The organism is Brenneria nigrifluens DSM 30175 = ATCC 13028 (assembly GCF_005484965.1).
Classification (GTDB): Bacteria; Pseudomonadota; Gammaproteobacteria; order Enterobacterales; family Enterobacteriaceae; genus Brenneria; species Brenneria nigrifluens.
In genome coordinates, this window is the sequence record NZ_CP034036.1 from 4,363,765 (window position 1) to 4,825,137 (window position 461,373).

A 461,373-nucleotide genomic window follows, 5' to 3' on the forward strand; every position below is an offset into this window, starting at 1 on the left:
GACGGGAGCGACTCTGGATGTCACCGGCGGTATGTTGATGCGTTAATCTATGGAGAATCACTATGAAATGTCTGGCGATTGCCGATCTTTTTATCAATGCAGCGATGATGGACGCAGGCCTGAAGGCGCTCAGAGATAAAGGTATCGAGGTTGAAGTTCGCGAATGGTCACACCAATCTATCGAAAAGCTGCAGGAGGATAATCTGCGGGTTGAGCAGGAAGGCGCGGAGGCCGTTGCGTTACCCGACTCCCTGCTCCAGGGCGCCGACGACGTTGAGATACTGATCACCCAGTTCGCGCCGGTTAACACGGAGGTACTGGATAAGCTGCCGAAGTTAAAATACGTTGGCGTGCTGCGCGGCGGCGTGGAAAACGTCAATCAGGAGGTGGCGAAAGCGCGCGGTATTGAGGTGATGAACACGCCAGGGCGTAATGCCCGCAGCGTTGCGGAATTTACCGTCGGGATGGTCCTTGCGGAAATGCGCAATATCGCCCGCTCGCATGACGCGCTACGCGACAAATACTGGCGCAAGGATAGCCCTAACCATCAGGCTATTCCGGAGCTGGGCGATAAAGTGGTCGGTCTGGTAGGGCTGGGGCATATTGCACAGCTGGTTGCTGGTTTTCTCAGCGGCTTTGGCGCCGAGATTATCTTTTACGATAAATACGTCTCCAGTCATGAGCGCTATGAAAAAGTCGACTCGCTGGACGAGCTGGTACAGCGTGCCGATGTTGTATCGCTGCATGCTCGTTTGACGCCGGAAACCGAAAACCTGATCAACGCGCATCATTTTGAGCTAATGAAAGACAGCGCCATTATTGTGAACACGGCACGCTCCGGGTTAATCAATGAAGGCGATCTGATTGCGGCGCTGCAAGCCGGAAAAATCATGGGCGCCGCATTGGATACTTTTGACGATGAACCGCTGCCTGATGATAGCGCTTTTTATACGCTGAATAACGTCACCATTACGCCGCACATCGCGGGGAGTACTATTGACGCCTTCAGTAATTCACCCAAACTATTTTCTGAGATCCTACTTAAGAAACTCAGTTAAATATTAAAAAGAGCCATTAAAGGTTTTTATACGGCCCATTGGGCACGGGTTCGCTCGTGCCCAATTCGCCCTCCTTTTTAAGGAATTATTATGGATATTATCAACAGCATTATTAGTCTGGGGGCATCAGTAATGATGCCAGTAATATTCTTTATTATCGCACTTTGCTTTGGGGTAAAAATCGGAACGGCATTTAAAGCCGGAATGCTGGTCGGTATCGGTTTTGAAGGGGTCGGTCTGGTGATTGGTCTGCTGCTGACCAACCTCGGCCCGGCATCACAGGCAATGGTAGAGCGCATCGGCCTGCAACTGACGGTGGTTGATACCGGATGGCCCACCGCTTCCACTATCGGCTGGGGCTCGCCGCTAATGCTGCCGGTGGTGGTCGGTTTTATCGTCATCAACCTCGCCATGCTGTTGCTCAAATTAACCAAAACGGTGAATATCGATATTTTTAACTACTGGATATTCCTGATTATGGGTTCGGTGGTGTACGCCGGAACCGGGAATTATTGGCTTTCTGTTGGGATCACCTTCGGCATATTTGTCTTAACCTTGCTGGCAGCGGATTTAACCGCTCCCTATTTACAAAAAAATTATAATCTTAAAGGGATCTCATTCCCTCATCTTACCTGTATAACCTACGTGCCGTTTGGTATTGCCTGTAATTACATTATTGATAAGATCCCGCTGATCAATAAAATTAATTTCGACCCGGAAAGTATTAATAAAAAGTTCGGCGTATTTGGTGAACCGCTGACGTTAGGTTTTGTGCTGGGACTGCTGCTGGCGTTCCTTGCCGGATACGACGTTTCGGCTGCGGTTTCACTGGCGATTAAGGTCTCCGCCGCCATGCTGCTGCTGCCGAAAATGATCGAGATTCTGGTGCAGGGACTGCTGATCGTCCGCGATGCCGCCGAAGCGAAACTGAAAGCCAAATTCCCCGGTCGCGATTTCTACATCGGTATGGATACGGCGTTATTGATTGGTGAGCCTTCCGTACTGGCAACCGGGCTGCTGTTAATCCCGATGGCGGTGGTGCTGTCCATTATTTTACCGGGTAACCGCGTGCTGCCGTTTGTCGATCTGGCCTCACTCATGTTCCTGCTGGCGATGGTGACACCATTCTGTAAGCGAAATATGTTCCGCATGTTCATTACCGGCACGCTGGTAGTCACCTGTATTTTGTACGTCGGGACGGATATTTCGAAGGAGTACACCCAAGCGGCGGTAAATTCCAATATTCCAGTGCCGGAAGGGATGTCTGAAATTACCAATATCGTTGGAGGAGCCACCACGCCGGTGGGCTGGCTGGCGGTGAAATTCGGTGAGTTTTTTAGCTCCGCACCTTAAGGATATTTACCCGTTAACACTCCGCCCGGGGCCTGGCAGGCCCCGGGCAGGTTATCAATGCGCCGAAATCGAATGCGGACACCACTGTGTGTCTGTACGTTTAGCATATGACGATTAAGTCCCGCCACGTCCGTATTTCTCCATGGCACAGCAAGGATGCTGTAATTGCCCGATGGTAGAGACACCAATAAAACCATGCTATTTTATTTATTAAAAGGTGATGTTTATGGGAGCATCCGCTAAACAGACGATCAGCGCCCAGATCCCAGCAGAGCTTGCCGCTGCGCTAGAAAATCTGGCTATTGAGTTGGACAGATCTAAAAGCTGGGTGATTAAAGAAGCGTTGACCGCAATGATTGAGGCCAGGGAACGACGCCATCAGATGGTCCTGAAAGGACTTGCCGATGTCGACGCCGGGCGTGTCGTGAGCCATTCTGATGTGGATTAAATTAAACGCTTATCCAGGCTGCTATGGATTGCGGAAATCTCTTCGCCAAGGTTTTGCCCGCGATAGACCAGCGAGGTATCGTAACGCTCATAGCGCGCGTCCCGTGTCGCGCTGAACCAGTTGAAAGAGCCAACACACAACAGCCCCGCGTCCCCGATAACGATTTTACTATGAACGCGCGTTACCAGCCTGGTCTTAATTCCCATGGCTTGCAACGCCGCTAAAGAGACATTCAGACTCAGTTTTTTCTGTTTTCTTTTTTCATAATCGCTATCTTCAGTATTGAAACTCCGGTCAGTGACGACAGTCACTTCAATACCGCGCCGACATGCCTGCGACATAGCATCCAGAAATCCGGTCTGCTCCAGTTTTTGCCAGCTTAACCAGGGGGAAACGATGGTAATGCTTGCTCCTGCCTGTTTGAACGCCTGATGCAGAAAGTCGTCGTGCTGTGCGGCGCCATGAAGCGTATAAATTTGCGTCTCGGAACTTTTTAAATCATTTCGTTCCTTAGATGCAAAATATAACGCATTATTTTCCGACGAAAACAGATATTTAGCCAGTAATCCGCGAGGAGAGGATGGCGGCTGAACCTCGAACAGATCCATATCGCCAAAGACCAGAAAACTATCTTTTGCCCGGGAAATAGCAACATTCAACATGCTGTTATCACTATCGATAAACCCGCCATCTTCATGTTTAGAATAGACCGGGGAGAATATAACAATGGCTCGCTCAGCCCCTTGAAGAGAATGCACCGTACCGATAGTGATACCGTTTTCGTCACTTGCGTTCCAAAGTCCGAGTTTTTCGAAAGCCTGTCTGATAGACGCAACCTGAGCGCTAAAAGGCGTCACAACCCCGATGACCTCATAAATAGATTTGTGGTAGTCGTTCTCGATCTTTTCTTTATTTTCCATCACCCAGGCGGCGATAGTCTCTGCCTCAAGCACATTATAGCAGCTCCCCCCATTCGCGGTTTCACCCTTGCCGTCAATATGCAAATAGCCCATAACAGGAAATAAATTATCATCCTTGTTGCCTCTCATAGGGAGCAATTTTCCGTGATAACAAAGTTCATTGCAGTAGCCAATAATATTGTCAAAACAGCGGCGATGTTCATATAAATACATTCCCCGCGCCAGTTCGGGATCATATTGATATCGCGAAGCGCACTGGGCGACTTTCATTACGCTGCCGGCAGCGGCACTTTTAGCGCTATGAGTAATCAGCGCATATTGTCGCTGCAGTTCTTCCTTGCTTTCACCCGCCAGAATGCCCTCTGAAAGCATATTCCCGATATCAATCGTCGGCGTAACATTCCAAATCGGCGCAATCTGCTCAGTATCACCTATCACCAATGCCTTTTTAGCCAGGGAAAATGACGCAGCGGCCACTTCAGGGAGCACCTGCCCGGCCTCGTCAACAATCAACAGATCCGCAAAATCATACAGATAATCAGTTTCGAATCCCTTCTGCCCTCGATATTCGCTCACTTGCATTTGCCTCGGCAACATATAGCAAGTCATCACCACGCAGGGGGTGAGTTTCATACGGCGATACCAGCGCGGAATTACCGTTCTACGGCCGTTTTTCCTTTTTTCTTCATGAAGATTGCCAATATTCGCCATATCCATCAGCCAACGCCCCTCCCAGTAATGGGTCGTCAACAGGAAGGCGGGGAAGCGAATTTGCATATCTGCCAGCGCATCCGCCTGAGCAAAATCCAGCTCCTCCTCTCCTTCATATCCCAGTTGCCCGGCGATAGCGCGCCACGCCTTAACGGCGGCAGTTTCTTGCGCCACAATCTCTGCGGCCGAAGCTAGCCGTTGACCAAGCTCGGCGCACTCCTTCTCAGCGGAGCCGATCAGGTCGCTTATATACCCGCCGATCTCTTCAGGATCCGTCCACTCTTTTCTGGAAAACGCCTTGCACGGCAAGTTGTCGATAAAAAACCTGATGCGGTGCCACCGTTTGGTTCGGACCGCCGGTATCCATGAGAAAAAAGAGAAAATTAGCGACTCATCATTAAGATATTGCCTCCAGCTTTTTTCCGCCGACTTAAGTGTTTCAAGTTCCTTTTTCAAACCCGATAATATTGTGGATTTATCTGCAATATACTGTTCTATATTGCCAGCTATTTGTATCCGTTGTTGCCTAATCCGGCTTAATGTATCCCATGCCGTCTGGATTTTTGTCAGTTTATCGGACTGGCTGGTTAACTGTCGGTGTAATAACTCAACAACAATGTCTGGCGAATAATGTTCCTGACCGGGGAAAGCGGCTCTGGCCTTATCCAGATAATACTCCTCCGCGTCCTCAAGGTACTCCTTCAATTCAACGTGATTGAAGAAATCCTCCGTCTGATATTTTTTATTCGCCTCATCTTTTCTGTTGCGGGATGGGAAATATGCGCCAAAGCTTTTGATTTCGGGCAACCAGCGCCCAGCCATACAACCCGCGCCCACGGAAAAATCTTTTCCGAATGCCTCGATAATATTGGTTACCGCCTGATTATTCGTCGACATGGCGAGAATAACCGGAGGCTCGCCTTTTTCCAGCGCCGCCCTGGCCCAGAGCGTAGCGATAATTGACAGCACCAGGGTGGTTTTTCCCGTTCCCGGCGGGCCGTTAACCGCCAGAATATCGCCGTGATCGATATTGATAAAATGGCTTAACGCATCTCGCTGAGCGGTTGCCAGCGGGAATTTTTCTCCGCAATACCCAAGCCGTCCGACAAATTTATCTCCTGACTGGAGCAGAGGCTCGGTCGAATAAAGTTTCTGTGAAGCAAAACGCTTAAAAAGCGGGGAGTCCGGTTTGCCGATCGGCAGATGATCGTAAAGGGCGAGGATATGTTTGGCCGCCCCCTGGGGCTGCGTCTTTTTAACAACATAGCCGTATTGCGCCGCTTCATATTGCGGGTGATTGGTTATCCACTCCCCGGCCACAACCTCCAGTAATTGGTCGCAATCTTCCAGATAGTGACGCCACTGCCACAGATAGCGCTCCTGACGCGCTTCCCGCTGCGCCTCTGATTCGGACTCCTCGTCAGGAATCTCATTATATTTTATGGATACTGAGGTGTGGGTCGTCTTATATCTATCGAATTGCGCCACCTCTCCCAGAGAAAACGTCCCTTTCGGCAGGGGTTCAAGCAAGTCCCGGGGAATGGAAGTGGCGGGAGTCGGGTACAGATAGCCAGCGCGGCTCAGCAGGGCGGAAGTGACCAGAGGAGTGACGACGGCGGGAGCGCTCGCAATACGCTCTTGCCCGTGCTGCAATAAGCGAAAATAGACTTTTGGGCGCAGAACAACCTCTACCGTTTTTACCTCTTGGTCTTCATCGCTAAAAAACGCATTTACGCTATCTTCATCAAGCTGGCCGGCGTCGATATCTACGGCGGACCACTGCGTAAAAATATCAACATTCTTTCGCTCAAAGGCGCCCAGCCCCGACTCGGCGTCAGCCAGCGAATTACGCCAGTACGCCGCAAACCTTAAAGAATCAGCATCCATTGCAAGCTCTGTCACTCAATTAAATTTATCAGTTTCATTAATGGGAAAATAAATAATCTGAAGATCCATTGTCCATTTTAAGCAAGTAGCTGCAACCTTTTGTTAGCCAGCGCCATCAGCCTATCTCCCCCTACCCATACAACGCAGGCGACGCTCATCCACCCGCTTGGCGAACCACGCCGTGGTCAGTTTGCGGGTGATTTTCGGGCTTTCCAGCGCGATGCCCGGCAGGATTTCACGCGGCGCCCTCTCCCGCGCCGATTTATCGGCCAGCGCATAGACCCGTTCATACAGCCCGGTTTTTTCAAACGCCAGGCTATCCCCCTTCTCCAGCGCCCGGCGGATCGCGGCATCGCTCATATCCAGACGTTTGCCGAGCGAACGTACCGCCCGTTCGGTCGCTCCCGCTTTATCGGAGCCGTGATTGATCAAATCGCCATCCAGCGCCAGCGGAATGCCGCTTAACCGGCTGACGGCGCGCTGGAATGCCGCATTGCGGCTGGCGTACCAGCCGGCATTAAAATCGGCAAAACGATAGAGGGAACGGGAATAATTCGCCGGATAACCCAGCAGGTGCATAATGCCGAAATACATTCCCCCGCGGCGGCTGAATACTTCGCGGCGGATGGAACCGTCAACCTGATAGGGGTAGTTTTTGGCGTTGGCTTCGGCGAACGCAATGCTCACCTGCATCGGCCCGCCGGTATGCACCGGGTTCAGGCGGCCGAACAGTTTTTGCCCCATCGGCACCATGTTGATGAAATCGTCAAAAATGGCGCTCAGCTCTTTTTCACTGCGCACCTTGTCCAGCCGTTCGCTGTAACTCTTGCCGTTGGGAGATTTGATCAACAGCGCGGTGCGCACCAGAAAAGGCGGGATATGCAGTTTTTCCGCCCGGCGATCGATCTCCTGCCAGGCGATTTTCGCCAGGCCCGGCACCTGCGGATCGGCCTTGAACGTCGATTCCTGTTCGGTGACCGCCAGCACCGAGCACAGGTTTTCATCGCTGGGATCGATGGCCTGGGCGCTAAAAGCCGCGGCAATATCCGTCGCCCAGCCCTGACGATCGCCGACATTGGCCGGCATCAGTTGCACCAGCCGGGCTTTGACATCCACCGGGCGCGGCGCCGGTTTCTGCGAGGTCTGGCTCGAGCACCCGGCCAGCGTCAGCAACGCCATCAGACAAAGCGGGCGCAGCCCGGAAACGCGGTAATGTGACATCTTATCCCTGAGTATGAGGAGGAAAGCCGAGCAACGTTAACGCAGCAGGCGCCGATGATCCAGCGAACAAAAAAAGTCGGTACGCTTTTGTCGCCACAAAACCGCTTTCAGTCCGGCATCAGAAAAAAACCCACAAAACTCATATTAATCTCATTTAAAATCATTAAGTTGCTATATTTCATGTATTTTTATGACGCGAGCTGATTTTTTCCGCCTACGCTACCTTCAGCGTAGCTACACCTAGTTATAAGAAAAAATTAATCAGTGACACGCACTGCATTTTTTCCAGGATTGGATGACTAAGATGGCGTCAGTCAGCAAGCCTACCGGCAATGCATTATGGGTTAAACTGCATGTTTACTTAAGTGTTTCAACAATCCAGCGCCCTTGCACCGTAGGCAATATCAAATGGTCAAATGAACAATGTCAGCCAATAAGTCGATTGATATGTATGCAGTCCACGTCTTCGTGACGGTGGCTGAAGCGGGAAGCATGACCGCGGCCGCCACGCGGTTAGGGCTGACGCCGTCAGCGGTCTCGCAAACAATCAGGTTATTGGAGGATGATTTTGGCGTTATGCTGGTCAACCGGGGCAGACGCCCTTTTGTGTTGACGCCCTATGGTATTGCGTTAAAAAACCGGGGCGAGGTGCTTACCGAAGAGATCGCCAACCTGAAAGCGCAAGTTCTGGAGGCGGGGCGCGGCATCAAACCCGACCTGCGCATCGGTCTGGTTGACTCTTTCGCCATCACCTGCGGTTCGGTATTCACCAAACGGCTGCTAAGCAGTTCATCGCAGTTGCTGATCCGTACCGGATTAAGCCCGCAGCAAGGGGAAGCCCTGATGCGGCGCGAACTGGATCTTATCGTGACCAGCGATCCGTTGATGGATACGGACAGCGTGGTGCGCTACCGGCTGTTTACCGAAGGCTATTTTATTATTACTCCTCCGGAATATCGCCAACGCATAAAAACCATCGAGGATATTCGCGAGCTGTCCGCCGCGTTGCCGCTGGTGAGGTTTAATCGCAATTCACAGATTGGCATGCAGATTGAGCGCTATCTGCGCAGAATCGATATTCGCGTTCCCAATATGCTCGAATTTGATAATGCGGATACCTTAACCTCCATGGTGGCGGCGGGAATCGGCTGGGCCGTTACCAGCCCCATCAGTTTTTTACAATCGGAAACCTATTCCCGGCAGGTTCTGACGCATATGCCGGAGCAGCTGAATATTAAACGTTCGCTTTATATTGTCGGGCATCGTGACGAGTACAGCGCTTTTTTTGACGAAGCATGCGATGTGACTCATGAAATCATCAAGACCGTATTTATTCCGAAACTGAAGAACCTGAATCGGGGCATCGAAAAGTTGGTGTCTATTAATTCAGAGGATGTGGAATAGCGCGTCGATAAGGTTTTCGGCAATGAGGAGAGGCGCCGTCCGTGTAGGTAAAATAGCTTTATGAAATAAGCGCGTTGCGATGCTCTTATTGGGGATTAATCCTCCTGAAAAATATTTCTCGATCATGATTGCTAAAAATCGTGATGGTCGAACATCGTCTTAAAAATAAGCAAGCCGTATTTTCCACCGGCGTTAATTATCGGCTCAATATTTGAAATATAGTCCAATGCAATAAAGGATAATGGTTATGTCAAATAACATCCGTATAGAAGAAGATCTGTTAGGCACGCGTGAAGTTCCCGCTAATGCGTATTACGGCGTTCATACGCTACGGGCCATTGAAAACTTTTATATCAGCAACAGCAAAATAAGCGATATCCCGGAATTTGTGCGCGGCATGGTAATGGTTAAAAAAGCCGCTGCACTGGCGAACAAGGAGCTGCAGACCATCCCGCGGAAAATTGCCGATGTTATCATCCAGGCCTGTGATGAGGTGTTGAATAACGGCAAATGCATGGATCAATTCCCGATTGACGTCTATCAAGGCGGCGCCGGCACCTCGGTAAACATGAACACCAACGAGGTGTTGGCCAATATCGGCCTGGAATTGATGGGACACCGGAAAGGCGAATACCAGTACCTGAATCCAAACGATCATCTGAATAAATGCCAATCGACCAACGACGCTTACCCCACCGGATTCCGTATCGCCGTTTATGCAGCCATTTTGAAACTGATTGATGCGCTAACGCTGCTTGGCGACGGCTTTGAACGCAAAGCCAAAGAATTTGCCAACGTATTGAAAATGGGGCGAACCCAGCTTCAGGATGCGGTTCCCATGACGTTGGGACAAGAGTTCCACGCCTTCAATGTGTTACTGAAAGAAGAAAACAAAAACCTGCTGCGTACCGCGGAATTACTATTGGAAGTCAACCTGGGAGCAACGGCGATCGGCACCAGGCTGAACACCCCGGACGGCTATCAGCAACTGGCGGTACAGCGGCTGGCGGAAGTCAGCGGTCTGCCGTGTATTCCGGCCGAAGACCTGATTGAGGCCACCTCCGACTGCGGCGCCTACGTGATGGTTCACAGTTCGCTCAAGCGCCTGGCGGTCAAGATGTCGAAAATCTGTAACGACCTGCGTCTGCTCTCTTCCGGCCCGCGCGCCGGTTTGAACGAAATCAACCTGCGGAGTTGCAGGCGGGCTCCTCCATTATGCCGGCGAAGGTTAACCCGGTGGTGCCGGAAGTGGTGAATCAGGTGTGCTTCAAGGTTATCGGCAACGACACCTGCGTTACCATGGCCGCGGAAGCGGGCCAGCTCCAACTGAACGTGATGGAACCGGTGATTGGGCAGGCCATGTTCGAGTCAACCCATATTCTGACCAACGCCTGCTACAACCTGCTGGAGAAATGCGTCAACGGCATTACCGCCAATAAAGAGGTGTGCGAAGCGTATGTCTTTAACTCCATCGGTATCGTGACCTACCTGAACCCGTTTATCGGCCACCATAACGGCGATATCGTCGGCAAGATCTGTGCGGAAACCGGGAAAAGCGTACGTGAAGTGGTGCTGGAGCGCGGCCTGCTCACCGTAGAGCAACTGGACGACATCTTCTCCATCCAAAACCTGATGCATCCGGCCTATAAAGCCAAACGCTACACCGACGACAAAGAATCCGTTTAATCACCCTATTGCAATAACAACGGTCAGGCACATGGTTATCCACGCCATGTGCCGTCATCCCATAAATGAAAAATAATAAAAATCAAAACAATAGCTATACCCAACCGCTTTCGAGATGCAGAGAGGCGATAACCGGACGAATCCTGAAGCGCTGAATCAGATCGGCGATCGGGCGCGGCCCGCACTCCTGCAACGCCAAAGACGGCGGGTATATCACATTGTCTTAAGGAGCATTATATGCTGATCCCGGAACTCATCGTTGTGCTGTTCGCCATCTATTTGGGGGCGCGGCTCGGAGGCATAGGCATCGGCTTCGCCGGAGGCCTGGGCGTCCTGATTCTCACACTGGGTTTTCATATCAAACCGGGGGCGATCCCGTTCGATGTTATCGAAATCATCATGGCGGTGATCGCCGCCATCGCCGCCATGCAGGTGGCGGGCGGCATGGATTATCTTGTCAGCCTGGCGGAAAAACTGCTGCGCCGGCACCCTAAATACGTCACTTTTCTGGCCCCGTTGGTGACCTATTTTATGACCCTGCTGGCCGGTACGGGGCATACCGCCTTCTCGACGCTGCCGGTTATCGCGGCGGTGGCCAAGGAACAGGGGATAAGGCCTTCACGCCCGCTGTCGATCGCCGTGGTGGCTTCGCAGGTGGCGATTACTGCCTCGCCGATTTCCGCCGCGGTGGTGTTTGTCGCCGGTATTCTGGAACCCTACGGCATCGGTTATCTGACGCTGTTGGGTATTTGCATTCCGACCACGCTGACCGCCGTCCTGCTGGCCGCCGTCATCACCAATTTTCTGGGCAAAGAGCTGAAAGATGATGAAATTTATCAGGAGCGTTTGAGAAAAGGCGATGTCGCCGTAGGCAATATCAATACGCAGGAGATAAAACCCGGCGCCAAGACGTCGGTGCTGCTGTTCCTGATCGGCATTATCGCCGTGGTGCTTTACGCCACGGCGATCAGCGATAACATCAAATTGATCGCCAACCCGGTATTGCCGCGCAATGAGGCCATCGTGGTGTTTATGCTGACCATCGCCACGCTGATCTGCCTTAGCGGTAAAATCGATACCGCGAAAGTGCTCACGGCCAGTACCTTCCGTTCGGGGATGAGCGCCTGCGTCTGCGTGATGGGCGTCGCCTGGCTGGGAGATACTTTCGTCAAGGCGCATATTAGCGACATTCAGGAAACCGCCGGAAGGCTGTTGCAAAGCTACCCGTGGATGCTGGCCGTAGTGCTGTTTTTTGCCGCCATGCTGCTCTATTCACAGGCCGCCACCGCCAAGGCGCTGATGCCCGCGGCGCTGCTGCTCGGAGTTTCGCCGGTAACCGCCGTCGCGTCGTTCGCCGCCGTTTCCGCCCTGTTCGTCTTGCCGACCTACCCGACCTTGCTGGCGGCGGTGGAAATGGATGACACCGGTTCGACCCGCATCGGGAAATATGTGTTCAACCACTCGTTTCTGATACCCGGCGTGCTGACCATTTCGCTGTCGGTCATCTTCGGCTTTATTCTCGGCAATATCCTGCTGTAACGCGCCCGGTGAGCGGCGCCCGGCAAGCGCAGTCACCATTTTTTCCATAGTAAAAAACAGCGCTTTGATATATGATGCGTATATCAAACATCATTTGGGAGGCCATGCCGATGCCGCGTATCGTCATCGATTTACCTGAAGAAGATCTCCGACAGTTGGATAACCTGAAAGCCATTCGCCGCGTGGCGCGGGCCGAGATAATCAGACAAGCCCTGGCCGGCTATCTGGCAAATAATCGCGCGGATGGCAATAACAACGCGTTTGGCTTGTGGAGAGACAAGAACATCGACGGGGTTGATTATGAAAATCAGCTCCGCGAGGAGTGGGAATGATGGCTCAATCGGTCCTGTTTGATACCAATATCCTGATTGATTATTTAAACGGTATTGCGCAGGCGAAAAACACCCTTGAAAAATTTAGCCACAAACCGGCCATCAGCGTTATTACCTGGATGGAAGTGATGGTCAGCGCAAAAAAAATGCCCCAGGAGCAAGAAACACGGACTCGCCAGTTTTTAGCACAGTTTTTGTTACTGCCAGTGACCGATGAAGTATCTGAACGCGCCGTTATAATCCGCCATGAAACCAAAATAAAATTACCTGATGCGATCGTATGGGCGACGGCTCAGGTAAACGCCAGGACGCTGATTTCTCGCAACCCAAAAGACTTTGCCCCCGAGTCAGGCGTGATCGTGCCTTACCAGCTTTAGAAGATAAACCCCACCGCTATTTTTCCCTTCAATCAGAAAAGCCCGTCCACAGGCGGCTTAAGCCGTGGTAACGTAGCAAGTGCGGCATCAACTATCAGCGTGAATCGAACGGCCAAAGGTATTGAATAATAAAAGTATCAGGTAAGCGGGGTCATCCCGGCGTTAATCGCCCGGTGCGGCCAAAAAAAGATAAAGGTGATATCGGTTATGACAAGCAAGAAAACGGCAACAGTATTGGTCAGCGCGGGGCGCAGCAAAAAATTCACCCAGGGATCGGTCAATCCCGTCATTCAGCGGGCTTCCTCTCTGGTATTCGATACCGTCGAGGAGAAGAAGCACGCCGCCATCAATCGGGCCAGGGGCGCGTTATTCTACGGCCGCCGCGGCACATTGACGCATTTTTCTTTGCAGGAAGCGATGGTCGAACTGGAAGGCGGCGCGGGCTGTGCGCTATACCCTTGCGGCGCGGCGGCGATTGCCAATGCGATCCTTTCTTTCGTGGCGGCGGGCGACCATCTGCTGGTGACCGGCTCCGTCTATGAACCCACTCAGGGCTTCTGTAATACAGTTCTGAGTAAGATGAATATCAGTACCAGCTATTTTGATCCGTTTATCGGCGCCGGCATCAGCGAGCTTATACAGCCAAACACCAAGGTCGTTTTTCTTGAATCGCCCGGCTCAATCACCATGGAAGTACAGGATGTCCCGGCGATTGTGCAGGCCGTTCGCCGCATCAATCCGGAAATCGTGATCATCATGGATAACACCTGGGCGGCGGGCGTGCTGTTCAAAGCGCTGGAGTTCGGGGTCGATATCTCGGTGCAGTCCGGCACCAAGTATATTGTCGGCCACTCCGATGCCATGCTGGGTACGGCGGTGGCGAACGAGCGCTGCTGGGTCCAGCTACGCGAGCATTCGTATCTGATGGGGCAAATGGTGGATGCCGATACCGCCTATGTCGCCAGCCGCGGCCTGCGTACGCTGGGGATCCGGCTTAAGCAGCATCAGGAAAGCAGCATCCGCATCGCCAAATGGTTATCTGCACGCCCCGAAGTGGCGGTGGTCAATCACCCCGCGCTGCCGGAATGCAAAGGGCATGAATTCTACGTGCGTGATTTTAAAGGAAGCAACGGCCTGTTCTCATTTGTATTAAAAGACAAACTGAGCAAAACGCAGCTGGCTCACTATCTGGATAACTTTGAACACTTCAGTATGGCGTATTCATGGGGCGGCTTTGAATCGCTGATTCTGGCCAACCAGCCGGACGATCTGGCGTCGATCCGTCCGGCGGGCGGCGTGGATTTCAGCGGCACGTTGATTCGGTTACATATTGGACTTGAAGACTGCGACGATTTAATCGACGATCTGACCAGCGGCTTTAACCGGATCAAGGAAGTGTGATGAACCGCCAGGCATCTACTTGATTTAACAGCATCGGCGATGGGTAAAGCGTGTATTATGATAAGGTATTTTGTTGACCGATACCGCTTTACCCTAACTTAACGATTATCCTAATAAGCATTTTATCTTAAAAAAATCAATTAGCCCCGCGCTGCCATCGGCGTATCAAGCACGTAGGGTCGTGCATTTTGTTTCTTTATCTTTTTTCAGGGTATCTGGCAGGACGTAATATGAGTGTGGTTCACGACATTATTCAGGCGCTATGGCAGCAGGATTTCAGCGCGCTGGCCGATCCTCATGTCATCTGGGTGGTTTACGGTATCTTGTTTACCACCCTGTTTTTGGAAAACGGTTTGCTGCCCGCCTCTTTTCTTCCCGGCGACAGCCTGCTGCTGCTGACCGGAGCCATGATCGCCAAGGGCGTGATGAGTTTTATACCCACCCTGCTGCTGCTGACGGTGGCGGCAAGCCTCGGATGCTGGTTCAGCTATCTTCAGGGCCGCTGGCTGGGCGATACACGGTTGGTGAAAAGCTGGCTGTTGCAGTTGCCCGCCCACTATCATCAGCGGGCTTATCACCTGTTCTACCGTCACGGACTGGTGGCGCTGTTGATCGGTCGTTTTCTGGCCTTTATCCGTACGCTGTTGCCCACCATCGCGGGTATTTCCGGGCTAAGCAATACGCGCTTTCAGATATTCAACTGGCTCAGCGGTTTCCTCTGGGTCGGCGGCATCGTCACCCTCGGCTACAGCATGAGCCACATTCCGCTGATAAAGCGCTATGAAAATCAGGTGATGACGGCATTGATTCTTCTGCCCGTCGTGCTGTTGGTCAGCGGATTAATCGGCATGCTGGTTATGGTATGGCGCAAGAAACACTCCGCCGCCTGATCCCCTCGTCCGGCGCAGATAACGGCTAAATCCTTCCCCTCGCAATGCGGCTTTAGCGTCCCGGGGCATATTCCTTAGCCCGCGAAACAATCGTCCGTTTCTCTACTATAATTAATCGATCTGCCCGGTAGGGTGCGGAACCGATATCGCATCGGCCGCATCGGTAACGGGCCGGCCGCTCCGTTAATCGCTGATTAACAATTAAAAAAGGAGAGTGATATGACGCAACCCAAACTTAAACTGGCTGACGGCAATATCATCCCCCAGTTGGGCCTTGGTGTCTGGCAGGCGAGTAACGAAGAAACGGTGATCGCCGTCACCGAAGCATTAAAAACGGGTTATCGCGCCATCGATACCGCCGCCATTTATAAAAATGAACAGGGCGTCGGCCAGGCATTGCAATCCGTTGAGTTGCCGCGTGAAGAGCTGTTTATTACCAGCAAGCTGTGGAACAGCGATCAGAAAGAGCCGCAGCGGGCGTTAGAAGAGAGTCTGCGAAAACTGCAACTGGACTACCTGGATCTTTATCTTATTCACTGGCCGCTACCGCGGCAGGACACTTATGTGGAGGCCTGGCGCGGGCTGATTAAACTACAGCAGCAGGGGCTGGTAAAAAGCATCGGCGTCAGTAATTTCCACACCCAACACCTGCAACGGCTGAAAGATGACACCGGCGTGTGGCCGGTTATCAATCAAATTGAGCTGCATCCGCTCTTCCAACAGCGCCAGCTTCATACCTGGAACGCCACCCACCGTATTCAGACCGAGTCCTGGAGCCCGCTGGCGCAAGGCGGCGCGGGAGTATTCGATCGGCCGATTATCCGAAAACTGGCGGTGAAGTATGATAAAACCCCCGCGCAAATCGTTATCCGCTGGCATCTGGATAACGGGCTGGTGGTCATCCCGAAATCCGTTACCCCGGCGCGCATCAGAGAAAATTTCAACGTGTTCGATTTTCGCCTGGATAAGGATGAACTGGGCGAGATAGCGAAACTGGACAGCGGCAAACGTCTGGGCCCCAATCCCGATACGCAGGAAAAAGAGTGACGCCCCCTCGCCGGCCCTGCCGGCGATATTTTACCCACGGCGCTCAATCCGTTACCTGAAACTCATACACATCGCTGCGGCAGTATATTTCGCTGTATTCCAGCAGCTCGCCCTGCGCGTTATAGGTATGCTGGCGGCTTAACATCAACGGCGCCCCTACCGGTACGCCGAGATGCCCGGCAACGTCCGCCGGCGACGCCACCGCTTTTAGCCGATAGCGTTTTTTATCCGGGTAGATATTGCGCGCCGCCCAGTATTGATACAGAGAGTGTTCCAGCTGTTCCGGTTCCGGTAACAGCGCCAGCGGGATCCAGGTGGTTTCCAGCGACGTCGGCTGCTCATTAATCAACCGAATCCGCCGCAGGTGGGTGACCAGGGTATCTTTTGGCAATGACATCTCCTCGGCGATAACGGCGGGAAGTTTTTTCCTGCGCCTTTCCAGCCACAGATTGCCTGCCGCTCCGCCCAGTTGCAGAACCAATGCGGTAAAACCCGCCTCATCTTTATCCAGAGAATAATTTAAATTCTGACAGACTCTGGTGCCGACGCCTTGCTGACGCACAATCAGGGCTTTCGCTTCCAGCAATGCCAAAGCGCGGGAAACCGTAACGCGGGACAACCCGATTTGCTGAGCGATCAATCTTTCCGCAGGTAAAAATTGGCCGGCCAGCGTTTTGCGCTGGTCGATAGCCGACTCAAGCAGCGCGGCAAGTTGCATATAACGAGGTGCTGAAGACGGTTCGGCCAGCCTGGCGCGCACCCAAAGAAGCAATTCCTGCATACCGCAGCCTTTTCATTGTCTTACGTTGCTTCCAGCATACGCAATTGTTAAACATAAATACTAAATCGGATTCAAAACGCGGCACAAAATTTATCAGGACTTGGATTGGCATCATAAAGGCATTACATTGGCCTTGCGTGACTCGTTTAGTTTTCGTACTCTGGTAAAGCAAGAGCCAACACCAGGGTCATTAATGACCAACAACTACAAATCCTCGTGCGCCATCCCGGTTCGCTTTTACCTGCGGGCCGTCGGCGACGCAACGAGGATGCCATCGGAGTGATGGACGCAGGAGCCGGTTCGTCCCTATTTTGGTCGGTTCGAGAACATCCCGCCCGCCCCCGATAATAATATCGCCGGTGAACCTGCCGACATTACGCATTAAACCGGCGTATCCACCACGCCATGACATTAATAGAAAAAAATCACACCTGCCGGAACCGCCGGCGCCGACTAAGCTTTATATTACGCTGAGAGCCGATATGGAAAAGGAGCATGCCAATATGGGTGAAGCACGGCAAAACCTCGCGACGCAACCGCAAAAAAAAGTATGGAAAGTCGAAAGCACCGGTATCGATTTGGTGCCGGAAGCCGAGCGCACCGGCAGGCCGCTGGAATTATTCTGGATCTGGTGCGCGGCTAATATCGGTATCCTCGGCATTGTCTACGGCGCCATTATCGTGTCGTTCGGCCTTTCCTTTATCCAATCAATCCTTGCCGCCATTCTCGGCGTGGTCAGCTTCGCGCTGGTCGGTTTCACGTCATTTGCCGGTCAAATCGGCCGCACCGCCACGCTGACGCTCTCGCGCACGATTTTCGGCGTTAAAGGCAATATCGCGCCCACGGCATTCAGCTGGTTCAACCTGATGGGCTGGGAGGCGGTAAACCTGATTACCGGCACCTTGACGCTGTCCGCGCTGTTTGAAGCCATAGGGTTAAGCGGCAGCCACTCGCTGACCGCCGTTTGCCTGCTGCTTTTTGGCGGCCTGACGATTGCCGTCAGCATCCTGGGACAAAATACGCTGGTCCTGCTGCAAAGCTGGATCACCCGTATTTTCGGCACCATGACGCTGGTGGTGGTGATTTATATTCTGTTCAATACCCCGTGGCATAAGGTGCTGTCGCTGCCGTCCGGCGACTGGTTAAGCGGATTTTTGCCCGCCGTTTCGGTGATTGCCGCCGGCACAGGCGTAGGCTGGACTATCGCCGGCGCGGATTACAGCCGCTATCAGAATCCGTCGTCCGGCCGCGGCCGCGTGTTTGCCGCCGTCGTCGGCGGCGCGGTCTTGCCGTTGGTACTGCTGATGCTGGCCGGTATTCTGCTGTCGTCCCAGTTGCCGGAGCTCGCCAGTTCGGCCAACCCGATTGCGCTGATTGGCACGGTGCTGCCGCCCTGGATGTCGGTGCCCTATCTGTTGACCGCCACGGCGGGCATCGTCACCATCGCGGTATTAAGCCTGTATTCCGCCGGCCTTAACCTGCTGACCATCGGCGTGAAACTGCGCCAGCCGGTGGCGGTGGCTCTCGACGCCGTGCTGGTGGTCGCCATCGCCGTCTACGTGCTGTTTATTTCCGGCGATTTCCTGACGCCCTTTATCTCTTTTCTGATTTTCTGCGGTTTGTTGCTCGGCCCCTGGTCGGCGATGTTTATCCTCGATTACCTGCTGATTCGCCGCCACTATGGCTATGACCAGGACGCGCTTTTCGGCCTGAACGGCAAAAACCGCGGCGTACGCTGGGGTCCGCTGTTTTGCTGGCTGCTGGGCGCCATATCCGGCCTGATGGTGACAAAAACCGGCTTTATCGACGGACCGCTGGCGCTGGGTATTTTCGCCGATTCCAGCCTGGGGCTGTTTGTCGCGTTCGGCGTCAGCCTGGTCGCCTACTGGCTTTATCTGCTGGTTAAACCTCAAGAGAAACGGGTATGACGCCGTTTGCGCCCGAACGTCCGGTGGTGGTGGTCGGCGGCGCCTGCGGCGATATGCTGCTGGCGCTTCCGCGACTGCCGCGCAGCGGGGAAGATATTGAGGGGAAAGATCTCGGCCGGCAGATTGGCGGCTGCGCCTTTAACGTGGCCCGCACCCTGCACCGCCTCAACGTGCCGATAATCAACGGCATGCCGGTGGGCAACGGGCCGTGGGGAAAAGCCGTTGCCGCCGCCATGGCGCAGATGAATCTGCCGGTGTTGATGCGCCATACGGAGATGGATAACGGCTGGTGCCTGGCGCTGACCGAGCCTGACGGCGAGCGGACCTTTATCGGTATTACCGGCTGTGAAGCGCACTGTAGCCGGGAAATGCTGCAACGGCTGGCGCCGCCCGACCATGCGTTGCTGTACCTCAACGGTTACGAACTGTTCGGCGCCGGCGGCCAGGCGCTGCGCGAGTGGGCGCTGGCGCAGACGACGCAAAAGCTGATTGATTTCGGCCCGCGTTTACCGCTGATCCCGGCGGATTTTATCAGCGCGCTGGCCGGCAGCAATACCGTCCTGACCTTGAATCGCGATGAAACCAAACGGCTATGCGGCGAAGGCGACCCGGTTTCACAGGCGCTGCGCTACGCCCGGCGCAGCGGTTTAACGCTGATTTGCCGCCTGGATAAGCAAGGGGCGTGGATTTGTCCCGCCGACGGCGAACCGACCGCCGTGGCGCCCTACCCGGTAACGGTGGTGGATACCATCGGCGCCGGCGACGCGCATAGCGGCGGCCTGCTGGCAGGCCTGTCGGCGAACTGGCCGCTGCGGGATGCCGTCGATCTGGCCAATAAGGTGGCGGCCTGCGTGGTGGCCGGTCAGGGCGCTGCCGCCGCGCCGGACTGGGATACCCTGCGCCGGCGCTTCCCCGTTTCCCGGCACCCGTAACCGGTCGCCGTCCGGCAGGCCGGCCTTAAACCGGCGACTGCACGACAAGCTGCCCGGTCGAACCGCGATCGGCCATTTCCAGCGTTTGGCTGTAATACAGAAAAGGGAAAGCCGCTGACGACGGCTGGGTGAAATAAACCAGCAGCTCTACGTCGCTATCCACCCAAACCGTATCCTTCCAGCCGCTGTCCTCCACCGGCACCGCCCCGCCGTTGACGCTGCGCACCAGAAACTTCACCCCTTGAATATGGAAGGGCTGGGGAGTATCCGCATGGATAAGCCAGCGCTCGCAGCGGCCCGGCTGCGTCTGCACGTCGGTGCGCGTCATATCCCACATCGCCCCGTTAATGCCCGGCAGGCTATCGCCCAGACGGAACTCGCGGGTGCGGCTGATACTGCCTTCGATAATGTTATCCGCCAGCAGACGCATCGGCAGGTTATCGGTCACCAGAGGTAATAGCCCCGTGGGTTTAAGCGTTAATATCTGCGTCGAAATCAATATGCCGGACGGCTCGAACAACCCGCGCAGGCGATCCATAATCCCGGCGGACTCGCCGGCGGTCAGCGTCGCCTCATCCCCCTGGGACATATCGATCAGGATCTCCCGCCGTTCGCCCGGCGCCAGCGAGATCTGACTGACGGCCATCGGCGCCGGCAGCAACCCCTGATCGCTGGCGATAACGTGGATCGGGCGGCCGTCGCTCAGGCGCATGATATAGCGGCGGGCGTTCGAGGCGTTGACCAGCCGTAAGCGCACCCAGCCGCGGGACACCTCGACATAGGGATTCTGCACGCCGTTGACCAGCAATATATCGCCGACAAAACCTCCGCTGCCCGGCGGGTCGTAAACCGGCGCGCCAAAGTTATCCAGACGTTTATCCTGAATAATCAGCGGAAAATCGTCCACGCCATAGTGATTGGGCAGCGGCAAGGATCTACTGATGCTGTCTTCCACCAGCCACAGCCCCGCCAGCCCGTTGTAAACGTGCGGCGCCATGCGATTCGGCGTATTGGCGTGATACCAGCAGGTGGCCGAAGGCTGGCGGATCGGCAATACCGGCGACCAGTCCATACCCGGCGATATAATGCGCGACGCGCCGCCCATCAGCGAACCGGAAACCTGTAAGCCGCCGATGGTCATGGATACCGGTTCAGTGAGCCGGTTGCTGTAAATCAGCTTGACGTCGTCCCCGTCAAACACGCGCACCGTCGGCCCCAGATAACGCCCGTTAATGCCCCAGACCGGCGTTTTACGCTCGCCGCTGAAAGCCCAGTGGGCCTGTTGCATCGTCAGAAACAGCGGCTGTCCTCGGCGCGACTCCAGCAAAGGGGGGATCGGCAATGCCGTTGGCGTACCGCCTGCTCTCGCCGACAGGGGCCGGCTCCCCGCATACAACGCAAAACCCGATGCCTGAATAAACTGACGCCGGCTGAGTGACATAGTTGCTCCGTAAACCTGTTAAACCGTATGCAAAATGTAGCTTCCGAACCAAAAAGCGGAAGGTAAAGAAATAAATTTAAACTGCCGGCAGCGCGGCCGGATGCATTATCCCCGCGGCCGTCGGGTTGTCACGTTGCGGTTTATTTTTTTTCCGCCGCTTCACGTCCGGCGACTTCGGCGTCCAGCTGCGCCAGTTTGGCGGCCATCAGATCATGACAGTGCGCCGCCAATTCACGTACCTGCTCTTTAGTGTAGGAACGGGTATCGATCGGCGGCAACATTTCCACAATCACATGGCCGTTATTCCAGCGGTTCAGCTTCACCTTATTGCTGGTGGTGGAAACGCAAATCGGCACGATCGGCACTTCCGCGCTGATGGCGGCATGAAAGGCGCCGGTTTTAAACGGCAGCAGCCCGCGCCCGCGGCTGCGCGTGCCTTCCGGGAACATCCAGATCGAGATATTGTTCTCTTTGATGTGCTTGACCACCTGGGCGATGGTGCCGTGCGCTTTGGCCCGGTTGTCGCGGTCAATCAGCAGATTGCCCGTCAGCCAGTACAGCGGACCGAAGAAAGGGATCCACAGCAGGCTTTTCTTGCCCACGGTGATCGTACGCGGCTGCACCGCGTTTGATGCGGTGACCATATCGTAATTATTCTGGTGATTGGCGATATAGATACATTTGCCGTAATGCGCCGCCTCTGGCGGGCTCCGCACCTCGACCTTCAGGCCGAACAGCCTGGACAGACGCCCGAACATATGACCGAACGTCGCCACATGGCGTGGATTTTTAGGACTGAAAAGACAGTAAATGGAGCCAAAAATACAGATCAGCAGCGAAAATAGAATCACCACGATAAAACGAAGAATGAATAACATAACAACCTCATTAGCCAACTGCCGCCGCTAGTATATACCTTTCAGTAACGCTAGTGGCTATAGCGACGTCGCTATAAAACATAATGGTTTTTTTTGCTGGCTGGATAGCGATCCATTCAACGGACAAAAACCGCCGGGAGCGGGCAAAACGGGGAACAGGAGGCCGCCTGTTCCCCCGGCGTGGATGATTTACTCTTCGCTACTGCCGTCGCCCGGTCGTTTCGGCGCATCGACATCAATGCGATCGATACGCTGCAGGCCGCGCAGCAAGGTGCCTTTCCGTCCGCGCTCGGACTGATATTTCTGCAGCTCGTTGGCGCGCAGAACCAGTTTGCGTTTACCGAAGTACAGCGTCACCGACGCCTGCGGCGGCAGCAGCAATAGCCAGGTCAGGCGATCCTTGCCGCTGGCGAAGTCCGCCGACGAAATAGAGATAATTTTATTGCCTTTCCCTTTCGACAGCTGCGGCAGGTCGGAAACCGGGAACAGCAGCATCCGGCCCGCCGCGGTGATCGCCAGCAGCGTATTGTCGTCCCCGTTGATCTCCAGGGGCGGCAGCACCTTGGCGTTGTCCGGCAGGGTGATAATCGCTTTGCCGGCGCGGTTGCGCGCCACCAGATCGTTAAAGGTGCAGACAAACCCGTAGCCGGCGTCGGACGCCATCAGCAAGGGCTGATCGTCCGCGGCCATCAGCACCTGCTCGACGGTCGCCCCCGGCGGAGGCGTCAGCTTGCCGGTTAACGGTTCGCCCTGTCCGCGCGCCGAAGGCAGCGTCAGCGGATCGAGCGCATAGCTGCGGCCGGTCGAGTCAATAAATACCACCGGCTGATTGGTTTTGCCCCGGGCGGCGGAGCGGAAGCTGTCGCCGGCTTTATAACTCAGCCCGGACGGATCGATATCATGCCCTTTGGCGCTGCGTACCCAACCCATCTCCGACAGCACGATGGTGACCGGCTCCGAAGGCACGAAATCATGCTCGCTCATCGCTTTCGCTTCAGCGCGCTCCTTCAGCGGCGAGCGGCGCTCGTCGCCGTAGGTCTGGGCGTCCGCCTGAATTTCCTTTTTCAGCAGGTTGCTCAGCTTACGCTCGGATGCCAGCAGGGCCTGCAAATGGTCGCGCTCTTTCGCCAGATCGTCCTGCTCGCCGCGGATTTTCATCTCTTCCAGCTTGGCCAGATGGCGTAATTTCAGTTCCAGAATCGCTTCGGCCTGGGTTTCGCTCAGGCTGAACTGGCGCATCAATACCGGCTTCGGCTCGTCTTCCGTACGGATGATGTGGATCACTTCATCGATATTGAGGAACGCAATCAGCAACCCTTCCAGAATATGCAGGCGTTTAAGCACTTTCTCCAGCCGGTAGTTCAAGCGGCGGCGCACGGTATCACGACGGAATACCAGCCATTCGGTCAGGATTTCAACCAGCCCTTTAACGGCGGGACGACCATCCAGACCGATCATATTCATATTGATGCGGTAGCTTTTTTCCAGATCGGTGGTGGCGAACAAATGGTTCATCACCTGATCCAGATCGATGCGGTTGGAGCGCGGCACCAGCACTAAACGGGTGGGATTTTCGTGGTCCGACTCATCGCGCAGGTCTTCAATCATCGGCAGCTTTTTGGCGCGCATCTGGCTGGCGATCTGCTCCAGCACCTTGGCGCCGGAAACCTGATGCGGCAGCGCGGTGATCACCGCTTCGCCATCCTCTTTCTTCCAGATGGCGCGCATACGCACCGAACCGCGCCCGTTCTGGTAAATTTTACGCACTTCATCGCGCGGGGTAATGATTTCCGCTTCGGTGGGGAAATCCGGCCCCTGAACGTGCTGCAACAAATCCTCCAGCGTGGCGCCGGGCTTATCGATTAACGCCACTGCGGCGGCGGCGATTTCGCGGATATTGTGCGGCGGGATGTCGGTCGCCATCCCGACGGCGATGCCGGTGGTGCCGTTAAGCAGAATATTCGGCAGACGGGCAGGCAGCATTTTCGGCTCCTGCAACGTGCCGTCGAAGTTCGGCACATAGTCGACCGTGCCCTGCCCCAGCTCGTTAAGCAGCAGCTCGGCGTATTTGGACAGCCGGGATTCGGTATAACGCATCGCCGCGAACGATTTCGGATCGTCCGGCGCCCCCCAGTTTCCCTGGCCGTCCACCAGCGGATAGCGGTAAGAGAACGGCTGCGCCATTAACACCATCGCTTCGTAACAGGCGCTGTCGCCGTGCGGATGATATTTACCCAATACGTCGCCCACGGTACGGGCGGATTTTTTAAACTTGGCGCTGGAATTCAGGCCCAGCTCCGACATGGCATAGACAATGCGGCGCTGCACCGGCTTCAACCCATCACCGATAAACGGCAACGCCCGGTCCATGATGACGTACATGGAGTAGTTCAGGTACGCATTTTCAGTAAACGTGTGCAGCGCCAGGCTTTCCGCGCCGTCATGCGTCATCTCGCTCATTTATCTCATTTCCTCACATCGCGGCGCGATTAATGCTCTCTTCAACGCGCCGCACAGCGGTATGTTCGGCGGGAATAGTACCTTATCCGCCCGGCCTCTGTCACAGAGAACAAAGACCCGCGACGTTAAAGGCCGTTTGACTTAATGGCCGGGAATGACGGCGATATGACATCTTCATTAAGAGTTCTTAATAAAATCACAATTGAAAACGCGAATGATAACTTTTATTTTTTGATAACGATTATCATTGCGATAGTTTTATGTTGCTACTAAACACGGATTTCAATTTCTGCTGGAGTCTATTGCCAGCAATCCGTTCCCTGTAGCGCCGACCGGAAAGCCGCCCATCAACAGAGCATCATTATGTTAATCAATAAGAATCTCAGAAAAATCATTCTCACCGGGATATTAACCGGTACGGCGCTAAACAGCGCTGCCGCCGATAACCCAACGTCGGCTAAAGCCAATACGGCCGACGAGTCTAGACCAACTGATGACGTGATGACGGTTTATTCTCCCAAAGTCGAGAAAGAAGCCGGCACCAAGACGACCATCACCGCCGGCGATATGCAGAAAGAGGGCGGTAATAATTTCAGCAACATTATGCGCTACCAGCCGCTGATCAGCGCGCCGGGCGTCACCAGCGGCGTCAGCGCCGGCAAAAGCAACTACGATCGCGGCGGCGCCAGCGGTTACAATATTCGCGGTCTGGAAAACAACCGGGTCTCCATCGATATCGATGGGGTGGAACTGCCCAGTTCCACCGATCGCGGAACATCCACGGTCAGCGGCCGCCGCCAGACGGGCAGCACCGGCATCGGCCGCGGCGATTATCTCGACCCCTATCTGTACGGTTCGGTGGAGATCGAATCCGGCGCCACGTCGGTCGCCAACAGTAATAACGCCCTGGGCGGCTCGGTCTCTTTCAAGCCGAAATCCGCCAATGATTACCTGCATGCCGACAAGCACAGCTATTTCGGCTATCAGGCGGGGTATGATTCCACCGACCGCAGCTTCCACAACGGCATTACCGCCGCCGGCGGAGACGACGATCTGCGCGGCGTCATCGTCGTCAGCCGCCGCGACGGCAACGAAACCGAAAACCACAGCGATGCCACCATCGACAGCACCCCGGCCAACTGGCACTCCAACGCGGTACTGGCCTCCGGTATCTGGCAAGCGACTGATGCGCATCAGCTTACCGCCACCGTCGATTATTACCACAAAACCAATCACGCCGATTTTCCGACCTGGAACATGAGCGCATCGGGTGTTTCTACACTCGATGGCAGTACCTCATATCAGGACAGTCAGACCCGCCGCTGGGGGTTCAGTCTGGCGGATCTCTATACGCCGGAAGATTTCTCGCTGTTCGACAGCCTGAATACCAAACTGTTCTATACCCAGACCGAAGCGCACGACTACACCGTCACGGACGCTTCCGCGCCGACTTCCGTCTGGAGCAACTATGATACCAACAGCTTTGGCCTGGAAAGCAAGGCCGCCAAGGAGTGGCGCAACCACAGTATCAGCTACGGTTTCAATGCCCGTCAGTCGAAAACAGAACGTCCGTTCACCGCGGAAAATCTGACAGCGAGCGGCCTGAATATCGATCTGGGGCGGCCACAGGCGGATAGCGAGATTATCAATCTGGGGGCTTTCGTACAGGATAAGATCACCTGGGAGCTGGCCGGCCGCGACTTCTCGATAGTACCGGGGGTACGCTTCGCCTGGCAGCACGCTGAACCGAAGAACGCCTCCAATCTGTTTACCAACACCAATGGCAATGTGACTTCGGATGAAGCAACCAGCATGTACGGCACCAATGCCGATGGACAGGTTATGCCATCCATCGCTTTCCAGTACCACCTCACGCCCGATTTGCTGGCCTACGTTCAATACCGGCGCGGCGCCCAGTTTCCCACTGACGGGCAATTGTATGGTTCCTGGGCTCTCGGCTATTTCGGCACCTCAAGTAGCTACGCCGTGCTGAGCGATCCGGACCTGAAAACCGAAACCAGCGATAACTATGAACTGGGACTGAAAGGCCAGATTGTGGAAGGGGTCACGCTGAGCGCGTCGGCCTTCTACAGCGATTACAATAACTTTATCGCCAACGGTTACTATCGCCGCGCCGATAATCCCGCCCTGTTCGCCAACGTGCCGAGTAGTCTCAGCATTCTTTATCTGACGGAGAACCGCGATAAAGCCTATATCTACGGCGGCGAGATCAGCGCAAAATTCAACCTCGGCACCTGGTTTGAACAGGCGAATGGCTTCAGCGCCCGTCTGGCCTACGGCTATACCGAAGGGGCATCAAAATCCAGCGCCAGCGGTGACTCCTATGTCGCTCTAGACTCGGTGACGCCGCAAAAAGCCGTGGTGGGCGTTGCCTACGATGATCCGTCCAACACCTATGGCGCCGCGCTGATCGCCACCTTCAATAAAGGCAAAACCGCCACCTATGCAGCGGGTCGTAAGCTCCCTTCCAGCGGAAACAGCCTGGGTTCTGACGATTATACTTTCATGCATGTTCCGGGCTACGCTCTGGTAGATCTGACCGCTTACTATCGCGTATCCAAAAACGTGAGGCTTAGCGGCGGCATCTACAACCTGACCGATCGCAAATACTGGGATTATCAAACCAGCCGCAATATAGAGGCGCCTACCAGCAACAGCGCCAGTGATATCAACTATTACAATCAGCAGTTGGCCGTCTCCCCCGGCCGCAGCTTCCAGCTTGGCGTCAACGTGGATTTCTAATCCCGACCGGCGTCAGGGCATAGCCCTGACGCCCTGCGCCTGCCTCACCCCAGACGGGATCTCAGTTGCTTGCGATCGATTTTCCCCACCGCGTTTTCCGGCAGTTTTTCCAGCCAATAATAACCGGCCGGCGCATGGCTGGCCGGCAGAAACGCTTTGATATGGTTATCGAGCTCCCGTTCGTCCGGCGCGTCGCCCGGCACGGGTTCGACAAACGCGACCGGCACCTCGCCCAGATCCGCGCAATGGCGGCCGACAACACAGCAGTTGCGGACCGCCGGATGTTTCAGCAGGATATTTTCGATAAGCTCCGGCGAGATATTTTCCCCGCCTCTGACGATCAGATTTTTCAGCCGTCCGGTGATGGTTAAAAAGCCCTCCCCATCAAAGCGGCCGATATCCCCGGTGCGCAGCCAACCGCACTCTATCGGGCTTGGCGCGCCGTCCGAGCCGACATAGCCGCGCATCAGCGAATCGCCGCGAATGCAGATTTCCCCCTCCGCCGCCGCATTCCAACCGCCGGGGCTGAACAGGGCAACCTGCTGCCCCGGCAGCGTTTGCCCCACCGTACCGATCTTTCTGCCGCCGGGCGGATTCATGGTCGAAGTACAGGTCGCTTCGGACAATCCGTAGGAAACCAGCAGTTCCACACCGAACGCCGCCTCGATATCCCGATGCAGCGACTCCGCCAGCAGCGCCGAACCACAGCGCAAAAAGCGCAACGATTTAACGTCCAGAGGGTGCGGAAGCGCCTTTACCACCGCCAGCACGCGCGAATAGATGGTCGGCACCCCGGTCATATAGGTTACGGCGTAGTCCGACAGCCATGACGGCACCCGTTCCGCCCGGAACCTGTCGGCCAGAATCACCGTCGCCCCTTGCAGCAGCGGCGCGATAATCTGGTTATTCACACCGTTGGTATGGTGCAGCGGCATCAGATGCAGCAACCGATCGGCCGGGGTAATGCGCGTCACGGCGATAACGCCGCGCGCATTATTGCGCAGATTGCGATGCGACAGCACAATTCCCTTGGGATTGCCCGTGCTGCCCGAGGTAAACAGCAACATGGCCGGCTCATCGCCCGAACCGGCGGAAACATCCTGTTCTTGCCGCCGCTCCCGGCTTAGCAGGGCCGACGAGCGATAAACGCGCACGCCTTCCGGCACGCCGACATCGTCCTCGTCCGTTACCAGCACCTTCATCACCACCGCAGCCATGCGCTCGGCGATGACCGGCCAGGAAACCCGCGGCTCCATAAAGCTCGGGCAGAACCCCGCCTCCATCAGCCCCAGGAACAGGGCGATGCCGTCGACCGATCGCGGCAGCCGAATACCGACAAACCGCGCCTCCCCCGGTGCGAATCCGGGACGCAGCAATCTGTCGGCGCCCGCGGCATAGGCGCTGACCCGCTGATAAAAATCATCATAGCTGACGTGCCGCGCCTCTTCAGGCCGCGGGGCGGGAACGATAAACGCCGTGCGCCCGGCTAGCGCATGGGGACGGATGCTGCGCAGAAAATCCACGGTTTCTCCCTCGGTGGAAGGCATGTCGTTACCATTCAGCATAATTTATTTATCAATATGCAGATTCAGATCCGCCGCAAAACGGCCGTCGGCATCCAGTTCGCGCAGCGCCTGCCGCTCCGCGCGCGTCGGCAACGGCGCCGGCTCGGCGGCGGCATAATCAAAGGCGAATCCGGTCATGGCGATAATCTGTTCGATGCTTTTCGCCGGGTGCCGGTATTTCAGCGCCAGCCGGCCGCGCCGCTTTTCAAACACCGCCGCCGGGGTGACCAGACCGCTGACGCCGCCGCTGGCGGTGGTGAAATCCAACTTGTCGACCAGCGTGCGGGGAGAGTGCTCGGTGCGCCACGTCACCGAGCGTCTGGCGGTCGGCAGCATAACCGCCGCGCCCCCGCCCCCCGGCAGACGCACCTTGGGCGCGTGCCAGTCGCCGATACAGGACACGTTGGTATTGCCTTGGCCATCCACCTGCGCCGCCCCCAGAAAGCAGAGATCCAATGCGCCTCTGGCGCACAGGTCATAGAAATCCTCGTTGGCGAAAATCGCGCGCGAGCCTTCCGCCAGCACCGGGTCGGAGCTGGATAGCGGCACGAAAGAGGGCGAAGGATCGACGCCGCCGGCGACATTGATATAGGTGAAGTCAAAGGCGTAGCTTTTTTTGGCCAGCAGACATGCCAGCATGGCGACCGAAGAGTTCACCCCGGAGAAGGTAATTTCATCGGGCCGGATAAACCTGGCCAGATTGATGACCAGAAATGAAAACGGCGAAAAAGAGAGGCTCATCACACTACTCCACGCTTTCCTGAGACGCCTCCGGCGCCATATCCAGATGCTGTTGCAGGAACGACGCGTCCCGCTGCGCCAGATAACCTTCTATCGCCGGACTATCCAGCGGATAATAGGGCCAGCACGACCCCGGCCAGCCGCCCCGCGGCACCACGGCGACGGCCTCGACCAGAAAATGCGGGATCAGCGTCAGTTCCGGGCGCGCCGCAAAGGCTTCTTCTTCCACCAGCTTTTCCGCCGTCAGCAGTACGCGCCCCGCGGCCCTTGAAATCAGATGGTCCCAGTTCGCGGTGCCGAATACCCGGCCGTCGCCATAGCGCGTCGCTTCGGCGACGTGTATCACCGCCACGTCAGGCTTGATGCGCGGGATAACCCAGGTGGTTTCGCCGGATCCATAGGGATCGGGCAGCGCGACCCATTGATTGAGCGCCGCCAGATCGGAACCATGCACCCCCGCCACCGGCTGAAACGGCACGCCAAACGCGGCGGCCCGCAGCCCCGCCGTCAAGGTGGCGCAGGCGTGCTCTTCCAACGCCAAACGGCCCGTTTCCACCGCGCGGCGATACCAGGGCGCCAGACCGAAATTCCCTTCCATCGCCACGATACCGCAGCGCGCTTTGGTCGCCACGCCCGCGCGGCAAAGAATGTCGATATCGTATCCCGGCGATTGTTTGATCAGTTCGATATTCTGCCGCCGCTGCCGGATCAACTCGCGGATCAAGGCGAACGGCGCACGATGCAGACAGGTTCCCCCCACGGCCAGCGACGAGCCGTCGGCAATGCGGGCGGCCAGTTCACCGAGAGAGACCAGCTTATCGCGGGGCTTTTTCGCCCCGTTTAGCGCGTTATATGACATAAACAGCTGTCCGTTAATGGCCGACAAGATTGAATTTCGCGATGCCGTCCCGCTTCAGTTGCTCCACCAGCTGCAATTCCCAGTCGATGTACCCCTGCATGGCCGATTTCGGACTATCAACGCCCTCGTAGGGCCGTTTATAAACGTCATCAACCGGAATCAGGGTAAAACCGAACCCCTGCTCCAGCGGAAGGCGGGCCTCGCGCCAGCCGCGCGTTCCCCCCGCAAGCGCAAAGCAGCGTTTGTCGGTCAGGCGTTTAAGTTCAGGCAACGTCGCCCGCGCCAACTCTCCATCGGCGGAGGTCAGAACCAGATTCTCCGCGCCGGAAAGCGCGGGCAGCAGCTGCGGCAGATAAATCCCCGGACAGAACAGGGCGCCGGGGACGTGGCCTTTGGCATAGGCGCTGCTGCGCGATAAATCGATGACCGCCGTTTTGTCCTGCTCCAGCCAACGAGACAGCGTTTCCGGCGTAACGGTCGAAGCGGCCGTCGCCGGCGCCGTCTCCGGCAGCGCGACGGCGGGTTTCAAATCCGCCGCCAGCCCGCCGGCCAGCACGGCGACGTCTTTCCAGCCCATCTGGCGCAGCCAGGAGGCGGCGATCGCCGCGCGCACGCCGTCATCGTCGGCCAAGACGATACGGGCGTTGCGGATGCCGATATATTCGTCCGTCGCCTGCACCAGCTGCCCTCCGGGGGCGTGCCGGAATCCTTCGGCCCTGACGAGCCGATACTCTTCCGGGCTGCGCACGTCGAAGCAGAACAAGCTGCGGGCATCCGACTCCGCCCGCCACGCCCGCAGCTCGTCGCGGGTGATAAAACGCGCTCCCGCCCGTTGCGCCAGGGACTCGGCGGCGGCGCGCGCTTTGCGCAGGTTCTCCGCGCCGACCCGCTCCGGCGCCCTGCGGCAGGCGCCGTATTCCAGCTGAAAACCGGCGATCAGCCAGCCGATGGTGCCGTTACGCAGCGCGACGACATGCTTGAACAGCCCGGAATTAATCAGCGACTGCGCGCCGATAATCGAGCGCGTCCGGCCCGCGCAGTTCACCACGATCGTCGTGTCCTCATCCCTGACCAACTCCGCGGCGCGCAAGACAAGCTCCGCGCCGGGAGCGCTGATCGAACCGGGTATCGTCATCACCTGATATTCGGAAAACGGCCTGGCATCGAGAATGACGATATTGTCGCCATTGCCGATGCGTTCCTGTAACGCTTGCGCCGTAATCATCGGCGTATTGGCATAGTGCGCGACCCACTCGCCGAACGCTTTCGAAGGCACGTTGACGTCACGAAACAGTTCGCCGCCGGCCCGCAGCCAGGCGGCCAAATCGCCCTTCACCGCGACGATATCTTCGTAGCCTTTCGCCGCCAGCCGCCGGTACGCCGTTGGCGCCAGCCCTTTGTCGGCATCAAACAGGACGACGGGCGCCCGGCGGTTCGGCACCAGACGCGCGACGTTCACCTCCAGCTCCGACAAGGGGATATTCACCGCCAGATAAGGCTGGGCCCGGCTGAACTCCCCCTCTTCCCGCAGGTCGATAAACGCGAACTCGCTCTCCGAGCGCAGCAGCGCCAGAGTCTGTTCGCTATCGATATAGGATAATGCGCGCTCATTACTCATGGATCACATACTCTTTAACGTTGACTTTTTCCTGTAAAATACGGTGTTTTGTCAGCCAGTCCGCGGCGAACTGGAACTGTTTAAGAAAGTCCTCATCGTTCGGTTTGAAGAACCGGTAGCTTCGGTTGAGAGAAATAAAGTAATTCTTGATTTCATCGCTGTATTTCCCCGCTTTCTGGCTGACCGCCTCCACCTCCTGCGGATGCGCGCTCGCCCATTCGCCTTCAGCGGCAAAGGCCTCGCCGACGGCTTTCACAATATCGGGATGTTGCCGGGCAAAGTCTTTATGCACCAGGAAGGAGTTGAAGTCATAAAGCGCGTCCAGATCCTTTTCTTCAAACACGTTGTGCGCTTTGTAGTTCTGCCGCGCGATATCGATCGCCGGGCTCCACCATGACCAGGCGTCCACTTTGCCGGCGCCCAGCGCCGCCGCCGCGTCCGCTGCGTTCAGATAAACCGTTTTGATTTTATCGCGATCGATATTGTGTTTTTCCAGCGCGGCGACAAATAGCACCTCTCCCAGGCCGGAACGGTTAACGGCGACCGTTTTGCCGATCAGATCCTCGAACTTGTTAATGCCGGAGTCGTCTTTGGCGATAATGGCGGAGGTTCTGGGCAGATAGATATAGAATTGCGTAAACGCCACCGGCGAACCGGCCAGAATGGCGGCCACCCCCGGCGTGGTCGAGCCGCCGAAGCTGAAATCCGCCGAACGCCCCACTACCGCCTGAATCGACTGAGCGTGGCCGGGAAAGGGACCGACCCACTCCACGCGAATGCCCTGCGACGCCAGGCGTTTATCCAGCTCTCCGCGCTCTTTGGCCAGCAGCGTGATATTTCCTCCGCCCCGGGCATAGGTCAGCCTCACCGTCTTGTTCTGCTCCGACTGATTATCCGCATTGGCGTATAACGGCGCCAACATTGCGCCCACCATTGCCAATATCATGCCGAAGCCGGTTATTGTTAACTTTCGTTGCAACTGCGCCATATATTTCCCCTGAAAAATTAAACCGATAACGAAACCCTTTTTATTCCCGGCGCCGCAGTGGCAATAAAGCGCCCGGCGTCATAAATACGCACAGGCTGCAATATACCGGGCGGTCAGTTAAGCGATACGCCTAATTCCGCCAGCAGCTTGTTATGGATAACCGTTCTGTCGCCATATTCATTAACCCAATATTCGCTATCGATACGGCCGTTTTTCATAATTAATATCCGATCGGCCAGTGTAATCGCTTCGTCAACGTCGTGCGTAACCAGCAGCACGCCCGGCTGATGTTTGCGGATTAACGTTTTGAGCAGCAAATGCATCTTGATACGGGTTAAGGCGTCCAGAGACGCGAAAGGTTCGTCCAGCAACAGTATCTGCGGCTCCTGGATAAAGGCTCTGGCAATCGCCACGCGCTGCGCCTGCCCCCCGGAGAGGTTTCTCGGCCAGTCGGTCAAACGGTCGCCCAGGCCGACCTCTTCCAGCGCCAGCGCCGCTTTGCGCTTTATCTCCCGCCTGTCGGCGCCGTTCATGCCCAGCGAGACATTGCGCCATAGCGCTTCCCAGGGCAGCAGGCGGTGTTCCTGAAAAACGACGGCGGGAGAACCAGCCACGCTGATTTCGCCGCTTTGCACCCTATCCAGACCGGCTATCGCCCGCAGCAGGGTGGTTTTTCCACAGCCGCTTTCCCCCAGCAAGGCGACGAATTCCCCTTTCATCAGCGTCAGGTTGATGCGGTTCAACACCACCTTTTCGCCGTAGGCTTTCACCAGGTGGCGGATGGACACCGCCGGCGAAGGCTGCGGCACGGCTGATCCCGCCATTAGCTTTTATCCGCCGCGTAATTCGCATGCCAGGCAAGAAAATGGCGCTCCAGCGCTCTGGCGACGGCGTCGGCGCTCATGCCGATAAGCGCGTAAATAACTATCGTCAGTACGATAATATCCGTCTGCAGGAACTCGCGCGCGTCCACGGCCAGAAAACCGATGCCGCTGCTGGCGCCGACGGTTTCCGCAATCACCAGCGCCAGCCACGCGGTGGCGAGGGAGTAGCGGACGCCGGTTAAAATAGAGGGAAGCGCCGCCGGGAAAACGATGCGTCGGATGGTGGTGAACGCGCTTAATTTCTGCACCTTCGCCAGCTCAAACAGCTTGGGATCAATCTGCCTGATGCCTAACGTAGTATTGATATACATAGGAAAACTGACGCCCAGCGCCACCATGAATATTTTCTGCTCCTCGCCCACGCCGAACCATACGATAACCAGCGGAAGCATCGCCAGAAACGGAATGGCGCGCATCATTTGAATCGTTCTGTCGAGAAGAACGCCGACGATAATGGAAAATCCCACCGCCAGTCCCAACGAGAAACCGACGGCCGCGCCGATACCCCATCCGATAGCCGCACGCGACATGCTGACCAGCAGGTCGCGCTGCAAGGTGCCGTCGCGGAATAAATCCACCGCCGCGGAAAAAACCTTACTCGGCGCAGGCAATATTTCGGGCATTATCCAAGCGGAGCGGCAGGCATATTCCCAAAGCAGGAATAATAGAAAGGGGATGAGCCAGGACAGTAACGGCTTCCATCGGGAATGGGAAAATAAGGCCTTGAGAATAATTAATCTCGCCAGATATTTATTCCCTGAGCCGGAATCGATGCTCTGATTGTACATAGAAGCTATTCCGCATTAAAAACAGGATCGAATTAGCCAATCTTCGCAATAGAGCGCAAAGACATAATAAAAATATAATAATAAATTATACGATTATTTTTCTTAAAAAGAATGCGGATGTAAAAGCAGTATTTCTCCTATGGTTAGTCTTAAATAAAATATAGCGAACCCTGCGCGCCGCCAATTCCGGCGACGAGCGGAAAACCGATCGCCGCCGCGGCGGCGTACCGTCTCAAGCGGAAAACAGGCGGGTTATACTTCGATCTCCGCCCGGTCGCCTTTCTCCTGCAGCCAGTTGCGCCGATCTTCCGCCCGCTTTTTCGCCAGTAGCATATCCATCATCGCCATCGTCTGGTCGATATCTTCATCGTTAATCGTCAGCTGCACCAGCCGGCGGGTATTGGGATCGAGCGTGGTTTCCCGCAGCTGCAGCGGGTTCATTTCACCCAGTCCTTTAAAGCGCTGCACGTTGGGTTTGCCCTTTTTACGCTTGAGCTGCTCCAGCACGCCCGCTTTTTCCTCTTCATCCAGCGCGTAATACACCTCTTTGCCGAGATCGATGCGGTACAGCGGCGGCATCGCCACATAGACATGGCCGCCCTTCACCACCGAGCGGAAATGGCGCACGAACAGGGCGCACAGCAGCGTGGCGATGTGTAGGCCGTCGGAGTCCGCATCCGCCAGGATGCAAATCTTGCCGTAACGGAGCTGGCTTAAGTCGTCGCTGTCGGGATCAATGCCGATGGCCACCGAAATATCGTGCACTTCCTGGGAGGCCAGCACCTCATCGGAAGAGACTTCCCAGGTATTCAGGATCTTGCCCTTCAGCGGCATAATCGCCTGAAATTCACGCTCCCGCGCCTGCTTGGCGGAGCCGCCCGCCGAGTCCCCTTCCACCAGAAACAGTTCGGTGCGGTTAAGATCCTGCGAGGTGCAGTCCGCCAGCTTGCCGGGCAGCGCGGGGCCGCTGGTCAGCTTTTTGCGCACCACTTTTTTGGCCGCGCGCATGCGGCGCTGGGCGCTGGCGATAGCCAGTTCGGCCAGCTGTTCCGCCGCCTGGATATTCTGGTTCAGCCACAGGCTGAACGCATCTTTCACCACGCCGGAAACAAAGGCCGCGCACTGGCGTGAAGAGAGACGCTCCTTGGTTTGCCCGGCGAACTGCGGATCCTGCATCTTGACCGACAGCACATAGGCACAGCGCTCCCAGATATCGTCGGCGCTCAGCTTTACGCCGCGCGGCAGAATATTGCGGAACTCGCAGAACTCGCGCATGGCGTCCAGCAGGCCCTGGCGCAAACCGTTAACGTGCGTGCCGCCCATCGGGGTGGGGATCAGGTTGACGTAGCTTTCGGTCAGTAACTCTCCCCCTTCCGGCAGCCACAGCAGCGCCCAGTCCACCGCTTCGGTGTCGCCGGCAATCGCCCCCAGAAACGGTTTTTCCGGCAGGGTGATCAAGCCATTCACCGCTTCGCACAGGTAATCGTTCAGCCCGTCCTGATAGCACCAGCGCTGCTCGGTATTATTGACCTTATCTTTAAAAACGATTTCGACGCCGGGACACAACACCGCCTTGGCTTTTAGCAGATGCGTCAGGCGGGAAACGGAAAAACGCGGGCTGTCGAAGAATTTTTCATCCGGCCAGAAATGAACGCGGGTGCCGGTGTTGCGGCGGCCGCAGGCGCCGGTGACGGTAAGATCCTGCACTTTGTCGCCATTCTCAAACGCCATGTCGTACACCTGACCGTCGCGCCGCACCGTCACTTCCACCCGCGAAGAGAGCGCGTTGACCACCGAGATCCCCACGCCGTGCAGGCCGCCCGAAAACTGATAGTTTTTATTGGAGAATTTACCGCCCGCGTGCAGGCGGCACAGAATCAGCTCAACCGCCGGGACGCCCTCTTCAGGGTGGATATCCACCGGCATCCCGCGGCCGTCATCAATCACTTCCAATGACTGGTCGGCGTGCAAAATCACATCAATACGGCGCGCATGCCCGGCCAATGCCTCATCGATGCTGTTGTCTATCACTTCTTGCCCTAAATGGTTGGGACGAGAGGTGTCGGTGTACATTCCCGGGCGACGGCGCACCGGTTCCAGTCCGCTGAGTACTTCAATCGCATCGGCGTTATAACTTGATTGCGTCATGGTTTGATTTAATTCGTTGTTTTAAATGAATAAGTGGTGAACTATACCGCTGGTGCGTCATTCACGAACGAATGGCGGGCAAGGTTCATTTTCGCACTGTCGCCATCATCGTCATCGGCCCCCTGTCGATCAGTCGGTCGCGAGCCCCAGAAAATTCACGATGGGCGAAAAAAAGTGCTCAAATCCGACAAAGGCATGATTGCCCCCTGATTCCACCGTCTGGCGGCAGGAGGTGTAATAAGCGACGGCCTGACGATAATCCAGCACTTCATCGCCGGTCTGCAACAGCAGCCACAGCAAATCAGGCGACTCCAGCGGCTCAACCTGCATGACCTTGAGATCGTAAACGTGCCGCGACTCTAGCACATATTGCTCGCCCGTGTAGGGGTTCTGATACTCCCCCAGATGGTCGAGCAGCAGTTCAAACGGCCGCACGGCGGGATTCACCACGACGGCGGGCAAGGTGAAACACTGGGATAGCCAGGTGGCATAATAACCGCCGAGCGAAGAACCGACAATGCCCAGCGGGCGACCCGCATGCGCCAGCACCAGCGACTCCATCAGCTCGGCCGCTTCATCCGGGTAGGGCGGAAGCTGCGGCGTCAGCATTTCAATCGCGGGATGATGAACCACCAGCCACGCTTTCAGCGCCGTGGCTTTTGCCGAATTGGGCGTGCTGTTGAAACCGTGCAGATAGAGTAAAGTCGGCATTAATAACCGTCCGAATTCATATCCGGCAAGAATTCATTGCCCTGCAGACGAAACACCTCGGTTTCCAGCTGGCCGTCCGGCATTAAATCCAGATAACGCCAGCCGGGCGCCACGTCGTCAATGGCGAAACTGGTGCAATGGGGTTTGAACTGAACGCAGGTGGAGGGCGTTGCCAGCAGACGACGGCCATGCCAGCCGAGATCGAGTTCCTGGTGAATATGTCCGCAAAGAATGGTATTCACCCGCGGGTAACGGGCCAGTATCGCCGCCAGACTATGCGCATTGCGCAGGCTGTGCTGGTCCAGCCAATTACAGCCCGAAGGATGAGGATGATGGTGCAATAATAGCAGCGTATAGCGATCCGGCTGGCTTTGCAGAGTGCGTTCCAGCCATTCGAGCTGATAATCGCTCAACTCGCCGTGGGGCACGCCGAAAACCTGGCTATCCAGCAGAATAGTCTGCCACTTATCCCCCAGCAGCACATGCTTGGACGGCGCAATTCCCGCCTCCGCCAGCGCATCCACCATCGCCGGCTGAAAATCATGATTACCCGGCAACCACACGCAGGGCGCGGACAACCGCCTGATCCCGCGGGAAAAATGGCGATAGGCTTCCAGCGAGTGGTCCTGCGCCAAATCGCCCGTCGCGACGATTAAATCAAACGCATATTGCTGAGCCTGTATGGCATCCAGCACCGCGTGATAACTGCGGTATGTGTTAATACCCAGCAGCGTTTCATGCTCGCCGGCAAAAAGATGGGTATCCGTTATTTGTAAAATCCTGATTCTGGCCCCATGCGCCACAGGAAGTGTCAACAGGCTTTCCAAATGATGGTGTCCTTGGTTACTTAAATCTGTCTAACAAACCGGGATCGACATCGAACCATACGCCAAACAATATTTTAGCCAATCAGCAAGAAACTGATTAATTTGATGCTTTTCGTCACGTTGGTGTAACTTCTTATTCGGGTAATCATAACGTGCTTTGAAGCGAAAGATCTGCTGACTGGCACACACTTCCGCAACCAGCGCGTCATGATACAGCCTGACCGTCATCATCGGCAGGCTCCAGTAGCTTACCGCCGGCGCAATCTGCTGAATCTTGACCAAAGAGGTGTAACGGGTTGATTCAAGAATGGTTAAGCGATAGACGGCATTATTAACGTGATAAACCGCGGTTTCACCGACTTCGTCTATACGGGGCAGCAAACGCCGTAATTGCATGAAATTGGTTTCGCATAGCCTCATCATTGCCGGGAAATCCGGGGTATAACGCTTCATAAATTCAATCCACCCACTCGTTTCTCAGTTTTTCATGGTGCAACGCCAACCATTGCAAGGCAATGACGGACGCCGCGTTATCGATAATCCCATCCTCAACCCACTGATAAGCCTGTTCACGGCTGACCACATGCACCCGGATATCTTCATTTTCCTCCGCCAGGCCATGAATGCCTGCCGCGGTGCGGGCATCCACCTCGCCCACCATAACGGTCAGACGTTCGCTGGTGCCGCCGGGGCTGGCAAGATAGCTGACGATTGGCCGGCAGCGGCCGACGACCAGTCCCGCTTCTTCCTGCGCTTCCCGGCGCGCCACCTGCTCCAGACTCTCGCCCGGTTCAATCATGCCCGCCACCAGTTCAAGCAGCCAGGGGGAGACGCTGGTGTCATAGGCGGCAATGCGGATCTGTTCAGCCAGCACCACCTCGTCGCGCAGCGGATCATACGGCAACAGGACAACCGCGTGTCCGCGTTCGAAGATCTCGCGGCTGACTTCTTCACTCATTTCACCATTAAACAGTCGATGACGGAAACGATAGCGCACCAGTGAAAAAAAACCTTTGTATAATTCATCTCGTGCAATAATTTCTACATCATCTTTACTAAAGGTAACCTGACTGGATACTGAAGACACCATGATTCAACTCCTGTAGCGGATATTGGTGGAATCCATCATTATTGTATGGCGAAAATCCCCGTCATCATACTCGCTGTTGATTGTGGTAGATTTAGATAAGCTTGGAATTTTCCCCTGGCGCGGGGACTCGCCTAATCGGGAAAATTTCAGGAAATATGGCACGTTCAGTTACCTTATTCTATTGGCAGATTCTGATAGAATCGAAAACCATTCGTCTATAGACAGCGCTATCATAGCGACATTGCTGTACAACAAGGAACGCAAATGAAGAAATTGCTCCCTCTTCTTATTGGTTTGAGCCTGGGCGGTTTTAGTTTAATGAGTCAGGCGGAAAACCTGCTACAGGTATACCAACAAGCTAAAAACTCGAATCCAGACTTACGTAGCTCAGCAGCCACCCGTGATGCCGCGTTTGAAAAAATCAATGAAGCACGCAGTCCGTTGTTGCCACAATTGGGCTTAGGCGCGGATTACACCTATACCGATGGTTTTCGAGATAACAACGGCATTAACAATGATGTTAAAAGCGCATCATTACAGTTAACCCAGACGCTGTTCGATATGTCTAAATGGCGCGCGCTGACCTTGCAGGAAAAGCAGGCCGGCATTGAAGACGTCACCTATCAGACGGCCCAGCAAACGCTTATCCTGGATACGGCCACCGCCTATTTCAACGTACTGCGCGCCATTGATTCCCTGTCTTATGTCAGCGCGCAGAAACAGGCTATTTATCGCCAACTGGACCAGACTACTCAGCGTTTTAATGTCGGTCTGGTCGCCATTACCGACGTACAGAACGCTCGCGCCGAATACGATAACGTTCTTGCCAACGAAGTGCTGGCCCGCAATACGCTGGATAACTATCTGGAAGTTCTGCGTCAGGTCAGCGGTAATTTTTACCCGCAGTTGGCGGGTCTGGACATCAACCGTTTTTCGACGCAGAAGCCGGGAGGGGTCAACGATCTGTTGAAACAGGCGGAAAACCGCAACCTGAGTCTGTTGTCCGCCCGCCTGAGCCAGGATTTGGCGCGTGAGCAAATCCGTTATGCTCAGACAGGACATATGCCGACGCTGGATCTGACCGCCTCCAGCAGCGTAAGCGATACCAGCTACTCTGGTTCCAACGCCCGCGGCAGCTCATATACCGACCGTAACATAGGCCAAAACCAGGTTGGCGTCAGCTTTAACCTGCCGCTGTATAGCGGCGGAGCGACCAGTTCGCAGGTGAAACAAGCCCAGCACAGTTTTGTCAGCGCCAGTGAACTGCTGGAGAGCGCCCATCGTTCCGTCGTTCAGACCGTGCGCTCTTCGTTTAATAACATTTTAGCGTCCGTCAGCAGCATCAACGCCTATAAACAGGCTGAAGTTTCCGCGCAAAGTTCCCTGGACGCGATGGAAGCCGGCTATCAGGTCGGTACGCGAACCATTGTCGACGTACTGGATGCCACGACGACGCTATACAACGCCAAACAGCAACTTTCCAGCGCCCGTTATGATTACCTGATTAATCAGCTAAACATCAAATCAGCGCTGGGCACGTTGAATGAAAGCGATCTGCAAGCGCTGAATGCCGCGTTAGGCCAGCCGGTGTCGACCACGCCGCCGGTCGCCGACGAGAACGGCGCCGCGCCGCTGGCCGGCACCACGACGGCATCGGCCGGGTTGCTGCGGTAATCCACGCCAGGGGAACATGTTGTTCCCCTTTTCCTCCTCCGGGGCGCTGCCGGTCAGATAAAGCGAAGCGCCGCACAACTGAATGTATAGCAACGTAAAGAGTGGCTCGGTTACCGCCATTGGTGCTTTAAATTCACGCAGCCTTCCCCTATTCTTAAGCGCAATTGTTAACAATTGGGCATGATGTCTTTTCTCTGGGATTAACACGATGAAACGCACCAAAAATATCAATCAGGAAACTTTCCGCAAAGGGTGGCGAACCTATCGTTTGGCGCCCATCGCGCTAGCGGTCAGTACGGTATTCGTACTGGCCGGCTGTGAGCAAGCCGATGAAACGGTTTCGCTGTATCAGAACGCCGACGACTGCTCAAGCGCCAATCCGTCCATGAGCGCGCAATGCACCACGGCATACAATAACGCGCTGAAAGAGGCGGAAAAAACCGCGCCGAAATACGCCACCCGCGAAGACTGCGTCGCCGAGTTCGGCGAAGCGCAGTGTACTCAGGCGCCAGCGCCCGCACAGGCCGGGGTAGGCACAGGCGCGGCCGCTGAATCCCAGCAGAGCGGCGGCTTCTGGATGCCGCTGATGGCCGGCTACATGATGGGCCGGATGATGGGCGGCTCAGGTTTCGCGCAGCAGCCGCTGTTTACCTCGAAATCCCCGACCAGCCCGGCCAACGGCAAGTTTGTCGATGCCAGCGGTAAAAATTACGGCAACGCGACGACCGGCCGCAGCATCAACGTACCGAAAACGGCGCTGGCTCCCAAACCGGCCACCACCACCACCGTTACCCGCGGCGGATTTGGCGAAACCGTCGCCAAACAGACCAGCATGCAGCGCAGCAACGCCAGTTCCAGCTCTTCCCGTAGTATGGGTGGCTGAGGATCTATTTAATGAAGCGGATTGAAATTAAGGAACGCCCCGACTGGCGTGAGAAAGCCACTGAATTCGGCTTCCGTTTTCACACCATGTACGGCGAACCCTACTGGAGTGAAGAGGCGTATTATCAGTTTACCCTCGCCCAGATTGAAGAGTTGGAAGATACCACCGCGGAGCTGCACCAGATGTGCTTGCAGGTGGTGGAAAAGGTCGTTAACAGCGAAGCGCTGCTGGCAAAATTCCGCATCCCCAAACACACCTGGGAATTTGTCAGAAACTCCTGGCGCACCAACCAGCCGTCGCTCTATTCCCGCCTCGATCTGGCTTATGACGGCCAGACGCCGGCCAAACTGCTGGAAAATAACGCCGATACGCCGACATCGCTCTACGAGGCGGCATTTTTCCAATGGCTGTGGCTGGAAGATCAAATCAAGGCCGGGCAGTTGCCGCAAACCGCCGATCAGTACAACAGCATCCAGGAAAAGCTGATCGAACGTTTTGAAGATCTTAAACTGAACCACGGCTTCGGCCTGCTGCATTTCGCCTGCTGTCAGGATACGCAAGAAGATCGCGGTACGGTGCAATACCTGCAGGATTGCGCGCTGGAAGCCGGTCTGCCGAGTGAATTCCTGTATATGGAAGAAATCGGCCTCGGCGAAAAAGGCCAGTTCACCGATCTGGAAAACCAGGTCATCAGTAACCTGTTCAAGCTCTATCCGTGGGAATTCATGCTGCGCGAGATATTCTCCACCAAGCTGGAGGACGCCGGCGTGCGCTGGCTGGAACCCGCCTGGAAAAGCATTATCTCCAATAAGGCGCTGCTGCCGATGCTGTGGGAAATGTTCCCCAACCACCCGAACCTGCTCCCCGCCTATTTCACCGAGGATGAACACCCTGCGCTGGAGAATTACGTCATCAAGCCGTTGTTTTCCCGTGAAGGCGCCAATATTCAAATCGTGGAAAATGGCAGGGAAATCGCCGCGGTGGGCGGGCCATACGGCGAAGAGGGCAAAATCATCCAGCAGTATCATCCGTTGCCCAAATTTAGCGATAGCTATACGCTGATTGGCAGCTGGCTGGTAAACGATCAGCCCTGCGGCATCGGCGTCCGTGAAGACCGCGAGTTGATCACCCAGGATCTATCGCGTTTCTACCCGCATACTATTGTGGATTGACGGTAAAAGGGCACGGTTTTCAGACCGTGCCTCAGCACTATATTTTATCCCACCTGCACCGACAGCATACTCAGCGATCCCATTTCAATGCCGTCGACCGGGATGCCGATGGCCTCTTTGCCATCCCAGCTTCCCAGCACATACAGCAACGGCAGATAGTGATCCGGCGTCGGGTTGGATAATGCCGCGCCCTCATGCTGCATAAAGTTGATCAGCGGATGATTGTCTCCCTGATAGGTTAGGTTATCTAGTACAAACTGATTGAACGAAACCGCCCAGGGATAGGGTTTCGCTTCCCCGTCCCATTTGACCATCCGCAGGTTATGCACTACGTTGCCGCTGGCGACGATCATGATGCCCTCATCCCGCAACGCCGCCAGTTTACGCCCCAGTTGGTAGTGATACCCGGCAGGCTGCGTGCCGTCGACGCTCAGCTGCACCACGGGGATATCCGCCTGCGGATACATTTTTATCAGCACGCCCCAGGCGCCGTGATCCAGACCCCATTCGCCGCCGTCCGCCGCCACCGGGATCGGCGCCAGCAGCCGTTGAATTTTTTCGGCCAGCTCGGGCGAGCCAGGCGCCGGATACTGCGTATCAAACAACGCCTGGGGAAAACCGCCGAAATCATGGATCGTGCGGGGTTTTTCCATCGCCGTCACCGCCGTGCCGCGGGTATACCAGTGGGCGGAAACCGCCACGATAGCTTTGGGACGCGGCAACTTTTCTCCTAACGCCTGCCATGCCTGGGTATAGGGATTATTTTCCAACACGTTCATCGGGCTACCATGGCCGAGGAACAGTGCAGGCATCCGGGAAGTGTGGTTCATAAAAATATCCTTAGGTCATCAGCGTCGTGCCGCAGCACGTTATGGGGCTACTTTACGCCTTTAGCGCGCCGAAAAAAGTCGGATATCCGTGATGAAGAGCATCAATAAATTTGAAGAGAATAGGTAGCGGGCAGAAAGCACGCCATAAAAAAACGGCCAACGCGAATGGTGAAATACGCGTTGGCCGTATAAAAAATTAAGGGAGTCGACCGTTAAGCCGCTTTCTTTCATGAAAAACGTCGTGGACAGTCATTCATCTTTATTGCCTGTTCACACAGGCAGCAACCCCGCCGCAGCGGGGTTTCACAAAATTAAGGGAGTCGACCGTTAAGCCGGGTTCTGTCGTGGACAGTCATTCATCTAGGCCAGCAATCGCTCACTGGCTCAAGCAGCCTACCCGGGTTCAGTACGGGCCGTACCATGTGAACCCCTATTTGGCCTTGCTCCGGGTGGAGTTTACCGTGCCGCGAACTGTTGCCAGCCGCGCGGTGCGCTCTTACCGCACCCTTTCACCCTTACCTGATCCCGCTTTCGCGGGCCATCGGCGGTCTGCTCTCTGTTGCACTTGTCGTAGGCTTGCGCCTCCCAGGCGTTACCTGGCACCCTGCCCTATGGAGCCCGGACTTTCCTCCCCTCCGCCTGTCTCCCCCGAAAGGGACGGCAGCGAAGCGGCGACTGTCTGGTCAACTCCGGCGCGGATTGTATAGTGTTTTACCTTATGTGTCACCCTTGCTGCTGGTCGAGTGCGTACTTATACAGCGCATTCTTCTTTACGCCGTGGATTTCCGCGGCTAACGCGGCGGCCTTTTTCAACGGCAGCTCCCGTTGCAGCAGGGATAACGTACGCAACGCCTCGGCCGGCAGCGCCGCGCTATCCGCTTTATGGCCTTCCACAATCAGCACCATCTCGCCCTTGCGGCGATTTTCATCCTCTTTCACCCAGGCCAGCAGTTCTCCCACCGGCGCGCCGTAAATGGATTCCCAGGTTTTGGTGATTTCGCGCGCCAGCACCACATAGCGTTGCGGCCCCAGCACGTCGCTCATGTCCTGCAAACTGTCCAATAAGCGGTGCGTCGACTCATAAAAAATCAGGGTCCTGGGCTCTTCCAGCAGCCCGCGCAGCGTATCCGTCCGCGCCTTGGTTTTCGCCGGCAGAAAACCTTCATAGCAGAAGCGATCGGAAGGCAGCCCCGCGGCTGAAAGCGCGGTAATCGCCGCACAGGCTCCCGGCAGCGGGACAACCCGGATCCCCGCTTCGCGACAGCGGCGCACCAGGTGATAACCGGGGTCGTTAATCAAGGGCGTTCCGGCGTCGGACACCAGCGCAATGCTTTGCCCCGCCTGCAACTTCGCCAATAGCGCCTCCGCTTTTTGCTGTTCGTTATGATCGTGTAATGCGAACAGCCGCGCATTAATGGCAAAATGTTGTAACAACAGGCCGGTATGACGGGTATCCTCTGCGGCAATCAGGTCGACACGCCGCAACACGCCGAGCGCGCGTTGGGTGATATCGCCCAGATTGCCAATCGGCGTGGGGACAATGTAAAGGGTGGATGCAGAAATATCTGCTTGTTGGTCTTGATTCATTGTTTCATCCGGGTTGCCGATTTAATATTGAGCATCTTTAAAAAAAATCATTGGATACAGTATGCTTTCCTTTCTTTTCGTCCGTACCCAGGCAGGGCGCATTATTCCCGTCCTGTTGGCGGCGCTGTTTCTTGCAGGCTGTCCGGGTCAGGCGCCGCAGAGCCCGCCCCCCGAAGTTCAAGGCAGGGCCGATGCTTCATCCGATTATTATCTGCAACAGATGCAGCAGAGCGGCGATAATAACAAGGCTGACTGGCAATTACTTGCTATTCGTGCCTTATTGCGCGAAGGCAAAGTACCGCAGGCCGAGCAGCAGTTTAGCGCATTACCGGCCGCACTAAGCGCGTCTCAGCGGCAGGAACGGCAATTGCTGCGCGCGGAGCTGTCGGCGGCGCAAAGCAATACGGACGGCGCGAATGCCGCCTTGAGCCAACTGGACGTCGACGCCCTCTCCACTCAGCAGCAGTTGCGCTACCATGAGGCGCAAATCAAGGCGAATCAGGGACGTCCGTCCATCACATTGCTGCGCGCCTATATCGCTCAGGAACCGCTGTTGCAGGGCGACGCCCATCAGACCAATCTCGATCAGACCTGGCTGGCGCTGGTGCAGATGACGCCGCAGGAGTCGGGTTCATTACTGATCAACGCCAATGAAAATATTCTGCAGGGCTGGATCGATCTGCTTAATACCTATCAGAACAACCGCCAGTCGACCGACCAGCTAAAAGCGGCGCTTCAGGACTGGCAAACCCACTATCCGCGCCATCCGGCGACCAAAACGCTGCCGACGCAGCTAAGTCAGGTGGTTGATTTCCAGCAGCCGCCGGCCGGCGGCATTGCTCTGCTGCTACCGTTGAATGGTCAGGCGCAGGTGTTCGCCAATGCTATCCAGCAAGGGTTTAACGCGGCCAAAAACGGCCTGGCGACGCTGGCGCAAACCGCGCCGGCGGAGAGCGACGTTCAGCCCAACGCGCTCCCGGAGCAAAACGCCGTTGCGGAGACTAATGAGGTGGATGAACAAAGCGGTCAGGACGGTCAACCACCCGAGGAATACAGCAGCGACGTTAATGCCGTCGCCGCCGCGCAGCCTCCGCAGCCCAGTTCGCTGCCGGTAAAAGTGTATGATACCTCATCACAGCCGTTGGCTGACCTGTTGACCCAGGCGCAGCAGGACGGCGCGTCCCTGGTTATCGGGCCGCTATTGAAAAACGAAGTGGAACAACTGCCCGCCAGCCACTCTCCGCTGAATATTCTGGCGCTCAATCAGCCGGAACATGTGCAGAACAGTCCCAATATCTGCTATTTCGCCCTGGCGCCGGAAGATGAAGCCAGGGATGCCGCGAAGTTTATTCAGCAGCAGGGTAAACAGCAGCCCTTGCTGCTGGTGCCGCGCGGCGCCCTCGGCGATCGCGTCGTCAACGCCTTCGCGCAGGCCTGGAGCCAGCAAGGCGGCGGCAGCCTGTTGCAGCAGCGTTTCGGCAGCGCTTTTGAGCTAAAACAAGCCATCAACAGCGGCGCGGGTCTAAGCCTGAGCGGCCAGCCGGTCAATATAACGCCGCCGCAGGCGTCATCGGGGGTTACCGTGGGCGACCTGACCATTCCGGCACAGATAGAGCCGACGGTGAACTCCTCGATAAGCGGCAATATTGACGCCGTTTATATCATCGCCACCCCCGATGAGCTGACATTGATCAAACCGATGATCGATATGCGCACCACATCGCGCTCACGCCCGGCGCTGTATGCCAGCTCGCGCAGTTTCCAGGCCGGCAGCGGGCCTGATTTCCGGCTGGAAATGGAAGGGTTGCAGTTCAGCGAGATCCCGCTGTTGGCGGGCGCCAATCCGGCGCTGATGCAGCAGGTAACCAGCCAGTTTAAAAATGATTATTCGCTGGTGCGCCTGTACGCCATGGGAATGGACGCCTGGACCCTATCCAGCCGGTTTGGCGAAATGCGCCAGATCCCCGGTCACCAGGTGGCCGGCGCCACAGGCGTGCTGAGCTCGACGTCCGACTGCGTGATTAACCGGCAAATGACCTGGCTGCAATATCGTCAGGGACAGTTGGTGCCGGCATCCTGAACCGGCGCGCGACGGGCGCGGATTATGAACGGCAGGCACGGCGCTACCTTGAAGGCGCCGGCCTGACCTTCGCCGCCGCCAATGTAACGTTGCGCGGCGGCGAGCTGGATTTGATCATGCGCGATAGGCAAACCTGGGTATTTGTGGAAGTGCGCTACCGGCGCAATGCCGACTTCGGGGGCGCGGCGGCCAGCGTTACCCGGCAGAAACAGCGGCGCCTGCTCCATGTCGCCGCCGTCTGGCTGGCGCAGCGGGGAGCGAGCTTTGATACGGTGGACTGCCGTTTCGACGTGCTCGCCATCACCGGAAATCAGTTTACCTGGATCCCCAACGCCTTTAGCGCGCAAGGATGATACATTGCGGAGCCGACGCCGCGCGATCCCGGCGACAGACCGCGAATATTGCAGAACCAGGCTATCGACCGGCTGCCTAGGTTGTTTATTAATGGACGCTAATTAAAGTAGGTTAACTCAACGTGCTGGATAGAATAAAAATTTGTTTTACAGAGAGTATTCAAACGCAGATCGCTGCTGCGGAAGCCTTGCCGGATGCCATCTCCCGCGGCGCGGTGGCGCTGGTGCAGAGTCTGCTGAACGGCAATAAAATTCTGTGTTGCGGCAACGGCACCTCAGCCGCCAATTCCCAGCATTTTGCCGCCAGCATGATTAATCGCTTTGAGGCCGAACGCCCCAGCCTGCCGGCCATAGCACTTAATGCCGATAACGTGGTCTTAACTGCGATCGCCAACGATCGGCTGCATGAGGAAATCTACGCCAAGCAGGTGCGGGCGCTGGGACAAACCGGCGACGTATTGCTGGCGATATCAACGCGCGGAAATAGCCGTGACATAGTAAAAGCGGTAGAAGCGGCGGTAACCAGAGATATGACCATTGTAGCGCTGACCGGCTACGATGGCGGCGAGTTGGCCGGGCTGCTCGGTCCGCAGGATGTGGAGATCCGCATTCCCTCACACCGCAGCGCCCGTATTCAGGAAATGCACATGCTAACGGTTAACTGCCTGTGCGATTTAATTGATAATACACTTTTTCCACACCAGAACGATTAAGGAGCACTACATGAGGATAAGTTCTGCATTTGCCGTGCTGTCTATCGCCCTCTTATTACAAGGCTGTGTCGGCGCGGTAGTTGTCGGCAGCGCCGCGGTCGCCACCAAAAGCGCCACCGATCCCCGTACGGTGGGGACGCAGGTCGACGACGGTACGCTGGAAATCCGCGTAACCAATGCGCTGAGCAAAGATGCGCAACTAAAGAAAGACGCGCGCATTATCGCCACCGCTTATCAGGGGAAAGTGCTGCTGACCGGGCAATCTCCCAACTCGGAACTCGCCAACCGTGCGAAACAGATTGCGCTTGGAGTGGAAGGCGCGGCCGAAGTTTATAATGAAATACGCCAGGGCAACCCGGTCTCGCTGGGCACCGCGTCAATGGATACCTGGATCACCACCAAGGTGCGTTCGCAGATCCTGGCGAGCGACACGGTTAAATCTTCCAATGTGAAAGTCACCACCGAAAACGGCGAAGTGTTCCTGCTCGGGCTGGTTACCCAGCGCGAAGGCGCATCGGCGGCGGAGATCGCCAGCAAGGTCAGCGGCGTAAAACACGTCACCACCGCCTTTACCTATCTGCAATAAGCGCACCTCGCCGCCATGCTCCCATAGCCGGGGGATGGCGGCGGGATGCCTCGCGCGGCAGCGACCGGTTCAGTCTAACCGGTTCGCCCTCAGAAAGCTTTCGCCGCCGATCTGACGCATCTGGCGTAAAATCCACTGCTGACGTTGCACCACATACCCGGACGGCGCGTTCACGCGAAAACGGATGGGATTCGGCAACACCGCCGCCAGCAAAGCCGCTTCGCTGGCCGTCAGCCTGCTGGCGGGTTTGTTGAAATAACGCCTCGCGGCGGCTTCCACGCCAAAAATACCGGGACCGAACTCGGCAATATTGAGATAGACCGTCAGGATCCGCCGTTTGCTCCACACCAGTTCAACCCCGGTGGTAATCCCGGCTTCGAGCGCTTTGCGCAGCCAGCTGCGCCCGTCCCACAGAAACAGATTTTTCACCGTCTGCTGCGAGAGCGTGGAGGCCCCTCGGAGCCGTTGCGTATTACGCTCGTTATGTTTCAGCGCGGAGCTGATGGCCTCAAGATCAAGTCCCCAGTGCTGAGGGAAGCGCTGATCTTCGGCGGCGATCACCGCCAGCGCCATCACCGGGGCAATCTCATCCATGGCGACCCAGTCCGAATGCGCCACGTAGGTAAAATCACCGTTCAGCCAGGCGCTGATCTGACGCTCCGCCATCACCGCGGAAAACGGAACCGGCAGAAAAGAAAACAGCACGATCCCCGCCAGCCAGCAACCCGCCACGGCCAGCAGGACGCGAATAACCAGGCGTTTAATACCGCTCAGCAGCCCGCTGCGGCGTCGACTTGAGCTCATTCAATAAAATCCAGTACGCGCTCCACCAGCTTATCAATCCCTTTTGCCGCTTCGCTGATTGAGCCGGCAAGCATGTAGGCGGGCGTGGTGATAATTTTGTGTTCGGCGTCCACTACGATATCATCGACCGGGCAGATCACATGGATCCCTCCCATTTCTTCAATAGTTTCAGCAATATCCATATCATTACCAATGGTAATTCTGACCGCTTCCCCCAACAACTTCGGCAGCAGCGCGGGGCTGATGCAAATAAAACCAATTGGTTTGCTTTGCTTATAAATTTCCTGAGTGAGTAATTTCAGATTTTCATCAATCTGACATGCGGCCCCCTGGGTAGCAAGGTCGCTTAAATTTTTAGCCGAACCAAAACCGCCGGGCACGATCAACGCATCCAGTTGTTGCGCATCCGCCTCCGAAAGCGGCTGGATTTTTCCCCTGGCGATGCGCGCCGATTCAACTAAAATGTTGCGATTCTCATTGGTTACATCACCTGTCAGATGATTAACCACATGGAATTGCGGTTTATCCGGCGCAAAGCAAACCGTTTGCGCTCCCGCCCTGTCCAGCGCCAGTAGCGTCAGCACGGCCTCATGAATCTCCGAACCGTCATAAACACCACACCCGCTCAGGACAACACCGACTCTTTTCATCATCTTTTCCCCATTTCATTACATCAACTAATTGATTTTTTTAATTGACAAACACTAATCTACATCACACATTTTAATGATTCTTGTAACATACTTTTCTGCTTTTGCTATTTTGTTGCTTGATGAAGATGTAAGATTGATAAAGTAAAGAGTATCCGCACTTGCGAGTTCACGACCCCTGATATCTAAGATGCAGGTGCCCGTTTTCCCTGGTGTTGGCGCATAATTCGCGCACCCCGGCCTCGGTCGGGGTCATTTTTTTTTACTCGTCTCATCCATGAAACTCGTCCTGCGGGCCGCCGCAAGCGGCGTTAAAAAACACTCCCGATATTTTTTTACTCGTCATAAGCGTCATCGGTTTTTTTCCGCCTCGGCCACCCAATCCCGCAGCACCTGAACGTCATGACGCCAGTCGTGTTTAAGCTCGTCGATCCATTCCTGGACGTTATCCCACCAGGCCGGCAATGTCGGCGTCTGTATCTGCTGGGCAACCTGTTGCAGATGACGCAGCCCCACCGATCCCGCCGCCCCTTTAATCTTGTGCCCCTCTTCGGTAATGCCTTTCTGATCGCGCGCCGTCATGTTGGAATCAAGAATAGCCAGATAGCCCGGCATCATTTTTTCGAACATATCCAGGCTTTGGTGAATCAGTTTGGGCCCGACCAAATCCAGGTACTGTTCCAGCATCGCAATGTCCAGCAGGTCCTCGTTAACCATTTCGCCACCTTTTTCAGTCACCGGCTCATCGGCACGCGCGGTTTGATGATCCCAATACTGTTTGATAACCGAGGTCAACGCCGGCACCGACAGCGGTTTACTCAGCACGTCATCCATACCGGCATCCAGATACTCTTTTTTATCTTTCAGCACGTTGGCGGTTAACGCCACCAGCGGCGGCAGGGCGCGGTCGGCGTAGCGTCGGCGTATCTGGCGCGCCACGTCCAGCCCGGTCATATCCGGCAGTTGAATATCCAGCAACGCCAGGTCGAACTCATCGGGATCGAACATATCCAGCGCTTCCTGCCCGGTCATCGCCACGTCCACGCTGCTGCCCAGTTTTTCCAGCACCGAGCGCGCCACCACCACATTCAGCTCAATATCCTCCACCAGCAGAACGTGCAGCGCCGGCAGCGGCATCTCATCATCCGCATCCTGATTGCCGCCGGCCCCTTCCAAGCCTGGCGCCGTAACCGTCAGGGTGAAGCAGGAACCTTTGCCCTGAACGCTGGCGACCTGGATGTCGCCGCCCATATTTTGCGCCAGACGTTTCGATACCGACAGACCGATGCCGGTTCCGGTGGCCGGTTTGCCGCCGTGCTGGTCCTTCACCTGATAGTACATGGCGAAGATTTTTTCCAATTCATCCGCCGGGATCCCCATGCCGGAATCCTCGACCTCGAAGCGCAGACGGTCGCCTTGCTCATGCCATACGCGCACCACGATTTTTCCCTGCGGGGTGAATTTCACCGCGTTGCTGAGCAGGTTCCACAAGATCTGCCGCAGACGCGTACCGTCGGTAATGATTTTTTGCGGCAGCGGCTGGTGCGGTTCCACTATCAGCTTCAGTCCCTTGGGCTGAGCCAGCAATCCGCCCAAATTCTCCAGATCGACCAGAAAACCGGTGAAATCTATCGGCTGGTTATCCAACTGCACCTTGCGGCGCTCCTGTTTGTCCATTTCAATCACATCGTTAAAAATATTGCCCAGCGTGATGGCGCTGACATGAATGGTTTTTAAATACCTCAGCTGTTCCGCATCAAGCTGCGTATCCAGCAGGATACGGCTTAACCCGACAATGCCGTTAAGCGGCGTACGCAGTTCGTGGCTGATGGTTGAAATAAAAGTGCTCTTCTCCCTGCTGGCGCTCTCTAGCGCGTCCTGGTAACGCTTACGCTCCGTTATATCGCGTCCGAAACCCATCAGCCCGTGGCGTTTGCCCATGCGATCGTAAAAGGGCACCTTGCGTAGCTCAAAACAGGCTTTACGGCCGTCGGGATACACCAGCCACTGTTCATAGGTCAGCGACACGTTGTGACGGAACACTTTTTCGTCCGTTTCCATCACCTTCTCGGCGATATCCGGCGCATAGACATCCTTCGGCGTCAGGCCGACAAGCTGTTTCTGGCTTTTACCCACCAGCAGTTCCATGGCGCGGTTGCAGCCGGAAAACTCTTTATTTTCATTGCGGTAATAGACCAGGTCGGGAGAAGCATCAAGGAAAGAGCGCAACAACGCGGACTGCTGTTCCAGCTCCACCTGCGCCTGCTCGCGACGGGCCATCTCTTCTTTCAGCTTGCTGACCACCAGCAGGCGCGCCTCTTCCGATTTGATGCGATCGGCGATTTCCTGATTAAGCTGGGCGATATTTTCCTGTAGCTGTTCGTTCAGCTCCAGATCCCGGTGGCGCATCTCTTCCAGTTTCGCCACCAGCTTCGCCAGCCGCTGGCGCGACTCCTCCAACTGCTCCACCACGACGGAGAGAAAATAAACCGCCCACGGGGTAATCAGCAGCCCGAAAAATACCGAACGAACGACATCGATATTCTCCACTTCCCCGCTGAGCAGCAGAGTGACGGCCATCTGCACCACCATCGCCAGCAGCACCAGTACCGAAGCCAGCAGCAGTGAAAAACGGACAAGCCCCAGTTTTACCATTAAATCAACATAGTACTGAGCCAACAGGCGGATTTGCTTCATAGCGGTTTCCTTAGTCACGAACCAGCGAATCATATCGTAAAATGACCGCCGGCGCGGTGCCGGTTGCGGCAGATTCGCCACATCGTCCGCCAACGGCGCATTTTACCGGGCGGCGCTAATTATCACGGTACAGATAAGGCGTGCCCAGCGCCGATCCCTGGACGCCGTGGAGCTGTAAATAGCGATCCAGCTCGACCATGCCGGTCCAGCGATTTTCACACCACAGCGGTGCCAGCAACGTCGGGCGGCGGGCGCTGGCGGAAATGCGATGATAGACAATCTCCGGCGGCGTACGGCGGATCATCTCGCCGGCGGTCGTCACATACTCTTCCAGCGCCAGCGCGGATAATCTGCCCGCCCGCCAGGCTTTGGCCATAATACTGCCCTCCACGATATGCAGCGGATGCAGCTTGATGCCTTCCACGCCGGTTTCCACCACGCGGTCGAGCGTGGATAAGCAACGCTGCGCATCCTCGCCCGGCAGACCGACGATCAGGTGGCAGCACACCTTCAGGCCGCGCTGGCGGGCGCGACGCGCCGTCTGCTGATAGCTGGCGAAATCATGCCCGCGATTAATGCGGCGCAGCGTTTTGTCGCTGGCGCTCTGCAGGCCCAGTTCCAGCCACACCTCATAGCCGCGCTCATGATAGCCGGATAGCAAATCGAGCACCGCGTCCGGCACGCAGTCCGGCCGGGTGCCGACGCACAGCCCCACCATATCCGCCTGATCCAGCGCCGCCCGATACATATTTTCCAGCACCTGAACTTCGGCATAGGTGCTGGTATAAGCCTGAAAATAAGCCAGATAACGCTTTGCCCGTTTAACTTTGCCGGCCTGCGCGGCCAACTGCTGGGCAATGCTGCGCTGCTGCATCTGTTCATCGGCAAACGAAGCGACATTACAAAACGTACAGCCTCCCCGCCCCAGCGTGCCGTCGCGGTTCGGGCAGCTAAAACCGCCGTGCAGCGTGAGCTTATGGATCTTTTCTCCATAGCGGCGCTGAAGATTTCCACCAAACATATTGATTAATTTTTGTAATTGCATATTCTGATTAGCCCTCTTGAGGAAGAGCAGCCTACTCCGTCAGCCCCAGCGCCGCGATGACGCCGATCAATCCCCGCCGGCAGTTAAAATGAATGATTATTCGCTTTTAGTGAAAATAAACGCATATTTGCGATAATTAATTTTTCTTATCCGACTGCGCGCTTTCATTAAAAGATGACGTAAAAATGAAAAACAGTGGCATAAATCAAAAAAATCGGTCAAAGCAGTATAAGATTCCGAAAATAAGAAAAATTGCAGCATGTAGCGGAGATATTGTGATATGGCAATAGTGATACAGCTCACACTACGCCCCCATCCGATAGCTGTTAATCAGTATACTTTAGCTAAAAAAATCATTAACTTTCATAGGTATAACTAAAAATTATCCCATGCCGGCACATTTTGCACTGTTATTTGACCTGAACAGGCTTTCTCGCTAATTTGGACATCCGCTGGAAGCTTTCCCGATGAGTCCCTGACTCGTCATATTTATGCAGTAAATGAAGACTCCCTCTACAAACAAGTCATTTACCACTTGTGAGACCGTCACGAGAGGCCGAAGAAGAGAGCGGCAGGTATACGCAGCTCGACGCCAAGGTGCTTTCTCGCAGTAGGTTGTGAGAGTCACACAGAGCCCGGGGAGGTTCACTATTATGTTGTACGATGCATCCCAAGAGAGAGACAACTGTGGTTTTGGCCTAATCGCCCATATAGAAGGCGAGCCGAGCCATAAAGTCGTGCGTACCGCAATCCACGCACTGGCCCGCATGCAGCACCGTGGCGCGATCCTTGCTGACGGCAAGACCGGCGACGGCTGCGGCCTATTGCTGCAAAAACCCGATCGTTTTTTCCGCCTGGTGGCGGAAGAGCGCGGCTGGCGCTTAGCCAAAAATTACTCCGTCGGCATGATGTTTCTCAATCAGGATGAGGATCTGGCCCGCGCCGCCCGCCGGATTGTGGAAGAAGAGCTGCAAAACGAAACGCTGTCGGTGCTTGGCTGGCGCGAAGTGCCGACCAACCCGGACGTTTTGGGCGAAATCGCCCTTTCCTCGTTGCCGCGTATTGAGCAAATCTTCGTCAACGCCCCGGCCGGCTGGCTGCAAAGCGATATGGAACGCCGTTTGTTTATGGCGCGTCGCCGCATCGAAAAACGGATTGAAGACAAAGAATTCTACGTTTGCAGCTTCTCCAATCTGGTGACGATCTATAAAGGCCTGTGCATGCCGGCGGATCTGCCGCGCTTCTATCTCGATCTGGCGGATCTGCGCCTGGAATCGGCAATCTGCCTGTTCCACCAGCGTTTCTCCACCAACACGGTGCCGCGCTGGCCGCTGGCGCAGCCGTTCCGCTATCTGGCGCACAACGGCGAGATCAACACCATCGCCGGCAACCGCCAATGGGCGCGCGCGCGCGCTTACAAATTCAAAACCCCGCTGATCCCCGACCTGCAGGACGCCGCGCCGTTCGTCAACGAAACCGGTTCCGACTCCAGCTCGCTGGATAACATGCTGGAACTGTTTCTCAGCGGCGGGATGGACATCATCCGCGCCATGCGCCTGCTGGTGCCGCCGGCCTGGCAGAATAACCCGGATATGGATCCGGAGCTGCGCGCCTTCTTTGACTTCAACTCCATGCATATGGAGCCGTGGGACGGTCCGGCGGGCATCGTGATGTCCGACGGGCGCTACGCCGCCTGTAACCTGGACCGCAACGGCCTGCGTCCGGCGCGCTACGTCATCACCAAAGACAAACTGATCACCTGCGCCTCCGAAGTGGGCATCTGGGATTATCAGCCGGATGAGGTGGTGGAAAAAGGCCGCGTCGGACCGGGCGAACTGATGGTTATCGATACCCGCCACGGGCGCATTCTGCATTCGGCCGAAACCGATGACGACCTTAAAAGCCGTCACCCGTATAAAGAGTGGATGGAGAAAAACGTCCAGCGTCTGGTGCCGTTTGAAGACCTGCCGGACGACCAGGTCGGCAGCCGCGAATTTGACGATACCCTGCTGGAAACCTATCAGAAGCAGTTCGGCTACAGCGCCGAAGAGCTGGATCAGATCCTGCGCGTGCTGGGTGAAAACGGTCAGGAAGCCACCGGTTCGATGGGCGACGACACGCCGTTCGCCGTGCTTTCCAGCCGTCCGCGCATTATTTATGACTATTTCCGCCAGCAGTTCGCCCAGGTGACCAACCCGCCCATCGATCCGCTGCGCGAAGCGCATGTGATGTCGCTGGCCACCTGTATCGGTCGCGAAATGAACGTCTTCTGTGAAGCGGAAGGCCAGGCTCACCGTCTGAGCTTTAAATCGCCGATCCTGCTTTACTCCGATTTCACCCAACTGATCTCGCAGGATCAGCAACACTACCGCGCGGATACGCTGGACCTGACGTTCGAACCGCAACGGCAAACGCTGCAACAGCGCGTTGAAAAGCTGTGCGACGAGGCGGAGCACAAGGTGCGCGACGGCGCGGTGCTACTGGTGCTTTCCGACCGCGGCATCTCCGCGCAACGCCTGCCGGTGCCGGCGCCGATGGCCGTCGGCGCCATTCAGCGCCGTCTGGTGGAAAAGAGCCTGCGCTGCGACGCCAACATCATCGTTGAAACCGCCAGCGCGCGCGATCCGCACCATTTCGCGGTGCTGCTCGGCTTCGGCGCCACGGCGATTTACCCTTATCTCGCCTACGAAACGCTGGCGAAGATGGTCGATAACCACACCATTGAAAAAGCGTATCGCGCGGTGATGCTCAACTATCGTAACGGCATCAACAAAGGGCTGTACAAGATCATGTCCAAAATGGGCATATCCACCGTCGCCTCCTACCGTTGCGCCAAACTGTTCGAAGCCGTCGGCCTGCATCAGGACGTCTCGTCCCTCTGCTTTCAGGGCGTGGTCAGCCGCATCAGCGGCGCCAACTTCAGCGATTTCGAGCAGGATCTGCTGAACCTGTCCAAACGCGCCTGGCTGAAACGCAAGACGCTGGATCAGGGCGGCCTGCTGAAATTCGTCCACGGCGGCGAATATCACGCCTATAACCCGGATGTGGTCACCACGCTGCAAAAGGCGGTGAAAAGCGGCGACTACGCCGATTACGAGCACTATTCCCGTCTGGTCAACCAACGTCAGCCCGCCACCCTGCGCGACCTGCTGGCGCTGAAGCCGCAGGCGGGCGCCGCCATCTCTATCGACGAGGTGGAGCCGGCGACGGAAATGTACAAACGCTTCGATACCGCGGCGATGTCCATCGGCGCCCTCAGCCCTGAAGCGCATGAGTCACTGGCTGAAGCGATGAACGGACTCGGCGGTTTCTCCAACTCCGGCGAAGGCGGGGAAGATCCGGCGCGCTACGGCACCAACAAGGTTTCCCGTATCAAGCAGGTGGCGTCCGGCCGTTTCGGCGTCACCCCGGCCTATCTGGTCAACGCCGACGTGATTCAGATTAAAGTGGCGCAGGGCGCCAAGCCCGGCGAAGGCGGCCAACTGCCCGGCGATAAGGTTACGCCGTACATCGCCAGACTGCGCTACTCGGTGCCGGGCGTGACCTTGATTTCGCCGCCGCCGCACCATGATATCTATTCGATCGAAGATTTGGCGCAGCTGATTTTCGATCTGAAACAGATCAATCCGCAGGCGATGATCTCGGTCAAGCTGGTTTCCGAGCCGGGCGTCGGCACCATCGCCACCGGCGTAGCCAAAGCCTATGCCGACCTGATCACCATCGCCGGTTACGACGGCGGCACCGGCGCCAGTCCGCTGACCTCGGTGAAATACGCCGGCTGTCCGTGGGAGCTGGGCCTGGTGGAAACCCAGCAGGCGCTGGTGGCCAACGGTCTGCGCCATAAAATCCGTCTGCAGGTGGACGGCGGTCTAAAAACCGGGCTGGATATCATCAAGGCGGCGATCCTGGGGGCGGAAAGCTTCGGCTTCGGCACCGGACCGATGGTGGCGCTGGGCTGCAAATACCTGCGTATCTGCCACCTGAACAACTGCGCCACCGGCGTCGCCACCCAGGACGAAAAACTGCGGCGCGACCACTATCACGGGCTGCCGGAGCTGGTCGCCAACTACTTCCGCTTTATCGCGCACGAAACCCGCACGCTGATGGCGGAACTGGGCGTAAGCCGCCTGGTGGATTTGATCGGCCGCACCGATCTGCTGGTGGAGCTGGATGGCTTCACCGCCAAGCAAAACAAGCTGGATCTGTCGCCTCTGCTGCAAACCGCGGCGCCGCAGCCGGGCAAGACGCCGTACTGCACTGAAAGCAACCCGTCATTCGACAAGGGGCTGCTGAACAAGGATCTGTTGGCGCAGGCGCAGCCATACGTGGAAGCGCGGCAAAGCAAAGCGCTCTACTTTGACATCCGCAACACCGACCGTTCCGTCGGCGCCACCCTGTCCGGCGCGATTGCCGCGCAGTATGGCGATCAGGGGCTGGCGAGCGATCCGATCAAAGCCTACTTCTCCGGCACTGCCGGGCAGAGCTTCGGCGTGTGGAATGCGGGCGGCGTCGAACTGACGCTGACCGGCGACGCCAACGACTACGTCGGCAAAGGGATGGCGGGCGGCAGCATTGCCGTGCGTCCTCCGGTGGGCTCCGCTTTCCGCAGCCATGAAGCCAGCATCATCGGCAACACCTGTCTGTATGGCGCCACCGGCGGCAAGCTGTTTGCAGCCGGCCGGGCGGGCGAACGTTTCGCGGTACGCAACTCCGGCACCATCACCGTGGTGGAAGGCATCGGCGACAACGGCTGCGAATACATGACCGGCGGCATCGTCTGTGTACTGGGCCGTACCGGCGTCAACTTTGGCGCGGGCATGACCGGCGGGTTCGCTTACGTTCTTGACGAGGACGGCGAATTCCGCAAACGCGTCAACCCGGAACTGGTGGAAGTGCTGGATGTAGAACAACTGGCTATTCATGAAGAACATTTGCGCGGCCTGATTACCGAGCATGTGCAGCATACCGGTTCGCAACGCGCAGAAGAGATCCTCGCTAACTGGCCGGCATGGGCATCCAAATTTGCTCTGGTGAAACCGAAGTCAAGTGATGTGAAGGCATTGTTGGGTCACCGTAGCCGTTCCGCAGCCGAGCTGCGGGTTCAGGCGCAGTAAGAGGTCATCATGAGTCAGAATGTTTATCAATTTATCGATTTACAGCGCGTTGATCCGCCCAAAAAACCGCTGAAAATTCGTAAAATTGAATTTGTAGAAATTTACGAACCGTTCTCGGAGAGCCAGTCCAAGGCACAGGCCGATCGCTGCCTGTCCTGCGGCAACCCTTACTGCGAATGGAAATGCCCGGTTCATAACTATATTCCCAACTGGCTGAAGCTGGCGAATGAAGGACGGATTATCGAAGCGGCGGAACTGTCGCATCAGACCAACAGCCTGCCGGAAGTGTGCGGCCGGGTGTGCCCGCAGGATCGCCTGTGCGAAGGTTCCTGTACGCTGAATGACGAATTCGGCGCGGTCACCATCGGCAATATCGAACGCTATATCAACGACAAGGCGCTGGAAATGGGCTGGAAGCCGGATATGTCCGGCGTTCAATCCACCGGTAAACGCGTGGCGATTATCGGCGCAGGCCCCGCCGGCCTGGCCTGTGCCGACGTACTGGCGCGCAACGGCGTACAGGCTGTGGTGTTCGATCGCCATCCTGAGATTGGCGGCCTGCTGACCTTCGGCATCCCGGCGTTCAAGCTGGAAAAAGAAGTGATGGTCAAGCGCCGTGAAATCTTCAGCGGCATGGGCATCGAATTCCGCCTGAACACCGAAGTGGGTAAAGACGTGCGGATGAAAGATCTGCTGGATGAGTTCGATTCGGTGTTCCTCGGCGTCGGGACCTATCAATCCATGCGCGGCGGGCTGGAAAACGAAGAAGCGCCGGGCGTCTATGACGCTCTGCCGTTTCTGATCGCCAATACCAAGCAGCTTATGGGCTTCGAAGCCTCATTCGAAGAACCTTACGTCACCATGCAAGGCAAACGCGTGGTGGTGCTGGGCGGCGGCGATACCGCGATGGACTGCGTGCGGACCTCGATTCGCCAGGGCGCGACGCACGTTATCTGCGCCTATCGCCGCGATGAAGAGAACATGCCGGGCTCCAAGCGCGAAGTGAAAAACTCGCGGGAGGAAGGGGTAGAATTCAAATTCAACCTGCAGCCGCTGAGCATTGAAATTAACGAAGCCGGCAGCGTGTGCGGCGTCAGAATGGCGCGCACCGAGTTGGGCGCGCCCGATGCCAACGGGCGCCGCCGTCCTGAAATCGTCGCCGGTTCGGAGCACGTGCTGGAAGCGGATGCGGTGATAATGGCTTTCGGCTTCCGTCCTCACAAGATGGCGTGGCTGGCCGAACACGACGTCGAACTGGATGGTCAGGGCCGCATCATCGCCCCGGAAAACAGCGATAACGCGTTCCAGACCAGCAACCCGAAAATCTTTGCCGGCGGCGATGCCGTACGCGGCTCGGACCTGGTGGTGACCGCCATTGCCGAAGGGCGCAAAGCCGCCGCAGGCATTTTGGACTTCCTGGAAGTCTGACTCCCCTTGCCCGGACCGGATTTGTCGGTCCGGGCAGCATCGCGCTCCGCCGATAATCTCTGCTAATTCCCCATCCCGCCTGGCAAAATCCCGCTAAGCGTCTACCATTGTTACGTGCTTGCACGTTGATATTATTGGAAATTTAAAATTAGGAGATAACATGACGGTTAAAGTAGCGCTTATTACTGGCGCAGGTCAGGGGATTGGCCGCGCTATTGCGCTTAGACTGGCGAAAGACGGCTTTTCCATCGCCGTGGTTGACTACAACATGGATACCGCCCGTAACGTGGCGCAAGAGATTGAGCAAGGCGGCGGCCAGGCTATCGCCCTTAAGGCTGACGTTGCCGATCGGGACGCGGTTTTTGCGGCAGTCGCAGAGACCCAGAAAAAATTCGGCGACTTCAACGTCATCGTCAACAACGCAGGGATTGCGCCTTCCACGCTTATTGAAGACATTACCCCGGAAATTGTCGACCGGGTGTATAACATCAACGTTAAAGGGGTTATCTGGGGCATCCAGGCCGCGGTCGAGGCGTTTAAATCCCTCGGGCACGGCGGAAAAATCATTAACGCCTGTTCTCAGGCGGGTCACGTTGGCAACCCGGAACTGGCGGTATACAGCTCCAGCAAATTTGCCGTGCGCGGTCTGACGCAATCCGCCGCGCGCGATCTGGCGCCGCTGGGCATTACCGTGAACGGCTTCTGCCCGGGAATTGTAAAAACGCCGATGTGGGAAGAGATCGACCGTAAAATCTCCGAATCAGCGGGAAAACCCGCGGGCTACGGCACCGCCGAATTTGCCAAACGCATCACCCTGGGACGCCTCTCCGAACCGGAAGACGTCGCCGCCTGCGTCGCCTATCTGGCAGGCCCCGATTCCGACTATATGACGGGGCAGTCCTTGCTGATCGACGGCGGTATGGTATTCAGTTAATCGCTTAACCTATACCCGTCATACTTCAAGCTGCAGATGCGTTGGCTGCATTACTCGGCCCCTCCGTGGGCCCCGCCCCCTGGGGCCGCTGCAAGCAGCGTTCAAATCTGCTCCAGGCAGATTTGGCAGTCACCCGAATCACTTATCTGTGTAAGCTCATCGGGATTAAATGAGAGACATCCTGTCTCTCACCGGAGGCCAGCCGTTGGCTGGACAAATTCGTTCCCGACGAATTTGTCCTTCCCTTGCCGCCTTCCTGCAACTCGAATTATTTAGGGTATATACTTTACCCACAGCCGGGCGTCACCAGCCCGGCTGTTCTCCTTTCATTCCAGCTTTTCCCACTCCTCGCGCGGTCGGATCCCGCCTGAAATGCCTGACACCTCCGCACAGGACGGCGCTCATCGTCTAATGTCAGTCTCAGTTATAGCACATGCGGTATACTCATCTTTTCCCGTCGCCGGATTTTAAGATGATGATCAATTTTCAATCGGTATTTCCGCAGACGCCATTATCGAAAACCGAACTGACCGTGCCTGCGCCAACGCATTTTTTACAGGCTGAACGGCCGTAGCATATTGTGTATGCTGTATCTTCTTCACTGATACAGAACGGAAAAATAATGAACGTCACCATCCGCAACGCAGAAAAAAAAGACGCTGGAATCATCCTCGCCATGATTACCGAACTGGCTATTTACGAAAAAGCGCGCCATGAAGTGGTTACCGACCAACAAGGCATCGAAGACAGCTTATTCGCTCTGGACAGTAAAACCGAAGCCCTGATAGGCGAGGCGGATGGCGTCCCGGTGGGCTACGCGGTATTTTTTACCAGCTATTCCACCTGGCTGGGGCGCAATGGCATCTACCTTGAAGACCTGTACGTCACGCCGGACCGCCGGGGAAAAGGGATAGGCAAAACCCTGCTGCGTCATATCGCATGGCTGGCCGCGGAACGTAACTGCGGCCGTCTGGAATGGTGCGTACTCGACTGGAATCAGCCGGCGATCGATTTTTACCGCAGCATCGGCGCGACGCCCCAGAACGAATGGATTCGCTATCGCCTGGAAAATGAAACGCTGCACGCGTTTGCCGGGAAAAAGAAATAGTCCTGCCTCACGACGTTTAACGCCTCACCGCACGCTATCTTCTTAACCATGCGCGGTCCGTCATAACGCATAACGGACGGACCGCTTCCCACCGCTTACGCTAACGCCGGCGGAACTCCTCTTATCGTGGTCAACCTCGTCAGAGTGTTGCCTTGGTCTGTATCGGTTCGTTGATGGTCATTAGCACCAGCAAGCACAGAAACGAGCAGATAGCCATAAAACCGAATACATAACCCCAACTGAAGTTATCCAGCAGAAGTCCCGCAATTAGAGGACATGCCGCTCCACCCAGTTGTCCTCCAGTGTTGATAATGGAACCGGCAATAGGAAACACCTCTTTGGTTGTGAGCGCCATGGGATAAACCATGTAGGCGGAGAAACCCAGGTTGAACAGGATACCGGTTAACAACAGCAGTCCTCCAAGGATAATGGGATTATCTGGTGCGTTGATCAGCGTTATCATCATGACCACGGTTGCAATGGCGGAGGCCATCATCAAAGGTTTTCTGCGTTTGTTTAGCAGTCTGTCCGAGCACCATCCACCCAACAGGTTACCGATCACGGCGCCAATCCAGGGAGCGGATGCAAGCATCCCCATTTTCATTACCGAGAAGCCTTTCTCATTCATTAAATAGGTTGGGATCCATGCCAGCAAAACGTTCACGATGCCCATCATGAAAAAGTAGCCGAGCATGCTGCCAAGTACATTCCATGATTTAAAGATTTCTTTTTTGGTACTGATCAACGGAACTTCTTTAGTACGGATTATCCTGTCTAATAATTTGAATGATTTTTCGTTGGCATAGATAGGCCGCGATTTTTGCGTGTGTGCTATGACTTTTCCGGTAGGGATTTTCTCTTCAATGATATCTAATTCTTCCGGCGAGCAAAATTTACTTTCTCGTGGTGAATTGGTAACGATTAAATACCAGATGACGGAAAGAAACAGGCCCGGAATGGCAAAGAAATAGAAAACGTAATGCCAACTGTAGTGATAGATAATGATGGCACATAACGGAGGAACAAGGACCGGGCCAAATTTCGCCGCTGATAAAAAGATTGCTGTGACCAGTCCTTTTTCTGAGGCCGGGAACCAACGATTAATGGTTGACGTAATACCTATGGGTAAGGGACCTTCCGCCAGGCCCAATATAAACCTCGATACTTTTAACCCCAGAATTGAGGTAGAGAAACCAACAAAGCACGTCGCCAGCGAAGTCAATATCATTGATATTGAAAATATCTTTCTCACGCCAAATTTAGCATAGAGGAAACCACTAGGTATTTGTGCTATGGCATAGGCCAACAGAAAAAGACTGGCCAGTGCTCCCGCTTCAGTATTGGACATATGAAAATCAGATCGGATAAAGGGTAACACAACACCGATATTTGCTCTGTCAGCAGCAGCTACGGTATAAACGCAAAAGATAAGTGATGCAATGACCCAGCGAAAACGCCCTGGTTTATTATTTGTGCTATTCATTGTTTTTCCCATCAAAGATAAATACAGTTTTTTTCCAAAAGTTTTTCATCCACCCACGACATATCCCATTCGTCATTTTCTATCTGGGTTTTGATATTTTCTTCTTTTTCTGTAACGTATTTTGTTTTTTCTAATACGGATTCAAGGTCATTCTGCCTGACGACGACAGCACCATCAAGGTCTGCAACGATCATGTCCCCCGGAGTGATAACAACACCATCGATAGAAATAGGGAAATTAATCTCTCCAGGACCATCTTTAAAAGGACCGGCAGGGGTTGCCCCTAAAGCAAATACCGAAATAGGTGATTGTTGAATAAAATCCAGATCACGAACCATACCGTTGATAATGATCCCTGCAATGCCTTTTTTCATCGCCCAGCGCAGCATGAGTTCTCCCATCAGCGCATTTTTTTCACCACCTTGCCCATTTACCACAATAACATCACCTGGAGAAGCCATTCCAATAGCCTTGTAAAACAGAAGGTTATCCCCACTACGCAAATTGACCGTAAAGGCCGGACCTGCGAGTTTTAAGTCATTCAGCGGCCTGATTTTATTGCTCAGGCAGAACTGACGATTCATGACGTCGCCGATATTTGCCGCTGGTAGTTTCTTGAACTCATCTATCAAATATTTTTGTGGTCTATTAAAATATTTTTTAATCTGAAATCCATTATTTGACATAAACACTCCGATTTTACCCAATTAAAAATGTGACGCACTTCTAAAAAATGAAATTTATTTACTTTATACCCAATAAAAATAAGAGAAATTAATTATTGGTGAATTAAGGTAGTGACATATTTAATTGTCAGGCCTTTTTGTGTAAAGAGAAAATAATAAATATTAAATATCAATTATTGGAATATATGCAGGTGGAGAAATGAATGCTATCTTACTAAAAACATTTTTAACCATTGTAAAAGCAGGGAGTATCAATAAATCGGCCGAGGAACTTTTTGTTGCTCAATCCACTGTAACAAAAAGATTACAGGTACTTGAAAATGAATTAGGATTTGATCTATTTGAGCGAAATAAGGGTATAAGAGAAATAAAACTGACAGAGGCAGGTAGTTCTTTCCTTGAGATTGCTGAGAAATGGTATGACTTTTTTCTGGAAATAGAAACGATAAAATCCAATGAATCGAGAATAAACATTACAATAGGATGTCTCAATAGTATTAATTTCGCAATCTTTACTCCTCTTTACCGAGCGCTTATTAACCATGAAAGCAAAATGAATGTGAAAATCGTGACAACGCACTCTATCGATATTTTTGGTTTGATTGAAAAACGAATAATTGATGTTGGGTTCTCTTTCTCGGATTTGAAATCTCAAAACACCATGAGTTTTAAACTATACAGTGAGCCTATGGTCGGGTTGTGTCTTCCAAGCTCTATTCTGGCGGGAAAAGAAGAAGTTAAGCTTGAGCAACTTCAGGTTAAAGATGAGTATTATGTCCGCTGGGATGAGGATTTTGAACGCTGGCATATGCAAGGGTTTGGGCGTATTCATGGTTTTAATGCTCAGTTTGATAACGGTCATCTGATCATGAACTTATTATCACATGGAACAGACTGGGCTATTGTCCCCAGTTCTACGGCTTTATTTGCCCAAAAACAGCACGGATGCGTATCCTTTCGTCTGGCTCAAAACTGTCATCCGCCCAGTAGAGTGGTTTATATGGTTATGCATAAAAACCAGAAGAAAAGTACGCAGAAAGGCGTGGCTAAACTGGCTGCTTTATTACATGAATTATCTGGATTGTTAGCGAAAGAAATACCGGACATCGAGTTTTATACCCAAAATATTATTGAGAGTTTGGAAGTTGGTTGAGTATCAACTAAAGATTATTTTTCTGATGGTTATGATTTTTCAGTATCTCATGAGACATGAAAAAGGGCACTGTCAGTGTGCCCTTAATAAATCAGGGACTTATTTAACCACCCGCAGTGACGGTCTTCTTCCCTTGGGAGGCTGCGGCGGATCGTCATCGGGATTATCATTTTCATCCGATGCGTCCGGATTATTGTCGACGATCGACATCACCGTACTGGCCGTGACGTCCTCATCCTGAAAATCGTCGAGTTCGCCCGTCGATTCATAGGCGGGCTCAGGCTCAAACATCGTGCCGGCGCCGTTCTCCCGGGCGTAAATCGCCAACACCGCCGCCATGGGTACAGACACCTGACGCGGCACGCCGCCGAAACGGGCGTTAAAGCGCACGCTGTCATCAGCCAACTCAAGACCGCCAACGGCTCGGGGTGCGATATTCAGCACAATCTGCCCGTCGCGGGCAAATTCCATCGGGACCATAACACCCGGCAGAGTAATATCGACCACCAGATGAGGCGTCAACTGGTTATCCAGCAGCCAGTCATAAAAAGCCCGCAACAGATACGGACGACGCGGAGACAGTTGAGACAACGCCATGTTGTTTAACCTCTGGTTTGCAAACGCATTTCACGTTCTGCTTCCGTCAGGGAAGCGAGAAACGCATCACGCTCAAATACGCGCGTCATGTAGCCTTTCAATTCTTTCGCACCAGAACCGCTCAATTCAATGCCTAATTGCGGCAGGCGCCATAACAGCGGGGCCAGATAACAATCCACCAGGCTGAACTCTTCGCTCATAAAGTAAGGCGCTTCGTTGAACACAGGCGCAACCGCCAGCAGTTCTTCACGCAACTGTTTACGAGCGCTATCCGCGTCCTGAGCGCTGCCCTGTATGATTTTCTTCAGCAGAGAATACCAGTCGTTCTCAATGCGGTGCATCATCAGACGGCTGTTGCCGCGCGCCACCGGATAGACGGGCATCAGCGGCGGATGAGGAAAACGTTCATCCAGATACTCCATGATAATCCGTGATTCATAGAGCGTCAGTTCCCGATCGACCAGCGTCGGAACCGAACCATAAGGATTGAGGTCAATAAGATCCTGAGGCAGATTATCCAGGTCTACCTGCTCAATCTCGACACTCACCCCTTTTTCCGCCAGTACGATGCGGACCTGATGGCTAAAAATGTCGGACGGACCAGAAAACAGCGTCATTACCGAACGTTTGTTGGCAGCGACAGCCATGAAAACCTCCAAGTTTATCGAGAAAATACGGCGAATAACCGATCTGCTAATGTTCTGCGAGCCAATATTCTGCGGTTTTGTCGCTCGATATCGGAAAAAGCGACTCGCTGGGAAACAGGCACAAAAGTGTCGGTTAGTTTATCAGATTTTGTTCGTTCTGTGGGGATATAAGCGCAACCTCATCGTTAACCCACGGAAAATAAAGATTATTTTTTCAACGCGTATCGCCTGTGGGCTATCCCGGTCCGCCATAAAAAATCGCCGGAGCGATTTTAAACGTCGCCCCGCGACGGCCCAAAGGGTGGCGGGCAGGGATAGCCCGCCATAAAAAAACCCGGCGACCAGCACCGGGTTTTTCGCATTGATTTCGCTGCAACGCAGCAGGAAATTAACGCTTGGAGAACTGAGGACGGCGGCGTGCTTTACGCAGACCGACTTTCTTACGTTCAACCTTACGAGCATCGCGAGTCACGAAGCCTGCCTTACGCAGTTCGCCACGCAGAGACTCATCATACTCCATCAGCGCGCGGGTGATACCATGACGGATCGCCCCGGCCTGACCGGAGATACCACCACCCTTAACGGTGATGTACAGGTCGAATTTACCAACCATGTCGACCAGTTCCAGCGGCTGACGAACTACCATGCGGGCAGTTTCACGACCGAAGTACTGTTCCAGACTACGCTGGTTGATAACGATATTACCGCTGCCCGGTTTGATAAACACGCGAGCGGCGGAGCTTTTGCGGCGACCAGTGCCGTAGTATTGATTTTCAGCCATTGCCTATAATCCCGATTAAATGTCCAGAACTTGCGGTTGCTGTGCCGCGTGATTGTGCTCGGTGCCCGCGTAAACTTTCAGCTTACGGAACATGGCACGACCCAGCGGGCCCTTCGGCAGCATGCCTTTAACCGCGATTTCAATCACGCGCTCAGGACGGCGGGCAATCATCTCTTCAAAGGTCGCTTGTTTGATACCACCGATGTGGCCGGTGTGGTGGTAATAAATCTTGTCAGTACGCTTGTTACCGGTTACGGCAACTTTATCTGCGTTCAGGACGATGATGTAATCACCCGTATCAACGTGCGGAGTGTATTCCGCTTTATGCTTGCCGCGCAGGCGACTAGCCAGTTCAGTTGCGAGGCGACCCAAGGTCTTACCGCTCGCGTCAACAACGTACCAGTCGCGTTTTACGGTTTCTGGTTTAGCTGTAAAAGTTTTCATTAAAAGCTTACCCAATAATTAGTTACACGCAGGTGTTCACCTAAACGCTAAAAACAGTCGAGGCTCACACGACCATCAAGTCCAGCAAACCTACCCCTTCGAATAGCCATTGCCGGCACTATAAAGTTTTTGGGAAAAAAACTTTGTTGTAACGTGGGGTCGCAGGATTATAGAGAAGTCGCCGACAAAGATCGACCTTTTTCGTCGCCGGAGCGGGAAAAACCGCCGCCCTTTTACGCCAGATGCTGCTGGCGCAGATACTCCTCGCTCTGCATTTCCTGCAGACGCGATAAACAGCGCTGGTACTCAAACTTCAGGCGCTCTCCCTGATAAAGCTCGAACATGGATACCTGCGCGGAGATAACCAGTTTAATCCGCCGCTCGTAAAACTCATCCACCAGCGCCAGAAAACGGCGGGCGGTATTCTCCTCCGCGCCGCCCATCGCCGTAACGTTGTGCAGCAGTACGCTGTGATAAAGGCGCGACAAGACGATGTAATCGTTCTGGCTGCGCGCCTGTGCGCACAGCGTGGTGAAGTCGACGGCCAGCACGCCCTCGCTCGCGCCCAGGGTGGGCAAAGGGTGATGATTTATCTCCAGGACCGGGCCCGGCGTCACCCACGGCTGCCCCGACAGGCGGGTAAACATCTGCCGCATCGTCGCTTCCGTCTGCGCGCCAAGCGGCGTCAGATAGAGATGGGCCTGCGTCAGCGTCCGTAAGCGGTAATCAATCCCCGCGTCGACGTTACGCACTTCGCAATGCTGCTTGATCAGTTCAATCGCCGGTAGAAAACGCGCCCGCTGTAGGCCGTTGCGATACAGTTCGTCCGGCGGAATGTTCGAGGTGGCCACCAGGGTGATGCCGCGGGAAAACAGCGCGCGCAGCAACTCGGCCAACAGCATGGCGTCCGTAATGTCGCTGACGAAAAACTCATCGAAACAGAGCACGTCCGTTTCGGCTTTAAAGCCATCGGCGACCTTTTCCAGCGGGTTTTCCAGCCCCTGGAGCTGGTTCAGTTCCTGGTGCACCCGCAGCATAAAGCGGTGAAAGTGCAGCCGCAGTTTTCGCTCCGTCGGCAAACTGTGGAAAAACAGGTCCATCAGCCAGGTTTTGCCGCGCCCCACGCCGCCCCACATATATAGCCCTTGAACCGGATCCGCGACGCGTTTATCGCTTAATCCCAGCCACGCGCGCCATTTTCCCTGCCCGCCGGCGGAGCGCGCCGCGCGCTCGCACAATGCCTGATGGATGGTCTCCAAGCGCGCCACGGTTTGATGCTGTACTTCGTCGGGCTGATATTCCCCGGCTGACAGCGCTTGCCGGTAAAGCGCCAACGGTGTTGTTTGCTGCATAATGATCGCAATCCCTGAGAAAAAATTTAATCGTGTTTTGTTGCGCGTTGCCGTCGATTTGAGTCGTAATCGTAGCAGTTAACCACCTTCATGCCAGATATCGGCCAACATTACCCTAAGCCATCGCGCTTCAGGATTCCACTCGGACAAGGTTAGCGGTTATAGTGACTATTATTAAGTGAAAAACCCTACGGAACAACGAAGTCAAAATAGGAGTCCTTATGACTTGGGAGTATGCGCTGATTGGTTTAGTCGCCGGTATTATCATTGGTGCCGTCGCCATGCGTTTTGGCAATCGTAAGCTGCGCCAACAACAGGCGCTGCAGCACGAACTGGAGAAGAGCAAAGCCGAACTGGAAGAGTATCGTCAGGAGCTGGTCGGACATTTTTCCCGTAGCGCGGAGCTGCTGGATAATATGGCGAATGATTACCGTCAGCTTTACCAACACATGGCCAAAAGCTCCAGTAGTCTGCTGCCGGATATTCCCGGCCAGGATAACCCGTTTAACTATCGCCTAACCGAGGCGGAAGCGGATAACGATCAGGCCCCGGTCGATATGCCGCCGCGCGACTACTCCGACGGCGCCTCCGGCCTGCTGCGCGGCGAGCCTCCCGTCCGCAAGTAAAAGCGATTGCTTATGGTGTGAGGCCTCATCAAGCCTCACGTTTTTCGCTCGACTCCCCCTCCAGAAAAATCGACGGCGTAGGCTATAGTTACAATCTACTGACGAAATATCAGTGAACTTTACACACCGATCGCCACTCTGACTCTTCACCGAGTGTTTAAGTTTATATATCATCATTTTATTCATCAGCTGGTCGTGAGAGAGTTAATCAACAATGAAGAAAAAATCTTTATTATTTAGTGCACTGGCAATGAGCATAAGCTTAACCCTGTCATCGTTACCGGCCGCCAACGCCGCGTTGCCCGCAGTGGTTCCCGGGCAGCAGCAGCTTCCCAGCCTGGCGCCCATGCTGGAAAAAGTGTTGCCCGCGGTGGTCAGCGTGCATATCGAAGGAACCCGGGTGCAACGCCAGCGTATCCCCGAAGAGTTCAAGTTCTTCTTCGGCCCCAATCTCCCGACAGATAAACAAAGCTCCCGTCCCTTTGAAGGACTGGGCTCGGGCGTCATTATCGACGCCGCGAAAGGTTACGTCCTGACCAATAATCACGTAATTAATAATGCGGATAAAATTCGCGTACAGCTGAATGACGGACGCGAATACGAGGCGAAATTGATCGGTCGCGACGAACAGAGCGATATTGCCCTGCTGCAACTGAACGACGCCAAAAATCTGGTGGAGATCAAAATGGCCGACTCCGACCAACTGCGCGTGGGCGATTTTGCCGTCGCCGTGGGGAACCCGTTCGGCCTGGGGCAAACGGCCACCTCCGGCATCATCTCGGCGCTGGGCCGCAGCGGGCTGAATCTGGAAGGGTTGGAAAACTTCATACAGACCGATGCCTCCATCAATCGCGGTAACTCCGGCGGCGCATTGGTTAACCTGAACGGCGAACTGATCGGCATTAATACCGCTATTCTGGCCCCTGGGGGCGGAAACATCGGCATCGGCTTCGCCATTCCCAGCAATATGGCGCAAAACCTGGCGCAGCAACTGGTTGAGTTCGGCGAGGTGAAACGCGGCGTGCTGGGCATTAAAGGCAGCGAAATGACCGCCGAAATGGCGAAAGCCTTCAAGGTCGACGCGCAGCGCGGCGCGTTCGTCAGTGAAGTGCTGCCGCAATCCGCCGCCGCGAAAGCAGGGATCAAGGCGGGCGATGTCCTCACCTCGCTGGACGGAAAACCGATCAACAGCTTTGCCGAACTGCGCGCCAAGATAGGCACCACCGCGCCGGGAAAAACCGTGAAGATAGGCCTGCTGCGCGAGGGTAAACGCCAGGAAGTTTCCGTGATTTTGGATAACAGCGCCTCCGCCACAACCAACGCGGAAACCCTGTACCCGGCGCTACAGGGCGCCTCCCTGACCAACGGGCAGTTGAAAGACGGCAGCAAAGGCGTACAGATTGATAACGTCGCCAAAGATTCGCCCGCGGCGCAGATTGGCCTGCAGAAGGGCGATATCATCATCGGCGTCAACCGTGAGCGGGTGGAAAACATCACCCAGTTGCGTAAGGTTCTGGAGGCGAAACCTGCCGTGCTGGCGCTGAACATCGTGCGGGGCGACGAAACGATTTACCTGCTATTGCGTTAATCATTTCACCAAACCGGCGCCCCGAAAGGCGGCAGCCGGTAAGCCCGCGGTAAAAAATCGGACAGGGCGCTATGCCTTGTCCGATCGTCTCATGATATTCTCACCTGCATACTCTTTTTACAGTAAACACGCCCATGCTTGTTAAGTTACTCCGTTCCGCGCTGTTTGGTCTGATCGTTGCCGGCATTCTGTTGGTCGCACTTCCCGGACTGCGACCCAATACCCCATGGTTTAACAACGGTGAGAGTAATGACTACGCGCCGGAAGATGCGCCGCTAAGCTACTATCAGGGGGTGCGCCGCGCCGCGCCGGCGGTGGTCAATGTGTATAACCGGGTTCCCAATCAGGACCAGCAGAACGAGCTCGAAATCCGCACCCTCGGCTCCGGCGTCATTATGAATGAACAGGGTTATATTCTGACCAACAGGCACGTGATTAACAACGCGCAGCAGATTCTGGTCGCCCTGCAGGACGGCCGACTCTATGAGGCGATGGTCGTCGGTTCGGACACCCTGACCGATCTGGCCGTATTACGCATTGACGGCACCAATTTGCCGGTTATTCCGATCAATCCGCAGCGCACGGCGCACATCGGCGACGTGGTGATGGCCATCGGCAATCCCTACAATCTGGGACAAACCATCACCCAGGGGATTATCAGCGCCACCGGCCGCGTCGGGCTTAGCGCCGCCGGGGAGGATAATCGCCAGAACGGCCGTCAAAACCTGCTGCAAACCGACGCCTCCATCAATCGCGGCAACTCCGGCGGCGCGCTGGTGAATACGCTGGGTGAACTGGTCGGCATCAATACGCTCTCTTTTGATAAAAGCAGCGACGGGGAAACGCCGGAGGGCATCAGCTTTGCGATCCCCATCGCCCTGGCAACCAAAGTGATGGACAAGCTTATCCGTGACGGCCGGGTAATCCGCGGTTATATCGGCGTCAACGGAGTACAGATGGAAAACATCGACAGCAAAGGCTTCGGACAGGGAAGGCTGAGCGGGATTCTGGTCAAAACGGTCGTTCCGGGCGGACCGGCGGATCAAGCGGGGATTCAGGTTGATGATATTTTATTGAGCGTCAACAATAAACCGGCCCGCTCGGTGATTGAAACCATGGATCAGGTGGCGGAGTTACGTCCGGGCACCGTGATCCCCGTTACCATCGAACGCGATAAAAAATCGATAACCTTGAATATGACGATTCAGGAGTTTCCGGTCAACTAACCGGGCGGTAGGACTACCGCCCGGTCCGCGCCGCTTATTCGCCGGCTTTGACGCGCCCGATATTGGCGCCCAGCGCCCGTAGCTTATCTTCGATACGCTCGTAGCCGCGATCGATATGATAGATGCGATCGACCACCGTCACCCCCTCGGCAATACAGCCCGCCAGCACCAGACTGGCCGACGCGCGCAAATCCGTCGCCATCACCTGGGCGCCGGATAGCTTTGCCACGCCGTGGCAAATCACCGTGTTGCTTTCGATTTCCGCCTGAGCCCCCATGCGGATCAGCTCCGGCACATGCATAAAGCGGTTTTCAAAAATCGTTTCGGTGATAACGCCGGTGCCTTCCGCCACCAGATTCAACAGGCTGAACTGCGCCTGCATGTCCGTCGGAAAACCGGGATGCGGCGCGGTACGGATGGTCACCGCTTTCGGACGCCGGCCCTGCATATCAAGGCTAATCCAATCCTCGCCGGTTTCGATATCCGCACCGGCTTCGCGCAGCTTCGCCAGTACCGCATCCAGCGTATCGGGGCGGGTGTGGCGGCAGAGCACTTTACCGCCGGAAATCGCCGCGGCGACCAGGAAGGTTCCGGTTTCTATACGGTCCGGCAGCACGCGGTATACGCCGCCGCCCAAACGCGCCACGCCTTCAACGGTGATTTTATCGCTGCCCGCGCCGCTGATTTTCGCTCCCAGCGTGTTCAGGAAGTTTGCCGTATCGACAATTTCCGGCTCTCGGGCCGCATTTTCAATAATGGTCGTTCCTTCGGCCAGCGTCGCCGCGCTCATGATGGTCACCGTGGCGCCCACGCTGACTTTATCCATAACGATATGCGCGCCTTGCAGACGGCCGTCCACCGAGGCCTTGACGTAGCCCTCTTCCAGGGCGATTGTCGCCCCCAGCTGTTCCAGTCCGTTGATATGCAAATCAACCGGGCGCGCGCCGATGGCGCATCCGCCCGGCAATGAAACCTGGCCCTGTCCGAAACGCGCCACCAACGGCCCCAGCGCCCAGATGGAGGCGCGCATGGTTTTCACCAAATCATAAGGCGCGCAGAATACATCGACCGCGCTGGCGTCGACGTGCACCGAACCATTACGTTCAACGCGCGCCCCCAGTTGGCTGAGCAGCTTCATCGTGGTATCAATATCTTTCAGCTTCGGCACATTCTGGATCTCTACCGGCTCTTCCGCGAGCAAGGCAGCAAACAGGATGGGGAGAGCGGCGTTTTTTGCTCCGGAAATGGTGACTTCACCGGTAAGCCGGGTCGGCCCCTGCACACGAAATTTATCCATAGCGGCTGTTTCTCAATGTTTCAAATTCAATCTTGCGATATCACATAACCACAGGCTTAAAAACCGTTAAGCTTGCGATCGCGCTGCCATTCTTCCGGCGTATAAGCCTTGATCGACAGGGCGTGAATGCGGTTATCCGCGATGTACTCCATCAGCGGGGCATAAACGGTTTGCTGCTTCTTCACCCGACTCATTCCGGCGAACTGCTCACCCACCACGATGACCTGAAAATGGCTGCCATCGCCGGATACATGGGCTTCCTGGAGTGCCAATGCGTTTATCAGCACATCTTTAATTTCATTATTTTCCATCGCTCTCGATTTCTATGTCAGGGGGATGATAAACAGGGTGGTATCTTAGATGAATACGGCGCTATCTTAAACAGAGAAATCCCCTTAAAAAATCGCGCCTGGCGATTTTTTAAGGGGATTCGGACAGCGCGTTATCGATACAAATTTATGCCGCTTAAGACACGGGGATGATTTCATTCAGGTTATACAAGGCTATCAGCGTTTTTAACCGATCCCCCGCCCCGATGATTTTCAGTTCGACGCCCTGCTGCAACCGCTGGTGGTAAAAATGAATCAGCAGCGCCAGACCGGAGGAATCAACGCGATCCAGCCCGGACACATCCAGCGTCGTTTTGTCCGCCAGCAGCTTGTCGCGCTGCCGCCACAGCGGCGACAGCGTTTCCCGATCCAGCGCGCCGGCGACAAGCAGCGTCGATTGCTGCGACTGCCAGCTCAGTGCATTAGCCATTTTTCTTACCCAGCCCAGTGTGGTTTATCCGGATCAGTTTTGCTGATCCAGCGTAATCTTTCGTTCCGCTGCGGCTTGCAGCTGCTGGGTCAGGCCGTCCACGCCTTTTTGACGCAGCGTTGCCGCCCATTCATTCTGCTTGGTGGTGATCATGCTGACGCCTTCCGCAATCATGTCATACGCCTGCCAGTTGCCGGACTGGCTGTTTTTACGCCACTGGAAATCAAGGCGCACCGGCGGACGGCCGCCTTGATCGATAATGGTGACGCGGATAGAAATAATATTGGCGTCGCCCAGCGGTTGATCGGGGGCGATCTGATAGATTTGCCCGTGATATAACGCCAGGGCCTGGCCGTAGGCCTGCTCCAGATAGGCTTCAAACGCTTTGAAGTAGGCATCGCGCTGAGCGGGCGTGGCGTCTTTGTAATAGCGGCCGAGGACCAGCGCGCCGGCATATCTGATCTGTACGTACGGCAGCAGTTCTTCACGCACCACGTTGCGCAGATAGTCCGGATTTTGTCTGATGCGCGGCTGTTCGGTTTTCAGGCGGTCAAAGGTTTTTTGCGCCGCCTCGCTCATCAAACGATAAGGGTTGGTTTGATCCACGGCGTTGGCCAACGGCGCAACCACCAGCAGAGCCACCATTAGTAAACGTTTAAACATACAGCTATCCTCTTATGGATGTGAAGTCGCAGATTGGCCCGCAGGCTCGGGCGTCGCCGCGGAACCCGTTGCCGGCGCGGCGTTCCCCTGACCGGCATTATCTTCGCTATTGCCGCCGCTTCTATATAAGAATTGGCCGATGAGGTCTTCCAGCACCATGGCTGACTTGGTGTCCTGAATAACCCCGCCGTCTTGCAATATCGAGGTGCCCATCTCTTCATCCTCGAAACCGACGTTCAACGCCAGATACTGCTCGCCCAGCAGACCGGAGGTGCGGATGGCCAGCGAGCTGGTATCGGGAATATGGTCGTAACGCTGCTCAATATCCAGCGCCACGCGGGGAAGGTAGGTCTTCTCATCCAGCGAAATATCCGCCACTCTTCCTATCACCACGCCGCCGATTCTGACCGGCGAACGGGCTTTCAGCCCGCCGATATTGTCAAACGTCGCGTACAAACGATACGTCGGCTGGTTGCCGATCGACTTGATATCGGCCACTTTCAGACACAAAAAGATGATGGCGCACAGCGCAATCAGCATAAATGCGCCAACCCAAATTTCACTTTTCTTTGTTTGCATCGACTCAGTTCCCAAACATCAGTGCTGTCAGCACAAAATCCAATCCCAATACCGCCAACGATGAATGCACCACGGTACGGGTCGTTGCACGGCTGATCCCTTCCGAAGTCGGGATCGCGTCATAACCGTTAAACAGCGCTATCCAGGTCACGGTAATGGCGAACACGATACTTTTAATCACGCAGTTCAGTAGGTCCTGCCGCCACTCGACGGCCCCCTGCATGGCGGACCAGAAAAAACCGCCGTCTATGCCTTTCCAGTCGACGCCGACCAGCGACCCGCCCCAGATGCCGACCGCGACAAAGATGATCGCCAGCAGCGGCATACTGATCAATCCCGCCCAGAATCGCGGGGCGACCACGCGTCTTAGCGGGTCCACGGCCATCATTTCCATACTGGAAAGCTGCTCGGTGGCCTTCATCAGGCCGATCTCCGCCGTCAGCGCCGACCCCGCCCGCCCGGCAAACAACAGCGCCGTCACTACCGGGCCGAGTTCGCGCAGCAAAGACAGGGCGACCATCATCCCCAGGCTGGCCTCGGCGCTGTAGGTCGTCAGCACCAGATAGCCCTGCAGCCCCAGAACCATACCGATAAACAGGCCGGACACCATAATGATCAGCAGCGACTGTACCCCCACGCCGTAAAGCTGTTTGATAAGCAGCGGCCACTGTTTCCTGAATTCAGGCTTGCCCACCAATGCGTTAAACAGCATCAGTCCGGCACGGCCAAAAGAAGCGCAGGTAGAAATTCCCTGACGTCCCAGCGACGCCAACGCCTGTAGTAACATGAATTATTTAACCCCCTGCGGAACCTAACAGCGCGGTTTTATAGTCACCCGCCGGCAAACGGAAAGGCACCGGCCCATCGGCGATACCGTCCAGAAACTGGCGTACGCGGGAGTCGTCGTTGGCCTGCAACTGCGCCGCCGTTCCCTCCGCCACCACATGCTGGTCGGCCACGATGTAAGCGTAATCGGCGATGCTCATCACCTCCGGCACATCGTGGGAAACCACGATACAGGTGACCCCCAGCGCGTGATTCAGTTCATCAATCAGCTTTACCAGCGTTCCCATGGTTATCGGATCCTGCCCGACGAAAGGTTCATCGAACATGATCAACTGCGGGTCAAGCGCAATGGCCCGCGCCAGCGCGGCGCGGCGCGCCATGCCGCCGGAAAGCTCGGCGGGCATAAGGTTGGCGGCCCCGCGCAGCCCCACGGCTTCAAGCTTCATCATCACCGTGCTGCGCAACAGCGGCTCCGGCAAACGGCTGTGCTCGCGCAGCGGCCAGGCGACATTATCAAATACGTTCAGGTCGGTAAATAACGCGCCGGACTGAAACAGCATGCTCATCTTTTTACGCGCTTCATACAGCGCCGAACGCGATAACGTCGGGATATTGTCGCCATCAAACCAGATTTCACCGCTATCCGGCTGTAACTGCCCGCCAATCAAACGCAGCAGCGTGGTTTTACCGATACCGGAAGGCCCCATAATCGCGGTAACCTTGCCTTTAGGAACATTCAGCGTGATATCTGTAAAAATCTGTCGTTTGCCGCGTCGAAAGCTCAGGCCGCGGATTTCGACCAAATTGGTAACCTTAGGGTCCATGATCTTATATTCCTTACCGATCAGCGTGTTGCATACGATCGCCCATTTTTGACGGATAACCGTCCTGTGAACTCATCCGTAAAGCCTAACGGTTGTACTCGCTCAAGGTGCGAATTTTACAAAAAATTACGGTAAGTTCTTGTCCAAAGAGGCGAAACAAAGCCGCCGCAGGTTTTACTTTTCCGCCCCGCGCGGTCAGAATTAGCGCTAATCATGAAAAGCACCCTCTTTGGGCAAAATTCGTCCGTAACGGCTGGTTTATCAACGGGTGATTATACCTTATAAAGGACGCCGCATGCTCTTTGCGACAGTACTCTTGATTGTTGGTTTAGTATTGCTGGTCTACGGCGCCGATCGCCTGGTCTACGGCGCGGCGGTTCTCGCGCGTACTTTTGGCATCCCGCCGCTGATTATCGGCATGACCATCGTCGGCTTCGGCACCTCCCTGCCGGAATTAATCGTCTCGGTCACGGCTGCGCTAAGCGACCAGATCGATATGGCGGTCGGCAACGTGCTGGGCTCCAATATTGCCAATATTCTGTTAATTCTCGGCAGCGCGGCGCTGATTCGCCCTTTGACGGTACACTCCGCCCTATTGCGCCGGGAGTTCCCGCCTATGCTGCTGGTCACCGTTTTGTGCGGTTTTTTACTGCATGATAGCTATCTAAGCCGCGCCGACGGCGCGCTGCTGCTGGTCGCCGCCGGACTCTTTATCCTGCTGATGATCAGAATGGCGCGCCAGGCGCAGCAGGACGGCGTCGACAGCCTGACCCGGGAACAGTTGGCGGAATTGCCGCAGGAAGACAGCAACCAGACGGTGGCCGTGCTATGGCTTATTCTCGGCTTGATTATTTTACCCATGGCCGCCCGCATGGTGATCGATAACGCCACGGTGATCGCCCGCCATTTTTATATCAGCGAACTGACCGTCGGCCTGACCGTGCTGGCGGTCGGCACCAGTTTGCCGGAGCTGGCGACCGCCATTGTCGGCACCCTGAAAAAAGAAGATGATATTGCGCTGGGCAATCTTATCGGCTCCAATGTTTTTAATATCGCCATCGTTCTGGGCGTGCCGGCGCTGCTTTCGCCGGGCGTACTCAACCCGCTCGCCTTCCAGCGCGATTATTGGGTCATGCTGGGCGCCAGCGCGCTGTTGACGGCGCTGTGCCTCAGCCGGAAACGCCGCATCGGACAAGGCGCGGGCGCTTTGTTGCTATGCGCTTTCGTCGCCTACCTGGCGACGTTATTCCTTTTTTCCTGAGCAGAACGGCGGAACCTTTAACCGGAACATCAAAACAAGCAGGATTATCCAGGTATGTCACATTTTGAACTACAGCCCGGTTTTGATTTTCAGCAGGCCGGCAAGCAGGTACTGAAGATTGAACGCGACGGGCTGGCGCAGCTGGACCAGTACATTGACGACAACTTCACCCGGGCCGGCGAAAAAATATTCCACTGCCGGGGGAAGGTGGTGGTGATGGGCATGGGGAAATCCGGCCATATCGGCCGCAAAATGGCCGCCACCTTCGCCAGTACCGGCACGCCGGCCTTCTTCGTTCATCCGGGCGAGGCCAGCCACGGCGATCTGGGCATGGTTACCCCGCACGATATCGTGATCGCCATTTCCAACTCCGGCGAATCCCATGAGATTCTGGCGCTGATCCCGGTACTGAAACGTCTGCAGGTGTTCCTGATCTGCATGACCGGCAACCCCGAAAGCACCATGGGAAAAGCCGCCGATATCCATCTGTGCGTTCGTGTTCCGCAGGAAGCCTGCCCGCTCGGGCTCGCGCCGACCAGCAGCACCACCGCCACGCTGGTGATGGGGGATGCGCTGGCCGTCGCGCTGCTACAGGCGCGCGGCTTTACCGCCGAAGATTTCGCCCTATCCCACCCCGGCGGCGCGCTGGGTCGCAAGCTTCTGCTGCGCGTCAGCGATATCATGCACGCCGGCGACGAGATCCCGCACGTCGCCCATGACGCCTCCCTGCGCGACGCGCTGGTGGAAATTACGCGCAAAAATCTGGGGATGACGGTAATCTGCGGCGCGGATATGAAAATCCAGGGCATCTTCACCGATGGCGACCTGCGGCGGATTTTCGATATGGGGATTGACTTGAACAGCGCGCGAATTGCTGATGTGATGACCGCGGGCGGTATTCGCGTAACGCCGCAAACGCTGGCGGTGGATGCCCTGAACCTGATGCAATCACGCCATATTACCTCGCTGCTGGTGGCGGAGGACGATCGTCTGGTCGGCATCGTTCATATGCACGATATGCTGCGCGCCGGCGTGGTGTGATACATCACGGCGGTTAACAAATCACGCACGGCGCGTTAAATACTGTAGGGTAAGAGAGAGACATGCATGAGTAAAATCAGGGCGCAAACCGATACCTGTTACGGACCTGTCGATCGGCAGGTGCTGGATAAGGCCCGCGATGTTCGTTTGTTGATCTGCGACGTTGACGGCGTACTGTCCGACGGCCTGATTTACATGGGCAATCAGGGCGAGGAGCTGAAAACGTTCAACGTCCGGGATGGCTACGGTATTCGCTGTTTGCTGACGTCAGGTATTGAAGTCGCCATCATTACCGGCCGCACCGCCAATATGCTCGTCGATCGCTGTAAGACATTGGGGATCGCCCACCTTTATCAGGGGCAATCGGACAAGATTTTGGCCTTCAACGATCTGTTGGATAAACTGTCGCTGACGGCCGACCAGGTCGCCTATATCGGCGACGATCTGATCGACTGGCCGGTAATGGCCCAGGTGGGCTTAAGCGTCGCCGTCGCCGACGCGCATCCGCTGCTGTTGCCGCGCGCCGACTATGTCACCCGCATCGCCGGCGGACGCGGCGCGGTACGTGAACTTTGCGATTTAATTCTGTTCTCACAGAATAAGCTGGAGCATGCCAAAGGGTTGTCGATATGAGTAAAACAAAGCGTTGGCTGACAGCCTTGCTGGCACTGCTGGCTCTCGTTCTGATCGGCTGGAATTTCGCCGATCGCGACGCGGCGCCCCCGCCTGATAATCAGGATAACGCCGTGCCGGTTTACACCAGCGAGAAAACCGCGACGCGGGTTTACAGCCCCGCCGGGAAGCTGAGTTACCGACTGATTTCCGACAAAGCGGAATATTTCAATGACGAGCAACTGAGCTGGTTTACCGCCCCGGTCGCCACGCTGTTCAACGAACAGGGTACCGCCACCTGGTCGGTGCGCGCCGATCGCGCCAAGCTGACCAAAGATAAAATGCTCTATCTGTACGGTCACGTCGAGGTCAACAGTCTGACCAATGACTCACAGCTGGAGCGGATAAAAACGGACAATGCCCAGGTTAATCTGGTGACGCAGGACGTCTCCTCCGACGATGAAGTCACGCTGTACGGCGCCAGTTTCACCTCTAACGGGATGAAAATGCGTGGTAATCTGCGTGAAAAGAGAGCCGAGTTGATCGAAAAGGTAAAAACTTCTTATGAAATTCAACACAAATAACCCGATGCGTCATGCCCTGTTCGCCAGCTCGCTGTTCGCCTTCAGCATTCCGGCTTTCGCCGTAACCGGGGACAGCGAGCAGCCCATTCATATCGATTCCGCCCAGCAGTCTCTTGATATGCAAGGCAACACCGTGACCTTCACCGGCAACGTGGTGGTCAGGCAGGGCACCATCGAGGTGAAGGCCGATAAGGTGGTGGTGATACGTCCGCAGGGCGAGCAAGGCAGAGAGGTGGTCGAAGGCTACGGCAACCCGGTCACGTTTTACCAAATGCAGGACAACGGCAAGCCGGTGAAAGGCCACGCCCAGAAAATCCGCTACGAGCTGGACAGGGATTTTCTGACGCTGACCGGCAATGCCTATCTGGAGCAGTTGGACAGCAACGTTAAAGGCGACCGAATCACCTATCTGGTGAAGCAGCAGCAGATGGAGGCGTTCAGCGATAAAGGCAAACGCGTGACGACGGTATTGGTCCCCTCGCAGCTTCAGCAGAAAGATAACAAGGGGCAATCCTCCCCTGCTCAGCAACCGCAACCACGAGTCACTGAATAATTTATGGCAACATTAATCGCAGAAAATCTGGCCAAGGCGTATAAAGGCCGTAAGGTCGTGAAAAATGTCAGCCTGACCGTCAATTCCGGCGAGATTGTCGGCCTGTTGGGCCCCAACGGCGCCGGGAAAACCACCACGTTCTATATGGTGGTGGGGATTGTGCAACGCGATGAAGGGAGGATCGTGATTGATGACGAAGATATCAGCCTGCTGCCCCTGCACGATCGCGCGCTGAGGGGAATCGGCTACTTACCCCAGGAAGCGTCCATCTTCCGCCGGTTGAGCGTGTATGACAATCTGATGGCGATACTGCAGATCCGCAAGGATCTGACCTCGGAGCAGCAGGAAGACCGCGCCAACGAGCTGATGGAAGAATTCCATATTATTCATTTGCGCGATAGTCTGGGACAATCCCTGTCCGGCGGGGAAAGGCGTCGGGTGGAAATTGCCCGCGCGCTGGCGGCGAATCCCAAATTCATCCTGCTGGATGAGCCTTTTGCCGGCGTCGATCCCATTTCGGTGATTGATATCAAAAAAATAATCGAGCATCTGCGCGACAGCGGACTGGGCGTGTTGATTACCGATCATAACGTCCGCGAAACGCTGGACGTCTGTGAACGCGCCTATATCGTCAGTCAGGGACATTTAATCGCTCACGGTTCCCCCACAGAGATACTGGCCGACGAACAGGTCAAGCGCGTCTATCTGGGCGAAGGCTTCCGACTCTGATAGGGTAGGATTTTTCATTGAACGATATGGTAAGTAAGGACGTCGGCGCTACATGAAGCAAGGTTTGCAACTCAGGCTTAGCCAGCAACTGGCCATGACTCCACAGCTACAGCAGGCCATACGCCTGCTGCAACTGTCCACGCTTGAACTGCAACAAGAGATTCAACTGGCGCTGGAAAGCAATCCGTTGCTTGAGCAAACGGACACCCACGAAGAAATAGAGTCATTCGAGACCGTCGACAGCGATTCGCTGGATACCGGTGAAGCGCTTGAGCACAAGGATATGCCGGAGGAGTTGCCGCTCGACGCCACCTGGGACGAAATTTATTCCGCCGGCACGCCTTCCGGCACCGGCACCGACTATCGGGACGAGGAACTGCCGATCTACCAGGGTGAAACCACCCAGACCCTGCAGGATTACCTGATGTGGCAGGTGGAGCTGACGCCGTTTTCGGATACCGACGCGGCCATCGCCACCTCCATCGTCGACGCCGTGGACAACACCGGCTATCTCACCGTGCCGCTGGAAGACATTCTCGACAGCATCGGCGATGAAAGCGTCACGCTGGACGAAGTGGAGGCGGTGCTCAAGCGGGTACAACGCTTTGATCCCATTGGCGTCGCCGCGCGCGATCTGCGCGATTGTCTGCTGGTTCAGCTTTCGCAGTTTGCCGACGATACCCCCCGGCTTGGCGAGGCACGGCTGATTGTCAGCGACCATCTCGACCTGCTGGCGAATCATGATTTCCGCAGCCTTATCCGCGCCACCCGACTGAAAGAAGAGATACTGAAGGAAGCGTTGGCGCTGATTCAGTCTCTCGACCCCCGTCCGGGGCAGTCAATCAACACCGGGGAGTCGGAATATGTGATCCCCGACGTGTTGGTGCGCAAAATTCAGGGACACTGGGTGGTCGAATTGAATAGCGACAGCGTTCCCCGGTTGCAGATTAATCAGCAGTATGCCGCGTTGGGCAACAGCACGCGCAGCGACAGCGACGGTCAGTTTATCCGCAGCCATTTGCAGGAAGCCCGTTGGCTGATAAAAAGCCTGGAAAGCCGTAATGATACCCTGCTCAAAGTCACCCGCTGCATTGTCGAACAGCAGCAAGACTTTTTCGAGCGGGGGGAAGAATTTATGAAGCCGATGGTGCTGGCCGATATCGCCCAGGTTGTGGATATGCACGAATCCACCATTTCCCGCGTCACCACGCAGAAGTTTCTGCACAGTCCGCGCGGCATTTTTGAACTAAAATATTTCTTCTCCAGCCATGTGAATACCGACAGCGGGGGCGAAGCCTCGTCGACCGCCATCCGGGCGCTGGTGAAAAAGTTAATCGCTGCGGAAAACCCCGCCAAACCTTTAAGCGACAGTAAGCTCACCACGCTGCTCTCCGATCAGGGCATCATCGTGGCGCGGCGTACGGTGGCGAAATACCGAGAGTCTTTATCTATCCCACCATCAAATCAGCGTAAACAGCTGGTTTGATCTCAACTAGAAGGAAGACGCTATGCAGCTAAACATTACCGGACACCACATCGAAATTACGCCGCCGCTGCGCGATTTCGTGAATACCAAGTTCGCCAAATTAGAGCAATACTTCGACCGTATTAATCTGGTTAACGTGGTACTTAAAGTGGAGAAAGTACAACAAATCGCCGATGCCACGCTGCACGTTAACGGCGGAGAGCTGCATGCCACATCAGAAGCGGAAGATATGTACGCCGCCATTGATTTGCTGATCGATAAACTGGCCCGACAGCTAAACAAGCACAAGGATAAGCTTAAACAGCACTGATTTTTCTCCCTGCCCGAACGGGCGGGGAACAGACCCGGCCCATAAAATACCCGGGCCGGGCTCACCGGAAGTGGAAGCGTCGTCAAGTGAAGATAAAATGAACAACGATCCCGTTTTGCAGCTCAGCACCGTGCTACGTCCCGAGTGCACCCGAAGTTCCGTCCACTGCCAAAGTAAAAAACGGGCATTGGAAATTATCAGCGAACTGGCGGCCCGGCAGCTTAATCTGTCTTCGCAGATTATCTTTGACGCCCTCCTCGCGCGGGAACGCATGGGCAGTACCGGCATCGGCAACGGCATCGCCATTCCGCATGGCAAGCTCGAGGACGACAACGCCCTGGGCGCGGTCGGGGTATTTATCCAGTTGGAACAGCCTATCGCGTTCGACGCCGTTGACAACCAAGCCGTTGATTTGCTTTTTGCCTTGCTGGTTCCGGCAGAACAATGTAAAACCCATTTACATACGCTATCGCTGATCGCCAGGCGACTGGCCGATAAAACCGTTTGCCGGCGTCTGCGCGCCGCGCAAAGCGATGAAGCGCTGTATCAGATTATGACGGAAGCCGGTTAAATCAGGTGGTGATGATGAGCAATGGCGGCACGATCGGGAATCACCGTTTTCCTACCATTCATTGTGCAAACAATCATGATCAAAACAATGGCAGCGACAGGTCGCCATCACGTTGCCAGGGGGGAATCGCCAGATGGTGCTGATGATCGTCAGTGGTCGCTCGGGTTCAGGAAAATCCGTAGCCCTGCGCGCGCTGGAAGATATGGGATTCTACTGTGTAGACAACCTTCCTGTGGTTCTGCTGCCGGAATTGGCCGCTACGCTGGCTGAGCGCAATATCTCTGCGGCGGTCAGCATCGACGTGCGCAATATGCCGGAGTCGCCGGAAATCTTTGAGCACGCCATGGTCCAGTTGCCGCAAAGCTTCGCGCCGCAGTTGCTGTTTCTGGATGCCGATCGCAATACGCTGATCCGCCGTTACAGCGATACCCGCCGTCTGCACCCGCTGTCCAGCAAGAATCTGTCGCTGGAAAGCGCCATCGATCAGGAAAACGATCTGCTGGAGCCGCTGCGTTCACGCGCCGATCTGATCATCGACACCTCCGAAATGTCGGTGCACGAGCTGGCTGAAATGCTGCGTACCCGTCTGCTCGGCAAACGGGAACGAGAACTGACGATGGTGTTCGAGTCTTTCGGCTACAAGCATGGCATCCCCATCGACGCCGACTACGTGTTTGACGTGCGTTTTCTGCCCAACCCCCACTGGGACCCGAAATTGCGCCCGATGACCGGTCTGGACAAACCGGTGGCGGCCTTTCTCGACCGCCATACCGAAGTGCATAATTTTATTTATCAGACCCGCAGCTATCTGGAACTGTGGCTGCCGATGCTGGAAACCAATAACCGCAGCTACCTGACGGTGGCGATTGGCTGTACCGGGGGCAAACATCGTTCCGTTTACGTTGCGGAACAGCTGGCCGACTACTTTCGCTCGCGCGGCAAAAACGTGCAGTCACGCCACCGCACGCTGGAAAAACGCAAGCCGTCATGACCGTTCGGCACACCGTGGAAATCAAAAACAGGCTGGGTATGCATGCCCGGCCCGCCATGAAACTGTTCGAGCTGGTGCAAAGCTTCAACGCCGAGGTGATGCTGCGCAACGACAGCGGCACCGAAGCCGAGGCCAGCAGCGTGATCGCCATGCTGATGCTGGACTCGGCCAAAGGCCGTCTTATCGAAGTGGAAGCGAGCGGCCCGGATGAAACGCAGGCGCTGGCCGCGGTGATCGCGCTATTCGAAGCCGGATTCGACGAAGAATAAACGCCGCTCTCCGGCCTGACGCCTCCCGCTCTACTCTCCGGCGATTTTCATCTCCGGCAGCAGCACCGAACCGCACTGGATATTACTGCGGGTTTCAATGTCATCCCCGACCGTGACGATATTGCGCAACATCTCTTGCAGATTGCCGGCGATGGTAATCTCGCTGACCGGATACTGGATTTCACCGTTTTCCACCCAAAAACCCGAGGCGCCGCGAGAATAATCCCCGGTAACGCCGCTCACGCCCTGGCCCATTAATTCGGTCACCAGTAATCCCTTGCCCATCTGGCGGAGCAAAGCGTCAAAATCCAGCCCTTGTCCGGCAATACGCCAGTTATGAATGCCGCCGGCATGGCCGGTGCTCTTCATCCCCAGCTTGCGGGCGGAGTAGCTGGTCAGCAGCCAGGTTTGCAATACGCCGTCTTTGACGATTTCCCGCTGCCGGGTGCGCACCCCTTCGCTGTCGAACGGCGTTGACGCCAGCCCTTTGCGCAGGTGCGGCAACTCTTCAATCGTCAGCCACTCGGGCAGGATCTGCCGACCGAGCTTATCCAGCAGGAAGGTGGATTTACGGTACACGCTGCCGCCGCTGATGGCGCCTACCAGATGACCGAACAGCCCGGTCGCCACTTCGGCGGAAAACAGCACCGGCGCCCGCATGGTCGGCAGCTTGCGCGGCGACAAACGGGATAGGGTGCGGCGCGCGCACTCCGCGCCGACCCATTCCGGCGTACGCAATTCATCCAGCGAGCGGCCGATGGTGTAGGCGTAGTCGCGCTCCATATCGCCGTTCACTTCGGCGATCACGCTGCTGGACATGGAGTGGCGGCTGGAACAGTAGCTTTGCAGCATACCGTGGCTGTTGCCGAAAACCTTAATCCCATAGTGGCTGTTAAAGCTGCCGCCTTCGGTATTGGTGATACGCTTATCTGCCTGCAGCGCGGCCTGTTCCGCGCGGGCCGCCAGTTCAATCCCCCGCTCCGCATCCAGCTCCGACGGATGAAACAGATCCAGATCCGGCGCGTCGAACGCCAGCAGGTCTTTATCCGCCGGGCCGGCGAACGGATCGACCGAGGTATAGCGGGCGATATCCAGCGCGGCCTGCACGGTGCGGGCAATGGCGTCCGGGCTGAGATCGGTCGATGACGCGCTGCCCTTGCGCTGCTGGTGATACACCGTAATCCCCAGCGCGCCGTCGCTGTTGAATTCAACGTTTTCCACCTCACCATAACGGGTGCTAACGCCAATCCCCGTCGTTTTCGACACCGCGACTTCCGCCGCATCCGAACCCGCACGCGCCAGCTCCAGCGCCTGTGCGACAGCCTGTTCCAGCGCTTTACGCTGTTGTGCAACCTGAGTGATTATTGTCATCGTTCTGCCATAATGAGTAAGAAAACACCATGCCGCTGAGTCTAACAGAATCTCCGGGGAAGCGCGCCTTTCGCCGCGATGGACGCCGCCAGGCATGAGTGATACTTTAGTATCACTTTCGCTATCGGAGGCAACCATGAAAGTAGAATTGGTGACCAACCTGAAACGGCAGGCGACCAGAATCCTTGCGGATCTGCGTGAGTCCAAAGAGGCGATCCTGATTACCGAACACGGCCAGCCATCCGCATATCTTGTCGACGTGGAAGATTATGAATTCATGCAACGCCGCCTGACGCTGCTGGAAGCGCTGTCCAAAGGCGAAAGGGCCGTGCTGGAGCAGCGCACCGTCTCCCATGCCCAGGCCAGGGAACGCCTGCAGAAATGGCTCAAATAGTCTGGACGGAACCGGCGCTCGACCAATTGAACGAAATTGCGGAATACGTCGCCCTGGATAACCCGATGGCGGCCAGTTCGCTGGTGCGGAAAGTATTCGCCAAAGTAGAGCGCCTGGAGCGTTTCCCGCAATCGGACCGCGAACCGCCTGAACTGCCGAATTCCGTCTACCGCGAGGTGGTTTGCAGTCCCTGCCGGGTTTTCTACAGAAACGATGAAAACACCGTTATCATCCTGCACCTCATACGCGAAGAGAGGCTGTTGCGCCTATATCTGCTGGGCAGCGGCGATGGCGGCCTAGGAGCAGTAAAGCAGTAACAACTGGCAGGATGGCCAAACGGCATACGCGGACAATTTCGCCCAAAGCTCAAACCTGTTAGTATCGGCCTCTTTTTTATACGGGCCAACGCTATGCGTTGTAACTCCCGAAAATTTTTTATGGAGCCAACCATGAACGACAAACCCGAAGACTGGCTTGATGAGGTCCCGGACAATAACCATGACGACGACGATGAAATTATCTGGGTCAGCAAAAGCGAGATTAAACGTGACGCCGAAGCGCTGAAAGATCTGGGCGCGGAACTGGTTGAACTGGGTAAAAACGCGTTGGAGAAGATCCCGCTGGATGACGATCTGCGCGCCGCCATCGAACTGGCGCAGCGCATCAAGAAGGAAGGTCGCCGCCGCCAGTTACAGCTAATCGGCAAAATGCTGCGGGCCCGCGATCCGGAACCGATTCAGTCCGCATTGGACAAGCTGAAGAACCGCCACAACCAGCAGGTGGTGCTGTTTCACAAGCTGGAGCTGCTGCGCGACCGTCTGGTGGCGGAAGGCGATGACGCCATCCCCGATATTCTGGCGCTCTACCCTTCTGCCGATCGCCAGCAGCTGCGTTCGCTGGTGCGCAACGCGCAAAAAGAGAAAGCGGCCAATAAACCGCCAAAATCCACGCGGCAGATTTTTCAGTATTTGCGTGAGCTGGCGGAAACCGGCGAATAAGCCGCCGCCAGTTTGAGAACGGCGTCGCCGGTAAGACTGAGATACACCGGCCTATGATACCGGGAGGCCATAGAGGGACACTTTCCTAGCGTCCCCGCATACATGCCATGCAAATATGCTTCCGGCAAATCTGTCGCCGCCTTACGCCGTGCCGCCCACGGTCAGGCTTTCCAGCTTCAGCGTCGGCTGGCCCACGCCGACGGGCAGGCTTTGCCCCTCTTTGCCGCACACGCCGACCCCTTTATCCAGCGCCAGATCGTTGCCCACCATTGAGATCTGCTGCATCGCCTCAATGCCGGAACCAATCAGCGTCGCCCCTTTCACCGGGCTGGTGATGCGCCCGTTCTCGATCAAATAGGCTTCCGAAGTGGAAAAGACGAATTTGCCGGAGGTAATATCCACCTGGCCGCCGCCAAAATTCGGCGCATACAGGCCGTACTCGACGCTGGCGATAATCTCTTCCGGCGTGGACTTCCCGGCCAGCATATAGGTATTGGTCATGCGCGGCATCGGCAAATGGGCATAGGATTCACGGCGGCCGTTGCCGGTCGGCGCCGCGCCCATCAGGCGAGCATTGAGTTTATCCTGCATATAGCCTTTCAGGATCCCGTTTTCGATCAATACGTTATATTGTCCCGGCACCCCTTCGTCATCCATCGCCAGCGAGCCGCGACGGCCGGCCAGCGTACCGTCGTCAACCACGGTGCAAAGCTCGGAGGCCACCAGCTTGCCCATCTGGCCGCTGAATACCGAGGTGCCGCGGCGGTTGAAATCCCCTTCCAGACCGTGACCGACCGCTTCATGCAGCAGTACTCCCGGCCAGCCGGCGCCCAGCACCACCGGCATGGATCCTGCCGGGGCCGCCACCGCCGACAGATTGACCAACGCCATGCGCACCGCTTCCTTCGCCCAGGCTTCCACCCGGGCTTCGCCCTCGTCCGTTTCCCAGAAATAGTCATAGCCGCCGCGCGAGCCACCGCCGCTGGAGCCGCGCTCGCGCTTGCCGTCCGCTTCCACCAGTACGCTGACGGAGAGGCGAACCAGCGGGCGAACATCCGCCGCCAGCGTACCGTCGGTGGCGGCCACCAGCACCAACTCATACACACCGGTCAGGCTGACGGTGACTTCCTGCACCCGAGCGTCGGCGGCCCGGGCCACGGCGTCGGCGCGCTGCAGCAGGGCGATCTTATCTTCGCGGCTTAGGCTGTCCAACGGGTTAAACTGCGGATAAAGCGCGCGGTGAGACACCTCGCCCAGCGTATGGGCCGTGCCCGCTCCCTGTTCGCGCACGATGCTGCGCGCAGCCTGAGCGCTTTGGTGCAGCGCGTTCAGCGTGATCTGATCGGCATAGGCAAAACCGGTTTTTTCACCGTTGACGGCGCGGATCCCCACCCCCTGATCGATATTATAGGAGCCGTTCTTAATGATGCGGTCTTCCAGCACCCAGGACTCATGATAGCTGGACTGGAAATAGAGGTCGCCGTAATCCAGACGACGTTCATTTAACAGCTCCAGCACAGAAGAAAGGTCCTGAAGATTCAACTTGTTTGCGGTGAGTAATTGCTCACTGACAAAAGACAGACTCATATTTTTTCACTCTTTATTAGATGAAATCGGGTGAACGCGGCGCGCCGGCCAGGCTGCCGCTACTCGCCTTTCTTCCGGCTCGGTTCACGCTGCACTTCCTGAATCTTCGGCTGATCGAGACTACCGGAAATCTGGTAGCGGATCAGCGAAATCTTGTTCCATAACGGCGCCAGCACCTTGCTGGCGGCAAATACGGCGGCCCCCACCACCGGGTTCACGGCAAATGCCGTCGCCACGCCCACCGTGGCGGAGATTTCCGGCGCCACGGTCACGTCCATATTGACCTGGCGTTTTACCAGGTCGACGTCGCCTTTCATGGCGATATCCGCTTCCAGTCCGTCGACCAGCATGTCATCGGTATGCAGCACGCCGTCTTTAATCCATGCCGTGCTGCGAATGGAATCAAAGTAGAAACCGCTGCCGAAGGTGTCGCTAAAATCAAGCCGGAGTTTACGCAGCAGGGCGTCGAAGCTTATCAGGCGCAGTAACTGTCCCGCCTGTCCCGTCCCCACATCGGCAATTTCACCTTTACCTATCCGCGTATGCAGTATGCCGCTCAGGCTGGCGATATCCGGCGCCCAGGGCGTGCCGCGCCAATAAAGATCGTAATCGACGGCGAAAGACCCGGCGCGCAGCGGCGTATCGATGCCGAACCAATCGGCATTCTGCACCAGGCTTTCGCCCGATACCCGCCCCTTCAGCGCGGTGCGCGCCCCCTGCGGGTTGTCCTGCCAGCTGCCGTTCACCGTCAGACGGGCTTTACCCGTATCGATAATGCCGTCGCTTAAGGTCAGTTTCTCTTTTTCCGGCTGCAGCCTTGCCTGAATATGACCGAAATTCTGCCCGACAAACCAGCATTGACGACAGTTTATCTGCAATGCGGGCCAATTCTCAAAATTCATGCTCACGTCGCTCAACGGCGATTTTTTCTCAGCCAGCGCCACCGGGTTGGTCGCCTCATTACCTTTCCACTGCGGGTTGTAGTAAAGGTAGCGGATATCGCTGCGCCACACGCCGCGCCGCGGTATATCCAGCGTCGCGTCGATTTCACGCCCCCGGGCCCGCACCTCGCTGCCGCCCAGGGTATTCTTGCTGATAATCGACAGATCGTGCCATTGCTGCCCCAGCAGTTGGAGCTGCGGCGTACGCAAAGTGACTTCTGCCGGAAGGCGGAAACGGCTGGCGGCGCTATCGACGTTCAGCGACGAGCTCGCAGAGGGCAACAGCCCAAGCCAGCGTTCGCCATCCAGCGCGGGAAGGTCGAAAATCAGCGCCGACGCCGACGGTAACGGCGGTAAACCGCTCCCTTTTCGCCAGTTGGCGCGCGCCAGCGTCACCGTATCGCCTTTCAGCAACCACTGGCTGTTGAACCCGTTATCCTTGCCCAGGTTACCGTGCAGAGTGAAGCCGTGCAGATCGCCTTTGGCCTTCACCTGCAAAGGCAAACTCTCCCCGGCAGGCTTATCCAACGGGCTGGGTAAGTGACTGCTCACTTTGCTTAAGTCCGCCTGTAGATCAACCTCATACTTTGGAACGCCCTGATAAGGCAGACTCACCGACACGCTGCTGCGCCAATCCGCGACGCCGGATATCTGTTGCCCTAACGGCGCCGGCATGCCGGGGAAACGGGACGGCTGCCACGCCCCCTGCAACCCTACATTCACCTGATAGGCCCGCTCCTGCTCTTCGGTGGTGAAATCCACCGTTATTGGCTGATCCAGCCAATTCGCCCGCAGGGTTTCACTGCGCAGATTGCCATTGTCGTAGCGGAACCTGCCGGTCAGATTTTTTAGCGTGCTGGATAACGGCTTAATGTAAAGGCTGTTGTTATTCAATACGATATCGCCGCCGGCCCGGACTTCTCCGCCGGCCAGCGGAATGTCCAGATTCAGCGTCCCCCGCACCGGCCCGCCAAGCTGTAACTCCTCCAGCGCGGCTCCCAGCGAAGATTTCAGCGGCGTTTGCCGGAAGTAGTTGCCCACTTCCGGGCCGGGACCGTTTAACTCGCCCGCGACCAACAGCCGTTCCTGCTGATAATCAGGGATCGCCGCGCTGATATTCCTGCCTTCCACTTTCCCCAGCCAGGCCTGCGGCGCCAGCATCCATAAGCCGTTATTGGCGAAATCGAGATTGATATCCAGCGGCGTTAACGCCGGCCAACCCGGCTGAAACTCAAAGGTGGAATTCTTCACCGGCGCCCAGACTTCAAACTGCCCTTCCCTGTGGGAGAAGGGAAAACGCTGCGGATTACCCGCCAGTATCAGCGTGCCGTTATCCACCCGTCCGCTCTTCAGCGCCCCGCTCAGATAATCCACCAGTTCTTTTCCCATCAGGGGTTCGGGATAATAACGCCAGGCGTCCGCGGCGTCCGTCAAACGCAGCCCCGCCAGCAGATCCAGCCTGGGTTCGCCCTTGGCGGGCTGCCGATAATGAAAATCGCCGTTGATCCACAGCGACCTGGCCTGAACGTCCAGCCCGTGACTCCATAGCTCCCATCCCTGACCGTCGTAACGCCAGTCAAGCACGCCGCCGGCCTGACTGATTTCCAGCGGCGCCCGGAAAGTCCCGTTGTTCGGCAGCGTGCTCTCGGCCAGATGCAAATCCACCTGCCCGCGCTCGACGCTGCCGCTCACGGAACCGGAAAAGTGATCCATTCCCGGCAACCGTTGCCACGCCTGCCAGCTCACGTCATGCCAGCGGGCCTGAAAACGGCTCTTCTCCGGCTGTTGCAGAGGAATATCCACCGCCAGCGTGCTAAGCCGGCCCTGTGGTTGCAGCTGTTTCCAGCGTTCCTTTAATAGCGGCGTGGTGGTGGACAACAGCGGCAACAGCGCGCCCAAACGCGCCAGATCCAGATTGCTGGCGCGCAGGCGTAATTCCTCCTGACTATCCGGCCCCAGCAACTGGGTATTCTGCGGCAGCCAAAGCGCGGAAAATTGGCCTTTTGGCCAGGGGACGCCATCCGTGGCCAGATTTAGCTCCGGCACGGCAAGCCGCCAGCCATTTTCCTGACGGCCGATATGCAAAACCGTATCGTCGACGTCCAGGCGATGGGCGTCTTCGCCTTCTCCCCAGGTCGCCGTTCCCTGATTGAGAAACACATCTCCGCCATAAATATCGCCCTTGCGCACGTCAAGCCAGGCCGCCAGGCTGAAGTCCGCGCTTTCCAACCCGGTGTTGTTCTTCATCCAGCGGCTGAACCAGGGCTTCATATCGATATTGTCGGCCTGCAGGTAAAGCGTGCCGTTATTGAGCACCCCCTGATCATCGTCCAAATCCATCCGCATCTGCACTACGCCGTGCTGGCCGTTAAAGCTCGACAGGCTGATCAGCCCCTCAGCCCGATGGCGTTTGTCGGCGTTCAGCCAGGTAAGCTGCGGAATGCTGAATTCGGCGCGGGCGCCGGATGGCGTAAGAAAAGAGATATGGCTGTCGCGCAGATCGAAGTGATCGAACTGGCGCAGAAAAAGATCGTTCAGCCTCCCCGAGGTCATCAGGTCATCGCCCTGACGCTGCCCGGAGAGCGTGGTATTGAGATCGAGCCGTAGCTGATAGAAGGTGAGATCGCGGAACTGCCAGCGCCAGTGCAGCAATGATTGCCACACGTCCAGCGCCAGCGTAATACGTTCGGCCCGCCACTCCGACTCCGGCAGGGAAGCGTGAAAATCTTTGATTTCCAGCGTGGGGCCGAAAGATTCCCAGCGTCCTTTCAGCGAGCCGATTTCCAGCGGAACCCCGGCAACGGACTGCGTCCACGCCACCAGCCGTGGCCGGAAGTGATCGAGCTGTGGCAGCACCAATCTTAAACCGCTGACTAACAGCGCAACAATCACAATAAGAGTGGCGCCCGTCGCTAGTAATATTCCGGGCAATCGCCTCACGTATTTCTCCTTGTTTTCGCGAAAGCCGCTTTCATCTGGGGGTGTGCGGAGTATGCCGTTCAACCATAAGCGCGCCCGAAAAGCGCCCCATTGGTGAAGCGGGTTGCAGGCAAACTTACATCATGACCACGTCGAACTGTTCCTGGCTGTACAGGGGTTCAATCTGCACTCTGACCTGTTTGCCGACAAAAATTTCAACCTCGGCCAGCGCGTGCGATTCTTCGCTTTTCAGCGCTTCCCCCACCGCCGGAGAGGCGTAGACCAGGAAGCGATCGGTATCATAAGCGTGATGGACGCGCACTATCTCCCGCATAATCTCGTAACAGACGCTTTCCACCGTTTTCACCATTCCCCGCCCACGACAAGTCGGGCACTCATGACACAATACGTGTTCTATACTCTCACGGGTGCGCTTACGGGTCATCTCCACTAATCCTAGTTGAGAGAAACCATTAATACTGGTTTTTACCCGATCTTTACTTAATGCCTGCTCCAGAGAGTGCAGTACGCGGCGCCGGTGATCTTCGTTGTTCATATCGATAAAATCGATGATGATAATGCCGCCGAGATTGCGCAACCGAAGCTGGCGGGCCACCGCCTGGGTCGCTTCGATATTGGTATTGAAGATGGTTTCGTCCAGATTGCGGTGGCCGACGAATGCCCCGGTATTGATATCGATGGTGGTCATGGCTTCGGTCTGATCGATAATCAGGTAACCGCCGGATTTCAATTCGACCTTTCTGTCCAGCGCCCGCTGAATTTCATTTTCCACATCGAACAGATCAAAGATGGGCTGCGTGCCGACGTAATGTTCCAGCTTATTGGTCATTTCCGGAATATATTCCGCGGTAAATTCCAGCAGAGAATCATAGGTCAGCCTGGAGTCCACTCGGATACGGTCCAGCTCCGCGCCGGCGAAATCGCGCAGGATGCGCTGCGCCAAGGCAACTTCGCCATAGAGCCGATATTTGGTCTGGTTACGTTTTTTACGCTCCATGACCTTGGTCCACAGGCGCTTGAGAAACGCCGCGTCCTGGGAAAGCTCCTCCTCGCCGATCCCTTCCGCGGCGGTGCGGATAATAAACCCGCCGTGCTCGTCGCAATAGTCGGCGACGGTTTTCTTGAGACGCTCGCGCTCGGCCTCGCTTTCAATGCGCTGCGAAACGCCGACGTGCGACGCTCCCGGCATAAACACCAGATAGCGCGACGGCAAGGTGATATCCGTGGTCAGACGGGCGCCCTTGGTGCCCAGCGGATCCTTCACCACCTGCACCATCAGATCCTGTCCCTGACGCACCAGTTCGGCAATATCGCGCACATGAAAGTTTTTCTGTTCGTCGCCGGCGACGCACTCGGTGTGCGGCATAATATCGGACGCGTGCAGGAACGCCGCCTTATCCAGACCGATATCCACAAACGCCGCCTGCATACCCGGCAATACCCGGCTCACCCGGCCTTTATAGATATTACCGACGATGCCGCGCCTGGCTTCACGCTCAATGTGGATTTCCTGCAATATACCGCCATCAATATAGGCAACCCGCGTTTCCGACGGGGTGACGTTCACCAGTAACTCAGCAGTCATGTTTTCCTCTCGCAATCCGCAGCGCAGCAAAATTACCGAACAACTCATATGTTTCCACCAGCGGCAATCCTACCACCGCGTGGTAACTTCCCTTTATCGATTTGACAAAACAACCGCCTTTGCCCTGAATGCCATAAGATCCGGCTTTATCCATCGGCTCGCCGCTGGCGATATAACTATCGATATCCTGACGGGAAAGCGGGCGAAATACGACCTCGGTCACCACCAGACCACTTAACATATCGCGCCTGTCGGCCAGCGCCACGGATGTCATCACCTGGTGACGCTGCCCGGAAAGCTGCGCCAGCATCCGGGCGGCGTGAGCCTCATCGCGTGGTTTTTCCAGCACCTGTCCGTTTAATACCACAATAGTATCCGCGCCCAGCACCGGCAAATCCGCCGGGGCGGCCAGTACGCCCGCCGCCGCTTTCTCATGCGCCAGGCGGCGGACATAGGTTTCCGCCGCCTCATGGGGCAAACGCCGTTCTTCCACCGCCACGCTCAGCTGCGCAAAAGGGATGTCGAGCAGCGCGAGCAGTTCCCGGCGACGGGGGGAAGAGGAAGCCAGATACAGTTGATGCATGGGCCAGCCTTATTGCACGGTAAACTGACGGCGTATTTTACGCATCAGCAGAAACAGCCACGGCCAGAGCACACCATCGACCACGCTATTCCAGAAGGCTTCCGGACGAAAGGCGATGTTAATTACCAGAAACTCCGCCCAGAACACAATCAAATCCATCAGCAACGAAAGCAGTATGACGATTAATGCCTGCTGCCATAGCGCCATATTACGGAACAGCTGGAATTTAAACGACACCAGATAAGCGATAATACTTAAACCCAGCGCCCGCACGCCCAATGTGGATCCCAAAATCAGATCCATAATCATGCCCAGCACAAACCCGGTTCCCACGTTAACCCGGTGCGGCAGCGCCATCACCCAGTAAATCAGGAACAGCGTCAGCCAGGAAGGGCGATAAGCGTAAATCTGTTCCGGCCACGGCATAATCTGCAATGCCATCGCGATCAGAAAAGAGAGCCAGATAATCCAGTTGCCATGACGACGGTAGCGATCCATCAGCGTACTCCCGGCTGCGCGGCGGCAGGATCGTCAGCCGGCGGCGGCCCCATATCGTCAGGCGAAGGCAATACCTGCGGCATCATCTGCATCAACCGCTCATTGGCGACGCGGTGAACTTCCGCCGGCGGTAAAGCCGTGCTGGCATTTCTGTCCACGCCCCACAGCAGCAACAGGTAGCGCAAACGCTGCAAGCCGGCGGTCGGGCGCGCCCGTATCACCGTATAGGCCCGTTGGGTATCGATGGCGACCGACGACACCACCGCGACAGGATAGCCTTCCGGGAAACGGCCTCCCAGCCCCGACGTCACCAGCACATCGCCGACGCGAATATCGGTATTATTAGGCAGGTGCTCCAACTGCAGGTCTTCGGTACAGCTATTGCCGGCGGCAATCACCCGGATATCATTACGCAGCACCTGGATCGGCAATGCATGGGAAACATCGCAAATCAGTAAAACCCGGCTGGTAAACTGCCCGACCGCAATCACCTGGCCGACCACGCCCTTGTCGCTGATGACCGGCTGGCCTTCATACACGCCGTTTACCCGGCCTTTATCAATGACGACCTGGTCGCTGTAGGGATCGGTTCCGGCGGAGATCACCTGGGTCACCATCTTTTGCTCATCCTGGCGCAGCGGAGAACCCAGCAGTTCGCGCAGGCGGGCGTTCTCTTGCTTCAGTTGCCCCAATAGCAGCAGGTCGCTGTTTTTCATCAGCAGCTCCTGGCGCAGCGCGTTATTTTCCAGTCCCAGCTGTTCACGACTGGCCAGAGATTCAGACATGTTATCCAGCATTTGGCGCGGGCCATTGGCCAGAAAATAGAAAGGGCTGACGGCGGTATCCATGTAGGTTCTGATTTTAACGAACGCACCGAGCCGACTGTCAGCAATAATCACCAAAATCGCGGTGACGACAGCAAGAAAAAGTCGCAGTTGCAGGGAAGGTCCCCTGCTAAAAATCGGCTTCATAAAATTTGCGTATTCCTTTCCTCGACAGCAGCAATAAATCGCCTGGAGCGATTTTCAACGTCGCTTGCGACGGCCCGCAGGGTGGCGGGCAGGGATAGCCCGCCATAAAAAATCGCCTGGAGCGATTTTCAACGTCGCTTGCGACGGCCCTCAGGGTGGCGGGCAGGGATAGCCCGCCATAATAAATCGCCCGGCGCGATTTTCAACGTCGCGCGGGGCGGCATAAAAAAAGGGGCCGCCGTGCGGGATGAAAAACCTGCGCTTTCCCCCATACGGCCCCCCTTTCCCGAACGAATTATTCTTCGCTGAACAAATCGCCGCCGTGCATGTCGATCATTTCCAACGCTTTACCGCCGCCACGCGCCACGCAGGTTAACGGATCTTCAGCCACTACCACCGGGATGCCGGTCTCTTCCATCAGCAGGCGGTCCAGATTGCGTAGCAGCGCGCCTCCGCCGGTCAGCACCATGCCGCGTTCGGAAATATCGGAAGCCAGCTCCGGCGGACACTGTTCCAACGCCACCATCACCGCGCTGACAATACCCGTAAGCGGTTCCTGCAAGGCTTCCAGAATCTCATTGGAGTTCAGGTTAAAGCCGCGCGGTACGCCTTCGGCGAGATTACGGCCGCGAACCTCAATTTCCAGCACCTCATCGCCCGGATACGCCGAACCGATCTCATGCTTGATGCGCTCCGCCGTCGCTTCACCGATCAGCGAACCGTAGTTACGGCGAACATAGTTGATAATCGCCTCATCAAAGCGGTCGCCGCCGATACGCACGGACGAAGAATACACCACGCCGTTGAGTGAAATCACCGCGACTTCGGTGGTGCCGCCGCCGATATCCACCACCATGGAACCGGTGGCTTCGGAGACCGGCAAGCCCGCGCCAATCGCCGCCGCCATCGGTTCTTCAATCAGGAACACTTCGCGCGCGCCGGCGCCCTGCGCCGATTCGCGAATCGCCCGGCGCTCCACCTGCGTGGCGCCGACGGGCACGCACACCAGCACCCGCGGGCTCGGACGCATAAAACTGTTGCTGTGCACCTGCTTGATAAAGTGCTGCAACATTTTTTCAGTCACGAAGAAATCCGCAATCACGCCGTCCTTCATCGGGCGAATGGCGGCGATATTACCGGGCGTACGGCCCAGCATCTGTTTAGCGTCATGGCCTACGGCGGCGACGCTTTTCGGAGAACCGGCACGATCCTGGCGAATAGCGACCACCGAGGGTTCATTCAGTACGATGCCCTGCCCTTTAACATAAATCAGGGTATTGGCGGTACCCAGGTCGATGGACAAGTCGTTGGAAAACATGCCACGAAATTTCTTAAACATAACGAAAGGATAATCCTGCAAGCTGGGGGCGAAAAATAAATCCGCCTACTTTACCAACCACACGAAGCAGCGACAAGGCACTAAAACGCTCTGCTTCGGTGAAAAAAAGTCTGTGTTGCGCAACGTCGGTCTTGCAGAGAAATAGGACGCGAAACGCCTTTTCTCCGGACGGCAAGGCAGATTATCACTCTCCGCCCGACGGAATAGCACTAACACAGGACATAAAATCTCACATTTAATCGGATTACAGCTAATGTAAGCGCACACTAACTAAAACAAAAGCCGACTCATTCTACGTCAATTCGAACAGGACTTTTACACTAAACGCGATAGTGCGGTGAATATTTTTTCAGCTCATGACTCACCGGCACCGACGCGGCAAAAAAATCGCCCTGTCCGCCGTAAACGCCCTTATCCAATAACGTGCGCCACTCTTCTTTGGTGCGCACGCCGGCGGCAAAAACCTTGGTTTGCGTTCCCTTACAGGCTTCCGTCAGGCTTTGCACAAATAACTGATTTTCCGGACGGCGTTCAAGGCTGCGCACCAGGCCCGGATGAAGCTTGATGATTTCCACCTGCAATGACTTGATATAGGTCGTACTGACCAGCGTCAATCCCGCCTGGGTAACCGCCAGCCGGCATCCCAGCCCCAGGATAAGATTCAGCGCCGGACGCAAACGGCCGATATATTGACAGACGTCTGCCTCCGCAAGTTCAAATAAAATGCATTGTCGTTGCTTTTTAGGATATTGCAGCAACGTTTCCTGCAGCCAGCACAGAAATGTCTTCTGTAAAAGCGAGTCCACGCTAACCGGCATCGCCAGGGTTTCATCGGGCCAGTTGGCCGATAGCGCGACGATGCGCGCAACCAGTTGCCGGTCGTAGCTGACGCACAGGCCCAGTTGCTGCACCAGCGGCATATACTCGGCCGCCAGCAGCTCCTGCGTGCCGTCATAGATACGGGTCATCATTTCCCGATGATGCACCGCGCCTTCCCGGGTCACCGCCGGTTTCTGATACAGCCTCGGCCCGCCGCGCGCCAGCGTCTGCTCCAGCAGCGTGCGCCATTTCACACTGCCGCGCCCTTTGTCCGGCACCTGCCGGTCAAATACGCACCAGCCATTGCCACCCTGCAACACCGCATTGCGCGTGGCGTCCTCCACGCTTTCCATCACCTGCTCGGGACTTTGTCCGCTGCGATAGGCGCAAATGCCGATATGGATCATATCCTCGCGATCGATCAACGGCGTAACGGGCAGGATATCAACGGCTTTCACCAGCTGCGCCGCAATATTATCCGCTTCCTTCAGCGTGCAATGGGGTAATAACACCGTGAAATCGCTATGGTAATAGCGCGCCAGCAGCGCCGACGGGTAACGCATCACAAATGTCGACAGCAAATTCACCAGCGTAAAGCTGTATTCCTGGATCGCCCCGCCAAAGCCATGGGTTTCCTGCAAGGTTTCAAAATCTGGCAGGCGAATCATCATCACCATGCCATGGGTGCCGACATTTTCGATATCTTCCAACTGCGTCGTCAGTTGATTATCAAAAAACAGGCGATTGCTCAATCCGGTTTCCGCATCCTGCGCGGCGAAAGCGCGGATCAAGGTATCGACCCGGCTGCGCTCCTCACGGGCTTCAACCAGATCGGCCAGCAGTTGATCGATGGCGCCGCTGGCGTTCACCGGCCACTCGCTCGCCGAGCCATGCATAACCGACTCGCGCTCCCCGTTCAGAATACGTCTGGCCCGCGCCTCAAGCTCTTTCTGTCCGGCGGTTTGCCGCCGTAGCCAGCGAATCGACAGATACAGCACCAGCGCCATCAGGCAAATCGCCAGCAGCACCGATAGCGTCGAGATAAAAAAGCGCAGCATGCCGAACAGCGGATTGACGTAAGTCGCATCAACCACCATATCCAGATGATGCATCAGCAGGAGACGGCGATGATGGTATCCGTAGCTACGGCGATCGTCGGCCTCGGACAGCCGCACCGCATACAGCGTTGAGTCGGGATTGCGGATCTCCAGCGCCACCACGCCGGCGGTTTTCATCATCGCCGGCAGCCAGAATCTGATATTCTCCGGCGATTGCACCAAAAGCGCCTGATCGATGCTGGCCGCCACCTCTCTTAGCTGCAGCGCCGTTCTCTGCTGGCTATAATGGAAGAGACTGAAGATACTGCTGCAAAGCAGCAAGAAAACCGCCAATGCCGTCAACAGCGCCATAAGTTTGGAGAATCTGGTCGTAAATCCCATCCCTGCGTCCTATTACTGATTCTGCGGGTTTGTTGTTTTTTATCAGTTCGCATACTACCTGTTACAAATATAGTCGCTATACGATTCGATACATTTTCCTGCCACAGGAGAGCATACATGCAGGCTTTAGTACTCGAACAGCTAAACGGACTCATTCAGCCGCAGATCCGTGAACTCGATACGGATCAACTGCCCGCCGGTGATGTGACGGTTGATATCAGCTGGTCCGGCATCAATTATAAGGATGCGCTGGCCATCACCGGTAGGGGTAAGATCATTCGCCAGTTTCCAATGGTTCCCGGCATCGACTTCGCCGGAACGGTCCGCCACTGCGACAGTGAGCGTTTTCAGCCCGGGCAATCGGTGATTCTTACCGGATGGGGCGTGGGTGAAAATCACTGGGGCGGTCTGGCCGAGCTGGCGCGGGTGAAAAGCGACTGGCTGGTGGCCCTGCCGTCCGGGCTGGATGCCAGAAAAGCCATGGCGATAGGCACCGCCGGCTTCACCGCCATGCTATGCGTGATGGCGCTGGAAGAGGGCGGCGTTACGCCGCAAAGCGGCGACGTGGTGGTGACCGGCGCCAGCGGCGGCGTCGGCAGCACGGCGGTGGCCCTGCTTTCCGCGCTGGGCTACCGGGTCGCCGCCGTCAGCGGCCGCGCCGAGAACGCCGGCTATCTGCAACAGCTGGGGGCGAAACAGGTGCTGGAACGCAGCGAATTCAGCGCCGACGCCCGGCCGTTGGAGAAACAGCGTTGGGCGGGGGCGATCGACACCGTCGGCGATAAGGTGCTGGCAACCTTGCTGGCGCAGATGGGTTACAACGCCACCGTTGCCGCCTGCGGCCTGGCCGGCGGCATCGCGCTGCCGGCCACGGTGATGCCGTTTATCCTGCGTAACGTCCGCTTGCAGGGGGTAGACTCGGTGATGGCGCCGCTGCCGCGCCGCGAACTGGCCTGGAAACGGCTGGCGGAATTGCTGCCGGAGACCTTCTACCGGCAGGCGACACATGAAATCGCGCTGTCGGACGTCCCCGCCGCCGCAGCCGCGCTGCTGGACAACAAGGTGACGGGCCGTACGCTGGTACGCATCCGCTAACCTGGGCTACCCGCCGCTCGGGCCGCCGTCGGCGGCGGCCCGTTATTTATGTTCGTAACACCCTGCAAAAAAGTATTTACCGTTCGTCGCCGCTGTTCCCCACGCAATTCATCTATAAATAAGTTATTGGCACACCATCATTATCGCCGGCAATAACCATCGGCGGGAGTTCCACATGTATAAAAATCGCCTGCATAAAAATCGCCAGCTGACCGAGGCGGACGTCACGCCGGAGAGCGTGTTCCTCCAGCGCCGCCGCGTATTAAAGGCGCTGGGCATCACCACGGCGGCGCTGTCGTTGCCATTCTCCGCGCAGGCGGATCTGCTCGCCTGGTTTAAAGGCGACAACGACCGCCCCAAGGCGCCGCCGGGCAAAGCGCTGTCATTTACCCAACCGGCGGATTGGCGTCCCGACCTGCCGCTCACGCCGGAAGATAAGGTCACCGGTTATAACAATTTCTATGAATTCGGGCTGGATAAGGGCGATCCGGCGGCCAATGCCGGCGGGTTGCGGACGGAAAGCTGGAAAATCCGCATCGACGGCGAGGTCGCCAAACCCATCACGCTGGATATCGACGACCTGCTTAAGCGCTTTCCGCTGGAGGAGAGAATTTATCGCCTGCGCTGCGTCGAGGCCTGGTCGATGGTGGTCCCCTGGATCGGGTTTGAGCTGGCGAAGCTGATTAAATTTGCCGACCCCACCGGCCATGCCCGCTATATCGCCTTTCAGACGCTCTACGATCCCGAACAGATGCCGGGACAGAAAGACCGCTTTATGGGGGGCGGCCTCGACTACCCTTATGTCGAAGGCTTGCGGCTGGATGAGGCGCTGCACCCGCTTGCGCTGCTCACCGTCGGCGTTTACGGCAAAACGCTGCCGCCGCAGAACGGCGCGCCGGTCAGATTGATCGCGCCGTGGAAATACGGCTTTAAAAACATCAAATCCATCGTGCATATCCGCTTCACCCGCGAGCGTCCGCCGTGCACCTGGAATCTGGCGGCGCCCAATGAATATGGCTTTTACGCCAACGTCAACCCGCACGTGGATCATCCGCGCTGGTCGCAGGCGACCGAACGCGTTATCGGCGCCGGCGGTATTCTGGATGTGCAACGGCAGCCGACCCTGCTGTTCAATGGCTATGCCGAGCAGGTGGCATCGCTGTATCGGGGTCTGAACCTGCGGGACAACTTTTGACCGGCGGCGGCGCAGTAGCGCCGATTTAGGAGATAACGTCTGAATGCGGCTGACCATGCAACACATAACCTGGCTGAAGATCATTATCCATCTGGCGGCTTTTTTACCGTTGCCATGGCTGATACTGGCGGTCGATCAGGGATGGCTGAGCGCCGATCCGGCGAAAGATATTCAGCATTTTACCGGCCGCATGGCGCTGAAGCTGTTGCTCGCCACGCTGCTGCTCACGCCGCTGGCTCGTTACGGCAGGCAACCGCTGCTTATCCGCTGCCGACGTCTGGTCGGGCTATGGTGTTTTGCCTGGGCGACCTTGCATCTGGCGAGTTACGCGTTGCTGGAACTCGGGATAAGCCATCTGGGTTTGCTGGGAGAAGAGTTGCTTCGCCGCCCCTATTTAACGCTGGGAATGATTAGCTGGCTGATTTTATTCGCTCTGGCGCTGACATCGCCGCAGAGGGTGATGCGCAAGATGGGATCCCGCTGGCAAAAACTGCATAACCTGGTCTATCTGGTCGCCATTCTGGCGCCAATCCACTATCTTTGGTCAGTCAAAACGCTCTCGCCCCAGCCGGTTTTATATGCGCTGGCGGCCCTGATATTGTTATTGTCGCGTTATAAAAAATTTCGCCGATGGTGGCGTTAAAAGCCAGGACCGGTGTGAAGCCGAGCGCGGCAAGCACCGGCTGTTTCACCGACGATTTACGGATACTGCTGGAATATCTCCGCAGATAAGACCAGTATTTGGCTGCTAATTGCGGCGAAATGGTTATAATGCACGACTTTGTTTCCCGGCAGCCGACAATTTGCGTTGGAAAGGTGACAAACGCATAGCTTCGCGCTATTTTGTGCGACACTGTTTTTGCAATCCGGGCGAATCGCGGGAGATAGCAGCATAATGGCTGACAAGTTTCACATTTTGCTTTTGAATGGCCCTAACCTGAATCTGCTGGGTACGCGCGAGCCGGATAAGTACGGCAAAACCACGCTGACGCAGATAGTCAGCAATCTGGAAACGCAGGCGCAGGTGCTGAATGTGCAATTTTCCCATCTGCAGTCCAATGCGGAACATGTTCTGATCGACAGAATTCATCAGGCCAGAGGAAACACGGATTTTATTTTGATCAACCCGGCGGCGTTTACCCATACCAGCGTTGCGCTGCGTGACGCTCTGTTGGCGGTTGATATCCCGTTTATCGAAATTCATCTGTCCAACGTGCATGCGCGTGAAGCTTTCCGCCATCACTCCTACCTGTCCGATATCGCTGTAGGGGTGATTTGCGGCTTCGGGGCAGAGGGTTATAACCATGCTTTACAGACGGCGGTAACACGCCTGTCAACTTCCAATTAAACAGAAGAGTACGGAACCACATCCATGGATATTCGTAAAATCAAGAAACTGATCGAACTGGTTGAAGAGTCCGGCATCGCCGAACTGGAAATTTCCGAAGGTGAAGAATCAGTACGTATCAGTCGTGCCCCGGCAACGCCAAGCTACCCGATGATGCAACAGGCCTACGCGCCAATGCTGCAACAGCAACCGGCGCTGGCCGCCGCCGTCGCGCCGGCGGCGGCCGCGGCGGAAACCACGGCCGCACCGGCCGCCATCAGCGGGCACATCGTTCGCTCTCCCATGGTCGGTACGTTCTACCGCACCCCCAGCCCCGATGCCAAAGCATTTGTCGAAGTCGGCCAGCAGGTGAATGTCGGCGACACGCTGTGCATTGTCGAAGCCATGAAAATGATGAACCAAATCGAAGCCGACAAAGCGGGCGTGGTCAAAGCGATCCTTGTCGACAACGGCCAACCGGTTGAATTTGACGAGCCACTGGTTGTCATCGAATAACGAGGCTTACCATGCTAGATAAAATCGTTATCGCTAACCGCGGAGAGATCGCGCTGCGTATTTTGCGTGCCTGCAAAGAGCTGGGTATCAAAACCGTTGCCGTTCACTCCAGCGCGGATCGCGATCTGAAACATGTGCTGCTGGCGGATGAAACCGTGTGCATCGGTCCGGCGCCGTCCACCAAAAGCTACCTGAACATCCCGGCGATCATTTCCGCGGCGGAAATCACCGCTTCCGACGCCATTCACCCTGGCTACGGTTTCCTGTCCGAAAATGCCGATTTCGCCGAGCAGGTCGAGCGTTCCGGCTTTATTTTCATTGGCCCGCGCGCCGACACCATTCGCCTGATGGGCGATAAAGTGTCCGCCATCAACGCTATGAAAAAAGCCGGTGTTCCTTGCGTGCCGGGTTCCGACGGCCCGCTGGACGGCGATATGGATAAAAACCGCGCCTTCGCCAAACGCATCGGCTACCCGGTGATCATCAAAGCCTCCGGCGGCGGCGGCGGCCGCGGCATGCGCGTGGTGCGCAGCGATAAAGAGCTGGAACAGTCCATCAATATGACCCGTGCGGAAGCCAAGGCGGCTTTTAATAACGATATGGTCTATATGGAAAAATATCTGGAAAACCCGCGTCACGTGGAAATTCAGGTATTGGCCGACGGTCAGGGCAACGCCATTTATCTGGCCGAGCGCGACTGCTCCATGCAGCGCCGTCACCAGAAAGTGGTGGAAGAAGCGCCGGCGCCGGGCATCACCGCCGAACAGCGCCGTTTTATCGGCGATCGCTGCGCGAAAGCCTGTATCGATATCAATTATCGCGGCGCGGGCACCTTTGAATTCCTGTACGAAAACGGCGAGTTCTACTTTATCGAGATGAACACCCGTATTCAGGTGGAGCATCCGGTAACCGAAATGATTACCGGGGTGGATCTGATCAAAGAGCAGCTGCGCATTGCGGCGGGCCAACCGTTATCCATCCGGCAGGAAGACGTTCAGGTGCGCGGTCACGCGGTGGAATGCCGTATCAACGCCGAAGATCCGAACAGCTTTCTGCCGAGTCCGGGTAAAATTACCCGTTTTCACGCGCCGGGCGGCTTCGGCGTGCGTTGGGAATCCCATATTTACGCCGGCTATACCGTGCCGCCGTACTACGATTCCATGATCGGCAAATTGATCACCTACGGCGAAACCCGCGAAGTGGCTATTTCGCGCATGAAGAACGCGCTGGCGGAGCTGATTATCGACGGGATCAAAACCAACGTCGATCTGCAGATGAAGATCATGAACGATGAGAACTTCCAGAAAGGTGGCACCAATATCCACTATCTGGAGAAGAAACTCGGTTTGCAGTAAATCTGCGGTTTTATGTCGGTAAAAGGTCGGTGAAAACCGGCCTTTTTGCTTTTCTGTCAATTCGGACTGGGCAAATCGACCGCATGCCGTAAAATTCCCGGTTTCGCACTATCAACACCAGCTTATCTGGGGGAAAAATGGATACGCGTTTTCTTCAGGCTCATCGGGAAGCCCGCTGGGCGATGGGCCTGACGCTGGCTTACCTGATAGCCTGGATTCTCACTGCTTACCTGCCTGACAGCGCTCAGGGCATTACCGGCCTCCCTCACTGGTTTGAAATGGCCTGCCTGCTGCTGCCGCTTGTTTTCACCCTACTGTGCTGGCTGATGGTTCGCGTCGTTTTCCGCGATATCTCACTGGAGAATGACGATGCAAAATGAGGTACTTCTGCCGCTGCTGGGCTACCTGCTGCTGGTTTTCGGGCTCTCGGTATACGCCTATCGCCGCCGCCAGGCGGGCAACTTTCTCAACGAGTATTTCCTCGGCGGGCGCTCAATGGGCGGCTTCGTGCTGGCGATGACCCTTATCGGCACCTACGTCAGCGCCAGTTCATTTATCGGCGGACCGGGGGCGGCCTACAAGTACGGGCTGGGCTGGGTATTGCTCTCCATGATCCAGCTTCCCACCATGCTGTTGTCGCTGGGCATTCTGGGGAAAAAATTCGCCATTCTGGCAAGACGTTATAATGCGATTACCCTCAACGATATGCTGTTCGCCCGCTACGGCAGTCGGCTGCTGGTATGGTTCGCCAGCATTAGCCTGCTGGTCGCCTTTATCGGCGCCATGGCGGTGCAGTTTATTGGCGGCGCGCGCCTGCTGGAGACCGCGGCCAACATCCCCTACGATATCGGCCTGCTGATTTTCGGCGTGACCATCGCGCTCTATACCGCGTTCGGCGGCTTCCGCGCCAGCGTGCTGAACGACGCCATGCAGGGCATCGTCATGCTGCTGGGCACGGTGATCCTGCTGGTGGGCGTTATCCACGCCGCCGGCGGCCTGCACAGCGCGGTGGACAAACTGCAGCAGATCGACCCCGCGCTGGTCACCCCGCAGGGCAGCGATCAGATCCTGTCGATGCCTTTTATGGCCTCTTTCTGGGTGCTGGTCTGTTTCGGGGTTATCGGCCTGCCCAACACCGCCGTGCGCTGCATCTCCTACCGCGACAGCCAGGCGCTGCACCGCGGCATTATTATCGGCACCATCGTGATCGGCATTCTGATGCTGGGCATGCATCTGGCGGGCGCGCTGGGCCGAGCGGTGATGCCCGACCTGACCATACCGGATCAAGTGCTGCCGGCGCTGATGGTTTCCGTGCTGCCCCCGCTGGCCGCGGGTATATTTCTCGCCGCGCCGATGGCGGCTATCATGTCCAATATCAACGCGCACCTGCTGCAGGCCTCCGCCACGATAATCAAAGATCTTTACCTCAGCGTGCGCCCGCAGCAAATGCGCAATGAACGGCGCATCAAGCGCCTTTCCAGCATGACGACCCTGCTATTGGGGTTATTGGTGCTGCTGGCCTCCTGGCGCCCGCCGGAGATGATTATCTGGCTAAACCTGCTGGCGTTCGGCGGGCTGGAAGCCGTGTTCCTGTGGCCGCTGGTGCTCGGCCTTTATTGGGAACGCGCCAACGCCACGGGCGCGTTAAGCGCCATGTTCAGCGGCGCATGCAGCTATACGCTGCTGGCCAGTTTCGATCTTCATCTGGCGGGCTTTCACCCTATCGTGCCGGCGCTGACGCTAAGCCTGCTGGCGTTTATTATCGGCAACCGCTTTGGGCACAGCCTGCCTGAACCGGCGACCGCACCCACTTCACTTTAAATGTAATAGAGACTGCTATGCCGTGGATTCAACTGAAAATCAATACTTCCGGCAGCCATGCCGAACAATTGGGCGACGCGCTGATTGAGAGCGGCGCGGTGTCCGTGACGTTTCAGGATACCCACGATACGCCGGTATTCGAGCCGCTGCCCGGAGAAACCCGCCTGTGGGGCGATACCGACGTTATCGGTTTATATGACGCGGAGACCGAGATGGCGGACGTTATCGCCGCGCTGGAGCAGGAGCCGCTGCTGGGCGCCGGGTTTCAGCATAAAATAGAGCAGTTGGAAGATAAGGACTGGGAGCGCGAATGGATGGATAACTTCCACCCGATGCGTTTCGGCGAACGGCTGTGGATCTGCCCGAGCTGGCGCGATATTCCCGACCCGACGGCGGTGAACGTGATGCTCGATCCGGGCCTGGCTTTCGGCACCGGCACCCACCCCACCACCGCGCTCTGCCTGCAATGGCTGGACGGGCTGGATTTACAGGGCAAAACCCTTATCGACTTCGGCTGCGGTTCCGGCATCTTGGCCATCGCGGCGCTAAAGCTGGGCGCCGCCCGCGCCATCGGCATCGACATCGACCCGCAGGCGATTCAGGCCAGCCGCGACAACGCCCGGCGCAACGGCGTGTCCGAGCGCCTGGAGCTCTATCTGCCGCAGGACCAGCCGGCCGACCTCGGCGCCGACGTGGTGGTCGCCAATATTCTGGCCGGCCCGCTGCGTGAGCTGGCGCCACTAATCAGCGATCTGCCGAAAACCGGCGGGCGCCTCGGTCTGTCGGGCGTGCTGGCGACGCAGGCCGCCGGCGTCGCCGAAGCCTATCAGGACAAATTCCGGCTTGACCCGGTGGCGGAAAAAGAAGAGTGGTGCCGCATTACCGGCGTACGTAAGTAACTTTCGCGTATCCCGCTTATTTTGGGTTTTCCCGCGCGTAAAAAATCGCGCTGAGGCGGACGTGGCGCCGCACGGACGCGGCAAAAGCCAGCGCCGCACCGGGGGCGCGTTTGCCGCCTTATGGTGCATAAAGTTTATTCCTGTTCTTGGTTTATTAACAACGCAATCCCCTGCAAATGGCGGATATCAATGTAACTCCTGCTTCAATCACCGCATATTACAGATAAATTGCGCAGCCGCCCGAATATTTTCCCGAACAAAAATAACGCATAAATATTTAAAACCTATTGTTAAATATAGATAATATTTTCTCGCCACACGCTGAATGGCGTTTTCTTTGATCGCCGCCGGCTAATTGGTCAAAGTTTGGCCTTTCATATCAGGTGAAAAATGCGTAATATACGCGCCCTTGCAGACACAGTATGGTCACTCTTTGTCTATGCGCATTGGACAATTTCAGCTTACCAATCGTTTGATAGCAGCGCCGATGGCCGGTATCAGCGATCGCCCATTCAGAGCACTCTGTCACACGATGGGCGCTGGAATGGCCGTGTCCGAAATGCTGATTTCCAATCCGGAAGTCTGGCGTTCGGATAAATCGCGTTTGCGTATGGTGCATAGCGATGAGCCAGGGATCAGGGCCGTGCAAATTGCCGGCTGTGACCCGGATGAAATGGCGGTGGCGGCGAAATTCAATACCGATTTCGGCGCGCAGATCATCGACATTAATATGGGTTGTCCGGCCAAGAAGGTGAACCGCAAGATGGCAGGGTCTGCGTTGTTGCAGTACCCGGATTTGGTAAAACGAATCCTCTCGGCGGTAGTGAAAGCGGTAGACGTGCCGGTAACGCTGAAAATCCGCACCGGCTGGGCGCCAGAGCACCGTAACTGTGTAGAGATTGCCAGATTGGCTGAAAGCTGTGGGATTCAGGCCCTGACCATTCACGGACGCACGCGTGCGTGCCTGTTCAATGGTTCGGCGGAATACGACAGCATTCGGACAGTTAAGCAGGCCGTTTCCATTCCCATTATTGCGAATGGCGACGTGACTTCCCCGCATAAAGCCAGAGCGGTTCTAGATTACACCGGGGCAGACGCCCTGATGATAGGACGGGCCGCTCAGGGAAGACCCTGGATCTTTCGGGAAATCCAGCATTATCTGGACACCGGGGAGTTGCTAGCACCGATGCCATTGGCAGAGGTCAAGCGCTTGTTGATCAAGCATATACGGGAATTGCACGACTTTTATGGTCCAGGCAAGGGATTTCGTATAGCTCGTAAGCACGTATCCTGGTATCTCCGGGAGAACGCCCCAAACGACCAGTTTAGGCGCACATTCAACGCCATAGAGGATGCCAGCGAGCAGCTGGAGGCGTTGGAGGCATACTTTGAAAATCTTGCGTAAACAGAAAAAGAGCTGACAGAACTATGTTCGAACAACGCGTGAATTCTGACGTACTGACCGTTTCCACCGTAAACTCTCAGGCACAGGTAACCCAAAAACCCCTGCGCGACTCGGTTAAACAGGCCCTGAAAAACTATTTTGCCCAATTGAATGGTCAGGACGTGAGTGACCTGTATGAGCTGGTATTGGCCGAAGTTGAACAACCCCTGTTGGACATGGTGATGCAATACACCCGCGGCAATCAAACCCGCGCCGCCCTGATGATGGGCATCAACCGCGGCACCCTGCGTAAGAAATTGAAAAAATACGGCATGAACTGATTCATCAGCGTATCTAGTTGATTTTAAAGGCGCTTGTCGGCAACGACGGGCGCTTTTTGTTTACCGCGCTCTCGCCTGGTCGACCCAATCACTCCCGTTCTTTCCGTCTACCCATTCCCGTCTGTCACACCTTGTCCAACCTTTAATAATGCGGATGCGTATGATTTGCATTCAGTGTAAATTTCAGGAGACATTTTCCATCATGCAACCCCGCTTTCACCGACGGTCGCTGGCCGTTATCGTTAAACTCGCTTTGTTCTGCCCTGTCGCCGCCTATGCCGAAGAACAAACCGGCACCCTGAACGCCGCAACGGAACCGGAAACGCTGGTGGTCACCGCCGCCGGTTATGAACAAAGCCAGGAGGACGCTCCCGCCTCTATCACGGTAATAAAAGGCGAAGATCTGCGTAAGCGTTCTATCCAGAATCTGGGCGACGCGGTGCGTGATGTGGAAGGGGTCGTTGTCAACGGCGGCGCCAATGAAACCGATATCTCCATCCGCGGCATGCCCGCCGATTACACGTTACTGATGGTGGATGGAAAACGCCAGAGCGGGCGCGATTCCCGCGTTAACGGCAACGCCGGGTATGAGCAAAGCTTCGTGCCGCCCGCCGCCGCCATTGAACGTATCGAAGTGATCCGCGGCCCCATGTCTTCACTCTACGGCTCGGACGCCATCGGCGGCGTGATCAACGTGATTACGCGCAAAGTCTCCCGCCAATGGGGCGGTTCGGTTTCTTATGATTATTCAGCCCGTCAGCACAGCGACCAGGGCAACGCGAACCAGACCCAGTTTTACCTCAGCGGCCCTCTCGCCCAGGATCTGCTGGGCTTGCAGGTGTGGGGACGCTATCTGAACCGTCAGGGCGACGACGACGTACAAACCACCAACGGCTTTACCAAGGCCGATCATAAAGACCTGACCGCGCGTCTGGCCTTCACACCCACGGCCGACCACGACATTCTACTGCAAGGCGGCGTCACCCGGCTGAAGAACGGCGAAGGCACCAGCCCCAACTGGGCCACGCGCGAGCAGAAGAACAACCGCGATCACTGGTCGGTTTCCCATGAGGGGCGCTGGAGCTGGGCGACCTCGACCGTCTCGCTGTCACAGGAAAAAACCAGTCGTGAGGGCGTTGCCACCGCCAGACAGGCGGATGTGCTGGGCCGCAAACCTGAAATCAAGAACACCGTGTTCGATGCCAAGCTGGTCGCTCCGACCGATTACCATATTTCCACCGCCGGGGTGCAATGGAATCAGAGCACGCTCAAAGACTGGAACCAGGGTCTCAACGATCGGAAAAACTATAAATTTGAAGTGGTGCAGAAAGCCCTGTTCGCGGAGGATGAGTGGCGGCTCACCGACAGCTTCGCGCTCACCACCGGCCTGCGCCTGGATCACCACGAGCAATACGGCAGTCATTTCAATCCGCGGATCTACGGAGTATGGCGCCTGAATGATGAATGGACCGTCAAAGGCGGCGTCGCCAGAGGCTTTAAAGCGCCCGAACTGCGGGCGGTCATCGATGATTACGCCGTACTGCGGCGCAACACCTATGTGATGTTCGGCAACTCGGACCTTAAGCCTGAAACCAGCACCAACTATGAGCTCTCGGCCTTATGGTCAAACCGCGACGATCTCTCGGCCGGCGCCACGGTTTTCTACAACGACTTCAAGGATAAGCTCTCGACGCTGACCACGGACGAACGTTGGAACGGGTACATCATCATGGATCGCATCAACATCGACAAGGCGGTGATCAGAGGCGTGGAGCTTAACGGACGCTGGCAGATCGTCCCCTCGCTGGCGCTGAAAGGCAACTTTACCTATACCGACTCGGAGCAGAGAAGCGGAGCGAATGCCGGCGCACCTCTGGCCCTGACTCCCAAGAACAAGGCCAACCTGCGGGCTGACTGGGATATTTCCGATCGGGCTCAGGCCTGGGCGGCGGTGAACTACTATGGTAAAGAGTTCGGGAATACCATCAATAATGAACCGTCGCCGGCTTACACCACGGCGGACATCGGCGGCTCTTATCAGCTAACCCGCGCCGTGGCGCTCAATGCGGCGATTTACAATCTGAACGACAAGCGTCTGGATGACGAAACTTACGGTACGGTCAATTACGGGCGCACGTTCTGGTTCGGCACCACCATCGCTTTCTAACCGGGCGGCAACCTCACGACGGCGCACAACCCGGCGGGCGGGCGATTCTCCAGGATCAGCTCGCCGCCGTGCGCATGAATACAGGCGCGGGCGATGGACAGCCCTAATCCCATCCCGGCGCCGATCCCCGCACCGTCGCGCTCCGGGAGCGGGTTCAGTTGCACAAAAGGTTCGAAAGCCTGCTCAAGAGCGCAAGGCGCAATCCCCGGGCCGTGATCGAGCACTTCAATACAAACGCCCTCAGGCCCGCGCTGGAGGCTAAGCGTGGCGTCGCCCGCGTGGATCAACGCATTATCGATTAAATTGGTCAGCGCGCGCTTGAGCGCCAGAGGACGACAGCGGATCTCAATCTGTTCGGCGCCCGCCCATTGCACCCGCCGTCCCATGGTGCGATATCGCCGGACCAACTCGTCAAGCATGGCGGTGAGCGACAGACTGCTCGTTTGCTCCTGCATGGCGTCACCGCGCACGAAGTTAAGGGTTTCACGCACCATGGCGCTCAATTCGTTCAGGCTTTCCAGCATGTCGTCGCGGGGCGGGCCGGCCTCCAGCAACTCCACCTGCAAACGCAGCTCGGTGATGGGCGTATTGAGATCGTGGCTGACGGCGGCAAGCATGCGGGTACGTCCCTCGATGTGACGGGCAATCCGTTCCTGCATCACGTTGAATGCCTGGGTCAGCTCGCGCGCTTCCAGGGGCCCGGACAAAGGCAACGGCGCCATCCGCTCCCCCCGGCTAATCCGTTCGGTCGCCGCGGCCAGCGCCTTGACGGGATGCACCACCCGCCGCATGAAAAACACGACAATCAACAACACCGGTACGCTGGTCACGGGCAGCGAATAGGAGAGTAAACGGCTCCATTCGTATGCCTGAAGCGGATGTTGCACCCCATTGAGGTAGCGCCCGTCAGGCAGCCGGATGCTGGTGCGAAGCCGCAGCGGATCCCAACGAATCGGGCTGAAAAGGTGGCCGCGCGCCAGTCCGCCGTCAGTACGTTCGAGCTGCATGACAATACTTATGTCCGCTGCCGCAGGCAGCCGCGAGCTCAGATCCGCGATCAAGCGACGCTCCTCTTTCCGCATGTCGAAAGGCGTAATTTCGGGATGAGCGTCAATCCAGAAGCGGGCGTCATTGGCGTTCATGGAAACCAGCAGTTGGTCGGCGTCAGAGAGCGATAAGCGGTGAGCGGCCTGATAGGCAATGGTCAAGCGCTCCAGCGCGAGGGTGCGTGATACCGGGTGGAGCAAAGCCCCGGTAAGCTGGACGTAAGCCATGGCGATAAGATTCGACGCCGCCAACGCCAGCACCAGCAGCAGCGCCAACTGGTTGGCCATACGCCTGGGCAGCCAGCTCATAGCGGGTGTACGCTCACGTCGGACGCCAGCAGGTAACCACTGCCCCAGACGGTAATCAACAATTCGCTATCGTGCAGGAAATGCGCGAGCTTACTCCGCAGGCGACTGACCTGCCGATCGATTGCCCGATCGAAAACATCGTTGCCGGGGCGAACGCACAGGTCGATCAGCCGGTCGCGACTCAACACCGCATTGGGGTATTGCAGAAAGGCCCACAGCAGGCGCCTTTCCATCGTACTTAATTGCACGCCGACGCCGTTGGCGTCGCTGAGTACGCCCGTCGCCGGCATAAACCGCAAGCCGGCGAAACAGTACATGAGCAGCGCTTTGTCATCGCGTTGCACCGCGTCGGCCGCGCGGCCCGCCCCCAGACGACGCAGAACGCTATGGATGCGCGCCACCAGTTCGCGAGGTTCAAACGGCTTGACGACATAGTCATCCGCCCCCAGATCCAACCCCCGGACACGGTCGTCCATGGCGTCGCGCGCCGTCAGAAGGATGACCGGCATATTAAAACGCCGGTGAAGCTGGCGGCACAGTTCCATACCATCCCCGTCGGGGAGCATCACGTCCAGGATGACAATATCGATCGGCTGTTGTTTTAAAATCAGCCACATCGCCGCCGCATTCTCGGCGGTGCGCACATCAAACGCATAGCGGCGCAGGTAAACAGCCAAAGGCTCGCGGATCTTGCGATGGTCGTCCACCACCAGCACTCGCGGAGTAGCAACCGTCTCGGCGGCGTTCATAAATCTCCCTGCCATACTGTTTGAATTTGGGGAAAAACGACCGCGCAAGCGTATCGCACCGCCTCAAAACAATTGTTGCCGATAAAAAAGAACATATCTCATTTGATTATATTTTTCATTATCGCCATGCTGTCCGCCGCGCCTTCAGGCCGGGAGTTTCTTTTATTATGAAAGCTTTTACCTGCTTATAGCCTCATACCGCCAAAAGCCCCCTGCCAGTCAGCATCAAATTTTTCTATCGCCGCCTGCACCGCCGGTGTGTTGATAAACTGTTCCGCCACATCAACCGGCAGCGTGACCGCCTGACATCCCGCCAGCATACATGCCAACGCCTGACGCGGGGTTTTGAAACTTGCCGCCAGTACGCCCGCGAATGGGGCATGCAACGTCAGTAGCTTTTGCAAATCGCGCACCGTCTGAACCCCGTCGCCGCCTTGCGCATCGAGCCGATTGACATAAGGCGCCACGTATCTGGCGCCCGCCAGGGCGGCGAACAGCCCCTGCGCCGCACCGTAGATGGCGGTCCCCAGCACCGGAATGCCCTCGCGGCGTAAGATTTTCATCGCCGCCAGCCCCTCTGCGGTAGCGGGAACTTTGATAATCAAATCGTCAACGTATTGCCGCATCAGCAAAGCCTCTTTAACCATATCCTCTGCCCGGTGGGCGATCACCTGAGCAAAGAGCTCCCCTTTTCCCTCCAGTACCTGATGCAACGCCGGCAACAGTTCATGCAGCGGCTTACCCGCCGCAGCGACAATGCTCGGGTTCGTCGTGACGCCGGCCAGCGGCAAGATACGCGCCAGTCGTTCAATGGCGGTGATATCCGCCGTATCGAGATAAATCTTCATAGATCTCTTCCTCCACAGAATGCGTTCAACAATCATTCCCCATTTATGTTTCATACTGAACGAAATAACTTTCAAAATGTGATCAATTTAAAATTTAAAAAACATATTTGGATATATTTTGATAGCACGTAAACAAAACAACACGCGGTTTAGTGTCTTGCGGCATCAACCAGAGGAAACAGGAGCGCTATATGATAGACGTCATCACCCATGGGGCTGAGTGGTTCATCGGCCTGTTTCAGAAAGGAGGGGAAGTTTTTGTCGGCATGGTGACCGGCATACTTCCTTTGCTGATTAGCCTGCTCGTTATTATGAATGCGCTGATCGTGTTTGTCGGTCAGGAACGCATCGAACGTCTGGCCCAACGCTGCGCGGGGAACCCGCTCTCCCGCTATATGCTGTTGCCGGTTATCGGCACATTCGTCTTTTGCAATCCCATGACGTTAAGTCTGGGCCGCTTTATGCCGGAGAAGTACAAGCCGAGCTACTACGCCGCCGCGTCTTATAGCTGTCACTCCATGAATGGCCTGTTCCCGCATATCAATCCTGGGGAGCTGTTCGTCTACCTCGGGATCGCCAGCGGCCTGACGACGCTCGGTCTGCCGCTGGGCCCGCTGGCGGTTAGCTACCTGCTGGTGGGGATGGTGAGCAACTTTTTCCGCGGCTGGGTCACGGACCTGACCACCACGTTATTTGAACGCAAAATGCGCATCCAGCTTGACCGTCAGGTTCAGCTTTAACGGGGAAAACCATTATGAGCAACGTGATTCGTATTGAAAGAGGCGAAAGCGGCTGGGGCGGTCCGCTGCTGATCGAAGCGGTGCCGGGCAAGAAAATTGTCTATATCACCGCGGGGACGCGTCCGGCAATTGTCGATCGCCTGAGCGAACTGACCGGCTGGCCGGCCGTGGATGGCTTTAAAGACGGCGAGCCGCCGGCAGAAGAGATCGGCATAGCGGTGATTGACTGCGGCGGCACGCTGCGCTGCGGGATTTATCCCAAACGCTGCATCCCGACGGTCAACATCCATTCGACCGGCCGGTCCGGCCCGCTGGCGCAGTTTATTGTGGAAGATATTTACGTATCCGGCGTGCGGGAAAAAAACATACAACGAGTGGAAACCGCGTCGGCAACGCCCGCCGCCATCCCTTCCGCGGCGGAAAAAACCGCCGTCGCCGCCGCATCCGCCGGCCTTGGCCGGGATTACGACAGCAGCAAAAAAATCACCGAACAGAGCGACGGGCTGCTGGCCAAGGTCGGTATGGGCATGGGTTCGGTGGTCGCCGTATTTTTCCAGGCCGGTCGGGAAACCATTGATACGGTATTGAAGACTATTCTGCCGTTTATGGCGTTCGTCGCGGCGCTGATCGGTATCATTATGGCCTCGGGGCTAGGCGATATGATTGCGCACAGCCTGACGCCGTTGGCAAACAGCCCGATCGGCTTGGTCACGCTGGCGTTGATTTGTTCATTCCCCCTGCTTTCTCCTTTTCTGGGGCCGGGCGCGGTGATTGCCCAGGTGATCGGGGTGCTGGTCGGCGTGCAGATCGGGCTGGGAAATATTCCTCCCGCTCTGGCGCTGCCCGCCCTGTTCGCCATAAACGCGCAGGCCGCCTGTGACTTCATCCCTGTCGGCCTGTCGCTGGCGGAAGCGAAACAGGACACCGTGCGCGTCGGAGTGCCTTCCGTACTGGTGGGCCGCTTTCTTACCGGCGCGCCGACCGTGCTGCTGGCCTGGGTAGTATCCGGTTTTATCTACCAATAACCGTTTTGGGAGTCGGTATGAACACGGTTTTTCAAACCATATTTACCCGTATTGGCGACAACGCGGCGGAGGCATTGACCGAAGACATGATGATCACCTTTCGTGAAGGGGCCCCCGAAGACATCGAATCATTCTGCTTTATCCACCAGCATGGCGATCTGCACGGCGAACTACGCGCAGGGGACACGCTGATGCTTTCGGACAGGGCCTATCCGATTACCGCGGTAGGCTCGGTTGCGACGCAGAATCTGCGTGAACTGGGTCATATCACCATCCGCTTTGACGGCGCTGCCGAAGCAGAATTTCCCGGCTCGCTGCACGTTGCAGGTAAGCCGCCGACAGATATCCAAGTCGGCGGTAAATTAACGATTTTTTCTTAAATATCAGGTGGGGAAATGCATATGAAACAGGTTGCGGTAGTCATCGGCGGCGGACAGACCCTCGGTGCGTTCCTGTGTGAAGGCCTGGCGGAAGCGGGTTATCAGGTTGCGGTCGTTGATTTAAATGCTCAACACGCCATGCAGGTAGCGGAAACGATCAATGCTCGCTACGGCGCCGAATGCGCCTGCGGCTTTGGCACTGACGCCACGGATGAAGTACAGGTTGAACGGTTGGCGCGAGCGGTTGACGCGCGATTCGGTCAGGTCAATCTTTTGGTCTATAGCGCAGGGATGGCCAAGGCGGCCCCCATTACGCAGTTCCGGCTCAACGATTTTGATTTGTCTTTACAGGTGAATCTGGTGGGATATTTCCTGTGCGCCCGCGAGTTTGCCAAGCTGATGATCCGCGACGGCATCGCCGGGCGCATTATCCAGATTAACTCCAAATCAGGGAAAGTCGGCAGTAAGCACAATTCCGGCTATAGCGCGGCCAAGTTCGGCGGGGTTGGGCTGACTCAGTCGCTGGCGCTGGATCTGGCGGAGTTCGGTATTACCGTCCACTCGCTCATGCTGGGCAATTTGCTGAAATCGCCGATGTTCCAGTCATTATTGCCGCAGTATGCCGAGAAACTGGGCATCCGGCCGGAAGAGGTGGAGCAGTACTATATTGATAAAGTGCCGCTCAAGCGGGGCTGCGACTATCAGGATGTGCTGAACACGTTACTGTACTATGCCAGTGATAAAGCCTCTTACTGTACCGGCCAGTCGATCAATATTACCGGCGGGCAGGTCATGTTCTGAATACGCTATCCCCGGCGCGATGCCGGGGAACTGGAGGTGAACGATGAGCCCGGCAGCATTATTGATTACCTTTGCGGTATGCGCATGGCTGTTACAAATTGCGCTGGGCTGGCGGCAATTGCGTCGTTTCAATCAGGCGTTTGACGCGTTGTACCGCCAGGGAAACACGGTTGGCGTAGGCCGCGCCGCCGGAAGGTTTAACGCCAGAGTGCTCGTGGCGCTGGCGTTTGATGAGCAGGAACGGGTATGCGACGCTTTTATCATGCGCGGATTTACGGTCTTTGCCCGGCCGCAGCGAATAAAAGAATGGATAGGATTAAAGAGAACGCAACTGGCGCCAAATGTGATCTTTCCCATAGAATCGGCTTGCCGCGCCGCGCTTTCGTTGGCGATTGAAGCGAAATCATGATATTTTCATTTTAAAAGATATTTCCTTTCATTTGGCAGCATTTCCCTGCGCCAAGTTTCGTAAAGGAAAGCGTTAAAATGATCTATCGGATGGATATCGCAATGAAACCTAAACAACGTCAGGCGGCGATCCTGGAATATCTGCGCACGCATGGCAAAACGTCCGTGGAGACGCTTGCCGGCCGTTTCAGCACCACGGGCACAACAATCCGTAAGGATTTAACCGCGCTGGAAGAAGAAGGCGCGGTTATCCGTACTTATGGCGGCGTGATGCCCAGCCGGGAAGAAGGCGATCAGCCCATCGACCGTAAAACACACATTAATACCAAGAAGAAAAAACAGATTGCCCACGCGGCCGCGGCGCTGATTAATGACGGCGACTCGCTGATATTCGATGCGGGCAGCACCGTGCTGCAAATGGTGCCGTGGCTGACGCAATTCAACAATATTACCGTTATGACCAACAGCCTGAGCATTGTTAATGAGCTGGTTGAACTGGATAACGATCAAACCATCCTGATGCCGGGCGGCACCTATCGCAAAACCTCGGCCTCGTTTCACGGCAGTCTGGCGGAAACCGCTTTTTCCCATTTCAGTTTTGACAAGCTGTTTATCGGCGCCGACGGCGTCGACCTGAATGCAGGCGTCACCACCTACAATGAACTGCACGCCGTCAGTCAGGCAATGTGCCGCGCCGCGCAACAGATTATCCTGCTGGTGGACTCGTCCAAGTTTGGCCGCAAAAGCCCCAATGTGGTCTGCGAGCTAAGCGCGGTGGATATTCTGATTACAGACAAAGATATCAATCCGGACTACCTGACTGAGTTAAGGGCTAAGAACATTAATGTCATTGTGGTGGGGGATGACGATGAATAAGCGTATGCCGCTGCATGCTCTGCGCGCCGCCGGCGTCGCCTAAAGGGCAAAATGACTATATTCAGTTCTGATATAACCCATCACGCAATGTAATTTATCAAAATAAACCTTCTGGCGTAGATTCATTATCAATAAAAGTTATAAGCCATATGATGCCCATTACCCACAGGAACCATAATGAAGAAATTACATTTCGCTATACTGACTGGCGCACTGTTCGCAACGAGCGTCTTGGCACAGGCGCAGGATGACCTCGGCGCCATCAAGTCCGCCGGGGTGATTAAAATCGGTACGGAAGGCACCTACGCCCCCTACACCTACCACGATAAATCGGGTCAACTGGTGGGGTTTGATGTGGATATTGGCCGCGCGGTCGCCGAAAAACTGGGCGTCAAGGCGCAGTTTATCGAAGGTCGCTGGGACGGGCTAATCGCCGGCGTGGACGCCAAACGCTACGATGTCGTCATCAATCAGGTCGGCATCACTAAAGAGCGTCAGGTTAAATACGACTTCTCCAAACCTTATATCGACTCGAAAGCGGTGCTTATCACCCAGGCCGATAACGCCACCATCCAAAACTTCAGCGATCTGAAAGGCAAAAAATCGGCGCAAAGCCTGACCAGCAACTACGCGAAGCTGGCCACCAGCCACGGCGCGGAGATTGTGCCTACCGATGGATTCAACCAGTCTCTGGATTTGGTGCTCAGCGGCCGTGCCGACGCCACATTGAACGACAACCTGTCTTACCTTGATTTCAAAAAGCAGAAGCCAGACGCGAAAGTCAAAGTTATTGCCACCGCGCCTACCGGCGAACCTTCTGCTATTTTGGTACGCAAAAACCAGCCGCAGCTGGTGGAGGCGCTGAATAAAGCATTGGATGAAATCAAAGCCGACGGCACCTATAAAACGATAGCCGTGCGCTACTTCGGTCAGGATGTATCTCAATAATATCCCTGTTAGCGGAGTCATTTTTCATGCCGCCCTGGCTAGAGCTTATGGCAGACTCTTTCTGGAGTCTGCTGTCCGCAGGATTAAAATTTACCGTTCCCCTGGCGATTCTTTCCTTTATTTTCGGTCTGGCCGTGGGGGTGATTGTCGCCCTGATCCGCCTCTATGGTCCGAAGCCATTGAAATGGATCGGCGACTTTTATGTCTGGGTTATCCGTGGAACACCGCTGCTGGTTCAGTTATTTCTCATCTTTTACGGGCTTCCCAGCGCGGGTATCACCCTGGATGCTTTCCCTGCCGCGTTAATCGGGTTCACCATCAGCGTTGGCGCATACAGCTCGGAAATCGTCCGCGGGGCGATATTATCGGTACCGCGAGGCCAATGGAGCGCGGCGTATTCCCTGGGCATGAACGGCGCTCAGGCGATTCGCTGGGTAATATTTCCACAGTCGGTGTTCGTTTCATTACCCCCGTTATCCAACACCTTTATTTCCTTAATCAAAGATACCTCGCTTGCCGCCGTCATTACGGTTCCGGAAATGTTTTTATCCGCACAGCGTATTGTTTCCGTCACCTACGAACCGCTGATTCTTTATATCGAGGCCGCGCTGATTTATCTGATGTTCAGCACGGTGCTAAGCCAGTTGCAGGTGAGGCTCGAAAAGTATTACCAGCGCCATATCGTGCATTGATCCCGGACGGGTGGCGCACCCTTTACATTATCTTTGCCCTTCTATTGACGCGCAGACGCTGCATTAGCGTCTGCAGCCGGTTCTTAAACTATATCTGCCACCCGCCCCGCCGATTTATAGGCCGATACCCTCGCGCGGTTCGATGATAAAATCCGCTCCAGCGCCATAAGTTGAACGTAAGAATTACAATATTGGGTGATACATGTTGTTACTGATCGATAACTATGACTCCTTTACCTACAATCTGTATCAGTATTTTTGCGAGCTGGGCGCTGAAGTACTGGTCAAGCGTAATGATGAAATAAAGCTGGATGATATCGAACGGCTATCGCCGTCGCGGCTAGTTATTTCTCCCGGCCCCTGTACGCCGGATGGCGCGGGTATTTCTCTGGCGGCCATCCGCCATTTTGCCGGCAGGTTGCCCATCCTTGGCGTATGTCTTGGTCATCAGGCGATGGGACAGGCATTCGGTGCGCGAATCATCCGTGCTCGCCAGGTAATGCACGGCAAAACCTCGGTTATCCAACACAATAATACGGGGGTTTTTGCCGGGCTGTCGCAGCCGCTGACGGTAACACGCTACCACTCGCTGGTGATTGAACCGGCGTCCCTGGCAGACTGCTTCGAGGTTACCGCCTGGAGTGAACGTGACGGCAAGCATGATGAAATCATGGGGATTCGGCACCGTTCACTACCATTAGAAGGCGTTCAGTTTCATCCGGAAAGTATTCTCAGCCAGCAAGGACACCAGCTTTTAGATAATTTTCTTAAAATAGAGTGAGATAGGAAATAATTTTCTTTCCGGGCGGTTTAACATTGTCTAAAACTGATTTTTTATGCATATTTATTGATTATATTTTCACTTAAAGTTGTTGATATCGGAGCATATAAGCAGATGGCAACGGATAAAAAAGCAGTAACGCGGGAAACTCACGACAAAGTTATTTTGCCGGTTTATGCACCAGCGCAGTTTATACCGGTAAAAGGTAAAGGAAGCCGGGTGTGGGATCAGCAAGGACGAGAATACATTGATTTCTCCGGTGGTATCGCCGTTACCGCGCTTGGCCACTGTCATCCGGCGCTGGTAGCCGCGCTGCAACAGCAGGGAGAAAAGCTGTGGCATACCAGTAATATCTTCACCAATGAGCCTGCACTACGCTTGGCCAGTAAGCTGATTAATGCGACGTTTGCCGATCGGGTATTTTTTGTCAATTCCGGCGCCGAAGCAAACGAAGCGGCTTTCAAGCTGGCGCGCCACTACGCGATTAAGCGTCACAGCCCGTATAAAACCAAAATCATTGCGTTTTATAACGCCTTTCACGGACGGACGCTGTTTACCGTTTCCATCGGCGGTCAGGCTAAATATGCCGATGGCTTCGGGCCGAAGCCCGCCGATATCGTGCACGTTCCTTTTAATGACCTGGCGGCGGTCAAAGCGGTGATGGACGATCATACCTGCGCCGTGGTATTGGAGCCCGTTCAGGGAGAGGGCGGCATTACGCCGGCCACCCCGGAATTCCTGCAAGGCGTGCGTGAACTGTGCGATCAATATCAGGCGCTGCTGGTGTTTGATGAAGTCCAGTCCGGGATGGGCCGTACCGGTAAGCTGTTTACTTATATGCATTACGGCATTACGCCGGATATTCTCACCACCGCCAAAGCCTTGGGCGGCGGCTTCCCCATCAGCGCCATGCTCACCACGGAGGAGATCGCCTCGGTAATGACCGTCGGCGTACACGGCACGACCTATGGCGGCAACCCGCTGGCCTGTGCGGTTGCGGAAGCGGCGCTGGATACCATCAATACGCCGCAGGTACTGTCGGGCGTAGCGGAGCGTCATAACCAGTTTGTCGGGGCGTTGGAAAAGATCAACCAGCAGTACGGTATCTTTGAGCAGATCCGCGGCATGGGATTATTGCTGGGGGCAGAGCTTACGCCGCAATGGCATGGTCGGGCGGGCGAGTTTCTGGCAGCAGCGGCACAACATGGCGTAATGGTATTGATGGCGGGCCCAAATGTGATTCGTTTCGTACCTTCACTGGTCATTGCCCCCGAGGATATCGAACAGGGAATGGCGCAGTTTACCAAAGCGGTAGCGCAGGTGGTCAACGCAGCCGGTTGACACACACCTGGCAGTTTACGGCCCACGTCCCTGTGGGCCGCCCTTCGGGCCGGTGCTGCGCACCGTTCAAATCCGCTCCCGGCGGATTTGTCCTACTGAAGAGCACCTCACCGACAAACAACAGGCAAAACAAAAGGCCCAGTCTTGCGACTGGGCCTTCCGTTCTGTTTGATGCCTGGCAGTTCCCTACTCTCACATGGGGAGACCCCACACTACCATCGGCGCTACGGCGTTTCACTGCTGAGTTCGGCATGGGGTCAGGTGGGACCACCGCGCTATCGCCGCCAGGCAAATTTCTCGTCTCTTCCTGAGACTCGCCCTTCGGGCCGTCGCTACGCGACGTACAAAATCGTTCCCGACGATTTTGTCTGTTCCCTTTTCAGGCCAGCGCTCCGCGCTGTTTGATGTCCGCGTTATACGCAAACATTTTAATCTTCAATCCGTCAACAAGCTGATTATTGTGAGTCACTCTCAAAACACCTTCGGTGTTGTAAGGTTAAGCCTCTCGGGTCATTAGTACCGGTCAGCTCAACGCATCGCTGCGCTTACACACCCGGCCTATCTACGTCGTCGTCTTCAACGGCCCTTCAGGGGACTCGAAGTCCCAGGGAAGACTCATCTCGAGGCAAGTTTCCCGCTTAGATGCTTTCAGCGGTTATCTCTTCCGCACTTAGCTACCGGGCAATGCAATTGGCATCACAACCCGTACACCAGTGGTGCGTTCACTCCGGTCCTCTCGTACTAGGAGCAACCCCTCTCAATCTTCCAACGCCCACGGCAGATAGGGACCGAACTGTCTCACGACGTTCTAAACCCAGCTCGCGTACCACTTTAAATGGCGAACAGCCATACCCTTGGGACCTACTTCAGCCCCAGGATGTGATGAGCCGACATCGAGGTGCCAAACACCGCCGTCGATATGAACTCTTGGGCGGTATCAGCCTGTTATCCCCGGAGTACCTTTTATCCGTTGAGCGATGGCCCTTCCATTCAGAACCACCGGATCACTAAGACCTGCTTTCGCACCTGCTCGAGCCGTCACTCTCGCAGTCAAGCTAGCTTATGCCTTTGCACTAACCTCCTGATGTCCGACCAGGATTAGCTAACCTTCGTGCTCCTCCGTTACGCTTTGGGAGGAGACCGCCCCAGTCAAACTACCCACCAGACACTGTCCGCAACCCGGATTACGGGCCCACGTTAGAACATCAAACATCAAAGGGTGGTATTTCAAGGTCGGCTCCACGCAGACTGGCGTCCACGCTTCACAGCCTCCCACCTATCCTACACATCAAGGCTCAAGGTTCAGTGTCAAGCTATAGTAAAGGTTCACGGGGTCTTTCCGTCTTGCCGCGGGTACACTGCATCTTCACAGCGAGTTCAATTTCACTGAGTCTCGGGTGGAGACAGCCTGGCCATCATTACGCCATTCGTGCAGGTCGGAACTTACCCGACAAGGAATTTCGCTACCTTAGGACCGTTATAGTTACGGCCGCCGTTTACCGGGGCTTCGATCAAGAGCTTCGCCCTAAGGCTGACCCCATCAATTAACCTTCCGGCACCGGGCAGGCGTCACACCGTATACGTCCACTTTCGTGTTTGCACAGTGCTGTGTTTTTATTAAACAGTTGCAGCCAGCTGGTATCTGCGACTGGTCTCAGCTCCATCCGCAAGGGACTTCACCAAATCCAGCGTGCCTTCTCCCGAAGTTACGGCACCATTTTGCCTAGTTCCTTCACCCGAGTTCTCTCAAGCGCCTGAGTATTCTCTACCTGACCACCTGTGTCGGTTTGGGGTACGATTGACTGTTACCTGGTGCTTAGAGGCTTTTCCTGGAAGCGTAGCATCGGTTACTTCGTCACCGTAGTGACTCGTCGTCACGCCTCAGTGTTAACGGTGTTCCGGATTTTCCAAAAACACCCACCTTCACGCTTAAACCGGGACTACCGTCGCCCGGCCAACCTAGCTTTCTCCGTCCCCCCTTCGCAGTAACAACCAGTACGGGAATATTAACCCGTTTCCCATCGACTACGCCTTTCGGCCTCGCCTTAGGGGTCGACTCACCCTGCCCCGATTAACGTTGGACAGGAACCCTTGGTCTTCCGGCGTGCGGGTTTTTCACCCGCATTATCGTTACTTATGTCAGCATTCGCACTTCTGATACCTCCAGCAGCCCTCACAGGCCACCTTCTACGGCTTACAGAACGCTCCCCTACCCAACGAACGTATCCTTAAAACGCCTTGCCGTCTGTCAGCGCTCAGGCCGACTCAACGTTTTTGTGGCTTGAACGTGCCGGCTTCGCCGTCACGTTAAGCGTTTTAAGTGATACGTTCGCTGCCGCAGCTTCGGTGCATGGTTTAGCCCCGTTACATCTTCCGCGCAGGCCGACTCGACCAGTGAGCTATTACGCTTTCTTTAAATGATGGCTGCTTCTAAGCCAACATCCTGGCTGTCTGGGCCTTCCCACATCGTTTCCCACTTAACCATGACTTTGGGACCTTAGCTGGCGGTCTGGGTTGTTTCCCTCTTCACGACGGACGTTAGCACCCGCCGTGTGTCTCCCGTGATTACATTCTACGGTATTCGCAGTTTGCATCGAGTTGGTAAGTCGGGATGACCCCCTAGTCGAAACAGTGCTCTACCCCCGCAGATGAGTTCACGAGGCGCTACCTAAATAGCTTTCGGGGAGAACCAGCTATCTCCCGGTTTGATTGGCCTTTCACCCCCAGCCACAAGTCATCCGCTAATTTTTCAACATTAGTCGGTTCGGTCCTCCAGTTAGTGTTACCCAACCTTCAACCTGCCCATGGCTAGATCACCGGGTTTCGGGTCTATACCCTGCAACTTGACGCCCAGTTAAGACTCGGTTTCCCTACGGCTCCCCTATGCGGTTAACCTTGCTACAGAATATAAGTCGCTGACCCATTATACAAAAGGTACGCAGTCACCCCACCCCAAAACACTCGCTGCTTGTTTTGTGTGTTGCTCATCGCAAAAAACGCGATGACAACCGTCACCTCGACATCCGCATCGCCTTTCGGCCCGGAAGTGTTTTGGTGGTGGGGCTCCCACTGCTTGTACGTACACGGTTTCAGGTTCTGTTTCACTCCCCTCGCCGGGGTTCTTTTCGCCTTTCCCTCACGGTACTGGTTCACTATCGGTCAGTCAGGAGTATTTAGCCTTGGAGGATGGTCCCCCCATCTTCAGACAGGATATCTCGTGTCCCGCCCTACTCATCGAACTCACAGCATGTGCATCTTCGTGTACGGGACTATCACCCTTTGTTGCGCGACTTTCCAGACGCTTCCACTGACACACAAACTGATGATGGTTCTGGGCTCCTCCCCGTTCGCTCGCCGCTACTGGGGGAATCTCGGTTGATTTCTTTTCCTCGGGGTACTGAGATGTTTCAGTTCCCCCGGTTCGCCTTTCATGGCTATGTATTCACCATGAAATAGTGCAACGTATTGCACTGGGTTTCCCCATTCGGGTATCGTCGGGTGTAACGGTTCATATCACCTTGCCGACGCTTTTCGCAGATTAGCACGCCCTTCATCGCCTCTGACTGCCTAGGCATCCACCGTGTACGCTTAGTCGCTTAACCTCACAACCCGAAAGTGTCTCGGATTGCAATTTTTGAGAGACTCTGACACAACAAAATCATTACCCTCGCGGATAATGTTCAGCTGCGTCGTTTCAATTTTCAGCTTGTTCCAGATTGTTAAAGAGCAATATCGTAAACACGACTCGTTAAAGTCATCTTTACGATATTCGGTGATAATGTCTTTCACTCATTATCAGGATGGCGTCCCCAAGGGGATTCGAACCCCTGTTACAGCCGTGAAAGGGCAGTGTCCTAGGCCTCTAGACGATGGGGACACAAAAATTGTCCGCAACGCTCGCGTTGCTATTTTTGTGTAAAGGCGAGATTTTTCCAGAAAAATCGAGCGCCATTGTGTTTTGTCACTGCACTGGACAGTCACACACCCCACGGCACTTCAGGATACGTCCGCAACCTTCTACCGCAGGTTACCTTGCTCATTGTTTTCATCAGACAATCTGTTGTGGACACTGCACCTTCCAATATCTCACTTCAGTTTAAGGAGGTGATCCAACCGCAGGTTCCCCTACGGTTACCTTGTTACGACTTCACCCCAGTCATGAATCACAAAGTGGTAAGCGCCCCCCCTAAGGTTAAGCTACCTACTTCTTTTGCAACCCACTCCCATGGTGTGACGGGCGGTGTGTACAAGGCCCGGGAACGTATTCACCGTAGCATTCTGATCTACGATTACTAGCGATTCCGACTTCATGGAGTCGAGTTGCAGACTCCAATCCGGACTACGACGCACTTTATGAGGTCCGCTTACTCTCGCAAGTTCGCTTCTCTTTGTATGCGCCATTGTAGCACGTGTGTAGCCCTACTCGTAAGGGCCATGATGACTTGACGTCATCCCCACCTTCCTCCGGTTTATCACCGGCAGTCTCCTTTGAGTTCCCGACCGAATCGCTGGCAACAAAGGATAAGGGTTGCGCTCGTTGCGGGACTTAACCCAACATTTCACAACACGAGCTGACGACAGCCATGCAGCACCTGTCTCTCAGTTCCCGAAGGCACAAGACTGTCTCCAGTCTCTTCTGAGGATGTCAAGAGTAGGTAAGGTTCTTCGCGTTGCATCGAATTAAACCACATGCTCCACCGCTTGTGCGGGCCCCCGTCAATTCATTTGAGTTTTAACCTTGCGGCCGTACTCCCCAGGCGGTCGACTTAACGCGTTAGCTCCGGAAGCCACGGTTCAAGACCACAGCCTCCAAGTCGACATCGTTTACGGCGTGGACTACCAGGGTATCTAATCCTGTTTGCTCCCCACGCTTTCGCACCTGAGCGTCAGTCTTCGTCCAGGGGGCCGCCTTCGCCACCGGTATTCCTCCAGATCTCTACGCATTTCACCGCTACACCTGGAATTCTACCCCCCTCTACGAGACTCTAGCCTGTCAGTTTTGAATGCAGTTCCCAGGTTAAGCCCGGGGATTTCACATCCAACTTAACAGACCGCCTGCGTGCGCTTTACGCCCAGTCATTCCGATTAACGCTTGCACCCTCCGTATTACCGCGGCTGCTGGCACGGAGTTAGCCGGTGCTTCTTCTGCGGGTAACGTCAATCAACAAGATTATTAAGCTTGTTGCCTTCCTCCCCGCTGAAAGTGCTTTACAACCCGAAGGCCTTCTTCACACACGCGGCATGGCTGCATCAGGGTTTCCCCCATTGTGCAATATTCCCCACTGCTGCCTCCCGTAGGAGTCTGGACCGTGTCTCAGTTCCAGTGTGGCTGGTCATCCTCTCAGACCAGCTAGGGATCGTCGCCTAGGTGAGCCTTTACCCCACCTACCAGCTAATCCCATCTGGGCACATCCGATGGCGTGAGGCCATAAGGTCCCCCACTTTGCTCTTGCGAGGTTATGCGGTATTAGCTACCGTTTCCAGTAGTTATCCCCCTCCATCAGGCAGTTTCCCAGACATTACTCACCCGTCCGCCGCTCGTCACCCAAGGAGCAAGCTCCCCTGTGCTACCGCTCGACTTGCATGTGTTAGGCCTGCCGCCAGCGTTCAATCTGAGCCATGATCAAACTCTTCAATTTAAGATTTGTTTGATTCGCTAAGTTAATAGCATGCTCAAAGAATTTATAACTGTTTATTCGTAATGAATTTACTGTCAGTCACTCTTCAAGACTTTTTATATCGTTTGCGGATATCGTCTTGTGAGTGCCCACACAGATTGTCTGATTAAATTGTTAAAGAGCAGTGCCACGTTACGCCGTGGCGCGGGCCGCATATGTTATGCAATTCCGCTGTGAAGTCAAGTGATTATTGCCTGGCTTCCTACCGTCATCACAACCGCGTTGCCGCCGTTGCCCTGTCAGTGGAGGCGCATTATAGGGCGTTCTGCGCAGGCCGCAACAGGTATTTCGCATAAAAATGGTCGATTGCTGCATTCCACAGCAAAACCCGGCCTTATACCCTTTTTTACACAAAGTTATCCACAGAGCGGGATATGATCAAAATTTGACGAGCATCACGCAAACGTTTTCGCTACAATTCTCCCGCGTTAAAACCAGCGTATTTCTGTGAACGCTAACTGAATATTTCTCTTTATCTCGCCATCATGCGTCATAAAAGACGATATTCACGTACCGCTCTTCAATGATTATCAAATCCAAGGGATAACATCATCATGCAACAACGTCGTCCTATCCGCCGCGCTTTGCTCAGCGTTTCTGACAAAGCGGGTATTGTCGAATTTGCTCAGGCTCTGTCCCAACGTGGCGTTGAGCTTCTTTCAACCGGCGGAACCGCCCGTTTGCTGGCCGATGCCGGCTTGGCGGTCACCGAGGTATCGGACTACACCGGCTTCCCGGAAATGATGGACGGACGCGTTAAAACCCTGCACCCCAAAGTCCATGGCGGCATTCTCGGCCGACGCGGCCAGGATGACGCCGTTATGGCCCAACACGATATCCAGCCGATCGATATGGTTGTGGTGAATCTCTATCCCTTCGCCCAGACCGTCGCCCGTGAAAACTGCACGCTGGAAGACGCCATCGAAAATATCGATATCGGCGGGCCTACCATGGTGCGCTCCGCGGCCAAAAACCATAAAGACGTCGCCATCGTGGTCAAGAGCGGCGACTACGAGAGCATTATTAGTGAAATCGACGCCAACGGCGGTTCGCTGACTTACGAAACCCGTTTCGATCTGGCTATCAAGGCATTTGAGCACACCGCGGCCTATGACAGCATGATTGCCAACTACTTTGGTTCGCTGGTGCCGCCGTATTATGGCGAAACGGATAAACCGTCAGGCCGTTTCCCGCGCACGCTGAATCTGAACTACGTTAAAAAACAGGATATGCGCTACGGTGAAAACAGCCACCAGCAGGCGGCTTTCTACATAGAAGAAAACGTAACGGAAGCGTCCGTCGCCACTTCGCGGCAATTACAAGGCAAAGCGCTGTCTTATAACAATATCGCCGACACCGACGCCGCGCTGGAGTGTGTAAAAGAGTTCACCGAAGCCACCTGCGTCATCGTCAAACATGCCAACCCCTGCGGCGTGGCGATTGGCGACTCGATTCTCGACGCCTATGAGCGCGCCTACCAAACCGACCCGACCTCTGCTTTCGGCGGCATCATCGCTTTCAACCGCGAGCTGGACGAAGAGACGGCACAGGCGATCGTCAGCCGTCAGTTTGTCGAGGTGATTATTGCGCCATCCGTCAGCGACGCCGCGTTAAAAGTTACCGCGGCCAAACAAAACGTGCGTGTTCTGATCAGCGGCGCATGGCAACAACGCGTTCCCGGTTTGGACTTTAAGCGCGTAAACGGCGGTCTGTTGGTACAGGAGCGCGATCTGGGCATGGTCGATGCATCGCAACTGCGCGTGGTGACCGAGCGTCAGCCCAACGAACAGGAACTGCGCGATGCGCTGTTCTGCTGGAAGGTGGCCAAGTTCGTAAAATCCAACGCCATTGTCTACGCCCGCGACAATATGACCATCGGCATCGGCGCCGGCCAGATGAGCCGCGTCTACTCCGCCAAAATTGCCGGTATCAAGGCCGCTGACGAAGGGCTGGAGGTCAAAGGTTCAGCCATGGCGTCCGACGCATTCTTCCCCTTCCGCGACGGCATTGACGCCGCGGCGGCCGTAGGCATTACCTGCGTGATCCAACCGGGCGGATCTATCCGTGACGATGAAGTCATTGCCGCCGCCAACGAACACGGCATCGCGATGATCTTTACCGATATGCGCCACTTCCGCCATTAATCCAGGAACCGACCGAGATGAATATTTTAATTATTGGCAATGGCGGGCGCGAACATGCGCTGGCCTGGAAAGCCGCCCAGTCTCCGCTGACGGACCGCGTCTATGTGGCGCCGGGTAACGCGGGAAGCGCACTGGAGCCGACGCTGACAAACGTCGATATCGCGGCAACCGATATACCGGGGTTAGTCGCTTTCGCCCAGGAAAACCACATCGGCCTGACCATCGTCGGACCGGAAGCGCCGCTGGTGATTGGCGTGGTCGATGCCTTTCGCGCCGCGGGACTGACGATTTTCGGCCCGACGCAGGCAGCGGCGCAGCTGGAAGGTTCCAAAGCCTTTACCAAGGACTTCCTTGCCCGGCACAATATTCCGACGGCTGAATATCAGAACTTTACCGAAGTTGAGCCGGCTTTGGCGTACGTGCGTGCGCAGGGCGCGCCAATCGTTATCAAAGCGGACGGGCTGGCGGCGGGCAAAGGCGTCATCGTCGCCATGACGCTGCAGGAAGCGGAAGACGCCATCCAGGATATGCTGGCGGGCAACGCATTTGGCGATGCGGGGCACCGTATCGTGGTGGAAGAGTTCCTGGACGGTGAGGAAGCCAGCTTTATCGTCATGGTGGATGGGAAAAATGTGCTGCCGATGGCCACCAGCCAGGACCACAAGCGCGTAGGCGACCAGGATACCGGCCCGAATACCGGCGGTATGGGAGCCTACTCCCCCGCCCCGGTGGTAACCGATGAGATCCACCAGCGCATCATGGAGCGGGTGATTTGGCCGACGGTCAACGGCATGGCCGCCGAGGGCAATGTCTATACCGGTTTTCTGTACGCCGGACTGATGATTGCCGCCGATGGTCAACCCAAGGTGATTGAATTCAACTGCCGCTTTGGCGATCCGGAAACCCAGCCGATTATGCTGCGTCTGCGTTCCGACCTGGTTGAGCTATGTCTGGCGGCCTGCGACGGTAAACTGAACGAGCAGGATTCGCTATGGGATGAGCGACCTGCCCTTGGCGTGGTGCTGGCCGCGGGCGGATATCCGGCCGATTACCACACCGGCGATGTTATTTCCGGTCTGCCCCGGCAGGATGCCGGAGACGGTAAAGTGTTTCACGCCGGCACCAAAATGGACGGCGAGAATGTCGTTACCAACGGCGGGCGCGTATTGTGCGTAACGGCATTAGGCAATACGGTGGCGGAGGCCCAGAAACGAGCGTATGAACTGGCGGCGGACATTCAATGGCAAGGGTGTTTTTATCGCCAAGATATCGGCTATCGCGCCATTGAGCGGGAACAAGCCTGAGAACCGTGCGGCCCGGAGCAATCCGGGGTTTTTATGCTGCGCGAAACGATGGATTAGCCGCGCGGCCGTTATCGCGCCTCGACCCGGTGGCGGATTACAGCCTACCGGCCTCCGCTTCCCAACGGCAGAAATTCCCCTGGTCCGCCAGTAACAGCTGCGTGCCTTCCGGCGCCTCCAGCCACGCAACGCTGACCAATGGCTGTTTCTGCTTGTCAATCCATCCCTGTGAGGCCGAGTCAAAGTCGGGGCGGGTTTGCTGCCCATCGCAGGTGACCACCCGACCGTTCTGCCAGGTTCCCTGTTTCAGTACCACCTTACCGGCCTGAAGCACCTCGCTGAGCTCCAGCAGGCGTTTGGCATCCCACTGATAGAGCGCCAGTTCGTCATCGGAGATTGACTCTCGCCTTTGCGCCAGCTGCCGTTGCATAAAGCTGACCGTTCCATCTTGCGCAAAACGTATCTCGGCGTCGTCTTTCTGTAATTCCAGCATTCTTTTGATTTCCCGTATCTTGTCCTGCTGATACAGGTAGCGGGTGACTACCGTGTTATCGCCCTGCAGCGGGTTATACACCACAATCAGCCGGGTGGTGTTGTGCTGGGCGTCATCTTTACGCCACAGGCGAACCACGCCGCGATCGGAAAGATAACCGCTGGCGAAGACCGGCGGAGACGGGGTATGGCTGCCACAGGCGACGAGCAGCGCCAGCGCGGCGCTAATGCCCAACCAACGCAGTAAAAGCAAAAGGGGCGAAAACGCCCCCCTGCTTGAACTCTTAACCGGCATGGCTTATTTAACAGCGTCTTTCAGCGCCTTGCCAGAAACAAACGCTGGCACGTTGGCTGCAGCAATTTTGATTTCTTTACCAGTTTGTGGATTGCGGCCAGTGCGCTCGTTACGATGGTTTACCTTAAACGTACCAAAACCAACCAATTGTACTGCATCACCTTCTTTCAGAGACTCAGTAATCGCCGCCAGAGTTGATTCAAGTGCCGCTTTCGCCTGTACTTTGGAAAGATCAGCTTTGTCCGCAATTACATCAATCAGTTGAGTCTTATTCATAAGTTATCCTTACAGTGTGTTTATCGCTTGCTAAGCATCGAGTGCGACGGATATGCCATAACAGCACTCTCCTGCATATACGCACCGACAGCCACTTTTATTACGCCCCCCAAATGTAGACCAGACAGGGTGCGGATGTGAAGCCTTAAGACAGGCCATTTCAGGCCTTAAATCACGTTTTATTGCGTTATTGCTGTAAATTTATACCAATATTACTGCTTCCGGCCTCTCGCAGGTCAGCGCGGAGCCCTTTAATCAGCTCGATATCACGCTCTTCGCAGGCGGCCAACAGGCGGAAAATCTCCCATTGGATATCCCACTCGTCTTCAATTGCCGGCAGAACCTTGAGCTCGTCATCGGTCATTTCTCTACCGGCCTGCGTCATTTCGAGCATGGCGACCGTGCGGATAGACGCCTCGCTGATGGCAATCGCATGTTCCAGCGTTTCGCCGCTAAGGCGGGAATGGATCAGCTCGCCCAGGGCGATAGAGGCGTCAATCGCCGGGTAGACACCATAAATATCATAGTCATCAGCCGCAGGAATTGCCTCTTCTAATTTTTCCAACTGGCTGTCGAAATTGACTTTCGCGTCTTTGACCACCAGCGTTTCCCAAACCAGATCGAGAATACGGCGATAAACCATAGCGTCGCCAAACCCGGTTTGCTGACAAAACTCATGATAATTCGGGTACATACGTTCGCAAAGGCATGCCATAAAGGTGACATGCTGCCAGCTTCCGAGCTTTTCCAAACGCAAATGAATCGGGTTACGTAACATCTGTTATTTTATGCTCATGTAGAGGCAATGGGCGGCAGTGTACCTGAAATTATCACCGCGCCCTATGCCTGTATTCTTAAAATTTTGCTCACAACATCTGCTGTTGCCAGCGTTGAAACGCCGCCCGGTCGGATGCCACCGCGTCGGCCCAGCGAGTGGGCTCCGGCAGACGGTAGCCGCGCATGCAGCGTTGCACCCACAGCAGGGCGCTATCCAGACCGACGCGATGGCCGGTGGCCACGAACAGCGGGTTACAGCGCGCCTTGCTGCGCCATACCCAGCCAATCTGCTCGCCTTTATCCAGCAGCGGCTCCCGGCTGCCCACCTGATCCGATAACGGCGCGAAATGTCCGCACAGACGGCTTTTCGCCACGCCGATCGTCGGCACATTCACCAGCAGGCCGAAATGGCTGGCCACGCCAAGCCGGCGCGGATGTGAAATACCATGTCCGTCAACAAATAACAAATCCGGCTTTTGCTCCAGCATCCCCCAGGCGGCCAGCAGGCCCGGGCATTCCCGAAAGGAAAGAAAACCGGGGATATACGGCATGGTCGTACCAACCCGCGCAATCTTGTATTCCACCAATTCCAGCGACGGATAGCGCAGCACGGCGATGACCGCGCGGGTTATCGCGCCGTCCTGCTCAAAGCCCACGTCGGCGCCGGCGATAAAATCCGGCTGCTCGAAAGGCAGATCGTCGTAACGAACAATTTCCGCGGCGCGCGTCAGTTGCTCCGCGCGCAACCCTTGGGTATCAATCACCGGTCCCCCTATTGATGGTAAGCGCGGGATAGCTGGTGCACCGCCTCCACAAAGGCGCCGGCGTGCTCCGGCGGCACATCCTGATGGATACCATGCCCCAGATTGAACACATGGCCGTTGCCGTGCCCGAACCCCGCCAGAATCGACGCCACTTCCTGCTCGATACGCGCCGGCGGCGCATATAGCATAGACGGATCCATATTGCCCTGCAGGGCGACTTTCTCGCCGACGCGGCGGCGCGCATCGGCAATGTCGGTGGTCCAGTCCAGCCCCAGCGCGTCGCAGCCGGTTTCCGCCATCGCTTCCAGCCACTGGCCGCCGCCCTTAGTAAACAGGGTGACGGGAACGCGGCGCCCGTCGTTTTCCCGCCGCAGGCCGTCAACGATCTTGTGCATATAATGCAGGGAAAACTGGCGATAATCCCGGCCGCTGAGCACGCCGCCCCAGGTGTCGAATACCATCACCGCCTGCGCCCCGGCGCGGATCTGCGCATTCAGATAGAGAATGACGCTGTCCGCCAGCTTATCCAGCAGTAGATGCAGCGTTTTCGGCTCGGCAAACATCATTTTTTTAATCATGGTGAAGGCTTTGCTGCCGCCGCCTTCCACCATATAGGTCGCCAACGTCCAGGGGCTGCCGGAAAAACCGATCAGCGGCACCGCGCCGGCCAGGTTTTTGCGGATGGTGCGCACCGCATTCATCACGTAAACCAGTTCCTGCTCCGGATCGGGAACCGGCAGCTTGACGACATCGGCATGGCAGGCAATAGGGGAGTGAAAGCGCGGGCCTTCGCCCGTTTCAAAATAGAGTCCCAGGCCCATCGCATCGGGAATGGTCAGGATATCTGAAAACAGGATCGCCGCGTCGAGTTCGTAGCGCCGCAGCGGTTGCAAGGTGACCTCGCAGGCCAGATCCGCGTTTTTACACAGCGCCATGAAATCGCCCGCCTGAGCGCGGATCGCCTTGTATTCCGGCAGGTAGCGCCCCGCCTGACGCATCATCCATACCGGCGTCGCATCAACCGGCTGGCGCGACAAGGCCCGTAAATAGCGATCGTTTTTCAGATCAGTCATGCTGTTTTCCTTTCGTCGTTATCCCGCGGCGTAGGGTTATCGCGCCCGATGGTAACATGTTGGCTAACCGTGCTCATGAGACGCGCGGCACAGCGCAATCGTATCTTCGATCAGGCGGCGCGCCACCGTGCCCGGCGGCGGTAAAATGGGCAGTTGGTCATAGCGGAACCAGGCGGCGTCGCGCAGTTCGGCGGGATCGTGCTGAATGTCGCCCCCCGCATAGTCCGCCATAAAGGCCATCATCAGCGAGTGCGGGAAAGGCCAGGGCTGGGAGCTGATATAGCGCAGGTTCTTGATCCGGATATGGCTTTCTTCCATCACCTCGCGGGCCACCGTCTGCTCCAGGGTTTCGCCCAGCTCGACGAACCCGGCCAGCACCGTATACATATTGCCGCGATGACGGTTGTGCTGGGCCAGCAGAATCTCGTCGCCGCGTCGGATCGCCACGATGATACAGGGGGCGATCTGCGGGTAATAACGCTCCTTGCAGTGGCGGCACAGGCAGGCCAGCTCGGTTTTACTGCGCACCATTTCATGGCCGCAGTAGCCGCAGAATCGATGGGCGCGGTAAAATTCCGCCAGCTGTACGCCGCGCCCCGCCATTTGAAAAAGACCGACTTCCCGGTCGAGTAGCTGACGGACGGATGCCATGCCGCTATCCCGATTCTGGCAGACCAGCCGGACGGGCTGCCCCTGCCATTCGCCGATCAGTCGGGCGCTCTGCCCCTGTAAGGACCAGTTGGACGCCGTTCCCTGCGGCAATTCCCCCTCAGGGAGCCATATCTGGTTTGCGTGACTGATCACCCACCATCCGGTTTCGTCACCTTTTAGCGTTTGTTCCATATCTTTTCTATTGCTCCACTATCACTTCACTGGCATTTTACCACTATGGGTGATGAGATAACTTTCATAACTTACGGTTATTTTTTACCATTCACGGAGCCAACAATGCTAAACCAGTTACAAAGCCTGACTGACCTCGTCGGTGGCAATAATGCGTTAATCGACCAATGGCTACAAGCGCGTAAGCAGCTGCTGATTGCTTACTACCATCTGGTTGGCATTAAGCCGAACAAAGAAAAGCTCTCCCCGCTGGATGAAAAAGCGCTGGATGAATTTTGCCATAATCTGGTCGATTATCTGTCGATCGGCCACTTCCACGTTTACGAGCGGATATTGCCGGAAGCCGCCGTCCTCGGCGAACAGAAAAAGGCGTATTTCAACCAGCTTGATGAAGCATTAAAAAGCAACACAGAGCAGATTATGGCGTCTTATGACGGTCATTTGGCGACCTCCATCGATGATGAAAACTGTATTGAATTCCAGCAGGCGCTGTCCCGCGTGGGCGAAACCCTGGCCGAACGTTTCACGCTGGAAGACAATGTTATCCGGCTGATTTTTGATAATTAATATCTTTTTATTATCATATTGTTACCATTCAGCATCTGGTTTATCCAGGCAGATGCGCCTTCCTTGCTTTGACATGCCCGTGCTGGCGTCATAAAGTGTCACCGTTGTAATCAGCCCGTTAATAGTAGGGCTATCTTGTCGGAGTGCCTAGCGCGTTTCCGTTTCTTGAGTGTTAAGCAAGAAAAGAAAATGCGCAGGCTGAGACCGTTAATTCGGGATCCGCGGAACCTGATCGGGTTAATACCCGCGAAGGGAACAAGAGTAATGTGCCTGATTGAGACCTGCATCAATCGCTCCGGCATACCTAGCGTTATTACTCCCTCCGAGCTCCAGACAAGCAATTTTCCCTTTACGCATCACAGGAACTTGCTATGTCTACCAAAACATCATCATCCCGACCGCCCAAAACCAGTCGTCGCGACCAGCGCGCGGCCGCCCAGCAGTTTATTGATACGCTGCAGGGGATGGCGTTTCCCAACTCGCGGCGCATTTATCTCACCGGCTCACGCGACGATATTCGCGTGCCGATGCGCGAAATCCAGCTTAGCCCGACGTTAGTCGGCGGCGGCAAGGACGATCCGCAATACCAGCCCAACGAGCCGATCCCGGTGTACGACACCGCCGGTCCGTACGGCGATCCGGCGTCGCGCCCGGACGTGCGCGTCGGATTAGCCAGACTGCGCGCCAACTGGATCGCCGAGCGTAACGATAGCGCCACGCTCGCCGCCGTCAGTTCGGATTTTACCCAGCAGCGCCTGGCGGATGCCGGACTGGATCATCTGCGCTTCGAACACCTGCCGCGTCCGCTGCGCGCTAAACCGGGCAAATGCGTGACCCAGCTGCACTATGCGCGCCAGGGCATCATCACCCCGGAAATGGAGTTTATCGCCATCCGCGAAAATATGGGCCGCGAGCGCATCCGCGGCGAGGTGTTGCGCCAGCAGCATCCCGGCGAGGGGTTTGGCGCCCGCCTGCCGGAGAACATCACTCCGGAGTTCGTGCGTCAGGAAGTGGCCGCCGGGCGCGCCATCATTCCGTCGAATATCAATCACCCGGAATCCGAACCGATGATTATCGGCCGCAATTTTCTGGTGAAGGTGAACGCCAATATCGGCAACTCCGCCGTCACCTCCTCGATTGAAGAAGAGGTGGAAAAGCTGGTGTGGTCCACCCGCTGGGGCGCGGACACCGTTATGGACCTCTCCACCGGACGCTATATTCACGAAACCCGCGAGTGGATCCTGCGCAACAGTCCTGTGCCCATCGGTACGGTGCCCATCTATCAGGCGCTGGAAAAAGTCAACGGCGTAGCGGAAAACCTGAACTGGGAAATGTTCCGCGACACTCTGCTGGAACAGGCGGAACAGGGCGTCGACTATTTCACCATCCACGCCGGCGTGCTGCTGCGCTATGTGCCGATGACCGCCAAACGGCTGACCGGCATCGTGTCGCGCGGCGGTTCAATCATGGCCAAGTGGTGCCTGTCGCATCATAAAGAGAGCTTCCTGTATGAGCACTTCCGCGACATCTGCGAAATCTGCGCCGCCTATGACGTCGCGCTGTCGCTGGGCGACGGTCTGCGCCCCGGATCGATTCAGGACGCCAACGATGAAGCGCAGTTCGCCGAACTGCATACGCTGGGAGAACTGACCAAAATCGCCTGGGAGTACGATGTGCAGGTGATGATCGAAGGTCCCGGCCATGTGCCGATGCAGATGATCCGCCGCAATATGACCGAAGAGCTGGAGCACTGCCACGAAGCGCCGTTCTATACGCTGGGCCCGCTGACCACCGATATCGCCCCCGGTTACGACCACTTCACCTCCGGCATCGGCGCGGCGATGATCGGCTGGTTCGGCTGCGCCATGCTCTGTTACGTCACCCCGAAAGAACACCTGGGGCTGCCGAATAAGGAAGACGTCAAACAGGGGCTGATTACCTACAAAATCGCCGCCCACGCCGCCGACCTGGCGAAAGGCCATCCCGGCGCGCAGATCCGCGATAACGCCATGTCCAAGGCGCGTTTCGAATTCCGCTGGGAGGATCAGTTCAATCTGGCGCTCGACCCCGAAACCGCCCGCGCCTACCACGATGAAACCCTGCCGCAGGAGTCCGGCAAAATAGCCCACTTCTGCTCCATGTGCGGGCCGAAGTTCTGCTCGATGAAAATTTCCCAGGAAGTGCGCGATTACGCGGCACAACAGCAAGCCGCGGCGCAGCCCATTGAAGTGGGAATGACGCACATGTCCGAAGCCTTTCGCGCCCGCGGCGGCGAGCTGTACCACAGCGCCGCCAGCCTGCAAACGGAGGAGAACAAATGACTTTATCTCAGACGGCGGCATCGCCAATCGCCGCGCCGTTTCCTCCCACCGCGCAGCGGCTCGGCCTCTACCCGGTGGTGGACAGCGTCGAGTGGATTGAGCGCCTGCTTAGCGCGGGCGTCAAAACCATTCAGCTGCGCATTAAAGACCTGCCCGACGAGCAGGTGGAAGCGGATATTATCCGCGCCATCGCCCTGGGCCGCCAATATCAGGCGCGGCTGTTTATCAACGACTACTGGCGGCTGGCGGTGAAACATCAGGCCTATGGCGTGCATCTGGGGCAGGAGGATCTGGACGGCGCCGATCTCGCCGCTATTCGGCGGGCGGGGCTGCGCCTCGGCGTATCCACTCACGATGACGCGGAGCTGGCGCGGGCGGCGGCCATCAATCCGTCCTATATCGCCCTCGGCCATATCTTCCCCACCCAAACCAAAGACATGCCTTCCGCGCCGCAAGGCGTGGCCGAACTGGCCCGCCATCTGCAAACGCTGGGCGATCGTTTTCCCACCGTCGCCATCGGCGGTATCAGCATCGACCGGGCGCCGGCGGTGCTGGCGACGGGCGTGGGCGGCATCGCCGTGGTCAGCGCCATTACCCAGGCGCCGGACTGGCGCCAGGCTACGGCAACCTTGCTGCGCATGATTGAAGGACGGGAGGCGTGAGATGAGCGCGAACCACCACACCAGCCCAGCCGGACTTAGCGATCAGGAATTTATGCGTTACAGCCGTCAGCTGATGCTGGAGGATATCGGCCCGGAAGGCCAGGAGAAGCTGAAAGCCGCCAGCGTGCTGCTGGTGGGGCTTGGCGGCCTGGGCGCGCCGGCCTCGCTCTATCTGGCCGCCGCCGGCGTCGGCACCCTGCTGCTCGCCGATGACGACGCGCTGCATATCAGCAACCTGCAACGGCAGATTCTGTATCGCACCGGCGATACCGGAAAACCCAAAGCCGCGTTGGCGCAGCGGCAGCTTCAGGCGTTAAATCCGCAGTCGGAGGCGATTGCCCTTACCGAAAGGCTGAACGGCGAGGCGCTGCGGCGCGCCGTCAACCGCGCCGACCTGGTGCTGGACTGCAGCGATAATATGCAAACCCGCCATGCGGTGAACGCCGCCTGTATCCGCGCCGGCAAGCCGCTGATCAGCGGCAGCGCCGTCGGCTTCAGCGGACAATTGCTGGTACTGACGCCCCCCTACGCCCACGGCTGCTACGCCTGCCTCTATCCCGAGGCGACGGAGCCGCAGCGCAACTGCCGCACGGCGGGCGTGCTCGGCCCGGTGGTCGGGGTAATCGGCACGCTGCAGGCGCTGGAGGCCATCAAGCTGCTGGCCGGACTGCCCTCGGCCCTGAGCGGCAAGCTGCGGCTGTTTGACGGCAAGCAGCAAAGCTGGAACACCCTGCAACTCACCCGGGCGGCGCACTGCCCGGTCTGCGGAAGCCCGGCATGAACATCACCTTAAATGACGAGATCATCGAACTCACCGAGTCGATAACGGTTGAAGCGCTGCTGAGCCGGGTAAACCGTCTCCAGCCCGGCACGGCGGTGGCTATCAACCAAACCATTATCCCGCGTGACGCCTGGACCGAACGTCAGGTTGCGGACGGGGATGATATTCTGCTTTTTCAGGCAATAGCGGGAGGATGACATGCTGCACATTGCCGATACCACTTTTACATCCCGGCTGCTGAGCGGCACCGGAAAATTCGCCACCCCCGAAATTATGCTGGACGCACTACGCGCCTCCGGCTCGCAGCTGGTCACCATGGCGATGAAACGCGTTGACCTGAAAGCCGGCAGCGACGCCATTCTCGCTCCGCTGCGCCAGCTTGGCATCAGGCTGCTGCCGAATACCTCCGGGGCCAAAACGGCCGATGAGGCGGTGTTCGCCGCGCATCTGGCGCGTGAAGCGCTGGGCACTCACTGGGTGAAACTGGAAATTCACCCCGATATGAAATACCTGCTCCCCGACCCGATTGAAACGCTGAAGGCCGCCGAGCAACTGGTGAAAGAGGGATTTGTCGTACTGCCCTACTGCGGCGCCGACCCGGTGCTGTGTAAACGGCTGGAGGAAGCGGGCTGCGCCGCCGTCATGCCGCTGGGCGCGCCGATTGGCTCCAACCAGGGGCTGCAAACCCGTGATTTTCTGCGCATCATTATTGAACAGGCCCGCGTTCCCGTAGTCGTCGACGCGGGGATCGGCGCCCCCAGCCACGCCGCGGAAGCGCTGGAGATGGGGGCCGACGCGGTGCTGGTCAATACCGCCATCGCCGTCGCCCGCGATCCGGTCAAAATGGCGCAGGCCTTCAGGATCGCCATTGAAGCCGGAGCGCTGGCGCAGCAGGCCGGACTGGGCAATAAACAGTACATCGCCAGCGCCACCAGCCCGCTGACCGGCTTCCTGCGCCAGCAAACGCAAGGAGCCGCCTGATGGAAAACGACTTTCAAACCGTCTGGCAGCGGCTCGACTGGGACGACCTCACCCTGAGGATCAATAGCAAAACCTCACGCGACGTGGAGCGCGCGCTCGGCGCCGCCCGCCCGGACCGCGAAGACTTTATGGCGCTGATCTCCCCCGCCGCCGCCCCTTATCTGGAACCGCTGGCGCAGCGGGCGCAGCAGCTCACCCGCCAGCGCTTCGGCAATACGGTCGGCTTCTACGTTCCCTTATACCTGTCCAACCTGTGTTCCAACGACTGTACCTACTGCGGTTTCTCCATGAGCAACCACATCAAGCGCAAGACGCTGGACGACGCGGAAATCCTGCGCGAATGCGCCGCGATCAAGGAGCTGGGCTTCGATAGCCTGCTGCTGGTGACCGGAGAGCATCAGCGCAAAGTGGGCATGGACTACTTTCGCCGCGTCTTCCCGCTGATTCGCCCGCACTTCAGCGCGCTGATGATCGAGGTGCAGCCATTGGCGCAGGAAGAGTACGCGGAACTGAAAACCCTGGGGCTGGACGGGGTGATGGTGTATCAGGAAACCTATCATCCGGCGACCTACCGGCAGCACCATCTGCGCGGGCAGAAGCAGGACTTCCATTGGCGGCTGGCGACGCCGGATCGTCTTGGCCGCGCGGGGATCGACAAGATCGGACTGGGGGCGCTTATCGGTCTGTCCGACAGTTGGCGAACCGACTGCTATATGGTGGCGGAACACCTGCTGCACCTGCAGCAAACCTACTGGCAGAGCCGCTATTCCGTCTCCTTCCCCCGCCTGCGTCCCTGCGCGGGAGGCATCCAGCCCGCCTCGCTGATGGATGAAGCCCAACTGATGCAGGTGATCTGCGCCTTCCGCCTGCTGTCGCCGGATATCGAGCTGTCGCTCTCCACCCGCGAGTCGCCGTTCTTCCGCGATCATGCGGTTCCCATCGCGATAAACAACGTCAGCGCCTTTTCCAAAACCCAGCCGGGCGGCTATGCCGACGACCACCCCGAACTGGAACAGTTCGCGCCGCACGACGCCCGCCGGCCGGAAGAGGTCGCCCAGGTGATCAGGCAAGCCGGATTGCAGCCGGTATGGAAGGACTGGGACGGCTATTTGGGCAGGAGCGCGCCATAAAACCGCATCGACCCTTACCTGAGGCGGCGATTAATGGTCGGCCATCATCCGGCTGACCGTTTCTCCCAGGATGCGCAGCCCGGTGCCCGTTTCGTCGGTGAACGGCAAGGCGTAATTCAGCCGCAGGCAGTTGCGGTATTTCCCCGAGGCGGAAAACAGCGATCCGGCGGCAATCTGGATGCCGGCCTTGCGCACCTCGCGGTTGAGCCGCAGCGAGTCAAAAGATTCCGGCAGTTCAATCCACATCAGGAACCCGCCCTGCGGACGGCTGACGCAGATCCCACAGGGAAAATAGTGGCGGATCCAGCAGGTAAAGTCGTCACGATTATATTTATATTGCATCCGCATACGCCGCAGATGGGGCTGATAATGGCCCAGGCGGATAAATTCGGCCACCGCCAGCTGCGTATGCGTCACCGTATAGCCGGTGCTGATGTATTTGGTATGAATCACCCGCTCCAGATAACGCCCCGGCGCTATCCAGCCAACGCGCAACCCCGGCGCCAGCGTTTTGGAAAAAGAGCTGCACAGCAATACCCGGCCGTCCTCATCGAAAGACTTGATGGTTCTGGCGCGGGGATAGTCGTAAACCAGTTCGCCGTAGGCATCGTCTTCAATAATCGCCAGATCAAACTGCTGGGCCAGCGTGACCAGCGCCTGTTTTTCCTCGTCGGGCATGCAGAACCCCAGCGGGTTGTTGCAGGTCGGCACCAGCAGCAGCGCCTTGATCGGCCACTGTTCCAGCGCCAGCTTCAGCGCGTCCAGGCTGATCCCGGTGATCGCGCAGGTTGGGATCTCTATCACCTTAATCCCCAAACCGCGCAGGATTTGCAGCGTGCCGGGAAAGGTGGGGGACTCCAGCGCCACGATATCCCCCGGCTGGCATACCGCCCGCACCGCGGTAAACAGCGCTTCCTGGCAGCCGGTGGTAATCACGATATCATCCTCGGTAAGCTGGCAGCCGCTGTCCAGCGCCAGACGGGCCACCTGCGCGCGCAGCTCCGGGGCGCCATGTATATTGCCGTAATTGAGCACCCGCTGATCCTGATGCTGGCAGAGCCGGGTCAGCGCTTTCCACAGCGGCTTCATCGTCGATTGGCTGATGTCCGGCGTGCCGCCGCCAAAATTGAACGTATTGCACGCCGGCGCGTTGTTGAACAGCTCCAGCACCGACTCCCACTGGGTGATCTCCACCGGGCGCTGGGCCGGACGGGTCAGACCGGGCATCGGCGGCGTCGCCTTGCGCGGCGCGACAAAATATCCCGAACGCGGCTGCGGCATAATAAGCTGACGCGCCTCCAGCAGATGATAAGCCTGCTGCACGGTGCTGATGCTCACCCCGTGCTCCGAACTCAGCGCCCGGACGGACGGCAGACGTTCGCCGCCCTGGTATAAGCCTTGTTCTATCCGTTGTTCCAACAGCGAAGCAAGATATTGGTAACGCGTCATAAGTATTATTTCCCGGGGTGAATACCATCATAACCAGTACAGATTGCGCTAAAAAATAGCATTCAGATGCAATATTACGCAATCTGTATGTTAAATAAATTCATTTTCTGCATCTGTATTATACCTGCCTTCCCTCGCATGATAGTGCTTCGCAATCGGGTAAGGGGGCAAAAATGAAACATCAAGCAGACGGTTCGCAGCGTTGGTCCGGCCTATCACTATGGCGGTTAATGGTTATTCTGCCCTACCGGAAATGGCAAGCGTGGCGGCTGAAAGAGAAAACGCGGCAGGCGTTACGGAGAATGAGTGACGAAAGGTTAAAAGATATCGGGCTTAAGCGTGAAGATATCGACCGTTTCCGCTGAGAAAACGCGCCCATTAGGCCGATACCGGCGTCCACCACCGGCATCGGCTTTGCTACACTCAGTCCAGCGTTTGCGGCTTCATGCGCATCCCGACAATCGCCGACAACAGGCAACCCACGGCGAGGTAAGTCGCCACGCCGTGCCAGGAACCGCCCAAAAACTCCACCAGCAGTACCGCGATAAACGGGGTGAAACCGCCGCCGACCACGCTAGCCACCTGATAGCCCACCCCCGCGCCGCTATAGCGATACGCGGTGCCGAACAGTTCGGTAAACATAGGCTGCTGTACGCTGACGATCATATCGTGCGCCACGTTGGCCAGCATGATGGCAAAAAACAGGATCCACAGGCTGGCGTGCGCTTCCAGCGCCATAAAGAAGGGAAAGGCGCTGGCGGCGCCGATCAGCGCGCCGGTGACGTAAATCCGCCGCCGGCCGAAACTGTCGGCCAGACGGGCGAAGAGAGGAATGGACAGGCAGCTTATCCCGCCCACCAGCAGGCTGATATGCAGAAAGAACTCCCGCGACATCCCCAGATTGGCGGTGGAGTAGTTGAGCGCGAACGCCGTGACGATATACATCGTCAACAGTTCCCCCAGCCGCAGGGCGATAATCAGCAAAAATGCCTTGGGATGCTTGCGCAGCGCTTCAACGATCGGAAACGAGCGGATTTTTTGCGTTCTTTCCCGTAACTTCTTGTTGGCCTCGAACTCCAGCGATTCTTCCATCCCGGAGCGGATCCACCAGGCGATGGCAACCAGCACCACGCTGAATAAAAACGGCAGCCGCCAGCCCCAGCTGATAAAATCGGCATCCGTGGTATGGTGACTGACCAGTGAAATCGACCCCGTCGCCAGCAATAGCCCCACGCCGTATCCCACCTGCACGCCGCTGCTGTAGAAGGCTTTTTTCTTTTTAGGCGCGTTCTCCACCGCCAGCAAAGCGGCGCCGCCCCATTCCCCCCCGACCGCGAACCCCTGGATGGCGCGCAGCGTCACCAGCAGTACCGGCGCCCACCAGCCAATGCTGTCAAAAGTGGGCAACAGGCCAATCAGCGCGGTCGACAGCCCCATCGTCCAGACGGTGATCATCAGCATGCGTTTGCGGCCCAGCTTGTCGCCATAATGGCCGAACACGATACCGCCCAGCGGTCGGAACAAGAAACCCACGCCAAAAGTACCAAACGCCGCCAGCGTACCCATGGTCGGGCTTATCTGCGGGAAAAACTCAATATTAAACACCAACGCGGCAACAATGCCGTAGAGCAAAAAGTCATACCAATCCACCACCGCGCCGATAAAACTGCCCCATGCCGCTCTTCTGGCGCGTCCGGGCGCAACGGGCGCGGCATCCTTAGCCGCCGGTGTTGGTATTGAAGTTGTCGAGGAATCCATGTCAGTCTCGCTGTCTGATATAACAAAAATCTTCCGAGAGAAAAAAACGCCGGGAGCGTTTTTTAACGCCGTTTACGGTGGCCCGTCAGGGCGCCCCTACATAAGTTTTTGACGTCGCCGCGACGACGGCCCGCAAGAAGGGCGGCCAAGAATGGCACGCCATAAAAAAACCCCGGCTTTGACGGCCGGGGCTTTCAGCGACTTAACCGCCCCGGAGGGGCGGTTGTATACGGTGCTTGACGACGATATTACTCGTCGTCGCTGTTACCGAAGCCGGCGTTAAGCAGTTCGGCCAGGTTGGCGGAGGCTTCATCAGCACTCACCTGAGGCGCGACCGGCGCCTCGCCTGCCTGACGGCGACGCATACGATCCTGGTGGTACGCATAACCGGTACCCGCCGGGATCAAACGACCTACGATAACGTTCTCTTTCAGCCCGCGCAGTTCATCACGTTTACCGGCCACCGCCGCTTCAGTAAGCACGCGGGTGGTTTCCTGGAACGATGCCGCGGAAATGAAGGACTCGGTCGCCAGAGATGCCTTGGTAATACCCAGCAGATCGCGGCTGTAGGTTGCCGGGATCTTGCCATCCGCTTCCAACTGACGGTTGGCAATCTTGACGCGAGACATTTCCGCCTGCTCGCCTTCCAGGAACTCCGTGCCGCCGGCGCTGACGATGGTGCCTTTACGCAACATCTGACGAACGATAACTTCGATGTGTTTATCGTTAATCTTAACGCCCTGCAGACGGTAAACTTCCTGAACTTCGTTGGTGATGTAACGCGTTACCGCATGTACGCCACGCAAACGCAGGATATCGTGCGGGGATTCCGGACCGTCGGAAACCACGTCGCCGCGTTCTACGCGTTCACCTTCAAACACGTTGAGCTGACGCCATTTCGGAATCATCTCTTCGTAGGCGTCGCTGCCATCCAGCGGAGAAATCACCAGACGACGCTTGCCTTTGGTTTCCTTACCGAAGGAGATGATGCCGCTGATCTCAGCCAGAATCGCCGGCTCTTTCGGACGACGGGCTTCAAACAGGTCGGCAACGCGCGGCAGACCACCGGTAATATCCTTGGTACCGCCGGATTCCTGCGGAATACGCGCCAGGGTGTCGCCCGCGCTGATCTTCACGCCATCTTCCAGCTGCACAATCGCTTTACCCGGCAGGAAGTATTGAGCAGGCATATCGGTGCCCGGGATCAATACGTCTTCGCCTTTGTCATCGACGATTTTCAGCGCCGGACGCAGATCTTTACCGCTACCGGTACGCTCCGCGCTGTCCAGAACCACGATGGAGGACAAACCGGTCAGTTCGTCGGTCTGACGGGTGATCGTCTGGCCGTCAACCATGTCCGTGAAGCGAATGTTACCGCCCACTTCGGTGATAACCGGCATGGTGTGCGGATCCCAGTTGGCTACGGTTTCGCCGCCGTTGACTTCGGCGCCGTCGCCTTTCGCCATCACCGCACCGTAAGGCACTTTATAGCTCTCTTTGGTACGGCCGAATTCGTCGATCAGCTTCAGCTCGGTGTTACGCGAGGTAATCACCAGCTTATCGTTGCTGTTGACCACGAACTTGGCGTTGTTCAGTTTCAGGCTACCTTTGTTTTTCACCTGAATGCTGGACTCGGCCGCCGCACGCGATGCCGCACCACCGATGTGGAAGGTACGCATGGTCAGCTGGGTGCCCGGTTCGCCGATAGACTGCGCGGCGATAACCCCGATGGCTTCACCTTTGTTAATCAGGTGACCGCGCGCCAGGTCGCGACCGTAGCACTTGGCGCACACGCCGAAGTCGGTTTCACAACTTACGACGGAGCGGACTTTCACCGCATCGACGGAGTTTTCTTCCAGCAGGTCACACCATTGCTCGTTGAGCAGGGTGTTGCGCGGCACCAGAATATCCGCCGTACCCGGCTTGATAACGTCTTCAGCCGTTACACGGCCCAGAACGCGCTCACGCAGCGGCTCTTTAACGTCGCCGCCCTCGATAACCGGCGTCATCATGATGCCTTCGTGGGTACCGCAATCGTCCTCGGTGACCACCAAATCCTGCGCCACGTCAACCAGACGACGGGTCAGATAACCGGAGTTCGCGGTTTTCAGCGCGGTATCCGCCAGACCTTTACGCGCACCGTGCGTGGAGATGAAGTACTGGAGTACGTTCAGACCCTCACGGAAGTTCGCGGTGATCGGCGTTTCGATAATGGAACCGTCCGGCTTCGCCATCAGGCCACGCATCCCCGCCAGCTGACGAATCTGCGCCGCGGAACCACGCGCGCCGGAGTCGGCCATCATAAAGATGCTGTTGAAGGAAACCTGCTGCTCAACCACGCCGTCACGGTTAACCACGTCTTCAACCGACAGGTTTTCCATCATCGCCTTGGCGACGCGTTCGTTGGCCGCGGCCCAGATATCGATAACCTTGTTGTAGCGTTCGCCGGCGGTAACCAGACCGGATTGAAACTGCTCCTGAATCTCGGCCACTTCGGTTTCGGCTTCTTCGATGATCCCGGCTTTTTTCTCCGGGATAACCATGTCGTCGATACCGACGGAGGCGCCGGAGCGCGCCGCGTAGGCAAAACCGGTATACATGATCTGGTCGGCGAAGATAACCGTCGGCTTCAGGCCCAAAATGCGATAACAGGTGTTGAGCATTTTGGAGATGGCTTTTTTGCCCAGCGGCTGGTTAACGATCGAGTACGGCAAACCTTTCGGTACGATCATCCACAGAATCGCCCGACCGACGGTGGTATCGATAATGCTGGTCTGATGCGTAACGTCGCCTTCGATGCTTTTGATCTCTTCCGTAATACGCACTTTGACGCGCGCATGCAGCGAGGCCAGACCGGCGCGGTAGACGCGCTCCGCTTCTTTCGGCCCGGTCAGCACCATGCCTTCGCCTTTGGCGTTGACGCAGTCGCGGGTCATGTAATACAGACCCAACACCACGTCCTGCGAAGGTACGATGATGGGCTCGCCGTTCGCCGGCGACAGAATGTTGTTGGTGGACATCATCAGCGCACGCGCTTCCAGCTGGGCTTCCAGCGTCAGCGGTACGTGAACGGCCATCTGGTCGCCGTCGAAGTCGGCGTTATAGGCGGCGCAGACCAGCGGGTGCAGCTGAATCGCCTTACCTTCGATCAGTACCGGTTCGAACGCCTGGATACCCAAACGGTGCAGCGTCGGCGCACGGTTCAGCAGCACCGGGTGTTCGCGAATCACTTCGTCCAGGATATCCCATACCACGGCCTCTTCGCGTTCAACCATCTTCTTGGCGGCTTTGATGGTGGTGGCCAGGCCACGCAGCTCCAGCTTGCCGTAGATAAAGGGTTTGAACAGCTCCAGCGCCATTTTCTTCGGCAGACCGCATTGATGCAACCTAAGGTACGGACCAACGGTGATAACCGAACGACCGGAGTAGTCGACGCGTTTACCCAGCAGGTTCTGACGGAAACGACCCTGCTTACCTTTGATCATATCGGCCAGCGATTTCAGCGGACGCTTGTTGGAACCGGTGATCGCACGACCGCGACGACCGTTATCCAGCAGGGCGTCGACCGCTTCCTGCAGCATACGTTTTTCGTTACGTACGATGATGTCGGGCGCGGCCAGATCCAGCAGGCGTTTCAAACGGTTGTTACGGTTGATGACGCGACGATAAAGATCGTTCAGGTCGGAGGTCGCAAAACGACCGCCGTCCAGCGGCACCAGCGGACGCAGATCCGGCGGCAGTACCGGCAGCACGGTGAGGATCATCCACTCCGGCTTGTTGCCGGACTGTACGAACGCTTCCAGCAGCTTGATACGCTTGGTCAGCTTCTTGCGCTTGGTTTCGGAGTTGGTTTCATTCAACTCTTCGCGCAGCTGTTCGCACTCCTGTTCCAGGTCCATGTTTTTCAACAGGGCCTGAACCGCTTCGGCGCCCATTTTGGCGTCGAATTCGTCGCCGAACTCTTCCAGCGCGTCCAGATACTGCTCTTCGGTCAGGATCTGACGACGTTCCAGATTGGTCATGCCGCCTTCGACCACCACGTAAGATTCGAAGTACAGCACGCGTTCGATATCGCGCAGCGGCATGTCCAGCAGCAGACCGATGCGCGACGGCAGCGATTTCAGGAACCAGATATGCGCGGTGGGAGACGCCAGCTCGATGTGGCCCATACGCTCGCGGCGTACTTTGGTCTGGGTCACTTCAACGCCGCATTTCTCACAGATAACACCACGGTGTTTCAAGCGCTTATACTTACCGCACAAGCACTCGTAGTCTTTTACCGGCCCAAAGATACGGGCGCAAAAAAGGCCGTCGCGTTCCGGTTTGAACGTACGGTAGTTAATGGTTTCTGGCTTTTTAACTTCACCAAAAGACCACGAACGGATCATGTCTGGCGAGGCCAGAGCAATTTTGATCGCATCAAACTCTTCGGTTTTAGTTTGCGCTTTCAGAAACTTTAATAAGTCTTTCACGGATTGGCTCCTGTCGGAGTTAGACCTGCTAGACACCTAAACCCTGTTGTTAAAAAACAAAGTTCAGGTGCCCCTATGACGAATGCCAGCGATACAACGGGCTGGAATTACTCTTCTTCCAGCTCGATGTTGATACCCAGCGAGCGGATTTCTTTCAACAGTACGTTGAAGGATTCCGGCATGCCCGGTTCCATCTGATGATTGCCATCCACGATGTTTTTATACATCTTGGTACGGCCGTTCACGTCATCGGATTTAACCGTCAGCATTTCCTGCAGGGTATAGGCTGCGCCGTAAGCTTCCAGCGCCCACACTTCCATCTCACCGAAGCGCTGACCACCGAACTGCGCCTTACCACCCAGCGGCTGCTGAGTGACCAGGCTGTAAGAACCGGTGGAACGGGCGTGCATCTTGTCGTCGACCAAGTGGTTCAACTTCAGCATATACATATAGCCGACGGTAACCTGGCGCTCAAACTGCTCGCCGGTACGGCCGTCAAACAACGTGATCTGACCGGAGGTCGGGATACCGCCCATCTGCAGCAGTTCCTTGATCTCTTTCTCTTTTGCACCGTCGAATACCGGCGTTGCAATCGGCATGCCCTTCTTCAGGTTCTCAGCCAGACGCAGAACTTCTTCGTCGGAGAAAGTGCTCAGGTCAACCTTCTGACGCACATCGTCGCCCAGATCGTACGCTTTCTGGATGAACTCGCGCAGCTTGGTCACTTCTTCGTGCCGCTTCAGCATGGCGTTGATCTTGTCGCCGATGCCTTTCGCCGCCATACCCAGGTGGGTTTCCAGAATCTGACCGATGTTCATACGCGACGGTACGCCCAGCGGGTTCAGCACGATGTCGACCGGCACGCCGTTCTCATCGTAAGGCATATCTTCGATCGGGTTGATCTTGGAGATAACGCCCTTGTTCCCGTGACGGCCGGCCATCTTGTCGCCCGGTTGAATCTGACGCTTAACGGCCAGATACACCTTGACGATTTTCAGCACGCCCGGCGCCAGATCGTCGCCCTGGGTGATTTTACGGCGCTTGGCTTCGAGTTTTTTCTCAAACTCGTGCTTCAGTTCGTCGTACTGTTCGGCCAACTGTTCCAGCTGATTCTGTTTCTCTTCATCAGTCAGACCCAGTTCCAGCCAGCGCTCGCGCGGCAGTTTGTCCAGTTTGTCCGCTTCCACGCCGCCGGAAACCAGCACCGCATGGATACGGGCAAACAGACCGGCTTCCAGGATTTGCAGCTCTTCGGTCAGGTCTTTCTTGGCCTGCTTGAGCTGCATCTCTTCGATTTCCAGCGCGCGTTTGTCTTTTTCCACGCCGTCGCGGGTAAAGACCTGTACGTCGATAACCGTACCGGAAACGCCGTTCGGCACCCGCAGCGAGGAGTCCTTAACGTCGGAGGCCTTCTCGCCGAAGATGGCGCGCAACAGCTTCTCTTCCGGGGTCAGCTGGGTTTCGCCTTTCGGCGTGACCTTGCCTACCAGAATATCGCCGCCGGTCACTTCCGCACCGATATAAACGATGCCGGACTCATCCAGTTTGGATAGCGCCGCTTCGCCCACGTTCGGGATATCCGCGGTGATCTCTTCAGGCCCCAGCTTGGTGTCGCGCGACACGCAGGCCAGTTCCTGAATGTGGATGGTGGTGAAACGGTCTTCCTGCACCACGCGCTCGGAGACGAGGATGGAGTCTTCGAAGTTGTAACCGTTCCACGGCATGAACGCCACGCGCATGTTCTGACCCAGCGCCAGTTCACCCAGATCGGTGGACGGGCCGTCTGCCAGCACGTCGCCGCGCTCAACCGGTTCGCCCAGCGACACGCACGGCATCTGGCTGATGCAGGTGTTCTGGTTGGAACGGGTGTATTTGGTCAGGTTGTAGATGTCGATCCCGGCTTCGCCCGGATACATCTCGTCGTCGTTAACGCGGATCACGATACGCGACGCATCGACATACTGCACGGTGCCGCCGCGTTTCGCGACCGCGGTAACCCCGGAGTCGACCGCAACCGCACGCTCCATGCCGGTACCCACCAGCGGCTTGTCGGCGCGCAGGGTCGGAACGGCCTGACGTTGCATGTTCGCACCCATCAAGGCGCGGTTGGCGTCATCGTGTTCCAGGAAGGGAATCAGCGACGCCCCGACGGATACCACCTGCTGGGTGGATACGTCCATATATTCGACCTGATCGCGGCTGAACAGGCTGGACTCGCCTTTGTTACGGCAGGTTACCAGCTCATCGATGAAGTGGCCTTCTTCGTCCAGGTTGGTGTTCGCCTGGGCGATAACGAAGTTGCCTTCCTCAATTGCCGACAGGTAATGGATTTCATCGGTTACCACATTGTCGCGCACGCGGCGATACGGGGTTTCCAGGAAGCCATACTCGTTGGTCTGCGCGTACACGGACAGGGAGTTGATCAGACCGATGTTCGGACCTTCCGGCGTTTCGATAGGACATACGCGACCATAGTGGGTCGGGTGTACGTCTCGAACTTCAAAGCCGGCGCGCTCGCGGGTCAGACCGCCCGGGCCCAGTGCGGAGATACGACGTTTGTGCGTAATCTCGGACAGCGGGTTGTTCTGGTCCATAAACTGCGACAGCTGGCTGGAACCGAAGAACTCTTTCACCGCCGCCGAAATCGGCTTGGCGTTGATCATATCCTGCGGCATCAGGGTGTCGAGGTCGCCCAGGGAAAGACGCTCTTTCACCGCACGCTCTACGCGCACCAGACCGACGCGGAACTGGTTTTCCGCCATTTCGCCGACGGAACGGATACGACGGTTGCCGAGGTGGTCGATATCATCCACTTCGCCCTTGCCGTTACGGATATCGATGAGCTTCTTCATCACTTCGATGATGTCTTCTTTGCTCAGGATACCGGAACCTTCGATCTCGTCGCGCAGCAGGGAACGGTTGAACTTCATCCGACCGACCGCGGACAGGTCATAGCGATCTTCGGAGAAGAACAGGTTCTCGAACAGCGTTTCCGCGGCTTCACGCGTCGGCGGCTCGCCGGGACGCATCATGCGGTAAATCTCCACCAGCGCGCTCAGGCGATCGCTTGACGGATCGACACGCACGGTTTCCGATATATACGGACCGTGATCCAGATCGTTGGTGAACAGGGTTTCAATCCGTTTGTGGCCGGACTGGCTAAGCTTCGCCAGCAGATCCAGCGACAGCTCCATATTCGCCGCGCCAATCAGTTCGCCGGTGCTCTCATCGATATAATCTTTGGACAGCACTTTACCGACGATATATTCAACCGGCACTTCGATACGCTCAATGCCGTCTTTCTCCAACTGGCGGATATGACGGGCAGTGATGCGGCGGCCTTTTTCAACGTAAACCTTGCCTTCCGCTTCAATGTCGAAAGAGGCCGTTTCACCGCGCAGGCGTTCAGGAACCAGATCCATCTGCAACTTATTGCCATTGATTTCATAGACAATCTTGTCGAAGAACAAATCCAGAATCTGTTCGGTGGAGTAACCCAGCGCGCGCAGGATAATGGTCGCCGGCAGTTTGCGGCGGCGGTCGATACGGACGAACAGGTTATCTTTCGGATCGAATTCGAAATCCAGCCAGGAACCACGGTAAGGAATAATACGTGCGTTATACAGCACCTTACCTGAAGAGTGGGTTTTACCCTTGTCGCTGTCGAAGAATACGCCCGGACTGCGGTGCAGCTGAGAAACGATAACACGCTCAGTACCGTTGATCACAAAGGTGCCGTTGTCGGTCATGAGCGGAATTTCGCCCATGTAGACTTCTTGCTCTTTGATGTCTTTAACGGTGCCTTCAGGCGCTTCACGCTCGTAAATCACCAGGCGCAATTTGACGCGCAGCGGCGCGGAAAAAGTCACGCCACGGATTTGACACTCTTTAACGTCAAATACCGGCTCGCCCAGGCGATAGCTAACGTATTGCAGCTCTGAATTGCCGCTATAGCTTTGTATGGGGAAAACAGAACGGAATGCTGCTTCCAGACCGTACTGACCTTCCGGATCTTGCTCGATGAACTTCTGGAACGAGTCAAGCTGGATAGAAAGGAGATAAGGTATGTCAAGCACCTGCGGACGCTTGCCAAAATCCTTACGAATGCGTTTTTTCTCGGTATAGGAGTAAACCATAGGGTTCCTCAGCTCGCTGAAAAGTCGAACTACTCTGTCCGTCCTGACAAGGACAGGTCATGCAACACTATTTACGTTTTGTCGGAAATGGAGACCTTTCCGTAATACCTCTTTCTATTACTCTTAAACCATTTCATTGCTCTTGCTCGGGCAGGGAACCCAGACAGGGAAGCAGTATATTAAGTCGTCAATAGAAAAAGATATTGGGGTGAATCAATGGCTGAATAGTGTGAAACCCCATTGATGCCCTACAGAGCAAAAAGGCTGGTGACTAAAAAGTCACCAGCCATCAGCCTGATAAATCAGGCTGCAACCTGGAAAGATGGCTTATTTAACTTCAACTTCAGCGCCAGCTTCTTCCAGTGCTTTCTTCAGAGTTTCGGCGTCATCTTTGCTGATACCTTCTTTCAGAGCGGCCGGAGCGGATTCAACCAGGTCTTTGGCTTCTTTCAGGCCCAGACCGGTTGCGCCACGTACTGCCTTGATAACGGCAACTTTGTTAGCGCCGATAGCTTTCAGCACAACGTCGAACTCGGTTTTTTCTTCAACGGCTTCAGCCGGGCCGGCAGCAACAGCTACGGCGGCGGCGGCGGAAACGCCGAATTTTTCTTCCATGGCGGAGATCAGTTCAACGATTTCCATTACAGTCAGAGCTGCAACGCCTTCAAGGATTTGTTCTTTAGTGATAGACATAACAAGTGTTCCTAAAATTCAGAAATAGTTTATACGCAAGCATAACGTCGGGAAAAGAAAGGCGGTTAAGCCGCTTCTTTCTGATCGCGCAGTGCAGCCAGAGTGCGAACCAGTTTGCCTGCAGAGGCTTCTTTCATGGTTGCCATCAGGCGTGCGATTGCTTCGTCGTAAGTAGGCAGCGTTGCCAAGCGGTCAATTTGAGCCGCAGAGATAAACTCACCTTCAAAGGCCGCAGCTTTAACCTCGAATTTTGCATTCGCTTTCGCGAACTCTTTGAATAAACGGGCGGCAGCGCCTGGATGTTCAGTAGAGAATGCAATCAAGGTCGGACCGACAAACGTGTCTTTCAGGCACTCGAAAGGAGTCCCTTCAACAGCGCGGCGAATCAACGTGTTGCGTACAACACGCATATAAACGCCGGCTTCACGACCTGCTTTACGCAGTTCAGTCATTTTATCCACGGTCACGCCACGGGAATCCGCAACAACCGCAGACAGCGCGCCTTTGGCCACTTCGCTGACTTCAGCAACAATCGCTTGTTTGTCTTGAAGATTTAATGCCATTAGCTTTTGCTCCTGGATTTAGCCGGAGGAAACCTCCGGAACTCACTTCACTTATCGCCAAAACGGAAATAAGCGTTGAAACACGGTGAGCAGAATCCAGCAAAGACCATTCTTTAACTATTTGTATAAATAATAAAAAATTTCTTCAGGCTCTGTCACCGTCTACGCAGGAAAATTAAGTCTCTCGCAAGACGCCTGCGGTCTTGGACGGAGGCCTGGATAGGCCAGGCTCCAACCGAAAATTCTTCTTTCATTCCGCTAACGGAACAACGGGCGTAAGATTATAGGTAAATCACACGCCCGAGTAAAGCGAAACAAAAGCTATCAGACAGCGACTGCGTTCAGACCGCTCTGGTCGATCGCCACGCCGGCACCCATCGTAGTGGACAGGCTGACTTTCTTGATGTACACGCCTTTCGCCTGAGACGGTTTGGCTTTTTTCAGCGCAACCAGCAGAGACTCCAGGTTTTCCTTCAGTTTGTCTGAGTCGAAATCAACCTTACCGATAGTGGTATGGATGATGCCGTTTTTGTCGTTACGATAACGCACCTGACCCGCTTTGGCGTTTTTAACCGCTTCGGCAACGTTAGGGGTTACGGTGCCAACTTTCGGGTTTGGCATCAGGCCGCGCGGCCCCAGAACCTGGCCCAACTGGCCGACAACGCGCATGGCATCCGGAGATGCGATAACCACGTCGAAGTTCATTTCGCCTTTCTTGATCTGATCGGCCAGATCTTCCATACCCACCAGTTCAGCGCCGGCAGCTTTGGCGGCTTCGGCGTTTGCGCCCTGGGTGAAGACGGCAACGCGAACGGAACGACCGGTGCCGTGCGGCAGAACGGTGGCGCCGCGAACGTTTTGGTCGGATTTACGCGCGTCGATGCCGAGATTAACGGCTACGTCCACGCTTTCTACGAATTTAGCAGTGGCCAGCTCTTTGAGCAGGGCAACAGCTTCGTTGATGTCGTACTGTTTAGTTGCATCAACTTTGTCACGGATCACGCGCATGCGCTTGGTCAGCTTAGCCATTTATTAACCCTCCACTACCAGGCCCATGGAACGAGCAGTGCCTTCGATGGAGCGCGCCATGGCTTCCACGTCAGAACCAGTCATGTCCGCAGCTTTGGTCTCTGCGATTTCACGAATCTGAGCACTCGTCACTTTACCTACTTTGTCTTTGTTCGGCTTGCCGGAACCAGACTTGATACCCGCCGCTTTCTTCAACAGCACGGCTGCCGGAGGCGTTTTGGTAACGAAGGTGAAAGAACGGTCAGAATAAACGGTAATAACAACCGGGATCGGCAGGCCTTTTTCAATGCTTTCAGTTTTAGCATTGAACGCCTTACAGAATTCCATGATGTTGACACCCTGCTGACCCAGAGCCGGACCTACCGGTGGACTCGGGTTAGCCATACCAGCCGCAACCTGCAGCTTGACGTAGGCTTGTACTTTCTTGGCCATTTTACTTTCCTCGAATGGGTAATAGCGCCTTGCAAAAGGCTCCCCGTGGTTTAATACGTTTCAGATGCCGTCAGGCACCCTAAAAACAAAAGGCGCGAAATTGTAGATTAATTTCGCGCCAGAGACAAGCGGCAGTTTCAGCGATGCGGATAAATGTTTAGCCTTTATCCACCTGGCTGAAGTCGAGTTCCACCGGGGTGGCGCGACCAAAGATCGAAACGGAGACTTTCAGGCGGCTTTTTTCGTAATCCACTTCTTCCACCACGCCGTTGAAGTCGGCGAACGGGCCGTCGCTGACGCGCACCATTTCACCCGGTTCAAACAGGGTTTTCGGACGCGGCTTATCACCCGCCTGCTGAAGGCGATTCATGATGGCGTCAACTTCTTTGTCGCTGATCGGCGCCGGACGGTCGGACGTACCGCCGATAAAACCCATCACGCGCGGCACGCTGCGCACCAGGTGCCAGCTCGCATCTTCCATCACCATCTGTACCAGTACGTAACCGGGGAAGAATTTACGTTCGCTTTTGCGGCGCTGGCCGCCGCGAATTTCAACCACTTCTTCCGTCGGCACCATGACGTCGCCGAACAGCTCTTCCATGTTATGTAATTTGATATGCTCACGCAGCGACTGAGCCACGCGGCCTTCAAAACCGGAAAACGCCTGAACGACGTACCAACGTTTTTTTGGGGCTTCAGACATCTTAGAACCTCAGGCCAGTGATAAACGATACCAATCGGACCAGAATACCATCCAGCCCCCACAAAATCAGTGACATCACGGCAGTAACCGCGGCAACGATTAACGTGGTGTGTAACGTTTCCTGACGAGTCGGCCAAATGACTTTGCGTACTTCGGTACGGGCTTCACGAGCAAACGTCACTGTCGCTTTGCCTTTGGCGGTCAGCAATGCCACGCCACCAGCGGCGGCAATCAGGACAACAACCGCCAATGCGCGCAGCGGCAGGCTAAACTCGCGGTAGTAATAGTTGCCGACAATCGCAACTACCAGCAATACGGCTACGACCAGCCACTTAATCGCTTCCAGGCCACGCCCGCTCCCCTGAGCTTCGGTATTCGCACTCATAAACCAACCCGTCACAATGATTCAGACAAATAACTTTGCCCCGCAACGCAGGGCAAACCAAACCGAAAGATGTTCTGTAAACGAATAATTCGGTATTTACGCCGTATCTACAGAGCCTATCTCACCAATGATTATATTCGATAATCGCTGATGAGATAGGTTCTACCGCATGACAGCGTAGAAAAAGGGCATCAAATGATGCCCTTTTATCGCGTGTCGCGTCAAACGTTATCCGCAATTAAGCGATAACTTTAGCAACAACGCCCGCGCCTACGGTACGACCGCCTTCACGGATGGCGAAACGCAGACCGTCGTCCATCGCGATGGGGTGGATCAGGGTAACGACCATTTTGACGTTGTCGCCCGGCATAACCATTTCCACGCCTTCCGGCAGTTCGATGGTGCCCGTTACGTCAGTGGTACGGAAGTAGAACTGCGGACGGTAGCCTTTGAAGAACGGAGTATGACGGCCGCCTTCGTCTTTGGACAGGATATAAACTTCAGACTCGAACTGAGTGTGAGGTTTGATAGAGCCCGGTTTAGCCAGTACCTGACCGCGTTCGATCTCTTCACGCTTGATACCGCGCAGCAGAACGCCCACGTTCTCGCCCGCACGGCCTTCGTCCAGCAGTTTGCGGAACATTTCAACGCCGGTACAGGTGGATTTCGCGGTATCTTTGATGCCGACGATTTCAACTTCTTCACCGACTTTGACGATGCCGCGCTCTACGCGACCGGTCACAACGGTACCGCGACCGGAGATGGAGAAGACGTCTTCGATAGGCAGCAGGAACGGCTTGTCGATGGCACGCTCAGGTTCCGGGATGTAGGTATCCAGGTGACCGGCCAGTTCGATGATTTTCGCTTCCCACTCGGCTTCGCCTTCCAGCGCTTTCAGCGCGGAACCACGCACGATTGGAGTATCGTCGCCCGGGAAGTCGTACTGAGACAGCAGTTCGCGCACTTCCATCTCAACCAGTTCCAGCAGCTCTTCATCATCAACCATGTCGCATTTGTTCAGGAACACGATGATGTAAGGAACGCCTACCTGGCGACCCAGCAGGATGTGCTCACGGGTCTGCGGCATCGGGCCGTCAGTGGCGGCAACAACCAGGATCGCGCCGTCCATCTGCGCGGCGCCGGTGATCATGTTTTTCACATAGTCGGCGTGTCCCGGGCAGTCAACGTGCGCGTAGTGGCGAGTCGGGGTATCGTATTCAACGTGAGAGGTGTTGATGGTGATACCACGGGCTTTTTCTTCCGGCGCGTTATCGATCTGGTCGAATGCGCGGGCGGAACCGCCGTAGGTTTTAGCCAGCACGGAGGTGATAGCCGCAGTCAGCGTTGTTTTACCATGGTCAACGTGGCCGATAGTACCGACGTTAACGTGCGGTTTTGTACGTTCAAATTTTTCTTTAGACATCGATAGTCCCTCTAAGACACGGATAAATCGGTGGTATCACCACATCAACCAAGCGGTTTGCTTGCTGAATTTTTTAACAGAAAGAAATCAGGAGGAAGAATAAAGAAGTGGTGCTGATAGGCAGATTCGAACTGCCGACCTCACCCTTACCAAGGGTGCGCTCTACCAACTGAGCTATATCAGCACATCTTTGGAGCGGGCAGTGGGAATCGAACCCACATCATCAGCTTGGAAGGCTGAGGTAATAGCCATTATACGATGCCCGCATCCTGGAACTCGGCTACCTGATTTTTCTGTAGATTTTGAAATTGGAGAATAACGTTACCCTCCGCATTCTTCGATCCGGCTTAGTATTACATACCGTATCGATTTTATCCTGTCGCCAGGATTGAATCTGTCGAAGGTTCTCACCTTCTCCAACGTGATACAAGCTGCTTATCACATCGGTTCAGCCATTTTTCATGGCTTGAATTTGGTGGTGGGGGAAGGATTCGAACCTTCGAAGTCTGTGACGGCAGATTTACAGTCTGCTCCCTTTGGCCGCTCGGGAACCCCACCTGATTGTCTACTTGATGGTGCCGGCTGCCGGAATCGAACTGGCGACCTACTGATTACAAGTCAGTTGCTCTACCTACTGAGCTAAGCCGGCATCAAGTGCTGCGCATTCTAGGTAGACCGAACGACCTATGCAACAAAAAAATTGCCCAAAACGCACTATCGCTTAGATTTTATCCAAATTTGAACCTGGATCCACACCGGCAATAATAATTAGCCTAAAGAAACGCCTAATCTGGCGAACACAGGATAGCTGAAGGATAAAATATCAACCCGGTCCGTTGCACCAAAACAGTGATAATCGCCCCGCCTGAATGCATTTTTTTTGACCGCCACGCCCGCGATTCCCCATATCCGGCCGGTTATCGCTGATTGGAACGAATTTTGCTTTATCTGAAGCATGTTCACCGGCCTGGAGACTCATCATGAAAATCGTATCCCTCAATGTCGCCACTCTGCCAGTCTATCGCGGCGAGCTTGCCAATCTATTGATAGATGCGGTCGCCAAAGGAGCCTCTGTTGGATTTCAGACCCCGTTATCCCATGAGGCAGCGGAGAGTTATTTTCACGGCTTACGCCCGTCGATCGCCAAAGGTGAGCGCATGCTGTGGATCGCCCGCGACGCGGAGGGAGTGGTCGGAAGTGTGCAGTTAGAACTCTGTCAAAAATCCAACGGACAGAATCGAGCCGAGATCCAAAAATTGCTGGTACACAGCCGGACAAGGAGAATGGGCATCGGCAGGCGATTGATGCAAAACCTGGAAAAGGCCGCCCTCCAGCAGCAACGCGGGTTACTTTATCTGGATACGCAGGCGGGCTCTCCTGCGGAGATCTTCTATCGCTCGCTGGGATACCGCTACTTAGGCGAACTTCCCGACTATGCCAGCACGCCCGATGGCTATTACCACCCCACCGCGATTTATTATAAGCGCCTCTTCGCGGTGAATCACGTAGAGCGGGCGCTTGCCAGCTAACGCCCATCCCCGGCGTCACTTTATTAGGGACACCGGGTAGCAAACTGATTTTCTCTTCTTTTTCTCACCGGCAAAGTGTTAACCTGCCCCTAATCAAAACTATTACACCAAGAAAAGGTTCTACGGCCTGAGGCGAGCGGATTATACTATGCTGCTCGTTTATCGGTGGGCTGAAATCCCCTTTCTTACCTGTATAAGCAGGCAGAATCAGACTTATGAGAAATAGAGAGCAATCTTTGGCTACGCCATATCTGCAATTTGATCGCCGCCAATGGGCCGCCTTGCGCGATTCTGTCCCACTAACGCTGACGGAAGAAGAGATAGTCAAGCTGAAAGGGATTAATGAAGATCTATCCTTGGATGAAGTCGCTGAAATTTATTTGCCCTTGTCCCGCCTGCTTAACTTCTATATCAACTCAAACCTGCGCCGACAGGCGGTCTTAGAGCAGTTTCTGGGAACTGATGGCCAGAAGATCCCTTATATCATCAGTATTGCAGGCAGCGTAGCCGTCGGCAAAAGCACCACGGCGCGCGTATTGCAGGCGTTACTCAGCCGTTGGCCTGAACATCGCAGCGTGGAGCTCATCACCACCGACGGCTTTCTTCATCCGAATAAAGTTTTAAAAGATCGCAATCTGATGAAGAAAAAGGGCTTTCCCCAGTCTTATGATATGCATAGTTTGGTGAACTTTGTTTCCGCTATTAAGTCAGGCGCAGACAGGGTCACAGCACCGATTTATTCACATCTAATCTATGATATTGTGCCAAATCACCATAAGGTACTACAGCAGCCTGATATTTTGATATTGGAAGGGTTAAACGTATTACAGAGCGGCATGGATTATCCCCATGACCCGCACAGAGTTTTTGTCTCTGACTTCGTTGATTTTTCAATTTATGTCGATGCGCCGGAAGAGCTATTAAAAAGCTGGTATATCAACCGTTTCCTGAAATTCCGCCAGGGCGCCTTTTCCAATCCAAGCTCCTATTTTCACAATTACGCCAGGCTGCCGGAGCAAGAAGCCATCGATATCGCCTCACAGCTTTGGCGAGAGATAAACGGGCTTAATTTAAAGCAAAATATTCTGCCAACGCGTGAAAGAGCCAGTCTTATTATGACAAAAAGCGCCAATCATGCCGTGGAATACGTCCGTTTGAGGAAGTAAATGGGCGCTTTAAATAAGGGGATGGTAGTAACACCCCCTTATTTTATAATCCTCTTAACGAAATTTCTCCGCCAATATACTGTGTCAATTCACCATCACTCTCCAGTAACAACGCTCCCTGATTATCAATGCCTCGCTCAATCCCATGTATTTCTCTATTACCAATAAGCAATTTGACCGGACGGTTAAAATAATTATCCAACTGCTCCCATCGGGAAATAAACGGCGCCAGCCCCTGTTGCTCGAAGGTGGCTAACGCGCGTCTAAGCTCTGAAATCAGCGTCGCGCTCAGCGTATTACGATCGACGTCGATCCCCGCTTCCTGAAGGTTGATCCAACCCTGATCGATCACTCTATCTGCAGGCTCACGCATCCGTAAATTGATACCGACACCAATGACCAAATGCGCCGCGTCACCGGTTTTTCCCGTTAACTCAACCAGAATACCGGCCAGCTTGCGATCGTTGAGATAGAGATCGTTCGGCCATTTGACACGAACCCCGTCAGCGCCGAGCTTATGCAGCACCTCGGCCATCACGATCCCAATGACCAGACTGACGCCGACCGCCGCCGCCGGGCCTTGTTCCAAACGCCAATACAGTGATAAATAAAGATTGGCGCCAAAGGGAGAAAACCACTGACGCCCCCGGCGACCGCGCCCAGACTGCTGGTACTCCGCAATACAGGCATCCCCGCAGGATAACGAATTCAACCTGTCCAGAAGATATTGATTGGTTGAGTCAACCACAGGCAAAACCGTGACGCCACCGTCCGGCAAGGCGCCGAGGATCTGTTTCTCATCCAGCAGTTGCATCGGTGCGGGTAGGCAATATCCTTTCCCGGTAACGGTAAAAACATCTATCCCCCACTCCCGGATAGTCTGAATATGTTTATTAATCGCCGCCCGGCTCATCCCCATCATTCCACCCAGTACTTCCCCTGAGTAAAACCCGCCGTCAGACAGAACCTTGATTAATCTGAGAGGAACTTTAATATCCTTCATGATAACACCCCGACAGCATCCACCTCTCCAGTGGCGGCAATAAAACGAACTTCTGGCTCCAGCCAGATACCAAATCGTTCAGCCACCTGGCCGCGGACATGGCGTGCCAGATTGACGATATCCTGGCTGGTCGCGTTGCCTTTATTAATCAGCACTAGTGCCTGTTGGTCGTGTACCGCTGCGCCGCCCACCTGAAAACCTTTTAAGCGGCACTGATCTATCAACCACCCGGCCGCCAGCTTTATCTGACCATCTGGTTGTAAATAATGGGGAGCGCTTGGGTATTTTTGCAAAATATCAGCAGCATGCTCCGCCGTAATAACCGGGTTTTTAAAGAAACTGCCCGCATTCCCGGTAACCGCTGGATCCGGCAATTTACTACGCCGCATATGGCAAACCATATCGAATATTTGCCGAGGTGTGGCCGTAGCCGCATCCAGCTTATTCAAATCACCGTAGCCTAATACCGGATTCCAGTTTTTATGCAAAAACAAGCCAACGGCGGTGATGACAAATCCATCCCTGTATTGATGTTTGAATATACTTTCCCGGTAACCAAATTGGCACTCGGAAGCAGTAAGACGTTTTACTGTGCCAAGGTTCAGATCTAACAAATCGACATACTCACATACGCTCTTCAGCTCTACGCCATAGGCACCAATATTCTGTATTGGTGCGGAGCCAACGCATCCTGGGATCAACGCAAGATTCTCTAAACCCGCCATCCCCAATTCGAGCGAGTACTGCACCAGACGGTGCCAATTTTCACCGGCGCCGATATGAAGATGCCATCCATCAGCATTTTCCTTAACATCAATACCTTTAACACGATTAAGCAGGACCGTTCCGGCAAAGTCTTCCAGGAAAAGAATATTACTTCCTTCCCCCAACAGCAAAACAGGGCGTTGCGATAAACGGGCTGTACGCCATCCAGCAATGAGTTGCGCTTGCGTATCGGCAACGGTGACTTGCGACGCGAAAACAGGTAATGCGAAGGTATGATATGGTTTTAGCGATATGACACTATTCGTCATAGTATGAGTACTCTTTAGCTCAGATATTGCCATAGTCTACCTGATCCAGAGTGGATGGTAGCGTGGTTTTATCTTAATAACGACCGCGATTCATCGTCATTCCACAACGCAAAAAGCCCCATGCTTTCGCATGAGGCTTTCTACTTGTTTGATGCCTGGCAGTTTACGGCCCACGTCCCTGTGGGCCGCCCTTCGGGCCGGTGCTGCGCACCGTTCAAATCCGCTCCCGGCGGATTTGTCCTACTGAAGAGCACCTTACCGACAAACAACAGGCAAAACAAAAGGCCCAGTCTTGCGACTGGGCCTTCCGTTCTGTTTGATGCCTGGCAGTTCCCTACTCTCACATGGGGAGACCCCACACTACCATCGGCGCTACGGCGTTTCACTGCTGAGTTCGGCATGGGGTCAGGTGGGACCACCGCGCTATCGCCGCCAGGCAAATTTCTCGTCTCTTCCTGAGACTCGCCCTTCGGGCCGTCGCTACGCGACGTACAAAATCGTTCCCGACGATTTTGTCTGTTCCCTTTTCAGGCCAGCGCTCCGCGCTGTTTGATGTCCGCGTTATACGCAAACATTTTAATCTTCAATCCGTCAACAAGCTGAATATTGTGAGTCACTCTCAAAACACCTTCGGTGTTGTAAGGTTAAGCCTCTCGGGTCATTAGTACCGGTCAGCTCAACGCATCGCTGCGCTTACACACCCGGCCTATCTACGTCGTCGTCTTCAACGGCCCTTCAGGGGACTCGAAGTCCCAGGGAAGACTCATCTCGAGGCAAGTTTCCCGCTTAGATGCTTTCAGCGGTTATCTCTTCCGCACTTAGCTACCGGGCAATGCAATTGGCATCACAACCCGTACACCAGTGGTGCGTTCACTCCGGTCCTCTCGTACTAGGAGCAACCCCTCTCAATCTTCCAACGCCCACGGCAGATAGGGACCGAACTGTCTCACGACGTTCTAAACCCAGCTCGCGTACCACTTTAAATGGCGAACAGCCATACCCTTGGGACCTACTTCAGCCCCAGGATGTGATGAGCCGACATCGAGGTGCCAAACACCGCCGTCGATATGAACTCTTGGGCGGTATCAGCCTGTTATCCCCGGAGTACCTTTTATCCGTTGAGCGATGGCCCTTCCATTCAGAACCACCGGATCACTAAGACCTGCTTTCGCACCTGCTCGAGCCGTCACTCTCGCAGTCAAGCTAGCTTATGCCTTTGCACTAACCTCCTGATGTCCGACCAGGATTAGCTAACCTTCGTGCTCCTCCGTTACGCTTTGGGAGGAGACCGCCCCAGTCAAACTACCCACCAGACACTGTCCGCAACCCGGATTACGGGCCCACGTTAGAACATCAAACATCAAAGGGTGGTATTTCAAGGTCGGCTCCACGCAGACTGGCGTCCACGCTTCACAGCCTCCCACCTATCCTACACATCAAGGCTCAAGGTTCAGTGTCAAGCTATAGTAAAGGTTCACGGGGTCTTTCCGTCTTGCCGCGGGTACACTGCATCTTCACAGCGAGTTCAATTTCACTGAGTCTCGGGTGGAGACAGCCTGGCCATCATTACGCCATTCGTGCAGGTCGGAACTTACCCGACAAGGAATTTCGCTACCTTAGGACCGTTATAGTTACGGCCGCCGTTTACCGGGGCTTCGATCAAGAGCTTCGCCCTAAGGCTGACCCCATCAATTAACCTTCCGGCACCGGGCAGGCGTCACACCGTATACGTCCACTTTCGTGTTTGCACAGTGCTGTGTTTTTATTAAACAGTTGCAGCCAGCTGGTATCTGCGACTGGTCTCAGCTCCATCCGCAAGGGACTTCACCAAATCCAGCGTGCCTTCTCCCGAAGTTACGGCACCATTTTGCCTAGTTCCTTCACCCGAGTTCTCTCAAGCGCCTGAGTATTCTCTACCTGACCACCTGTGTCGGTTTGGGGTACGATTGACTGTTACCTGGTGCTTAGAGGCTTTTCCTGGAAGCGTAGCATCGGTTACTTCGTCACCGTAGTGACTCGTCGTCACGCCTCAGTGTTAACGGTGTTCCGGATTTTCCAAAAACACCCACCTTCACGCTTAAACCGGGACTACCGTCGCCCGGCCAACCTAGCTTTCTCCGTCCCCCCTTCGCAGTAACAACCAGTACGGGAATATTAACCCGTTTCCCATCGACTACGCCTTTCGGCCTCGCCTTAGGGGTCGACTCACCCTGCCCCGATTAACGTTGGACAGGAACCCTTGGTCTTCCGGCGTGCGGGTTTTTCACCCGCATTATCGTTACTTATGTCAGCATTCGCACTTCTGATACCTCCAGCAGCCCTCACAGGCCACCTTCTACGGCTTACAGAACGCTCCCCTACCCAACGAACGTATCCTTAAAACGCCTTGCCGTCTGTCAGCGCTCAGGCCGACTCAACGTTTTTGTGGCTTGAACGTGCCGGCTTCGCCGTCACGTTAAGCGTTTTAAGTGATACGTTCGCTGCCGCAGCTTCGGTGCATGGTTTAGCCCCGTTACATCTTCCGCGCAGGCCGACTCGACCAGTGAGCTATTACGCTTTCTTTAAATGATGGCTGCTTCTAAGCCAACATCCTGGCTGTCTGGGCCTTCCCACATCGTTTCCCACTTAACCATGACTTTGGGACCTTAGCTGGCGGTCTGGGTTGTTTCCCTCTTCACGACGGACGTTAGCACCCGCCGTGTGTCTCCCGTGATTACATTCTACGGTATTCGCAGTTTGCATCGAGTTGGTAAGTCGGGATGACCCCCTAGTCGAAACAGTGCTCTACCCCCGCAGATGAGTTCACGAGGCGCTACCTAAATAGCTTTCGGGGAGAACCAGCTATCTCCCGGTTTGATTGGCCTTTCACCCCCAGCCACAAGTCATCCGCTAATTTTTCAACATTAGTCGGTTCGGTCCTCCAGTTAGTGTTACCCAACCTTCAACCTGCCCATGGCTAGATCACCGGGTTTCGGGTCTATACCCTGCAACTTGACGCCCAGTTAAGACTCGGTTTCCCTACGGCTCCCCTATGCGGTTAACCTTGCTACAGAATATAAGTCGCTGACCCATTATACAAAAGGTACGCAGTCACCCTGATAAATCAAGGCTCCCACTGCTTGTACGTACACGGTTTCAGGTTCTGTTTCACTCCCCTCGCCGGGGTTCTTTTCGCCTTTCCCTCACGGTACTGGTTCACTATCGGTCAGTCAGGAGTATTTAGCCTTGGAGGATGGTCCCCCCATCTTCAGACAGGATATCTCGTGTCCCGCCCTACTCATCGAACTCACAGCATGTGCATCTTCGTGTACGGGACTATCACCCTTTGTTGCGCGACTTTCCAGACGCTTCCACTGACACACAAACTGATGATGGTTCTGGGCTCCTCCCCGTTCGCTCGCCGCTACTGGGGGAATCTCGGTTGATTTCTTTTCCTCGGGGTACTGAGATGTTTCAGTTCCCCCGGTTCGCCTTTCATGGCTATGTATTCACCATGAAATAGTGCAACGTATTGCACTGGGTTTCCCCATTCGGGTATCGTCGGGTGTAACGGTTCATATCACCTTGCCGACGCTTTTCGCAGATTAGCACGCCCTTCATCGCCTCTGACTGCCTAGGCATCCACCGTGTACGCTTAGTCGCTTAACCTCACAACCCGAAAGTGTCTCGGATTGCAATTTTTGAGAGACTCTGACACAACAAAATCATTACCCTCGCGGGTAATGTTCAGCTGCGTCGTTTCAATTTTCAGCTTGTTCCGGATTGTTAAAGAGCAATATCGTAAACACGACTCGTTAAAGTCATCTTTACGATATTCGGTGATAATGTCTTTCACTCATTATCAGGATGGCGTCCCCAAGGGGATTCGAACCCCTGTTACAGCCGTGAAAGGGCAGTGTCCTAGGCCTCTAGACGATGGGGACCCGAAATCTGCTTATCGAATCAATGATTCGATAATTTCGGGTAAGGGCGCGATGTTTACACAACACAATCAAGCGACCTGCTTAGCTGTCGCCGCCCTCACCTTGAGGTAATGCCTTGCTCGTTATTTTCATCAGACAATCTGTTGTGGACACTGCACCTTCCAATATCTCACTTCAGTTTAAGGAGGTGATCCAACCGCAGGTTCCCCTACGGTTACCTTGTTACGACTTCACCCCAGTCATGAATCACAAAGTGGTAAGCGCCCCCCCTAAGGTTAAGCTACCTACTTCTTTTGCAACCCACTCCCATGGTGTGACGGGCGGTGTGTACAAGGCCCGGGAACGTATTCACCGTAGCATTCTGATCTACGATTACTAGCGATTCCGACTTCATGGAGTCGAGTTGCAGACTCCAATCCGGACTACGACGCACTTTATGAGGTCCGCTTACTCTCGCAAGTTCGCTTCTCTTTGTATGCGCCATTGTAGCACGTGTGTAGCCCTACTCGTAAGGGCCATGATGACTTGACGTCATCCCCACCTTCCTCCGGTTTATCACCGGCAGTCTCCTTTGAGTTCCCGACCGAATCGCTGGCAACAAAGGATAAGGGTTGCGCTCGTTGCGGGACTTAACCCAACATTTCACAACACGAGCTGACGACAGCCATGCAGCACCTGTCTCTCAGTTCCCGAAGGCACAAGACTGTCTCCAGTCTCTTCTGAGGATGTCAAGAGTAGGTAAGGTTCTTCGCGTTGCATCGAATTAAACCACATGCTCCACCGCTTGTGCGGGCCCCCGTCAATTCATTTGAGTTTTAACCTTGCGGCCGTACTCCCCAGGCGGTCGACTTAACGCGTTAGCTCCGGAAGCCACGGTTCAAGACCACAGCCTCCAAGTCGACATCGTTTACGGCGTGGACTACCAGGGTATCTAATCCTGTTTGCTCCCCACGCTTTCGCACCTGAGCGTCAGTCTTCGTCCAGGGGGCCGCCTTCGCCACCGGTATTCCTCCAGATCTCTACGCATTTCACCGCTACACCTGGAATTCTACCCCCCTCTACGAGACTCTAGCCTGTCAGTTTTGAATGCAGTTCCCAGGTTAAGCCCGGGGATTTCACATCCAACTTAACAGACCGCCTGCGTGCGCTTTACGCCCAGTCATTCCGATTAACGCTTGCACCCTCCGTATTACCGCGGCTGCTGGCACGGAGTTAGCCGGTGCTTCTTCTGCGGGTAACGTCAATCAACAAGATTATTAAGCTTGTTGCCTTCCTCCCCGCTGAAAGTGCTTTACAACCCGAAGGCCTTCTTCACACACGCGGCATGGCTGCATCAGGGTTTCCCCCATTGTGCAATATTCCCCACTGCTGCCTCCCGTAGGAGTCTGGACCGTGTCTCAGTTCCAGTGTGGCTGGTCATCCTCTCAGACCAGCTAGGGATCGTCGCCTAGGTGAGCCTTTACCCCACCTACCAGCTAATCCCATCTGGGCACATCCGATGGCGTGAGGCCATAAGGTCCCCCACTTTGCTCTTGCGAGGTTATGCGGTATTAGCTACCGTTTCCAGTAGTTATCCCCCTCCATCAGGCAGTTTCCCAGACATTACTCACCCGTCCGCCGCTCGTCACCCAAGGAGCAAGCTCCCCTGTGCTACCGCTCGACTTGCATGTGTTAGGCCTGCCGCCAGCGTTCAATCTGAGCCATGATCAAACTCTTCAATTTAAGATTTGTTTGATTCGCTAAGTTAATAGCATGCTCAAAGAATTTATAACTGTTTATTCGTAATGAATTTACTGTCAGTCACTCTTCAAGACTTTTTATATCGTTTGCGGATATCGTCTTGTGAGTGCCCACACAGATTGTCTGATTAAATTGTTAAAGAGCAGTGCCACGTTACGCTGTGGCGCGGGCCGCATATGTTATGCAATTCCGCTGTGAAGTCAAGTGATTATTGCCTGGCTTCCTACCGTCATCACAACCGCGTTGCCGCCGTTGCCCTGTCAGTGGAGGCGCATTATAGGGCGTTCTCAGCGGCTTACAAGGGCTAAATGCAAAAAAATAATCAAGCGCCTACTATTTACCCATAACCGTATTAAAGCGGTAGTTTTTCCAGCGAATAGAACCCATAACGCTGTAATACCGGCCAGAGCGTGGCAACTTTCGGCGTAATCGCCAGGCAATAAACCAGATTCTTTTCCGTTGAAAGGTGCGCCGGTTCAAAATTGGCGACCAGCCATGCCGTTCTTCTGGCAATGGCCGAACCCGAATCCACCAGCCGGGTGCCATCCGGCAGCGCCAGGCGCAGTTCCTGCGCTAATAAAGGAAAATGCGTACACCCCAGCACCACCGTGTCTGGCGGTTCCGCCAGCCGCAGCCATGGCCGCAAGATTTTTTGCAGATCTTCGGTCGCGATGGTTTCCCCCTGCAACTTTGCCTCGGCCAGTTCAACCAGTTCAGCAGAGCCGAGTGATAATATCCGGCAATCATTTGCAAAGCGGGCAATCAGTTCATGGGTATAGGAGCGCTGCACGGTGGCGCGGGTTGCCAGCAGGCCGACAACGCCGTTACGCGTTAGCTTCGCCGCGGGCTTAATTGCCGGCACCACCCCTACCACCGGAAAAGTGAAACGTTCACGCAAGGCAGGAAGAGAAATGGTGCTTGCGGTGTTGCAGGCAATCACCACCAGCGACAGCTGGTGGTGCTGCTGAATGGCGCTAACAATCTTGACGACGCGCTCGATAATAAACTGCTGCGGTTTTTCGCCGTAGGGAAAAGCCTCGTTATCAAATGCGTAGATATAGTGGAGATCCGGCAATAACTGCCGGATCTCATCATAAATAGACAGCCCGCCCACGCCGGAGTCAAACACCAGAACCGTGGGACGGGATGGCAGGTCAGAAGATATAACTTCCGGTGAGATAGTATTCTCGCCCTGCCGTACGGTAGCCATATGCCGTCTCATAATCTTTATCAAACAGGTTGGCGATTCTACCACGAACCGTTAGCTGAGAGGTGACGGGATATGAGGCGGCGAGATCCCACGTACTATACCCTCCCAGCGTTACGGGTTGAGCGGGAAAAACATCATAATTGGTATCGGGACGCGAACCCTGATATATCCATGTCAGAGACCAATTTACCTTGTCCCACGTAGTGGAAAGCTCGTATTTTGCCTTCTTGTGAGCGCGTCGGGCCAACGCTTTGTTGGTGGTTTTATCCTTGGCGTCCAGATATTCCAGAGTGACATTATGCGACAACCACTCTGTATCGTAGGTCGCGGTAAATTCCGCTCCCGTCATCACCGCTTTGCCAATATTGTCGTATGTGCCCGTTGTCGCGCTGATGGAGCGATAGTTGATGAGATTATCAACTTCATTACGATATCCGAAAACGCGCCAGTTCACAGGACCGCTCAGCCCCTCCAGCCCAATTCCCCACTGTTTGCTTTCTTCAGGCGATAAATTGGCGTTTCCTTGCGAGTACGCCGTGTCATATATCTTGTCAAACGTTGGTGCTTTAAACGCTGTACCATAAGAACCGATAACCCGATAGCCTTCAACAAACTCCCATGCCGCACCTGTCTGCCAGGTACCGTGTCGGCCATACTGTTGATTGTCATCGCCCCGAACCGAACCTTCCAGCGTTACGGAACCAAACTGTTGCTGAGTAGTAAGATATACACCGGTGTTATCGCGACTCTGGGCTCGCGTATATGCGGATGTGCCACCCGGTTGAGCCCGTTCATTACGCCAGTCAGCCCCGACGCTCAAGCTGCCGTTTCCGAGATTGAACACATTGCCCCACTGCAGGCTACGTTGTTCAATCTGCGTAATCGTGCCGTTATATTTCCCGATTAAATCGTTGAAATTCAGGTCGTCATACGTTTGGTAACTGGCGATTAACTGACCGGAATATATTCCCTCGTTAAATTTCAATCCGGCATCATAATTTCGCGTATTCAAATAACGCTTATCATTACCCGGATAGGCGGAGGCGAGGTCATAATCCGTATTGTTATCATAGCCATAAGCACGGAAAAAGCCGGAGGCGTTCTCGGAAAAACGCTGCTCAAGCATGCCCCAGAAGGATTTGCTGCGATAGCCATCGTTATCCCTATCAATTATCGACGGCGAGGAAGGATACACATTGAATCCACGGGTTGCTTCATAACTTCCCGCCACGCTGACGATAGTATCGTCGCCCACATGCCCGCGCACGGCGCCGTCATAGTTTTGGTAAGCATGTGAACCATAGCCGGCGTTTAACCTTCCGCCGTCCTGGCCGTGTTCGGTAATAATGTTGATGACTCCCCCGATGGCGTCAGAGCCATAAACGGCTGAGCGAGGTCCGCGGATGTACTCGATACGCTGGATCAATGACAGCGGAATCTGATTGAAATCCACACTACCGGTAACACCCGGAGAAGCCATACGAATACCGTCAATCAAGACAAGTACATGGCTTGAATTGGTCCCGCGGATAAACATTGAACTTGACTGCCCGCGCCCCCCATTCTGCGCAATATCCACCCCGGGCAGACGACGCATTACATCAGTCAGGCTTTTCGCCTGCCAACGCTCGATATCGTCACGGGTAACGATATCGATTGGAGCGAGAACGGAGGAAACGGGCTGAGAGAACCGGTTCGCCGTAACGATCAGTTCATCGGCATTCTCTTGCTGTGAATTATTGTCTTGCGCCCAGGCGGAAAAAGCTGTGACAGAGAGCGCTGTCAGCAGCATGGTTTTATTAAACATGAGTCGAGCATCCAAACCATATATAAGGATGCCGCATTACCATGATGAATAGCACGCGATGATCATGGTCGTTGCGACGTTATACCGGCAGGTCTTCGGGCTTGGGGCCGTTGTTACTTTTGTTTCCGACAGCTATTCGTAACAACAATAGGACGATGACTTCCCATCATTAATGACAGTGTCTGCATATATGCTATCGTCCGGGCTACCCTTACCGCTGCGCGTCAGCTCCAGATTTGCACTGGATTCCCTTTTAACTCATGCTGCGAGGCCGGACAATCATGCTACGATCGCCTTATGCAGATGTCTAGACTGCCATTTCCATTGCCGGGCGATCGCGCGACAAAACTGGACATCCCGGCCGGATTCCCTACAATTCCCGGCCAATAAAGTCCTTTTAGATGCCGTTAAGACGAGAAAACCATGACGCCAGAATGCCTGCCCATTGATCGATACGACGACCAGCTTGCTCAGAAAACTGAACGTCTGCGCGGGATGATGGCGCCGTTCGGGGCGCCTGAGCCAGTGGTTTTCCGCTCGCCCGTTCAGCATTACCGCATGCGCGCCGAGTTTCGTATCTGGCACGACGGTGACGATATCTATCACATCATGTTTGATCAGCAGACCAAACAGCGTATTCGCGTCGATAGCTTTCCCGCGGCCAGTGAACTGATAAACCGGCTGATGCCGGCATTGATCGAGGCGCTGCGCCCCAATCCTGTCCTGCGGCGCAAGCTGTTCCAGATTGACTACCTGTCGACGCTGAGCGGCGAGGCGGTGGTTTCCCTGCTCTATCACCGTCCACTGGATGAAGAGTGGCGGCGGCATGCCGTCGCCCTGCGCGATGCGTTGCGCGCGCAGGGGTTTGCGCTGCAGCTGATTGGCCGGGCGACCAAAACCAAGATTTGCCTGGAGCGGGATTACGTTGACGAATGCCTGCCCGTCGCCGGGCGCGAGATGATTTACCGTCAGGTTGAAAACAGCTTCACCCAGCCCAACGCGGCGGTGAATATCCATATGCTGGAGTGGGCGCTGGACGCAACGCAAGATTCAACAGGGGATTTGCTGGAACTGTACTGCGGCAACGGCAACTTCTCACTGGCGCTGGCGCGCAATTTCGATCGCGTGCTGGCGACGGAAATCGCCAAGCCCTCGGTGGCGGCCGCGCAATACAACATTGCGGCCAATCATATTGATAACGTACAGATTATTCGTATGGCGGCGGAAGAATTTACCCAGGCCATCAACGGCGTGCGTCAATTCAAGCGCTTACAGGGCATCGACCTGACGGGCTATCGCTGCGAAACCATTTTCGTCGATCCCCCGCGCGGCGGGCTGGACGTGGAAACGGTCACGCTGGCGCAGGCTTATCCGCGCATTCTCTATATTTCCTGCAACCCGGAAACGCTGTGTGATAATCTGCAAACGCTGACGGAAACGCATCAAATCAGCCGGCTGGCGCTGTTTGACCAGTTTCCCTACACCCATCACATGGAGTGCGGGGTGCTGCTGGAGCGGCATCGGTAGCCTGTGTCGCAGCGGCAGTGGCGCCTTATGCTTCGGGAGTATCGCTCTCTTTGACGGATTTTCGGGCCTTCAGCTTCAAGCCGATCCAGAATACCAATGCCACGCAGAGAATCGAGGGCACGAAGTTTGAGCCGATGGCGGGGTACTCGACGCGGACAATGGCGCTGTAAAGCAGCAACCCCAGCAGAAAACAGGCCGCCGCCAGCAGAGGCGTGCCCTCGGACATGCTGTGGTTCATATAGCGCTGGTGCAGGCAATAGACGGATAAAATCAGCGCAAGCAGTGGGAATATCGAAAAGGGAACGGTGGCGCTAAACAACGCGGCGAATGAGCCATTAACCGACAGGCCCGCGGCCAGCGCCAGGAGCAGCGTACCTTTTTCCCGATGATAGGATTGTTCTGTCATGCCTTTTCTCTTCTCATACCTGTATATATCTAAAATTCACCCTGCGCCCGAACGATTGTCCTGCTCTTTGCGGTACCAGTAATAGGCGCCTTTGGAAATCATGCGCAGTTGCAATACCAATCGCTCTTCCAGCTGTCTTCGCCGTTCCGGACCGACATCCAGCGCTTCCGCCCCGGCGCTGAAAACGATGGTCACCATCGCTTCCGACTGCGCTTCCGCAAAACTGCGCGGGATATGATTTTCAACTTCCAGATAATCCGCCAGTTCGGCGATAAAATGCTGAATCTCACGCGCGACCGCGGCACGGAAAGCAGCGGAAGTGCCTGAGCGCTCACGCAGTAACAATCTGAAAGCATTCGGGTTATTGCCAATAAATTCCATAAAGGTCGAGACAGAGGTTTTTATTACGCTGCCGCTTTTGGCAATGCGCTGCCGCGCCTGACGCATCAGTTGGCGCAGCATTAGCCCGCTTTCATCCACCATCGTCAGCCCCAGTTCATCCACGTCACGGAAGTGGCGGTAAAAAGAGGTCGGCGCGATACCGGCTTCCCGGGCGACTTCACGTAAACTCAGGCTGGCAAAACTGCGCTCAGCGCTTAACTGGCTGAACGCCGCCTCGATAAGGGAACGACGCGTCCGTTCTTTTTGTTGTGCTCTGACACCCATTATCCTGCCCAAATCATCTGCTCTCCTTTCCAGAAAGGCACTATAGCAAACTTTATTGTCAATATAGCGGGACAAAGTTTGCCATATTAAAAATGTGATAATACCGGGGTGATTGGGATCCCTCACGGGAGGTGTTACAATCACGTTATTGTTTTGTACAAACAGGTTATCCGATTATGACCCTACAACAGCAATTCGATTATGATGCCATCGTTATCGGTTCCGGCCCGGGGGGCGAAGGCGCCGCCATGGGATTGTCCAAACAGGGCGCCAAAATAGCGGTGATTGAACGGCACTATAATGTTGGCGGCGGTTGCACCCATTGGGGAACCATCCCTTCCAAAGCGCTTCGCCATGCCGTCAGCCGTATTATTGAATTTAACCAGAACCCGCTCTACAGCGATAACGCCCGCATTATCAGTTCCTCCTTTTCCGATATCCTGCGCCACGCCGACAGCGTAATCGGCCAGCAAACCCAGATGCGCCAGGGGTTTTATGAACGTAACCAGTGCGAGTTGTTCTCCGGCGAGGCCCGCTTTATCGACGCCCATACCCTTGCGGTGCATTATCCCGACAATACCCACGACACGCTGACCGCGGCCAATATCATCATTGCCAGCGGCTCACGCCCTTACCACCCCGCAGCGGTCGATTTTGACCACCCCCGCATTTACGACAGCGACTCCATCCTGCAACTCGACCACGAACCCAGACATGTGATTATCTATGGCGCCGGGGTGATTGGCTGTGAGTACGCGTCCATTTTCCGCGGCCTTAACGTCAAGGTTGATCTTATCAATACCCGCGATCGCCTGCTGGCTTTCCTCGATCAGGAGATGTCGGACGCCCTGTCCTATCACTTCTGGAATAACGGCGTGGTGATCCGCCATAACGAAGAGTTTGAAAGCATTGAGGGGGTGGAAGACGGCGTTATCGTCAACCTCAAGTCCGGTAAAAAGATGAAGGCTGATTGTCTGCTGTACGCCAACGGCCGCACCGGCAATACCGAAACGCTCGGTCTGGAACAGATCGGCCTGAGTACCGACAGCCGCGGACAACTTAACGTCAACAGCCTGTACCAGACCGAGCTGGCGCATATTTACGCCGTCGGCGACGTTATTGGCTACCCCAGTCTGGCTTCCGCGGCTTACGATCAGGGCCGCCTCGCCGCACAGGCCATCATCAAAGGCGATGCCAACGCCCATTTGATCGAAGATATTCCCACCGGGATTTACACCATTCCTGAAATCAGCTCCGTGGGGAAAACCGAGCAGCAACTCACGGCAATGAAAGTTCCCTATGAGGTGGGGCGGGCGCAGTTCAAACACCTGGCGCGCGCGCAGATTGTCGGCATGAACGTGGGAAGCCTGAAGATCTTATTCCACCGCGAGACGAAACAGATTCTGGGCATTCACTGTTTCGGTGAGCGCGCGGCGGAGATTATTCATATCGGGCAAGCGATTATGGAGCAGAAAGGTGAAGGTAATACTATCGAATACTTCATTAATACCACCTTCAATTACCCAACCATGGCGGAAGCCTACCGGGTTGCCGCGCTAAATGGGTTAAACCGCCTGTTCTGATGCGGTTTCCATGTGGACCTGCATATGCTCGCGGATGGTATCGGCCAGTTGCTCGTAGCGCCCGCGCAGCGGCGAGCCGGGGCGGTAAACCAGAGCGACGGTGCGCTTCGGTTCCGGTTTGTAGCAGGGCAGATAGCAGACGCCGTCACGCTCACGTTCATGGGGCACCGCCAGCGCCGGCAATAACGTGATGCCGCTGCCCGCCGCCACCATATTGCGCAGCGTTTCCAGACTGGTGGCGCGAAAATGCGTGTCCTCGTCCGCTCCGGCCTGGAAACAGAACCCCAACGCCTGATCGCGCAGGCAGTGTCCGTCTTCCAGCATCAGCAATTTCTCTCCGGACAGGTCGGCCATCGCCACCTGCTCGCGGTTGGCCCAGGGATGCCCCTGATAAATCGCTAGTCTCATCGGTTCGTCAAACAAGGGGACTTCGATAAAGGCTTCAGACTCTTTCACCAACGCCAAAATGGCGCAATCCAGCTTGCCGCTGTCCAACTGTGCCAACAGCTGATTGGTCTGTGCTTCATGCAGATACATTTCAAGCTTGGGGAAGGTGCGGTGCAGCATGGGAATGATTTGCGGCAACAGGTAAGGTCCCACCGTCGGGATCAGGCCGATATGCAGCGGCCCTGACATGGTTTCTCCCTGCTGGCTGGCCATCTCTTTCAATACCTTGACTTCGCGTAATACGGTGCGCGCCTGTTCAACCAGCAATAAACCCGCCTGAGTAAACAGCACCTTTCTACTGGTCCGCTCCAGCAGCATAACGCCTAACTCATCTTCCAGCTTGCGGATTTGTCCACTGAGCGTTGGCTGACTAACGTGGCAAGAATCCGCGGCACGCCGAAAATGACGATGTTCCGCTAACGCCACCAGATACTCCAGATCCCGAATATTCATTTATTATTCTCCTTATTGTGATAGCAAACAACGATAGATAGAATAACAACGATAGACATTTACTATCAATAACCAAAATGAACAATATATCTCACCGCGCTTATCTATTTATTTCTACCTAAGTAAAACAACATCTTTACTATTAATAGGTCGAGTCCATGTTTATCAGCCTGCGCTTTCAGCCATCTGCCACGCTATAACGAGTTAACGGGCGTATTCAAGCAATTTGGCGTTGATAGCATTTTGTGTCTCCCGGTTAACGACACATTTGTGATGAATGCCGGAAAGCGGATCGATACGCAGACAATATCGTATTCCTCCGCAGTGGGAATAGAGAATTCGCCAATATGCCGATGAAAAACCCGGCGTTGAATGCCGCAGAAACAGAGGGCGGTTTTATCCGGCGACTTGATGGGGAAGATGGCGAAGCTTGAGCAATAAGATCGAAAACCCCGCGGCGGCGGGGTTTCAGACCATTGACAAAGCTCGTTATTAGGGAGAGCGTGGCGAGGGGCCGTAGCGGCGTAAGCCGCCGGAGCGCCCCTCGGTACGGTAGGCCCGGGTATCGCCGACTTGCAGGCGACTTTGTCAGCAACCTCAAACCCCGCGGCGGCGGGGTTTCTAGCGCTGCCGATCAGACTACGGCAGGGCGCACGCCCAGAGTATGGCAAATCGCGTAGCTCAGTTCAGCACGGTTGAGGGTGTAGAAGTGGAAGTCTTTTACCCCTTCACGACTGAGGATTTTCACCATATCCATGGCAATGGCGGCGCCGACCATTTTGCGCGTCTCTGGATCGTTATCCAGGCCGTCGAACATTGCCGTCATCCAGTTCGGCACGCGAACATTGGTCATGGTGGCGAAACGCTGCAATTGCCTGAAATTGGAAACCGGCAGAATGCCGGGAACGATCTCGACGTCAATACCGGTTGAAACACAGCGATCGCGAAAACGCAGGTAGCTTTCCACATCAAAAAAGAACTGGGTGATCGCCCGGTTGGCGCCGGCGTCAATTTTACGCTTCAGATTGATCAGATCAGCCTGGGCGCTTTTTGCTTCCGGATGCACTTCAGGATAGGCGGCGACGGAAATATCAAAGTCGCCGACTTCTTTTAACAGAGAGACCAGATCGGCCGCATACATGTCGGGTTTACCGCCGCCGGCCGGCAAATCACCGCGCAGCGCGACGATATGACGAATACCGCTCCGCCAGTAATCCTGGGCGATTTCGCGCAGATGGTCGCGGGAAGCATCGATACAGGTAAGATGGGGAGCCGCTTCCAACCCGGTGCGTTCTTTAATCGTCTTGATGATGCTGTGAGTACGATCGCGTTCACCTGAATTCGCCCCGTAGGTAACGGAAACGAACTTCGGTTTAAGGCTGCTCAGACGGTCAATGGAGTTCCACAGCGTTTCTTCCATCTCACTGGTGCGCGGTGGGAAAAATTCAAATGAAACATTAATCTGTCCCTGCAATTCCGCCAGGCTTTGATTCAGCGCTTCCCGCTGATTTGCGTGAAAAAAACTCATCCTGCTACCCCATCAACCGTTGCTATTGTTATCATTCATAAACGTCTATACGTTTAGACGTCTATATAAAAAATGACGCAATCCGCCTGATGAGTCAACGTTTTTAACCACCGGAGGCGGTGATGATTACTCATGTAATATGAGAGAAATTCATGATGCGGCAAAACGTAACAGGCGGGCGACGGCGCAACGGTGCCGAAACACGCGTTGCCGACCGTCAGCATTCATTTTAAAGCAGTTGCGCCAGACGATTTAAATCCGACTGGATGGCTCCGGCGGTCACATCCCGTCCGGCTCCCGGACCGCGGATCACCAGCGGGTTATCCCGATACCAGCGGCTTTCGATGGCGAACACATTATCGCACGGCAATAATGATGCCAGCGGGTGATCGGGCCGGACGGCCTCAACGCCGACGCGCGCTTTGCCGTTACTGTCAAAACGGGCGACGTGCCGCAGCACCAGCCCCATCTCCTGAGCGGCTTCCAGCCTCTGCAACATCTGCTCGTTCAGCGGTTCGCCGTTCTCAAAGAATTGATCGACGGAACCTTGTTCACAGCCAGCCGGCACCAGCGATTCAACACGCACCTGGCTTGGTTCGATTTCATACCCGGCCTCGCGAGCCAGGATCACCAGCTTGCGCATCACGTCCTGCCCGGACAGATCAACGCGCGGATCCGGTTCCGTCAGCCCTTGCTGACAGGCCTGATCCACCAGCTCGGTAAACGGGACCGTACCGTCGAATTGCAGGAACAGCCACGACAGCGTGCCGGAGAAAATACCGCTGATGGACAGAATAGCGTCGCCGCTTTCCCGCAGATCCCGCACGGCGAAGTTCACCGGCAAACCGGCGCCGACGGTGGCGTTATATAACCAGTGGCGGCCCGTTTTGGCGAAAGCGTCGCGGATCTGGCGATAGTTATTGCCGCCGGAAGCCCCCGCCAGCTTATTGGCGCTAATCACATGAAAACCGTAGCTGGCGAAATCAAGATACAAATCAGCGACCGATTCGCTGGCGGTCACATCCAGCACCACCAAATCATCAAACGGGTGGGCGCGCATCCACAGGAACAGATCTTCGCCGTCACGCTCCTGCGCTTCATCGTCGAAAAAGGCCAACGCCCTGCTGGCATCCAGACCGTCGTAATTCAGCAGACTGCGGGTGCTGTCCACCACCCCGGCGAGAACAAACTCAAAGCCGGTGCGGGCGGAAATATTCGTTTGCTCGCGGGCAAACAGCTCCAGCCAGCGGGAACCGATATTCCCTTTGCCGAACAGCACCAGGCCGATGCGTTTTTCGGCGCGGAACAGCGAGTGATGCAACCCGCGGATCAGGTGTTCCGTCGGCCCGACGCGCAACACCGCCACCAGGCTGATGTTATCTTCGGAATGCCAGATAAACTCCGTCGGCTGATCTTTCAGCTGTTGGTAGAAACGGTGGCTGTGTAGCGGATTCTTGCAGACGCCGGCCCCCACCATCGCCACCAGCACCAGATCTTCGCGCATGCTCAACTGCACGGGCAAAGCGGCCTGGTTGAGTAATTTCCAGGCGCTGTCCACCACCTCGGAGGTATAGCACAACTGCAGCAGATTACGATCGTGGTGAACGCCGACCGCCAGCGGTTTTATCTGCGCGCGATTCAGCAATTGTTCGATCTCTTTCTGTAGCAGCGGGAAGTCGTGTTCCGTCGGCACCTGAACGTCAATCAGACAGACGTCGTCGTGGCTGGTGACGATTTTGGCGCCAGTGCCGGACGCCAGCACGCGCTCAATACGCGTAGAACCCTGTTCAGGCTGATAACTGCAGCGCAGTTGCAGATCGATATCACTGCCGGATACCGGCTGCAAGGTGCGGGTATGCAGCACCGGCGCGGCCAGGCGCGCCAGTTCGCTGGCTTCATCCAGCCGTAACAGCGGCAGCAGGCAGGCATCTTTGACTTTGCGCGGGTCGGCGCTATACACCCCGGCGACGTCGCTCCAGATGGTCACGCGTTCAACGCCCGCCAAGGCGCCGATCTGGGTGGCGGAATAGTCGCTGCCGTTGCGCCCCAGCAGCACCGATTCGCCCGCCTCGTTACGGCAGATAAAACCGGTGACCACCAGGCGCTGACCGGCGTGCTGCGCCAGACACTGTTGCAGCAGCGGCCAGGAGCGGCCCTCGTCCACCTGGGGCTGCGCCGCCCGCTCGGCGCGCAGAAAGTCACGCGCATCCAGCCAGGAAGATTGCATATCCAGCTGGTTAAGCAGCGCGGACATCAGACGGGCCGACCAGATCTCGCCGTGGCCGACGACTTCGGCATATACGGCGTCGGTGATATTGCCATCCAGCAGCGCGGCCAACCGTTCCAGATCGCGGATAAGCTGGGTGGTCAGCGGCTCGGCCGCGTCAGGAGGCAGCAGCCCGGCAATCAAGTCGCTTTGATAGCGACGCAGCGCCTGCTGAACCTGATGCGCGGAAAGCCGATCGCTTTGACTCAGCTTTAGCCAGCTGATGAGCTGGTTAGTGGTGCCGCCGGCGGCGGAAACCACCATCAAATCGCCGGGGTGGCTGTGCTCGGCCATAATTCCGGCAACGCGCTGGTAACACTTCACGTCAGCCAGACTGCTGCCGCCAAACTTATGCAGCTGCCGCCCGGTTAAGGTTCCCGCTACTCCTGATGCACTCATTCTTACCTCTTCGCTGCGGCCTGAAATGCGCGATCCAGATCGGCAACCAGATCGTCGCCATCTTCAATACCGGTTGAAATACGCAGTAACGTTTCAGAAATCCCGGCGGCGGCGCGCGCTTCCGGCGCCATACCGGCATGCGTCATCGTCGCCGCATGGGAAATCAGGCTTTCCACTCCGCCCAGCGACTCCGCCAGGGTAAAGAACTCCAGCGATTCCAGGAAACGGCGCAGGGTATCTTCATCGCCGTCCAGCTCAAAACTGAGCATGGCGCCAAACCCGGATTGCTGGCGGCGGGCAATCTCATGGCCGGGATTCTGCGGCAGTGAAGGGTGAAATAATTTTTTCACCAGTGGCTGTTGCTGTAAATACTCCACCAACTGTAGCGCATTTTTCTGCGCAGCGGCCATACGCGGAGACAGAGTGCGCAGACCGCGCAGCAGCAGATAGCTGTCAAACGCCGCGCCGGTGACGCCAATATTGTTCGCCCACCAGGCCAGCTCCGTCGCCGTTTCCCTATCGCGGGCAATCACCGCCCCGGCGACCACGTCGGAATGGCCGTTCAGATACTTGGTACAGGAGTGAACCACCAGATCCGCGCCCAGCGCCAGCGGTTGCTGCAAGGCGGGGCTCAGGAAGGTGTTATCCACCACACTGACGGCCCCCGCCGCTCGCGCCGCCTGGCAAATGGCCGCGATATCCACCACCCGCAGCAGAGGATTGCTGGGGCTTTCCACCAGCACCAGTTTGGGTTTCTCTTCCAGCGCCGCGTTGAGCGCCGCTTCATCCCCCTGGTCGACAAACCTGACGCGAAAGGCGCCGCGTTTGTTCAGGCTGTCGAACAGGCGGTAGCTGCCGCCGTAGCAATCATGCGGCGCAACCAGCAGATCGCCGGGACGAAGAAAGACCGTGCACACCAGCATAATGGCCGACATGCCGCTGCTGGTCATCACCGCGTCCGCACCGCCTTCCAGTTCGGCCAGCGCGCGCTGAACGACATCGCGGGTAGGGTTGCCCCGGCGAGAGTAGTCGTGCGCTCTTGGCTGATTAAATCCGGTGAAGTTATAGGTACTGGAAAGATGAATGGGGGGGACAACGCAGCCGTATTGCTCGTCATTATTTAATCCGCTGCGCACTGCGATGGTAGCCTGTTTACGCGTCATCTGCTCTTTTCCTGGCTGGAAGCTGAAAGTAGGAACTAAAGAGTAAACCCAGTTGAGTTAGCCGTCAATACATCTAGACTTCTAAACTTCTTTGCGTATAGATTGAGCATCAGCATAATAACCGCTAGAATTGTGCTATTTCATGACAGATTCTGTCTTCATCACGATTAATTTTAAGGTATCCCATGGCTGAGTGGAACGGCGAGTATGTCAGCCCTTACGCTGAACACGGTAAAAAAAGCGAACAGGTTAAAAAAATTACTGTCTCTATTCCGCTGAAAGTATTGAAGATACTGACTGACGAGCGGACCCGGCGTCAGGTTAATAACCTGCGTCACGCCACCAACAGCGAACTGCTGTGCGAGGCTTTTTTGCACGCATTCACCGGCCAGCCGTTGCCAAACGATCAGGATCTTCGTAAAGAGCGCAGCGACGAAATTCCGGAAGCGGCCAAAATCATCATGCGGGAGATGGGGATCGACCCGGATACCTGGGAATATTGATGGTCGGGCGGGACGTTGTTATGAGAAGTCGTACCGGCGGGTGATAAACCAACAAAGGCACCCTGGGGTGCCTTTGTTGTCTTACAGCCGACCGGTAACGCTTATTTTTTACTGCCCGGTACGCTGAAACGCTTGTTGAAGCGATCGACACGACCACCCGTTGCAACATCACGCTGCTTACCGGTGTAGAACGGGTGGCATTCGCCACAGACGTCCAGGTTCAGGTCGTGACCCACGGTAGAATGGGTTTTGATGACGTTACCGCAAGAGCACGTTGCCGTAACTTCTGCATAATTCGGGTGAATACCTTTTTTCATGGGAAACCTCTGTTAAGGCCGTGTCGCTATCCAGCCCTGTTCCGCCAGACACCACACGAAAGTTGAGTAAGAAGTTGAGTCAATCAACCATTATACCACGCAGTATAATGGCGGCGAATCATACAGAATCCAACCAGCCGATGCAATCGCATCCACACATTATCGTGCGCAGCATGTACACTAGCGCCTGGTATTATTTCACGCCCATGCCGCGGTTGGTTAAAATCGCCATTTTCTGAACCCTGCCGGAGAAGTCATGTCTGTCGCTCAGGTCGCGCTCCCCGTGCCATTAGCACGAACATTCGATTATATACTCCCCGCGGGCGTTAAGCCTCAGGTTGGCGTGCGCGTCAGCGTCTCTTTCGGCAACCGCAAGGCCATCGGTATTATCGCCGCCCTCAGCGAATCCAGCGAACTGCCGTTGGCGCAGCTAAAACCGCTGCATGCCGTACTCGACGAGCAGCCGCTGTTTCCCCCCAGCCTGTGGCGCATTCTGCTGTGGGCGGTGGACTACTATCACTACCCGATCGGGGAAGTGCTGTTCCATGCCTTACCCATCTTGCTGCGCCAGGGCAAGCCGGCGCACCGCGCGCCGCTGTGGCAATGGTTCGCCACGGAACAGGGCAAGGCGACCCCGCTGGACGCGCTGAAGCGCGCGCCGAAACAGCAGCAGACGATGGCGGCGTTGCTTCAGGCGCCGCTTTACCGCCATCAGGTGAGCGAAACCGGCCTGACGGAAGCCGCGCTGCAGACCCTGCGCAAAAAGGGACTGTGCGATTTAACCGCCGCCAGACAAACGGTGCGCGACTGGCGTAAAGATTTCAGCATCTCCACCGAGCGCCTGCGTCTGAATACCGAACAGGCCACCGCCGTCGGGGCGATTCGCAGCGAAGACCAGCACTTTGCCGCCTGGCTGCTGGCGGGGATTACCGGCTCGGGAAAAACGGAAGTGTATCTCAGCGTGCTGGAGAACGTATTGGCGCAGGGCAAACAGGCCTTGGTCCTGGTGCCGGAGATCGGCCTGACGCCGCAGACCATCGCCCGCTTTCGCGAGCGTTTCAATGCGCCGGTCGACGTGCTGCATTCCGGCCTCAATGACAGCGAACGGCTTGCCGTCTGGCTGAGCGCCCGCGCGGGCGAGACGGCCATCGTCATCGGCACCCGTTCGGCCCTGTTTACCCCCTTTGCCCGGCTGGGCCTGATCGTCATCGACGAGGAGCACGACAGCTCATACAAACAGCAGGAAGGCTGGCGTTATCATGCGCGCGACCTGGCGGTATTCCGCGCCAGAGAGGAAAATATTCCCATCGTCATGGGCACGGCCACCCCGGCGCTGGAAACGCTGTATAACGTCCAGACGGGCAAATACCGGCAGTTGAAGCTCAGTAAACGGCCGGGAAACGCCAGGCTGGCCAGCCAGCACCTGCTTGATCTAAAGGGTCAGCCGCTTACCGCCGGGTTATCGCAACCGCTTATCGCCCGCATCCGCCATCATCTGGCGCAGGATAATCAGGTGATTTTGTTCCTCAACCGCCGCGGCTTCGCCCCGGTGGTGATGTGCCACGAGTGCGGCTGGATTGCGGAGTGCCCGCGCTGCGATCACTATTACACCCTGCACCAGCATCAGCAGATACTCAGTTGCCATCATTGCGACAGCCACCGCCCGGTGCCGCATCAGTGCCCGCAATGCGGCTCCACCAATCTGGTGCCGGTGGGAATGGGGACGGAGCGGCTGGAACAGGTACTGGAACCGCTGTTTGCGGGCATACCGATAACGCGCATCGATCGCGATACCACCAGCCGCAAGGGGGCGCTGGAACAGCAGCTTTCCCAGGTCAGACAGGGCGGCGCCCGCATCCTTATCGGTACGCAGATGCTGGCGAAAGGCCACCACTTTCCCAATGTAACGCTGGTCGCGCTGCTGGATGTCGACAGCTCGCTGTTCTCCGCCGATTTTCGCGCCGCCGAGCGTTTCGCCCAACTCTATACCCAGGTTTCAGGGCGCGCCGGCCGGGCGGGAAAGGCGGGAGAAGTGGTGTTGCAGACCCATCATCCTGAGCATCCTTTATTGCAAATCCTGCTGCAACAGGGCTACGACGCCTTCGCCAGCCAAACGTTAAAAGAGAGACAAAGCGTTTTTCTGCCGCCCTACACCAGCCACATCCTGTTTCGCGCCGACGACCATGATAATCAGCAGGCGTCGCTGTTCCTGCAACAGCTGAGGAACCTGCTGGAGAGCAGCCCGCTGCGCGACGAATCGCTCTGGCTGCTTGGTCCGGTGCCGGCATTGCAGCCCAAACGCGCGGGCCGCTTCCGCTGGCAGTTGCTGCTGCAGCATCCCTCAAGAGCGTTGTTGCAACGCCTGGTCAGAACCTCAATACCGTTGATCGGCACGCTGCCGCAGTCGCGCAAGGTAAAGTGGGTGCTGGACGTTGATCCAACGGACAGTTAGCGCATCCGCCGCCGTGGTTGCGAACCGCGTCGAGAAACTGACATCTGTCACAGTTTCTATGCAAATTAAGCAATAAAAATTGCGCTCAATCTGTTAAGACTGTGCGCGGAGGCGGTATTCTGAAAAACATCGTCATTGCGTACCGCCATTGATAAATGACGGCCGGAAACCGCAGCCCGCAAGGTAAATCAGATAACCCTGGCTGATAGCGCCAGTTTACGCTGACGCAAGGAGAAAAGCGTTGGAGCAGAAAAAAGAAGTCGCCACGGCAACGATGAAAGACGTGGCGGACAAGGCCGGCGTGTCGACCGCCACCGTATCGCGTACCTTGATGAATCCGGAAAAAGTATCCGCGACGACACGCAAGAAAGTCGAACAAGCGGTTATTGCCGTGGGATATTCGCCCCATTCCCTGGTCCGAAACCTCAGGCGCAATGAATCACGAACCATCCTGGCCATTGTACCGGACATCTGCGATCCCTATTTTTCCGAGCTGTTCAGAGGGATCGAAGAAACCGCGGCCGAACACGGCTATCTGGTACTGATTGGCGACTGCGCCCACCAGCGGCAGAAAGAGAAAACTTTTGTCGATTTAATCATTACCAAACAGATTGACGGTATGCTGCTGCTGGGGTCCGACCTGCCGTTCGACGCCGGGAAAGAAGAGCAGCGCAGCCTGCCGCCGATGGTGATGGCCAATGAGTTTTCACCGGAGCTGGAGTTGCCGACGGTACATATTGATAATCTGACGGCCGCATTTGAGGCGGTGCACTATCTGCATCAGTTGGGCCATCAGCGTATCGCCTGTATTGCCGGGCCGGAACATATGCCCCTGAGCCAATACCGCCTGCAGGGGTATGTTCAGGCGTTGCGGCGCAGCGGCATCACCATTGATAACCAATACATTATCCGCGGCGATTTTACTTATGAAACCGGGGCAAACGGCTTAACGGCGCTGATGAAACACCCACAGCCTCCCAGCGCCATTTTTTGTCATAACGACATCATGGCGCTTGGCGTGCTTGCGCATGCCAAAAAAATCGGGCTGGATATACCGCGCGACCTATCCGTGGTCGGTTTTGACGATATCGAGCAAGCCCGGTACTGCTGGCCGCCATTGACCACGGTGGCGCAACCGCGTTATCAGATCGGACGCGAAGCGATGCTGCTGCTACTAGAGCAGCTACACGGCCACCGGGTACACACCGGCTCCCGGCTGCTGGCCAGTGAACTGGTTATTCGCGACAGTACCGCGGCGCTGAATTATTCCCGCAACAGGCTTTAAGACTTCTGGTGCTGGTCAAATATTTTAGGGTTCAGTAACATGTCCTCCTGATTACTTTATTCAATTCACAGCGAAAAGACAGTGGCACAAAGAGACTATGTCAGCCGGGGGCGCTCGGGCACCCGCCGGAAAAAGACAACCGGCCGGAGAAAAAGCAACGCGTCAGGAACGTCTAAGACCATGATAGCGTTGGCTGTCGCCGTTTTAGTCACCTTTGCCGGCGGGTTGTATTTTATCGCCCATAACACACCGGAGGAGTCGCCGGTATTGCCACGCCAAAGTACCGGGAAAGGGAACGGGTTGCCTCCTAAGCCGGAAGAACGCTGGCGTTACATTAAAGAGCTGGAAAACCGTCAGCTTGGCGTTCCTGCGCCGACCGAACCCTCCGCCGGGGGGGAAATCCGGTCGCCGGTACAGCTGACCGACGAACAACGCCAACTGCTGGAACAGATGCAGTCCGATATGCGCCGCCAGCCGACGCAGCTCTCCGAGGTGCCTTACAACGATCAGACCCAGGTGCCGCGCTCGGCGGTCACCATCACCCCGCCGGCGCAAACACAGCCGGTTACGCCGCCGGTCACGCGGGCGCCGCCAGCGACGCCGGCAGCGCCCAGGCAGGAAGCGGCCAAACAGCCGCAGGCGCCTAAAGCGGAAAAAACGCAACGCTGGATTGTGCAGTGCGGGTCATTCAAAAGCATGGAGCCGGCCGAGTCGGTAAGGGCGCAGCTGGCTTTTGCCGGTATTGAAAGCCGTATTACCTCCAACGGCGGGTGGAACCGCATCATGCTTGGCCCCTATTCCAACCGCGCCGCCGCCGACAAAATGCTGCAGCGTCTCAGAGAGATCGGCACTTCCAGCTGTATCCCGCTTGCCAGTGGGGGTTGAAAAACCCCACACCCTGCCCCATCTATAAAACAATATGCCCCGCTGAACGCGGGGGCCTTCTTTTTCGGTAACGGGGACTTACTCGTGACAACAATTGTAAGTGTACGCCGCAACGGCCATGTGGTCATTGGCGGCGATGGGCAGGCTACGCTGGGAAATACCGTGATGAAAGGCAACGTGCGTAAAGTACGCCGCCTGTATAACGAGCGCGTTATCGCAGGCTTTGCCGGCGGTACGGCCGATGCCTTCACACTGTTCGAGCTATTTGAGCGCAAGCTGGAAATGCATCAGGGCCATCTGGTGAAAGCCGCGGTGGAACTGGCGAAGGACTGGCGTACCGACCGTATGCTGCGTCGTCTGGAGGCGTTGCTGGCCGTGGCCGATGAAAATGCGTCGCTGATTATTACCGGCAACGGCGATGTCGTGCAGCCGGAAAATGATTTGATCGCCATCGGTTCCGGCGGTCCTTACGCTCAGGCCGCCGCTCGCGCGTTGCTGGAAAATACCGAGTTAAGCGCACGGGATATTGTCGAGAAATCGTTAGGTATTGCCGGCGATATCTGTATCTACACCAACCAGTTCCACACGATTGAAGAATTAGCCTCCAAGGCGTAAGGATCAACCATGTCTGAAATGACCCCGCGCGAGATAGTCAGCGAACTTGATAGCTATATCATCGGTCAGCACAACGCCAAACGAGCGGTGGCCATCGCGCTGCGCAACCGCTGGCGGCGCATGCAGTTGGAAGAAGCTCTGCGCCATGAAGTCACGCCGAAAAATATTCTGATGATCGGCCCTACCGGCGTGGGTAAGACCGAAATCGCCCGCCGTCTGGCCAAGCTGGCCAATGCGCCGTTCATCAAGGTTGAGGCCACCAAATTTACCGAAGTCGGCTATGTCGGTAAGGAAGTTGACTCGATCATCCGTGATTTGACCGATTCGGCGATAAAAATGGTGCGGCAGCAATCCATTGAGAAGAACCGTCATCGGGCCGAAGAGCTGGCGGAAGAGCGGATCCTTGACGTTCTGATCCCCCCGGCCAAAAACAACTGGGGACAGCCTGAAGAGCATCAGGAACCTTCGCCCACGCGCCAGGCGTTTCGCAAGAAGCTGCGTGAAGGCCAACTGGACGATAAAGAAATCGAGATCGATCTGGCCGCCGCGCCGGTCGGCGTCGAAATCATGGCGCCGCCGGGCATGGAAGAGATGACCAACCAGCTGCAATCCATGTTTCAGAACCTGGCGGGGCAGAAACAGAAAGCCCGCAAGGTGAAAATCAAAGAAGCCTTTAAGCTGCTGGTTGAAGAAGAAGCCGCCAAACTGGTTAACCCGGAAGAGCTGAAGCAGCGGGCGATCGAGTCCGTCGAGCAGCACGGCATCGTGTTTATCGATGAGATCGACAAAATCTGTAAGCGCGGCGAAACCTCCGGCCCGGACGTGTCCCGCGAAGGGGTTCAGCGCGACCTGCTGCCCCTGGTGGAAGGCTGCACCGTTTCGACCAAGCACGGTATGGTCAAAACCGATCACATCCTGTTTATCGCCTCCGGCGCGTTCCAGGTTGCCAGTCCGTCGGACCTGATCCCGGAATTGCAGGGACGTTTACCCATTCGCGTTGAATTACAGGCGCTGACGACGGAAGATTTTGAGCGTATCCTGACGGAGCCAAGCGCATCATTGACCGAGCAATACAAGGCATTGATGGCAACGGAAGGTGTCAGCATCGAATTCTCCGCCGACGGAATCCGGCGGATTGCGGAAGCGGCATGGCAAGTCAACGAGCGAACCGAGAATATCGGCGCCCGTCGTCTGCATACCGTACTGGAGCGTTTGATTGAAGATATCTCTTACGATGCCAGCGAAATGAGCGGTCAAAACGTTACCATTGACGCAGATTACGTACGTAATCACCTGGATGAATTAGTAGCAGATGAAGATCTGAGCCGATTTATCTTATAATCCGTTTTCACGGACGTCCTGTTAACCGTTAAACGGGAGGCTCTGGCCTCCCGTTTGTGTTTATGGCGCTACCGTTACCAAAACTTTTTATTATTCATAAACAATAAAAATTGAAGCACACCATGACCTTATCAACCCATAACAGCAAGACCAAAGCCTGGCTGGACAGTTTGCGTCCCAAGACGTTGCCATTAGCTTTCGCCTCTATCGTCACCGGTTCGGCGATTGCAGGCTGGCACAGCAGTTTTAAGCCAGGGATCGCTTTACTGGCTTTGCTTACCGCCGGATTACTGCAGATTCTGTCCAATTTGGCGAATGACTATGGGGATGCGGTAAAAGGCAGCGACACTGCGGAGCGTATCGGTCCGCTGCGCGGGATCCAGACCGGCGCCATTACCCTGCCGCAGCTAAGAAACGCGCTGATAGCGACCGTTGCCCTGACCATTATTTCCGGCGTGTCGCTGGTGATTGCCGCCTGTGAAAAACCAACCGATATCATCGGCTTTCTGATCCTGGGATTACTGGCTATTCTGGCCGCCATTACCTATACCGTCGGCAACAAGCCTTACGGCTATATCGGGCTGGGCGACATCTCGGTGCTGATATTCTTTGGCTGGCTGAGCGTGGCCGGTTCCTACTACCTGCAAACGGGCCATTTCGACAGCATCGTCCTGCTGCCGGCCACCGCCTGCGGCCTGCTGGCCACCGCGGTGCTGAATATCAACAACCTGCGCGATATCGACCACGACCGCATCAGCGGGAAAAATACCCTGGCGGTGCGTCTGGGATCGCAAAAGGCCCGCTGCTATCACACCGTGCTGCTGCTGCTGGCGCCGGTTTGCCTCGGGCTGTTCGCCATACTCTATCTGCACAGCCTGGCCGGCTGGCTGTTTATCCTGACGCTGCCTTTGCTGCTCAAACAGGCCATTTACGTGCTGCGCGAAAGCAGCGCGTTCAGCATGCGCCCGATGCTGGAAAAAACCGTCAAAGGCGCTCTGCTGACCAATCTTCTGTTTGCCGTGGGCGTCATGCTGAGCTGATATAGGAAGGGCGCAAGGTACGCAACGGTTTACTGATGCGTATCAAGCTAACATTTGATGATTTTGCCAACATCCGTCAGAAAGGGATATACTCATTACCCCCAGCGGCAAACTGACGTCAATCCTATGAAATACGATACTTCCGAACTGTGCGATATCTATCACGAAGAGGTTAACGTTGTCGAACCTCTGTTCTCCAATTTTGGCGGGCGTACTTCATTTGGTGGGAAAATCACCACGGTGAAATGTTTTGAGGATAACGGCCTGCTTTATGACCTGCTGGAAGAAAACGGCAGCGGGCGCGTGCTGCTGATCGACGGCGGCGGGTCGGTGCGCCGTGCGTTAATCGACGCCGCGCTGGCCAGGCTGGCGACCCAGAACGAATGGGAAGGCATCGTCGTCTACGGCGCCGTGCGTCAGGTGGACGATCTGGCTGAGCTGGATATCGGCATCCAGGCGATGGCCGCGATCCCGGGCGGCGCGGTCGGAGAAGGCGTTGGCGAAAGCGATATCCGGGTTAATTTCGGCGGCGTGACGTTCTTCTCCGGCGATCATCTCTACGCTGACAACACCGGAATCATTCTGGCGGAAGATCCGCTGGATATTGAATAACTCCCCGTTCGGTGGTGAAAAGGGCGAATTATCGCCCTTTTCTGCAAGACCCGCAGCCTATCTCGGTATGGGATGGATGCGCTTAGACCTCTTCCATTTTCCCTAACAGCGCGCGCAGGCGCTCCTGCCATACCGCCTGTTCTTCTTTCAGCTGTTCGTTCTCGCGCACCAGCGCTTCGCGGGAACCTGCCGTCGCCTGCGCCTCTTGCGACAGGGCGTTGTTTTTCTCTTTCAGCTCTTCAATTTCCATTTGCAACAAAGTAATAGTATCAATGGCTTGCTGAACTTTTGCTTCCAGCTTTTCAAACACTTCAAATGACATTCTTCAAACCCCTTTTAATCGCAAGGCATAAATTCGGTTCACGCCGACCCACCGCGGCTGCGGCCGCTACGCGATCGCACACCTGACGCGGCGCCCGTCGTTTAATACGCCTATAGACGTAACCTGATGGCGAAACTGCTCTGATAACAGCGACCATAGCGGAATTGTATGTAGCCAATGAATTTCTGTCTAGCAGACATCCCCCACAACGCCAAGTCTGACACCTTTTCTTCGCCGCCACTATCGGCACAAACTGAAAAACAGCCTTAACGGACTTTATGAGTTAAGTTAATAAATTTAACCTATCATTTAACATAAGGAGTGCGTTACCAACCACCAAACGGCAATCCATCAAGCGAATACGCTCATTTCTTTGACGAACAACACACATTTTGATTTCGATATTTCTCGTTTTCGAACATTAACGATAAATTCACATCACAAATACATTCAAAGCAAAAAAGCAAAGGACGCTGTATTCCGGTTCCCTTGCAAGATCCGCCACTCTGTACCCTAGCCATCAGGAAAATAATTATGAGCCAATTAAAAAGTCCTACCCTAAAAGGCCAGTGTATTGCCGAATTCCTGGGCACCGGCCTGATGATATTCTTCGGCATCGGCTGTGTCGCCGCGCTCAAAGTAGCAGGAGCAAGCTTCGGGCAATGGGAAATCAGCATCATCTGGGGCTTGGGGGTGGCGATGGCCATCTACCTGACCTCCGCTATCTCCGGCGCTCACCTCAACCCGGCAGTCACTATCGCCCTGTGGCTGTTTGCCTGTTTTGATCGCCGCAAAGTCGCCCCCTACATTCTGGCTCAGCTAGCTGGAGCTTTCTGCGCCGCGGCACTGGTATATACTCTGTATTACAATTTGTTCGTGGATTTTGAACAGACGCATAATATGGTGCGCGGCAGTGTGGAAAGCCTGAACCTCGCCGGTACCTTCTCTACTTACCCACATCCACAGATTTCCGTCATGCAGGCTTTCCTGATTGAAATCGTGATTACCTCTATCCTGATGGGACTGATTCTGGCGCTGACCGACGATGGCAACGGTATCCCGCGCGGGCCGCTGGCACCCTTACTGATCGGTATTTTAATCGCCGTCATTGGCGCATCCATGGGGCCGCTCACCGGCTTTGCGCTGAACCCGGCACGCGACTTTGGCCCGAAGCTGTTTGCGTTTCTTGCGGGCTGGGGTGACGTCGCCTTCACCGGCGGGCGCGAGATCCCTTACTTCCTGGTGCCCATTTTCGGCCCCATCGTAGGCGCCTGCCTGGGAGCATTTGCCTACCGCGCCTTGATTGGCCGCAATCTGCCTTGTGATGTTTGCGAAGCCAGCAACGAAACGACCATAGGCAACGAGACCCGTTAGATATAACGTCACGGTGATTACCTTTTACGGATAACAATGACAGGATTGAATTTATGACCCCGGAAAAAAAGTACATAGTCGCTCTCGATCAGGGCACCACCAGCTCCCGCGCCGTAGTACTGGATCACGATGCCAACATCGTCAGCGTTTCACAGCGCGAGTTCAGCCAAATTTATCCGAAAGCGGGTTGGGTAGAACACGACCCGATGGAAATCTGGGCTTCGCAAAGCTCCACGCTGGTGGAAGTGCTGGCCAAAGCCGATATCAATTCCGACGAAGTCGCGGGCATCGGCATCACCAACCAGCGCGAAACCGCCATCGTGTGGGAGAAAGACACCGGCAAACCGATTTACAACGCCATTGTCTGGCAGTGCCGCCGCACGGCGGAGATCTGCGAAAAGCTGAAGAAAGACGGCCTGGAGCAGTATATCCGCGACACCACCGGCTTGGTGATCGACCCCTATTTCTCCGGCACCAAGGTGAAGTGGATTCTCGACCACGTTGAGGGCTCGCGCGAGCGGGCTCAGCGCGGCGAATTACTGTTCGGCACCGTGGATACCTGGCTGATTTGGAAAATGACCCAGGGACGCGTCCACGTTACCGATTACACCAACGCCTCCCGCACCATGCTGTTCAATATCCATACCCTTGAATGGGATGAGCGCATGTTGCAGGCGCTGGATATTCCGCGCGCCATGCTGCCCGAAGTGCGCGCCTCCTCGGAAATTTACGGACAAACCAATATCGGCGGTAAAGGCGGCACGCGCATTCCGATTGCCGGCATCGCCGGCGATCAGCAGGCGGCGCTGTACGGTCAGCTTTGCGTTCAGCCGGGGATGGCGAAAAATACCTACGGCACCGGCTGCTTCCTGCTGATGAACACCGGCACCGAAGCCGTGCTTTCAAAACACGGCCTGCTGACCACCATTGCCTGCGGACCGCGCGGTGAAGTCAATTACGCCCTGGAAGGTTCCGTCTTCGTCGGCGGCGCCTCCATCCAGTGGCTGCGCGATGAGCTGAAGCTGATTGGCGAATCGATGGATTCGGAATACTTCGCCACCAAAGTCAAGGATACCAACGGCGTGTATGTGGTTCCCGCCTTTACCGGGCTTGGCGCCCCCTACTGGGACCCGTATGCCCGCGGCGCGATCTTCGGCCTGACCCGCGGCGTCAACGCCAACCACATTATCCGCGCCACGCTGGAATCCATCGCCTACCAGACCCGCGACGTACTGGACGCCATGCAGGCGGACGCGGATACCCGCCTGAAGGCGCTGCGCGTCGATGGCGGCGCCGTCGCCAACAACTTCCTGATGCAATTCCAGTCCGATATTCTCGGCACCCGCGTTGAGCGCCCGGAAGTACGTGAAGTGACCGCGCTGGGCGCCGCCTTCCTGGCCGGTCTGGCGACCGGATTCTGGAACGATCTGGATGAGGTGAAAAGCAAAGCCACCATTGAACGTGAATTCCGCCCCAGTATCGAAACGGTTGAACGCAACTTCCGTTACAAAGGCTGGCAAAAAGCCGTCGCCCGCGCCCGTGAATGGGAAGAGCACGACGAGTAATCCCCGCCGGGCGCGCCTGTCGCGCCCGTTTTCCCACGCCCATCCGGCGCACGCTTTACCAGCGCTAAAACGGCGGCCGTTACCGTTGCGCCCCCTCCTCCCTAAATTTTTCCACCTGACGGCCCCCTGCCGGCAGGATAATTGCAGAGCCGATCACGTTACCGGTAACATCTTTTGTTAACATTATTTACAGTGGGCTGGGTCACAAACATAAAGCCTGAAAAAAGGTCTCATATTTACATCGGTTAATAACAGGAAAGATATTATTTTTGACGAGTGAAATGGGGATTAATAACGCCTCGTCGGGCAGCGTTATTTATTATATAAGCATTTCATAAAGAGCATTACTGAAAATAAAAACCAGATACTTGTTTGTGGATTTTTAATTTTAAAAATCTACCGATCTTTTCTATCCATACCCAATATACCCTAAATAATTCGAGTTGCAGGAAGGCGGCAAGGGAAGGACAAATTCGTCGGGAACGAATTTGACCAGCCAACGGCTGGCCTCCGGTGAGAGACAGGATGTCTCTCATTAATCCCGATGAGCATACTCAGGTAAGTGATTCGGGTGACTGACAAATCTGCCTGGAGCAGATTTGAACGCTGCTTGCAGCGGCCCCAACGGGGCGAGGCCCAGGGAAGGGCCGAGTAATGCAGCCAACGCAGCTGCAGCTTGAAGTATGACGGGTATAAGAATATTTTTTAAATTAAACAGGTAACCATGATGACAATTAAAAAATTAGCGGTTCGACGTTGGTGGTATCTAATGCCCATCATATTTATTACCTATAGTCTGGCCTATCTCGATCGGGCTAATTATGGATTTTCCGCCGCCTCTGGCATTGAAGTCGATTTAGGGATCACCAAAGGAACGTCTTCTTTAATTGGGGCACTTTTTTCCTGGGTTATTTTTTCTTTCAGATGCCAGGGGCCATATATGCCGTCAAGCGTAGCGTGCGGAAATTAATATTTTTCAGCCTGATTTTATGGGGTCTTTGCGCGGCGGCGACGGGGATGGTCAACAATATCGCCATGCTGATGGCGATCCGCTTTATACTCGGCGTGGTTGAGGCGGCGGTAATGCCCGCAATGTGATTATGCTCTGCGCGGTACATGCCTTGTGGAGTATCGGCGTCTATGGTTTCATGATGTGGATGCCATCAATCATTAAATCCGCCGCCGCCATGGATATCGTCTCCGTCGGCTGGCTGTCGTCGCCGTCACCATGCTGATCGATGCTGATCGCCTCCGCGGCGTTTTTCACCTCTTATACCATCGGAAATCAGCACTTCTGGATCTCTTATGCCCTGCTTGTCGTTGCCGCGGCCTGCATGTATGCGCCTTACGGACCGTTCTTCGCGCTGATCCCTGAACTGCTGCCGAAAAACGTCTCCGGCGTATCCATCGGGTTAATCAATAGCTTCGGCGCGCTGGGCGCCTTCCTGGGGGTCTGGCTGGTCGGTTATCTGAATGGCATTACCGGCAATCCAAGTATGTCATACAGTTTTATGGCCGCCGCGCTGCTGCTGTCGGTGGTAATCATGACCCGGGTCCGCGCTCCCGGGCAGGAAAAACCCGTCATTTCCCATGCCGGGAAAAGCCTTACCCAGCGTTGATTATTATGGTCCGTGCCGTTCAGGCGGCACGTTCCGGCACCCGACCCCATTGACGAAAAAGGGCGGGCGGATGAAACCGAGCTGATACGCGTCAGGAGCGATCCGTTTCTTGCCATTTACGCTCCCCGCCTTCGGGTGTGATAAAATCCCCGCCCACAAACTCCCTTTCCGGTTCAATAACAGACAGGTATCCATGAAACGTGAATTAGCCATCGAATTCTCGCGCGTCACCGAGGCGGCCGCGCTGGCAGGCTATAAATGGTTAGGCCGCGGCGACAAAAACGCCGCTGACAATGCGGCGGTGCAGGCTATGCGAATTATGCTCAATCAGGTCGATATCAACGGCCGGATCGTCATCGGCGAAGGCGAAATCGATGAAGCGCCGATGCTGTATATCGGCGAGCAGGTCGGCACCGGCCGGGGCGACGCGGTGGATATCGCCGTCGATCCCATCGAAGGCACGCGCATGACCGCCATGGGGCAGGCCAACGCGCTGGCGGTGCTGGCGGTCGGCGAAAAAGGGGCTTTTCTGCACGCCCCCGACATGTATATGGAAAAACTGATCGTCGGTCCTGAAGCCAAAGGCATTATCGACCTGCAGCTCCCGCTGGCGGAAAACCTGCGCAATATCGCCCGCAAGATGAACAAACCGCTCAGCCGGTTAACGGTGATTACCCTGGCCAAACCGCGTCATGACGCGGTGATTGCCGAGATGCAGCAGTTGGGCGTGAAGGTGTTCGCCATTCCCGACGGCGACGTCGCCGCCTCCATTCTTACCTGCATGCCGGACAGCGAAGTCGACGTGCTGTACGGCATCGGCGGCGCGCCGGAAGGCGTTATCTCCGCGGCGGTGATCAGAGCGCTCGACGGCGATATGCAGGGCCGCCTGCTGGCGCGCCATCAGGTTAAAGGCGACAGCGAAGAAAACCGCCGCATCGGCGAAGATGAGCTGGCGCGCTGCCGGGAAATGGGTATCGAGGCCGGGAAAGTGTTGCCGCTCGGCGAGATGGCGCGTAATGACAACGTGATCTTCTCGGCAACCGGCATCACCAAGGGCGATCTGCTGGAAGGGATCGCGCGCCGCGGCAATATCGCCACCACGGAGACACTGCTGATCCGCGGTAAGTCACGCACCATCCGCCGCATCCAGTCCACGCATTACCTCGATCGCAAAGATCGGGCCTTACATGACTTCCTGCTGTAATCCGCCGGTTGGCTATGCCGTTTTAACCGACTGATTGTTTCACAATTGTTAATAATTGGCGTATCTTAGGGGCGGTCGATTTAACGGTCGTCCTGGCGCAACGTAAAAATGGCCAGGCGTTGAACTTCAAGCGGATACAGGAGCACAGAACGATGGCTGAGTGGGTAACGGGTAAAGTTATTCAGGTAGAAAACTGGACGGAGAGTCTATTTAGCATTCGAATTCATGCTCCCACCGCGCCCTTCACCGCCGGACAGTATGCCAAACTGGCGCTGGAGGTGAACGGCGAGCGCGTGCAGCGCGCCTATTCCTATGTCAACGCGCCCAGCGACCCTAATCTTGAGTTCTATCTGATTAACGTTCCGGAAGGGAAATTAAGCCCCCGTTTACATGTGCTGCGCCCTGACGATGAAGTCCTGGTGACCAAAGACGCCGCCGGATTTTTTGTGCTGGAGGAGATCCCGCAATGCGAAACCCTGTGGATGCTGGCCACCGGCACGGCGATCGGCCCTTATCTCTCCATTCTGCAGGAAGGCAACGATCTGGCGCGCTTTAAAAACATCGTGCTGGTTCATGCCGCCCGCTTTGCCCGCGACCTGAGCTATTTACCGCTAATGCAGCAACTGCAACAACGCTACCCCGGTCAGTTGCAGATTCAAACGGTAACCAGCCGGGAAGAAAATGCCGGCTCATTGACCGGCCGCATCCCCGCGCTGATCGCCAACGGCGCGCTTGAGGCTGCGGTGGGATTGCCGATGGATGCCGCGACCAGCCATATCATGCTGTGCGGCAACCCGCAGATGGTACGCGATACCCAGCAACTACTGAAAGAAGAGCGGCAAATGACCAAGCACCTGCGCCGCAGGCCCGGTCATATCACCAGCGAGCACTACTGGTGATAAACATTCAGGGGCGGAACCTAACCGGTTCCGCTTGCGGCCCAAAGCGATTGTCTCCGGACGTGCCGACAAAAACGCCGCAGTCGAGAAATACCATCACGCAGATAAGGATGGGGAGAAAACGGCCGATGCCCCACTGCCAGATGGCCGGCAGCATATACCAGTTGCCGGCCGCCAGAATCCACGCCACGATTAACAGCAGCGCCCACCAGCCGCTTTTATTACGATCGTGCAGACGCTTCACCACTATCGCCGCCGTCGGCCACAGCAACGCCACCAGAGCGAAAGCGGTGGATTGCGTATCCAGCCAGTTCAGGCCGGCCAGGGTGAACAGCAGCAGCATCAGCGCCAGCCAGATGCCAAGCCAAATCCAGAAATCACGACGGCCGATACGGCCTTTAAACGAGAAACACCATTGCTGTAGCGTCATTACCTACACCTACCGAACCCCGCATGTCAATTCGGGCCGATTTTACCCCAACAGGATGGCGCGCCGGCAATCTTTCTGCGAATTTTGACAATAACCAGCGAATGCCGCTTTAATCAGACGTATCGTCGTTATTCGCCGCCATTGGCTCAATTTAACCTTCATCTGATAAATGTACCCATGACAAGAAAAAACCTGGCGCTTCTGTTTACCCTGTCGGCACTGACGCTGTATCTTCCCGGCGCACGGTCCGATCCGACTTTTCCGCCGAAAACGCCGGTTGCCGCCCCCTATCTGCTGGCGGGCGCGCCTACGTTCGACGAAACGATCGTGCAGTTTCGTACGCGTTACAACCTGAGCAATCCGACGCTGCCGATTAGCGAATTCCGCGTGGTCGATAGCGGCCACAGCGCCGGTCAGTTGACCCGTGCCGCCAGTAAAATCAACGATCGGCTGTATGCTTCAACGGCGTTGGAGAAAGGGACGGGTAAAATCAAAACGCTGCAAGTTACCTGGGTCCCACAGCCGGAAGAGACGGAAACGGAAGCCCGGCGCGCGCAGGCCGTCAACTATATGGCGGCGCTGTTGCGGGCTTTTATTCCGTCGTTGACGGAGGAACAGAGCATCAAAAAAATCGCCGAATTGCTGACAAAAGGCAAAGGACAGCATTTTTACCAGCAAACCGAGGGCGCTTTGCGCTATGTTGTGGCGGATAACAGCGAAAAGGGACTAACTTTTGCTGTTGAACCGATTAAGCTAACGCTATCCGAACCCTGATCAATGCGGCAATTAATGATGAAAAACCAAGCCACGGCAACGTTTCGTCTTTATACTACCAGTAGGTCAGACTGTCGGATAGGCAGTAAGATTTTGATTCATTCGCTATTCCGCCTGGAGGAAAAAAAATGCGACATCCATTAGTTATGGGTAACTGGAAACTGAACGGCAGCACCACTATGGTCAATGAGCTGATTAGCGGCCTGCGTCATGAACTGAGTGCGGTTGACGGCTGCGGCATCGCCATCGCCCCGCCGGCGATCTATCTGGATCAGGCTAATCATCAACTGGCCGGCAGCCGTATCCACCTGGGCGCGCAAAACGTAGACGTCAATCTTTCCGGCGCCTATACCGGTGAAACCTCTGCCGCCATGCTGAAAGATATCGGTGCGAAATACATTATTATCGGCCACTCGGAACGCCGCACTTATCACAAAGAAAGCGATGAGTTCATTGCTAAAAAATTCGGCGTACTGAAAGAAGCGGGCTTGATTCCGGTACTGTGCATCGGTGAAAGCGAAGCGGAAAATGAAGCCGGACAGACTGAAGCCGTCTGCGCGCGTCAACTGGACGCGGTGCTGAATACGCTGGGCGCCAAAGCGTTTGAAAACGCGGTCATCGCCTACGAACCCATCTGGGCTATCGGTACCGGCAAGTCGGCCACTCCGGCTCAGGCTCAGGCGGTGCACAAATTTATCCGCGATCATATCGCCAAGCAGGATAAGGCCGTTGCTGAACAGGTTATTATTCAGTACGGCGGCTCCGTTAACGCCTCCAACGCGGCGGAACTGTTCACTCAGCCGGATATCGACGGCGCGCTGGTGGGCGGCGCCTCGCTGAAAGCCGATGCTTTCGCGGTGATCGTTAAAGCGGCGGCGCAAGCCAAACGCGGCTAAGTCCGCTATCTTCCTGGGTTCTTACCCCACCCCGGCCCTCCCCTTCGCAGGGGAGGGAGAATGCTCCTCCCCCTGACAAGGGGGAGGCCGGGAGGGGTTATCAATAACGCTTTCCGCTTTATCTCACCGCCGGAATTTGCTGGGTAATACAGTGAATATTACCGCCCCCCAGCAGGATTTCGCGGGCGGGCACGCCGCGTATCGTATAGTCCGGAAACATCTGCTGTAACAGGTCGCGGGCAATATCATCGGTACGTTCGTCCAACAGCGGGAAAATAATCTGCCGGTTGCTGATCAGGAAATTCACGTACGACCCCGCCAAGCGCGCCCCGGCATTACGCTCAATCGCATTTCCCGCATCCACGCCCCGCGTCTCTTGCGGCGTGGCATACAGCGGGCCGGGCGCCGGCAGCTTCCAGATTTTCAGTTGACGACCCCGCGCATCGCGGGCGGCGGACAACACCTCGTAGGCCGCCGCCGACCGGGGATATTGCGGGTCGTTTTCATCATCCGTCCAGTGCAGCGCCACTTCGCCGGGGCGGACAAAACAGCACATATTGTCGATATGCCCGTCGGTTTCGTCGTTATAAACCCCCTCCGCAAGCCAGATAATCGTCGAGACGCCCAGATAATCATGCATCAACTGCTCGATCCGCGCTTTGCTCAGCTGCGGGTTGCGATTGGGATTCAGCAGGCACTCCGCCGTGGTCAGCAGCGTCCCTTCGCCGTCGGTATGGATTGAACCGCCTTCAAGCACCAAGGGCGCGGCGTAGCGTGCATCGCCATGATAGGAGAGCACCTGAGCGGCCACCTTTTCATCCTGGCGCCAGTCCTCATACAGACCGCCGAGTTCACCGCCCCAGGCGTTAAACCGCCAGTCAATGCCGCGGCGCTCGCCCGCCTGATTGAGCACCATCGTCGGGCCGGTATCGCGCATCCAGGCGTCGTCGCTCTCCATTTCAACCAGCGTGACGTTCGCCGGCATAATACGTTTGGCTTCATCCAGATAACGGGCCGGCACGCCCATGATCACCGGGGTTTGCCGTGCGATGGCCTCGGCCACCGCGGCAAAGGTTTTCTGCGCCGGCAGCGCCTCATCGCGCCAGTTGTCCCGGCGATAGGGCCAAAGCATCCACACGGCTTCCTGCGGCGCCCATTCGGCGGGCATCGCAAAGCCATCCTGATGCGGCGTGGTCAATTGTGACATCGATTATCTCCGGGTCTTGCCGTCAGAACTGGCGATCGCGCCGTACATCTCAGGGCGGCGATCGCGGAACAGTCCCCAGGACGCGCGCTGCGCGGCGATGGCGTCCAGATCAAAGGTATGCACCAGTACGGTTTCGTCGGTTTTGTTGGCCTGCGCCACCAGCGCCCCGGTTTGATCGGCGATGAAAGAGGAGCCGTAAAAGGTCATTTCCAGACCGTCGATATATTTACTGGCTTCGGTGCCGATGCGGTTGGAGGCAATCACCGGCACCAGATTGGCGGCGGCGTGGCCCTGCTGAACCCGCGTCCAGTGCGGCTGACTGTCGATATCGGGATAAGCCGGTTCGGAACCGATCGCCGTCGGATAGAAAATCAGCTCCGCGCCCTGCAATGCCAGGCAACGCGCTGTTTCCGGGAACCACTGATCCCAGCAAATGCCGACGCCGATTTTCGCATAGCGCGTCTGCCAGACTTTAAAACCGCTGTCGCCGGGGATAAAGAACTGCTTCTCCTGATACGCCGGGCCGTTGGGAATATGGGTTTTGCGATACAGATCGAGCACCGAACCGTCGGCGTCGATCACCACCAGCGAGTTGTAGTAAGCATTATTGGCGCGCTCGAAAAAGCTCAGCGGCAGAACCACTTCCAGTTCGGCCGCCAGCGCGGAGAAATGTTTAATCAGCGGACTGGTTTCCAGCTCCTGCGCCAGAACGTAGTGTTCCGGGCTCTGATCGATACAGAAATAGGGCGCGGCAAACAGCTCCTGAATCAGGATCATCTGCGCCCCTTTGGCATGCGCTTGTCGCACCAGCTTTTCGGCATTCTCAATATTCCTGGGCAGATCCCAGGAGCACGCCATTTGCGTTGCGGCAACGGTAACTTTTGTCATGCGAAAACCTCAATAATAGCTATTTATACCCGCCCTCTTTGCGCCAGGCGGATATCGGCAGTGAGCACTGTCACGCGTCGGTCCCTGACGGGAGCGACCATAACGAGTTTAGGTCAACAAGGCATCCGATGCCCGAACTGAAATACCTGAGTACGGTATTCACCGAAATGACCGGCGCATTATGCCAGTTAATGACCATGATTCGCTATGATGACTCATCGGTAAGCAAATCACCCAATAGCTTTCAAGCGGCGGGAAGCGTTCAGCGGGAGCCGGTGACGGCATGATGTTGTTTTTTTAGTATTTTCCTTCGCGTAAAAAATCGCGCTGAGGTGGGCGTGGCCGCCGGGTGAGCGGCACGGACGCCGCGAAAGCCAGTGCCGCGCCGGGAGCGCGTCAATGGCGGCCCGACCAGCGGTCACGAACGCCGAAGGCATCGCGTAGCGACGCGATTTCGCGAAAAGCCCGGGGTCACGGGGCGGCGGCGACTGAGCCGCCTCGTGTCGGGCGCGTGCTGCGACGGTGGCAAAAATCGACTGAGGTTAGTGCGCACGAAACCCTCGCTGTGCTTACAGACATTCCTTCCCGAGATTTATGGAGAGTCCTCAACGCCCACGGGGATAATTATGCCGGAGTGGGGGTGTCATTAACTTCAGGATTTACCTGCGCTTTCCATAGCTAACCAAGGAGATGGCTACGCCTCGATTGCGGTCTCCGCCCGACTCAAGGCCTCGCTCAGGATCTGGCGCTGCGTCAGCAGCGCCTGGCTGGTGCGCTCTCGCGGATAAGGGAGGTTCACCGGCAGGATAGCGCTGATCCGCCCCGGTCGGGGAGACATCACCACCACGCGGTCGGCCAGAAAGACCGCCTCTTCCACATCGTGCGTGACCAGCAGAATAGTCAGGTCGGTTTGCCGGCGAATATCGGCCAGCCGCTGCTGCAGCTGCTGTTTAGTGATCGCGTCCAACGCGCCGAAGGGTTCGTCCAGCAACAGGATTTTCGGGCGCGTCGCCAGTCCCCGGGCAATGGCGACGCGCTGCGCCATCCCGCCCGAAAGCTGGTGCGGCAAGGCGTCGGCAAACCCTTCCAGCCCCATCATCCGCAAATAGTGGGCGATCCGCCCAGCCATCTCCGCCGCAGAGAGGCCGAGATTGAGCATGCCGAGCCGGATATTGTCCGTCACGGTGAGCCAGGGAAACAATCGCGGTTCCTGAAACACCAGGCTGACGTCGGCGGGAATGCCCTGCACCGGGCGATCGCCCAGCAGGATCGTCCCCTGCTCCGCTTCCTCCAGGCCCGCCGCCAAACGCAAAATCGTCGATTTTCCGCAGCCGCTGGCGCCGATGATGGCGACCAGTTCGCCGGCGCGCAGCGCCAGATTAATCTCTTGCAGCGCCGTCAGAGACGCGCCATTCACCGTAAACCGTTTGCTAATATGCTGAAATTGCAGGGACATGGATTCTCCATTGGCGGTTACTTAAAACGCCAGCCGGTCAGATAGCGTTCAGACAGGGTGATAACGCGGGAAAAAATCGCGGCGACGACGGCAATCAGCACCACGCCGGCGATAATCCGCTCGGACTCCAGCAACTGCTGGGCGCGAATCATCATGCCGCCAAGCCCTGCGCCCGAAGGAATGAAATATTCCGCGCCGATGGCGCCGGTCCAGGCGTGCATCAGCGCCAGCCGCAGACCGGAAAAGAGGGAAGGCAGCATGCTGGGCAGCACCAGCATTCGCAGCTTTTGCAGCGGACGCAAGCGCAGCATACGCGCCACTTCCTGTAGCGTGGGCGGCAGTTGGGCGATGCCCTGCCGGGTCGCCAGCAGCACCGGAAAGAAAGCGGCGACGGCGATAAACACCACTTTGGCGGTGTCGTCCAGACCGAACCAGGCGGTGATAAGCGGCAGCCAGGCAAAAATCGCCACGCTGCGCAGCGCGGACAATAGCGGATTCAACAGCCTGTCGGCCAGGCGCCAGCCGCCGAGCCAGGCGCCAACCAGCACGCCCGCCGCGCTGCCCAACGCAAACCCTTGCAGGGAGCGCGCCAGACTGGCTGTCAGGTCGGTCAGCAGGTCGCCGTCGGCCAGCCCGGCGAATAGCGTCTCCACGACGCGATCCGGCGCCGGGAGAAAGACGGCGTTGACCCAGCCGCGATCGCCGCTTATCTGCCAGCAGCCGATCAGCAGCAGCGGCACGATCCACGGCGTCAGGGACAGGCTGGAAAGCGGGAAGGTCATCGCGTCGCGGCCCAGTACCGGCGCCGGCCAGTCTACCCAGCGCCGTTCCAGCCACAGCAACAAGCGCTCTCCGGCAAAACCGAACAGGCCGATAACCAGAATACAGACAAACACCAGATCCAGCATAAACAGCTGGCGGCTTTGCACCAGCAGGTAGCCCAGACCTTCGCTGGAAGCCAGCAGCTCCACCGCCATCAGCGAGACCCAGCCCTGTGAAAAGGCCAGCCGGATGCCGGTCATCACGTAGGGCAGCATCGCCGGGATAATCAGCAGGCGCAGGAACGCCGTCGGCGGCAGGCGCAGGCTGCGCGCCATTTCATGCAACTTCTGCGGCGTCTGCTGAATACCCGCGCAGGTGTACAGCGTGACGGGCACGGTGACGGATTTCACCAGAATCACCAGCTTCAGCGCTTCGCCGATGCCCAGCGCCAGCATAAACAGCGGGATCCAGGCCAGGGTGGGGATCTGCGCGATAACGGTGAACAGCGGCATAAACAGCGCATGCAGACGACGGCTCAGACCAAACAGGCTGCCGAGCAGCATCCCGACCGCGATGCCGCCGCCCAGACCGATCGCCAGCCGCAGCAGGCTGATGGGCAGTTGATGAATCAGCTCTTCGGGGATAAATGCCCGCGCGCTTGCCGCCACCGCCACCGGCGAGGGCAGAATTTGCTCCGACATCCACCCGAGCCGGCTGGCAAGCCACCACCACGCCAGCAGCAGCAGCGGCACCACCAGAGAGACGTAGCCCGCCGCGGCGGCGGACAGCAGCGGAGCGGCGCTGCGCGCAGCGGATTTGGGCATCATGGCATCCGACCTACCCGGCAACATTATTTCTGCGTCAGCAGGGACAGGCGCGTAATGCCCGCCTGCTCCACATCGGCCAGCAACGCCGCGACCGTGCCGTAACTGGCCTCTTTATCCGCCTGCACCTGCACCGCCAGGCTATCGTCGGCGGCCCTGGCCTGTTGCAGGCGGGGGATCAGCTGTTCACGGTCAAGCAGCTCTTTATTGATAAACACCTGCTGTTCGCCGTCGATGCTGATCACGATGGGGTCGCTGCGATCGGCCGGCGCCACCGCCGCGGTTTTGGGTAACTGGATCGGAATGGCGTTGGTCAGCATCGGCGCCGTGACGATAAACACCACCAGCAGCACCAGCATGACGTCCACCAGCGGCGTGATGTTCATTTCGCACATCACATCGTCATCGTTGCGGGAAGTGAAAGCCATATCACACCACCTCCCGGATGTTTTTCACCGCAAACGGCGCCGCCGACGGTTCGTCGTTTATTTGAAAATCATGCGCCTGCATCACGCTGTAAATATCGTGGGCGAAATCATCCATTTCCGCCACGGCGAGCTTGAGTCGGCGCAGAAAATAGTTGTAGATCAGCACCGCCGGTACGGCGACGGCGATGCCGATCCCGGTGGCGATCAGCGCATTGCCGATGGGGCCAGCCACCGTATCGAGGCTGGCGGAGCCGGTCAGGCCAATCTCCTGCAAGGCCGCCATAATGCCCCACACGGTGCCGAAAAGGCCGATAAACGGCGAGGTGCTGCCGATACTGGCCAGGACCGCCAGCCCGCTTTCCAGCGAACGGCGTTCGCGCTGGATTTGTTGCTGCAGCGCCCGCTCCACCCGATCGGGCAGATGGATGGCGGCGGCCAGATTACCGCGGATACGTTCCGGAGCGCTGAGCGCCGCCTGCGCCAGGTTGGCGAGAGAGCCGGGCTGGCTGGCGGTGTTGGACAGCGTCTGACTCAGATCTTCCTGCCGCCAGAAAGCGGCGCGGAAGCGTTGGTCGCGGCGCCGCAAACGCCGGTATTGCCCCCATTTCAGCAACCCAAGCATCCAGGTCAACACGGAGAAAAGCAGCAAAAGCAGAATAACCGCCCCCTCCGGGGAGACCAGTTCAATATGTCCGAGCGTCATAACGAGTACCTCATGAATTAAGCGAAAAATCGATAGGGACGATTACCCAGCCGCTGACGGCCTGATTACCGCGGCGGGCCGGGACGAAAGACCAGCGCAGCACCGTGTCTCTGGCCGCATTGTCCAGCGCCGAATAGCCGCTTGATTTTTGAATACGAATGGTTTGCACCCTGCCGTCGGCGCGCACCTGCACATTGAGCAGCACGGTTCCCTCATGGCCCCGGCTGATCGCCACATCCGGATAAGGCGGCGCAGGGTTATGCAGGTAGTCGGCGTTCGCCAGCGGCGGCGTGAGCGGCGCTGGCGCCGCGGCCGGAGAAGGCGTCGCCGCCGACGGCGCCGAGGCCAATGCCGGTTTGGGTTCCGCCGGCGGTTTGGGCGTCGGCTGGCGCTTTTTCACCGCTACCTTTTTTTTCGCCACGGGCGGCGGCTTTTTCTCCACGACCGGAGGCAGCAAGGCGTTCTCATCCACCGTTTTGGTTTCCGGCGGCGGCGGTTCCGGTTCGCTTGGCGCCGCCGGTTCGACCACCTCGGGCGCCGTCTCTTGCGGGACGGCGGCGACCAGCTCCACGCTGACGGGCTGCGGACGCGGCGGCGCCGTCACGGGCAGCGTCGCCGGACGATTGAGCAGAGAAAGCGCGGCGGCGTGCAGCGTCAGGGTCAATATCGCCGCCAGCCAATACTGCGGCCGGGACGGACGTATCGCGTTCAATCGCTGCAAAGCAAAATCGCCAAGGGAGCGGACAGCCTGAGTCGCCTGCGGGGAACGGGGCCGGGACTCCGCGGCGTCTCCCGCATACAGTAATTCCGTCATGATGTTATTACTCCTGACAGCATTAATTCGTTTATCCGATTTTTCTATCCCATCCAATAAAGTCAAATTATGTATATGCATATCGATATACCCTTATTCAGTTATTTATTTGACCGTAATGGGAAGCTCTCTCGTGCGATAATATTTATGGTGCGTTCAGCTTACGGGCAATAATTCCATTCAGGCTAATGCATAGTTGGAATAGTTTTTTTTCGTTTACTGCATACCGGTTAAATATAACGATGAGCGCTGGTTTAGCTAATTAATAAAAATGATAATGCTTTTTTTGTATTAGTCAGTTTATTTTTCACCGTTTAAATGTTGTGTTGCAGCAACATCACAGGGTTCGAGAAAATAAAGCGGTTAAAAAATAAATATATTCGAAAAACACCATAACGGCGGGTAAAAATACCATGATGACTTTAGGGCGCAAAACGTTGTTCACCGGGCTGCTGACCATCGGTATATTGTGGTTCGGCACGGCGGCGGCCATCAGTGAAATTCGCATCGCCGCGCCGGATATCGGCGCGGGCACGCAGCCCAGCGGCGGCGGGCTGATTGACGTGATTTATAGCCAGAAGCTGCTGGAGCGCGAGTTCGGCAAAGACGGCATCAGCATTCGCTGGACCTTTATCAAAGGCGCGGGCCCGGTTATCAACGAGGCGTTCGGCAACCACCAGGTGGATGTGGCCTACCTCGGCGATCTGGCCAGCATTATCGGCCGCTCCCGCGGGTTGGACACGCGGGTCATCGCGGTGGCGGCGCGCGGCATAAACCACTATATGGGCGTCGCCAGGGGTTCCGGCATTCATCAACTGGCTGATTTAAAGGGTAAACGGGTGGGACTGTTTCGCGGCACGGCGGCCGAGCTTTCCTTCGTCAACGCCCTGGACTCCCAGGGGCTGAAAGCGTCCGATATCAAAATCATCAACCTTGACTTCGCGGCGGCCAGCGCGGCGTTGGCCGCCGGACAAATTGACGCCACCTGGGGCGGCAGCAACATCCTCTCGCTGCGCGATAAAGGGCTGGCGGAGATCCCGCTTTCCAGCCGCGATTTACAGGGCGCGGGGCAGCTAAGTGGTTTTCTGCTGGTGGATGAGAAATTCGCCCAGGGCAATGAGGATATTCTCCGGCGTTTGGTCAAAGTACAGCGTGAAGCGGCGGCCTGGGGCAGCGCGGAAAAAAACAAGGACGCCTTTATTCAATTATTGGCGACCCAATCCGGTTACCCGGAAAACATATTACGCGCCGAATGGGATACCTTACCGCCATTATCGGAGCGACTGTCTCCGAAATGGGACTCCGACTATGTGGCGAAATTAAAACGGGCGGTGAAACTGGCCCACGAGGTTCGCCTGATTCGGCAACCTTTCGACGTGGACCAATGGCTGGATGATTCCTATCTGAACGCCATACGCTGACCCACTCTTCCCGATATTATTTTTTACCTATTATTGCCGTGAATTTCACGGCAACGGGCGGGCCTTTTTTAATTAAATGCGGAACTGCACATGAACTTTAAAAAACGTAATTTATGGCTGCACCCGGCCTTAATGAGCTGCGCTTTAACCCTATCGGCGCATGCGCAGTCGGCGCAAACGTCAACCGCCGTCGATAATAAAAACGGCGCGCCATCAACGCCCGGTTCCGCGGTGCAGCTCAAGCGGGTGAAGGTGAGCGCCCAGCGGCCCCAGGCGCAGCCGCCGACCACGCTGGCGGCGGTCATCGACGGACAAACGCTGGAAGAGGAGCGCCTGTATCGTTTTGAGGATCTGTCCCAGGCGGTGACCGGCATCGACATCGCGGCGGTAGACGCGATGGATACCCGCGTCACCATCCGCGGCATCGGCGATGGCGGCGGCAGCGAAATCAATATCGGCATGCCGAGCAGCGTCGGCCTTTTTCAGGACGGCGTCTATCTCTCCCGTCCGGGAATGCTCTCCAACGACCTGCTGGATATCGAAAGCGCCAGCGTGCTGAAAGGCCCGCAGGGGATGCTGTACGGCTTTAACACCACCGGGGGCGCGGTGGATATCCGCACCCGCAAACCCACGTTCAGACCGGAATTTTCAATCAGCCAGTCGGTGGGGCAGCGCGGTTATCTGCAATCCAGACTGATGGCGTCCGGCGCCTTGAGCGACAGCTGGGCCGGGCGCATCAACCTTTCCCGCACCGAAAAAGGCGGCTACGTCACCAACGTGGAGAACGGTCATAAGCTGGGCGGCAGCACCAGCAACGGCGTACGCGGCCAACTGCTGTATCAGCCCAATGACGCTTTCAACCTGCGTATTATCGGCGACTACAGCAACGCCACCAACCGTCCGGTGATGACGTTGATCGACAGTCACGAAGTGGGCGGCGTCGATCTGTTTCACGCGCGCGCCTCGGCGTTGGGCGTGAATGTGGTCAAGGGGCGCCAGGTGGCGCTGGACGACGAAGGCTCCAATCGCGTTACCCAGGGCGGCGGCGCGGTGGAAGCCAACTGGCGGCTCGCCAACGGCTTCCACCTGCACTCCCTTTCGTCGCTACGCTATTTCCGCATGCTGCCCAAAACCGCCGACGGCCTGAGCATCCCCCTGTACCGCAACAGCGGCGCGGACGTGCGCGACCGTACCTGGTCGCAGCGCTTCTGGCTGGATTCGCCGAAAAACGGCGCGCTGGATTACACGCTGGGCGTCGATTACTGGGGAGAAAACCTCGATACCTTCGCCCACGACTATTACTACGACGGCAGTCAGGTCACCGACTGGTACGGCTCGACGGGAAATACCGGAAAATTCGTTCAGCGCTTCGGCGCGCTGGACGACACGCTGTTCTCCACCTACGGACGCGCCACCTGGCACGCTACGGATACGCTGGACGTGACGGTCGGGCTGCGTCATACCCGCGAGAAGAAAGAAGGATCGTTCCGCCGTATCAACAAAAACGATTTTGACTCCGGTCTGCTGGAGCAAACCAATAACCTGCCGTCCGCCATGGTGAACCTGAACTGGTTCGCCACTCCGAACATCGTTCCCTATCTTACCCTGGGCTACGGGGAAAAATCCGGCGGGCTGAACATCTCCTCCGGCGCCGCGCAAAAGGCGGGGCTGGACTCGCTGTACATCAAACCGGAGAAAACCCGGGCGGCGGAGCTGGGGGTGAAAACCCACTGGCTGCAACGTAAGGTGGAATGGAACACCGCGCTGTTCTGGAGCGAAGTCACCGACTTCCAGACCACCGCCTATGATGAAGAAACCCTCAGCAGCTATCTGATCAACGCCGGGAAAATCCGTTCGCGCGGCGTGGAGTCGCAGCTGGCGCTACGGCCGATCGACGGACTGACCGTCAGTCTGAACGGCACCTTGCTGGATGCGCGTTATCTTAACTTCACCAACGCCAGATGCCCGGCGGAAGTCTCGCTGCTGGCCGGCGCGCCCGCCACCTGCGACCTTAGCGGCCAGCGAGTGTTCAACTCTCCGCGTCTGAGCTACAACACCCGCGTACGCTATGAATGGGAGACGCCGTATAATCTGCAAGCCTTTGTTTCCGGGCAATGGGCGTGGCGCAGCGCCGCCTACGGCACGGTGGATAACTCCGAGTTCACCCGCAAATCCGCCTATGGCGTACTCAATCTGTCGACCGGCCTGAGCGGCAAACAGGGCGGCAACGGCTGGCATCTGTCGCTGTGGCTGAAAAACGCGCTGGATAAAACCTACTACCGCACCACCAAGTCCGGCGACTACGGCTCGGCGTACGGCGTATTGGGCGAACCGCGTACCTTCGGCGTGACCTTCGGTTACGATTTCAAGGGCTGATTTGATGAGCAAGATCTCCTATTCACGCCGGCGTTTTCTGCGCGACGGCACGTTGCTGGCGCTGTCGGCGCCGCTATGGAAAAGCGCGGCGGCGGCCCCCATCGAGCACAGCGCGCCCGCCGCCACGGCGCCGCAGGTGCGCCTGCGCTGGCTGGACGGGCAGGCTCCGCGTTCTTTCGCCGGCGTCACCTGGGGGGTTCCCTGGCCGCAAGGACAGGTGCGCGGCGACAGCGACTTCCGGTTGAGCGACGGGCAGCAGCGCGCCTATGCGCTGCAAAGCTGGCCCCTGGCCCGCTGGCCCGACGGCTCCATCAAGTGGTCGGCCCACGCGCTGGGGGGCCGGCAGCCTCCCGGCGAAAAGCTGACGCTGCGGCCCGCCCCGCCCGCGTCCGCCCCCGCTGAGGAAATGGTCAGCGAGAACGATCGCGGATGGATGGTGGATACCGGCCGTATCCGCTGCCTGATCCCCAAATCCGGCCCCCACCTGATTGAGGAAATCTGGCAGGACCGGCGGCTGGCGCTGACGCAGGGGCGGCTGGTGCTACGCATGCAGGCCGGCGCAGAGAGCGATACGGTGCTGACGCTGGATGAGTACCAGGGCCAGGTCGAGACGGTGACGGTGGAGCAGCGCGGGCCGCAACGCACGGTCATCGCGCTGCGCGGCGCCCATCACCATCGCCAACGGCAGGGCATCGCGCGCATCCCGTTCGTGATTCGGCTGTATGGCTACGCCGACTCCGCGTCGCTGCGCGTGGTGCATACCCTGATCTATGACCACGACGATCCCGACCAGAGTCTGAAGGGATTGGGGCTGGCGTTCGACGTTCCCTTGCAGGGGGAGCTGCACGATCGCCATGTGCGCTTCGCCTCCGATCGGGGCGGCGTGTTCCGGGAAGCGGTGCGCGGCCTTACCGGGCTGCGCCGCAATGCCGGCGCCGCCGTTATCGACGCGCAGCTGAGCGGCAAAACGACGCCGCCGGTAGCGGAATTTCCCCCGGCGGTGGGGAAACGGCTGCATCATATCCCGGCGTTCGGCAGCTATCGGCTGACGCAGCATCACCCCGATGGCTTTCAGATCCACAAACGGACCAAAGAGGGGCAAGGCTGGCTGCTGTCCGCCACCGGCGATCGGGCGGCGGGCGTCGGCTATCTGGGCACGCCGCAGGGCGGCGTGGCTTTCGGCATCCGCAACTTCTGGCAGAGCTACCCGGCCTGCCTGGAGATTAATAACGCCCATACCAGCCTGGCGACGGTGACGCTATGGCTGTGGTCGCCCACGGCGGAGCCGATGGATATGCGCTTCTACCACGACGGCCTGGGGCAGAATACCTTCGCCGCGCAGCGCGAAGGGCTGGAGATCACCTACGAGGATTACGAACCCGGCTTTACCTCGCCGCTCGGCGTGGCGCGCACCAGCGAGCTGTTTATCGATATCCTCTCCGCCACGCCGGACAACGCCGGTTTCGTCGCGCTGGCGCAGCGAATGCAACAACCCCCGCTGCTGGTGGCGCAGGCGCAGGATCTGTCCCGCGCCAGGGCGTTCGGCCCGCTATGGGCTCCGGCCTCAGCCTCCACGCCGCAACGCGCGCAGTTGGAAAACCAGCTGGCCTGGTATTTCGATTTCTATCGCCAGGAGGTGGAACAACGCAAATGGTACGGCTTCTGGGACTTTGGCGACGTGATGCACACCTATGACAGCGACCGTCACGTCTGGCGTTACGACGTCGGGGGCTACGCCTGGGATAACTCGGAGCTCAGCACCGACCTGTGGCTGTGGCACTACTTCCTGCACAGCGGCCGGGCGGAGGCGTTTCGCATGGCGGAGGCCATGACCCGCCATACCGGCGAGGTGGACGTTTACCATATAGGGCGCTTCCGCCCCTTGGGCTCGCGGCACAACGTGCGCCACTGGGGAGACAGCGCCAAACAGCTTAGGATCTCCACCGCGGCCAACCGCCGTTTTCTCTACTACCTCACCGCCGATGAGCGCATCGGCGAACTGATGGATGAGCAGATCGAAGGCGTGCGCGCCCTGCGCGACGTGGTGCCCGGCCGCAAGATCGGACAGACCCTGCCCGCCGCGACGCAGCACGTCAGCCTCTATTTCGGCACCGACTGGGGCGCCGTGGCCGCGGCCTGGCTGACCGCCTGGGAGCGGCACGGCGATCCGGCGATGCGCGACCGCCTGCTGAATAGCATGCAAACCATCGCCGCCCAGCCGCACGGCTTTTTCACCGGCGTCGCCGAAATCGATCCGGACAGCGGCCGCTTTTCCCCCGCGCCGCCGGACCAGGTTGTTATCTCCCACCTGAGCGCCGTATTCGGTCTGGCGGAGATCGCCGGCGAACTGCTTGAGATACTGCCGGACCCTGCCTTTACCCGCGCCTGGCTGGATTACTGCCGGCTATACAATGACCCCGTCGCGTTAAGCGCCTTTGTCGGCAAACCGGTGAAGAAATTGAATCTGGCGCAGGGCCACGCCCGGCTGACCGCCTTCGCCGCCTGGCGTCTGCGCGATCGGGCGCTGGCGCAGCGGGCCTGGAGCGAGTTCAACGACGGCGGCGGCGGCATTGCCAATCCGGGCACAGCGCTGCGGCGCATTGCGCCGCCCGAGGCGCTCTATCCGATTGACGAGGCCGTGGTCGACTCGTTAATCGACAAACATTCGGACAGCGCCATCGCGGCCAATCTGGCGACAAACGCCGTGGCGCAGTGGGGGCTGGCGGCCATCGCCTTGCTGGCCTTATCGGACGATATCCCTTCCTCACATTGATTCCGCCGGGCAGGCGGAGAGTAAACAGGACATCAAAATGACGTATTCAGGTTGCACTGAAAGCACCACCCTATTGTCTTCACTCCAGGAAACGCATCCGGCCGGCGCGGATGACGAGCGCGAGGCGGCGGAGGATCCGCACCGCTACGCGCTCACCTGGTCGACCGACCCGCGCGGTCAGCCCCTGCGCTGGCGGGTGGAGCAGGAAGATCCCCAGCGCACCGCCATCCGGGCCGATGACGAACGCCTGACGCTGGAGAGCGCCGCCGGGCTGACGCTCTGGCTGGACGCGCCGCTTTCCGGCGCCTACCGCATCGCCTTTGTGCGTGAAGTGCTGGTGGCCGGCGGACCACACGATCGCCTGTCCGATCTCAACCAGTTCTGGGCGGCGCGCGATCCGGCCCATAGCGATCTCTTTACGCGCCACGGTCGGCTAAGCGAGTACGACAATCTGGATTTGTACTACGTCGGCATGGGCGGCAACTGGAACAGCACCACGCGCTTTCGTTACTACAACGGACAGGGGGAACGCGCGCTGCTGGGAGAATATACCGACGCCGACCATCTGCTGCGGCCCAATCATCGTTATCAGGTGGTTATTGAGGTCGATCGCCACGAAACCCGTTTTCTGGTGGATGACGCCCTCTATTTTCGCGCCGCGTATCCGGCGGCGCCCGCGCCGGGCCATTTCGGTTTCCGCACCGTGTATTCGCGGCAGGCGATCAGCGATTTCAGCGTTACGCCGTTATAGCGACGCCGTGGAACCATGCAGGTCATGATCGACCTGCGTGAAGGTTTCAATCAGTTTGCGCGACAGCAGCGGCAGGCGGGCGTCCGCCAGATAGATGATGCCGTAGTGGGTATAAAACTCGTCGGCGTCGTCATCCAGACCGGCGATTTTCAACATATGTATGCCATGCTGCTTCGGGATGTGGAAATGGTTGGTGGTGCCGATGGCGTCCGAATGGCGCACCACGTCCAGCAGGCTATAGCCGTTTTCACACTCGATGCTGGTGCGAATGTCCTGCTTGCCGCTGAGCTGCACCAGCGCGCGATGGAGATTGGGCGGACGAATGGTGGCCGCCAGCGGGTAAGCGAACAGCTGGTCGACGGTGATCTCGTCGAACGCCGCCAAAGGGTGCCCTTCGCGGCAGCAGAATCCCCAGCGGTGCTGGCTCAGCGGCTGCACCTGATAGCGGGCGTCGAATTCAAAGTTGCGCGTATCCGCCACGATAAACGCCAGCTCTTCCGCCGTCAGCCGATGGCCCAGCGCCTGCCAGTTATCGACGCGAAATACCATCCTCGCCTTGGGATACTGGCGGGAAAAGGCGCCGATCACCTGCGGCATCAGCCAGGCCGCCGGCGCGGGACCGCAGCCAAAGTGCACCTCTCCGGCCTCTTTGCCATTGAACTGCTGCACGTCGTTGAACAGATCGTGGGTCTGATTAATCAGGCGGCGCGCGTGTTCCAGTACGATCAACCCCTTGGGGGTAGGCTCCAGTTGGTTATTGCGGTCGATCAGGCGAGCGCCGATGGATTGTTCCAGCGACTGGATACTGCGGCTGAACGCGGACTGGGAAAGTTTCGTCGCCTGCGCCGCCGACGTGAAATTGCGATGCTCAATCAGGGCGATAAAGTGGCGCAACTGGCGAAGATCGATATTCATAGCGGCGAATGGACAAAACCATTAAGGAGAGAAAGGGTAATTTGCAGGCTAACAGCTTTGAACGCCGGTAAAAAATAATAAATGCCTTTTTTATATATCTTTCAGTTATATACCGCCGCCGGGCTGCGCGATGCTCTCCCGACGATCGGCAAAATCAAGACGTTAAAAATCCCGCTGGCAATAGCGGGATGGTACGAGATTTCAGGCGAAAGCGTAGCGCGGGATCAGAACAGCTTCTTCGCCGTTTCCAGCCAGTCGCCCTTGAAGGGGCGCTTCATGTTCTCAATGGCGTCGATAATGTCATGGTGCACCAGCTTTTCATTCTGGATACCGACGCAGCGGCCGCCGTAGCCCTGCAACAGCAGCTCTATCGAATACGCGCCCATGCGGGAGGCCAGAATACGGTCATAGGCCACCGGAGAGCCGCCGCGCTGAATATGCCCCAGCACCGTGGCGCGCGTATCGCGGCCGGTTTCCTGCTGGATATACTTGGCCAGCTCGCCGATATCGCAAATATGCTCGGTGATCGCCACAATGGCGTGTTTCTTGCCTTTATCAATACCGGCCTGAATCTCGCTCACCAGATCTTTCGGGCTGAACGGCACTTCCGGCAGCACGATAAACTCACAGCCGCCGGCAATCGCCGCCGCCAGCGTCAAATCGCCGCAGTGGCGCCCCATCACTTCCACGATGGAAATACGCTGGTGCGATGAAGAGGTGTCACGCAGGCGGTCAATCGCTTCCAGTACCGTTTCCAGCGCGGTGAAATAACCGATGGTGTAGTCGGTGCCCGCCACGTCGTTATCAATGGTGCCGGGCAGGCCGATACAGGGAAAACCCATTTCCGTCAGGCGCTTGGCCCCCATATAGGAACCGTCGCCGCCGATAACCACCAGGGCGTCAAGCCCCTGGTCCTTCATGTTCTGCACGGCGACTTCGCGCACTTCTTCTTCGCGGAATTCAGGAAAACGCGCCGACCCGAGGAAAGTACCGCCACGGTTGATGACGTCCGACACGCTATAGCGATCCAACTGCTCCATCCGATTTTCATACAACCCCAGATAGCCGTCATAAATGCCGAAAACCTCCAACCCTTCCGTCAGCGCAGCACGTACCACACCGCGAATTGCCGCATTCATACCGGGTGCATCACCACCACTCGTCAATACTCCGATTCTTTTAATCATGACAACCTCTGGACTTGTAGATGTAATTTCGCAGGATTTTTCTATCGCCAATGGACCGTCGCCTGTTTTGTCGACGGCATCCCTCTAAATTTTTAATAGAGGCATATTATAACAAATACCGGCGGCTGAATTGATTCAGGTCAGGCAAAATTATGCTGTAATTTTCGCGATCCATGCTGTTTCACCCATAAACCGCCGGGGCATCGCCGCCGGACCCGCGCCGGACTACACGTTCAATAGCCCTCTTTGCTCTTCAGGCACCGAAGAAACCGGATCCTGATGGATAATAATATCAGAACCGGGGAATTCCCTGAGCAACGCCTGCTCCAGATCGTCGGCAATCTGATGCGATTGCACCAGGGGCAGCGCGTCATCCATCTCCAGATGAAGCTGGATAAAGCGGGTAGGCCCGGCGCGGCGGGTGCGCAAAGCGTGCGCGCCGCTGATGCCCGGCCAGCCGGAGATAATATTGACGATAGCGTCGCGCTCATTATCCGGCAACGCGCGATCCAGCAGCGACTGCACGGCCAGGTAGCCCATGCGCAGCGCGCTGTACAGAATATAAACCCCGATACCCAGCGCAAACAGCGCATCGGCTTGGGTCACGCCCCGCCAGCTTAATACCAGCGCCGCCAGAATCGCGCCGTTCATCAGCAGGTCGGACTGGTAGTGCAGCATATCCGCCCGCACCGCCTGGCTCCCGGTGCGTTTCACCACCCAGCGCTGCAATGCCACCAGCGACAGGGTTGACGCTAAAGCGATAACCGTCACCCCTATCCCCACCTCCGGCGCATGCAACGTCCGGGGGGTCATCGTATGCTGTAAGCCGGTCAAAATAAGAAACAGGGCGGAACCGGAAATAAACATGCTCTGCGCCAGCGCCGCCAGAGACTCCGCCTTGCCGTGGCCGAACGTATGTTCGGGATCCGCCGGCTGCAGCGAGTAGCGCACCACCAGGAGATTCACCAGCGACGCGGCGATATCCACCAGGGAATCCACCAGCGACGCCAGCAGGCTCACCGACCCGGTGTACCACCAGGCAAACAGTTTCATCATAAACAACAGGAGCGCGACGGTTGTCGCCCCAACCGCCGCCAGGGTAATCAGACGCGCATACTGTGAACCCATAACCCCCCTCACCTGAAAACCGGCAATCAGTCGATAACCGTATTGTCTAAAGCTTGAGCATAACGCCTGAAAATAAAAATACACCATCCCAGCGCGATCAGCGCCAGCGCGGCGCCAATAAAACCGATTTCCGTCAGGTTCAGGCGGGTAATCACCTGATTGCCGAGCAACGCGCCGCCGCCGATGCCGACATTATAAATGCCGGAAAACAGCGCCATGGCGACGTCCGTCGCATCGGGGGCCAACGTCAGGACTTTGACCTGCATACTCAGACCGATGGCCATAATCGCCACGCCCCAGACGAAGCATACCAGCGACAGGCTGGCGCGACCGAAGGAAAGCGGCAATAACAGCAGCAGGCACAAGAACAATAACGCGATGGCGGCGATCAAAAATCCCGCCGGATATTTGTTGCTATAGCGGCTGAACAGCATGCTGCCGAGGATCCCGGCGCCGCCGAACAGCAGCAGCAGCGCGGTGATAAAGCCGTCGCTCATCAACGCCACCTTTTGCACAAAGGGTTCGATGTAGCTGTAAGCGGTAAAATGGGCGGTGACCACCACCACCGTCAAACCGTAGACGCAGAGCAGCGCCGGCCGTTTAAACAGCTCCGGCACGCTTTTTAGCGAACCGGCATGACTGCTGGGCAGCTCGGGCAGCAGTTTCATCATCACCAGCATAACCACAGCGGCAACCGCGCCAATAATCGAAAAAGTGACGCGCCAGCCTAAATACTGGCCGATCACCCGGCCCAAAGGCAGGCCCAGCACCATCGCCAGCGCGGTTCCCGTCGCCAGCAGGCTCAACGCCTGCGCTTTTTTATCCCTGGGCGCCAGACGCACCGCCAGCGATGCCGTTATCGACCAGAAAACCGCGTGGGACAGCGCCACGCCGATACGGGCGATCACCAATACCCAAAAGTTCCACGCCAGGCCGGATAACAGATTGCTGGCGACAAACAGAATAAAAATTTTAATCAACAGCCGCTTACGCTCCATATTGCTGGAAAGCAGCATACAGGGCAGCGACATGACGCCCACCACCCAGGCATAGATGGTGATGATTAACCCCACCTGCGCGGCGCTCATCGCAAAGCTGGCGGAGATATCGGACAGTAAGGCGACGGGGACAAATTCAGCGGTGTTAAAAATAAACGCGGCCAGCGCAAGGCTGACGACGCGCAGCCAAGCGGTCGATCGGGGAGAACGGGTCATGATATTGATATCAAAAGTTAAAATAAAAGAATGCGCAAATCGGCTCGGTGAGGGGATTACGCGAAGCGCCAATTATCGGACAAGTATCACGCGCCATCCAGCGGCGTTTTTTCCAGTCGGCGTTTCCCCCATGGGTTTCAGGCGGCAGGATAGCCCTGCGGCCTGAAAGATAAAGGGGATACGGCTATTTCAGCTTCAGCGTCTGAATAATGCTTTCCGCTTCGGCCTGCGCCTGCTGCTGGTTATCCGCCGGCAGCGTAATTTGCAGCGTCAGCAGACGATCGTCCACCTTGCCCAGCACCACCGAGGAATAAGCCTGCTGGCCGCTGCTGGTGATAATGCTGTCCAGCTGTTGCAGTTTCTGCCCGTCCACCTCGATGGTTTTGTTGGTCACCACCTGGAGATTGGCGTCACGCGTGCGCTGCTGATCTTCCAGACGCTGCGTCAGCACCGATAACTCTTCGGTGGTGTTATCGCCCAGAATCACGATCGCCGCCTTTTGCCCGCTGGCGTTGGCGTAAACGTGCATATTATTGGCCTGAGTACCCAGTTTACCGCTTTGATCGCTCATATCGGCCGGCAGGGTAAAGGCGACCTTGCCGGACAGCAACTCAATATTCTGACCGGCCGCCGCTTCCGCCGCCGGCTTATCCTGCGCCGGCGCGGCGTCTTTCGCATCGCCGTCGCAGGCGGCAAGCATAACAACCAACACGCTCATTGCGAGGTATTTCACTACATTCGGCATTATGGTTCCCTTTCTCTTTTTATTGGAACGGATAAAACATTATCGCACGCTATTCGATCGGTAAAAACAGCCAGTTTGCGGCCGTCTTTAGTGCGATACCGGCCTAGCGGCGGCTCGCCGCGGGCCGATAAAGCGTGCCGGGCTGCTGTTCGCTCAGGCGTTTCAGCACCATATTCAGCATAACGCCATACATCGGCAGGAAGAAAAGCAGGCTGATCAGCAGCTTGAAAGTGTAGTCCACCAGGGCGATTTCAATCCAGTTCGCGGCCATAAAAGGATCGCTGCTGCGATAAAAGGCGATAAAGAAAAAGGCCAGCGTATCGCAGAGGTTGCCAAAGACGGTGGATACCGCCGGGGCCACCCACCAGGCGTTGCGCCGCCGCAGCCGGTTGAAAACGTGCACATCCAGAATCTGCCCCAGCACGTACGCCATAAAGCTGGCGCAGGCGATGCGGGCCACGATGATATTGAGCTGCCCCAGCGCGCCGAATGACTGCCACGACCCCTGATAAAACAGGGCCGACACCAGATAGGAGATCAGCAGGGCGGGCACCATCACGGTCAGAATGATACGCCGCGCCAGCGGGGCGCCGAAGATTCTCACGGTCAGATCGGTGGCCAGAAAAATAAACGGAAAAGTGAAAGCGCCCCAGGTGGTATGAAAACCCAAAATCGACACCGGAAGCTGTACCAGATAATTACTGGAGGTAATGATCAGAATATGAAACAACGCAAGCCAGATCAGCGCCGCAAGCCGCTGCCGGGGAGTAAAATCATACATATATGCGACCTTTTTGGTTATTGGGGTGAGGGAACCCAAGAAACGTCCTGCTCTTTTTAGCCGCCGCCCTTCCGGGCCGCCGCTAGCGGCGCATAATACGCATTTGCTCCGGCAATGCAATGGTTGTTTTTTACGCAAACGTTGTCGCGGCTTGCGCCGAAAAATCCCCGGCGTAAACTATGGCGGTTTTTATTGCCATCTATCACCGAGAGCCCTGATGACCGATCCCTTCGCCAATCCCGACATAACCCTTGACGCCCAGGGACTGCGCTGCCCGGAACCCGTGATGATGGTACGCAAAGCGGTACGCCAGATGGCGACCGGGCAAACGCTGCTGGTGCTGGCGGACGACCCGGCGACCACCCGCGATATTCCCGGTTTCTGCCGTTATATGGAACACGAACTGCTGGCGCAGGTCACCGAGCAATTGCCGTATCGGTATTTGCTGCGCAAAGGGGGATAAGCGCCGCATGCCGGCAAAGCCCGGAGCTTTGCCGACAACTTGAGCGCCTTTAACCATCCCGTTTCTTCAGCAAGCGCAGCGCGTTGGCGGTAACCAGCGCCGTGGCGCCGGAGTCCGCCAGCACCGCCAGCCACAGCCCGGTAATGCCCATAATGCTGGTGATCAGAAACAGCGCTTTCAGCCCCAGGGCGATGGCGACATTCTGGCGAATATTGCGGTTCGTCGCCCGCGACAGCCGGATCATCGCGGCCAACCCGTCCAGACGGCTGTGGGTCAAGGCGGCGTCGGCGGTTTCCAGCGCCACGTCCGTGCCGCTGCCCATGGCGATGCCGATGGTCGCCGCTTTCATCGCCGGGGCGTCGTTAATGCCGTCCCCCACCATGGCGGTGGGACGTTGCCGATTAAGTTCGCCGATGGCCGTCACTTTATCCGCCGGCAGCAAACCGGCGCGGAAATCAATGCCCAGCTCGCCGGCGATGGCCGCGGCGGCCCGCGGGTTGTCCCCGGTCAGCATCACGCAGCGGATATTCAGCGTCTTAAGCCGACTCAGCGCCAATGGCGCATCGCTGCGCAGCGTATCCCGCAGCGCCAGCAAACCGAGCACGCGGCTCTCCTCCTGCACCACCACCACCGTTTTCCCTTCATTTTCCAAGGCATCGACGCGTTGCCGCCAGTCGGCATCCAGCGTGCCTGCCGCCAGCCCGGCCGGGGAGCTGACCTGAAGGCGTTTACCGGCGACCGTCCCCGCCACGCCGATGCCCGCCAGCATCCGGCGCTGCTCCGCGACGGGCAGAAAAGCGCTCGCTTCCAGCGCCCGCTGCACGATGGCTTTCGCCAGCGGATGGCGCGAACCTGATTCCACCGCCGCGGTACGCGCCAGCAGAGCGGCCTCGCTGACGCCGGCGGCGGGCACAATATCCGTAACCTGCGGTTTGCCTTCGGTCAGCGTGCCGGTTTTATCAAAGGCGACGGTACGGATGCCGCCCAGCGACTCCAGCGCCGCGCCGCCCTTAATCAGCGCCCCCTGGCGGGTCGCCGCGGCAAGGCCGGAAGCGACCGCCGCCGGGGTGGATATCACCAGCGCGCAGGGACAGCCGATCAGCAACAGCGTCAACCCGCGGTAAATCCACTCCTGCCAGGGCTGCGCCAGCAATAGCGGCGGAATCAGAATAACCAGCAACGACAGCAGCATAACGGCCGGCGTGTAGTAACGGCTGAAACGATCGAGGAAGCGCTCTATCGGCGCCCGGCGCTCTTCCGCCTGTTCGATCAATTGCAGAATACGGTCGATCGCGCTATTGCCCGGCGCTGAAACCACCCGCAGTTGCACCATCCGGTCGACGCACAGACAGCCCGCCGCCACCTTCTCGTCCCGACCCCGTTCAACCGGCACCGACTCCCCGGTCAGCGCGCTTTCGTCAAAACTGGCGCCGACGGTCAGCAATACGGCGTCGGCCGGCAGCCGGTCGCCGGGGGCGACTTCAATAATATCGCCGGGTAACAGCTCGGCGATCGGCACGCGAACGCGGCGTTCATTTCTGACCACCGTGGCCTCTTCGGGGATCAACGCCATTAAGGCGCTGACCCCTCGCCGGGCGCGGTGGGCGGCGTAGGACTCCAACTGCTCGCCCAGCATAAAGAGCAGCAGCACGACCGTGGCTTCCGTGGCGGCGCCAATCAGTAATGCGCCGACCGCGGCCACGCTCATCAGGGTTTCAATGGCGAAAGGGGTGCCGGAGCGGATAAGCCGCCACGCTTTTTTCAGGATCGGCACCAGCCCGACCAGCGTGGTGGCGATAAAAGCGATGCGCCCGCCGGACTCGCTAACCAGCGAAAGTCCCCAGCTTGCCGCCGCCAGCAAGGCGAACAGCGCCAGGAAGCCGTATTCATCGATAAAACGGCGCGAATCAGGAAAAAGGGGCGTTTGCGGAATGATATCCTGCAAAGTAAAACCGGCTTGCTTAACGGCGTATTGGACCTGGTCTCGTACGTCGCGGCGGGCATCGACGACCAGTTTTTCGGTGGCGAACAGTACCTTGGCCTGCTCTATCCCGGTGAGATTTTTTACGGCATTTTCAACTTTGCGCGCGCAGCTGGGGCAATCCATCCCGCTGACTTTCCAACTGAAACGTTGATGCCCGGCGGGTCGGTCGCCATCGCCGCCGTCGGGATCGTCCGAATCGGCATTATCGCCGCTTTCCGCCCCGCTCCGCTCCGGTCCGCGGCCGGTATTGGCGACGGCGCCCGATGCGCGCTTTACCGCACAGCAGCTTTTTTCAGCCCGTGAGGATTGGCGGGCGTGCTTATGGCAGCAGGCCGATTTTTCAGCGCCGTGCTGGTGATGCTGATGAGAATGCATATCTTCCTCCCGAGTTGATGATAGTGATTCTCATCGCCGACTTTACACCCTCGTATCAGGCTAATCCAGCGATTCGCTCTCCCGTTCGGGATTAAAAATAGAGCGAACGAACGATCAGGAAATGGCCGCCGAAATAGCAGGCCGCCACCACCGCCTGATGGGCGCGGAAATTGATCCGATAATGATGAATAAGCCAGGCCGCATGGGCGATAAACAGCAGCGCGCTGCCGGTCAGCAACGAGAAATTATAGTCCGTGCCGAGGGCAAAATAACGCTCGCCGGCCACCCAGACCATCAGCGTGGTCATAATGATGAACGCGCACACCGGCCAGCGCTGCGTATCCAGGCGGCTCCAGATAATCACTATCAGCACCGCCGCCAGAACGATCAGCGCCAGCGCCAGCGGCCAGAAGAAAGTGAGCGTTATCTGGCTGGTGAAAAAGCTGACGGTATACAGCAGATGCGCGAGAAAGTAGGCGCCGAAAGCATAGAGAATGCGCTGCGTCGGCAGCAACAGCAGGGTATCGGCAACCAGCGAGGCCAGCAGTCCAATCACGATCAGATAGCCCGGCGCGCTCAGCAGCGGCGTTTGCCACGCCAGCGCCAGCAGCAATAATAAGGTAACGGGTTTAAACAGCCAGCGCTGCCATACCGGACCACGATAGCTGGCATCAACATACAGCCAGCCGGAAAAGAGCACGGCGATAAACGACCAAAGCATAAATTGTCCTTATTCTCTACAAGACAGGGCGGATAGAAGGAAACCCGGCATCAGCTTATCTCTCTCCAACCTTTATTTATTCAGTGTAGGGGATTGTGAGGAAGATAAACAACATCGGGTGCGGCAGATGCGCATAGCGATGCTTCATGCTATGTTATCGGCCCGTTTGGTTTGTTGATCGGCACATAAAATATGTTGAAGGAGAGTATGGTTGAATGAGCAATGAACCCGCGCTTTATCGTATTCAGTTTATGAATAATGGTAAAAACTACCAGCTTTACGTGCGTGAATTGGTCCCCAGCAATCTGTTTGGCTTTATTGAGATCGCCGATTTCGTCTTCGACAGCCAATCAACGCTACTGGTCGACCCCTCCACCGAAAAGCTGAAAACCGAATTTTCCGGCGTCAGCCGCAGCTTCATTCCCTTACAGGCGGTGATCCGCATCGACGCCGTCACTGAAAAGGGCAGCGCCCGGATTTCCGAGCTGGGCGATAACGTTACGCATTTCCCCTACCTTCCCGGCAAAAAAAACTGACGCCTCGGTAACCCGCTCCGAACGCTGATACCGGCTGACGCCATGATCCGGGCGCCCGCCGGGATAGGGCGATCACTTCTTTGGCGGTTTAGGCTGCTTGCTCTGCCAGGCGAGTAGTTCAAATACGCCAAACAGAAAAATGCGCGCCTGCTGCCCCCAGGTCAGCGATGGGTTCTCTTTCGGCTGGCTGGACTTTAACAGCAGCAGTTGGAAACCATGCATTAGAATGGTAAACGCCATCGCCACCGTCATAAAAATATTCAGCGGCCGGGGAAAAGGGTGGATCAGGTTAACGATCAAAAACCCCCACACTCCCAGCATCAATAAACGGCCCAGATTAATCCATATCACCGCGTGCCCCTTTGTTCTCTTGGCGAAGATATAAACGATACGCCACCTGACCGGCGATTTTCTCACGATGCAGCAGCCAGCCGTCCGGTATCGTCAGATGGCTGTTCTCCGCCTCGGTTTCCACGTAAATCCACGCTTCCGGCGCCAGCCAGCCTTGCCGCTCCAGCAAGGTCAGCGTCTGGTTGAGCAAATCCCGGCGAAACGGCGGATCGACAAACACCACGTCAAACGGCTCGCCGGTCTGAGCCAGCCAGTGCAAAGTATCAGTATTGACGACCAACGCGTTTTCCGCCCGCAGCAGCGTCAGATTTTGCGTTAACTGACGCGCCACGGCGCGCTCCGTTTCCAATAGCGTGGCGTGGGCGGCATGGCGCGATAGCGCCTCCACAGCCAGCGCGCCGCTGCCGGCGAAACAGTCCAGGCAGCGCGACTGCTGGATAACGGGCGCCAGCCAGTTAAACAAGGTTTCCCGCACCCGGTCGGTAGTGGGCCGTAAGCCGGGACTGTCGGGAACCGGGAGTTTTCTGCCGCGCCACTGACCACCGATGATTCGGATCTGTCCGGCGGCTGACGATGCATTTTTTTTAGCCATAGCTCACATAATTGATTGCCGTGCCGGACAAGCCAGCCGACACAGCCGGAGAAATTTAGCCGCTATTCTAACGGCGGTTAGGAGTTGAGGGAATGTTAAGATAGCGTTGTTGCGGCAACGCGCCTCAAAAGTCGCGGATTGTCGCTTTGACATATCTGGTTACCGAGATTGTCGGCCATTGTTCCCCGCGGCTGCGTGTTGCTGCCGAGAGGAAAGTGTTAAACTTGTGGTTTATAGGCAAAATAGCCTGATTTTCATTATCGATTCGCTGCAGTGAGCGGCGTGGAGCGCGATTGCAACATGACAAAAGAGAAGAAGCGCGGTTTTTTTTCCTGGCTGGGATTAGGCCGACAGGAAGAAGAACAACAACAGCAACCGCAAGATAAACCCGAAGCCGAGGATACGCCGGCGGCGGAACCCGCAACGGACGCCGATGACCATCGGCTCTCCGAATCCGTACCTGAAACCGCATCCGGCGCATCCCCCGCGCGGGAAAACGAAGCCCCGACCGAATCGGCGCCGCCGGAAGAACCGCATGTCGCCGCACATACCTTGGCGCAGGAAGGCACGCCGACGGCGGAATCGGTAGCGGATAGCGCGCCGGCGGCGATTGAACCGTTAGCTGAGGAAACGGCGCCGGTCGTTGAGGCTGAACCGGAAAGCCGGCAAGTCGAACACGCCGCGCCGGTGACGCACGAGCAAGAGCGTCCCACCAAAGAGGGGTTCTTCGCCCGCCTGAAACGCAGCCTGGTGAAAACCCGCCAGAATCTGGGTTCAGGATTTATCGGATTGTTTCGCGGTAAGAAAATCGACGATGATCTGTTTGAAGAGCTGGAAGAGCAGCTGCTGATTGCCGATGTGGGCGTTGAAACCACGCGCAAGATCATCACCAATCTGACGGAGCACGCCAATCGCAAACAGCTGAAAGATGCTGATACGCTTTTTGTTAAGCTGAAAGAAGAAATGGCGACGATCCTTGCTAAGGTTGATGAGCCGCTGAATATCGAAGGCAAAACGCCTTACGTGATCCTGATGGTCGGGGTGAACGGCGTGGGTAAAACCACCACCATCGGCAAAATGGCGCGCCAGTTTCAGGCCCAGGGCAAATCGGTGATGCTGGCGGCGGGAGATACCTTCCGCGCCGCCGCGGTCGAGCAGCTTCAGGTCTGGGGCCAGCGCAACAATGTCGCGGTGGTGGCGCAGCATACCGGGGCCGACTCCGCCTCGGTGATTTTCGACGCCATCCAGGCCGCCAAGGCGCGCGGGGTGGATGTGCTGATTGCGGACACCGCCGGTCGCCTGCAGAACAAAGCCCATCTGATGGAAGAGCTGAAAAAGATCGTGCGGGTGATGAAAAAGCTGGATGAAGACGCGCCGCACGAAGTCATGCTGACGCTGGACGCCAGCACCGGACAGAACGCGGTGAGTCAGGCGAAACTGTTCAACGAGGCCGTCGGGCTGACGGGCATCTCGCTGACCAAGCTTGACGGCACCGCCAAAGGCGGGGTGATTTTCGCCATCGCCGACCAGTTCGGCATTCCCATCCGCTATATCGGGGTGGGTGAAGGCATCGAAGATTTACGGCCGTTCAAGGCCGACGATTTTATTGAGGCACTTTTTGCCCGAGAGGATTAAAAACGGATGATTCGTTTTGAACAGGTCAGTAAAGCGTATCGCGGCGGACGTCAGGCCCTGCAGGGGGTGGATTTTCATCTGCGCCCGGCGGAGATGGCCTTCCTGACCGGCCACTCCGGCGCGGGGAAAAGCACCCTGCTGAAGCTGATTTGCGGGATTGAACGCCCCAGCGCCGGTCAGATTCTGTTCAGCGGGCACAATATCAGCCGCTTAACAAAGCGCGAGGTGCCGTTTCTGCGCCGCCAGATCGGGATGATCTTCCAGGATCACCATCTGTTGATGGAGCGTACCGTTTATGACAACGTGGCGATGCCGCTGATCATTGCCGGCGCCACCAGCGAAGATATCCGCCGCCGGGTCTCCGCGGCGCTGGACAAGGTCGGCCTGCTGGATAAAGCCCGCAACTACCCTATCCAGCTCTCCGGCGGCGAGCAGCAGCGCGTCGGCATTGCGCGGGCGGTGGTCAATAAACCCGCCGTGCTGCTGGCGGACGAACCGACCGGTAATCTGGACGATGTGCTGTCCGAAGGCATTTTGCGCCTGTTTGAAGAGTTCAACCGGGTGGGCGTAACGGTACTGATGGCAACCCATGACACCGGGCTGATATCCCGACGCAATTATCGGGTGCTGACGCTCTCCGACGGCCGCATGATCGGGGGAAACCATCATGGCGAATAACGCCCGTAACCTGAAAAAAACCGCCATAAAGGCCAAATCGCTGCGCGGCGGCTGGCGGGAACAGTGGCGTTACGCCTGGAGCAATACCCTGGCCGATATGTTGCGCCAGCCCCTGGCGACGCTGTTGACCGTGATGGTGATTGCGATCTCCCTGGCGTTGCCGAGTATCTGTTATCTGGTGTGGAAAAACGTCAGCCAGGCGGCCGCGCAGTGGTATCCCACGCCGCAGTTGACCGTCTATCTGGACAAATCCCTGGACGATAACGCCGCGCAGGCGGTGATTACCCGGCTTCAGTCGGAAGAAGGGGTCGAAAAGGTCAATTATCTGTCGCGTAATGACGCCATGGGCGAGTTCCGCAACTGGTCCGGCTTTGGCGGCGCGCTGGATATGCTGGAAGAAAATCCGCTGCCGGCGGTCGCCATTATCACCCCCAGGATGAATTTCCAGAGCGCCGACATCCTCACCACGCTGCGCGAGCGCGTGGCGGCGACGCAAGGGGTGGATGAGGTGCGCATGGACGACAGCTGGTTTGCCCGGCTGGTGGCCTTGACCAGCCTGGTCGGACAGATTTCCGCGACCATTGGCGTCTTGATGGTTATCGCCGTCTTTTTAGTTATCGGCAACAGCGTGCGCCTGAGTATTTTCAGCCGCCGCGAAACCATTAACGTCATGAAGCTGATTGGCGCGACGGATGGCTTTATCCTGCGTCCCTTCCTGAACGGCGGCGCCGTTATGGGATTCGGCGGCGCCGTGCTGTCGCTGATCCTGTCGCAGGCGCTGGTGTGGAAGCTGGACGCCGCCGTCACTCAGGTCGCCTCGGTGTTCGGCACCACCTTCAAAGTCACCGGGCTGAGTTGGGATGAATCCCTGCTGCTGTTGCTGGTCGCCGGGATGATTGGCTGGCTGGCCGCCTGGCTGGCGACGGTGCAACATTTACGTCGTTTTACACCACAGTAATCTTTTTTTGCTATAATCTTCCCCTGTGATTCAGACCGTGCGCACAGGGGAAACGCCCGCGGACGCAACGTTTTTTTCACCTCGGCCGACGCATGATTTCCTCGGGTATTCATCTTGATATGTTAAATAAAATGGATAAAATCAGAGGAACTTGTGAGTAAAATCACAGTCTGAATTTATGTCGGGTTACTGAATAATCCGCAGATACGCAACGGCGTTAATATCGCGATTCGTCCGTGGCGGGTCGCACAAGCGGTCTTCTTACTGAGAGGCATCGCATAATCGAGAGAGGTTGAATGACCAAAGATATGCAAACTTTCACCCTAGTACCCCAAGGCAGTCTGGAAGGTTATATTAGAGCCGCCAACGCCTATCCGATGCTGACGGCGGAGGAGGAGCGGGCCCTGGCTGAACGACTGCATTATCAGGGCGATCTGGAAGCAGCCAAGCAGCTGATTCTGTCGCATCTGCGTTTTGTTATTCACGTTGCCCGTAATTACTCCGGCTACGGCTTGCCGCAGGCGGACCTGATTCAGGAAGGCAACATCGGCCTGATGAAGGCGGTGCGCCGTTTTAATCCCGAAGTGGGCGTGCGTCTGGTCTCTTTTGCCGTGCACTGGATTAAAGCCGAGATTCATGAGTACGTTCTGCGTAACTGGCGCATCGTGAAAGTGGCGACCACCAAGGCGCAACGGAAGCTGTTTTTTAACCTGCGCAAATCGAAAAAACGTCTCGGCTGGTTTAATCAGGACGAAGTGGAGCTGGTGGCCCGCGAGCTGGGCGTGACCAGCAAGGACGTGCGTGAGATGGAGTCGCGCATGGCCGCGCAGGACATGACCTTCGATCCGACGCCGGACGAAGAAACCCACGATGGCAAAGCCATGTCGCCGATGCTGTATCTACAGGATAAATCGTCTGATTTTGCCGACGGCATTGAAGAGGATAACTGGGAAGGCCACGCGGCGGATAAACTGACTTACGCCCTGAAAGGCCTGGATGAGCGCAGCCAGCATATTATTCGCGCCCGCTGGCTGGATGACGACAATAAATCCACCTTGCAGGATCTGGCCGACCAATATGGCGTCTCCGCCGAGCGGGTACGGCAGTTGGAAAAGAACGCCATGAAAAAGCTGCGCATGGCGATAGAAGCCTGATAGCGCAGCATTAAAGCATAAGCGACCGGCGCCCTTGCCCGGTCGTTTTGTTTTTATCCGCCTTCACTGATTTTCATTCTTTATATAGCGCCAGCCGCCGGATACCGGTGAAAAACCGCAGCTAAGCATAAATTTCGCCAGCACCTCTTCATTAACCGTCGCGTGATCCGCCGTCGCCAGCCACCACTCCTTGACGCCGGGTAACTGCCTGAGCACCTCTTCCACCAAATACAGGCCGACGCCGCGGCGGCGGGTCTCCGCGCGGACGACCATATCGCTCAGTTGAGCGTATTCGCCTTTGATTTCCACTAATACCCCGGCCAACAGCCGATCGTTAAAACGGGCGGCAAAGATACGGCGATCCGGCGTCAGCCCCGCCTGCAGAAGCGCGAGATTCTGATGCGGCCAGATTTTCGCCAGATCAATTTTGTCCTGGTCACTGAATTCAGCAAGATTCTCAACGGTTAGTTTCATTTACTGGCACCCCGTAATGAGTGAAGAATAATGTAGTAGGCTTGTAGTGGAACAGTTACGCAATTTCTTCTTTACAGTTAATAGGGAAAATGCTTTTCACGTCGCCTATTTTTCGAGTAAAACGTCATTGATTAAGGCATAAAGCAGCATAACTGACTATATATAAATTAAATACTGGATTTTAAGGCTGGTATTTTATGCTGCCATCCTCGCTTATTCCTGCCACCGACAGTTGATTTGCAGCATAAAATTCCTGTTTAATAATATGAAAAATAAAGCCTTATTAGAATTCATTGCTAATAATAAACCTAACCTATTCTTAGATATAAGAAAAAGGTTATCTTATGACGTAGGCAGTCAAATTTCCGGCAATATTCATAATAAAACTTGGGGTAAAACGGATGAAATTGAGTAAAAGCAAAATATTGCTGATGGGCTGTATGGCAATCGCACTCGGTCAGGCGGCAAACGCGGCGGATCTCAAAGTGGCGGTTGTCGGCGCGATGTCCGGTCCTGTGGCGCAGTATGGCGATATGGAGTTCATCGGCGCCCGTCAGGCCATTGCGGATATCAATGCCAAAGGCGGCGTGAACGGCAATAAACTGGTTGGCGTTGAATATGATGATGCCTGTGACCCGAAACAGGCCGTCGCCGTCGCCAACAAGGTGATTAACGACGGTATCCGCTATGTCATTGGCCATCTGTGTTCCTCCTCCACCCAGCCGGCGTCCGATATTTACCAGGAAGAAGGCGTGATCATGATTACGCCCGCCGCCACCAACGCGGATCTGACCACCCGCGGCTATAATCTGGTGCTGCGCACCACCGGCCTCGACTCCGATCAGGGTCCGACCGCGGCGAAATACATTGTCGAAACCATCAAACCTCAGCGCATCGCCGTGGTGCATGACAAACAGCAATACGGCGAAGGTCTGGCTCGCTCGGTGCAGGATAACCTGAAAAAAGCCGGCGCGAACGTTGTGCTGTTTGAAGGTGTGACGGCGGGCGATAAAGATTTCTCTACGCTGGTGGCGCGCTTGAAAAAAGAAAACGTGGACTTCGTTTATTTTGGCGGATACTACCCGGAAATGGGGCAGATTCTGCGCCAGGCCCGTCAGGCCGGCATGACCACCAAATTTATGGGGCCGGAGGGCGTGGGCAACTCATCGCTGTCCAATATCGCCGGCGAAGCGTCTGAAGGCATGCTGGTCACGCTGCCGAAACGTTACGATCAGGTGCCGGCGAACCAGCCGGTGGTGGATGCTCTGAAAGCGAAAAAGCTGGACCCGACCGGTCCGTTCGTCTGGACGACCTATGCCGCATTACAGTCTCTGACTACCGCCATGGAGCGCAGCGGCAGCGCGGAGCCGGAAGAACTGGCGAACGATCTGAAGGCAAAACCCGTCGATACCGTGATGGGACCGTTAAGCTGGGATGAAAAAGGCGACCTGAAAGGGTTTGAGTTTGGCGTATTTGAGTGGCACGCAGACGGTACTTCCAGCGTCGTGAAGTAATCAAGCAAATCCGTATTAATCCCTCAGTACCGCATGCCCCCGCTATCGCAAGACGCGGGGGCAGAATTTAAGGTTAAGGTATGTCCGAGCAGTTCCTCTATTTTCTTCAGCAGATGTTCAACGGCCTGACGTTGGGCAGCACCTATGCGCTGATCGCCATCGGCTACACCATGGTTTACGGCATTATCGGCATGATAAACTTCGCCCACGGCGAAGTTTATATGATCGGCAGCTATGTCTCTTTTATCGTTATCGCCGCCCTGATGATGATGGGCATCGATGCCGGCTGGTTGCTGATCGGCGTGGCGTTTATCGCCGCCGTGGTGATATCCAGCGCCTATGGCTGGAGCATCGAACGCGTCGCCTATCGGCCGGTGCGCACCTCCAAGCGTCTGATCGCCCTGATTTCCGCCATCGGGATGTCGATTTTCCTGCAAAACTACGTCAGCCTGACGCAGGGTTCGCGCGACGTCGCCCTGCCCAGCCTGGTCACCGGACAGTGGACGCTGGGGGAGAGTAACGGCTTCGCCGCGACGATAAGCACCATGCAGTTGACCATCTGGATCGTGACGTTCCTGGCGATGCTGGCGCTGACGCTGTTTATTCGCTATTCGCGCATGGGACGCGCCTGCCGCGCCTGTGCTGAAGATCTGAAAATGGCCAGCCTGCTGGGCATCAGCACCGACCGGGTGATCTCGCTGACCTTTGTGATTGGCGCATTGATGGCGGCGGTGGCCGGCGTGCTGCTGGGGCAGTTCTACGGCGTGATTAACCCCTATATCGGCTTTATGGCCGGGATGAAAGCCTTTACCGCCGCGGTGCTGGGCGGTATAGGCAGCATTCCCGGCGCGATGATCGGCGGATTGATTCTGGGCGTGGCGGAGGCGCTGACCTCGGCCTATCTGAGCACTGAGTACAAAGATGCGGTGTCGTTCGCGCTGTTAATCGCGGTGCTGCTGGTGATGCCCACCGGTATTCTGGGCCGTCCGGAGGTTGAGAAGGTATGAAACAGCTCAATCTGTTCAACGCGTTGGTTTCCGCGCTGATGCTGCTGGTGCTGGCGGCATTTATCATGGGCATGCAACTGGGGCTTGACGGCACCAGGCTGGTGGTGCGCGGGGCGGATCAGGTGCGCTGGTACTGGATCGGCGCGGGCTGCGTGGTAGTGTTCTTCTTTCAGTTAATCCGCCCGTTCTTCCAGCAGAGCATAAAGAAATTCGCCGTCCCGTCGCTGGTATTGCCGAGCTTTGACGGCAGCACGCCGCGGCAGAAATTGCTGGCGGCGCTGTTGATCATCGCCGCCGTCGCCTGGCCGTTCCTGGTGTCGCGCGGTACGGTGGATATCGCCACCCTGACGCTGATTTATGTGATGCTGGGGCTGGGATTGAACGTCGTCGTCGGCCTGTCCGGACTGCTGGTATTGGGCTACGGCGGCTTTTACGCCATCGGCGCCTATACCTACGCCCTGCTGAACCACTACTACGGTCTGGGGTTCTGGGAAAGTCTGCCGCTGGCGGGCATGACGGCCGCCCTGTCCGGCTTCCTGCTCGGCTTCCCGGTATTGCGGCTGCGCGGCGACTATCTGGCCATCGTCACCCTGGGATTCGGGGAGATTGTCCGCATTCTGCTGTTGAACAATACCGAAATCACCGGCGGCCCGAACGGCATCAGCCAGATCCCCAAACCGACCTTCTTCGGTCTGGAGTTCAGCCGCAGCGCCCGCGACGGCTGGGACACCTTCCATAACTTTTTCGGCCTGACCTATAGCCCCGGCGATCGCATTATTTTCCTCTACCTGGTGGCGCTGCTGCTGGTGGTGCTGACGCTGTTTGTCATCAATCGCCTGCTGCGCATGCCGCTGGGCCGCGCCTGGGAAGCGCTGCGCGACGATGAAATCGCCTGCCGCTCGCTGGGGCTGAGCCCGACGCGCATCAAGCTGACGGCGTTCACCATCAGCGCGGCGTTCGCCGGTTTCGCCGGGACGCTGTTTGCCGCCCGTCAGGGCTTCGTCAGCCCGGAATCCTTCACCTTCGCCGAGTCCGCTTTTGTGCTGGCGATTGTGGTGCTGGGCGGCATGGGTTCGCAGTTCGCGGTGATCCTCGCCGCCGTGCTGCTGGTGGTGTCGCGCGAACTGATGCGCGACCTGAACGAATACAGCATGTTGCTGCTGGGCGCGCTGATGGTGTTGATGATGATCTGGCGCCCGCAGGGTTTGCTGCCGATGAAGCGTCCGCAAATGAAGTTGCAGGTGGGTAAGAAGGAAGAGCAGGCATGAGTACGCAGCCATTATTATCGGTCAGGGGTCTGACCATGCGCTTCGGCGGCCTGCTGGCGGTCAACAACGTTGAGCTGGATATTCACGCCGGGGAAATTGTCTCGCTGATCGGCCCCAACGGCGCGGGGAAAACCACGGTATTCAACTGCCTGACCGGTTTCTATCGCCCCACCGGCGGCACCATCCTGCTGCGCGATCGGCATCTGGAAGGCTTGTCCGGGCAGAAAATCGCCCGCATGGGCGTGGTGCGGACGTTCCAGCATGTGCGCCTGTTCCGTGAGATGACGGTGATTGAAAACCTGCTGGTGGCGCAGCATCAGCACCTTAAAAGCGGGGTGTTCGCCGGGCTGCTGAAAACGCCGGGCTTCCGGCGCGCCGAGGCGGATGCGCAGGATCGCGCGGCGGTGTGGCTGGAGCGCGTCGGCCTGCTGGCGCTCGCCAACCGTCAGGCGGGCAATCTGGCCTACGGCCAGCAGCGGCGGCTGGAAATCGCCCGCTGTATGGTGACCCGTCCGGAACTGCTGATGCTGGACGAACCCGCCGCCGGGCTGAACCCGAAAGAAACCGCGGAGCTGAATCAGCTGATTGTGGAACTGCGCGATCGCCATCAGGTTTCCGTGCTGTTGATCGAACATGACATGAAGCTGGTGATGGGGATTTCCGATCGGATTTACGTCGTTAATCAGGGAACCCCGCTGGCCCACGGCACCCCGACTGAAATTCGCAATAACCCGGATGTCATCCGTGCTTATCTGGGCGAAGGATAAAGTTATGCTATCATTAAATCAGGTCTCGGCCCATTACGGTAAAATTCAGGCGCTGCATCAGGTCAGCCTGCACATCGAACAGGGCGAGATCGTTACCCTTATCGGCGCCAACGGCGCCGGTAAAACCACCTTGCTGGGTACGCTGTGCGGCGATCCGCGGGCCAGCGAAGGCACCGTCATCTTTGATGGCAAAGACATTACCCACTGGCAGACCGCGCGGATTATGCGCGAGGCGATCGCCATCGTTCCCGAAGGCCGCCGCGTATTTTCCCGTATGACGGTGGAAGAAAATCTGGCCATGGGCGGATTCTTTGCCGAGCGGGAGCAATATCAGCAGCGCATCGAACGGGTCTACGACCTGTTTCCGCGCCTGTTCGAACGCCGCGCCCAGCGGGCCGGCACCATGTCCGGCGGCGAGCAGCAAATGCTGGCCATCGGCCGGGCGCTGATGAGCCAGCCGCGCCTGTTGCTGCTGGACGAACCGTCGCTGGGGCTGGCGCCGATTATCATCCTGCAAATTTTCGACACTATCGCGCAGCTGCGTGAAGAGGGCATGACCATTTTCCTGGTGGAGCAAAACGCCAATCAGGCGCTGCGTCTGGCCGACCGCGGTTATGTCTTGGAAAACGGCCATGTGGTGCTGGAAGACACCGGCGCGGCGTTACTGGCGAATGAAGCGGTGCGCTCAGCCTATCTGGGCGGTTGATTGATATCAGGCCGTTTCCCGGCCTGTTCTGCAAAAGGTACAAGAAGAGACATGGCCACTGAAGAGTTACTGGCTCGGCGCGTCGCGCAGTTGAAAAGCTCCGCCATTCGCGAACTGCTGAAGCATAGCAAGATGGATAATATTATCTCCCTGGCCGGGGGGATCCCGTCGGATGCGCTGTTTGATTTCGAGGGTCTGAATCAGGCCACGCGGTTGGCCATTACCGAACAGCCGCAAAGCGCGTTCCAGTATGGCTTGACCGAAGGCAGCGGCGTGCTGCGCGAACGCATCGCCGACCTTTGCGCCACGCGCGGCGTGAAAACGCGGGCGGAAGAGATCGTGGTGACCGCGGGTTCGCAGCAGGCGCTGGATTTAATCATGCGCGCGATGGTCGATCCGGGCGACGTATTTGTCGTTGAACGCCCCACCTACCTTGCCGCGCTGCAAACCCTGGAGCTGGCGCAGGCGCAGGTAATGTCCGTGTCCTCGGACGAAAACGGCATGGTGGTGGATGAGCTGGCGGCGCTGTTGCAGAAACAGCGCATCAAAGGCGTCTATATCGTGCCGAATTTCGGCAACCCCAGCGGCGTCACCCTGAGCGACGAGCGCCGCAGGCAGCTGATTACTCTGGCGCAACGCCATAACTTCGTTATTATCGAGGATGACCCGTACGGCGAGCTGCGTTTTACCGAAGAGCGCCACCCGACGCTGTTCCAACTGGCGCAGGAAGCGCCGGGCGCCACGCAACCTGTGCTTTATACCTCCACCTTTTCCAAGATACTGGCTCCCGGCCTGCGTCTTGGCTGGGCGATCCTCCCGGACTGGCTGCTGCATAAAGTCGCCATTATCAAACAGGCGGCGGATCTGCACGCCAGCGCGCTGTCGCAGAGCATCGCGGAGTGCTATCTGGGGTTGGGGCGTCTGGAGCGGCAAATTGAAAAAATCCGCTACGCCTATAAGGAAAAAAGCCGGCTGCTGTCCGGCCTGGTAGAGCAGGAGCTGGGGGATGTGATGAGCTTTAACCCGCCGCAAGGCGGCATGTTCCTGTGGGCCAGATTCCGCCAGCCGTTCAACACCACCGAGTGGCTAAAACAGACGCTGAATCAGGGGGTGGTGTTCGTACCGGGGGAATTCTTCTTCTCCGACTCGCCGGACTATGCGACGCTGCGTTTCTCCTTCGCCACCGCGACGGAAGCGCAGATGCATGAGGCGGTGGCGCGGCTACGCCGCGCGCTGTAATCATGGCGTGAAACCGCTGAGCGCTCAGCGGTTTCACCACCGGTTAGAACTGCTCCCAGTCGCCGCCGGAAGAGAGCGCCAGCTTGGGCTGGGCGACTTTGCGTAACGCCGGCGCCGCGGCAGGCGTTCTATTCCCCTGCGCAATACTGAACACGCTCATCAGCTCCACCAGTCTGGCGGCCTGATCGCTCAGGCTGTCGGCCGCGCTGGCGGACTCCTCCACCAGGGCGGCATTCTGCTGCGTCACCTGATCCAGCTGGTTGATAGCGTCGTTAATCTGGCCGATGCCATGCTCCTGCTCTTCGGTGGTTGAGCCAATCTCGCTGATCATCTCGGCGACGTTGCGCACCTGCCTGACCAGCTCATTGATGGTGGCGCCCGCATCGCTGACCAGCGTCGCGCCTTTCTCCACGGTGGCGACGCTTTCGCCAATCAGATCCTTGATTTCCTTGGCGGCGGAAGCGGAGCGCTGAGCCAGGGAACGGACTTCTCCCGCCACCACGGCAAATCCCCGCCCCTGCTCGCCGGCGCGGGCGGCTTCCACCGCCGCATTCAGCGCCAGGATATTGGTCTGGAAGGCAATGCCGTCAATCACGCTGATAATGTCGCCGATTTTTCGCGAACTGCCGCTGATCTCCTGCATGGTCTGCACGATGTCGCCCACCGCATCGCCGCCTTTGGCGGCGGTGTCGCTGGCGGAATGGGCCAAACGGGTGGCGGAGCGCACCGTCTCGCTATTTTGACGGATGGCCTGACTCATTTGCTCCATGGAGGCGGCGGTTTGCTGCAGGCTGGCGGCCTGCTCTTCGGTACGCTGGCTGAGGTCCGTGCTGCCGGCGGCGATTTCGCTGGCGCCGACGGAGATGGATTCACTGCTCTCGCGCACCTGATATACGATGCCGTGCAGATGTTCGCGCATACCGTTCATGGCGGCCAGCAGGCTGCCGCTATCGCCATCGCGCAGATCGACCGACATAGACAGTCGGCCTTCCGCTATCTGCCGGGCAATATGCGCCGCGTAAGCCGGTTCGCCGCCCAACTGCCCCCTAACCGTACGGGTGATCCCCCAGGCGATCAGCGCGCCGAGCAAGGCGCTGATGGCGGTGATAATCAGCAGCAGGGTGCCGGCGGCATTGGCATCGGACATAAAACGCTGCGACATGGCGACCGTATCGTTCTTATGCTCGTTGATCATGATGCTCAAAGAAGCCAGCGCCTTTTCCTGCGCCCCGATCACCTCGCCCAGAATCACCTCCCGGGCGCGATCCTGTTGGCCGGAATTGAGGAGATCGATCGCTTTTTTGATCGCATCGCTATAGGCGGGACGCACCACATTAAATTGCGCCAGCAGCTCACGCGATCTTTGCAGCTTCATTTTTTCATCCAGCTGTTTTAACAACTCGTTATTGCGGCTGATGATCGCCTCTACGCTACGGGTTTTCTCTTCAACGCGCCGGGCATCGTCATACAGCGAACCGTCGCGGATATCCTGCGCGGCGATATTCATATTGTCTTTGATTTCCTGCAGCAGCAGCAGGTTGATCAGGCGGGTATTGGCCAGATAATTCAGGTTATCCCCCACCGAAACCAGCTGAATGCGGCCGAACAGCGCCACCAGAAAACCAATCACAATCACCAGCGTAAAGCCGGCGCCCAGCATGGTGCCGAGCCTCATTTTTTTTAACCAATGCATAAAAATCCTTGAATTTCCCTTAGAGAGTTGATTTAAACCACGCCTTGAAGGTAACGATGACGCAGAAAGAGGGTGTGTAAGGCCAGGCAATATGTTGCATATTATTTAAAATAATGATTCGGGGAATTTATCGGCTAGTTAATCGGATGATTTATTTTTCATAAATTAATAAACTAAAAACATAAATTTTTATTTATTTTTACATTTATATATCATCTTATTAGCATTGTTCGTTGCTGTTATGGATAGGAATATTTAACTTTATCCATCGATAAACAGAGACCGGCAATCGGCGCAATCTGGCGGCGCCGACCCGAATTCAGACCGGCGCGCAGCGGGCTTAGAAAATAAACCACAGCGCCCAGGTAAAGATAAAACCGGCCAGACCCAGTACGGTGGTCAGCACGGTCCAGGTTCTCAGACCGTCGGCGACGGACAGGCCGAGATATTTGGTCACAATCCAGAAGCCGGAATCATTGACGTGGGAAAGCCCCAGCCCGCCGAAACAGGCGGATAACGTCACCAGCACCAGCTGCATCTGATTCAAGCCGCTGACGGCCTCGCTCAGCAGGCCGCAGGTGGTGAGAATCGCCACGGTGGCGGAGCCCTGCGAGGCGCGCAGCGCCAGAGAAAGAATAAACGCGGCGGGCACCAGCGGCAGATGAATGCTGGTCAGGGTATCCGCCAGCGCTTTGCCGATGCCGGATTCCACCAGCACTTTACCGAACACTCCGCCCGCGCCGGTCACCATGATGACCATCGCCGCGGCGGGCATGGCGTCCCCCATCACGCCGCCGGCTTTTTCCAGCGACCAGCCGCGACGCAGCGCAATCAGCCAGAAGGCCAGCGCCAGCGCGATCAGCAACGCCACCGCCGGGGAACCGACCAGCGACATCAGGTCGCGTACCCCATGGCCGGCGGGCAGGATGGTGGCGGAAACGGTGCCGAGCATAATAATCATGATCGGAATGACGATCAGCGCGGCGATCAACCCGGCCGGCGGCGCGGAGGCGGTGACTTCCTGCGGGTCGGTCTGCTCCGGTTTCGCCAATTGCAGCTGCTCCAGCACCTCCACGGAGAGCGCATAGTTACGCCGGTTAAGCCCCTTGGCGACCCAGTAGCTGATGATGCCGACGGGAACGGACACCGCCAGGCCGATGATCGTCAGCCAGCCGATATCCGCATTCAGCAATCCGGCCGCCGCTACCGGACCGGGATGCGGCGGCAGCGCGACGTGCACCGTCAGCATGACGCCGGCCACCGGCAGGCCGAATTTAATCGGCGAAACCTTGGCGACTTTCGCGAAGCCATAAACAATCGGCGCGAGAATAATAAATCCGACGTCGAAAAAGACCGGGATACCCAGAATAAAAGCGGCGCTGGTCAAGGCGGCCACCATTAATCCCGGCCCCATCAGCTGGGCGAAGCGTCTGGCCAGCGATTCCGCGCCGCCGGAGACTTCAATCATTCTGCCCAGCATGGCGCCGAGGCCGATAATAATCGTCACCGAGCCGAGGATGCCGCCCATGCCGGAGGTCACCACTTTCATGACCTCGCCCGTTGGAATACCGGTCGCCAGCGCCACCAGTAGACTCACCACCAGCAGCGCCACAAAAGGCTGTATTTTAAATTTAATAACCATCAGGAGCAGCAATAATACCCCGGCGATGGCGATGCAGAGTAGGAGTGAGGTAGCCATATTTATGATCTCATCAATATATATACCCCGGCATCTTTCACGGCGCGACAATATTGACCGCATACTGAGACCGATCGGGTATTTATGCGTTATTTAAAGAAAAAGGCGCCCTGATTTCCGTAGGAAAATAATACGGAAACCCGGTCTTTTTTGGTTTTTTAATAAAGGTTTATCTGGCGTCTCTATATATTTTTGGGTGATATTATTTTCCCTCCCTGAGCCAGGTCTGCGCCCACCCCAGCCCCGCCGCGGTTTTATCCCGCGGATGATACTCACACCCAATCCAGCCGGAATAATTCACGCGGTCCAACTCGTCAAACAGAAAAGAATAATTAACTTCCCCTTCGTCCGGTTCGTGCCTTGCCGGAACCGAGGCGATTTGAATATGCCCGACGCGGCCGTCAAGATCGTGAATAATTTGCGTCAGGTTGCCATCCACAATTTGCGCGTGGAAAAAATCCAGCTGAATATACACATTCGGCCGGCCGATCAGCTTTACCAATTCCAGCGCCTGATACTGGCTGGCGAACAGATAATTCTCTTTCACCTTCGCGCTTAACGCCTCAATCATGATATTGACGCCGTGGGGCGCAAATTTATCGGCGGCGTAACGCAGATTATCGATAAAGGTTTGCCGATAGGCATCGCCATCGGCGCCGGCCGGCACCACTCCCGCCATCACCAGTACCGACGGGCAGTTCAGCGCCAGCGCGTACTCCAGCGCGCTGTCGATATCCCGGCGCGCATCGTCGATGCGATCGGGCAGCGCGGCGACGCCCCACTCTCCCGCCGCGACGTTGCCGGGCGCGGTATTGAACAACACCTGTTTCAGGCCGTTTTCCCGCAGCTTTTCCGCCAGCAGCGGCGCCGGATACTCATAGGGAAACAGGTATTCCACCGCCTCAAAGCCGGCATCGGCCGCGGCTTTGAAACGATCGAGAAACGGCACCTCGGTAAACAGCATGGAAAGATTGGCAGCAAATTTAGGCATGATTAACTCCGTAATTCAGCAATTTCTTCAGCAGTGAGATAACGAATACGCCGGTCGCCGAGAATAAAGATCAGCTTGGCGGTTTCTTCCAGCTCTTCCATATTGTCCGCCGCCGCCCGTAAATCCTTACCGGTGACCACCGGACCGTGGTTGGCCAACAGAAACGCCCGATAGTGCGGGGCCAGCTTGGCCAAATCCTCGCCGAGCCGCGCATCGCCCGGACGGTAATAGGGTACGACCGGCACCCGGCCGACCCGCATCACCACGTAGGGCGTGAACGGTTTGACGGCGTCCTGCGGGTCCAGCCCCTCCAGACAGGAAAGCGCCGTCAGATAGGCGCTGTGCAGGTGAACGATCGCCCGGCATTGCGGGTTATTGCGGTAGATGGCGAGATGAAAGCTGATTTCCTTCGACGGCTTGTCGCCGGAAATCCATTCGCCGTCGAGGCCGACTTTGGATAGGCGGTCGGCCGCAAGCTCTCCCAGGCAAGAGCCCGTCGGCGTCGCCAGCAGCGTGCCGTCGTCCAGCAGCAGCGAGAGATTGCCCGCCGAACCGGTGGCGTAGCCGCGTTGAAAGAAAGAGGCCCCCAGTCGGACCATCTCGTCGCGCGCCTGTTGTTCATCCCTACGGCCATGCTCACTCATACTGCGAACTCCCTTTGCGCGCGGGCAAAAAAGTCTTCATCGCCGAAATTGCCGGATTTCAACGCCAGCGACAGCGGATGATTGGTGGATCTGATCCAGGGCACGCCGGGCGAAATCGACGGGCCGATATGGAAAGCATGGATGCCCAACGTTTGCACCACAATGCTGGACGTTTCGCCGCCGGCGATGATAAAGCGCTGAAAACCGTCCTGCCGCAGCTGGCGGGCGACGTCGGCGAACAGGCTTTCCACCGCCTGGCTGCTGGCCTCCGCCCCCCAGCGCTGCTGGATCCGGGCGAGATCGTCCGCGGGGGCCGTGGCGTACAGCAGCGGCGCGAGCGCCTCCGCGCGGTGTTCGTCCACCCATGCGGCGAGCTCGCGGGCATAAGCCCGCCGCGCCTCATCCCCTTGCAGGCAGCGCGCGACGTCGATGGCGCGGCTGGCCGCCTGCTCGCGGTAACGGGCGACCTGCTTATTGGTCATGTCCGAACAGGAGCCGGACAACACCACGCCGGGGCCGGGCTGCGGCATCCCGGCGGCGGTGGCCGCCGCGGTTTGCGGCGTCGACGGCGCCCACTGGCGGGCAAGGCCGATAGCCAGGCCGGAGCCGCCGGTAACCAGCGTCATATCGCGCAGCGCCTCGCCCTGCGTCAGCAGATGCTGCTGGTTCAGGGTATCCAGCACCACGTAGCGCACGCCTTGCCGCTTTAACTGCTCAAGCTGCCGTTTCACCGCCGCCGCGCCCTGCTCCATCACCTGATAGGGAACCAGCCCGCAGCGACCGGCGGCCTGCCGTTCCATCACCCGCGGCAGATTGCTGTCCGTCATCGGCGTCACCGGATGATGGCGCATGCCGGACTCGGACAGTAGCCGATCCATCACAAACAGATGGCCCTGATACACCGTCCGGCCGTTCACCGGCAACGCCGGCGAAATCACGGTTTGCGTTTCGCCCAGCGCCTCCAGCAGCGCGTCGGTAACCGGGCCGATATTGCCTTTGGCCGTGCTGTCGAACGTCGAGCAATACTTGAAATAAAACTGGCGGCAACCCTGCCGACGTAGCCAGGACAACGCGTTCAGCGATGCCGCTACCGCCTGCTCCGCCGGGCAGGAGCGGGACTTGAGGCTAATCACCACCGCCTGGGCGTCGACCTGAAAATCCGACGGCGGCACGCCGTTCAACTGAACCGTGGGCAGGCCGTTTTCGACCAGAAAGCTGGCAATGTCGGTGGCGCCGGTAAAATCGTCCGCAATAACACCCAGAGCTATCATTTTTGCTCCCGTTTTTCCGGCAGGGTAATGCCGCTGAAAATTTTGATTACCGCGCTGTCATCCTGCTTGCCGAACCCGGCATTGCTGGCGAAGGTAAACATATTGAAGGCGGTTGACGCCAGCGGCAGCGGGAAGCGCAGCGCTTTGGCCGTATCGGTCACCAGCCCCAGATCCTTGACGAAGATATCGACGGCGGATTGCGGCGTATAGTCGCCGTCCACCACATGGCGCATGCGGTTTTCAAACATCCACGAGTTCCCGGCGGCGTTGGTGACCACGTCATACATCACGTCCAGCGGTATACCGGCGCGGGCGGCCAGCGCCATCGCCTCCGCCCCGGCGGCGATATGCACGCCCGCCAGCAGCTGGTGGATAATTTTGACCGTCGCGCCCAGGCCAATCTCCTCGCCGATACGGTAAACCTTGCCGGCGACGGCGTTCAAAACCGGCCGCAGCTTGTCGAACGCCGCAGCGGAACCGGCCGCCATCACCGTCATCTCGCCCGCGGCGGCTTTGACCGCGCCGCCGGATACCGGGGCATCCAGCATGATCAGCTGATGCTGCGCCAGACGCCGGGCAATATCTTTGGCATCCTGCGCGGAGATGGTCGAGGACACCATCACCGCGGTGCCGGGCCGCAGTTTGGCGGCGACGTCGGGTTCGCCAAACAGAATAGCGTTTACCTGTGCGGCGTTGACCACCAGCAGCAGCACCGCATCCAGCCGGTCGGCAAAGGCGTCAACGCTCTCGTCGGCCCGGGCGGCGCCGGCCTGGCGTAAGCGCTCCAGCGCCTGCGGGTTGATATCGACGCCATAGGTGGTCAGCCCGGCGTTGATACAGGACGTGGCGGCGCCGAAGCCCATGGAGCCGAGACCGATAACGGCTACGGCATACTCTGCGGTTTCTTTCATAACGGTCACCTTGTTAATTTTAGTGATTATTTGTTCTATGGTGTTAAATGTAACCCCTTCGATGGTCGTTGACGGTGATTGTTATCACATAAATTAACATAAAGCTGATAAAATCCCTGCTACCGTTCGTCCGCGCAAAAAAGAATTTCATTATTAATATGTTAAATCATGATGTTATGCTTTTCTCCCGCGAGGGGTAATGCCGGAGCGTTAAACGCAGCGTGGTTTACGGCGTGAATTTATGATAATAATCGTCCTTAAACCCACCGGTTATCACAATATTTATCAAATCAGGATAGGAGCAGGGATGATTCCAGTAGAACGTCATCAACGGATTCTGGCGCTGATCGCCGAACGCGGCGTGGTGAGCATCACGGAACTGACCGAGCGGCTCAGGGTGTCGCATATGACCGTGCGGCGGGATGTGCAAAAGCTGGAGCAGGACGGCCTGTTGCTGAGCGTCTCCGGCGGCGTGCGCTCGCCCGAACGGCTGGCGATTGAGCCGTCGCATCAGGATAAATCCGTTATGTTCAGCCAGCAGAAAGAGGCGATCGGCCTGCTGGCGGCCCGGCAGATCCCGCCCAACAGCTGCATCTATCTGGACGCGGGCACCACCACGCTGTCGCTGGCGCGCCACCTGGCCGACCGGGATGATTTACTGATCGTGACCAACGATTTTGTCATCGCCGCCTTTCTTATCGAGTCCAGCCAGTGCCGCATGATCCACACCGGCGGTACGCTGTGCCGGGAAAACCGCTCCTGCGTCGGCGAAGCCACCGCGCAGGCGCTGCGTAACCTGTTTATCGATATCGCCTTTATCTCCGCCTCATCGTGGAGCCTGCGCGGCCTGTCCACGCCAAATGAAGACAAAGTGGCGGTCAAACGCGCGGTGGTGGAAGCCAGCAGCAAACGTATTCTGCTCTGCGACACCTCAAAATACGGCCGCATCGCCACCTATCTGGCCACCCCGCTAACGGTTTTAGACAGCGTTATTACCGACGACGGCCTGCCGACAGCGGCGAAAGATGCGCTGGGGAAAATGGGTGTTGAGGTGTTGGTGGCGGGATAGCGCCCTAAATTTTGGGGAAGAATATTGTAAGTTCAGTGAGAATAACCGGGTCGTTCGATGTAATTCTATGGAAAAAACAGTTACTGTGTCCAATCCTCGATAGTTAAACCCGGAACCATAGAGAAAGCATGATCATTGGTGACAAGAGTAGTTCTTTTACTCAGCGCATGGGCAGCAATTAACTGATCGAGCGTACCCATGGCTTTCCCTTTCTTCTCCATGGTAGCCCTCAGTTTGCCATAGCACGCAGCGGCATCGCTGTCCCAATCGTAAATCGTCACAGCATCCAGAAATGCTAATACGGCAGCTTTTAATGTCTTACTTTGCCGCTTTGCGACACCATAGAGTAATTCCGCTTCTGTAATGCAGGAAATGCTGATTTGGGCAGGATTTACAACCACCATCTTTGCCATGACATGAGGTTGTTGCCGGAAAAAATGACTCACCATGTTAGTGTCCAGCATGAACATGACTATTTCACTCCAGCAAAAGGATCTCTGTCTGTAAGGTCTTGTTGACGTTCTTCCTCAGTGAGAAAAGTATCAGACACTTGGGCCTTTTTTATCAGTTGCAGGACATTTTCCCATGTGTCTGGTTTAGCGGGCTTTTTTGACAATATGACATTTCCCTCTTCGTCACGGCGTATGTAAACCCGATCGGTATCGAATTCGAACTCAACAGGTAATCTGACCGCCTGGTTTCTTCCATTCTTAAATAGTTTAGCTACGCGTTCCACTTTAACCTCCCGATAAGATAGGCATATGCCTAAGCATATGTCAGATGCAGAGATGCGGCAAGATGAGCACCGCGTTTTCCCGTAATTGCGGCGCGTCTATATCCCTAAATCCTGCGCCTGATCGGTCAGCGCTTGCATCGCATCCATACTTTCATGTTCACGCTTTTTCTTATATTCCATCAAGTCGACGAACAGGATTCTGCGATGACGCCCGGTTTTATGGAAAGGCAGTTTCCCTTCTTCCAGAAGTTTTACCATATGCGGTCGCGAAACATTCAGTATATTGGCGGCCTCCTGCGTGGTGAGTTCAGCCTGAACGGGCACCACCTGCACCGTATTCCCGATAGCCAGTTCGCCTAGAATATCCATCAGTACAGCCAGCGCGGAAGTAGGCAGTTCAAGGGTATGCGTCTGCTCATCATCACCGATAATAGCGATGCGCTGCGTTTCCAGTTTGGTTGAAAGGTACGCCGCAAGTACCTGCCGTCCATGCTGTGCCAGCTCACTTTCACGGGAGTCGGGAAGGTTCAAATTGGTTAGTATCGTTGTCATCATCGTCACCCTTTTGGTTATTAACGATGAGAGTAATCGAAATAAACGAAAAAAGAAACATTCGAAATAAACGAAACAACTATATTTACCTGAAGGGTAATATTTCCGGACTGACGAGTAGAGAACGGAAGAATCGCCTTCAGGCGGAAATCACGCGTTGATTCCGCCTGTCACCTTGCCGTCATATCCCGGTTATTTTTCTGTCATACGCGCATGTCATGTTACCTGCGCATAAAAAAACATTGGGCTATTGCAGGAGACAGGCATGTTTAACCCTAACATCCGTAAAGCGGCCGCGTGCGTGGCATTGGCGTTGGTTTGCAGCGCCACTGCCCAGGCTGCCACCGAAATTCCTTTCTGGCACTCAATGGAGGGCGAGCTGGGGAAAGAGGTCAACTCACTGGCGAACCGTTTTAACCAGTCCCGCAGCGACGTAAAAATCGTCCCGGTCTATAAAGGCAACTACGAACAGAATCTGGCCGCCGGCATCGCCGCCTATCGCGCCGGCAACGCCCCGGCGATCTTGCAGGTTTATGAAGTGGGCACCGCCACCATGATGGCCAGCAAAGCCATCAAACCGGTGTATGAAGTGTTTAAAGACGCCGGCATCCATTTTGATGAGTCGGTTTTCGTCCCCACCGTTTCCGGTTATTACACCGACGCCAAAAGCGGTCAGCTGTTATCGCAACCCTTTAACAGCTCCACGCCGGTGCTGTACTACAACAAAGACGCCTTCAAAAAAGCCGGTTTAGACCCGGAACAGCCGCCGAAAACCTGGCAGCAACTGACCGAGTACACCGCCAAACTGCGTTCATCAGGCATGAAATGCGGCTATGCCAGCGGCTGGCAGGGCTGGATTCAGATTGAAAACTTCAGCGCCTGGCACGGCCTGCCGGTGGCCAGCAAAAACAACGGCTTCGACGGCAGCGACGCGGTGCTGGAATTCAACCAGCCGACGCAGGTCAAACATATTCAGCGCTTGCAGGATATGAATAAGCAAGGGAATTTCACCTATTTCGGGCGCAAGGATGAGCCGACCGAGAAGTTCTACAACGGCGACTGCGCCATCACCACCGCCTCGTCCGGTTCGCTGGCGGATATCCGCCGGCACGCCAAATTCGACTACGGCGTGGGTATGATGCCGTATGACGCCGACGTGCAGGGCGCGCCGCAGAACGCCATCATCGGCGGAGCCAGCCTGTGGGTGCTGAACGGCAAAGACGCCGCCACCTATAAAGGCGTCGCCGAATTTATGCAGTTCCTGGCGCAGCCGGAAAACGCCGCCGAGTGGCATCAGAAAACCGGTTATCTGCCCATCACCCAAGCCGCATATGAACTGACGCAAAAGCAGGGCTTCTACGAGAAGAATCCGGGCGCGGATATCGCCACGCGCCAGATGCTGAACAAGCCGCCGCTGCCGTTCACCAAAGGACTGCGCCTGGGCAATATGCCGCAGATCCGTACCGTGGTGGACGAAGAGCTGGAAAGCGTGTGGACGGGTAAGAAAACCCCGCAGCAGGCGCTGGACAGCGCCGTTGCGCGCGGCAACGCCTTGCTGCGTCGCTTCGAGCAGTCAACGAAGTAACCTCGTTGTATCGGGCCGCAGGGAAGCGGCCCGTCCCCTGGTGCAAGAATTAATGAGTTCACGCATGACATCATCCCGTCCCGTTTTCAGCCGTAGCTGGCTGCCCTATATGCTGGTGCTGCCTCAGCTACTGATTACCGCGATTTTTTTCCTCTGGCCGGCCGGTCAGGCGCTGTGGTATTCGGTGCAAAGTCTCGATCCGTTCGGGCTGTCCAGCGAATTCGTCGGTATGGAAAATTTCAGGCAGCTGCTGGATAACCCCTACTATCTCGACTCCTTTTACACCACGCTGATCTTCAGTTTTCTGGTGGCGGGATTCGGCCTGCTGATTTCCCTGTTTCTGGCGGCGCTGGTGGACTATGTTATCCGCGCCAGCCGCCTGTATCAGACGCTGATTATTCTGCCCTACGCCGTCGCGCCGGCGGTGGCGGCGGTGCTGTGGATGTTTCTGTTCAACCCCGGTCTGGGGCTGATTACCCATTTTCTCGGCCTGCTGGGGTACTCATGGAATCACGCGCAAAACAGCGGCCAGGCGATGTTTCTGGTGGTGCTGGCGTCGGTATGGAAACAGATCAGCTATAATTTCCTGTTTTTTCTGGCGGCGTTGCAGTCCATCCCCCGCTCGCTGATCGAAGCGGCGGCGATTGACGGCGCCGGCCCGGTACGCCGCTTCTTCAATCTGGTGCTGCCGCTGATCTCCCCGGTAAGCTTTTTCCTGCTGGTCATCAATCTGGTGTACGCGTTCTTCGATACCTTCCCCATCATCGACGCCGCCACCGCCGGCGGCCCGGTGCAGTCCACCACTACGCTTATCTACAAAATTTACCGCGAAGGCTTTGCCGGTCTGGATCTCTCCAGCTCCGCCGCCCAGTCGGTGGTGCTGATGCTGCTGGTTATCGGGTTGACGGTGATTCAGTTCCGCTTTGTCGAACGGAGGGTGAACTACCAATGATTGAGAACCGACGCGGACTGGATATCTTCAGCCACCTGATGCTGATCGTCGGGATCGCCGCGGTGCTGTTCCCGCTGTACGTCGGGTTCGTCGCCGCCACGCTGGACAATCAGCAAGTGTTTCAAGCGCCGATGACGCTGATCCCCGGCGCGCACCTGTGGGAAAATCTGCGCCATATCTGGCTGCACGGCGCCGGCAACAGCGTCACGCCCTTCTGGCTGATGTTGCTGAACAGCTTTGTGATGGCGCTGGCGATTACCCTGGGCAAAATCACGGTATCGATGTTGTCCGCCTACGCCATCGTCTATTTTCGCTTTCCGCTGCGCGGCCTGTTTTTCTGGATGATTTTTTTGACGCTGATGCTGCCGGTGGAAGTGCGAATCTTCCCTACGGTGGAGGTGATCGCCCGGCTGGAGATGATGGACAGCTACGCCGGGCTGACGCTGCCGCTGATGGCGTCGGCCACGGCGACGTTTTTGTTCCGGCAGTTTTTTATGACGCTGCCGGATGAGCTGCTGGAGGCGGCGCGCATCGACGGCGCCGGTCCGCTGCGCTTCTTTTTCGATATCGTGCTGCCGCTGTCGAAAACCAATCTGGCGGCGCTGTTCGTCATCACCTTTATCTACGGCTGGAACCAGTATCTGTGGCCGCTGCTGATTATCACCGATGCCAATCTCGGCACCGCGGTGGCCGGGATCAAAAGCATGATCGCCTCCGGCGACGGGGCGACGCAGTGGAATCAGGTGATGGCGGCGATGCTGCTGACCATGCTGCCGCCCCTGCTGGTGGTGCTGTTGATGCAGCGCTGGTTCGTGCGCGGTCTGGTCGACAGTGAAAAATAGCGGCTGGCCCGCCGTCGCAAGCGGCGTTGAAAAACACACGGGACGTTTTTTATGGCATGTTTAAAATTTCAGGCCGTCACCAAATCCTACGACGGCAAAAACCAGGTGATCCGCCCCATCGATCTCGACGTCGCCGACGGCGAGTTTGTGGTGATGGTCGGGCCGTCCGGCTGCGGCAAATCCACCCTGCTGCGCATGGTCGCCGGGCTGGAACGGACCACCAGCGGCGATATTTATATCGATAATCAGCGGGTCACCGATCTGGAGCCCAAAGATCGCGGCATTGCGATGGTGTTTCAGAACTATGCGCTTTATCCCCATATGAGCGTGTATGACAATATGGCCTACGGGCTGAAAATCCGCGGTTTCGGCAAAGCACAGATTCGCCAGCAGGTGGAAGAAGCGGCGCGGATTCTGGAGCTGCTGCCGCTATTGCAGCGCAAACCGCGGGAGCTGTCCGGCGGGCAGCGTCAGCGAGTGGCGATGGGGCGGGCCATCGTGCGCGAACCTGCGGTCTTTCTCTTTGATGAACCACTGTCAAACCTGGACGCCAAGCTGAGGGTACAGATGCGGCTGGAGCTACAGCAGTTACACCGCCGTCTGAAAACCACCAGCCTCTACGTCACCCACGATCAGGTTGAGGCGATGACGCTGGCGCAGCGAGTGATAGTAATGAATAAAGGCGTGGCCGAACAGATTGGCGCGCCGGCGGAGATTTATCGCCGTCCGGCATCGCTGTTTGTCGCCGCTTTTATCGGCTCGCCCGCCATGAACCTGTGGCCGGGCAGGATAAGCGACGATGGCGCGCGGTTCGAGCTGAGCGACGGCGTGGCCTTGCCGCTACCGGCGGCGAAACCGCAATGGCGCGGACGCGAGTTGACGCTGGGGGTAAGGCCGGAGCATATTCAGTTGACTACGAGCGAAACCGGCGGCATACCGTTGCAAATATCGACGCTGGAACTGCTGGGCGCGGATAATCTGGCGCACGGACAATGGGGGGCGCAAAAGGTGATTGTTCGCCTCTCCTACGAACATTGCCCGGCGCTAGATTCGACACTCTGGCTGCATCTGCCGGAATCATCATGGCATTGGTTTGATTCGCAAAGCGGATTACGGATGGAATAATGGTAAATACCTGGCCTTATCCGGCGATTGTCGCCCACCGCGGCGGCGGATCGCTGGCGCCGGAAAACACGCTGGCGGCGATCGACGCGGGTGCCGATCTCGGACACAAAATGATTGAGTTTGACGCCAAGCTGTCGCAGGACTATCAAATCTTTTTGCTGCATGACGACCGGCTTGAACGCACCAGCAACGGCTGGGGCATCGCCGGCAATCTGACCTGGGACAAGCTGGTCGGCCTGGATGCGGGAAGCTGGTTCGGTAAACGGTTTGCCGGCGAACGGCTGCCGCTATTATCGGAAGTCGCCAAACGCTGTAAGCAGTATGGCATGGCGGCCAATATCGAGATCAAGCCAACCACCGGCCACGAGCAGGAAACCGGACACCTTATCGCCCTTGCCGCGCGCCGGCTGTGGGCCGACCATCCGCTGGCGCCGCTGCTGTCCTCATTCTCGGTTCAGGCGCTGGAAGCGGCGCAACAGGCGGCGCCGGAGTTGCCGCGCGGACTGCTACTGGATGAATGGGACGACGACTGGCAAGCCCTGACGCGGCGTTTGGCATGCCTGTCCATCCACCTTAACCATCAACTGCTGACGGCGGAACGGGTGACGTTATTGCAGGCCGCCGGACTGCGGATTCTGGCGTATACCGTGAACCAGCCACAACGGGCGCAAACTTTGCTTGACTGGGGCGTTGACTGCATCTGTACCGACCGGATAGATTTAATCGGCTCAGATTTTGCTGCCGGCTGAAATCTGGTCATGCTCATCCTTCAGCAATTGGTGCCGGTTACTAAGGAAGTGGCTCCATGCCCGCATTTATCAGTTCGCTCTGGCACCAGATTTCTCTCTCTTTACCGCTGTTTGTTTTGATCGCGCTGGGTTACGGCCTGATCCGTTATGGAAAATGGCCGACCGCCATTACCGACGGCATGAGTCGCTTTGTCTTCTCGGTGGCGATGCCGGCCATGTTATTCCGCCTGATGAGCGATTTTTCCCAACGTCCCGCGGTCGACGCCCGGCTGCTGATCGCTTTTTTCGGCAGTTGCCTGATCGTCTTTATACTGGGCCGCATTGTGGCGCGCCGGGTTTTTCATCTGGACGGCGTTTCCGGGTCCATTTTTTCGCTGAGCGGCATCTTTTCCAACAATGTCATGCTCGGTCTGCCCATCGCCACGCTGATGTTGGGTGAAGAGGCGCTCCCTTCCGTGGCGCTGGTGGTGGTGTTTAACGGTCTGATTCTCTGGACGTTGGTGACGATATCGGTGGAGTGGGCGCGCAACGGAGCGCTGTCGCTGCAAGGGTTTACCAAAACCGCGCTGGGAGTGCTGAAAAACCCGTTGATTATCGGCATTATTTCCGGGACGGCGTTCAGCCTGACAGGTCTGTCGCTGCCGTTTTACGTCGACCAGCCGCTGAGTATGCTGGGGCAGATTGCGATGCCGCTATCGCTGATCGCCCTGGGAATGGGGCTGGCGGAATACCAGATCCGCGACGGCTGGCAAATCAGCAGCGCCATTTGCGCCATCAAACTGCTGGTTCAGCCGCTGGTAATTTGGGGCATCGCGGTCGCGCTCAACCTGCCGGAAACGGAGACGCGGGCGGTGGTATTGCTGGGCTCAATGTCAGTGGGGGTGAACGTCTATCTGATGTCGCGCCAGTTCAACGTGCTGGGCGCTCCGGTGGCGTCGAGCTTGCTGCTGTCGACGGCGCTCGCCGCACTGACCACCCCGCTGATCCTGACCCTGATGGGCGTACGATTATAGCGGCGCGATCGGGGGCTTTACGGCGTCTGCCGCGGCAACATCCTTTGCTGGGTGCCGCGTTGCTTATCCTGCTGTAATTGCTGTTTTTGCTGTTGCTGTAGCTGGGTATTGCGCTGCTGTAGTTGTTGATTCAGCTGTTGTTTGTGCAATTGTTGATTCTGCTGCATACGCTGTTGCAACTGCTTCTGGCTATTGATGCCATTTTCATACTGCTGCTGTTGCACCGATGGCGCCTTCACGGCGTCGGCCCGGGTAACCAGCGGCAGTGAAAACAAGGCGAATAATAATGCCGTCGACGTTATTGCGTGTTTCATTCGGGTCCTCCACGGCACGGAATGTGCCAAACCGTATATCTACTCGAAACCGCATACATTTCCAGTTCCGTTAATAACAGTGTAAGCGCTGCGAGCGGAAACGTCGCGCAGAGTTATCTGTATTATGTGCCCGTCAGGCTTTGGGTCACCCGCCGGGAATGTTATATACTGCGGCGGAATTTTTCCTGGCATTGAAGTTATCCCATGTTTCATATTGCGCTCTATGAACCACAAATCGCGCCCAATACCGGCAATATCATCCGTCTGGCCGCCAATAACGGCTGCACGCTGCACCTGATTGAACCGCTGGGCTTTGATTTTGAAGAGAAGAAGCTGCGTCGGGCGGGGCTGGATTATCACGATTTGGCCAGCGTCAGTCGCCATAAAAATTATCAGGATTTTCTGGCGGCGGTCGCCGGACGGCGCATTTTCGCCTGTACCACCAGAGGCAGCCGAGCTTACGATCGGCCGGCCTACCAACCGGGCGACGTGCTGCTGTTCGGTTCGGAAACCGCCGGCCTGCCGGATGATATCCGCAACGGCTTTGCCGCGGACTTCCGTATCCGCATCCCCATGCAGCCGGAGAGCCGCAGCCTTAACCTGTCCAACGCCGTCGCCATCATCAGCTATGAAGCCTGGCGGCAGAACGGCTTCGGCGGCCGCGCCTAACGGCCTGGGACGTCAAAATCGATTCCTATTCCCCCGGCTGCGGCGCCGACAGCCCGGCATGCTAGCGCTGGTCCAGCGGCAGCCAGATAACCAGCCGCAGGCCGCCCAGCGGGCTATCTTCCGCTTTCACCCAGCCTTTATGCTGCGAGATCGCCGTTTCCACGATGGCCAGACCTAACCCGGTACCGCCCGACTCCCGATCGCGGGCTTCATCGGTGCGATAAAACGGACGGAAGATCTGCTCGCGATCTTCCGGGCTGACGCCGGGGCCGTCATCGTCCACTTTGATGGTAATACCCTGGTTATCGACGGAAAACGCCACGGCGATATGCTGGTGAGAATAACGCAGCGCATTGCGGACAATATTTTCCAGCGCGCTGTCGAGTGCGGAAGGATTGCCATACAGCGTCCACGGCCCGGGCGGATAGGTCACCTCCAGCGTTTTACCCATTTGCTCCGCTTCAAAACGGGCGTCATCCAGTACGTCGCCCCACAGTTCGTCGGCGCGGATAAATTCGCGGGTGAGTTCGTTCTTATGCTGATTGCGCGACAGCACCAGCAGGTCATTAATCATGCCGTCCAGCCGCTGGGTCTCGGTTTCGATGCGAGCGAGTTCATGACCCTCCCCCTGACGCCTACGCAGCAATGCGGTGGCTAGTTGCAGACGGGTAAGCGGAGTGCGCAGTTCGTGTGAAATATCCGACAGCAGGCGTTGCTGGGCGGTGACCATACGATCCAGCGCACTGACCATCTGGTTAAAACTGACCCCCGTCGCCAGAAACTCCTGCGGTCCGGACTCCAGCTCGGGATGTTGACGCAGGCTGCCCCGCGCGACTTCGTCCGCCGCGTATTTCAGTTTACGCGCCGGCTTGGCCAGGCTCCAGGCAAGCCATAACAACAAGGGCGCGCTGATCAGCATGGTAAAGATCAACAGCAGCAACGGGCGGTCAAACAACAGGTTGATAAAATCCGATTGCAAACTGCTCGCCGGGCGGATCAGGTAAAGCTGGTAGTTATCCTCGCCATCGCGGATGGAAAACGGCCCCAGCAGCTCCACGCGGCCATATTTCTTTTTTTGCGGATGATCGGCGTTGTTGGACAGGCCGATAAAGTTACGCACAATTTGCGTTTCGCTTTTCTGCGCGCCGAGCACCCGCCCTTCGCTGGTCACCAATAACAGCCGCTGCCCCGGCGGCGCCCATTTCTCAATCACCCAGAATAGCCTCACCCACCAGCGCAAATCGTTGGCCGGGGTGTTGGCCAGATCGGCCTCGATATGCTGCTCCAGCATGATGCCTTGCCGCTGCTCGCTTTCCAGCAATGCGGTGAGCTGGCGGGAATCAAGCTTCGGCACCATCAGCACCAACATCAGCACCAGCGCCAGCGTCAGCCAGAAAATCGCGAAAATGCGCGCGGTCAGGCTATTAATCATGCAGCAGACACCATCAGGTAACCTCGGCCGCGCAAGGTTTTAAACCACGGCAACCCATCTTTACGCTGCGGTAATTTACGCCGCAGATTGGAGATATGCATATCGATGGCGCGGTCAAACGGCGTAAGCCGTTTGCCCAGCACCTCCTGACTCAGGTGCTCACGCGAGACAACCTGACCCAGCCGCTGCGCCAGCAGATACAGCAGCGTAAATTCGGTACCGGTCAGATCCAGCACGGTTTCATCAAAGCTGGCTTCCTGCCGGCCCGGATTGAGCCGCAGACCGTCAACCTCCACCGTGGGGGCGCTGGATTCGCCGGACTGTTGCTGATCCGTCCAGTTGGAACGCCGCAAAATGGCGCGGATACGGGCCACCAGTTCGCGGTCGTTAAAGGGTTTCGGCAGATAATCATCCGCGCCTAATTCCAGACCCAGTACCCGGTCCAGCTCGCTGCCGCGGGCGGTTAACATGATCACCGGGGTCTGATGCTGCTGGCGCAACTCTTTTAAGGTATCGATACCGTTTTTCTTCGGCATCATCACATCCAGCAATAGCAGATCGACCGTGCTATCCAATACGTTTAACGCCTGTTCGCCGTCATAGGCGACAACGACGTTAAAACCTTCCATTTCGAGCAATTCTTTTAATAAAGAGGTTAGCTCTCTATCGTCATCAACCAACAGGATCTTATTCATGTTTTATCTACCTCCAGGGGCAAAATACGTCATAGATTAGCGCTATTCCATGACTTTACGTAGTTTTACATCCTCTGACGCATGTTTGCAGCAAGACGATTAGACTGATGCTCATTGATTCACAGAACAGCACGCCGACCGGGGAGTTATTGATGCAACACGCCACAACGTTATCTCTTGCTTCACTGCTGATGCTGAGTTCTTTCACCGCATTTGCAGCGGGTGTCGAGGGGACGTCTGTGAATGGCTGTCAGGATGACTCGGCCATCAAACGAATTCCCGATCAGCAGGGGATGTTTGACGGTGTGAAGTTAAGCGTTCAGCAACGCCAGCAGATGCGCGATTTGATGCATCAGGGCCGTCAGGACGCTCCGGCGTTTAACACCGAAGATATTGAAACCATGCATAAGCTGGTTATCGCCAACCGATTTGATGAAGCCGCGGTTCGCGCTCAGCTAACCAGGATGACGCAGGTACAGATTGAGCGTCAGGTCCAGATGACCCGGGTGCGCAACCAGATGTATAACCTGCTGACCAGCGAGCAGAAAGAAATTTTAGACCAGAAACACCAACAGCGCATGAAAGAGATGCAGCAGCAGATATCCCTGTTTAACCAGACGCCAAGTCAACCACCGGGCGTGAACGAGTAGTAACCCCTAGCAGTGAGTAGTGTAGTTCGAGTAATAGATACCATTTTCCTTGCCATAGACACCATCCCTGTCTTTTGCCCTCCATGATGGAGGGCTTTTTTTTGGCGATTTTCCGGGTAAACCGTTTTAAAACAACCACCTATTAAGCAATCACAAGCAACTGTAAACGGTTATAAAGTGGTCAAAAACGGGCCATTTTGGGCAAATGTGGTCAACATGTGGACACTTTCAAACGGCTATTTTTCCCCGTAATGGGTTGAGCGTAATAGCATTTTCCAGATAGTCCGGCGCCAGGTGCGCGTAAGTCATGGTCTGCTGGATGCTGGCATGACCCAAAATCTGCTGTAGCGCGACCAGACTTCCCCCGTTCATCACAAAGTGGCTGGCAAACGTATGCCGCAAAATGTGCGATGCCTGGCCTTTCGGTATATCCGGCTTTACCGCCCTGATTTGCTCACAGAACGCCGGATAGTCAACCTTAAACAGCCTGCCGGTTTCGCGGGTTTTAATAGTCCGTTCCACCTCTTCCGAAATGGGGATGGTTCTATTTTTGCCGTTCTTTGTTTCCGTAAACGTCACCCGGTGATTCACTATCTGACCTGCGCGTAACGCGCTGGCCTCTCCCCATCTTGCCCCGGTGCTCAGGCATAACACCGCCAACCTGTACGCGTCGCCTTCCAGCACTGCCAGCAGCCGCGCGATCTCCGCTTCCGCCAGGAATGTGACCGATGCCGGTTTTTCAGTTAGCGGCGGCAAGCCTTTTAGCGGATTATCACCCGCATAGACTTCCAGCTTAATCAACGCCGAAAACATGCCGGAAAGCCGGTACATATCGCGGTTAATGGTTGACGGGTTGGTGCCGCCAGTCAACCGCAGCGTGCGGAATTCCAGTATCGCGCGTTTATTTATCCGGCAGATCTCCGGGTCGCCCATCTGTTCAGTTGTACGTTTCAGGTGTCGCTTTTCAATCATGCCGTTTTTCAACGTCTGGCCGTGATAAAGCCACCATAATTCGACCAGTTCACTGAGCTGGCGACGCTCAACGCCATAGCCGTGCTGCCACTCTTTTTTATCCGTTCTGGATAACGTATAGCGTTCAAAAGCTACCGCTTCCGTTTTCTTCTCAAACTTCCGCCGGATGCGTTTTCCTTTGCGTCCGATCGGGCGTATGTCCACTTCATATTGACCATCATCGAGCTTCTTAATTGCCATAAGAAAGCCCTCCGGCGGTCAGTTCACAATCCTGATAACAGATAGTGAAAATGTAATGTTTATAGAGCGTTAACCAGTCTGTTTGTCTGAGTGGTTGGATTGCGTTGAGTCTGGCCCAATGTGTGCGAGGGCCGGTGCTATCTGCCCAGCCGCTGGCGCTGTCTTATCCGTCATCAGCCATAGGGTGTATTTTTCAAACTGCTTACATCTTGTAAGAAGCATTACCGATTGAATGCCGGGTTCGGCGTGCCCGCCCTCATAATTCTTTAAAGTGCTTAGCGCCATCCCGCTGATTTCACAGAATTTTGCTTGTGTAAGGCCTTCAGCCTTCCTAATCGCCCTGATTTTTTGTCCCATATTCATTTGACAAAGTTCCAAGTTAAAGACTATATTCCTGCAAAAGGTCTGTTTGTAGGAACCTTTTGAGGCACGAAAAACCAACCGCACAAGCAAGCAACAGAAAGCAAGCCTAAGCGATTGGTGATCGAATGAGAGTATCACGACACGGTGAAGGGGTGAACGGATGAGCAAAGAGAATGAGGGCGCTTTAGTCAAGGCCGAACCTGCCGACCTCGTAGCGTTGGCTGTAAATACATTGGGGTTCATGAAAAAAGAGGCCAGCAATTCGGGCAAGGAATTTACTGACCATCAGTTAAGTGCAGTGGTTAATTTGATGTATCTTTACCACCCTTGGATAACTGACCACTTAGAAGCGTACAGGTTTGAGCAAACAGGAAAAGAACTTTTTCTTCATGATTCATAACCGATTCCTTACGTGAGTAGTTGTTTGTCCATAGTTCCCACCAGAACAAACGGACAGAAAAAAGATAGCACAAGCCACGCGCCGGGCGTGGCTAAAAACCCCGGCACACATTCCAATAATTGAAAAAAAGGAGTCCAGCAATGGCAGACGGTGTTTATGAGATTCGCCACCCGGTTGACGCAGTTCCGTATCAGAAGTTTGCAGAAATGATCGGGAAATCGGAAGCGGCAGTAAAGGGCATGGTTGATAACGGAAAGCTGCCGCTGATTCCGTGGATTAACCCGGAAAACCCAAACCCGCGCCGTGGTGAAAATTGGGTGTATATCCCAGAATTCAATCGCGCTATGCGTGACGCCTTCATGAATCGCCCGAAAGAACAGCGCGACGCATGGTTATTGTGGCTGGGGCTGTAATAAATAAGAGAGGCGTCGTGAATCTGGTTCAGCTAAATAGCAAAACGTCGCTATATCGTGGTTTCACTATTTTAAAGTTGCCACGTAAAAAACCATATAACCGTCAGCGTTATCAAATTACACGCGAATGCGATTATTTCGGGTTGGATTTTGCGCTGGCAGAAGCATGTAAAACCATAGATAAATTATGCGGAGTTAAAAATGATTAGCATCGCGCGTTTATTAATATCTCAATCACCAGCGCCGCAGCCAGAAAATAAAGGCTGGCTGGAGTTGCCGAGCGGTCGCCGCATTCAGCCAAAACCAAGCCAGGTTTATTTTTTCCCTGGGCGCCAAAAACCTTATATGCCGCCTGCAACACGCCGCCGCTGGTTTGCGCGGTTAATTAACCTTTCCGCGTAACGGTGATGATTATGGAAACTATCAATCACAATCCGGGAATATGGCTGCAAGCGGCCGATGACGCGGCCAATAGCTTTCTGCTTCAGCCTGCGGAAGTGCGCGAGCATGGCAGTGATAACGGCTATTGCAAGATCAGCGTTTTATCCTCGCTGGAAAGTCTGGCCGATGCGCTTTATTACCTCGATTACCCGTTGTACCAGTTCATTAAGACTCACAGCAACCAATGGTACAGCGAAGGAATGACGCGCCAGCCGGAGTTTTCCGCCGCCTGGACGAAGCGGGTTATCCGTCGTGGCTAACACCGAAGCCGCTCGCGCCGTTCCGCTGAGCATCAGCACCAGAACGGACGGGCTTAACCACATCGCCGCGCTAAGGGGGAAATTCTTTCAGTCGGACAGTGAAAAGGATATGTGCCGTTTTATTGATGATATGCGGGACAAGATAGATCGTGATTATCACGAAAATATGCGCGTGCTGGCTGCAATTTTTTATTTGGCAGATATCAGTAAAGAGCGTCATCACTTGAATTTTAATGAACTGACAACTGACGAAAAAACAAGGCTGATTAAGACAATGAATAAACTTAAGGCAGTTGTGAGTTTATTCCCAAAACATTTAATTCTTTAACCGTAATAAAACCCATTTTTTATGGCGTAAACCCGCCGGGCTTTCTATTACCTGAAAAAAGGAAATCACGATGAGAAATGCGCAAGTTAGAAAAATGAGTACGGCAGGAAATGAAGCGCTTACCGAGCTTCTGAAAAAAGCAAAACTGGAAGAAAAAAAAGACCAGCATTTTGGCTTTTCCGTTCGTCTTGATGCGCTGTCTATTCATGCGCAGAACAAAGGGCTTTCGGCCACGGAAATCATTGAACTGCTGCGCGCCGAGGCGGGCCGCTTTGAGTCATCGGCGCAGGAGATTATCTGATGGCTGATTACATGGACGCCGCGCAAGAGCAGCAAGACATGATACGCGATGCGCATATCGCCGCCGCCCGCCGCAAGTCTGCGGCGCCATCCGCTTTTACTTGCGAAAACTGCGACGCGCCAATACCGGAAGCGCGCCGCGTTGCCGTTCCTGGCGTGTCGCTCTGCGTACATTGCCAAGGCATTAGCGAACAGAAAAGTAAACACTATCGGGGTGAAAAATGAATAACGTCATGATTGATTTAGAAACATTGGGTAAAAAGCCTAACGCACCGATTGCCGCCATCGGCGCCGTGTTCTTTGACCCGGAAAATTATGGCCTGGGTGAAGAGTTCTATACCCGCGTTGACTTTGAGAATCACATGGAAAAAGGCGCGGTAGCGGATGGCGATACTATCAAATGGTGGTTGCGCCAGCCATCCGAAGCGCGCGCCGAGCTAGTCGGTGATGATGCCGTATCGATGCGTGATGCGCTCGGCGGTTTTAGCGACTGGCTGACAGATAACGCCGATGATCTAGGTTCGCTGAAAGTGTGGGCGAAAAGCCCGTCTTTTGATTGCGTCATTCTGAGAACGGCATTTGGTTTAAGTTTTGACGATGTTCCGTGGAAATATTGGAATGAGCGGGACGTCAGGGCTATTGAGGCTTTGGGGCTGGCGAAAGGCGTCGGCACGCAGATGTTTGACGGGGTTAAACATCACGCGCTTGATGATGCGATTAACCAGGCCGGGTTGGTTACTTATGTCTGGAGCAACCTACACCATGAAGGGGAACGCCCGCAAAAAATAGGCGGTTGTGATTGGATTGATTGGAATGAATTAAGCGCCCGCGGTCTGTTGAAGACTATCAATCAAGAGTTTTTTCACCGTCTGGGGCTAGCTGTTTTTTATGATCCAGCAAAGGGAGTTTCAGCAGGCGCATTGATTTCTGATGATGGCAAATGGAGGTATGACAAGAATCTATATAAGCCGCTAAGCGATTTGGTATTCAGTGAGGTCGCGGATTTCTTTGCTGGGTTGGAACCATCATCACCAGCAGCAATGCAAACGGCGCTGATTGAACGTTTGGCCCAGGTAATAAACGAGAGGGCGCCGAAATGATCCGCCCGTTCATCAAATGGGCGGGGGGTAAAACCCGCGTCCTGCCCGATTTGCTGCCACTCCTGCCGAAAGGCGATCGCCTGTTTGAGCCGTTTGTCGGCGGCGCGTCCGTGTTCCTGAATACCGATTATCCCCGCTATGTGCTGGCTGATATTAACGCTGACCTGATTAATACATATCGGATGGCTAAGGGCGCCACTCAGGCATTTATCAGCACAGCAAAAGAGTTATTCAAAAACGGCAATAGCAAGAGCGAGTTTTATCGCAACCGCGACAAGTTCAACGCCATATCTGACGATGAACACATGCTAAAAGCCGCGTTATTTCTATACCTGAATCGCCATTGCTTTAACGGTATTTGCCGGTACAACGCATCAGGTTTTTTTAATGTCCCGTTCGGAAGCTATAAAAAACCTTACTTCCCGGAAGCAGAGATAAGGCTGTTTGCGGAAAAGGCCAACGACACCACAACCTGTTTTATCGCGGCAGATTTTCGGAAAGTGCTGGCCGCGAAAGCGATAAATGAACGCAGCGTTATCTATTGCGATCCGCCCTACCTGCCGGTCAGTGACACGGCAAATTTCACGCAATATCACCACAGAGCATTTACCGTCGAGAGCCACCGCGCATTGGCTAAATACCTAAGAATCGTTCGTTACGAAACTGGCGCCGCCGTAGTTATTTCAAATAGCGATACCCCCGCCACGCGCGAAATTTACCAGAATTACAAGTTTTATGAGATTGGCGTAAGCCGCTCGCTGGGTGCCGCCGCGGTTTCACGCAAAAAGGCCGGGGAATTGATTGGTGTGCTGGATGTAGGGGTGAGTAAATGATCCCTTTTGCTGTTAATCCCCTATGCTTGGAGCCAAACACAATCAACGTTATTTCCGTTTCAGGAGGTAAGGATAGTCTTGCTCAATGGCTATTAGCCATTGAGAGCGGCGCTGATCATATCCCGGCATTCGCCGACACGGGTCATGAACACCCTCAGACAATGGAGTATTTGGATTATCTGGAGTCCAAGCTAGGGAAAATAAGGCGTGTCCATGCTGATTTCTCTACTCACATTGAAGGTAAGCGCAAATTTATTGCCGAAAAGTGGCCTGTCACCCTTGTTTCAGAATGTGGTTTTACTGACGAGCAGGCCGCAAATATTATCGCCACCGCATTAGATACCTTGCATCCCACTGGTATTCCATTTCTTGATTTGTGCATGTGGAAGGGCCGCTTCCCGTCAACGAAACGGCGTTTTTGCTCTACAGAACTAAAACATGAGCCAATCCGTTTACAGGTTGTTGAACCAATTATTGATGCAGGGTTTGAGGTTGTCTCATGGCAAGGGGTACGCGCTGAAGAGTCCGCCCCGCGTGCGCTTTTATCTGAGTGGGAATCCGGCTTTGATATTGGCCCTCGCCTAAGCATCTATCGCCCTATTCTTCATTGGAAGCATGCCGATGTTTTCGCATTGGCAAAGCGTCACGGTATCAAGCCAAATCCGCTATACGAGCAAGGCTGTAGCCGCGTCGGATGCATGCCATGCATTCAAGCCAGAAAATCCGAATTGGCAGAAATATTCCGCCGCTGGCCGGAGGAGATTGAGCGAGTAGCCAAGTGGGAACGTCTCGTTGCTGCCTGTAGCCGCCGCCAAAATTCAACGTTTTTCCCATCAACAAACGATCCCAAAAAAGCAGAACGGCGCATTGAGTGTATTAGCGTCGAGTCTCACGGCATCCAAACGTACAGAGATTGGGCGTTAACAACCAGAGGGGGGCGCCAGTTCGATTTATTGGGCGAAGCTGTCGATCCGATGGTTTGCAACAGTGTGTATGCCGGGGTGTGTGAATAATGGCCGCCTACTACAACGAGATCGATCCCTTTGCAGCCCAATGGCTGCGCAACCTTATTGCTGCCGGCCATATTGCGCCCGGCGATGTTGACGAGCGTTCAATTGAGGATGTGACACCTGATGACCTTAAAAACTACACGCAATGCCATTTCTTTGCCGGGATCGGCGTCTGGTCATACGCCCTGCGCCGCGCAGGATGGCCGGATGATAAACCAGTCTGGACGGGATCCTGCCCTTGCCAACCTTTCAGCGCGGCAGGCAAAGGCGACGGGTTTTGATGACGAGCGGCACTTGTGGCCATCATTCCATTGGCTCATCCGTCAGTGCAGACCTCAGCACGTCTTTGGCGAACAGGTTGCAAGCGGTAACGCAAATGCATGGTTCGACCTTGTACAAACTGACTTGGAAGAAATGGACTACGCCTTTGGGCTTGTCCCGTTCCCGTCTGCGGGCGTCGGCGCCCCGCATATCCGTGACCGCGCCTATTGGTGTGCTAGCGGGCTGGATAACACCAACCACAAGGGACTGGAAAGACACCCCGGGAATGATAGCGCTGCGCGATGGAAAGGAGAGGATAGATCAGCTACCGAGGCAAGCTTACTTAACGGGCTGGCCGACGCCAACAGCGAACAACGGAACCGGAGCAGGAACCAGCGGCAGGATGGGAGGAATGAATCTGCAATCGGCGTCGCAGTTATCGGGATGGCCGACAACCAGCGCGCAGGATTCGGATCATCATCCTCAGAATGCGTTAACGCGCCTAAATTCGAACAGCAAAAGACAGTTGATGCTGGCGCATGTGGTAGGGCTTGCGGGCTGGCCGACTCCGTTATCGGCAAGCAACGACAGATCGGGGAATCCAGACCGCGCGCTGAACATGAAAGATCAGCGCGGGAAAAAGAACCAGCAGAGGTTACAGGACTTTGCGGCGATCGCCGGGCCTTGCAGGTTAACGGCTTCTGGCGTGATGCAGATTGGATTTTCTGCCGGGATAGGAAGTGGAGGCCAGTTGAACCCGGCACATTCCCGATGGCTGATGGGATTGCCGGCCGAGTGGGACGACTGCGCGCCTACGGAAATGCGATCAACGCGGAAGCGGCCAAAGCATTCATAGCGGCATATCTTGACGTTCGGCGGGGTGAATAATGCCCCAGCAATGGGCCTATCCCTGGAATGCCCCGCGCCCGGCGATCTCTCCCTTCTCTGAGAGCGCCGGATCTTCCCCTGCCCTACCGACTGCGGAAGTTAAACAGCATCCTGTCGTTGACCTTCACTTAAAACGCCTCGTTGCGCGCGCCATTTCTGCGCCAGATTTAGACTTTAATCAGGCCATCGCCAGGCTGGATCGTTCAGAGCCTAACGGCACCTTGCTGTACATCCGGCATGAGTTTGCAGAAAAAGCCCGCGCGGAATACCTGGAAGAACAAAGCGGCTGGATGAAAACGCCGGAAGGCGTTGAAGCCAGGTTACGCGAACAACCGTTTTTTATCCGCGACACCTACCGACAAAAAATAGAATGGCTGCGGGCCAACCGCGAGCCGCGACACGTCAGCGCCTTTTTCATGGGAACCGTGAAAAAAGCCCTGCTGCGTCTTGAAGCCGTACGCGCCAAGCAAAGCGTGCGCGATGGTTTTTCGTCAGAGTTGGCAATGTACTGGCGCGCCCGCTGGCCGCACCTGGCCGAGTTCACTAAGCAGGAGGCGATCAACGCCGGCCATACTATTGCCGCTAGTGTCGCGGAAATGTTTGAAACGGAATGCGGCGACACCTCGCCGGAAGAAATGGCGAATGACGATATTCAGGCTCTTTTCTGGCATCTTGGCCGGGAAATCTTGGCGCTGCGCGTAACGCCGCCGTGCTGGGGTGTGATTATCGGTGATGCCGAATCACGTAATCGTATTTGCTCCGCCATTCTACGCATTACCAGCCCGGAATGGTGGGGGCGTAAGTTGTGGCGTCTGCGTTGCGAGTGGAGAGAAAACCAGTTCCGCGCTATCGGCGTGATCCACAAAAAGAGGATGCCATACGTCAGCATCGACGCGCTGAACCAGTGGCAAGAGCAGCGCCGCAAAAACCGCGCTTTTTTCCAGTCTCATGAATTGGTTGATGAGGATGGCAACATTGCATCACTGGAAAACATGGTTTATGCCAGCACCAGTAACCCAGCCATACGCCGGCATGAACTAATGACCCGCATGGCTGGCGTTGAAATGGTCGCTATGGCGCGCGGCGATGCCGGTATTTTTCTGACTATCACCTGCCCTTCTCGCTATCACGCGAACACGCAGAACGGGCATCAAAACCCTAAATGGGATCACACTTCACCGCGCCAGGGGCAGCGTTATCTATGCAAAACATGGGCGCGGGCAATGTCTGCACTCAATCGCCGCAACCTGCGCCCGTATGGCTTCCGCGTTGCGGAACCGCATCACGACGCTACGCCGCACTGGCACGTGCTTTTGTTCATGCCGCCGGATGACAGAAAGGAAATAACCGATATTCTGCGCGATTACTTTATTGCCGAAGATCGGGCCGAGCTGGGCCGCAATACGGGCGCCCGCTTTAAAGCGAAGAAACTCGACCCACAGAAAGGCAGCGCCACCGCTTACGTGGCGAAGTACATCAGCAAAAACATTGATGGTTACGCGCTGGATGGCGAGCTGGACAATGAAACCGGTAAGCCGCTGAGCGATACGGCAAAGTATGCGATGGCCTGGGCGTCCCAGCATAATATCCGGCAGTTTCAGCCGTTCGGCATGCCACCGGTGACGGTATGGCGCGAGTTGCGCCGACTGGCGAACCAGTTAACCGCGGCGCAGAAAGAAACCGGCGCATTCAAACGCGGAGCGCCGCAGCTTGCCGATCCCGCAATGGATGCCGTGTTAGCGGCAGCGGATGCGGGCTGTTTCGCTACTTACATCGAGAAGCAAGGCGGCGTACTGATCCCACGCGAACGCTATACGGTGCGCATCGCTTATGAAGAAGCCGACGAGCAGAACACCTACGGCGAAACGCCAGAAAAAATATTCGGGGTGTTTTCTCCGCGCCTGGGCGCGCTCTCACGTATTTGTACCCGCTTGATCAAGTGGAAAATCAGGAAAAAACAGGCCGTTGACGATGGCGCCAATGCCAGCGGCGGGAGGGCTTTGGCTGTTACGTCGCCCCCCGGCGACGCTTGGAGTTCTGTCAATAACTCTACGGTAGACGAAAAAATAAACATTTCCGAGTCAACCGATAGAGAGATTGACGGTACGTCTGAACAAGAAAGCATCGACTTTCAACAGATGACGGACGCGGAACGGCGCGCATTGCTAGGCAGGCTCAGATCGCAGCCGCCGGATCGGCGACATAACAAACACTCGTCCACAAGTCAGCCCATTAAAGCGAATGAAAAACAGGCGGTTATCAAACTGTCGGACGAATGGCGCGCCAGCGTTGCCGATTTCGCCCGCTCGCTGGGCTGGGATATCAGCAGCGGAGAGATTCAGCGCCTGGCGATGGGCCATGCGATCGCCGTTGCTGGCCGGTCATACATTGCGCGCGCTGACGGGTGCCTGTACTGCGCGCCGCTGAACGGCCGGGAATCCGGGGATCAGGATAAAGCAGCGGCGTTATTGCAACGTATCGCCGCACTGCGGGAACTAGCCGCACAGTCGTAAATGGCTGTGCTGGCCAGCGGCATCGATCACAGTCAGAAATGACACTGCTGCAGCACAGATAAAAACAGCTATGTGGTACCAAAAGGGGGAAATATGGGGTATTTGGGAAGCAAGGCCGCGTCAGGCGCATATCAAAAAATTATCGCTAACATGCCGCCGCATGATGTGTACGTTGAGACTCATCTGGGCGGTGGCGCCGTCATGCTGAATAAGCCGCCCGCGCGGATGAATGTTGGTGTTGACATTGACCCAATCACCGTTGAAGAGTTCTGCCAGTTCAATCCTGATTTTGTAGACACGCTGGATACGCGGCTACGAATCATCAATGAGGATGCAGTTGATTTCCTGCAAAGTCATGACCTTGAAGCGATGGGCCGCACGCTGATTTACGCAGACCCGCCATATTTGCTGGAAACCAGAACCGGCAGCGCTCGCTATCGGCATGAATACACGGTTGAAGATCATCGGGATTTGATCGCTATTCTGCGGCAGGTTCCTTGCAGCGTAATGATTTCCGGCTATCCGTCAGCGCTCTATGACGAGCTTTTAAAGGGCTGGCGATCGGTTACGTTCCAAGTGATGACGCGCGGCGGGGCCAGGACGGAAAAACTATGGATGAACTATCCAGAAAGCTCGGCCTACAGCGCCAAGTATGCCGGTAAAGATTACATTGATCGGCAGCGCATCAAGCGTAAAGCGGAAAGATGGGCGGCGAAGTACCGGGCTATGTCGTCAGCGGAACGGCTGGCGGTGATGAGCGAGTTAAACAAAATAGATAGCTCACTTTGACTTCACAACTTGACTTCACATAAAGAATATCTATAATGACTTCAAAAGGTGACTTCATGGAACAGGCAATGCAGGAAAAAATAGCCAGTCTGAGAAAAAAACAGCGGGAAACGCTGAATCAGATTTTCAAAACGCCGGTACTCTCTGGTGTTAAATGGTCGAATATTGAGTCACTTATCACTGCGTTAGGTGGTGAGATTAAGGAAGGAAGCGGCTCAAGAGTACGATTTTTTCTGAACGGGAGCATTGCCCGATTCCATCGTCCGCATCCGTCACCGGATACTGATAAAGGCGCGTTGGTCAGCCTGCGTGAATGGTTGGAAAGTATAGGGGTAAAACCATGACTAAAGCACTTAATACACCAAATACGATGGTTGTTGCCGGGCAACCGGCCATCATTAGTTATGTGCCTGAAATTGGCATGTTTCGTGGTAAGTTTATTGGTTTATCAGGCTATTGTGACTTTGTAGCCGATAGCATTGATGGGCTAAGGAGTGAGGGAGAAATCTCACTACGTGAATATCTGGCAGATTGTCAGGAAAGCGGAATCGATCCCTATGAGCGTGAAGAGAAAGTGAAAACGTTCACCCTCCGCTACCCTGAATCGTTCGGAGAACGGCTGACCATTGCCGCCGCTGAACGCCAGGTTTCAGTGAATGCGTTTATCGTCGAAACGCTTAACGAACGAATGAAGCTCGCTTAACGATCTCCCACTCCGGCGGGATTTATTTTTCCTGTAAAAATCACTGCAAAACACTGCACAAATTTGCACAATTTTTTCACATCATTGAATACCATCCCGCGCTAGTGCTGGCGCGGTTCTCCCTACCCTGAGATATTGCACAAAAAGAGGCATGTTTAGCGCGCAGGCGAGGCGGGGGAGTAAGCGCGCGCTTTGGGGGCTAGGTAGGGGGTCTGGTGTCGCCTGAGCCGCCCGTTGTGAGGCGCGCACCTCATCGGTGCATCAGTCGAGCGAGGACGAGAGAGCGCGCCAGAGTGCCGCCTGTTGCGTCTGACGCGGGGTTCATGGGATGCGGTAAACGGATCGGTTGTGGCTATGCTCGATGCATAGCGTCTGGGGAGTTATCGGGGGCGTTGACCGGAACAGTCAGCAATGACTATGTTGCCTGGGACGCCACGCCGCCGACGGGAAGCATGGCGGTAATGATTTATTTGTCGGTATCCAGCAGCGCGTAGGGGTTGAAGCGGATCACCTCCTCGCCCAGCCAGTCGTTAACGTGTTTCATGGCTTCCATCACCGGCGTTAATTCGTTAATGGCAAACACCTTAGCCGACTTCTCAACGTCACCAAACGAGCCGTTACCCTGCGGGATCACACCCATCAACTGCGGAGGCACGCGGTGCGCCGCCAGAATGTCATCGCGGGTGGCTGTCTTGACGCCGAGAAATTCATCCTTGGCGGATATCTGGCTGAACGGCAGCACCTGAACCGAGTCTTTACCCCCGTTAGGCGCATGTAGCAGGATGTTTTTGAATGCCCCGCCCCGCCTTGTGTCTGTCAATGTCTTCTGTAGTTGATCGATGCTTGCCTGGTCAGCCATGGCACTGTTGACGTACACGATACAACCGGCATGGCTGCCATTGTCATAATACAACGTGCGGAACTTGTCAGCCGAGTGTGACAGATTGGCGGACAACAACCCCGCCAGGTATTCGGGCATGCCGTAGATTTCCTGGTGAATGTCGGGGTTGATCACATGGCAAACGTCGCCAGTGTTGAATTGGTGATCCTGTAGGCCGGATTGGATAAACCAATAGGTATCCAGATCTGACCCGCGCCGGGTGTACTTTGCCAGCGAGTGACGCAAACCCAACGCCCCACCGATCATGTTCTTTCTAAATTCCAGATATGCATTACCGAACACAAACCAATCCAGTGCAAAGGCGGAGAACGTCTGGCGCGACAGAAGTTTGTGGGGAACAAAGCAGCCGGCTAACACGTTGCGCTTGAACATCAGCGCCGACTGGTGCCAGCTGGCATGCCCAAACTGGCGGGCCAGGCCGTACCAACTGATCGGCGTCTCGTAGTACCGGCCATTGTCGGCGCAATACATCGAATCCAGCAGGTCATAAGATGAGTTGACCGGCCAGGGGCCATCAAACGTAAACGTGCTGAGGCCGGGGAGTTTTTGCAGCTCGGCGGCTAAATCCTTTCGCGACTCGGATTGGCGCCGGGCGCGTGCTGATTTTCGTGTGCTCAATTTAATACTCCATAACCGTCATGGTTTTGCCGCCGTCCTGGCCCAGCGGCTCGTTGATAATGGCAAGCATTGTTGCCCAGGCAAGATCGCCGTGGCTGACGCCGCGCGATCGGTCGGTGTCATAGCTGATCATCCCGCCGGGTGTAACAATTTTGCGTACCGAGTTGAACGCTGTGATCAAATCGCGCTCGCTGCGGTCATATTCCCAGCGGCCGGCGCGTACCATTTGCTGCATTTTCAGTACCAGCGCACGTTTACTGGCTAACGAGAACTGATAGCAGACAGCCGCCGGAAAAGCTTTCTTGACCAACTGATAAACCGCCTCGCCAATCCCCTGCCCATCAATGCCAATGTGTTGCACGTTATAGCGGGTGAGCATGCCGATAATCAGCGCAGCCTGTTGTTCAAACTCCAGGCCCCGGATGCGTTGCGTTTCAATCGTGCGGAACTTGCCGCCGGCGATAAGCGGCGCCGCGTTAACGGATATGGCACCGCTGTCACCCTTCCCGCTGGCGCCATTGGGATCGTAGCCAATCCACACCGGGCGATCGGCCATCGGGCGCATGGCGTAGGGTTTCCAGTCCGGCCAGTCGTCATACCCATCGGCGCCACAGGACAGCAGCATGTCGTAGTTAAAGGCAGCTTCGCCGTCGCGAATAAACGCACAGTTATAAAGCTGTTCGTACTCTTCCGGGCTTTTTTCCTCGCGGATTTCGTCAATATCGGTGAGATCCCAGCCGTGATCGGCGGCATCTTGCAGGGTAACGATCTGGCGCCAGGTTTTATCCGGACACATCACCCCGCTGTTCAACGTCTTCCATGTCGTATCAAACTCCACGCGCTTGCCCTGCGTGCGCCCTTTGTTGAAGGCTTCCCCCGTCCAGAACGGGTAAGCCTCGTGGCTTTCAGCTGACGGGGTGGAAAAATAGGTGCTTGTCAGCCCTGTAAGTGTTGCCATGGCGCCGGCCACCCTTTTCAGTTCGGCAAACCGCCCTACCCAAAAGAATTCATCAAAATACAGGTTGCCGGTATAGGACTGTGCCGACGCTGCCGAGGTGCCGAGAAAATGCAGCTCGGCGCCGTTGAACAGCTTGATCATGTCGCCGCCTTTTAATTCGACGTCAACCTCGGCGGCCGCATCGCGGATGAAGTTACGGAACTGAAAGGCCTGTCGGCGGCTGGCAGACAGAAATATTTGGTTGCGCTGATAGCCATATTTCACATCATCACGCAACGCACGCAGGAGCGCTTCACGGGCAAAATACCAAGTGGCCCCGATTTGCCGCGACTTCAACAGCATGCGGTTGCGGTGGTGGTGATTGTCGTACCAGCCCCGCTGATGCCAGTGCAGCGAATCAAGAATTTTTCCCCGCAGCGCGACAATTTGTTCTTCCGAAAAGAAATTTTGCTTCTTTCGTACTTTCTTTTTCGGCTGCGTCGCCGCTGTACCGTTATCCAGTTTCTTTAACTGGCGCGTCAGCAGGTCGATTTCTTTAAAATCGCCGCCGGTCTTTTTCTCTTTCGCAGTCAGTTGAACAAGACGCGCATCAATAGACGTAGTAACACGCTGGATCGGGGGCGTTTCGTCCCATTCATCGCGTTTCTTCCAGGCGTAAACCGTATTTTGATTGATACCCATCAGGCGCGATATTTCCGCCGGCGGGTATCCCTGCCAGTAAAGTTGCCGTGCTCGCAGTCTGATGAATGCTTCCTGAACCGCCATCGCTCTCCCCTTGTTTCATGGCGAGGAGATTAACCCGCGCGCGCGGGTAGTTTCTTGCTATGCCGGTTGTGACACTTCCCCTACAACAACAAGGCGTTGAGAGGGTTTAAGTGGCATGGAATCATCACCGGGAGCTAAACAATTCGTGAGCAGGCAAGGCAAACATGGCAAGTAAAACGAGTACGCGTAAAAAGTTCAGGGTTGCAGTATCCGGCGCCACGGTTGATGGGCGAGAAATCAAGCCGGAACACCTGCGCGATGCCGCGGCAAATTACAGCCCGGAGGTGTACGGCGCCCGCGTCAACCTTGAGCACTATCTTTCCCCCTATCCCGGTAGCGATTTCGGCGCGATGGGAGATGTTACCGCCCTAAGCGCGGAGGATATTACTGACGGCCCATTGTCGGGGCGAACCGCACTTTACGCAGAGATCGAACCCTCTGCGCGCATGAAACAGCTGACCGATGCCGGGCAAAAGGTTTTTTCCAGCATTGAGCTTCATCCGCAATTCGCCCTCAACGGAAAAGCCTACGTGATGGGGCTGGCAATGACGGATACCCCGGCAAGTCTGGGTACTGAGCGCCTTAAGTTTGCCGCGCAGCAACGCGCGCAGGTGATGGCCTTCAACAATCAGCAGACCGAAGCCCCGATGTTTTCCGATGCTATCGAAGCCGAAATTATCGAACTGTCGGCCCAGCATAGCGAGGAAGGTAAACAGTGGTTTAACCGCGTCATGGGAATTTTGGGCAAAGGCAAAAAAACCGACGATGAGCGGTTCAGTCAGGTGCATCAGGCTGTTGAAGTCGTTGCACAATCGCAGGCCGATTTAAGCGACCAATTCAGCGCCGCAGAGCAGGCGCGCGCTGGTGATAAGCAGGTTATTGAAAAGCTGACCGCCGATCTGTCTGCGCTGAAACAGAAGTTGGAAGGCACTGACGGCAATTTCAGCCAGCGCCCGCCGGCAAACGGTGGCGGCAACGTGCAGCAGGCCGATTTCTAAGCCAGCACTGATATTCACAACGAGAGAAAACGAACATGGAAAATAATACCCGCCAACTGTTTGATCGGTACGTTATGCGACAGGCCGAGTTAAATGGCGTGTCGCCCGCAGCCGTTGCGGCAAAATTTGCTGTAGATCCCACTCGCCAGCAGCGAATGGAGGCCGCGGCGCAGGAAAGTGATGCTTTCCTGAAACTGATTAACGTATTTGGCGTTAATCAGCAGATCGGTCAGAAAGTGCTGGTTGGCAGCAAAGGCCCAATGGCCGGGGTGAACAACAGCACAACGACGCGCCGCAATCCGGCTGATAACAGCAACATGGAGCCGCTCAACTACACCTGCCGCAAAGTCAACTATGACTATGGCATTAGCTATGAGCAGTTAGACGCCTGGGCTCACCAGCCAAATTTCCAACCGCTGATCAGTTCAGCGATGGCGCGCCAGATGTCGCTTGACCGCATCATGATCGGGTTTAACGGCACCAGTTACGCCGATCCGTCTGATCGCGCTGCCCATCCGCTGTTGCAAGATTGCGGCATCGGCTGGCTGGAGAAAATCCGTCAGGAGGCACCGCACCGCAGGATTTCAGGCATCACGGTAACCTCGCGCGATGAAGACAATAAAATCATCGCCAAAGGCACCTATGGCAACGTTTCCGCCGCAGTCTATGACGCTAAAAACAGCCTGATGGATGAATGGCATAAGCGTAACCCGGATAACGTAGTGATCCTGGCGGGCGACCTACTGACAACCAGTAATTTCCCGGCCATTAACGCAATGAGCCAGACCAACCCAAACACCGAAATGCTGGCCGGCCAGTTGATTGTGGCGCAAGAGCGCGTCGGCAATATGCCGACATTTATCGCCCCGTATTTCCCGGTAAGCGGCATTCTGATCACGCCGTTTAAGAACCTGTCGCTGTATTACCAGCGCGGCGGGCTGCGTCGAACCATTAAAGAAGAGCCGGAATATAACCGCGTGGCGACCTATCAATCGTCAAATGATGATTTTGTCATTGAGGACTACGGCAACGTGGCGTTTATCGACGGCATCACTTTTGCGACCGCCGACGGGCAATAACGGATAACCGCATGCGGGCGGGCTCAGCCCGCCCCACTTTGGGGATAGGACAATGCTGACACCGGCACAACGACATTTTCAAAAAGTCATGGCGGAACGCCACGGCAAAACCGACGAGCTGACGGACACCGCCCGCACAGCGCATGAGCAAATTTTGCACAGGCTGCGCATGGATCAGAGTGCATTACGCAGAGTGCAATCTGACCAGGCCAAGGCCGAGCTGAAAAAGCAACTGCTACCGCAATATGAGGGATGGATTGACGGCACGCTGGAAGGTGACAGCGGGCGACAGGATGAAGTGATTGTCACGCTGATGGTATGGGCGATTGATGCCGCTGATTATCAGTTGGCGGTGCGCATCGGGCGCTATGTGATCGCTCACAGCCTCGCTATGCCGGATCGCTTTAACCGCACTGCGCCGACTGTGCTGGTTGAAGAAATCTGCGATCCGATCCTTGTCCAGGTGAAAGCCAACGATAGCGCCGATATCTCCACGTATCTGACCGTGCTGGATGAAGTCGCCCAGATTGTTGACGGCAAAGACATGCCGGATCAGGTGCGCGCCAAGCTGTTTAAAACCCGCGCCTTTGCACTACGTAGCGGAACTGAGGCAGACCAGGCGACGGCGCTGGAATACCTGCGCGAAGCGTTAAAGCTGGATGCTGGCGCCGGGGTGAAAAAAGAGATCGAGCGACTGGCTCGACTGGTTAAGAAAAACAGCCAAGCAGCAGATGCGGAGGCCGGAAACGATGCGGGCAATGCTGCTGATAGCGGCGCTGAAGCATCGTTAGATTCGGCTGTGGTGGCCACGACGACGAGTAAGACCGCAGCCCGTAAAACGACGAGCAAAACGGCGGCGAAAACCAGAAAAACGACGCCCCGCAAAGTAGCAGAAAAGAAAGCTGCGACTGGAAAAACCGAATAACCGACTTGCGCCCCGTGCGCTGGCGGCGCGGGAGGAGATCTGCAAGGCATAGCCTGTGCTTTTCTCCACTCGCTCACCGCCAACCTTTTGAGGAGCTTTGATTATGAGCCTTGTTGCCGGGCGAACCGTCACCGCCGCCGCTGACGATGTGCCTGATACCGATGATAACGGCGAAAAAGTCAGCGCCGGCGCGTTCTGGCCGGAGATCTCGCTAAGCGATGTTCGCATGGAGATGCGCATTAACGGCGCGGTGACGACAACCCGGCTAAAGCACGTTGTGATCGAAGCGGTCGCGCATGTTGCCGACCAGTTGGATAAGTGGCGGGCAGACCAGGCCAGCGCGGGTTATGCGTCGTTGGCTCTCGTTCCTGCGGCTCAGATCAACGGTGAGAGCGTGAAGGTGTACCGCTTTCGCCGCGCGGTGTTCAGCATCGCCCGCGCGCTGCTTATTGAGAACTACCGCGATGTTGATACAACCGGCGACGCGGGCGAGAAGCACGCCAGCGCATTAACCTTGCAGGCGGCGGATCTGTGGCGCGATGCACGCTGGGCGATCTCCGACATTATCGGCGTGGTGCGTAATTTCGCGGAGGCGTTTTAGTGAAAGTGAAAGCGTTACAGGGCGATACCGTCGATCAGTTGTGTTACCGGCACTACGGGCGCACGGAAGGCGTTACCGAAACGGTTGTTGCCGCTAATCCCGGCCTGAGCAATCAGCTTTTTCTCGCCGCCGGACAAGAAATCGAGCTGCCGGAAATCACCGAAAGCGCAGAACAAGAAACGGTGCAGCTATGGGATTGAATGATTTGCAGCGCCTGAATGATTGGGTGACGTTCGCTATGTCGGCAATGGTAACAGGTATCGGGGTAATGACCGTCAGTGAAAAGGTGGCAGTTGCCGGGCTGGTAATCGGTATTGTGACAGCCGCCCGCGCCTGGCTGTACCGCGTGCGCATTGAGCGCGCGCAACGTCGCCGCAATGCATTGATTGAGCAGATTTTGCGGCAGGCCGAAAGCCGATCTTTAAATGATTCGGAACGCCGCGCGGTTTCCATTCTTAAACAGGGTGAGTTTGACGATGAAAGCCGTAATTAAGCGTTGTTCTATTGCGCTGATAGTGGCGTTGGGTGTGACGCTATCGCCCGGAACGCTGCGCACGTCGCCGGAGGCGCAACAAAAAACCGCAAGTTGGGAAGATTGCCGCCAGTCGCCTTATTACTGCCCCGCCGGTGTGCTGACGGTCGGAATTGGATCGACGGGCAACGTGCAAAAGCGGGAATACAGCAATGAAGAGATTGCGCGCCGCTGGGTAAACGACATGCAGCGGGCGGAAAACTGCATCAATAACAATTTTGAAGGGGAAACCATGCCGCAATACCCCTTTGAAGCGATGGCGGATGCGGCGCTGAATTTGGGTTGCCCTAACTTGATGTGGTTTACAAACGGGCAGGGGCGCAAGCAAAGGACAACGATATGGAAGCACGCGCAGGCGCATGAATGGCCGCAGATGTGCGCACGGCTAACAGATTTTGTTAACAGCGCCGGTAAACGCTCGACGGGATTAGTAAACCGACGAACCGACTTTAAAGCCTGGTGCTTGCGCGGGTTGGAGAAAGATAAATGAAGCTAACGATCGTGCTTTCCGCCCTGCTTGCGCTGGTATCTGCGGGGCTGCTCTGGCAGACATACCAGCGCGGAACCAGCAGCGCCAAAAATGAGGCGTTGTCAGTCAGCGCCAGGCAACAGAATGCAGTGCTTGAAGAGATCAGAGCGATGGGCGCCGATGCCAGAGAAGCACTGGCGGCTATACGGGCAAATGAACAGAAGCGCAATGCGGAAGGGGAAAACCGGCGTGAAAAGATGCGATCTGCGACACAAGGCGATACGTGCGCTAACACTGTCGTGCCTGCTGCTGTCAGTGATGGGTTGCAAAAACACGCCCCCGCCGCCGGCGGTAAAGATAGTGGACGAGCCGATGCCGGAAAGTCTGACGGCACCGACGCCCCGGCCGGTGCTGCAATCGCCGGTAACGTGGGGCGGGATAGCAATCTGGAGTGATCGGCTTAGCGATGCGCTGGACACTTGCAACGATGATAAAGCGGCGATCGCCGATCTTTATTTGCGCCGCATACAGCGACTGAGCAATGCGGCAAAAACGGGTCAATGAGGGGAAAGTAATGCTAAAAGCTGAATCATTGCGCGCGGCGCTGACAGAGAAAAACCGTTGGTGCAAAGCCAACCCGGAGGGCGTAACCGTCTGGGTTGAAAAGGGAACGATTGAAATAGCCGGCGATGATAGCTCCTTCATGTACCGCTACCCGATCAGCGTCTTTGCGATGGACTACCCCGGCAATATTGACGATCTCACGTTGCCGATCCTGGACTGGCTGCGCATTAATCAGCCCGATCTGTTGCTGAACCCCGATAAAAACAAACTGATTGAATTCGATGCGGATATTGCCAGCGATGAAACCGCCGACGTTCTTTTCAAAATCCCGGTATGGGAACGGGTGATTGTTACGCGCGACGACAGCGGCGTAGTGACCGCCGAACACCTGGCTGAGCCTCGTCCGCGTCTGGGCGCCAGCGAGTGGGATGCAGCCTTTGAGGGTGAAATGGTTAAAGGAACTGACGCATGAGCGATAGCGATCTTTTTCATCAGCTTGATGATGTGTTTAACGGCATTCTGACGGGAATGTCCGCGCAGGGGCGCCGCGCATCGGCCAGGGCCATCGCGATCGCCGTGCGCCGCAGCCAACAGCAACGCATTGCGCGACAGCAGAACCCGGACGGGTCGCAGTATGAGAAGCGACGGTACCCAATAAAAAAAACGCATCGCCGCCTGCGAGTGGTGTATCGCGGCGATTTGCGTGAGTTGGTTGATTGGCGTCATACCACGGGACGGAATAACGCAAAAATGGTAACCGGTCATGACCTAGCAAAAGGTGCTGAGCGTTCATTTCGTAGATCTGATATTTCAGCATGGTTAGACATTGATTTAACTGAGACAAAAAAAAATGCAACTAAAAAGCAAGACATGTTTAGGCGACTTAGAACGTCGCGATGGTTGCGCGCAAGGTCAGATACCTCTGGCGCAACAATAGGTTTTTTCGGCATAGCCGCATATATCGCAAGAGTTCATCAGTTCGGCTTGCGGGACAGAGTTGGCGGTACGGCATCAGTTAACTACCCGCGCCGCGTGCTGCTTGGCCTGAACGAAGCAGACCGGCGGATCATCGCTGAGAAGATGATTGAATCAATGAGGTTGTCATGAGCGCCGAACTGTTCCGCTTGCTGGGTAACGTGCTGCGCGTCGGCACGGTAACAGAGATAGATGTTGATTCGTGGCGTGTCCGCGTCAATTCCGGCGAACTGAATACGGATTGGCTGCGTTGGCAAGCAACGCGAGCCGGGGCATTCAGTATCTGGATCCCGCCCTCTGTTGGCGAGCAGGTTCTGATGGGATGCATCGGCGGAAACCCAGAAACCGCCGTGATCCTCGGAAGTCTGTACAGCGACGAAAACCCGGCGCCAGGTAGCAGCATCAACGAATTGGTAATCAAAGCCCCGGACGGCGCCACGCTGCGTTATGACGCCGGAGCCGGCGCGCTGGAAGCCAACGGAATGAAGACGGCGCGCATCGTCGCATCAGTGGGTGTAACGCTGGAAACCCCGGTTGTTGAGTGTACCGATCATCTTGTTGCGAAAACCTTTTCGTTTACTGAGGGCGGGAACATGAAAGGCAACGTTAATCATTCAGGCGGCGCATTTAAATCAAATGACGTGCAGGTAGATAGCCATTCACACGGCGGAGTAATGAGCGGCCCGAGCTGGACGGTGGGAACAAAATGAGCGTGCGTTATACGGGAATGAACCCGAACGGGCTGGGAACGCTGACGGATAGTGATCATCTGTGGCAGTCAGCGCGAGACATACTGACAACGCCGATCGGATCCCGCGTGATGCGCAGAGATTACGGCTCTATCGTGCCGGATTTGATTGATGCCCCGCAAAACGAAGTGACGCGCCTGCAACTGATGAGCGCGACGGTTATTGCGTTAACGCGCTGGGAGCCAAGGATTGCACTGAACGCGGTAGATATAGTCTATTCCGCATCCGGCAAAGTAGAAGCAAATTTAACCGGGCTGATTACTGAAACGATGGAACTAAGCAGCGGAACAATAACGATAAAAGGGGGGAATAGTGGCAACGGTTGATTTATCACAGCTACCCCAGCCGCAGATCATCGAGACGCTGGATTTTGAAGCGATTTTGTTGGATGTAAAAGCGGTCATGATCGCCGCCTTCCCTGCTGACCAACAAGCGTCCGTGACGGCCGCGCTTGAGTTGGAGTCTGAGCCGTTAAACCAGATCGCGCAGGTCATAACGTACCGCGAATTGATGTTGCGGCAGCGGATTAATGACGGCGCTGCCGCCTGCATGCTAAGCCATGCGGTTTCTGGCGATCTGGATAATCTGGGGGCGAACCTGAACACGGAGCGATTAGTCATTACGGAAGCCACGGAAACAGCCGATGCAGTGATGGAAAGCGATGATGCGTTTCGCCTGCGAGCGCAGGCGGCATTTGAAGGGCTTAGCGTGGCCGGGCCAACGGCCGCATACGAATATTTTGCTAAAAGCGCCAGCGGGAAAGTTAAAGACGCGAAGGCGACCAGCCCGTCGCCCGCAGTGGTTGTTGTGTCTGTGCTTTCTTCAGATGGCGACGGCGCCGCATCTGCCGAGTTGCTTTCAATTGTTGATGCGGCGTTATCAGCCGAAGATAAGCGCCCGGTTGCTGACCGGTTGACAGTGCAGAGCGCCGAGATCGTCAATTATTCAATCAACGCCCTACTTTATTTTTACCCCGGCCCGGAATCAGAGCCGATACACAATGCGGCACAGGCTGCGCTGACGGCATGGATAAGTGCGCAGGGGAAAATCGGCCGTGACGTTGCACGTTCGGCGATCATGGCCGCGCTGCACGTGCAGGGCGTGCAGCGCGTAGAACTGATAGAACCGGTCGTTGACATTGTGATTGATGAAACGCAAGCGGCCTGGTGCGAATCTGTCGTTATTGGCGAGGGCGGCACGGATGAATAATAGCCTGCTGCCGCCCTCTTCCAGTGATTTTATGCGCCGCGTGACGCAAACCGCCGAAGTGCTTAGCGGTCTGGCAGTTGACATAAACACGCTGTGGAATGCGGACAAATGCCCGATTGATTTACTGCCCTATCTGGCGTGGGCGCTGTCAGTTGATCGCTGGGATAAGAATTGGTCGGAACAGACTAAACGGCAGGTAATAAAAGCGGCGTGGATGGTTCACAGGAAAAAGGGAACCATCACGGCTTTGCGCCGTGCGATCGAACCGTTCGGTTTTACCGTTCGTGTTATCGAGTGGTTCCAGAACGGCGGCGAGCCGGGGACATTTCTACTTGATGTCGGCGTTAACGATCAGGGAATCACGGGTGAGCTGTATTGGGAGCTTGAGCGACTTATCGAACAAGCGAAGCCCTGTTCGCGTCACCTTACGGGGCTGTCCGTTAGCCTTGACGTTAAAGGGGAAGCATACGCGGCGGCGGCGGGATACCTGGGCGATGAATTGACGGTTTACCCCTATATGCCGGAGATGATTAGCGTTACAGGGAAAAGTTATAGCAGCGCCGGGATTCACATTATTGATAATATGAGCGTAACAGCATGAGCACATACTTTGCATTATTGACAAATATCGGCACGGCAAAGCTGGCGAATGCCGCCGCGCTGGGCAATCAATTAAATATCACTAAGATGGCGGTCGGAGACGGTGACGGTGTTTTGCCAACCCCAAACCCGGCACAAACTGCGTTAATTAATGAGAAACGCCGCGCCGCGCTCAATATGTTGAGCATTGACCCGGCAAACGACAGCCAGATTATTGCCGAGCAGGTTATACCAGAATCCGAGGGCGGTTTTTGGATCCGTGAAATTGGCTTGTACGACGATAATAACGATCTGATCGCTATCGCGAACTGCCCGGAAACCTATAAACCGAAGTTGCAGGAAGGTTCTGGCCGGGTTCAGACCGTGCGCATGATTATTGTCGTCAGCAGTACCGACGCAGTAACGTTGAGAATTGACCCGTCTGTTGTCCTGGCGACGCGAACGTATGTTGATAATGCTGTTATCGAGGTAAAACAGCAATTAGCTTCAAGTGTCGGTGCCAGCATGATCGGCGTTTCACAAGGGGGTACGGTTCAAAGCGCGATATCTTTTTTGACGCCAGAAATGTTCGGCGCTGTTGGTGATGGTAAGACCGATGATCTCCCGGCGTTTAACAAACTAATCAGCTTCTTGCGCGCATCACAAACTAGTTATTTTGTTGCCGCATATGGCGATTACGCTATTTCTGATTCGATTAGCGTCTGGGGGATGGGTGCGGCACTTAATATGATAGTTCGCTCAATTAGACCAACAAAATCATGGGCTAATCCGTCAATCTATAAAGAAGCAAAACCGCTTTTTAGTATTGGCGGGAATGGGAATATGGTCGGGTTAAATATACGCTGCGTGCATGTCCACGGAGAAGAAAAGGCAGCGTGGATAAGCGTAATAAAACAAGGGGTTGGGGGTAGTTATTTCCATGCTGACAGGCTGAGGGGATGCGTGGGCGGCTATATTAGCAGAGCGCAAACGTGGCCGTCGGCGTCTAATCGTATTACCGGCGGCTTTTGGGATGGTTCGGACGGGATTGGCGTATGGGTCGAATACGGCTCAGGAAATGATACACCGATGACCGAAGGTACTATTGTCGATGTGAATTTTATTCGGGGATTCAACAAAGGCGGAGTGCTGTTGCGGCATGGCGCGCAATATTCAGATATTCGCGCGCAATTTGATTTTAATGGTCGGCATCTTTCTGAGTTAACCGTCAATGTAACAGACTTTAATGGGTTGGAGCGTGGATCGGACGTTTCAGACGGTTCGAATACAGCTGAGCTTATGGCATTGTATGAATATCCGGAAGGCACATTTAAAGTATTGATTAATGAGAATCACGACGTAAGCAATGATGGGTCTTTGTTCTCAGTTGGTCAAACCCTCAGTTCCGGAGAATGGAGCGGTATAATTACGGGGGTTAGGCAGCCAAGCGTAGATAAATGGTATCCGGATGTTATTCACGATTTTTACGGAGCAGCATTTGCTAAAGTTAAAATAAAATCGGGATATCTTGGCGGCCTGGTCGGCGGTCTGCTGCACTCATCTAACTTTGAATATTTCAATAGCAATACCGCGCTTACGAATGGTACTCAAGGAGCAATGTGGACTCATTCCGGCAAGATATTATCTTTGCGCGATGTCGCGCGCGGTGGCGCACAGGTACTTGATGTATCAGGTAGCTATTTAGCCCCATACCGACATATGAATATGCGGGACTATAGGATATTTGGTGTTGAAGTGTATGCCGCGCTAAGAAAATCAGTAGTCTATGATGTTCGGACATTCACGTTTGCCGGCAATGGGACTGTGAGTACAGTCAGAGAAGTGTGGCGCGCAACAATATCATGCACTCTTGATGGTGTGAGCGGAGAGTGTCTTATTTATGTGAGTTCTTCCGGGATCAATATTGTTAATAACACAATGAATGATGTAACCCTTAGCGTTTCTGGAATGAAATTTCAGGCCGTACAGGGCGCTCAGGACGTACTTGCAACTACGTTTAATTTTCAGAGGATTTTCTGATGAAAATAAAAGGAAAATTTAATTTTTTGTGTGGCGCAGAAAATGAAAAAAGTGAAGTTTCAGTCTATGAAAACGCGCATGGGGTAATTGATGAAAAAATTGATTGTGGTACTGAAATACAGGGATATATATCTATCTATTCCGATGAAAAAATGAATAAAGCAGTGTTCAGATTTCCCATATTAATATTAAAGCCATCGGAAGAGGGAAAGGCGGAAGAGGCGTTACTGATTGCAGCTATTGATGCAGCTTGTCAAGATATGAAATTATCCAAGTAATCAGGAATTTTATATGAAGCATAAACGCGCGATACGTGCAGCACAGCCTTTGCCGGCTGTGCTTTTTTATCCCATCAAGAAAGCAACCCGCCCGCCGCGGAGCTGGCCGCGTTAAATGCCTCCGTGGCGCCGCTGCGGATATTAGTCAGCACATCACTGAATGACGATGATTGCAGCCGTTCGCGGTAGTCCTCATCGACGCGTTGCAGGCTGATAGAAAACTCTATCTTTTTCGCGTTGCCGTAGCGGTCTAATTCCTCGTTTGTGCGCTGCAATCCGGTTAAAACATACATCCCGTAAATCTTCCCCGTCCCTTCAATCAGCGGCCATGGGCGTCCCATGTAGCCCATTGTCGTTAATGCCGATAGCGCCATGTTGCCGCCGGTGATTTCCGGGTAGAGAACGCCGCTAAGCGTGATCTGTGACTCACCAGCGCCGATATATTGCCAGCTTGCCGATCGGTTGACGCGATCATTCTTCACGTGGCGCCACTGCTGGGAATGCTGCAATTGCTGGTACGGTACGGTTTTGAGGGCAAACACAAACATGCCGAATACCATCATCATAATATTTTCTCCTTAATCCTGGTCGCGGAATGCGCCGCGCCGGGTGCGCTCTCTTTCGTTGAGGATTTGCCTTATTTTCTGTTCAACAAGCTGCGCCAGCTCGCGCGGATCCTGTTTGCCAACATCGTTAAACACCAAGTTGAACGATGGCGCCGCGCCGGGTGACGTGGCAATGGGCGCCGTGGAACCCTGGCGGATGGGTTGCGTAGTAATGTCCTGCATCTGCTGAGAAACAACGCGCGGCACTTTCTGCGCGGCGACGCGCGTTTCCTGCCAGGCACCTTGCACGGCGAAAGCGCGAGGAAGATTTTTAAAGACGATATCCCCCGGCCCTATCCGCTTTTTGGTTTCATCCAGCAAGCCACTGGTATTGTCGGAAATTTTTTGCAGACGCCGCTGGGTGCCACTTTCCCCCGTTAGAGCCGGTGCCGGGGTTGTGACAGCAGGCGGTTTATTGCTGCCATCGCTGAGCGGCGACCAGTTCCACCCTTTCTGAACCATTTTTTTCTGCTGCGGATCCCATTCCCACATAGCAGGGTCTTTTTTCAGGCTTTCCGCTTTAAGACGAGCGGCATCCATTCCAGCGGGTATCAGGTCGAGTTTTTCCAGTACCCAGCCGATCCCCTCCATTAGTTTTTGCAACGGCCAAAGGAGCGCATTAAGCGCAGCGCCAAGCACGCGCCCGAAGCTCTCCCCGGCACTGGTGCATTTCTCCAGTGATTCGCGGGATGATTCTATCGGGGTAGAGAGTTGCTTAAACCAATCCCACAAGCGGGAAACAGCGGCGCCGATGGCGTCAAAGACTGGCGACAATGAGGCGAAAGCGTCGCGGAACGGTTGCAGCGACTGCATAACACCGGAAAAGAAACCGCCAAAAAATGCTTTGATCGGCTCCCAGAATCGCCAGATGAGCAGGCCGGCCGCGACAAACGCCGCACCGATCAGGCCAATAGGACTAAGAAGCAGCGACAAGGCGACGCCAAGCGCCGAAACCGCGCCGCTAATCAGTCCCCACAGCGCAGGAAGCCCGGTTAAACGCAGCATCAGCATACCGATGCCCTTACCCAGCGCGGCAAGCGACGACAGCGGCGACGTGAAGGCGGCAAACAGCATGCCGCGCAACGGCATGAGTAATCCCGGCAGACGGCCAAATCCTGCGGCCAGCGACTTCATCACCTGCGACCAGCCGCCGATCCGCGTCATAGAACTGCCCGCCACGCCGCCGAGCGTGCGGAACATGGCGATCGTACCGCCGATGCCTCGCCCGCCAGTCAACAGAGTGAAACCAAGTTGCAGTTTAGCCAATGGCCCCATCAGGATCCCCAGCGCCAGCGACGTCGCGCCGATTGCCGCCGTCAGCGCCAGGCCGCCGCCGCCGACAAGTAGCAACGTTTGCGTAAGTTTGGGGTTTTCTTTCGCCCACTCCATCATGCTGTTAATAACGTTGCTCAGGCTTTGCGTTAACGCGCGCAGCGGGCCGTCGATAAGTTCCTCGATCTGTATGCGGAACCCTTCCCAGGCGCTGTCTAGTTCTTTGAGATCGCCGCTCAGGTTATCTGCCATTTTCTTTGCGACGGCTATCGCTTCACCACCGGAGTTTTTCAGATCGTCAGAGAGTTTACCAAGCGCCCCGCTGCCGGCCGATTGAACCAGCGTTTGCAGCCCGACGAATGCTTCCTCGCCCGCAATATCTTTAAAGAAAGATACTTGATCGACGTCGCCATATTTTTTTGTGGCTTTATACAGATCGCCCAGCACATCCTGCATGGGGCGCATCTTGCCTTGCGCATCCGCAACCGACACGCCAAGCTCTTTCAATGCCGACGCTGCGGCTTTGGGGGGTGACGCAAGTCGGGAAAGGCTGGCGCGCATCGCGGTGCCGGCATCACTGCCGCGAATGCCGTTATTTGCCAGCATGCCGGCCATAGCGGCGGCATCCTCAAGGCCGATCCCCAGCTTGGATGCAACAGGCCCGGCGTACTTCATCGTATCGCCCAGACTGCGCAGGTCGGTGTTGGTTCGGGTGAATGCGGCGGTCAATGTGTCACTGACCCGATCCATCTGGCTGGCATCGAGCGAAAATTGAGACAAGACGTTAGAACCAATATCAGCGCTTTCACCCAGATCCATGCCGCCGGCCAGCGCCATATTAAGCACGCCGGGCAAGGCGTCTTGGATAGATTGCGGCGTAAAGCCGGCCATCGCTAAGAACGCCTGGCCGCTGGCCGCATCGCGCGTAGAAAATGCCGTTTCGGCGCCGAGTTTCTTTGCCTGGTCGCGCAGCGCTCCCATTTGTTGATCGCCTTTGTCCAGCCGGGTTAACGCCTGAACGCGAGACATTTCCTCATCAAAGCCCACGGCCGGCGCCAGAAAGCGCCCGCCGGCATAACCCGCAGCCGCAGCGCCCAATGCGGCGCCAGTGCCAGAGCTGCGCAAGTTACCGGCCGTCTGCCGCATCTTGTCGTAACGAGCGCGCGCCGTAGTGACGGCAGCAAGTTGCCGCCGCTCTCGTTCAAGGGATTGGCTGTATTGTTCTGTGCGTCGGATGGCGCTTTGAATCGCCCCGCTGCCGCTGGAAAGCGTAACGCCATGCTGGCGCAGCGCCTGCCCCACCTCGCGGAGTTTGGCTGTTTGCGCACTGTAGGCGGTGGAAAGCGTGGTTATCTTTGTGCGCAACCCGTCAAGTTTCGCACGCTGCGCATCAGACAGGGTGCCGGTTTCTTTCAGCCGCTGGCTTAGCCCTGCCGCTTCACGCTGGGCCTTATTGAGTTTTTGCGCGGTGTCGTTGGTGCTGTTGCGCAGCTTTTGAAAAGAGGTGCTTTGCGACTCCAGGCTTTTGATCGCCGCCTGGGTTTTTTTGATGGATTCAGAAAGACCGCCCGCGCTATTACGGGCGGCATTGACGGGGCGGGTAAACTTATCAATGGCGCTAAATGCGACACGGATATCAAGGCTCTTCATCTTGATTGGCTCCACTTCTGACAGCCGCCCGCTCACGCCAGGCTATCAGCTCGCAAAGCTCCATGCCGTACATTTCCGAGAGCGGCCAGTGAAAAATAGTGGCGATATCTGCGATCAGATCCTCCACACGGTCAAACAGCAGGACGGTTACTGATCCCCCGTCTCCGCCTCGCTCTGTTCGGCAGGCGCCTGCGGCGCTAAAAAAGGCACCAATGCCTCATTCAGTCGAACAAAATCGGAAGTCGGCAGGCTGGCGATTTCGGGCAGGGTAAGCGCCGGCGCAGTGACGCGGGTTAACAGCGTTGATACGGCGTCAAAGTCCAGATTGATTACGTCACCCAGGCGCAGGCCGCGCAGCGATCCGGCCTGTTTGATGGCGTCGGTAATTTCAACCTGATTAACGTCGCCGCTTTTGCGCTTAATGGACGCCGTGAGCGCGATTGTTTTTGCGGTCATGTTTTTCTCTCCTGGCGGTTAGCGCCGCCATTTAAATATTGAAAGTTGGCCGGAACAGTCAGCAATGACTATGTTTGCCGGCATAGCCACGCCCCCGCCGGGAAGTGTGGCGCCGGCGTTATGGGTTAGCCGCCCAGACCGAGCGCTGAACGCACACGATCCGGGTAAAGGTTTTCGTTGTTGCGCTTGTAAATGAAGTTGAGCAAATCAAACTCAAGCAGCGGCTGGTCATCAATAGACAGCTTGTAGTACGTGTTTTTGATGGCGTAAGTCTGGTTGGTATCATCGCCCTGCTTTGAGTCGCCGCCGTCGATTTCCGTAATGCGCCCGCGCATCTCAACCTCGACAATCGAACTGGTGCCGCCGGTGTAAAACTCGCCGACAAAGCGCAATTTTAGCTCGTCGATATCGCCGCCGTATTTCAAAATCAGTTGTTCCTCAAAACCGCCGACCTGCATCGACGCATCAAGCGCGCCAGAGTCAAGGCCGAGATCGACAGCCGCGGCGCCAATCATCCCGCCGCCCTGAAAATCTTCCGTTTTGCGCGTCACTTTCGGCAGCGTCACGCTGGGGATCTTCCCGATATAGTTGTCGCCATCCACGAAACAAGTGAACAGCCGGAGCTTTTTAGGTACGGCCATTTACGCGCCCCCCAATGAAGAAAAAGCGGTTTCAAAATACTGATCGGTGAAGGTTTGATACAGGCTCAAATCTTCCAGCGGCGGGACCGGCGTATAGTTGTAACGCACAATGCACTTGCCCTGGCGTAACCCGGTCGTTGGGTTATCAACGATGTCGAACCAGCACGCCGCACCGATCAGTTTTCCGGCAGTGACTAATGCCTGCAATTTGGCATTAATGCCGCTCACCACGTCTTTAACGTTGGCCGGCGTCAGCGGTTTATCAACGGTGGTGAATTGCGCCTCCGCGATGCTGTCGGCCAGGATCTGCGCGGTACGGGTGTACACCTCAAAGATGTACTCTTTATCGGGATCGGTGGTGCGGTTGCCCCAGAACCGGAACCCGTCGCGCTTAATCAGCGTGGTGATTTCGTGCGCGTTCAGTTCGTTGGCGTCGGAATCTTCCGCTTGCAGCGCCCAGAACACATCTTTTGCAATTCCCAGCACATTGTTAACGGCAACGTTAGACAAGGATTTGTGCCAGCCCTGCGTGTTATCAATCGACGCGCGCAGGCCGCAGGCATACGCCACCGCGGGGAATTCCTCGTTTTGCCCGGTCAGCGAGTTATACGCGATGAAGTTGGGCCAGATTGGCATTACTTCCCGGTAGTTCAGCGTTGTGCGGTACTCTTTCGCTTCCGCGATGGTTTCGCAGTCGTGGCAATAAGCGTAAACGAATGCCCGCAGTTTCTGCGCGATAACGCAAAGCTGGGTAGCAACTTCTATCGTGTCGTAGTCGGGAACGGAAAGGATGCGCGGGCGATAGCCGGTTTTCTGTTCCGCCGTCAAAAACGCGTACATGCCGGTATAGCTGCCATCAGCCGCAGTGCCGCCGATCACAAGCTGTGATTGCGTTTGATTGCCCTCGCCTTCCTTTGCCTCCGCCACGCGCACCACGATTACTTTAGGGCTGCATTGGTCGGAAATGGCTTTCAGGCTTTTGTAAAGCGAGCCAGTTTTCCCCGCTTTACCCAGCACGTTATTTACGCGCGTGATAAGTACGGGGGTATTAAGCGGGAACGTGTCAGCGTCTGCATCGTCAGCAACGCCCACAATGCCAATGACCGTTGAGTCAATGTCATTGATGGCCGTTACCAGATCGGTGTTTTCGCGGACACGAACGCCGTGGAAAAAAGCGTCAGTCATGTTTGCCACCTCGTAGTGAGTTCAGGGTGATGTTCCACGAAAACAGTAAAGCAAACACGCGCTTAAGGTTGTTGCAGACAGGCGACAACAAATGACAGTTTGCCGCCTCGCGCGCGCATGAAACTATTTGCGTCGGGGGTGAAAAATGGCATTCAGTAATTTGACGGATATTCAGCAAACGCTGAAATCAGGGGTTTCAGATCTCGATAACGCACTGACGGAAGCCGTTAAGGTTCCAGGCTTTAACATCACAATGGGCGGAAAAACGCTGCTATTGCTGGATGAACGGCTGATTTCGCTTTCAATGACGGACAACCGGGGGTTTGAGGCCGATCAGGTCACGCTTTCCGTTGACGATACGGACGGGCGCATTAACCTGCCGCCACGCGGCGCCGAGTTATCAGTATCAATGGGATGGAAAGGCGAAGCGCTGGTCTATAAAGGGCTTTTCATTGTTGATGAGGTGGCGCATTCAGGGCCACCGGACACTATCGAGATCACAGCCAGAAGTGCTGATTTTCGCGACGAGTTTAACGTCAAGCGCGAGGTGTCATGGCATGACGTGACGGTAGAGCGCGTTGTATCAGCTATCGCGCACCGCTACAGCCTTAAGCCCTACATCAGTACGCAACTAATGGATCTGGAGATCGACCACGCAGACCAGACACAAGAAAGCGATATGTCGTTCTTAACCCGCATGGCCGATATGCTGGGCGCCATCGCCACGGTAAAGAATGGGTGCCTGCTGTTTATTCTGCCAGGCGGCGGCGTGAGCGCATCCGGCAAACCATTGCCGGCAGCGGAAATCACCCGTTCAAGCGGCGATCGTCACAGTTTCCGCATTGCGGATCGTGATGCCTATACCGGCGTCAGAGCGTATTGGCTGGATCTGAATTTTGGGAAAAAGAAAAAGGTCAGCGTAAAAAAGCGAACAACCAGGGCAACAAAAAAGAAACAGGAAAAAAGCAGCAGCCGCGAAGGCGATTACATGGAGGGCGCAGACGGGAACGTCTACGTGCTGCGGAAAACCTATCAGAACGAAACAGCAGCCAGGCGCGCGGCAGCGGCGAAGTGGCAGCAGTTGCAACGCGGCGCAGCGCAATTCTCTATTACCCTGGCGCGGGGCCGGGCCGATCTCTATCCGGAAGTGCCGGTATCAGTCAGTGGTTTTAAGTCGGATATTGATAATCAGGAATGGATAATATCGCGCATTGAGCACGTTATTGACGGCAACGGCTTCACATCACAATTGGAGTTGGAGGCAAAAATCGCTGACTGGATAGCGGAAAGTGACTAGAATGGAATTGAGTCAAACCCCGCCGGGGATTCAATCATGTTTATTTGCCCTCATTGTGGCGCCGTCGCGCGCACGCGTACCAGTCGCCAGCTCAGTGAAATGACAGTGCGTCAATATCATCAGTGTCAAAATCTGGAATGCAGTATCACATTCACGACGCTTAACAGCGTTGAACGCCTGGTTACAGCCCGCACCAGATGCGAGGATGTGCCGCCGGACTTTGTGCCAAAAGACGCGTTTCCATCATCACATTACGGCCGCGATCAATTAAACCTCGCCATCTAAAACAAAGCCCCGAAAATTCGGGGCTTTGTTTTCCGTGTTGTCAATTGACTAAACTCTGATAAACACCTTATAAATGCAAGCATTAAGTAAAGTTAAGCATAAAAACGTAAGGGGTATGTCATGGCATTAATTAGTTGTTCTGAGTGTAAAAAGGAAGTCAGCGATACGGCATTTAAGTGTCCGTCATGCGGGAAACAATTAAGAAAACCGACTCGATCGCTCTTTGGCAAATTAGTTAAATGGATCTTTATTTTGTTTAATATTTTCATGATTTATAGCGCCTTTGTCGGGATTGGTGGTAGCGGGGAAGTGATTCAATCTGCCGGTTCTGATGCCGAGAGAGCGGGTGCAGCAATCGGGACGGGCATAGGTTTATTTATGCTCGGAACGATATGGGTAATTGGCGATATTATCATCGGGATGTTTGTATTTTTGACCAGGCCAAAGGGGTGATTGCATGAAAAACGGATTTTGGTATGTTGCCGCTGGTTGTATCGCACTTGCCGCTCTGTCGGTTGGAGCAAAGGCAAGCTCAAAGAATTTCGACGGCGTACTACATTGCAGAAAAATAGAAAGTGGAATAGATCGGATTGGGTGCTATGACAAGTCACTGCCTCCGACATATACAAAGAACGATCAGAAGCTGGAAGACCGGGATCAGTGCCAAGATGAGACGAACGGAACAAAACGTCTTGCCTGTTATGATAGGTTTTTCCCGACGACATTTACTAAAAGCAAGGTGAGCGACCAACCAACGCCAGAAAACAAAGGGAGTTGGAGTGTTCATACAAAAATATCGCCAATTGATGATTCGCAAAACGTCGTTGTTTCATTGGGTGCCAATGAAACATTTGCATCACCGTTTGGGGGATCAGTAAGGCCGGAGTTGAATATTTTGTGCCGCGAGAGGAAAACAGAACTGTACATCAATTGGGATGTATATCTCGGGCTTGATGAAACAAGGATGTTGCACAGGCTGGATAAACAGAAAGCCGTTACCAGAACATGGTCAATATCAACAGACACGAAAGCGGTTTTTTACAATGGAAGAACAATTGATTTCATTAAGAGCTTAATGTCTGCGGAAAAGATGTATGCTCAGATCACTCCGTACAACGAAAACTCCGCAGCGGTTACATTTGACCTAAAGGGATTATCGGAAGCCATTAAGCCGCTACAAAAAGCCTGCGGTTGGAAGTAACTAAAGAAGAGTAAGCCCGCTGAAGCGGGCTTGTTTGTTCGATGTGGTCAACGTGTGGACATTGAAAGAAATAAATCCTTTTATTTCATATATATACAGGGATAAATTCTACACCATCCCTGTCTTTTGCCCTCCATGATGGAGGGCTTTTTTTTGGGGAGTGATTACCGAATCATCGATGTAAAAAAGAGGCCGCTAGTTCTTCTCGAGTGGTTTTGCTTTCCACCGTTTAACAAGCCATTCAAATTCTTGATAGGTAGTTTCTGAGTTGATTTTTTCGCGTATAGCTTTTATCAAGGGCTCTGCAATGTCATAGGTTTCAATGACTGTCGAAAAAGATGTACGCTTTATCATCTTTTCATCGTAGATGCCCTCCCTAATGCTGACGGCTACCCTTTCGTAAAAATTCAGGATGTACTGAAATTTACGTCGCTCGTCCATATCTTCTTCAGTAATCTGCTTATCATCAGAGGGAAAAACATAAGCCCGGAAAGATTTATTAGACCGATGAGCTTGTTTCAACACATGAAGTGACTCGGTGTACTTTACATCCTGGCGACTTTCAAAAAGAAAGTTTGCCGTCTGTGTTTTTTCGCAGTACGCACGTTATATACCCGTCATACTTCAAGCCGCAGATGCGTTGGCTGCGCTCAGTCACCCGAATTACTTACCTGAGTAAGCTCATCGGGATTCCCTCCCTTGCCGCCTTCCTGCAACTCGAATTATTTAGGGTATAGATGATCGCGAAAATGGCGACCAGCACACCAAAAAACACCAGTAAATTGCTAATTATCTGAAGGATTGCTGCGTCAAAAGTCATTATTCATCATCCATGAATTGTTCATCATCCATAAAAAAGGCGGGGTTATCATGCCCCGCCTCACAGAGGTTAACTTCGGCTTAGAAACCATCAAATTCATCAAACATCTTACTCACTTGTGTTACCTCCTCTTATAAAAGCAAGCCCAATACAATAAGACGAGCTTAGCTTCAAAAATCATCATTTGAATAACTTTCAAATGGCTTTTAAACAGCTTTTGAAAGCCTTTAAACGAATACGCCAACGTTACCTTACTGGTAATTTTGAGTCAAATTCTACAGTGTCTTTGCATGCGCAAGACCCACACAAATTTGCACAATTTTTCCACGTTAATAAATTCCATCCCGCCTCCAGTCCCCGCACGAATTCGCAATAGCCGACATCGCCGTTTGGCGGCCGCCGGCAGGCGGCCTGCCTTTCACGCTCACACGGTAAGCGCGGCGTTTTTCCCGGCGATGCGGCCGAAAACAATGCAGTCCGTCATGGCGACGCTGCCGAGCCTCACCGCGCCGTGCACGCCGCCGACGGTTTCACCGGCGGCATACAGGCCGGGGATAGGCTTGAGATCGAAGCCGATTACCTGGGCATCCTTGTTAATCGCCAGCCCGCCCATGGTGTGGTGCACCCGCGGCCACAGGCGCGCGGCGTAAAACGGCGGCGTGACGTTAGGCGCGGCATCCTTGAAGATCATACAGCCAAGGTCCGGATCCTGTTCATTATGCTGCTCGATAAACGAATTCCAGCGTTTCACCTGTTCGGTAAATGCCGCTACCGGCATCTGATAGGCCTGCGCCAGCTCTTCCAGGGTGTTGAACATTTTTAACGATCCGTTTTTCAACGCCCCCTCCCGCTGTCCCGGATCGACCATGTTCATGGTATTGGTTTTATCGGCGATAATCACCGCCGGATGACCCAGCAGGATAATCGCATCGGCGCGTTCCTTACGGTTGCCCGTCTCTTTGAAGAAGCGTTTTCCGCTGGCGGGATCAACCATCAGGCCGTAGCCGACGATGCGCTCCACAAACTGCGGGACATAGCCGAACCCCTGTTCGTCGGGGCTGGTCCAGGGCCCCAGTTGGATCCAGTCCATCTGCGTATCCAGCGCGCCCACCATACAGGCCGCCATAATCGCCTCGCCGGTGGCCCCCGGATGATTGGTGGAGGTGAACTCCTCGGTCAGCCTGGGATCATACATCTGGCGTAACGCCACGCCTTGTGAAAACCCGCCGGATGCCAGCACCACGCCTTTGGTGACGCGGATGTAGGCGATAGCGCCGGAGTCCTCGTCCGGAAATTTGTAGCGCCGTTTGACTTCGGCCCCGATAACCCTGCCATCCTGGTCGACGATCAGGCGCAGCAGTTTGGTGCGCTGTTCAATCACCGCGCCCAGTTCCCTGGCTTTCTGCTGCTGTTTCATAATCAGGCCAGAACCGGAACGCTGCACCAACTGGTGCGCGCGCTTTACCGAATGGCCGCCGTGGTAGTTGACGACGTTAAACTCCGCGCCGATACTCTGCGCCCATTCGAGGGCTTCCACCGAATATTCAGCCACGGTTTTGGCCAGTTGCGGATAATTGAGCCAGTTGCCCGCTTTCATCATGTCCTGATACATCAGCTCCGGCGAATCCTGAATGCCTGCTTCCTTTTGCATTTTGGATCCCGCGGCGGCCAGATCCCCGCCGTTAAGCACGGAATTCCCCCCCAGCAGCGGCATTTTGTCAATAATCAGTACGCCTGCCTTGGCGTTACGCGCCTCAATCGCGGCGGCCAGCCCGGCGAACCCGGTGCCGACAATCAGCACGTCCACCGTGGTGTCCCACTTCTGCGGTATCGGCACCGGGCCGGGCACCGCCTGCGCCGGCCGGGATAACGCCACGCCCCCCAGCGCGCCGATAACGACGCCGGTCGATTTCAGAAAATGACGGCGGCTCTGCGGATCGGATATTGGTTTTTTGCTCATTGAATTATCTCCATGTTCAAAAACGGTAAATCACGATAAAAAATACGCTGGATAATTCGTCAGATAACCTGGGTAAAACCACCGCGTTTCATCACTATTGGAATATTTCATAGGCGCGTGATGAAATACGCGTCGGCAGGTAAATTATTGAACGGCTAAGCGCCTGCCGACATTTCAACATAAAATATAGGGATTTAAACGTGAGTCCACTCTCACTGCGATGATTGACTCAGCGAAACAGAGGTAATTCGGCAATTGCCGTAACATTCTCATCTTGTTGGTTATAATCAATCTCACAGCAACCCTGACCGCAGGAGAAGATCAATGCCAGCACCGGCAGACCCGGAACACCATTCTCATCCGGCCCCGACAGAAGATAAACCGTCATCGCCACGCACCCTCGTGACCCGGACCCAACGGTGGGTGAAACGTATTCAAGCCATTCCCAGCGTGGCGCATGTGATCCGTGCGGGCGAACGCTTTAATGACCGGATGGGCAATCAGTTTGGCGCGGCGATTACCTATTTTTCCTTTCTGTCGCTGATACCGATACTCATGGTCTCCTTTGCTGCGGTGGGTTTTGTGCTGGCCTCCAACCCGGACCTGCTGACCGAGTTGATTAACCGCATCGTCAACAGCATCAGCGACCCCAATCTGGCGAATACGCTGAAAAATACGGTGAATACCGCCATTCAGCAACGCACCACCGTCGGGATCACCGGGTTGCTTATCGCCCTTTATTCCGGCATCAGCTGGATGGGAAATTTACGCGAGGCCATCCGCGCGCAGTCGCGCGACGTCTGGGAACGCAACCCGCAGGATGAGGAGAAGATTTATTTTCAATATACCCGGGATTTTCTGTCTCTCACCGGGCTGATGGTGGCGCTGGTCGTAACGCTGTTCCTGACATCCGTCGCCGGAACGGCGCAGGATATTATCGTCAATGCGCTGGGCTTGGGGGGAATTGAATGGCTGCGCCCCGCGCTGACCCTGATCGCCTTGTCAATCTCCATTTTCGCCAACTACCTGTTGTTTTTATGGATATTCTTTGTGTTGCCGCGACATAAGCCCAAACGTAAGGCGCTGTTCCGCGGGACCTTGATCGCCGCCATCGGTTTCGAAGCCATTAAATTCGCCATGACCGTCGCGCTGCCTAAACTGGCGAGCTCCCCTTCCGGGGCCGCTTTCGGTTCCGTTATCGGCCTGATGGCATTTTTCTATCTGTTTGCCCGGCTGACACTATTCTGCGCCGCCTGGATTGCCACCGCCAATTATAAAGGCGATACCTCGACGGACCGTAATCAACGGCAGGACGAGGCGCGGAAATAGCGCGCCGGCGATATCTGCCCAGCAGATTTTATTCGTCGGGGAAAATGGATCGGAAGACGTTGATTTTTCGATCCCCGTCATGAAAAAATAAAACAGCATTTCAAGACTATTGACTCAGCGTCTCGTTATATTGAGACTGACGGTGATTCCCGCGTTGTATCGACGTCTTCTTTTTTCAAACAGGTCAGCAGTGATGACAACCAATAACATCGCCGTCATCGGCGAATGCATGATCGAACTGTCGCAAAAAGGTACGGATCTTAACCGCGGCTTTGGCGGCGATACGCTGAATACCGCCGTGTATATTGCGCGCCAGGTCAGGCCCGAAGCATTGGGCGTGCACTACGTTACCGCGCTCGGCACCGACAGCTTCAGTGAAGAGATGATTGCCGCATGGCAAAAAGAGGGGGTTAAAACCGATCTTACCCAGCGGCTGGAAAATAAACTGCCCGGTTTATATTTTATCGAAACCGACGACGGCGGCGAGCGTACGTTCTACTACTGGCGTAACGATGCCGCCGCCCGTTACTGGCTGGACAGCGCCGACGCCGAAAAAATCTGCCGGCGTCTGGCGCGCTTTGAGTATCTCTATCTGAGCGGCATCAGCCTGGCGATCCTCAACGGCGCAAGCCGCCAGCGTCTTTTAGCCTTATTGCGCGCCTGCCGCGCCAACGGCGGTAAGGTTATTTTCGACAACAACTATCGTCCGCGCCTGTGGCAAAGCCGGGAAGAGGCGCAACAAGCCTATACCGACCTGTTGTCCTGCACTGATATCGCCTTTCTGACGCTGGATGATGAAGATATGCTGTGGGGCACCCAGCCCGTCGGCGCGGTGCTTGAACGGACACACGGTTTAGGCGTAACGGAAATCGTGATCAAGCGCGGCGCCGACGCCTGCCTCGTTTCACAACGGGGACGGGAATTGATCGACGTTCCCGCCGTGAAGCTGCCGAAAGAGAAAGTGGTCGATACCACCGCCGCGGGCGACTCCTTCAGCGCCGGGTATCTGGCGGTGCGTCTGAACGGCGGCGACGCGCGGGAAGCCGCGCTGCGCGGCCACCTGACCGCCAGCACGGTTATCCAGCATCGCGGGGCGATTATCCCGCCGGAAGCGATGCCGGCCTAAGCGCGGCTGCCGCCTGAGATTATTGCGCGGCGGGCGCCGCCGCTTCCTCCTGCGGTTTGGGCTCCTCTTCCGCCGCGGCCGGCGCGGCGGCGGCATCCGGCGTCATTATCCGGCTATAGGCCGTCTGCAGTTCCTTCATATTCACTTCCGGTTCACCCTGCTGCTGTATCAGCATCAGCGTGGCCTCTTGTGAAAGCTGCTGGTGCAACGCCTGATTCAGCGTATCCAGCGTCAACGAAGAGAGATAATGCTGCCGCAGTTTCTGATACTGCTCCGGCGCGATATCCACCACGCCATTCTGCTGCGAGCGCAAACGCTGCTCCATCAGCACATCGGTGCCGGTGCGGGCATAGGTGGCGAACAATTTGCCCAGTTCGTCCGTTTTACGCGTTATCAGAGCGTCAAACTCCTGCTGCGTCAGCCCGTTGTCCCGCAGCGCCGCCAATGTCTGGGCCATAAAGGTCATGCCCGGCATCACGCTGTCGATGCCTGGAACGTCCATATGAATGGCGCACTGCGCGCGGGTATAAAGCACGTTACAGTCAAAACGCAGGTTGTTGTCTTTCTGCTGACTTTTTTGCAACGCCTGCTGCACATGCCAGAACAGGGCTTCCCGCGCCAGATCGCTGCGCCAGTAACGGGCCAGCGTCTCGGAGTCGCGAATCGGGTGCCACGGCGTATCCCATACCAATGACAAGGTATCCTGCTGAACGTTGTTATTTATCAGGCTGATAGCATGAGGCGGCAACGGGCTTAGCGTCGGCACCGGCGCGGGGGCTGCGCGTTTGCCCTGCAGAGATGAGAAGGCTTTACCGATTTGATCGACAATGCCGCGCTGATCGACATGGCCGACGACATACAGCGTCATGGCGTCCGGCGTATACCAGGTTTTATAAAATTGCTCCAACTGTTCAGGGTTTAGCGGCGGTTTCACCGCCTGTCCGGGATCGTGAGCCAATAGCGCGGACCCCTTCAATCGATAACGCCAGGCGGGATCCTGCGGATTAATCGGGAATTGCGCCACCGGATCGGGCAGGTTTAATGCTGCATGGATGTGTTGATCGCTGATAGCCAGCTGTCCGGCGGTTTCCGACAGCCAGTTTAAGGCCTCTTTCATCAGTTCCGGTCGGTTATTCGGCAGGCTCAGGTTGTAAAACGTGAAATCATATGAGGTGACGGCCGGCGGCAGAGAACGCGTGGCGTTATCTTGTTGTTGCCATAGGGAGGGCAACTGCGCGGCCGAAAAATCATCGCCGGGCGTTAACGCCAAGCGGGGAAGAAAATGCGCAAACCCGATTTGCTGAGCGTTTTCCACCAGCGAGCCGGTATTTACCATCAGGCGTAGCTCGACCCTGTCTCCCGGACGCTGCGGCGTAGTCAGTAACTGCCAGGTAAAACCATTATCAAGTTTACCCTGCAGCCAGGCAGGATCGGGTTGTAGTGTTTCAGCCTGCACATTGCTGCCTCCGATAACGGCCAGCAAAACTCCACCAACTAAAAGACCTATTTTGGTGCCCTGCATGTGAACCCCTACTTAAATAACTATGCAAAACATAACGTGATTGTTGTTGATCATAACAGCGGCCTTGCGTTTGCCACCAAACACTCTCGTGGATGCATCACGGCAAATGAAAGAGGCGAAGTGTACCATTCCCTTGGACCACGCGCTTTTATCTATGTCACTGCATAGGGCGAAATAATATTCGGAAAGAAGAAATATTGAGCTGAAACAGATTGGCATCAGGCCCGATGATGCGCGCTGTCTTATCGGGTAAAGGCGACGCCGAAAGCGCGCGTCCACAGGCGGCCCTGCCTGGGGCGGCATAATGGCTAATGCGGCCGATAAATTGCGACCGGCATACACAGACCGACATTTTACGACGATAATTTACACTTTCTCCTTAATTTTTCCACGATTCTCCGCGCGTTAGCGGCTAAAGTGATTTACAGCCGACGTGCGCCGCGCAACGCAGCAATGGTCTTTGCCCGTTCACCGCCTATACAACACAGCCGAGGAGTTGCATTTCGATGGCGAATTTTTTTATCGATCGCCCTATCTTTGCCTGGGTGTTGGCAATCCTGCTCAGCCTGTGCGGTGCGCTGGCGATCGTTTCACTGCCCGTCGAACAATACCCCGACCTCGCGCCGCCCAGCGTGCGGATTAGCGCCAACTATCCCGGCGCTTCCGCCCAAACCATTGAGAATACCGTGACGCAGATTATCGAGCAGAGCATGACCGGGCTGGATAATTTGATGTATATGGCTTCCGACAGCAGTAATACCGGACAGGCAAGGATAACGCTCACCTTTGAAGCGGGAACCAATCCGAATGCAGCCCGCCAGCAGGTGCAGAACCAGCTGCAATCCGCCCAGCGAAAACTTCCGCAGGCGGTGCAGCAACAGGGGGTGACGGTCAGTAAAACCGGCGAAAGCAATATCCTGATGATCGCCTTTGTTTCTACCGACGGCAGCATGGAGAGACAGGATATCTCGGACTATGTCGCCAGCAATATTCAGGAACCGCTCAGCCGCATCAACGGCGTCGGCGAAGTGGACGCCTATGGCTCGCAGTATGCGATGCGTATCTGGCTCGACCCCTTGAAGCTGACCGATTACTCGCTCACCACCGAAGATGTGGTGTCCGCCATTGAGTCGCAGAATAGTCAGATTTCCGTCGGTCAGGTGGGCGGAACGCCGTCGGTGGATGACCAGACATTGAATGCCGCCATCAATGCCCAGTCATTATTGCAAACCCCGCAGCAGTTTCGCGATATCACCCTGCGCGTCAACCTCGACGGCTCCGCGGTGACGCTGGGCGACGTCGCCGACGTCGAACTTGGCGCGGAAAGGTATGACATTCTCAGCCGCTATAACGGCCAGGCGGCTTCCGGCCTGGGGATAAAACTGGCCGCCGGTGCCAACGAACTGGAGACGGATAAACTGGTGCGCGCCCGGATCGCGGAGCTATCGCCTTACTTTCCCCGCGGCCTGGAAGCCAAAATCGCCTTTGAAACCTCGCCTTTCGTCAAGGCTTCCATCATTGACGTGGTGAAAACTCTGTTTGAAGCGGTACTGCTGGTTTTCCTGGTGATGTATCTGTTTTTACAGAACTTCCGCGCCACCCTGATCCCCACCATCGCCGTGCCGGTGGTGCTGCTTGGCACCTTTGCGGTGCTTTACGCCTGCGGATTCAGCCTCAATACCCTGACCATGTTCGCGATGGTGCTGGCCATCGGCCTGCTGGTGGACGACGCCATTGTGGTGGTGGAAAACGTCGAGCGCGTCATGAGCGAGGAAGGACTTTCCCCACGCGAAGCGACGCGCAAGTCGATGCGGCAGGTTCAGGGCGCTCTGGTGGGGATCGCGCTGGTGCTGTCGGCGGTTTTTGTCCCGATGGCCTTTTTCGGCGGGACGACCGGGGCAATCTACCGCCAGTTTTCCATTACCATCGTTTCATCGATGATCCTGTCGGTGCTGGTGGCGATGATCCTCACCCCGGCGCTGTGCGCCACCCTGCTCAAGCCCCTGCCCAAAGGCCAGCATCACGGCCGCAAAGGCTTCTTCGGCTGGTTTAACCGCGTTTTCAACCGCGGTACGCTGCGCTATGAACGGGGCGTGGCGAGAATCCTGCGCCGCAGCGGCCGCTGGATGCTGCTTTATCTTGGCATCATCGGCATTATGGCGTTGCTGTTTATCCGGCTGCCGACGTCATTTCTGCCGCAGGAAGACCGCGGCGTCTTTATGACGCAGGTGCAGTTGCCGCCCGGCTCGACGCAGCAGCAGACATTAAAAGTGGTGCAAAAGATCGAGCAGTATTACCTCAGCGAAGAAAAAGAGAATGTCACATCGGTATTCGCCACCGTCGGCGCCGGCCCCGGCGGCAACGGACAGAACGTCGCCCGCCTGTTTGTGCGCCTGAAAGACTGGGACGAGCGCACCAGAGCGCAAGACACCTCCTTTGCCATTATCGAGCGCGCCACCAGGGCTTTCCGCGACATCAAAGAGGCCCGGGTTATCGCCAACAGCCCGCCGGTGATAACCGGCCTGGGCAACGCGGCCGGCTTTACCATGCAATTGCAGGATCACGCCGGGCTGGGCCACGATCAATTTATGCAGGCGCGCGACCAGTTGTTAGCCATGGCCGACGGTGACCCGCGCCTGACCCGGGTGCGGCATAACGGCCTGGATGACAACGCGCAGCTGAAAATCGATACCGACCAGCGCAAGGCGCAGGCGCTGGGCGTGTCGATCGACAGTATCAACAACGTGTTGCAAACCGGCTGGGGCTCCACCTACGTCAATGATTTCATCGATCGCGGACGGGTGAAAAAGGTCTATGTTCAGGCCGCCGCCAAATATCGCATGCAGCCGGACGATATCGGCAAATGGTATGTCCGCAACGGCGATGGCGGGATGGTGCCTTTCAGCGCTTTCGCGCAAACCTCATGGGAGAGGGATTCGCCGCGTCTGGAGCGTTATAACGGCTACTCCTCGCTGGAAATCGTCGGCGAGGCCGCGTCGGGCGTCAGCACCGGGACCGCCATGGATATCATGGAAGCGCTGGTGGAAAAACTACCGCCAGGCCTCGGCCTGGAGTGGTCGGGCATGTCCTATCAGGAAAGGCTGACCGGCACGCAGACGCCGGCGCTGTACGCCATTTCGCTACTGGTGGTGTTCCTGTGTCTGGCGGCGCTGTATGAAAGCTGGACCGTACCTTTTTCCGTGATGCTGGTGGTGCCGCTCGGCGTGCTGGGCGCGCTGCTCGCCACCCTGGGCCGGGGATTGGAGAACGACGTCTATTTCCAGGTGGGGCTGTTGACCGTTATCGGCCTGGCGGCGAAGAACGCCATCCTGATCGTCGAGTTCGCCAATGAGCTGAACCAGCGCGGGCGCGATCTGGTCGAGGCGACGCTGGAAGCGTCGCGTCAGCGGCTGCGGCCAATACTGATGACCTCGCTGGCGTTTATTTTCGGCGTGCTGCCGATGGCCATCAGCAACGGCGCGGGCTCCGCCAGCCAGCATGCGGTAGGCACCGGCGTGATTGGCGGCATGCTGTCCGCGACCATCCTGGCCGTCTTTTTTATACCGCTGTTCTTTGTGGTGGTGCGCAGACGTTTTCCGCTGCGGGAGAGAGGGGAATAAATCATGCGGCGATGCGGAAATGGACGGCGTCACATCCGGCAAACCTTCCCCACCGCGCCAGCGCGCGATGGGGAAAGATTCACGACAAAAGCATCAGGCGGGGATTATGACAGCGTGGTCGGCTGCGTGGTTTTTCCGCCGTTATCATCATCCTTGCCGGAAAGTACCGCGTCCATCTGCTTCGCATCCAGCTCATGGCAATACTTCGCAACGACGATGGTGGCCACGCCATTGCCAATCAGGTTGGTCAGCGCGCGGGCTTCCGACATAAAGCGGTCAATGCCCAGAATCAACGCCAAACCCGCTACCGGCAGATGGCCTACCGCCGAGAGCGTGGCGGCCAGCACGATAAATCCGCTGCCGGTAACGCCCGCCGCCCCCTTGGAAGAGAGCAGTAAAACCACCAGCAGGGTAATCTGATGCCAGAGATCCATATGGCTGTTGGTCGCCTGCGCAATAAACACCGCCGCCATGGTCAGGTAGATGGACGTACCGTCAAGATTGAACGAGTAGCCCGTCGGGATCACCAGACCGACCACCGATTTCTTACACCCGACTTTCTCCATCTTCTCCAGCATGCGCGGCAGCACTGATTCGGAAGAGGAGGTCCCCAGCACGATCAACAGCTCTTCTTTGATATAGCGAATGAATTTGAGGATGCTGAAGCCGGTGGCCTTGGCGATACTGCCCAGCACCAGGAACACGAACAGCAGGCAGGTTATATAGAAGCAGGCGATCAGCTGACCCAGTTGCACCAATGTCCCTAGCCCATATTTGCCGATGGTGAACGCCATGGCGCCGAACGCGCCTAAAGGAGCCAGGCGCATGATCATATTAATGATGCCGAAAATCACCCTGGAGAAACTTTCGATCACGTCAAAGATCATTTTTCCTTTTTCGCCCAGCCGATGCAGCGCAAAGCCAAACATCACCGCAAACAGCAGCACCTGGAGAATATTGCCGCTGGCGAAGGCGCCTACCGCGCTTGAAGGGATCACATCCAGCAGGAACGGGATCAGCCCCTGCTGCGATGCCTGCTGGGTATAAACGGCGACGGCGGAGGCATCCAGAGAAGCGGGATCGATATTCATGCCGGCGCCTGGTTTTACCACGTTGACCACTATCAGGCCGATGATCAAGGCAATCGTACTGACAACTTCAAAATACAGCAGGGCGGCCGCGCCGGTTTTACCCACTGACTTCATGCTTTCCATGCCGGCAATACCGGTCACCACGGTACAAAATATGACCGGGGCGATGATCATTTTAATTAATTTTACAAATCCATCGCCCAGTGGCTTCATCTGCTCGCCGATTTCCGGATAGAAATGGCCCAACAGTATCCCTACCGTAATGGCAGTAAGCACCTGAAAATAAAGACTTTTAAAAATAGATGTTTTCATACGCACGTCCTATGGTGGGGAAACACAGGCGGACGATAAAGTAAGTATAGTAAACACCACCTGTGGTTGCGCCGGAAAATAACACCGCAGTAATAGTCTGGATATGTTTTATAACTTTAGTTTGTGAACAGTAGGTTAAAAATAAGAGCTGAATCGCTTCATTAATAGTAAACATTAAACAATGATGCAATTTATTTGTAACATGATACGGAATTATCCCGTTGTTGCCGCTGGTTAAAGCCGCGCCGCTCGGCCGCAACGCGGCTTTAACCAGCGGCGGGAAGGTAAAAATGACAATCAGGCTTTGATGCGGGATTATTGCTGAAAAACGTGAATGCCGTGGTTCCCTTCATGGCGGGCCAGCTGCATGGCCAGACGCGCCTGCGCAAGCAGCAGCGCCGCACTCCTGACCTCTTGGCCGGACGATGGGTCAACGTGGAGAAGACCAGCGCCGGCGAAATACGGCGATGATTGACCGCTGGCCGGCATAAACGGCGCATTGATTTGCAGCGTAACGTTCCGCGCCCAGGCTTGCGCCTGTTCCGCGCTCGCCAGCGGCCTTGCCAGCACCGCGAACTCATCCCGGTCCAGACGGGCCAATAAAATACGCTTTCCTTCCTGCTGCTGATTAACCGCCGCTTTTAGCTGATTAATCAAAGTATGGTAAACCTCAACGCCGTTGCCTTCGCTATCGGCCGGTAACGGTTCAAGGCCGATAACCATAAGGCTGAACGGCGCGTTTTCCGCCAGCCACTGCTCCAGATGGAGAACATAGGCCGTTTTATCGGCGAACTCATACTGCGCGGCAAAAAGCGACTGTTCCAGCAATTGCTGATTGCGGTTATAGCAGCGCACCAGCGCGCCGATCTCGTCATCCTGATGCCAGGCCGGCAGCGTCAGCTGATGGTGGGCGATCCGCTGCGCCGGCAGATTCTTTAATTCGGTAATAATCGCCCGCAATGGATACACCATCAGCCGATTGATGCACCAGGTAATGGCGATGGATAAAATAAGCGCCAACAGCAGATAGGTTGCCAGCATGATCGAAAACGTACTGACAATAAACTGGAACATGCGATAAGAGTCGGCCTGCAGCACCAGATGCGCCAACGGCGTCGAATATTGCGTCTGCGGCGGGGAATACAGCGGCACCGAGATACGTATCGGCAGTTTAAAAAAGCGGGCGATCCACTGCGGCACCGGACGTTCCGTCGGGAAATTGGCGTGCAGCGTCTGGAAGTCGTCAGGCAGCAGAACATCCGCCCGGCTTAAAAAACCGACGGGCAACAAATTGTTCAGAATATCTTCAGCCCGCTGCACTTCGCCCTGTAGCACCGCTTCCGTCAACGGCTGGCGTACCGAGTAAGCGATAACCTCCAGTTGCCTGGCATAATCATCACGCCGTTGATTCACGAAGTGAAAAAGCTGTATCACTATAAACAGACTGATGGTAACCAGCGCCACAACGGACACGGCTGTCATCTGCTTAATAGTTAATGAACGTCTGAGCCGCAAGCACTTTCTCCGTTAATCCCGTATTGCTGCCGTGGTTACACCAAACCGGCTTAATTATGGGGCTAAAACGCTTAACTATTCCCCCTGCAAGCACGCCTGATAAAACCCCGGTAGTATAAGACAGCGGACCTTGGCCTCAATGCTGTTTTCTTCGGCTATGCCCAGGATTTCATCTTAATCCTAACCCGCCGCCAGCGCCGCCCCCCGCGGCGGGAAAACGGCCCCAGCATAGGAGATATCTCCCTCACAAGCCAGAAAATGGAACTTAAGTTGGTATTTAGCGCGAAAAGCGATGAAATGGTTATGCGTGGATTTGGCGGCCAGAATAAGCCCCGCGGATAGCACGCCAATTGCTCAAGGTTGCCGCGTCAACGGAAACCTTGCATTGCGGCGTGATTTTCCGGGGGCGGCGGCCCGTCAGGCGGCGCGCCAGCAGCGAACGGCCACATTTTGTTCCGTGGATGACATCGGCTGCCGCCGCTCGCAGCCTTCAGCGGCCAGCGGACAGCGCTCGCGGAAAAAACAGCCCGGCGGCAACACGCGGTTGCCCGGCAGCTCGCCTTTACGATCCTCAATCTCCCCGTCCAGCGAACGACCCACGCGCGGCACCGAATCCAGCAGCAGCCGGGTATAAGGATGTCGCGGCGCGGTCAGCACCTGCTGAGCGCCGCCCAGCTCGACGATTTGCCCGAGATACATCACCGCGACGCGGTCGCTCATATGGCGCACCACCGACACATTATGTGAAATCAGCACATAGGTCAGTGCGCGCTGCTGTTGCAGTTTCACCAGCAAGTTGAGAATTTGCGCCTGAACGGAAATATCCAGCGCTGACGTGGGTTCATCGAGCACGATGATATCGGGCTGTGAAGAGAGCGCGCGGGCAATCGAGATACGCTGGCGCTGGCCCCCGGAAAAAGCGTGGGGCAGACGATCCAGATATTCCGGGCGAATGCCGACCAGCTCCGCCAGTTCCACCGCTAACGCCCGGCGTTCCCGTTCACAGTTGTGTTTTTGCAGCCAGACCGGTTCGGTGATAATTCGCCAGACGGGCAAGCGCGGATCCAGCGATGAAAGCGGATCCTGAAACACCATTTGCATCCCGCTGCCAAGCCATGAGGTCGGGCTGCGGGCGCGAAAGCACGTTCCCGCGGCGGGTTTTAACATGCCCATCAATAACTGGGCCAGCGTGCTTTTGCCACAACCGGATTCGCCCACAATCCCCAGAGTCTCCCCGCGAACAATTTGCAAATCCAGACCATTTAACGCATGTACCTGTTCGGTGATTTTTCCACGCCAGTTTTTGCGCGCGGGAAAATTGACGTGTACATCCTGTAGTTCAAGCAAGATATCAGACATGTTGCTCCCCCCGTTGCGGATGCCAGCAGGCGGCGCGTTGTTCGCCGACGCCGCAGGATATTAACGCCGGCCGTTGCCGGCAGCGCGCATCGGCGGCAAAGCAGCGATCGCGGAAGGCGCAGCCCACCGGCAGCGACGCCAGGTTGGGCACGGTGCCCGGAATAGCGGGCAGCTGCGCGCGGGGCTGCGCTTCTTCCGGCGCGCAGCGCAACAAGCCGATGGAATAAGGATGGACGGGACGGGAAATCACATCCCGCGTCGCGCCGCTCTCAATCACCGCGCCCGCGTACATCACATACAGACGATCGCAAAGCTGGGACACCACCGCCATATCGTGGCTGATAAACAGTACCGAGGTCCCGCTGGCGCGCGCTTTGCGCTGCAGCAGGCGCAACACCTGCCGCTGCACGGTGACATCCAGCGCGGTCGTCGGCTCATCGGCGATAATCAGCTGCGGATCGCAGGAGAAAGCCAGCGCGATGATCACCCGCTGGCGCATGCCGCCCGACAGTTCGAAGGGATAGCGCTCCATCACTCGGGCGGCGTCGGAAATCTGCATTTCATTCAGCAGCCCGATGGCTTTCTGAACCGCCGCCTGGCGGGAGAGGGGCTGATGCTGGCGGATCACATCGGTCATCTGCCGGCCGATACGCCGCGTGGGATTGAGCGCCGTCATCGGCTCCTGAAAGATCATCGCCGCTTGCGCCCCGCGCAGTCGCCGCATCTGCTTTTCGCTGGCATTCAGTACATCCATACCGAGAACGCTAAGGCTGCCGCCGTTAACGCGATAGCTGCCGGGGGTCAGCAGGCGCATGGCCAGCATGGCGGTAACCGACTTGCCCGAACCGGACTCGCCGACCACGCCGACAATTTCGCCGCGCTTCACCTGCAGCGAGACCTGATTGAGCGCGCTGACTTCGCCGTTATACACCGGGAAGCTCAGCTGTAAATTATCGATATTCAGAACGTCGTCGTGCATCAGTTGCGTCCTCCGCTTTTCGGATCGAGCAGGTCGCGCAGGCCGTCGCCGAACAGGTTGAATCCGACGGCGGTAAGCAGAATCGCCACGCCGGGGAAGGTGCAATACCACCACTGGTCGAGCACATAGTTACGGCCGTTGGCGACCATCGCCCCCCACTCCGCCGTCGGCTGCTGCGCGCCGAGGCCGATAAACCCCAGCGTGGCGGCCATCAGAATGGCGGTGCCGATATCCAGCGACGCCTGCACAATCAGCGGCGGCAGCGCATTGCGCAGCACGTGCCAGCTAATCAGATGCCAGCGCGTGGCGCCAAAAATTTTCGCCGCCTGTACGTAGGCCAACTGACGCACCACCAGCGTCTGCCCGCGCGCCAGGCGGACATAAAAGGGAACGCGCACGACGGCGATGGCCAGCATGGCATTAAACAGACTCGGCCCCAGCGCCGCCGCCAGCGCCATGGTCAACACCAGCGAGGGGATCGACAGCATGATGTCCATAATGCGCATAATCAACGCGTCGACCCAGCCGCCGACGACGCCGGAAAAGCAGCCCAGCAGCGAGCCGATCGTGCCGGAGAACAGCACCACCGCCAGACCGGCGGCCACCGACAGCTGACTGCCGATCAGCACGCGGCTAAACAGATCGCGCCCCACTTCGTCCGTGCCGAACCAGTGCTGCGCCGAGGGCGGTTGCAAACGGGCCGCCAGATCGATGGCGTTGGGATCCTGCGGTGTTAGCCAGGGCGAAAAGATCATCAACAGCAGCACGATCAGCATAATGACGCCGCCCGCCAGCGTCAGCGGGCTGCTCTTCAGCATCCAGAAGCGCTTGCCCCAGCGTTGTCGCCGCGCGCTTTTGCGCGGCGCCGCCGCCTCGTTGCTTAACATCATCATTCCGCCCCCCCACGCCCAATGCGGGGGTCTATCCATAAATAGAGCAGATCCACCACCAGATTGACCACCACATACGCCAGTGAAACCACCACCGCGAAGCCCATCACCGCCGGGAAATCCAGCGCCTGAATCGACGAGACCACATAAGCGCCCATGCCGGGCCAGGAAAATACGGTTTCCGTCAGCACCGCGCCGTACAGCAGATCGCCCAAGGCCAGCCCCAGAACGGTAACCGACGGGATCAGCGCATTGGGCAGCGCATAGCAGAGGATGACGCGCCAGGCCGGTAAACCGCTGGCGCGCGCGGTGCGAATATAATCTTCGCTGAGCTGCTCAAGCATGGCGGAGCGGATTTGACGCGCCACAATGCCCAGGTGCACAAAGGCCAGCGTCAGCGCGGGCAGAATCAGATGTTGCAGGCTGTTCCAGAACGCCTCTCCGTTGCCTTCCAGCAGCGAGTCGACGGTATAAAACCCGGTTACCCGCAGCGGCGGATCGATCCAGTCATCAAGACGCCCGCCGCCGGGCAGCACATTAAGGTAGCCGTAAAACAGCACAATCACCCCCAACCCCAGCCAGAATGCGGGGGTGGAGATACCGGTGATCGCCAGTAAACGCACCAGATGATCGAGCCAGCGATCGCGATACACCGCCGACAGCACGCCGAGCGGCACGCCCAGCATCAGCGCCAGCAGCAGGGCGCAAAAGGCCAGCTCCAGCGTGGCGGGAAAAAATGTGCGCAAATCCTCCAGCACCGGACGCCCGGTGCGAATGGACGTCCCCAGATTGCCGTGCAGCAACTCGCCGACGTAGCGAGAAAACTGGACATACAGCGGTTGATCCAGCCCCAACTGTTGGCGAATATGCTGAACAATGTCGTCGCTGGCGCGATCCCCGGCCAGCAAGCGCGCCGGATCGCCGGGGATCAGGTGGGAAATGATAAAGGTGATGACGCAAACCCCCGCCACCACGAGCATCAGTCCCCAACAGCGCTGCCGTAAAATACTCCACAAGGTCATGTTAAAGCCCCCAGTCAAGGAATAAACAGGGCCAGCGGCGGCCCTTAATAAAGGTATGGCTTATTTTTTTATTTACTCATGGTCGCCACGTTAAACACCTGCTCCAGCATCGGATTGAAAACAAAGCCTTTTACTTCCTTGTTGATGGCGACCTGATAGTTTTTCTGGAACAGGTAGACATAGGCGGCCTCATCGATAACGATCTTCTGCGCGGCCTGATAATTTTTGCTGCGCTCGGCCTGATCCGACGTCGCCACGGCTTTCTTCAGCAGGTCGTCGACGGTTTTGTTGTCATAGAAAGCGCGGTTTCCCGGCAGACCTTTCTTATCCGACTCGAACCAGTAGTTCATAAACATATAGGGATCGGCAAAGTCGGGGCTCCAGTTACCGATGGCGATGTCGTAATCCCCTTTGCCGACGCGATCGCGCATGGTGGCGTTGGCCAGTTTCTCCAGCTTGACGTTGATGCCCAGATTTTTGAGGCTGGCCTGAGTGGAGATGGCGATAGGCTCCCAGTTGGCATCGTTGTCGGAATAGAGAAACGTCAGGCTGGATGGCTTATCGGTCACCTTGTCGTAGGCGGCTTGCGCCTTTTGCGCATCGAAGCCGTACTGCATGGCTTGCGCATCGTAGCCCCACAGCCCTTCCGGGATCGGGCCGCGCATCTGTTTGGCGTTGCCGCCGAGCAGGCCGTTTACCATGCCCGGGTAATCGGTCGACCAGGAGATGGCGCGCCGCAGATCCGCCTGATTTAACGGCGCCCTGCCGTTATTGAGATAGAGATAGGTTACGCGCAGCGACGGATATTCATTGGTCGCCACTTTTCCCTCTTTTTTCAGCGCCGCCAGCTGATCGATCGGCAGTGATTCGGCAATATCGATGTCGCCACGGGAAAGCTGCAGGCGACGCGTCGCGCTCTCGCCGATGATCTTCACCGAAACGCGTTTAAAGGCGGGTTTGGCGCCGTTATAGTGCGGATTGGGAACCAGCACCAGCTGCTGTCCTTTCTGCCAGCGCTGTAACATATAAGGACCGGAGCCCGCGGTGTTCTCCGCCAGCCAGCCTTTGGCGTCATCGGCGCCGTGATCTTTTATCACCGCCGGGTTGACGATCGCCGCACCCGCATTGGCCAGCGTATAGAGGAAGGGGGCAAACGGCGTACTGAGCGTGAAACGCACGGTATAGGGGTCGACCACCTCGACGTTTAAATCCTTCGGATAGGCTTCCGACGGCCCTTGCCCAATCCTCAGCAAACGCTCGAACGAAAACTTGACCGCCTCGGCGGTGACCGGCGCGCCATCGGAAAATTTGGCATCGTTCTTCAGTTGAAAGGTCCAGACTTTGCCATCGGCGGAAGCCTGCCAGCCGGCGGCCAAATCCCCTTCCACCTCCGTGGAGCCTTTGCCGTTTTCCGTTTTATACTGCACCAGACGCTGATAGGCGGGGTAAGTGACCGTCCAGTCATTATTATCGATGGTGACCGCCGGATCGAGCGTCTGCGGATCGGCGGCCTTGCCGATCACCAACATATCTTGCGGCACCGCCGCCAGTGCGGGCGTAACGCTTATGGCGATAGCCGCGGCGATCAGCGCCGGTCGAAACAACGAAACTGCTGTGCTAGTCATCTTCATGGCAGTGCTCCTGGTTTCACAGTAAATGGGGGAGGATGATGTTTTGCGATGCGATGCAGCTAAAACGCTCGCTTAACAGCGGGTAGGCCGAAGAGCCGGGCAGTTCAAAGTGCCACCATTCGCTGGCGATGCCGACAAAGCCGCCGCCGAACATGATGGCGTTCAACAACAGGCGATTGCGCTGCGCCGTAGGCGGCACGGCGGGGTGATAAGGATGAGAGCGTTCATGCATCTCATCAAATTCCGTGCCCATATCCAGCAGTCGGCCGTTTTCGTCGCAAAGCGCAACGTCCACTGCGGTGCCGCGGCTATGATTGGAGCCCAGCGAGACCTCCATCACATACCGCGGGTCCGGGCAGGCCAGCCACAGATACTCCTGCGCCTTCCTGGGACGATAGGCGTCGTAAATCAGCAGCGTGACCCCCGCCAGCTCGGCGATTCCCACGCTGCGCCCCAGGGCCTCGGCGGCGTCCGGGTGCAGCAAGCAGCGATTTTCGCTGTAAATGGTCCGGCCGGTAATGTTATCCGCCGTGGCATATTTCATGTCGATGCGCACCTGGGGAAAAACAGCGGCAATATCAACCAATTCAATATCTTGATTCATATAACAAATCCTAATTAGCGTTCAAATTGTCCAAACTCCTGTTGCAGTTGGCGGTTTAGCGCCAGACGGGAGGCCAAACGATCGCCGAGCCGCTCCACGACTGCGGAAAGCAGCAGGTTGAACAGGCAACTGAGCGGCGCCAGCGAATCCCAGAAATGGCCGGTATCGGTCTGCACTTGCAGCAGATCCAGCGGATAATCCCGCGCCCACGGGCACCAGATATCGGTGACCAGCGCCAGCGGCAGGTCGCGCTCACTGGCGGCGCGGCAATATTGCCGGGCGATGGTGGAATACGCGCGCGTGTCGGTAACCACCAGATAAGGACGATCAAACTCGGAGTTGAGCGACTCCACCCAGGTACCCGATAGCCCATCGACATAGCTGACGCGGGGACGCAGGTATTCCAGATGGCTGAAAAAAGCGTTGGCGATACCGCGCGTGGACTGGATGCCCAAAATAAACACCGCTTCCGCTTCGGCCAGCTGCCGGCTCACCCGGGCAAAGGTTTCGCTCTGCGCCAGTTGATAAACCCTGGCGATGGCATCCAGCTCAAGCTGAAGCGACTGGGAAAAACGGTCTGATAACGCATGCTGTTGCCGCCATGAATCAAGGCGGTCGATCACGCCCCATGGCTGGTAGGGCATGTCCGGCGACGCGCGCAAACTGCTTTTGACATCTTCCAGATTGCGATAGCCCAGCTTGCGCAAATAGCGCCCGACGGTAATGCCGGAGGTTCCCGTCGCTTTGGCAATGCTATCCGCTGTTTCGAACGGCACCTGTTCGATATGCGTGAGCAGCCAGCCGGCAATGCGTTTACCGCTCGGCGTCTGCTGGCTGAAACTTGCTTCAATCCTTGCGATCAATTCCATTTTTTCCGCCATCTCCGCCCCGCTGTTATTTTTCTGTCATCTATAAAAATAATGTTATGAAAATAACAATGCAGGGGGCGTGCCAAGTTTTATCAGGCGTGGAAAGGGCTGTCAGACGGCATTTCTGCTAAAAAGAGAGTGAATAAGGAGGAGTAAAAGCGCAAAAGCTGTGCAGTTTCGATCCGTTTTGGTGCAACTTGCCGTCAAGGTCAGATGCGGCCATCGGCATCGTCCTCCCGCACAACGTCAGTGCAACGGTGCACTACAATCAGACAAAGGATATCAACTTTCCCACTACGCAGAGGGTTTTTCCCTGACACTTTGTCATCGTTTTCAATAATTATCTTTTAATAACAATATGTTAGTTGTTTATTTCGCATTTTCTTTCTCCAACGCTCAGACTGGCACGCTTCATGCTTTTGTAATTTCATGCAAGTTACTTGAATTAAAAGCACGTCACTTTCACCAGGGAAACACCATGATACTTCGTAAATTCGCCACCGCTTTCTGCGCCTCTACACTGTGTGCTGTCATCGTCCTCGCCTTTCCTGCCCACGGCGCCGACCTGCTGGACAGGATTACCGCCGGCAAGACCATCACCATTGCCACCGAAGCGCGCTATGCGCCGTTTGAGTTTGTTCAGGACGGCAAAATCGTCGGTTACGACGTCGATCTGATGAACCATATTTTGCAAAAAAACCTGCCGGGCGTGAAAGTGAAACAGCTCGATCTGCCGTTTCAGGGGATCCTGCCGGGACTGGACGCCAAAAAATTCGATTTCGTGGTCACGGCGGTTACCGTTAACAAGCAGCGGATAGAACATTTTGCATTTACCGTGCCGATTGCCGAATCCACCGTCGCCTTGCTCAAGCGCGAAAGCGATACCTCTATTGCCTCGCTGGACGATCTCAGCGGCAAAGTAGTGGGCTCACAGGCCGGATCCGGTCAGTTGCAAATTTTGCAGTCGTTCAACGAACAGTTAAAAGCCGGGGGCAAGCCCGGCATCAAAGAAATCAAACAGTATGTGTCCTTTGATGAAGCCTATGCGGATCTGGCGAACAAGCGGCTTGACGGCGTCGCCCAGTCGCTGGCGAATCTTGGCCCGCTGATCAAAAGCCGCCCCGGCATCTTCAGCACGCTTGAACCGATGCTCGGTCCGACCACCTATTTTGGCTGGGTAGGACGTAAAGATGAAGACAGCGCCCGGTTGGTAAAACTGTTCAGTGACGGCATTGCCGAAGCCAACCGCGACGGTACGATGAAAGCGCTGCAAGACAAGTGGTTTGGCTTCACCATGACCGTTCCAGCCGATCAAATGCCTGCGCCGAGTCTGTAAGGGACACGTATGGCCGATTTTTACCTGCTGTTCCTCTCTTGGCTTCCCGACTTGCTCAACGGGGCGGCGACCACCGCATCATTGTGCCTGACCGCCATCGTCGCCGGCTTTTTTGTCGGCGTGGGGATCCATATGATGGAACGCAGCCCGATGCGGCTGTGGCGGAACATCGCCAACGCCTGGGTCAGCCTGTTCCGCGGCACACCGGTGCTGGCGCAGATGCTGCTGTGCTTTTATCTGCCCGGCGAACTGGGGCTGGAAATTTCCAGCTATCTCGCCGCCGTTCTGGCCCTGACGCTCAATACCGCCGCCTACCAGTCGCAAATCCTGCGCAGCGGTTTTGCCGCCATCCCGTCCGGCCAGTTGGAAGCGGCGGCGATCTGCGGCCTGAGTTCACGCCAGACTCTGTGGCGCATTCAGGTGCCGCAGGTGCTGCGCCTGACGTTGCCGTCCTTGATCTCTGAACTGATCGACGTGGTGAAAGCCTCCGCCGTGGTGTCGGTTATCGCCATTACCGACCTGATGCGGGTGGGCCAGCAACTGGCCTCGTCAACCTATCAGCCTTTGCAGGTGTATATCGCCACGGCGCTGGTCTACCTGCTGCTGACCAGCCTGCTCGCGCTGCTGGGCCGCTATTTTGAACGCCGCTGGGTGAAGGAAAGAACATGAACGATCTGCTTCTCTACCTGCCTGACTATCTGCGCGCCATGGGCGTCACCCTGTGGATCAGCGCCTGTTCGGCGGTGCTGGGCGCATTGCTCGGTTTCGCCCTGCATGCGGCGTGCCGTCAGCAGCGGGCGCTCTATGCCGCGTGGCGCGTCTACGTCTGGCTGATTCGCGGCACCCCTTATCTGGCGCAGTTGGCGGTCATCTATTTCGGTCTGCCGTCGGTCGGCGTTATGTTGAGCGCCGCTGAAGCCACCATTTTGTCGCTGACGTTATACAGCGCCGCCTATTTCGGCGAAATTTTCCGCGCCAGTTGGCAGAGCATTGGCCGTGGCCAGTTGGAAGCGGCGGCGGCGCATAATATTTCGCCGTGGCAGAGTTTCTGGCATATCCAAACGCCGCAGGCAATGCGTTTCAGCCTGCCGCTGCTCGGCAATCAGTTCATTCTGACCATTAAAGAAAGCGCGGTGGCCTCGGTGATCACCGTGCCTGAACTAACCATGACGACCGGACAGATCGTTGCGAATACCTATACCTACGTCCTGCCCTATGCCTTGCTGATCCTGAGCTACTGGCTGCTGGCGCAGGCCGTCAGCCTGAGTATCCACCTGCTCAGCCGCTGGCAGACCTTTAAAGGATAACCCTATGGCTGAAACCCTTATCGAACTGCGCGATGTCGGCAAATCATTTGATGGCAACCGGGTGCTGAAAAATATCAATCTGGCCGTCGATGTCGGCGAGATCGTTACGCTGATTGGCCCGTCGGGATCGGGCAAAACCACCGCGCTGCGCTGCATGAACTTTCTGGAAGCCTATGATGAAGGGGAGATCCGGATTAAAGGCCAGTTGTTGGGCTACAGCGGGCCGGGGCGCGAACCACGACACCGTGACAGCCCGGCGCTGATTGCCGAAGTGCGTCGTCCGCTGGCTATGGTATTTCAACAGTTCAATCTGTGGCCGCACATGACCGTGCTGGAGAACGTCACCGCTCCGCTGGTGCTGGGGAAAAAATTGCCGCGCCACCAGGCCCGTCAACGTGCCGCCGCCGCGCTGGCGCAGGTCGGGATGACGGAAAAGGCCGATGCCTGGCCGTCGCGTCTGTCGGGCGGGCAGCAGCAGCGCGTCGGCATTGCCCGTGCGCTGGCGCTGGAACCGGAACTGCTGTTGCTGGACGAGCCGACCTCCGCGCTCGATCCCGAACGGGTCGAGGAAGTGCTGGACGTGATAAAAGCGCTCGCGGGCAGAGGCATTACCATGGTGATGGTCACGCATGAGATGTCGTTCGCCGCCCATATCTCTTCGCGCATCGTTTTTATGGCGGACGGCGGCGTGGTGGAAAGCGGGCCGCCTGGTACGCTGTTGCGTAATCCGCAAACGGAACGCCTGCGGGCCTTTCTCGCGCCGTGGTTTAAAAGCCCGCTGCAACTTAATGAATCGGAGTTCGTCAATGGTCAGTGAACCGGCAAAAAAAGCCGCTGATTGTGTCAGCCAGACACGTCTGCTCGACAATCTGGCCGCCTTGTCGCGCTTCGGCGCGTTGGCCTCCGGCGGGGTAAACCGTCAGGCGCTTTCCGCGGAAGATCTGGACGCGCGAGCATGGCTAATCGATCTGGCGCAATCGCTGGGCTGCGAGGTATCCACCGATGGCTGCGCCAACCTGTTTATCCGCCGTGCGGGATTGCAGGACCTGCCGCCGGCGGTCACCGGCAGCCACATGGATACCCAGCCATGCGGCGGCAATCTGGATGGGTGCTACGGCGTTATGGCAGGCATCGAATGCATTGCAGCGCTCAATAAAGCTGGCATCGTTACCCAGCGGCCAGTGGAAGTGGTGGTCTGGACCAATGAGGAAGGCAGCCGCTTCGCCCCCGGCGCCATGGGCTCCAGCGCCTTTGTCGATCCAGACCGTCTGGCAGACTATCTGCAAAGCCGCGATCGGGACGGCGTGACGGTCGGCGCGGCGCTGGCCGACTGCCACCGCCGCTTTGCCTCCCTGCCGCGCCGCGCCACCTACCCGATGGCGGCATTTATCGAGCTGCATATAGAACAAGGGCCGGTGCTTGAACAGGCCGGGCTGTCGCTGGCAACCGTACAGGGCATTCAGGGCGTTCGCTGGTATCAGGTCCGCTGCCTCGGTCAGAGCGCCCATGCCGGCACCACGCCGATGGGCAGCCGCAAAGACGCCATGACGTTGGCGCGCCGCCTGGCGGATCGCATCGAGCAGGGCGTGGCCGACGTGCCGGCCGATCAACTACGCTTAACCTTTGGCTGCTGGCAGGTGACGCCGAACGCCATCAACACCGTGGCGAGCGAAGTCAGCTTCACCGTCGATTTCCGCCATCCCGACGCCGCCGTTTTAGCCCGCTTTGACGTGGTGATGGCCGACCTTGCCGCAGACGACGTCGCCGTGACGCCATCACTGTTTCAGCCGCCGGTCGCCTTTGACCGTCATCTGTTGGCGCAACAACAGGCGTGCTGCGACGTGCTGGACATTCCAACCGGCCGACTGGTTTCCGGCGCCTTCCATGATGCAATGTATCTGGCCCGGCACTGCCCGACCAGTATGTTTTTCGTTCCAAGCCGTAACGGTATCAGCCACAACCCGGCTGAATATACCGACCCCCATTCGCTCTGGCTTGGCGCCAGAGCCCTCGCCTGCTGTCTGACAGAACTGGCAAACCCATTAACAGGAGTCAATTCATGAGCACAATCCACTACCCTGCCTGCTGTGAAAAAGATAACGGCACCGCACTGGGCACCAATGCCACCGCCACCTCGCCGATTTCTGCCGACGGCACGCCGGTTCCCGGTGAGCAATATACGGTGCCTGCCCGCTGTGGCCGTGCCGTGCGCCTGCAAAAAGGGCAGGTTATCCGCATTATTAATACCCCGGGAAGTCAGGTGTGTGATACCTGGCTGTTCAATAGCGAAGACCTGAGCGAATTCTCTTCTATGGAGCACACCCGCGCATTTATCGACAAAATCATCCCCAAACCGGGTGATGTGCTGGTCACCAACCAGCGCCGCCCCATCGGCACGCTGCTGACCGATACCTCGCCGGGGGTACACGACACCATGATTGCCGCCTGCGACCTGTTCCGCTACAGCAATATGGGGATCACCGAATATCACGACAGTTGCGCCGATAATATGCGCCTAGCGCTCAACGCCATCGGCCTGCGCGCCCGCGAAGTGCCGCAGCCGCTGAACCTGTGGATGAATACCCCGGTTAACCCCGATTACACTATTTCCTGGCTGCCCGCCGTCAGCAAAGCCGGCGACTATGTCGAGATCCGCGCCGAACTGGACTGCATCGTGGTCATGTCCGCCTGCCCGCAGGACATCGTGCCAATCAATGGTTGTAATCCTCAGGCAATTCATTTTAGTGTAACGGACTAATCAGCCATGCCGCCCGTTGTCAGGCCGACGACGGGCAGCGTCCACTTTTACAACCGATAACTCGTTATGAAAAAAAACGGCGACACCAGCGGTACAGTATTATCCAATCTTGGTATGCGGCTACGACATGCTCGTCTGGCGCAGGAAATGACCTTAAAACAGCTGGCGCAGAAGGTGGAATGCTCTGAAAGCCTGCTCTCTAAACTGGAAAACGACGTCGCCACGCCGTCTCTGGCGATGCTCCACCGGCTGGCCCGTGCGCTGGAAACCAACATTTCAGATCTGATGGCGGAAAACTGGGTGACGGATTCACCGGTGCTTAAACCGGATCAACGGCGGCGAAAACGTTTCCTGCAACGCAACAAGCAGGGCGGCATCGAACTGGAAAACCTGACCTATAACCATAAGGGCGGCCTGTTACAGGGCAACATCCACATTATCGAGCCTGGTGTGGCCAGCGATGGTCTGATTGAGCACCACGGCGAAGAGATGGGGTATGTGTTATCCGGCGAAATCGAATTGTATCTGGGTGAGGAAATCCATCGGTTAACCGCCGGGGATTCCTTTTATTTCCCCAGCCATATCCCCCACGGTTATTGCAACATTGGCGAGACGGTGGCGCACGTTCTGTGGGTCAATACGCCGGTTACGTTCTGAATCGCGCTGACGCGCCGCGTTAACCCGCATTATGCTTCCCCTTTTAGTCTGGCCGCTGCAAGTCCCACGGCCAGCGCGCCCGCTGAAAAACAGGCTTCGTTCCTCTCCCTCTGCACATTAAGCGGCCAAAATGGTCTTATACTGAACTTTTTAAGTGCAAAAATCGCACGCCTTGCTCCATTTCGGCACAGCGGCGTCGGGTCGCCGTCCGGCGGAGAGGAAAGATAGCGCGTTTTACTTCTTCCCTCCCCCAACAATTACCGATGACGACAAACCCTTGCAGGACGCGGTCTGACGCGTTTTTTTACCCGCCGTCGCCGCAACCTTGCGGCGCCTGTCGATAAACATTTTCCCGTGGGATGCAGATGGACAAAAAGCAGGCATGAAATTTGCTTTACTTAAACTCAAGTTACTTGAAAGAAAGTTAACATCATTGAATTGGAGAACGAAAATGACCATCTATGCCACCCCACGTCCTTTTGCCGCACTCGTCCGGGTCGTCGCCGCCGCCGCTGTTTCAATAACGCTTGCTTACGCCGGCGTGGTCGGCGCCCAGCCATTGAAGGTGGCCATTGTGATGGCCGGTAATATCACCGACCACTCGTTTAATCAGTCCGGTTACGAGGGCGTGATGCAGGCGGGCAAAGCGTTGGATATTGAAGTGGCTTACAGCGAGAAAGTGCCTCAGCCCGATCAGGCCCGCGCCCTGTCTGATTATGCCCGCCGCGGCTACGACATCGTAATCGGCCACGGCGGTGAATTTCAGGATGCGGTCGATCGGGTCGCCAAACGCAATGCCAACACCCAGTTTCTCATCGTCAACGGCACCCAAAGCGGCGGCAACGTCTCCACGCTGGCTTTTGACATGAAGGATATGGGTTATGTCATTGGCTATATCGGCGGTAAAAGCTCGAAAACCGGAGTCGGCGGCTTTGTCGGCGCACAGAAAATCAAAGCTTATACCGATCTGAACGAGGGTTTCGTTGAAGGCTTCAAGGCCGCGCGACCGGACGGCAAGGTACTCAGCGCCTGGACCAACGACTGGGACGATCTGGCCAAAGGGAAAGAAGCGGCGCTGAATCTGATCGACCAGCAGGCGGATGCCCTGTTCCCCACCATGGATAATGCAGTGCTTGGCAGCCTGCAAGCCGTCAGAGAGAAAAATAAACAGGGCTTCGGCATTTACTATGATGCGCTGAAAGACTGGCCGGACAACCTGCTGCAATCCGCGGTACTGGATATGCGCGGCGCGCTGCTGGCTATCCTGACTCAAGCCAAAAGCGGACCGCTGGCAGGCAAAGCCTATGTCTACGGCTTCGAAACCCCAGCCGCGTTTCGTCTCGGCAGCTATGGCAAAGCGGTGTCAGAACAGACCAAAACCGACGTCGCCGCGTTGATTGAGGAGATCAAACAACGCAACGCCGCCGCGGCAGTACAGCCGTAATGAGCTATCTCAGCATTGAAGGCCTGAGTAAGCGGTTCGGTGATTTCAGCGCGCTGGATACGGTTTCTCTTAACGTCAGCAAAGGCAGTATCCATGCGGTGCTGGGCGAAAACGGCGCCGGTAAAACCACGCTGATGAATATCCTGTACGGTCTGTACCAGCCCGATAGCGGGCACATCAGCCTGGCGGGCAAGCCGCTGAAGGTTTCCTCCCCCAGACAGGCGCTGGACTGCGGTCTGGGAATGATCCACCAGCACTTTATGCTGGTGGATAACCTGACGGTGCTGGAAAACGTCATTCTCGGCTATTCCGGCGGGCTGCGGCTCAGGCTGGCGGAACACCGTCGCAGGCTCATCGAACTGAGTGAGCAGGTTGGTCTGGATATCAACCCGGACCACCCGATATGGCAATTGCCTATCGGGATGCGCCAGCGGGTTGAGATCCTCAAGGCGCTTTACCGCAATGTGGATGTGCTGATCCTCGACGAACCCAGCAGCGTACTCGGTCCCGACGAGATAGCGTCGTTTTTGCAGATTCTGGCCAAACTGCGCAGCATGGGAAAAACCATGCTGTTCATTACCCATAAGCTGGACGAGGTGTTCCGGGTGTGCGATCGGGTGACGGTGCTGCGCCGGGGCAAAGTCGCCGGACACGCGGAGATTGCCGACACCACGCCACAGGCGGTGTCGCGCATGATGGTCGGGCGCGACCTGACAAAACCGCCCGATTTGCCGCCAATGCCGCAGGGAGAGGTGGTGCTGGCGGTAACCGCGCTCAACGCCCGCAACGATCGGGGTATGCAGGCGCTGCATGATATTTCGTTCCAGATTCGCGCCGGTGAGGTACTGGGTATCGCCGGGGTCGATGGCAACGGCCAGTCAGAGCTGGCCGAAACCATCACCGGGCTGCGCCAGCCCACCTCCGGCGACGTCAGCGTGCGAGGGGAGTCGATGCTGGGTTATGACGCGGGCGAACGCCGCCACCGTTTCAACGTAGGATATGTTCCCGAAGATCGCCACAGTACCGGCCTGGTTCTGGAGTTTTCCCTGTGGCAAAACGCCATGCTGCGTGACGCCCGCCGTACCCCCTTTGCCCGTCGCGGGCTGATCAACGCCCGGAAAACCCGGGACATCACCCGCGGCTGGTGCGAAAAATACGATATTCGTATGCACTCGGTTAACCAGCCGGTTCGCTTCCTGTCCGGCGGTAATCAGCAAAAATTGATCTTTGCCCGTGAAGTGGAATGCGATCCGGCGTTGCTGGTGGTGATGCAGCCCTGCAAAGGGCTTGACGTCGGCGCCATCGAGGCGGTACAGCGCGTGGTGCGCGAACAGCGCGAACTGGGCAAGGCAATCCTCTATATTTCGACCGAACTGGATGAGATCATGGCCATTTCCGATCGCATTGGCGTGATGTGCGCCGGGCAGCTCACCGGAATGCTGACGCGGGCAGAGGCAACCACAGAACGTATCGGCGAGCTGATGACCAGCGATGCCGTCGAGGACATCCACCATGAATAACCTGCGGCAAGTGTTCTATAGTTTACGCATGGTGTGGGCGGTGCTGGCCGCCTTTGCCGTCGGTTCATTACTGATTCTGGCGACCGATCACAACCCTATCGAGGCCTATGGCGCGCTGTTTCAGGGCGCATTTTTCGACTACTACGGTCTGGCCGATACATTGATCAAAATGTGCCCCATGCTGCTGGCCGGGCTGGCGGTGATCATTCCGATGCGCTGCGGCCTACTGAACGTGGGCGGCGAAGGGCAGATTTACATAGGCGGGCTGGCGGCGGCGGCGGTCGCCCTCTATCTGCCCGCGGCGCCCGCCTGGCTGCATCTGCTGTTGTGCCTGCTGGCCGGTATGCTGGGCGGCGGGCTGTGGGGCGCGATCCCTGGTTATCTGCGCGCCACCCGCGGCATCAACGAGGTGATCGTGACGCTGCTGATGAACTACGTCGGTATCAATATCGTCAGCTATTTCGCCGGCGGCCCGATGATGCAGGACGGCGCGCCTTACCCCTACTCCAACGAAATCAGCGACAGCCTGTGGTTGCCGATCTTTCTGCCGCACACCGACACCCATATCGGCGTGTTTATTGCCGTCGCGCTGAGTCTGCTGGCGTTCTGGGTATTGCGCTACACCACCGTCGGCTTTTCCATGGCGGCGGTGGGCAAAAGCCCAAAAGCGGCGCACTATGCTGGCATGTCCATCAACCGCCACATCATCGGCAGCATGATCGCCGGCGGCGCGGTGGCGGGACTGGCCGGGGCCGTCGAGGTCGTGGGCGTCAAATACCGGCTATATCACCTGTTCAGTCCCGGCTACGGTTACGATGGCATCGTGGTAGCGTTTATGGCCAGCCTCAATCCGCTGTTCGCTGCACTGTCCGCCTTTTTCCTCGCCGGGTTAAGCACCGGGGCGCAATTCATGCAGCGGGCCATCGGGCTTGATGTAACGGCGATTGAAGCCCTGCGCGGCCTGATCGTCATCTTTGTGGCGGCGGGCCTGATCTGGAGACTCCGGCAGCCAAAACCGTCCGCCGCCGTCGCCCCCCTCGTCTCTTCCACTCTCTCTTCCCAGGGACAAAAATGATGGATGCCACCTATCTTGCGATTGTCTCGACAGGGTTGCGCCTGTCAGTCCCGCTGATCTTCGCCGCGTTGGGCGGCATCTGGTCGGAACGCGCCGGCGTTTTCAATCTTGCGCTGGAAGGCAGCCTGCTGTGCGGGGCTTTCGGCGCGGCGCTGGGCAGCTTCTATTTCCACAGCGCCTGGGCGGGGCTGGCGGTCGGGCTGTTCGCCGCCGGACTGACCGGCCTGCTGCTCGCGGTGATGACCGTCTGGCTGTCGATCAATCAGATGGTGGCGGGCATTGCCATCAATATGTTCGCCATCGGGATAACCGCCTTTCTCTCGCGCATCGTTTTCAGCGGGCAAGGCGCGTCTGACAGCCTGACCGGCTTTTCCACTTTTGCCATTCCCGGTCTGTCGTCCATCCCGATAGTCGGCAACCTGCTGTTCAATCAGGATTTTCTGGTGTACCTGATGTACGCGCTGGTGCCGCTGGCCTGGTGGTTGCTGTTTCATACTTCCTGGGGGCTGAACCTGCGCGCCACCGGCGAGTATCCGCGGGCGGTTGACAGCGCCGGTCTGTCGGTGTTTGGCATTCGCTTTATCAGCGTGGTCGGGTCGGGGGTGATTGCCGGTCTCGGCGGCTGCTATCTGGTGCTGTCGCAGGTGTTTATATTCACCGAACATATGAGCGCCGGCAAAGGCTTTATCGCGCTGGCCGCGCTGATACTTGGCCGCTGGCACCCAATCGGCGCCGTGGCGGCCTGTCTGTTGTTCGGTCTGGCGGATGCGCTGCAGCTACGGCTACAGTTCAGTCATCCCGACGTACCTTATCAATTGTTCGTGGTGCTGCCCTATGTGGCGTCGATCGGCGCGCTGATTATCTTTGCCGGGAAAATCAGGCCGCCGGCGGCGGCCGGGGAACATTATCAACGCGGCGGGAAATAACGCACTGCGCCCTTTTCACCTTTATTATCAGGCAATGGTATGACGACAAAACACAGTATGATCAAAAACCCCATCCCCTGGCCCAACGGAGCACGCTGCGCCGTGGCGATCACCTTTGACGTGGATGTGGACAGCTTTCTCCATCTGCAACGCCCGGCAGACAGCTATAAGCGGGTGAGCACCCTTTCAACGCTGCAATACGATCCGCAGATCGGCGTGCCCCGAATCCTGCAAACGTACCGCGAACTGGGCCTTAAGCAGACCTTTTTTGTCCCGGCATGGTGCATCGAACGCTACCCGGACATGGTGGCGGCCATCGTCAGGGACGGTCATGAAGTTGGTCACCACGGTTACATCCATGAGCACGTCAACGAACTGAGCGAAGCCGAAGAACGCTTCTGGCTGCGTAAGTCGATTGAGATTATCGAACGGCATACCGGCAAACGTCCCCGGGGATTCCGCGCCCCGCTGTATAACTTTTCCCCGGCCACCACCGACCTGCTGATCGACGAAGGGTTTCAGTACGATGCCTCGCTGATGGGCGACGACGTGCCTTACCTGTTGCGCGGGAAAAAAGGACATCTGGTGGAGCTGCCCACCCACTGGGCGATGGACGACTGGCCCCCTTACGTACACATGAGCGACATAGACTACGTGATGCCGATCCGCTCGCCGCAGGAGGCGATCGGGGTATATAAGGCCGAGTTCGACGCCATGTGGGAGTACGGCGGACTGGTGGTGGCGGTGTGGCACCCCTTTGTTACCGGGCGACTGGCCCGCTGGCACGAAACGGTGCGCTTTATCGAATATATGCAGTCGCGCGGCGGCGTCTGGTTCGCGCCCCTTGAGGAGATAGCGGCCCACGTCAATAAGGTACACGCCGAAGGGCTGGTCAACCTGCGCGAAGAACCCATGCCGCCCTATCCGGGGCCGGTCACTTATGACAGATTCTGAGATTATGGCGGGCTATCCCTGCCCGCCACCCTCCGGGCCGTCGCAAGCGACGTTGAAAAACGCTCCCGACGTTTTTTTATGGCGGGCTATCCCGCCCGCCTATGGACCAGCCTCAATGACCGCAGACGGGCGCCAAATACATTGATCAACAACCCCAGCATAATCATCAGCGCACCGACTACCTGTAAGGCGGTGAGGGATTCGTCGAGGAATACCGCCGCACTGATTAAACCGGCCACCGGCACCAGCAAAGAGAGCGGCGCCACGCGCCAGGTTTCGTAGCGCGCCAGCAAATTTCCCCATATGCCGTAGCCGACTATCGTGGCGGCAAAAGCCAGATAAAACAGCGACAATACGGTAGGCAGTTGAATATTCGCCAGGCTGGAGAAAATGATCGCTTCACCCTCAAACAGCCATGAACAGGCAAAGAAAGGCAAGATGGGGATCAGCGCACTCCATACCACCAGCGACATGATTTTTACGTTACCGTTCTGAGTCATGATCGTCTTGTTGCTGATATTACCGAACGCCCAGGACAACGCACCGGCCAGCGTGAGTAGCAGCGTGGTCAGCGTCATGCCGGACGCCGTCTGTGTAGCCTGCCGCCCTTCAGCCAGTAAAACTATCCCCAGCGCCGCCACCAGCATACCGGTGATATGGTTCCATTTGAGTTTTTCCGACAGCAGCATCGCGCCGAGCAGCAGTGTAAAAAACGCCTGCGCCTGAAGCACCAGCGAAGCAATACCCGCCGGCATCCCCAGCTTGATGGCGCAGAACAGAAAACCGAACTGGCCGAAACTGATGGTCATACCGTACGCCAGCAGCCAGCGGAAAGGGACGCGGGGCGCAGGCAAAAAGAAAATAGCGGGGAGCGCCACCAGCGAAAAACGCAGCCCTGCCAGTAAAAAAGGCGGCATATCCTGCAAACCAACCTTAATCACGACAAAGTTCACACCCCATAAAATCACGACGCAAAGTGCGAGCAGCCTATCTTTTACCGACATCAAAAACCCCTTACCACCCCATCAGACAGAGCCATTGATAACCAAAAGTGATTTAGGGCGCTACACATGTTATCAGACACCTTCAGCAACCACTGCACAGAAGGTTGAAGGTATTAATATACATAAAAAGCACCTTGTCATCTGACAAAGGTGCTTTCCCCGATATTGGTTCAGTGATTATTCAACGTTATTTTTCAAATAATTATGCTTTTTGCGTCCGGTTCAGCGTGACTTTATCTCCACGATCTTCCTGCTTACCAATTCCCAGACGATACACGGCCAGGATCATCAGCGCCCCGGCAAAGGCAATCCCTCCCAGCAGATATAATCCGGCGACGTCATTGTTAAATGCGGATTCGGCCCAAACACGGATGTTTGGCGCCACAAATCCCCCCAGATTCGCCAGCGAGTTAATCAAAGCAATACCTGATGCCGCCGCCGCTCCGCCCAAATAGCCGGTAGGGAATGTCCAGAAGATAGGCTGCACGGCCAGTAATCCGGCGCAGCCAATGCACAATGCGATAAAGGCGACCAGCGGTGTCCCGGCCAGCAGGCCCGAACCCGCCACCCCTGCCGCACCGGTAACCAACGTCAGCGAAGCCACCCAACGCCGCTCACGGATAACGGTCGAGAAATGGGGAATGTAATAGGCTGCCAATAACGCGCATAGCCACGGGATCCCGGTAACCACCCCTACCCAGAACCCTACTTTGGTGCCCATGATGTGAGCAACCTGGGTCGGCAGGAAGAAAGCGATGCCGTAGGAGCCAACCTGGATGGTAAATGCGATCAGACACAGGAAAATCACTTTTGGATCAAGCAGTGCCTGCAGAATGCCTTTCGGACCGTGATTTACTTTTTCATTTTCTTCCGTCGCCATGGTTTCACACAGCACATCGCGCTCTTGCGGTGTCAGCCAGGTACAACGTTCGTCTGACGGACGATCGTCCAGATAAAAGTAAGCCCAGATCCCCACCAGAATGGTTAACAGACCGGTGACCAGGAACATAATTTGCCAGCCGTGTAAACCAAAGGCGCCGTGCATCGCCAGCAAACCGCCGGATAACGGACCGCCAAGAATAAACGCCAGCGGCGGTCCGAACCAGAAGAAACCGGCGACTTTTGCCCGAACCGTAATCGGAAACCAGAAAGTCAGGTAGAGCATTACGCCCGGCATAAATCCGGCTTCACATGCGCCCAACAGAAAACGCAGAACATAGAAGGAAAGCTCAGAATCAACAAACATCATCAATGCCGAAATCGCTCCCCAGGTCACCATAATACGAGCCAGCCAAATACGGGCGCCATATTTAAACATAAAAATATTACTCGGCACTTCGAATATAGCGTAGCCAATAAAGAATATACCGGCGCCAAATGCGTAAGCGGCGGTACTTAACCCGGTGTCAATCTGAAAAGTCTCTTTCGCAAAACCGATATTAGCCCTGTCGAGATAAGCCAGAATATACATTAAGGCCAGAAAAGGTAATAATCTTCTGACGGACTTTTTTATTGCCAACGATAATATTTCGCTTTTACCGTGCGGTAACATTTGTCCACTCCTCTGTTATTTTTATGATGGTAGAATAATGCTTTTATAAAACTCAACCGATTGTTATTTATTATTTTTATTATCTTACTCACACCATTCCGTACCGTTGGGATATTCGAACTGCGCTACAGATGCCTCTTTCATGGTTACGCCGTATCCCGGCATTTTCGGCGGCATATAACGGCCGCGTTTGATATGAATGGGCTCCAGGAAGTTTTCATGCAAATGATCAACATATTCCAGCACGCGTTTATCCAATGATGCCGATACCGCAATATAATCAAATAAAACGATATTCTGTGAGTATTGACACAGGCCGACACCGCCGCCATGCGGACATACAGGTACATTATATTTCGCGGCCATCAGCACTACGGCCAGCACTTCATTTAACCCGCCAAGCCGGGCAGGATCCAATTGACAAAAGTCAATGCTCCCAGCCTGGAACATTTGTTTAAACATGACTCGGTTATGGGCATGTTCGCCGGTGGCGACGCCAATGGGCGCAATACGCCGGCGAATTGCCGCGTGACCTAAAATGTCGTCCGGACTGGTGGGTTCCTCAATCCACCAGGGATCGAATTTCGCCAGACGACGCATATTTTCCACCGCCTGATCGACGCTCCAGATCTGGTTGGCATCCATCATCAGCTTATAGTCCCAGCCCAGTTCTTCGCGCAAAATTGTCGCACGTCGAATATCCTGTTCAATATCCGCGCCCACTTTCTGCTTAAGGTGGGTCCAACCGTCGGCGACCGCCTGGCGGGCCAGCATACGCATTTTTTCTTCGGAATAACCCAGCCACCCCGCGGCGGTGGTGTAGCCGGGGAAGCCGTCGCGCTGCATTTCTTCCTCACGTTGCGCTTTCGTCGTCGACACTTTGCGCAACATGGCGATCGCTTCTTCCGGAGTCAGCACATCGGCCAGATAGGTGAAATCAACGCAGTTAACCACCTCTTCCGGCGACATATCCACCAGCAATTTCCAGACGGGCTTACCCTCTTTTTTCGCCCACAGATCCCAGATGGCGTTGATAATTGCCGCTGTTGCGAGGTGGATCACCCCTTTTTCCGGTCCAACCCAGCGCAACTGGCAATCGCCCGCGACCAGCTCATGCCAGTAGCGGCCAAAATTAGCGGTAATGTCTTCCAGATAGCGCCCCTGAACAAACAGCGTGGACAGTGATTTGACTGCCTCGACGCACAGCTCATTACCCCGCCCGATAGTAAAAGTCAGACCGTTACCGACCAGCCCGTCGTCCGAGTCGGTCCGCAACGTTACATAGGTGGCGGAGTAGTCAGAAATGGCATTCATCGCATCGGAACCGTCCAGATTTCTTGAAGTTGGAAAACGAATATCTTTTACTTCAATTTCAATTATTTTACTTTTCATTTTATTCCTCGGATAAAAATTGATAAAACTCAGCTTACCAATAACACTACCGCTCTATTAATACCGACCCCGCGTCAACCCTGGCATATCAGTTGATTTATCACTGATATCTTCTTGATATTCAGCAAGTAATCGCAACGCTCGATAAGATAAAGACCATTATTTATTGCGTTTCCTGGTGACTCATCACAACATGTCAGTTTTTTATAAATAAAATTAAATTTTCGGTTGCGGAATCTTTAATTCCAAAAAAACACAATAATGCGCCATATATTTACTCGTATGGTTGAAAACGCTCATCCTGATTACTGACTTTATCGCCCTGATGATTTTCAGTCTGAAAGATACCGTTACGCCATTCACTCTCCTGCTAAATTTTAATTTTATTACCGACCTAATATATTTCGTTTGAGAATAGGTGGGTAATTATCAGCACCGAGTTTTTTGTGACAGATTCGTGCGTTATTTAATATTTTTCTGTTTTTAATCTGCTTTTAACATGCTTTTTATCTGCTTTTAATCCAGGCGGATTTTTCAGCTAATCAGCGTACTGGCTGATGGAATGCATCATCGATTGCTTGGCGGTATCCAGGTGCCGGCGCATTTCGCGCATGGCGTTGAGGTCGTTGCGGCAAATCAGCGCGCTGAGGATCGCCATATGTTCATCCGTTGCGATGATATTCCGTTGTTTCAAGTCTCTCTCGTCCCATTGATAATGAAAGTGGAAAACAACGGAGATAATCTCAATCGACTGATTGAAAAACGGATTATTGGCCGCTGACAGGATCAAGGTATGAAAATCCCGGTCAAGTTGCGAGAACATACGGTAGTTGTCGCCGATGGTTTCCCGCAGTTGGCGGTGCCGGTCGAGCAACTCCCTGGCTTGTAACCAGCGATCGTCATCAGGAGGCAAATTCATGAATTTATTAAGTGCATGAGTTTCAAGCAGTTCTCTTAGTTCAAACAGCTTTTCAGCATATTCCTTATCAAACTTTTTCATTTGCCATTGCCCGCGGCTGATATTTTCGATCAGGTTGTATCGGCAAAAACGCAATAAAAACTCGCGCACCACTATCGGGCTGACCATCACTTCCCGAGCCAGCTGCAACTCGGAAAAGGTATCGCCCGCACGCAATTTCCGTTGATTAATCATATGGAAAAATGCCCGTTCAAAGGTATGCGTCTGCACTTCAACCGGTTGACTGACGCTGTCAAAACCATCGCCCTCATGGGGTTGACGTACAATGAGGTAATTGCCATTGACTTTTTCCAGCCCCCCCCGCTGATGCAAATAATGAAGCGTGTGATTCACCGTCGTCCGACTGATGTTATACAACTCCGCCAAAGCCGCCTGTGAGGGAAGTGGTGAAAGGATATGCCCCTTTCTGATGCCATCGATCATCTGATTAATTACATTATGGCGAAGGTTTTGTGTTCTGCTCATCATCGCTCCTTTTGGTTTTTTATTTATTTAAAACTAATTTAAAGCTGAATATTCAGATTTAAATCACAAATAATCACAAAGACACATCCGAAAGTCGTTTTTTTATTTAATAACAGATCCCACTTATTATGAGGACGCTGTTATGGAAAATATAAAAACCATGAAGACGCTGGTTTGCGAGAAACCCACCGCGCTAGTTTACCAACAACGAGAACGGCCGACGCCTAAAGACAACGAGGCGTTAATTAAAATTTTAAACGTGGGTATTTGCGGTACCGATATTCATGCCTGGGCCGGTAATCAACCTTTTTTCAGTTACCCGCGCGTACTGGGCCATGAAATTTGCGGTGAAATCGTTGCGCTGGGAAATAATGCTCACAATATACTCATCGGTCAACGGGTTGCCGTTATTCCTTATGTCGCTTGTCATCATTGTCACTCCTGTCTGAGCGGTAAAACCAACTGCTGTGAAAATATATCGGTGATCGGCGTTCATCAGGACGGCGGATTCTGTGAGTATCTGAGCGTACCGCTCGGCAACTTGTTGATTGTCGATGATGTGGAGCCCGTATCGGCCGCATTGATCGAGCCTTTTGCCATCAGCGCTCATGCCGTGCGTCGCGCGGCGTTACAGGCTGGCGAACATGTGCTGGTGGTGGGCGCGGGGCCGATAGGTTTGGGGGTGGCGGCCATTGCCAAAGCCGACGGCGCGCAGGTGGTGATGGCCGACACCAGCGCCGAACGCCGCCGGCATGTGGAAAAGAAGCTGGATATCGCCACGCTCGATCCCTCCGCTGGCGGATTCGAACAGGCGTTGCGCCAACAGTTCTCAGGCATGTTGCCGGTGAAAGTCATTGACGCCACCGGCAACCAATATGCCATGAACAACAGCGTCAATCTTATCCGTCACGGCGGCAGCATTGTATTTGTCGGGCTGTTTAAAGGCGAACTCAGCTTTGCCGACCCGGATTTTCACAAAAAAGAAACCACCATGATGGGCAGCCGTAACGCCACTCACGAGGACTTCGCCAAAGTCGGTCAATTAATGGCGGCGGGCAAACTGTCCGCCGACATGATGCTCACTCACCATTTTGACTTCAATACGCTGGGCAACGTGTATGAAACGGACGTGGTGAAAAACAACGCGCTAATCAAAGGCGTGATCCATTTCTGAATCACGCTGTGCGGAATAATACGCCGGCCCCCCCTTCCGGCAAGTCGCCATAATTTTAAGGATATTGCTATGTTAACGCTGAATCGCCGCGATTTTCCCGGGCGCCGTCACCCTGATAAAATCATCCAGTTTGGCGAAGGAAATTTTTTGCGCGCCTTTGTCGATTGGCAATTGGATTTATTGAATGAACATACCGGCCTTAACGCGGGCATCGTGGTTGTACGGCCGATTGACAGCGATTCCCCTCCCTCGCTGAATACTCAGGACGGCCTTTATACCACCCTTATTCGCGGTTTGAACGAACGGGGAGAGAGCGTCAGCGACGCGCGGGTTATTCGCTCCGTCAACCGTGAAATCAATGTCTACCATCAGTTTGAGGAATATCTGACTCTGGCGCATAACCCGGACATTCGCTGGGTATTCTCCAACACCACCGAATCCGGTATCAGCTATCTTGCGCGGGATAGCGCTGACGCCGCCCCACCCGCCAGCTTCCCGGCTAAATTGACCCGCCTGCTTTATGAGCGATTCCGTTATTTTGACGGCGCGCCAGACAAAGGCTGGGTATTTTTTCCCTGTGAACTGATTGACTATAACGGCGAAGCGTTGCGGGAACTGGTGCTGCGCTATACGCGGCAATGGCAATTGGGCGAGACTTTCGAAACCTGGTTGACCGCGCACAATACGTTTTGCTCCACGCTGGTCGACCGTATCGTAACCGGCTATCCGCGGGATGAAGCGACGACGCTGGAGAACCGCCTGGGTTATCACGACGCCTTTCTTGACGCCGCCGAGCATTTCTATCTGTTTGTGATCCAGGGACCGCAATGGCTGACGCAGGAACTCCACCTGGATGATTACCCGCTGAATATCCGTATTGTCGATGACATAAAACCGTACAAAGAACGCAAGGTGGCGATTTTGAACGGCGCGCATACTGCGCTGGTGCCGGTGGCCTTTCTGGCGGGACTCAATACCGTGGGCGAGGCGATGCACGACGCGCAAATCAGTCAGTTCGTCGAGCAGGCCATCGCGCAGGAAATTATTCCGGTGCTCGATTTACCGTCAGAAGAATTACACGCCTTTGCCCAGGCGGTATTGAATCGTTTTCGCAACCCGTTTATCCAACATCAACTGCTATCCATTGCGCTGAATAGCATGACCAAATTCCGTACCCGTATTTTACCGCAGCTGTTGGCTTATCAGCGGAAAACCGACCGCTTGCCGCCACGGCTGACGTTCGCGCTGTCTGCGCTACTGATATTTTATCGAGGCAAGCGCCAGGAAACGTCTTATCCATTGCAGGACGACGCCCGCTGGCTGGCCCGCTTTTCCTCTGGCTGGCAGGCTGTCGATGCCGGAACATTACCGCTTGGCGAGCTGGTGCAAACCCTGTTGGCTGACAGCGACCATTGGGGGCTGGATTTAAATACGGTTCCGCAATTACCAGAAACGGTGACCCGTCAATTGCAGGACATCAAGAGCCTGGGAGTCCGCGCGGCGTTGTCTGCTTAACGTTAAGGTTGCCCATGAAAAGTATTATAAAAATACATCCGCTGGATAATGTCGGCGTCGCATTGCGCGATCTCGCCGGCGGTGAGCAAATCGAGATTGCAGGCCAATGGCTTACCCTGGCCTCGCCCCTGCCGCGGGCATAAATTCGCTCTGGGCCCGCTACAGGCTGGGCAAAACATCATTAAATACGGTTTGCCGATCGGTCATGCGCTGAGTGCGATTGCCGCGGGCGAACATATTCACTCACACAACGCCAAAACGAATCTAAACGACCTGGACAGCTATGTCTACCAGCCGCAAGCCGGCGTATTGCCCAAGCCACTGGCGGATCGGCACATACAGCTGTATCGCCGCGCCAACGGCGAGGTCGGCATTCGCAATGAACTGTGGATAATTCCCACCGTCGGTTGCGTCAACGGTATCGCCCGACAGATCCAGCAACGTTTCTTGCAGACTACCCCGCATACGGAAGGAATTGATGGCGTCTATCTATTTAGTCATCCTTTTGGTTGTTCGCAGTTAGGGGACGATCATCAAAACACCCGCACTATGCTACAGAATATGGTGCGTCATCCGCATGCCGGAGCCGTATTGGTGATCGGACTGGGCTGCGAAAACAACCAGGTGGATGCCTTTCGCGACACCCTGGGCGACGTTGACCCGCAGCGGGTAAAATTTATGGTTTGCCAGCAACAGCAGGATGAAGTGGCGGCGGGGCTGGAACTACTACGGGCGTTATACCAGGTGATGCGGCAGGATCGGCGTGAGCCGGGCCGGCTGAGCGAATTAAAGTTCGGTCTGGAGTGTGGCGGTTCCGATGGATTATCCGGTATTACCGCCAACCCGTTGCTGGGACGTTTTTCTGACTATGTGATTGCCAATGGGGGAACGTCCGTGCTGACTGAAGTGCCTGAAATGTTCGGCGCCGAACGTATCTTAATGAGCCGTTGCCGCGATAAAGGCACATTTAATAAAACGGTCAGCATGGTGAACGACTTTAAACAGTACTTTATTGACCATCACCAGCCAATTTATGAGAACCCCTCACCTGGCAATAAGGCCGGGGGGATCACCACGCTCGAAGAAAAGTCACTGGGTTGTACCCAGAAAGCCGGACAGAGTCAGGTGGTGGATGTCTTGAAATACGCCGAGCGGTTAAAAATAGCAGGGTTGAATTTGTTAAGCGCTCCAGGTAACGATGCCGTAGCCACCAGCGCATTGGCGGGCGCCGGCTGCCATATGGTGTTGTTCAGTACCGGACGAGGCACGCCTTATGGCGGATTTGTGCCAACGGTCAAGCTGGCCACCAACAGTGAACTGGCGGCCAAAAAGCCCCATTGGATAGACTTTGACGCCGGCCGGCTGATTCATGGGGTTGATATGGATACGCTGTTGCAGGCATTTATCGATCTGATTGTCGCTATCGCCAACGGCAAACCCGCGCGCAACGAAGTTAATGACTTTCGTGAATTGGCCATCTTTAAAAGCGGCGTAACGTTGTAAGGGCAGCCATCGGGTAGCGCCCGCGGAAACCGCTCATCACCGGATGATGTCCCGGCGCCGGGACATCTCTTTACCACCGTTCGGGAAAATACCAACCTTCAATTCATTCGACACGCGCCACGATAGTCCATCGCCCTGCCGATTCGCTGAATAAGCGAATGGCCGAGGTTGTTGTTCCAGTTAAAGCTATTTTGCAGCACCACGACCGCAACCTTGTGCTGGCGGTCCAAGCCGATATAACTTGAGTAGCCGCCAATATAGCCCACCTGATAAGTGATATGCTGCTGGCCGATTTCATCGGTAATCCAGGCAATATTGGCCGCCTCTTTGGTGCGGTTGTAATAGGTTTTCAAAGAGTCGCCGATGGCTTCATCCAGCGCGGCGTCGCCTGTCGGGTAGAGATGCGCATGAGCGAATTTCAGCAAATCATTCGCGCTGGTATAGAGGCTGGCCGCGCCCATCATGTTGGAAGAAAAATGCCAGTCGGGTATTGGCGTGCCGCGTAAAATGAATTTTGGCTGATCGCCCGCATGACCGAGGGCGCGATAGGGGAATTGCTTTAATTTTCCGGGGGTGAAGCTGGTATTTTTCAGCCCGAGCGGCCGGATAATATGGTTGTTTACCAACCGATCGATCGGCGCGCCGGTTTTCAGCCGCAGGATGTAATTCAGGATGGCGTAGCCGAGATTGGAATAGATAGGCACCGGATTGGCCGGCGCATTAAAACGCGCCAGGTAGTTCAGTACGCTGTCATCGTCCAGCGCGGCGTAAAAGTTGTTTCCGGTGAACAGATACTCGGCGAACGATCTCAGCATCCGCACATCCATCACTTGCCGTGGTAAACCGGAGGTATGCGTCGCCAGCTGCAGCAGGGTGATCTTTTTTGCCCGCTCGCTTAAACGGATATTGCGCGGCATCAATTGCTCAAGCGTATCATCCCATTTCAATACGCCACGCTTTACCAGGATCGCCGTGGTTTCCGCGGTAAAGCCTTTACTCACGGAACCCACCGCAAAAAGGGTATCGCCGGTAATCGGATAGCGATGATAACGGTCCGTTACGCCATAACCCCAACTGCGCATTTGCCCGTCGGCCGTTAGCACCCCGACCACCAAACCCGGCGTGGTATTCCGTTTGAGTAACGGAATGGCAAGGCGATCGACCTCCCCTGGCAAATCATGACCGCAGGCCAACGCCCGGCGGTCAAAATCCGACTCGTCGGTCGACATATTCGACAAGGTGCCGCAACCGGAAAGCGTCAATACCAGAACCGTACAGAGCGCTAATTTAAGGGCAGCGGGCATAGTCGTCCGTTCTAAGGGAAGGTGGCGTGAGATTAAGCGATTTTACAAGGGATCATAATAAGATAGCCACGTTTTGTTCACCCTCGCCCCCAAAATCCGGGACGCTGATTAATGGCGCGCGATAAGCCTGATGGACGGCAATAATAAAAACACACTTCAGAAACACGGACTCAACACCAACTCTACATAAACAGCATTTTTTCTACATAAAATTGAATAATCAATGCCGGTTTTGTACTTTGCTGTTTCCCGCCGCCTATGGAAGTATCGCCTTAAATATCGGTCAACCCCTCCCGCAATACCTCATCAGGCAAAGGCTTGGCCGTCTATTTATTCACCTGATAACTATATAAACGTAGGGACAACATCGTGTCGATTTTCTTGCATTCTTATCGTAAACAGAAGCTGCGCGTTTTTGCTTCATTGGTACTTCTGGGCGGCGCCGTTACGGCGCAAGCCGCGGACGAAACCCCGAAAACCGGCGGCACGCTGATCTATCTGGAGCAACAGGCCCACACCAATCTTTATCCCCCGGCCGGCGGGTTTTATCCCAACGGCGGCATCCTGAATCAGATCACCGATAAACTGACCTACCAGAACCCGCAAACGCTGGAAATCGAACCGTGGATTGCCGAGTCCTGGAGCATCAATGCCGACAGTACTGAATACACCTTCAAAATCCGCCCCGGCGTCACCTTCTCCGACGGCACGCCGCTGGACGCCAACGCGGTGGCCAAGAATTTCGACACCTACGGCTTAGGCAATCCGGCGCTCAACCAGCCCGTTTCGGAAGTTATCAATAACTACCAGCGCAGCGAGGTGATCGATCCGCTGACGGTGAAGTTTTACTTCAGCAAACCGTCGCCGGGTTTTCTGCAGGGCACTTCGGCCATTGGTTCCGGCCTGGTTTCCCTCGCCACGCTGGCGCGTGACTTCAATCAGCTGGGCAACGCGCAGCATATTATCGGCTCCGGCCCGTTCGTGGTGAGCAGCGAAAAGCTGGGGCGCGAACTGAAGCTGACCGCGCGGCGGGACTACAACTGGGCGCCGGTAAAATTCCAGCATCAGGGGCGTCCTTATCTGGATGGCATCACCATTCTGGTGACCCCGGAAGACAGCGTGCGCATCGGCGCGCTGATTTCAGGCCAGGCGGATTTTATCCGTCAGATTCAGGCCTATGATGAAAAACGGGTGCGGGATGACAACTTCAGCATCTATGCCCCCGCCACCCGCGGCGTCAACAACAGCGTCAACTTCCGGCCGGATAACCCGCTGGTCGCCGATATCCGCGTGCGCCGGGCGCTGCTCCACGCCACCAATACCAAAGAGATCATTGATACGCTGTTCTCGGACAACTATCCGCAGGCCACCTCCGTTCTGGCGAAAACCGCCGCCGGCCATATCGACCTGTCGGATAAGCTGACTTTCGATCCGGCGCTGGCTTCCCGCCTGCTGGACGAGGCCGGTTGGAAAACCGGCCCACAGGGCATCCGGCAGAAAGACGGGCAGTCGCTGACGCTGACCGCCTATGAATCGCTGCCGCAGCCGCAAAATAAAGAGACGCTGCAGGTGGTTTCCCAGCAGTGGGCCAAGGTCGGGGTGAAGCTGAACGTTCTGGCGGGCGACGCCGGCAGCAAAACGCGCGACAGTCTCGATCCGCTGAAAACCGGCGTCGCGCCGGGCATGGTGGGGCGCGCCGATCCGGACGTGCTGAAAAGCCAGTATTACCCGACGGTGCGCAACGTCCTGTTGCAGAAAGGCGGCGCCAGCGACAAGGTCAAAAACTTTACGGATACGACGTTGAACAACCTGCTGGACGGCATCGCCAGCGAAACCGACCGCGGCAAACGGCTGGCGCTGGTGGGCGAGGTGCAGCGTTATCTGATCGACCAGGCTTACGTCATCCCCATTTTCGAAGAGCCGCAGGTTTTCGCCGGTTCCCCGGCCACCAAGGGCATTGGCTTTGAGGCGGTAGGACGGCCAAGTTTCTATAACGCCTGGCTGGATAAATAATTCACGACGACGACCCTTTTTCACCGCTCGGAAGAGGGTCTGGCGATAGGGAGTAGATTATGAGCAGGTATCTGGCGATACGCATCGCTCAGGCGCTGATCGTGCTATGGGCGGCGTTTACCTTATCTTTCATTCTGTTGCAGGCGCTGCCCGGCGATGCGGTGCTGATCAAGTTTCAAAGTCCCGAACTGGGGTTAAGCGCCGATCAAATCGCCCAGCTGCGCCTGGCCTACGGGGCGGATATCCCGCTTCTCAGCCAGTACGTTCAGTCGATCGAGCGGGTGCTGCGCGGTGATTTCGGCCTCTCGTTGCAGGCCGGCGTGCCGGTAACCGAGCTGCTGGCCGCCAATCTCCCCTCCACGCTGCTGCTGGCGGCGCTGGGTTTTGTCGCCGCCGCGCTGCTGGCCTGCGCCATCGCCTTTTTATCCACCCTCACGCCGTTTCACTGGCTGCGCTCCGCGCTGCAGTCTTTGCCGTCGCTGTTTATTTCCGTGCCGACGTTCTGGCTCGGCATCGTGCTGATTCAGGTCTTCTCTTTCCGCCTGGGCTGGATCCCGGTGATTAATCCCGGCGAGTGGGAAGGATTGATTCTGCCGACGCTGACGCTGGCGCTGCCGATTTCCGCCCCGCTGGCCCAGGTGCTGATGCGCAGCATCGATCGGGTGCAGACCCAGCCGTTTGTCGCCGTCGCCCGCGCCAAAGGCGCCAGCCGCGGCGGCGTGTTGTGGCGCCATATCGCCCGCAACGCCATGCTGCCGACGCTGACCATCGCCGGCCTGCTGCTGGGGGAGCTGATCGCCGGCGCGCTGATCACCGAAACGGTCTTTGCCCGCAGCGGGCTGGGACAGCTGACGCAGGACGCGGTCAACAATCAGGACGGCAGCGTGCTGCAGGCGATTGTGCTGATCTCCGCCACCGCTTTTGTGATCGTTAATCTGATAGTGGATCTGCTTTATCCCCTGCTCGATCCACGGCTGAAAAAAACCGCCGGAGCCGCATTATGACCATTATTTCACTGGAGAAAATCGCCTTATCGCCATTGAGAAAATGGCCGCGCCTTAGCCGCCATGTCGCGCGTTACGCGGCGCAGCCGGGGCTGGTTATCGCCTGGCTGATCCTGCTGACGGTGGTGCTGTGGGCGCTGTTCCCGGCGTGGTTTACCGCCTATAGTCCGACAGAGGGCGTCGTCGGCGCCCAGCGGCAGGCGCCGGGCGGAGAGTACTGGCTGGGCACCGATCAGCTCGGCCGGGATCTGTATGCCCGCATGGTCTACGGCGCGGTGCATTCGCTGTCCGGGGCGGCGATCGCGGTCGCCCTGGGATTGATACTGGGCAGCGCGCTGGGTCTGGCGGCCGGTGCCGTGGGCGGCTGGTGGGACACGCTGGTGATGCGCATCATCGATACCCTGCTCTCCATTCCCGTGCTGCTGCTGGCGCTGAGCGTGATCATTCTGCTGGGGTTCGGTACCGTGAACGCCGCCGTCGCCGTCGGGGTCACCTCGGTGGCCAACTTCGCCCGGCTGATGCGCTCGGAGGTGCTGCGGGTACGCAACAGCGACTACGTTGAAGCGGCCTACGGCAGCGGCGGAACCTTCTTCAGCGTGCTGCGGCGTCATATTCTGCCCAACTCGCTGACCACCGTCTTCGCCTTCGCCGCCCTGCAGTTCGGCAGCGCCATTCTGACCATCTCCACCCTCAGCTTTCTCGGCTACGGCGCGCCGCCGCCGACCCCGGAGTGGGGTTTGCTTATCGCCGAGGGCCGTAACTATATCGCCACCGCCTGGTGGCTAAGCGCCTTCCCCGGACTGGTGGTGGTGCTGACGGTACTCTCCGCCAACCGTATCAGCCAGTCCATCGGGAGAACGTCACGATGAATCAAACTACCGGCCGCCCTTCCCGTACCCCGGTGCTGGAGCTGGACAACGTCTCCATCGCCTACCGCGGCGATGAAGGGGAGCAAACCGTGGTGGAGGGGGTTTCGTTTCATATCGACGCCGGCGAGGTCGTCGCGCTGGTGGGCGAATCCGGCTCCGGCAAAACCACCACCGCCCAGGCGGTGATCGGCCTGCTGGCGGAAAACGGCCGCCTGACGCGCGGCGCCATCCGCCTGAACGGCACGGATATCGCCGACTGGCCGCAGAAGCGGCTGGACAGCCTGCGCGGCGCGCGTATCAGCCTGATCCCGCAGGACCCCGGCAGTTCCCTCAATCCGGTGCAAACCATCGGCGATCAGGTGGATGAAATTCTGCGTATCCACCAGCGGGAAGATCGCCGCGCCACGCGCCGCAAAACGCTGGCGCTGCTGGAGCGCGTCGGCCTGAGCCAGCCTGAGCTGCGCGCCCGCCAATATCCCCATGAGCTCTCCGGCGGCATGAAGCAGAGGGTGCTGATCGCCATCGCCATTGCGCTGAAGCCGGCGCTGATTATCGCCGATGAGCCCACCAGCGCGCTGGACGTCACGGTGCAAAAACGCATTCTCGACCTGCTGGACGAACTGCGGCGCGAAAACGGCACCGCCGTATTGTTCGTCACCCACGATCTGGGGGTGGCCGCCGAGCGCGCCGACCGTCTGCTGGTATTCCAGCACGGCTATATTCAGGAGCAGGGGCCGACGCAGGCGGTGCTGAAAGCGCCCGCCAGCCAGTACGCCCGCACCCTGCTGGCCAACGTGCCGTCGCTGAACCCGGTCAAACGCCCTTCGCCGCCGGCGCAGCGCGAGATCGTCGTGTCGGTGGAAAACCTGGTGCAGGACTTCCCGCTGGCGGGCCGCAAAGGGGAACATTTCCGCGCGGTGGACCATATCTCATTCAGCGTCGGCCGGGGAAGCACTCACGCCATCGTCGGCGAATCCGGCTCCGGCAAAACCACCACCGCCCGCAGCCTGCTCGCGTTTCAGCGCCCCAGCGCGGGCCGCATCCTGATTGACGGCACGGATATCACCCGGCTGAAAGGCGAAGCGCTGCGCCAGTTCCGCCAGACCATCCAGTTGGTATACCAGAATCCGTTCGGCTCGCTCGATCCCGCGCAGCGTCTGTACGACATCATTGAGGAACCGTTACGCAACTTTAACCGCTATACTCGGGCGCAGCGGGAGCGGAAAGTGCATGAAATGTTCGAGCGCGTCGCCCTGCCCGCCGCGCTGCTGACGCGTAAACCGCGTGAGCTGTCCGGCGGCCAGCGGCAGCGTGTCGCCATCGCCCGGGCGCTGGTGCTGGAGCCCAAAGTGCTGGTGCTGGATGAAGCGGTCTCCGCGCTGGACGTCACCGTACAGGCGCAGATTCTGCGCCTGTTGACGGAACTACAGCAGTCGCTGGGGCTGACCTATCTGTTTATTTCCCACGATCTGGCGGTGGTGCGCCAGATCGCCGACACCGTCTCGGTGCTACATCACGGCCGACAGGTGGAGTGCGGGCCGGTGGAGCAGATTTTCGCCCGACCCGCCAACCGTTACACCCGAGAACTTATTGAGGCGATCCCCGGACGGCAACACCCGGCTTTCGCCTGAAAACCATACACAAGAAGGATGTTAGGATGACAAGTAAACGCCTGGGTTTTTTCACCCGCCTGCTCGATGACGTCTCTGCGCAACAGCGTTACCGGCTCGCCACCGAGCAAATCATTAAAGCCGAGCAACTGGGATTCGACAGCGCCTGGGTGGCCCAGCACCACTTTCATGCGGACGAAGGCGGGCTGCCGTCGCCGCTGGTTTTTCTCGCCCACGTCGCGGCCAATACCCGGCGTATCCGGCTGGGCACCGGGGTGATCACCCTGCCTATGGAACACCCCCTGCGGGTGGCGGAAGATACCGCCGTGCTCGATCTGCTCAGCAACGGGCGGCTGGAGGTGGGTATCGGCTCCGGCGGCACGCCCTCTTCCTTCGCCGCTTTCGGCCATGACAGCACGCAGCGCGGCGAGATTCTCGCCCGCTATCTGGCGCAGGTGCGCGCGGCATGGAGTGGGGAGCAGTTAAGCGGCGACGGCAATCAGCTCTATCCCGAAGCGGCCCACCTCAACCAACGGGTCTGGCAGGCGACGTTTTCGGTGGACGGCGCGGTGCGCGCCGGCAAAGCGGGCGACGGACTGATGCTGTCCCGCACCCAGCCGCGCCCGGAGAGCTTTCCCGACGCCACGCTGGCGGATTTGCAGAATCAGATGATCGACGCCTATCTGGCCGCGCTGCCGGAGGGGGTGCAACCGCGGATTCTCGGGTCGCGCAGCGTGTTCGTCGCCGACGATCGCCAGTTGGCGTTAAGCCTGGCGGAAAAGGGGCTGCGCCGTTCCGCCGCGCGTCTCGGCGCGTTCCGCCCGATACGACAGGGGTCGGTCGCCGAGCTGATCGACTCTTTCGACAGCCACGTCGGGACGGCTGAGGATGTTATCGCCTCCCTTCAGGCGGACAGTTCGCTGGCCCGGGTGACCGATCTGTCGTTTCAGGTACACTCCATCGATCCGCCGCACGCCCTGATCCTGCGCTCCCTTGAATTGATCGCCACGCAGGTCGCGCCCGCCCTGGGGTGGCAGCCTGCCGTGAAACAGAAAAATCCGCTTGGACAGGAGACGATATGACCTACGACGCGCAAAATAAACCGCAGCCTCGCGACGTGCTGGACGCGCTGGCTGAAATCGCTCCGGACAGCGAACTGGCCGCCGCCAGAAAGACCCGTGAAGCGGCCACGCGCCATATTCAGGGCAGCTATGAGACGATCTTCGCCGCCGGCGAGGAGGAAGCCCTGCCGTTATCCCTGCGTTTCTGGCTGACGGAGAAAGTCAGCGGCTGGCATCAGGATGAGCAGCTACAGCGCTTTTACGCCGCCAGAGCGGCCGAAACCGGCGAACCGCCATCAACGCCGGCGCGGCAACTGGCGCTGGCGCACGCCGAGCTTCTGACGCGCTCGCCCATCAGCGCGGAGGCGTCTCAGCTACGGGCGCTGGAACAGGCGGGCTGGTCGGCGGACGATATCGTTACGCTCTCGCAGCTGGTGGCTTTCGTCAGCTTCCAGAGCAGGCTGCTGCGCGGCTACCGCCTGATTGCCGGACAGCGGGTCAGCCAGCCGCACTCACAGGCCGCGGTCGCCGGCCGTTGGCATACGCACCCCGCCACACAGAGCGGAAAAGCGGCTCCGCAGGCGTTTACCCAGGCCGGATTGGAGTGGGAACCCTGGATTGCCCCCAAGCCGCTGGCGGAATTCAATGCCGACCAACAGGCGATTCTGGCGCGCTTCGGCCATACCAACTCTGATTATTTCCGTCTGCTGGGGCGTAACCTGCCGGTGCTGGAACAGCGCACGCTAACGGACAAGGGGATTTTCTATACCTCCGGCGGATTGCCGCGTAAAGAGCGGGAACTGGTGGCCGCCATCACCAGCAAGGTGAACGGCTGCATTTATTGCGCTTCCGTGCACGCCGCCAAGGCCAGCCAGCTGTCCAAACAGCATGACGACGTACAACGCTTGCTGGACGTAACGCCCGGCGGCGATTTGACCATCGGCCAGAACCCGCGCTGGCAGGCGATTATCGATTTCACCGCCCGCCTGTCGGTCACCCCGGCGCAGGTTAACGCCAACGATCTGGCGCGGCTGCGCGAACAGGGGCTGGATACGCTGGAGATTGTCGATGTGGTGCAGTCGGCGGCGTTCTTTGCCTGGGCGAACCGGCTGATGCTGACGCTGGGAGAACCCTTCTGGCCGGAGTTCTGATTTAGCGACGGCCGCGCCGCCGCATCGCTGGAGATTTATGCCTTTTCTGCGGCATCCGTCTGGATGCCGTATCGTTTTTCTTTTCAAGCTTGCCGCTCCCGGTACCATCAATTCCCCGACCTGATAGCCTAGAGCTATTACAACATTAATATCATTCGACTTTACCTATAACCGTACAATCTCTAGGATGAATCATCCGTCAACAGGACCCGATAACTGATTATTCAAGAACAAAAGGTAGGGAAATATTATGTCAACCGAAGCGAAATGCCCGTTTGGTCACGGCGCCGCCGGCAAAGATAGTGCCGCCGCCGGCACCACCAACCGCGACTGGTGGCCGAATCAACTGCGCGTCGATCTGCTGAGCCAACACTCATCCCGCTCGAATCCGCTGGATCCGACGTTCAATTACCGCGCAGCATTCAACACGCTGGATTACCAGGCGCTGAAGAACGACCTGCGTAAGTTGATGACCGACTCGCAAGATTGGTGGCCTGCCGATTTTGGTCACTATGGTCCGCAGTTTGTCCGCATGGCGTGGCACAGCGCCGGCACCTACCGCGCCGCGGACGGGCGCGGCGGCGGCGGGCGAGGCCAGCAGCGTTTCGCGCCGCTGAACGCCTGGCCGGACAACGTCAATATCGACAAATCCCGACGCCTGCTGTGGCCGATCAAGCAGAAATACGGCCAGGCGATCTCCTGGGCCGACCTTTTTATCCTGACCGGCAATGTGGCGCTGGAGACCATGGGTTTCCGCACCTTCGGTTTCGGCGGCGGCCGCGAAGACACATGGGAACCCGATCAGGACGTCAACTGGGGTTCCGAAACCACATGGCTTGCCCACCGGCCGGCCGACAAACTCGATGAGAAACTCGGCGCCACCGAGATGGGCCTGATCTACGTCAACCCGGAAGGCCCGAATTCCAGCGGCGATCCGGTTGCCGCCGCTAACGCCATCCGCGTGACTTTCGCCCGCATGGGGATGAACGACGAAGAAACCGTTGCACTGATCGGCGGCGGACACACCTTCGGCAAAACCCACGGCGCGGCGCCCGAATCTCATAAAGGAGCGGATCCCGAAGCGGCCGGTCTGGAAGCCCAAGGCCTTGGCTGGGCGAGCGATTACGGCACCGGACACGGCAACGACGCCATCGGCAGCGGCCTGGAAGTCATTTGGACGCAGACGCCGGCGCAGTGGAGCAACTACTTCTTCGAAAACTTATTCAAATATGAATGGGTGCAGACCCGCAGCCCGGCCGGTCTGATCCAATGGGAAGCCAGGGACGCCGAAGAGATTATTCCCGACCCGCACGATCCGTCGAGAAAGCGTAAGCCGACTATGCTGACGACCGACCTGTCGCTGCGCATTGATCCGGCCTACGAGAAAATCTCGCGTCGATTCCTGGAAAATCCGCAGGCTTTTGCCGAGGCGTTCGCCCGCGCCTGGTTCAAACTAACCCACCGCGACATGGGGCCGCGCTCGCGCTACCTCGGCCCGGAAGTCCCCAGCGAAAACCTGATTTGGCAGGATCCGCTGCCCGCCGTCAATCATCCCCTGATTGACGAAGCGGATGCCGCCGCACTCAAGGCCAGAGTGCTGGAGGCGGGCCTGACCCTGTCCGAACTGGTCGGCACCGCGTGGGCTTCGGCCTCCACCTTCCGCGGCGGCGACAAGCGCGGCGGCGCCAATGGCGCGCGCATTCGCCTGTCACCGCAGAAGGAGTGGGAGGTCAACCAGCCCGAAAAACTGGCCAGGGTGCTGGGTGCTTTGCAAGCCATCCAGCGCGACTTCAATCAGGAGGCGGGCAACGGTAAACAGGTGTCGCTGGCGGATCTGATCGTGCTGGCGGGAAACGCCGGCATCGAACAGGCGGCGAAGTCGGCCGGTCATGCGGTGACGGTGCCGTTCACGCCCGGCCGCACCGATGCCACGCAGGAGCAGACGGACGTCGATGCCTTCTCCAAGCTTGAACCGGCCGCAGACGGCTTCCGCAACTACGAGGCGGCCGGACTTACGACGCCCGCCGAGGTGGCGCTGATCGATAAGGCGCAGTTGCTGACGCTGACCGCGCCCGAGCTGACTGTGCTGATTGGCGGTCTGCGCGCGATCAACATCAACGCCGACGGCTCCGACAACGGTATTTTCACCCATCGACCCGGCGCGCTGACCAACGATTTCTTCGTCAACCTGCTGGATATGGGCACCACGTGGCAAGCGGTTTCGTCAGGCGCAAATCGCTATGAAGGACGCGACCGCCACAGCGGAGAAGTGAAGTGGACCGCGACGCGCGCCGATCTGGTGTTCGGTTCCAACGCCCAGCTGCGCGCTCTGGCGGAAGTGTATGCCAGCGCGGACGCCCAGGCGAAGTTTGTGCAAGACTTCGTCGCCGCCTGGAACAAAGTGATGAATCTGGATCGTTTTGACCTGGCGTAACGCGGCGGATCGGGACTAAGCCATTGCCATCGACTGGTGCACCCGCACCGGTCGATTTTTCAATCTGGATAATCGGTATTGGCTCAGACCTAATCCTTTTGCTTGCCGCTATGCTATTCCTTATCAATCCCGCCAGGTTTGCAGAACAACGTTTCATCACGCTGACGTGGCGAATTTCAATAGCCGCTCGTAATCACCCCTATCCGCCTCTTTCAGGGCTGCAATATATTCCAATCTTTGCGCATCCGACGACGCTAAATTTCCGCTATTGTTACCCCAGGAAAAATGCTCATATCCCAACGACTGGCGCAGTATGTCGCAAAAGATACGGGAATGACGCCCATTACCGTTGGGGAATGGGTGAATCCACACTATATCCCGGTGTAACCTCAGGCAGATTTCATCAATTTTAAATATATTGTTTTGAACCCAATATGCAACATTATCAAGAGCATTCCTCACCTGCGTGGATATCATGTGAGGCGGAGTGTTGCCAATATTCACCTCACGAATTCTAAACCGTCCGGCCCATTGCCAGGTCTCATCAAACATCCGCTTATGCAAGTTAATGCAAAAATCCACCGTCAAAACCTGGTCGCAGGTCAGACGCTGCCTGCGTACCCAGTTAAGCGCTTCTTGTATGTTTGTTTTCTCGAACTCGTTAAGGTCTTCGCGTGTGGTAATGTAATCAGGAATAAGTCCGTCCAGGTCGTCCGGGCTGAGGGCCGTCGCCCCATCAGGCAAGTTTCCATTGATAGTGTCGTTCATTTAATATCCCAAAAATCGCGACGCCACGTTTTAAGCAAATCTTCCTTGAGCTTATTTTTGTTGACCGTTTGGAAGCTTTCAGAGGTTGGCTGCTTCTCCAGAGACATATGGGTTTCCGCATAGTCATTGATGAATGATGCCTTTTTTTCAGCTTGCTGCTCCCTTAACCCTTCGAGCGATTTCCCCTGTTTCGGTACGAGGTAGTAGACCAGTTCGCAGTCTAAGCCTTCAGCGACTTTTTCCAAGGTGCTAAGGGTGATCGAACCATCAATTTCCCCCTTTTCAATAAGAGACACGCGTGGCTGGCTTAAACCTACGCGATCGCCAAGCGCACGCGTGCTCATGCCCAGAGCCGTTCGAATCAGGTTAATCCACCCTTTCTTTGGCCGCTTAATCACGCGTTGGTGGACAATGTCATTTAACATCTTATCTACTTGCTTGATTTTTAACTCTTTACTCCACATTTTCACCACCTTTACTACCTTATATACCCTCTAATCTATTGTATATTTACTATGATAATAATTTTAATCAATAGCATATTTACAATTAATTATCACAACTTCATATCATAAATACAATTGAATAGCCATAAACCATAATAAATTTGCTATGAATTGGGCATAATTCAATAATATTGTTATTATTTTTTTAGCTCTAGCGGTTAGAAACAAGCGCCCCGGCGCGGATCGGGCTCGGAGGAGACGGGAACGAATAGGATGGTTTTGACCGCCGGCAAGATAGCAGTATTGAACCATACCAGGTGAAGCAATTGCCTAAACCTGATATGGCTCATTTCAGACTTTTTAGAAATATAAGGCTACGCCGTCAACGCATGGTCACAAACTCTTCCGCAGCCGTCGGGTGAATGGCGACGGTATTGTCGAAGTCTTGTTTGGTGGCGCCCATTTTCAGCGCCACCGCAAACCCTTGCAGCATTTCGTCCATGCCGAAACCAATGCCGTGGATGCCGACAATCTTCTCCTCCTCGCCCACGCAGACCAGCTTCATGCGGCACGGCTGATGGTGTTGCGTCACGGCGGTGTACATGGCGGTGAAAGAAGAGGTGTAAACCTTCACCTTATCGTCGCCGTACCGTTCACGCGCCTGAGGCTCCGTCAGTCCGACGGTGCCGATGGGCGGGTGGCTGAAGACCACGGTGGGAATATTGCTGTAATCCAGGTGCTCATCGGGTTTGTTATTAAACAGGCGCTCCGACAGACGGCGGCCCGCCGCCACGGCGACCGGCGTCAGTTCTACCGCGCCGGTGTTGTCCCCCACCGCGTAGATGCCCGGCACGTTGGTATTCTGGAATTTATCCACCCGGATATAGCCCTTCTCATCGGTTTCCACGCCGGTGACGGCCAGATTCAGGTTATCCGTCGCCGGCTCGCGGCCGATGGCCCAAATCAGGCAGTCCACCGTTTGCGTCTTGCCGTTCTCCAGCGTCAACGTCAGGCTCCCGTCGGCATTTTTCGCCACCGACTGCGGGATCGACCCGGTATGCAGCGTCGGCCCTTCGCTGTTCATCACTTCAACCAGCGTGTCGACAATCAGCGGATCGAAACTGCGCAGCGGCGCTTGCTTACGCACAAACAGGTGCGTTTCTGAACCCAGCGCGTTGATCACGCCGGCGATTTCCACCGCGATATAGCCGGCGCCCATGATAGCGGCACGTTTCGGCAACGCCTCCAGCGCGAAAAAGCCGTCGGAATCAATACCGAATTCAGCGCCGGGGAAATCAGGGCGCATCGGACGGCCGCCGGTGGCGATCAGGATATGGTCGGCGGTGATTTTCTCACCGTTCACCTCTACGCTGTGTGCATCAACAAAGCGGGCGAACCCCCGAATGACGTCCACCTTGTTTTTACCCAGCACGTTATCGTAGGAGTGATGAATACGGTCAATATAGGCGCTGCGGTTGTTGACCAGCGTACGCCACTCAAAGCGGTTAACCGTGGTATCAAAACCGTAGTCAGGCCCGTATTGATGGATCGCCTCGGCAATCTGCGCCGCGTGCCACATCACTTTTTTCGGCACGCAGCCGACGTTGACACAGGTACCGCCCAGATATTTTGCTTCGATCAACGCACATTTTTTTCCATACATCGCCGCGCGATTAATCGAGGCAATCCCGCCGCTGCCGCCGCCAATAGCCAGGTAGTCATAGTGTTTAGTCATCGGAATATCCATGCTTGGGTGAAAAAATTTGTCTAGAGTGTAACCGCGGCGCACGGCGTCCAGTAAAGGTTATCCCTATGATTGCGATAGGGAAACCGCCGAATAGCCGGACATTACTCCGCGACAACCTGCTCAACGCGCGTATGCCCGGTTCCCGCCGGAACCAGCGCCTCGTGCAGCCAGGGCAGCACGCTTTCCATTTGCGCTTTCAGCTTCCACGGCGGATTGATCACAATCATTCCGGAAGCCGTCATGCCGTGGCGATCGCTGTCCGGCAACACCGCCAGCTCAATTTGCAGGATGTTACGGATACCGGTCGCTTGCAGATCTTTCAGTAAGCGCTTGATATGCTGACGCAGCACCACCGGATACCACAGGGCAAACACCCCGGTGGCGAAACGCCGGTAGCCTTCCTGAATGCCCTGGACCACCGACTGATAATCCGTCTTCAGTTCATACGGCGGATCGATCAGCACAAAACCGCGGCGCGACAGCGGCGGCAGCTGCGACTTCAACTGCTGGTAGCCGTCTCCGCGCACCACCTTGGAGCGGGCATCTTTCTGAAACTCGTTACGCAGCAGCGGAAAATCGCTCGGGTGCAGCTCCGTCAGGTGAATTTTGTCCTGCTCGCGCAGCAGCTGCCGGGCAATCAGCGGCGAACCGGGGTAATAGCGCAATTGACCGTTATGATTATAGGTGCGAACCGCCTGCATGTAAGGTTCCAGCTCGGCGGGAATATCGTCGCGCCGCCAGATTCGGGCAATGCCGTCCAGATACTCTCCGGTGCGCTCCGCATGTTCGCCGCTAAGCTGATAGCGCCCGGCCCCCGCATGGGTATCCAGATACAGGAAGGGTTTTTCTTTCTCTTTCAGCGCGGCGATGATCAGGCTCTGAACGGTGTGTTTCACCACATCGGCATGATTGCCGGCGTGAAAACTATGGCGATAACTTAGCATTAGACTCTCTTGCTGTTGGGTATTTCAGAAATACAGGGTAAAAATCGCTATCAGTATAAACCGTCTGGCCGATAAAAAGTGAACTGCGTTGCCGGAGGCGGTAAGAGGGAACAGCCTCAATAGCGCCGCCACGGCTGGCCGCCGGGGATAAATTCATCCGCCGCGCGCGCCGCCATTGATTTTAACGATAATTGACCTCATCTTAATGGTTAATCAGCCATTTATAGTAGCCTTATCGCCAATCGGGCTATCCACCCTCATTAGGACTGCGCTATGACGAATCCATTACTGTCCCCATTTACCCTGCCGCCCTTTTCCAAAATTAAAACCGAGGACATCGTTCCGGCGGTCAAATCCGCGCTGGAAACATGCCGTGAGACCGTAGAGCGCGTGGTTGCACAGCCGGGTCCCTTTACCTGGGATAACCTTTGCCAGCCGCTGGCGGACAGCGACGATCGTCTCAGTCGCATTTTCTCGCCGATTAGCCATCTGAACGCGGTAAAAAACAGCCCGGAGCTGCGCGGCGCCTACGAGCAGTGCCTGCCGCTGCTGTCCGAGTACAGCACCTGGGTCGGGCAGCACGCCGGGCTGTATCAGGCGTACCGCAGCCTGAAGGAGGGCGAGCATTACGCCGCCCTGAGCGTGGCGCAAAAGAAAGCCGTCGATAACGCGCTGCGCGATTTTGAACTGTCCGGTATCGGTCTGCCGCCCGAGAAACAGAAACGCTATGGCGAAATTGCCGCGCGTCTGTCCGAACTCGGCTCCCGCTACAGCAACAACGTGCTGGACGCCACCATGGGCTGGAGCAAGCTGATAACCGACGTCGCCGAGCTGGATGGCCTGCCGGAAAGCGCGCTGGCCGCCGCCAAAGCGCAGGCGGAAGCCAAAGAGCAGGACGGCTGGCTGCTGACGCTGGATATCCCCAGCTATCTCCCGGTGATGACCTATTGCTCCAATCAGGCGCTGCGCGAGGAAATGTACCGCGCCTATGCCACCCGCGCCTCCGATCAGGGACCGAACGCCGGCAAATGGGACAACAGCGACATCATGGCGGAAGAGCTGGCGCTGCGTCATGAACTGGCGCAACTGCTCGGCTTCGACAGCTATGCGCATAAATCCCTGGCCACCAAAATGGCGGAAAATCCCCAGCAGGTTATCAACTTCCTGTCCGATCTGGCCAAACGCGCGCGTCCCCAGGCGGAAGAAGAGCTGGCGCAGCTGCGCGCCTTCGCCAAAGAACATTACGGCGTCGAGGATTTACAGCCGTGGGATATCGCCTACTACAGCGAACAGCAGAAGCAGCACCTCTACGCCATCAGCGACGAGCAGCTTCGCCCCTACTTCCCGGAACAGCGGGTGGTCGAAGGGCTGTTCGAAGTGGTTAAGCGCATTTACGGCATCACCGCCAAAGAGCGCAAAGACGTGGATGTGTGGCACCCGGAGGTGCGTTTCTTCGATCTGTTTGACGAAAGCGGCGAACTGCGCGGCAGCTTCTATCTCGATCTCTACGCCCGCGAACACAAACGCGGCGGCGCCTGGATGGACGACTGCGTCGGTAACCTGCGCAAAGGCGACGGCGAACTGCAAAAACCGGTGGCCTACCTGACCTGCAACTTCAACCGCCCGGTCAGCGGTAAACCGGCGCTGTTCACCCACAATGAAGTCACCACGCTGTTCCATGAGTTCGGCCACGGCCTGCACCATATGCTGACGCGGGTTGATACCGCGGGCGTGGCCGGCATCAGCGGCGTGCCCTGGGACGCCGTCGAGCTGCCGAGCCAGTTTATGGAAAACTGGTGCTGGGAGCCGGAGGCGCTGGCCTTTATCTCCGGCCATTATGAAACCGGCGCGCCGCTGCCGCGGGAACTGCTGGATAAAATGCTGGCGGCGAAAAATTATCAGGCGGCGCTATTTATCCTGCGTCAGCTCGAATTCGGGCTGTTCGATTTCCGCCTGCATGCCGAATTCGACCCCGCCAAAGGCGCGCAGATTCTGCCGACGCTGGCGGAAGTCAAAGCGCAGGTCGCCGTGGTGCCAAGTCCAAGCTGGGGACGCTTCCCGCACGCGTTTAGCCATGTCTTCGCCGGCGGTTACGCGGCGGGTTATTACAGCTACCTGTGGGCCGACGTGCTGGCGGCCGATGCCTATTCCCGTTTCCAGGAAGAGGGGATATTCAACCGCGAAACCGGCCAGTCTTTCCTGGACAATATATTGTCGCGCGGCGGATCCGAAGAGCCGATGGAACTGTTCAAACGCTTCCGCGGCCGCGAGCCGCAGCTGGATGCCATGCTGCACCACTACGGTATCAAGGGATGAATGGCAGCAAAGGATGAAGATCTGCCTATTAACCGAGGAAGGCGCCGATCGCGGCGCCTTGCCTTTGCTGGCCGAGCGCTGGGGATTGATCGCCGATCCCGGCGCCGTTATGGCGCTGGCGCTGACGCCGGAACGTCTGGAACTGCGTAAACAGGACGAACCCCGCCTGGGGGCGATCTATGTCGATTTCGTCTCAGGGCCGATGGCGCACCGCCGCCGTTTCGGCGGCGGACGCGGCGAAGCGGTCGCCAAAGCGGTCGGAATCAAAAAGGATTACCTGCCCGATGTGGTCGACGCCACGGCGGGGCTGGGGCGCGATGCGTTTGTTCTCGCCTCATTAGGGTGTCGGGTGCGCATGCTGGAGAGGAATCCCGTGGTGGCGGCGCTGCTGGATGACGGATTGCGGCGCGGCTATCAGGATGCGGAGATCGGCCCGTGGCTGCGCGAGCGGCTGACGCTGCTGCACGCCTCCAGCCTGCACGCGTTAGAGGATATCACCCCGCTCCCCGACGTGGTGTACCTCGATCCGATGTTTCCCCATCGACAAAAAAGCGCGCTGGTGAAAAAAGAGATGCGGGTGTTTCAATCACTGGTAGGGAGTGACGACGACGCCGATGAACTGCTGGCGCCCGCCCGGCGCATCGCCAAAAAACGCGTGGTGGTAAAACGGCCGGACTACGCCCCGCCGCTGGCGGGGGTGCCGGCGCAGTCCATGCTGGAAACCAAAAGCCACCGCTTCGATTTTTATCTGCCGCTGGAGCGGTAATCGCGCGGCGTTGCCGCCTTCGGGAGCGCCGCTCACAGGTCACCAGGCGGTTTTTTATTGTCGTTGCCGCACAGAACGCGCAAACAGAATAGGGTCATTACCTCTCGCTGCGCGCCCGCCATCTCTCTCTCGCCAGATAACCCCGCACCCCGATATCAAGAAACGGCCGCGGCGGTAAATAGCCGGCCTGCCCAAGCGACTGCATATCGCCAATCAGCGGATTATCCTCGCCCAACGCAAAATCGGCCAGGATACGCCCCGCGGCGGTCTGTTTCGACAGACCCGAGCCATTGCAGCCGGCGGCGGCATACACATTGTCCGCCAGCTGTCCCCAGATCGGCGCGCCGTTTCGCGTAACGCTAATCAGGCCGGACCAGGTATGCGCCATCGCCACATCTTTCAACTGCGGGAATATCCGGGCGAATATCGCCGCGTGACGCCGCGCATGGCGCCCGGTTTCCAGCGCGCCGGTGGTCAGACCCGGCGTAAAATTCACCTGCTCGCGGATCAGGAAACGGCGATCGCGCGTGTAGCGCAGCGTGGCGCCGGCCAGGGCATTGACCGGCGTAACGCCCCAGTCGGCCATGTCGCCGACGCGCTGGAGCTGCTGCGCATTGAGCGGTTCGGTCAGGGTAGCGAAGGTCGCTATCGCGAATAGCCGCCCTTTAAACAGCGGCAGGCCGCGCGCCGCGCCGTTGATCGCCATCATCAGCCTGCGGGCGCGGATCTCGCCGTGCGGCGTTTCCACATGAATACGCGCGCCGGCGTCAATGCTCAGCGCCGGTGAGTTCGCGTAAACGGTAACGTTTTCCGGCAGGTACGCCACCAGTCCCTGCATCAACGCCGCGGGATTAAGCAAAATACAGTTTGGGGTGTAGACGGCCCGATGATAAAAATGGGTGCCGAGACGACGGGCAAGCGCGTCCTTCTCCACAACCTGATAGGCTTCGCCAAGATTGTCAAGCTCACGGACATAGGCATCGATCAGCCCGTTGAATTTCGGGCTCACCGCGCAGTGATACTTTCCGGCGCTGCTCCAGTCGCAGTTGATCCCATGGCGCGCCACCCGCTCTTGCAGATGGGAGACGCCAAATTGCAGCAGGCGCCGGTAAGCGGCCGCTTTTTCCAATTCGGCGGTCGAACTGCCGATGTTATGCGGCAGTTCGATCGCGAAACCGGAATTGCGCCCGGAGGCGTTGTCCCCGATCTCACCCGCATCGAGCAGTACGATATGTTCATCAGGACGCTGTTCGGCGAGCCGCTGGGCGAATGCGGTACCGGCGTAGCCCGCGCCGATAATCAGCCAGTCCGCCGTGGTTTTCCCCTGCTGCTGCGGATAATCCAGCTTATCGCCAATGATTGCCGACCAGCCATTAACACTCTGATCAAAAGGTAAGTGCTTAATTTTCATTATGATGTAAGCCTTAAACTGCTTGTCATACAACAAAAGGCACCGCCCGCGGGCCGTGCCTTTTGTCAGCAGAACAGGTCGCCGGACAGCGATGATTTTTATTCGTCGTCGTCGTCTTCCCGCAGCGGAACAATCAGCATATCGATATGAACCGTGTTAATCAGCTGACGCGCGGAAGACATAAGCTTGCTCCAGAAATCCTGATGGTGGCCGCAGAGCACCAAATCCATATCGTATTTCTTGATGGCATCCACCAGAACCTGCCCGAGATCGCCGCTACCGCTCAATGTTTCGGTAATAGGGTAACCGGCATTCTGAGAAAGCTCGGTCAACGCATTCTGCGTTTCTTCAGAGATCCGTTGCTGCATATCGCCCAGATTGACGTCGATAAGCCCGGTGTAGAGATCGGAATAATTCACATCGACATGAATTAAAGACACTTTCGCGTTATACGGCCTCGCCATGGAGACCGCCTTTTCCACTAACACTTTGCTTTCCGGAGAAAGGTCAACAGCAATAAGGATATGTTTGTAAGCCATAATAAGACTCCTTCCGTAAAGACTAATGATGGGTCAGCAGATTTTCTCCTGCCAATCTGATACTTAACAGCGGATTATATGATAACACCCCGCTGCATTATGGTTATGTTCAGCAGATCACAACGGCGCGCTTTAGCGAACGACGGCTGAAAACACCAGATTATGACGACCTAACATTTTGATTCTTTCATCAAAGATCCGTTTTTAATCCTGTCAATGATATTGATAAGTGTAGTGGAAAGCGCTTATTTTTGCGGTCAAATCACGCAGTTTCTTCTTCAATTCAGGGCATTACCACAGAGAAAATTGTCTACTGCGCCGATTTTGCTGTATCTGTAGCAAAAAAACAGCTTCCTCCTCTACAATAAAAGTGAGGGCGATCCATCCTCAAGGGAAGAAAATAACCATAGGGTTAACCGTGATGCATTTGGTCATCCGGGCGCACTATAAAATCACGTGAAAACGTGTGGCATAAATATTCGCAGCGGTGTCATTGGCAAAACCTGCACTGCCATCGCCACCGGCGAATAGCACAATCGGGAACCGGGAGGGAAGCATGATCAGTACATTTGCGCTTTTCTGGGCTTTATGTGTTGTCTGCATCATCAATATGGCTCGATATTATTCCTCATTACGCGTATTACTGCTGATATTGCGCGACTGCGATCCGCTGCTGTATCAATACGTGGATGGGGGCGGTTTCTTCACATCACATGGTCAGCCAAGTAAACAGATCAGACTGGTGCGCTATATCTACGCCCAGCGTTATCTTGAGCATCACGATCCCGAGTTTGTGCGCCGCTGTGAAAGGGTGCGGGGTCAGTTTCTGCTCACCACGGCCCTGTGCGGACTGGTGGTTATCAGTTTGGTGGCGATGCTGATCTGGTATTGAAATAATGAACAGGTACTTAAAATAAAAAGGCGATCCGGTTAAGCATCGCCTTTTTTATATTTTATGACGGCAGAAAGCCTTATCGCTAAATAAGTTTTAATGCCAGCCAGTACAAAGTGCCGGACAGCAGCAGCGATACCGGCAGCGTCAGCACCCAGGCCAGCAGGATATTTTTCACCGTTTTACTCTGCACGCCGCCGCCATCGACGATCATCGTCCCGGCAACCGCGGAGGACAACACGTGAGTGGTGGAAACCGGCATCCCGGTATAACTGGCGACGCCAATCGACAAGGCCGCGGTAACCTGCGCCGAAACGCCCTGCGCATAGGTCATTCCTCTCTTGCCGATTTTCTCGCCGATGGTGGTCGCTACCCGTTTCCAGCCCACCATCGTACCCAGTGAAAGCGCGAGGGCGACGGCGATAATGATCCAAATCGGCGCGTACTCGATAGTCTGCAACAGGTCTTTACGCAGGTTGCTCAAATAGCGTTTGTCGTCGGACGGCGTTTCCGGCAGCTTGATAATCCGATCCATGGTATCGGCAATGCACATCAGCAGCCGGCGAACCTTGCCGCGATCGTCCGCATTCAGCTGCTCGTAGCTTTTCAGATTGCTCAGCAGGCTCTGAGTCTGCTCGATGGCGATCATCACGCGGGAGCTATCGCAGTAGAACTCGACCGCGCCGTTGCCATTTGCCGGAATGGTTTTTTCCGGTGACGGAATTAACGGCGGCGACAGATCGATGACATGCGCCAGCGCCGGACCGTGCTGCTGATAATATTCCTGTAGGTTGATAACGGAATCGCGGGTACGGCTGATGTCATAGCCGGAAGCGTTCATATTGACGATAAACCCGGCGGGCGCCACGCCAATCAGCACCAGCATGATAAGACCGATGCCTTTCTGACCGTCATTGGCGCCGTGTGAAAAACTTACCCCGATGGCGGATAAAATCAGCGCGGTGCGCGTCCAGAACGGTGGTTTGCGTTTGCCATCCTGCTTTTCGCGATCGCTTGGCGTGAGGTGTACGCGCTTGCGTTTTTTACTATTGCTCCAGAAACGGCGCAACAAGAAGACCATCAGACCGGCGATAATCATCCCCACAATCGGCGATAAAATTAACGACAGGAAAATAGCGATCATCTTGGGAACATTAAGCGCATCCACCACGGAGGTATCGGTCAGCAGAGCGTTGGTTAAACCGATACCGATGATGGCGCCGATCAAGGTGTGCGAACTTGAGGCCGGAAGCCCGAAATACCAGGTCCCGAGATTCCAGATAATGGCGGCCAGCAGCATGGAAAAGACCATCGCCAGACCGTGAGCCGAACTCACATTCAGCAATAAATCCGTGGGAAGCAGGTGGACAATGGCGTAAGCAACGCTTAATCCCCCCAGCAGCACGCCGAAAAAGTTAAACACGCCCGCCATAACGACGGCGAACTGCGCGCGCATGGCGCGGGTATAAATAACGGTAGCGACTGCATTGGCCGTATCGTGGAAGCCATTGATAGCTTCATAAAACAATACAAACAACAGAGCCAGTATCAACATCAGGCCGGTGTAGTAATCCAGTCCGGCAAATAAATGTAGCATAAGCGTTAGGCCATTTAGTGGTCATGAACGCGGCGCATTATCTGCGACAAGCGGGGGCGGGGAAAAGGGAAATATGACTTTTTTTTGACTTAGGGGGTAATGAATTATGGCGATCTATTCACTTAATATATAAAAATCAACAAATTATACATTTTTACCAAAACACGCAAATTGTTACGCTGGCATCCGGCGGAAACGGACACTACAATTTGCCGCCCGCAGGTTGCAGGCATTCATAGCTGGATAGCCACGCCCAGAACCCATAACCGGAGAGATCATGGTGGAACAGTTTGACGTTGTCATTATCGGCGCCGGCGCGGCGGGGTTGTTCTGTGCCGCGCAGGCGGGGCAGCGGGGATTGCGCGTTCTGCTGCTCGACAACGGCAAAAAGCCCGGGCGTAAAATTCTGATGTCCGGCGGCGGGCGCTGCAACTTTACCAATCTGTACGTCGAACCCGCGGCTTATCTTTCCCAGAATCCCCACTTCTGTAAATCCGCCCTGGCGCGCTATACCCAGTGGGACTTTATCAGCCTGGTGAATAGCCACCATATCGCCTACCACGAAAAAACCCTCGGCCAGCTATTTTGCGATGACTCGGCCCAGCAGATCGTCGATATGCTGCTCAAGGAGTGCGAGCGGGCCGACGTCGCGCTACGTTTGCGCAGTGAAGTGGCGGCGGTGGAAAAAACGGGCGATACGTTCATATTGCAATTGGCCAACGGCGCGGCGCTGCATAGCCCGGCGCTGGTGATTGCCAGCGGCGGCCTGTCCATGCCGGGCCTGGGAGCGACGCCGTTCGGTTATCAAATCGCCCGGCAATTCGGGTTAAACGTCTTGCCGACGCGTGCCGCGCTGGTGCCTTTTACCCTGCATAAACCGTTGCTGGAACACCTGCAGACGCTATCCGGCGTCTCCGTACCGGCGGTGATAACCGCGGAAAATGGCGTGACGTTCCGGGAAAACATCCTGTTTACCCATCGGGGGCTTTCCGGTCCTGCGGTGCTTCAGCTCTCCAGCTATTGGCAGGCGGGCGAGTGGGTAACCATTAATTTGCTGCCTAATCAGGATATGGCGGCGCTGATTAATGATGAACGGCTGGCTCATCCCAATCAAAGCCTGAAAAATACCCTGTCGCAATGGCTCCCCAAACGGCTGGTCGAATGTCTGCAAACGCTTGGGCAATTGCCGGATGTCACGCTGAAACAGCTGAACGCCGCCCGGCAATTACAAATCGAGAAAAACATCAGCCAATGGCGGGTGCAGCCCAACGGCACGGAAGGCTACCGGACGGCGGAAGTCACGTTGGGCGGCGTGGATACCCGGGAGCTGTCGTCAAAAACCATGGAAGCCAATAAAGTACCGGGCCTCTATTTTATCGGGGAAGTGGTCGATGTCACCGGCTGGCTCGGCGGCTACAATTTTCAGTGGGCCTGGAGTTCGGCCTGGGCCTGCGCCCAGGCGCTGCCATGACGACGGCAACCGATCGCTGGAGAGCATTACGAGGCGTAGTGCGGGAGATAACCGACAGGCCGGAAAGCCCGCCGGTTAATCGATGAGGCGGCCAATCAGAAGCGGTAACCTACCCCAACGTTGAAAGCATCGATACGGGAGTCGTATATTTTTGTCCCCTCGTAACCGACATCAATCACCCAGTTTTCAACAGGGGCGATTTGCACACCCACGCCGTAGGCAAATTTGGATTTCTTTTCGCTGCCGGATTCACTATAAAATGGCTCGGAGTATTTCCAGTCCACTTTACCGTAGCCAATCCCCGCCAGACCATAGATGCTCACGATATCGTTAAAACGGTAAGACGGCCCTACCAGCAGGGAGTAATATTTGGCCTTATCACGCTCGTGGGAATCAAACTCCCGATCGTAAAAGTCCTCTTTCGCCCCCATATAGGTGAAAGAACCAATAATACCGAGAGCGGAATCACCCTGATAATGGTACTTGGCGGTAACACCTTTCAGATCTTTGAAACCATCAACATTCGCCTGCGCATAGCCTAACGAGACCGTCTGCGCCGCGTGAGCGGCAGACATTCCCATAACGCAGGCAACCAGGGTAGAAAGCAACAGTGGCGTTTTTTTTCTTTGTTAGGCCGTGGGGATTTTGGTGTGATACAAATTTAAGTATCCAACATTGCGCATACCAGGGCGACTCATCAGAAAGGAGTTGGTTAGCCCACGGCCAAATCTCGGTAGCAAGAAACGCGGCATGGTGGATTTCTGTAATTTTGATTGATGGTGTCGATATCAATCTGTGTTGTCCGGGTATTGGTGGTACATGCTCCCGGCGCATGGTCAGAGGGGTGTTATATGGCGAGGCATAACTAAGCGTATAACTAAACTTCCCGGCTGTAAACGGGGTACACCGATAGATAACAGGCAATAAAAAACCCGCCAATCCAGTCAGGATGCGGGTTTCTTGGTACTTTCCGGCTGTATCCGTCTATTCCTGACGCTTACCGAAAGTCGATTTGGTCGGTGAGAGAGGATTCGAACCTCCGACCCCTTCGTCCCGAACGAAGTGCGCTACCAGGCTGCGCCACTCACCGAGTGCGGGCGCATATTACTGCTACCCTATTAAGGCGTCAATCCCTTTTTAGAAAAAGGATTATGGCTGTTGGTAAAGTATTCAATGCCGAACATGCGGGTGGTCGGCGAGTTTGGTTCCGGCCGCGAAGCGCGCCGTGGCGACGGGCGGCCGCTACCTCACGCCGGACGTGGCGCTGAAACTGGCGTCCTCCAGGCAGGATCCTATGACCCGCCGCGAAAAACAGGTTCGCCGACAAAGAACAGCGTAATCCGTCATGCCCGCAGGCGAGGCATATCTTGTAATCCGAGAGGCCGTAACCTGCCTACTACCGCAGGTGACGGCCTCTTTGTGCGTAACTCTGGTTAACTTCCCTTGTGGCACCAGTTGTTTTTCGGGTTGATGCCGCCGTCCGGCGAGGTATAGCCAATGCATCCCAGGATGGTGTCGAACAGCTCTTCGTGGCGGTGCGTTTTACCTATCCGCTGTTGCGCCTTGAGCCGATCGAAGGCGTTAAGATTATTGGGGTCGGCCAGGAATGTATCCGATGCCCAGACTATCATCGGCGATCGGAACTGCTCCGGCGGCGCCATATGGCGCGGCGTACCATGCAGGTGATGGTTATCATCGATGGATTCACCATGATCGGAGGCATAAAAGACCAGCGCTTTTTTATCCCGCACCTGATTAATCACGTTATCGATAAAGCTGTCGGTATACAGCACGCTGTTATCAAACGCGTTAATCAGCTGCTCGCGGGAACAGGAGGCGTCCACCCCCATGCATTCCGGCTGATAGCGGGCATAACTGCGGGGATAACGCATCGAATAGAGATAATGGGACCCCTTGGTATGCAGCACAATCAGATGCTTGCCGCGTGGGTAACGTTCCAGCGATTCCTTAACTTCATCCACCAGCAGCATGTCGTCCACCGACTTGCCGTCGTTGCTTTTTTCCGACGCAATCATTTCGCGAAAAGAGTAGTTGTCAGCTTCGATACTGTTATAGAACCAAACCTCGCTCTGCATCGCGAACAGCTCGGACGTAAACCCCAGCTCCTTGAGTACCGCAAAGATATTTTGCTCCTTCAGCGTACGTTGAGGGTTGTCTTCCGTACCGCCTTCGCGCACAAACATGCAGCGCATGGAAAGCTTGGTCGAGGTATCGCAGGAGTGACCGCGGAAGGCGACCAGATTTTTTTCTTTCGACAGTCTGGGCGTGGTGTCGCGCTCATACCCCAACAGCCCCATATGATCCCAACGGGTGGTTTCACCGATGATAAAGACCACGTAGGTGTCATCAATCCCTTTGGGCGGGACATAGGTAAAGTGCTTGCCGGGATCGAACAAATTCGTCGAGTCCAGGCTTTCGTCATATTTCGTGTAGGCGAACAGCCCCAGCGCGGAAAGCCAGTTTGACGGCAAGTAGGAATGCGCCACCACGCCGCCATAGCTGGGTAAATCAACGTTGGAAAATTTTTCAGAGACCGACTGGGCTCGGTCCATATAGCGGATCGGCAACCACACCAGCGCGATGACGGCCAGTAAAATCAGCACCGGCGACAGGCGCTTTCCCGGCGATTTCAGCTGTTCAATCAAGGTATGGCGTAATTCGTTTTTCCAAATCAGCAACAAGGGCAATGCGCTGACCGCCAGCATCCACAGAATAAAATGGAGGCCGATAACTTCTTTGGAAAGGTCAATGTCCGTGGTCATGACGGCGGCAATAATGCCGTAGCCGATAACTACATTGTAAAAGCTCATGTAATAACTGGCGGCGACGGAAATAAGGACCAGCAGCGAAGCCACGATGCGATAAAAATAGCGCCCGCCCAGCGAAATAATGCGCATAAGAAAAAAGGTAGACAATATACAGGCGGCCAGTTCAATCATCGCCGGGAGAAATTTTGATATTTGCGTGCCCGTGACGATGGAAAAAGAATCAAACCGTCGATAAAAGACCGAAAGATTAAGGAAAAAACCGATATATATTGCCAAGACTAACGATAACTTAGGCTGTGAAAACGTGGGACCAAACTTCATCGCGTCAAATGCTCCGACAAAACTTATTTATTATCCGAAGCTGTAGGACAACGTCATAATGGGGGAGTTCAGTACCGCAGCGCGCGTTTTGCCTGTGTCGGTATAACGACAAAGCCGTTACACTACCGCTTAGCGGCGCCCCTTATATTTTTTATTCCCTCGTTACCCAGCCAGGCAATAAGCTCAACCACCGCCGGATGATGCAAAAAAGCCATGATCTCTTCAGCCCGCTTGGCGCCTATCCCCGGAAACTGCCGCCACTGCAACGCGCTAAGCTGTTGCAACTGCGGCCAGCTTATATCCTCCAGCACATTCCCGGCCGAGCGCGGCAAGGGAAGACCCAGCGCCATCAGCCAACGCGCCAAAGGCTGCTGACGAGCCTGCTGTAAATTGTCATAAAGGTTATTGGCCTGCTTGATGCCAACCCCCTTCACGTCCTGTATCTGTTCCCTACTCAGCGCCAACCATGACGCCACGTCACGCAATACGCCCTGTTGCGTCAAGCGGCGCCACATCCCCTCGCTGACGCCTTTAAGATTCAGCCCGTGCTCGCCGCTGAGCCAGGTCAGCCGTGCAACCATCTGTTGCCGACAGGCAAGGCTGTATTGAAAGCAACTGAGAGAATGAAAATCACCCTCCGGCGGCGGAATGACCGCGGCGCGTTCTGCAACCCGCCACACCACCTTGTCCAGCCGGGGGATACCCTGCCCGGCCAGACTGATGGCGATCTGATCGCCGGGCAGGACATCCCATTGCCGCCAGCGCGATAGCGACCCCACGTTGACCCGGCGCACCGTCTTGTCATCCAGCCGCAGCGGGTTGAGCCTCAGCACCACGCTAATCCTGCCGGTACGGCCGATGGCAAAATCAACGCCGTTAACCTCCGCCACCTGCCGCACCGGCGGATATTTCCAGGCAATGGCCCAGTCGGCCGGAGTATTTCGCCAATAGCGCCCCTGCGGTTCTTTATCCTGACGGATCACCACGCCGTCGGTGACAAAGGGCAAGGGATGGCGAAACCAGCGCTCCCGCCAGCGTTCGGCCTCCTCCAGCGAGGAGATGCGATGCGTATAATCGGCCGTCATGGCGAACCCCATCGTCCGTAATCCCTCAAGGCGCTCGGGCAGCGCGGCCGGGCCGTCTGGCCACTCCCAGATAAAAACGCCGATGCGCGGCAAAACGGATGAAGACTGACGGCGGCGCATCTCCCCGGCAACCGCCGCCCGGGCATTGATTCCGCCTTGCAGATCCTGCCGATGGCCGGCCACCTTAAGGAACAGCTCCCCCTGTAGCACCAGCGTGGCGGGCGCCCCGCTCAGTTCGTTGGGGATATCCGCAATATTCAGGACTTTTTGCGTCCAGTCCTCTCCTCGCCAGCCGTTGCCCCGGCTGATTGCCGACGCCAGTTTTCCCTGTTGATACACCAGCGTTACCGCCACGCCGTCAATTTTGGGCTGGATCCAGACATCCTGATGCTGTTTTATCCATCGTGACAGTTGCCCGCGGTCGGATAGCTTTTTCAGGCCGGTATGCGCCACCGGATGCGCCTGTTTGCCGCTGTCCGGCAGGCGAATGGAAAAACCCGGCCCGGCTGGGTGAAAACAACGCCGCCAGTGCTCCAGCCGGCCGCGCAGTTGGTCGTAAACCTCATCCTCCACCGCACTGGTTCCCGCCTGATAATAAGCGTCATCCCATTGCTCCAGTTGCTGGCGCAGCATCAGCATCTCTTTTTCGGCTCGGCCGACCGACCAGTCAGGACAAACGGGCGCGGCGCTTAACGGCCCGCCGGCCACCCCCGCCAATATTACGCTGACCAACCGTGTGAACCAGCAATTCATATGACCTCCCCCCTGAGTGCGAACCGCGCACGGCAAGTACAGCGCGGTCGCCGACGTAAGACGAGGGAGAAAAACCAACAATGCAAAACGCCCCGCAAAGTTTTTGGCCGTTTTTCATCGGTATCAAAAACCACCGGAATCGGTTGCGCAAAGCGTCAGGAAAAGGTTGGCAGCGGGCGTTTCTGGTGGCATAAGGGTAGAACATTCTGCGATGCCGCTTATCACCGCGCGACTGATGGCATATTGCCGTGTATAATGTGAGGAAATGCACGTCTTGCTGCATCCATATCAATAATTAATTGCAATTAATAAAACTCCAATTATGGCCCAAGGCACGTTATATATCGTTTCCGCTCCCAGTGGGGCTGGAAAATCAAGTTTGATTCAGGCGCTATTTAAAACGCAGCCGCTTTATGACACCCAGGTATCGATTTCCCATACCACACGGGCCAGACGACCGGGGGAAAACCACGGCGAACACTACTTCTTCGTCCCGGTTGATGAATTCAAACGGATGATCCGGGAAAATGAATTTCTGGAATATGCGGAAGTTTTCGGCAATTACTACGGCACGTCCCGGCTGGCCATCGAGCAGACGCTGGCGTCCGGCGTGGATGTTTTTCTGGATATCGACTGGCAGGGCGCTCAGCAAATCCGCAGCCAGATGCCGCAGGCGCGCAGCATTTTTATTTTGCCGCCGTCAAAGGAAGAGCTGGCGCGCCGCCTGCGCGGCCGCGGTCAGGACAGCGAGGAAGTCATAGCCCGCCGTATGGCGCAGGCCGTGGCCGAGATGACACACTACGCAGAATATGATTATTTGATTGTTAATGACGATTTCGATTTGGCGTTGCTCGATCTGAAAACCATTATTCGCGCTGAACGTCTGCATTTAAGCAGGCAAAAAGTACGGCATGACGCATTAATCACCAAACTATTGGCAGACTGACGGCTCTTTCAGTATGATGCCCAGTCATTTTATTTCCCTGTGGAGTAGCACATTATGGCACGCGTAACTGTTCAAGACGCTGTAGAGAAAATTGGTAATCGTTTTGACCTGGTGTTGGTCGCTGCTCGTCGCGCCCGCCAGATCCAGACCGGCGGTAAAGATCCGCTGGTTCCTGAAGAGAACGACAAATACACGGTGATCGCCCTGCGGGAAATCGAAGAAGGCCTGATCAACGCCCAGATCCTGGACGTTCGTGACCGCCAGGAGCAGCAAGAGCAGGAAGCCGCGGAAATTCAGGCGGTTACCGCGATTGCTGAAGGCCGCCGTTAATCAGACCACGAGTCGCCCTTGTATCTTTTTGAAAGCCTTAATCTGCTGATTCAACGTTATCTGCCGGAAGAGCAGATTAAACGTTTACGGCAGGCTTATCTTGTCGCGCGTGATGCCCACGAGGGGCAGACTCGCTCCAGCGGCGAACCCTATATCACTCATCCGGTTGCCGTCGCCTGTATTCTGGCCGAGATGCGTCTCGACTATGAAACGCTGATGGCCGCGCTGCTGCACGACGTGATAGAGGATACGCCCGCCACCTATCAGGACATGGAGCAGCTTTTCGGCAAGAGCGTCGCCGAACTGGTGGAAGGCGTTTCCAAGCTGGACAAGCTGAAGTTCCGCGACAAGAAAGAGGCGCAGGCGGAAAACTTCCGCAAAATGATCATGGCGATGGTGCAGGATATCCGCGTCATTCTGATCAAACTGGCCGACCGTACCCACAATATGCGCACGCTGGGTTCGCTACGTCCGGACAAGCGCCGCCGCATCGCCCGCGAAACGCTGGAAATATACAGCCCGCTGGCGCATCGGCTGGGTATTCACCACCTCAAGACCGAGCTGGAAGAGCTGGGTTTTGAAGCGCTCTACCCCAACCGTTACCGCGTCATCAAAGAAGTGGTCAAGGCCGCCCGCGGTAATCGCAAAGAGATGATCCAGAAAATCCTCGCCGAGATTGAAGGACGTCTGACCGAAGCGGGGATCGCCTGCCGGGTAAGCGGCCGCGAAAAGCATCTCTACTCCATCTACTGCAAAATGCACCTCAAAGAGCAGCGTTTCCATTCCATTATGGATATTTACGCCTTTCGGGTGATCGTCAAGGAGCTGGATACCTGTTATCGCGTGTTGGGCCAGGTGCACAGTCTGTACAAGCCGCGTCCGGGCCGGGTAAAAGACTATATCGCCATTCCCAAGGCCAACGGCTATCAGTCGCTGCATACGTCGCTGATTGGTCCGCATGGCGTGCCGGTGGAAGTGCAGATCCGCACCGATGATATGGACCAGATGGCGGAAATGGGCGTGGCCGCGCACTGGGCCTATAAAGAAGGCGAAAGCAGCACCACCGCTCAGGTTCGCGCCCAGCGCTGGATGCAAAGCCTGCTGGAATTGCAGCAGAGCGCCGGCAGCTCGTTCGAATTTATCGAAAGCGTTAAGTCCGACCTGTTTCCGGACGAAATGTACGTTTTCACGCCGGAAGGGCGCATTGTGGAGTTGCCGGCCGGCGCCACGCCGGTGGACTTCGCCTACGCCGTGCATACCGATATCGGCCACGCCTGCGTCGGCGCCAGAGTCGACCGCCAGCCCTATCCGCTATCGCAGTCGCTGACCAGCGGACAGACCGTGGAGATCATTACCGCGCCGGGCGCCAGACCGAACGCCGCCTGGCTGAACTTTGTGGTCAGTTCCCGAGCGCGCGCCAAAATCCGCCAGATGCTGAAGAACCTCAAGCGCGACGACTCCGTCAGCCTGGGCCGGCGGTTGCTGAATCATGCGCTGGGCAGCGGCCGCAAACTGTCGGATATCCCGCCCAAGAATATTCAGCTTGAGCTGGACAGAATGAAGCTCGCCACGCTGGACGATCTGATGGCGGAAATCGGACTGGGCAACGCCATGAGCGTGGTGGTGGCGAAAAACCTGCTCAATGAACAATCCCAGTTGGATAACACCGGGCCGCGCAAACTGCCGATTAAAGGCGCCGACGGCGTGATGGTCTCGTTTGCCAAATGCTGCCGCCCCATTCCGGGCGATCCGATTATCGCTCACGTCAGTCCCGGTAAGGGTCTGGTTATCCACCACGAATCCTGCCGCAATATTCGCGGTTACCAGAAAGAGCCGGAGAAGTTTATGGCGGTGGAATGGGATAAGGTGACCGAGCAGGAGTTTATCGCCGAAATCAAGGTGGATATGTTCAACCACCAGGGCGCGCTGGCCAATCTGGCGGCCGCCATCAATACCGCCAATTCAAATATCCAGAGTATCAATACGGAAGAAAGGGACGGCCGCGTATACAGCGCCTTTATCCGTCTCACCACGCTCGACCGCGTTCATCTGGCGAACGTTATGCGCAAAATCCGTGTAATGCCGGATGTAATAAAAGTTAACCGTAACCGAAACTGACCGCTATGACACCGCAACGCTACGCGCGTATCAGAGAGATGCTCAGCTGCCGCCAGCCCGATCTGACCGTCTGCATGGAGCAGGTGCATAAGCCGCACAACGTGTCCGCCGTTATTCGCACCGCCGATGCGGTAGGCGTCCATCGGATCCATGCCGTCTGGCCCGGCAGCAGAATGAAAACGCTGGCGTCTTCCGCGGCCGGCAGCAATAGCTGGGTGCAGGTTAAAACGCACCGCACCATCCATGACGCGGTCGGCCACCTGAAAACGCAGGGCATGCAGATTCTGGCCACCCATCTTTCCCCGCAGTCCGTCGATTTCCGCGAAATTGATTACACCCGCCCGACCTGCATTTTGCTGGGGCAGGAAAAAACCGGCATCAGCAAAGAGGCCTTACGGCTGGCCGATCGGGATATCATCATTCCGATGACCGGCATGGTGCAGTCGCTGAATGTCTCCGTCGCCTGCGCCTTGATTCTGTATGAAGCGCAGCGCCAACGGCAGATGGCGGGCATGTATCAGCGCCAAGAGAGCCCGCTGGACGACGCGGAACAGCAGCGGCTGCTGTTTGAAGGCGGCTACCCGGTACTGGCGCGCGTCGCCAAACGTAAAGGTTTACCCCGCCCTTATATCGACGGCAGCGGTCAGATCGTCGCCGATAGCGCCTGGTGGGCGTCAATGCAATCCTCGGAGTGCTGATGAGAGGCCGCCTGCTGAATACCCAACCGCTGAGCACGCTTGCCGGCGTGGGTGCCAGTCAGGCGGCCAAACTGGCCCGCCTCGGGCTGGAAACCGTGCAGGATTTATTGCTGCACCTGCCGTCGCGCTACGAAGATCGCACCCGGCTGTACGCCATCGGGGATCTTCTTCCCGGCATGTACGCCACGGTGGAAGGCGAGGTATTGCACCACGACGTCACCTTCGGCCGGCGCCGCATGCTGACCTGCCAAATCAGCGACGGCAGCGGCCTGCTGACCATGCGCTTTTTCAATTTCAACGCCGCGATGAAGAACAGTCTGGCGCCGGGCCAGCGGGTCACTGCCTATGGCGAAATTAAACGCGGCAAAATCGGCGCGGAAATCATCCACCCGGAATACCGCATCCAGGGCGATACCCCGCAAATAGAACCGCAGGAAACCCTGACGCCGGTTTATCCCGCCACCGAAGGCGTGCGCCAGGCAACCCTGCGCAAGCTCACCGACCAGGCGCTGGCGCTGCTGGACGCCAATCCTATCGATGAACTGCTGCCGGAAGAGCTGGGGCGTTCGCTTATCAGCCTGCCCGAAGCCCTGCATATCCTGCACCGGCCGCCGCCCGACGTTCAGCTCGGCGAGCTGGAGCAGGGTAAGCACCCGGCGCAGCAGCGGCTGATTATGGAAGAGCTGCTGGCGCATAATTTAAGCATGCTGGCGGTGCGCGCCGGCGCGCAAAGCTACCGCGCCCTGCCGTTAGCGGCCAATGACGCCCTGAAACGGCGTTTGCTGTCGGCGCTGCCTTTCTCGCCGACGCGGGCGCAGCAGCGGGTTGCGGGTGAAATTGAAGCCGATATGGCCAAAAATTTCCCCATGATGCGCCTGGTGCAGGGAGACGTCGGCTCAGGAAAAACGCTGGTCGCCGCGCTGGCGGCGCTGCGGGCGATCGCCAACGGCAAACAGGTGGCGCTGATGGCGCCGACGGAGCTGCTGGCGGAACAGCATGCGCATAATTTTCGCCAGTGGTTTGAACCGCTGGGTATCGCAGTCGGCTGGCTGGCCGGCAAGCAGAAAGGAAAAGCGCGGGAGGCGCAGCAGGACGCCATCGCCGGCGGCCGGGTAGCGATGGTGGTCGGCACCCACGCCATCTTCCAGCAGCAGGTAAAATTCAACGGGCTGGCGCTGGTGATTATTGACGAACAGCACCGCTTCGGCGTGCATCAGCGTCTGGCGCTGTGGGAAAAAGGCGAAGAGCAGGGATTTCACCCGCACCAGCTGATTATGACCGCCACCCCCATCCCGCGCACGCTGGCGATGACCGCCTACGCCGATCTGGATACCTCGGTGATCGACGAACTGCCGCCGGGCAGAACGCCGGTCACCACCGTCGCCATCCCGGACTCGCGCCGCAATGACGTCATCCAACGGGTCGACAACGCCTGCCGGCAGGAAGGTCGGCAGGCCTATTGGGTGTGTACGCTGATTGAAGAGTCCGATCTGCTGGAAGCACAGGCCGCCGAAGCGACCTGTCAGGAGCTGCAAGCGGCGCTGCCCGACATCAGCGTCGGATTAGTCCATGGGCGGATGAAGGCGCAGGAAAAACAAGCCGTCATGCAGGCGTTTAAACAGGGCGATCTGCAACTGCTGGTGGCGACAACGGTGATTGAAGTGGGGGTCGACGTGCCGAACGCCAGCCTGATGATTATCGAAAACCCCGAACGGCTGGGGCTGGCGCAGCTTCACCAGCTGCGCGGACGAGTGGGACGCGGCGCGGTGGCCTCTCACTGCGTACTGCTTTATAAAACGCCGCTCAGCAAAACGGCGCAAAAACGGCTTCAGGTACTGCGCGACAGCAACGACGGTTTTGTTATCGCCCAGCGCGATTTGGAAATCCGCGGACCGGGCGAGCTATTGGGAACGCGCCAGACGGGCAATGCGGAATTCAAAGTCGCCGATCTCCTGCGCGATCAGGCGCTGATCCCTCAGGTACAGCGCGTTGCCCGCCATCTCCACCAACGTTATCCCGACCATGCCAAGGCGTTGATTGAACGCTGGCTGCCGGAGCGCACCCGCTATACCAATGCCTGACGATGGGGTCCTGAGCGCCAAATCCGGCCCGTGATCGCTTTGAATCATCCGTTGCCGCCAACCAGACAATTTCATATCGGCGGCGCATTTAGCAAACGTTTGCTTTTGCAAAAGAGATGATTACAATGCCCTCTTTGTCGTTTCAGGAACGCCATATTATGACCGACGCCACCACGGAAACCCCGCAAACAGAGATACCCGCCGCGCCCAAGCGCAGTGAATTAATCTATCGTCTGGAAGACAGGCCGCCGCTGGCGCAAACCCTGTTTGCCGCCAGCCAGCATCTGCTGGCGATGTTTGTCGCGGTGATCACCCCCGCGCTATTGATCTGCCAGGCGCTGGGTTTACCGGCGCAAGATACGCAACATATCATCAGCATGTCGCTGTTTGCCTCCGGCCTGGCCTCTATTCTGCAAATCAAAACCTGGGGACCGGTGGGGTCGGGGCTGCTGTCCATTCAGGGCACCAGCTTTAACTTCGTCACGCCGTTGATCATGGGCGGTCTGGCGCTGAAAAACGGCGGCGCGGACGTTCCCACCATGATGGCGGCGCTGTTCGGCACCTTGATGGTCGCCTCCTTTACCGAAATCATCCTGTCGCGCTTTCTGCATCTGGCCCGCCGGATTATCACGCCGCTGGTATCGGGGATTGTGGTGATGATCATCGGCCTGTCGCTGATTCAGGTCGGCCTGACCTCCATCGGCGGCGGCTATGCGGCGATGAACAACAACACCTTCGGCGCGCCGAAAAACCTGTTGCTGGCCGGCATCGTGCTGTTGGTTATTATCCTGCTTAACCGCCAGCGCAACCCATACCTGCGCGTGGCCTCCCTGGTGATCGCCATGGCGGTCGGCTATCTCGGCGCCTGGCTGATGGATATGCTGCCGGGCGGCGCCCCGACCGAACAGGACACCTTCATCATGGTGCCGACGCCGCTCTATTACGGTCTGGGCTTTGACTGGAATCTGTTGATCCCGCTGATGCTGGTGTTTATGGTGACGTCGCTGGAAACCATCGGCGATATCACCGCGACCTCCGACGTATCGGAGCAGCCGGTCAGCGGGCCGCTGTATATGAAACGGCTGAAAGGCGGCGTGCTGGCCAACGGCCTGAACTCCTGTCTGTCCGCCGTATTCAATACCTTTCCCAACTCCTGTTTCGGGCAGAATAACGGCGTTATCCAGCTTACCGGCGTCGCCAGCCGCTACGTCGGCTTTGTGGTGGCGCTGATGCTGATTGTTCTGGGGCTGTTCCCGGCGGTCAGCGGCTTTGTGCAGCATATTCCGGAGCCGGTGCTGGGCGGCGCCACCATCGTTATGTTCGGCACCATCGCCGCCTCCGGCGTGCGCATCGTGTCGCGTGAACCGCTGAACCGGCGCGCCATCATGATTATCGCGCTCTCGCTGGCCGTGGGGCTGGGCGTTTCGCAGCAACCGCTGATTCTGCAATTTGCGCCGGACTGGATGAAAACCCTGCTCTCTTCCGGCATCGCCGCCGGCGGTATTACGGCGATTGTGCTGAATCTGGTTTTCCCCCACGACGAAAAATAATTTGTATCCGCGTCAATAATTTCTGTTAACCGTTGATAAAAGCGACCGACGATGCAACACCGGTCGCTTTTTACTGTCTGTAACTGCATTATCTGTTGAGCCTTAAAGGTAATTGCGGCATAAAAACAGTTATCCCTGACGACAGGCATGGACTGACACGATGAGATTTATCGGGAAATTATTGTTGACCCTACTGCTGCTGGCATTGTTGGCGCTGGTAATATTATACGTATTACTGCAAACCGGCTGGGCTTCAGCGCGCATCGGCAATTGGGTAAATCAAAACACGGACTATCAGGTCTCCCTGGGGAAAATCGACCATAGCTGGTCCAGGCCCGCTCGTATTGTGCTGCAAGACGTCATCTTTGGTTATAAAAACCAGCCGCCGACGCTCACCGCCAAACAGGTTTCCACCGGGCTGAGCGCGCGTCAGATAACCGAGCCGCGCCATTTCGCCAGCCTGGAGCTGGAAGGCGGTACGCTGAATCTGTCGCCGACCGCGGCATCCCTGCCAATCGAAGCGGACGTATTGCAACTGCGCACCATGGCGATTCAGGCGCAGGACGACGACTGGCATTTAAACGGTCAACAGGTCAACGGCGGCATTATGCCCTGGCGGCCTGAAGCGGGGCGCCTGTTAGGCAAGCAGGGGAATTTCCAACTCAGCGCCCGTTCGTTGCGGCTTAATGATATCCCCGCCAGCCAGGTGCTGGTGCAGGGCAAAATCAATCAGAATCAGCTCACCCTGGGCAACTTCGGCGCGGACGTGGCGCAAGGCCAGTTAACCGGCAACGCCAGCCGGGCGGAAGACGGGAGCTGGCAAATCGACAACCTGCGTCTCAGCAAGGCGCGTTTGCAAACGCCAAGAACCATCCGGGAATTCTGGCAACCTATCACCGCTTTGCCCGCCGTCGCCGTTTCCCGTTTTGATTTGATTGATGCCCGTATCGAAGGGCCGGGATGGGCATTTATCGATCTCGACGTTACGCTGCGCAACGTCACCTTCAAACAGGACGACTGGCAAAGCGATGACGGTGAACTGTCGTTCAACGCCACCGATATCGTTAACGGCAATATGCATCTCATCGACCCTATCGTTAATCTGGCGCTCTCTCCCGACGGGGTTGAAATCAAACAGTTCACCACCCGCTGGGAAGGCGGTTTGTTGCGCACCGACGGCAACTGGCACCGCAGTAATCGCCGTTTGCAGCTGGACGAATTCGTCGTCGCGGGCATGGAGTACACCTTACCTGGCGACTGGCGTCAGCGCTGGCAAACCACGCTGCCGGACTGGCTGGCGGAAGTGGCGGTGAAAAAATTCACCGCCAACCGTAATTTGCTGATTGATATCAATCCGGATTTCCCTTTTCAGCTTACCGCGCTGGACGGATACGGCAGCGACCTGCTGCTGGCCCGCAATCATCAGTGGGGCGTGTGGGCCGGTTCGCTGAACCTGAACGCCAGCGATGCGACCTTCAATAAAGTCGATGTCCGCCGGCCGTCGCTGGCATTAACGGCCGACGACCGCCAGATCTCGCTTACCGACCTTAGCGCCTTTACGCAAAACGGTCTGCTGGAGGCCAAAGCGACGATCGATCAACGCCCTGCCAGGGAATTTTCGCTTACGCTGAGCGGGCGCTCCGTTCCGGCGGATATTTTAACCCGCTGGGGATGGCCCGCTCAGGCAGCGGCTTCGGCAGACAACGCCAATCTACAGCTACAGCTGAACGGGCAACTCGCCGTCGGTACGCCGTTGAAACCGACGCTAAACGGCTTATTGCAGGGCGTCGGCGGCGACGGGCAGCCAATCAGGCAGCAGATACATCAAGGCACCGTAACGGAAACGCCGCAGTAAACCGACCGTATCAGGTGACGGGCCGCCGTCACCTGATTTCGGAGCCGCCCTGCTCCAGCGGCGCTTTCGGCGCGGCGGGCAATACCATATAGACGCCCTCGAACAGCGCGCCTTTTTTATCGTCGCCGTACAGCTCCACATTTAACTGCACCCTGGCTTTCCGTCCCCGCGCCAGGCGATCCAAATCCCCGCTCAACGAGCCGAGATCGGCAATGGCGCTCGGCCTGCCCCTTACCGGCGTACTGTAACGAATATGCGCGTCGGCCAGAATAATGGTTCCGCCCAAATGTCTTTCACGCAGCAGCAGCCAGATCAATCCCCAGCCGGTCAGGGTGGCGAGAGAAAACATGCTGCCGGCGAATAACGTATGATGGGGGTTCTGGTTGCCGGTTTCCGGCATGGTGGTGATAAATTTCTGGCCGGTATACTGGCTTATCCGCACGCCCATTTTTTCACTGAGCGGAATGCGATTATACCAGGCCTGCTGCAACTGCCCGCACCAGTCGGGGCGGTGCAGAATATCATCCAGCGTCTCCACCGGCTTGATCATCAAAAAATGGCGTATCGGCGTGGTTTGCGGCGCGGAGATTTCCCCCTGATTCATAAAACCGAGCTTGGCGAAAAAGCCCACCGTATCCTCGCGGGCGCTACAGACGACGCGCTTTACCCCTTCCTGACGCGCCACCGACTCCAGCGTCATCGCCAGCAGCGTTCCCAGCCCTTTTCCCCGTACGTCGGGGTGAACGGCCAGAAACCGGATGGCCGCTTCGTTGTCGGCATTAATGGACAGCCGGCCGATCGCCACCAGCCGCCCCTGTTCGTCCACCACCGTCTGATGATGCGCCAGTGCGTCGTAGGCGTCACGCTCCGAGCCCAGCGGCTGGTGCAGCGGTTTACGCAGCATCTCCCAACGGAATTGATAGTACGCATCAAGTTCTTCTGCGCTTTCAGGTACTCTCAGGTGATACATAAACATGCCTCATAAAAAAAGAGTGGCCGGCCGTTGCCGCCTTTACACTTGCAGCCAGAACGTCACCGGCCCGTCATTAACCAATGCAACCTGCATATCCGCCGCAAAACGCCCGGTTTCGGTGTGCATATCCCGTTCGCGGCACTGCCCGACGAAATAGTGATACAGGCGTTCGGCCTCCGCGGGGTGCGCGCCGCGGGAAAAACCGGGCCGCATGCCTTTCTGCGTATCCGCCGCCAGCGTAAATTGCGATACCACCAGTACGCTGCCGCCCGCCTGGCGCACATTGAGGTTCATTTTGCCATTATCATCGCTGAATATCCGATAACCCAGCACCCGCTGGCAAAGCCGCGTCGCTTTTTGTTCATCATCCCCTTGCTCAACCCCCAGCAACACCAGCAATCCGCTGCCGATCTTCCCGACGACGCTATCTTCCACCGTCACGCTGGCGCTGGAAACTCGCTGAATTAACGCGATCATTGAACGTTACCGCTCCCGTTTTCACTATTCTGGAAGGATTTACCGCAGCAGCGCGCCATAAACCCAGGTTACTCGCTGGTCACCGCCAGCGAGGCAAAATAATCCGGCACCGCCTGACGATCGGTCACCAAAATGCTGTGGATGCCCAATGCCTGCGCCGCGGCGATATTCGCGGGATTATCATCAAAGAAGACGGCTTGATCGGCCGTCGCGCCTTCCTGCGTCAGGACATGGCGGTAGATGGCCACTTCAGGCTTACGCAAACCGATATCCTGAGAGAGATAAAGACGATCGGCGGCCTGTTCCACCTCCGGAAACAGTACCGGCCAATGCGCGCAATGCAGGCGGTTGGTGTTGGAAAGGATCACCACCCGATGCCCTTCTTGACGCAGCCGCCGCATGATATCGATGACTTCAGGACGCAAGGAGACGAAAATGGCCTGCCATCCCGCGGAAAACTGTTCAAAACTCAGAGAGATGCCCATTTCATGGCATAACCGTTCGGCAAAGGCTTCATCGGTGATTTCGCCACGCTCATGCTGTTCAAAGGTTTCGCCCATCACAAAACGCTCTTTCAGCGTTGCCAGCGGCGCGCTGCTCAGCTTGCTCCAGACGCCCAGCACCCGGTTGAAATCGATATCAATAACGACATTACCCAAATCGAAGATATAAAGCATGGCACCTTCCTTCTGATGTAACCGCAGGGTTTTCACTGTAGCGGGAAATGGTAAAACTGAACAGCGCGGGAGATCAAAGCGTGGAATATCAGAAAAAACGCAGGGCGCCCGAAGGCGCCCTGTTATAGGATAAAACTCACTGAAAAATCAGCTGTCTTTACTACCGCGGTTGGCGCGCTTACGATCGTTTTCCGTCAGATGGCGTTTGCGCAAACGAACGGACAACGGCGTTACTTCAACCAGTTCGTCGTCATCGATAAACTCCAGCGCCTGTTCCAGAGACATCTTGATTGCCGGAACCAGCGTGGTTGCTTCATCCGTACCAGAGGCTCGCATGTTGGTCAGTTTCTTACCGGTCAGACAGTTCACCGTCAGGTCGTTAGAACGCGAGTGAATACCGATGATCTGGCCTTCATACACTTCCGCGCCGTGACCCAGGAACAGTTTGCCGCGGTCCTGCAGGCCGAACAGCGCAAACGCCACCGCTTTACCCTGACCGTTGGAAATCAGCACGCCGTTCTGACGCTGGCCGATATCACCCGGACGCACGTCATCGTAGTGGCTGAAAGTGGAGTACAGCAGACCGGTGCCGGAGGTCATGGTCATAAACTCGGTACGGAAACCGATCAGACCACGGGCAGGGATCAGATAATCCAGACGGATACGGCCTTTGCCATCCGGGATCATGTCCTTAACATCACCTTTGCGCTCGCCCATGGCTTGCATAACGGCGCCCTGATGCTGCTCTTCGATATCCAGCGTCACGTTTTCAAACGGTTCCTGGTTGCGGCCGTCGATAACGCGGTTGATAACCTTCGGACGCGATACCGCGAGCTCAAACCCTTCACGGCGCATGTTTTCAATCAGCACCGACAGGTGCAGCTCGCCACGGCCGGACACGCGGAACGCATCCGCATCTTCGGTCTCTTCCACGCGCAGCGCCACGTTGTGAACCAGCTCTTTATTCAGACGCTCAAGGATCTGACGAGAGGTCACATACTTCCCTTCTTTACCGCAGAACGGCGAGGTATTGACGCAGAAGAACATGGTTACCGTCGGTTCGTCCACGCTCAGCGCCGGCAGCGCTTCAACCGCGGCGGGATCGCAGATGGTGTCGGAAATATTCAGTTCGCCCAGGCCGGTGATGGCAATGATATCGCCCGCTTCCGCCAGGGTGGCTTCGATACGTTCCAGCCCCATATGGCCCAGGACCTTACCGACTTTACCGTTGCGGGTTTTCCCTTCGCTGTCGATAACCGTAACCTGCTGGTTAGGTTTAACCACGCCGCGTTTGATGCGGCCGATGCCGATAACGCCGACATAGTTGTTGTAGTCCAGCTGGGAGATTTGCATCTGCAACGGACCGTCACGATCGACTTTCGGTGATTCAACGTGTTCGACGATGGCTTCAAACAGCGGCGTCATGTCGTCGGCCATGTCGTTATGATCCAGACCGGCGATACCGTTTAACGCGGAAGCATAAACGATAGGGAAATCGAGTTGCTCGTCGGTTGCATCCAGGTTTACGAACAGGTCGAACACCTGATCGACCACCCAGTCGGGACGCGCGCCAGGGCGGTCAACCTTGTTGATAACCACAATCGGCTTCAGACCGTTAGCGAATGCTTTTTTGGTCACGAAACGAGTCTGCGGCATCGGGCCATCCATCGCATCAACAACCAACAGCACCGAGTCAACCATCGACATTACACGCTCAACCTCGCCGCCGAAGTCGGCGTGTCCCGGGGTATCCACGATGTTGATGCGGTAGTCTTTCCAATTAATGGCGGTATTTTTGGCGAGGATGGTAATTCCACGCTCTTTCTCCAAATCGTTGGAGTCCATTACACGTTCGGTTGCTTCAGTGCGTTCTCCGAAAGTTCCGGATTGTTGCAACAACTTATCGACCAGGGTGGTTTTCCCATGGTCAACGTGCGCAATAATGGCGATGTTACGCAAATTTTCGATCACAGCTTTGCCTCAGGCATTTAGAAATAGCGCGCTATTGTACACGTATTAATCGAGGGACTAAACAAGATCACAAGCATCTATGATAAACAACCTGATGCTGCTTACTTTGTGATCCCTTTCACGGTGCAAAAACGCTACAAGCGCCCACCAATGCACCATACTAGTGCATATAATTACCAATAAAGCACCAATTTGGTGCTATCAGCTATAATGGTGCAGCGCGTCTTGACGGGAAACCCCCAAAGGGCAACACATTGCACTAATTTAAAAAGTTGGCACACTTTTAGCTTTAGTCTACTCACAGCAATAACATCAATCCACAACGATATTCGTTCCACGACGATAAATGACAACCGGGAGAAGCAAGTATGTCCGCAGAACACGTTTTGACGCTGCTGAAAGAACATGAAGTGAAGTTCGTTGATTTACGCTTCACTGATACCAAAGGCAAAGAACAGCACGTCACCATTCCGGCTCATCAAGTTGACGCCGACTTCTTTGAAGAAGGTAAAATGTTTGACGGTTCCTCAATTGGCGGCTGGAAAGGCATTAACGAATCCGACATGGTATTGATGCCGGACTCCAGCACCGCGGTCCTGGATCCTTTCTACGAAGAAAGCACGCTGATCATCCGCTGCGACATTCTGGAACCGGGCACCATGCAGGGTTACGACCGCGATCCGCGTTCCATCTCCAAACGCGCTGAAGATTTCCTGCGTTCTTCCGGTATCGCCGATACCGTACTGTTTGGGCCGGAACCTGAATTCTTCCTGTTTGACGACGTTCGCTTCGGCAGCAGCATCTCCGGCTCTCATGTCACCATTGATGACATCGAAGGCGCCTGGAACTCCAACAAAGAATACGAAGGCGGCAACAAAGGCCACCGTCCGGCGGTCAAAGGCGGTTACTTCCCGGTTCCTCCGGTCGATTCATCGCAGGACATCCGTTCCACCATGTGTCTGACCATGGAAGAAATGGGCCTGGTTGTTGAAGCGCATCACCACGAAGTAGCCACCGCCGGTCAGAACGAAGTGGCAACCCGCTTCAACTCCATGACCAAAAAAGCCGACGAAATCCAGATTTACAAATACGTCGTTCATAACGTCGCGCATGCTTTCGGCAAAACCGCAACGTTCATGCCGAAACCCATGTTCGGCGACAACGGTTCCGGCATGCACTGTCATATGTCGCTGTCCAAGGACGGCGCAAACCTGTTCTCCGGCGACAAATACGGCGGTCTGTCTGAAACCGCGCTGTTCTACATCGGCGGCATCATCAAACACGCTAAAGCCATCAATGCGCTGGCCAACCCGACCACCAACTCTTACAAACGTCTGGTCCCAGGCTACGAAGCGCCGGTTATGCTGGCCTACTCGGCACGTAACCGCTCCGCCTCAATCCGTATTCCGGTCGTTGCCAGCCCGAAAGCGCGCCGTATTGAAGTGCGCTTCCCGGATCCGGCCGCCAACCCGTACCTGGCGTTCTCCGCGCTGCTGATGGCCGGTCTGGACGGCATCATCAACAAGATCCATCCTGGCGATGCGATGGATAAGAATCTGTACGATCTGCCGCCGGAAGAAGCGAGTGAAATCCCAACCGTTGCCGGTTCTCTGGAAGAAGCGCTGAACGCGCTGGATGCCGATCGCGAGTTCCTGACCCGCGGCGGCGTATTCACCGACGACACCATTGATGCCTATATCGAACTGCGTAAAGCGGAAAATGACCGCGTGCGTATGACGCCGCATCCGGTTGAGTTCGAACTGTACTACAGCGTTTAATCGCCACAGCGATTAGCCGTACGGTAAAACGGCAACCCAATCGTGCTGATGCTTGGGTTGCCGTCAGGCAGGTAAAATTTTTTGTTGCCGTGGAAACTTTTCAGCCCATCTTTAGGATGGGCTTTTTTCTCCACCGGTTCTGGAGTTGCGGCATCACATCCACCATCTACACTACTATGCACCAATAGGGTGCAGGAGTCTGCGTTATGGCAACAGGCACGCTGCCCGATGCTGGGCAGATCCTAAATTCTTTAATAAACAGTATCTTGTTATTAGATAACGATCTGGCTATCCATTATTCCAATCCGGCGGCACAACAACTACTGGCGCAAAGCTCGCGTAAACTGTCCGGTACGCCGCTGCCGGAGTTGCTGGGATATTTTTCTCTGAATATAGATTTGATGCGTGAGAGTCTGGATTCAGGGCAAGGTTTTACAGATAACGAAGTCACGATTGTTGTCGACGGCAAAGCGCACATCATGTCGCTTACCGCCCAACGGATACAAAATAACTTCATTCTGCTGGAAATGGCGCCGATGGATAACCAGCGCCGCCTGAGTCAGGAACAGCTCCAGCATGCGCAACAGCAGGCCGCCCGCGATCTGGTCAGGGGGTTGGCTCACGAGATCAAGAATCCGCTTGGCGGGTTGCGCGGCGCAGCGCAGCTGCTCTCCAAGGCATTGCCCGATCCGGCGCTGACCGAATACACCAAAGTCATCATCGAACAGGCGGATCGCCTGCGTAATCTGGTGGATCGCCTGCTCGGCCCGCAGCAACCGGGACTGCATGTCACGCAAAGCATTCATCAGGTGGCGGAACGGGTATGCAAACTCGTTTCATTAGAAAAACCCGACAACGTGACGCTGGTAAAAGATTACGATCCCAGTCTGCCGGAGCTGACGCATGACCCGGACCAGATTGAGCAGGTACTGCTGAATATCACCCGTAACTCGTTGCAGGCTTTGGGTGAAGCGGGCGGCACCATCACCGTGCGCACCCGCACCGCCTTTCAGCTCACCCTGCACGGCGTACGTTATCGTCTTGCCGCACGCGTCGATATTGAAGACGACGGCCCCGGCATTCCCGCTCAACTACAGGATACGCTGTTTTACCCGATGGTAAGCGGACGCGAAGGCGGCACCGGTCTGGGATTGTCGATTGCCCGCAACCTTATCGATCAGCACTCCGGTAAAATTGAATTTAACAGTTGGCCGGGTCATACCGAATTCTCGGTTTACCTGCCCATTCGCCAGTGAGGTTCACAATGCAACGAGGGATAGTCTGGATTGTCGATGACGATAGCTCCATCCGTTGGGTGCTCGAACGCGCGCTCACTGGTGCAGGCCTGACCTGCGCCACATTTGATAACGGAAATCAGGTTCTGCACGCGCTGACGACGCAAACGCCGGACGTACTGTTATCCGATATCCGCATGCCGGGAATGGATGGACTGGCGTTATTGCAGCAAATAAAACAGCGGCATCCGATGCTGCCGGTCATCATTATGACCGCGCATTCCGATCTTGATGCGGCGGTCAGCGCCTATCAACAGGGGGCTTTTGATTATTTACCCAAGCCGTTCGATATTGATGAGGCGGTGGCGTTGGTTGAGCGCGCCATCAGCCATTATCAGGAGCAACAGCAACCCGTTCGCAGCCAGCCGATCAACGGCCCGACAACGGATATCATCGGCGAAGCGCCGGCGATGCAGGATGTATTCCGCATTATCGGCCGCCTTTCCCGCTCTTCCATTAGCGTACTGATTAACGGAGAATCCGGTACCGGTAAAGAACTGGTGGCCCATGCGCTGCATCGCCACAGCCCGCGGTCCAAGGCGCCGTTTATCGCCTTGAACATGGCGGCGATCCCCAAAGATTTAATTGAGTCGGAACTGTTTGGCCATGAGAAAGGCGCGTTTACCGGCGCCAATCAAATCCGCCAGGGACGGTTTGAACAGGCTGACGGCGGGACGCTGTTTCTTGATGAAATCGGCGATATGCCGCTTGACGTTCAGACGCGTTTACTGCGCGTGCTGGCTGACGGTCAGTTTTATCGGGTTGGCGGCTACGCGGCGGTTAAAGTCGATGTGCGGATTATCGCGGCCACGCATCAGAATCTTGAGCTACGGGTACAGGAAGGCAAGTTCCGCGAAGACCTCTTCCACCGGTTGAACGTTATTCGCGTTCATTTGCCCCCGCTGCGTGAACGCCGTGAAGATATTCCTCGCTTGGCGCGCTATTTTTTACAGGCCACGGCAAAGGAGTTGGGCGTTGAGCCTAAAAACCTGCATCCGGAAACGGAAGCGGCGCTTACCCGCCTGCCCTGGGCGGGCAACGTGCGTCAGTTAGAGAATACCTGTCGCTGGTTGACCGTTATGGCCGCTGGGCAGGAGCTGTTGATCCAGGATTTGCCTCCCGAACTGTTTGAAACCACCGCTCCCGATTCCACGGTACAAATGCTGCCGGACAGTTGGGCGACACTGTTGGCCCAGTGGGCGGACAGAGCGCTGCGTTCCGGTCATCAAAACCTGCTGGCGGAAGCCCAGCCGGAGATGGAAAGAACCTTGCTCACCACGGCCTTGCGCCATACTCAGGGTCATAAGCAGGAAGCCGCCCGTTTGCTGGGCTGGGGACGCAATACCCTGACCCGCAAGCTGAAAGAACTGGGCATGGAATAGCCAATGTTGCGTAGCGAGCGCTTAACGGGACGGAAGAGGATAAAAATACAATCTGGCGCACGAAATTGTCACTAATTTGTCCTTTACTTGCCCCGAGTCAGCAGTATGATCGTGTCGCTGATTCGGGAGGAGTACTATGCTGGATTCATTAATTTCCGTGGCGACGCACGGCGCTGAAATAAGCACGGCGGCGAGTCACTCGCCGCAGGCTGCTATCGCCGCCGTGCTGTGCGCCGCACTGATTAACTTCTTTAGTTAATGTTCGGATCATATTCGTGGTCTGAAATGATGGCTTAACGTTTCATCGAAAAAACAGCCGCAGACAGCGGCTGTTTTTTTATCAAATAACACGGGAAAATTGCTGCGTTCCCATTTTACTACGCAGGTAAACGTCGAAGCACATACAGATATTGCGGATCAGCAAACGCCCTTTCGGCGTTACCGTAATCCCGGATTCGCCTATCTCCACCAGGCCATCGGCGGCCAAAGGCGCCAGCTGTTGCAAATCCTGAGAGAAATACGATTTAAAATCAATCTGATAGTCATCCTCAATCGCCGCATAGGTCAATTGGAAATTACAAATCAGCGTCTTGATAACGTCGCGTCGAATGCAGTCATCCTGCGTCAGCGGCAACCCCCGCCACAGTGCATTTCCCGTTTCCCTGATCTGGGCATAATAGCGTTTCAGCTCTTTTTGATTCTGAGCATAACTATCGCCGATCATACTAATCGCCGATACGCCCATGCCCAGCAGATCGCTATCGCCCTGGGTGGTATAGCCCTGGAAATTACGGTGTAATTTCCCGGCGCGCTGGGCAAGGGCAAGCTCATCATCGGGACGGGCGAAGTGATCCATGCCGATAAACTGGTAGCCGGCCGTCGTCAGGGCGCTGATGGTGTGCTGCAGTATTTGCAGCTTTTGCTCCGCGTCCGGTAAATCGGCTTCTTTGATTTTCCGCTGAGCCGCAAACAGGCTGGGCAAATGCGCGTAGTTAAAAACGCTGAGGCGATGGGGGCTCAATTCAGCGACGCGTTGCAGGGTAAAGGCGAAGCTCTCCGGCGTCTGTTTCGGCAAACCATAAATCAGATCAATATTGGTTGAGGTAAATCCCAGCGACTTGGCGCGCGCAATCAGCGCGAAGATAAAATCTTCGTCCTGTTCGCGATTCACCAGCTTTTGCACTTCCTTATTAAAATCCTGCACCCCCATGCTGAGGCGATTAAATCCCTCGGCATGCAGGTGATCGAGAACATCCAGTTCGATTTCCCGCGGATCGACTTCCAGCGACATCTCGGCCCGCTGCGCAAAATAAAATTGCTCACGCAGCAGCGCCATCAGCCGGCTGATCTGCGCCTTATCAAGATAGGTTGGCGTACCGCCGCCCCAGTGCATCTGGGTCACCGTACGTCCGGCAAACAGCGGAGCCCGCTGACGAATTTCCAGCTCCAGCACATCCAGATACTCATCCGCCTTATGCTGCTGTCGCGTGACCTGCTTATTGCAGCCGCAGAAGTAGCACAGCCGATGGCAAAACGGAATGTGGATATATAACGACAGCGAACGCTGCGGGTAACGCGCAATAGCCCGCCGAAAAGCGGACTCATCATAACCTTCGCTGAATTCCAGCGCGGTGGGATAAGAGGTGTAACGCGGCCCGGAATAGTTATATTTTTGAATCAGGGCCAAATCCCAGTCAACAGCCTGCTCAGGCATTATGCTCACTCCTCCCGCTATTTTTTATTCGTCTCATCCCTGAGACTCACCTTTGAGGTTAGAAAACGCTCCCGCCGCTTTTTGCCGCTCCACGTCATCGGCATCCGTCGCCGGTTAAAAGCGGCACGATGCAGGCGGGCCTTACGTTGCGACAGCAGCCATAATTTGCCCAACAGGCAAAAAAGATAAAACGTAACCAGTAATGCCAGCAGCGGAAACAACAACTTCATCGATTAAAAATCGTCTTTCGAGCTATTACGCTTGAGAAGTTGCAGCATATCTTCCTGTTCCTCTGCTTCATCATCGTCATCTCCCAGTTCAATGCCGAGCTGCTCCATCAGGATGTCGATACGATCCAATGTTTCATCCACCCAGGACTGATCCCGGGCGCTCAGCGTTTCACCGTTATCCAGACGATCCAGCAGTTCGTCCAGTCGGGCGTCGTTTTCCAGTAGCGCCAGCTCTTCTTCGGGCGATATCGCGGCGGGCTTGGCAACCGGATCGGCAGGCTTGGGTTGAGCAACAACCTTGGCTTGCGCACCAAGCGCCACCGGCTTCTTGCTGCCGATGCGCGGATCGGCGACTTTGCGTTGAGCGGCGCTGTTATTCCCCGGCCCGGTTTCCTGAGCACGGCTTCCCGCTACGCGACCGCGATGCTTTTTCTGCCGCTTCCGATCGCGCGCTTCCCGATCCAATTCCTCACGGGTTTTTCTTTTTATTTTTGACCGGGCGGCATTACCACCCGCCCCTTTAACTGGTTGGTTCATCATCTTGCTCTCAGGTACATAGGTGAAGGTAATTGCGGCGGAATCTAGCAGAAAGCCCGGCAATAAAAAAGTGCTCACATCAACCGATGATGCTTTTTGCTATTCCGCGTACGTAACGGTTTCAGTACAGATAAAACCGCCTTTATTATCAGTTACAGGTATAATCCCCAACCAGACATAGATCCAGACAGAGATAAACATTGTGACCCAGCAATATAACTACCATATGACGCATTTTGTCATCAGCGCCCCGGATATTCGCCACCTGGCAACAGATAGCGGTATTGAAGTCGCCTTTGCTGGGCGCTCTAACGCCGGTAAATCCAGCGCATTGAATACGCTGACCAATCAAAAAAATCTGGCGCGCACCAGTAAAACGCCGGGAAGAACGCAGCTTATCAACATGTTTGAGGTTGCTGAAGGCGTTCGGCTGGTGGATTTACCCGGTTATGGCTACGCCGAAGTGCCGGAAGAGATGAAGCTTAAATGGCAGCGCGCGCTAGGGGAATATCTCCAGAAACGTAATAGCCTGAAAGGGCTGGTGGTACTGATGGATATTCGCCATCCGCTAAAAGATCTCGATCAGCAAATGCTTGCGTGGGCGGTGGAAGCGCAGCTTCCGGTGTTGGTATTGCTGACCAAAGCGGACAAACTGGCATCCGGGGCGCGCAAGTCCCAACTTAATATGGTGCGCGAAGCGGTACTGCCGTTTATGGGTGATATTCAGGTGGAAGCGTTCTCTTCACTGAAGAAATTGGGCGTCGACAAACTGCGCCAGAAACTCGATAGCTGGTTCAGCACGTTGCCGCAGGCGGAAGAGGAAGATCCACAGGAAATCGAGTAATCATCAGGGATGGTGACGGCCCGCAGAGTTCACGGATGAGACGAATAAAAAAATGCCGGGAGCATTTTTCAACGTCACGCAGTGACGGCCCGTAGGGTGAGTCTCAGGGATAATGACGAATAAAAAAATGCCGGGAGCATTTTTCAACGTCACGCAGTGACGGCCCGCAGGGTGAGTCTCAGGGATGAGACGAATAAAAAACGCCCCGGTCAAAACTGACCGGGGCGGCTAATATTCAGCCAAATCCGATTACGTGAAGTAAAAGGTCTGAAAGATAGAACATCTTACCTCTGTACCCTACGTCTTTAACTCTACCCTATTTTTTCGTCGGAACAAAGTTTTTTTGTTGTTTACTTTCATGAAAAGTGGCGACGCTTTACACAAAGTCAAACCACGTCACACAATCCTGTTGTTTAATTACAGAAATCGACGCCCGTTGATCCTCTACGCTTAGTGCGCCTCGTCCCAGTTGTTCCCGGCGCCGATATCAACCCGCAGCGGGACGTTAAGCTGCATACAGTTTTCCATTAACTCTCTGATTTTACTTTTGGATTCTTCCAATACCGTATTATGAACCTCAAAGACCAGCTCATCGTGAACCTGCATAAGCATCTTCACTAACGGCTTGTTCTGCTGCTGTAACCAGCCATCAATAGCGATCATCGCTTTCTTGATGATATCGGCAGCGGTTCCCTGCATCGGAGCGTTAATCGCCGCCCGCTCGGCGCCTTTGCGGGCCATGGCGTTGCGTGAATGAATATCCGGCAGGTAAAGACGGCGGCCATCCAGCGTCGAGACATAGCCCTGTTCCGCCGCCTGCTGGCGGGTTCCCTCCATATACTCCTGAACGCCGGGATAACGCTCGAAATACAGATTCATATACTTCTGTGATTCACTACGCGGAATATTCAACTGGCGCGATAGCCCAAAAGCGCTCATGCCATAAATCAGACCGAAGTTAATCGCTTTGGCGCTGCGGCGCTGTTCGGACGTCACCTTCTCAAGGGCGAGTCCAAAAACCTCCGCCGCTGTCGCCCGATGGATATCCAGCCCCTCGGAGAAGGCTTTCAGCAAGCCTTTGTCGCCGGAAAGATGCGCCATGATGCGCAGTTCAATCTGTGAATAGTCGGCCGCCACAATGCTATACCCTTCCTGCGCAATAAAGGCCTGGCGGATACGCCTCCCTTCCTCGTTGCGCACCGGAATATTCTGCAGGTTAGGATCGCTGGAGGATAAGCGGCCGGTGGCCGTCACCGCCTGATGATAAGAAGTATGCACCCGTTTGGTAGACGGGTTAATCATCAGCGGCAGCTTATCGGTGTAGGTCGACTTCAGTTTTGCCAGCCCGCGATATTCAAGAATCAGCTTCGGCAGCGGATAATTCAGCGCCAGTTCGGCCAGCACCTCTTCATTGGTGGAGGGCGCCCCTTTGGGCGTTTTTTTCAGCACCGGCAGCTTTTGCTTTTCATACAGAATGCCCTGCAGCTGCTTGGTTGACGACAGGTTAAACTCTTCGCCCGCCAGTTCGTAGGCCTGCGTTTCCAACTCGCCCAGACGGACGGTGAGTTCTTTGGAGTGATCAGCCAGAATATGCGGATCGATCAGCACGCCCGTACGCTCTATGCGGGATAGCACCGGCACCAGCGGCATATCGATTTCCTGAAACACTTTTCGCAGTTCCGGATGCTGCTGTAATTTAGTCCACAGCTTGTGATGCAAATGCAGCGTGACATCGACATCTTCCGCCGCATAAGGACTGGCCTGCTCCAGCGCAATCTGATTAAAGGTAAGCTGGTTTTTGCCTTTGCCGGCGATATCCTCAAAGGTAATGGTTTTATGCTGCAGATAGCGCTCCGCCAGGCTATCCATATCATGACGCCCGGCGACGCTGTCCAGAACATAAGATTCCAGCATGGTATCAAAGGCGATTCCGCGTAATTCGATGTCATAACGTTTCATCACGCCTTTATCGAACTTGAGATTCTGGCCTACCTTGAGCAGCGTCTCATCTTCCAGCAACGGTTTAAACAGCGCCAGAACCCAGGTCCGATCCAACTGTTCCGGCGCATCCAGATAATCATGCGCCAGCGGCAGATAAGCGGCTTCGCCCGGCGTCACAGAAAAGGACATGCCGATAAGGTTGGCCGTCAGGGTGTCCAGCCCATCGGTTTCGGTATCAAAAGCGAAAACCTCGGCTTTCTTTAAACGCTCAATCCACTCCAACAGCGTTTTTTCATCCAGGATAGTGACATAACCGTCGGCGGAAAGCGTCATGCCGCTTTCGTCATCGCTCGCGCTATCCTGTACGGCTTTAACGATTTTCTGCACAGGCTGATGGCTTTTTTTACCCTGCAGCCAGGTACCGGACTCGACCTCTGCTAACCAGCGTTTGAATTCGTAGCGGGTGAATAAGCCATGCAGCTCATCCACTTCCGGTTCGTTCACCGTTAACTGTTCGCATGTCAGATCCAGTTCAACATCCGTTTTAATGGTGGCCAACTGATAGGAAAGGTAAGCAACGTCTTTATTCTGCTCAAGTTTCGGCGCCATGGTCTTGGCGCCGCGGAACGACAATCCGGCAATCTTGTCCAGATTCGCATACAGCACATCCAGACCGCCCAGCCCTTGCAGCAAAGCCTGCGCCGTTTTTTCACCCACGCCGGGCACGCCGGGGATATTGTCGGAAGCGTCGCCCATCAAGGCCAGGAAATCGATAATCAACTCCGGAGGAATACCATATTTGTCGCACACTTCCTGAGGGCCCAAAATAGTATTATTCATGGTGTTGATTAGCGTGACGTTTGGCGTCACCAACTGGGCCATATCTTTATCACCGGTACTGATCAGCACCGGAATACCCGCCTTTTCAGCCTGTAGGGCTAGCGTGCCGATAACGTCATCGGCCTCGACGCCGGAAACCGCCAGCAACGGCAATCCCATCGCCTTTACCATACGATGCAAAGGTTCAATCTGTTCGCGCAAATCATCCGGCATCGGCGGTCGATGAGACTTATAGTTCTCAAATAGCTCGTCACGAAACGTTTTTCCCTTGGCATCAAATACCACCGCGACATGGCTGGGATGATATTGCACCAGCAGGCTGCGCAGCATATTCAATACGCCGTACATCGCGCCGGTGGGCTCTCCCGCGCTATTTGTCAACGGCGGAAACGCGTGATATGCACGGTACAAATAGGAAGAACCGTCCACCAAAATTAAAGGGTTTTCTGCAATCTGAGCCATAGCCTGTTATGATCTTTGTTGTCTGCCATGCTGCTAAGCATGCCATAGCTGAAGGGAAGAGACGATCCTTAACGCAGGATATTCATCTTTTTTGCGTTGATCTTCGCAAGATCAATCTGTGGATAAGTTTGTGAATAAAAATAAGTGATTAATTTTTCATGATGCCAGTGGATAGGTTTATTCTATATATACTTATTTTTTTCATATAGTTATAATAAAAACCAGCATTTCCAATATCCAATAAAAGACAATTCATAATTGTGGATATAAATTATTCCATCGAATATTAATGGAAAATCAGTTTCGGCTATTAACAATCGGTCGAGATGGCCGGATAAAACCACGCCGATATAATCAGCGTGGTTTATCGCATAAATAGCTTATTTTTTATCTATCAGAAATTTTACCACATCGGCATACTGTTTTACGTAAGCATCCATTGAACTGGTATCAAGACCATCGTTCTTGATCATATATTTCCCGTTAACGAACATGGCGGGCACACCGCGTAATTGTAAATCCGCGGCCGCTTTTTCCTGCTGCACCACTAGCGACTTCACGACAAAACTATTTAATGCGCCGTCGTATTCTTCCGCGCTGACGCCGGCGTTAATAAACACCTGTCGAATATCGTCCGGCTTTTGCAAGCTTTGCGTTTTCTGAACGGCATCGAACATCAACGGGGTAATTTTATCTTCAACGCCGAGCGCAATGGCCACCGCCCATGCCTGACTGAGATTTTTACCCAGAGGACCAAGAAAATCAACGTGATAACGGGTCATTTTGGTGCCGGCGGGCAGCGACTTTTCTACCGTTTGCGGAATATGGTAGACCTCTGAAAACTGGTAACAGTGCGGGCAATAAAATGAGAAAAACTCCAGGACCTGGGGTTCCTGAGTCGCCGGCTTATCTAATTCCACATATTGCTTGCCGTTAGAAAAATCAGCCGCTGACGCACTGAATGCCAAAACGACGCCAATCAATGCAAACCATAATTTTTTCATAAAAATACACTCTCTCCATTCAATATCAGTACATTGGCGTGAGCTGCAGAGGAGGATCCTGCAACAGCTTAACCTGTTCGGTAAATATCGATGTCTGTTTAAGCCAGAAATCGCCATCCTTTATCCAGGGAAAATTGCGGGGAAAAGCGGGATCCTCCCAACGTCGTATAATCCAGGCCAGATAATGAACCTGACGCATAGCGCGTAACGGTTCAATTAACGCCAACTCCTGATCCTCAAATTCGATAAATTCGCTGTAGGCCTCTAACAGAATATCTAATTGAATACGCTGTTCATGGCGTTCGCCGTGCAGCAACATCCACAAATCCTGTACCGCCGGACCGTTGCGCGCATCGTCCAAATCAACGAACAGCGGGCCGTCGCGCCATAAAATATTACCCGGATGGCAATCACCATGCAGACGCAGCGACTGCCAGTCGGTGTGCCAATAAGCCTCGACGGTATCAATCAGCTTGCTGACCGCCCGTAAAAAAGCCTCTCGATGTTTTTTCGCTATTAACGCCGAACGCTCCAGCAGCTTATAGGGTTCATGCAGATATTCATTCAAACCGATTGTCGGCCTGGCGGAAAATGAGGACTTACGGCCCGTCTGATGAATCCGGCCTAAAAAACGCCCGACCCACTCTAACTGATCTTCATTATCCATCTCGTATTGCCGCCCGCCAACGCTCGGGAACACCGCAAAATGAAATCCTTCATAAAGATGCAACGTGCGGCCGTTCAGCTCCAACGGCGCAATAATCGGCACTTCATCTTCCGCCAGTTCCCGGGCAAAGGTATGCTCTTCCATAATCTGCGCAGTACTCCACCGTTCCGGACGGTAGAATTTAACAACAAAACGCTTCCGTTCTTCATCAGTAAACTGATATACGCGGTTTTCATAACTGTTTAGCGCTGTTAAGCCAGAGTCCACGCGTATCCCTGCGTCCAGTAGCGCATCCATTATCAACTCGGGGAACAACGTCTGAAAATTAAAAACCGAACTGTTCATAACAACCACTGCCAGTAACATGCGATGTAAGATAAATACGTGCCAATATCGGGTTATGCGAGCCGGACTCCATTCCTATCCGCACTAGTCCTTAATGACTCCGCGGGCGCGAAGTAACGCGGTTTTGAAATCCTCTTCATAATCTTTTTTAAGCCCCGGAATGACCTGTTCTTTATCCGAGTCACGCATTTTCAGATGATAAATAAGGATATCATCAGTCAGCTCGCTAAACTGCCCCTCAAACCCGGCCCCCTGTGCAAGTTTTTGTAAAAATTGCACCAGATTCAAATCAGGCTCTTTTTGCCAGGCTGGATGTAACAGTTCAATCAACTCATTAACGCGATGACATTTCATTTTTCTACCCTCGGAAGTAAATACAATGACAAAAATAACAGTCTTATTAATATGTGAAAAGAACTTGGTCTTCAGTAAATGTTTTCAGAAGTTAACCTATGGCTTGGATAGGCGGGGCGAACAATGATCACTGGTGTGATTCTGGCTGGCGGACAGGCAACACGCATGGGTGGTTGCGATAAGGGTCTGCTGGAGCTAAATGGTTTACCGTTATACCAGCATGTACTGACGCGGCTGAAAAAACAGGTTGATAAGGTCATCATCAATGCCAATCGCAACCTTCCGGTTTATCAGCAAAGCGGCTGTGCGGTGGTAAGCGACCTGCAAAACGGTTTTTGCGGACCGCTGGCAGGCATACTTACCGGCATGCATGCCGCAACGTCAGAGTGGATTGTCTTCGTTCCCTGCGATGTGCCTGAACTGCCGCAAGACCTGGTAAAACGGCTATGGGAAGAAAGGAACGGGAGAAATGCGGCTTACGCCACTGACGGTAGCCGCGGTCATCCCACTTTACTGCTGATAAATCGCCGCCTGATAAAGCCACTGGAAAATTATCTTGCTAATGGCGATCGTAAGCTAATGATCTTTATGGAACAGATTGCCGCAACGGCCGTTTCATTTGCCGATCAACCCGCAGCATTCCGTAACCTGAATTTCCCTGAGGATTTGTCACTCCTCCAAAGGCAGCATCATGAATCCTGATCGACCTCGTCTGCTTGCCATCGCAGCTTATAGCGGTACCGGTAAAACAACATTACTAAAACAAATCATTCCCATCCTTAAGAACGACGGTATTCGGGTCGGCCTTATCAAACACACGCATCATAATATGGATGTCGATACGCCGGGCAAGGACAGCTACGAACTGCGTAAGGCCGGCGCAGAGCAAACCATGGTGGTCAGCAGCCAGCGATGGGCCTTGATGACGGAAACGCCGACTCGGCAGCAACCCGATTTGCACGATCTGGCAAAAAAGATGGATGCCTCGGTACTCGATCTTATTCTGGTGGAAGGGTTTAAACAGGAGAAAATCAACAAGATCGTGCTGTTTCGTCAGGCGTTGGGGCGATCGCTGGATGATTTGCTGGATGACAATGTTATCGCCATTGCAGCGGACGCTCCCCTTGCCGCAACGTTACCCCAACTCGATATCAATCAGCCACAGCAGGTGGCCGACTTTATCCGCCGTTGGCTTAGTCAGGCGTTCTGAACGCTCCCGGCGGATTTGTCCTACTGAAGAGCACCTCACCGACAAACAACAGGCAAAACAAAAGGCCCAGTCTTGCGACTGGGCCTTCCGTTCTGTTTGATGCCTGGCAGTTCCCTACTCTCACATGGGGAGACCCCACACTACCATCGGCGCTACGGCGTTTCACTGCTGAGTTCGGCATGGGGTCAGGTGGGACCACCGCGCTATCGCCGCCAGGCAAATTTCTCGTCTCTTCCTGAGACTCGCCCTTCGGGCCGTCGCTACGCGACGTACAAAATCGTTCCCGACGATTTTGTCTGTTCCCTTTTCAGGCCAGCGCTCCGCGCTGTTTGATGTCCGCGTTATACGCAAACATTTTAATCTTCAATCCGTCAACAAGCTGAATATTGTGAGTCACTCTCAAAACACCTTCGGTGTTGTAAGGTTAAGCCTCTCGGGTCATTAGTACCGGTCAGCTCAACGCATCGCTGCGCTTACACACCCGGCCTATCTACGTCGTCGTCTTCAACGGCCCTTCAGGGGACTCGAAGTCCCAGGGAAGACTCATCTCGAGGCAAGTTTCCCGCTTAGATGCTTTCAGCGGTTATCTCTTCCGCACTTAGCTACCGGGCAATGCAATTGGCATCACAACCCGTACACCAGTGGTGCGTTCACTCCGGTCCTCTCGTACTAGGAGCAACCCCTCTCAATCTTCCAACGCCCACGGCAGATAGGGACCGAACTGTCTCACGACGTTCTAAACCCAGCTCGCGTACCACTTTAAATGGCGAACAGCCATACCCTTGGGACCTACTTCAGCCCCAGGATGTGATGAGCCGACATCGAGGTGCCAAACACCGCCGTCGATATGAACTCTTGGGCGGTATCAGCCTGTTATCCCCGGAGTACCTTTTATCCGTTGAGCGATGGCCCTTCCATTCAGAACCACCGGATCACTAAGACCTGCTTTCGCACCTGCTCGAGCCGTCACTCTCGCAGTCAAGCTAGCTTATGCCTTTGCACTAACCTCCTGATGTCCGACCAGGATTAGCTAACCTTCGTGCTCCTCCGTTACGCTTTGGGAGGAGACCGCCCCAGTCAAACTACCCACCAGACACTGTCCGCAACCCGGATTACGGGCCCACGTTAGAACATCAAACATCAAAGGGTGGTATTTCAAGGTCGGCTCCACGCAGACTGGCGTCCACGCTTCACAGCCTCCCACCTATCCTACACATCAAGGCTCAAGGTTCAGTGTCAAGCTATAGTAAAGGTTCACGGGGTCTTTCCGTCTTGCCGCGGGTACACTGCATCTTCACAGCGAGTTCAATTTCACTGAGTCTCGGGTGGAGACAGCCTGGCCATCATTACGCCATTCGTGCAGGTCGGAACTTACCCGACAAGGAATTTCGCTACCTTAGGACCGTTATAGTTACGGCCGCCGTTTACCGGGGCTTCGATCAAGAGCTTCGCCCTAAGGCTGACCCCATCAATTAACCTTCCGGCACCGGGCAGGCGTCACACCGTATACGTCCACTTTCGTGTTTGCACAGTGCTGTGTTTTTATTAAACAGTTGCAGCCAGCTGGTATCTGCGACTGGTCTCAGCTCCATCCGCAAGGGACTTCACCAAATCCAGCGTGCCTTCTCCCGAAGTTACGGCACCATTTTGCCTAGTTCCTTCACCCGAGTTCTCTCAAGCGCCTGAGTATTCTCTACCTGACCACCTGTGTCGGTTTGGGGTACGATTGACTGTTACCTGGTGCTTAGAGGCTTTTCCTGGAAGCGTAGCATCGGTTACTTCGTCACCGTAGTGACTCGTCGTCACGCCTCAGTGTTAACGGTGTTCCGGATTTTCCAAAAACACCCACCTTCACGCTTAAACCGGGACTACCGTCGCCCGGCCAACCTAGCTTTCTCCGTCCCCCCTTCGCAGTAACAACCAGTACGGGAATATTAACCCGTTTCCCATCGACTACGCCTTTCGGCCTCGCCTTAGGGGTCGACTCACCCTGCCCCGATTAACGTTGGACAGGAACCCTTGGTCTTCCGGCGTGCGGGTTTTTCACCCGCATTATCGTTACTTATGTCAGCATTCGCACTTCTGATACCTCCAGCAGCCCTCACAGGCCACCTTCTACGGCTTACAGAACGCTCCCCTACCCAACGAACGTATCCTTAAAACGCCTTGCCGTCTGTCAGCGCTCAGGCCGACTCAACGTTTTTGTGGCTTGAACGTGCCGGCTTCGCCGTCACGTTAAGCGTTTTAAGTGATACGTTCGCTGCCGCAGCTTCGGTGCATGGTTTAGCCCCGTTACATCTTCCGCGCAGGCCGACTCGACCAGTGAGCTATTACGCTTTCTTTAAATGATGGCTGCTTCTAAGCCAACATCCTGGCTGTCTGGGCCTTCCCACATCGTTTCCCACTTAACCATGACTTTGGGACCTTAGCTGGCGGTCTGGGTTGTTTCCCTCTTCACGACGGACGTTAGCACCCGCCGTGTGTCTCCCGTGATTACATTCTACGGTATTCGCAGTTTGCATCGAGTTGGTAAGTCGGGATGACCCCCTAGTCGAAACAGTGCTCTACCCCCGCAGATGAGTTCACGAGGCGCTACCTAAATAGCTTTCGGGGAGAACCAGCTATCTCCCGGTTTGATTGGCCTTTCACCCCCAGCCACAAGTCATCCGCTAATTTTTCAACATTAGTCGGTTCGGTCCTCCAGTTAGTGTTACCCAACCTTCAACCTGCCCATGGCTAGATCACCGGGTTTCGGGTCTATACCCTGCAACTTGACGCCCAGTTAAGACTCGGTTTCCCTGCGGCTCCCCTATTCGGTTAACCTTGCTACAGAATATAAGTCGCTGACCCATTATACAAAAGGTACGCAGTCACCCCACCCCAAAACACTCACGGCTTGTTTTGTGTGTTGCTCATCGCAAAAAACGCGATGACAACCGTCACCTCGACATCCGCATCGCCTCTCGGCCCGGAAGTGTTTTGGTGGTGGGGCTCCCACTGCTTGTACGTACACGGTTTCAGGTTCTGTTTCACTCCCCTCGCCGGGGTTCTTTTCGCCTTTCCCTCACGGTACTGGTTCACTATCGGTCAGTCAGGAGTATTTAGCCTTGGAGGATGGTCCCCCCATCTTCAGACAGGATATCTCGTGTCCCGCCCTACTCATCGAACTCACAGCATGTGCATCTTCGTGTACGGGACTATCACCCTTTGTTGCGCGACTTTCCAGACGCTTCCACTGACACACAAACTGATGATGGTTCTGGGCTCCTCCCCGTTCGCTCGCCGCTACTGGGGGAATCTCGGTTGATTTCTTTTCCTCGGGGTACTGAGATGTTTCAGTTCCCCCGGTTCGCCTTTCATGGCTATGTATTCACCATGAAATAGTGCAACGTATTGCACTGGGTTTCCCCATTCGGGTATCGTCGGGTGTAACGGTTCATATCACCTTGCCGACGCTTTTCGCAGATTAGCACGCCCTTCATCGCCTCTGACTGCCTAGGCATCCACCGTGTACGCTTAGTCGCTTAACCTCACAACCCGAAAGTGTCTCGGATTGCAATTTTTGAGAGACTCTGACACAACAAAATCATTACCCTCGCGGATAATGTTCAGCTGCGTCGTTTCAATTTTCAGCTTGTTCCAGATTGTTAAAGAGCAATATCGTAAACACGACTCGTTAAAGTCATCTTTACGATATTCGGTGATAATGTCTTTCACTCATTATCAGGATGGCGTCCCCAAGGGGATTCGAACCCCTGTTACAGCCGTGAAAGGGCAGTGTCCTAGGCCTCTAGACGATGGGGACACAAAAATTGTCCGCAACGCTCGCGTTGCTATTTTTGTGTAAAGGCGAGATTTTTCCAGAAAAATCGAGCGCCATTGTGTTTTGTCACTGCACTGGACAGTCACACACCCCACGGCACTTCAGGATACGTCCGCAACCTTCTACCGCAGGTTACCTTGCTCATTGTTTTCATCAGACAATCTGTTGTGGACACTGCACCTTCCAATATCTCACTTCAGTTTAAGGAGGTGATCCAACCGCAGGTTCCCCTACGGTTACCTTGTTACGACTTCACCCCAGTCATGAATCACAAAGTGGTAAGCGCCCCCCCTAAGGTTAAGCTACCTACTTCTTTTGCAACCCACTCCCATGGTGTGACGGGCGGTGTGTACAAGGCCCGGGAACGTATTCACCGTAGCATTCTGATCTACGATTACTAGCGATTCCGACTTCATGGAGTCGAGTTGCAGACTCCAATCCGGACTACGACGCACTTTATGAGGTCCGCTTACTCTCGCAAGTTCGCTTCTCTTTGTATGCGCCATTGTAGCACGTGTGTAGCCCTACTCGTAAGGGCCATGATGACTTGACGTCATCCCCACCTTCCTCCGGTTTATCACCGGCAGTCTCCTTTGAGTTCCCGACCGAATCGCTGGCAACAAAGGATAAGGGTTGCGCTCGTTGCGGGACTTAACCCAACATTTCACAACACGAGCTGACGACAGCCATGCAGCACCTGTCTCTCAGTTCCCGAAGGCACAAGACTGTCTCCAGTCTCTTCTGAGGATGTCAAGAGTAGGTAAGGTTCTTCGCGTTGCATCGAATTAAACCACATGCTCCACCGCTTGTGCGGGCCCCCGTCAATTCATTTGAGTTTTAACCTTGCGGCCGTACTCCCCAGGCGGTCGACTTAACGCGTTAGCTCCGGAAGCCACGGTTCAAGACCACAGCCTCCAAGTCGACATCGTTTACGGCGTGGACTACCAGGGTATCTAATCCTGTTTGCTCCCCACGCTTTCGCACCTGAGCGTCAGTCTTCGTCCAGGGGGCCGCCTTCGCCACCGGTATTCCTCCAGATCTCTACGCATTTCACCGCTACACCTGGAATTCTACCCCCCTCTACGAGACTCTAGCCTGTCAGTTTTGAATGCAGTTCCCAGGTTAAGCCCGGGGATTTCACATCCAACTTAACAGACCGCCTGCGTGCGCTTTACGCCCAGTCATTCCGATTAACGCTTGCACCCTCCGTATTACCGCGGCTGCTGGCACGGAGTTAGCCGGTGCTTCTTCTGCGGGTAACGTCAATCAACAAGATTATTAAGCTTGTTGCCTTCCTCCCCGCTGAAAGTGCTTTACAACCCGAAGGCCTTCTTCACACACGCGGCATGGCTGCATCAGGGTTTCCCCCATTGTGCAATATTCCCCACTGCTGCCTCCCGTAGGAGTCTGGACCGTGTCTCAGTTCCAGTGTGGCTGGTCATCCTCTCAGACCAGCTAGGGATCGTCGCCTAGGTGAGCCTTTACCCCACCTACCAGCTAATCCCATCTGGGCACATCCGATGGCGTGAGGCCATAAGGTCCCCCACTTTGCTCTTGCGAGGTTATGCGGTATTAGCTACCGTTTCCAGTAGTTATCCCCCTCCATCAGGCAGTTTCCCAGACATTACTCACCCGTCCGCCGCTCGTCACCCAAGGAGCAAGCTCCTCTGTGCTACCGCTCGACTTGCATGTGTTAGGCCTGCCGCCAGCGTTCAATCTGAGCCATGATCAAACTCTTCAATTTAAGATTTGTTTGATTCGCTACGTTAATAGCATGCTCAAAGAATTTATAACTGTTTATTCGTAATGAATTTACTGTCAGTCACTCTTCAAGACTTTGTATATCGTTTGCGGATATCGTCTTGTGAGTGCCCACACAGATTGTCTGATTAAATTGTTAAAGAGCAGTGCCACGTTACGCCGTGGCGCGGGCCGCATATGTTATGCAATTCCGCTGTGAAGTCAAGTGATTATTGCCTGGCTTCCTACCGTCATCACAACCGCGTTGCCGCCGTTGCCGTGTCAGTGGAGGCGCATTATAGGGCGTTCTCGGCGGCTTACAAGGGCTAAATGCAAAAAAGTGACTGAGTGCGTTTTTTTTCGGCAACGCGCGAGGGGAAACGCAGCGCTACCCAACGGAGTGTCGAACCATTAACTCTGGCGTCAGCACCAGAACATTCGGTTCGGTATCGGGGTGTCCCAGACGATACAGTAAGGTATCAATGGCTAATTCGCCAAGTTCATCCTTGGGTTGATGAATCGTCGTCAGCGGGGGAGACATATAGCGGGCCAACTCAATATCATCGTAGCCGATAACCGCCATATCTCCGGGGATGGAGAGTCCGGCCAGATACAGAGCATGATAAACCCCCACGGCCATGGCGTCGTTACCGGTAAAGACGGCATCCGGTCTGTTATCCAGCGCCAACAGCTGCCGCATGGCCCGATAACCGGTTTCAAATTCAAAATCGCCAAAGATTTCATATTCGGCGGGGATCGGCAATCTCGCGCCCTGCATCGCCTGACGGTACCCTTCAAGGCGGTTATAGGCGGTGGTTTTATCCTTTGGACCCGCAATACAGGCTATTTTCCGGTAACCGCGGGAAATAAGATATTTCGTTGCCATCTCGCCGCCGAGCAGGGAGTTATCTTTAATGACGTCGATTCCCCCGTCAAACGGCGCCCAGTCCATCATTACCATGGGGATGGAGGGATAGCGGCTCACCATGTCAGGCAAAGGACGATGGCTCTCCGTACACATCAGCAGCACGCCATCGACGCGCTTTTGCAGCAGCGTTTCCAGACTGCGCCTCATGCGATCGGGATCGCCCTCGGTATTACACAGAATCAGACTGTAGCCGCGCTCATAGCAACAGCGCTCGACGCCGCGCACCACCTCGGCATAAAAAGGGTTGCTGCTGGCCGTCAGCAACATGCCGATAGTTTGCGTCTGATTTATTTTGAGGCTTCTGGCCAGCGCCGAAGGCGCGTAGTTAAGCTGTTCAACGGCCGCCATCACCTTGTCGCGAATCGCATCGCTGACAAAGCGATCATTATTGATAACGTGAGAAACCGTAGAGGTGGAAACGCCCGCTAAACGGGCAACGTCTTTCATGGTGGTCAACGGTCACCCCTGAGCTTGCAAGAAAGCATCAATCTCTTCACGCCACGGAACCGAAGGCTGAGCGCCCGGACGGGTGACGGCAATCGCGGCGGCGGCGTGAGCAAACTTAACCGCGGACGACATCGGCCGGTTCTCCAGCAGCGCCGTGACCAGCGCGCCGTTAAAGGTGTCCCCGGCGGCGATGGTGTCCACCGCCTGAACCCGGTAGCCGGGGATGCGTTGCCCGTGACCTTTTTCACTCAGCCAGACGCCGCGGCTGCCCAAGGTAATCAATACGTTGGCGATGCCTTTATCGTGCAATACCTGCGCGGCGCGAGCGGCGTCTGCTTCCGTTTCGACGGCGACCCCCGTCAGGCGCTGAGCTTCGGTCTCATTAGGAGTAATCATATCGACCAGCGCCAGCAATTCATCCGGCAGTTCGCAGGCGGGCGCAGGGTTAAGGATAACGCGCGTGTGATGTTTATGCGCCAGCCGGGCTGCCGAGATAACGGTTTCCAGCGGCGACTCCAGCTGCATAAGCAGCGCGGAGGCATCAATAATCTGCTGCTGATGGCGGCCAAGATAGTCCGGCGTAACGGCGGCATTGGCGCCGGCGTTTATAGCGATCATATTCTCCGCCTCGCCGTTGACGAAAATCAAGGCCACGCCGGTGGTTTCGCCGGCGACGGCTTCCACCGCCGACACATCAATACCATCGTCGGATAGCTGCCGGCGAATGCGCGCCCCGATATCATCATCGCCGACGCAGGCGATAAACGAGATATCCGCGCCGCTACGGCCCGCCGCCACCGCCTGATTGGCGCCTTTTCCGCCGAAAGCGATACGATATTGTTTCCCGATCACCGTTTCACCGGAACGGGGAAACTGCTCCAGATTGAGAATATGGTCAGCATTAATACTGCCCAGCACCACCAGCTTGCCCGTTTTCATTGCGCCGCATTCCAACATGTTTATTATGCGCCGCCGCGGGTGCGGCGGCGCTCGCCCTGCTATTCTTTATTTTTTTACTGTTTGGTTACCAATTTCAGATCAACCGGGATAATGGCCTGTATTTTCTCACCTTTCAGCGCCTTATCAGCGGTTTCAACGCCGATGACGCCGATCTGATCGGGACGCTGCGCCACCGTTGCCGCCAGTTTACCCGACTCAACGGCCTTTACGCCGTCCTCCGTGCCGTCAAACCCGACCACCAGCACATCGGTTTTACCTGCGGTTTGCAGCGCCCGCAGCGCGCCGAGCGCCATTTCGTCATTCTGGGCGAACACCGCCTGCACGTCAGGATGCGCGGTCAACAGGTTCTGCATCACGTTCAGCCCCTTGGTTCGATCGAAGTCGGCGGGTTGGCTGGCCAGAATGGCGAATTTGTTCTTTTCGGCGGATTTTATAAAGCCCGCCCCGCGCTCACGCGCCGCGGAGGTGCCGGCAATCCCTTCCAGCTGGATGACCTTGGCGCCTTCACCCGCCTTTTTGGCAATAAAATCGCCGGCGACTTTACCGCCGAAAGCGTTATCAGAAGCAACGTGACTAACCACTTCACCGCTGCTGGCCACGCGATCGAGCGTAATTACCGGGATTTTCGCCTGATTGGCCAGCTTGATGGCGTTGCCTACCGCGTCGGAGTCGGTGGGGTTAATCAGCAACACTTTGGTGCCGCGAACCGTCAGATCCTGAACGTTGGCCAGCTCTTTAGCCGGGTTGTTCTGGGAATCCAGCACCACCAGGTTATAGCCCAGCTTGTCGGCTTCCTTCTGCGCCCCGTCTTTCATTGCCACAAAGAACGGGTTGTTCAATGTTGATACCACCAGGGCAATCGTACCTTTGGCTAATGCATTCGCGCTGACGGTCGCACTCAGCGCAACGGCGGAAACCAGAGTAGCCAGCTTTTTCATATTCATAGCGCAATTCCTGTGTGAATAAAGGTTATTTACTGCTTTTGTTATCCACCAGAACCGCCAGCAAAATGACGACTGCTTTGACGATCATCTGGTAGTAAGAGGAAACCCCCAACAAATTCAGTCCGTTATTAAGAAAGCCAAGGATCAGCGCGCCAATCAGCGTGCCGACGATACGTCCTTTGCCGCCGGCGAGGCTGGTGCCCCCCAGCACCACGGCGGCGATGGCGTCAAGCTCGTAGCCGGTTCCGGCGGTAGGCTGCGCCGACGATAAACGGGCCACTTCGATAATTCCCGCCAGGGCGGACAGCAGCCCGCACAGGGAATAGACGATGATTTTGATTTTATCCACGCTGATGCCGGACAGCCGGGTGGCGGACTCATTCCCGCCCAGCGCGTAAATATATCGGCCTAACCGGGTGTGATGCAGCATGTACCAGACCGCCGCAAATACCACGGCCATAATCCAGATCGGCGTCGGAATGCCTAGCGGACGGCCGATGCCGAACCAGCCGAAAGCGTCCGCCACATCGGAAAAGCCGGTGTTGATCGGGCTGCCGTTGGTGTAAACCATGGTGACGCCGCGCAGCAGCAGCATCATCACCAGCGTGGCGATAAACGCCTGAACCTTGCCTTTGGACACAATGACGCCGGTTCCGGCGCCGATAAGCGCGCCCAGCGCCAGCGCCCCGAAAACCGCCAACAGCGCATTAACCTCAAGGCCGACAATCGAGGCGGCGACCGCGCCGGTCAGCGCCAGCAAAGACCCGACGGAAAGATCGATGCCGGAGGTAAGAATGACCAGGGTCATTCCCACGGCCATAATGGCGTTCACCGAGGTTTGCTGCAGAATATTGAACAAATTGTTCAGGGTGAAAAAGTTGGGGCTCATGGCGGACACCACCGCAATAAGGATCAGCAGGGCAATCAGTGATTTCTGCTCCAATAGCCACTCTTTGCTGAACCAGCGCTTTGCCGCGATAGATTGGGAACTCATGTCTGACTTACTCCTGCTTTACGCCGTATTGCTTACCAACGGCCGCGGCCATCAGCGCTTCCTGGGTAGCTTGCTCAATGGAAAATTCACCGCTTAAACGACCTTCGTGCATCACGATTACGCGATCGCTCATTCCCAATACTTCGGGCATTTCGGACGACACCAGTATGATGCTCAGCCCTTCTTGTTTGAACTGATTGATTAACTGATAAATTTCTTTCTTCGCTCCCACGTCGACCCCGCGCGTCGGCTCATCGAGAATCAGTACGTTAGGGCGGGTCATCAAGCCGCGGGCGATGGCGACTTTTTGCTGATTCCCGCCGGACAGCAGCCCGATAGGCTGTTCCATGGACGGGGTTTTGATATTGAACAGACGGATAAAATCGCCCACCGCCAGCTGCTCTTCGGGATGCTTAAGCCGCCCGCCGCGACGGCTGAAGTAGCGCAGCGCGGTTAACGACATGTTCTCTTTAACCGACATGCCTAATACCAGCCCGTCGCGTTTGCGGTCTTCGGAAATATAAACAATGCCGTTCGCCAGGCCATCCTGCGGCCTGCGGGTTACCACTTCGCGGCCGTCCAGCGCCACGTAGCCCGCCGTGCGCGGCAGCGCGCCGTAAAGGATCTTCATCAACTCGGTGCGTCCGGCGCCCATCAGCCCCGCCACGCCAAGAATTTCCCCTTTGCGTACGGTAAAGCTGACGTCATCCACGCCCGGCCCGGAAAGATTTTTCACCAGCAGGCGAACCGCTCCCGGCGCCTGGTTCAGGCGCGGATATTGCTCTTCAAGCTTGCGCCCCACCATCATTTCAATCAGCCGTTCTTCCTGCAGCTCACTGACCGTGCGTTCGCCGATAAACTGACCGTCGCGGAACACGGTGACGTCGTCGCATATTTCGAAAATTTCTTTCAGACGGTGGGAAATATAGACAATGCCGCGCCCCTCGGCCTGTAGCTCTTTAATTACGCTGAATAACGACGCGGTTTCGGTATCGGTCAAAGCATCGGTGGGTTCATCCATAATGATGACTTTCGATTCAAAGCTCAGCACCTTGGCGATTTCCACCATTTGCTGATCGCCAATCGACAGTTCCGCCACCGTGCGCCGGCTGTCATAGCGCAGATTAAGCCGCTTCAGCAGTTTGTCCGCTTCCTGATACATCTTTTTCCAGTCGATGCGGCCAAAACGGTTGGTAAATTCACGGCCGAGAAAGATGTTTTCCGCGATCGTCAGTTGGGGGATCAGGTTAAGCTCCTGATGGATAATGCCGATCCCCGCTTCCTGGGAGGCTTTGGGACCGCTGAAATCCACTTCGTTTCCCAGAAAACGCACGCTGCCGGCGTCTTTGTTATAGATGCCGGTCAACACCTTCATCATGGTGGACTTGCCGGCGCCATTCTCCCCCACCAGCGCCATGACTTTCCCCGGGTAAACGTTCAATGCGGCGCCGGAAAGCGCCTTAACGCCGGGAAACGCCTTATTGATTCCTTGCAGTTGCAGTAAAGGTTGCATCGATTCCTCAGAACGTTACGCCGGCGCAAAGGATGACATTGGCATACGGGGAACATTCCCCGCTGCGAATGACCGCCCGGCTTTTTCCGCTTTGGATCTTAAAATCTTCATGACTGACATAATGCACTTCAATGGAGTTTCCCTGGTTCAGCTCAAGTTGTTTCAACTGATCAAGTAACGCTTTATGAAGTTGTGGATTTTTTTCGATAATTTCCTGCGCCAGGATCGCCGCTTCGACCTGCATCTCGCTGGTTACCGCCGCAACCACCTGTAAAAAAGTCGGCACGTTGTGGGTTAACGCCAGATCGATACGGGTAGTGGTATCGGGGATAGGTAAACCGGCGTCGCCGATAACCAGCCGATCGGTATGCCCCAGCCGGGAAATAAGCGCAGAAACCTCAGAATGTAGTAATACCGCTTTTTTCATGTTCTTTATCTCGCCAGCGAAACGTTTCGCTGGTGATGATTGTAGAAAGAGATAACGCGGAAAGGCAAAGAGAAGATTACAAAAATGTGATCGTTATCGAAACGTTTCGTTGGCGGGAAAATAAAACGGCGAATGCCGGACGAGATTATTTATAGAGTAGTCTGTAAGCTTGAGATACTCGGCCCCTCGCCACGCTCTCCTTAATAACGAAATTTGTCAATAATCTGAAAAGGTTGCATCAAATGGAAAGCGTTGGCGAAGCATCAGGGGAAACAGGGAATGGGTTCCCTTATCCCCCGTTTGCCGATTTTTAAACGATGGGCATCAGCGGGCGATTACTGGATTTTCTTCACCTGTTTGACATCCAGCTCGGCCGAGTTAAAGCCCTTGTCGAGCTCGCCTTGCAGTTCAACTTTGTCCTGCGGCGATATGGTCTGTCCGTTCCAGTATTTATCATCGATTTCAACCGTGATGGTGCCCGTCTCGTCTCGGAACAGATAATCCTCATCGCCGACGCGCTGCTCGATGTTGCCGCGCAGCGTCACCCAGCTGTCATCTTTCAGATCTTTCGCTTTTGCTACCGTGGTTACGCTGCCGTTAGGGTTTGAAAACCCGCCCTGGGCAGGCTGATGTTGCGTCGTTTTGGCGTTCGGGTCCAAAAATCCTCCGCCGCTTTGGGCGGCGAAAACCGGCGCGGAACATAACGCAGCGATAGCAAATACAGCGGCTGTCTTTTTCATAGCATCTTTTCCTTATTTATCTCTTGTCGTCGTGCAGTAAAACTGCGCGTTGTTTGTCTGACGCGACGAGTTAAACAAAATGTTCTTAACAGAATCTTAAGTATAGTTCAGTTTCTCTTATATTTATTAATCCTGTGGATCACCACCCGTTTATGGTTTTTCCGGTTGTCAATCCGGCGCGTTAAACCGTATAACATCATTGTATACAAATAGGGTGGGCGGTGATGAGAATACTGTTGATAGAAGACGATCGTCTGATTGGCGACGGCATCAAGGCCGGACTGATTAAGCTGGGCTTTAGCGTTGACTGGTTTATGCAGGGCAAAGCCGGGCTGATCGCGCTGCAAGCCGCCCCCTATGACGCCGCGATCCTTGATTTGAGTCTGCCGGAAATAGACGGGCTGGATATCCTGCGCCAGTGGCGTAAGGACGGACAAGATGAGCCGGTATTGATCCTCACCGCGCGGGACGCGCTGGAACAGCGCGTTGCCGGCCTGCAGTCGGGCGCCGACGACTATCTGTGCAAACCTTTTGCTCTGGCGGAAGTTGCCGCGCGCCTGCAGGCGTTAATCCGCCGCCGGCACGGTCAATTACAGCCCACGCTGACCCACGGCGCGGTATCCCTTGAACCGGGTTCCCGCACCGTTACCTGCAATAATCAACCGGTGGCGCTTAAATCCCGCGAGCTGGCGCTGCTTGAGCTGTTCCTGATGAACCCCCAGCGGGTGCTGACCCGTTCGCAGTTGGAAGAAAAGCTCTACGGATGGGACGACGACGTTTCCAGCAACGCCGTGGAAGTGCATATTCACCACCTGCGTAAAAAACTGGGCAGCGAATTTATCCGCACGGTGCACGGCGTCGGCTATATTCTGGGAGCGGCGCCATGACGCGCCTCAGCCTGCGTTTACGGCTGATCGCCGGTTTTGTTCTGCTGACGCTGCTTTGCTGGGGCGCCGCCGGGATCCTGTCGTGGCATCAAACCCGCGAGCATATCAACGAGCTGTTCGATACCCAGCAGATGCTGTTCGCCAAGCGGCTGGCCACCATGCATCCGGATGAAATCGAGGTGGATTCCCCCTCCCTGCCGAAAACCAAAAGCCTGGTGCGCGAAAGGCGCGGGGAACAGGAGGACGACGCGCTGGCCTTCGCCATTTTTACCCGCGACGGCCGGATGGCGCTGAACGACGGCGAGAACGGCAAAGATTTTATCTTCGACTACGCGCAAAACGGCTTCACCAACGGCAGGCTGCGCGATGATAACGACCGGTGGCGCATGGTATGGCTGGCGACGGCGGATAATCGTTATGTGGTGGTGGTAGGCCAGGAGTGGGAGTACCGTCAGGATATGGCGCTGGGGCTGGTAAAAACCAACCTCCTGCCCTGGCTGTTTGCCCTGCCGGTTATGCTGCTGTTGATGTTCTGGCTGGTTTCCCGCGAACTGTCGCCGCTGAAACGCCTCGCCACGCAGCTTCGCCGGCGTCCGCCGGAGGACGACGCCCCGCTGGATACCCATGCCGTTCCGCAGGAAGTGCGCCCGCTGGTGAATGAACTTAACAGCCTGTTCGTGCGCATCGGCGAGATGCTGCTGCGCGAGCGCCGCTTTACCGCGGACGCCGCACATGAATTACGCAGCCCGCTGGCCGCGCTGAAGGTGCAGACGGAATTGGCGCAGTTGGCTTACGATGACGAACCCGTGCGCCGCCATGCCCTGAATAATCTGGACGAGGGAATCGATCGCGCCGCGCGGCTGGTGGATCAGCTGTTAACGCTGTCGCGGCTTGACTCGGAATCGTTCGCCGACGAGCGGCAGCCGGTGGAACTACAGGCGCTGCTGCAGCAAATGGTTATCGACCATTACCATAAAGCGCAGGCGGCAGGCATTGAACTGAAGCTGGAGGTGCCGAAAGATCCCATCGTTCGCCAGGGGCACCCGTTGCTGCTGACGCTGCTGATTCGCAATCTGCTTGATAACGCCATTCGCTACAGCCACCAGGGCGGAACGGTAACGCTGACGCTCACGGCGCGATGCATACAGGTTAGCGATGAGGGGCCGGGCATCGACGACGCGGTATTGGCGCGGGTCGGCGAACGCTTTTTTCGCCCGCCGGGACAGGAGAAGTCCGGCAGCGGTTTGGGCATCTCCATTGTCAATAATATCGCCCGCCTGCACGGCATGCGGGCGACCTTCGCCAATCGGCCGGAAGGGGGTCTGAAGGTCGCGGTAAATTGGTGACGCGCTGCTTTCCCAGCGCGTTGAACGATTTAAATCTCCACCTGAATACCAAGCTCAATCAACCGGTTGGGGGGGATTTCAAACTGATCGCCCGCCCGCAGGGCATTGCGGCTGAGCATCATAAACAGCTTGCCGCGCATGCGCAGATACCAGGGGCGTTTCCCCATCGTCAGCGATTCATTGGACATAAAAAACGAGGTTTCCATCATCTGGCAGGTCAAGCCATCCTGCCAGCAGCGGTGAAACACCTCTTCCACGTTGGGGGTTTCGCGCCAGCCGTAGTTGGCGATAACCCGCCAGAAGGTTGGCGAAAGCTGTTCCACCGTCACCCGCCGGGCATTGAGCACATAAGGCGCGTCTTCGTTACGCATGGTCAGCAGCACCACCCGTTGGTGCAATATCTTGTTGTGTTTCAGGTTGTGCAACAGGGCGAACGGGATAACGTGGGTGGCGCGCGACAGGTAAACAGCCGTGCCCGGCACCCTGAGCGGCGGCGATTTCTCCAGCGAGGCGATCATCGCGTCCAGCGAATTGCCGTGTTCATGCAGGCGGCGCAGCAACCTGAAGCGTTCGCTTTTCCAGGTGGTCATAATGACGAACATCGCCGTGCCCAGCATCAGCGGCAGCCAGCCGCCGGACAGGATTTTCCCCACGTTGGCTAAAAACATCGGCACATCGACAAGCAGCAGCCCGGTAAGCAATATCCAAACCAGATAGCGGTGCCAGTGCCAGTTTTTTATCGCCACCGTACAGAACAGGATGCTGGTCAACACCATGGTTCCGGTTACCGCGATGCCATACGCGGCCGCCAGGCTGCTCGAATGCTCAAAGCTGACGATCACTATCACCACCGCGATATATAACAGCCAGTTAACCACCGGAATATAAATCTGGCCGGATTCCATATCGGAGGTGTGGACAATGCGCATCGGCGGAAGATACCCCAGACGAACCGCCTGGCGCGTAAGTGAAAACACCCCGGAAATAACCGCCTGCGATGCAATGATCGTCGCCAGCGTGGCCAGCACCATTAACGGTATCAGCGCCCAACCGGGCGCCAGCAGAAAGAAGGGGTTTTTAATCGCTTCCGGATGTTTTAGCAATAAGGCGCCCTGGCCGAAATAGTTCAGCACCAGCGACGGCAGCACCACGCTAAACCAGGCGAGACGAATGGGAAACTTGCCGAAATGCCCCATATCCGCGTACAGCGCCTCCACGCCGGTAATCGCCAGCACCACCGCGCCCAACGCGAAAAACGACACCGTTTGGTATTCGGCGAAGAAGCGGATGGCCCACAGCGGATTTAGCGCCCGCAGCACCTGCGGGTTATCGATGATGCTGTCCGCCCCGAGGATCGCCAGCGTAACAAACCACACCAGCATCACCGGGGCGAACAATTTCCCCACGCTGCCGGTGCCGCGTTTTTGAATAATAAACAGCAGCGTCAGAACCATAATCGACAGGGGAACGATATAGTGTTCCATCGATGGCGCGGCGATTTCCATCCCCTCAATGGCGGACATTACCGATATCGCCGGGGTAATGACCACTTCCCCATAAAAGAAGCTGCCGCCAATCAGTCCCATAATCACCAGCACCGAGGTCATCCGGTCAGAAGTATTGCGCCCGGCCAACGACATCAGCGTAAGTATCCCCCCCTCGCCGGCGTTATCGGCCCGCATTACATAGGTCAGGTACTTAATCGAAACCACAACAACCAATAACCAAAAGATTAAAGAAAGAAAACCAAATACCGAATCAGGTTCGACGCCAAGGCCAAACTGCCCGGATAAACACTCTCTTAGCGTATAAAGCGGACTGGTGCCGATATCGCCATAGACCACCCCTATCGCCGCCAGCGTAACGGCCGGAAGCGCACGTTTATGTTCTGAGATCATAAACTTTATCTTCTTTTATCAACCAGTTAGCAGAAAGTGATTTTTCCGCGCCCACTCGCCTAAAAACGCCCAGTATGCACAAATACGGCTAAAAACCTATTTTTATATCGTCCGGGAAACATCCTGTAAAAAGTGGCTTATTGATTAACCAACCGGGAAGGGTCAATAATCAGCAACGCTCTACTAATAAAAATCTGTGATCTGCCTTTTATTATTACTATTTTTTTGCGGAAAAAGATGTTTTTCCGCCGACGAAACCATGGGAATGATTGATTAACTATGCTGCAATCCGCCGCTTTGGCCGACAGGATTTCACGCCTCGGTGACGCCCTGGAGCATGGCCTGTATGAACGACAGCACGCCATCCGCCTGTGTTTACTGGCCGCGCTAAGCGGAGAAAGCGTTTTTCTGCTGGGTCCGCCGGGGATCGCCAAAAGCATGATCGCCCGACGTATTAAATTCGCTTTTCGCCACGCGAATGCGTTTGAGTATCTGATGACGCGCTTCTCCACCCCGGAAGAAGTCTTCGGCCCGTTGTCTATTCAGGCGTTAAAGGAGGAAGGCCGTTACCAGCGATTAACCGCGGGTTATCTGCCGGAAGCGGAGATTGTCTTTCTGGATGAAATCTGGAAAGCCGGTCCCGCCATTTTAAACACCCTGCTGACCGCCATTAACGAACGTCGTTTCCGCAACGGCAATAGCGAAGACCCCATCCCCATGCGTCTTCTGGTCACCGCCTCCAACGAGCTGCCCGAAGCGGACAGCAGTCTGGAGGCGCTGTATGACCGCATGCTGATTCGTCTGTGGCTGGACAGAGTGCAGGAAAAACATAATTTCCGCGCCCTGCTGGCGAATAACGGCAGCGAGGGCGACAACCCCGTCAGCGCCGCGCTCAGCGTCAGCGATGAAGAGTACCGGCAGTGGCAAAAGGATATTGACCGCGTCTCGCTGCCGGAAAACTGTTTTGAGCTGATTTATCAGCTGCGCCAGCGGCTGGACGCCTTGCCGCAATCCCCTTACGTGTCCGACCGGCGCTGGAAAAAAGCCCTGCGTTTACTTCAGGCGTGCGCGTTTTTCAGCGGACGGGAAGCCATCGCCGCGGTGGATATCATTCTGCTGAAAGACTGCCTGTGGCATAACGGCGATACCTTGACGCTGGTCGAGCAACAGATCGAACAGCTGATTACCGAACAGGCCTACCAGCAGAAGAACCTGCTGTTTCGCCTGCAGCAGTTGAACGTGCAACGCCAGCAATACCAGCTGCAACAGAGCGAGTTACAGGCGCTTTATGTGGAAAGGCACGGCCACCGGTTGGGGCGCAAATCCCATTATTCCCTGCCGGAAACGCTGAGCGCGGATACGCTGAGTCTGGTTTTGCAGCGGCCGTTGGTGCTTAACGATATTGAAGTCAGCCATCTGGTGATGGATAAAGACGCGCTGCAAAACTGGCTCCACAAAGGGGGGGAAATACGCGGCAAGCTGAACGGCATCGGTTTTACTCAGCCTGTGGATCTGGCGGTGGACGATCGCCATCACCTGACCGTCCGCGATATCAGCCTGCAATCTTCCATTCTTTCCCTGCCGGAAAAACGTGACTGCACGCTACCGGCCGAACTCACCGATGAATATGAAAAGCTGACGATTCAACTGCGCGAACAGCGGCGATTATTCGGTCTGCATCAGCCCTGTCTGTTTGTTCCCGCAGAATGGCTGGCGAAAATTGAAGCCAGCCTGCAGCGGGCGGCCGAACAAATTCAGCGGTCAATGCAGGATTAAGCGCCGATGATCACGCTGGAATCACTGGAAATAGTGCTGTCGATAGACGAAAACGCGCTATTACGCGCTATTGGACGAACTGGCGGTGACGCTTCTGGCCACGCCGCAGCTGGCGGTTTTTTTCGAGAAATACCCTGGCCTGAAATCCGCCCTGCTTAACGACCTGCCCGACTGGAAAGAAGCCCTGAAGCAACGGTTGCACAATACTCAGGCGCCGCCGGAGCTGGAAACCGAATTCGGCTGCTATCAACGCGCTCAGGCGGCGGACAGCCAGGCGTTTCACGCCCGCCTGCCGCGCATTATGGAAATGTTGAACCAGGTTGAATCCCCCTTTCTGACCCAGGCCGATCGGCTGATTCACCAGCCGGAACCCGAGCTGGGGCAAAAAATCAGCAGCGGCCTGCACGCCCTGTTTCTGCAACGCTGGCGGCTGAGCCTGACGCTGCAAACCCTCTCCCTGCACCAGCAGATAATGGAACAGGAGCGGGAGGCGCTGCTGGACGAATTGCAGCAACGCCTTACGCTGAGCGGCAAACTGGAGCCGATTCTGGCCGAGAACGAGCAAGCCGCGGGGCGGCTGTGGGATCTCAGCGCCGGACGACTTATCCGCAGCGACCAGCAGGTCCTGCTGGATTACGCCGCTTTTCTGCAACGCCAGCCGGCGTTGCAGCGCCTGGCGGAACGTCTGGGGCGCAGCCGGGAAACAAAATCCATTCTCAGCCACGATGCGCCCAAAGAAACATTCCGCGTAATGATTCGCGAACCTGCAACCGTGCCCGAACAGGTCAGCGGCATTCACCAGAGTGACGATATACTGCGTTTATTACCGGCGGAGCTGGCGACCATGGGCATCGGCGAGCTGGAATATGAGTTCTATCGCCGCCTGTTGGAACATCGTCTGCTCACCTACCGTTTGCAGGGGGAAAGCTGGAGCGAAAAAGCAGCCGAGCGGCCGGTTATCCACCAGCATAATGAGCAACAGCCGCGCGGACCGTTTATTGTCTGCGTCGATACCTCGGGATCGATGGGGGGATTTAACGAACGCAGCGCCAAGGCCTTCTGCCTGGCGCTGCTGCGTATCGCCCTGGCGGACAAGCGCCGTTGCTATATCATGCTGTTTTCCACCGGGATAGTGCGCTATGAGCTGACCTCAGCGGACGGGCTGGAACAGGCGGTGCGCTTTCTCAGCCAGACATTCCGCGGCGGAACCGATCTCAGCGCCTGCCTGTCGGCATTGCTGGATAAAATGGACGAGTGGCTGTGGCATGACGCCGATGCGGTGGTGATCTCAGATTTTATCGCCCAGCGCCTGCCCGATGAACTGGTCGACAAGGTTAAACGGCGCCAGCAACGGCTAGGGCATCGTTTTCACGCCGTAGCGATGTCCGATCACGGCAAACCCGGCATCATGCGTATTTTCGACCATATCTGGCGCTTCGATACCGGGCTGAAAAGCCGCCTGATGCGGCGCTGGCGCCACGGCTAACCATTTCCTCCGATAAAAATCGTCCGCCGTCCAAAAGATGACAGGACCATCCGAATCAGCGTATAAATACTCGGGTTCTTGACTGAACATCTTCTACGTTAATAGCCTTTTCAGGGCCAATCCATCGCCTTATAACGGTAGTAAATAAAAATTTCAGGAGAAAACGTGGCGGAAATTTATCAGATCGATAATCTCGATCGCGGCATCCTCTCAGCCTTGATGGACAATGCGCGCACCCCCTATGCCGAACTGGCGAAGCAGTTTTCCGTCAGCCCGGGGACCATCCACGTGCGGGTGGAAAAAATGAAGCAGGCGGGGATCATTATCGGCACGCGCCTGGATATCAGCCCAAAACAGCTGGGCTATGACGTCTGCTGTTTTATCGGCATCATTTTGAAAAGCGCCAAAGACTATCCCTCCGCGCTGGAAAAGCTCAACAATCTGGAAGAGGTGGTGGAGGCTTACTACACCACCGGCCATTACAGCGTGTTTATTAAGGTTATGTGCCGCTCGATCGACTCCCTGCAAGACGTACTTATCAACAAGATCCAGACCATTGATGAAATTCAGTCCACCGAGACGCTGATCTCGCTGCAAAACCCCATTATGCGGACCATCGCGCCTTAATACGTTTTCTTATACCCCTATTATCCACAGGTAGATCCCAGCCTGATCACAGCGTACAATGTCCCGTCTTTTATCAGGTGGGATGGTGTATGGCTGACATTACGCTAATTAGCGGCAGTACCTTGGGCAGCGCGGAATATGTGGCGGAACATCTGGCCGAACTGCTGGAAAAGAAAAATATCTCCTGCGAGATGCTGCACGGCCCTGAACTGAACGAGCTGCCGGAGAGCGGTTTATGGCTGCTGGTCACCTCAACGCACGGCGCCGGGGAACTGCCGGATAATCTGCAGCCGCTGTTTGAACAGCTGGAGCGGCAGAAACCCGATCTCTCCCAGGTGCGCTTCGGCGCCATCGGCATAGGCAGTAAAGAGTACGATACCTTTTGCGGCGCGATCCTCACCGCGGATCGGATCTTAAGCCAGCTCGGCGCCAAAAGGATCGGCGATATTCTGAAGATCGACATCACCCAGCACGAAATTCCCGAGGATCCGGCGGAAGAGTGGCTGGGATCCTGGGTTAATTTACTCAATTAAGGCGAAATATTCAGCGTTTGAATGTGTATAACTATGCTCAATTCAGGTGTAAAAGCGGTAGTTATCCCTATAACAAGCGCGGATTGTTTTTTGACCTGTGCATAACTAGCCATTCAGATCCCAGCTTATACGCGGCGGGATCACCGATCATTCACAGCTAACGATCGTCATTAATATATTGATCTTTAAAATAAATAATCACTTATCCACACAAAGGATCGATCCTAATAGAAGATCTAATAAAGAGATCTTTAAATAAAAAGATCTTTCTTTAATTAGCCAGGATCCAAGACGCTTGGTCGTTTGGGTAAAGTTGAGTAGAATCCTCCCCCCCAGGGCAAGCAACGATCGTTTCGCAACTATCCATTCGCAACAATGCGAGGAGCAGTACCATGTTTTATCCAGATCCTTTTGACGTCATCGTGATCGGCGGAGGCCATGCCGGAACGGAGGCCGCTATGGCTTCGGCACGCATGGGACGACAAACCCTTTTGCTGACGCACAATATCGACACGCTGGGACAGATGTCCTGCAACCCGGCGATCGGCGGTATCGGCAAAGGGCATCTGGTTAAAGAGATCGACGCCATGGGAGGGTTGATGGCCCGCGCCGTCGACCAGGCCGGCATTCAGTTTAGGATACTAAACGTCAGCAAAGGCCCCGCGGTGCGCGCTACCCGGGCACAGGCGGATCGCGTACTCTATCGGCAGGCGGTGCGCACCGCGCTGGAAAATCAACCCAATCTGACGATCTTCCAACAGGCGGTGGACGATCTTATCGTGGAAAACGATCGCGTGGTGGGCGCGGTCACTCAGATGGGGTTAAAATTCCGCGCCAAAGCGGTGGTGCTGACCGTGGGAACGTTCCTCGACGGCAAGATCCACATCGGGCTGGATAACTACAGCGGCGGACGCGCCGGCGATCCGCCTTCCATTCCGCTGGCCCGGCGTCTGCGTGAACTGCCGCTGCGGGTTAATCGTCTTAAAACCGGCACGCCGCCGCGTATCGACGCCCGAACCATTGATTTCAGCGTACTGGCGCAGCAGCACGGCGACAATCCCATACCGGTATTCTCCTTCCTGGGACAGGTCAGCCAGCATCCGGCGCAGATGCCGTGCTACATCACCCATACCAATGAAAAAACCCATGAGGCGATCCGCAATAACCTGGATCGCAGCCCGATGTATGCCGGGATCATTGAAGGGATCGGCCCGCGTTACTGTCCGTCGATCGAAGACAAAGTGATGCGTTTCGCCGATCGCAATTCGCATCAGATCTTTCTGGAGCCGGAAGGGCTGACCAGCAATGAGATCTATCCCAACGGGATTTCGACCAGCCTGCCGTTCGACGTGCAGTGGCAAATCGTGCGTTCGATGACCGGAATGGAAAATGCGCGCATTGTTCGCCCCGGCTATGCCATCGAGTACGATTTCTTCGATCCGCGAGATTTGAAAACCACGCTGGAGAGCAAATTTATTCACGGCCTGTTCTTCGCCGGCCAGATTAACGGCACCACCGGCTACGAAGAGGCCGCGGCGCAGGGGATGCTGGCGGGGCTGAACGCCGCCCGACTGGCCTTTGACCAGGAAGGCTGGGCGCCGCGCCGCGATCAGGCCTATCTCGGCGTACTGGTGGACGACCTCTGCACCCTGGGCACCAAAGAACCCTATCGGATGTTTACTTCGCGCGCCGAATACCGCCTGATGCTGCGGGAAGACAATGCTGACCTGCGTCTGACGGAGATCGGCCGCGAACTGGGAATGGTGGACGACCACCGCTGGGCGCGCTTTAACGAAAAGCTGGAAAACATTGAAAAAGAGCGCCAGCGCCTGCGCGATATTCGTATTCACCCGCAGTCCGAGCAGTTGGAGCAGGTCAACGGCCTGTTGAAAACGCCGCTGTCGCGCGAAGCAAACGGGGAAGAGCTGCTGCGCCGTCCGGAAGTGGACTATGCTCAGCTGACCGCGCTGCCGCTGTTTGCGCCGGCGTTGACCGACCAACAGGCCGCCGAGCAGGTTGAAATTCAGGTCAAATACGCAGGCTATATCGCCCGCCAGCAGGATGAAATCGAGAAACAGCAGCGTAACGAGAATACGCTGTTGCCCGTCGAGCTTGATTATCGCCAGGTTAACGGATTGTCGAATGAGGTGATCGCCAAGCTCAACGACCACAAACCCGCGTCGATCGGCCAGGCCTCGCGTATTTCCGGTATCACCCCTGCCGCCATCTCCATTCTGCTGGTGTGGCTGAAAAAACAGGGAATGCTGCGCCGCAGCGCCTGAGCCGAGGCAACCTTGCCGGCAGTACGATTTCACATAAATAACTCCAGGATCTTAGGGTGCATAACACGCTTGATAATCTGCTGAAAACCGCCGCTATTGTGCTTTCAGAAAAGCAAAAAAATTTGCTGATTCAGTATGTTGAGATGCTGCATAAGTGGAACAACGCCTACAATCTGACCTCCGTGCGCGATCCGCGGCAAATGCTCGTCCGCCATATTATGGACAGTATCGTGGTGGAGTCTTATTTACAGGGGCAACGTTTTATTGATGTGGGGACCGGGCCTGGGTTACCGGGGATCCCCTTGGCGATAGTGCGTCCGGCAGCGCATTTTACCTTGCTGGACAGCCTGGGAAAACGGGTCCGCTTTCTCCGTCAGGTGCAGTATGAATTGCAGCTGGAGAATATTTCTCCGGTACAGAGCCGGGTCGAGGATTTCCCTGCCGAGCCGCCATTCGACGGCATTATCAGCCGGGCATTTGCTTCATTGCAGGATATGGTTCATTGGTGTCATCATCTTCCCGCTACACCATCCGGCCGTTTCTATGCCCTGAAAGGAGTGTTGCCCGCGGAAGAACTTACCGCGTTGCCCCAGGGCGTTGAGCTGGAGCGAGTGATTCGTTTATCGGTGCCGGAACTGGAAGGCGAACGCCATCTGATAGTGCTTAAACCAAATTAATTTTGCGTTTTATCAAAAAAATTATAACTAATTATGCCTCTACCGTCTGTTTACATGTCGGGCGCGGCGGCGTGCGGTTCGGCGATTAACGTTCACTTATATTTCACATATGGCGGGATTTTTCTGGTTACGGAGTTAGTTTTATGGTTAATAGTCACTGGCGAAAATAATTTATCGCCGGCGAACTTCGCTGTTTCGAGTGTTAATTTAGTGAAAAAAATAATATCAATAATGTCAATAGATGGTTTAAATGGTGTTTATTTCGTGTTTTTAATTTGTTCGTTTTTAACTTATTGAATTTAAATAAGATAAACAGCTTTCTTTGCTAAAGACAAAAAATAACCTTATCCGTTATAAAGGGCCGGGAGAGCGTTTATGTGAGGAATATCACATATCAGGCGGCTTTAGAAATTAATTACCGCGCATAGGTGCGATTATGATTGTTGGCGGAAATGCGTCTCCGGAAAGAAATTTAAATAATTGTTCACCTTTTCGCTACTTATCGATTGAATTCGCAGGTATGACCCGTATAATTTGCTCGTTTTTTGCTGCTTGACTCAAGGGTATAAAGGCAGTTTTATACGTCATTCAGCACACCTCTGGAAGGTACGAGGTACGGAGAGAGCAAAGGCCATGTCTGTATCCCTTTACAGCGGAAAAGCGGCTTTAAGGTTACTGCTACTACAGCTGGCCGCTATTATTCTGCTGAGCGCCGTCTTCGCCGCCGGCAGTATTGAAGCCGGGGCTTCCGCGTTAGGCGGGGGACTGGCGGCCTGGTTGCCGAACGTCCTGTTTGTGCTGTTTGCCCTGCGTCATCAGGCGCACACGCCTGCCGACGGGCGCGTCGCCTGGTCGTTTGCCATCGGCGAGGCGCTTAAGGTATTGATCGCCATTGCACTGCTGGTGGTGGCGTTAGGGATGTTCAAAGCGGCTTTTTTCCCGCTCGGCCTGACTTATCTGGCGGTGTTGGTTATGCAGATAGTGGCGCCGGCCGTAATGAACCGTTACCGTAATTAACAACAAAAGGGTAAGAGACATCATGTCTGCATCAGGAGAAATCTCTACTCCTCAAGAGTATATCAGTCATCACCTGACACACTTGCAGGTGGGGACGGGGTTCTGGTCGATCAACATCGATTCGATGTTTTTCTCTATCGCTCTCGGGGTCCTCTTTCTGGTTATCTTCCGCCGGGTTGCCAAAAACGCCACCAGCGGCGTGCCGGGTAAATTGCAAACGGCGGTCGAGCTGATTGTCGGCTTTGTCGACAGCAACGTGCGCGACATGTTTCATGGCAAAAGCAAACTTATCGCGCCGCTGGCGCTGACCATTTTCGTCTGGGTTTTCCTGATGAACCTGATGGATCTGCTGCCCATCGATTTTCTGCCGCAGGTGTGGGCCGGCGTCTATAGCCTTCTCGGCCACGATCCGGCGCATGCCTATCTGCGCGTGGTGCCGTCCGCGGACGTCAATATCACCTTGTCCATGGCGCTCGGCGTTTTTGCCCTGGTCCTGTTCTACAGCATTAAAATGAAAGGCGTTGGCGGTTTCGTTAAGGAACTGACCATGCAGCCGTTCAACCATCCAGTATTTATTCCTATCAACCTGATTCTTGAAGGTGTCAGCCTGCTGTCCAAACCGATCTCTCTTGGTTTGCGACTGTTTGGCAACATGTATGCGGGTGAGTTGATCTTCATCCTGATTGCCGGCTTGCTGCCGTGGTGGTCGCAATGGTTGTTGAATGTGCCCTGGGCCATTTTCCACATTTTGATCATTACGCTTCAGGCTTTTATTTTCATGGTTCTGACGGTTGTTTATCTCTCGATGGCATCTGAAGAGCATTGATTTTCTTTCAACACAATAACGTTTTAATTGAAACAAACTGGAGACTGTCATGGAAAACCTGAGTGTGGATCTGCTGTACATGGCTGCCGCGTTGATGATGGGTTTGGCGGCAATCGGTGCTGCGATCGGTATCGGCATTCTGGGTGGGAAATTCTTGGAAGGCGCTGCGCGTCAGCCTGATCTGATTCCTCTGCTGCGTACACAGTTCTTTATCGTCATGGGTCTGGTTGACGCCATCCCGATGATTGCCGTTGGTCTGGGCCTGTATGTGATGTTTGCGGTGGCCTAAGCGGAGATGTTTTCCGCCGGGGTTGAAACATCAACTTATTTAACTTTGAAAGAGGCATTGTGCTGTGAATATTAATGCAACAATCCTCGGCCAGGCCATTGCGTTCGTCCTGTTTGTCTGGTTCTGCATGAAGTATGTATGGCCGCCGATTATGGCCGCCATCGAGAAGCGTCAGAAAGAAATCGCTGACGGTCTGGCTTCTGCCGAACGTGCCAAAAAAGATTTGAACCTGGCGCAGGCCAATGCGACGGATCAACTGAAGAAAGCCAAAGCGGAAGCCCAGGTGCTCATCGAGCAGGCAAACAAACGCCGCGCTCAGATCCTGGATGAAGCTAAAGTGGAAGCGGAAGCTGAACGTAACAAAATTGTCGCGCAGGCGCAGGCTGAAATTGAAGCCGAACGCAAACGCGCTCGTGAAGAGTTGCGTAAGCAGGTCGCCATGTTGGCTATTGCCGGTGCCGAGAAAATTATTGAACGTTCCGTGGATGAAGCTGCCAACAGCGACATCGTTGATAAACTGGTCGCTGAACTGTAAGGAGGGAGGGGCCGATGTCTGAATTTGTCACGGTAGCTCGCCCCTACGCCAAAGCAGCTTTTGACTTTGCGGTTGAGAATCAGGCGGTTGATCGCTGGCAGCATATGCTGGCGTTTACGGCCGAAGTCACGCGTAACGAACAGATTGCCGAGTTGCTTTCCGGTGCGATAGCGCCGATTGAACTGGCGAAAACGTTTATTGCCGTTTGTGGCGATCAACTTGATGAAGCCGGCCAGAACCTGATCAAGGTGATGGCCGAGAACGGACGTTTACCGGTGCTTCCCGAAGTGCTGGCACAATTTGTTCAACTGCGGGCGGCGCAGGAATCGACGGTTGAAGTCGATGTTGTTTCCGCCGGTACGTTGAGTGAGCAGCAGCTGTCGAAGATAGCCGCGGCGATGGAAAAACGTCTGTCACGCAAAGTGAAGCTGAATTGCAAAATTGATAAGTCTGTCATGGCCGGCGTGGTGATACGCGCGGGCGATATGGTGATAGACGGCAGCATTCGCGGTCGTCTGGAACGTCTGGCAGACGTCTTGCAGTCTTAAGGGGACTGGAGCATGCAACTGAATTCCACCGAAATCAGCGAACTGATCAAGCAGCGCATTGCTCAGTTCAATGTGGTGAGCGAAGCTCACAATGAAGGTACTATTGTTTCCGTCAGCGACGGGATTATCCGCGTTCACGGCCTGGCCGAAGTGATGCAGGGGGAGATGATTTCCCTGCCGGGCAACCGCTACGCGATTGCACTGAACCTGGAGCGCGACTCCGTTGGTGCGGTGGTGATGGGGCCGTATACGGATCTGGCCGAAGGCATGAAGGTAAAATGCACCGGCCGTATTCTGGAAGTGCCGGTCGGCCGCGGTCTGCTGGGCCGCGTGGTCAACACCCTGGGCGCACCGATCGATGGTAAAGGCCCGCTGGAGCATGACGGTTTCTCCGCGGTTGAAGCGATTGCGCCCGGCGTTATCGAGCGTCAGTCCGTCGATGAACCGGTGCAGACAGGTTATAAGTCCGTCGATGCCATGATCCCCATCGGTCGCGGTCAGCGCGAGCTGATTATCGGCGACCGTCAGACCGGTAAAACGGCGCTGGCCATCGACGCCATCATCAACCAGCGCGAATCCGGCATCAAGTGCGTTTACGTCGCTATCGGCCAGAAAGCCTCCACCATCTCCAACGTGGTGCGTAAGCTGGAAGAGCACGGCGCGCTGGCCAACACCATCGTGGTGGTGGCGACCGCGTCCGAGTCCGCCGCGCTGCAATACCTGGCGCCGTACGCCGGGTGCGCCATGGGCGAATATTTCCGCGACCGCGGCGAAGATGCGCTGATTATTTATGACGACCTGTCCAAACAGGCGGTCGCCTATCGTCAGATTTCTCTGCTGCTGCGTCGTCCGCCAGGCCGTGAAGCCTATCCGGGGGACGTGTTCTATCTGCACTCCCGTCTGCTGGAACGGGCCGCGCGCGTTAACGTCGACTACGTTGAGACTTTCACCAAGGGAGAGGTAAAAGGTAAAACCGGTTCTCTGACCGCGCTGCCGATTATCGAAACCCAGGCCGGCGACGTTTCCGCGTTTGTTCCGACCAACGTGATTTCGATCACCGACGGTCAGATCTTCCTGGAATCCAACCTGTTCAACGCCGGTATTCGTCCCGCAGTCAACCCGGGGATCTCCGTATCCCGCGTGGGCGGCGCGGCGCAGACCAAGATCATGAAAAAGCTGTCCGGGGGGATTCGTACCGCGCTGGCGCAGTATCGTGAACTGGCGGCGTTCTCGCAGTTTGCATCCGATCTGGATGATGCAACGCGCAAACAGCTGAACCACGGTCAGAAAGTGACCGAGTTGCTCAAGCAGAAACAGTATGCGCCGATGTCGGTTGCGCAGCAGTCTCTGGTGCTGTTCGCTGCGGAACGCGGTTACCTTGAAGACGTTGAAATTGCGAAAGTCGTCGGCTTTGAAGCGGCGTTGCTGGCCTATGCCGATCGCGAGCACGGCGAACTTCTGCAACAAATCGACCAGTCTGGCGCTTATAACGATGAGATCGAGGGTAAGTTCAAAAATATTCTCGATACCTTTAAGGCAACCCAGTCCTGGTAACGCCCGGTGGCCTGCTGTAAAGCAGGCCGCAAGGCTTTGAGGAGGAGCAAAGATGGCCGGCGCAAAAGAGATACGTAGTAAGATCGCAAGCGTCCAGAATACGCAAAAGATCACCAAAGCGATGGAAATGGTCGCCGCCTCCAAAATGCGTAAATCGCAGGAACGTATGGCGGCCAGCCGTCCTTATGCGAAAACCATACGCAAAGTGATTGGTCACCTTGCGTTGGGCAATCTGGAATACAAACACCCCTACCTGGAAGAGCGGGACGTTAAGCGCGTCGGGTATCTGGTGGTGTCTACCGACCGTGGCCTGTGCGGCGGGTTGAACATTAACTTGTTCAAAAAGCTGCTGGCTGATATGAAATCCTGGAACGAGAAAGGCGTTGATGTCGATTTGGCGCTGATTGGCTCCAAAGCGGTCTCTTTTTTCAATTCGGTGGGCGGGAATATCGTCGCTCAGGTCACCGGCATGGGGGATAACCCTTCCGTGTCGGAATTGATCGGGCCGGTGAAAGTTATGCTGCAGGCCTATGACGAAGGTCGTCTGGACAAGCTGTATATCGTGTGTAACAGGTTTATCAATACCATGTCTCAGGAACCGCTGGTTGCTCAACTGTTGCCGTTACCGCCCGCGGATGACGGCGAGTTGAAGAAAAAGTCCTGGGATTACCTGTATGAACCCGATCCCAAGTCGCTGCTCGATACCCTGCTGCGCCGCTATGTGGAGTCGCAGGTTTATCAGGGCGTCGTAGAGAACCTGGCCAGTGAACAGGCCGCGCGAATGGTGGCGATGAAAGCCGCGACCGATAACGGCGGCAGCCTGATCAAAGAGTTGCAGTTGGTATACAACAAAGCTCGTCAGGCCAGCATTACCCAGGAACTCACCGAAATCGTCGGGGGAGCCTCCGCGGTTTAAACCAGGTTTACGAATTACGTAGAGGATTCAAGATGGCTACTGGAAAGATTATCCAGGTAATCGGCGCCGTGGTGGACGTCGAGTTCCCGCAGGATGCGGTACCAAAAGTGTACGATGCGCTTGAGGTAGAGAACGGCGCGGAAAAACTGGTGCTGGAAGTACAGCAGCAGTTGGGCGGCGGCGTTGTTCGTTGTATCGCAATGGGCTCTTCCGACGGCCTGCGTCGCGGGTTGAAGGTAACCAATCAGGGACACCCGATCGAAGTCCCGGTGGGTAAAGCGACCCTGGGCCGCATCATGAACGTGCTGGGCGAGCCGGTCGACATGAAAGGCGACATCGGCGAAGAAGACCGCTGGGCGATTCACCGTGAAGCGCCGAGTTACGAAGAACTGTCCAGCTCGCAGGAACTGCTGGAAACCGGCATCAAGGTTATCGACCTGATGTGTCCGTTCGCCAAGGGCGGGAAAGTCGGTCTGTTCGGCGGCGCCGGCGTGGGTAAAACCGTAAATATGATGGAGCTGATCCGTAATATTGCGATCGAGCACTCCGGTTATTCGGTATTTGCCGGCGTGGGCGAACGTACCCGTGAAGGTAACGACTTCTACCACGAAATGACCGAATCCAACGTTATCGATAAAGTATCGCTGGTGTACGGGCAGATGAACGAGCCGCCGGGCAACCGCCTGCGCGTGGCGCTGACCGGGTTGACCATGGCGGAAAAATTCCGTGATGAAGGGCGCGACGTGCTGCTGTTTATCGATAACATTTATCGCTACACCCTGGCCGGTACAGAAGTGTCCGCGCTGTTGGGCCGTATGCCTTCGGCGGTGGGCTACCAGCCGACGCTGGCGGAAGAAATGGGCGTGCTGCAAGAACGTATCACTTCCACCAAAACCGGTTCCATCACCTCGGTTCAGGCGGTTTATGTTCCCGCGGATGACTTGACCGACCCGTCGCCGGCCACTACCTTCGCCCACCTGGACGCCACCGTGGTACTGAGCCGTCAGATCGCGTCTCTGGGGATCTACCCGGCGGTCGACCCGCTGGATTCCACCAGCCGTCAGTTGGATCCGCTGGTCGTCGGTCAGGAACACTACGACGTGGCGCGTGGCGTGCAGTCCATTCTGCAACGTTACCAGGAGCTGAAAGATATCATCGCCATCCTGGGGATGGACGAACTGTCGGAAGATGACAAACTGGTGGTATCCCGCGCTCGTAAGATCCAGCGCTTCCTGTCGCAGCCCTTCTTCGTGGCGGAAGTGTTCACCGGTTCTCCGGGCAAGTACGTCTCCCTGAAAGATACCATTCGCGGTTTTAAAGGTATTATGGACGGCGAATACGACCACCTGCCGGAGCAGGCGTTCTACATGGTTGGTTCCATTGAAGAAGCAGTGGAAAAAGCCAAGAAACTGTAACGCCTTGTAGGAGGGTGATATGGCTGCTATGACTTACCATCTGGATGTCGTTAGTGCGGAACAGGAAATGTTCTCCGGCCTGGTGCAGAAAATCCAGGTAACCGGGAGCGAAGGCGAACTGGGTATTTATCCGGGACATGCCCCTCTGCTGACCGCCATTAAGCCCGGCATGGTGCGTATTGTTAAACAGCACGGTGAAGAAGAGTATATCTACCTGTCCGGCGGCATCCTCGAGGTGCAGCCGAACATGGTTACCGTACTGTCCGATACCGCCATCCGCGGGCAGGATCTGGACGAAGCGCGGGCGCTGGAAGCGAAACGCAAAGCCGAAGATCATATCCGCAACTCGCACGGCGACGTGGATTATGCCCAGGCTTCCGCCGAGCTGAGCAAAGCGATTGCCAAGCTGCGGGTTATCGAACTGACCAGAAAAACGATGTAACGGATAAAAGCGTGATACACAAAAGCCGGTCGGTTTATCCTGACCGGCTTTTTTCGTTTCGGTGAAAGCAGCTATAGAGGGTGTCGATGCGCTTAACCCGCCTCTATTTTTCAGTCAGCCTTTTCAGAAAAAACTCATCAAAAACGGTCCGCTTTCAGCATAAGTTTCGGTACACTTTGGCTATTCTTTTTTCTATTCCTTGTTGATTGTCCGCCAATCAGTTCTCGTCAGGATGCTTATGTCGAATAGCGCTATGAGTGTGGTTATCCTTGCTGCCGGTAAGGGAACCCGCATGTACTCCGATCTTCCTAAAGTTTTGCACCCGCTGGCGGGTAAACCGATGGTTCAGCATGTGATTGACGCCGCCATGACCGTCGGCGCGCAGCATGTTCATCTGGTTTACGGCCACGGGGGCGACTTATTGCGAAGCGAACTGTCCGATCAGGCGTTGAACTGGGTGCTACAGGCGGAGCAGTTGGGAACCGGGCACGCCATGCAACAGGCGGCGCCCTATTTTAGCGCTGATGAAGATATTCTGATGCTGTACGGCGATGTGCCGCTGATCTCTCCGCCAACGCTGCGGCGCCTGCTGAAGTCGAAGCCGCGGGGCGGCATCGGCCTGCTTACCGTGAAGCTGGACGATCCCGCCGGCTACGGGCGCATCGTGCGTGAAAACGGCGCGATCGTCGGGATCGTCGAACATAAAGACGCCAGCAAGGAACAGCGGCGGATTAATGAAATCAATACCGGCATTCTGGTCGCCAACGGTAAAGATTTGCAGCGTTGGTTAAGCCAATTGAATAACGATAACGCCCAGGGCGAGTACTACATCACCGATATCATCGCCATGGCGGCGGCGGAAAGCCGCAGCGTCGTCGCGGTGCATCCCGAGCGCCTGAGCGAGGTGGAAGGGGTGAATAACCGCCTGCAGCTTGCGGCGCTGGAGCGGGTTTATCAACGCCAGCAGGCGGATAACCTGTTGCTGGCCGGCGTGATGCTGCTCGATCCCGAACGCTTTGATCTGCGTGGGGAACTGCTGCACGGCCGGGATGTTGCCATTGATGCCAACGTGGTGGTGGAAGGCCGGGTTACGCTGGGCCATCGGGTTAAAATCGGCGTGGGCTGCGTGATAAAAAACAGCGTGATTGGTGATGATTGTGAAATCAGTCCATACTCGGTGTTGGAAGACGCGGTGCTCGAAGCGCAATGCACCATCGGGCCGTTCGCTCGTTTGCGCCCCGGCGCTGAGCTGGCGCAAGGCGCGCACGTCGGCAACTTTGTCGAGATGAAAAAAGCCCGTCTCGGTAAAGGCTCGAAAGCCGGTCATCTGAGCTACCTGGGCGATGCCGATATCGGCGCCGGCGTCAATATCGGGGCGGGAACCATCACCTGTAACTATGACGGCGCCAATAAGCATAAAACGGTTATTGGCGATGACGTGTTTGTCGGTTCGGATAGCCAACTGGTGGCGCCGGTCACGGTGGCCGCGGGCGCCACTATCGCCGCGGGCACCACGGTGATGAAAGACGTCAATGGCGCGGATCTGGTCTATAACCGCAAAGAGCAGAACCATAAAGCGGGTTGGCGGCGTCCGCTGAAGAAGAAATAAGCGGCTATCGGCCTTTGCCGGCGGCGGAGGCCGTTTTGCCCTGCGTTTGTTATCGTCATAAGAAGCGCAGGGCAAAACATAATAATCCCCAACTTTCTACCAGGCTCGGGGAATCCGGAAAAACCGGAACAATCAGGTCTAAGACATATCCGGTGACACAATATGTCACTTTAATAGGAATACAATCGATGTGTGGAATTGTAGGCGCTGTTGCGCAACGTGATATTGCAGAAATTTTGTTGGAAGGTTTACGTCGTCTTGAATACCGTGGTTACGACTCCGCCGGTCTGGCCGTGGTTGACAATGAAGGGCAGGTCGCCCGTCTGCGGCGTTTGGGAAAGGTTCAGATTCTGGCCCAGGCGGCCGAAGAGCATGCGCTGCGTGGCGGCACCGGGATTGCCCATACCCGGTGGGCAACCCACGGCGAGCCTTCGGAGGAAAATGCGCATCCGCACGTTTCTGAAAATATTATCATCGTCCATAACGGCATTATCGAAAACCATGAACCGCTGCGCGAGTTGATGATTGAACGCGGTTATCGTTTCGTTTCGGAAACGGATACCGAAGTGGTGGCGCATCTGGTTCATTTCGAACAGAAGCAGGGCGGTTCGCTGGTTGAGGTGGTCAAGCGCGTTATCCCGCAGCTGCGCGGCGCCTATGGCATGGTGGTGCTGGATAGCCGCGACCCGAGCGTACTGGTGGCCGCGCGCTCAGGTAGCCCGCTGGTTATCGGCCGCGGCATGGGGGAAAACTTTATTGCTTCCGACCAGCTGGCGCTGCTGCCGGTTACTCGCCGCTTTATCTTCCTGGAAGAGGGCGATGTCGCTGAAATTACGCGTCGCGACGTGCGCGTGTTTGATAAAGCCGGCAACCTTGCCGAACGTGAAGAGATCGAGTCGAAAGTCAATTACGATGCCGGCGACAAGGGCGCCTATCGCCACTATATGCAGAAAGAGATCTATGAGCAGCCGGTGGCGATCAAGAACACCCTCGAAGGGCGTTTCAGCCACGGCGAGGTCAATCTCTCTGAATTAGGTACGCAGGCGAATGAGTTGTTGGCGAAGGTCGAGCATGTGCAAATCATCGCCTGCGGCACCTCTTACAACTCCGGCATGGTGTCTCGTTACTGGTTTGAAGCGCTGGCGGGCGTGCCGTGCGACGTGGAGATCGCCTCCGAATTCCGCTATCGCCAACCGGCGGTGCGTAAAAACAGCCTGATGATTACCCTGTCGCAGTCGGGAGAAACCGCGGACACCCTGGCGGCGCTGCGTTTGTCCAAGGATCTGGGCTATCTGGGATCGCTGGCTATTTGCAACGTGGCGGGTTCTTCGCTGGTGCGCGAGTCCGATCTGGCGCTGATGACCAAAGCGGGCGTTGAAATCGGCGTGGCTTCCACCAAGGCGTTCACCACCCAGTTGACCGTACTGTTGATGCTGGTGGCGCGTATCGGCCGCCTGCGGGGTATGGATGCGCAGATTGAACATAATATTGTGCGCGGTTTGCAGGCGCTGCCGGCGCGTATCGAACAAATGCTGTCGCAGGACAGCCTTATCGAGTCGCTGGCGGAAGGTTTTTCCGATAAGCATCACGCCTTGTTTCTGGGGCGTGGCGATCAGTATCCCATCGCCATGGAAGGGGCGCTGAAGCTGAAGGAAATCTCCTATATTCACGCCGAAGCCTACGCCGCCGGTGAACTGAAACACGGGCCGCTGGCGCTGATTGATGCGGATATGCCGGTGGTGGTGGTGGCGCCCAATAATGAACTGCTGGAAAAACTGAAATCCAATATTGAAGAGGTGCGCGCCCGCGGCGGCGAGCTGTATGTCTTCGCCGACCAGGATGCCGGTTTCACCAGCAGCGAAAATATGAAAATTATTCCGTTGCCGCACATTGAAGAGGTGATTGCGCCGATTTTCTATACCGTGCCGCTGCAATTGCTGGCTTACCACGTTGCGCTGATTAAAGGCACCGACGTCGATCAGCCGCGTAATCTGGCCAAGTCGGTCACGGTGGAATAAACCGTAGCGTTAAAATCCAATCCGCTTGTCGGTGACTCGGTTAGCAGGTTTCCATCGGGCGGATTTTTTTGTCTATTCCATGGCGTTTTCTCTCTATCCTGATTTTGTAGGACGGCTGATAGGCTGGCTCTGACAGACTTTTGTCAGGTTATATCTATTTTGTGTAAAATAGTTTGTGTGATGCGCTGGTTATTACCTTTGGCATCAGGCGCCGGTACTTTTAGGCCGTTCAATGTTTATCAATTGATAGGGATTTTATGAAAAAACAGCTTATTTTCTTAGGGCTTGCCTGTGTTTTAGCGTTGACCGGCTGTGCCCGCACCGCCCCGGTGACGAATGTGGCCAAGCCGATTGCGGCAAATTACACCGGCGATCAGGTAAGAAAGGCCATTCTTCAGGCCGGTCTGGAGCGTGATTGGGTAATGACGCCCGTTTCGCCGGGCGTTATCAACGGCCGCATCGATCAGCGCGGTCATGTTGCCGATATCCGTATTAATTACTCACCAACCAGTTATTCAATCAATTACGTCAGCAGTCAGAATCTGTTGGCGAGCGGTGGGAAAATTCACCGCAATTATAATCGTTGGATAAATAACCTGGACCGTGAAATTCAATTAAAACTGGCGGGACAGCAGATTAAATAATTTTTACCAGCCGAATAGGCGCTATTCGGCTGTTTTGGTTTTTTCGCTTAGTAGCATTTGCCACCTCAAGGGAAGTCATCGTGTCCTACGGATATGACAAAGATAATGTCAGCGCGCTGGACGCCATTACCGAAGCTCAGCGTATTGCTTTCGCGCCGATGCTGTTTCAGGCGGCTATCAACCTGCGTAATCACGGTATTCTGGCGTTTCTGGATAAGTGCGGCCATCAGGGGGCAAGCCTGGATGATATCGTCAATATCACTACGCTAAGCCGCTATGCGGTTGAACTGCTGCTGGACGTCGGCCTTAGCGGACGCATTGTCATTCAGCGCGATGAAGACTATTTTTTGTCCAAAATCGGCCACTACCTGCTTCACGATCGCATGACCCGCGTCAATATGGACTTCACCCAGGACGTTTGTTACCAGGGGATGTTTTATCTTGATGAAGCACTGGCGAAAAATAAGCCCGCGGGATTAAAGGTTTTCGGCGAGTGGCCGACTATTTATCCAGCTTTGAGTCAGCTGCCGCCGCAGGCGAAAAAGAGCTGGTTCGCTTTTGATCATTTTTACTCCGATGCCGCGTTCGATGCCGCCTTGCCGCATATTTTTCGGCAAAAGCCGCGGCACCTGTACGACGTGGGGGGAAATACCGGTAAGTGGGCGCTACGCTGTTGCGACTACGATCCCGACGTGCGGATTACCATTCTTGATCTGCCTGAGCAGATAGCGCTGGCGACGTCAAATATTGCAGATACAGGTAAATCCGATCGTATTTGCGGCGTGGCGGTGGATATGCTTGCGGATGGTCCGTTGCCGGGCGAGGCGGATATTTGGTGGATGAGCCAGTTTCTCGACTGTTTTGGCGAAGCGCAAATCGTCGCCATTCTGCGCAAAATCGCGCGGTCGATGAAAGCGGACGCGCGCGTCTGTATTCTGGAGATTTTCTGGGATCGCCAGCAGTGGGAGGCCGGGGCTTTCAGCCTGAACGCCTCGTCGCTCTATTTTACCTGTCTTGCCAACGGCACCAGCCGTTTTTATGCGGCGCGGCGCTTTTTGCCGCTGTTGAGCGCCGCGGGATTTGTCGTCGAGCAGCAGATTGACGGCCTGGGTATCGGCCACACCCTGCTTATCTGTAAAAAGCAATAAACAGCGATGGTAGTGATATGGCATGCGTGCCGCTGGTTTATGTAACACCGGAAGAACAATAGTATGAAACTCGCTTTTTCAATCCTTGACTGGCAGGCCGGCGCGCCGGGGCTTGGCGATATCAACGACTGGCGGCGCTGGGCGATGCTGCCGGCGGCGATAGACGCCGACCGGCCGCTGGAAAAATGTCGCCAGTTGCCGATGATGACGGCGCGCCGGTTAAACAGCGGCAGCCGTTTGGCGGTGGATTGCGGATTGGCGCTGCTGCGCCGTCAGTCCGTCGAGGCGGTTGTTTTTACCTCGCGTCACGGCGAGCTGGAACGTAATCTGCGCATTCTGCTGGCGTTGTCGCGCAATGAAAATATTTCCCCGACCGATTTTGCCATGTCGGTTCACAATGCGGCGGCAGGAAGCCTGACCATTGCCGCTGCGGCGCCTCTGGTATCGACATCGCTGGCGGCCGGCATCGACTCTTTCCAGCAGGGATTGGTTGAAGCTGGGGCGCTGCAGGCGGCCGGTTATCAGAACGTTCTGCTGGTGGATTTCGACGGCGCGATCCCCGACTTTTATCATTCGCATATCGCGCCGTGGATGCCTCGCTATCCTTATGCCGTTGCCCTGCTGTTGGGTCGTGGCGATGAGGTCAACTGTCAATCGTCGCCCGCGGCGCGGCGTGAAGAGCCGGAACTACCACAAAGCCTGCAGTTTTTGCATGCGTTTCTGGCGCGCAAGTCCGCGTTCAATATCCGCGGTGAACGTCTCAACTGGCAGTGGGAGCGGCGCGATGTCTGAGTCCTCATTGGTATTACGTTCATCGTCACGTTTAAATCGTTTATGGCGGCTAATGATGACCGGCTGCTGCTTTGTGATGTTTGGTCTCGGCGGTTTATTGCTGTCGCTGGTGTGGTTCAATCTGCTGCTGATTCAGCGCGACGCCCTTCGCCGCCGTCAGTTGGCGCGCCGCAGCATATCGGCCAGTTTTCGCTTCTTTTTGCGCATCTTGCGTACGCTGGGGATACTGGATTACCGAATCGACGGAATTGAAACCTTGCAAACCGATCGCGGCTGTCTGGTGGTCGCCAACCACCCGTCGTTAATTGACTATGTGTTGCTGGCCTCGGTGATGCCGGATGTGGATTGCCTGGTTAAAGCCGAGTTGCAGCATAATCTCTTTATTCGGGGCGTTATCCGCTCGGCGAATTACCTGCTCAACAGCCAGTCCGAGACGCTGCTGCCCGATTGCCGGCAAAGGCTGGACAACGGGGATGTGATCGTTATTTTCCCCGAAGGCACGCGCACGCGTTACGGCGAGCCGCCGGTGTTGCAGCGCGGCGCCGCCAATATCGCCGTGCGCTGCGGCTGTGATTTGCGCATCGTACACATTCGCTGTAGCCAGAGGATGTTGGACAAGCAAAGTCGTTGGTATCATATTCCGCCGGAGAAACCCTATTTCACGGTCAGCGTGCGCGAACGCATCGGCAATAAGACTTTTATGGCGCCGGAAGACCCGCATCCTCTGGCTGCGCGTCGTCTTAATCGCCTTTTGCAACAATCTTTAACACCAGAAAAAATATAACTATTCGGGAAAAGGCATGGAAAATATATTTATTGAAATCAAACAGATGATTATTGAATCTCTGAATCTTGAAGACGTTAGCGTCGATGAAATTGAAACCGATGCGCCGCTGTTCGGCGATGGTCTCGGTCTGGATTCCATCGATGCCCTTGAGCTGGGGCTGGCGGTAAAAAATCGCTATGGCGTGGTGCTTTCCGCGGAAAGCGAAGAGATGCGCCGGCACTTTTTTTCCGTTGCGACCCTGGCCGCTTTCATTAACACTCAGCGCGCAGTGGGTGCCTGATAATAAAATAACGAGTCAATGATGGATAAAAATGAAATTTATCAGGAAATTACCGGCTTGCTGGTCAAACTGTTCGAACTGGAGGCGGATGACATCAAGCCGGAGTCGCGCCTGTATGAAGATCTTGAACTGGACAGTATCGACGCGGTGGATATGGTGGTGCATCTGCAAAAGCGTATCGGCCGCAAAATTTCGCCGGAAACCTTTAAATCGGTGCGTACCGTACAGGACGTGGCGGATGCGGTGGAACGCCTGATTAATGAAGGCTGACCATGCGGGCGGGCGATGCGAACGCTGATAAACGGCCTGAACTGGCTGATGACGCTGGCCTGGCCTTTTCTGGCATGGTACAGCGTTACCCGCCCCGATCAGCGCTGGCTGCTGTCGGTGCTGGCGCTGACGTTTATTCTGCGCTTCGCCACCTTGCGGGGCGATAAACGCCTGTTCAGGGGGACGGGGCTGCTGCTGGCGGCAACGGGGGCGGCGCTGTCGCTTGCCGGTTTGCTGCTGCGCGAAGGCCAATGGTTATTGTGGTATCCGGTGGCGGTTAATGCCGCGCTGTTGCTGCTGTTTGGCGGCTCCCTGTATAGAGGAATGCCGCTGGTGGAGCGCCTTGCCCGTTTGCGGGAGCCGGAACTCCCGGCGCGGGCCGTCGCCTATACGCGCCGCGTAACGCAGATCTGGTGCCTGTTTTTTATTGTTAACGGCGCTATCGCCGTGCTGACTTGCCTGGTCGGCAATGTTCATTGGTGGGCGTTATGGAACGGCATGGTCAGCTATCTGCTGATGGGACTATTGATGGGGGGAGAATGGCTAGTACGTCAGCGGGTGAGAAGAGAGGCATGAGCCGCGTTACCCCCCGGGCTATCGGCGGCTGGCTGAACGGCGATGACGATGCGCAGCGCATTGTCGCCGGCAATGGCGCGCGCGCCTTCACGCTGGAGATGTTGAAACGGCAGGTGGCGCAACTGTGCCAGCAGCTGCTTGGCCGCAAAGAGTCGCGCTGGGCGCTGTGCTTTGAGGACAGTTACCATTTTACCATCGGGTTACTGGCGGTGCTGCATGCGGGAAAGGTTCCGGTTATTCCCGGACACTGCCGGCAGTCGGTGCTGCAGGAGCAGGCCGACGAATTCGACGGCCTGCTGACCGATGCCTCAATCAATCTGTCCTGCCCCCTATTTAAGGTAACCGCCGGCGATCAAGGCAGCGACGCCGCCCTGCCTGAGATCGCGGATGACGCCCGCATTGTGCTTTTTACCTCCGGATCGACCGGCAAACCGCGGCAGGTGGTGAAACCGGTGCGCTGTCTGGATGAGGAGTCGCGCTGGCTGGCGCAATGCTGGGGGGAGCGATTGCAAGGCTGTTGCGTTGTCGCCTCGGTGACCCACCAGCATATGTATGGACTCACTTTTCGCATCTGGTTGCCGATGGCGCTGGGACTGAGTTTTGACAGCCGTCAACTGCTGTATACCGAACAGCTAACCGCCCAGGACCGGCAGCGGCGCTATGTTTTTATCAGCAGCCCGGCTTTTTTGCGGCGTATCGACCGTTCGCTCGCCCCGCCCTCCTGTCGGTTGATCGTTTCCGCCGGCGGCGCCCTGCCCTGGACGAACGCCGAGGCGGCGCAGCGTTGGTTTGCCACCCCGGTTGATGAAATATACGGCAGCACGGAAACCGGCGTGCTGGCCTGGCGCTCCCGTCAGGCTGAAAACACGCCGTGGCGACTGTTCGCCGGCGTGTCGTTATCGCCTGACGAGCAGGATAACTGGTGGGCGCGCTCGGCGCTGATCCCGCATCCGGCGGGGCAGAAACTGGATGACCGGCTGGCGTTTGACGACGCGGGGAACTTTCAGCTCTGCGGGCGGCACGATCGGGTGGTAAAAATAGAAGATAAGCGCATCTCCCTCAGCGAGATCGAGCGGCGTTTGCTCGATCTGCCGGAAATCGCCGACGCCGTCGCGCTGCCGATCGCCCGCTCCGAGCGCTGCGGCATCGGCGTGGTGCTGGTGCTGACCTCGCCGGCGCTGGCCGCCGATCTGCCGCAGCTCAAGCGCCAATGGCGGCATCAGCTGCATCAATGGCTGGAGCCGCTGGCGATGCCGCGTTTCTGGCGCGTCGTCGAGGTTATTCCCCATAACAGCCAGAGCAAACGCGCCTGGCCGCAGATACAGGCGTTATTTCATGCTACCCGTTGAGCTTTCCCGGCAAATCGCGCAGCCGCGGGCCGAGCTTACCCTGCTGGCGGCGGCGGATCTGTTGTGGTTTAAAGGCCATTTTAACGGTCTGCCGTTACTACCCGGCGTGGCGCAGCTGGATTGGGCGCTGCATTACGGCGTTGAACTGCTGGCGCCGGGCTGGCGGTTTTCGGCGGTGGAAAACATTAAGTTCCAGCAGCCGATCCTGCCCGGCAACACTCTGCGCCTGGCGTTGACATGGCATGTCGGGAAGCAGTGTCTCGCTTTCAGCTACCATATTGCGGGGGATGAGACGGAGCGAACCGCCAGCAGCGGAAAAATAAAATTATGCCGGGATTAAGCCCATGTCAGTGAATGGCCAGTTCTCACCCTGCGTGGTGATCCCCTGCTATAACCACGGCGCCATGATGCGCGACGTCATGGCGCGTCTGGCGGCGCTTTCCCTGCCGATTTTCATCGTCGATGACGGCAGCGCCGCGCCGACGCAAAGGGTGCTGGAGCAGCTGGCGGCGGAAAACGACGGCGTCGTTCTGCTGCGTCTGGCGCAGAACGGCGGCAAAGGGGCAGCGGTAATCCGCGGCCTGGAGGCCGCGGCGCAGGCCGGGTATAGCCATGCGCTGCAGGTGGACGCCGACGGGCAGCACCGGATTGAGGACGCGCCTAGGCTGCTGGCGCAGGCGAAACGTTATCCCGACCATCTGATCTCCGGCCGGCCGGTTTACGATGAGTCGGTGCCGAAATCGCGCCTTTACGGGCGCTATATCACCCATATCTGGGTGTGGATTGAAACGCTCTCGCTTTCCCTACAGGACAGCATGTGCGGATTTCGGGTCTACCCGGTCGACGCCGCCCTGTCCCTGATCGCCCGGCATCCCGTGGGCCGACGGATGGATTTCGATACCGAAATCATGGTGCGGCTTTACTGGGCGGGAACGCCCAGCCGCTTCGTTGAGACGGCGGTGATCTATCCGCACAACGGGTTGTCTCATTTCGATGCGCTGCGCGACAATCTGCGTATCTCCCGCATGCACGCCCGGCTGTTTTTCGGCATGCTGCCGCGTATCCCCGCGCTGCTGAAGCGCCGCCGCCAGACGCACTGGTCGAGCGTCGGCGAGCGCAAGGGGTTGCTCGGCATGCGTTTTATGCTGGCGGTTTATCGGCTGCTGGGGCGCGGGGCGTTTACCCTGTTTCTCTGGCCGGTGATCGCCTTTTACTGGCTTACCGGCCGCGCGCAGCGCCAGGCGTCGCAGGCGTGGCTGCGACAGGTAACCGATTACGCGCGTCGGCATGAGGTGGTTTTGCCTAAACCGCTCAACAGCTATCGCCATTTTCTGCGTTTCGGTCAGGCGATGCTGGATAAAATCGCCAGCTGGCGCGGGGACTTACGCTGGGGTAAAGAGATTGATTTCGCCCCCGGCGCCCGCGAAACCATTGAACGGGGACGACAACGCGGGCAGTTGATCCTGGCGTCCCACCTTGGCGATATCGAAGTCTGCCGGGCGCTGGCGCAGCAGGTGAGCGGGCTGGCGATCAATGCGCTGGTGTTCACCGAAAACTCGCAGCGCTTTAAACGGCTGCTGGAAGAGATAGCGCCGCAGGCGGGGGTGAACCTTATCCCGGTCAGCGATATCGGCCCGGACACCGCCATATTGCTGCAACAAAAGCTGGATGCCGGCGAGTGGGTGGCTATCGTGGGCGACCGCACGGCGGTCAACCGCCAGCGCGGCGGGACGCGGCGCGTGGTGTGGAGCCGTTTTCTCGGCCGCGAGGCGCCTTTTCCCCAGGGGCCTTTCGTGCTGGCGGCGGCGTTGCGCTGCCCGGTACTGCTGATGTTCGTGCTGCGTGAAGGCCGGACGCTGAGCGTTTACTGCGAACCGTTTGCCGACCCCCTGGCGCTGCCGCGGGACGCCCGCCAGCAAGCCTTGCAGCAGGCGGTCGATCGCTACGCCGAACGCCTGGCGCACTATGCTCTCAAGTCTCCCCTCGACTGGTTTAATTTTTTTGATTTCTGGAGCCTGCCGGATAACAGGCCGGCCGCCGGGAAAAAGGAGTAACAGTGTTAAACGATCCCCGTTTAAGCCATGAGGTAGAACTGACGGTCTCTTTCCATGACTGCGATCCCATGGGCGTGGTCTGGCACGGCAACTATTTTCGCTTTTTCGAAGTGGCGCGCGAGGCGTTGCTCAGCAAGTTCAACTACGGCTACCGCGAGATGAAGGCTTCCGGCTATGTCTGGCCGGTGGTGGATACGCGGGTGAAGTACCGCGCGGCGCTGACCTATGAACAGCGTATTCGCGTACGGGCCACCGTCGACGAAGTGGAAAACCGTCTGCGCATCGCCTACCAGATTTTCGACGCGCAAAGCGGCCGGCGCACCACCACCGGCTATACGATTCAGGTGGCGGTGGAGGAAGGGAGCCGCGAGCTGAGTTTTGTTTCTCCCCCCATTTTGTTTGAGCGCCTCGGAGTGACGCCATGATACGAATAATGATTGCGGTTTTACTGCTGTTGAGCGGCGCGGCGCAGGGCGTCACGCTGGACGAGCTGCAACGGCGGTTCAGCAGTCAGCCGGTGGTGCGCGCCGACTTTACCCAGCTGCGCGCCATCAAGGGCATGGCGAAACCGCTTAAATCCAGCGGCCAGCTGTTAATCGCCCAGGACAAAGGGCTGTGGTGGCACCAGGCCATGCCGTTCTCCCTGACCATGGTGCTGGATGATACGCGCATGGTGCAGGTGATGAACGATCAGCCGCCGCAGATCGTCACCGCGGAAAACAATCCGCAGATGTTTCAGTTCAATCACCTGCTGCGCGCCCTGTTTCAGGCCGATCGCCGCGTGCTGGAGCAAAACTTCGCCATCGGCTTCAGCGATCTCGGCCAAGGGCGATGGCGGCTGGCGCTGACGCCGAAAACCTCGCCGCTGGATAAGCTGTTCAACGCCATCACGCTGAACGGCGGCGAGTTTCTCGACGCTATTGAACTGGACGATCGCCAGGGCGATATGACCAGAATTACCCTGAGCAATCAACGGCTCACACCCAGGACGTTAAGCGATGACGAGCAGCGGAGTTTCGTTTTCTAACCGGGTGCGCCGGGCGGCCGTTTTCTGGGGGATGTGCTGTCTTGCGCTGATCGCCGCGCTGCTCTATCTGTTGCCGAAGGCGCAGATCAACAGCAGCGTGCTGGCGCTGCTGCCGCAGCAGTCGATGGGCGCCATTCCCCCCGAACTGCAGCAGGGGTTTATGCAGCGCCTCGACCGGCAGATGGTGTGGCTGGTGACGTCCGGCGAGCGGGCGGACCCGGCGGTGGCCGAGTGGTGGCTGCAACGGCTGCGGGCGCTTCCCGAGCTGCAAAACGTTAAAGGCCCGATTGACGCCGATCGGCAGCAGCAATGGGGAAAGTTCGTATTTGAACATCGCAACGGGCTGGTTGATCCCGCCGCGCGCGCCCGGCTGGAAAACGGCGGCGGCGCGCAGGCGGACTGGGTGCTGGCGCAGCTTTACTCGGCGTTTGCCGGGGTAAGCGGCAACGAACTGCGTCACGACCCGCTGATGCTGGTGCGCGGCTCGCAGCTGGCGATGCAGCAAAACGCCAGCCGGCTGGGGCTGTCGCAGGGCTGGCTGAGCGCGAAAGATGCGCAGGGCCGCAGCTGGTATTTCCTGCACGGCGAGCTGCGCGGCGGTTCGTTCGATATGCAGCATAACCGCCAACTGGTGGATAAGCTCGAGGAGCTCAAGGCGTCGCTTCACGCGCGGTTCCCCGCCGCCGAGGTGCTGACGCGCGGTACGGTGCTGTTCAGCAACCATGCCAGCCAGCAGGCGAAGCATGATGTCTCCACCCTGGGCGCGGCGACGGTGGCGGGGGTATTGCTGCTGATTTTCTCGGTGTTTCGCTCCCCGCGGCCTTTGCTGCTGTGCGCGTTGTCGGTGGGGATTGGCGCGCTGGCGGGAACGGTGTTTACGCTGCTGCTGTTCGGCGAGCTGCATCTGATGACGCTGGTGATGAGCATCAGCATTGTCGGCATTTCGGCGGATTACACCCTCTACTACCTGACCGAGCGCATGGTGCATGGCGGCAGCGTTTCGGCGCTTGAGAGCCTGAGAAAAGTGCTGCCCGCTTTGCTGCTGGCGCTGGGGACGGCGGCGATCGCCTATCTGATGATGGCGCTGGCGCCGTTTCCCGGTTTACGGCAGTTGGCGGTATTTGCGGCGACGGGGCTGACGGCGTCCTGCCTGACGGTGGTGTGCTGGTATCCTTTTCTGGTCAGGGGCCTGCCGGTACGGCCGGTTCCCGCCATGGTGCCGATGGGGCGCTGGCTGGCCGCCTGGCGGCGTAACCGCAAGCTTCGCTGGGGGCTGCCGCTGGCGCTGCTGATTATCTCCGCGGCCGGGCTGCTGCGGCTGGAGGTGAACGATGATATTTCGCAGCTTCAGGCGCTGCCGGCGGCGCTAATGCAGCAGGAGAGACAGATAACCGCGCTGACGGGACAGAGCGCCGATCAAACCTGGTTTGTGGTCTACGGCGACAGCGCGCAGCAGACCCTGCAGCGGCTGGAGCAACTGGCGCCCAAACTGCGCGACGCGCAGCGGAACGGGTGGTTAACCACCTACCGCCTGCTGCCGCTCTCTTCGCTGCGGCAGCAGCAGTACGACGCGCAGCTGATTGCGGCGGCGGCGCCCGCGGTGATCGGGCGTCTTAACGAGGCGGGCGTGGAGGCGGCGCCGCCAGATGTTCAACCGATGCCGGTAACGCCCGAAACCTGGCTGAACAGCCCGATAAGCGAAGGGTGGCGGCTGCTGTGGCTGTCGCTGGCGCAGGGAAAAAGCGGGGTGCTGGTGCCGGTCGGCGGCGTCGGCGACGGCGCCGCGTTGGCCCAGTTGGCGACAACGCTGCCCGGCGTGGCGTGGATTGATCGCAAAAGCAGCTTTGATGAGCTGTTCGGTTTTTACCGCGTGATGCTGGGCTGGCTGTTGGCGGCGGCGCTGGCGGCCATTGCCCTGAGCTATGTCCTGCGTCTGGGGCTGCGCCGCGGGCTGTTGAGCGTGGTGCCTTCGCTGCTGTCGCTGGGCGGCGGTCTGGCGGCGCTGGCGCTGAGCGGCCATACGCTGAACCTGTTTTCATTGCTGGCCCTGGTGCTGGTGCTGGGCATCGGCATTAACTACACGCTGTTTTTCAGCAACCCGCGCGGTACGCCGATGACCTCGCTGCTGGCGGTTACGCTGGCGATGTGCGTGGCGCTGTTGACGCTCGGCATGCTGGTGTTCAGCAGCACGCCGGCGATCGGCAGCTTTGGCATTGTGCTGTGCAGCGGTATTTTTACCGCTTTTCTGCTGGCGCCGCTGGCGTTGCCTGATTCAAAAGGGAAAAGAAAATGACATTTTTACGATGCGGGCTATTGCTGGTCGGCGCGCTGTTGCTGAGCGGCTGCGCCGGCAAGCATGACGACACCCGCCCGCAGGCGTGGCTCAAGCCGGGGGTGAAAGTGACGCTGCCCGCGCCGGGCATTACGCCGGCCGTCAATGAGCAACAGCTGTTGACCGGAACCTTCGGCGGCAAGCGGCAGTCTCTGCTGGTGATGCTAAGCGCCGACGACAAACAGCTCTCTCTGGTCGGGCTCTCCTCAATCGGTATTCGCCTGTTTCTGGTGACCTATGACGCGCAGGGCATCCGCACCGAGCAGTCCATCGTGCTGCCGCAGATGCCGCCGGCCAGCCAGGTGCTGGCGGATATTATGCTCAGCCACTGGCCGATAGCCCTATGGCAGAAACAGCTTCCCGCCGGCTGGACGCTACGGGATAATGGCGACAGCAGGCAACTGCGGGATAATCACGGCGATTTGATTACGGAAATTCGCTATATGACGCGCAACGATCGGCGTGAGCCCATCAGCGTTCAGCAGTTCGCCTTTGGTTACCATATCGTTATTCAACATCTGGACGGCTAGCATGATTTACATTAACGCTGTGGGTGCGCTTAACGCCTTGGGCAACACGCTGGATGAGATAGCCGACAACCTTGCCGGCGGCGTCGCGCCGGGCATGCGCCACGACGGCGGCTGGCTGGTGCAGGGGAAAGCGTGCTGGACCGGCAACGTCGATGCGGATTTGCCGGCGATACCGCCGGCGCTGGCCGGGCACGACAGCCGTAATAATCGACTGTTGCTGGCGGCGCTGGCGCAAATCCGCCCGCAGGTGGATAAGGCCATCGCCCGGTTCGGCGCCGATCGCGTCGCCGTGATCCTGGGAACCAGCACCTCGGGTCTGGACGAAGCCGACCGCTACGTCAGCAGTAAGCTGCCGAGCTATTGCTATGCCCAGCAGGAACTGGGCGATCCCTCGCGTTTTCTGGCCGCCTATCTGCGGCTGAACGGCCCGGCCTATACCCTTTCCACCGCCTGCTCTTCCAGCGCCAGGGCGCTGATCAGCGGGAAACGGCTGATTGACGCCGGGCTGGCGGATGCGGCGATCGTCGGCGGCGCGGACACGCTGAGCCGCATGCCGCTCAACGGCTTCGACAGTCTGGAGTCCCTGTCGCCGACGCGCTGCCAGCCGTTCAGCGAGCGGCGCAACGGGATTACCATTGGCGAAGGGGCCGCCTTGATGCTGATTAGCGGCGAGCCTGACGGCGTATCGCTGCTGGGCGTCGGCGAATCTTCCGATGCGCACCATATGTCGGCGCCGCATCCCGAAGGGGAAGGCGCGGCGCGGGCGATCCGCATGGCGTTGGCGCACGCCGGGCTACGGCCCGAGGATATCGGCTACATCAATCTGCACGGCACGGCGACGCGCCTTAACGATCGGATCGAGGCGAAAGTAGTGCAGTCAATCTTTGGCGAGCGCGTGCCCTGTAGTTCCACCAAGCACCTGACCGGCCATACGCTGGGCGCGGCGGGTATTTGCGAGGCGGCGATCTGCTGGCTGCTGCTGACGCGCGAACTTCCCTTGCCGCCGCAGGATTTTTCACAGGGCGCGCGGGATGAAACGCTGCCGCCCTGCGGTTTGCTTAGCGAGTCGGGACGACTGGCGCGGCCTGTGATTCTGTCCAACTCCTTTGCCTTTGGCGGCAATAACGCCTGCCTGATTGTGGGGAAAGCCCATGGCTGACTATCTGCCGGCGGCGAGCTATCTGCCCCACGAATCGCCGATGGTGCTGGTGGACGAGGTGATCCACGTCGATAATGAACACGCCCGTTGCCGGGTGGCGGTGAGCCGCGACGGCATTCTGGCGCTTTTTCTTGATGGCGAGGGGCATCTGCCCGCTTGGTTCGGCATTGAAATCATCGCCCAGACGATTGGGGTGTGGGCGGGCTGGCACGCTCGCCGCAACCATGGTCAAAAACCGCGTCCCGGCATGCTGCTGGGCGGGCGGGGCTATCGCTGCCGTCAGGCGTTTTTCCCCGCCGCGTCGCAGCTTGATGTGAGCGTGACGCTATTGATGCGTGATGAAAAGATCGGCTGTTTTGACGGTGAAATCAGGATTGACGGCGAAAAATACGCCGCCGGCAGGCTTAATACCTATCAGCCGGATGACAATGAATTAAAACAACTTTTAGCACAGGGAAAAGAGTAATGACGCGTAGCGTGTTAGTGACCGGCGCCAGTAAGGGGATTGGTCGAGCCATTGCCCTGCGCCTGGCGGCGGATGGCTTTACCGTCGCGGTGCATTACCACCGCGACAGAGACGGCGCTGAAGATACGCTGCGCCGCATCCTCGACGCCAACGGCGCCGGCCGCATCCTCGGGTTCGATATCGCCGACCGGGAGGCGTGCCGCGCGGTTATCGGGCAGGATATCGAGGCGCACGGCGCCTATTACGGCGTGGTCAGCAATGCCGGCATCACCAGCGACGGCGCCTTTCCCGCGTTGGACGACCAGGCCTGGGACAGCGTGATCCACACCAATCTCGATAGCTTCTATAACGTGATTCACCCCTGCGTGATGCCGATGATCGGCCTGCGCCAGGGGGGACGCATCATTACCCTGTCCTCGGTTTCCGGGATCATGGGTAACCGCGGGCAGGTTAACTACAGCGCGGCGAAGGCCGGAATTATCGGCGCTTCCAAGGCGCTGGCCGTCGAACTGGCGAAGCGGAAAATTACCGTCAACTGCATCGCCCCCGGATTGATCGATACCGGCATGATTCAAATGGAGCCGCTAGCCGTTGCAGAAGCGATGAAAATGATCCCCATGAAACGCATGGGGCAGGCGGATGAGGTCGCGGGGCTGGCGGGTTATCTTATGTCCGATATCGCCGGATACGTAACGCGTCAGGTGATTTCTATTAACGGAGGGATGCTGTGATGCGTCGTGTGGTGGTAACGGGAATGGGCGGCGTGACCGCGTTTGGCGAGTCCTGGCAGCGCGTGTCAGACGGCCTGCGCGCCGGGCGCAATGCGATACGCAAGATGCCGGAGTGGGGGGTGTACGACGGCCTGAATACGCAGTTGGGCTCGCCGATTGATGATTTCACGCTGCCGGAGCATTACACCCGTAAACGCATTCGCTCCATGGGGCGCGTCTCGCTGATGGCGACGCGCGCCACCGAGCTGGCGCTGCAACAGGCGGGTCTGCTGGAGCATCCGGTATTGACCAGCGGGGAAACCGGCATCGCCTACGGCTCGTCGACGGGCAGCACCGGGCCGGTGAGCGATTTCGCCACCATGCTGACGGAAAAACACACCAATAATATTACCGGCACCACCTATGTACAGATGATGCCGCACACCACGGCGGTGAATGCCGGGCTGTTCTTCGGCCTGCGCGGCCGCGTTATCCCCACCTCCAGCGCCTGTACTTCCGGCAGCCAGGCGATTGGCTACGCCTGGGAAGCGATTCGCCACGGCTACCAGACTGTGATGGTCGCCGGCGGCGCGGAGGAGCTGTGCCCTTCGGAGGCGGCGGTGTTTGACACCCTGTTCGCCACCAGCCAGCGCAATGACGCCCCGCACACTACGCCGTCGCCTTTCGACGCCGGGCGCGACGGGCTGGTGATCGGCGAGGGCGCCGGGACGCTGGTGCTGGAAGAGCTGGAGCATGCGCAGGCGCGCGGGGCGACCATTTACGCCGAGCTGGTGGGGTTCTTTACCAACTGCGATGCGGCGCATATCACTCAGCCGCAGCGCGAAACCATGCAGATTTGTATCGAGGGTTCACTGCGCTGCGCGGGGCTGAGCGCTGGCGATATCGGTTATATCAATGCGCACGGCACGGCGACGGATCGCGGAGACGTGGCGGAAAGTCTGGCGACGGCGGCGGTTTTCGGCGACGCGACGCCGATCTCTTCCCTGAAAAGTTATTTCGGTCACACTCTGGGCGCCTGCGGCGCGCTGGAAGCCTGGATGAGCATTGAAATGATGCGCGAAGGCTGGTTTGCCCCCACACTCAACCTGCGGCAGCCGGCGCAAGACTGCGGTGCGCTGGATTATATTATGGGCGAGCCGCGTTATATCGACACCGACTATGTGCAGTCCAATAACTTCGCCTTCGGCGGCATCAATACCTCGCTGATTTTCCGCCGCTGGAAATAAAAATATGGGATGGCGGGAAAGGGCGTCTCCCTGTTGTTCCCGCGCATACGATGCCGGATATGCGATGCGAAAGCGTTTCGGCTGTGCCGGAATGACGCAATGGGGCGTGATTTTGCTATTTGTCATAAAACTGTCATATTACATACATTTTACTGTCACTCAACTGTCCTATTTTTCCTCCTGCACACTACACTCTGATTAATCACGACTCCGGGTCGACACTACTTTTGGGTATCCCACAGGAGGGATTATGAAACTTATGCGTACCACTATTGCCAGTATCGCCGCCGCGGCGTTTTCGCTGACGGCGGTTTCCGCCTTTGCCGCCGTCAATCTCACCGGCGCTGGTGCGACATTCCCCGCGCCGGTCTATGCCAAATGGGCTGACTCCTATCAAAAAGAAACCGGTAATAAAGTCAACTATCAGGGCATCGGATCGTCAGGCGGCGTAAAACAGATTCTCGCCAAGACCGTGGATTTCGGCGCGACGGATGCGCCGCTGTCCGACGATAAGCTGGCGCAGGACGGCCTGTTCCAGTTTCCGACGGTTATCGGCGGCGTGGTGCTGGCGGTTAATGTTCCGGGCATCAAATCCGGCGATCTGACGCTGGATGGTAAAACGCTGGGTGATATCTACCTGGGTAAAATCAAGAAGTGGAACGATCCCGCCATCACCAAACTGAACCCGAACGCCAAGCTGCCGGATCAGGATATCGCGGTGGTGCGTCGCGCCGATGGTTCGGGCACCTCTTTCGTGTTCACCAGCTACCTGGCGAAAGTGAATGCGGAGTGGAAGGAAAAAATCGGTTCCGGCTCCACGGTTAACTGGCCGACCGGTCTGGGCGGCAAAGGCAACGACGGGATTGCCGCCTTCGTTCAGCGTCTGCCGGGTTCCATTGGCTACGTTGAATACGCGTACGCCAAGCAGAATAACCTGGCCTACACCAAACTGGTTTCCGCGGACGGCAAAGTCGTCAGCCCGACCGGGGAAAGTTTCAGTAATGCGGCCAAAGGCGCAGACTGGAACACCTCTTTCGCTCAGGATCTGACTAACCAGAAAGGCGAGAATGCCTGGCCGATCTCTTCAACCACTTTTATTCTGGTGCAGAAACAGCAGCCGAAAGCCGAGCTGGGCGCTGAAGTGCTGAAGTTCTTTGACTGGGCTTATACCAAAGGCGGCGATGAGGCAACGGCGCTGGATTATGCTATTTTACCCACTGAAGTGGTAGAGCAGATCCGCGCCGCCTGGAAGGCCAATATTAAAGACGGCAGCGGTAAGGCGCTGTATTAAAAATAACCGGAATTGCAAATAATTAGTATTAAAAACAATTGCATTAAGCATAATTGTACTAAAATCGTACCTGGTTCCTTGTGTTTGATCGCAAGGCCGTTAGCTAAGTTGCTGCTGGATTGATAATGGGGCAAAGAGGTTTGATGACCTCTTTGCCCCACGGCACTTTGGTATCAAACGCGGTTAAATTGAGAAGAGAGACGCATGGCTGAGTATAAGCCAACTATCAAAGCCCCCGGGAAACATGGCGATATCATTTTTGGCGCGCTGGTGAAACTGGCCGCTCTGGTGACGCTGTTGTTGTTAGGGGGCATTATTGTTTCCCTGATTGTGGCCTCCTGGCCCAGCATCGAAAAATTTGGTTTTTCCTTTCTGTGGACCAAAGACTGGGATGCGCCGGCCGAGCAATTCGGCGCCCTGGTGCCGATCTACGGCACCGTGGTCACCTCGCTGATCGCCCTGATTATCGCCATACCCATCAGTTTCGGCATCGCGCTGTTTTTGACCGAACTGGCGCCGGGCTGGCTGCGGCGTCCTCTGGGCGTCGCCATTGAGCTGCTGGCCGCCATCCCCAGCATCGTCTACGGCATGTGGGGGCTGTTTGTTTTTGCACCGCTGTTCGCCAAATATTTCCAACAGCCGTTGGGCAGCGTGCTATCCGGTATCCCGATTGTCGGCGCGCTGTTCTCCGGTCCGGCGTTCGGCATCGGCATTCTTGCCGCCGGGGTGATTCTGGCCATCATGATTATTCCGTACATCGCGGCGGTGATGCGCGACGTGTTTGAACAGACGCCGGTGATGATGAAAGAGTCCGCCTACGGTATTGGCTGCACCACCTGGGAAGTTATCTGGCGTATCGTTCTGCCTTATACCAAGAACGGGGTGATTGGCGGCATTATGCTGGGGCTGGGTCGCGCGCTGGGCGAAACCATGGCGGTCACCTTTATTATCGGCAATACCTACCAGTTGGACAGCATATCGCTGTATATGCCCGGCAACAGTATTACCTCGGCGCTGGCCAATGAATTCGCCGAGGCGGAGTCCGGCCTGCATACCGCCGCCCTGATGGAACTGGGGCTGATCCTGTTTGTGATCACCTTTATTGTTCTGGCGTGCTCAAAGTTGATGATTATGCGTCTGACAAAGAATGAGGGGACGCGCTGATGGCTGCGTTAAACACGGAACAACAAGCGTCGCTGGCGCGTTCGCGACATAAAATGCAGGCCTGGCGGCGTCAGAAAAACCGCATAGCCCTGTGTTTATCCATGGTTACCATGGCGTTCGGCCTTTTCTGGCTGGTGTGGATCCTGTTTTCAACCATCAGTAAAGGGATGGACGGCATGTCGCTGGCGTTATTTACCGAAATGACGCCGCCGCCGAATAGCCCGGGCGGCGGGCTGGCGAACGCCATTGTCGGCAGCGGCCTGCTGATCCTGTGGGCGACGGTGTTGGGCACGCCGCTGGGGATTATGGCCGGTATCTATCTGGCGGAATACGGGCGGAAATCATGGGTCGCCGAAGTGATTCGTTTTATTAACGATATCTTGCTTTCCGCGCCGTCCATCGTGGTCGGGCTGTTTGTCTACACCCTGGTGGTGGCGAAAATGCAGCACTTCTCCGGCTGGGCCGGGGTGATTGCGCTGGCATTGTTGCAGATACCCATTGTTATCCGCACCACGGAAAATATGCTCAAGCTGGTGCCGGACAGCCTGCGCGAAGCGGCCTATGCGCTGGGAACCCCGAAATGGAAGATGATTTCCGCCATCACGCTGAAAGCCTCGGTTTCCGGCATTATGACCGGGATTTTACTGGCGATAGCGCGCATTGCCGGGGAAACCGCGCCGCTGCTGTTTACCTCGCTCTCCAATCAGTTCTGGAGCACGGACCTGATGCATCCGATCGCCAACCTGCCGGTCACCATATTCAAGTTCGCCATGAGTCCGTTCGTTGAGTGGCAGCAGCTGGCCTGGGCGGGGGTATTGCTGATTACCCTGTGCGTTCTGCTGCTGAATATTCTGGCGCGGGTTATTTTTTCCGCCAAGAAACACTAATAATTTTAAGGCGTTGCCTTGCAGCGCCCGTGTAAAAGAGAGAAGTCTTGATGAGTATGGCTACTGAGACATCCACCAGTAAAATCCAGGTTCGCAATCTGAATTTCTATTATGGGAAGTTCCATGCGCTAAAGGATATCACGCTGGATATTGCCGCCAATCAGGTTACCGCCTTTATCGGTCCTTCGGGCTGCGGCAAATCCACGCTGCTGCGTACCCTGAATAAAATGTATCAGCTCTATCCGGAGCAGCGCGCCGAAGGCGATATTCTGCTTGATGGCAATAATATCCTGACCGATAAACAGGATATCGCGCTGCTGAGGGCCAAGGTGGGGATGGTTTTCCAGAAGCCGACGCCGTTTCCGATGTCCATTTACGACAACATCGCTTTCGGCGTACGCTTGTTTGAAAAATTATCGCGCGCGGATATGGATGAACGGGTGCAGTGGGCGCTGACCAAAGCGGCGCTGTGGCACGAAACCAAAGACAAGCTGCACCAGAGCGGTTACAGCCTGTCGGGCGGTCAGCAGCAGCGCTTGTGCATCGCGCGCGGCATCGCCATCCGTCCTGACGTGCTGCTGCTGGATGAGCCCTGCTCCGCCCTGGATCCTATCTCCACCGGCAGAATTGAAGAGCTGATTTCCGAGCTGAAAAAAGATTACACCGTGGTTATCGTCACCCACAATATGCAGCAGGCCGCGCGTTGTTCGGACCATACGGCGTTTATGTATCTGGGTGAACTGATCGAATTCAGCGATACCGACACCCTGTTTACTGCGCCACGGCAGAAACAGACCGAAGATTACATCACCGGCCGCTACGGTTGATTACGGGAAGCATCATGGAAAATCTGAATCTGAACAAACATATTTCCGGGCAGTTCAACGCCGAGCTGGAGCATATCCGCACCCAGGTGTTGACCATGGGCGGGCTGGTGGAGCAGCAACTGACCGACGCCATTACCGCGATGCATAACCAGGATGCCGAGCTGGCGCAGCGCGTGGTGGAAGGGGATGCCAAAGTCAACATGATGGAAGTGACGATTGACGAGGCCTGCGTGCGCATCATCGCCAAACGCCAACCCACCGCCAGCGATCTGCGTCTGGTGATGGCGATCATCAAAACCATCTCCGAGCTGGAACGCATCGGCGACGTGGCGGACAAGATATGCCGCACCGCGCTGGAAAAATTCTCTCATCAGCATCAGCCGCTGCTGGTCAGCCTGGAGTCGCTGGGGCGCCACACGGTGCAAATGCTGCACGACGTGCTGGATGCGTTCGCCCGGATGGATCTGGATGAGGCGGTGCGTATCTATCGTGAAGATAAAAAGGTGGATAAGGAGTACGAAGGGATTGTGCGCCAGTTGATGACGCATATGATGGAAGACTCCCGCACCATCCCCAGCGTGCTGACGGCGCTGTTCTGCGCCCGCTCCATCGAGCGTATCGGCGACCGTTGCCAGAATATCTGCGAATTTATCTTCTATTTCGTCAAAGGTCAGGATTTCCGCCATCTGGGCGGCGACGCGCTGGAAAAACTGCTGGTGGAGAAAGAGGGTAAAAAACAGGGGTAGTTTGCCAATGAAGTTTGCTTTTACTTGGTTTTAGGAAAAACACGGGGATGGATAGGGATATACCGCCCCGTGGTGGTTTTGGTGTTGAAATTGTATGGTGATTGTCCGTTGTTGAGTTGTTGTATGTGGCTTGCTGTTTTTTCCCGCTTGGTTCCAATTCCACCTGTTTCCGTCGTTCACTGTTGCAGAATTTATCGACTCCTATTCCATTGTTTCATTTCATCTTTCTCAATACGGTGATTTTTATTGAGCTTCCTTGCAGGATGTATAAAATTTTATACATACGTGAGGGATGATGTATGATTGGAAAAGAAATAGATTGGCGTGGAAGTGCATTGGATGATTTGAAAGCATTCCCGGAAAAAGCTCGAGCATCCGCAGGTCATCAACTGAGGCGTGTGCAATATGGTCTCGAACCAAATGATTTTAAACCAATTAATAATTGGGGGGCAGGAGTCATCGAGATTCGTATTGATGATGAGGATGGTACTTATCGAGTGGTTTATGTCGCCAAGTTTCCAGAGAAAATTTATGTGTTACATAGTTTTAAAAAGAAAGCTCGGGCTACTTCCAAAAAAGACGTCAATCTTATCAAGGTACGTTATCAAGCGGTAATCATTGAGCGGAGAAAGGAAAAATGACTAATCATATCGACGTTAAGTCTCGTCATATCACGGCGGCGACCGATAATATTTTTTCAGATCTCGGCTTTTCCGCAGAGAAAGCGGAAGCATTGCTATCAGAGTCCGATAAAGAAATTGAACAGGCTTTGGCTATGAAGAAAGCGCTGATGGCTTCAATAGCTGCCTGGATAAAATCGCAAGGATACCGCCAATCTGAGGCTGCAAACGTTTTGCATGTTTCCCGTCCACGCATATCTGATGTCGTGAATCAAAAAACAGAGAAGTTTACCCTTGATTCTTTGGTTGGAATGGCGGGAAAAATTGGTAAGCGAGTAAAACTGGTGATTGAATAGCTTGCTCTCCGTTGTTGCTTTTAAATAGTGCAAAAAAAGAGCATCCCCGCACTATTAGCGCGCTAATTATCTAGATGAAATGCTTATACTAAAAACGTAACTTAATTTCTCAGCCGCAGTATTCAAAAATAGTGCACGCCACGCCTGCGGTTTCTCCTTTTTAGAAATCACTTACCTAAAATCTGTAAGGTTACAAATCCGCTATTGGCTTCAGTCTTGCAATGATTACACCGTGAGTATTCAGCATGGTTTATTCATTAATGGCATGGAGAAATAGCATGACTCGTTCCCTGGCAAGACGGATACAACAATACGCTTTATCTGCATTACTGATGGGATGTGCTTCATACGGCTATGCGGGCAAACAGAACGATACGTTGGTGTATGCCTCGGATAACGAGGTGGAAAATATCAGCCCTTATCATAATACCCTGCGCGAAGGGGTGATTATTTCCAACCTGGTGTGGGACCGGCTGATCTATCGCGATCCCAAAACCGGAGAATATGAACCCCAACTGGCCGCCTCGTGGGAATGGGATGCGCCGGAAATACTGGTTCTGCATTTGCGCAAAGGGATTAAATTCCATAATGGCGATGATTTTAGCGCCGATGACGTGGTTTACACCTTCAATAATATTGCCGGCGATAATACCGATTCCGTGATGCCGCAGAGCGTCAACTGGATAAAGGAAACCGAAAAGGTCGATGACTACACGGTAAAACTGCATCTGGAAAAACCTTTCCCGGCGGCGCTGGAATATTTGTCCGGCCCGACGCCGATCTTTCCCGCCAAATACTACCAGCAGGTTAAGCTGGCCGGCTTCAGTAAAGCCCCGATTGGCACCGGCCCTTATAAGATCACCGGCGTGACGCCCGCGCAGGGCGTCACTATGGAGAAAAACGCCGATTACTTTACAGACAGCCCGGTTGGGCAGCCGAAAATAGGCAAATTACAGTTTGTGGTGATCCGCGATCCGGAAACCCGGCTGGCGCAGCTGATGACCGGCCAGGTCGACTGGATCTGGCGGGTTCCCGCCGATCAGATGACCTCGCTGGAAACCATGCCGAATATCGCGGTGAAAAGCGGCGAAACCATGCGCATCGGTTTTCTGGCGCTGAACACCAACGCCGGCGGGCCGGGCGGGGAACCGTTCAGGGATCTGCGCGTCCGTCAGGCGGTGAACCACGCCATCAACCGCCAGGGAATGGTGGATAATCTGGTGCGCGGCGGCAGTCAGCCGGTCTATTCCGCCTGTTTCTCCGCTCAGGCCGCCTGTAACACCAGCAAAGTGATCAAGTATGAGTACGACCCGGAAAAAGCCAAACGGTTACTGGCGGAGGCCGGCTACCCCAACGGTTTCGATACCGATATCTGGGCTTATCGCGAGCGGGACTACGCCGAGGCGATTATCGGCGATCTGCGTAAAGTCGGCATTAATGCCCGGTTGCATTATGTACAGCACTCGGTGCTGGCGGCCGATCTGATTTCCGGTAAGGCGCCGATGGCGGTACGTACCTGGGGTTCTTATTCCATCAACGATGCCTCCGCCTTCGTTACGCCTTATTTCGGCGGCAAGGGGGATGATATCTGGAAAGACGCGGAGGTCACCGGCATGTTGACCAAGGCTGATGAAACCATCGATACCAAGCAGCGCAGCGCTCTGTATGCGGACGTGCTGGGGCGTATTTCTTCCCAGGCGTATCTGGCGCCGCTGTTTTCCTATTCAACCAACTATGCCTTTACCTCCGACCTGAACTTTGACAGCTGGCCGGATGAGCTTCCGCGCTTTGCGCTGGCGAGCTGGAAGTAACAGACCCAGGGGAATCGGCAGCGCTATCGATTCCCCCCGATATCCGGTGAGAATGAGGAACAGCTCATGATTATCTATATGTTGCATCGGCTGCTCGTGGCGCTGGCGGTGCTGTTTACCGTGGCGATCGTCAGTTTCTCTCTCCTGCATCTTTCCGGCGATCTGGCGGCGGCGATTGCCGGACCGGACGCCACGGCCGAGGTGGTCGAGCGTATTCGGGTGCAGTATGGGCTGGATCAGCCGTTGACCACGCAGTTCGCGCACTGGATGTGGTCGGCGCTGCATCTCGATTTCGGCCGCTCGTTCTATTTTGAAAATACGGTGATGGAACTGGTCGGCCAGAGAATGCCCATTACGCTGAAGCTGGGGGCGGTTTCCCTGCTGCTGGCGTTGGTGGTGGCGATCCCTCTCGGGGTGCTGGCCGCGGTATTCCGCGATACCTGGATCGACAGATGTTCCGTTTTTATTTCCGTTATCGGACAGGCGATGCCGAATTTCTGGTTTGCCCTGCTGCTGATCGTCGTCTTTGCCGTGGGTCTGAAATGGCTGCCGGTGGCGGGAAACGGCAGCTGGCGGAACTTTGTGTTGCCGGCGATCGCCCTTGGCTATTACGCCATGCCGTCGCTGATGCGCCTGACGCGCTCCGGCATGCTGGACGTGTTGGGTTCGGACTATGTCCGCACCGCGCGGGCCAAGGGGCTGAGCGCCTTCCGGGTCATCGTCAAGCACGGTCTGCGTAACGCTATCATTCCGGTGGTGGCGCTGGCGACGGTCGAACTGGGCTTTATGCTGGGCGGATCGGTGGTGATTGAGTCGGTGTTTGCCCTGCAGGGATTGGGGCAACTGGCGTGGGACTCCATTTCCCGCAACGACTTTCCCGTGGTGCAGGCCATCGTGTTGATTATCTCGGTGTTTTATATCGGGCTGACCTTTCTGGCCGATGTCCTTAATGCGGCGCTCGATCCGCGTCTGCGTACCTCATAGGGAGCTTCCATGAAAACCTCTTCATCACTCTCTTCCACGCTGGCGGCCAAGGCGCCGATGCCCGAAGCGGGGCTGATTGCGGAGCCCGCGCCCTGGCGCAAGTGGCTCGGCAGCATTCTCGGCCATCACAGCATGACGCTCGGCCTGACTATTCTGGCGGTTATCGTGCTGGCGGCCGTCCTTGCGCCGTTAATCAGCCCGCACGATCCCTACGCGCAGGATGTGAGCCGGCGTCTGATACCGCCGGTATGGCATGAAAAAGGCGGTTGGGAACATATTCTGGGCACCGACAAGCTGGGGCGCGACTATCTGAGCCGGCTGCTGTTCGGGGCCAGGGTGTCGTTAACCATCGGGCTGGTTTCGGTGCTGGTGGCCGGGTTTATCGGCATCACGCTGGGGGTGCTGGCCGGCTATTTCGGCGGCCGGGTGGATGCGCTGGTCAGCTATATCCTGACGGTCCGTCTGTCCATGCCGATCATCCTGGTGGCGCTGGCGACCGCTTCGCTGGTGGGCGGATCGGTGAAAGTGGTGATCCTGCTGCTGGGATTACTGCTGTGGGATCGCTTTCTGATTGTCTCCCGCTCGGTAACCCGGCAGCTGCGCGAGGCGGAGTTTATCGCCGCCGCCAAGACGCTGGGCGCCTCCTCGTTGTTCATTATGCTGCGCGAAATCCTGCCCAATCTGCTCGGCCCGCTGACGGTGGTGGCGACGCTGGAAATCGCCCACGCCATTCTGCTGGAGGCCACGCTCTCTTTCCTCGGGCTGGGCGTACAGCCGCCGATGCCGTCATGGGGGCTGATGGTGGCGGAAGGCAAGGCTTACATGTTCTTTCAACCCTGGGTCATCCTGATCCCCGGCATTGTGCTCGCCGTTCTGGTGCTGGGGATCAATCTGGTGGGAGACGGCCTGCGCGACATTACCGCGCTGGACGGACGTAACTGAGGAAAAGACCATGAATAACGACATTTTGCTCGATGTAAAAAACCTGCGGGTCGATCTCCCCACGTCTCGCGGTACGCTGCATGCGGTGCGCGGGCTGGATTTTTCGGTACGGCGCGGGGAAATGCTGTGCCTGGTGGGCGAGTCCGGCTGCGGCAAGTCGATGACGTCGCTGGCGCTGATGGATCTGCTGCCGCGCAAGGCGGTGCGCACCGCGGACCATATGCTCTTCAAAGGCACCGAGTTGCAGTCGCTGAAAAAGCGCGACATTACCGCGCTGCGCGGCGACAAGATGTCGATGATCTTTCAGGAGCCGATGACCTCGCTGAATCCCTCGTTCACGCTGGGTAATCAACTGTGCGAAACGCTCCTGGCGCACCGCAAAGTTTCCCTGTCGCAGGCGCGCGAACGGGCGGTTTATCTGATGGAGCGCGTGGGCATCCCGATGGCCGCCGAGCGTCTTAATCAGTATCCCCACCAGCTTTCCGGCGGCCTGCGCCAGCGCATCATGATCGCCATGGCGCTGATGTGCGAGCCGGAGCTGATTATCGCCGACGAACCGACCACCGCGCTGGACGTCACCATTCAGGCGCAGATCCTGCGCATGCTGCGCGAACTGCAGCGGGAGTTCGGCATGGCGGTGATTTTCATCACCCATGATTTGGGGGTGGTGGCGCGTATCGCCGATCGGGTGGCGGTGATGTACGCCGGGCAGATTGTGGAAACCGCCCCGGTGATGGCGTTATTTAACCAGCCGCAGCACCCCTATACCCAGGCCCTGCTCGACTGCATTCCGATACAGGGCAAGACCATACCGGGCCAGCCGCTAAAGGCGATCCCCGGCGTGGTGCCCAGTCTGATCGGCGTGCAGCAGGGCTGCGCGTTCAGTAATCGCTGTTCCCACTGTACCGATGCCTGCCGCCAGGAAACGCCGTATGTCGATGTGACGGAGCGGCATGCGGTTCGCTGCCTGCGGGCCTTGCCGGTACGGGATGCGGAGGTCGCATGAGCCATAGCATGAACCATAGTGCGGCGACGTCGGCGTTGCCGACGCATATTCCGGGCAATGATGATATCGCGCTGGAGCTGTGTTCCCTATCGCGGGTTTTTCGCCTTAATCGCGGTCTGTTTACCCGCGCGGGCGAGATCCGGGCGGTAAATGATGTTTCCCTGCGTATCCGGCGGGGAGAAACGCTGGGGCTGGTGGGGGAATCCGGATGCGGCAAAAGCACGCTGGCCAAAATGCTGCTGGGCCTGCTGGCGCCGACTTCCGGCAACGTGCTGATCGAAGGCCGTGAAATCGATTCCGGCAGGCGCAAGGAGATGGCGTCGCGTATTCAGCCCATCTTTCAGGATCCCTACTCGTCGCTCAACCCGCGACGCACCGTCGCGGATATTGTGGAGGTGGCGTTGCGTCTGCACGGTATCGGCACGCCCGATGAGCGCAAAGCGCGCGTCAGGGAAATGCTGGACGTGGTCGGCATGCCCGCCCGGACGCACAGCCAGTATCCCGGCCAGCTTTCCGGCGGCCAGCGCCAGCGGGTGGCGATCGCCCGGGCGCTGATTATGCGCCCCGATATTCTGATCTGCGACGAGCCGACGTCGGCGCTGGATGTCTCCGTCCAGGCGCAGATCCTCAATCTGCTGCTGGCGCTTAAACAGGAGTTCGGCCTGACCTACCTGCTTATCAGCCACAACCTGTCGGTGGTGGAGCATCTGGTGGACCATGTGGCGGTAATGCAGAGAGGGTCGATTGTCGAACAGGGCACGCGCGAGCAGATTTTCCACGCGCCGCGGCATCCTTATACCAAATCGCTGTTGGCGTCGGTGCTGACGCCGGAGCCGGGGCTGGGCATTCCGGATATCGACGCGCAGTAACCGCAACGAACGCCCTAACGCACCGACAGGCAGCCGTTCCGCCGGGGCCCTGCCGTCGGCAACTGAATATCGGATAACAGAGGACAGAGTGACGATGACGCGTGAAAAGAGTATCCAGGCAACCGTGGATTATTTTACTTGCGGCGAATTTACCCAAACCCTGGCGCGCCGGGTGGCATACCGCACGGAAAGCCAGAATGCCGACAGCGGGCCCGTTCTGCTCTCCTACCTGACGGATGAGATGATACCCGCGTTGCAGGCGTTGGGGTTCGAATACCTGATCGTGGAGAACCCGGTCGGCGGCAAAGGCCCCTTTTTGCTGGCGCGGCGCATGGAGCCTGAAGCCGCGCTGACGCTGCTGACCTACGGCCACGGCGATGTGGTGCGCGGCTATGACGACCAGTGGCGGGAGGGGCTATCGCCGTGGGAGCTGGTTGAGGACGGCAACCGCTGGTATGGGCGCGGCACCGCCGACAACAAAGGGCAGCACACCATCAACCTGGCGGCGCTGGAGCAGGTGCTGAAAGCGCGCGACGGCCATCTCGGCTACAACGTGAAAATCATTCTGGAAATGGGGGAAGAGGACGGTTCGCCGGGGCTGAACGAGGTTTGCGCGCAATATCGCGACTGGCTGAGCGCCGATCTGTTTATCGCCTCCGACGGGCCGCGGATATCCGCCGCCCGTCCGACCCTGTTTCTGGGATCGCGCGGGGTGTTCAATTTTGAACTGCGGGTGGAGGCGCGCGAAGGGGCGCACCATTCCGGCAACTGGGGCGGGCTGTTGAGCAACCCCGGCATCCGTCTGGCCCATGCCCTTGCCGGCATGGTGGACGCCCGCGGCCGTATTCTGGTGCCGGGGCTGCGGCCGCCGGCGATATCCGCGACCATGCGTCATTTTCTTGCGGATATCGAACTGGGCGGCGGGGCGACGGACCCGGCTATCGATTCCGAATGGGGAGAACCGGGACTGACGGCGGCGGAGAAACTTTATGGCTGGAATACGCTGGACGTGCTGGCGTTCGTTACCGGTAATCCGCACAAGCCCGCCCACGCCATTCCGCCGCGGGCCGACGCGCATTGCCATATGCGCTATGTGGTGGGCAGCGACGTGGCGAACTTCGGCCGCCATATCCGCCGTCATCTGGATGACAACGGATTCGCCGACGTGGAGATGGTTAACGCCGTCAGCCATTACGCCGCCACCCGGCTCGATCCCAGTGATCTGTGGGTGGAATGGGGGAAGGCGTCGATAACCCGCACGTCCGGCGTCAAAACCGCGGTGCTGCCGAACTTCGGCGGCGGGTTACCGAACGCCTGCTTCTCGGAAACGCTGGGCTTGCCGACGCTGTGGGTGCCGCACTCCTATCCGGCCTGTTCGCAGCACGCGCCCAATGAGCATATTCTGGCGGATACGACGCTGGAAGCCCTTAAAATCATGACCGGTCTGCTGTGGGATCTGGCCGAACAGGGTGCGGATATCGTCCGTCTGCGTTCGCAGCTACAGAAATCGCAGTCGGCGGAAACGGTATAAGCGTAAAAGCGCAGGAGGGCCGATGCACAGCAACGAAATTCGTTACTTTATGGCGGTGGCCAATAGCGGCTCGCTGAGCGCCGCCAGCCAGCAGCTATTTGTTGCCGTTTCAGCCATCAGCAGGCAGATCCAGCGGTTGGAGGCCCGGCTGGGCGTCCCCTTGTTCGAGCGCCATGCCCGGGGCATGATACTGAATGACGCCGGGCATATTCTGGAAAATCACGTGCGGCGCAGCGTGGCGGATATGGAGCTGGCGATCGCCGAAATAGAAGGGTTGCAATCGGCGCGCCAGACCACCATCCGCGTGGTCTGCACCGACGGCATCGGCTTTAATCTGCTGCCGACCCTGATGGCGCAGTTCAGGCAGCGGCATGCGGCGGTCAACTTTGTGCTGACGGTGGGCAGCGCCAGACAGGTGCCCGAGCTGGTTCGCAGCGGCGAATGCGATGTGGCGCTGAAGTTCAGCCTGGCGCCGGAGCACGGCGTTCAGGTTATCGCCTCTTTTTCCGCGCCCTTTATGGCGGTGATGAAAGCGGATCACCCGCTGGCGTCAAGGGATTTTCAGCTCGACGACCTGAATACCTACCCCATCGTGCTGCCCGATCAGGCGGCCACGGTGCGCCAGCTTTTTGATCTTTCATGCCGGATGAACGGCGTTTTCATCGATCCGGTATTCACCAGCAATCATTTCTCCACCCTGTACGCCTTTTTGCTCGATACGCCGGACGCCATCGCCATATGCAGCCATTTTTCCGTGTTGTACAGCGCCCGCCGCGACGGTTTGCAGGTGAAGTCGATCAATATGGCGCAGCTGGGTCAACGTACCTTGCAGATCCAGGCCGAGGTCGGCAAGGCGACCACCGCGGCGCTGAAAGATTTTGTCGAGTTTTTACGTGATGAGCTGACGATACAGGATGCGCAGTTTCGCCGGGAGTACGCGGTCTTAGGGTGACGCGGCCCCGCATTGCGCGCCGGGCGAATAGCGCCGGGAGGTCAGCGCTGCGCGGGGCAAGGCCTGGCCAGGGTGACGATCAGCATGCCGGCGATAATGGCCGTAACGCCAATAATCAGCCCCGGGGTAAACGCCTCATTCAGCAACAGAATCGAGATAATCAGCCCGACGACCGGCACCCCCAGCATGGAGGACGCCATGCTGGTGCTGGAGATCCACTGGCTGGCGGTATTGACGGCGCAGAAACAGAAGGCGGTGGCGAGCGGGCCGACAAACAGCGATATTTCACACAGGCGCAGCGAATTATCCCCGGTATACGGTCCCTCTTTGTACCAGGCGATGATAATCAGCGGCACGGCGGCGATCAGCATCTGCCAGGGCGCCAGATGATAGGCGCTGGACGCGCCGCGGTAGTGGCGCAGATGCAGGATGCAGATGGCCCAGCAGAATGAGGCGATCAGCAGCAGGGCATTGGCGCGCAGCGCGTCGCTGTCCGCCCAGTCCAGCGTCAGCGGGTTAAACAGCATGGCGACCCCGGCGATCCCCAGCAGCGTGCCGACCAGCTCCTGACGGGTTACGCGTTGCCTGAAGAGCAGAATGGCGCCCGGCAGAACCCATAATGGCGTGGTGTAGGCCAGAATGGCGGAACGACCGGCGGGGATCGCCACCATGGCGATGGCGCCCAGCGCGGTGAACGTCAGCATCTGGAGCAGGCCGACGCTGAATAGCAAGGGAATATCGCGGCGTTGCGGCAGCTTCAGCGTACCGGTGACGATCTGGATAAGGAACAGGCAGAGTCCGCCCAGCGTGAAACGCAGCGCGGAAAACCACAGCGGCGTAATATGTTCCAGTCCGAGTTTCATGACCGGCCAGTTGGCGCCCCAAATCAGGATCGCCAGCAAAAGCAGCATAATTCCCCCAGCCTGGCGCAGCGATAATGCGCCGGCCGATTTATCTTTCAGCCAGACTATTTTCTTATTTCTTAGTGAGGGAAAAATCATTTTATATTTTCTTTGCGGACAGTGACTGGATAAATCCAGTTTATTATTTTTCTGGCGGAAATTTTTTCCCTTATTAATGGCGATATTTTTGTTGCCAGGGCGATTTTCCCATCGAGTGGTAATTAACAGGAAAGGTTTTCTTTTATGCGTAAA

Annotated in this window: 414 protein-coding genes, 8 tRNA genes, 9 rRNA genes, 1 other RNA gene, 10 pseudogenes and 2 riboswitches (2 of these 444 cut by a window edge); of the genes and pseudogenes, 256 read left to right on the top strand and 186 right to left on the bottom strand. The window is 56.2% G+C overall.

The genetic code is table 11. The annotated features are described in order from the left end of the window. The 4 genes from EH206_RS20460 to EH206_RS20475 form a co-directional block, all read left to right on the top strand. Positions 1 to 46, top strand: partial view of an SDR family NAD(P)-dependent oxidoreductase gene (locus EH206_RS20460; RefSeq protein ID WP_009114682.1) — the final stretch only. 716 nt of this gene lie to the left of the window's left edge; the window shows 46 of its 762 coding nt (coding positions 717–762); the start codon falls outside the window, past its left edge; the stop codon is at positions 44 to 46. Positions 47 to 62: 16 nt separating this feature from the next. Further along, a complete protein-coding gene (locus tag EH206_RS20465) occupies positions 63 to 1,058 on the top strand; it encodes a 2-hydroxyacid dehydrogenase (RefSeq protein ID WP_009114683.1) in 996 nt (331 codons plus the stop codon). A gap of 90 nt (positions 1,059 to 1,148) precedes the next feature. Then, positions 1,149 to 2,411 (top strand): PTS galactitol transporter subunit IIC, encoded by a 1,263-nt coding sequence (locus tag EH206_RS20470; RefSeq protein ID WP_009114684.1) that lies wholly within the window; start codon positions 1,149 to 1,151, stop codon positions 2,409 to 2,411. Between the two features lie 226 nt (positions 2,412 to 2,637). Further along, positions 2,638 to 2,859: a CopG family ribbon-helix-helix protein gene (locus EH206_RS20475; RefSeq protein WP_009114685.1), complete on the top strand. Its 222-nt coding sequence runs from the start codon at positions 2,638 to 2,640 to the stop codon at positions 2,857 to 2,859. Here EH206_RS20475 and EH206_RS20480 read toward each other — a convergent pair. Together EH206_RS20480 and EH206_RS20485 are read right to left on the bottom strand one after the other, a co-directional pair. After that, positions 2,856 to 6,377, bottom strand: a complete 3,522-nt coding sequence (locus EH206_RS20480; protein ID WP_009114686.1) for an AAA domain-containing protein — start codon at positions 6,375 to 6,377, stop codon at positions 2,856 to 2,858. The two genes, EH206_RS20475 and EH206_RS20480, sit on opposite strands and share 4 nt — an antisense overlap. 120 nt (positions 6,378 to 6,497) lie before the next feature. Further along, complete coding sequence (locus tag EH206_RS20485) at positions 6,498 to 7,598, bottom strand: DUF1615 domain-containing protein (RefSeq protein WP_009114687.1); 1,101 nt, start codon at positions 7,596 to 7,598, stop codon at positions 6,498 to 6,500. 423 nt (positions 7,599 to 8,021) lie between these two features. Between EH206_RS20485 and EH206_RS20490 the strand changes: the two genes are divergently transcribed. From EH206_RS20490 to dkgA, 8 genes and pseudogenes are all read left to right on the top strand, one after another. Next, the gene (locus EH206_RS20490; RefSeq protein WP_009114688.1) at positions 8,022 to 9,002 is read left to right on the top strand and encodes a LysR family transcriptional regulator; all 981 of its coding nucleotides are present in this window, start codon (positions 8,022 to 8,024) and stop codon (positions 9,000 to 9,002) included. Positions 9,003 to 9,249: 247 nt separating this feature from the next. Then, positions 9,250 to 10,688 (top strand): annotated as a pseudogene (gene aspA / locus EH206_RS20495) (aspartate ammonia-lyase). Between the two features lie 237 nt (positions 10,689 to 10,925). Beyond that, complete coding sequence (locus EH206_RS20500) at positions 10,926 to 12,227, top strand: anaerobic C4-dicarboxylate transporter (RefSeq protein WP_009114689.1); 1,302 nt, start codon at positions 10,926 to 10,928, stop codon at positions 12,225 to 12,227. A 110-nt stretch (positions 12,228 to 12,337) separates the two neighbouring features. Then, a complete protein-coding gene (locus EH206_RS20505; RefSeq protein WP_009114690.1) occupies positions 12,338 to 12,559 on the top strand; it encodes a ribbon-helix-helix domain-containing protein in 222 nt (73 codons plus the stop codon). Next, positions 12,556 to 12,936, top strand: a complete 381-nt coding sequence (locus EH206_RS20510) for a type II toxin-antitoxin system VapC family toxin (RefSeq protein ID WP_009114691.1) — start codon at positions 12,556 to 12,558, stop codon at positions 12,934 to 12,936. Before EH206_RS20505 ends, EH206_RS20510 begins: the two co-directional genes overlap by 4 nt. A 207-nt stretch (positions 12,937 to 13,143) precedes the next feature. Then, positions 13,144 to 14,337, top strand: coding sequence for a cystathionine beta-lyase (gene metC, locus EH206_RS20515; RefSeq protein WP_009114692.1), 1,194 nt, complete (start codon positions 13,144 to 13,146; stop codon positions 14,335 to 14,337). Positions 14,338 to 14,567: 230 nt separating this feature from the next. After that, on the top strand, positions 14,568 to 15,227 hold the full coding sequence (locus EH206_RS20520; RefSeq protein WP_009114693.1) for a DedA family protein: 660 nt from the start codon (positions 14,568 to 14,570) through the stop codon (positions 15,225 to 15,227). 219 nt (positions 15,228 to 15,446) lie between these two features. After that, complete coding sequence (gene dkgA, locus EH206_RS20525; protein WP_009114694.1) at positions 15,447 to 16,274, top strand: 2,5-didehydrogluconate reductase DkgA; 828 nt, start codon at positions 15,447 to 15,449, stop codon at positions 16,272 to 16,274. A gap of 43 nt (positions 16,275 to 16,317) precedes the next feature. Here the strand turns inward: dkgA and EH206_RS20530 are convergent, their stop codons facing one another. After that, entirely contained in the window at positions 16,318 to 17,055 is a 738-nt protein-coding gene (locus EH206_RS20530) for a GntR family transcriptional regulator (protein WP_009114695.1), read from the bottom strand. Positions 17,056 to 17,558: 503 nt separating this feature from the next. Here EH206_RS20530 and EH206_RS20535 point away from each other — a divergent pair. Further along, complete coding sequence (locus EH206_RS20535) at positions 17,559 to 18,983, top strand: purine-cytosine permease family protein (RefSeq protein ID WP_009114696.1); 1,425 nt, start codon at positions 17,559 to 17,561, stop codon at positions 18,981 to 18,983. Continuing rightward, positions 18,980 to 19,915: a PfkB family carbohydrate kinase gene (locus EH206_RS20540; RefSeq protein ID WP_009114697.1), complete on the top strand. Its 936-nt coding sequence runs from the start codon at positions 18,980 to 18,982 to the stop codon at positions 19,913 to 19,915. The genes EH206_RS20535 and EH206_RS20540 overlap by 4 nt, the downstream gene beginning before the upstream one ends. A 25-nt stretch (positions 19,916 to 19,940) precedes the next feature. Here EH206_RS20540 and ftsP read toward each other — a convergent pair whose 3' ends face one another. From ftsP to parC, 3 genes are all read right to left on the bottom strand, one after another. Then, positions 19,941 to 21,356 carry a cell division protein FtsP gene (ftsP, locus tag EH206_RS20545; protein WP_009114698.1) on the bottom strand — a complete coding sequence of 472 codons (1,416 nt, stop codon included), beginning with the start codon at positions 21,354 to 21,356 and terminating at the stop codon, positions 19,941 to 19,943. A 140-nt stretch (positions 21,357 to 21,496) separates the two neighbouring features. Next, complete coding sequence (locus EH206_RS20550) at positions 21,497 to 22,234, bottom strand: 1-acylglycerol-3-phosphate O-acyltransferase (RefSeq protein ID WP_009114699.1); 738 nt, start codon at positions 22,232 to 22,234, stop codon at positions 21,497 to 21,499. A 189-nt stretch (positions 22,235 to 22,423) separates the two neighbouring features. After that, complete coding sequence (gene parC, locus EH206_RS20555) at positions 22,424 to 24,694, bottom strand: DNA topoisomerase IV subunit A (RefSeq protein WP_009114700.1); 2,271 nt, start codon at positions 24,692 to 24,694, stop codon at positions 22,424 to 22,426. Between the two features lie 363 nt (positions 24,695 to 25,057). On the opposite strand from parC, the gene EH206_RS20560 reads away from it, so the two are divergent. Then, the gene (locus EH206_RS20560; protein ID WP_009114701.1) at positions 25,058 to 27,457 is read left to right on the top strand and encodes a TonB-dependent hemoglobin/transferrin/lactoferrin family receptor; all 2,400 of its coding nucleotides are present in this window, start codon (positions 25,058 to 25,060) and stop codon (positions 27,455 to 27,457) included. 44 nt (positions 27,458 to 27,501) lie between these two features. Here EH206_RS20560 and EH206_RS20565 read toward each other — a convergent pair whose 3' ends face one another. The 12 genes from EH206_RS20565 to nudF all read right to left on the bottom strand — a co-directional run bounded on the left by EH206_RS20565 (position 27,502) and on the right by nudF (position 39,676). Beyond that, positions 27,502 to 29,022 carry a class I adenylate-forming enzyme family protein gene (locus tag EH206_RS20565; protein ID WP_009114702.1) on the bottom strand — a complete coding sequence of 507 codons (1,521 nt, stop codon included), beginning with the start codon at positions 29,020 to 29,022 and terminating at the stop codon, positions 27,502 to 27,504. 3 nt (positions 29,023 to 29,025) lie between these two features. Further along, positions 29,026 to 29,763: a CoA-transferase subunit beta gene (locus EH206_RS20570; protein ID WP_009114703.1), complete on the bottom strand. Its 738-nt coding sequence runs from the start codon at positions 29,761 to 29,763 to the stop codon at positions 29,026 to 29,028. 4 nt (positions 29,764 to 29,767) lie between these two features. Then, entirely contained in the window at positions 29,768 to 30,622 is an 855-nt protein-coding gene (locus tag EH206_RS20575; RefSeq protein WP_009114704.1) for a CoA transferase subunit A, read from the bottom strand. Between the two features lie 13 nt (positions 30,623 to 30,635). Further along, complete coding sequence (locus EH206_RS20580; RefSeq protein WP_009114705.1) at positions 30,636 to 32,240, bottom strand: rhodanese-like domain-containing protein; 1,605 nt, start codon at positions 32,238 to 32,240, stop codon at positions 30,636 to 30,638. After that, positions 32,233 to 33,228 carry an ABC transporter substrate-binding protein gene (locus EH206_RS20585; RefSeq protein ID WP_009114706.1) on the bottom strand — a complete coding sequence of 332 codons (996 nt, stop codon included), beginning with the start codon at positions 33,226 to 33,228 and terminating at the stop codon, positions 32,233 to 32,235. Before EH206_RS20585 ends, EH206_RS20580 begins: the two co-directional genes overlap by 8 nt. A 113-nt stretch (positions 33,229 to 33,341) precedes the next feature. Beyond that, positions 33,342 to 34,052, bottom strand: a complete 711-nt coding sequence (locus tag EH206_RS20590) for an ABC transporter ATP-binding protein (RefSeq protein WP_009114707.1) — start codon at positions 34,050 to 34,052, stop codon at positions 33,342 to 33,344. Next, positions 34,052 to 34,735, bottom strand: coding sequence for an ABC transporter permease subunit (locus EH206_RS20595; protein WP_232216552.1), 684 nt, complete (start codon positions 34,733 to 34,735; stop codon positions 34,052 to 34,054). Before EH206_RS20595 ends, EH206_RS20590 begins: the two co-directional genes overlap by 1 nt. 417 nt (positions 34,736 to 35,152) lie before the next feature. Further along, positions 35,153 to 37,048, bottom strand: a complete 1,896-nt coding sequence (gene parE, locus EH206_RS20600) for a DNA topoisomerase IV subunit B (protein ID WP_009114709.1) — start codon at positions 37,046 to 37,048, stop codon at positions 35,153 to 35,155. Between the two features lie 129 nt (positions 37,049 to 37,177). Beyond that, the gene (gene yqiA / locus EH206_RS20605; protein ID WP_009114710.1) at positions 37,178 to 37,759 is read right to left on the bottom strand and encodes an esterase YqiA; all 582 of its coding nucleotides are present in this window, start codon (positions 37,757 to 37,759) and stop codon (positions 37,178 to 37,180) included. Beyond that, on the bottom strand, positions 37,759 to 38,586 hold the full coding sequence (gene cpdA, locus EH206_RS20610) for a 3',5'-cyclic-AMP phosphodiesterase (RefSeq protein WP_009114711.1): 828 nt from the start codon (positions 38,584 to 38,586) through the stop codon (positions 37,759 to 37,761). The genes yqiA and cpdA overlap by 1 nt, the downstream gene beginning before the upstream one ends. A 30-nt stretch (positions 38,587 to 38,616) precedes the next feature. Beyond that, on the bottom strand, positions 38,617 to 39,039 hold the full coding sequence (locus tag EH206_RS20615) for a DUF1249 family protein (protein WP_009114712.1): 423 nt from the start codon (positions 39,037 to 39,039) through the stop codon (positions 38,617 to 38,619). A gap of 4 nt (positions 39,040 to 39,043) precedes the next feature. Further along, complete coding sequence (nudF, locus tag EH206_RS20620; RefSeq protein WP_009114713.1) at positions 39,044 to 39,676, bottom strand: ADP-ribose diphosphatase; 633 nt, start codon at positions 39,674 to 39,676, stop codon at positions 39,044 to 39,046. A gap of 264 nt (positions 39,677 to 39,940) precedes the next feature. On the opposite strand from nudF, the gene tolC reads away from it, so the two are divergent. The 3 genes from tolC (at position 39,941) to EH206_RS20635 (ending at position 43,405) form a co-directional block, all read left to right on the top strand. Further along, positions 39,941 to 41,350: an outer membrane channel protein TolC gene (tolC, locus tag EH206_RS20625; RefSeq protein WP_009114714.1), complete on the top strand. Its 1,410-nt coding sequence runs from the start codon at positions 39,941 to 39,943 to the stop codon at positions 41,348 to 41,350. A 208-nt stretch (positions 41,351 to 41,558) separates the two neighbouring features. Then, on the top strand, positions 41,559 to 42,233 hold the full coding sequence (locus tag EH206_RS20630; protein ID WP_009114715.1) for a DUF1190 family protein: 675 nt from the start codon (positions 41,559 to 41,561) through the stop codon (positions 42,231 to 42,233). An 11-nt stretch (positions 42,234 to 42,244) separates the two neighbouring features. Beyond that, positions 42,245 to 43,405: a glutathionylspermidine synthase family protein gene (locus EH206_RS20635; protein WP_009114716.1), complete on the top strand. Its 1,161-nt coding sequence runs from the start codon at positions 42,245 to 42,247 to the stop codon at positions 43,403 to 43,405. 44 nt (positions 43,406 to 43,449) lie between these two features. Here the strand turns inward: EH206_RS20635 and ygiD are convergent, their stop codons facing one another. The 3 genes from ygiD to rsmI all read right to left on the bottom strand — a co-directional run bounded on the left by ygiD (position 43,450) and on the right by rsmI (position 45,822). Continuing rightward, on the bottom strand, positions 43,450 to 44,235 hold the full coding sequence (gene ygiD, locus EH206_RS20640; protein ID WP_009114717.1) for a 4,5-DOPA-extradiol-dioxygenase: 786 nt from the start codon (positions 44,233 to 44,235) through the stop codon (positions 43,450 to 43,452). A 312-nt stretch (positions 44,236 to 44,547) separates the two neighbouring features. Continuing rightward, positions 44,548 to 44,926: RNase P RNA component class A (gene rnpB, locus EH206_RS20645), an RNA gene on the bottom strand. 32 nt (positions 44,927 to 44,958) lie between these two features. After that, positions 44,959 to 45,822: a 16S rRNA (cytidine(1402)-2'-O)-methyltransferase gene (gene rsmI / locus EH206_RS20650; RefSeq protein WP_009114718.1), complete on the bottom strand. Its 864-nt coding sequence runs from the start codon at positions 45,820 to 45,822 to the stop codon at positions 44,959 to 44,961. 61 nt (positions 45,823 to 45,883) lie between these two features. Here rsmI and EH206_RS20655 point away from each other — a divergent pair, with 61 nt between their 5' ends. From EH206_RS20655 to dolP, 4 genes are all read left to right on the top strand, one after another. Continuing rightward, positions 45,884 to 47,902 (top strand): penicillin-binding protein activator, encoded by a 2,019-nt coding sequence (locus EH206_RS20655; RefSeq protein ID WP_009114719.1) that lies wholly within the window; start codon positions 45,884 to 45,886, stop codon positions 47,900 to 47,902. After that, on the top strand, positions 47,899 to 48,255 hold the full coding sequence (locus EH206_RS20660) for a YraN family protein (RefSeq protein WP_198008373.1): 357 nt from the start codon (positions 47,899 to 47,901) through the stop codon (positions 48,253 to 48,255). Before EH206_RS20655 ends, EH206_RS20660 begins: the two co-directional genes overlap by 4 nt. Positions 48,256 to 48,377: 122 nt before the next feature. After that, positions 48,378 to 48,968: a DnaA initiator-associating protein DiaA gene (gene diaA / locus EH206_RS20665; RefSeq protein ID WP_009114721.1), complete on the top strand. Its 591-nt coding sequence runs from the start codon at positions 48,378 to 48,380 to the stop codon at positions 48,966 to 48,968. A 10-nt stretch (positions 48,969 to 48,978) separates the two neighbouring features. Further along, a complete protein-coding gene (dolP, locus tag EH206_RS20670) occupies positions 48,979 to 49,554 on the top strand; it encodes a division/outer membrane stress-associated lipid-binding lipoprotein (protein ID WP_009114722.1) in 576 nt (191 codons plus the stop codon). Between the two features lie 69 nt (positions 49,555 to 49,623). Here the strand turns inward: dolP and mtgA are convergent, their stop codons facing one another. The 4 genes from mtgA to mnmL all read right to left on the bottom strand — a co-directional run bounded on the left by mtgA (position 49,624) and on the right by mnmL (position 54,750). Continuing rightward, positions 49,624 to 50,358, bottom strand: a complete 735-nt coding sequence (gene mtgA, locus EH206_RS20675) for a monofunctional biosynthetic peptidoglycan transglycosylase (RefSeq protein WP_009114723.1) — start codon at positions 50,356 to 50,358, stop codon at positions 49,624 to 49,626. Beyond that, on the bottom strand, positions 50,355 to 51,008 hold the full coding sequence (elbB, locus tag EH206_RS20680; protein WP_009114724.1) for an isoprenoid biosynthesis glyoxalase ElbB: 654 nt from the start codon (positions 51,006 to 51,008) through the stop codon (positions 50,355 to 50,357). Before elbB ends, mtgA begins: the two co-directional genes overlap by 4 nt. Before the next feature lie 351 nt (positions 51,009 to 51,359). Continuing rightward, on the bottom strand, positions 51,360 to 53,705 hold the full coding sequence (arcB, locus tag EH206_RS20685; protein ID WP_009114725.1) for an aerobic respiration two-component sensor histidine kinase ArcB: 2,346 nt from the start codon (positions 53,703 to 53,705) through the stop codon (positions 51,360 to 51,362). A 115-nt stretch (positions 53,706 to 53,820) separates the two neighbouring features. Then, entirely contained in the window at positions 53,821 to 54,750 is a 930-nt protein-coding gene (gene mnmL / locus EH206_RS20690; protein ID WP_009114726.1) for a tRNA modification radical SAM protein MnmL/YtqA, read from the bottom strand. 653 nt (positions 54,751 to 55,403) lie between these two features. Here mnmL and gltB point away from each other — a divergent pair. The 4 genes from gltB (at position 55,404) to EH206_RS20715 (ending at position 63,334) form a co-directional block, all read left to right on the top strand. Further along, a complete protein-coding gene (gene gltB / locus EH206_RS20695) occupies positions 55,404 to 59,864 on the top strand; it encodes a glutamate synthase large subunit (RefSeq protein ID WP_009114727.1) in 4,461 nt (1,486 codons plus the stop codon). Positions 59,865 to 59,873: 9 nt separating this feature from the next. Next, positions 59,874 to 61,292, top strand: a complete 1,419-nt coding sequence (locus EH206_RS20700; protein ID WP_009114728.1) for a glutamate synthase small subunit — start codon at positions 59,874 to 59,876, stop codon at positions 61,290 to 61,292. Positions 61,293 to 61,452: 160 nt separating this feature from the next. After that, the gene (locus EH206_RS20705; protein ID WP_009114729.1) at positions 61,453 to 62,226 is read left to right on the top strand and encodes a (S)-acetoin forming diacetyl reductase; all 774 of its coding nucleotides are present in this window, start codon (positions 61,453 to 61,455) and stop codon (positions 62,224 to 62,226) included. 622 nt (positions 62,227 to 62,848) lie between these two features. Beyond that, positions 62,849 to 63,334, top strand: coding sequence for a GNAT family N-acetyltransferase (locus tag EH206_RS20715; protein ID WP_009114730.1), 486 nt, complete (start codon positions 62,849 to 62,851; stop codon positions 63,332 to 63,334). 139 nt (positions 63,335 to 63,473) lie between these two features. Here the strand turns inward: EH206_RS20715 and EH206_RS20720 are convergent, their stop codons facing one another. Both EH206_RS20720 and EH206_RS20725 read right to left on the bottom strand, forming a co-directional pair. After that, the gene (locus tag EH206_RS20720) at positions 63,474 to 64,817 is read right to left on the bottom strand and encodes an MFS transporter (RefSeq protein WP_009114731.1); all 1,344 of its coding nucleotides are present in this window, start codon (positions 64,815 to 64,817) and stop codon (positions 63,474 to 63,476) included. Positions 64,818 to 64,828: 11 nt separating this feature from the next. Next, positions 64,829 to 65,503, bottom strand: coding sequence for an RraA family protein (locus EH206_RS20725; RefSeq protein ID WP_009114732.1), 675 nt, complete (start codon positions 65,501 to 65,503; stop codon positions 64,829 to 64,831). Positions 65,504 to 65,702: 199 nt separating this feature from the next. Here EH206_RS20725 and EH206_RS20730 point away from each other — a divergent pair, with 199 nt between their 5' ends. Then, on the top strand, positions 65,703 to 66,656 hold the full coding sequence (locus tag EH206_RS20730; RefSeq protein ID WP_009114733.1) for a LysR family transcriptional regulator: 954 nt from the start codon (positions 65,703 to 65,705) through the stop codon (positions 66,654 to 66,656). Between the two features lie 99 nt (positions 66,657 to 66,755). Here EH206_RS20730 and sspB read toward each other — a convergent pair whose 3' ends face one another. The 5 genes from sspB to zapE form a co-directional block, all read right to left on the bottom strand. Next, positions 66,756 to 67,253: a ClpXP protease specificity-enhancing factor gene (sspB, locus tag EH206_RS20735; RefSeq protein ID WP_009114734.1), complete on the bottom strand. Its 498-nt coding sequence runs from the start codon at positions 67,251 to 67,253 to the stop codon at positions 66,756 to 66,758. A 5-nt stretch (positions 67,254 to 67,258) separates the two neighbouring features. Continuing rightward, on the bottom strand, positions 67,259 to 67,900 hold the full coding sequence (gene sspA / locus EH206_RS20740) for a stringent starvation protein SspA (protein ID WP_009114735.1): 642 nt from the start codon (positions 67,898 to 67,900) through the stop codon (positions 67,259 to 67,261). 388 nt (positions 67,901 to 68,288) lie between these two features. Beyond that, the gene (gene rpsI / locus EH206_RS20745; RefSeq protein WP_009114736.1) at positions 68,289 to 68,681 is read right to left on the bottom strand and encodes a 30S ribosomal protein S9; all 393 of its coding nucleotides are present in this window, start codon (positions 68,679 to 68,681) and stop codon (positions 68,289 to 68,291) included. Positions 68,682 to 68,696: 15 nt separating this feature from the next. After that, a complete protein-coding gene (gene rplM / locus EH206_RS20750; protein WP_009114737.1) occupies positions 68,697 to 69,125 on the bottom strand; it encodes a 50S ribosomal protein L13 in 429 nt (142 codons plus the stop codon). Between the two features lie 233 nt (positions 69,126 to 69,358). Further along, entirely contained in the window at positions 69,359 to 70,477 is a 1,119-nt protein-coding gene (zapE, locus tag EH206_RS20760) for a cell division protein ZapE (protein ID WP_009114738.1), read from the bottom strand. A 221-nt stretch (positions 70,478 to 70,698) separates the two neighbouring features. Here zapE and zapG point away from each other — a divergent pair, with 221 nt between their 5' ends. The 3 genes from zapG (at position 70,699) to degS (ending at position 73,917) form a co-directional block, all read left to right on the top strand. Further along, positions 70,699 to 71,103 carry a Z-ring associated protein ZapG gene (zapG, locus tag EH206_RS20765; protein ID WP_009114739.1) on the top strand — a complete coding sequence of 135 codons (405 nt, stop codon included), beginning with the start codon at positions 70,699 to 70,701 and terminating at the stop codon, positions 71,101 to 71,103. A gap of 214 nt (positions 71,104 to 71,317) precedes the next feature. Then, a complete protein-coding gene (gene degQ / locus EH206_RS20770; RefSeq protein ID WP_009114740.1) occupies positions 71,318 to 72,691 on the top strand; it encodes a serine endoprotease DegQ in 1,374 nt (457 codons plus the stop codon). A 134-nt stretch (positions 72,692 to 72,825) separates the two neighbouring features. Next, positions 72,826 to 73,917, top strand: coding sequence for an outer membrane-stress sensor serine endopeptidase DegS (degS, locus tag EH206_RS20775; RefSeq protein ID WP_009114741.1), 1,092 nt, complete (start codon positions 72,826 to 72,828; stop codon positions 73,915 to 73,917). A 34-nt stretch (positions 73,918 to 73,951) separates the two neighbouring features. Here the strand turns inward: degS and murA are convergent, their stop codons facing one another. From murA to mlaF, 7 genes are all read right to left on the bottom strand, one after another. Next, positions 73,952 to 75,214 (bottom strand): UDP-N-acetylglucosamine 1-carboxyvinyltransferase, encoded by a 1,263-nt coding sequence (gene murA / locus EH206_RS20780; RefSeq protein WP_009114742.1) that lies wholly within the window; start codon positions 75,212 to 75,214, stop codon positions 73,952 to 73,954. A 56-nt stretch (positions 75,215 to 75,270) separates the two neighbouring features. Continuing rightward, the gene (gene ibaG / locus EH206_RS20785) at positions 75,271 to 75,525 is read right to left on the bottom strand and encodes a BolA family iron metabolism protein IbaG (protein WP_009114743.1); all 255 of its coding nucleotides are present in this window, start codon (positions 75,523 to 75,525) and stop codon (positions 75,271 to 75,273) included. Positions 75,526 to 75,679: 154 nt separating this feature from the next. Then, a complete protein-coding gene (mlaB, locus tag EH206_RS20790; protein WP_009114744.1) occupies positions 75,680 to 75,973 on the bottom strand; it encodes a lipid asymmetry maintenance protein MlaB in 294 nt (97 codons plus the stop codon). 33 nt (positions 75,974 to 76,006) lie between these two features. Further along, positions 76,007 to 76,636, bottom strand: a complete 630-nt coding sequence (gene mlaC, locus EH206_RS20795; protein WP_009114745.1) for a phospholipid-binding protein MlaC — start codon at positions 76,634 to 76,636, stop codon at positions 76,007 to 76,009. Between the two features lie 12 nt (positions 76,637 to 76,648). After that, positions 76,649 to 77,215, bottom strand: coding sequence for an outer membrane lipid asymmetry maintenance protein MlaD (gene mlaD / locus EH206_RS20800; RefSeq protein WP_009114746.1), 567 nt, complete (start codon positions 77,213 to 77,215; stop codon positions 76,649 to 76,651). Positions 77,216 to 77,219: 4 nt separating this feature from the next. Next, positions 77,220 to 78,002, bottom strand: coding sequence for a lipid asymmetry maintenance ABC transporter permease subunit MlaE (gene mlaE, locus EH206_RS20805; protein ID WP_009114747.1), 783 nt, complete (start codon positions 78,000 to 78,002; stop codon positions 77,220 to 77,222). A gap of 7 nt (positions 78,003 to 78,009) precedes the next feature. Next, entirely contained in the window at positions 78,010 to 78,825 is an 816-nt protein-coding gene (mlaF, locus tag EH206_RS20810) for a phospholipid ABC transporter ATP-binding protein MlaF (protein ID WP_009114748.1), read from the bottom strand. A 295-nt stretch (positions 78,826 to 79,120) separates the two neighbouring features. On the opposite strand from mlaF, the gene EH206_RS20815 reads away from it, so the two are divergent. From EH206_RS20815 to npr, 11 genes are all read left to right on the top strand, one after another. Continuing rightward, positions 79,121 to 80,086, top strand: coding sequence for a calcium/sodium antiporter (locus tag EH206_RS20815; protein ID WP_009114749.1), 966 nt, complete (start codon positions 79,121 to 79,123; stop codon positions 80,084 to 80,086). 54 nt (positions 80,087 to 80,140) lie between these two features. Continuing rightward, positions 80,141 to 81,127 carry an arabinose-5-phosphate isomerase KdsD gene (gene kdsD, locus EH206_RS20820; protein ID WP_009114750.1) on the top strand — a complete coding sequence of 329 codons (987 nt, stop codon included), beginning with the start codon at positions 80,141 to 80,143 and terminating at the stop codon, positions 81,125 to 81,127. A gap of 66 nt (positions 81,128 to 81,193) precedes the next feature. Then, positions 81,194 to 81,760, top strand: coding sequence for a 3-deoxy-manno-octulosonate-8-phosphatase KdsC (gene kdsC, locus EH206_RS20825; protein ID WP_009114751.1), 567 nt, complete (start codon positions 81,194 to 81,196; stop codon positions 81,758 to 81,760). Then, the gene (gene lptC / locus EH206_RS20830; RefSeq protein WP_009114752.1) at positions 81,757 to 82,323 is read left to right on the top strand and encodes an LPS export ABC transporter periplasmic protein LptC; all 567 of its coding nucleotides are present in this window, start codon (positions 81,757 to 81,759) and stop codon (positions 82,321 to 82,323) included. Before kdsC ends, lptC begins: the two co-directional genes overlap by 4 nt. Then, positions 82,304 to 82,876, top strand: coding sequence for a lipopolysaccharide ABC transporter substrate-binding protein LptA (gene lptA, locus EH206_RS20835; protein WP_009114753.1), 573 nt, complete (start codon positions 82,304 to 82,306; stop codon positions 82,874 to 82,876). The genes lptC and lptA overlap by 20 nt, the downstream gene beginning before the upstream one ends. 3 nt (positions 82,877 to 82,879) lie before the next feature. Then, positions 82,880 to 83,605, top strand: a complete 726-nt coding sequence (gene lptB / locus EH206_RS20840) for an LPS export ABC transporter ATP-binding protein (protein ID WP_009114754.1) — start codon at positions 82,880 to 82,882, stop codon at positions 83,603 to 83,605. 52 nt (positions 83,606 to 83,657) lie between these two features. Continuing rightward, positions 83,658 to 85,091 carry an RNA polymerase factor sigma-54 gene (gene rpoN / locus EH206_RS20845; protein ID WP_009114755.1) on the top strand — a complete coding sequence of 478 codons (1,434 nt, stop codon included), beginning with the start codon at positions 83,658 to 83,660 and terminating at the stop codon, positions 85,089 to 85,091. 22 nt (positions 85,092 to 85,113) lie between these two features. Continuing rightward, positions 85,114 to 85,401, top strand: coding sequence for a ribosome hibernation promoting factor (gene hpf, locus EH206_RS20850; RefSeq protein ID WP_009114756.1), 288 nt, complete (start codon positions 85,114 to 85,116; stop codon positions 85,399 to 85,401). Positions 85,402 to 85,498: 97 nt separating this feature from the next. After that, positions 85,499 to 85,972, top strand: coding sequence for a PTS IIA-like nitrogen regulatory protein PtsN (ptsN, locus tag EH206_RS20855; RefSeq protein ID WP_009114757.1), 474 nt, complete (start codon positions 85,499 to 85,501; stop codon positions 85,970 to 85,972). 133 nt (positions 85,973 to 86,105) lie between these two features. After that, positions 86,106 to 86,963 carry an RNase adapter RapZ gene (gene rapZ / locus EH206_RS20860; RefSeq protein ID WP_009114758.1) on the top strand — a complete coding sequence of 286 codons (858 nt, stop codon included), beginning with the start codon at positions 86,106 to 86,108 and terminating at the stop codon, positions 86,961 to 86,963. Next, complete coding sequence (npr, locus tag EH206_RS20865; RefSeq protein ID WP_009114759.1) at positions 86,960 to 87,232, top strand: PTS phosphocarrier protein NPr; 273 nt, start codon at positions 86,960 to 86,962, stop codon at positions 87,230 to 87,232. Before rapZ ends, npr begins: the two co-directional genes overlap by 4 nt. Before the next feature lie 30 nt (positions 87,233 to 87,262). Here npr and pmbA read toward each other — a convergent pair whose 3' ends face one another. Further along, entirely contained in the window at positions 87,263 to 88,603 is a 1,341-nt protein-coding gene (pmbA, locus tag EH206_RS20870) for a metalloprotease PmbA (RefSeq protein WP_009114760.1), read from the bottom strand. A gap of 136 nt (positions 88,604 to 88,739) precedes the next feature. Here pmbA and EH206_RS20875 point away from each other — a divergent pair, with 136 nt between their 5' ends. From EH206_RS20875 to yjgA, 3 genes are all read left to right on the top strand, one after another. Beyond that, complete coding sequence (locus EH206_RS20875) at positions 88,740 to 88,997, top strand: type II toxin-antitoxin system Phd/YefM family antitoxin (protein WP_009114761.1); 258 nt, start codon at positions 88,740 to 88,742, stop codon at positions 88,995 to 88,997. Next, positions 88,985 to 89,314, top strand: a complete 330-nt coding sequence (locus EH206_RS20880) for a type II toxin-antitoxin system RelE/ParE family toxin (RefSeq protein ID WP_009114762.1) — start codon at positions 88,985 to 88,987, stop codon at positions 89,312 to 89,314. Before EH206_RS20875 ends, EH206_RS20880 begins: the two co-directional genes overlap by 13 nt. A 132-nt stretch (positions 89,315 to 89,446) precedes the next feature. Next, positions 89,447 to 89,995: a ribosome biogenesis factor YjgA gene (gene yjgA, locus EH206_RS20885; RefSeq protein WP_009114763.1), complete on the top strand. Its 549-nt coding sequence runs from the start codon at positions 89,447 to 89,449 to the stop codon at positions 89,993 to 89,995. 141 nt (positions 89,996 to 90,136) lie between these two features. On the opposite strand, the gene tldD is transcribed toward yjgA, so the two are convergent. From tldD to csrD, 8 genes are all read right to left on the bottom strand, one after another. Continuing rightward, positions 90,137 to 91,582 (bottom strand): metalloprotease TldD, encoded by a 1,446-nt coding sequence (gene tldD / locus EH206_RS20890; RefSeq protein ID WP_009114764.1) that lies wholly within the window; start codon positions 91,580 to 91,582, stop codon positions 90,137 to 90,139. A 59-nt stretch (positions 91,583 to 91,641) separates the two neighbouring features. After that, entirely contained in the window at positions 91,642 to 95,463 is a 3,822-nt protein-coding gene (gene yhdP, locus EH206_RS20895) for an AsmA2 domain-containing protein YhdP (protein ID WP_009114765.1), read from the bottom strand. Between the two features lie 115 nt (positions 95,464 to 95,578). Next, on the bottom strand, positions 95,579 to 97,048 hold the full coding sequence (rng, locus tag EH206_RS20900; protein WP_009114766.1) for a ribonuclease G: 1,470 nt from the start codon (positions 97,046 to 97,048) through the stop codon (positions 95,579 to 95,581). Then, positions 97,038 to 97,631 (bottom strand): Maf family protein, encoded by a 594-nt coding sequence (locus tag EH206_RS20905; protein WP_009114767.1) that lies wholly within the window; start codon positions 97,629 to 97,631, stop codon positions 97,038 to 97,040. Before EH206_RS20905 ends, rng begins: the two co-directional genes overlap by 11 nt. A 9-nt stretch (positions 97,632 to 97,640) precedes the next feature. After that, positions 97,641 to 98,129 (bottom strand): rod shape-determining protein MreD, encoded by a 489-nt coding sequence (mreD, locus tag EH206_RS20910; protein WP_009114768.1) that lies wholly within the window; start codon positions 98,127 to 98,129, stop codon positions 97,641 to 97,643. Next, positions 98,129 to 99,100: a rod shape-determining protein MreC gene (mreC, locus tag EH206_RS20915; protein ID WP_009114769.1), complete on the bottom strand. Its 972-nt coding sequence runs from the start codon at positions 99,098 to 99,100 to the stop codon at positions 98,129 to 98,131. Before mreC ends, mreD begins: the two co-directional genes overlap by 1 nt. A gap of 295 nt (positions 99,101 to 99,395) precedes the next feature. Continuing rightward, positions 99,396 to 100,439: a rod shape-determining protein MreB gene (gene mreB / locus EH206_RS20920; RefSeq protein WP_009114770.1), complete on the bottom strand. Its 1,044-nt coding sequence runs from the start codon at positions 100,437 to 100,439 to the stop codon at positions 99,396 to 99,398. Between the two features lie 320 nt (positions 100,440 to 100,759). Next, positions 100,760 to 102,697: an RNase E specificity factor CsrD gene (gene csrD / locus EH206_RS20925; protein ID WP_009114771.1), complete on the bottom strand. Its 1,938-nt coding sequence runs from the start codon at positions 102,695 to 102,697 to the stop codon at positions 100,760 to 100,762. Between the two features lie 117 nt (positions 102,698 to 102,814). Here csrD and acuI point away from each other — a divergent pair, with 117 nt between their 5' ends. From acuI to EH206_RS20985, 12 genes are all read left to right on the top strand, one after another. Then, complete coding sequence (acuI, locus tag EH206_RS20930) at positions 102,815 to 103,792, top strand: acrylyl-CoA reductase (NADPH) (protein WP_009114772.1); 978 nt, start codon at positions 102,815 to 102,817, stop codon at positions 103,790 to 103,792. Positions 103,793 to 103,967: 175 nt separating this feature from the next. After that, positions 103,968 to 104,987: a protein-methionine-sulfoxide reductase catalytic subunit MsrP gene (msrP, locus tag EH206_RS20935; RefSeq protein ID WP_009114773.1), complete on the top strand. Its 1,020-nt coding sequence runs from the start codon at positions 103,968 to 103,970 to the stop codon at positions 104,985 to 104,987. Between the two features lie 43 nt (positions 104,988 to 105,030). After that, entirely contained in the window at positions 105,031 to 105,630 is a 600-nt protein-coding gene (gene msrQ, locus EH206_RS20940) for a protein-methionine-sulfoxide reductase heme-binding subunit MsrQ (RefSeq protein WP_009114774.1), read from the top strand. Positions 105,631 to 105,882: 252 nt separating this feature from the next. After that, positions 105,883 to 106,335, top strand: a complete 453-nt coding sequence (gene aroQ / locus EH206_RS20945) for a type II 3-dehydroquinate dehydratase (protein WP_009114775.1) — start codon at positions 105,883 to 105,885, stop codon at positions 106,333 to 106,335. Positions 106,336 to 106,359: 24 nt separating this feature from the next. Continuing rightward, positions 106,360 to 106,830: an acetyl-CoA carboxylase biotin carboxyl carrier protein gene (accB, locus tag EH206_RS20950; RefSeq protein ID WP_009114776.1), complete on the top strand. Its 471-nt coding sequence runs from the start codon at positions 106,360 to 106,362 to the stop codon at positions 106,828 to 106,830. A gap of 11 nt (positions 106,831 to 106,841) precedes the next feature. Continuing rightward, complete coding sequence (accC, locus tag EH206_RS20955; RefSeq protein ID WP_009114777.1) at positions 106,842 to 108,185, top strand: acetyl-CoA carboxylase biotin carboxylase subunit; 1,344 nt, start codon at positions 106,842 to 106,844, stop codon at positions 108,183 to 108,185. 137 nt (positions 108,186 to 108,322) lie between these two features. Beyond that, on the top strand, positions 108,323 to 108,565 hold the full coding sequence (locus EH206_RS20960) for a YhdT family protein (protein WP_009114778.1): 243 nt from the start codon (positions 108,323 to 108,325) through the stop codon (positions 108,563 to 108,565). Then, positions 108,555 to 110,006 (top strand): sodium/pantothenate symporter, encoded by a 1,452-nt coding sequence (panF, locus tag EH206_RS20965; RefSeq protein WP_009114779.1) that lies wholly within the window; start codon positions 108,555 to 108,557, stop codon positions 110,004 to 110,006. Before EH206_RS20960 ends, panF begins: the two co-directional genes overlap by 11 nt. 17 nt (positions 110,007 to 110,023) lie before the next feature. Further along, on the top strand, positions 110,024 to 110,905 hold the full coding sequence (gene prmA / locus EH206_RS20970) for a 50S ribosomal protein L11 methyltransferase (RefSeq protein ID WP_009114780.1): 882 nt from the start codon (positions 110,024 to 110,026) through the stop codon (positions 110,903 to 110,905). Between the two features lie 439 nt (positions 110,906 to 111,344). Beyond that, positions 111,345 to 112,310 (top strand): tRNA dihydrouridine synthase DusB, encoded by a 966-nt coding sequence (dusB, locus tag EH206_RS20975; RefSeq protein WP_009114781.1) that lies wholly within the window; start codon positions 111,345 to 111,347, stop codon positions 112,308 to 112,310. Positions 112,311 to 112,333: 23 nt separating this feature from the next. Then, a complete protein-coding gene (gene fis, locus EH206_RS20980; RefSeq protein ID WP_005975342.1) occupies positions 112,334 to 112,630 on the top strand; it encodes a DNA-binding transcriptional regulator Fis in 297 nt (98 codons plus the stop codon). A gap of 202 nt (positions 112,631 to 112,832) precedes the next feature. Next, entirely contained in the window at positions 112,833 to 114,797 is a 1,965-nt protein-coding gene (locus EH206_RS20985; protein ID WP_040344187.1) for a TonB-dependent receptor domain-containing protein, read from the top strand. Here EH206_RS20985 and EH206_RS20990 read toward each other — a convergent pair. From EH206_RS20990 to fsa, 3 genes are all read right to left on the bottom strand, one after another. After that, positions 114,794 to 116,152, bottom strand: a complete 1,359-nt coding sequence (locus EH206_RS20990) for an ATP-binding protein (protein WP_009114783.1) — start codon at positions 116,150 to 116,152, stop codon at positions 114,794 to 114,796. The two genes, EH206_RS20985 and EH206_RS20990, sit on opposite strands and share 4 nt — an antisense overlap. Continuing rightward, positions 116,149 to 116,901: a response regulator transcription factor gene (locus EH206_RS20995; RefSeq protein WP_009114784.1), complete on the bottom strand. Its 753-nt coding sequence runs from the start codon at positions 116,899 to 116,901 to the stop codon at positions 116,149 to 116,151. The genes EH206_RS20990 and EH206_RS20995 overlap by 4 nt, the downstream gene beginning before the upstream one ends. Positions 116,902 to 117,086: 185 nt before the next feature. Continuing rightward, positions 117,087 to 117,749, bottom strand: coding sequence for a fructose-6-phosphate aldolase (gene fsa, locus EH206_RS21000; RefSeq protein ID WP_009114785.1), 663 nt, complete (start codon positions 117,747 to 117,749; stop codon positions 117,087 to 117,089). A 191-nt stretch (positions 117,750 to 117,940) separates the two neighbouring features. On the opposite strand from fsa, the gene srlA reads away from it, so the two are divergent. From srlA to argD, 10 genes are all read left to right on the top strand, one after another. After that, positions 117,941 to 118,489, top strand: a complete 549-nt coding sequence (gene srlA, locus EH206_RS21005; protein ID WP_009114786.1) for a PTS glucitol/sorbitol transporter subunit IIC — start codon at positions 117,941 to 117,943, stop codon at positions 118,487 to 118,489. A gap of 14 nt (positions 118,490 to 118,503) precedes the next feature. Further along, positions 118,504 to 119,514: a PTS glucitol/sorbitol transporter subunit IIB gene (srlE, locus tag EH206_RS21010; protein WP_009114787.1), complete on the top strand. Its 1,011-nt coding sequence runs from the start codon at positions 118,504 to 118,506 to the stop codon at positions 119,512 to 119,514. Positions 119,515 to 119,531: 17 nt separating this feature from the next. Continuing rightward, the gene (gene srlB / locus EH206_RS21015; protein ID WP_009114788.1) at positions 119,532 to 119,894 is read left to right on the top strand and encodes a PTS glucitol/sorbitol transporter subunit IIA; all 363 of its coding nucleotides are present in this window, start codon (positions 119,532 to 119,534) and stop codon (positions 119,892 to 119,894) included. 21 nt (positions 119,895 to 119,915) lie between these two features. After that, positions 119,916 to 120,695 (top strand): sorbitol-6-phosphate dehydrogenase, encoded by a 780-nt coding sequence (srlD, locus tag EH206_RS21020; RefSeq protein WP_040344192.1) that lies wholly within the window; start codon positions 119,916 to 119,918, stop codon positions 120,693 to 120,695. Positions 120,696 to 120,738: 43 nt separating this feature from the next. After that, the gene (gutM, locus tag EH206_RS21025) at positions 120,739 to 121,104 is read left to right on the top strand and encodes a transcriptional regulator GutM (RefSeq protein WP_009114790.1); all 366 of its coding nucleotides are present in this window, start codon (positions 120,739 to 120,741) and stop codon (positions 121,102 to 121,104) included. A 101-nt stretch (positions 121,105 to 121,205) separates the two neighbouring features. Next, complete coding sequence (gene srlR / locus EH206_RS21030; protein ID WP_040344193.1) at positions 121,206 to 121,979, top strand: glucitol operon DNA-binding transcriptional repressor SrlR; 774 nt, start codon at positions 121,206 to 121,208, stop codon at positions 121,977 to 121,979. A gap of 177 nt (positions 121,980 to 122,156) precedes the next feature. Next, the gene (locus tag EH206_RS21035) at positions 122,157 to 122,927 is read left to right on the top strand and encodes an amino acid ABC transporter substrate-binding protein (protein ID WP_009114792.1); all 771 of its coding nucleotides are present in this window, start codon (positions 122,157 to 122,159) and stop codon (positions 122,925 to 122,927) included. Between the two features lie 26 nt (positions 122,928 to 122,953). Continuing rightward, positions 122,954 to 123,619 carry an amino acid ABC transporter permease gene (locus tag EH206_RS21040; RefSeq protein WP_009114793.1) on the top strand — a complete coding sequence of 222 codons (666 nt, stop codon included), beginning with the start codon at positions 122,954 to 122,956 and terminating at the stop codon, positions 123,617 to 123,619. 202 nt (positions 123,620 to 123,821) lie between these two features. Beyond that, positions 123,822 to 124,400: an aminodeoxychorismate synthase component II gene (locus EH206_RS21045; RefSeq protein ID WP_009114794.1), complete on the top strand. Its 579-nt coding sequence runs from the start codon at positions 123,822 to 123,824 to the stop codon at positions 124,398 to 124,400. A gap of 114 nt (positions 124,401 to 124,514) precedes the next feature. Continuing rightward, on the top strand, positions 124,515 to 125,741 hold the full coding sequence (gene argD, locus EH206_RS21050) for a bifunctional acetylornithine/succinyldiaminopimelate transaminase (protein WP_009114795.1): 1,227 nt from the start codon (positions 124,515 to 124,517) through the stop codon (positions 125,739 to 125,741). Between the two features lie 173 nt (positions 125,742 to 125,914). Here argD and rrf (EH206_RS21055) read toward each other — a convergent pair. From rrf (EH206_RS21055) to EH206_RS21070, 4 genes are all read right to left on the bottom strand, one after another. Then, a 5S ribosomal RNA gene (rrf, locus tag EH206_RS21055) occupies positions 125,915 to 126,030 on the bottom strand. 203 nt (positions 126,031 to 126,233) lie between these two features. After that, positions 126,234 to 129,343: ribosomal RNA gene (locus EH206_RS21060) — 23S ribosomal RNA — on the bottom strand. A 199-nt stretch (positions 129,344 to 129,542) separates the two neighbouring features. Continuing rightward, positions 129,543 to 129,618, bottom strand: a tRNA-Glu gene (locus tag EH206_RS21065). Positions 129,619 to 129,838: 220 nt separating this feature from the next. Next, a 16S ribosomal RNA gene (locus EH206_RS21070) occupies positions 129,839 to 131,380 on the bottom strand. Together the 16S, 23S and 5S rRNA genes with 1 tRNA gene alongside form the textbook arrangement of a ribosomal RNA operon. Before the next feature lie 593 nt (positions 131,381 to 131,973). On the opposite strand from EH206_RS21070, the gene purH reads away from it, so the two are divergent. Both purH and purD read left to right on the top strand, forming a co-directional pair. Next, positions 131,974 to 133,563 (top strand): bifunctional phosphoribosylaminoimidazolecarboxamide formyltransferase/IMP cyclohydrolase, encoded by a 1,590-nt coding sequence (gene purH / locus EH206_RS21075; RefSeq protein WP_009114796.1) that lies wholly within the window; start codon positions 131,974 to 131,976, stop codon positions 133,561 to 133,563. 17 nt (positions 133,564 to 133,580) lie between these two features. Continuing rightward, a complete protein-coding gene (gene purD / locus EH206_RS21080; protein ID WP_009114797.1) occupies positions 133,581 to 134,867 on the top strand; it encodes a phosphoribosylamine--glycine ligase in 1,287 nt (428 codons plus the stop codon). 94 nt (positions 134,868 to 134,961) lie between these two features. On the opposite strand, the gene EH206_RS21085 is transcribed toward purD, so the two are convergent. From EH206_RS21085 to nudC, 6 genes are all read right to left on the bottom strand, one after another. Continuing rightward, complete coding sequence (locus EH206_RS21085; RefSeq protein ID WP_009114798.1) at positions 134,962 to 135,651, bottom strand: DUF1481 domain-containing protein; 690 nt, start codon at positions 135,649 to 135,651, stop codon at positions 134,962 to 134,964. 3 nt (positions 135,652 to 135,654) lie between these two features. After that, positions 135,655 to 135,927 (bottom strand): nucleoid-associated protein HU-alpha, encoded by a 273-nt coding sequence (hupA, locus tag EH206_RS21090; RefSeq protein ID WP_009114799.1) that lies wholly within the window; start codon positions 135,925 to 135,927, stop codon positions 135,655 to 135,657. Between the two features lie 187 nt (positions 135,928 to 136,114). Further along, positions 136,115 to 136,705: a YjaG family protein gene (locus tag EH206_RS21095; protein WP_009114800.1), complete on the bottom strand. Its 591-nt coding sequence runs from the start codon at positions 136,703 to 136,705 to the stop codon at positions 136,115 to 136,117. 88 nt (positions 136,706 to 136,793) lie between these two features. Beyond that, entirely contained in the window at positions 136,794 to 137,468 is a 675-nt protein-coding gene (gene nfi / locus EH206_RS21100; RefSeq protein WP_009114801.1) for a deoxyribonuclease V, read from the bottom strand. Between the two features lie 8 nt (positions 137,469 to 137,476). Then, positions 137,477 to 138,541, bottom strand: coding sequence for a uroporphyrinogen decarboxylase (gene hemE, locus EH206_RS21105; RefSeq protein WP_009114802.1), 1,065 nt, complete (start codon positions 138,539 to 138,541; stop codon positions 137,477 to 137,479). 63 nt (positions 138,542 to 138,604) lie between these two features. After that, on the bottom strand, positions 138,605 to 139,384 hold the full coding sequence (nudC, locus tag EH206_RS21110; RefSeq protein ID WP_009114803.1) for an NAD(+) diphosphatase: 780 nt from the start codon (positions 139,382 to 139,384) through the stop codon (positions 138,605 to 138,607). A 105-nt stretch (positions 139,385 to 139,489) separates the two neighbouring features. On the opposite strand from nudC, the gene EH206_RS21115 reads away from it, so the two are divergent. From EH206_RS21115 to thiH, 7 genes are all read left to right on the top strand, one after another. Beyond that, positions 139,490 to 139,951 carry an Rsd/AlgQ family anti-sigma factor gene (locus tag EH206_RS21115; protein ID WP_009114804.1) on the top strand — a complete coding sequence of 154 codons (462 nt, stop codon included), beginning with the start codon at positions 139,490 to 139,492 and terminating at the stop codon, positions 139,949 to 139,951. 129 nt (positions 139,952 to 140,080) lie between these two features. Next, a riboswitch (TPP riboswitch) is annotated at positions 140,081 to 140,223 on the top strand. Between the two features lie 99 nt (positions 140,224 to 140,322). After that, a complete protein-coding gene (thiC, locus tag EH206_RS21120) occupies positions 140,323 to 142,272 on the top strand; it encodes a phosphomethylpyrimidine synthase ThiC (protein ID WP_009114805.1) in 1,950 nt (649 codons plus the stop codon). Further along, on the top strand, positions 142,269 to 142,934 hold the full coding sequence (thiE, locus tag EH206_RS21125) for a thiamine phosphate synthase (protein WP_009114806.1): 666 nt from the start codon (positions 142,269 to 142,271) through the stop codon (positions 142,932 to 142,934). The genes thiC and thiE overlap by 4 nt, the downstream gene beginning before the upstream one ends. A 1-nt stretch (position 142,935) precedes the next feature. Next, positions 142,936 to 143,715: a HesA/MoeB/ThiF family protein gene (locus EH206_RS21130; RefSeq protein ID WP_009114807.1), complete on the top strand. Its 780-nt coding sequence runs from the start codon at positions 142,936 to 142,938 to the stop codon at positions 143,713 to 143,715. Further along, positions 143,712 to 143,912, top strand: a complete 201-nt coding sequence (thiS, locus tag EH206_RS21135; protein ID WP_009114808.1) for a sulfur carrier protein ThiS — start codon at positions 143,712 to 143,714, stop codon at positions 143,910 to 143,912. Before EH206_RS21130 ends, thiS begins: the two co-directional genes overlap by 4 nt. Position 143,913: 1 nt before the next feature. Further along, the gene (locus tag EH206_RS21140; RefSeq protein WP_009114809.1) at positions 143,914 to 144,696 is read left to right on the top strand and encodes a thiazole synthase; all 783 of its coding nucleotides are present in this window, start codon (positions 143,914 to 143,916) and stop codon (positions 144,694 to 144,696) included. After that, positions 144,696 to 145,826 (top strand): 2-iminoacetate synthase ThiH, encoded by a 1,131-nt coding sequence (gene thiH / locus EH206_RS21145; protein ID WP_009114810.1) that lies wholly within the window; start codon positions 144,696 to 144,698, stop codon positions 145,824 to 145,826. The genes EH206_RS21140 and thiH overlap by 1 nt, the downstream gene beginning before the upstream one ends. 30 nt (positions 145,827 to 145,856) lie before the next feature. On the opposite strand, the gene EH206_RS21150 is transcribed toward thiH, so the two are convergent. Continuing rightward, positions 145,857 to 147,275: an aminotransferase-like domain-containing protein gene (locus EH206_RS21150; RefSeq protein WP_009114811.1), complete on the bottom strand. Its 1,419-nt coding sequence runs from the start codon at positions 147,273 to 147,275 to the stop codon at positions 145,857 to 145,859. A 230-nt stretch (positions 147,276 to 147,505) separates the two neighbouring features. Here EH206_RS21150 and EH206_RS21155 point away from each other — a divergent pair, with 230 nt between their 5' ends. Beyond that, complete coding sequence (locus tag EH206_RS21155; protein WP_232216617.1) at positions 147,506 to 147,640, top strand: DUF1127 domain-containing protein; 135 nt, start codon at positions 147,506 to 147,508, stop codon at positions 147,638 to 147,640. 58 nt (positions 147,641 to 147,698) lie between these two features. On the opposite strand, the gene shiA is transcribed toward EH206_RS21155, so the two are convergent. From shiA to EH206_RS21230, 14 genes are all read right to left on the bottom strand, one after another. Then, positions 147,699 to 149,033, bottom strand: coding sequence for a shikimate transporter (shiA, locus tag EH206_RS21160; RefSeq protein WP_009114813.1), 1,335 nt, complete (start codon positions 149,031 to 149,033; stop codon positions 147,699 to 147,701). A 248-nt stretch (positions 149,034 to 149,281) separates the two neighbouring features. After that, positions 149,282 to 153,505, bottom strand: a complete 4,224-nt coding sequence (rpoC, locus tag EH206_RS21165; RefSeq protein WP_009114814.1) for a DNA-directed RNA polymerase subunit beta' — start codon at positions 153,503 to 153,505, stop codon at positions 149,282 to 149,284. A gap of 107 nt (positions 153,506 to 153,612) precedes the next feature. After that, a complete protein-coding gene (gene rpoB, locus EH206_RS21170; protein ID WP_009114815.1) occupies positions 153,613 to 157,641 on the bottom strand; it encodes a DNA-directed RNA polymerase subunit beta in 4,029 nt (1,342 codons plus the stop codon). Positions 157,642 to 157,968: 327 nt separating this feature from the next. Continuing rightward, positions 157,969 to 158,334: a 50S ribosomal protein L7/L12 gene (gene rplL, locus EH206_RS21175; protein ID WP_009114816.1), complete on the bottom strand. Its 366-nt coding sequence runs from the start codon at positions 158,332 to 158,334 to the stop codon at positions 157,969 to 157,971. 65 nt (positions 158,335 to 158,399) lie between these two features. After that, positions 158,400 to 158,897: a 50S ribosomal protein L10 gene (rplJ, locus tag EH206_RS21180; protein ID WP_009114817.1), complete on the bottom strand. Its 498-nt coding sequence runs from the start codon at positions 158,895 to 158,897 to the stop codon at positions 158,400 to 158,402. A 324-nt stretch (positions 158,898 to 159,221) separates the two neighbouring features. After that, the gene (rplA, locus tag EH206_RS21185) at positions 159,222 to 159,926 is read right to left on the bottom strand and encodes a 50S ribosomal protein L1 (protein WP_009114818.1); all 705 of its coding nucleotides are present in this window, start codon (positions 159,924 to 159,926) and stop codon (positions 159,222 to 159,224) included. A gap of 3 nt (positions 159,927 to 159,929) precedes the next feature. Beyond that, positions 159,930 to 160,358, bottom strand: coding sequence for a 50S ribosomal protein L11 (gene rplK, locus EH206_RS21190; RefSeq protein WP_009114819.1), 429 nt, complete (start codon positions 160,356 to 160,358; stop codon positions 159,930 to 159,932). A gap of 157 nt (positions 160,359 to 160,515) precedes the next feature. Further along, positions 160,516 to 161,061, bottom strand: coding sequence for a transcription termination/antitermination protein NusG (gene nusG, locus EH206_RS21195; RefSeq protein WP_009114820.1), 546 nt, complete (start codon positions 161,059 to 161,061; stop codon positions 160,516 to 160,518). A 1-nt stretch (position 161,062) separates the two neighbouring features. Continuing rightward, positions 161,063 to 161,446: a preprotein translocase subunit SecE gene (gene secE / locus EH206_RS21200; RefSeq protein WP_009114821.1), complete on the bottom strand. Its 384-nt coding sequence runs from the start codon at positions 161,444 to 161,446 to the stop codon at positions 161,063 to 161,065. A 238-nt stretch (positions 161,447 to 161,684) separates the two neighbouring features. Further along, positions 161,685 to 162,869 (bottom strand): elongation factor Tu, encoded by a 1,185-nt coding sequence (gene tuf, locus EH206_RS21210; RefSeq protein WP_009114822.1) that lies wholly within the window; start codon positions 162,867 to 162,869, stop codon positions 161,685 to 161,687. Positions 162,870 to 162,977: 108 nt separating this feature from the next. Next, positions 162,978 to 163,053: transfer RNA gene (locus EH206_RS21215), tRNA-Thr, on the bottom strand. A gap of 7 nt (positions 163,054 to 163,060) precedes the next feature. Then, positions 163,061 to 163,135 (bottom strand) — tRNA-Gly (locus tag EH206_RS21220). 207 nt (positions 163,136 to 163,342) lie between these two features. Beyond that, positions 163,343 to 163,427: transfer RNA gene (locus EH206_RS21225), tRNA-Tyr, on the bottom strand. 15 nt (positions 163,428 to 163,442) lie between these two features. Beyond that, positions 163,443 to 163,518: transfer RNA gene (locus EH206_RS21230), tRNA-Thr, on the bottom strand. A 331-nt stretch (positions 163,519 to 163,849) separates the two neighbouring features. Between EH206_RS21230 and EH206_RS21235 the strand changes: the two genes are divergently transcribed. Continuing rightward, the gene (locus EH206_RS21235) at positions 163,850 to 164,398 is read left to right on the top strand and encodes a GNAT family N-acetyltransferase (RefSeq protein ID WP_009114823.1); all 549 of its coding nucleotides are present in this window, start codon (positions 163,850 to 163,852) and stop codon (positions 164,396 to 164,398) included. A 215-nt stretch (positions 164,399 to 164,613) separates the two neighbouring features. Next, on the top strand, positions 164,614 to 165,564 hold the full coding sequence (coaA, locus tag EH206_RS21240; RefSeq protein ID WP_009114824.1) for a type I pantothenate kinase: 951 nt from the start codon (positions 164,614 to 164,616) through the stop codon (positions 165,562 to 165,564). Positions 165,565 to 165,607: 43 nt separating this feature from the next. Here the strand turns inward: coaA and birA are convergent, their stop codons facing one another. The 8 genes from birA to btuB form a co-directional block, all read right to left on the bottom strand. Beyond that, entirely contained in the window at positions 165,608 to 166,567 is a 960-nt protein-coding gene (gene birA, locus EH206_RS21245; RefSeq protein WP_009114825.1) for a bifunctional biotin--[acetyl-CoA-carboxylase] ligase/biotin operon repressor BirA, read from the bottom strand. Beyond that, positions 166,564 to 167,601 (bottom strand): UDP-N-acetylmuramate dehydrogenase, encoded by a 1,038-nt coding sequence (gene murB, locus EH206_RS21250; protein WP_009114826.1) that lies wholly within the window; start codon positions 167,599 to 167,601, stop codon positions 166,564 to 166,566. Before murB ends, birA begins: the two co-directional genes overlap by 4 nt. A 321-nt stretch (positions 167,602 to 167,922) precedes the next feature. Continuing rightward, a 5S ribosomal RNA gene (gene rrf / locus EH206_RS21255) occupies positions 167,923 to 168,038 on the bottom strand. Positions 168,039 to 168,241: 203 nt separating this feature from the next. Continuing rightward, a 23S ribosomal RNA gene (locus tag EH206_RS21260) occupies positions 168,242 to 171,249 on the bottom strand. Positions 171,250 to 171,448: 199 nt separating this feature from the next. After that, positions 171,449 to 171,524 (bottom strand) — tRNA-Glu (locus EH206_RS21265). Between the two features lie 180 nt (positions 171,525 to 171,704). Then, positions 171,705 to 173,246, bottom strand: a 16S ribosomal RNA gene (locus tag EH206_RS21270). Positions 173,247 to 173,616: 370 nt separating this feature from the next. After that, complete coding sequence (gene murI, locus EH206_RS21275; protein WP_009114827.1) at positions 173,617 to 174,474, bottom strand: glutamate racemase; 858 nt, start codon at positions 174,472 to 174,474, stop codon at positions 173,617 to 173,619. Continuing rightward, a complete protein-coding gene (btuB, locus tag EH206_RS21280) occupies positions 174,419 to 176,281 on the bottom strand; it encodes a TonB-dependent vitamin B12 receptor BtuB (protein WP_009114828.1) in 1,863 nt (620 codons plus the stop codon). Before btuB ends, murI begins: the two co-directional genes overlap by 56 nt. A gap of 69 nt (positions 176,282 to 176,350) precedes the next feature. Beyond that, positions 176,351 to 176,572, bottom strand: a riboswitch (cobalamin riboswitch). 132 nt (positions 176,573 to 176,704) lie between these two features. On the opposite strand from btuB, the gene trmA reads away from it, so the two are divergent. Next, positions 176,705 to 177,808 carry a tRNA (uridine(54)-C5)-methyltransferase TrmA gene (gene trmA / locus EH206_RS21285; RefSeq protein ID WP_009114829.1) on the top strand — a complete coding sequence of 368 codons (1,104 nt, stop codon included), beginning with the start codon at positions 176,705 to 176,707 and terminating at the stop codon, positions 177,806 to 177,808. Between the two features lie 25 nt (positions 177,809 to 177,833). Here trmA and EH206_RS21290 read toward each other — a convergent pair whose 3' ends face one another. Beyond that, positions 177,834 to 178,214: a YijD family membrane protein gene (locus EH206_RS21290; RefSeq protein WP_009114830.1), complete on the bottom strand. Its 381-nt coding sequence runs from the start codon at positions 178,212 to 178,214 to the stop codon at positions 177,834 to 177,836. Positions 178,215 to 178,250: 36 nt separating this feature from the next. Beyond that, the gene (fabR, locus tag EH206_RS21295; protein WP_168709103.1) at positions 178,251 to 178,883 is read right to left on the bottom strand and encodes an HTH-type transcriptional repressor FabR; all 633 of its coding nucleotides are present in this window, start codon (positions 178,881 to 178,883) and stop codon (positions 178,251 to 178,253) included. Between the two features lie 173 nt (positions 178,884 to 179,056). Here fabR and sthA point away from each other — a divergent pair, with 173 nt between their 5' ends. Continuing rightward, positions 179,057 to 180,463: a Si-specific NAD(P)(+) transhydrogenase gene (gene sthA, locus EH206_RS21300; protein ID WP_009114832.1), complete on the top strand. Its 1,407-nt coding sequence runs from the start codon at positions 179,057 to 179,059 to the stop codon at positions 180,461 to 180,463. Here sthA and oxyR read toward each other — a convergent pair. Then, the gene (gene oxyR / locus EH206_RS21305; RefSeq protein ID WP_009114833.1) at positions 180,446 to 181,363 is read right to left on the bottom strand and encodes a DNA-binding transcriptional regulator OxyR; all 918 of its coding nucleotides are present in this window, start codon (positions 181,361 to 181,363) and stop codon (positions 180,446 to 180,448) included. The genes sthA and oxyR overlap by 18 nt on opposite strands. A gap of 171 nt (positions 181,364 to 181,534) precedes the next feature. Here oxyR and EH206_RS21310 point away from each other — a divergent pair. Next, positions 181,535 to 181,704 (top strand): annotated as a pseudogene (locus EH206_RS21310) (glutathione peroxidase); the annotation flags it as partial. Between the two features lie 293 nt (positions 181,705 to 181,997). Here EH206_RS21310 and metF read toward each other — a convergent pair. The 3 genes from metF to metB all read right to left on the bottom strand — a co-directional run bounded on the left by metF (position 181,998) and on the right by metB (position 186,719). After that, complete coding sequence (gene metF, locus EH206_RS21315) at positions 181,998 to 182,891, bottom strand: methylenetetrahydrofolate reductase (RefSeq protein WP_009114834.1); 894 nt, start codon at positions 182,889 to 182,891, stop codon at positions 181,998 to 182,000. 229 nt (positions 182,892 to 183,120) lie between these two features. Then, complete coding sequence (locus EH206_RS21320; RefSeq protein ID WP_009114835.1) at positions 183,121 to 185,556, bottom strand: bifunctional aspartate kinase/homoserine dehydrogenase II; 2,436 nt, start codon at positions 185,554 to 185,556, stop codon at positions 183,121 to 183,123. Between the two features lie 2 nt (positions 185,557 to 185,558). Then, entirely contained in the window at positions 185,559 to 186,719 is a 1,161-nt protein-coding gene (gene metB / locus EH206_RS21325; protein ID WP_009114836.1) for a cystathionine gamma-synthase, read from the bottom strand. 185 nt (positions 186,720 to 186,904) lie between these two features. Between metB and metJ the strand changes: the two genes are divergently transcribed. Next, on the top strand, positions 186,905 to 187,222 hold the full coding sequence (gene metJ / locus EH206_RS21330; protein ID WP_009114837.1) for a met regulon transcriptional regulator MetJ: 318 nt from the start codon (positions 186,905 to 186,907) through the stop codon (positions 187,220 to 187,222). A 101-nt stretch (positions 187,223 to 187,323) separates the two neighbouring features. On the opposite strand, the gene rpmE is transcribed toward metJ, so the two are convergent. Then, positions 187,324 to 187,539: a 50S ribosomal protein L31 gene (gene rpmE / locus EH206_RS21335; protein WP_009114838.1), complete on the bottom strand. Its 216-nt coding sequence runs from the start codon at positions 187,537 to 187,539 to the stop codon at positions 187,324 to 187,326. Between the two features lie 256 nt (positions 187,540 to 187,795). Here rpmE and priA point away from each other — a divergent pair, with 256 nt between their 5' ends. The 7 genes from priA to rraA all read left to right on the top strand — a co-directional run bounded on the left by priA (position 187,796) and on the right by rraA (position 195,769). Next, positions 187,796 to 189,991 carry a primosomal protein N' gene (gene priA, locus EH206_RS21340; RefSeq protein ID WP_009114839.1) on the top strand — a complete coding sequence of 732 codons (2,196 nt, stop codon included), beginning with the start codon at positions 187,796 to 187,798 and terminating at the stop codon, positions 189,989 to 189,991. A gap of 241 nt (positions 189,992 to 190,232) precedes the next feature. Next, entirely contained in the window at positions 190,233 to 191,276 is a 1,044-nt protein-coding gene (cytR, locus tag EH206_RS21345; protein ID WP_136163910.1) for a DNA-binding transcriptional regulator CytR, read from the top strand. 81 nt (positions 191,277 to 191,357) lie between these two features. Next, a complete protein-coding gene (ftsN, locus tag EH206_RS21350) occupies positions 191,358 to 192,161 on the top strand; it encodes a cell division protein FtsN (RefSeq protein ID WP_009114841.1) in 804 nt (267 codons plus the stop codon). An 84-nt stretch (positions 192,162 to 192,245) separates the two neighbouring features. Beyond that, positions 192,246 to 192,776, top strand: a complete 531-nt coding sequence (gene hslV / locus EH206_RS21355) for an ATP-dependent protease subunit HslV (RefSeq protein WP_009114842.1) — start codon at positions 192,246 to 192,248, stop codon at positions 192,774 to 192,776. 9 nt (positions 192,777 to 192,785) lie between these two features. Then, positions 192,786 to 194,117 (top strand): ATP-dependent protease ATPase subunit HslU, encoded by a 1,332-nt coding sequence (gene hslU, locus EH206_RS21360; protein ID WP_009114843.1) that lies wholly within the window; start codon positions 192,786 to 192,788, stop codon positions 194,115 to 194,117. A gap of 122 nt (positions 194,118 to 194,239) precedes the next feature. Further along, positions 194,240 to 195,157: a 1,4-dihydroxy-2-naphthoate polyprenyltransferase gene (locus EH206_RS21365; RefSeq protein WP_009114844.1), complete on the top strand. Its 918-nt coding sequence runs from the start codon at positions 194,240 to 194,242 to the stop codon at positions 195,155 to 195,157. Between the two features lie 126 nt (positions 195,158 to 195,283). Beyond that, positions 195,284 to 195,769: a ribonuclease E activity regulator RraA gene (gene rraA / locus EH206_RS21370; RefSeq protein ID WP_009114845.1), complete on the top strand. Its 486-nt coding sequence runs from the start codon at positions 195,284 to 195,286 to the stop codon at positions 195,767 to 195,769. A gap of 82 nt (positions 195,770 to 195,851) precedes the next feature. Here rraA and zapB read toward each other — a convergent pair whose 3' ends face one another. Beyond that, entirely contained in the window at positions 195,852 to 196,091 is a 240-nt protein-coding gene (zapB, locus tag EH206_RS21375) for a septal ring assembly protein ZapB (protein ID WP_009114846.1), read from the bottom strand. 534 nt (positions 196,092 to 196,625) lie between these two features. Between zapB and EH206_RS21380 the strand changes: the two genes are divergently transcribed. From EH206_RS21380 to fpr, 5 genes and pseudogenes are all read left to right on the top strand, one after another. Continuing rightward, positions 196,626 to 197,465, top strand: coding sequence for an MIP/aquaporin family protein (locus EH206_RS21380; protein WP_009114847.1), 840 nt, complete (start codon positions 196,626 to 196,628; stop codon positions 197,463 to 197,465). 53 nt (positions 197,466 to 197,518) lie between these two features. After that, complete coding sequence (gene glpK, locus EH206_RS21385) at positions 197,519 to 199,030, top strand: glycerol kinase GlpK (RefSeq protein ID WP_009114848.1); 1,512 nt, start codon at positions 197,519 to 197,521, stop codon at positions 199,028 to 199,030. A gap of 724 nt (positions 199,031 to 199,754) precedes the next feature. After that, a pseudogene (locus EH206_RS21395) lies at positions 199,755 to 200,649 on the top strand (MFS transporter). A gap of 193 nt (positions 200,650 to 200,842) precedes the next feature. After that, positions 200,843 to 201,853, top strand: coding sequence for a class II fructose-bisphosphatase (gene glpX / locus EH206_RS21400; RefSeq protein WP_009114849.1), 1,011 nt, complete (start codon positions 200,843 to 200,845; stop codon positions 201,851 to 201,853). A 152-nt stretch (positions 201,854 to 202,005) separates the two neighbouring features. Beyond that, on the top strand, positions 202,006 to 202,752 hold the full coding sequence (fpr, locus tag EH206_RS21405) for a ferredoxin--NADP(+) reductase (RefSeq protein ID WP_009114850.1): 747 nt from the start codon (positions 202,006 to 202,008) through the stop codon (positions 202,750 to 202,752). A 7-nt stretch (positions 202,753 to 202,759) separates the two neighbouring features. Here the strand turns inward: fpr and EH206_RS21410 are convergent, their stop codons facing one another. After that, positions 202,760 to 203,182 (bottom strand): DUF805 domain-containing protein, encoded by a 423-nt coding sequence (locus tag EH206_RS21410; protein WP_009114851.1) that lies wholly within the window; start codon positions 203,180 to 203,182, stop codon positions 202,760 to 202,762. Between the two features lie 177 nt (positions 203,183 to 203,359). Here EH206_RS21410 and EH206_RS21415 point away from each other — a divergent pair, with 177 nt between their 5' ends. Together EH206_RS21415 and tpiA are read left to right on the top strand one after the other, a co-directional pair. Continuing rightward, positions 203,360 to 203,956 (top strand): DUF1454 family protein, encoded by a 597-nt coding sequence (locus tag EH206_RS21415; RefSeq protein WP_009114852.1) that lies wholly within the window; start codon positions 203,360 to 203,362, stop codon positions 203,954 to 203,956. A gap of 128 nt (positions 203,957 to 204,084) precedes the next feature. Continuing rightward, positions 204,085 to 204,852 carry a triose-phosphate isomerase gene (gene tpiA / locus EH206_RS21420; protein WP_009114853.1) on the top strand — a complete coding sequence of 256 codons (768 nt, stop codon included), beginning with the start codon at positions 204,085 to 204,087 and terminating at the stop codon, positions 204,850 to 204,852. Positions 204,853 to 204,970: 118 nt separating this feature from the next. On the opposite strand, the gene aguA is transcribed toward tpiA, so the two are convergent. After that, on the bottom strand, positions 204,971 to 206,059 hold the full coding sequence (gene aguA / locus EH206_RS21425) for an agmatine deiminase (protein ID WP_009114854.1): 1,089 nt from the start codon (positions 206,057 to 206,059) through the stop codon (positions 204,971 to 204,973). A 3-nt stretch (positions 206,060 to 206,062) separates the two neighbouring features. Next, complete coding sequence (gene aguB, locus EH206_RS21430; protein WP_009114855.1) at positions 206,063 to 206,947, bottom strand: N-carbamoylputrescine amidase; 885 nt, start codon at positions 206,945 to 206,947, stop codon at positions 206,063 to 206,065. Between the two features lie 128 nt (positions 206,948 to 207,075). Here aguB and EH206_RS23140 point away from each other — a divergent pair, with 128 nt between their 5' ends. After that, positions 207,076 to 207,234 carry a hypothetical protein gene (locus EH206_RS23140; RefSeq protein WP_009114856.1) on the top strand — a complete coding sequence of 53 codons (159 nt, stop codon included), beginning with the start codon at positions 207,076 to 207,078 and terminating at the stop codon, positions 207,232 to 207,234. 407 nt (positions 207,235 to 207,641) lie between these two features. On the opposite strand, the gene EH206_RS21440 is transcribed toward EH206_RS23140, so the two are convergent. From EH206_RS21440 to EH206_RS21460, 5 genes are read right to left on the bottom strand one after another with little or no spacing between them, the layout of a single operon-like run. Beyond that, complete coding sequence (locus EH206_RS21440) at positions 207,642 to 208,403, bottom strand: ABC transporter ATP-binding protein (protein WP_009114857.1); 762 nt, start codon at positions 208,401 to 208,403, stop codon at positions 207,642 to 207,644. 17 nt (positions 208,404 to 208,420) lie between these two features. Further along, positions 208,421 to 209,992, bottom strand: coding sequence for an ABC transporter permease (locus EH206_RS21445; protein ID WP_009114858.1), 1,572 nt, complete (start codon positions 209,990 to 209,992; stop codon positions 208,421 to 208,423). A 23-nt stretch (positions 209,993 to 210,015) separates the two neighbouring features. After that, a complete protein-coding gene (locus EH206_RS21450; RefSeq protein ID WP_009114859.1) occupies positions 210,016 to 210,417 on the bottom strand; it encodes an ExbD/TolR family protein in 402 nt (133 codons plus the stop codon). A 1-nt stretch (position 210,418) separates the two neighbouring features. Continuing rightward, positions 210,419 to 211,120: a MotA/TolQ/ExbB proton channel family protein gene (locus tag EH206_RS21455; protein ID WP_009114860.1), complete on the bottom strand. Its 702-nt coding sequence runs from the start codon at positions 211,118 to 211,120 to the stop codon at positions 210,419 to 210,421. Between the two features lie 10 nt (positions 211,121 to 211,130). Continuing rightward, positions 211,131 to 211,934, bottom strand: coding sequence for an energy transducer TonB (locus EH206_RS21460; protein ID WP_009114861.1), 804 nt, complete (start codon positions 211,932 to 211,934; stop codon positions 211,131 to 211,133). A 413-nt stretch (positions 211,935 to 212,347) separates the two neighbouring features. On the opposite strand from EH206_RS21460, the gene EH206_RS21465 reads away from it, so the two are divergent. From EH206_RS21465 to EH206_RS21480, 4 genes are all read left to right on the top strand, one after another. Beyond that, complete coding sequence (locus tag EH206_RS21465; protein ID WP_040343504.1) at positions 212,348 to 213,355, top strand: ABC transporter substrate-binding protein; 1,008 nt, start codon at positions 212,348 to 212,350, stop codon at positions 213,353 to 213,355. 90 nt (positions 213,356 to 213,445) lie between these two features. Further along, on the top strand, positions 213,446 to 215,731 hold the full coding sequence (locus EH206_RS21470; RefSeq protein ID WP_009114863.1) for a TonB-dependent receptor: 2,286 nt from the start codon (positions 213,446 to 213,448) through the stop codon (positions 215,729 to 215,731). Positions 215,732 to 215,735: 4 nt separating this feature from the next. Beyond that, positions 215,736 to 218,504: an exo-rhamnogalacturonan lyase family protein gene (locus tag EH206_RS21475; RefSeq protein WP_009114864.1), complete on the top strand. Its 2,769-nt coding sequence runs from the start codon at positions 215,736 to 215,738 to the stop codon at positions 218,502 to 218,504. A 37-nt stretch (positions 218,505 to 218,541) separates the two neighbouring features. Next, on the top strand, positions 218,542 to 219,255 hold the full coding sequence (locus EH206_RS21480; protein WP_009114865.1) for a DUF6250 domain-containing protein: 714 nt from the start codon (positions 218,542 to 218,544) through the stop codon (positions 219,253 to 219,255). Here EH206_RS21480 and EH206_RS21485 read toward each other — a convergent pair. The 6 genes from EH206_RS21485 to EH206_RS21510 form a co-directional block, all read right to left on the bottom strand. Further along, on the bottom strand, positions 219,250 to 220,170 hold the full coding sequence (locus EH206_RS21485; RefSeq protein WP_009114866.1) for a LysR family transcriptional regulator: 921 nt from the start codon (positions 220,168 to 220,170) through the stop codon (positions 219,250 to 219,252). The genes EH206_RS21480 and EH206_RS21485 overlap by 6 nt on opposite strands. Before the next feature lie 224 nt (positions 220,171 to 220,394). Next, the gene (pfkA, locus tag EH206_RS21490; RefSeq protein WP_009114867.1) at positions 220,395 to 221,357 is read right to left on the bottom strand and encodes a 6-phosphofructokinase; all 963 of its coding nucleotides are present in this window, start codon (positions 221,355 to 221,357) and stop codon (positions 220,395 to 220,397) included. A gap of 225 nt (positions 221,358 to 221,582) precedes the next feature. Next, a complete protein-coding gene (gene fieF / locus EH206_RS21495; protein WP_009114868.1) occupies positions 221,583 to 222,485 on the bottom strand; it encodes a CDF family cation-efflux transporter FieF in 903 nt (300 codons plus the stop codon). Between the two features lie 26 nt (positions 222,486 to 222,511). After that, entirely contained in the window at positions 222,512 to 223,699 is a 1,188-nt protein-coding gene (locus tag EH206_RS21500; protein WP_009114869.1) for a sugar transporter, read from the bottom strand. A gap of 184 nt (positions 223,700 to 223,883) precedes the next feature. Further along, the gene (locus EH206_RS21505) at positions 223,884 to 224,444 is read right to left on the bottom strand and encodes a DcrB family lipoprotein (RefSeq protein ID WP_009114870.1); all 561 of its coding nucleotides are present in this window, start codon (positions 224,442 to 224,444) and stop codon (positions 223,884 to 223,886) included. 103 nt (positions 224,445 to 224,547) lie between these two features. Beyond that, positions 224,548 to 225,225 (bottom strand): 7-cyano-7-deazaguanine/7-aminomethyl-7-deazaguanine transporter, encoded by a 678-nt coding sequence (locus EH206_RS21510; RefSeq protein ID WP_009114871.1) that lies wholly within the window; start codon positions 225,223 to 225,225, stop codon positions 224,548 to 224,550. 217 nt (positions 225,226 to 225,442) lie between these two features. Here EH206_RS21510 and tusA point away from each other — a divergent pair, with 217 nt between their 5' ends. After that, positions 225,443 to 225,688: a sulfurtransferase TusA gene (tusA, locus tag EH206_RS21515; protein ID WP_009114872.1), complete on the top strand. Its 246-nt coding sequence runs from the start codon at positions 225,443 to 225,445 to the stop codon at positions 225,686 to 225,688. A 49-nt stretch (positions 225,689 to 225,737) separates the two neighbouring features. On the opposite strand, the gene EH206_RS21520 is transcribed toward tusA, so the two are convergent. Both EH206_RS21520 and EH206_RS21525 read right to left on the bottom strand, forming a co-directional pair. Then, positions 225,738 to 228,047 (bottom strand): zinc/cadmium/mercury/lead-transporting ATPase, encoded by a 2,310-nt coding sequence (locus EH206_RS21520; protein ID WP_009114873.1) that lies wholly within the window; start codon positions 228,045 to 228,047, stop codon positions 225,738 to 225,740. A 91-nt stretch (positions 228,048 to 228,138) separates the two neighbouring features. Next, complete coding sequence (locus tag EH206_RS21525; RefSeq protein ID WP_009114874.1) at positions 228,139 to 228,768, bottom strand: lysoplasmalogenase; 630 nt, start codon at positions 228,766 to 228,768, stop codon at positions 228,139 to 228,141. Positions 228,769 to 228,983: 215 nt separating this feature from the next. On the opposite strand from EH206_RS21525, the gene EH206_RS21530 reads away from it, so the two are divergent. Then, positions 228,984 to 229,304, top strand: coding sequence for a DUF1820 family protein (locus EH206_RS21530; RefSeq protein WP_009114875.1), 321 nt, complete (start codon positions 228,984 to 228,986; stop codon positions 229,302 to 229,304). A gap of 72 nt (positions 229,305 to 229,376) precedes the next feature. On the opposite strand, the gene EH206_RS21535 is transcribed toward EH206_RS21530, so the two are convergent. Next, complete coding sequence (locus EH206_RS21535) at positions 229,377 to 229,655, bottom strand: DUF1145 family protein (RefSeq protein ID WP_009114876.1); 279 nt, start codon at positions 229,653 to 229,655, stop codon at positions 229,377 to 229,379. Next, on the bottom strand, positions 229,642 to 230,247 hold the full coding sequence (gene rsmD, locus EH206_RS21540; RefSeq protein ID WP_009114877.1) for a 16S rRNA (guanine(966)-N(2))-methyltransferase: 606 nt from the start codon (positions 230,245 to 230,247) through the stop codon (positions 229,642 to 229,644). Before rsmD ends, EH206_RS21535 begins: the two co-directional genes overlap by 14 nt. A 300-nt stretch (positions 230,248 to 230,547) precedes the next feature. Here rsmD and ftsY point away from each other — a divergent pair, with 300 nt between their 5' ends. The 4 genes from ftsY to rpoH all read left to right on the top strand — a co-directional run bounded on the left by ftsY (position 230,548) and on the right by rpoH (position 234,672). Beyond that, positions 230,548 to 231,882: a signal recognition particle-docking protein FtsY gene (ftsY, locus tag EH206_RS21545; RefSeq protein WP_009114878.1), complete on the top strand. Its 1,335-nt coding sequence runs from the start codon at positions 230,548 to 230,550 to the stop codon at positions 231,880 to 231,882. Positions 231,883 to 231,888: 6 nt separating this feature from the next. Beyond that, entirely contained in the window at positions 231,889 to 232,560 is a 672-nt protein-coding gene (gene ftsE / locus EH206_RS21550) for a cell division ATP-binding protein FtsE (protein ID WP_009114879.1), read from the top strand. Beyond that, positions 232,550 to 233,518 carry a permease-like cell division protein FtsX gene (gene ftsX / locus EH206_RS21555; RefSeq protein ID WP_009114880.1) on the top strand — a complete coding sequence of 323 codons (969 nt, stop codon included), beginning with the start codon at positions 232,550 to 232,552 and terminating at the stop codon, positions 233,516 to 233,518. Before ftsE ends, ftsX begins: the two co-directional genes overlap by 11 nt. Positions 233,519 to 233,814: 296 nt before the next feature. Further along, positions 233,815 to 234,672, top strand: a complete 858-nt coding sequence (gene rpoH, locus EH206_RS21560) for an RNA polymerase sigma factor RpoH (protein ID WP_009114881.1) — start codon at positions 233,815 to 233,817, stop codon at positions 234,670 to 234,672. Positions 234,673 to 234,735: 63 nt separating this feature from the next. Here rpoH and panM read toward each other — a convergent pair whose 3' ends face one another. Beyond that, complete coding sequence (gene panM, locus EH206_RS21565) at positions 234,736 to 235,146, bottom strand: aspartate 1-decarboxylase autocleavage activator PanM (protein WP_009114882.1); 411 nt, start codon at positions 235,144 to 235,146, stop codon at positions 234,736 to 234,738. 401 nt (positions 235,147 to 235,547) lie between these two features. Between panM and EH206_RS21575 the strand changes: the two genes are divergently transcribed. The 6 genes from EH206_RS21575 to EH206_RS21600 all read left to right on the top strand — a co-directional run bounded on the left by EH206_RS21575 (position 235,548) and on the right by EH206_RS21600 (position 241,647). Continuing rightward, positions 235,548 to 236,660, top strand: a complete 1,113-nt coding sequence (locus EH206_RS21575; protein WP_009114883.1) for a branched-chain amino acid ABC transporter substrate-binding protein — start codon at positions 235,548 to 235,550, stop codon at positions 236,658 to 236,660. 80 nt (positions 236,661 to 236,740) lie between these two features. Beyond that, a complete protein-coding gene (livH, locus tag EH206_RS21580) occupies positions 236,741 to 237,667 on the top strand; it encodes a high-affinity branched-chain amino acid ABC transporter permease LivH (protein ID WP_009114884.1) in 927 nt (308 codons plus the stop codon). Next, entirely contained in the window at positions 237,664 to 238,935 is a 1,272-nt protein-coding gene (locus tag EH206_RS21585; RefSeq protein ID WP_009114885.1) for a high-affinity branched-chain amino acid ABC transporter permease LivM, read from the top strand. Before livH ends, EH206_RS21585 begins: the two co-directional genes overlap by 4 nt. Beyond that, the gene (gene livG / locus EH206_RS21590; RefSeq protein ID WP_009114886.1) at positions 238,932 to 239,702 is read left to right on the top strand and encodes a high-affinity branched-chain amino acid ABC transporter ATP-binding protein LivG; all 771 of its coding nucleotides are present in this window, start codon (positions 238,932 to 238,934) and stop codon (positions 239,700 to 239,702) included. Before EH206_RS21585 ends, livG begins: the two co-directional genes overlap by 4 nt. Positions 239,703 to 239,706: 4 nt before the next feature. Then, entirely contained in the window at positions 239,707 to 240,408 is a 702-nt protein-coding gene (gene livF, locus EH206_RS21595) for a high-affinity branched-chain amino acid ABC transporter ATP-binding protein LivF (protein WP_009114887.1), read from the top strand. Positions 240,409 to 240,459: 51 nt separating this feature from the next. After that, positions 240,460 to 241,647, top strand: coding sequence for an aminotransferase-like domain-containing protein (locus EH206_RS21600; RefSeq protein ID WP_009114888.1), 1,188 nt, complete (start codon positions 240,460 to 240,462; stop codon positions 241,645 to 241,647). A 43-nt stretch (positions 241,648 to 241,690) separates the two neighbouring features. Here EH206_RS21600 and EH206_RS21605 read toward each other — a convergent pair whose 3' ends face one another. The 6 genes from EH206_RS21605 to ltnD form a co-directional block, all read right to left on the bottom strand. Beyond that, entirely contained in the window at positions 241,691 to 243,340 is a 1,650-nt protein-coding gene (locus tag EH206_RS21605; protein WP_009114889.1) for a methyl-accepting chemotaxis protein, read from the bottom strand. Positions 243,341 to 243,680: 340 nt separating this feature from the next. Then, positions 243,681 to 245,039 carry a GntP family transporter gene (locus EH206_RS21610; RefSeq protein WP_009114890.1) on the bottom strand — a complete coding sequence of 453 codons (1,359 nt, stop codon included), beginning with the start codon at positions 245,037 to 245,039 and terminating at the stop codon, positions 243,681 to 243,683. A 202-nt stretch (positions 245,040 to 245,241) separates the two neighbouring features. Further along, on the bottom strand, positions 245,242 to 246,030 hold the full coding sequence (otnI, locus tag EH206_RS21615; protein WP_009114891.1) for a 2-oxo-tetronate isomerase: 789 nt from the start codon (positions 246,028 to 246,030) through the stop codon (positions 245,242 to 245,244). 2 nt (positions 246,031 to 246,032) lie between these two features. After that, positions 246,033 to 246,674: a 3-oxo-tetronate 4-phosphate decarboxylase gene (gene otnC, locus EH206_RS21620; RefSeq protein WP_009114892.1), complete on the bottom strand. Its 642-nt coding sequence runs from the start codon at positions 246,672 to 246,674 to the stop codon at positions 246,033 to 246,035. Next, a complete protein-coding gene (gene otnK / locus EH206_RS21625) occupies positions 246,671 to 247,945 on the bottom strand; it encodes a 3-oxo-tetronate kinase (RefSeq protein WP_009114893.1) in 1,275 nt (424 codons plus the stop codon). Before otnK ends, otnC begins: the two co-directional genes overlap by 4 nt. After that, positions 247,942 to 248,856 carry an L-threonate dehydrogenase gene (gene ltnD, locus EH206_RS21630; RefSeq protein ID WP_009114894.1) on the bottom strand — a complete coding sequence of 305 codons (915 nt, stop codon included), beginning with the start codon at positions 248,854 to 248,856 and terminating at the stop codon, positions 247,942 to 247,944. The genes otnK and ltnD overlap by 4 nt, the downstream gene beginning before the upstream one ends. A 307-nt stretch (positions 248,857 to 249,163) precedes the next feature. Between ltnD and ygbI the strand changes: the two genes are divergently transcribed. After that, positions 249,164 to 249,925: a DNA-binding transcriptional repressor YgbI gene (gene ygbI / locus EH206_RS21635; RefSeq protein ID WP_009114895.1), complete on the top strand. Its 762-nt coding sequence runs from the start codon at positions 249,164 to 249,166 to the stop codon at positions 249,923 to 249,925. An 80-nt stretch (positions 249,926 to 250,005) separates the two neighbouring features. Here ygbI and EH206_RS21640 read toward each other — a convergent pair whose 3' ends face one another. From EH206_RS21640 to EH206_RS21650, 3 genes are all read right to left on the bottom strand, one after another. Continuing rightward, entirely contained in the window at positions 250,006 to 250,395 is a 390-nt protein-coding gene (locus EH206_RS21640; RefSeq protein ID WP_009114896.1) for a type II toxin-antitoxin system VapC family toxin, read from the bottom strand. A 2-nt stretch (positions 250,396 to 250,397) separates the two neighbouring features. Beyond that, on the bottom strand, positions 250,398 to 250,661 hold the full coding sequence (locus EH206_RS21645; protein ID WP_009114897.1) for an antitoxin: 264 nt from the start codon (positions 250,659 to 250,661) through the stop codon (positions 250,398 to 250,400). Between the two features lie 96 nt (positions 250,662 to 250,757). Continuing rightward, positions 250,758 to 251,216 carry a helix-turn-helix domain-containing protein gene (locus tag EH206_RS21650; RefSeq protein ID WP_009114898.1) on the bottom strand — a complete coding sequence of 153 codons (459 nt, stop codon included), beginning with the start codon at positions 251,214 to 251,216 and terminating at the stop codon, positions 250,758 to 250,760. 262 nt (positions 251,217 to 251,478) lie between these two features. Here EH206_RS21650 and ugpB point away from each other — a divergent pair, with 262 nt between their 5' ends. From ugpB to EH206_RS21680, 6 genes are all read left to right on the top strand, one after another. Continuing rightward, positions 251,479 to 252,798, top strand: a complete 1,320-nt coding sequence (ugpB, locus tag EH206_RS21655; protein WP_009114899.1) for a sn-glycerol-3-phosphate ABC transporter substrate-binding protein UgpB — start codon at positions 251,479 to 251,481, stop codon at positions 252,796 to 252,798. 64 nt (positions 252,799 to 252,862) lie between these two features. Next, positions 252,863 to 253,750: a sn-glycerol-3-phosphate ABC transporter permease UgpA gene (gene ugpA / locus EH206_RS21660; RefSeq protein WP_009114900.1), complete on the top strand. Its 888-nt coding sequence runs from the start codon at positions 252,863 to 252,865 to the stop codon at positions 253,748 to 253,750. Then, entirely contained in the window at positions 253,747 to 254,592 is an 846-nt protein-coding gene (ugpE, locus tag EH206_RS21665; protein WP_009114901.1) for a sn-glycerol-3-phosphate ABC transporter permease UgpE, read from the top strand. Before ugpA ends, ugpE begins: the two co-directional genes overlap by 4 nt. A gap of 51 nt (positions 254,593 to 254,643) precedes the next feature. Next, positions 254,644 to 255,717 carry a sn-glycerol-3-phosphate import ATP-binding protein UgpC gene (locus tag EH206_RS21670; protein ID WP_009114902.1) on the top strand — a complete coding sequence of 358 codons (1,074 nt, stop codon included), beginning with the start codon at positions 254,644 to 254,646 and terminating at the stop codon, positions 255,715 to 255,717. Beyond that, positions 255,717 to 256,466, top strand: coding sequence for a glycerophosphodiester phosphodiesterase (gene ugpQ, locus EH206_RS21675; protein ID WP_009114903.1), 750 nt, complete (start codon positions 255,717 to 255,719; stop codon positions 256,464 to 256,466). Before EH206_RS21670 ends, ugpQ begins: the two co-directional genes overlap by 1 nt. 56 nt (positions 256,467 to 256,522) lie before the next feature. Beyond that, complete coding sequence (locus EH206_RS21680; RefSeq protein WP_009114904.1) at positions 256,523 to 257,479, top strand: AEC family transporter; 957 nt, start codon at positions 256,523 to 256,525, stop codon at positions 257,477 to 257,479. Between the two features lie 17 nt (positions 257,480 to 257,496). Here EH206_RS21680 and EH206_RS21685 read toward each other — a convergent pair whose 3' ends face one another. Beyond that, a complete protein-coding gene (locus EH206_RS21685; protein ID WP_009114905.1) occupies positions 257,497 to 257,793 on the bottom strand; it encodes a hypothetical protein in 297 nt (98 codons plus the stop codon). Between the two features lie 204 nt (positions 257,794 to 257,997). On the opposite strand from EH206_RS21685, the gene EH206_RS21690 reads away from it, so the two are divergent. After that, positions 257,998 to 258,462: a tRNA (cytidine(34)-2'-O)-methyltransferase gene (locus EH206_RS21690; RefSeq protein WP_009114906.1), complete on the top strand. Its 465-nt coding sequence runs from the start codon at positions 257,998 to 258,000 to the stop codon at positions 258,460 to 258,462. Positions 258,463 to 258,523: 61 nt separating this feature from the next. Here EH206_RS21690 and cpxA read toward each other — a convergent pair whose 3' ends face one another. Together cpxA and cpxR are read right to left on the bottom strand one after the other, a co-directional pair. Next, entirely contained in the window at positions 258,524 to 259,894 is a 1,371-nt protein-coding gene (gene cpxA, locus EH206_RS21695) for an envelope stress sensor histidine kinase CpxA (protein ID WP_009114907.1), read from the bottom strand. Beyond that, positions 259,891 to 260,589 (bottom strand): envelope stress response regulator transcription factor CpxR, encoded by a 699-nt coding sequence (gene cpxR, locus EH206_RS21700; protein WP_009114908.1) that lies wholly within the window; start codon positions 260,587 to 260,589, stop codon positions 259,891 to 259,893. Before cpxR ends, cpxA begins: the two co-directional genes overlap by 4 nt. Positions 260,590 to 260,741: 152 nt before the next feature. On the opposite strand from cpxR, the gene cpxP reads away from it, so the two are divergent. Further along, positions 260,742 to 261,239 (top strand): cell-envelope stress modulator CpxP, encoded by a 498-nt coding sequence (cpxP, locus tag EH206_RS21705; RefSeq protein ID WP_009114909.1) that lies wholly within the window; start codon positions 260,742 to 260,744, stop codon positions 261,237 to 261,239. Positions 261,240 to 261,467: 228 nt separating this feature from the next. On the opposite strand, the gene EH206_RS21710 is transcribed toward cpxP, so the two are convergent. After that, positions 261,468 to 262,451, bottom strand: coding sequence for a phage integrase (locus EH206_RS21710; RefSeq protein WP_009114910.1), 984 nt, complete (start codon positions 262,449 to 262,451; stop codon positions 261,468 to 261,470). 69 nt (positions 262,452 to 262,520) lie between these two features. Beyond that, the gene (locus EH206_RS21715; protein WP_040343509.1) at positions 262,521 to 262,814 is read right to left on the bottom strand and encodes a helix-turn-helix domain-containing protein; all 294 of its coding nucleotides are present in this window, start codon (positions 262,812 to 262,814) and stop codon (positions 262,521 to 262,523) included. A gap of 160 nt (positions 262,815 to 262,974) precedes the next feature. On the opposite strand from EH206_RS21715, the gene EH206_RS21720 reads away from it, so the two are divergent. From EH206_RS21720 to EH206_RS21795, 17 genes and pseudogenes are all read left to right on the top strand, one after another. Then, on the top strand, positions 262,975 to 263,214 hold the full coding sequence (locus EH206_RS21720) for a hypothetical protein (protein WP_040343511.1): 240 nt from the start codon (positions 262,975 to 262,977) through the stop codon (positions 263,212 to 263,214). A gap of 140 nt (positions 263,215 to 263,354) precedes the next feature. Then, complete coding sequence (locus EH206_RS21725; RefSeq protein ID WP_009114912.1) at positions 263,355 to 263,627, top strand: Cox family DNA-binding protein; 273 nt, start codon at positions 263,355 to 263,357, stop codon at positions 263,625 to 263,627. Further along, the gene (locus EH206_RS23565) at positions 263,603 to 263,836 is read left to right on the top strand and encodes a DUF4761 domain-containing protein (RefSeq protein ID WP_071778499.1); all 234 of its coding nucleotides are present in this window, start codon (positions 263,603 to 263,605) and stop codon (positions 263,834 to 263,836) included. The genes EH206_RS21725 and EH206_RS23565 overlap by 25 nt, the downstream gene beginning before the upstream one ends. After that, complete coding sequence (locus tag EH206_RS21735) at positions 263,829 to 264,029, top strand: phage filamentation protein Fil family protein (protein ID WP_009114913.1); 201 nt, start codon at positions 263,829 to 263,831, stop codon at positions 264,027 to 264,029. Before EH206_RS23565 ends, EH206_RS21735 begins: the two co-directional genes overlap by 8 nt. A gap of 11 nt (positions 264,030 to 264,040) precedes the next feature. After that, the gene (locus EH206_RS21740; RefSeq protein WP_040343515.1) at positions 264,041 to 264,328 is read left to right on the top strand and encodes a hypothetical protein; all 288 of its coding nucleotides are present in this window, start codon (positions 264,041 to 264,043) and stop codon (positions 264,326 to 264,328) included. After that, entirely contained in the window at positions 264,321 to 264,656 is a 336-nt protein-coding gene (locus EH206_RS21745) for a DUF5347 domain-containing protein (RefSeq protein WP_009114915.1), read from the top strand. The genes EH206_RS21740 and EH206_RS21745 overlap by 8 nt, the downstream gene beginning before the upstream one ends. 70 nt (positions 264,657 to 264,726) lie before the next feature. Beyond that, positions 264,727 to 264,957 (top strand): DUF2732 family protein, encoded by a 231-nt coding sequence (locus EH206_RS21750; protein ID WP_009114916.1) that lies wholly within the window; start codon positions 264,727 to 264,729, stop codon positions 264,955 to 264,957. Further along, the gene (locus EH206_RS21755; RefSeq protein ID WP_009114917.1) at positions 264,957 to 265,181 is read left to right on the top strand and encodes a TraR/DksA family transcriptional regulator; all 225 of its coding nucleotides are present in this window, start codon (positions 264,957 to 264,959) and stop codon (positions 265,179 to 265,181) included. Before EH206_RS21750 ends, EH206_RS21755 begins: the two co-directional genes overlap by 1 nt. After that, positions 265,178 to 265,714, top strand: a pseudogene (locus EH206_RS23485) (3'-5' exonuclease); the annotation flags it as partial. The gene EH206_RS21755 and the pseudogene EH206_RS23485, both read left to right, overlap by 4 nt. 78 nt (positions 265,715 to 265,792) lie before the next feature. After that, positions 265,793 to 266,056 (top strand): hypothetical protein, encoded by a 264-nt coding sequence (locus EH206_RS23705; protein ID WP_425456682.1) that lies wholly within the window; start codon positions 265,793 to 265,795, stop codon positions 266,054 to 266,056. Next, a complete protein-coding gene (locus EH206_RS21765; RefSeq protein WP_009114919.1) occupies positions 266,053 to 266,889 on the top strand; it encodes a Dam family site-specific DNA-(adenine-N6)-methyltransferase in 837 nt (278 codons plus the stop codon). The genes EH206_RS23705 and EH206_RS21765 overlap by 4 nt, the downstream gene beginning before the upstream one ends. Beyond that, positions 266,886 to 267,902, top strand: coding sequence for a phosphoadenosine phosphosulfate reductase domain-containing protein (locus EH206_RS21770; protein WP_009114920.1), 1,017 nt, complete (start codon positions 266,886 to 266,888; stop codon positions 267,900 to 267,902). Before EH206_RS21765 ends, EH206_RS21770 begins: the two co-directional genes overlap by 4 nt. Further along, positions 267,902 to 269,048 (top strand): annotated as a pseudogene (locus tag EH206_RS21775) (DNA cytosine methyltransferase). The gene EH206_RS21770 and the pseudogene EH206_RS21775 overlap by 1 nt, the downstream one beginning before the upstream one ends. After that, positions 269,048 to 271,561 carry a replication endonuclease gene (locus EH206_RS21780; protein WP_009114921.1) on the top strand — a complete coding sequence of 838 codons (2,514 nt, stop codon included), beginning with the start codon at positions 269,048 to 269,050 and terminating at the stop codon, positions 271,559 to 271,561. The pseudogene EH206_RS21775 and the gene EH206_RS21780 overlap by 1 nt, the downstream one beginning before the upstream one ends. A gap of 93 nt (positions 271,562 to 271,654) precedes the next feature. Further along, positions 271,655 to 272,350 (top strand): DNA adenine methylase, encoded by a 696-nt coding sequence (locus EH206_RS21785; RefSeq protein ID WP_009114922.1) that lies wholly within the window; start codon positions 271,655 to 271,657, stop codon positions 272,348 to 272,350. Positions 272,351 to 272,418: 68 nt separating this feature from the next. Beyond that, positions 272,419 to 272,694, top strand: coding sequence for a type II toxin-antitoxin system HicA family toxin (locus tag EH206_RS21790; protein WP_083832821.1), 276 nt, complete (start codon positions 272,419 to 272,421; stop codon positions 272,692 to 272,694). Continuing rightward, positions 272,691 to 273,053 (top strand): type II toxin-antitoxin system HicB family antitoxin, encoded by a 363-nt coding sequence (locus EH206_RS21795; RefSeq protein WP_009114924.1) that lies wholly within the window; start codon positions 272,691 to 272,693, stop codon positions 273,051 to 273,053. The genes EH206_RS21790 and EH206_RS21795 overlap by 4 nt, the downstream gene beginning before the upstream one ends. 466 nt (positions 273,054 to 273,519) lie before the next feature. Here the strand turns inward: EH206_RS21795 and EH206_RS21800 are convergent, their stop codons facing one another. Then, complete coding sequence (locus EH206_RS21800) at positions 273,520 to 274,572, bottom strand: phage portal protein (RefSeq protein ID WP_009114925.1); 1,053 nt, start codon at positions 274,570 to 274,572, stop codon at positions 273,520 to 273,522. Position 274,573: 1 nt separating this feature from the next. Next, positions 274,574 to 276,295, bottom strand: coding sequence for a terminase large subunit domain-containing protein (locus EH206_RS21805; protein ID WP_009114926.1), 1,722 nt, complete (start codon positions 276,293 to 276,295; stop codon positions 274,574 to 274,576). A gap of 164 nt (positions 276,296 to 276,459) precedes the next feature. Here EH206_RS21805 and EH206_RS21810 point away from each other — a divergent pair, with 164 nt between their 5' ends. From EH206_RS21810 to EH206_RS21890, 17 genes and pseudogenes are all read left to right on the top strand, one after another. Continuing rightward, on the top strand, positions 276,460 to 277,293 hold the full coding sequence (locus EH206_RS21810; RefSeq protein ID WP_009114927.1) for a GPO family capsid scaffolding protein: 834 nt from the start codon (positions 276,460 to 276,462) through the stop codon (positions 277,291 to 277,293). 35 nt (positions 277,294 to 277,328) lie between these two features. Next, positions 277,329 to 278,372, top strand: a complete 1,044-nt coding sequence (locus tag EH206_RS21815; RefSeq protein ID WP_009114928.1) for a phage major capsid protein, P2 family — start codon at positions 277,329 to 277,331, stop codon at positions 278,370 to 278,372. Positions 278,373 to 278,424: 52 nt separating this feature from the next. Then, a complete protein-coding gene (gpM, locus tag EH206_RS21820; RefSeq protein WP_009114929.1) occupies positions 278,425 to 279,297 on the top strand; it encodes a phage terminase small subunit in 873 nt (290 codons plus the stop codon). A 103-nt stretch (positions 279,298 to 279,400) separates the two neighbouring features. After that, positions 279,401 to 279,898, top strand: coding sequence for a head completion/stabilization protein (locus EH206_RS21825; RefSeq protein ID WP_009114930.1), 498 nt, complete (start codon positions 279,401 to 279,403; stop codon positions 279,896 to 279,898). After that, entirely contained in the window at positions 279,898 to 280,098 is a 201-nt protein-coding gene (locus tag EH206_RS21830; RefSeq protein ID WP_009114931.1) for a tail protein X, read from the top strand. Before EH206_RS21825 ends, EH206_RS21830 begins: the two co-directional genes overlap by 1 nt. Continuing rightward, on the top strand, positions 280,089 to 280,391 hold the full coding sequence (locus EH206_RS21835; protein WP_040343520.1) for a phage tail protein: 303 nt from the start codon (positions 280,089 to 280,091) through the stop codon (positions 280,389 to 280,391). The genes EH206_RS21830 and EH206_RS21835 overlap by 10 nt, the downstream gene beginning before the upstream one ends. After that, positions 280,375 to 280,920 carry a lysozyme gene (locus EH206_RS21840; protein ID WP_009114933.1) on the top strand — a complete coding sequence of 182 codons (546 nt, stop codon included), beginning with the start codon at positions 280,375 to 280,377 and terminating at the stop codon, positions 280,918 to 280,920. The genes EH206_RS21835 and EH206_RS21840 overlap by 17 nt, the downstream gene beginning before the upstream one ends. Next, positions 280,917 to 281,354, top strand: coding sequence for a DUF2570 domain-containing protein (locus tag EH206_RS21845; RefSeq protein WP_009114934.1), 438 nt, complete (start codon positions 280,917 to 280,919; stop codon positions 281,352 to 281,354). Before EH206_RS21840 ends, EH206_RS21845 begins: the two co-directional genes overlap by 4 nt. Further along, on the top strand, positions 281,272 to 281,463 hold the full coding sequence (gene lysC / locus EH206_RS23710; protein WP_040343522.1) for an Rz1-like lysis system protein LysC: 192 nt from the start codon (positions 281,272 to 281,274) through the stop codon (positions 281,461 to 281,463). The genes EH206_RS21845 and lysC overlap by 83 nt, the downstream gene beginning before the upstream one ends. 10 nt (positions 281,464 to 281,473) lie before the next feature. Next, a complete protein-coding gene (locus EH206_RS21855; RefSeq protein WP_009114935.1) occupies positions 281,474 to 281,935 on the top strand; it encodes a phage tail protein in 462 nt (153 codons plus the stop codon). Beyond that, the gene (locus tag EH206_RS21860) at positions 281,932 to 282,570 is read left to right on the top strand and encodes a phage virion morphogenesis protein (protein WP_009114936.1); all 639 of its coding nucleotides are present in this window, start codon (positions 281,932 to 281,934) and stop codon (positions 282,568 to 282,570) included. Before EH206_RS21855 ends, EH206_RS21860 begins: the two co-directional genes overlap by 4 nt. Continuing rightward, complete coding sequence (locus tag EH206_RS21865) at positions 282,567 to 283,148, top strand: phage baseplate assembly protein V (RefSeq protein ID WP_009114937.1); 582 nt, start codon at positions 282,567 to 282,569, stop codon at positions 283,146 to 283,148. Before EH206_RS21860 ends, EH206_RS21865 begins: the two co-directional genes overlap by 4 nt. Further along, positions 283,145 to 283,513 (top strand): GPW/gp25 family protein, encoded by a 369-nt coding sequence (locus EH206_RS21870; RefSeq protein ID WP_009114938.1) that lies wholly within the window; start codon positions 283,145 to 283,147, stop codon positions 283,511 to 283,513. The genes EH206_RS21865 and EH206_RS21870 overlap by 4 nt, the downstream gene beginning before the upstream one ends. Beyond that, positions 283,500 to 284,396: a baseplate assembly protein gene (locus EH206_RS21875; protein ID WP_009114939.1), complete on the top strand. Its 897-nt coding sequence runs from the start codon at positions 283,500 to 283,502 to the stop codon at positions 284,394 to 284,396. The genes EH206_RS21870 and EH206_RS21875 overlap by 14 nt, the downstream gene beginning before the upstream one ends. After that, positions 284,389 to 284,997 carry a phage tail protein I gene (locus tag EH206_RS21880; RefSeq protein WP_009114940.1) on the top strand — a complete coding sequence of 203 codons (609 nt, stop codon included), beginning with the start codon at positions 284,389 to 284,391 and terminating at the stop codon, positions 284,995 to 284,997. The genes EH206_RS21875 and EH206_RS21880 overlap by 8 nt, the downstream gene beginning before the upstream one ends. After that, a pseudogene (locus EH206_RS21885) lies at positions 284,994 to 285,503 on the top strand (phage tail protein); the annotation flags it as partial. The gene EH206_RS21880 and the pseudogene EH206_RS21885, both read left to right, overlap by 4 nt. A gap of 1,511 nt (positions 285,504 to 287,014) precedes the next feature. Beyond that, positions 287,015 to 287,293 carry a hypothetical protein gene (locus EH206_RS21890; RefSeq protein WP_009114942.1) on the top strand — a complete coding sequence of 93 codons (279 nt, stop codon included), beginning with the start codon at positions 287,015 to 287,017 and terminating at the stop codon, positions 287,291 to 287,293. 74 nt (positions 287,294 to 287,367) lie between these two features. On the opposite strand, the gene EH206_RS21895 is transcribed toward EH206_RS21890, so the two are convergent. The 6 genes from EH206_RS21895 to EH206_RS21920 all read right to left on the bottom strand — a co-directional run bounded on the left by EH206_RS21895 (position 287,368) and on the right by EH206_RS21920 (position 293,102). Then, positions 287,368 to 287,859, bottom strand: a complete 492-nt coding sequence (locus EH206_RS21895) for a phage tail protein (protein WP_009114943.1) — start codon at positions 287,857 to 287,859, stop codon at positions 287,368 to 287,370. Between the two features lie 12 nt (positions 287,860 to 287,871). Beyond that, positions 287,872 to 290,820, bottom strand: coding sequence for a phage tail tape measure protein (locus tag EH206_RS21900; protein WP_009114944.1), 2,949 nt, complete (start codon positions 290,818 to 290,820; stop codon positions 287,872 to 287,874). Then, a complete protein-coding gene (locus EH206_RS23715; protein WP_425456684.1) occupies positions 290,807 to 290,893 on the bottom strand; it encodes a GpE family phage tail protein in 87 nt (28 codons plus the stop codon). The genes EH206_RS21900 and EH206_RS23715 overlap by 14 nt, the downstream gene beginning before the upstream one ends. A 74-nt stretch (positions 290,894 to 290,967) precedes the next feature. After that, positions 290,968 to 291,276, bottom strand: coding sequence for a hypothetical protein (locus EH206_RS21910; protein WP_009114946.1), 309 nt, complete (start codon positions 291,274 to 291,276; stop codon positions 290,968 to 290,970). A 125-nt stretch (positions 291,277 to 291,401) separates the two neighbouring features. Beyond that, the gene (locus EH206_RS21915; RefSeq protein ID WP_009114947.1) at positions 291,402 to 291,917 is read right to left on the bottom strand and encodes a phage major tail tube protein; all 516 of its coding nucleotides are present in this window, start codon (positions 291,915 to 291,917) and stop codon (positions 291,402 to 291,404) included. Further along, a complete protein-coding gene (locus EH206_RS21920) occupies positions 291,918 to 293,102 on the bottom strand; it encodes a phage tail sheath subtilisin-like domain-containing protein (RefSeq protein WP_009114948.1) in 1,185 nt (394 codons plus the stop codon). It abuts the gene before it with no gap. Positions 293,103 to 293,247: 145 nt separating this feature from the next. Here EH206_RS21920 and EH206_RS21925 point away from each other — a divergent pair, with 145 nt between their 5' ends. The 4 genes from EH206_RS21925 to EH206_RS21940 all read left to right on the top strand — a co-directional run bounded on the left by EH206_RS21925 (position 293,248) and on the right by EH206_RS21940 (position 295,885). Continuing rightward, positions 293,248 to 294,399: a phage late control D family protein gene (locus EH206_RS21925; protein ID WP_009114949.1), complete on the top strand. Its 1,152-nt coding sequence runs from the start codon at positions 293,248 to 293,250 to the stop codon at positions 294,397 to 294,399. Between the two features lie 36 nt (positions 294,400 to 294,435). Then, positions 294,436 to 294,684 carry an Ogr/Delta-like zinc finger protein gene (locus tag EH206_RS21930; RefSeq protein WP_009114950.1) on the top strand — a complete coding sequence of 83 codons (249 nt, stop codon included), beginning with the start codon at positions 294,436 to 294,438 and terminating at the stop codon, positions 294,682 to 294,684. Between the two features lie 120 nt (positions 294,685 to 294,804). After that, the gene (locus EH206_RS21935) at positions 294,805 to 295,137 is read left to right on the top strand and encodes a zinc ribbon domain-containing protein (RefSeq protein ID WP_009114951.1); all 333 of its coding nucleotides are present in this window, start codon (positions 294,805 to 294,807) and stop codon (positions 295,135 to 295,137) included. A gap of 4 nt (positions 295,138 to 295,141) precedes the next feature. Continuing rightward, complete coding sequence (locus EH206_RS21940) at positions 295,142 to 295,885, top strand: type VI secretion system-associated protein TagO (RefSeq protein ID WP_009114952.1); 744 nt, start codon at positions 295,142 to 295,144, stop codon at positions 295,883 to 295,885. 195 nt (positions 295,886 to 296,080) lie between these two features. Here the strand turns inward: EH206_RS21940 and EH206_RS21945 are convergent. The 3 genes and pseudogenes from EH206_RS21945 to EH206_RS23145 all read right to left on the bottom strand — a co-directional run. Then, a pseudogene (locus EH206_RS21945) lies at positions 296,081 to 296,499 on the bottom strand (DUF4760 domain-containing protein); the annotation flags it as partial. A gap of 630 nt (positions 296,500 to 297,129) precedes the next feature. After that, positions 297,130 to 298,665, bottom strand: coding sequence for a flavocytochrome c (locus EH206_RS21950; RefSeq protein ID WP_009114953.1), 1,536 nt, complete (start codon positions 298,663 to 298,665; stop codon positions 297,130 to 297,132). 229 nt (positions 298,666 to 298,894) lie between these two features. Beyond that, positions 298,895 to 299,053, bottom strand: coding sequence for a hypothetical protein (locus EH206_RS23145; RefSeq protein ID WP_168709102.1), 159 nt, complete (start codon positions 299,051 to 299,053; stop codon positions 298,895 to 298,897). Here EH206_RS23145 and yhjD point away from each other — a divergent pair. Together yhjD and kdgK are read left to right on the top strand one after the other, a co-directional pair. After that, entirely contained in the window at positions 298,990 to 299,994 is a 1,005-nt protein-coding gene (gene yhjD, locus EH206_RS21955; protein WP_009114954.1) for an inner membrane protein YhjD, read from the top strand. The two genes, EH206_RS23145 and yhjD, sit on opposite strands and share 64 nt — an antisense overlap. 193 nt (positions 299,995 to 300,187) lie before the next feature. Beyond that, a complete protein-coding gene (gene kdgK / locus EH206_RS21960; protein WP_009114955.1) occupies positions 300,188 to 301,120 on the top strand; it encodes a 2-dehydro-3-deoxygluconokinase in 933 nt (310 codons plus the stop codon). Positions 301,121 to 301,139: 19 nt separating this feature from the next. Here the strand turns inward: kdgK and EH206_RS21965 are convergent, their stop codons facing one another. After that, complete coding sequence (locus EH206_RS21965; protein WP_009114956.1) at positions 301,140 to 302,642, bottom strand: M16 family metallopeptidase; 1,503 nt, start codon at positions 302,640 to 302,642, stop codon at positions 301,140 to 301,142. 506 nt (positions 302,643 to 303,148) lie between these two features. Here EH206_RS21965 and acrD point away from each other — a divergent pair. Continuing rightward, positions 303,149 to 306,262 (top strand): multidrug efflux RND transporter permease AcrD, encoded by a 3,114-nt coding sequence (gene acrD, locus EH206_RS21970; RefSeq protein ID WP_009114957.1) that lies wholly within the window; start codon positions 303,149 to 303,151, stop codon positions 306,260 to 306,262. Positions 306,263 to 306,366: 104 nt separating this feature from the next. On the opposite strand, the gene EH206_RS21975 is transcribed toward acrD, so the two are convergent. The 9 genes from EH206_RS21975 to EH206_RS22015 all read right to left on the bottom strand — a co-directional run bounded on the left by EH206_RS21975 (position 306,367) and on the right by EH206_RS22015 (position 316,546). Further along, on the bottom strand, positions 306,367 to 307,665 hold the full coding sequence (locus EH206_RS21975) for a dicarboxylate/amino acid:cation symporter (RefSeq protein ID WP_009114958.1): 1,299 nt from the start codon (positions 307,663 to 307,665) through the stop codon (positions 306,367 to 306,369). Positions 307,666 to 307,980: 315 nt separating this feature from the next. Further along, entirely contained in the window at positions 307,981 to 309,147 is a 1,167-nt protein-coding gene (locus EH206_RS21980; protein ID WP_040343526.1) for a HAMP domain-containing protein, read from the bottom strand. Positions 309,148 to 309,597: 450 nt separating this feature from the next. Next, positions 309,598 to 310,539, bottom strand: a complete 942-nt coding sequence (locus tag EH206_RS21985) for an ABC transporter ATP-binding protein (protein WP_009114960.1) — start codon at positions 310,537 to 310,539, stop codon at positions 309,598 to 309,600. Next, positions 310,532 to 311,518 (bottom strand): ABC transporter ATP-binding protein, encoded by a 987-nt coding sequence (locus EH206_RS21990; protein ID WP_009114961.1) that lies wholly within the window; start codon positions 311,516 to 311,518, stop codon positions 310,532 to 310,534. The genes EH206_RS21985 and EH206_RS21990 overlap by 8 nt, the downstream gene beginning before the upstream one ends. After that, entirely contained in the window at positions 311,518 to 312,408 is an 891-nt protein-coding gene (ddpC, locus tag EH206_RS21995; protein WP_136163917.1) for a D,D-dipeptide ABC transporter permease, read from the bottom strand. The genes EH206_RS21990 and ddpC overlap by 1 nt, the downstream gene beginning before the upstream one ends. Beyond that, positions 312,408 to 313,430: an ABC transporter permease gene (locus EH206_RS22000; protein WP_009114963.1), complete on the bottom strand. Its 1,023-nt coding sequence runs from the start codon at positions 313,428 to 313,430 to the stop codon at positions 312,408 to 312,410. The genes ddpC and EH206_RS22000 overlap by 1 nt, the downstream gene beginning before the upstream one ends. A gap of 68 nt (positions 313,431 to 313,498) precedes the next feature. Continuing rightward, positions 313,499 to 315,061, bottom strand: coding sequence for an ABC transporter substrate-binding protein (locus tag EH206_RS22005; protein ID WP_009114964.1), 1,563 nt, complete (start codon positions 315,059 to 315,061; stop codon positions 313,499 to 313,501). A gap of 16 nt (positions 315,062 to 315,077) precedes the next feature. Next, complete coding sequence (gene ddpX, locus EH206_RS22010; RefSeq protein WP_009114965.1) at positions 315,078 to 315,665, bottom strand: D-alanyl-D-alanine dipeptidase; 588 nt, start codon at positions 315,663 to 315,665, stop codon at positions 315,078 to 315,080. A 14-nt stretch (positions 315,666 to 315,679) separates the two neighbouring features. Beyond that, on the bottom strand, positions 315,680 to 316,546 hold the full coding sequence (locus tag EH206_RS22015; protein WP_040343531.1) for a MurR/RpiR family transcriptional regulator: 867 nt from the start codon (positions 316,544 to 316,546) through the stop codon (positions 315,680 to 315,682). A 466-nt stretch (positions 316,547 to 317,012) separates the two neighbouring features. Here EH206_RS22015 and EH206_RS22020 point away from each other — a divergent pair, with 466 nt between their 5' ends. The 12 genes from EH206_RS22020 to EH206_RS22075 all read left to right on the top strand — a co-directional run bounded on the left by EH206_RS22020 (position 317,013) and on the right by EH206_RS22075 (position 328,511). Beyond that, entirely contained in the window at positions 317,013 to 317,870 is an 858-nt protein-coding gene (locus EH206_RS22020) for a transporter substrate-binding domain-containing protein (protein WP_009114967.1), read from the top strand. Between the two features lie 9 nt (positions 317,871 to 317,879). Beyond that, positions 317,880 to 318,539: an amino acid ABC transporter permease gene (locus EH206_RS22025; protein ID WP_009114968.1), complete on the top strand. Its 660-nt coding sequence runs from the start codon at positions 317,880 to 317,882 to the stop codon at positions 318,537 to 318,539. Further along, positions 318,536 to 319,177 (top strand): amino acid ABC transporter permease, encoded by a 642-nt coding sequence (locus EH206_RS22030; RefSeq protein WP_009114969.1) that lies wholly within the window; start codon positions 318,536 to 318,538, stop codon positions 319,175 to 319,177. Before EH206_RS22025 ends, EH206_RS22030 begins: the two co-directional genes overlap by 4 nt. A gap of 4 nt (positions 319,178 to 319,181) precedes the next feature. Then, positions 319,182 to 319,994 carry an amino acid ABC transporter ATP-binding protein gene (locus EH206_RS22035; RefSeq protein ID WP_009114970.1) on the top strand — a complete coding sequence of 271 codons (813 nt, stop codon included), beginning with the start codon at positions 319,182 to 319,184 and terminating at the stop codon, positions 319,992 to 319,994. Next, entirely contained in the window at positions 319,984 to 321,240 is a 1,257-nt protein-coding gene (locus EH206_RS22040) for a M20 family metallo-hydrolase (protein ID WP_009114971.1), read from the top strand. Before EH206_RS22035 ends, EH206_RS22040 begins: the two co-directional genes overlap by 11 nt. Beyond that, the gene (locus EH206_RS22045; protein WP_009114972.1) at positions 321,237 to 321,935 is read left to right on the top strand and encodes a DUF1989 domain-containing protein; all 699 of its coding nucleotides are present in this window, start codon (positions 321,237 to 321,239) and stop codon (positions 321,933 to 321,935) included. The genes EH206_RS22040 and EH206_RS22045 overlap by 4 nt, the downstream gene beginning before the upstream one ends. 66 nt (positions 321,936 to 322,001) lie before the next feature. Continuing rightward, positions 322,002 to 322,592 carry a cupin domain-containing protein gene (locus tag EH206_RS22050; RefSeq protein ID WP_009114973.1) on the top strand — a complete coding sequence of 197 codons (591 nt, stop codon included), beginning with the start codon at positions 322,002 to 322,004 and terminating at the stop codon, positions 322,590 to 322,592. Positions 322,593 to 323,043: 451 nt separating this feature from the next. After that, positions 323,044 to 324,036: a BMP family protein gene (locus EH206_RS22055; RefSeq protein ID WP_009114974.1), complete on the top strand. Its 993-nt coding sequence runs from the start codon at positions 323,044 to 323,046 to the stop codon at positions 324,034 to 324,036. Further along, the gene (locus EH206_RS22060; RefSeq protein WP_009114975.1) at positions 324,036 to 325,556 is read left to right on the top strand and encodes an ABC transporter ATP-binding protein; all 1,521 of its coding nucleotides are present in this window, start codon (positions 324,036 to 324,038) and stop codon (positions 325,554 to 325,556) included. Before EH206_RS22055 ends, EH206_RS22060 begins: the two co-directional genes overlap by 1 nt. Beyond that, complete coding sequence (locus EH206_RS22065) at positions 325,549 to 326,631, top strand: ABC transporter permease (RefSeq protein ID WP_136163913.1); 1,083 nt, start codon at positions 325,549 to 325,551, stop codon at positions 326,629 to 326,631. Before EH206_RS22060 ends, EH206_RS22065 begins: the two co-directional genes overlap by 8 nt. Continuing rightward, positions 326,628 to 327,557, top strand: coding sequence for an ABC transporter permease (locus tag EH206_RS22070; protein WP_009114977.1), 930 nt, complete (start codon positions 326,628 to 326,630; stop codon positions 327,555 to 327,557). Before EH206_RS22065 ends, EH206_RS22070 begins: the two co-directional genes overlap by 4 nt. Positions 327,558 to 327,596: 39 nt before the next feature. Further along, a complete protein-coding gene (locus EH206_RS22075) occupies positions 327,597 to 328,511 on the top strand; it encodes a polysaccharide deacetylase family protein (protein ID WP_009114978.1) in 915 nt (304 codons plus the stop codon). An 86-nt stretch (positions 328,512 to 328,597) separates the two neighbouring features. On the opposite strand, the gene EH206_RS22080 is transcribed toward EH206_RS22075, so the two are convergent. The 4 genes from EH206_RS22080 to EH206_RS22095 all read right to left on the bottom strand — a co-directional run bounded on the left by EH206_RS22080 (position 328,598) and on the right by EH206_RS22095 (position 333,903). Next, complete coding sequence (locus tag EH206_RS22080; protein WP_009114979.1) at positions 328,598 to 329,515, bottom strand: O-acetylserine/cysteine exporter; 918 nt, start codon at positions 329,513 to 329,515, stop codon at positions 328,598 to 328,600. A gap of 202 nt (positions 329,516 to 329,717) precedes the next feature. Beyond that, positions 329,718 to 331,067, bottom strand: coding sequence for an MFS transporter (locus EH206_RS22085; protein ID WP_009114980.1), 1,350 nt, complete (start codon positions 331,065 to 331,067; stop codon positions 329,718 to 329,720). Between the two features lie 84 nt (positions 331,068 to 331,151). Next, entirely contained in the window at positions 331,152 to 332,459 is a 1,308-nt protein-coding gene (locus tag EH206_RS22090; protein WP_009114981.1) for an enolase C-terminal domain-like protein, read from the bottom strand. 538 nt (positions 332,460 to 332,997) lie between these two features. Beyond that, on the bottom strand, positions 332,998 to 333,903 hold the full coding sequence (locus tag EH206_RS22095) for a GntR family transcriptional regulator (RefSeq protein ID WP_009114982.1): 906 nt from the start codon (positions 333,901 to 333,903) through the stop codon (positions 332,998 to 333,000). Positions 333,904 to 334,045: 142 nt separating this feature from the next. On the opposite strand from EH206_RS22095, the gene EH206_RS22100 reads away from it, so the two are divergent. The 3 genes and pseudogenes from EH206_RS22100 to EH206_RS22110 all read left to right on the top strand — a co-directional run bounded on the left by EH206_RS22100 (position 334,046) and on the right by EH206_RS22110 (position 338,095). Then, entirely contained in the window at positions 334,046 to 335,077 is a 1,032-nt protein-coding gene (locus EH206_RS22100) for a zinc-binding alcohol dehydrogenase family protein (RefSeq protein ID WP_009114983.1), read from the top strand. 69 nt (positions 335,078 to 335,146) lie between these two features. Continuing rightward, on the top strand, positions 335,147 to 336,592 hold the full coding sequence (locus tag EH206_RS22105) for a tagaturonate reductase (RefSeq protein ID WP_009114984.1): 1,446 nt from the start codon (positions 335,147 to 335,149) through the stop codon (positions 336,590 to 336,592). A gap of 14 nt (positions 336,593 to 336,606) precedes the next feature. After that, positions 336,607 to 338,095: pseudogene (locus EH206_RS22110) on the top strand (UxaA family hydrolase). A 98-nt stretch (positions 338,096 to 338,193) separates the two neighbouring features. On the opposite strand, the gene EH206_RS22115 reads toward EH206_RS22110, so the two are convergent. Then, positions 338,194 to 339,399, bottom strand: a complete 1,206-nt coding sequence (locus tag EH206_RS22115; protein WP_009114986.1) for a serine hydrolase domain-containing protein — start codon at positions 339,397 to 339,399, stop codon at positions 338,194 to 338,196. A 369-nt stretch (positions 339,400 to 339,768) separates the two neighbouring features. Between EH206_RS22115 and EH206_RS22120 the strand changes: the two genes are divergently transcribed. From EH206_RS22120 to katG, 7 genes are all read left to right on the top strand, one after another. After that, positions 339,769 to 341,412, top strand: coding sequence for a TIGR04028 family ABC transporter substrate-binding protein (locus EH206_RS22120; protein ID WP_009114987.1), 1,644 nt, complete (start codon positions 339,769 to 339,771; stop codon positions 341,410 to 341,412). A 59-nt stretch (positions 341,413 to 341,471) separates the two neighbouring features. Then, on the top strand, positions 341,472 to 342,416 hold the full coding sequence (locus EH206_RS22125; protein WP_009114988.1) for an ABC transporter permease: 945 nt from the start codon (positions 341,472 to 341,474) through the stop codon (positions 342,414 to 342,416). Then, entirely contained in the window at positions 342,413 to 343,285 is an 873-nt protein-coding gene (locus EH206_RS22130; RefSeq protein WP_009114989.1) for an ABC transporter permease, read from the top strand. The genes EH206_RS22125 and EH206_RS22130 overlap by 4 nt, the downstream gene beginning before the upstream one ends. Further along, positions 343,282 to 344,916 carry a dipeptide ABC transporter ATP-binding protein gene (locus tag EH206_RS22135; RefSeq protein ID WP_009114990.1) on the top strand — a complete coding sequence of 545 codons (1,635 nt, stop codon included), beginning with the start codon at positions 343,282 to 343,284 and terminating at the stop codon, positions 344,914 to 344,916. The genes EH206_RS22130 and EH206_RS22135 overlap by 4 nt, the downstream gene beginning before the upstream one ends. A gap of 26 nt (positions 344,917 to 344,942) precedes the next feature. Then, positions 344,943 to 345,977 (top strand): putative FMN-dependent luciferase-like monooxygenase, encoded by a 1,035-nt coding sequence (locus tag EH206_RS22140; RefSeq protein WP_009114991.1) that lies wholly within the window; start codon positions 344,943 to 344,945, stop codon positions 345,975 to 345,977. Continuing rightward, positions 345,974 to 347,107 (top strand): alkylhydroperoxidase domain protein, encoded by a 1,134-nt coding sequence (locus tag EH206_RS22145; RefSeq protein ID WP_009114992.1) that lies wholly within the window; start codon positions 345,974 to 345,976, stop codon positions 347,105 to 347,107. Before EH206_RS22140 ends, EH206_RS22145 begins: the two co-directional genes overlap by 4 nt. 250 nt (positions 347,108 to 347,357) lie before the next feature. After that, positions 347,358 to 349,541 carry a catalase/peroxidase HPI gene (gene katG / locus EH206_RS22150; protein ID WP_009114993.1) on the top strand — a complete coding sequence of 728 codons (2,184 nt, stop codon included), beginning with the start codon at positions 347,358 to 347,360 and terminating at the stop codon, positions 349,539 to 349,541. A gap of 156 nt (positions 349,542 to 349,697) precedes the next feature. Here katG and EH206_RS22155 read toward each other — a convergent pair whose 3' ends face one another. The 4 genes from EH206_RS22155 to EH206_RS22170 form a co-directional block, all read right to left on the bottom strand. Then, the gene (locus EH206_RS22155) at positions 349,698 to 350,309 is read right to left on the bottom strand and encodes a mobile mystery protein B (RefSeq protein ID WP_009114994.1); all 612 of its coding nucleotides are present in this window, start codon (positions 350,307 to 350,309) and stop codon (positions 349,698 to 349,700) included. Further along, a complete protein-coding gene (locus EH206_RS22160) occupies positions 350,306 to 350,773 on the bottom strand; it encodes a mobile mystery protein A (protein WP_009114995.1) in 468 nt (155 codons plus the stop codon). The genes EH206_RS22155 and EH206_RS22160 overlap by 4 nt, the downstream gene beginning before the upstream one ends. A 364-nt stretch (positions 350,774 to 351,137) precedes the next feature. Next, a complete protein-coding gene (gene gorA, locus EH206_RS22165) occupies positions 351,138 to 352,490 on the bottom strand; it encodes a glutathione-disulfide reductase (protein WP_009114996.1) in 1,353 nt (450 codons plus the stop codon). A 113-nt stretch (positions 352,491 to 352,603) separates the two neighbouring features. Then, positions 352,604 to 353,446 carry a 23S rRNA (adenine(2030)-N(6))-methyltransferase RlmJ gene (locus EH206_RS22170; protein WP_009114997.1) on the bottom strand — a complete coding sequence of 281 codons (843 nt, stop codon included), beginning with the start codon at positions 353,444 to 353,446 and terminating at the stop codon, positions 352,604 to 352,606. A gap of 273 nt (positions 353,447 to 353,719) precedes the next feature. On the opposite strand from EH206_RS22170, the gene prlC reads away from it, so the two are divergent. Together prlC and rsmJ are read left to right on the top strand one after the other, a co-directional pair. Beyond that, on the top strand, positions 353,720 to 355,762 hold the full coding sequence (prlC, locus tag EH206_RS22175; protein ID WP_009114998.1) for an oligopeptidase A: 2,043 nt from the start codon (positions 353,720 to 353,722) through the stop codon (positions 355,760 to 355,762). Between the two features lie 13 nt (positions 355,763 to 355,775). After that, a complete protein-coding gene (gene rsmJ, locus EH206_RS22180) occupies positions 355,776 to 356,528 on the top strand; it encodes a 16S rRNA (guanine(1516)-N(2))-methyltransferase RsmJ (protein WP_040343532.1) in 753 nt (250 codons plus the stop codon). Between the two features lie 97 nt (positions 356,529 to 356,625). Here rsmJ and EH206_RS22185 read toward each other — a convergent pair whose 3' ends face one another. Both EH206_RS22185 and uspA read right to left on the bottom strand, forming a co-directional pair. Continuing rightward, a complete protein-coding gene (locus EH206_RS22185) occupies positions 356,626 to 357,939 on the bottom strand; it encodes an NAD(P)/FAD-dependent oxidoreductase (protein WP_009115000.1) in 1,314 nt (437 codons plus the stop codon). Positions 357,940 to 358,037: 98 nt separating this feature from the next. Further along, entirely contained in the window at positions 358,038 to 358,478 is a 441-nt protein-coding gene (uspA, locus tag EH206_RS22190) for a universal stress protein UspA (protein WP_009115001.1), read from the bottom strand. A 556-nt stretch (positions 358,479 to 359,034) separates the two neighbouring features. Between uspA and uspB the strand changes: the two genes are divergently transcribed. Then, positions 359,035 to 359,370 (top strand): universal stress protein UspB, encoded by a 336-nt coding sequence (uspB, locus tag EH206_RS22195; RefSeq protein WP_009115002.1) that lies wholly within the window; start codon positions 359,035 to 359,037, stop codon positions 359,368 to 359,370. Positions 359,371 to 359,455: 85 nt separating this feature from the next. On the opposite strand, the gene pitA is transcribed toward uspB, so the two are convergent. Beyond that, positions 359,456 to 360,967: an inorganic phosphate transporter PitA gene (gene pitA, locus EH206_RS22200; protein WP_009115003.1), complete on the bottom strand. Its 1,512-nt coding sequence runs from the start codon at positions 360,965 to 360,967 to the stop codon at positions 359,456 to 359,458. 280 nt (positions 360,968 to 361,247) lie between these two features. Between pitA and EH206_RS22205 the strand changes: the two genes are divergently transcribed. Next, the gene (locus EH206_RS22205) at positions 361,248 to 362,438 is read left to right on the top strand and encodes a BaiN/RdsA family NAD(P)/FAD-dependent oxidoreductase (RefSeq protein WP_040344214.1); all 1,191 of its coding nucleotides are present in this window, start codon (positions 361,248 to 361,250) and stop codon (positions 362,436 to 362,438) included. A 95-nt stretch (positions 362,439 to 362,533) separates the two neighbouring features. Here the strand turns inward: EH206_RS22205 and EH206_RS22210 are convergent, their stop codons facing one another. Further along, the gene (locus EH206_RS22210; RefSeq protein WP_232216555.1) at positions 362,534 to 363,013 is read right to left on the bottom strand and encodes an Ail/Lom family outer membrane beta-barrel protein; all 480 of its coding nucleotides are present in this window, start codon (positions 363,011 to 363,013) and stop codon (positions 362,534 to 362,536) included. A gap of 438 nt (positions 363,014 to 363,451) precedes the next feature. Next, positions 363,452 to 363,528: transfer RNA gene (locus tag EH206_RS22215), tRNA-Pro, on the bottom strand. Positions 363,529 to 363,648: 120 nt separating this feature from the next. Here EH206_RS22215 and EH206_RS22220 point away from each other — a divergent pair. Next, positions 363,649 to 363,756 (top strand): annotated as a pseudogene (locus EH206_RS22220) (transcriptional regulator UhpA); the annotation flags it as partial. Positions 363,757 to 363,871: 115 nt separating this feature from the next. On the opposite strand, the gene eptB reads toward EH206_RS22220, so the two are convergent. Next, positions 363,872 to 365,548, bottom strand: coding sequence for a kdo(2)-lipid A phosphoethanolamine 7''-transferase (gene eptB / locus EH206_RS22225; protein ID WP_009115006.1), 1,677 nt, complete (start codon positions 365,546 to 365,548; stop codon positions 363,872 to 363,874). A 122-nt stretch (positions 365,549 to 365,670) separates the two neighbouring features. Continuing rightward, positions 365,671 to 367,386 carry an NAD-dependent DNA ligase LigB gene (gene ligB / locus EH206_RS22230; RefSeq protein ID WP_009115007.1) on the bottom strand — a complete coding sequence of 572 codons (1,716 nt, stop codon included), beginning with the start codon at positions 367,384 to 367,386 and terminating at the stop codon, positions 365,671 to 365,673. A 322-nt stretch (positions 367,387 to 367,708) separates the two neighbouring features. Between ligB and gmk the strand changes: the two genes are divergently transcribed. The 7 genes from gmk to EH206_RS22265 all read left to right on the top strand — a co-directional run bounded on the left by gmk (position 367,709) and on the right by EH206_RS22265 (position 376,964). Then, complete coding sequence (gene gmk, locus EH206_RS22235; protein ID WP_009115008.1) at positions 367,709 to 368,332, top strand: guanylate kinase; 624 nt, start codon at positions 367,709 to 367,711, stop codon at positions 368,330 to 368,332. A gap of 54 nt (positions 368,333 to 368,386) precedes the next feature. Next, positions 368,387 to 368,662, top strand: coding sequence for a DNA-directed RNA polymerase subunit omega (gene rpoZ, locus EH206_RS22240; protein WP_009115009.1), 276 nt, complete (start codon positions 368,387 to 368,389; stop codon positions 368,660 to 368,662). 18 nt (positions 368,663 to 368,680) lie between these two features. Then, positions 368,681 to 370,780 carry a bifunctional GTP diphosphokinase/guanosine-3',5'-bis pyrophosphate 3'-pyrophosphohydrolase gene (spoT, locus tag EH206_RS22245; RefSeq protein WP_009115010.1) on the top strand — a complete coding sequence of 700 codons (2,100 nt, stop codon included), beginning with the start codon at positions 368,681 to 368,683 and terminating at the stop codon, positions 370,778 to 370,780. Positions 370,781 to 370,785: 5 nt separating this feature from the next. After that, positions 370,786 to 371,478: a tRNA (guanosine(18)-2'-O)-methyltransferase TrmH gene (gene trmH, locus EH206_RS22250; RefSeq protein WP_009115011.1), complete on the top strand. Its 693-nt coding sequence runs from the start codon at positions 370,786 to 370,788 to the stop codon at positions 371,476 to 371,478. After that, positions 371,478 to 373,559: an ATP-dependent DNA helicase RecG gene (gene recG, locus EH206_RS22255; protein ID WP_009115012.1), complete on the top strand. Its 2,082-nt coding sequence runs from the start codon at positions 371,478 to 371,480 to the stop codon at positions 373,557 to 373,559. The genes trmH and recG overlap by 1 nt, the downstream gene beginning before the upstream one ends. Before the next feature lie 158 nt (positions 373,560 to 373,717). Then, positions 373,718 to 375,109, top strand: a complete 1,392-nt coding sequence (locus EH206_RS22260) for a nucleobase:cation symporter-2 family protein (RefSeq protein ID WP_009115013.1) — start codon at positions 373,718 to 373,720, stop codon at positions 375,107 to 375,109. A 160-nt stretch (positions 375,110 to 375,269) separates the two neighbouring features. After that, complete coding sequence (locus tag EH206_RS22265) at positions 375,270 to 376,964, top strand: AsmA family protein (protein WP_009115014.1); 1,695 nt, start codon at positions 375,270 to 375,272, stop codon at positions 376,962 to 376,964. A 28-nt stretch (positions 376,965 to 376,992) separates the two neighbouring features. Here the strand turns inward: EH206_RS22265 and fabY are convergent, their stop codons facing one another. From fabY to typA, 4 genes are all read right to left on the bottom strand, one after another. Then, on the bottom strand, positions 376,993 to 377,934 hold the full coding sequence (gene fabY / locus EH206_RS22270) for a fatty acid biosynthesis protein FabY (RefSeq protein WP_009115015.1): 942 nt from the start codon (positions 377,932 to 377,934) through the stop codon (positions 376,993 to 376,995). Between the two features lie 42 nt (positions 377,935 to 377,976). After that, entirely contained in the window at positions 377,977 to 378,414 is a 438-nt protein-coding gene (dtd, locus tag EH206_RS22275) for a D-aminoacyl-tRNA deacylase (RefSeq protein ID WP_009115016.1), read from the bottom strand. A gap of 68 nt (positions 378,415 to 378,482) precedes the next feature. Beyond that, positions 378,483 to 379,091, bottom strand: a complete 609-nt coding sequence (gene yihX / locus EH206_RS22280) for a glucose-1-phosphatase (RefSeq protein WP_009115017.1) — start codon at positions 379,089 to 379,091, stop codon at positions 378,483 to 378,485. A 147-nt stretch (positions 379,092 to 379,238) separates the two neighbouring features. Beyond that, complete coding sequence (typA, locus tag EH206_RS22285) at positions 379,239 to 381,062, bottom strand: ribosome-dependent GTPase TypA (RefSeq protein ID WP_009115018.1); 1,824 nt, start codon at positions 381,060 to 381,062, stop codon at positions 379,239 to 379,241. A gap of 368 nt (positions 381,063 to 381,430) precedes the next feature. Between typA and glnA the strand changes: the two genes are divergently transcribed. The 4 genes from glnA (at position 381,431) to EH206_RS22305 (ending at position 385,776) form a co-directional block, all read left to right on the top strand. Continuing rightward, the gene (gene glnA / locus EH206_RS22290; RefSeq protein WP_009115019.1) at positions 381,431 to 382,840 is read left to right on the top strand and encodes a glutamate--ammonia ligase; all 1,410 of its coding nucleotides are present in this window, start codon (positions 381,431 to 381,433) and stop codon (positions 382,838 to 382,840) included. Between the two features lie 206 nt (positions 382,841 to 383,046). Beyond that, positions 383,047 to 384,096: a nitrogen regulation protein NR(II) gene (glnL, locus tag EH206_RS22295; protein WP_009115020.1), complete on the top strand. Its 1,050-nt coding sequence runs from the start codon at positions 383,047 to 383,049 to the stop codon at positions 384,094 to 384,096. A gap of 8 nt (positions 384,097 to 384,104) precedes the next feature. Next, positions 384,105 to 385,517, top strand: coding sequence for a nitrogen regulation protein NR(I) (gene glnG, locus EH206_RS22300; protein ID WP_009115021.1), 1,413 nt, complete (start codon positions 384,105 to 384,107; stop codon positions 385,515 to 385,517). Positions 385,518 to 385,653: 136 nt separating this feature from the next. Next, complete coding sequence (locus EH206_RS22305) at positions 385,654 to 385,776, top strand: YshB family small membrane protein (protein ID WP_009115022.1); 123 nt, start codon at positions 385,654 to 385,656, stop codon at positions 385,774 to 385,776. An 81-nt stretch (positions 385,777 to 385,857) separates the two neighbouring features. Here EH206_RS22305 and hemN read toward each other — a convergent pair whose 3' ends face one another. Together hemN and yihI are read right to left on the bottom strand one after the other, a co-directional pair. Beyond that, complete coding sequence (hemN, locus tag EH206_RS22310; protein WP_009115023.1) at positions 385,858 to 387,231, bottom strand: oxygen-independent coproporphyrinogen III oxidase; 1,374 nt, start codon at positions 387,229 to 387,231, stop codon at positions 385,858 to 385,860. Positions 387,232 to 387,464: 233 nt separating this feature from the next. After that, complete coding sequence (gene yihI, locus EH206_RS22320) at positions 387,465 to 387,998, bottom strand: Der GTPase-activating protein YihI (protein ID WP_040344217.1); 534 nt, start codon at positions 387,996 to 387,998, stop codon at positions 387,465 to 387,467. Between the two features lie 226 nt (positions 387,999 to 388,224). On the opposite strand from yihI, the gene yihA reads away from it, so the two are divergent. Then, positions 388,225 to 388,842 carry a ribosome biogenesis GTP-binding protein YihA/YsxC gene (yihA, locus tag EH206_RS22325; protein ID WP_040343535.1) on the top strand — a complete coding sequence of 206 codons (618 nt, stop codon included), beginning with the start codon at positions 388,225 to 388,227 and terminating at the stop codon, positions 388,840 to 388,842. 235 nt (positions 388,843 to 389,077) lie between these two features. Here the strand turns inward: yihA and spfP are convergent, their stop codons facing one another. The 5 genes from spfP to EH206_RS22345 all read right to left on the bottom strand — a co-directional run bounded on the left by spfP (position 389,078) and on the right by EH206_RS22345 (position 394,455). Next, a complete protein-coding gene (gene spfP / locus EH206_RS23730) occupies positions 389,078 to 389,125 on the bottom strand; it encodes a small protein SpfP (protein ID WP_071892919.1) in 48 nt (15 codons plus the stop codon). Positions 389,126 to 389,292: 167 nt separating this feature from the next. Further along, positions 389,293 to 392,085, bottom strand: a complete 2,793-nt coding sequence (polA, locus tag EH206_RS22330) for a DNA polymerase I (RefSeq protein WP_009115027.1) — start codon at positions 392,083 to 392,085, stop codon at positions 389,293 to 389,295. Between the two features lie 380 nt (positions 392,086 to 392,465). Continuing rightward, positions 392,466 to 393,089 carry a thiol:disulfide interchange protein DsbA gene (gene dsbA / locus EH206_RS22335; RefSeq protein WP_009115028.1) on the bottom strand — a complete coding sequence of 208 codons (624 nt, stop codon included), beginning with the start codon at positions 393,087 to 393,089 and terminating at the stop codon, positions 392,466 to 392,468. A 25-nt stretch (positions 393,090 to 393,114) separates the two neighbouring features. After that, complete coding sequence (locus EH206_RS22340; RefSeq protein WP_009115029.1) at positions 393,115 to 394,101, bottom strand: serine/threonine protein kinase; 987 nt, start codon at positions 394,099 to 394,101, stop codon at positions 393,115 to 393,117. 84 nt (positions 394,102 to 394,185) lie between these two features. After that, positions 394,186 to 394,455: a YihD family protein gene (locus EH206_RS22345; RefSeq protein ID WP_009115030.1), complete on the bottom strand. Its 270-nt coding sequence runs from the start codon at positions 394,453 to 394,455 to the stop codon at positions 394,186 to 394,188. A 123-nt stretch (positions 394,456 to 394,578) separates the two neighbouring features. Here EH206_RS22345 and mobA point away from each other — a divergent pair, with 123 nt between their 5' ends. Then, complete coding sequence (gene mobA / locus EH206_RS22350) at positions 394,579 to 395,157, top strand: molybdenum cofactor guanylyltransferase MobA (RefSeq protein WP_009115031.1); 579 nt, start codon at positions 394,579 to 394,581, stop codon at positions 395,155 to 395,157. Beyond that, positions 395,147 to 395,665, top strand: coding sequence for a molybdopterin-guanine dinucleotide biosynthesis protein MobB (gene mobB / locus EH206_RS22355; RefSeq protein WP_009115032.1), 519 nt, complete (start codon positions 395,147 to 395,149; stop codon positions 395,663 to 395,665). The genes mobA and mobB overlap by 11 nt, the downstream gene beginning before the upstream one ends. Positions 395,666 to 395,766: 101 nt before the next feature. Here the strand turns inward: mobB and rrf (EH206_RS22360) are convergent. The 11 genes from rrf (EH206_RS22360) to EH206_RS22410 all read right to left on the bottom strand — a co-directional run bounded on the left by rrf (EH206_RS22360) (position 395,767) and on the right by EH206_RS22410 (position 408,181). Then, a 5S ribosomal RNA gene (rrf, locus tag EH206_RS22360) occupies positions 395,767 to 395,882 on the bottom strand. Positions 395,883 to 396,085: 203 nt separating this feature from the next. Further along, a 23S ribosomal RNA gene (locus tag EH206_RS22365) occupies positions 396,086 to 399,195 on the bottom strand. Between the two features lie 199 nt (positions 399,196 to 399,394). After that, positions 399,395 to 399,470: transfer RNA gene (locus tag EH206_RS22370), tRNA-Glu, on the bottom strand. A gap of 220 nt (positions 399,471 to 399,690) precedes the next feature. Next, positions 399,691 to 401,232, bottom strand: a 16S ribosomal RNA gene (locus tag EH206_RS22375). A 384-nt stretch (positions 401,233 to 401,616) separates the two neighbouring features. Further along, positions 401,617 to 402,612: a ribose operon transcriptional repressor RbsR gene (rbsR, locus tag EH206_RS22380; RefSeq protein WP_168709115.1), complete on the bottom strand. Its 996-nt coding sequence runs from the start codon at positions 402,610 to 402,612 to the stop codon at positions 401,617 to 401,619. Positions 402,613 to 402,615: 3 nt separating this feature from the next. Next, positions 402,616 to 403,542, bottom strand: a complete 927-nt coding sequence (rbsK, locus tag EH206_RS22385) for a ribokinase (RefSeq protein ID WP_009115034.1) — start codon at positions 403,540 to 403,542, stop codon at positions 402,616 to 402,618. A gap of 74 nt (positions 403,543 to 403,616) precedes the next feature. Continuing rightward, positions 403,617 to 404,507 carry a ribose ABC transporter substrate-binding protein RbsB gene (rbsB, locus tag EH206_RS22390; RefSeq protein ID WP_009115035.1) on the bottom strand — a complete coding sequence of 297 codons (891 nt, stop codon included), beginning with the start codon at positions 404,505 to 404,507 and terminating at the stop codon, positions 403,617 to 403,619. A 25-nt stretch (positions 404,508 to 404,532) separates the two neighbouring features. After that, a complete protein-coding gene (gene rbsC, locus EH206_RS22395; RefSeq protein ID WP_009115036.1) occupies positions 404,533 to 405,501 on the bottom strand; it encodes a ribose ABC transporter permease in 969 nt (322 codons plus the stop codon). Positions 405,502 to 405,508: 7 nt separating this feature from the next. Beyond that, positions 405,509 to 407,014, bottom strand: a complete 1,506-nt coding sequence (gene rbsA / locus EH206_RS22400) for a ribose ABC transporter ATP-binding protein RbsA (protein ID WP_009115037.1) — start codon at positions 407,012 to 407,014, stop codon at positions 405,509 to 405,511. Positions 407,015 to 407,021: 7 nt separating this feature from the next. Further along, positions 407,022 to 407,441, bottom strand: coding sequence for a D-ribose pyranase (gene rbsD, locus EH206_RS22405; RefSeq protein WP_009115038.1), 420 nt, complete (start codon positions 407,439 to 407,441; stop codon positions 407,022 to 407,024). 335 nt (positions 407,442 to 407,776) lie between these two features. Further along, entirely contained in the window at positions 407,777 to 408,181 is a 405-nt protein-coding gene (locus tag EH206_RS22410; RefSeq protein WP_009115039.1) for a YgiW/YdeI family stress tolerance OB fold protein, read from the bottom strand. Between the two features lie 224 nt (positions 408,182 to 408,405). On the opposite strand from EH206_RS22410, the gene qseB reads away from it, so the two are divergent. Together qseB and qseC are read left to right on the top strand one after the other, a co-directional pair. Next, on the top strand, positions 408,406 to 409,068 hold the full coding sequence (gene qseB / locus EH206_RS22415; RefSeq protein ID WP_009115040.1) for a quorum sensing response regulator transcription factor QseB: 663 nt from the start codon (positions 408,406 to 408,408) through the stop codon (positions 409,066 to 409,068). Continuing rightward, a complete protein-coding gene (gene qseC, locus EH206_RS22420) occupies positions 409,065 to 410,414 on the top strand; it encodes a quorum sensing histidine kinase QseC (RefSeq protein WP_009115041.1) in 1,350 nt (449 codons plus the stop codon). The genes qseB and qseC overlap by 4 nt, the downstream gene beginning before the upstream one ends. 29 nt (positions 410,415 to 410,443) lie before the next feature. Here the strand turns inward: qseC and kup are convergent, their stop codons facing one another. Beyond that, the gene (gene kup, locus EH206_RS22425; protein WP_009115042.1) at positions 410,444 to 412,312 is read right to left on the bottom strand and encodes a low affinity potassium transporter Kup; all 1,869 of its coding nucleotides are present in this window, start codon (positions 412,310 to 412,312) and stop codon (positions 410,444 to 410,446) included. 279 nt (positions 412,313 to 412,591) lie between these two features. Here kup and ravA point away from each other — a divergent pair, with 279 nt between their 5' ends. From ravA to EH206_RS22670, 49 genes and pseudogenes are all read left to right on the top strand, one after another. Further along, positions 412,592 to 414,088, top strand: coding sequence for an ATPase RavA (gene ravA / locus EH206_RS22430; protein WP_009115043.1), 1,497 nt, complete (start codon positions 412,592 to 412,594; stop codon positions 414,086 to 414,088). Positions 414,089 to 414,094: 6 nt separating this feature from the next. Continuing rightward, a pseudogene (gene viaA, locus EH206_RS22435) lies at positions 414,095 to 415,574 on the top strand (ATPase RavA stimulator ViaA). Between the two features lie 219 nt (positions 415,575 to 415,793). Continuing rightward, the gene (gene asnC, locus EH206_RS22440) at positions 415,794 to 416,201 is read left to right on the top strand and encodes a transcriptional regulator AsnC (protein ID WP_232216620.1); all 408 of its coding nucleotides are present in this window, start codon (positions 415,794 to 415,796) and stop codon (positions 416,199 to 416,201) included. A gap of 89 nt (positions 416,202 to 416,290) precedes the next feature. Beyond that, complete coding sequence (gene mioC, locus EH206_RS22445) at positions 416,291 to 416,734, top strand: FMN-binding protein MioC (protein ID WP_009115046.1); 444 nt, start codon at positions 416,291 to 416,293, stop codon at positions 416,732 to 416,734. Positions 416,735 to 417,126: 392 nt separating this feature from the next. Further along, positions 417,127 to 419,016, top strand: a complete 1,890-nt coding sequence (gene mnmG / locus EH206_RS22450; RefSeq protein ID WP_009115047.1) for a tRNA uridine-5-carboxymethylaminomethyl(34) synthesis enzyme MnmG — start codon at positions 417,127 to 417,129, stop codon at positions 419,014 to 419,016. A 56-nt stretch (positions 419,017 to 419,072) separates the two neighbouring features. Next, complete coding sequence (rsmG, locus tag EH206_RS22455) at positions 419,073 to 419,693, top strand: 16S rRNA (guanine(527)-N(7))-methyltransferase RsmG (protein ID WP_009115048.1); 621 nt, start codon at positions 419,073 to 419,075, stop codon at positions 419,691 to 419,693. 633 nt (positions 419,694 to 420,326) lie between these two features. Continuing rightward, a complete protein-coding gene (gene atpI / locus EH206_RS22460) occupies positions 420,327 to 420,710 on the top strand; it encodes a F0F1 ATP synthase subunit I (protein ID WP_009115049.1) in 384 nt (127 codons plus the stop codon). A 22-nt stretch (positions 420,711 to 420,732) separates the two neighbouring features. Beyond that, positions 420,733 to 421,536 (top strand): F0F1 ATP synthase subunit A, encoded by an 804-nt coding sequence (atpB, locus tag EH206_RS22465; RefSeq protein WP_009115050.1) that lies wholly within the window; start codon positions 420,733 to 420,735, stop codon positions 421,534 to 421,536. Between the two features lie 49 nt (positions 421,537 to 421,585). Continuing rightward, positions 421,586 to 421,825, top strand: coding sequence for a F0F1 ATP synthase subunit C (gene atpE / locus EH206_RS22470; protein ID WP_005976545.1), 240 nt, complete (start codon positions 421,586 to 421,588; stop codon positions 421,823 to 421,825). A gap of 64 nt (positions 421,826 to 421,889) precedes the next feature. Further along, positions 421,890 to 422,360 (top strand): F0F1 ATP synthase subunit B, encoded by a 471-nt coding sequence (atpF, locus tag EH206_RS22475; RefSeq protein WP_009115051.1) that lies wholly within the window; start codon positions 421,890 to 421,892, stop codon positions 422,358 to 422,360. Between the two features lie 14 nt (positions 422,361 to 422,374). Further along, entirely contained in the window at positions 422,375 to 422,908 is a 534-nt protein-coding gene (gene atpH / locus EH206_RS22480) for a F0F1 ATP synthase subunit delta (RefSeq protein WP_009115052.1), read from the top strand. A gap of 12 nt (positions 422,909 to 422,920) precedes the next feature. After that, positions 422,921 to 424,462, top strand: coding sequence for a F0F1 ATP synthase subunit alpha (gene atpA, locus EH206_RS22485; RefSeq protein ID WP_009115053.1), 1,542 nt, complete (start codon positions 422,921 to 422,923; stop codon positions 424,460 to 424,462). Positions 424,463 to 424,514: 52 nt separating this feature from the next. Then, positions 424,515 to 425,378 carry a F0F1 ATP synthase subunit gamma gene (atpG, locus tag EH206_RS22490; protein ID WP_009115054.1) on the top strand — a complete coding sequence of 288 codons (864 nt, stop codon included), beginning with the start codon at positions 424,515 to 424,517 and terminating at the stop codon, positions 425,376 to 425,378. Between the two features lie 32 nt (positions 425,379 to 425,410). Further along, entirely contained in the window at positions 425,411 to 426,793 is a 1,383-nt protein-coding gene (gene atpD, locus EH206_RS22495; protein WP_009115055.1) for a F0F1 ATP synthase subunit beta, read from the top strand. Positions 426,794 to 426,821: 28 nt separating this feature from the next. Beyond that, on the top strand, positions 426,822 to 427,235 hold the full coding sequence (locus EH206_RS22500) for a F0F1 ATP synthase subunit epsilon (protein WP_198008376.1): 414 nt from the start codon (positions 426,822 to 426,824) through the stop codon (positions 427,233 to 427,235). 238 nt (positions 427,236 to 427,473) lie between these two features. Further along, entirely contained in the window at positions 427,474 to 428,844 is a 1,371-nt protein-coding gene (gene glmU, locus EH206_RS22505) for a bifunctional UDP-N-acetylglucosamine diphosphorylase/glucosamine-1-phosphate N-acetyltransferase GlmU (protein WP_009115057.1), read from the top strand. Between the two features lie 188 nt (positions 428,845 to 429,032). After that, complete coding sequence (gene glmS, locus EH206_RS22510) at positions 429,033 to 430,862, top strand: glutamine--fructose-6-phosphate transaminase (isomerizing) (protein ID WP_009115058.1); 1,830 nt, start codon at positions 429,033 to 429,035, stop codon at positions 430,860 to 430,862. A 257-nt stretch (positions 430,863 to 431,119) separates the two neighbouring features. Further along, the gene (locus tag EH206_RS22515) at positions 431,120 to 431,506 is read left to right on the top strand and encodes a hypothetical protein (RefSeq protein ID WP_009115059.1); all 387 of its coding nucleotides are present in this window, start codon (positions 431,120 to 431,122) and stop codon (positions 431,504 to 431,506) included. 80 nt (positions 431,507 to 431,586) lie between these two features. Next, positions 431,587 to 432,654 carry a methyltransferase gene (locus tag EH206_RS22520; protein WP_009115060.1) on the top strand — a complete coding sequence of 356 codons (1,068 nt, stop codon included), beginning with the start codon at positions 431,587 to 431,589 and terminating at the stop codon, positions 432,652 to 432,654. 63 nt (positions 432,655 to 432,717) lie between these two features. Beyond that, positions 432,718 to 433,446, top strand: coding sequence for a beta-ketoacyl synthase chain length factor (locus EH206_RS22525; protein WP_009115061.1), 729 nt, complete (start codon positions 432,718 to 432,720; stop codon positions 433,444 to 433,446). After that, the gene (locus EH206_RS22530) at positions 433,439 to 434,230 is read left to right on the top strand and encodes a lysophospholipid acyltransferase family protein (RefSeq protein WP_009115062.1); all 792 of its coding nucleotides are present in this window, start codon (positions 433,439 to 433,441) and stop codon (positions 434,228 to 434,230) included. Before EH206_RS22525 ends, EH206_RS22530 begins: the two co-directional genes overlap by 8 nt. Before the next feature lie 16 nt (positions 434,231 to 434,246). Next, positions 434,247 to 434,513, top strand: a complete 267-nt coding sequence (locus EH206_RS22535; RefSeq protein ID WP_009115063.1) for a phosphopantetheine-binding protein — start codon at positions 434,247 to 434,249, stop codon at positions 434,511 to 434,513. 18 nt (positions 434,514 to 434,531) lie between these two features. Next, the gene (locus tag EH206_RS22540) at positions 434,532 to 434,783 is read left to right on the top strand and encodes an acyl carrier protein (RefSeq protein ID WP_071778500.1); all 252 of its coding nucleotides are present in this window, start codon (positions 434,532 to 434,534) and stop codon (positions 434,781 to 434,783) included. Between the two features lie 15 nt (positions 434,784 to 434,798). Further along, complete coding sequence (locus EH206_RS22545) at positions 434,799 to 435,359, top strand: COG4648 family protein (RefSeq protein ID WP_009115065.1); 561 nt, start codon at positions 434,799 to 434,801, stop codon at positions 435,357 to 435,359. Next, the gene (locus tag EH206_RS22550; RefSeq protein WP_009115066.1) at positions 435,356 to 436,708 is read left to right on the top strand and encodes an AMP-binding protein; all 1,353 of its coding nucleotides are present in this window, start codon (positions 435,356 to 435,358) and stop codon (positions 436,706 to 436,708) included. The genes EH206_RS22545 and EH206_RS22550 overlap by 4 nt, the downstream gene beginning before the upstream one ends. Continuing rightward, entirely contained in the window at positions 436,695 to 437,048 is a 354-nt protein-coding gene (locus EH206_RS22555; RefSeq protein ID WP_009115067.1) for an ApeI family dehydratase, read from the top strand. The genes EH206_RS22550 and EH206_RS22555 overlap by 14 nt, the downstream gene beginning before the upstream one ends. A gap of 4 nt (positions 437,049 to 437,052) precedes the next feature. Then, positions 437,053 to 438,762 carry a glycosyltransferase family 2 protein gene (locus EH206_RS22560; protein ID WP_009115068.1) on the top strand — a complete coding sequence of 570 codons (1,710 nt, stop codon included), beginning with the start codon at positions 437,053 to 437,055 and terminating at the stop codon, positions 438,760 to 438,762. 2 nt (positions 438,763 to 438,764) lie between these two features. Continuing rightward, complete coding sequence (locus EH206_RS22565) at positions 438,765 to 439,187, top strand: acyl-CoA thioesterase (protein ID WP_009115069.1); 423 nt, start codon at positions 438,765 to 438,767, stop codon at positions 439,185 to 439,187. Beyond that, the gene (locus EH206_RS22570; protein ID WP_009115070.1) at positions 439,184 to 439,789 is read left to right on the top strand and encodes a LolA family protein; all 606 of its coding nucleotides are present in this window, start codon (positions 439,184 to 439,186) and stop codon (positions 439,787 to 439,789) included. The genes EH206_RS22565 and EH206_RS22570 overlap by 4 nt, the downstream gene beginning before the upstream one ends. Continuing rightward, the gene (locus EH206_RS22575; protein ID WP_009115071.1) at positions 439,761 to 442,082 is read left to right on the top strand and encodes an MMPL family transporter; all 2,322 of its coding nucleotides are present in this window, start codon (positions 439,761 to 439,763) and stop codon (positions 442,080 to 442,082) included. The genes EH206_RS22570 and EH206_RS22575 overlap by 29 nt, the downstream gene beginning before the upstream one ends. Next, the gene (locus EH206_RS22580; protein WP_009115072.1) at positions 442,079 to 442,651 is read left to right on the top strand and encodes a DUF3261 domain-containing protein; all 573 of its coding nucleotides are present in this window, start codon (positions 442,079 to 442,081) and stop codon (positions 442,649 to 442,651) included. Before EH206_RS22575 ends, EH206_RS22580 begins: the two co-directional genes overlap by 4 nt. Before the next feature lies 1 nt (position 442,652). Then, positions 442,653 to 443,810 (top strand): beta-ketoacyl-[acyl-carrier-protein] synthase family protein, encoded by a 1,158-nt coding sequence (locus tag EH206_RS22585; protein WP_009115073.1) that lies wholly within the window; start codon positions 442,653 to 442,655, stop codon positions 443,808 to 443,810. Then, positions 443,803 to 444,276 carry a hotdog family protein gene (locus tag EH206_RS22590; protein ID WP_009115074.1) on the top strand — a complete coding sequence of 158 codons (474 nt, stop codon included), beginning with the start codon at positions 443,803 to 443,805 and terminating at the stop codon, positions 444,274 to 444,276. Before EH206_RS22585 ends, EH206_RS22590 begins: the two co-directional genes overlap by 8 nt. Continuing rightward, positions 444,276 to 445,007, top strand: coding sequence for a 3-ketoacyl-ACP reductase FabG2 (locus EH206_RS22595; protein WP_009115075.1), 732 nt, complete (start codon positions 444,276 to 444,278; stop codon positions 445,005 to 445,007). The genes EH206_RS22590 and EH206_RS22595 overlap by 1 nt, the downstream gene beginning before the upstream one ends. Then, positions 445,007 to 446,233, top strand: coding sequence for a beta-ketoacyl-ACP synthase (locus EH206_RS22600; protein WP_009115076.1), 1,227 nt, complete (start codon positions 445,007 to 445,009; stop codon positions 446,231 to 446,233). Before EH206_RS22595 ends, EH206_RS22600 begins: the two co-directional genes overlap by 1 nt. A gap of 250 nt (positions 446,234 to 446,483) precedes the next feature. Further along, complete coding sequence (gene pstS / locus EH206_RS22605) at positions 446,484 to 447,524, top strand: phosphate ABC transporter substrate-binding protein PstS (RefSeq protein WP_009115077.1); 1,041 nt, start codon at positions 446,484 to 446,486, stop codon at positions 447,522 to 447,524. A 204-nt stretch (positions 447,525 to 447,728) separates the two neighbouring features. Further along, positions 447,729 to 448,688 carry a phosphate ABC transporter permease PstC gene (gene pstC, locus EH206_RS22610; RefSeq protein WP_009115078.1) on the top strand — a complete coding sequence of 320 codons (960 nt, stop codon included), beginning with the start codon at positions 447,729 to 447,731 and terminating at the stop codon, positions 448,686 to 448,688. Next, on the top strand, positions 448,688 to 449,575 hold the full coding sequence (gene pstA, locus EH206_RS22615; protein WP_009115079.1) for a phosphate ABC transporter permease PstA: 888 nt from the start codon (positions 448,688 to 448,690) through the stop codon (positions 449,573 to 449,575). The genes pstC and pstA overlap by 1 nt, the downstream gene beginning before the upstream one ends. Positions 449,576 to 449,625: 50 nt before the next feature. Beyond that, on the top strand, positions 449,626 to 450,402 hold the full coding sequence (pstB, locus tag EH206_RS22620) for a phosphate ABC transporter ATP-binding protein PstB (RefSeq protein ID WP_009115080.1): 777 nt from the start codon (positions 449,626 to 449,628) through the stop codon (positions 450,400 to 450,402). Between the two features lie 14 nt (positions 450,403 to 450,416). After that, positions 450,417 to 451,148 carry a phosphate signaling complex protein PhoU gene (gene phoU, locus EH206_RS22625; protein ID WP_009115081.1) on the top strand — a complete coding sequence of 244 codons (732 nt, stop codon included), beginning with the start codon at positions 450,417 to 450,419 and terminating at the stop codon, positions 451,146 to 451,148. 299 nt (positions 451,149 to 451,447) lie between these two features. Further along, entirely contained in the window at positions 451,448 to 451,789 is a 342-nt protein-coding gene (locus tag EH206_RS22630) for a type II toxin-antitoxin system RelE/ParE family toxin (protein WP_009115082.1), read from the top strand. After that, positions 451,786 to 452,124 (top strand): helix-turn-helix domain-containing protein, encoded by a 339-nt coding sequence (locus tag EH206_RS22635; RefSeq protein ID WP_009115083.1) that lies wholly within the window; start codon positions 451,786 to 451,788, stop codon positions 452,122 to 452,124. Before EH206_RS22630 ends, EH206_RS22635 begins: the two co-directional genes overlap by 4 nt. 278 nt (positions 452,125 to 452,402) lie before the next feature. Next, a complete protein-coding gene (locus EH206_RS22640) occupies positions 452,403 to 453,935 on the top strand; it encodes an ABC transporter substrate-binding protein (RefSeq protein WP_009115084.1) in 1,533 nt (510 codons plus the stop codon). Positions 453,936 to 454,001: 66 nt separating this feature from the next. Further along, a complete protein-coding gene (locus EH206_RS22645) occupies positions 454,002 to 454,919 on the top strand; it encodes an ABC transporter permease (RefSeq protein WP_009115085.1) in 918 nt (305 codons plus the stop codon). Between the two features lie 9 nt (positions 454,920 to 454,928). Then, positions 454,929 to 455,861, top strand: coding sequence for an ABC transporter permease (locus EH206_RS22650; protein WP_009115086.1), 933 nt, complete (start codon positions 454,929 to 454,931; stop codon positions 455,859 to 455,861). 10 nt (positions 455,862 to 455,871) lie between these two features. Next, positions 455,872 to 456,867: an ABC transporter ATP-binding protein gene (locus tag EH206_RS22655; protein WP_009115087.1), complete on the top strand. Its 996-nt coding sequence runs from the start codon at positions 455,872 to 455,874 to the stop codon at positions 456,865 to 456,867. After that, positions 456,864 to 457,736: an ATP-binding cassette domain-containing protein gene (locus tag EH206_RS22660; protein ID WP_009115088.1), complete on the top strand. Its 873-nt coding sequence runs from the start codon at positions 456,864 to 456,866 to the stop codon at positions 457,734 to 457,736. Before EH206_RS22655 ends, EH206_RS22660 begins: the two co-directional genes overlap by 4 nt. 94 nt (positions 457,737 to 457,830) lie before the next feature. Further along, positions 457,831 to 459,267 carry a M20 family metallopeptidase gene (locus EH206_RS22665; RefSeq protein ID WP_009115089.1) on the top strand — a complete coding sequence of 479 codons (1,437 nt, stop codon included), beginning with the start codon at positions 457,831 to 457,833 and terminating at the stop codon, positions 459,265 to 459,267. A 22-nt stretch (positions 459,268 to 459,289) separates the two neighbouring features. Then, positions 459,290 to 460,219, top strand: coding sequence for a LysR family transcriptional regulator (locus EH206_RS22670; RefSeq protein WP_009115090.1), 930 nt, complete (start codon positions 459,290 to 459,292; stop codon positions 460,217 to 460,219). 41 nt (positions 460,220 to 460,260) lie between these two features. Here EH206_RS22670 and EH206_RS22675 read toward each other — a convergent pair whose 3' ends face one another. Then, complete coding sequence (locus tag EH206_RS22675; protein ID WP_009115091.1) at positions 460,261 to 461,220, bottom strand: DMT family transporter; 960 nt, start codon at positions 461,218 to 461,220, stop codon at positions 460,261 to 460,263. A gap of 144 nt (positions 461,221 to 461,364) precedes the next feature. On the opposite strand from EH206_RS22675, the gene EH206_RS22680 reads away from it, so the two are divergent. After that, positions 461,365 to 461,373 carry the 5' end (the start) of an Lrp/AsnC family transcriptional regulator gene (locus EH206_RS22680; RefSeq protein ID WP_009115092.1) on the top strand. It continues 477 nt past the right edge of the window, so 9 of the gene's 486 nt are visible here — the first part of the coding sequence; the start codon lies at positions 461,365 to 461,367; its stop codon lies off the right edge, out of view.

What these genes read in the sequence shown, in the direction of transcription:
- rbsC (WP_009115036.1), bottom strand. Translation starts at nt 405,501, where the DNA reads ATGAGTTCCCAATCTATCGCGGCAAAGCGCTGGTTCAGCAAAGAGTGG.
- EH206_RS21755 (WP_009114917.1), top strand. Translation starts at nt 264,957, where the DNA reads ATGGCTGATTACATGGACGCCGCGCAAGAGCAGCAAGACATGATACGC.
- EH206_RS22100 (WP_009114983.1), top strand. Translation starts at nt 334,046, where the DNA reads ATGGAAAATATAAAAACCATGAAGACGCTGGTTTGCGAGAAACCCACC.
- EH206_RS21840 (WP_009114933.1), top strand. Translation starts at nt 280,375, where the DNA reads ATGAAAGCCGTAATTAAGCGTTGTTCTATTGCGCTGATAGTGGCGTTG.
- qseB (WP_009115040.1), top strand. Translation starts at nt 408,406, where the DNA reads ATGAGAATACTGTTGATAGAAGACGATCGTCTGATTGGCGACGGCATC.
- EH206_RS20630 (WP_009114715.1), top strand. Translation starts at nt 41,559, where the DNA reads ATGAAACGCACCAAAAATATCAATCAGGAAACTTTCCGCAAAGGGTGG.
- zapE (WP_009114738.1), bottom strand. Translation starts at nt 70,477, where the DNA reads ATGCAGCAAACAACACCGTTGGCGCTTTACCGGCAAGCGCTGTCAGCC.
- otnK (WP_009114893.1), bottom strand. Translation starts at nt 247,945, where the DNA reads ATGATAGCTCTGGGTGTTATTGCGGACGATTTTACCGGCGCCACCGAC.
- EH206_RS21925 (WP_009114949.1), top strand. Translation starts at nt 293,248, where the DNA reads ATGGCATTCAGTAATTTGACGGATATTCAGCAAACGCTGAAATCAGGG.
- rsmD (WP_009114877.1), bottom strand. Translation starts at nt 230,247, where the DNA reads ATGGCTAAAAAAAATGCATCGTCAGCCGCCGGACAGATCCGAATCATC.
- EH206_RS22585 (WP_009115073.1), top strand. Translation starts at nt 442,653, where the DNA reads ATGATTTACATTAACGCTGTGGGTGCGCTTAACGCCTTGGGCAACACG.
- glpK (WP_009114848.1), top strand. Translation starts at nt 197,519, where the DNA reads ATGACCCCGGAAAAAAAGTACATAGTCGCTCTCGATCAGGGCACCACC.
- EH206_RS22155 (WP_009114994.1), bottom strand. Translation starts at nt 350,309, where the DNA reads ATGAACGACACTATCAATGGAAACTTGCCTGATGGGGCGACGGCCCTC.
- dtd (WP_009115016.1), bottom strand. Translation starts at nt 378,414, where the DNA reads ATGATCGCGTTAATTCAGCGAGTTTCCAGCGCCAGCGTGACGGTGGAA.
- ugpB (WP_009114899.1), top strand. Translation starts at nt 251,479, where the DNA reads ATGTTTAACCCTAACATCCGTAAAGCGGCCGCGTGCGTGGCATTGGCG.
- EH206_RS21575 (WP_009114883.1), top strand. Translation starts at nt 235,548, where the DNA reads ATGAAATTGAGTAAAAGCAAAATATTGCTGATGGGCTGTATGGCAATC.
- hemE (WP_009114802.1), bottom strand. Translation starts at nt 138,541, where the DNA reads ATGACTGATCTGAAAAACGATCGCTATTTACGGGCCTTGTCGCGCCAG.
- mioC (WP_009115046.1), top strand. Translation starts at nt 416,291, where the DNA reads ATGGCTGACATTACGCTAATTAGCGGCAGTACCTTGGGCAGCGCGGAA.
- EH206_RS21860 (WP_009114936.1), top strand. Translation starts at nt 281,932, where the DNA reads ATGAGCGATAGCGATCTTTTTCATCAGCTTGATGATGTGTTTAACGGC.
- EH206_RS21415 (WP_009114852.1), top strand. Translation starts at nt 203,360, where the DNA reads ATGACAAGAAAAAACCTGGCGCTTCTGTTTACCCTGTCGGCACTGACG.
- purD (WP_009114797.1), top strand. Translation starts at nt 133,581, where the DNA reads ATGAATATTTTAATTATTGGCAATGGCGGGCGCGAACATGCGCTGGCC.
- EH206_RS22065 (WP_136163913.1), top strand. Translation starts at nt 325,549, where the DNA reads ATGAATAACCTGCGGCAAGTGTTCTATAGTTTACGCATGGTGTGGGCG.
- rplL (WP_009114816.1), bottom strand. Translation starts at nt 158,334, where the DNA reads ATGTCTATCACTAAAGAACAAATCCTTGAAGGCGTTGCAGCTCTGACT.
- EH206_RS21690 (WP_009114906.1), top strand. Translation starts at nt 257,998, where the DNA reads ATGTTTCATATTGCGCTCTATGAACCACAAATCGCGCCCAATACCGGC.
- EH206_RS20570 (WP_009114703.1), bottom strand. Translation starts at nt 29,763, where the DNA reads ATGAGCCTCTCTTTTTCGCCGTTTTCATTTCTGGTCATCAATCTGGCC.
- EH206_RS21045 (WP_009114794.1), top strand. Translation starts at nt 123,822, where the DNA reads ATGTTGTTACTGATCGATAACTATGACTCCTTTACCTACAATCTGTAT.
- EH206_RS21130 (WP_009114807.1), top strand. Translation starts at nt 142,936, where the DNA reads ATGAGCGCGAACCACCACACCAGCCCAGCCGGACTTAGCGATCAGGAA.
- rplK (WP_009114819.1), bottom strand. Translation starts at nt 160,358, where the DNA reads ATGGCCAAGAAAGTACAAGCCTACGTCAAGCTGCAGGTTGCGGCTGGT.
- yhjD (WP_009114954.1), top strand. Translation starts at nt 298,990, where the DNA reads ATGCCAGCACCGGCAGACCCGGAACACCATTCTCATCCGGCCCCGACA.
- EH206_RS20875 (WP_009114761.1), top strand. Translation starts at nt 88,740, where the DNA reads ATGAAAGTAGAATTGGTGACCAACCTGAAACGGCAGGCGACCAGAATC.
- metC (WP_009114692.1), top strand. Translation starts at nt 13,144, where the DNA reads ATGACAAGCAAGAAAACGGCAACAGTATTGGTCAGCGCGGGGCGCAGC.
- sthA (WP_009114832.1), top strand. Translation starts at nt 179,057, where the DNA reads ATGACCCTACAACAGCAATTCGATTATGATGCCATCGTTATCGGTTCC.
- mobB (WP_009115032.1), top strand. Translation starts at nt 395,147, where the DNA reads ATGAATCCTGATCGACCTCGTCTGCTTGCCATCGCAGCTTATAGCGGT.
- rapZ (WP_009114758.1), top strand. Translation starts at nt 86,106, where the DNA reads ATGGTGCTGATGATCGTCAGTGGTCGCTCGGGTTCAGGAAAATCCGTA.
- EH206_RS22530 (WP_009115062.1), top strand. Translation starts at nt 433,439, where the DNA reads ATGTCTGAGTCCTCATTGGTATTACGTTCATCGTCACGTTTAAATCGT.
- EH206_RS20730 (WP_009114733.1), top strand. Translation starts at nt 65,703, where the DNA reads ATGAATGCTATCTTACTAAAAACATTTTTAACCATTGTAAAAGCAGGG.
- rpoZ (WP_009115009.1), top strand. Translation starts at nt 368,387, where the DNA reads ATGGCACGCGTAACTGTTCAAGACGCTGTAGAGAAAATTGGTAATCGT.
- EH206_RS22025 (WP_009114968.1), top strand. Translation starts at nt 317,880, where the DNA reads ATGGCCGATTTTTACCTGCTGTTCCTCTCTTGGCTTCCCGACTTGCTC.
- otnI (WP_009114891.1), bottom strand. Translation starts at nt 246,030, where the DNA reads ATGCCTAAATTTGCTGCCAATCTTTCCATGCTGTTTACCGAGGTGCCG.
- fabY (WP_009115015.1), bottom strand. Translation starts at nt 377,934, where the DNA reads ATGTATCACCTGAGAGTACCTGAAAGCGCAGAAGAACTTGATGCGTAC.
- btuB (WP_009114828.1), bottom strand. Translation starts at nt 176,281, where the DNA reads ATGTTTAATAAAACCATGCTGCTGACAGCGCTCTCTGTCACAGCTTTT.
- EH206_RS22515 (WP_009115059.1), top strand. Translation starts at nt 431,120, where the DNA reads ATGAAAAAACAGCTTATTTTCTTAGGGCTTGCCTGTGTTTTAGCGTTG.
- EH206_RS21455 (WP_009114860.1), bottom strand. Translation starts at nt 211,120, where the DNA reads ATGACGCTCGGACATATTGAACTGGTCTCCCCGGAGGGGGCGGTTATT.
- EH206_RS22600 (WP_009115076.1), top strand. Translation starts at nt 445,007, where the DNA reads ATGCGTCGTGTGGTGGTAACGGGAATGGGCGGCGTGACCGCGTTTGGC.
- zapG (WP_009114739.1), top strand. Translation starts at nt 70,699, where the DNA reads ATGACTTGGGAGTATGCGCTGATTGGTTTAGTCGCCGGTATTATCATT.
- rbsK (WP_009115034.1), bottom strand. Translation starts at nt 403,542, where the DNA reads ATGAAAACGGGCAAGCTGGTGGTGCTGGGCAGTATTAATGCTGACCAT.
- EH206_RS21530 (WP_009114875.1), top strand. Translation starts at nt 228,984, where the DNA reads ATGAGCAATGAACCCGCGCTTTATCGTATTCAGTTTATGAATAATGGT.
- EH206_RS22090 (WP_009114981.1), bottom strand. Translation starts at nt 332,459, where the DNA reads ATGAAAAGTAAAATAATTGAAATTGAAGTAAAAGATATTCGTTTTCCA.
- EH206_RS22185 (WP_009115000.1), bottom strand. Translation starts at nt 357,939, where the DNA reads ATGAAAATTAAGCACTTACCTTTTGATCAGAGTGTTAATGGCTGGTCG.
- EH206_RS22660 (WP_009115088.1), top strand. Translation starts at nt 456,864, where the DNA reads ATGAGCCATAGCATGAACCATAGTGCGGCGACGTCGGCGTTGCCGACG.
- EH206_RS20880 (WP_009114762.1), top strand. Translation starts at nt 88,985, where the DNA reads ATGGCTCAAATAGTCTGGACGGAACCGGCGCTCGACCAATTGAACGAA.
- EH206_RS21740 (WP_040343515.1), top strand. Translation starts at nt 264,041, where the DNA reads ATGGAAACTATCAATCACAATCCGGGAATATGGCTGCAAGCGGCCGAT.
- EH206_RS21815 (WP_009114928.1), top strand. Translation starts at nt 277,329, where the DNA reads ATGGAAAATAATACCCGCCAACTGTTTGATCGGTACGTTATGCGACAG.
- EH206_RS20995 (WP_009114784.1), bottom strand. Translation starts at nt 116,901, where the DNA reads ATGAACGCCGCCGAGACGGTTGCTACTCCGCGAGTGCTGGTGGTGGAC.
- EH206_RS21445 (WP_009114858.1), bottom strand. Translation starts at nt 209,992, where the DNA reads ATGATGCCCAAATCCGCTGCGCGCAGCGCCGCTCCGCTGCTGTCCGCC.
- EH206_RS22060 (WP_009114975.1), top strand. Translation starts at nt 324,036, where the DNA reads ATGAGCTATCTCAGCATTGAAGGCCTGAGTAAGCGGTTCGGTGATTTC.
- EH206_RS20815 (WP_009114749.1), top strand. Translation starts at nt 79,121, where the DNA reads ATGCTCTTTGCGACAGTACTCTTGATTGTTGGTTTAGTATTGCTGGTC.
- EH206_RS21510 (WP_009114871.1), bottom strand. Translation starts at nt 225,225, where the DNA reads ATGTATGATTTTACTCCCCGGCAGCGGCTTGCGGCGCTGATCTGGCTT.
- srlA (WP_009114786.1), top strand. Translation starts at nt 117,941, where the DNA reads ATGATAGACGTCATCACCCATGGGGCTGAGTGGTTCATCGGCCTGTTT.
- degS (WP_009114741.1), top strand. Translation starts at nt 72,826, where the DNA reads ATGCTTGTTAAGTTACTCCGTTCCGCGCTGTTTGGTCTGATCGTTGCC.
- EH206_RS21780 (WP_009114921.1), top strand. Translation starts at nt 269,048, where the DNA reads ATGCCCCAGCAATGGGCCTATCCCTGGAATGCCCCGCGCCCGGCGATC.
- EH206_RS22260 (WP_009115013.1), top strand. Translation starts at nt 373,718, where the DNA reads ATGACCGACGCCACCACGGAAACCCCGCAAACAGAGATACCCGCCGCG.
- EH206_RS23140 (WP_009114856.1), top strand. Translation starts at nt 207,076, where the DNA reads ATGCCCGAACTGAAATACCTGAGTACGGTATTCACCGAAATGACCGGC.
- pstS (WP_009115077.1), top strand. Translation starts at nt 446,484, where the DNA reads ATGAAACTTATGCGTACCACTATTGCCAGTATCGCCGCCGCGGCGTTT.
- EH206_RS22085 (WP_009114980.1), bottom strand. Translation starts at nt 331,067, where the DNA reads ATGTTACCGCACGGTAAAAGCGAAATATTATCGTTGGCAATAAAAAAG.
- EH206_RS22500 (WP_198008376.1), top strand. Translation starts at nt 426,822, where the DNA reads ATGACTTACCATCTGGATGTCGTTAGTGCGGAACAGGAAATGTTCTCC.
- EH206_RS21720 (WP_040343511.1), top strand. Translation starts at nt 262,975, where the DNA reads ATGAGCAAAGAGAATGAGGGCGCTTTAGTCAAGGCCGAACCTGCCGAC.
- EH206_RS21805 (WP_009114926.1), bottom strand. Translation starts at nt 276,295, where the DNA reads ATGGCGGTTCAGGAAGCATTCATCAGACTGCGAGCACGGCAACTTTAC.
- EH206_RS21900 (WP_009114944.1), bottom strand. Translation starts at nt 290,820, where the DNA reads ATGAAGAGCCTTGATATCCGTGTCGCATTTAGCGCCATTGATAAGTTT.
- birA (WP_009114825.1), bottom strand. Translation starts at nt 166,567, where the DNA reads ATGAAGGATATTAAAGTTCCTCTCAGATTAATCAAGGTTCTGTCTGAC.
- ftsY (WP_009114878.1), top strand. Translation starts at nt 230,548, where the DNA reads ATGACAAAAGAGAAGAAGCGCGGTTTTTTTTCCTGGCTGGGATTAGGC.
- EH206_RS22345 (WP_009115030.1), bottom strand. Translation starts at nt 394,455, where the DNA reads ATGAAATGTCATCGCGTTAATGAGTTGATTGAACTGTTACATCCAGCC.
- secE (WP_009114821.1), bottom strand. Translation starts at nt 161,446, where the DNA reads ATGAGTGCGAATACCGAAGCTCAGGGGAGCGGGCGTGGCCTGGAAGCG.
- EH206_RS20905 (WP_009114767.1), bottom strand. Translation starts at nt 97,631, where the DNA reads ATGCATCAACTGTATCTGGCTTCCTCTTCCCCCCGTCGCCGGGAACTG.
- mreC (WP_009114769.1), bottom strand. Translation starts at nt 99,100, where the DNA reads ATGAAGCCGATTTTTAGCAGGGGACCTTCCCTGCAACTGCGACTTTTT.
- EH206_RS22545 (WP_009115065.1), top strand. Translation starts at nt 434,799, where the DNA reads ATGCGAACGCTGATAAACGGCCTGAACTGGCTGATGACGCTGGCCTGG.
- EH206_RS22670 (WP_009115090.1), top strand. Translation starts at nt 459,290, where the DNA reads ATGCACAGCAACGAAATTCGTTACTTTATGGCGGTGGCCAATAGCGGC.
- EH206_RS21440 (WP_009114857.1), bottom strand. Translation starts at nt 208,403, where the DNA reads ATGTCCCTGCAATTTCAGCATATTAGCAAACGGTTTACGGTGAATGGC.
- sspA (WP_009114735.1), bottom strand. Translation starts at nt 67,900, where the DNA reads ATGGCTGTCGCTGCCAACAAACGTTCGGTAATGACGCTGTTTTCTGGT.
- argD (WP_009114795.1), top strand. Translation starts at nt 124,515, where the DNA reads ATGGCAACGGATAAAAAAGCAGTAACGCGGGAAACTCACGACAAAGTT.
- EH206_RS21985 (WP_009114960.1), bottom strand. Translation starts at nt 310,539, where the DNA reads ATGTCTGATATCTTGCTTGAACTACAGGATGTACACGTCAATTTTCCC.
- otnC (WP_009114892.1), bottom strand. Translation starts at nt 246,674, where the DNA reads ATGAGTGAGCATGGCCGTAGGGATGAACAACAGGCGCGCGACGAGATG.
- thiH (WP_009114810.1), top strand. Translation starts at nt 144,696, where the DNA reads ATGGAAAACGACTTTCAAACCGTCTGGCAGCGGCTCGACTGGGACGAC.
- rpoH (WP_009114881.1), top strand. Translation starts at nt 233,815, where the DNA reads ATGACCAAAGATATGCAAACTTTCACCCTAGTACCCCAAGGCAGTCTG.
- EH206_RS22675 (WP_009115091.1), bottom strand. Translation starts at nt 461,220, where the DNA reads ATGATTTTTCCCTCACTAAGAAATAAGAAAATAGTCTGGCTGAAAGAT.
- msrQ (WP_009114774.1), top strand. Translation starts at nt 105,031, where the DNA reads ATGCGGCTGACCATGCAACACATAACCTGGCTGAAGATCATTATCCAT.
- EH206_RS21410 (WP_009114851.1), bottom strand. Translation starts at nt 203,182, where the DNA reads ATGACGCTACAGCAATGGTGTTTCTCGTTTAAAGGCCGTATCGGCCGT.
- cpxP (WP_009114909.1), top strand. Translation starts at nt 260,742, where the DNA reads ATGCAACACGCCACAACGTTATCTCTTGCTTCACTGCTGATGCTGAGT.
- mreB (WP_009114770.1), bottom strand. Translation starts at nt 100,439, where the DNA reads ATGTTTAAGAAATTTCGTGGCATGTTTTCCAACGACTTGTCCATCGAC.
- atpI (WP_009115049.1), top strand. Translation starts at nt 420,327, where the DNA reads ATGTCTGTATCCCTTTACAGCGGAAAAGCGGCTTTAAGGTTACTGCTA.
- msrP (WP_009114773.1), top strand. Translation starts at nt 103,968, where the DNA reads ATGTATAAAAATCGCCTGCATAAAAATCGCCAGCTGACCGAGGCGGAC.
- pfkA (WP_009114867.1), bottom strand. Translation starts at nt 221,357, where the DNA reads ATGATTAAAAGAATCGGAGTATTGACGAGTGGTGGTGATGCACCCGGT.
- sspB (WP_009114734.1), bottom strand. Translation starts at nt 67,253, where the DNA reads ATGGCGTTGTCTCAACTGTCTCCGCGTCGTCCGTATCTGTTGCGGGCT.
- EH206_RS22525 (WP_009115061.1), top strand. Translation starts at nt 432,718, where the DNA reads ATGAAACTCGCTTTTTCAATCCTTGACTGGCAGGCCGGCGCGCCGGGG.
- atpA (WP_009115053.1), top strand. Translation starts at nt 422,921, where the DNA reads ATGCAACTGAATTCCACCGAAATCAGCGAACTGATCAAGCAGCGCATT.
- rpsI (WP_009114736.1), bottom strand. Translation starts at nt 68,681, where the DNA reads ATGGCTGAAAATCAATACTACGGCACTGGTCGCCGCAAAAGCTCCGCC.
- EH206_RS21920 (WP_009114948.1), bottom strand. Translation starts at nt 293,102, where the DNA reads ATGACTGACGCTTTTTTCCACGGCGTTCGTGTCCGCGAAAACACCGAT.
- EH206_RS22650 (WP_009115086.1), top strand. Translation starts at nt 454,929, where the DNA reads ATGAAAACCTCTTCATCACTCTCTTCCACGCTGGCGGCCAAGGCGCCG.
- EH206_RS22040 (WP_009114971.1), top strand. Translation starts at nt 319,984, where the DNA reads ATGGTCAGTGAACCGGCAAAAAAAGCCGCTGATTGTGTCAGCCAGACA.
- ravA (WP_009115043.1), top strand. Translation starts at nt 412,592, where the DNA reads ATGCTGCAATCCGCCGCTTTGGCCGACAGGATTTCACGCCTCGGTGAC.
- elbB (WP_009114724.1), bottom strand. Translation starts at nt 51,008, where the DNA reads ATGAAAAGAGTCGGTGTTGTCCTGAGCGGGTGTGGTGTTTATGACGGT.
- rplJ (WP_009114817.1), bottom strand. Translation starts at nt 158,897, where the DNA reads ATGGCATTAAATCTTCAAGACAAACAAGCGATTGTTGCTGAAGTCAGC.
- EH206_RS21890 (WP_009114942.1), top strand. Translation starts at nt 287,015, where the DNA reads ATGAAAATAAAAGGAAAATTTAATTTTTTGTGTGGCGCAGAAAATGAA.
- EH206_RS20590 (WP_009114707.1), bottom strand. Translation starts at nt 34,052, where the DNA reads ATGGCGGGATCAGCCGTGCCGCAGCCTTCGCCGGCGGTGTCCATCCGC.
- glmU (WP_009115057.1), top strand. Translation starts at nt 427,474, where the DNA reads ATGTCGAATAGCGCTATGAGTGTGGTTATCCTTGCTGCCGGTAAGGGA.
- pitA (WP_009115003.1), bottom strand. Translation starts at nt 360,967, where the DNA reads ATGCTACATTTATTTGCCGGACTGGATTACTACACCGGCCTGATGTTG.
- asnC (WP_232216620.1), top strand. Translation starts at nt 415,794, where the DNA reads ATGGACAATGCGCGCACCCCCTATGCCGAACTGGCGAAGCAGTTTTCC.
- arcB (WP_009114725.1), bottom strand. Translation starts at nt 53,705, where the DNA reads ATGAAGCAAATCCGCCTGTTGGCTCAGTACTATGTTGATTTAATGGTA.
- yihX (WP_009115017.1), bottom strand. Translation starts at nt 379,091, where the DNA reads ATGCTTTATATCTTCGATTTGGGTAATGTCGTTATTGATATCGATTTC.
- gorA (WP_009114996.1), bottom strand. Translation starts at nt 352,490, where the DNA reads ATGACTAAACACTATGACTACCTGGCTATTGGCGGCGGCAGCGGCGGG.
- EH206_RS20585 (WP_009114706.1), bottom strand. Translation starts at nt 33,228, where the DNA reads ATGGCGCAGTTGCAACGAAAGTTAACAATAACCGGCTTCGGCATGATA.
- EH206_RS22575 (WP_009115071.1), top strand. Translation starts at nt 439,761, where the DNA reads ATGACGAGCAGCGGAGTTTCGTTTTCTAACCGGGTGCGCCGGGCGGCC.
- kdsD (WP_009114750.1), top strand. Translation starts at nt 80,141, where the DNA reads ATGTCACATTTTGAACTACAGCCCGGTTTTGATTTTCAGCAGGCCGGC.
- ddpX (WP_009114965.1), bottom strand. Translation starts at nt 315,665, where the DNA reads ATGAATCAAGATATTGAATTGGTTGATATTGCCGCTGTTTTTCCCCAG.
- panF (WP_009114779.1), top strand. Translation starts at nt 108,555, where the DNA reads ATGCAAAATGAGGTACTTCTGCCGCTGCTGGGCTACCTGCTGCTGGTT.
- glnA (WP_009115019.1), top strand. Translation starts at nt 381,431, where the DNA reads ATGTCCGCAGAACACGTTTTGACGCTGCTGAAAGAACATGAAGTGAAG.
- aguB (WP_009114855.1), bottom strand. Translation starts at nt 206,947, where the DNA reads ATGACAAAAGTTACCGTTGCCGCAACGCAAATGGCGTGCTCCTGGGAT.
- EH206_RS21600 (WP_009114888.1), top strand. Translation starts at nt 240,460, where the DNA reads ATGGCCACTGAAGAGTTACTGGCTCGGCGCGTCGCGCAGTTGAAAAGC.
- EH206_RS21040 (WP_009114793.1), top strand. Translation starts at nt 122,954, where the DNA reads ATGCCGCCCTGGCTAGAGCTTATGGCAGACTCTTTCTGGAGTCTGCTG.
- acrD (WP_009114957.1), top strand. Translation starts at nt 303,149, where the DNA reads ATGGCGAATTTTTTTATCGATCGCCCTATCTTTGCCTGGGTGTTGGCA.
- atpE (WP_005976545.1), top strand. Translation starts at nt 421,586, where the DNA reads ATGGAAAACCTGAGTGTGGATCTGCTGTACATGGCTGCCGCGTTGATG.
- EH206_RS21320 (WP_009114835.1), bottom strand. Translation starts at nt 185,556, where the DNA reads ATGAGTGCATCAGGAGTAGCGGGAACCTTAACCGGGCGGCAGCTGCAT.
- EH206_RS21680 (WP_009114904.1), top strand. Translation starts at nt 256,523, where the DNA reads ATGCCCGCATTTATCAGTTCGCTCTGGCACCAGATTTCTCTCTCTTTA.
- EH206_RS22635 (WP_009115083.1), top strand. Translation starts at nt 451,786, where the DNA reads ATGACTAATCATATCGACGTTAAGTCTCGTCATATCACGGCGGCGACC.
- EH206_RS22045 (WP_009114972.1), top strand. Translation starts at nt 321,237, where the DNA reads ATGAGCACAATCCACTACCCTGCCTGCTGTGAAAAAGATAACGGCACC.
- EH206_RS22030 (WP_009114969.1), top strand. Translation starts at nt 318,536, where the DNA reads ATGAACGATCTGCTTCTCTACCTGCCTGACTATCTGCGCGCCATGGGC.
- EH206_RS22595 (WP_009115075.1), top strand. Translation starts at nt 444,276, where the DNA reads ATGACGCGTAGCGTGTTAGTGACCGGCGCCAGTAAGGGGATTGGTCGA.
- thiS (WP_009114808.1), top strand. Translation starts at nt 143,712, where the DNA reads ATGAACATCACCTTAAATGACGAGATCATCGAACTCACCGAGTCGATA.
- eptB (WP_009115006.1), bottom strand. Translation starts at nt 365,548, where the DNA reads ATGAAGTTTGGTCCCACGTTTTCACAGCCTAAGTTATCGTTAGTCTTG.
- glnL (WP_009115020.1), top strand. Translation starts at nt 383,047, where the DNA reads ATGGCAACAGGCACGCTGCCCGATGCTGGGCAGATCCTAAATTCTTTA.
- EH206_RS20575 (WP_009114704.1), bottom strand. Translation starts at nt 30,622, where the DNA reads ATGTCATATAACGCGCTAAACGGGGCGAAAAAGCCCCGCGATAAGCTG.
- EH206_RS21460 (WP_009114861.1), bottom strand. Translation starts at nt 211,934, where the DNA reads ATGACGGAATTACTGTATGCGGGAGACGCCGCGGAGTCCCGGCCCCGT.
- EH206_RS22410 (WP_009115039.1), bottom strand. Translation starts at nt 408,181, where the DNA reads ATGAAAAAGACAGCCGCTGTATTTGCTATCGCTGCGTTATGTTCCGCG.
- EH206_RS20700 (WP_009114728.1), top strand. Translation starts at nt 59,874, where the DNA reads ATGAGTCAGAATGTTTATCAATTTATCGATTTACAGCGCGTTGATCCG.
- EH206_RS21940 (WP_009114952.1), top strand. Translation starts at nt 295,142, where the DNA reads ATGAAAAACGGATTTTGGTATGTTGCCGCTGGTTGTATCGCACTTGCC.
- EH206_RS22630 (WP_009115082.1), top strand. Translation starts at nt 451,448, where the DNA reads ATGATTGGAAAAGAAATAGATTGGCGTGGAAGTGCATTGGATGATTTG.
- rpoN (WP_009114755.1), top strand. Translation starts at nt 83,658, where the DNA reads ATGAAGCAAGGTTTGCAACTCAGGCTTAGCCAGCAACTGGCCATGACT.
- EH206_RS22075 (WP_009114978.1), top strand. Translation starts at nt 327,597, where the DNA reads ATGACGACAAAACACAGTATGATCAAAAACCCCATCCCCTGGCCCAAC.
- nudF (WP_009114713.1), bottom strand. Translation starts at nt 39,676, where the DNA reads ATGGTGTCTTCAGTATCCAGTCAGGTTACCTTTAGTAAAGATGATGTA.
- EH206_RS22145 (WP_009114992.1), top strand. Translation starts at nt 345,974, where the DNA reads ATGACCTACGACGCGCAAAATAAACCGCAGCCTCGCGACGTGCTGGAC.
- rsmJ (WP_040343532.1), top strand. Translation starts at nt 355,776, where the DNA reads ATGAAGATCTGCCTATTAACCGAGGAAGGCGCCGATCGCGGCGCCTTG.
- lysC (WP_040343522.1), top strand. Translation starts at nt 281,272, where the DNA reads ATGCCGGAAAGTCTGACGGCACCGACGCCCCGGCCGGTGCTGCAATCG.
- rbsB (WP_009115035.1), bottom strand. Translation starts at nt 404,507, where the DNA reads ATGAATATGAAAAAGCTGGCTACTCTGGTTTCCGCCGTTGCGCTGAGT.
- EH206_RS21475 (WP_009114864.1), top strand. Translation starts at nt 215,736, where the DNA reads ATGAGCAAGATCTCCTATTCACGCCGGCGTTTTCTGCGCGACGGCACG.
- livG (WP_009114886.1), top strand. Translation starts at nt 238,932, where the DNA reads ATGAGTACGCAGCCATTATTATCGGTCAGGGGTCTGACCATGCGCTTC.
- EH206_RS21465 (WP_040343504.1), top strand. Translation starts at nt 212,348, where the DNA reads ATGATGACTTTAGGGCGCAAAACGTTGTTCACCGGGCTGCTGACCATC.
- EH206_RS22070 (WP_009114977.1), top strand. Translation starts at nt 326,628, where the DNA reads ATGATGGATGCCACCTATCTTGCGATTGTCTCGACAGGGTTGCGCCTG.
- EH206_RS22135 (WP_009114990.1), top strand. Translation starts at nt 343,282, where the DNA reads ATGAATCAAACTACCGGCCGCCCTTCCCGTACCCCGGTGCTGGAGCTG.
- recG (WP_009115012.1), top strand. Translation starts at nt 371,478, where the DNA reads ATGAGAGGCCGCCTGCTGAATACCCAACCGCTGAGCACGCTTGCCGGC.
- EH206_RS21605 (WP_009114889.1), bottom strand. Translation starts at nt 243,340, where the DNA reads ATGCATTGGTTAAAAAAAATGAGGCTCGGCACCATGCTGGGCGCCGGC.
- srlD (WP_040344192.1), top strand. Translation starts at nt 119,916, where the DNA reads ATGAAACAGGTTGCGGTAGTCATCGGCGGCGGACAGACCCTCGGTGCG.
- glnG (WP_009115021.1), top strand. Translation starts at nt 384,105, where the DNA reads ATGCAACGAGGGATAGTCTGGATTGTCGATGACGATAGCTCCATCCGT.
- lptB (WP_009114754.1), top strand. Translation starts at nt 82,880, where the DNA reads ATGGCAACATTAATCGCAGAAAATCTGGCCAAGGCGTATAAAGGCCGT.
- zapB (WP_009114846.1), bottom strand. Translation starts at nt 196,091, where the DNA reads ATGTCATTTGAAGTGTTTGAAAAGCTGGAAGCAAAAGTTCAGCAAGCC.
- coaA (WP_009114824.1), top strand. Translation starts at nt 164,614, where the DNA reads ATGAGAAATAGAGAGCAATCTTTGGCTACGCCATATCTGCAATTTGAT.
- rraA (WP_009114845.1), top strand. Translation starts at nt 195,284, where the DNA reads ATGAAATACGATACTTCCGAACTGTGCGATATCTATCACGAAGAGGTT.
- EH206_RS20530 (WP_009114695.1), bottom strand. Translation starts at nt 17,055, where the DNA reads ATGCAGGAATTGCTTCTTTGGGTGCGCGCCAGGCTGGCCGAACCGTCT.
- EH206_RS22265 (WP_009115014.1), top strand. Translation starts at nt 375,270, where the DNA reads ATGAGATTTATCGGGAAATTATTGTTGACCCTACTGCTGCTGGCATTG.
- EH206_RS22125 (WP_009114988.1), top strand. Translation starts at nt 341,472, where the DNA reads ATGAGCAGGTATCTGGCGATACGCATCGCTCAGGCGCTGATCGTGCTA.
- fpr (WP_009114850.1), top strand. Translation starts at nt 202,006, where the DNA reads ATGGCTGAGTGGGTAACGGGTAAAGTTATTCAGGTAGAAAACTGGACG.
- EH206_RS20990 (WP_009114783.1), bottom strand. Translation starts at nt 116,152, where the DNA reads ATGAGCTGGCTGCCCAGGCGTATGGCCAACCAGTTGGCGCTGCTGCTG.
- EH206_RS21235 (WP_009114823.1), top strand. Translation starts at nt 163,850, where the DNA reads ATGAAAATCGTATCCCTCAATGTCGCCACTCTGCCAGTCTATCGCGGC.
- metJ (WP_009114837.1), top strand. Translation starts at nt 186,905, where the DNA reads ATGGCTGAGTGGAACGGCGAGTATGTCAGCCCTTACGCTGAACACGGT.
- yihA (WP_040343535.1), top strand. Translation starts at nt 388,225, where the DNA reads ATGACGCATTTTGTCATCAGCGCCCCGGATATTCGCCACCTGGCAACA.
- katG (WP_009114993.1), top strand. Translation starts at nt 347,358, where the DNA reads ATGTCAACCGAAGCGAAATGCCCGTTTGGTCACGGCGCCGCCGGCAAA.
- EH206_RS21610 (WP_009114890.1), bottom strand. Translation starts at nt 245,039, where the DNA reads ATGGCTACCTCACTCCTACTCTGCATCGCCATCGCCGGGGTATTATTG.
- EH206_RS21770 (WP_009114920.1), top strand. Translation starts at nt 266,886, where the DNA reads ATGATCCCTTTTGCTGTTAATCCCCTATGCTTGGAGCCAAACACAATC.
- EH206_RS20480 (WP_009114686.1), bottom strand. Translation starts at nt 6,377, where the DNA reads ATGGATGCTGATTCTTTAAGGTTTGCGGCGTACTGGCGTAATTCGCTG.
- trmH (WP_009115011.1), top strand. Translation starts at nt 370,786, where the DNA reads ATGACACCGCAACGCTACGCGCGTATCAGAGAGATGCTCAGCTGCCGC.
- kup (WP_009115042.1), bottom strand. Translation starts at nt 412,312, where the DNA reads ATGATCTCAGAACATAAACGTGCGCTTCCGGCCGTTACGCTGGCGGCG.
- ibaG (WP_009114743.1), bottom strand. Translation starts at nt 75,525, where the DNA reads ATGGAAAATAATGAAATTAAAGATGTGCTGATAAACGCATTGGCACTC.
- prmA (WP_009114780.1), top strand. Translation starts at nt 110,024, where the DNA reads ATGCCGTGGATTCAACTGAAAATCAATACTTCCGGCAGCCATGCCGAA.
- EH206_RS22005 (WP_009114964.1), bottom strand. Translation starts at nt 315,061, where the DNA reads ATGAAGATGACTAGCACAGCAGTTTCGTTGTTTCGACCGGCGCTGATC.
- EH206_RS22035 (WP_009114970.1), top strand. Translation starts at nt 319,182, where the DNA reads ATGGCTGAAACCCTTATCGAACTGCGCGATGTCGGCAAATCATTTGAT.
- EH206_RS20485 (WP_009114687.1), bottom strand. Translation starts at nt 7,598, where the DNA reads ATGTCACATTACCGCGTTTCCGGGCTGCGCCCGCTTTGTCTGATGGCG.
- EH206_RS21910 (WP_009114946.1), bottom strand. Translation starts at nt 291,276, where the DNA reads ATGACCGCAAAAACAATCGCGCTCACGGCGTCCATTAAGCGCAAAAGC.
- EH206_RS22095 (WP_009114982.1), bottom strand. Translation starts at nt 333,903, where the DNA reads ATGAGCAGAACACAAAACCTTCGCCATAATGTAATTAATCAGATGATC.
- EH206_RS21470 (WP_009114863.1), top strand. Translation starts at nt 213,446, where the DNA reads ATGAACTTTAAAAAACGTAATTTATGGCTGCACCCGGCCTTAATGAGC.
- srlR (WP_040344193.1), top strand. Translation starts at nt 121,206, where the DNA reads ATGAAACCTAAACAACGTCAGGCGGCGATCCTGGAATATCTGCGCACG.
- accC (WP_009114777.1), top strand. Translation starts at nt 106,842, where the DNA reads ATGCTAGATAAAATCGTTATCGCTAACCGCGGAGAGATCGCGCTGCGT.
- EH206_RS22170 (WP_009114997.1), bottom strand. Translation starts at nt 353,446, where the DNA reads ATGCTAAGTTATCGCCATAGTTTTCACGCCGGCAATCATGCCGATGTG.
- uspA (WP_009115001.1), bottom strand. Translation starts at nt 358,478, where the DNA reads ATGGCTTACAAACATATCCTTATTGCTGTTGACCTTTCTCCGGAAAGC.
- ugpA (WP_009114900.1), top strand. Translation starts at nt 252,863, where the DNA reads ATGACATCATCCCGTCCCGTTTTCAGCCGTAGCTGGCTGCCCTATATG.
- qseC (WP_009115041.1), top strand. Translation starts at nt 409,065, where the DNA reads ATGACGCGCCTCAGCCTGCGTTTACGGCTGATCGCCGGTTTTGTTCTG.
- mlaD (WP_009114746.1), bottom strand. Translation starts at nt 77,215, where the DNA reads ATGCAAACAAAGAAAAGTGAAATTTGGGTTGGCGCATTTATGCTGATT.
- oxyR (WP_009114833.1), bottom strand. Translation starts at nt 181,363, where the DNA reads ATGAATATTCGGGATCTGGAGTATCTGGTGGCGTTAGCGGAACATCGT.
- EH206_RS21810 (WP_009114927.1), top strand. Translation starts at nt 276,460, where the DNA reads ATGGCAAGTAAAACGAGTACGCGTAAAAAGTTCAGGGTTGCAGTATCC.
- csrD (WP_009114771.1), bottom strand. Translation starts at nt 102,697, where the DNA reads ATGGGATTTACGACCAGATTCTCCAAACTTATGGCGCTGTTGACGGCA.
- gpM (WP_009114929.1), top strand. Translation starts at nt 278,425, where the DNA reads ATGCTGACACCGGCACAACGACATTTTCAAAAAGTCATGGCGGAACGC.
- EH206_RS20565 (WP_009114702.1), bottom strand. Translation starts at nt 29,022, where the DNA reads ATGCTGAATGGTAACGACATGCCTTCCACCGAGGGAGAAACCGTGGAT.
- EH206_RS22305 (WP_009115022.1), top strand. Translation starts at nt 385,654, where the DNA reads ATGCTGGATTCATTAATTTCCGTGGCGACGCACGGCGCTGAAATAAGC.
- atpH (WP_009115052.1), top strand. Translation starts at nt 422,375, where the DNA reads ATGTCTGAATTTGTCACGGTAGCTCGCCCCTACGCCAAAGCAGCTTTT.
- EH206_RS20595 (WP_232216552.1), bottom strand. Translation starts at nt 34,735, where the DNA reads ATGCCCGAAATATTGCCTGCGCCGAGTAAGGTTTTTTCCGCGGCGGTG.
- npr (WP_009114759.1), top strand. Translation starts at nt 86,960, where the DNA reads ATGACCGTTCGGCACACCGTGGAAATCAAAAACAGGCTGGGTATGCAT.
- lptA (WP_009114753.1), top strand. Translation starts at nt 82,304, where the DNA reads ATGAAATTCAACACAAATAACCCGATGCGTCATGCCCTGTTCGCCAGC.
- EH206_RS22020 (WP_009114967.1), top strand. Translation starts at nt 317,013, where the DNA reads ATGATACTTCGTAAATTCGCCACCGCTTTCTGCGCCTCTACACTGTGT.
- EH206_RS21585 (WP_009114885.1), top strand. Translation starts at nt 237,664, where the DNA reads ATGAAACAGCTCAATCTGTTCAACGCGTTGGTTTCCGCGCTGATGCTG.
- EH206_RS21765 (WP_009114919.1), top strand. Translation starts at nt 266,053, where the DNA reads ATGATCCGCCCGTTCATCAAATGGGCGGGGGGTAAAACCCGCGTCCTG.
- pmbA (WP_009114760.1), bottom strand. Translation starts at nt 88,603, where the DNA reads ATGACAATAATCACTCAGGTTGCACAACAGCGTAAAGCGCTGGAACAG.
- shiA (WP_009114813.1), bottom strand. Translation starts at nt 149,033, where the DNA reads ATGGATTCCTCGACAACTTCAATACCAACACCGGCGGCTAAGGATGCC.
- hupA (WP_009114799.1), bottom strand. Translation starts at nt 135,927, where the DNA reads ATGAATAAGACTCAACTGATTGATGTAATTGCGGACAAAGCTGATCTT.
- trmA (WP_009114829.1), top strand. Translation starts at nt 176,705, where the DNA reads ATGACGCCAGAATGCCTGCCCATTGATCGATACGACGACCAGCTTGCT.
- EH206_RS21365 (WP_009114844.1), top strand. Translation starts at nt 194,240, where the DNA reads ATGACCTTATCAACCCATAACAGCAAGACCAAAGCCTGGCTGGACAGT.
- EH206_RS20720 (WP_009114731.1), bottom strand. Translation starts at nt 64,817, where the DNA reads ATGAATAGCACAAATAATAAACCAGGGCGTTTTCGCTGGGTCATTGCA.
- EH206_RS21710 (WP_009114910.1), bottom strand. Translation starts at nt 262,451, where the DNA reads ATGGCAATTAAGAAGCTCGATGATGGTCAATATGAAGTGGACATACGC.
- nusG (WP_009114820.1), bottom strand. Translation starts at nt 161,061, where the DNA reads ATGTCTGAAGCCCCAAAAAAACGTTGGTACGTCGTTCAGGCGTTTTCC.
- kdgK (WP_009114955.1), top strand. Translation starts at nt 300,188, where the DNA reads ATGACAACCAATAACATCGCCGTCATCGGCGAATGCATGATCGAACTG.
- EH206_RS21735 (WP_009114913.1), top strand. Translation starts at nt 263,829, where the DNA reads ATGATTAGCATCGCGCGTTTATTAATATCTCAATCACCAGCGCCGCAG.
- EH206_RS22580 (WP_009115072.1), top strand. Translation starts at nt 442,079, where the DNA reads ATGACATTTTTACGATGCGGGCTATTGCTGGTCGGCGCGCTGTTGCTG.
- EH206_RS21880 (WP_009114940.1), top strand. Translation starts at nt 284,389, where the DNA reads ATGAATAATAGCCTGCTGCCGCCCTCTTCCAGTGATTTTATGCGCCGC.
- EH206_RS21520 (WP_009114873.1), bottom strand. Translation starts at nt 228,047, where the DNA reads ATGCATTCTCATCAGCATCACCAGCACGGCGCTGAAAAATCGGCCTGC.
- livH (WP_009114884.1), top strand. Translation starts at nt 236,741, where the DNA reads ATGTCCGAGCAGTTCCTCTATTTTCTTCAGCAGATGTTCAACGGCCTG.
- EH206_RS20960 (WP_009114778.1), top strand. Translation starts at nt 108,323, where the DNA reads ATGGATACGCGTTTTCTTCAGGCTCATCGGGAAGCCCGCTGGGCGATG.
- murI (WP_009114827.1), bottom strand. Translation starts at nt 174,474, where the DNA reads ATGGCTACCGTACGGCAGGGCGAGAATACTATCTCACCGGAAGTTATA.
- yqiA (WP_009114710.1), bottom strand. Translation starts at nt 37,759, where the DNA reads ATGCCGACTTTACTCTATCTGCACGGTTTCAACAGCACGCCCAATTCG.
- ddpC (WP_136163917.1), bottom strand. Translation starts at nt 312,408, where the DNA reads ATGATGTTAAGCAACGAGGCGGCGGCGCCGCGCAAAAGCGCGCGGCGA.
- EH206_RS21950 (WP_009114953.1), bottom strand. Translation starts at nt 298,665, where the DNA reads ATGAGCAAAAAACCAATATCCGATCCGCAGAGCCGCCGTCATTTTCTG.
- fsa (WP_009114785.1), bottom strand. Translation starts at nt 117,749, where the DNA reads ATGAAGATTTATCTCGATACGGCGGATATCACCGCCATTGAACGACTG.
- nudC (WP_009114803.1), bottom strand. Translation starts at nt 139,384, where the DNA reads ATGGAACAAACGCTAAAAGGTGACGAAACCGGATGGTGGGTGATCAGT.
- hslU (WP_009114843.1), top strand. Translation starts at nt 192,786, where the DNA reads ATGTCTGAAATGACCCCGCGCGAGATAGTCAGCGAACTTGATAGCTAT.
- cpxR (WP_009114908.1), bottom strand. Translation starts at nt 260,589, where the DNA reads ATGAATAAGATCCTGTTGGTTGATGACGATAGAGAGCTAACCTCTTTA.
- tuf (WP_009114822.1), bottom strand. Translation starts at nt 162,869, where the DNA reads ATGTCTAAAGAAAAATTTGAACGTACAAAACCGCACGTTAACGTCGGT.
- EH206_RS21990 (WP_009114961.1), bottom strand. Translation starts at nt 311,518, where the DNA reads ATGCACGACGACGTTCTGAATATCGATAATTTACAGCTGAGCTTCCCG.
- EH206_RS21785 (WP_009114922.1), top strand. Translation starts at nt 271,655, where the DNA reads ATGGGGTATTTGGGAAGCAAGGCCGCGTCAGGCGCATATCAAAAAATT.
- EH206_RS21930 (WP_009114950.1), top strand. Translation starts at nt 294,436, where the DNA reads ATGTTTATTTGCCCTCATTGTGGCGCCGTCGCGCGCACGCGTACCAGT.
- EH206_RS21980 (WP_040343526.1), bottom strand. Translation starts at nt 309,147, where the DNA reads ATGACAGCCGTGTCCGTTGTGGCGCTGGTTACCATCAGTCTGTTTATA.
- EH206_RS21855 (WP_009114935.1), top strand. Translation starts at nt 281,474, where the DNA reads ATGCTAAAAGCTGAATCATTGCGCGCGGCGCTGACAGAGAAAAACCGT.
- lptC (WP_009114752.1), top strand. Translation starts at nt 81,757, where the DNA reads ATGAGTAAAACAAAGCGTTGGCTGACAGCCTTGCTGGCACTGCTGGCT.
- fis (WP_005975342.1), top strand. Translation starts at nt 112,334, where the DNA reads ATGTTCGAACAACGCGTGAATTCTGACGTACTGACCGTTTCCACCGTA.
- EH206_RS21500 (WP_009114869.1), bottom strand. Translation starts at nt 223,699, where the DNA reads ATGACCCGTTCTCCCCGATCGACCGCTTGGCTGCGCGTCGTCAGCCTT.
- ftsE (WP_009114879.1), top strand. Translation starts at nt 231,889, where the DNA reads ATGATTCGTTTTGAACAGGTCAGTAAAGCGTATCGCGGCGGACGTCAG.
- pstA (WP_009115079.1), top strand. Translation starts at nt 448,688, where the DNA reads ATGGCTGCGTTAAACACGGAACAACAAGCGTCGCTGGCGCGTTCGCGA.
- yihI (WP_040344217.1), bottom strand. Translation starts at nt 387,998, where the DNA reads ATGAACCAACCAGTTAAAGGGGCGGGTGGTAATGCCGCCCGGTCAAAA.
- EH206_RS20550 (WP_009114699.1), bottom strand. Translation starts at nt 22,234, where the DNA reads ATGTTATTCATTCTTCGTTTTATCGTGGTGATTCTATTTTCGCTGCTG.
- accB (WP_009114776.1), top strand. Translation starts at nt 106,360, where the DNA reads ATGGATATTCGTAAAATCAAGAAACTGATCGAACTGGTTGAAGAGTCC.
- EH206_RS21480 (WP_009114865.1), top strand. Translation starts at nt 218,542, where the DNA reads ATGACGTATTCAGGTTGCACTGAAAGCACCACCCTATTGTCTTCACTC.
- uspB (WP_009115002.1), top strand. Translation starts at nt 359,035, where the DNA reads ATGATCAGTACATTTGCGCTTTTCTGGGCTTTATGTGTTGTCTGCATC.
- EH206_RS20580 (WP_009114705.1), bottom strand. Translation starts at nt 32,240, where the DNA reads ATGAGTAATGAGCGCGCATTATCCTATATCGATAGCGAACAGACTCTG.
- EH206_RS20615 (WP_009114712.1), bottom strand. Translation starts at nt 39,039, where the DNA reads ATGAAGCGTTATACCCCGGATTTCCCGGCAATGATGAGGCTATGCGAA.
- EH206_RS22560 (WP_009115068.1), top strand. Translation starts at nt 437,053, where the DNA reads ATGTCAGTGAATGGCCAGTTCTCACCCTGCGTGGTGATCCCCTGCTAT.
- EH206_RS22640 (WP_009115084.1), top strand. Translation starts at nt 452,403, where the DNA reads ATGACTCGTTCCCTGGCAAGACGGATACAACAATACGCTTTATCTGCA.
- rbsA (WP_009115037.1), bottom strand. Translation starts at nt 407,014, where the DNA reads ATGCAACCTTTACTGCAACTGCAAGGAATCAATAAGGCGTTTCCCGGC.
- EH206_RS22340 (WP_009115029.1), bottom strand. Translation starts at nt 394,101, where the DNA reads ATGAACAGTTCGGTTTTTAATTTTCAGACGTTGTTCCCCGAGTTGATA.
- glmS (WP_009115058.1), top strand. Translation starts at nt 429,033, where the DNA reads ATGTGTGGAATTGTAGGCGCTGTTGCGCAACGTGATATTGCAGAAATT.
- fieF (WP_009114868.1), bottom strand. Translation starts at nt 222,485, where the DNA reads ATGGGTTCACAGTATGCGCGTCTGATTACCCTGGCGGCGGTTGGGGCG.
- pstC (WP_009115078.1), top strand. Translation starts at nt 447,729, where the DNA reads ATGGCTGAGTATAAGCCAACTATCAAAGCCCCCGGGAAACATGGCGAT.
- dkgA (WP_009114694.1), top strand. Translation starts at nt 15,447, where the DNA reads ATGACGCAACCCAAACTTAAACTGGCTGACGGCAATATCATCCCCCAG.
- EH206_RS20520 (WP_009114693.1), top strand. Translation starts at nt 14,568, where the DNA reads ATGAGTGTGGTTCACGACATTATTCAGGCGCTATGGCAGCAGGATTTC.
- acuI (WP_009114772.1), top strand. Translation starts at nt 102,815, where the DNA reads ATGCAGGCTTTAGTACTCGAACAGCTAAACGGACTCATTCAGCCGCAG.
- EH206_RS21790 (WP_083832821.1), top strand. Translation starts at nt 272,419, where the DNA reads ATGCAGGAAAAAATAGCCAGTCTGAGAAAAAAACAGCGGGAAACGCTG.
- EH206_RS21915 (WP_009114947.1), bottom strand. Translation starts at nt 291,917, where the DNA reads ATGGCCGTACCTAAAAAGCTCCGGCTGTTCACTTGTTTCGTGGATGGC.
- EH206_RS20510 (WP_009114691.1), top strand. Translation starts at nt 12,556, where the DNA reads ATGATGGCTCAATCGGTCCTGTTTGATACCAATATCCTGATTGATTAT.
- yjgA (WP_009114763.1), top strand. Translation starts at nt 89,447, where the DNA reads ATGAACGACAAACCCGAAGACTGGCTTGATGAGGTCCCGGACAATAAC.
- EH206_RS21505 (WP_009114870.1), bottom strand. Translation starts at nt 224,444, where the DNA reads ATGCCGAATGTAGTGAAATACCTCGCAATGAGCGTGTTGGTTGTTATG.
- prlC (WP_009114998.1), top strand. Translation starts at nt 353,720, where the DNA reads ATGACGAATCCATTACTGTCCCCATTTACCCTGCCGCCCTTTTCCAAA.
- tpiA (WP_009114853.1), top strand. Translation starts at nt 204,085, where the DNA reads ATGCGACATCCATTAGTTATGGGTAACTGGAAACTGAACGGCAGCACC.
- EH206_RS20560 (WP_009114701.1), top strand. Translation starts at nt 25,058, where the DNA reads ATGTTAATCAATAAGAATCTCAGAAAAATCATTCTCACCGGGATATTA.
- EH206_RS23715 (WP_425456684.1), bottom strand. Translation starts at nt 290,893, where the DNA reads ATGTACGGCATGGAGCTTTGCGAGCTGATAGCCTGGCGTGAGCGGGCG.
- EH206_RS20725 (WP_009114732.1), bottom strand. Translation starts at nt 65,503, where the DNA reads ATGTCAAATAATGGATTTCAGATTAAAAAATATTTTAATAGACCACAA.
- metF (WP_009114834.1), bottom strand. Translation starts at nt 182,891, where the DNA reads ATGAGTTTTTTTCACGCAAATCAGCGGGAAGCGCTGAATCAAAGCCTG.
- EH206_RS21380 (WP_009114847.1), top strand. Translation starts at nt 196,626, where the DNA reads ATGAGCCAATTAAAAAGTCCTACCCTAAAAGGCCAGTGTATTGCCGAA.
- ugpQ (WP_009114903.1), top strand. Translation starts at nt 255,717, where the DNA reads ATGGTAAATACCTGGCCTTATCCGGCGATTGTCGCCCACCGCGGCGGC.
- ygiD (WP_009114717.1), bottom strand. Translation starts at nt 44,235, where the DNA reads ATGAACCACACTTCCCGGATGCCTGCACTGTTCCTCGGCCATGGTAGC.
- aguA (WP_009114854.1), bottom strand. Translation starts at nt 206,059, where the DNA reads ATGTCACAATTGACCACGCCGCATCAGGATGGCTTTGCGATGCCCGCC.
- EH206_RS21685 (WP_009114905.1), bottom strand. Translation starts at nt 257,793, where the DNA reads ATGAAACACGCAATAACGTCGACGGCATTATTATTCGCCTTGTTTTCA.
- gmk (WP_009115008.1), top strand. Translation starts at nt 367,709, where the DNA reads ATGGCCCAAGGCACGTTATATATCGTTTCCGCTCCCAGTGGGGCTGGA.
- EH206_RS22655 (WP_009115087.1), top strand. Translation starts at nt 455,872, where the DNA reads ATGAATAACGACATTTTGCTCGATGTAAAAAACCTGCGGGTCGATCTC.
- EH206_RS21485 (WP_009114866.1), bottom strand. Translation starts at nt 220,170, where the DNA reads ATGAATATCGATCTTCGCCAGTTGCGCCACTTTATCGCCCTGATTGAG.
- EH206_RS22080 (WP_009114979.1), bottom strand. Translation starts at nt 329,515, where the DNA reads ATGTCGGTAAAAGATAGGCTGCTCGCACTTTGCGTCGTGATTTTATGG.
- EH206_RS21290 (WP_009114830.1), bottom strand. Translation starts at nt 178,214, where the DNA reads ATGACAGAACAATCCTATCATCGGGAAAAAGGTACGCTGCTCCTGGCG.
- EH206_RS21150 (WP_009114811.1), bottom strand. Translation starts at nt 147,275, where the DNA reads ATGACGCGTTACCAATATCTTGCTTCGCTGTTGGAACAACGGATAGAA.
- EH206_RS21835 (WP_040343520.1), top strand. Translation starts at nt 280,089, where the DNA reads ATGGGATTGAATGATTTGCAGCGCCTGAATGATTGGGTGACGTTCGCT.
- kdsC (WP_009114751.1), top strand. Translation starts at nt 81,194, where the DNA reads ATGAGTAAAATCAGGGCGCAAACCGATACCTGTTACGGACCTGTCGAT.
- ygbI (WP_009114895.1), top strand. Translation starts at nt 249,164, where the DNA reads ATGATTCCAGTAGAACGTCATCAACGGATTCTGGCGCTGATCGCCGAA.
- EH206_RS20540 (WP_009114697.1), top strand. Translation starts at nt 18,980, where the DNA reads ATGACGCCGTTTGCGCCCGAACGTCCGGTGGTGGTGGTCGGCGGCGCC.
- mlaB (WP_009114744.1), bottom strand. Translation starts at nt 75,973, where the DNA reads ATGGCTAATGCACTGAGCTGGCAGTCGCAGCAATCGACGCTGCTTGTC.
- dsbA (WP_009115028.1), bottom strand. Translation starts at nt 393,089, where the DNA reads ATGAAAAAATTATGGTTTGCATTGATTGGCGTCGTTTTGGCATTCAGT.
- EH206_RS20490 (WP_009114688.1), top strand. Translation starts at nt 8,022, where the DNA reads ATGTCAGCCAATAAGTCGATTGATATGTATGCAGTCCACGTCTTCGTG.
- EH206_RS21845 (WP_009114934.1), top strand. Translation starts at nt 280,917, where the DNA reads ATGAAGCTAACGATCGTGCTTTCCGCCCTGCTTGCGCTGGTATCTGCG.
- srlE (WP_009114787.1), top strand. Translation starts at nt 118,504, where the DNA reads ATGAGCAACGTGATTCGTATTGAAAGAGGCGAAAGCGGCTGGGGCGGT.
- atpD (WP_009115055.1), top strand. Translation starts at nt 425,411, where the DNA reads ATGGCTACTGGAAAGATTATCCAGGTAATCGGCGCCGTGGTGGACGTC.
- srlB (WP_009114788.1), top strand. Translation starts at nt 119,532, where the DNA reads ATGAACACGGTTTTTCAAACCATATTTACCCGTATTGGCGACAACGCG.
- rbsD (WP_009115038.1), bottom strand. Translation starts at nt 407,441, where the DNA reads ATGAAAAAAGCGGTATTACTACATTCTGAGGTTTCTGCGCTTATTTCC.
- EH206_RS21825 (WP_009114930.1), top strand. Translation starts at nt 279,401, where the DNA reads ATGAGCCTTGTTGCCGGGCGAACCGTCACCGCCGCCGCTGACGATGTG.
- aroQ (WP_009114775.1), top strand. Translation starts at nt 105,883, where the DNA reads ATGGCTGACAAGTTTCACATTTTGCTTTTGAATGGCCCTAACCTGAAT.
- EH206_RS22645 (WP_009115085.1), top strand. Translation starts at nt 454,002, where the DNA reads ATGATTATCTATATGTTGCATCGGCTGCTCGTGGCGCTGGCGGTGCTG.
- mobA (WP_009115031.1), top strand. Translation starts at nt 394,579, where the DNA reads ATGATCACTGGTGTGATTCTGGCTGGCGGACAGGCAACACGCATGGGT.
- EH206_RS20535 (WP_009114696.1), top strand. Translation starts at nt 17,559, where the DNA reads ATGGGTGAAGCACGGCAAAACCTCGCGACGCAACCGCAAAAAAAAGTA.
- EH206_RS22590 (WP_009115074.1), top strand. Translation starts at nt 443,803, where the DNA reads ATGGCTGACTATCTGCCGGCGGCGAGCTATCTGCCCCACGAATCGCCG.
- ftsX (WP_009114880.1), top strand. Translation starts at nt 232,550, where the DNA reads ATGGCGAATAACGCCCGTAACCTGAAAAAAACCGCCATAAAGGCCAAA.
- tusA (WP_009114872.1), top strand. Translation starts at nt 225,443, where the DNA reads ATGACCGATCCCTTCGCCAATCCCGACATAACCCTTGACGCCCAGGGA.
- parC (WP_009114700.1), bottom strand. Translation starts at nt 24,694, where the DNA reads ATGAGCGAGATGACGCATGACGGCGCGGAAAGCCTGGCGCTGCACACG.
- mnmG (WP_009115047.1), top strand. Translation starts at nt 417,127, where the DNA reads ATGTTTTATCCAGATCCTTTTGACGTCATCGTGATCGGCGGAGGCCAT.
- gutM (WP_009114790.1), top strand. Translation starts at nt 120,739, where the DNA reads ATGAGCCCGGCAGCATTATTGATTACCTTTGCGGTATGCGCATGGCTG.
- EH206_RS21935 (WP_009114951.1), top strand. Translation starts at nt 294,805, where the DNA reads ATGGCATTAATTAGTTGTTCTGAGTGTAAAAAGGAAGTCAGCGATACG.
- ltnD (WP_009114894.1), bottom strand. Translation starts at nt 248,856, where the DNA reads ATGAAAGAAACCGCAGAGTATGCCGTAGCCGTTATCGGTCTCGGCTCC.
- EH206_RS22570 (WP_009115070.1), top strand. Translation starts at nt 439,184, where the DNA reads ATGATACGAATAATGATTGCGGTTTTACTGCTGTTGAGCGGCGCGGCG.
- ftsP (WP_009114698.1), bottom strand. Translation starts at nt 21,356, where the DNA reads ATGTCACTCAGCCGGCGTCAGTTTATTCAGGCATCGGGTTTTGCGTTG.
- thiC (WP_009114805.1), top strand. Translation starts at nt 140,323, where the DNA reads ATGTCTACCAAAACATCATCATCCCGACCGCCCAAAACCAGTCGTCGC.
- EH206_RS21115 (WP_009114804.1), top strand. Translation starts at nt 139,490, where the DNA reads ATGCTAAACCAGTTACAAAGCCTGACTGACCTCGTCGGTGGCAATAAT.
- polA (WP_009115027.1), bottom strand. Translation starts at nt 392,085, where the DNA reads ATGGCTCAGATTGCAGAAAACCCTTTAATTTTGGTGGACGGTTCTTCC.
- EH206_RS20715 (WP_009114730.1), top strand. Translation starts at nt 62,849, where the DNA reads ATGAACGTCACCATCCGCAACGCAGAAAAAAAAGACGCTGGAATCATC.
- EH206_RS21155 (WP_232216617.1), top strand. Translation starts at nt 147,506, where the DNA reads ATGGTTATTCTGCCCTACCGGAAATGGCAAGCGTGGCGGCTGAAAGAG.
- EH206_RS22140 (WP_009114991.1), top strand. Translation starts at nt 344,943, where the DNA reads ATGACAAGTAAACGCCTGGGTTTTTTCACCCGCCTGCTCGATGACGTC.
- EH206_RS22115 (WP_009114986.1), bottom strand. Translation starts at nt 339,399, where the DNA reads ATGCCCGCTGCCCTTAAATTAGCGCTCTGTACGGTTCTGGTATTGACG.
- EH206_RS22105 (WP_009114984.1), top strand. Translation starts at nt 335,147, where the DNA reads ATGTTAACGCTGAATCGCCGCGATTTTCCCGGGCGCCGTCACCCTGAT.
- EH206_RS23145 (WP_168709102.1), bottom strand. Translation starts at nt 299,053, where the DNA reads ATGACGGTTTATCTTCTGTCGGGGCCGGATGAGAATGGTGTTCCGGGT.
- EH206_RS22210 (WP_232216555.1), bottom strand. Translation starts at nt 363,013, where the DNA reads ATGTCTGCCGCTCACGCGGCGCAGACGGTCTCGTTAGGCTATGCGCAG.
- EH206_RS23565 (WP_071778499.1), top strand. Translation starts at nt 263,603, where the DNA reads ATGGTTATTGTGGCTGGGGCTGTAATAAATAAGAGAGGCGTCGTGAAT.
- EH206_RS20500 (WP_009114689.1), top strand. Translation starts at nt 10,926, where the DNA reads ATGCTGATCCCGGAACTCATCGTTGTGCTGTTCGCCATCTATTTGGGG.
- EH206_RS21640 (WP_009114896.1), bottom strand. Translation starts at nt 250,395, where the DNA reads ATGTTCATGCTGGACACTAACATGGTGAGTCATTTTTTCCGGCAACAA.
- ptsN (WP_009114757.1), top strand. Translation starts at nt 85,499, where the DNA reads ATGAACAACGATCCCGTTTTGCAGCTCAGCACCGTGCTACGTCCCGAG.
- EH206_RS21140 (WP_009114809.1), top strand. Translation starts at nt 143,914, where the DNA reads ATGCTGCACATTGCCGATACCACTTTTACATCCCGGCTGCTGAGCGGC.
- EH206_RS21865 (WP_009114937.1), top strand. Translation starts at nt 282,567, where the DNA reads ATGAGCGCCGAACTGTTCCGCTTGCTGGGTAACGTGCTGCGCGTCGGC.
- EH206_RS20505 (WP_009114690.1), top strand. Translation starts at nt 12,338, where the DNA reads ATGCCGCGTATCGTCATCGATTTACCTGAAGAAGATCTCCGACAGTTG.
- panM (WP_009114882.1), bottom strand. Translation starts at nt 235,146, where the DNA reads ATGAAACTAACCGTTGAGAATCTTGCTGAATTCAGTGACCAGGACAAA.
- glpX (WP_009114849.1), top strand. Translation starts at nt 200,843, where the DNA reads ATGAAACGTGAATTAGCCATCGAATTCTCGCGCGTCACCGAGGCGGCC.
- EH206_RS21895 (WP_009114943.1), bottom strand. Translation starts at nt 287,859, where the DNA reads ATGATGATGGTATTCGGCATGTTTGTGTTTGCCCTCAAAACCGTACCG.
- EH206_RS20635 (WP_009114716.1), top strand. Translation starts at nt 42,245, where the DNA reads ATGAAGCGGATTGAAATTAAGGAACGCCCCGACTGGCGTGAGAAAGCC.
- EH206_RS22015 (WP_040343531.1), bottom strand. Translation starts at nt 316,546, where the DNA reads ATGGCGGAAAAAATGGAATTGATCGCAAGGATTGAAGCAAGTTTCAGC.
- phoU (WP_009115081.1), top strand. Translation starts at nt 450,417, where the DNA reads ATGGAAAATCTGAATCTGAACAAACATATTTCCGGGCAGTTCAACGCC.
- mreD (WP_009114768.1), bottom strand. Translation starts at nt 98,129, where the DNA reads ATGGATCGCTACCGTCGTCATGGCAACTGGATTATCTGGCTCTCTTTT.
- EH206_RS21965 (WP_009114956.1), bottom strand. Translation starts at nt 302,642, where the DNA reads ATGCAGGGCACCAAAATAGGTCTTTTAGTTGGTGGAGTTTTGCTGGCC.
- EH206_RS21725 (WP_009114912.1), top strand. Translation starts at nt 263,355, where the DNA reads ATGGCAGACGGTGTTTATGAGATTCGCCACCCGGTTGACGCAGTTCCG.
- dusB (WP_009114781.1), top strand. Translation starts at nt 111,345, where the DNA reads ATGCGCATTGGACAATTTCAGCTTACCAATCGTTTGATAGCAGCGCCG.
- hemN (WP_009115023.1), bottom strand. Translation starts at nt 387,231, where the DNA reads ATGCCTGAGCAGGCTGTTGACTGGGATTTGGCCCTGATTCAAAAATAT.
- EH206_RS21450 (WP_009114859.1), bottom strand. Translation starts at nt 210,417, where the DNA reads ATGGCTTTCACTTCCCGCAACGATGACGATGTGATGTGCGAAATGAAC.
- murA (WP_009114742.1), bottom strand. Translation starts at nt 75,214, where the DNA reads ATGGATAAATTTCGTGTGCAGGGGCCGACCCGGCTTACCGGTGAAGTC.
- rpoB (WP_009114815.1), bottom strand. Translation starts at nt 157,641, where the DNA reads ATGGTTTACTCCTATACCGAGAAAAAACGCATTCGTAAGGATTTTGGC.
- EH206_RS22665 (WP_009115089.1), top strand. Translation starts at nt 457,831, where the DNA reads ATGACGCGTGAAAAGAGTATCCAGGCAACCGTGGATTATTTTACTTGC.
- EH206_RS20470 (WP_009114684.1), top strand. Translation starts at nt 1,149, where the DNA reads ATGGATATTATCAACAGCATTATTAGTCTGGGGGCATCAGTAATGATG.
- EH206_RS20705 (WP_009114729.1), top strand. Translation starts at nt 61,453, where the DNA reads ATGACGGTTAAAGTAGCGCTTATTACTGGCGCAGGTCAGGGGATTGGC.
- EH206_RS22160 (WP_009114995.1), bottom strand. Translation starts at nt 350,773, where the DNA reads ATGTGGAGTAAAGAGTTAAAAATCAAGCAAGTAGATAAGATGTTAAAT.
- EH206_RS22550 (WP_009115066.1), top strand. Translation starts at nt 435,356, where the DNA reads ATGAGCCGCGTTACCCCCCGGGCTATCGGCGGCTGGCTGAACGGCGAT.
- hpf (WP_009114756.1), top strand. Translation starts at nt 85,114, where the DNA reads ATGCAGCTAAACATTACCGGACACCACATCGAAATTACGCCGCCGCTG.
- EH206_RS21975 (WP_009114958.1), bottom strand. Translation starts at nt 307,665, where the DNA reads ATGAAAACATCTATTTTTAAAAGTCTTTATTTTCAGGTGCTTACTGCC.
- EH206_RS20985 (WP_040344187.1), top strand. Translation starts at nt 112,833, where the DNA reads ATGCAACCCCGCTTTCACCGACGGTCGCTGGCCGTTATCGTTAAACTC.
- EH206_RS21650 (WP_009114898.1), bottom strand. Translation starts at nt 251,216, where the DNA reads ATGATGACAACGATACTAACCAATTTGAACCTTCCCGACTCCCGTGAA.
- priA (WP_009114839.1), top strand. Translation starts at nt 187,796, where the DNA reads ATGTCTGTCGCTCAGGTCGCGCTCCCCGTGCCATTAGCACGAACATTC.
- tldD (WP_009114764.1), bottom strand. Translation starts at nt 91,582, where the DNA reads ATGAGTCTGTCTTTTGTCAGTGAGCAATTACTCACCGCAAACAAGTTG.
- rsmI (WP_009114718.1), bottom strand. Translation starts at nt 45,822, where the DNA reads ATGAATCAAGACCAACAAGCAGATATTTCTGCATCCACCCTTTACATT.
- ugpE (WP_009114901.1), top strand. Translation starts at nt 253,747, where the DNA reads ATGATTGAGAACCGACGCGGACTGGATATCTTCAGCCACCTGATGCTG.
- EH206_RS20475 (WP_009114685.1), top strand. Translation starts at nt 2,638, where the DNA reads ATGGGAGCATCCGCTAAACAGACGATCAGCGCCCAGATCCCAGCAGAG.
- dolP (WP_009114722.1), top strand. Translation starts at nt 48,979, where the DNA reads ATGAGGATAAGTTCTGCATTTGCCGTGCTGTCTATCGCCCTCTTATTA.
- EH206_RS21095 (WP_009114800.1), bottom strand. Translation starts at nt 136,705, where the DNA reads ATGTTACGTAACCCGATTCATTTGCGTTTGGAAAAGCTCGGAAGCTGG.
- parE (WP_009114709.1), bottom strand. Translation starts at nt 37,048, where the DNA reads ATGACGCAATCAAGTTATAACGCCGATGCGATTGAAGTACTCAGCGGA.
- rplA (WP_009114818.1), bottom strand. Translation starts at nt 159,926, where the DNA reads ATGGCTAAGCTGACCAAGCGCATGCGCGTGATCCGTGACAAAGTTGAT.
- murB (WP_009114826.1), bottom strand. Translation starts at nt 167,601, where the DNA reads ATGACGAATAGTGTCATATCGCTAAAACCATATCATACCTTCGCATTA.
- livF (WP_009114887.1), top strand. Translation starts at nt 239,707, where the DNA reads ATGCTATCATTAAATCAGGTCTCGGCCCATTACGGTAAAATTCAGGCG.
- mlaE (WP_009114747.1), bottom strand. Translation starts at nt 78,002, where the DNA reads ATGTTACTACAGGCGTTGGCGTCGCTGGGACGTCAGGGAATTTCTACC.
- mlaC (WP_009114745.1), bottom strand. Translation starts at nt 76,636, where the DNA reads ATGTTTAAACGTTTACTAATGGTGGCTCTGCTGGTGGTTGCGCCGTTG.
- EH206_RS21715 (WP_040343509.1), bottom strand. Translation starts at nt 262,814, where the DNA reads ATGAATATGGGACAAAAAATCAGGGCGATTAGGAAGGCTGAAGGCCTT.
- EH206_RS20465 (WP_009114683.1), top strand. Translation starts at nt 63, where the DNA reads ATGAAATGTCTGGCGATTGCCGATCTTTTTATCAATGCAGCGATGATG.
- thiE (WP_009114806.1), top strand. Translation starts at nt 142,269, where the DNA reads ATGACTTTATCTCAGACGGCGGCATCGCCAATCGCCGCGCCGTTTCCT.
- EH206_RS22535 (WP_009115063.1), top strand. Translation starts at nt 434,247, where the DNA reads ATGGAAAATATATTTATTGAAATCAAACAGATGATTATTGAATCTCTG.
- EH206_RS22130 (WP_009114989.1), top strand. Translation starts at nt 342,413, where the DNA reads ATGACCATTATTTCACTGGAGAAAATCGCCTTATCGCCATTGAGAAAA.
- atpG (WP_009115054.1), top strand. Translation starts at nt 424,515, where the DNA reads ATGGCCGGCGCAAAAGAGATACGTAGTAAGATCGCAAGCGTCCAGAAT.
- EH206_RS21870 (WP_009114938.1), top strand. Translation starts at nt 283,145, where the DNA reads ATGAGCGTGCGTTATACGGGAATGAACCCGAACGGGCTGGGAACGCTG.
- EH206_RS21525 (WP_009114874.1), bottom strand. Translation starts at nt 228,768, where the DNA reads ATGCTTTGGTCGTTTATCGCCGTGCTCTTTTCCGGCTGGCTGTATGTT.
- cpxA (WP_009114907.1), bottom strand. Translation starts at nt 259,894, where the DNA reads ATGATTAATAGCCTGACCGCGCGCATTTTCGCGATTTTCTGGCTGACG.
- EH206_RS21085 (WP_009114798.1), bottom strand. Translation starts at nt 135,651, where the DNA reads ATGCCGGTTAAGAGTTCAAGCAGGGGGGCGTTTTCGCCCCTTTTGCTT.
- tolC (WP_009114714.1), top strand. Translation starts at nt 39,941, where the DNA reads ATGAAGAAATTGCTCCCTCTTCTTATTGGTTTGAGCCTGGGCGGTTTT.
- EH206_RS20655 (WP_009114719.1), top strand. Translation starts at nt 45,884, where the DNA reads ATGCTTTCCTTTCTTTTCGTCCGTACCCAGGCAGGGCGCATTATTCCC.
- EH206_RS21035 (WP_009114792.1), top strand. Translation starts at nt 122,157, where the DNA reads ATGAAGAAATTACATTTCGCTATACTGACTGGCGCACTGTTCGCAACG.
- EH206_RS22050 (WP_009114973.1), top strand. Translation starts at nt 322,002, where the DNA reads ATGAAAAAAAACGGCGACACCAGCGGTACAGTATTATCCAATCTTGGT.
- metB (WP_009114836.1), bottom strand. Translation starts at nt 186,719, where the DNA reads ATGACGCGTAAACAGGCTACCATCGCAGTGCGCAGCGGATTAAATAAT.
- rplM (WP_009114737.1), bottom strand. Translation starts at nt 69,125, where the DNA reads ATGAAAACTTTTACAGCTAAACCAGAAACCGTAAAACGCGACTGGTAC.
- rpmE (WP_009114838.1), bottom strand. Translation starts at nt 187,539, where the DNA reads ATGAAAAAAGGTATTCACCCGAATTATGCAGAAGTTACGGCAACGTGC.
- EH206_RS21670 (WP_009114902.1), top strand. Translation starts at nt 254,644, where the DNA reads ATGGCATGTTTAAAATTTCAGGCCGTCACCAAATCCTACGACGGCAAA.
- mnmL (WP_009114726.1), bottom strand. Translation starts at nt 54,750, where the DNA reads ATGCAATTACAAAAATTAATCAATATGTTTGGTGGAAATCTTCAGCGC.
- atpB (WP_009115050.1), top strand. Translation starts at nt 420,733, where the DNA reads ATGTCTGCATCAGGAGAAATCTCTACTCCTCAAGAGTATATCAGTCAT.
- EH206_RS22555 (WP_009115067.1), top strand. Translation starts at nt 436,695, where the DNA reads ATGCTACCCGTTGAGCTTTCCCGGCAAATCGCGCAGCCGCGGGCCGAG.
- EH206_RS21750 (WP_009114916.1), top strand. Translation starts at nt 264,727, where the DNA reads ATGAGAAATGCGCAAGTTAGAAAAATGAGTACGGCAGGAAATGAAGCG.
- gltB (WP_009114727.1), top strand. Translation starts at nt 55,404, where the DNA reads ATGTTGTACGATGCATCCCAAGAGAGAGACAACTGTGGTTTTGGCCTA.
- mlaF (WP_009114748.1), bottom strand. Translation starts at nt 78,825, where the DNA reads ATGGACCCTAAGGTTACCAATTTGGTCGAAATCCGCGGCCTGAGCTTT.
- EH206_RS21795 (WP_009114924.1), top strand. Translation starts at nt 272,691, where the DNA reads ATGACTAAAGCACTTAATACACCAAATACGATGGTTGTTGCCGGGCAA.
- mtgA (WP_009114723.1), bottom strand. Translation starts at nt 50,358, where the DNA reads ATGAGCTCAAGTCGACGCCGCAGCGGGCTGCTGAGCGGTATTAAACGC.
- EH206_RS22540 (WP_071778500.1), top strand. Translation starts at nt 434,532, where the DNA reads ATGATGGATAAAAATGAAATTTATCAGGAAATTACCGGCTTGCTGGTC.
- pstB (WP_009115080.1), top strand. Translation starts at nt 449,626, where the DNA reads ATGAGTATGGCTACTGAGACATCCACCAGTAAAATCCAGGTTCGCAAT.
- rng (WP_009114766.1), bottom strand. Translation starts at nt 97,048, where the DNA reads ATGACTGCTGAGTTACTGGTGAACGTCACCCCGTCGGAAACGCGGGTT.
- EH206_RS22000 (WP_009114963.1), bottom strand. Translation starts at nt 313,430, where the DNA reads ATGACCTTGTGGAGTATTTTACGGCAGCGCTGTTGGGGACTGATGCTC.
- EH206_RS22055 (WP_009114974.1), top strand. Translation starts at nt 323,044, where the DNA reads ATGACCATCTATGCCACCCCACGTCCTTTTGCCGCACTCGTCCGGGTC.
- ligB (WP_009115007.1), bottom strand. Translation starts at nt 367,386, where the DNA reads ATGAATTGCTGGTTCACACGGTTGGTCAGCGTAATATTGGCGGGGGTG.
- purH (WP_009114796.1), top strand. Translation starts at nt 131,974, where the DNA reads ATGCAACAACGTCGTCCTATCCGCCGCGCTTTGCTCAGCGTTTCTGAC.
- degQ (WP_009114740.1), top strand. Translation starts at nt 71,318, where the DNA reads ATGAAGAAAAAATCTTTATTATTTAGTGCACTGGCAATGAGCATAAGC.